Origin of the sequence: Cupriavidus pinatubonensis (assembly GCF_019602855.1) — a bacterium.
Lineage (GTDB): Bacteria > Pseudomonadota > Gammaproteobacteria > Burkholderiales > Burkholderiaceae > Cupriavidus > Cupriavidus pinatubonensis.
Window position 1 is genome coordinate 1,233,708 of record NZ_CP080767.1, and the last position, 455,358, is coordinate 1,689,065.

The 455,358-nt window shown below is 64.1% G+C and carries 411 protein-coding genes, 8 tRNA genes, 2 other RNA genes and 11 pseudogenes (2 of these 432 running past the window's edge); 251 read left to right on the plus strand and 181 right to left on the minus strand.

All coding sequences use genetic code 11. The features are described from left to right. Positions 1-13, plus strand: the 3' end of a protein-coding gene (locus tag K2O51_RS18230; protein ID WP_220631462.1) for a universal stress protein. 818 nt of this gene lie to the left of the window's left edge; only the last 13 of its 831 coding nucleotides appear in the window; its start codon lies off the left edge, out of view; the stop codon is at positions 11-13. Positions 14-26: 13 nt separating this feature from the next. After that, entirely contained in the window at positions 27-1,385 is a 1,359-nt protein-coding gene (locus tag K2O51_RS18235) for an MBL fold metallo-hydrolase RNA specificity domain-containing protein (protein WP_140951912.1), read from the plus strand. A gap of 39 nt (positions 1,386-1,424) precedes the next feature. Here K2O51_RS18235 and K2O51_RS18240 read toward each other — a convergent pair whose 3' ends face one another. From K2O51_RS18240 to K2O51_RS18250, 3 genes are read right to left on the minus strand one after another with little or no spacing between them, the layout of a single operon-like run. Then, complete coding sequence (locus tag K2O51_RS18240; RefSeq protein WP_140951914.1) at positions 1,425-3,200, minus strand: PHA/PHB synthase family protein; 1,776 nt, start codon at positions 3,198-3,200, stop codon at positions 1,425-1,427. Next, entirely contained in the window at positions 3,197-3,943 is a 747-nt protein-coding gene (gene phbB / locus K2O51_RS18245; protein ID WP_140951916.1) for an acetoacetyl-CoA reductase, read from the minus strand. Before phbB ends, K2O51_RS18240 begins: the two co-directional genes overlap by 4 nt. A gap of 4 nt (positions 3,944-3,947) precedes the next feature. Further along, positions 3,948-4,424: a hypothetical protein gene (locus tag K2O51_RS18250; RefSeq protein WP_220631463.1), complete on the minus strand. Its 477-nt coding sequence runs from the start codon at positions 4,422-4,424 to the stop codon at positions 3,948-3,950. A 364-nt stretch (positions 4,425-4,788) separates the two neighbouring features. Between K2O51_RS18250 and K2O51_RS18255 the strand changes: the two genes are divergently transcribed. Both K2O51_RS18255 and K2O51_RS35215 read left to right on the plus strand, forming a co-directional pair. Next, positions 4,789-5,166: a hypothetical protein gene (locus K2O51_RS18255; RefSeq protein WP_342394102.1), complete on the plus strand. Its 378-nt coding sequence runs from the start codon at positions 4,789-4,791 to the stop codon at positions 5,164-5,166. Between the two features lie 40 nt (positions 5,167-5,206). Further along, on the plus strand, positions 5,207-5,983 hold the full coding sequence (locus K2O51_RS35215; protein WP_245001927.1) for a response regulator: 777 nt from the start codon (positions 5,207-5,209) through the stop codon (positions 5,981-5,983). Here K2O51_RS35215 and K2O51_RS35220 read toward each other — a convergent pair. Together K2O51_RS35220 and K2O51_RS18275 are read right to left on the minus strand one after the other, a co-directional pair. Beyond that, a pseudogene (locus K2O51_RS35220) lies at positions 5,898-6,611 on the minus strand (cyclic nucleotide-binding domain-containing protein); the annotation flags it as partial. The gene K2O51_RS35215 and the pseudogene K2O51_RS35220 sit on opposite strands and share 86 nt — an antisense overlap. A gap of 62 nt (positions 6,612-6,673) precedes the next feature. Further along, positions 6,674-6,961 carry a response regulator gene (locus K2O51_RS18275; RefSeq protein ID WP_220631464.1) on the minus strand — a complete coding sequence of 96 codons (288 nt, stop codon included), beginning with the start codon at positions 6,959-6,961 and terminating at the stop codon, positions 6,674-6,676. Between the two features lie 282 nt (positions 6,962-7,243). On the opposite strand from K2O51_RS18275, the gene K2O51_RS18280 reads away from it, so the two are divergent. The 6 genes from K2O51_RS18280 (at position 7,244) to K2O51_RS18305 (ending at position 10,506) form a co-directional block, all read left to right on the plus strand. Further along, entirely contained in the window at positions 7,244-7,666 is a 423-nt protein-coding gene (locus tag K2O51_RS18280; RefSeq protein ID WP_220631653.1) for an Hsp20/alpha crystallin family protein, read from the plus strand. 26 nt (positions 7,667-7,692) lie between these two features. After that, a complete protein-coding gene (locus K2O51_RS18285) occupies positions 7,693-8,157 on the plus strand; it encodes a CBS domain-containing protein (RefSeq protein ID WP_220631465.1) in 465 nt (154 codons plus the stop codon). Between the two features lie 81 nt (positions 8,158-8,238). Next, positions 8,239-8,883 carry a BON domain-containing protein gene (locus tag K2O51_RS18290; protein WP_220631466.1) on the plus strand — a complete coding sequence of 215 codons (645 nt, stop codon included), beginning with the start codon at positions 8,239-8,241 and terminating at the stop codon, positions 8,881-8,883. Positions 8,884-8,943: 60 nt separating this feature from the next. Beyond that, a complete protein-coding gene (locus K2O51_RS18295) occupies positions 8,944-9,156 on the plus strand; it encodes a DUF2188 domain-containing protein (protein WP_011297331.1) in 213 nt (70 codons plus the stop codon). Positions 9,157-9,244: 88 nt separating this feature from the next. Beyond that, positions 9,245-9,850 (plus strand): nitroreductase family protein, encoded by a 606-nt coding sequence (locus K2O51_RS18300; protein WP_166486993.1) that lies wholly within the window; start codon positions 9,245-9,247, stop codon positions 9,848-9,850. Between the two features lie 29 nt (positions 9,851-9,879). Then, the gene (locus K2O51_RS18305) at positions 9,880-10,506 is read left to right on the plus strand and encodes a phosphoribosyltransferase (protein ID WP_011297333.1); all 627 of its coding nucleotides are present in this window, start codon (positions 9,880-9,882) and stop codon (positions 10,504-10,506) included. Here K2O51_RS18305 and K2O51_RS18310 read toward each other — a convergent pair. Then, entirely contained in the window at positions 10,481-10,948 is a 468-nt protein-coding gene (locus tag K2O51_RS18310) for a rhomboid family intramembrane serine protease (protein WP_011297334.1), read from the minus strand. The two genes, K2O51_RS18305 and K2O51_RS18310, sit on opposite strands and share 26 nt — an antisense overlap. A 290-nt stretch (positions 10,949-11,238) precedes the next feature. On the opposite strand from K2O51_RS18310, the gene K2O51_RS18315 reads away from it, so the two are divergent. The 3 genes from K2O51_RS18315 (at position 11,239) to K2O51_RS18325 (ending at position 12,957) form a co-directional block, all read left to right on the plus strand. Beyond that, positions 11,239-11,742 (plus strand): BCAM0308 family protein, encoded by a 504-nt coding sequence (locus K2O51_RS18315; RefSeq protein WP_011297335.1) that lies wholly within the window; start codon positions 11,239-11,241, stop codon positions 11,740-11,742. 30 nt (positions 11,743-11,772) lie between these two features. Then, positions 11,773-12,447 carry a dienelactone hydrolase family protein gene (locus K2O51_RS18320; protein WP_220631467.1) on the plus strand — a complete coding sequence of 225 codons (675 nt, stop codon included), beginning with the start codon at positions 11,773-11,775 and terminating at the stop codon, positions 12,445-12,447. Between the two features lie 135 nt (positions 12,448-12,582). Beyond that, the gene (locus K2O51_RS18325) at positions 12,583-12,957 is read left to right on the plus strand and encodes a TraR/DksA family transcriptional regulator (RefSeq protein WP_011297337.1); all 375 of its coding nucleotides are present in this window, start codon (positions 12,583-12,585) and stop codon (positions 12,955-12,957) included. A 22-nt stretch (positions 12,958-12,979) separates the two neighbouring features. Here the strand turns inward: K2O51_RS18325 and K2O51_RS18330 are convergent, their stop codons facing one another. Then, entirely contained in the window at positions 12,980-13,240 is a 261-nt protein-coding gene (locus K2O51_RS18330) for a hypothetical protein (protein WP_220631468.1), read from the minus strand. Between the two features lie 120 nt (positions 13,241-13,360). Next, positions 13,361-13,627 carry a hypothetical protein gene (locus K2O51_RS18335; protein ID WP_140952280.1) on the minus strand — a complete coding sequence of 89 codons (267 nt, stop codon included), beginning with the start codon at positions 13,625-13,627 and terminating at the stop codon, positions 13,361-13,363. Positions 13,628-14,319: 692 nt separating this feature from the next. Between K2O51_RS18335 and K2O51_RS18340 the strand changes: the two genes are divergently transcribed. The 3 genes from K2O51_RS18340 to K2O51_RS18350 all read left to right on the plus strand — a co-directional run bounded on the left by K2O51_RS18340 (position 14,320) and on the right by K2O51_RS18350 (position 18,620). Further along, positions 14,320-14,805 (plus strand): hypothetical protein, encoded by a 486-nt coding sequence (locus K2O51_RS18340; RefSeq protein ID WP_041679883.1) that lies wholly within the window; start codon positions 14,320-14,322, stop codon positions 14,803-14,805. Between the two features lie 161 nt (positions 14,806-14,966). Then, positions 14,967-17,366 carry a phosphoenolpyruvate synthase gene (gene ppsA, locus K2O51_RS18345; protein ID WP_220631469.1) on the plus strand — a complete coding sequence of 800 codons (2,400 nt, stop codon included), beginning with the start codon at positions 14,967-14,969 and terminating at the stop codon, positions 17,364-17,366. 390 nt (positions 17,367-17,756) lie between these two features. Further along, positions 17,757-18,620, plus strand: a complete 864-nt coding sequence (locus K2O51_RS18350; protein ID WP_220631470.1) for a purine-nucleoside phosphorylase — start codon at positions 17,757-17,759, stop codon at positions 18,618-18,620. Positions 18,621-18,702: 82 nt separating this feature from the next. Here K2O51_RS18350 and K2O51_RS18355 read toward each other — a convergent pair whose 3' ends face one another. Continuing rightward, positions 18,703-19,164 (minus strand): universal stress protein, encoded by a 462-nt coding sequence (locus tag K2O51_RS18355; protein WP_011297343.1) that lies wholly within the window; start codon positions 19,162-19,164, stop codon positions 18,703-18,705. A gap of 273 nt (positions 19,165-19,437) precedes the next feature. On the opposite strand from K2O51_RS18355, the gene K2O51_RS18360 reads away from it, so the two are divergent. From K2O51_RS18360 to ald, 4 genes are all read left to right on the plus strand, one after another. Beyond that, positions 19,438-19,878 carry a universal stress protein gene (locus tag K2O51_RS18360; RefSeq protein WP_140953604.1) on the plus strand — a complete coding sequence of 147 codons (441 nt, stop codon included), beginning with the start codon at positions 19,438-19,440 and terminating at the stop codon, positions 19,876-19,878. Positions 19,879-19,880: 2 nt separating this feature from the next. Beyond that, positions 19,881-20,459 (plus strand): carboxypeptidase-like regulatory domain-containing protein, encoded by a 579-nt coding sequence (locus K2O51_RS18365; protein WP_220631471.1) that lies wholly within the window; start codon positions 19,881-19,883, stop codon positions 20,457-20,459. A 414-nt stretch (positions 20,460-20,873) separates the two neighbouring features. After that, positions 20,874-21,188, plus strand: coding sequence for a GYD domain-containing protein (locus K2O51_RS18370; protein WP_011297346.1), 315 nt, complete (start codon positions 20,874-20,876; stop codon positions 21,186-21,188). A gap of 9 nt (positions 21,189-21,197) precedes the next feature. Beyond that, entirely contained in the window at positions 21,198-22,313 is a 1,116-nt protein-coding gene (ald, locus tag K2O51_RS18375; RefSeq protein WP_011297347.1) for an alanine dehydrogenase, read from the plus strand. A 107-nt stretch (positions 22,314-22,420) separates the two neighbouring features. On the opposite strand, the gene K2O51_RS18380 is transcribed toward ald, so the two are convergent. The 6 genes from K2O51_RS18380 to acsA are packed head-to-tail and all read right to left on the minus strand — an operon-like array spanning position 22,421 to position 30,613. Continuing rightward, positions 22,421-25,369, minus strand: a complete 2,949-nt coding sequence (locus K2O51_RS18380; RefSeq protein ID WP_245001928.1) for an AMP-binding protein — start codon at positions 25,367-25,369, stop codon at positions 22,421-22,423. Positions 25,370-25,414: 45 nt separating this feature from the next. Continuing rightward, positions 25,415-25,666 carry an acyl carrier protein gene (locus K2O51_RS18385; RefSeq protein ID WP_140953399.1) on the minus strand — a complete coding sequence of 84 codons (252 nt, stop codon included), beginning with the start codon at positions 25,664-25,666 and terminating at the stop codon, positions 25,415-25,417. After that, on the minus strand, positions 25,663-26,790 hold the full coding sequence (locus K2O51_RS18390; protein WP_140953400.1) for a dihydrolipoamide acetyltransferase family protein: 1,128 nt from the start codon (positions 26,788-26,790) through the stop codon (positions 25,663-25,665). The genes K2O51_RS18385 and K2O51_RS18390 overlap by 4 nt, the downstream gene beginning before the upstream one ends. A 57-nt stretch (positions 26,791-26,847) precedes the next feature. Continuing rightward, complete coding sequence (locus K2O51_RS18395; protein WP_140953401.1) at positions 26,848-27,822, minus strand: alpha-ketoacid dehydrogenase subunit beta; 975 nt, start codon at positions 27,820-27,822, stop codon at positions 26,848-26,850. Continuing rightward, positions 27,819-28,838, minus strand: coding sequence for a pyruvate dehydrogenase (acetyl-transferring) E1 component subunit alpha (pdhA, locus tag K2O51_RS18400; RefSeq protein WP_373460991.1), 1,020 nt, complete (start codon positions 28,836-28,838; stop codon positions 27,819-27,821). Before pdhA ends, K2O51_RS18395 begins: the two co-directional genes overlap by 4 nt. Beyond that, complete coding sequence (gene acsA / locus K2O51_RS18405; protein ID WP_140953403.1) at positions 28,838-30,613, minus strand: acetate--CoA ligase; 1,776 nt, start codon at positions 30,611-30,613, stop codon at positions 28,838-28,840. The genes pdhA and acsA overlap by 1 nt, the downstream gene beginning before the upstream one ends. A 289-nt stretch (positions 30,614-30,902) precedes the next feature. On the opposite strand from acsA, the gene K2O51_RS18410 reads away from it, so the two are divergent. After that, the gene (locus K2O51_RS18410; RefSeq protein ID WP_140949182.1) at positions 30,903-31,100 is read left to right on the plus strand and encodes a hypothetical protein; all 198 of its coding nucleotides are present in this window, start codon (positions 30,903-30,905) and stop codon (positions 31,098-31,100) included. Positions 31,101-31,110: 10 nt separating this feature from the next. Here the strand turns inward: K2O51_RS18410 and K2O51_RS18415 are convergent, their stop codons facing one another. After that, positions 31,111-32,640: a sigma-70 family RNA polymerase sigma factor gene (locus K2O51_RS18415; RefSeq protein WP_140949181.1), complete on the minus strand. Its 1,530-nt coding sequence runs from the start codon at positions 32,638-32,640 to the stop codon at positions 31,111-31,113. Positions 32,641-32,897: 257 nt separating this feature from the next. On the opposite strand from K2O51_RS18415, the gene K2O51_RS18420 reads away from it, so the two are divergent. From K2O51_RS18420 to K2O51_RS18430, 3 genes are all read left to right on the plus strand, one after another. After that, entirely contained in the window at positions 32,898-33,440 is a 543-nt protein-coding gene (locus K2O51_RS18420; protein WP_140949180.1) for an Hsp20/alpha crystallin family protein, read from the plus strand. 135 nt (positions 33,441-33,575) lie between these two features. Beyond that, on the plus strand, positions 33,576-33,824 hold the full coding sequence (locus tag K2O51_RS18425; RefSeq protein ID WP_140949179.1) for a hypothetical protein: 249 nt from the start codon (positions 33,576-33,578) through the stop codon (positions 33,822-33,824). Positions 33,825-33,911: 87 nt separating this feature from the next. After that, on the plus strand, positions 33,912-34,991 hold the full coding sequence (locus K2O51_RS18430) for a hypothetical protein (RefSeq protein ID WP_245001930.1): 1,080 nt from the start codon (positions 33,912-33,914) through the stop codon (positions 34,989-34,991). Here K2O51_RS18430 and K2O51_RS18435 read toward each other — a convergent pair. Continuing rightward, positions 34,969-35,955, minus strand: coding sequence for a ribose-phosphate diphosphokinase (locus K2O51_RS18435; RefSeq protein WP_220631472.1), 987 nt, complete (start codon positions 35,953-35,955; stop codon positions 34,969-34,971). The two genes, K2O51_RS18430 and K2O51_RS18435, sit on opposite strands and share 23 nt — an antisense overlap. Before the next feature lie 39 nt (positions 35,956-35,994). On the opposite strand from K2O51_RS18435, the gene K2O51_RS18440 reads away from it, so the two are divergent. Beyond that, positions 35,995-36,981: an acetyltransferase gene (locus K2O51_RS18440; RefSeq protein ID WP_220631473.1), complete on the plus strand. Its 987-nt coding sequence runs from the start codon at positions 35,995-35,997 to the stop codon at positions 36,979-36,981. Positions 36,982-37,017: 36 nt separating this feature from the next. On the opposite strand, the gene K2O51_RS18445 is transcribed toward K2O51_RS18440, so the two are convergent. Both K2O51_RS18445 and ssrA (K2O51_RS18450) read right to left on the minus strand, forming a co-directional pair. Next, positions 37,018-38,397, minus strand: a complete 1,380-nt coding sequence (locus K2O51_RS18445) for a nicotinate phosphoribosyltransferase (RefSeq protein WP_220631655.1) — start codon at positions 38,395-38,397, stop codon at positions 37,018-37,020. Between the two features lie 269 nt (positions 38,398-38,666). Then, positions 38,667-38,998: a transfer-messenger RNA gene (ssrA, locus tag K2O51_RS18450) on the minus strand. Between the two features lie 218 nt (positions 38,999-39,216). Here ssrA (K2O51_RS18450) and K2O51_RS18455 point away from each other — a divergent pair. From K2O51_RS18455 to K2O51_RS18515, 13 genes and pseudogenes are all read left to right on the plus strand, one after another. Further along, positions 39,217-39,549, plus strand: coding sequence for an ElaB/YgaM/YqjD family protein (locus K2O51_RS18455; protein ID WP_140949175.1), 333 nt, complete (start codon positions 39,217-39,219; stop codon positions 39,547-39,549). A gap of 48 nt (positions 39,550-39,597) precedes the next feature. Beyond that, on the plus strand, positions 39,598-40,557 hold the full coding sequence (locus K2O51_RS18460) for a ribose-phosphate pyrophosphokinase (protein ID WP_220631474.1): 960 nt from the start codon (positions 39,598-39,600) through the stop codon (positions 40,555-40,557). A 70-nt stretch (positions 40,558-40,627) separates the two neighbouring features. Next, positions 40,628-41,032, plus strand: coding sequence for an Hsp20/alpha crystallin family protein (locus K2O51_RS18465; RefSeq protein ID WP_245001931.1), 405 nt, complete (start codon positions 40,628-40,630; stop codon positions 41,030-41,032). A 34-nt stretch (positions 41,033-41,066) separates the two neighbouring features. Further along, positions 41,067-43,451: an endopeptidase La gene (gene lon, locus K2O51_RS18470; RefSeq protein ID WP_220631475.1), complete on the plus strand. Its 2,385-nt coding sequence runs from the start codon at positions 41,067-41,069 to the stop codon at positions 43,449-43,451. A 166-nt stretch (positions 43,452-43,617) separates the two neighbouring features. Then, positions 43,618-45,081: pseudogene (locus K2O51_RS35785) on the plus strand (AAA family ATPase); the annotation flags it as partial. A 1,036-nt stretch (positions 45,082-46,117) separates the two neighbouring features. After that, the gene (gene polX, locus K2O51_RS18480; protein ID WP_245001932.1) at positions 46,118-47,965 is read left to right on the plus strand and encodes a DNA polymerase/3'-5' exonuclease PolX; all 1,848 of its coding nucleotides are present in this window, start codon (positions 46,118-46,120) and stop codon (positions 47,963-47,965) included. A 96-nt stretch (positions 47,966-48,061) separates the two neighbouring features. Then, positions 48,062-48,844: a polysaccharide deacetylase family protein gene (locus K2O51_RS18485; protein ID WP_220631657.1), complete on the plus strand. Its 783-nt coding sequence runs from the start codon at positions 48,062-48,064 to the stop codon at positions 48,842-48,844. Between the two features lie 289 nt (positions 48,845-49,133). After that, positions 49,134-49,436: pseudogene (locus K2O51_RS35790) on the plus strand (putative glycoside hydrolase); the annotation flags it as partial. 240 nt (positions 49,437-49,676) lie between these two features. Then, positions 49,677-49,952, plus strand: coding sequence for an H-NS family nucleoid-associated regulatory protein (locus K2O51_RS18495; protein WP_220631477.1), 276 nt, complete (start codon positions 49,677-49,679; stop codon positions 49,950-49,952). 4 nt (positions 49,953-49,956) lie between these two features. Continuing rightward, positions 49,957-50,316, plus strand: a transfer-messenger RNA (tmRNA) gene (ssrA, locus tag K2O51_RS18500). A gap of 157 nt (positions 50,317-50,473) precedes the next feature. Continuing rightward, the gene (locus K2O51_RS18505) at positions 50,474-50,938 is read left to right on the plus strand and encodes a PliI family lysozyme inhibitor of I-type lysozyme (RefSeq protein WP_049796412.1); all 465 of its coding nucleotides are present in this window, start codon (positions 50,474-50,476) and stop codon (positions 50,936-50,938) included. Positions 50,939-51,768: 830 nt separating this feature from the next. Continuing rightward, positions 51,769-52,860: a porin gene (locus tag K2O51_RS18510; protein WP_011297351.1), complete on the plus strand. Its 1,092-nt coding sequence runs from the start codon at positions 51,769-51,771 to the stop codon at positions 52,858-52,860. A gap of 150 nt (positions 52,861-53,010) precedes the next feature. Next, positions 53,011-54,063, plus strand: coding sequence for a ribonuclease Z (locus tag K2O51_RS18515; protein WP_041679541.1), 1,053 nt, complete (start codon positions 53,011-53,013; stop codon positions 54,061-54,063). Positions 54,064-54,100: 37 nt separating this feature from the next. Here the strand turns inward: K2O51_RS18515 and K2O51_RS18520 are convergent, their stop codons facing one another. Both K2O51_RS18520 and K2O51_RS18525 read right to left on the minus strand, forming a co-directional pair. Continuing rightward, positions 54,101-54,301, minus strand: a complete 201-nt coding sequence (locus K2O51_RS18520; protein WP_041679542.1) for a DUF2905 domain-containing protein — start codon at positions 54,299-54,301, stop codon at positions 54,101-54,103. Positions 54,302-54,767: 466 nt separating this feature from the next. Beyond that, on the minus strand, positions 54,768-55,247 hold the full coding sequence (locus tag K2O51_RS18525; protein ID WP_041679543.1) for a YbhB/YbcL family Raf kinase inhibitor-like protein: 480 nt from the start codon (positions 55,245-55,247) through the stop codon (positions 54,768-54,770). A 324-nt stretch (positions 55,248-55,571) separates the two neighbouring features. Here K2O51_RS18525 and K2O51_RS35795 point away from each other — a divergent pair. The 4 genes and pseudogenes from K2O51_RS35795 to K2O51_RS18545 form a co-directional block, all read left to right on the plus strand. Next, positions 55,572-55,952: pseudogene (locus K2O51_RS35795) on the plus strand (DNA-binding protein); the annotation flags it as partial. Then, positions 55,940-56,401: pseudogene (gene ybgF, locus K2O51_RS35230) on the plus strand (tol-pal system protein YbgF); the annotation flags it as partial. The pseudogenes K2O51_RS35795 and ybgF, both read left to right, overlap by 13 nt. A 273-nt stretch (positions 56,402-56,674) precedes the next feature. Further along, positions 56,675-57,196: an FMN-binding protein gene (locus K2O51_RS18540; protein WP_011297355.1), complete on the plus strand. Its 522-nt coding sequence runs from the start codon at positions 56,675-56,677 to the stop codon at positions 57,194-57,196. 1 nt (position 57,197) lies between these two features. Then, a complete protein-coding gene (locus K2O51_RS18545) occupies positions 57,198-58,058 on the plus strand; it encodes an FAD:protein FMN transferase (protein ID WP_011297356.1) in 861 nt (286 codons plus the stop codon). A 59-nt stretch (positions 58,059-58,117) separates the two neighbouring features. Here K2O51_RS18545 and K2O51_RS18550 read toward each other — a convergent pair whose 3' ends face one another. Then, positions 58,118-58,330, minus strand: coding sequence for a hypothetical protein (locus tag K2O51_RS18550; protein ID WP_181184576.1), 213 nt, complete (start codon positions 58,328-58,330; stop codon positions 58,118-58,120). Positions 58,331-58,736: 406 nt separating this feature from the next. On the opposite strand from K2O51_RS18550, the gene K2O51_RS18555 reads away from it, so the two are divergent. Next, entirely contained in the window at positions 58,737-59,627 is an 891-nt protein-coding gene (locus K2O51_RS18555) for a DUF2242 domain-containing protein (RefSeq protein ID WP_041679546.1), read from the plus strand. Between the two features lie 157 nt (positions 59,628-59,784). On the opposite strand, the gene K2O51_RS18560 is transcribed toward K2O51_RS18555, so the two are convergent. Then, on the minus strand, positions 59,785-60,258 hold the full coding sequence (locus tag K2O51_RS18560) for a hypothetical protein (protein ID WP_235679971.1): 474 nt from the start codon (positions 60,256-60,258) through the stop codon (positions 59,785-59,787). A 386-nt stretch (positions 60,259-60,644) separates the two neighbouring features. On the opposite strand from K2O51_RS18560, the gene K2O51_RS18565 reads away from it, so the two are divergent. The 3 genes from K2O51_RS18565 (at position 60,645) to K2O51_RS18575 (ending at position 64,597) form a co-directional block, all read left to right on the plus strand. Beyond that, complete coding sequence (locus K2O51_RS18565; RefSeq protein WP_011297359.1) at positions 60,645-61,505, plus strand: sulfurtransferase; 861 nt, start codon at positions 60,645-60,647, stop codon at positions 61,503-61,505. A gap of 77 nt (positions 61,506-61,582) precedes the next feature. After that, entirely contained in the window at positions 61,583-62,059 is a 477-nt protein-coding gene (locus K2O51_RS18570; RefSeq protein WP_041679889.1) for a universal stress protein, read from the plus strand. Positions 62,060-62,161: 102 nt separating this feature from the next. Next, on the plus strand, positions 62,162-64,597 hold the full coding sequence (locus K2O51_RS18575; protein ID WP_220631479.1) for a plasma-membrane proton-efflux P-type ATPase: 2,436 nt from the start codon (positions 62,162-62,164) through the stop codon (positions 64,595-64,597). 3 nt (positions 64,598-64,600) lie between these two features. Here K2O51_RS18575 and K2O51_RS18580 read toward each other — a convergent pair whose 3' ends face one another. Continuing rightward, positions 64,601-64,810 carry a protein-tyrosine phosphatase family protein gene (locus K2O51_RS18580; RefSeq protein WP_140953288.1) on the minus strand — a complete coding sequence of 70 codons (210 nt, stop codon included), beginning with the start codon at positions 64,808-64,810 and terminating at the stop codon, positions 64,601-64,603. Positions 64,811-65,087: 277 nt separating this feature from the next. On the opposite strand from K2O51_RS18580, the gene K2O51_RS18585 reads away from it, so the two are divergent. The 4 genes from K2O51_RS18585 (at position 65,088) to K2O51_RS18600 (ending at position 66,540) form a co-directional block, all read left to right on the plus strand. Next, a complete protein-coding gene (locus K2O51_RS18585) occupies positions 65,088-65,327 on the plus strand; it encodes a c-type cytochrome (protein ID WP_011297362.1) in 240 nt (79 codons plus the stop codon). Continuing rightward, positions 65,324-65,737 (plus strand): c-type cytochrome, encoded by a 414-nt coding sequence (locus K2O51_RS18590; protein ID WP_220631480.1) that lies wholly within the window; start codon positions 65,324-65,326, stop codon positions 65,735-65,737. The genes K2O51_RS18585 and K2O51_RS18590 overlap by 4 nt, the downstream gene beginning before the upstream one ends. 157 nt (positions 65,738-65,894) lie before the next feature. Next, on the plus strand, positions 65,895-66,098 hold the full coding sequence (locus tag K2O51_RS18595) for a YgaP family membrane protein (RefSeq protein WP_220631481.1): 204 nt from the start codon (positions 65,895-65,897) through the stop codon (positions 66,096-66,098). A 94-nt stretch (positions 66,099-66,192) separates the two neighbouring features. Then, positions 66,193-66,540: a carboxymuconolactone decarboxylase family protein gene (locus K2O51_RS18600; RefSeq protein WP_011297365.1), complete on the plus strand. Its 348-nt coding sequence runs from the start codon at positions 66,193-66,195 to the stop codon at positions 66,538-66,540. 611 nt (positions 66,541-67,151) lie between these two features. On the opposite strand, the gene K2O51_RS18605 is transcribed toward K2O51_RS18600, so the two are convergent. The 7 genes from K2O51_RS18605 to K2O51_RS18635 form a co-directional block, all read right to left on the minus strand. Further along, on the minus strand, positions 67,152-68,159 hold the full coding sequence (locus tag K2O51_RS18605) for a Bug family tripartite tricarboxylate transporter substrate binding protein (RefSeq protein WP_220631482.1): 1,008 nt from the start codon (positions 68,157-68,159) through the stop codon (positions 67,152-67,154). Positions 68,160-68,200: 41 nt separating this feature from the next. Next, complete coding sequence (locus tag K2O51_RS18610) at positions 68,201-69,058, minus strand: SDR family NAD(P)-dependent oxidoreductase (RefSeq protein ID WP_011297367.1); 858 nt, start codon at positions 69,056-69,058, stop codon at positions 68,201-68,203. After that, entirely contained in the window at positions 69,051-69,584 is a 534-nt protein-coding gene (locus tag K2O51_RS18615) for a carboxymuconolactone decarboxylase family protein (RefSeq protein WP_235679973.1), read from the minus strand. Before K2O51_RS18615 ends, K2O51_RS18610 begins: the two co-directional genes overlap by 8 nt. An 82-nt stretch (positions 69,585-69,666) precedes the next feature. Then, the gene (locus K2O51_RS18620) at positions 69,667-70,470 is read right to left on the minus strand and encodes a citryl-CoA lyase (protein WP_011297369.1); all 804 of its coding nucleotides are present in this window, start codon (positions 70,468-70,470) and stop codon (positions 69,667-69,669) included. Then, the gene (locus tag K2O51_RS18625; protein ID WP_220631483.1) at positions 70,467-71,186 is read right to left on the minus strand and encodes an SDR family oxidoreductase; all 720 of its coding nucleotides are present in this window, start codon (positions 71,184-71,186) and stop codon (positions 70,467-70,469) included. Before K2O51_RS18625 ends, K2O51_RS18620 begins: the two co-directional genes overlap by 4 nt. Further along, positions 71,183-72,730: a class I adenylate-forming enzyme family protein gene (locus K2O51_RS18630; RefSeq protein ID WP_220631484.1), complete on the minus strand. Its 1,548-nt coding sequence runs from the start codon at positions 72,728-72,730 to the stop codon at positions 71,183-71,185. Before K2O51_RS18630 ends, K2O51_RS18625 begins: the two co-directional genes overlap by 4 nt. 60 nt (positions 72,731-72,790) lie before the next feature. Beyond that, on the minus strand, positions 72,791-73,708 hold the full coding sequence (locus K2O51_RS18635) for a Bug family tripartite tricarboxylate transporter substrate binding protein (RefSeq protein ID WP_245001934.1): 918 nt from the start codon (positions 73,706-73,708) through the stop codon (positions 72,791-72,793). A 211-nt stretch (positions 73,709-73,919) separates the two neighbouring features. Here K2O51_RS18635 and K2O51_RS18640 point away from each other — a divergent pair, with 211 nt between their 5' ends. Next, entirely contained in the window at positions 73,920-74,933 is a 1,014-nt protein-coding gene (locus tag K2O51_RS18640) for a substrate-binding domain-containing protein (protein WP_220631486.1), read from the plus strand. 128 nt (positions 74,934-75,061) lie between these two features. Here the strand turns inward: K2O51_RS18640 and K2O51_RS18645 are convergent, their stop codons facing one another. Both K2O51_RS18645 and K2O51_RS18650 read right to left on the minus strand, forming a co-directional pair. Continuing rightward, positions 75,062-76,303 (minus strand): hypothetical protein, encoded by a 1,242-nt coding sequence (locus K2O51_RS18645; protein ID WP_011297374.1) that lies wholly within the window; start codon positions 76,301-76,303, stop codon positions 75,062-75,064. 13 nt (positions 76,304-76,316) lie between these two features. Beyond that, the gene (locus K2O51_RS18650) at positions 76,317-76,736 is read right to left on the minus strand and encodes a DoxX family protein (protein WP_011297375.1); all 420 of its coding nucleotides are present in this window, start codon (positions 76,734-76,736) and stop codon (positions 76,317-76,319) included. Between the two features lie 291 nt (positions 76,737-77,027). On the opposite strand from K2O51_RS18650, the gene K2O51_RS18655 reads away from it, so the two are divergent. The 8 genes from K2O51_RS18655 (at position 77,028) to K2O51_RS18690 (ending at position 85,539) form a co-directional block, all read left to right on the plus strand. Then, entirely contained in the window at positions 77,028-79,343 is a 2,316-nt protein-coding gene (locus K2O51_RS18655) for a DUF3141 domain-containing protein (RefSeq protein ID WP_011297376.1), read from the plus strand. A gap of 61 nt (positions 79,344-79,404) precedes the next feature. Beyond that, positions 79,405-80,343, plus strand: a complete 939-nt coding sequence (locus K2O51_RS18660) for a phosphate acetyltransferase (protein WP_011297377.1) — start codon at positions 79,405-79,407, stop codon at positions 80,341-80,343. A 4-nt stretch (positions 80,344-80,347) separates the two neighbouring features. Further along, a complete protein-coding gene (locus K2O51_RS18665) occupies positions 80,348-81,538 on the plus strand; it encodes an acetate/propionate family kinase (RefSeq protein ID WP_011297378.1) in 1,191 nt (396 codons plus the stop codon). Between the two features lie 172 nt (positions 81,539-81,710). Then, positions 81,711-82,238 (plus strand): universal stress protein, encoded by a 528-nt coding sequence (locus K2O51_RS18670; protein WP_220631487.1) that lies wholly within the window; start codon positions 81,711-81,713, stop codon positions 82,236-82,238. A gap of 66 nt (positions 82,239-82,304) precedes the next feature. Further along, a complete protein-coding gene (locus K2O51_RS18675; RefSeq protein WP_220631488.1) occupies positions 82,305-82,457 on the plus strand; it encodes a hypothetical protein in 153 nt (50 codons plus the stop codon). A 177-nt stretch (positions 82,458-82,634) separates the two neighbouring features. After that, positions 82,635-83,858, plus strand: coding sequence for a hypothetical protein (locus tag K2O51_RS18680; protein WP_245001935.1), 1,224 nt, complete (start codon positions 82,635-82,637; stop codon positions 83,856-83,858). A gap of 209 nt (positions 83,859-84,067) precedes the next feature. Further along, positions 84,068-84,424: a hypothetical protein gene (locus K2O51_RS18685; protein WP_220631489.1), complete on the plus strand. Its 357-nt coding sequence runs from the start codon at positions 84,068-84,070 to the stop codon at positions 84,422-84,424. 623 nt (positions 84,425-85,047) lie between these two features. Next, complete coding sequence (locus tag K2O51_RS18690) at positions 85,048-85,539, plus strand: universal stress protein (protein WP_140953234.1); 492 nt, start codon at positions 85,048-85,050, stop codon at positions 85,537-85,539. Between the two features lie 68 nt (positions 85,540-85,607). On the opposite strand, the gene K2O51_RS18695 is transcribed toward K2O51_RS18690, so the two are convergent. From K2O51_RS18695 to K2O51_RS18715, 5 genes are all read right to left on the minus strand, one after another. Further along, a complete protein-coding gene (locus K2O51_RS18695) occupies positions 85,608-87,032 on the minus strand; it encodes a DUF2252 domain-containing protein (protein WP_220631490.1) in 1,425 nt (474 codons plus the stop codon). A gap of 87 nt (positions 87,033-87,119) precedes the next feature. Beyond that, a complete protein-coding gene (locus tag K2O51_RS18700) occupies positions 87,120-88,886 on the minus strand; it encodes a SulP family inorganic anion transporter (RefSeq protein ID WP_140953491.1) in 1,767 nt (588 codons plus the stop codon). Positions 88,887-88,933: 47 nt separating this feature from the next. After that, positions 88,934-89,344, minus strand: coding sequence for a hypothetical protein (locus K2O51_RS18705; RefSeq protein WP_011297384.1), 411 nt, complete (start codon positions 89,342-89,344; stop codon positions 88,934-88,936). A gap of 120 nt (positions 89,345-89,464) precedes the next feature. Next, a complete protein-coding gene (locus tag K2O51_RS35235; protein WP_245001936.1) occupies positions 89,465-90,265 on the minus strand; it encodes a hypothetical protein in 801 nt (266 codons plus the stop codon). A gap of 25 nt (positions 90,266-90,290) precedes the next feature. Further along, entirely contained in the window at positions 90,291-90,569 is a 279-nt protein-coding gene (locus K2O51_RS18715; RefSeq protein WP_011297321.1) for a DUF1488 family protein, read from the minus strand. Positions 90,570-91,018: 449 nt separating this feature from the next. Between K2O51_RS18715 and K2O51_RS18720 the strand changes: the two genes are divergently transcribed. The 5 genes from K2O51_RS18720 to K2O51_RS18740 are packed head-to-tail and all read left to right on the plus strand — an operon-like array spanning position 91,019 to position 97,087. Further along, complete coding sequence (locus K2O51_RS18720) at positions 91,019-91,558, plus strand: flavodoxin family protein (RefSeq protein WP_011297386.1); 540 nt, start codon at positions 91,019-91,021, stop codon at positions 91,556-91,558. Between the two features lie 40 nt (positions 91,559-91,598). Beyond that, positions 91,599-92,054, plus strand: coding sequence for a universal stress protein (locus K2O51_RS18725; protein WP_220631491.1), 456 nt, complete (start codon positions 91,599-91,601; stop codon positions 92,052-92,054). A gap of 54 nt (positions 92,055-92,108) precedes the next feature. Continuing rightward, positions 92,109-94,769, plus strand: a complete 2,661-nt coding sequence (mgtA, locus tag K2O51_RS18730) for a magnesium-translocating P-type ATPase (RefSeq protein ID WP_245001937.1) — start codon at positions 92,109-92,111, stop codon at positions 94,767-94,769. Between the two features lie 37 nt (positions 94,770-94,806). Then, positions 94,807-96,438 (plus strand): PAS domain-containing sensor histidine kinase, encoded by a 1,632-nt coding sequence (locus K2O51_RS18735; protein WP_425332996.1) that lies wholly within the window; start codon positions 94,807-94,809, stop codon positions 96,436-96,438. A 1-nt stretch (position 96,439) separates the two neighbouring features. Then, positions 96,440-97,087: a response regulator gene (locus K2O51_RS18740; protein WP_011297390.1), complete on the plus strand. Its 648-nt coding sequence runs from the start codon at positions 96,440-96,442 to the stop codon at positions 97,085-97,087. Positions 97,088-97,227: 140 nt separating this feature from the next. Here the strand turns inward: K2O51_RS18740 and K2O51_RS18745 are convergent, their stop codons facing one another. After that, on the minus strand, positions 97,228-98,013 hold the full coding sequence (locus tag K2O51_RS18745) for a helix-turn-helix domain-containing protein (RefSeq protein ID WP_220631493.1): 786 nt from the start codon (positions 98,011-98,013) through the stop codon (positions 97,228-97,230). A gap of 59 nt (positions 98,014-98,072) precedes the next feature. Beyond that, positions 98,073-98,477 carry a response regulator gene (locus K2O51_RS18750; protein ID WP_011297391.1) on the minus strand — a complete coding sequence of 135 codons (405 nt, stop codon included), beginning with the start codon at positions 98,475-98,477 and terminating at the stop codon, positions 98,073-98,075. A gap of 249 nt (positions 98,478-98,726) precedes the next feature. On the opposite strand from K2O51_RS18750, the gene K2O51_RS18755 reads away from it, so the two are divergent. The 8 genes from K2O51_RS18755 to K2O51_RS18790 all read left to right on the plus strand — a co-directional run bounded on the left by K2O51_RS18755 (position 98,727) and on the right by K2O51_RS18790 (position 105,534). Next, positions 98,727-99,149 (plus strand): Hsp20/alpha crystallin family protein, encoded by a 423-nt coding sequence (locus K2O51_RS18755; protein ID WP_011297328.1) that lies wholly within the window; start codon positions 98,727-98,729, stop codon positions 99,147-99,149. Between the two features lie 102 nt (positions 99,150-99,251). After that, positions 99,252-99,896 carry a BON domain-containing protein gene (locus tag K2O51_RS18760; protein WP_011297392.1) on the plus strand — a complete coding sequence of 215 codons (645 nt, stop codon included), beginning with the start codon at positions 99,252-99,254 and terminating at the stop codon, positions 99,894-99,896. 56 nt (positions 99,897-99,952) lie between these two features. Then, positions 99,953-100,165: a DUF2188 domain-containing protein gene (locus tag K2O51_RS18765; protein ID WP_140951908.1), complete on the plus strand. Its 213-nt coding sequence runs from the start codon at positions 99,953-99,955 to the stop codon at positions 100,163-100,165. A 212-nt stretch (positions 100,166-100,377) separates the two neighbouring features. Further along, entirely contained in the window at positions 100,378-101,514 is a 1,137-nt protein-coding gene (locus K2O51_RS18770) for an ABC transporter permease (protein WP_220631660.1), read from the plus strand. 2 nt (positions 101,515-101,516) lie between these two features. Beyond that, a complete protein-coding gene (locus K2O51_RS18775; RefSeq protein ID WP_011297395.1) occupies positions 101,517-102,215 on the plus strand; it encodes an ABC transporter ATP-binding protein in 699 nt (232 codons plus the stop codon). After that, a complete protein-coding gene (locus tag K2O51_RS18780) occupies positions 102,215-103,303 on the plus strand; it encodes an HlyD family secretion protein (RefSeq protein ID WP_011297396.1) in 1,089 nt (362 codons plus the stop codon). Before K2O51_RS18775 ends, K2O51_RS18780 begins: the two co-directional genes overlap by 1 nt. A gap of 29 nt (positions 103,304-103,332) precedes the next feature. Continuing rightward, positions 103,333-104,763, plus strand: a complete 1,431-nt coding sequence (locus tag K2O51_RS18785; protein WP_220631494.1) for an efflux transporter outer membrane subunit — start codon at positions 103,333-103,335, stop codon at positions 104,761-104,763. A 117-nt stretch (positions 104,764-104,880) separates the two neighbouring features. Then, positions 104,881-105,534 (plus strand): BON domain-containing protein, encoded by a 654-nt coding sequence (locus K2O51_RS18790; RefSeq protein WP_220631495.1) that lies wholly within the window; start codon positions 104,881-104,883, stop codon positions 105,532-105,534. Positions 105,535-105,807: 273 nt separating this feature from the next. Here the strand turns inward: K2O51_RS18790 and K2O51_RS18795 are convergent, their stop codons facing one another. Both K2O51_RS18795 and K2O51_RS18800 read right to left on the minus strand, forming a co-directional pair. Further along, positions 105,808-106,050, minus strand: a complete 243-nt coding sequence (locus K2O51_RS18795) for a hypothetical protein (RefSeq protein WP_041679550.1) — start codon at positions 106,048-106,050, stop codon at positions 105,808-105,810. Between the two features lie 41 nt (positions 106,051-106,091). Continuing rightward, the gene (locus tag K2O51_RS18800) at positions 106,092-106,760 is read right to left on the minus strand and encodes a SagB/ThcOx family dehydrogenase (protein WP_011297400.1); all 669 of its coding nucleotides are present in this window, start codon (positions 106,758-106,760) and stop codon (positions 106,092-106,094) included. A 331-nt stretch (positions 106,761-107,091) separates the two neighbouring features. On the opposite strand from K2O51_RS18800, the gene K2O51_RS18805 reads away from it, so the two are divergent. Next, positions 107,092-107,577: a hypothetical protein gene (locus K2O51_RS18805; RefSeq protein WP_011297401.1), complete on the plus strand. Its 486-nt coding sequence runs from the start codon at positions 107,092-107,094 to the stop codon at positions 107,575-107,577. Positions 107,578-107,631: 54 nt separating this feature from the next. On the opposite strand, the gene K2O51_RS18810 is transcribed toward K2O51_RS18805, so the two are convergent. Both K2O51_RS18810 and K2O51_RS18815 read right to left on the minus strand, forming a co-directional pair. Next, the gene (locus K2O51_RS18810; RefSeq protein ID WP_011297402.1) at positions 107,632-109,146 is read right to left on the minus strand and encodes a bifunctional aminoglycoside phosphotransferase/ATP-binding protein; all 1,515 of its coding nucleotides are present in this window, start codon (positions 109,144-109,146) and stop codon (positions 107,632-107,634) included. 57 nt (positions 109,147-109,203) lie between these two features. Next, positions 109,204-109,668: a lecithin retinol acyltransferase family protein gene (locus tag K2O51_RS18815; RefSeq protein ID WP_011297403.1), complete on the minus strand. Its 465-nt coding sequence runs from the start codon at positions 109,666-109,668 to the stop codon at positions 109,204-109,206. Positions 109,669-110,008: 340 nt separating this feature from the next. Here K2O51_RS18815 and K2O51_RS18820 point away from each other — a divergent pair, with 340 nt between their 5' ends. Beyond that, positions 110,009-110,572 (plus strand): hypothetical protein, encoded by a 564-nt coding sequence (locus tag K2O51_RS18820; protein ID WP_166486995.1) that lies wholly within the window; start codon positions 110,009-110,011, stop codon positions 110,570-110,572. Positions 110,573-110,778: 206 nt separating this feature from the next. Here the strand turns inward: K2O51_RS18820 and K2O51_RS18825 are convergent, their stop codons facing one another. Next, on the minus strand, positions 110,779-111,123 hold the full coding sequence (locus K2O51_RS18825) for a hypothetical protein (RefSeq protein WP_140951653.1): 345 nt from the start codon (positions 111,121-111,123) through the stop codon (positions 110,779-110,781). A 320-nt stretch (positions 111,124-111,443) separates the two neighbouring features. On the opposite strand from K2O51_RS18825, the gene K2O51_RS18830 reads away from it, so the two are divergent. From K2O51_RS18830 to K2O51_RS18845, 4 genes are all read left to right on the plus strand, one after another. Next, positions 111,444-113,735 carry a heavy metal translocating P-type ATPase gene (locus K2O51_RS18830; protein ID WP_011297406.1) on the plus strand — a complete coding sequence of 764 codons (2,292 nt, stop codon included), beginning with the start codon at positions 111,444-111,446 and terminating at the stop codon, positions 113,733-113,735. A 91-nt stretch (positions 113,736-113,826) separates the two neighbouring features. After that, positions 113,827-114,030 (plus strand): hypothetical protein, encoded by a 204-nt coding sequence (locus K2O51_RS18835; RefSeq protein WP_041679551.1) that lies wholly within the window; start codon positions 113,827-113,829, stop codon positions 114,028-114,030. A gap of 39 nt (positions 114,031-114,069) precedes the next feature. Further along, positions 114,070-114,582 (plus strand): BON domain-containing protein, encoded by a 513-nt coding sequence (locus K2O51_RS35660; protein ID WP_011297408.1) that lies wholly within the window; start codon positions 114,070-114,072, stop codon positions 114,580-114,582. Positions 114,583-114,779: 197 nt separating this feature from the next. Next, complete coding sequence (locus K2O51_RS18845; protein WP_011297409.1) at positions 114,780-115,334, plus strand: host attachment protein; 555 nt, start codon at positions 114,780-114,782, stop codon at positions 115,332-115,334. Positions 115,335-115,501: 167 nt separating this feature from the next. On the opposite strand, the gene K2O51_RS18850 is transcribed toward K2O51_RS18845, so the two are convergent. Beyond that, the gene (locus K2O51_RS18850; RefSeq protein WP_220631496.1) at positions 115,502-117,298 is read right to left on the minus strand and encodes a glycoside hydrolase family 15 protein; all 1,797 of its coding nucleotides are present in this window, start codon (positions 117,296-117,298) and stop codon (positions 115,502-115,504) included. Between the two features lie 252 nt (positions 117,299-117,550). On the opposite strand from K2O51_RS18850, the gene K2O51_RS18855 reads away from it, so the two are divergent. The 8 genes from K2O51_RS18855 (at position 117,551) to K2O51_RS18890 (ending at position 126,201) form a co-directional block, all read left to right on the plus strand. After that, entirely contained in the window at positions 117,551-118,309 is a 759-nt protein-coding gene (locus K2O51_RS18855; RefSeq protein WP_220631497.1) for an IclR family transcriptional regulator, read from the plus strand. 289 nt (positions 118,310-118,598) lie between these two features. Further along, positions 118,599-120,176 (plus strand): ABC transporter substrate-binding protein, encoded by a 1,578-nt coding sequence (locus tag K2O51_RS18860; protein ID WP_220631498.1) that lies wholly within the window; start codon positions 118,599-118,601, stop codon positions 120,174-120,176. 28 nt (positions 120,177-120,204) lie between these two features. Beyond that, the gene (locus K2O51_RS18865; protein WP_011297413.1) at positions 120,205-121,176 is read left to right on the plus strand and encodes an ABC transporter permease; all 972 of its coding nucleotides are present in this window, start codon (positions 120,205-120,207) and stop codon (positions 121,174-121,176) included. 37 nt (positions 121,177-121,213) lie between these two features. Further along, a complete protein-coding gene (locus K2O51_RS18870; RefSeq protein ID WP_011297414.1) occupies positions 121,214-122,164 on the plus strand; it encodes an ABC transporter permease in 951 nt (316 codons plus the stop codon). An 11-nt stretch (positions 122,165-122,175) separates the two neighbouring features. Then, a complete protein-coding gene (locus K2O51_RS18875) occupies positions 122,176-123,138 on the plus strand; it encodes an ABC transporter ATP-binding protein (RefSeq protein WP_011297415.1) in 963 nt (320 codons plus the stop codon). After that, positions 123,135-124,124, plus strand: coding sequence for an ABC transporter ATP-binding protein (locus tag K2O51_RS18880; RefSeq protein ID WP_011297416.1), 990 nt, complete (start codon positions 123,135-123,137; stop codon positions 124,122-124,124). Before K2O51_RS18875 ends, K2O51_RS18880 begins: the two co-directional genes overlap by 4 nt. Positions 124,125-124,266: 142 nt before the next feature. Continuing rightward, positions 124,267-125,295 (plus strand): porin, encoded by a 1,029-nt coding sequence (locus K2O51_RS18885; protein WP_011297417.1) that lies wholly within the window; start codon positions 124,267-124,269, stop codon positions 125,293-125,295. Between the two features lie 51 nt (positions 125,296-125,346). Further along, on the plus strand, positions 125,347-126,201 hold the full coding sequence (locus tag K2O51_RS18890) for an N-formylglutamate amidohydrolase (RefSeq protein WP_220631499.1): 855 nt from the start codon (positions 125,347-125,349) through the stop codon (positions 126,199-126,201). Here the strand turns inward: K2O51_RS18890 and K2O51_RS18895 are convergent. From K2O51_RS18895 to wrbA, 3 genes are read right to left on the minus strand one after another with little or no spacing between them, the layout of a single operon-like run. Then, the gene (locus K2O51_RS18895; protein ID WP_220631500.1) at positions 126,194-127,612 is read right to left on the minus strand and encodes an FAD-binding oxidoreductase; all 1,419 of its coding nucleotides are present in this window, start codon (positions 127,610-127,612) and stop codon (positions 126,194-126,196) included. The two genes, K2O51_RS18890 and K2O51_RS18895, sit on opposite strands and share 8 nt — an antisense overlap. 17 nt (positions 127,613-127,629) lie before the next feature. Beyond that, positions 127,630-128,043: a DUF2069 domain-containing protein gene (locus tag K2O51_RS18900; protein ID WP_011297420.1), complete on the minus strand. Its 414-nt coding sequence runs from the start codon at positions 128,041-128,043 to the stop codon at positions 127,630-127,632. Next, complete coding sequence (wrbA, locus tag K2O51_RS18905) at positions 128,040-128,642, minus strand: NAD(P)H:quinone oxidoreductase (protein ID WP_011297421.1); 603 nt, start codon at positions 128,640-128,642, stop codon at positions 128,040-128,042. The genes K2O51_RS18900 and wrbA overlap by 4 nt, the downstream gene beginning before the upstream one ends. A gap of 146 nt (positions 128,643-128,788) precedes the next feature. On the opposite strand from wrbA, the gene K2O51_RS18910 reads away from it, so the two are divergent. Beyond that, on the plus strand, positions 128,789-130,123 hold the full coding sequence (locus tag K2O51_RS18910; protein ID WP_011297422.1) for a YihY family inner membrane protein: 1,335 nt from the start codon (positions 128,789-128,791) through the stop codon (positions 130,121-130,123). 15 nt (positions 130,124-130,138) lie between these two features. On the opposite strand, the gene K2O51_RS18915 is transcribed toward K2O51_RS18910, so the two are convergent. From K2O51_RS18915 to K2O51_RS18925, 3 genes are all read right to left on the minus strand, one after another. Continuing rightward, positions 130,139-130,456 carry an Mpo1-like protein gene (locus tag K2O51_RS18915; RefSeq protein WP_011297423.1) on the minus strand — a complete coding sequence of 106 codons (318 nt, stop codon included), beginning with the start codon at positions 130,454-130,456 and terminating at the stop codon, positions 130,139-130,141. 98 nt (positions 130,457-130,554) lie between these two features. Further along, positions 130,555-131,379: an alpha/beta fold hydrolase gene (locus K2O51_RS18920; RefSeq protein WP_140950010.1), complete on the minus strand. Its 825-nt coding sequence runs from the start codon at positions 131,377-131,379 to the stop codon at positions 130,555-130,557. After that, positions 131,379-132,689: an O-acetylhomoserine aminocarboxypropyltransferase gene (locus K2O51_RS18925; protein ID WP_011297425.1), complete on the minus strand. Its 1,311-nt coding sequence runs from the start codon at positions 132,687-132,689 to the stop codon at positions 131,379-131,381. Before K2O51_RS18925 ends, K2O51_RS18920 begins: the two co-directional genes overlap by 1 nt. Positions 132,690-132,919: 230 nt before the next feature. On the opposite strand from K2O51_RS18925, the gene K2O51_RS18930 reads away from it, so the two are divergent. From K2O51_RS18930 to K2O51_RS18950, 5 genes are all read left to right on the plus strand, one after another. After that, complete coding sequence (locus tag K2O51_RS18930; protein ID WP_011297426.1) at positions 132,920-133,366, plus strand: CBS domain-containing protein; 447 nt, start codon at positions 132,920-132,922, stop codon at positions 133,364-133,366. Between the two features lie 127 nt (positions 133,367-133,493). Further along, positions 133,494-135,392, plus strand: a complete 1,899-nt coding sequence (locus tag K2O51_RS18935; RefSeq protein WP_011297427.1) for an MFS transporter — start codon at positions 133,494-133,496, stop codon at positions 135,390-135,392. A gap of 34 nt (positions 135,393-135,426) precedes the next feature. Continuing rightward, positions 135,427-136,167, plus strand: coding sequence for a glutathione S-transferase C-terminal domain-containing protein (locus tag K2O51_RS18940; protein ID WP_011297428.1), 741 nt, complete (start codon positions 135,427-135,429; stop codon positions 136,165-136,167). 75 nt (positions 136,168-136,242) lie between these two features. Then, positions 136,243-137,355, plus strand: a complete 1,113-nt coding sequence (gene aroC, locus K2O51_RS18945) for a chorismate synthase (RefSeq protein WP_140950008.1) — start codon at positions 136,243-136,245, stop codon at positions 137,353-137,355. Position 137,356: 1 nt separating this feature from the next. Further along, positions 137,357-138,625, plus strand: a complete 1,269-nt coding sequence (locus K2O51_RS18950) for an MFS transporter (RefSeq protein WP_011297430.1) — start codon at positions 137,357-137,359, stop codon at positions 138,623-138,625. Here K2O51_RS18950 and K2O51_RS18955 read toward each other — a convergent pair. Then, positions 138,547-139,653 carry an NAD(P)/FAD-dependent oxidoreductase gene (locus K2O51_RS18955; protein ID WP_140950007.1) on the minus strand — a complete coding sequence of 369 codons (1,107 nt, stop codon included), beginning with the start codon at positions 139,651-139,653 and terminating at the stop codon, positions 138,547-138,549. The genes K2O51_RS18950 and K2O51_RS18955 overlap by 79 nt on opposite strands. 51 nt (positions 139,654-139,704) lie before the next feature. Then, a complete protein-coding gene (locus K2O51_RS18960) occupies positions 139,705-140,412 on the minus strand; it encodes a FadR/GntR family transcriptional regulator (protein WP_140950006.1) in 708 nt (235 codons plus the stop codon). Between the two features lie 209 nt (positions 140,413-140,621). On the opposite strand from K2O51_RS18960, the gene K2O51_RS18965 reads away from it, so the two are divergent. Then, positions 140,622-141,518 (plus strand): flagellar brake protein, encoded by an 897-nt coding sequence (locus tag K2O51_RS18965; RefSeq protein ID WP_140950005.1) that lies wholly within the window; start codon positions 140,622-140,624, stop codon positions 141,516-141,518. A gap of 79 nt (positions 141,519-141,597) precedes the next feature. Here the strand turns inward: K2O51_RS18965 and K2O51_RS18970 are convergent, their stop codons facing one another. Next, complete coding sequence (locus K2O51_RS18970) at positions 141,598-143,286, minus strand: electron transfer flavoprotein-ubiquinone oxidoreductase (RefSeq protein WP_011297434.1); 1,689 nt, start codon at positions 143,284-143,286, stop codon at positions 141,598-141,600. Positions 143,287-143,571: 285 nt separating this feature from the next. Between K2O51_RS18970 and K2O51_RS18975 the strand changes: the two genes are divergently transcribed. The 5 genes from K2O51_RS18975 (at position 143,572) to K2O51_RS18995 (ending at position 148,075) form a co-directional block, all read left to right on the plus strand. Beyond that, positions 143,572-144,357, plus strand: a complete 786-nt coding sequence (locus tag K2O51_RS18975; protein ID WP_041679554.1) for an SDR family oxidoreductase — start codon at positions 143,572-143,574, stop codon at positions 144,355-144,357. Positions 144,358-144,635: 278 nt separating this feature from the next. Further along, positions 144,636-145,238: a TRAP transporter small permease gene (locus K2O51_RS18980; RefSeq protein ID WP_220631501.1), complete on the plus strand. Its 603-nt coding sequence runs from the start codon at positions 144,636-144,638 to the stop codon at positions 145,236-145,238. Further along, a complete protein-coding gene (locus tag K2O51_RS18985) occupies positions 145,235-146,539 on the plus strand; it encodes a TRAP transporter large permease (protein WP_011297437.1) in 1,305 nt (434 codons plus the stop codon). Before K2O51_RS18980 ends, K2O51_RS18985 begins: the two co-directional genes overlap by 4 nt. Before the next feature lie 53 nt (positions 146,540-146,592). Further along, on the plus strand, positions 146,593-147,621 hold the full coding sequence (locus K2O51_RS18990; protein WP_041679555.1) for a DctP family TRAP transporter solute-binding subunit: 1,029 nt from the start codon (positions 146,593-146,595) through the stop codon (positions 147,619-147,621). A 52-nt stretch (positions 147,622-147,673) separates the two neighbouring features. Then, positions 147,674-148,075 carry an acyl-CoA thioesterase gene (locus K2O51_RS18995; RefSeq protein ID WP_011297439.1) on the plus strand — a complete coding sequence of 134 codons (402 nt, stop codon included), beginning with the start codon at positions 147,674-147,676 and terminating at the stop codon, positions 148,073-148,075. A 28-nt stretch (positions 148,076-148,103) separates the two neighbouring features. Here the strand turns inward: K2O51_RS18995 and K2O51_RS19000 are convergent, their stop codons facing one another. After that, positions 148,104-148,649 carry a PAS and helix-turn-helix domain-containing protein gene (locus K2O51_RS19000; RefSeq protein ID WP_220631502.1) on the minus strand — a complete coding sequence of 182 codons (546 nt, stop codon included), beginning with the start codon at positions 148,647-148,649 and terminating at the stop codon, positions 148,104-148,106. Between the two features lie 171 nt (positions 148,650-148,820). On the opposite strand from K2O51_RS19000, the gene K2O51_RS19005 reads away from it, so the two are divergent. Together K2O51_RS19005 and K2O51_RS19010 are read left to right on the plus strand one after the other, a co-directional pair. Continuing rightward, positions 148,821-149,522 (plus strand): CoA transferase subunit A, encoded by a 702-nt coding sequence (locus K2O51_RS19005; protein ID WP_011297441.1) that lies wholly within the window; start codon positions 148,821-148,823, stop codon positions 149,520-149,522. A gap of 14 nt (positions 149,523-149,536) precedes the next feature. Beyond that, positions 149,537-150,175 carry a CoA transferase subunit B gene (locus K2O51_RS19010; RefSeq protein ID WP_011297442.1) on the plus strand — a complete coding sequence of 213 codons (639 nt, stop codon included), beginning with the start codon at positions 149,537-149,539 and terminating at the stop codon, positions 150,173-150,175. Positions 150,176-150,243: 68 nt separating this feature from the next. Here the strand turns inward: K2O51_RS19010 and K2O51_RS19015 are convergent, their stop codons facing one another. Next, positions 150,244-151,020 carry a 3-hydroxybutyrate dehydrogenase gene (locus K2O51_RS19015; RefSeq protein WP_220631503.1) on the minus strand — a complete coding sequence of 259 codons (777 nt, stop codon included), beginning with the start codon at positions 151,018-151,020 and terminating at the stop codon, positions 150,244-150,246. A 196-nt stretch (positions 151,021-151,216) separates the two neighbouring features. On the opposite strand from K2O51_RS19015, the gene K2O51_RS19020 reads away from it, so the two are divergent. From K2O51_RS19020 to K2O51_RS19080, 13 genes are all read left to right on the plus strand, one after another. Continuing rightward, complete coding sequence (locus K2O51_RS19020; protein WP_011297444.1) at positions 151,217-152,101, plus strand: alpha/beta fold hydrolase; 885 nt, start codon at positions 151,217-151,219, stop codon at positions 152,099-152,101. Between the two features lie 53 nt (positions 152,102-152,154). Next, positions 152,155-152,517 carry a RidA family protein gene (locus tag K2O51_RS19025; RefSeq protein ID WP_220631504.1) on the plus strand — a complete coding sequence of 121 codons (363 nt, stop codon included), beginning with the start codon at positions 152,155-152,157 and terminating at the stop codon, positions 152,515-152,517. Between the two features lie 26 nt (positions 152,518-152,543). Further along, the gene (locus K2O51_RS19030; RefSeq protein ID WP_011297446.1) at positions 152,544-154,769 is read left to right on the plus strand and encodes a RelA/SpoT family protein; all 2,226 of its coding nucleotides are present in this window, start codon (positions 152,544-152,546) and stop codon (positions 154,767-154,769) included. 21 nt (positions 154,770-154,790) lie between these two features. Beyond that, positions 154,791-154,867 (plus strand) — tRNA-Val (locus K2O51_RS19035). A gap of 368 nt (positions 154,868-155,235) precedes the next feature. Continuing rightward, entirely contained in the window at positions 155,236-157,143 is a 1,908-nt protein-coding gene (gene thrS / locus K2O51_RS19040; RefSeq protein WP_011297447.1) for a threonine--tRNA ligase, read from the plus strand. Between the two features lie 48 nt (positions 157,144-157,191). Then, positions 157,192-157,713 (plus strand): translation initiation factor IF-3, encoded by a 522-nt coding sequence (infC, locus tag K2O51_RS19045; protein ID WP_084791900.1) that lies wholly within the window; start codon positions 157,192-157,194, stop codon positions 157,711-157,713. A gap of 165 nt (positions 157,714-157,878) precedes the next feature. Beyond that, a complete protein-coding gene (gene rpmI / locus K2O51_RS19050) occupies positions 157,879-158,076 on the plus strand; it encodes a 50S ribosomal protein L35 (protein WP_011297448.1) in 198 nt (65 codons plus the stop codon). 27 nt (positions 158,077-158,103) lie between these two features. Continuing rightward, positions 158,104-158,460, plus strand: coding sequence for a 50S ribosomal protein L20 (rplT, locus tag K2O51_RS19055; RefSeq protein WP_008650487.1), 357 nt, complete (start codon positions 158,104-158,106; stop codon positions 158,458-158,460). A gap of 219 nt (positions 158,461-158,679) precedes the next feature. After that, entirely contained in the window at positions 158,680-159,711 is a 1,032-nt protein-coding gene (pheS, locus tag K2O51_RS19060) for a phenylalanine--tRNA ligase subunit alpha (RefSeq protein ID WP_011297449.1), read from the plus strand. A 59-nt stretch (positions 159,712-159,770) separates the two neighbouring features. Then, positions 159,771-162,218 (plus strand): phenylalanine--tRNA ligase subunit beta, encoded by a 2,448-nt coding sequence (gene pheT, locus K2O51_RS19065; protein WP_220631505.1) that lies wholly within the window; start codon positions 159,771-159,773, stop codon positions 162,216-162,218. 80 nt (positions 162,219-162,298) lie between these two features. Beyond that, a complete protein-coding gene (locus K2O51_RS19070; protein WP_011297451.1) occupies positions 162,299-162,715 on the plus strand; it encodes an integration host factor subunit alpha in 417 nt (138 codons plus the stop codon). A 124-nt stretch (positions 162,716-162,839) separates the two neighbouring features. Next, positions 162,840-163,271: a MerR family transcriptional regulator gene (locus K2O51_RS19075; protein ID WP_011297452.1), complete on the plus strand. Its 432-nt coding sequence runs from the start codon at positions 162,840-162,842 to the stop codon at positions 163,269-163,271. A gap of 55 nt (positions 163,272-163,326) precedes the next feature. Further along, positions 163,327-163,403, plus strand: a tRNA-Pro gene (locus K2O51_RS19080). Positions 163,404-163,587: 184 nt separating this feature from the next. Here the strand turns inward: K2O51_RS19080 and K2O51_RS19085 are convergent. The 3 genes from K2O51_RS19085 to K2O51_RS19095 are packed head-to-tail and all read right to left on the minus strand — an operon-like array spanning position 163,588 to position 164,789. After that, on the minus strand, positions 163,588-163,848 hold the full coding sequence (locus K2O51_RS19085; protein ID WP_041679557.1) for a hypothetical protein: 261 nt from the start codon (positions 163,846-163,848) through the stop codon (positions 163,588-163,590). Positions 163,849-163,895: 47 nt separating this feature from the next. Beyond that, positions 163,896-164,408 carry a cupin domain-containing protein gene (locus tag K2O51_RS19090; RefSeq protein ID WP_011297454.1) on the minus strand — a complete coding sequence of 171 codons (513 nt, stop codon included), beginning with the start codon at positions 164,406-164,408 and terminating at the stop codon, positions 163,896-163,898. A gap of 21 nt (positions 164,409-164,429) precedes the next feature. After that, positions 164,430-164,789 (minus strand): hypothetical protein, encoded by a 360-nt coding sequence (locus tag K2O51_RS19095; protein ID WP_235679917.1) that lies wholly within the window; start codon positions 164,787-164,789, stop codon positions 164,430-164,432. Positions 164,790-164,881: 92 nt separating this feature from the next. Between K2O51_RS19095 and K2O51_RS19100 the strand changes: the two genes are divergently transcribed. Then, positions 164,882-165,271, plus strand: a complete 390-nt coding sequence (locus K2O51_RS19100; RefSeq protein ID WP_011297456.1) for a hypothetical protein — start codon at positions 164,882-164,884, stop codon at positions 165,269-165,271. 101 nt (positions 165,272-165,372) lie between these two features. After that, complete coding sequence (locus K2O51_RS19105; protein ID WP_041679559.1) at positions 165,373-165,699, plus strand: hypothetical protein; 327 nt, start codon at positions 165,373-165,375, stop codon at positions 165,697-165,699. A 14-nt stretch (positions 165,700-165,713) separates the two neighbouring features. Here the strand turns inward: K2O51_RS19105 and K2O51_RS19110 are convergent, their stop codons facing one another. Both K2O51_RS19110 and K2O51_RS19115 read right to left on the minus strand, forming a co-directional pair. Continuing rightward, positions 165,714-170,555: an NAD-glutamate dehydrogenase gene (locus K2O51_RS19110; protein WP_220631506.1), complete on the minus strand. Its 4,842-nt coding sequence runs from the start codon at positions 170,553-170,555 to the stop codon at positions 165,714-165,716. Positions 170,556-170,757: 202 nt separating this feature from the next. Then, positions 170,758-171,282 carry a MarR family winged helix-turn-helix transcriptional regulator gene (locus K2O51_RS19115; protein WP_011297459.1) on the minus strand — a complete coding sequence of 175 codons (525 nt, stop codon included), beginning with the start codon at positions 171,280-171,282 and terminating at the stop codon, positions 170,758-170,760. Positions 171,283-171,675: 393 nt separating this feature from the next. Between K2O51_RS19115 and scpC the strand changes: the two genes are divergently transcribed. Then, positions 171,676-173,193 carry a succinyl-CoA:acetate CoA-transferase ScpC gene (scpC, locus tag K2O51_RS19120; protein ID WP_011297460.1) on the plus strand — a complete coding sequence of 506 codons (1,518 nt, stop codon included), beginning with the start codon at positions 171,676-171,678 and terminating at the stop codon, positions 173,191-173,193. 92 nt (positions 173,194-173,285) lie between these two features. Here scpC and K2O51_RS19125 read toward each other — a convergent pair whose 3' ends face one another. From K2O51_RS19125 to K2O51_RS19135, 3 genes are all read right to left on the minus strand, one after another. Next, positions 173,286-173,672 (minus strand): hypothetical protein, encoded by a 387-nt coding sequence (locus K2O51_RS19125; RefSeq protein WP_011297461.1) that lies wholly within the window; start codon positions 173,670-173,672, stop codon positions 173,286-173,288. Positions 173,673-173,939: 267 nt separating this feature from the next. After that, positions 173,940-174,917 carry a tripartite tricarboxylate transporter substrate binding protein BugE gene (locus tag K2O51_RS19130; RefSeq protein WP_011297462.1) on the minus strand — a complete coding sequence of 326 codons (978 nt, stop codon included), beginning with the start codon at positions 174,915-174,917 and terminating at the stop codon, positions 173,940-173,942. A gap of 362 nt (positions 174,918-175,279) precedes the next feature. Then, positions 175,280-175,355: transfer RNA gene (locus K2O51_RS19135), tRNA-Lys, on the minus strand. A 119-nt stretch (positions 175,356-175,474) separates the two neighbouring features. Here K2O51_RS19135 and K2O51_RS19140 point away from each other — a divergent pair. Both K2O51_RS19140 and K2O51_RS19145 read left to right on the plus strand, forming a co-directional pair. Continuing rightward, positions 175,475-176,383, plus strand: a complete 909-nt coding sequence (locus K2O51_RS19140; protein ID WP_041679560.1) for a LysR family transcriptional regulator — start codon at positions 175,475-175,477, stop codon at positions 176,381-176,383. Positions 176,384-176,492: 109 nt separating this feature from the next. Continuing rightward, positions 176,493-177,884 carry an 8-oxoguanine deaminase gene (locus tag K2O51_RS19145; RefSeq protein ID WP_041679561.1) on the plus strand — a complete coding sequence of 464 codons (1,392 nt, stop codon included), beginning with the start codon at positions 176,493-176,495 and terminating at the stop codon, positions 177,882-177,884. A gap of 102 nt (positions 177,885-177,986) precedes the next feature. Here K2O51_RS19145 and K2O51_RS19150 read toward each other — a convergent pair. Beyond that, positions 177,987-178,062, minus strand: a tRNA-Lys gene (locus K2O51_RS19150). A 236-nt stretch (positions 178,063-178,298) separates the two neighbouring features. On the opposite strand from K2O51_RS19150, the gene K2O51_RS19155 reads away from it, so the two are divergent. Continuing rightward, positions 178,299-178,562 (plus strand): DUF1488 family protein, encoded by a 264-nt coding sequence (locus K2O51_RS19155; protein WP_011297465.1) that lies wholly within the window; start codon positions 178,299-178,301, stop codon positions 178,560-178,562. Positions 178,563-178,747: 185 nt separating this feature from the next. Here the strand turns inward: K2O51_RS19155 and K2O51_RS19160 are convergent, their stop codons facing one another. The 4 genes from K2O51_RS19160 to folD form a co-directional block, all read right to left on the minus strand. Further along, complete coding sequence (locus K2O51_RS19160) at positions 178,748-180,547, minus strand: SulP family inorganic anion transporter (protein WP_140950182.1); 1,800 nt, start codon at positions 180,545-180,547, stop codon at positions 178,748-178,750. Positions 180,548-180,746: 199 nt separating this feature from the next. Next, positions 180,747-181,574, minus strand: coding sequence for an exodeoxyribonuclease III (xth, locus tag K2O51_RS19165; protein WP_011297467.1), 828 nt, complete (start codon positions 181,572-181,574; stop codon positions 180,747-180,749). Beyond that, entirely contained in the window at positions 181,571-183,649 is a 2,079-nt protein-coding gene (locus K2O51_RS19170; protein WP_140950181.1) for a M3 family metallopeptidase, read from the minus strand. The genes xth and K2O51_RS19170 overlap by 4 nt, the downstream gene beginning before the upstream one ends. Positions 183,650-183,754: 105 nt before the next feature. Next, positions 183,755-184,606, minus strand: a complete 852-nt coding sequence (gene folD / locus K2O51_RS19175) for a bifunctional methylenetetrahydrofolate dehydrogenase/methenyltetrahydrofolate cyclohydrolase FolD (RefSeq protein ID WP_011297469.1) — start codon at positions 184,604-184,606, stop codon at positions 183,755-183,757. Between the two features lie 177 nt (positions 184,607-184,783). On the opposite strand from folD, the gene K2O51_RS19180 reads away from it, so the two are divergent. Continuing rightward, positions 184,784-185,464, plus strand: coding sequence for a hypothetical protein (locus K2O51_RS19180; RefSeq protein WP_011297470.1), 681 nt, complete (start codon positions 184,784-184,786; stop codon positions 185,462-185,464). A gap of 66 nt (positions 185,465-185,530) precedes the next feature. Here K2O51_RS19180 and K2O51_RS19185 read toward each other — a convergent pair whose 3' ends face one another. Further along, positions 185,531-186,163: a response regulator transcription factor gene (locus K2O51_RS19185; RefSeq protein WP_011297471.1), complete on the minus strand. Its 633-nt coding sequence runs from the start codon at positions 186,161-186,163 to the stop codon at positions 185,531-185,533. A gap of 120 nt (positions 186,164-186,283) precedes the next feature. Then, positions 186,284-188,899, minus strand: coding sequence for a PAS domain S-box protein (locus K2O51_RS19190; protein ID WP_011297472.1), 2,616 nt, complete (start codon positions 188,897-188,899; stop codon positions 186,284-186,286). 415 nt (positions 188,900-189,314) lie between these two features. Between K2O51_RS19190 and aceE the strand changes: the two genes are divergently transcribed. The 4 genes from aceE to lpdA all read left to right on the plus strand — a co-directional run bounded on the left by aceE (position 189,315) and on the right by lpdA (position 196,325). Next, positions 189,315-192,002: a pyruvate dehydrogenase (acetyl-transferring), homodimeric type gene (aceE, locus tag K2O51_RS19195; protein WP_011297473.1), complete on the plus strand. Its 2,688-nt coding sequence runs from the start codon at positions 189,315-189,317 to the stop codon at positions 192,000-192,002. A gap of 162 nt (positions 192,003-192,164) precedes the next feature. Beyond that, positions 192,165-193,829 carry a dihydrolipoyllysine-residue acetyltransferase gene (gene aceF / locus K2O51_RS19200; RefSeq protein ID WP_220631507.1) on the plus strand — a complete coding sequence of 555 codons (1,665 nt, stop codon included), beginning with the start codon at positions 192,165-192,167 and terminating at the stop codon, positions 193,827-193,829. A gap of 62 nt (positions 193,830-193,891) precedes the next feature. After that, positions 193,892-194,509 carry an Ntn hydrolase family protein gene (locus K2O51_RS19205; protein ID WP_011297475.1) on the plus strand — a complete coding sequence of 206 codons (618 nt, stop codon included), beginning with the start codon at positions 193,892-193,894 and terminating at the stop codon, positions 194,507-194,509. Positions 194,510-194,543: 34 nt separating this feature from the next. After that, positions 194,544-196,325, plus strand: a complete 1,782-nt coding sequence (gene lpdA / locus K2O51_RS19210; RefSeq protein ID WP_011297476.1) for a dihydrolipoyl dehydrogenase — start codon at positions 194,544-194,546, stop codon at positions 196,323-196,325. A gap of 135 nt (positions 196,326-196,460) precedes the next feature. On the opposite strand, the gene K2O51_RS19215 is transcribed toward lpdA, so the two are convergent. The 3 genes from K2O51_RS19215 to phaP1 form a co-directional block, all read right to left on the minus strand. Further along, positions 196,461-197,381 carry an amino acid ABC transporter substrate-binding protein gene (locus tag K2O51_RS19215; RefSeq protein WP_140950179.1) on the minus strand — a complete coding sequence of 307 codons (921 nt, stop codon included), beginning with the start codon at positions 197,379-197,381 and terminating at the stop codon, positions 196,461-196,463. A gap of 32 nt (positions 197,382-197,413) precedes the next feature. After that, a complete protein-coding gene (locus K2O51_RS19220; RefSeq protein WP_140950178.1) occupies positions 197,414-198,727 on the minus strand; it encodes a dicarboxylate/amino acid:cation symporter in 1,314 nt (437 codons plus the stop codon). Positions 198,728-199,166: 439 nt separating this feature from the next. Next, a complete protein-coding gene (gene phaP1, locus K2O51_RS19225) occupies positions 199,167-199,745 on the minus strand; it encodes a TIGR01841 family phasin PhaP1 (protein WP_140950177.1) in 579 nt (192 codons plus the stop codon). Between the two features lie 357 nt (positions 199,746-200,102). Here phaP1 and K2O51_RS19230 point away from each other — a divergent pair, with 357 nt between their 5' ends. The 5 genes from K2O51_RS19230 to pbpG all read left to right on the plus strand — a co-directional run bounded on the left by K2O51_RS19230 (position 200,103) and on the right by pbpG (position 204,657). After that, positions 200,103-201,038, plus strand: coding sequence for a histone deacetylase family protein (locus K2O51_RS19230; RefSeq protein ID WP_140950175.1), 936 nt, complete (start codon positions 200,103-200,105; stop codon positions 201,036-201,038). Then, complete coding sequence (locus K2O51_RS19235) at positions 201,035-201,946, plus strand: DMT family transporter (protein WP_140950174.1); 912 nt, start codon at positions 201,035-201,037, stop codon at positions 201,944-201,946. The genes K2O51_RS19230 and K2O51_RS19235 overlap by 4 nt, the downstream gene beginning before the upstream one ends. Before the next feature lie 52 nt (positions 201,947-201,998). Next, positions 201,999-202,457: an acyl-CoA thioesterase gene (locus tag K2O51_RS19240; protein ID WP_140950173.1), complete on the plus strand. Its 459-nt coding sequence runs from the start codon at positions 201,999-202,001 to the stop codon at positions 202,455-202,457. A 14-nt stretch (positions 202,458-202,471) separates the two neighbouring features. Beyond that, a complete protein-coding gene (locus K2O51_RS19245; protein WP_140950172.1) occupies positions 202,472-203,209 on the plus strand; it encodes a nitroreductase in 738 nt (245 codons plus the stop codon). A 242-nt stretch (positions 203,210-203,451) separates the two neighbouring features. Beyond that, a complete protein-coding gene (gene pbpG / locus K2O51_RS19250) occupies positions 203,452-204,657 on the plus strand; it encodes a D-alanyl-D-alanine endopeptidase (protein ID WP_220631508.1) in 1,206 nt (401 codons plus the stop codon). 64 nt (positions 204,658-204,721) lie between these two features. On the opposite strand, the gene K2O51_RS19255 is transcribed toward pbpG, so the two are convergent. The 3 genes from K2O51_RS19255 to K2O51_RS19265 all read right to left on the minus strand — a co-directional run bounded on the left by K2O51_RS19255 (position 204,722) and on the right by K2O51_RS19265 (position 207,787). Continuing rightward, the gene (locus K2O51_RS19255; RefSeq protein WP_140950170.1) at positions 204,722-206,134 is read right to left on the minus strand and encodes an FAD-binding oxidoreductase; all 1,413 of its coding nucleotides are present in this window, start codon (positions 206,132-206,134) and stop codon (positions 204,722-204,724) included. A 14-nt stretch (positions 206,135-206,148) separates the two neighbouring features. Beyond that, a complete protein-coding gene (locus tag K2O51_RS19260) occupies positions 206,149-206,871 on the minus strand; it encodes a FadR/GntR family transcriptional regulator (RefSeq protein ID WP_011297478.1) in 723 nt (240 codons plus the stop codon). A 127-nt stretch (positions 206,872-206,998) separates the two neighbouring features. Further along, positions 206,999-207,787: an IclR family transcriptional regulator gene (locus tag K2O51_RS19265; RefSeq protein ID WP_011297479.1), complete on the minus strand. Its 789-nt coding sequence runs from the start codon at positions 207,785-207,787 to the stop codon at positions 206,999-207,001. A 226-nt stretch (positions 207,788-208,013) separates the two neighbouring features. Here K2O51_RS19265 and K2O51_RS19270 point away from each other — a divergent pair, with 226 nt between their 5' ends. The 3 genes from K2O51_RS19270 to K2O51_RS19280 are packed head-to-tail and all read left to right on the plus strand — an operon-like array spanning position 208,014 to position 210,435. After that, positions 208,014-208,739 (plus strand): (Fe-S)-binding protein, encoded by a 726-nt coding sequence (locus K2O51_RS19270; protein ID WP_011297480.1) that lies wholly within the window; start codon positions 208,014-208,016, stop codon positions 208,737-208,739. 17 nt (positions 208,740-208,756) lie between these two features. Next, positions 208,757-210,169 carry a LutB/LldF family L-lactate oxidation iron-sulfur protein gene (locus K2O51_RS19275; protein WP_011297481.1) on the plus strand — a complete coding sequence of 471 codons (1,413 nt, stop codon included), beginning with the start codon at positions 208,757-208,759 and terminating at the stop codon, positions 210,167-210,169. Continuing rightward, a complete protein-coding gene (locus K2O51_RS19280) occupies positions 210,166-210,435 on the plus strand; it encodes a hypothetical protein (RefSeq protein WP_011297482.1) in 270 nt (89 codons plus the stop codon). The genes K2O51_RS19275 and K2O51_RS19280 overlap by 4 nt, the downstream gene beginning before the upstream one ends. A gap of 54 nt (positions 210,436-210,489) precedes the next feature. On the opposite strand, the gene K2O51_RS19285 is transcribed toward K2O51_RS19280, so the two are convergent. The 15 genes from K2O51_RS19285 to K2O51_RS19355 form a co-directional block, all read right to left on the minus strand. Further along, the gene (locus K2O51_RS19285; RefSeq protein WP_011297483.1) at positions 210,490-211,284 is read right to left on the minus strand and encodes an ABC transporter ATP-binding protein; all 795 of its coding nucleotides are present in this window, start codon (positions 211,282-211,284) and stop codon (positions 210,490-210,492) included. Position 211,285: 1 nt separating this feature from the next. Next, on the minus strand, positions 211,286-212,182 hold the full coding sequence (locus K2O51_RS19290) for an ABC transporter permease (protein ID WP_011297484.1): 897 nt from the start codon (positions 212,180-212,182) through the stop codon (positions 211,286-211,288). 162 nt (positions 212,183-212,344) lie between these two features. Beyond that, positions 212,345-213,313 (minus strand): ABC transporter substrate-binding protein, encoded by a 969-nt coding sequence (locus tag K2O51_RS19295; protein WP_011297485.1) that lies wholly within the window; start codon positions 213,311-213,313, stop codon positions 212,345-212,347. Between the two features lie 277 nt (positions 213,314-213,590). Beyond that, the gene (locus K2O51_RS19300; protein ID WP_011297486.1) at positions 213,591-214,649 is read right to left on the minus strand and encodes an aldo/keto reductase; all 1,059 of its coding nucleotides are present in this window, start codon (positions 214,647-214,649) and stop codon (positions 213,591-213,593) included. Between the two features lie 31 nt (positions 214,650-214,680). Beyond that, the gene (locus K2O51_RS19305) at positions 214,681-215,715 is read right to left on the minus strand and encodes a quinone-dependent dihydroorotate dehydrogenase (protein WP_220631509.1); all 1,035 of its coding nucleotides are present in this window, start codon (positions 215,713-215,715) and stop codon (positions 214,681-214,683) included. A gap of 109 nt (positions 215,716-215,824) precedes the next feature. Then, positions 215,825-216,625 carry an arginyltransferase gene (locus K2O51_RS19310; protein ID WP_220631510.1) on the minus strand — a complete coding sequence of 267 codons (801 nt, stop codon included), beginning with the start codon at positions 216,623-216,625 and terminating at the stop codon, positions 215,825-215,827. Positions 216,626-216,658: 33 nt separating this feature from the next. Continuing rightward, positions 216,659-217,411: a leucyl/phenylalanyl-tRNA--protein transferase gene (aat, locus tag K2O51_RS19315; protein ID WP_140950168.1), complete on the minus strand. Its 753-nt coding sequence runs from the start codon at positions 217,409-217,411 to the stop codon at positions 216,659-216,661. Between the two features lie 25 nt (positions 217,412-217,436). Further along, positions 217,437-218,021 (minus strand): NUDIX hydrolase, encoded by a 585-nt coding sequence (locus K2O51_RS19320; RefSeq protein ID WP_011297490.1) that lies wholly within the window; start codon positions 218,019-218,021, stop codon positions 217,437-217,439. Between the two features lie 174 nt (positions 218,022-218,195). Next, positions 218,196-218,271, minus strand: a tRNA-Met gene (locus K2O51_RS19325). 121 nt (positions 218,272-218,392) lie between these two features. Further along, positions 218,393-219,145, minus strand: coding sequence for an RES family NAD+ phosphorylase (locus K2O51_RS19330; protein ID WP_011297491.1), 753 nt, complete (start codon positions 219,143-219,145; stop codon positions 218,393-218,395). Further along, positions 219,105-219,494: an MbcA/ParS/Xre antitoxin family protein gene (locus K2O51_RS19335; RefSeq protein ID WP_011297492.1), complete on the minus strand. Its 390-nt coding sequence runs from the start codon at positions 219,492-219,494 to the stop codon at positions 219,105-219,107. The genes K2O51_RS19330 and K2O51_RS19335 overlap by 41 nt, the downstream gene beginning before the upstream one ends. 123 nt (positions 219,495-219,617) lie before the next feature. Continuing rightward, positions 219,618-220,871: a benzoyl-CoA 2,3-epoxidase subunit BoxA gene (gene boxA / locus K2O51_RS19340; protein ID WP_011297493.1), complete on the minus strand. Its 1,254-nt coding sequence runs from the start codon at positions 220,869-220,871 to the stop codon at positions 219,618-219,620. Between the two features lie 75 nt (positions 220,872-220,946). Then, positions 220,947-222,371: a benzoyl-CoA 2,3-epoxidase subunit BoxB gene (gene boxB / locus K2O51_RS19345; protein WP_011297494.1), complete on the minus strand. Its 1,425-nt coding sequence runs from the start codon at positions 222,369-222,371 to the stop codon at positions 220,947-220,949. A gap of 29 nt (positions 222,372-222,400) precedes the next feature. After that, positions 222,401-224,083, minus strand: a complete 1,683-nt coding sequence (boxC, locus tag K2O51_RS19350) for a 2,3-epoxybenzoyl-CoA dihydrolase (RefSeq protein WP_011297495.1) — start codon at positions 224,081-224,083, stop codon at positions 222,401-222,403. Between the two features lie 108 nt (positions 224,084-224,191). Next, positions 224,192-225,121: a helix-turn-helix transcriptional regulator gene (locus tag K2O51_RS19355; RefSeq protein WP_220631511.1), complete on the minus strand. Its 930-nt coding sequence runs from the start codon at positions 225,119-225,121 to the stop codon at positions 224,192-224,194. 278 nt (positions 225,122-225,399) lie between these two features. Here K2O51_RS19355 and K2O51_RS19360 point away from each other — a divergent pair, with 278 nt between their 5' ends. From K2O51_RS19360 to K2O51_RS19395, 8 genes are all read left to right on the plus strand, one after another. After that, positions 225,400-227,061 (plus strand): benzoate-CoA ligase family protein, encoded by a 1,662-nt coding sequence (locus K2O51_RS19360; RefSeq protein WP_220631512.1) that lies wholly within the window; start codon positions 225,400-225,402, stop codon positions 227,059-227,061. A gap of 13 nt (positions 227,062-227,074) precedes the next feature. Continuing rightward, a complete protein-coding gene (locus tag K2O51_RS19365) occupies positions 227,075-227,890 on the plus strand; it encodes an alpha/beta fold hydrolase (protein ID WP_011297498.1) in 816 nt (271 codons plus the stop codon). Between the two features lie 110 nt (positions 227,891-228,000). Beyond that, positions 228,001-229,188: an ABC transporter substrate-binding protein gene (locus K2O51_RS19370; protein ID WP_011297499.1), complete on the plus strand. Its 1,188-nt coding sequence runs from the start codon at positions 228,001-228,003 to the stop codon at positions 229,186-229,188. A 72-nt stretch (positions 229,189-229,260) separates the two neighbouring features. Then, complete coding sequence (locus tag K2O51_RS19375; RefSeq protein ID WP_011297500.1) at positions 229,261-230,127, plus strand: branched-chain amino acid ABC transporter permease; 867 nt, start codon at positions 229,261-229,263, stop codon at positions 230,125-230,127. Between the two features lies 1 nt (position 230,128). Further along, positions 230,129-231,220, plus strand: a complete 1,092-nt coding sequence (locus K2O51_RS19380) for a branched-chain amino acid ABC transporter permease (RefSeq protein ID WP_011297501.1) — start codon at positions 230,129-230,131, stop codon at positions 231,218-231,220. Continuing rightward, positions 231,217-231,984, plus strand: a complete 768-nt coding sequence (locus K2O51_RS19385; RefSeq protein WP_011297502.1) for an ABC transporter ATP-binding protein — start codon at positions 231,217-231,219, stop codon at positions 231,982-231,984. Before K2O51_RS19380 ends, K2O51_RS19385 begins: the two co-directional genes overlap by 4 nt. Further along, positions 231,981-232,694, plus strand: coding sequence for an ABC transporter ATP-binding protein (locus K2O51_RS19390; protein WP_011297503.1), 714 nt, complete (start codon positions 231,981-231,983; stop codon positions 232,692-232,694). Before K2O51_RS19385 ends, K2O51_RS19390 begins: the two co-directional genes overlap by 4 nt. Positions 232,695-233,010: 316 nt before the next feature. After that, positions 233,011-234,921 carry a potassium transporter Kup gene (locus tag K2O51_RS19395; RefSeq protein WP_011297504.1) on the plus strand — a complete coding sequence of 637 codons (1,911 nt, stop codon included), beginning with the start codon at positions 233,011-233,013 and terminating at the stop codon, positions 234,919-234,921. Between the two features lie 207 nt (positions 234,922-235,128). Here K2O51_RS19395 and K2O51_RS19400 read toward each other — a convergent pair whose 3' ends face one another. Together K2O51_RS19400 and K2O51_RS19405 are read right to left on the minus strand one after the other, a co-directional pair. Continuing rightward, entirely contained in the window at positions 235,129-236,178 is a 1,050-nt protein-coding gene (locus K2O51_RS19400) for a bifunctional UDP-4-keto-pentose/UDP-xylose synthase (protein WP_049796413.1), read from the minus strand. 53 nt (positions 236,179-236,231) lie between these two features. After that, positions 236,232-237,992, minus strand: coding sequence for a glycosyltransferase family 39 protein (locus tag K2O51_RS19405; RefSeq protein ID WP_220631513.1), 1,761 nt, complete (start codon positions 237,990-237,992; stop codon positions 236,232-236,234). A 235-nt stretch (positions 237,993-238,227) separates the two neighbouring features. On the opposite strand from K2O51_RS19405, the gene K2O51_RS19410 reads away from it, so the two are divergent. Then, positions 238,228-238,899, plus strand: coding sequence for a response regulator (locus K2O51_RS19410; RefSeq protein ID WP_041679564.1), 672 nt, complete (start codon positions 238,228-238,230; stop codon positions 238,897-238,899). Then, entirely contained in the window at positions 238,896-240,254 is a 1,359-nt protein-coding gene (locus K2O51_RS19415; protein ID WP_011297508.1) for an ATP-binding protein, read from the plus strand. The genes K2O51_RS19410 and K2O51_RS19415 overlap by 4 nt, the downstream gene beginning before the upstream one ends. A gap of 63 nt (positions 240,255-240,317) precedes the next feature. Here the strand turns inward: K2O51_RS19415 and K2O51_RS19420 are convergent, their stop codons facing one another. Beyond that, entirely contained in the window at positions 240,318-242,672 is a 2,355-nt protein-coding gene (locus K2O51_RS19420) for a Tex family protein (RefSeq protein ID WP_140952175.1), read from the minus strand. Positions 242,673-242,836: 164 nt separating this feature from the next. Here K2O51_RS19420 and K2O51_RS19425 point away from each other — a divergent pair, with 164 nt between their 5' ends. The 3 genes from K2O51_RS19425 to yoaA are packed head-to-tail and all read left to right on the plus strand — an operon-like array spanning position 242,837 to position 246,234. After that, on the plus strand, positions 242,837-243,682 hold the full coding sequence (locus tag K2O51_RS19425; protein ID WP_140952178.1) for a hypothetical protein: 846 nt from the start codon (positions 242,837-242,839) through the stop codon (positions 243,680-243,682). Between the two features lie 53 nt (positions 243,683-243,735). After that, positions 243,736-243,939 (plus strand): YdcH family protein, encoded by a 204-nt coding sequence (locus tag K2O51_RS19430; protein ID WP_011297511.1) that lies wholly within the window; start codon positions 243,736-243,738, stop codon positions 243,937-243,939. A 30-nt stretch (positions 243,940-243,969) separates the two neighbouring features. Continuing rightward, positions 243,970-246,234, plus strand: a complete 2,265-nt coding sequence (gene yoaA / locus K2O51_RS19435; protein WP_220631514.1) for a DNA repair helicase YoaA — start codon at positions 243,970-243,972, stop codon at positions 246,232-246,234. Between the two features lie 116 nt (positions 246,235-246,350). Here yoaA and K2O51_RS19440 read toward each other — a convergent pair whose 3' ends face one another. Beyond that, positions 246,351-247,181, minus strand: a complete 831-nt coding sequence (locus K2O51_RS19440; RefSeq protein ID WP_041679567.1) for an outer membrane protein assembly factor BamD — start codon at positions 247,179-247,181, stop codon at positions 246,351-246,353. 16 nt (positions 247,182-247,197) lie between these two features. Here K2O51_RS19440 and K2O51_RS19445 point away from each other — a divergent pair, with 16 nt between their 5' ends. Next, a complete protein-coding gene (locus tag K2O51_RS19445; RefSeq protein WP_220631515.1) occupies positions 247,198-248,409 on the plus strand; it encodes an RluA family pseudouridine synthase in 1,212 nt (403 codons plus the stop codon). Further along, positions 248,399-249,196, plus strand: coding sequence for a peptidoglycan editing factor PgeF (gene pgeF / locus K2O51_RS19450; RefSeq protein WP_220631516.1), 798 nt, complete (start codon positions 248,399-248,401; stop codon positions 249,194-249,196). The genes K2O51_RS19445 and pgeF overlap by 11 nt, the downstream gene beginning before the upstream one ends. A gap of 14 nt (positions 249,197-249,210) precedes the next feature. On the opposite strand, the gene K2O51_RS19455 is transcribed toward pgeF, so the two are convergent. Then, entirely contained in the window at positions 249,211-249,429 is a 219-nt protein-coding gene (locus K2O51_RS19455) for a hypothetical protein (RefSeq protein WP_011297516.1), read from the minus strand. A gap of 400 nt (positions 249,430-249,829) precedes the next feature. Between K2O51_RS19455 and phaC the strand changes: the two genes are divergently transcribed. The 9 genes from phaC to K2O51_RS19500 all read left to right on the plus strand — a co-directional run bounded on the left by phaC (position 249,830) and on the right by K2O51_RS19500 (position 260,613). Next, positions 249,830-251,605 carry a class I poly(R)-hydroxyalkanoic acid synthase gene (gene phaC, locus K2O51_RS19460; RefSeq protein ID WP_011297517.1) on the plus strand — a complete coding sequence of 592 codons (1,776 nt, stop codon included), beginning with the start codon at positions 249,830-249,832 and terminating at the stop codon, positions 251,603-251,605. Positions 251,606-251,676: 71 nt separating this feature from the next. Further along, positions 251,677-252,858, plus strand: coding sequence for an acetyl-CoA C-acetyltransferase (locus tag K2O51_RS19465; protein WP_220631517.1), 1,182 nt, complete (start codon positions 251,677-251,679; stop codon positions 252,856-252,858). A gap of 72 nt (positions 252,859-252,930) precedes the next feature. Beyond that, a complete protein-coding gene (locus tag K2O51_RS19470; protein ID WP_011297519.1) occupies positions 252,931-253,671 on the plus strand; it encodes a 3-ketoacyl-ACP reductase in 741 nt (246 codons plus the stop codon). Between the two features lie 377 nt (positions 253,672-254,048). After that, positions 254,049-254,600, plus strand: a complete 552-nt coding sequence (gene phaR / locus K2O51_RS19475) for a polyhydroxyalkanoate synthesis repressor PhaR (RefSeq protein WP_011297520.1) — start codon at positions 254,049-254,051, stop codon at positions 254,598-254,600. Positions 254,601-254,831: 231 nt separating this feature from the next. Next, complete coding sequence (locus K2O51_RS19480) at positions 254,832-255,806, plus strand: tRNA dihydrouridine synthase (RefSeq protein ID WP_011297521.1); 975 nt, start codon at positions 254,832-254,834, stop codon at positions 255,804-255,806. 180 nt (positions 255,807-255,986) lie between these two features. After that, positions 255,987-257,345 (plus strand): 30S ribosomal protein S12 methylthiotransferase RimO, encoded by a 1,359-nt coding sequence (gene rimO / locus K2O51_RS19485; protein WP_011297522.1) that lies wholly within the window; start codon positions 255,987-255,989, stop codon positions 257,343-257,345. A 100-nt stretch (positions 257,346-257,445) separates the two neighbouring features. Then, positions 257,446-258,630, plus strand: a complete 1,185-nt coding sequence (gene bktB / locus K2O51_RS19490) for a beta-ketothiolase BktB (protein ID WP_140952189.1) — start codon at positions 257,446-257,448, stop codon at positions 258,628-258,630. Positions 258,631-258,639: 9 nt separating this feature from the next. Further along, positions 258,640-259,269, plus strand: a complete 630-nt coding sequence (locus K2O51_RS19495; RefSeq protein WP_140952193.1) for a hypothetical protein — start codon at positions 258,640-258,642, stop codon at positions 259,267-259,269. Positions 259,270-259,383: 114 nt separating this feature from the next. Beyond that, a complete protein-coding gene (locus tag K2O51_RS19500; RefSeq protein WP_140952196.1) occupies positions 259,384-260,613 on the plus strand; it encodes a cystathionine beta-lyase in 1,230 nt (409 codons plus the stop codon). A gap of 6 nt (positions 260,614-260,619) precedes the next feature. On the opposite strand, the gene K2O51_RS19505 is transcribed toward K2O51_RS19500, so the two are convergent. The 5 genes from K2O51_RS19505 to mfd form a co-directional block, all read right to left on the minus strand. Continuing rightward, on the minus strand, positions 260,620-260,856 hold the full coding sequence (locus K2O51_RS19505; protein WP_011297526.1) for a DUF2789 domain-containing protein: 237 nt from the start codon (positions 260,854-260,856) through the stop codon (positions 260,620-260,622). Positions 260,857-260,962: 106 nt separating this feature from the next. Beyond that, positions 260,963-261,817 (minus strand): phosphoserine phosphatase SerB, encoded by an 855-nt coding sequence (gene serB / locus K2O51_RS19510; RefSeq protein ID WP_041679904.1) that lies wholly within the window; start codon positions 261,815-261,817, stop codon positions 260,963-260,965. A gap of 99 nt (positions 261,818-261,916) precedes the next feature. Then, positions 261,917-263,296, minus strand: a complete 1,380-nt coding sequence (locus tag K2O51_RS19515) for an amidohydrolase (RefSeq protein ID WP_011297528.1) — start codon at positions 263,294-263,296, stop codon at positions 261,917-261,919. Positions 263,297-263,425: 129 nt separating this feature from the next. After that, positions 263,426-264,640 (minus strand): acetylornithine deacetylase, encoded by a 1,215-nt coding sequence (gene argE, locus K2O51_RS19520; protein ID WP_140952199.1) that lies wholly within the window; start codon positions 264,638-264,640, stop codon positions 263,426-263,428. A gap of 86 nt (positions 264,641-264,726) precedes the next feature. Next, positions 264,727-268,179 carry a transcription-repair coupling factor gene (gene mfd / locus K2O51_RS19525; RefSeq protein ID WP_220631518.1) on the minus strand — a complete coding sequence of 1,151 codons (3,453 nt, stop codon included), beginning with the start codon at positions 268,177-268,179 and terminating at the stop codon, positions 264,727-264,729. A gap of 95 nt (positions 268,180-268,274) precedes the next feature. Here mfd and ispD point away from each other — a divergent pair, with 95 nt between their 5' ends. Next, positions 268,275-269,129, plus strand: a complete 855-nt coding sequence (ispD, locus tag K2O51_RS19530; protein WP_245001938.1) for a 2-C-methyl-D-erythritol 4-phosphate cytidylyltransferase — start codon at positions 268,275-268,277, stop codon at positions 269,127-269,129. Between the two features lie 3 nt (positions 269,130-269,132). Next, entirely contained in the window at positions 269,133-269,642 is a 510-nt protein-coding gene (gene ispF / locus K2O51_RS19535) for a 2-C-methyl-D-erythritol 2,4-cyclodiphosphate synthase (RefSeq protein WP_011297532.1), read from the plus strand. Positions 269,643-269,682: 40 nt separating this feature from the next. On the opposite strand, the gene K2O51_RS19540 is transcribed toward ispF, so the two are convergent. The 6 genes from K2O51_RS19540 to ompR form a co-directional block, all read right to left on the minus strand. Further along, positions 269,683-270,255, minus strand: a complete 573-nt coding sequence (locus K2O51_RS19540; protein WP_041679570.1) for a GNAT family N-acetyltransferase — start codon at positions 270,253-270,255, stop codon at positions 269,683-269,685. 167 nt (positions 270,256-270,422) lie between these two features. Next, entirely contained in the window at positions 270,423-270,944 is a 522-nt protein-coding gene (locus K2O51_RS19545) for a carboxymuconolactone decarboxylase family protein (RefSeq protein ID WP_011297534.1), read from the minus strand. Between the two features lie 106 nt (positions 270,945-271,050). Further along, positions 271,051-271,599, minus strand: a complete 549-nt coding sequence (locus K2O51_RS19550; RefSeq protein WP_011297535.1) for a peroxiredoxin — start codon at positions 271,597-271,599, stop codon at positions 271,051-271,053. Between the two features lie 262 nt (positions 271,600-271,861). Beyond that, on the minus strand, positions 271,862-273,169 hold the full coding sequence (gene tcuC / locus K2O51_RS19555; protein WP_011297536.1) for an MFS transporter: 1,308 nt from the start codon (positions 273,167-273,169) through the stop codon (positions 271,862-271,864). A gap of 256 nt (positions 273,170-273,425) precedes the next feature. Next, positions 273,426-274,775, minus strand: a complete 1,350-nt coding sequence (locus K2O51_RS19560; RefSeq protein WP_011297537.1) for an ATP-binding protein — start codon at positions 274,773-274,775, stop codon at positions 273,426-273,428. Between the two features lie 21 nt (positions 274,776-274,796). Next, positions 274,797-275,519, minus strand: a complete 723-nt coding sequence (gene ompR / locus K2O51_RS19565) for an osmolarity response regulator transcription factor OmpR (protein WP_010810107.1) — start codon at positions 275,517-275,519, stop codon at positions 274,797-274,799. Positions 275,520-275,806: 287 nt separating this feature from the next. On the opposite strand from ompR, the gene K2O51_RS19570 reads away from it, so the two are divergent. After that, on the plus strand, positions 275,807-276,160 hold the full coding sequence (locus tag K2O51_RS19570) for a hypothetical protein (protein WP_011297538.1): 354 nt from the start codon (positions 275,807-275,809) through the stop codon (positions 276,158-276,160). Between the two features lie 19 nt (positions 276,161-276,179). Here K2O51_RS19570 and K2O51_RS19575 read toward each other — a convergent pair whose 3' ends face one another. Both K2O51_RS19575 and hpnD read right to left on the minus strand, forming a co-directional pair. After that, complete coding sequence (locus tag K2O51_RS19575; protein ID WP_220631519.1) at positions 276,180-277,445, minus strand: Zn-dependent hydrolase; 1,266 nt, start codon at positions 277,443-277,445, stop codon at positions 276,180-276,182. 44 nt (positions 277,446-277,489) lie between these two features. Further along, complete coding sequence (gene hpnD / locus K2O51_RS19580) at positions 277,490-278,326, minus strand: presqualene diphosphate synthase HpnD (protein WP_220631662.1); 837 nt, start codon at positions 278,324-278,326, stop codon at positions 277,490-277,492. A 340-nt stretch (positions 278,327-278,666) separates the two neighbouring features. Between hpnD and K2O51_RS19585 the strand changes: the two genes are divergently transcribed. Both K2O51_RS19585 and K2O51_RS19590 read left to right on the plus strand, forming a co-directional pair. After that, a complete protein-coding gene (locus K2O51_RS19585) occupies positions 278,667-279,884 on the plus strand; it encodes an efflux RND transporter periplasmic adaptor subunit (protein WP_011297541.1) in 1,218 nt (405 codons plus the stop codon). 9 nt (positions 279,885-279,893) lie between these two features. Further along, positions 279,894-283,004, plus strand: a complete 3,111-nt coding sequence (locus K2O51_RS19590; protein WP_220631520.1) for an efflux RND transporter permease subunit — start codon at positions 279,894-279,896, stop codon at positions 283,002-283,004. A gap of 80 nt (positions 283,005-283,084) precedes the next feature. Here K2O51_RS19590 and K2O51_RS35800 read toward each other — a convergent pair whose 3' ends face one another. Further along, the gene (locus K2O51_RS35800; RefSeq protein ID WP_084791902.1) at positions 283,085-283,513 is read right to left on the minus strand and encodes a hypothetical protein; all 429 of its coding nucleotides are present in this window, start codon (positions 283,511-283,513) and stop codon (positions 283,085-283,087) included. 325 nt (positions 283,514-283,838) lie between these two features. Between K2O51_RS35800 and K2O51_RS19595 the strand changes: the two genes are divergently transcribed. The 3 genes from K2O51_RS19595 to K2O51_RS19605 all read left to right on the plus strand — a co-directional run bounded on the left by K2O51_RS19595 (position 283,839) and on the right by K2O51_RS19605 (position 285,507). Further along, positions 283,839-283,925, plus strand: a tRNA-Leu gene (locus tag K2O51_RS19595). Positions 283,926-284,082: 157 nt separating this feature from the next. Beyond that, positions 284,083-285,036, plus strand: coding sequence for an SOS response-associated peptidase family protein (locus K2O51_RS19600; protein WP_220631521.1), 954 nt, complete (start codon positions 284,083-284,085; stop codon positions 285,034-285,036). A gap of 87 nt (positions 285,037-285,123) precedes the next feature. Further along, the gene (locus K2O51_RS19605; RefSeq protein WP_011297545.1) at positions 285,124-285,507 is read left to right on the plus strand and encodes a VanZ family protein; all 384 of its coding nucleotides are present in this window, start codon (positions 285,124-285,126) and stop codon (positions 285,505-285,507) included. On the opposite strand, the gene K2O51_RS19610 is transcribed toward K2O51_RS19605, so the two are convergent. Next, positions 285,504-286,361, minus strand: a complete 858-nt coding sequence (locus K2O51_RS19610) for a 23S rRNA (adenine(2030)-N(6))-methyltransferase RlmJ (RefSeq protein WP_011297546.1) — start codon at positions 286,359-286,361, stop codon at positions 285,504-285,506. The genes K2O51_RS19605 and K2O51_RS19610 overlap by 4 nt on opposite strands. A 116-nt stretch (positions 286,362-286,477) precedes the next feature. Between K2O51_RS19610 and mnmC the strand changes: the two genes are divergently transcribed. From mnmC to K2O51_RS19650, 8 genes are all read left to right on the plus strand, one after another. Then, positions 286,478-288,484 carry a bifunctional tRNA (5-methylaminomethyl-2-thiouridine)(34)-methyltransferase MnmC2/FAD-dependent 5-carboxymethylaminomethyl-2-thiouridine(34) oxidoreductase MnmC1 gene (gene mnmC, locus K2O51_RS19615; protein ID WP_140952215.1) on the plus strand — a complete coding sequence of 669 codons (2,007 nt, stop codon included), beginning with the start codon at positions 286,478-286,480 and terminating at the stop codon, positions 288,482-288,484. A gap of 152 nt (positions 288,485-288,636) precedes the next feature. After that, complete coding sequence (gene tig, locus K2O51_RS19620) at positions 288,637-289,992, plus strand: trigger factor (protein WP_011297548.1); 1,356 nt, start codon at positions 288,637-288,639, stop codon at positions 289,990-289,992. Positions 289,993-290,082: 90 nt separating this feature from the next. After that, the gene (gene clpP, locus K2O51_RS19625) at positions 290,083-290,733 is read left to right on the plus strand and encodes an ATP-dependent Clp endopeptidase proteolytic subunit ClpP (RefSeq protein ID WP_011297549.1); all 651 of its coding nucleotides are present in this window, start codon (positions 290,083-290,085) and stop codon (positions 290,731-290,733) included. Between the two features lie 225 nt (positions 290,734-290,958). Further along, complete coding sequence (gene clpX, locus K2O51_RS19630; RefSeq protein ID WP_140952219.1) at positions 290,959-292,236, plus strand: ATP-dependent Clp protease ATP-binding subunit ClpX; 1,278 nt, start codon at positions 290,959-290,961, stop codon at positions 292,234-292,236. Positions 292,237-292,490: 254 nt separating this feature from the next. Further along, positions 292,491-294,902 (plus strand): endopeptidase La, encoded by a 2,412-nt coding sequence (gene lon, locus K2O51_RS19635; protein WP_011297551.1) that lies wholly within the window; start codon positions 292,491-292,493, stop codon positions 294,900-294,902. 233 nt (positions 294,903-295,135) lie between these two features. Continuing rightward, positions 295,136-295,211, plus strand: a tRNA-Val gene (locus K2O51_RS19640). Between the two features lie 45 nt (positions 295,212-295,256). Then, positions 295,257-295,333, plus strand: a tRNA-Asp gene (locus tag K2O51_RS19645). A 195-nt stretch (positions 295,334-295,528) separates the two neighbouring features. Further along, a complete protein-coding gene (locus tag K2O51_RS19650) occupies positions 295,529-297,478 on the plus strand; it encodes a SurA N-terminal domain-containing protein (RefSeq protein WP_220631522.1) in 1,950 nt (649 codons plus the stop codon). 78 nt (positions 297,479-297,556) lie between these two features. Here the strand turns inward: K2O51_RS19650 and K2O51_RS19655 are convergent, their stop codons facing one another. After that, positions 297,557-298,213 carry an arylesterase gene (locus K2O51_RS19655; protein WP_041679572.1) on the minus strand — a complete coding sequence of 219 codons (657 nt, stop codon included), beginning with the start codon at positions 298,211-298,213 and terminating at the stop codon, positions 297,557-297,559. Between K2O51_RS19655 and K2O51_RS19660 the strand changes: the two genes are divergently transcribed. Then, positions 298,212-298,910 carry an ABC transporter ATP-binding protein gene (locus tag K2O51_RS19660; RefSeq protein WP_220631523.1) on the plus strand — a complete coding sequence of 233 codons (699 nt, stop codon included), beginning with the start codon at positions 298,212-298,214 and terminating at the stop codon, positions 298,908-298,910. The genes K2O51_RS19655 and K2O51_RS19660 overlap by 2 nt on opposite strands. On the opposite strand, the gene pgi is transcribed toward K2O51_RS19660, so the two are convergent. The 3 genes from pgi to K2O51_RS19675 all read right to left on the minus strand — a co-directional run bounded on the left by pgi (position 298,907) and on the right by K2O51_RS19675 (position 303,750). Further along, positions 298,907-300,544: a glucose-6-phosphate isomerase gene (gene pgi / locus K2O51_RS19665; protein WP_011297555.1), complete on the minus strand. Its 1,638-nt coding sequence runs from the start codon at positions 300,542-300,544 to the stop codon at positions 298,907-298,909. The two genes, K2O51_RS19660 and pgi, sit on opposite strands and share 4 nt — an antisense overlap. A 220-nt stretch (positions 300,545-300,764) precedes the next feature. After that, positions 300,765-302,345 (minus strand): NAD(P)H-hydrate dehydratase, encoded by a 1,581-nt coding sequence (locus K2O51_RS19670; RefSeq protein ID WP_220631524.1) that lies wholly within the window; start codon positions 302,343-302,345, stop codon positions 300,765-300,767. 49 nt (positions 302,346-302,394) lie between these two features. Next, positions 302,395-303,750, minus strand: coding sequence for an amidase (locus tag K2O51_RS19675; RefSeq protein ID WP_220631525.1), 1,356 nt, complete (start codon positions 303,748-303,750; stop codon positions 302,395-302,397). 182 nt (positions 303,751-303,932) lie between these two features. On the opposite strand from K2O51_RS19675, the gene K2O51_RS19680 reads away from it, so the two are divergent. Further along, positions 303,933-304,538: a winged helix DNA-binding protein gene (locus tag K2O51_RS19680; protein WP_220631526.1), complete on the plus strand. Its 606-nt coding sequence runs from the start codon at positions 303,933-303,935 to the stop codon at positions 304,536-304,538. Between the two features lie 201 nt (positions 304,539-304,739). After that, complete coding sequence (gene purL / locus K2O51_RS19685) at positions 304,740-308,786, plus strand: phosphoribosylformylglycinamidine synthase (protein ID WP_220631527.1); 4,047 nt, start codon at positions 304,740-304,742, stop codon at positions 308,784-308,786. 440 nt (positions 308,787-309,226) lie between these two features. On the opposite strand, the gene K2O51_RS19690 is transcribed toward purL, so the two are convergent. The 5 genes from K2O51_RS19690 to K2O51_RS19710 all read right to left on the minus strand — a co-directional run bounded on the left by K2O51_RS19690 (position 309,227) and on the right by K2O51_RS19710 (position 313,111). After that, a complete protein-coding gene (locus K2O51_RS19690) occupies positions 309,227-310,021 on the minus strand; it encodes a peptidylprolyl isomerase (protein WP_011297561.1) in 795 nt (264 codons plus the stop codon). 4 nt (positions 310,022-310,025) lie between these two features. Beyond that, positions 310,026-310,340, minus strand: coding sequence for a BolA family protein (locus tag K2O51_RS19695; protein WP_011297562.1), 315 nt, complete (start codon positions 310,338-310,340; stop codon positions 310,026-310,028). A gap of 65 nt (positions 310,341-310,405) precedes the next feature. Then, positions 310,406-310,945, minus strand: coding sequence for a septation protein A (locus K2O51_RS19700; RefSeq protein WP_011297563.1), 540 nt, complete (start codon positions 310,943-310,945; stop codon positions 310,406-310,408). 77 nt (positions 310,946-311,022) lie between these two features. Next, positions 311,023-311,433, minus strand: a complete 411-nt coding sequence (gene msrB, locus K2O51_RS19705; RefSeq protein WP_011297564.1) for a peptide-methionine (R)-S-oxide reductase MsrB — start codon at positions 311,431-311,433, stop codon at positions 311,023-311,025. Positions 311,434-311,548: 115 nt separating this feature from the next. Continuing rightward, positions 311,549-313,111 (minus strand): protein adenylyltransferase SelO, encoded by a 1,563-nt coding sequence (locus tag K2O51_RS19710; RefSeq protein ID WP_011297565.1) that lies wholly within the window; start codon positions 313,109-313,111, stop codon positions 311,549-311,551. A 74-nt stretch (positions 313,112-313,185) separates the two neighbouring features. On the opposite strand from K2O51_RS19710, the gene K2O51_RS19715 reads away from it, so the two are divergent. The 7 genes from K2O51_RS19715 to K2O51_RS19745 all read left to right on the plus strand — a co-directional run bounded on the left by K2O51_RS19715 (position 313,186) and on the right by K2O51_RS19745 (position 320,428). After that, positions 313,186-313,413 (plus strand): hypothetical protein, encoded by a 228-nt coding sequence (locus K2O51_RS19715; RefSeq protein WP_140949157.1) that lies wholly within the window; start codon positions 313,186-313,188, stop codon positions 313,411-313,413. A gap of 79 nt (positions 313,414-313,492) precedes the next feature. Then, positions 313,493-315,118: a 3-(methylthio)propionyl-CoA ligase gene (locus K2O51_RS19720; RefSeq protein ID WP_140949158.1), complete on the plus strand. Its 1,626-nt coding sequence runs from the start codon at positions 313,493-313,495 to the stop codon at positions 315,116-315,118. 134 nt (positions 315,119-315,252) lie between these two features. Then, on the plus strand, positions 315,253-316,503 hold the full coding sequence (locus K2O51_RS19725) for a branched-chain amino acid ABC transporter substrate-binding protein (protein ID WP_011297568.1): 1,251 nt from the start codon (positions 315,253-315,255) through the stop codon (positions 316,501-316,503). Between the two features lie 171 nt (positions 316,504-316,674). Continuing rightward, positions 316,675-317,622 carry a branched-chain amino acid ABC transporter permease gene (locus tag K2O51_RS19730; RefSeq protein ID WP_140949159.1) on the plus strand — a complete coding sequence of 316 codons (948 nt, stop codon included), beginning with the start codon at positions 316,675-316,677 and terminating at the stop codon, positions 317,620-317,622. Positions 317,623-317,625: 3 nt separating this feature from the next. After that, positions 317,626-318,945 carry a branched-chain amino acid ABC transporter permease gene (locus tag K2O51_RS19735; protein WP_011297570.1) on the plus strand — a complete coding sequence of 440 codons (1,320 nt, stop codon included), beginning with the start codon at positions 317,626-317,628 and terminating at the stop codon, positions 318,943-318,945. Further along, entirely contained in the window at positions 318,942-319,715 is a 774-nt protein-coding gene (locus K2O51_RS19740) for an ABC transporter ATP-binding protein (RefSeq protein WP_011297571.1), read from the plus strand. Before K2O51_RS19735 ends, K2O51_RS19740 begins: the two co-directional genes overlap by 4 nt. Beyond that, complete coding sequence (locus K2O51_RS19745; RefSeq protein ID WP_011297572.1) at positions 319,715-320,428, plus strand: ABC transporter ATP-binding protein; 714 nt, start codon at positions 319,715-319,717, stop codon at positions 320,426-320,428. Before K2O51_RS19740 ends, K2O51_RS19745 begins: the two co-directional genes overlap by 1 nt. 40 nt (positions 320,429-320,468) lie before the next feature. Here K2O51_RS19745 and K2O51_RS19750 read toward each other — a convergent pair whose 3' ends face one another. Next, positions 320,469-321,989, minus strand: coding sequence for an amino acid permease (locus tag K2O51_RS19750; protein WP_140949161.1), 1,521 nt, complete (start codon positions 321,987-321,989; stop codon positions 320,469-320,471). Between the two features lie 501 nt (positions 321,990-322,490). Here K2O51_RS19750 and K2O51_RS19755 point away from each other — a divergent pair. From K2O51_RS19755 to K2O51_RS19815, 13 genes and pseudogenes are all read left to right on the plus strand, one after another. After that, entirely contained in the window at positions 322,491-324,572 is a 2,082-nt protein-coding gene (locus K2O51_RS19755; protein WP_140949162.1) for a 3-hydroxyacyl-CoA dehydrogenase NAD-binding domain-containing protein, read from the plus strand. Between the two features lie 34 nt (positions 324,573-324,606). Continuing rightward, the gene (gene pncA / locus K2O51_RS19760) at positions 324,607-325,245 is read left to right on the plus strand and encodes a bifunctional nicotinamidase/pyrazinamidase (protein WP_011297575.1); all 639 of its coding nucleotides are present in this window, start codon (positions 324,607-324,609) and stop codon (positions 325,243-325,245) included. Between the two features lie 47 nt (positions 325,246-325,292). Continuing rightward, positions 325,293-326,471 (plus strand): acetyl-CoA C-acyltransferase, encoded by a 1,179-nt coding sequence (locus tag K2O51_RS19765; protein WP_011297576.1) that lies wholly within the window; start codon positions 325,293-325,295, stop codon positions 326,469-326,471. 191 nt (positions 326,472-326,662) lie between these two features. Further along, the gene (locus tag K2O51_RS19770; RefSeq protein WP_011297577.1) at positions 326,663-328,519 is read left to right on the plus strand and encodes an acyl-CoA dehydrogenase; all 1,857 of its coding nucleotides are present in this window, start codon (positions 326,663-326,665) and stop codon (positions 328,517-328,519) included. A 52-nt stretch (positions 328,520-328,571) separates the two neighbouring features. Then, positions 328,572-329,354 carry an SDR family oxidoreductase gene (locus K2O51_RS19775; protein ID WP_011297578.1) on the plus strand — a complete coding sequence of 261 codons (783 nt, stop codon included), beginning with the start codon at positions 328,572-328,574 and terminating at the stop codon, positions 329,352-329,354. 66 nt (positions 329,355-329,420) lie between these two features. Beyond that, positions 329,421-329,864: a PaaI family thioesterase gene (locus tag K2O51_RS19780; protein ID WP_041679907.1), complete on the plus strand. Its 444-nt coding sequence runs from the start codon at positions 329,421-329,423 to the stop codon at positions 329,862-329,864. A gap of 86 nt (positions 329,865-329,950) precedes the next feature. Further along, complete coding sequence (locus tag K2O51_RS19785) at positions 329,951-331,309, plus strand: serine hydrolase domain-containing protein (protein WP_220631528.1); 1,359 nt, start codon at positions 329,951-329,953, stop codon at positions 331,307-331,309. A 44-nt stretch (positions 331,310-331,353) separates the two neighbouring features. Then, complete coding sequence (locus K2O51_RS19790; protein ID WP_011297581.1) at positions 331,354-332,367, plus strand: NADP-dependent oxidoreductase; 1,014 nt, start codon at positions 331,354-331,356, stop codon at positions 332,365-332,367. 75 nt (positions 332,368-332,442) lie between these two features. Continuing rightward, the gene (locus tag K2O51_RS19795; RefSeq protein WP_011297582.1) at positions 332,443-333,288 is read left to right on the plus strand and encodes a class II aldolase/adducin family protein; all 846 of its coding nucleotides are present in this window, start codon (positions 332,443-332,445) and stop codon (positions 333,286-333,288) included. Positions 333,289-333,292: 4 nt separating this feature from the next. After that, a complete protein-coding gene (locus K2O51_RS19800) occupies positions 333,293-334,105 on the plus strand; it encodes an SDR family oxidoreductase (RefSeq protein ID WP_011297583.1) in 813 nt (270 codons plus the stop codon). A gap of 92 nt (positions 334,106-334,197) precedes the next feature. Continuing rightward, positions 334,198-335,641: pseudogene (locus tag K2O51_RS19805) on the plus strand (IS1182 family transposase). A 212-nt stretch (positions 335,642-335,853) separates the two neighbouring features. Next, entirely contained in the window at positions 335,854-336,756 is a 903-nt protein-coding gene (locus K2O51_RS19810; RefSeq protein WP_140949167.1) for an SDR family oxidoreductase, read from the plus strand. Between the two features lie 29 nt (positions 336,757-336,785). Then, a complete protein-coding gene (locus tag K2O51_RS19815; RefSeq protein WP_041679573.1) occupies positions 336,786-337,718 on the plus strand; it encodes an alpha/beta fold hydrolase in 933 nt (310 codons plus the stop codon). A gap of 132 nt (positions 337,719-337,850) precedes the next feature. Here the strand turns inward: K2O51_RS19815 and K2O51_RS19820 are convergent, their stop codons facing one another. Continuing rightward, entirely contained in the window at positions 337,851-338,372 is a 522-nt protein-coding gene (locus K2O51_RS19820; protein WP_140949168.1) for an O-acetyl-ADP-ribose deacetylase, read from the minus strand. Positions 338,373-338,425: 53 nt separating this feature from the next. Then, complete coding sequence (locus K2O51_RS19825) at positions 338,426-339,574, minus strand: iron-containing alcohol dehydrogenase (RefSeq protein WP_140949169.1); 1,149 nt, start codon at positions 339,572-339,574, stop codon at positions 338,426-338,428. Positions 339,575-339,849: 275 nt separating this feature from the next. Between K2O51_RS19825 and K2O51_RS19830 the strand changes: the two genes are divergently transcribed. The 3 genes from K2O51_RS19830 to K2O51_RS19840 all read left to right on the plus strand — a co-directional run bounded on the left by K2O51_RS19830 (position 339,850) and on the right by K2O51_RS19840 (position 342,495). Next, positions 339,850-340,878 carry an alpha/beta hydrolase gene (locus K2O51_RS19830; protein ID WP_140949170.1) on the plus strand — a complete coding sequence of 343 codons (1,029 nt, stop codon included), beginning with the start codon at positions 339,850-339,852 and terminating at the stop codon, positions 340,876-340,878. Positions 340,879-340,965: 87 nt separating this feature from the next. Beyond that, complete coding sequence (locus K2O51_RS19835; RefSeq protein WP_140949171.1) at positions 340,966-341,949, plus strand: tripartite tricarboxylate transporter substrate binding protein; 984 nt, start codon at positions 340,966-340,968, stop codon at positions 341,947-341,949. Between the two features lie 108 nt (positions 341,950-342,057). Continuing rightward, on the plus strand, positions 342,058-342,495 hold the full coding sequence (locus K2O51_RS19840; protein WP_011297590.1) for a YbgC/FadM family acyl-CoA thioesterase: 438 nt from the start codon (positions 342,058-342,060) through the stop codon (positions 342,493-342,495). Positions 342,496-342,607: 112 nt separating this feature from the next. On the opposite strand, the gene denD is transcribed toward K2O51_RS19840, so the two are convergent. From denD to K2O51_RS19875, 7 genes are all read right to left on the minus strand, one after another. Then, on the minus strand, positions 342,608-343,582 hold the full coding sequence (denD, locus tag K2O51_RS19845) for a D-erythronate dehydrogenase (protein WP_220631529.1): 975 nt from the start codon (positions 343,580-343,582) through the stop codon (positions 342,608-342,610). 20 nt (positions 343,583-343,602) lie between these two features. After that, a complete protein-coding gene (otnI, locus tag K2O51_RS19850; protein ID WP_220631530.1) occupies positions 343,603-344,385 on the minus strand; it encodes a 2-oxo-tetronate isomerase in 783 nt (260 codons plus the stop codon). A gap of 36 nt (positions 344,386-344,421) precedes the next feature. After that, positions 344,422-345,786, minus strand: a complete 1,365-nt coding sequence (locus tag K2O51_RS19855; RefSeq protein ID WP_011297593.1) for an MFS transporter — start codon at positions 345,784-345,786, stop codon at positions 344,422-344,424. A 108-nt stretch (positions 345,787-345,894) separates the two neighbouring features. Continuing rightward, entirely contained in the window at positions 345,895-346,548 is a 654-nt protein-coding gene (otnC, locus tag K2O51_RS19860) for a 3-oxo-tetronate 4-phosphate decarboxylase (RefSeq protein ID WP_011297594.1), read from the minus strand. After that, complete coding sequence (otnK, locus tag K2O51_RS19865) at positions 346,548-347,846, minus strand: 3-oxo-tetronate kinase (RefSeq protein ID WP_220631531.1); 1,299 nt, start codon at positions 347,844-347,846, stop codon at positions 346,548-346,550. The genes otnC and otnK overlap by 1 nt, the downstream gene beginning before the upstream one ends. Before the next feature lie 13 nt (positions 347,847-347,859). Beyond that, positions 347,860-348,753: an L-threonate dehydrogenase gene (gene ltnD / locus K2O51_RS19870; RefSeq protein ID WP_011297596.1), complete on the minus strand. Its 894-nt coding sequence runs from the start codon at positions 348,751-348,753 to the stop codon at positions 347,860-347,862. Positions 348,754-348,804: 51 nt separating this feature from the next. Next, positions 348,805-349,542 (minus strand): FadR/GntR family transcriptional regulator, encoded by a 738-nt coding sequence (locus tag K2O51_RS19875; protein ID WP_011297597.1) that lies wholly within the window; start codon positions 349,540-349,542, stop codon positions 348,805-348,807. A gap of 196 nt (positions 349,543-349,738) precedes the next feature. On the opposite strand from K2O51_RS19875, the gene K2O51_RS19880 reads away from it, so the two are divergent. After that, positions 349,739-350,167, plus strand: coding sequence for a GNAT family N-acetyltransferase (locus tag K2O51_RS19880; RefSeq protein ID WP_011297598.1), 429 nt, complete (start codon positions 349,739-349,741; stop codon positions 350,165-350,167). On the opposite strand, the gene K2O51_RS19885 is transcribed toward K2O51_RS19880, so the two are convergent. From K2O51_RS19885 to ygfZ, 3 genes are read right to left on the minus strand one after another with little or no spacing between them, the layout of a single operon-like run. Beyond that, entirely contained in the window at positions 350,168-350,995 is an 828-nt protein-coding gene (locus K2O51_RS19885; RefSeq protein WP_011297599.1) for an NRDE family protein, read from the minus strand. Positions 350,996-351,040: 45 nt separating this feature from the next. Then, positions 351,041-351,331 (minus strand): DUF4936 family protein, encoded by a 291-nt coding sequence (locus K2O51_RS19890; RefSeq protein ID WP_011297600.1) that lies wholly within the window; start codon positions 351,329-351,331, stop codon positions 351,041-351,043. A gap of 15 nt (positions 351,332-351,346) precedes the next feature. Beyond that, on the minus strand, positions 351,347-352,354 hold the full coding sequence (gene ygfZ / locus K2O51_RS19895) for a CAF17-like 4Fe-4S cluster assembly/insertion protein YgfZ (protein WP_235679912.1): 1,008 nt from the start codon (positions 352,352-352,354) through the stop codon (positions 351,347-351,349). Positions 352,355-352,541: 187 nt separating this feature from the next. Here ygfZ and mltG point away from each other — a divergent pair, with 187 nt between their 5' ends. The 7 genes from mltG to K2O51_RS19930 all read left to right on the plus strand — a co-directional run bounded on the left by mltG (position 352,542) and on the right by K2O51_RS19930 (position 357,782). Next, on the plus strand, positions 352,542-353,537 hold the full coding sequence (gene mltG / locus K2O51_RS19900; protein ID WP_011297602.1) for an endolytic transglycosylase MltG: 996 nt from the start codon (positions 352,542-352,544) through the stop codon (positions 353,535-353,537). Positions 353,538-353,543: 6 nt separating this feature from the next. Then, positions 353,544-354,155, plus strand: coding sequence for a dTMP kinase (gene tmk / locus K2O51_RS19905; RefSeq protein ID WP_011297603.1), 612 nt, complete (start codon positions 353,544-353,546; stop codon positions 354,153-354,155). A 116-nt stretch (positions 354,156-354,271) separates the two neighbouring features. Further along, on the plus strand, positions 354,272-355,285 hold the full coding sequence (locus K2O51_RS19910) for a DNA polymerase III subunit delta' (RefSeq protein WP_011297604.1): 1,014 nt from the start codon (positions 354,272-354,274) through the stop codon (positions 355,283-355,285). Positions 355,286-355,381: 96 nt separating this feature from the next. Further along, complete coding sequence (locus tag K2O51_RS19915; RefSeq protein ID WP_011297605.1) at positions 355,382-355,789, plus strand: PilZ domain-containing protein; 408 nt, start codon at positions 355,382-355,384, stop codon at positions 355,787-355,789. Positions 355,790-355,825: 36 nt separating this feature from the next. Next, the gene (locus tag K2O51_RS19920; RefSeq protein ID WP_011297606.1) at positions 355,826-356,623 is read left to right on the plus strand and encodes a TatD family hydrolase; all 798 of its coding nucleotides are present in this window, start codon (positions 355,826-355,828) and stop codon (positions 356,621-356,623) included. Next, positions 356,616-357,362: an ankyrin repeat domain-containing protein gene (locus tag K2O51_RS19925; protein ID WP_011297607.1), complete on the plus strand. Its 747-nt coding sequence runs from the start codon at positions 356,616-356,618 to the stop codon at positions 357,360-357,362. The genes K2O51_RS19920 and K2O51_RS19925 overlap by 8 nt, the downstream gene beginning before the upstream one ends. Before the next feature lie 24 nt (positions 357,363-357,386). Next, on the plus strand, positions 357,387-357,782 hold the full coding sequence (locus tag K2O51_RS19930; protein ID WP_011297608.1) for a YkvA family protein: 396 nt from the start codon (positions 357,387-357,389) through the stop codon (positions 357,780-357,782). 13 nt (positions 357,783-357,795) lie between these two features. Here the strand turns inward: K2O51_RS19930 and egtB are convergent, their stop codons facing one another. Together egtB and K2O51_RS19940 are read right to left on the minus strand one after the other, a co-directional pair. Continuing rightward, a complete protein-coding gene (gene egtB, locus K2O51_RS19935) occupies positions 357,796-359,085 on the minus strand; it encodes an ergothioneine biosynthesis protein EgtB (RefSeq protein WP_011297609.1) in 1,290 nt (429 codons plus the stop codon). 145 nt (positions 359,086-359,230) lie between these two features. Continuing rightward, positions 359,231-359,851 (minus strand): FMN-dependent NADH-azoreductase, encoded by a 621-nt coding sequence (locus tag K2O51_RS19940; protein WP_011297610.1) that lies wholly within the window; start codon positions 359,849-359,851, stop codon positions 359,231-359,233. Between the two features lie 150 nt (positions 359,852-360,001). On the opposite strand from K2O51_RS19940, the gene K2O51_RS19945 reads away from it, so the two are divergent. The 5 genes from K2O51_RS19945 (at position 360,002) to K2O51_RS19965 (ending at position 365,957) form a co-directional block, all read left to right on the plus strand. Further along, a complete protein-coding gene (locus K2O51_RS19945; RefSeq protein WP_011297611.1) occupies positions 360,002-360,949 on the plus strand; it encodes a LysR family transcriptional regulator in 948 nt (315 codons plus the stop codon). Between the two features lie 182 nt (positions 360,950-361,131). Further along, complete coding sequence (locus K2O51_RS19950) at positions 361,132-361,545, plus strand: DoxX family protein (RefSeq protein ID WP_011297612.1); 414 nt, start codon at positions 361,132-361,134, stop codon at positions 361,543-361,545. Between the two features lie 26 nt (positions 361,546-361,571). Next, on the plus strand, positions 361,572-362,150 hold the full coding sequence (locus tag K2O51_RS19955) for a DUF4136 domain-containing protein (RefSeq protein ID WP_041679910.1): 579 nt from the start codon (positions 361,572-361,574) through the stop codon (positions 362,148-362,150). 167 nt (positions 362,151-362,317) lie between these two features. Continuing rightward, complete coding sequence (locus K2O51_RS19960) at positions 362,318-365,605, plus strand: FtsK/SpoIIIE family DNA translocase (protein ID WP_220631532.1); 3,288 nt, start codon at positions 362,318-362,320, stop codon at positions 365,603-365,605. 16 nt (positions 365,606-365,621) lie between these two features. After that, on the plus strand, positions 365,622-365,957 hold the full coding sequence (locus K2O51_RS19965) for a cupin domain-containing protein (protein WP_011297615.1): 336 nt from the start codon (positions 365,622-365,624) through the stop codon (positions 365,955-365,957). An 80-nt stretch (positions 365,958-366,037) separates the two neighbouring features. On the opposite strand, the pseudogene K2O51_RS35805 reads toward K2O51_RS19965, so the two are convergent. From K2O51_RS35805 to K2O51_RS19985, 3 genes and pseudogenes are all read right to left on the minus strand, one after another. Further along, positions 366,038-367,164, minus strand: a pseudogene (locus K2O51_RS35805) (CMD domain protein). 31 nt (positions 367,165-367,195) lie between these two features. Next, on the minus strand, positions 367,196-368,656 hold the full coding sequence (locus tag K2O51_RS19980) for a SidA/IucD/PvdA family monooxygenase (protein ID WP_011297618.1): 1,461 nt from the start codon (positions 368,654-368,656) through the stop codon (positions 367,196-367,198). Next, positions 368,649-369,647 carry a LysR family transcriptional regulator gene (locus tag K2O51_RS19985; protein ID WP_041679575.1) on the minus strand — a complete coding sequence of 333 codons (999 nt, stop codon included), beginning with the start codon at positions 369,645-369,647 and terminating at the stop codon, positions 368,649-368,651. The genes K2O51_RS19980 and K2O51_RS19985 overlap by 8 nt, the downstream gene beginning before the upstream one ends. A gap of 194 nt (positions 369,648-369,841) precedes the next feature. On the opposite strand from K2O51_RS19985, the gene K2O51_RS19990 reads away from it, so the two are divergent. The 4 genes from K2O51_RS19990 to K2O51_RS20005 all read left to right on the plus strand — a co-directional run bounded on the left by K2O51_RS19990 (position 369,842) and on the right by K2O51_RS20005 (position 374,839). Beyond that, positions 369,842-371,323: a glycine betaine ABC transporter substrate-binding protein gene (locus K2O51_RS19990; protein ID WP_011297620.1), complete on the plus strand. Its 1,482-nt coding sequence runs from the start codon at positions 369,842-369,844 to the stop codon at positions 371,321-371,323. Between the two features lie 113 nt (positions 371,324-371,436). After that, positions 371,437-371,622 (plus strand): DUF2970 domain-containing protein, encoded by a 186-nt coding sequence (locus K2O51_RS19995; RefSeq protein WP_140953462.1) that lies wholly within the window; start codon positions 371,437-371,439, stop codon positions 371,620-371,622. 62 nt (positions 371,623-371,684) lie between these two features. After that, positions 371,685-372,983, plus strand: a complete 1,299-nt coding sequence (locus K2O51_RS20000) for a c-type cytochrome (protein ID WP_220631535.1) — start codon at positions 371,685-371,687, stop codon at positions 372,981-372,983. Between the two features lie 17 nt (positions 372,984-373,000). Further along, positions 373,001-374,839 carry a flavin monoamine oxidase family protein gene (locus K2O51_RS20005; RefSeq protein WP_220631536.1) on the plus strand — a complete coding sequence of 613 codons (1,839 nt, stop codon included), beginning with the start codon at positions 373,001-373,003 and terminating at the stop codon, positions 374,837-374,839. Positions 374,840-374,841: 2 nt separating this feature from the next. Here K2O51_RS20005 and K2O51_RS20010 read toward each other — a convergent pair whose 3' ends face one another. The 3 genes from K2O51_RS20010 to K2O51_RS20020 all read right to left on the minus strand — a co-directional run bounded on the left by K2O51_RS20010 (position 374,842) and on the right by K2O51_RS20020 (position 377,396). After that, the gene (locus K2O51_RS20010) at positions 374,842-375,822 is read right to left on the minus strand and encodes a glutathione S-transferase family protein (protein ID WP_220631537.1); all 981 of its coding nucleotides are present in this window, start codon (positions 375,820-375,822) and stop codon (positions 374,842-374,844) included. Between the two features lie 154 nt (positions 375,823-375,976). Then, entirely contained in the window at positions 375,977-376,978 is a 1,002-nt protein-coding gene (locus tag K2O51_RS20015) for an acyltransferase (RefSeq protein ID WP_220631538.1), read from the minus strand. 91 nt (positions 376,979-377,069) lie between these two features. Beyond that, positions 377,070-377,396 carry a hypothetical protein gene (locus K2O51_RS20020; RefSeq protein WP_011297626.1) on the minus strand — a complete coding sequence of 109 codons (327 nt, stop codon included), beginning with the start codon at positions 377,394-377,396 and terminating at the stop codon, positions 377,070-377,072. A 354-nt stretch (positions 377,397-377,750) separates the two neighbouring features. Here K2O51_RS20020 and K2O51_RS20025 point away from each other — a divergent pair, with 354 nt between their 5' ends. From K2O51_RS20025 to K2O51_RS20040, 4 genes are all read left to right on the plus strand, one after another. Next, entirely contained in the window at positions 377,751-379,658 is a 1,908-nt protein-coding gene (locus K2O51_RS20025; protein WP_220631539.1) for a sigma-54-dependent Fis family transcriptional regulator, read from the plus strand. A 273-nt stretch (positions 379,659-379,931) separates the two neighbouring features. Next, on the plus strand, positions 379,932-381,350 hold the full coding sequence (locus tag K2O51_RS20030; RefSeq protein ID WP_220631540.1) for an aldehyde dehydrogenase family protein: 1,419 nt from the start codon (positions 379,932-379,934) through the stop codon (positions 381,348-381,350). A gap of 122 nt (positions 381,351-381,472) precedes the next feature. After that, positions 381,473-382,393, plus strand: coding sequence for a transporter (locus K2O51_RS20035; RefSeq protein ID WP_220631541.1), 921 nt, complete (start codon positions 381,473-381,475; stop codon positions 382,391-382,393). A gap of 32 nt (positions 382,394-382,425) precedes the next feature. Next, positions 382,426-384,582 carry a PQQ-dependent dehydrogenase, methanol/ethanol family gene (locus K2O51_RS20040; protein ID WP_220631542.1) on the plus strand — a complete coding sequence of 719 codons (2,157 nt, stop codon included), beginning with the start codon at positions 382,426-382,428 and terminating at the stop codon, positions 384,580-384,582. Between the two features lie 63 nt (positions 384,583-384,645). On the opposite strand, the gene K2O51_RS20045 is transcribed toward K2O51_RS20040, so the two are convergent. From K2O51_RS20045 to K2O51_RS20070, 6 genes are all read right to left on the minus strand, one after another. Continuing rightward, positions 384,646-385,566, minus strand: a complete 921-nt coding sequence (locus tag K2O51_RS20045) for a hydroxymethylglutaryl-CoA lyase (protein WP_140953464.1) — start codon at positions 385,564-385,566, stop codon at positions 384,646-384,648. A 34-nt stretch (positions 385,567-385,600) separates the two neighbouring features. After that, positions 385,601-387,625 carry an acetyl/propionyl/methylcrotonyl-CoA carboxylase subunit alpha gene (locus K2O51_RS20050; RefSeq protein ID WP_220631543.1) on the minus strand — a complete coding sequence of 675 codons (2,025 nt, stop codon included), beginning with the start codon at positions 387,623-387,625 and terminating at the stop codon, positions 385,601-385,603. A gap of 126 nt (positions 387,626-387,751) precedes the next feature. Continuing rightward, on the minus strand, positions 387,752-388,540 hold the full coding sequence (locus K2O51_RS20055) for an enoyl-CoA hydratase/isomerase family protein (protein WP_220631544.1): 789 nt from the start codon (positions 388,538-388,540) through the stop codon (positions 387,752-387,754). A gap of 38 nt (positions 388,541-388,578) precedes the next feature. Then, a complete protein-coding gene (locus K2O51_RS20060; RefSeq protein ID WP_011297634.1) occupies positions 388,579-390,186 on the minus strand; it encodes a carboxyl transferase domain-containing protein in 1,608 nt (535 codons plus the stop codon). 68 nt (positions 390,187-390,254) lie between these two features. Continuing rightward, positions 390,255-391,436 (minus strand): isovaleryl-CoA dehydrogenase, encoded by a 1,182-nt coding sequence (locus K2O51_RS20065; protein ID WP_011297635.1) that lies wholly within the window; start codon positions 391,434-391,436, stop codon positions 390,255-390,257. A gap of 39 nt (positions 391,437-391,475) precedes the next feature. Then, positions 391,476-393,212, minus strand: coding sequence for an AMP-binding protein (locus tag K2O51_RS20070; protein WP_220631545.1), 1,737 nt, complete (start codon positions 393,210-393,212; stop codon positions 391,476-391,478). A gap of 270 nt (positions 393,213-393,482) precedes the next feature. On the opposite strand from K2O51_RS20070, the gene K2O51_RS20075 reads away from it, so the two are divergent. Then, positions 393,483-394,193 (plus strand): TetR/AcrR family transcriptional regulator, encoded by a 711-nt coding sequence (locus K2O51_RS20075; RefSeq protein ID WP_041679576.1) that lies wholly within the window; start codon positions 393,483-393,485, stop codon positions 394,191-394,193. A 9-nt stretch (positions 394,194-394,202) separates the two neighbouring features. On the opposite strand, the gene K2O51_RS35570 is transcribed toward K2O51_RS20075, so the two are convergent. The 4 genes from K2O51_RS35570 to tauA all read right to left on the minus strand — a co-directional run bounded on the left by K2O51_RS35570 (position 394,203) and on the right by tauA (position 397,512). Then, complete coding sequence (locus tag K2O51_RS35570; protein ID WP_280640420.1) at positions 394,203-394,337, minus strand: hypothetical protein; 135 nt, start codon at positions 394,335-394,337, stop codon at positions 394,203-394,205. 355 nt (positions 394,338-394,692) lie between these two features. After that, positions 394,693-395,598 carry an ABC transporter permease subunit gene (locus K2O51_RS20080; RefSeq protein ID WP_011297639.1) on the minus strand — a complete coding sequence of 302 codons (906 nt, stop codon included), beginning with the start codon at positions 395,596-395,598 and terminating at the stop codon, positions 394,693-394,695. 10 nt (positions 395,599-395,608) lie between these two features. Further along, complete coding sequence (locus K2O51_RS20085; protein ID WP_011297640.1) at positions 395,609-396,385, minus strand: taurine ABC transporter ATP-binding protein; 777 nt, start codon at positions 396,383-396,385, stop codon at positions 395,609-395,611. Positions 396,386-396,513: 128 nt separating this feature from the next. Then, positions 396,514-397,512 carry a taurine ABC transporter substrate-binding protein gene (gene tauA, locus K2O51_RS20090; protein WP_011297641.1) on the minus strand — a complete coding sequence of 333 codons (999 nt, stop codon included), beginning with the start codon at positions 397,510-397,512 and terminating at the stop codon, positions 396,514-396,516. A gap of 1,066 nt (positions 397,513-398,578) precedes the next feature. Here tauA and K2O51_RS20095 point away from each other — a divergent pair. From K2O51_RS20095 to K2O51_RS20170, 16 genes and pseudogenes are all read left to right on the plus strand, one after another. Next, the gene (locus K2O51_RS20095) at positions 398,579-399,775 is read left to right on the plus strand and encodes a Rieske 2Fe-2S domain-containing protein (protein ID WP_220631546.1); all 1,197 of its coding nucleotides are present in this window, start codon (positions 398,579-398,581) and stop codon (positions 399,773-399,775) included. Positions 399,776-400,056: 281 nt separating this feature from the next. After that, entirely contained in the window at positions 400,057-401,304 is a 1,248-nt protein-coding gene (locus tag K2O51_RS20100; RefSeq protein ID WP_220631547.1) for an NAD(P)/FAD-dependent oxidoreductase, read from the plus strand. An 88-nt stretch (positions 401,305-401,392) separates the two neighbouring features. After that, positions 401,393-402,619, plus strand: a complete 1,227-nt coding sequence (locus K2O51_RS20105; RefSeq protein WP_220631548.1) for a DUF3500 domain-containing protein — start codon at positions 401,393-401,395, stop codon at positions 402,617-402,619. An 85-nt stretch (positions 402,620-402,704) separates the two neighbouring features. After that, entirely contained in the window at positions 402,705-403,676 is a 972-nt protein-coding gene (locus K2O51_RS20110; RefSeq protein ID WP_220631549.1) for a quinone oxidoreductase family protein, read from the plus strand. A 44-nt stretch (positions 403,677-403,720) separates the two neighbouring features. Continuing rightward, entirely contained in the window at positions 403,721-404,302 is a 582-nt protein-coding gene (locus K2O51_RS20115) for a carboxymuconolactone decarboxylase family protein (RefSeq protein WP_011297646.1), read from the plus strand. A 250-nt stretch (positions 404,303-404,552) separates the two neighbouring features. Next, a complete protein-coding gene (locus K2O51_RS20120) occupies positions 404,553-405,998 on the plus strand; it encodes an aldehyde dehydrogenase family protein (protein WP_220631663.1) in 1,446 nt (481 codons plus the stop codon). A 19-nt stretch (positions 405,999-406,017) separates the two neighbouring features. Then, positions 406,018-406,532, plus strand: a pseudogene (locus K2O51_RS20125) (IS630 family transposase); the annotation flags it as partial. Between the two features lie 103 nt (positions 406,533-406,635). Then, positions 406,636-407,550, plus strand: a complete 915-nt coding sequence (locus tag K2O51_RS20130) for a LysR family transcriptional regulator (protein ID WP_011297648.1) — start codon at positions 406,636-406,638, stop codon at positions 407,548-407,550. Positions 407,551-408,297: 747 nt separating this feature from the next. After that, on the plus strand, positions 408,298-408,630 hold the full coding sequence (locus K2O51_RS20135) for a non-heme iron oxygenase ferredoxin subunit (protein WP_011297650.1): 333 nt from the start codon (positions 408,298-408,300) through the stop codon (positions 408,628-408,630). A gap of 53 nt (positions 408,631-408,683) precedes the next feature. Beyond that, the gene (locus K2O51_RS20140; RefSeq protein ID WP_011297651.1) at positions 408,684-409,691 is read left to right on the plus strand and encodes an NAD(P)H-dependent flavin oxidoreductase; all 1,008 of its coding nucleotides are present in this window, start codon (positions 408,684-408,686) and stop codon (positions 409,689-409,691) included. Positions 409,692-409,855: 164 nt separating this feature from the next. Further along, positions 409,856-410,155, plus strand: a complete 300-nt coding sequence (locus tag K2O51_RS20145) for a YciI family protein (protein ID WP_011297652.1) — start codon at positions 409,856-409,858, stop codon at positions 410,153-410,155. A 408-nt stretch (positions 410,156-410,563) separates the two neighbouring features. Further along, positions 410,564-411,913, plus strand: coding sequence for a glutathione-disulfide reductase (gene gor, locus K2O51_RS20150; RefSeq protein ID WP_220631550.1), 1,350 nt, complete (start codon positions 410,564-410,566; stop codon positions 411,911-411,913). Between the two features lie 103 nt (positions 411,914-412,016). Beyond that, entirely contained in the window at positions 412,017-412,631 is a 615-nt protein-coding gene (locus K2O51_RS20155) for a glutathione S-transferase family protein (protein ID WP_011297654.1), read from the plus strand. Further along, entirely contained in the window at positions 412,631-413,269 is a 639-nt protein-coding gene (locus tag K2O51_RS20160; protein WP_140950018.1) for a glutathione S-transferase family protein, read from the plus strand. The genes K2O51_RS20155 and K2O51_RS20160 overlap by 1 nt, the downstream gene beginning before the upstream one ends. Before the next feature lie 50 nt (positions 413,270-413,319). After that, positions 413,320-413,789 (plus strand): annotated as a pseudogene (locus tag K2O51_RS20165) (NAD(P)(+) transhydrogenase (Re/Si-specific) subunit beta); the annotation flags it as partial. Positions 413,790-413,840: 51 nt separating this feature from the next. Then, a complete protein-coding gene (locus K2O51_RS20170; protein ID WP_220631664.1) occupies positions 413,841-414,350 on the plus strand; it encodes a CBS domain-containing protein in 510 nt (169 codons plus the stop codon). A gap of 84 nt (positions 414,351-414,434) precedes the next feature. On the opposite strand, the pseudogene K2O51_RS35665 reads toward K2O51_RS20170, so the two are convergent. From K2O51_RS35665 to K2O51_RS20185, 3 genes and pseudogenes are all read right to left on the minus strand, one after another. Then, a pseudogene (locus K2O51_RS35665) lies at positions 414,435-414,791 on the minus strand (dioxygenase family protein); the annotation flags it as partial. 89 nt (positions 414,792-414,880) lie between these two features. Further along, on the minus strand, positions 414,881-415,282 hold the full coding sequence (locus K2O51_RS20180) for a cupin domain-containing protein (RefSeq protein ID WP_220631551.1): 402 nt from the start codon (positions 415,280-415,282) through the stop codon (positions 414,881-414,883). Between the two features lie 145 nt (positions 415,283-415,427). After that, entirely contained in the window at positions 415,428-416,078 is a 651-nt protein-coding gene (locus tag K2O51_RS20185; protein ID WP_220631552.1) for a ProQ/FinO family protein, read from the minus strand. 166 nt (positions 416,079-416,244) lie between these two features. Here K2O51_RS20185 and K2O51_RS20190 point away from each other — a divergent pair, with 166 nt between their 5' ends. Continuing rightward, positions 416,245-416,661 (plus strand): cupin domain-containing protein, encoded by a 417-nt coding sequence (locus tag K2O51_RS20190; RefSeq protein ID WP_041679917.1) that lies wholly within the window; start codon positions 416,245-416,247, stop codon positions 416,659-416,661. Between the two features lie 6 nt (positions 416,662-416,667). Here the strand turns inward: K2O51_RS20190 and K2O51_RS20195 are convergent, their stop codons facing one another. Beyond that, positions 416,668-418,677, minus strand: coding sequence for an acyl CoA:acetate/3-ketoacid CoA transferase (locus K2O51_RS20195; protein WP_220631553.1), 2,010 nt, complete (start codon positions 418,675-418,677; stop codon positions 416,668-416,670). Positions 418,678-418,789: 112 nt separating this feature from the next. Then, positions 418,790-419,851, minus strand: coding sequence for a patatin-like phospholipase family protein (locus K2O51_RS20200; protein WP_011297661.1), 1,062 nt, complete (start codon positions 419,849-419,851; stop codon positions 418,790-418,792). 208 nt (positions 419,852-420,059) lie between these two features. Here K2O51_RS20200 and K2O51_RS20205 point away from each other — a divergent pair, with 208 nt between their 5' ends. Continuing rightward, positions 420,060-420,425, plus strand: coding sequence for a hypothetical protein (locus K2O51_RS20205; RefSeq protein ID WP_011297662.1), 366 nt, complete (start codon positions 420,060-420,062; stop codon positions 420,423-420,425). A 56-nt stretch (positions 420,426-420,481) separates the two neighbouring features. Here K2O51_RS20205 and K2O51_RS20210 read toward each other — a convergent pair whose 3' ends face one another. Next, the gene (locus K2O51_RS20210; protein WP_220631554.1) at positions 420,482-422,158 is read right to left on the minus strand and encodes a thiamine pyrophosphate-binding protein; all 1,677 of its coding nucleotides are present in this window, start codon (positions 422,156-422,158) and stop codon (positions 420,482-420,484) included. 317 nt (positions 422,159-422,475) lie between these two features. Here K2O51_RS20210 and K2O51_RS20215 point away from each other — a divergent pair, with 317 nt between their 5' ends. From K2O51_RS20215 to K2O51_RS20230, 4 genes are read left to right on the plus strand one after another with little or no spacing between them, the layout of a single operon-like run. Continuing rightward, the gene (locus K2O51_RS20215) at positions 422,476-423,570 is read left to right on the plus strand and encodes a malate/lactate/ureidoglycolate dehydrogenase (RefSeq protein WP_220631555.1); all 1,095 of its coding nucleotides are present in this window, start codon (positions 422,476-422,478) and stop codon (positions 423,568-423,570) included. Between the two features lie 15 nt (positions 423,571-423,585). Continuing rightward, on the plus strand, positions 423,586-424,386 hold the full coding sequence (gene garL, locus K2O51_RS20220) for a 2-dehydro-3-deoxyglucarate aldolase (RefSeq protein ID WP_011297665.1): 801 nt from the start codon (positions 423,586-423,588) through the stop codon (positions 424,384-424,386). A gap of 23 nt (positions 424,387-424,409) precedes the next feature. Next, on the plus strand, positions 424,410-425,309 hold the full coding sequence (locus K2O51_RS20225; protein ID WP_011297666.1) for a 2-hydroxy-3-oxopropionate reductase: 900 nt from the start codon (positions 424,410-424,412) through the stop codon (positions 425,307-425,309). Positions 425,310-425,316: 7 nt separating this feature from the next. Next, the gene (locus K2O51_RS20230) at positions 425,317-426,255 is read left to right on the plus strand and encodes a LysR family transcriptional regulator (protein ID WP_140950023.1); all 939 of its coding nucleotides are present in this window, start codon (positions 425,317-425,319) and stop codon (positions 426,253-426,255) included. Positions 426,256-426,349: 94 nt separating this feature from the next. On the opposite strand, the gene catC is transcribed toward K2O51_RS20230, so the two are convergent. From catC to K2O51_RS20285, 11 genes are all read right to left on the minus strand, one after another. After that, positions 426,350-426,625, minus strand: coding sequence for a muconolactone Delta-isomerase (catC, locus tag K2O51_RS20235; protein ID WP_011297668.1), 276 nt, complete (start codon positions 426,623-426,625; stop codon positions 426,350-426,352). 39 nt (positions 426,626-426,664) lie between these two features. Then, positions 426,665-427,006, minus strand: a complete 342-nt coding sequence (gene mmlI / locus K2O51_RS20240) for a 4-carboxymethyl-4-methylbutenolide mutase MmlI (protein ID WP_011297669.1) — start codon at positions 427,004-427,006, stop codon at positions 426,665-426,667. A 65-nt stretch (positions 427,007-427,071) separates the two neighbouring features. Further along, positions 427,072-428,358 carry an MFS transporter gene (locus K2O51_RS20245; protein WP_011297670.1) on the minus strand — a complete coding sequence of 429 codons (1,287 nt, stop codon included), beginning with the start codon at positions 428,356-428,358 and terminating at the stop codon, positions 427,072-427,074. A gap of 86 nt (positions 428,359-428,444) precedes the next feature. After that, positions 428,445-429,107 (minus strand): 3-oxoacid CoA-transferase subunit B, encoded by a 663-nt coding sequence (locus tag K2O51_RS20250; protein WP_011297671.1) that lies wholly within the window; start codon positions 429,105-429,107, stop codon positions 428,445-428,447. A gap of 4 nt (positions 429,108-429,111) precedes the next feature. Beyond that, on the minus strand, positions 429,112-429,810 hold the full coding sequence (locus K2O51_RS20255; RefSeq protein WP_011297672.1) for a 3-oxoacid CoA-transferase subunit A: 699 nt from the start codon (positions 429,808-429,810) through the stop codon (positions 429,112-429,114). 123 nt (positions 429,811-429,933) lie between these two features. Then, positions 429,934-430,848 carry a LysR substrate-binding domain-containing protein gene (locus K2O51_RS20260; protein ID WP_011297673.1) on the minus strand — a complete coding sequence of 305 codons (915 nt, stop codon included), beginning with the start codon at positions 430,846-430,848 and terminating at the stop codon, positions 429,934-429,936. 118 nt (positions 430,849-430,966) lie between these two features. Then, complete coding sequence (locus tag K2O51_RS20265; RefSeq protein ID WP_011297674.1) at positions 430,967-431,857, minus strand: MBL fold metallo-hydrolase; 891 nt, start codon at positions 431,855-431,857, stop codon at positions 430,967-430,969. A 449-nt stretch (positions 431,858-432,306) separates the two neighbouring features. Then, on the minus strand, positions 432,307-434,052 hold the full coding sequence (locus tag K2O51_RS20270; protein WP_011297675.1) for a tannase/feruloyl esterase family alpha/beta hydrolase: 1,746 nt from the start codon (positions 434,050-434,052) through the stop codon (positions 432,307-432,309). Between the two features lie 389 nt (positions 434,053-434,441). Next, positions 434,442-435,224: a 2-oxopent-4-enoate hydratase gene (gene dmpE / locus K2O51_RS20275; RefSeq protein WP_011297676.1), complete on the minus strand. Its 783-nt coding sequence runs from the start codon at positions 435,222-435,224 to the stop codon at positions 434,442-434,444. 59 nt (positions 435,225-435,283) lie between these two features. Further along, positions 435,284-436,858, minus strand: a complete 1,575-nt coding sequence (locus tag K2O51_RS20280; RefSeq protein ID WP_011297677.1) for a DUF1302 domain-containing protein — start codon at positions 436,856-436,858, stop codon at positions 435,284-435,286. Positions 436,859-437,154: 296 nt separating this feature from the next. Beyond that, entirely contained in the window at positions 437,155-437,943 is a 789-nt protein-coding gene (locus K2O51_RS20285) for an SDR family oxidoreductase (protein ID WP_220631556.1), read from the minus strand. A gap of 128 nt (positions 437,944-438,071) precedes the next feature. Between K2O51_RS20285 and K2O51_RS20290 the strand changes: the two genes are divergently transcribed. The 5 genes from K2O51_RS20290 (at position 438,072) to K2O51_RS20310 (ending at position 441,142) form a co-directional block, all read left to right on the plus strand. Beyond that, positions 438,072-438,953: an alpha/beta fold hydrolase gene (locus tag K2O51_RS20290; RefSeq protein ID WP_011297679.1), complete on the plus strand. Its 882-nt coding sequence runs from the start codon at positions 438,072-438,074 to the stop codon at positions 438,951-438,953. A gap of 19 nt (positions 438,954-438,972) precedes the next feature. After that, positions 438,973-439,350 (plus strand): nuclear transport factor 2 family protein, encoded by a 378-nt coding sequence (locus K2O51_RS20295; protein ID WP_220631665.1) that lies wholly within the window; start codon positions 438,973-438,975, stop codon positions 439,348-439,350. Positions 439,351-439,363: 13 nt separating this feature from the next. Next, a complete protein-coding gene (locus K2O51_RS20300) occupies positions 439,364-439,990 on the plus strand; it encodes a TetR family transcriptional regulator (protein WP_220631557.1) in 627 nt (208 codons plus the stop codon). A gap of 81 nt (positions 439,991-440,071) precedes the next feature. Beyond that, positions 440,072-440,302, plus strand: coding sequence for a hypothetical protein (locus K2O51_RS20305; RefSeq protein WP_041679582.1), 231 nt, complete (start codon positions 440,072-440,074; stop codon positions 440,300-440,302). Positions 440,303-440,350: 48 nt separating this feature from the next. After that, positions 440,351-441,142, plus strand: a complete 792-nt coding sequence (locus K2O51_RS20310) for an SDR family oxidoreductase (RefSeq protein WP_140950028.1) — start codon at positions 440,351-440,353, stop codon at positions 441,140-441,142. Positions 441,143-441,202: 60 nt separating this feature from the next. Here the strand turns inward: K2O51_RS20310 and K2O51_RS20315 are convergent, their stop codons facing one another. Continuing rightward, entirely contained in the window at positions 441,203-441,670 is a 468-nt protein-coding gene (locus tag K2O51_RS20315; RefSeq protein ID WP_140950029.1) for an SRPBCC domain-containing protein, read from the minus strand. Between the two features lie 218 nt (positions 441,671-441,888). Here K2O51_RS20315 and K2O51_RS20320 point away from each other — a divergent pair, with 218 nt between their 5' ends. Then, a complete protein-coding gene (locus K2O51_RS20320) occupies positions 441,889-443,271 on the plus strand; it encodes a DUF1329 domain-containing protein (RefSeq protein ID WP_011297685.1) in 1,383 nt (460 codons plus the stop codon). A 393-nt stretch (positions 443,272-443,664) separates the two neighbouring features. Here the strand turns inward: K2O51_RS20320 and K2O51_RS20325 are convergent. The 3 genes and pseudogenes from K2O51_RS20325 to K2O51_RS20335 form a co-directional block, all read right to left on the minus strand. Beyond that, positions 443,665-443,917 (minus strand): annotated as a pseudogene (locus K2O51_RS20325) (superoxide dismutase); the annotation flags it as partial. 18 nt (positions 443,918-443,935) lie between these two features. After that, positions 443,936-445,141 (minus strand): chromate transporter, encoded by a 1,206-nt coding sequence (locus tag K2O51_RS20330; RefSeq protein WP_140950030.1) that lies wholly within the window; start codon positions 445,139-445,141, stop codon positions 443,936-443,938. 48 nt (positions 445,142-445,189) lie between these two features. Then, a complete protein-coding gene (locus K2O51_RS20335; protein ID WP_140950031.1) occupies positions 445,190-446,164 on the minus strand; it encodes a chromate resistance protein ChrB domain-containing protein in 975 nt (324 codons plus the stop codon). Between the two features lie 152 nt (positions 446,165-446,316). On the opposite strand from K2O51_RS20335, the gene K2O51_RS20340 reads away from it, so the two are divergent. Continuing rightward, the gene (locus tag K2O51_RS20340; RefSeq protein WP_220631558.1) at positions 446,317-447,372 is read left to right on the plus strand and encodes a DMT family transporter; all 1,056 of its coding nucleotides are present in this window, start codon (positions 446,317-446,319) and stop codon (positions 447,370-447,372) included. A gap of 74 nt (positions 447,373-447,446) precedes the next feature. Here the strand turns inward: K2O51_RS20340 and K2O51_RS20345 are convergent, their stop codons facing one another. From K2O51_RS20345 to K2O51_RS20360, 4 genes are all read right to left on the minus strand, one after another. Beyond that, a complete protein-coding gene (locus tag K2O51_RS20345; RefSeq protein ID WP_011297689.1) occupies positions 447,447-447,875 on the minus strand; it encodes a hypothetical protein in 429 nt (142 codons plus the stop codon). 292 nt (positions 447,876-448,167) lie between these two features. Continuing rightward, positions 448,168-448,590 carry an arsenate reductase (glutaredoxin) gene (gene arsC, locus K2O51_RS20350; protein WP_011297690.1) on the minus strand — a complete coding sequence of 141 codons (423 nt, stop codon included), beginning with the start codon at positions 448,588-448,590 and terminating at the stop codon, positions 448,168-448,170. Positions 448,591-448,599: 9 nt separating this feature from the next. Next, positions 448,600-449,664 (minus strand): ACR3 family arsenite efflux transporter, encoded by a 1,065-nt coding sequence (arsB, locus tag K2O51_RS20355; RefSeq protein ID WP_220631559.1) that lies wholly within the window; start codon positions 449,662-449,664, stop codon positions 448,600-448,602. 36 nt (positions 449,665-449,700) lie between these two features. After that, on the minus strand, positions 449,701-450,015 hold the full coding sequence (locus K2O51_RS20360) for an ArsR/SmtB family transcription factor (protein WP_220631560.1): 315 nt from the start codon (positions 450,013-450,015) through the stop codon (positions 449,701-449,703). A 133-nt stretch (positions 450,016-450,148) separates the two neighbouring features. Here K2O51_RS20360 and K2O51_RS20365 point away from each other — a divergent pair, with 133 nt between their 5' ends. Further along, a complete protein-coding gene (locus K2O51_RS20365; protein ID WP_220631561.1) occupies positions 450,149-450,445 on the plus strand; it encodes a hypothetical protein in 297 nt (98 codons plus the stop codon). 86 nt (positions 450,446-450,531) lie between these two features. Here K2O51_RS20365 and K2O51_RS20370 read toward each other — a convergent pair whose 3' ends face one another. The 3 genes from K2O51_RS20370 to cysD form a co-directional block, all read right to left on the minus strand. Beyond that, the gene (locus K2O51_RS20370; RefSeq protein WP_220631562.1) at positions 450,532-451,683 is read right to left on the minus strand and encodes a helix-turn-helix transcriptional regulator; all 1,152 of its coding nucleotides are present in this window, start codon (positions 451,681-451,683) and stop codon (positions 450,532-450,534) included. A gap of 83 nt (positions 451,684-451,766) precedes the next feature. Further along, positions 451,767-453,710: a sulfate adenylyltransferase subunit CysN gene (cysN, locus tag K2O51_RS20375; protein WP_245001940.1), complete on the minus strand. Its 1,944-nt coding sequence runs from the start codon at positions 453,708-453,710 to the stop codon at positions 451,767-451,769. An 11-nt stretch (positions 453,711-453,721) separates the two neighbouring features. Continuing rightward, positions 453,722-454,657, minus strand: a complete 936-nt coding sequence (gene cysD / locus K2O51_RS20380; protein ID WP_373460879.1) for a sulfate adenylyltransferase subunit CysD — start codon at positions 454,655-454,657, stop codon at positions 453,722-453,724. Positions 454,658-454,864: 207 nt separating this feature from the next. Between cysD and K2O51_RS20385 the strand changes: the two genes are divergently transcribed. Then, positions 454,865-455,358: the 5' portion of a hypothetical protein gene (locus K2O51_RS20385; RefSeq protein ID WP_220631564.1), read on the plus strand. Its footprint extends 619 nt past the window's final position; only the first 494 of its 1,113 coding nucleotides appear in the window; its start codon is at positions 454,865-454,867; its stop codon lies beyond the right edge, outside the window.

Genomic DNA, 455,358 nt, shown 5'->3' on the forward strand with positions numbered 1-455,358 from the left:
GCTGTCTCATTGATCAGGAGTCAAGCATGGAACTGCAATTCCTGGGGGCCACGGATTCCGTCACAGGCTCGAAATACATACTCGACACCGGCCACAGCCGCGTCATGGTTGACTGCGGTCTGTTCCAAGGCTTCAAGTCATTGCGATTGCGGAACTGGGATCCGTTGCCGGTTGACCCGGCCACCCTGGATGCCGTGATCCTGACCCATGCGCATATCGACCACAGCGGCTATCTGCCACTGCTGGTGCGCAACGGCTTCCGCGGGACCGTATTCTGCACCATGGGCACCGCGCAGCTTTGCGGCATCCTGTTGCCGGACAGCGCGGCACTGGCGGAGGAGGACGCCGAGTATGCGAATCGGAAAGGCTTCTCGCGCCACCGGCCCGCTTTGCCGCTCTATACCAGCGCAGACGCAGGGCGCGCGCTGCGCCGCCTGGAACCGAAGCCTTTCGGCACGCGATTCTCGCTGACGCCCGACATTGACGCCGAGTTTCACCATGCCGGGCACATCATCGGCGCCGCTGCGGTGACGCTGCATGCCGGAGGCCAGCGCATCGTGTTCTCGGGAGACCTCGGCCGGCAGAACGATATTGTCATGCGGCCGCCCGAGTTCATCCGCGAGGCCGATTGCCTGCTGGTCGAGTCCACCTATGGCAACCGCATTCACCCGGACGAAGATCCCCTCGATGCGATCGCCGGCGTTGTCGGCAACACGCTTGGCCGCGGTGGCACGCTGGTCATTCCGGCCTTTGCGGTCGGGCGCACACAGGCATTGCTGTATTGCCTGCATCGCTTGCTCGAAGAACGGCGCATGCCCGATATCCCGATCTACCTCAACAGTCCGATGGCCATCGACGCGACGCAGATCTTTGCCCTGCATCCCGATGAACTGCGCATCGACCGGGCCGCATGCGCGGCCGCGTGCGGACTGCCGATTCCGGTGCAGAGCATGGAGCAGTCGGTCTGGCTTAACCAGGATCGCGCGCCGAAAATCATCTTGGCGGGCAGTGGCATGGCGACGGGCGGACGTGTGGTGCACCACCTTGCCACCTTCGGCAGGGACCCGCGCTGCACCATTCTGCTATCCGGCTTCCAGGCACCGGGTACGCGGGGCGCGGCACTTGCGGGCGGGCAGCGCGAGTTGCGCATCCACGGGAAGGACGTCGCGATCCACGCGGCGGTCGAGCAGATCCATGGTATGTCGGCACATGCCGATGCCAACGAACTGATGACGTGGCTCAACGGGTTCCAGGCGCCGCCCCGGCGCGTATTCATCGTGCATGGGGAACCGGACGCCAGCGATGCCATGCGCCAGCGCGTGGAGCGCGGGCTGGGATGGCAGGTGACGATGCCGGAGTACAGAAAGACTTATCGTCTGGACTGAACCGAACGCTGCAGCCAGTTCAGCCGCTGGCACTGGCTGTCAGCGCTCGTGCACATACTCGCCCGGGGCATTGCACAGGGCATGCGGGGCCGGATCGCGGGCGCGGCACTGCTCGGACGACGCACGGGCAAGCCAGTTGCTCCATGCGGGCCACCACGAGCCAGCGTGGCGCTCTGCCTCGGCAAGGAACCGTTCCGGACTGCGGTACGGCTCGCCGGGCGCGCGCGTCGTGATCCGGAACCGCCGCCGCGGATGGTCGGGTTCGGAAACGATGCCCGCGTTGTGGCCCCCCGACGTGAGCACGAACGTCAGGTCCGTCCGTGCGAGCAGATGAAGCTTGTAGACCGAGCGCCACGGCGATACGTGGTCGTGCTCCGTGCCGACCATGAAGATCGGCCGGTTCAGGTCCGACAGCGCAACAGGGCCACCCCCGACACAGAGCTTTCCTTCGGCGAGTTCATTCGACAGGAACAGCTTGTGCAGGCATTCCGAATGCAGGCGGTAGGGCAGGCGGGTGGAATCCCGGTTCCACGAGATGAGGTCGTTGGCGCGCAGCCGCTGTCCCAGCAGGTACTCGCTCATCATGCGCGACCAGACCAGGTCGCGGGCGTTGAGCACCTGGAACGCCGAGGTCATCTGGGGCCCATCCAGATAGCCCTGGCTCCACATCAGGGCATCCAGCGTGTCTACGGCGCTCTTGTCGATGAACAGGCCGAGTTCGCCGGGCTCGGAGAAATCGGTCTCGGTGGCGAACAGCGTGATCGTCGCCAGCGGTTCACCGTCGGCATCGCGCGCGAGCTTCGCCGCGCACATCGCCAGCAGCGTGCCGCCCAGGCAGTATCCGGCCACGTGGATGTTCGCGCCGTCGCAATGTGCCTGCGCCGCGTAAACGGCGGCAAGGATGCCGTCATGCAGATAGTCGTGCAAGCCGCGGTCACGCGCCTCCGCGCCCGGGTTCTTCCATGAAATCATGAAGACCGTGTGGCCGCGGCTGACAAGGTAACGGACCAGCGAGTCGTGCGGCTGCAGATCGAGGATGTAGTACTTCATGATCCATGACGGCACGATCAGCACGGGTTCCCGCCACACCTGCGCGGTAGTGGGCGTGTACTGGATCAGTTCGAACAGCGGGTTCCGGAACACGATCTTGCCAGGCGTGACCGCGACATCCTTCCCCGGCAGGTAGGCCAGCGCCGGCGGCCGGGCGGCTGCACCTGGCAGGTTGCCGACCATGTCGGCGAAGTCTTCGGCCCAGTGCCGCATGCCCTCGATAAAATTCATGCCCGATGTGCGCTGCGCTTCGCGAATGACCGCGGGGTTCATCCACGGAATATTGCCCGGCGAGCACATGTCTATCCACTGGCGCACGCAGAATGCGGTCACACGTTCGTGGTGGCGCGACAAGCCGCTTACTCCGCTGGTCAACGACTGCCAGAGTGCCTCATTGCGAAGGAAGCTGTCGCGCCAGCAACGGAATGGCCAGGCCTCCCAGCCGTTGTCCGCGAAGCGCGAATCGGTCGTTGCAATGGCGGGTGGCGAATCGGCGAACGGCAGCCAGCGCACGGCATCCGCCAGGCACTGGCGTCCTGCCTCGGCCGCCGCGTTGGAGACCTTGCCCGGCGCAATTGCACACTGGATCAGCCAGTCCGCGGCCGCCAGGCCGAGCGAAATCAGCGATATACCGCCGGTGGCGCGTGCCAGTGCTGCGCGGACCTGCCGGTCGAAGTCCCGGTATGCCGGCTCATCCGAAACCGGCGGGCATTCTGCCACTGTTGCAGCGGCGATCGTCGCCAGGAACGCGTCCTTGGGTTTCATTGAAGGTGCTGTCCGCCATTGATCGGGAAGTTTGCACCAGTGACAAAGGCACTCTCCGTTGAGCTCAGGTAAGAAATCAGCGCTGCCACTTCTTCCGGTCTGCCGAGCCGGCCCATCGGAATCTGGGGAAGTACATGCTTATCGAGAATGTCGGCCGGCATGCTGGTCACCATGCGAGTCGCAAGGTAGCCCGGCGAGACGGTGTTCACCGTGACGCCCTTGCTGGCTAGTTCGAGCGCCAACGCCTTGGTAAAGCCATGCATGCCGGCTTTTGCCGCCGCATAGTTGGTCTGCCCAAAAGCGCCCTTGGATCCGTTCACCGACGAGATGTTGATGATCCGACCCCAACCGCGCGCAACCATGCCGTCGCATAGTGGCCGCGTCATGTTGAACACGGAATCGAGATCGGTGCGAAGCACCGCATCCCAGTCAGCCTTGTCCATATGCCGCAGGGTCTTGTCGCGCGTGATGCCCGCGTTGTTCACGAGCACGTCGACCTGGCCGGCTTCGGCCAGTGCCCGGGAGGCGCATCTCTGGCATGACTCGAAGTTCGCCACGTCCACCGGAAACGCCAGGAACTCGCGGCCCGCTTCCTGCTGTCGTTCGAGCCAACTGGCAACATGGTCATTGTGTTCGGAATGGGTAACGATCACCTGCATGCCATCGGCCAGCAAGCGGATGGCAATGGCTTCCCCGAGCCCGCCCATTCCCCCGGTTACCAGGGCCACCCTTTGTGCGGGCACCGCGTCAGCTCCCGGCTGCAGTTGTCGCCGGCTGGCGGCTTGCTTGCCCAAGGGGCCACGTCATGATCTGGCTGACGTTATCGAAGATGCCTCTGAACTCGGTCAGCGGCAGGATAAAGCCGCCACCTGCGCCAAGTGCATTGCGCTGGGACTCGGCCCAATGTTCCGTGCCGGCGCGAAGGTGTTCAAGAAAGCCAGATGCCGCTTCGACGGAAAGCTTTCCTGCCGCGCGCGAGAATTCCGCATTGCGTTCGATCTGCTCTGCGAGCATCTTGGTCGGTATGCCGTGAAACGCGTTCCAGTCGGGCGCAGCCGACATGGCCGCGAGCATGCGCTGGCCGCCCTTGATGTCGTCTTCCAGAGCCTTCACTTGCAGCTTCAGCATGGCCTGGCGGGCTTCCTCCATCAGGATCATTGCGCGCAGCGCCGCCTGGTGGCCGCTGCGGATCATTTCAAACGTCGGGTCGGTGGCCGCGGACATGGTTAACTCCCTTGAGTGACAGGAAAATGCCTGTTGAAAATACTAGAACAGGCGACCCAGTGTGGATTGATGCATGTCAAATTGAGGCGGCCGTCCGGTTGGGGAACAAGCCGGCCTTTTCCCAGGCTGGTCAGATTGACATGCATCAAGAGGGATTCGCCTCAGCTTCCTAGCATTCCATGCATGTCCCGGCGCGCCCGACGTCGGGTGAGGAGCCTCCCCCTGATCGTGTATTACTCACGGACCGGCACGGCCAGGCAAGTCGCGGAGACCTTGGCGGCGTACACCGGCTGGGGGGCAGGCAGAAGTTCGGGACGAGAATCCCAGGGCCGGCTTATACGGCGATTTGCGCTGCGTGCTCGACATGCTGCTGCATCGCACGCCGGCATGCCGCTACGAAGGGCCGCTACCCAGCGACTGCGTCCATGTGGTTGTCGTTGCACCGGTATGGCTCGGGCGTCTGGCGGCGCCCATGCGCAAGTTCTTGCTGGACCATGCGCCGTTCTCCGGTTCCGTGTCCGCAGTCTGCGTCATGGCTTCTCGTGGCGGTTTCCGCGCGGAGGACGACATTGCCTTCCTGACCGGCAAGACGCCGGCGCCCGCCCTCGTGCTCAAGCAGCGCGACGTGCAGAGCGGCGCGGCCGCTGAACCGCTGGCAGCGTTCGCCGCGGCACTGCGCAATCGTCAGACAAGGCCCGAAGCCATCGTAAGGCCAGCGTGGATATCGCCCAGAGAGGCCTAGCCTCCCGCCCGCCTTGCAGGCAACCTGACGGAGATATGGAATGTACAAGAAGATTCTCGTGGCAGTCGACGGCAGCCACTGCAGCGACCTGGCCCTGGACCATGCGATCGGACTGGCCGCCCTCTGCGACTCCGACCTGAAGGTCGTTCATGTGATCGGATTCCTCTGGAAAAAGGGATATGAAATGACGCGCGTGCTCATTGCCGATGACCATGCCGTCGTGCGCGACGGTCTCAAGCATATCCTGGAGCGCGCCGGCAAATTCGATGTGGTAGGCGAAGCCGCCGACGGCAGCCAGGTCCTGAAGCTCGTGCGCGACTGCGCGCCGCAGGTGCTGCTGCTCGACTTGTCGATGCCGGGCCGCAGCGGCCTGGAACTGATCCGCCTGTTGCGGGACGAGCAACCGGCGCTGCGCATCCTGGTACTGACCATGCATGCTGAGCAGCAATACATCGTGCGCGCGTTCCAGGCCGGTGCGGCGGGCTATCTGACCAAGGAAAGCGCTGCGACCGAGCTGGTTTCTGCGATCACCCAGGTGGCAAGCGGGGGCACGTATGTCAGCCAGGCGATTGCCGGCAAGCTGGCGACCAGCCTGCAGGAACATCAGGACGAAGCACCGCACTTGCGCCTGTCCGACCGGCATGAGCAACGTCATAGGTTTATCGCAGATCGAGTGCTTCAAGATCCAGCAGTTCGATCTGCTTGCCCTGTACCCGAATCAGTCCTTCCTGCTGGAAGCGCGACAGCGTGCGGCTCGCGGTCTCCAGGGTCATGCCCAGATAACTGCCGATGTCCTCGCGCGTCATGCGCAACGTGAAGCATGTCGGCGAATAGCCCCTGCGCTGCAGGCGACGCGAGATGTTGAGCAGGAAGGCCGCCACGCGCTGCTCCGCCGTGAGGTTGCCGAGCAGCATCATCTGGCCGGTCTCGCGCACGATTTCCGCGCTCATCATCTTGTGCACCTGTTGCTGCAGCGATTTGACTTCGCGGCAAAGGGCTTCCAGCAGGTGGAACGGGATCACGCAGACGGCGCTGTCTTCCAGGGCAATGGCGTCGCAGGTGTGGACCTCTGTCGAAATGCCGTCGAGGCCGAGCGTTTCGCCAGGAAGGAAAAAGCCGGACACGCATTCCCTGCCGCTAGGGTGAGAGAGCACGGTCTTGATCGAGCCCGAACGCAGCGCGTAGATACTCTGGAACGGATCTCCGGCGCGGTAGAGCGCTTGACCTTGCCTGACCATCTTCCAGTTCTTCACCACGCTGTTCAGGCGCACTATGTCCGTCTCGTCGAGGTTGGACGCCATGCAGATGTGCCGGAGCATGCAGGTGGAGCACTGGGCACCCGGCTTCGGTGCGTTTTCGGTGGACAGCCTTGCATGGCGGTCAAGGGGGGCGCTGATCGCGTGCTGCTCGAGGTCGGCCGACGGCGAATCACTGGTTCCGAACATCGTTGTCTCCAGATGGCGGTGCTATCAGGGGCGCGTCTGCTGGCCCCGAGAGCCCGGTACTCCTATGGTTCGCTGCTTCTTGGTGCTGTGCCGGAGATCTCCAGCAGAGCGGTGCGCAGTTTGTCGACTTCCAGCGTCTTGTCGAAGCAATAGCTTCCGCCGGCCCGCAGGCAGGCCTTGCGCATCAGCGCAGACCCGCTGTTGGACAGCACGATCAAGGTGCTTTCCGGCAGCTTTACTGTGAGCAACCGGACGTGCCGCAGGCTTTGTCCGGTGCGCAGTCCGACCAGCACGATATCGGGACGAAGCGCCTCGAGTACCGGCAAGTCGGCTTCGGCATCCGTACCCACTCCAAGTCGTGGAGTTGGGTGCGGTGGCTCATGTCCGCAGTATCGTCGCCGGCCGCCCCTTTCGAAATCAGGCGGGGCTGAGACTGGTGTCAGGCTTGAAGCATGCGCTGTCAGGTTTACCTGACAGCGTCGCGGCGGATTCCGACTTCGGCAATGTCGCTCCAGCGCCGCATGGAAGTCGATGCAGCGGCCTTGATGCAGAACAAACGCCCGCGGCGCTCAACTGCCAATCTGGAAGCAGCCGGCCTTTCCGGTTCTGTTCCAGTCTTCAAGGAGATCACCATGACCAACCTCAGGCACTTTGATCCGTTCTCTGTCGAACCCATCAGCGACATGCTGCAGGGCATGCTGCGCTCATTCCGCGGGACTGCGGACAACGGTCTGGCATTCAAGGTCGATGTGTCGGAATCGGAGAGCGCCTACACCCTCGCCGCGGAACTGCCTGGTGTGAAGAAGGAGGACATCGACGTATCCGTCGATCGCGGCACGGTGATGATCAGCGCAAAGGTGGAGAAGTCCTCCGAGCAAAAAGAGGGCGAGCGCGTGATCCGGCGCGAGCGCTACAGCGGCTCGATGCAGCGTGCCTTTACGCTGGACGCCAACATCGACGAGGGCAAGGTCGAGGCCAGCTACGACAATGGTGTGCTGCGCGTGGTCCTTCCCAAGAAGGAAACGTCGCCGCAACAGCGGATTACCGTGAAGTGAAACCCTCTCTGCAAAGGAGTGCGGCAATGAGAATTGACGAGCTTTGTACGCGTGAACCTGTCCATATTCCGCTTTCCTGCACATTGCAGGAAGCCGCAGTGCAAATGCGTGACCAGCATGTGGGCTCATTGATCGTCACGGAAGCAACGGCGTCAGGCACGCGGGTCGCTGGTGTGCTGACCGATCGCGATATCGTGCTTGGCAGCACGGCGGCCGGGACAGACCCTTGCACCAATCAGGTGGGGGACATCATGACGCGCGGGCTGGTCACAATCGGCCGCCACAACGGTGTTGCCGATGCGATGCAGTTGATGCTCTCGCATGGTGTGCGCCGGCTTGGCGTGCTCGATGGTGAAGCGCTCATCGGAGTGATTTCGATGGACGACATTGTCGGCGCCATGGCGGCGGAGTGGGGCATGCTATCCACGATCATCAGCAATGAGCAGGAGCGCGAGCGCACCGGCCATACCCAATCGGCGCTTCATGTCTGAACCATTGCAGGAATGGCGGACCTCGCCGCCGCACAGGCGCGTCGCATGCCGTTCCTCAAATCCATGTTGTGAGATGTCTCGATGAAAACCGATCTTCAACTCAAGAAGGACGTCACGGAAGAGCTGGACTGGGATCCCGCCATCGACGCGGCAGCCATTGGCGTGGAGGTACGCGAGGGCGTGGTAACGCTCAGCGGTCACCTGCCCAGCTATGCCGAGAAGCTTGCAGCCGAGCACGCTGCGGAAAAGGTCTCTGGCGTGCGCGCGGTGGTGGTGAACCTCGATGTCCGGCCCACGGGGGAATTCAGCGATGAGGCGATTGCCACCGCCGCACGGGATGCTCTGCAATGGCATGTGCACGTGCCTGCCGATGCGATCAAGCTGCGTGTCGAGAAGGGCCGCGTCACGCTGACGGGCGAGGTGGAGTGGGGGTACCAGAGCAAGCTTGCCGAGCGTGCCGTGTCGCAGTTGCGCGGTGTGACCGGTGTGACGAACCATATCAAGATGCGGATGCGCCCCGCGCCCGACGATGTGGTCGAACGCATTGAAGCTGCGTTGCGCCGGCATGCCGAGCGTGAAGCGAAGCACATCAATGTCTCGATGAAAGAGGGCACGGTGACGCTGAGCGGCCGGGTAGATTCACGCGCGCAACGACTGGCCGCAGTTGGTGCGGCCTGGTCCGCGCCCGGGGTTGGCGCCGTGGTGGACGATCTGGAATTGTCCTGAAGCGCGACGGGGAGGTGAGCGCGCAGGCGCCCACCTCCCCCGAATGAGCGTGGTGGCGCGATGCCTTGGAATTCCAGCTACTTTCCCATCTCGATGAAGAACCTTCAACCCGAAGTCAGGGCGAAAGCGATCGCGATCGCCAATGCGCTGCTGGAACAGGGTTACGGTGAAGGCATGGCGATTCGCATTGGCATCGCGCAGGCGCATCGCTGGGCCGAGCGCCATGCCGTTGAAAACGCCGCCATGCGTTCGCCGGCACACTACCGGCCATGAAACGTGCAGCGCGCAGCGCAGCGAACACGACGGCCGGCGCCACCTGTTTCCGCACGATGCCAGGGCCCTCGAAATTCAGGAGCGTGACGTGACCCATCCCATCGTTTCATCCGAAGTCCCCGTGGAATACATCAACCTGCCGGAGCCTCAGACCGAAGGCGGCATGCCGTTGATGACCGCGCTTCACAAGCGCCGGTCTGTCCGCAGCTTTGCACAGCGTCCGCTGGACGAGGCACTGCTGTCCACGCTCTTGTGGGCGGCATTTGGCATCAACCGGCCAGATACCGGCTTGCGCACTGCGCCATCCGCACGCAACTGGCAGGAGATCGACGTGTACGTTGCCATGCCGGACGGGCTCTATGCACTCGAACCGGCAGCGTGGCGACTCAGGCTGGTGACCGGCGAAGACCTCCGCGCGGCCACCGGCCTACAAGACTATGTATCCACTGCGCCGCTTGACCTCGTCTATGTCAGCAGGCTGTCGAAGCTCGACGAGACTGACAAGCCGATGCGTCAGTTCTATACCGCGCTGGATACCGGCTACATCAGCCAGAACGTTTACCTGTTCTGTGCCGCATCGGGCTTGGCCACGGTGGCGCGGGGGCTGCTGGATCGGCGCGCGCTCGCAAAGGCGATGCGGCTGGACCCCGACCAACGCGTTGTCCTGGCCCAAAGCGTTGGTTTTCCCGCATGACTCAGCGAGGGCCGCAGAAGGAGGACAACATGCCGTTCATCGACAGGGAGGACGCCGCCAGGCAACTGGCGAAGGCGCTGCGCCGATACGCTGGCAAGCATCCGCTTGTGCTGGCTGTTCCGCGTGGAGCCGTCCCCATGGGCGCGATCGTTGCCGAAGCGCTCGACGCGGAGTTCGACGTCGTGCTCGTACGCAAGCTTGGAGCACCAGGGAACCCTGAACTTGCTATCGGCGCTGTGGACGAGAGTGGCTGGACGTATCTGACTCCCCATGCCGCGATGTACGGTGCGGACAGCGTATACGTTGACCGCGAACGGGCCTGCCAGCTTGAAACGCTGCGCCGCCGCCGGGCCATGTACACGCCCGGGCGTGACGCCGCCAGCGTGGCGGGCCGTGTGGTGATCATCATTGACGATGGCCTGGCGACCGGCGCTTCGATGATCGCCGCACTGCACGCCGTCCGGGAGCAGCAGCCTTCACGCCTGGTATGCGCAGTGCCGGTAGCACCTCGGCAGACGCTGGAGCGCCTGCGTCCGTATGCGGATGAAGTGGTCTGCCTCGAATCGCCGCCAGCATTCCGCGCAGTCGGTGAGTGCTATGGCGAGTTTCCGCAGGTTGAAGACGAGCAGGTCATTGCCTGTCTGATCGCGCGCTGAGACGGGAGCATGCCAGCCGATGACGTCGATTCAATAGCCCGAACACGGCGCCGGAAGCACCGATGGTGGGCATGTGTGCCGGCGCAATATAGCCAAGCACCGCCAACTGGATCAAACCGGCGCTGACCAGGCTTGCCAAATAGACAGCGAGCATGCGGCCGGGCCCGAGACTTGCCTCGACGCTCCGGCCGAACATCCACAGGCCGAGCATGTTGAACGCCAGGTGTGCGAGGTTGGCATGCAGGAAGCCATAAGTCAGCAACTGCCACGGCGCGAACCCGACCTCACCGTCCGCCGGCATGCCAAGTATGGGTGGCCATAGTGCGAATTGCTGTGCCAGAGCACCGTCTGTCGCCACCTCGCCAGAGAACGCAACGATGTTCAGGAGAATCAAAAGCGTCGTCATGTCCGGTCTGGCCCCTGGCTCTGCTTCCTCAAACATAGGCAAGCCATGGCAACGGAAATTGCTCGGTATCAACGAATGTGGAAACGCTTGGCCGTGGTATTTGCCCGAAACTGGGTCAGTCCTTCCCTGTGTACGCCGAGCGCCGGTGCAATTTCTTTGATCCAGCTTAAGTCGTGGTCTGGCCGGGCGCATAGCTTATCCCTATGTGACCAGCGGTTGCCGCCACCCCGAAACCTGGCCGAAGTTGACGCCGCCAGGTGCACCATCTTCACCTGCACGCCTGGCGTTTAGGCGCGCTGAAGAATCCCATCAACGAGGAGCCCAACATGAAAGTCCGCGCACAGTTCGTGAAAGTCCGACCCGTTCGGTGGAGTCCGTTTCCGGTCGAGCACATTTCCGACCGCTACAAGCAGCCCGCCGCCGCGCCAACTGTGGCGACCTGTCCCGTCTGCCACGCTGTCTTCATGCGGGGCCACTGGCAATGGCGCCCGGCGCCCTCCGGCGCGGCACACCTGGTGTGTTCGGCATGCGCGCGCACCGCTGACGGCATTCCGGCGGCGCGGGTGGTGCTTGCAGGCGGCTTTGAGGGCACCCATCGCACGGAGATCCTCGCTCTTGTCCGCCATAGGGAAGCCGGGTTGCGCGCGCAGCATCCGATGGAACGGCTGATGTCCATCGATTCCGACGACCAGGGCACCGTCATCGCGACCACTGGCGTGCACCTTGCGCGCGATATCGGCAATGCCATCCATCACGCTTACCGCGGCAAGCTTGCGATCGACTACGACCATGCGGAAACCGAACTGCATGTGAACTGGCACCGGGATTGATCGGAGCACCCGAACAAGAAGGGGGCGCGAATGAAACTCGTCACTGCGCAGCAGGTAATGATCCACGCGGATGACGTGGTCCTTCCGGGGGAGTTGGCCATGCCTGACGCAGCCCGCGGGTTTGTACTGTTCGCCCACGGTAGCGGCAGTTCCCGCCATAGCCCGCGCAACCGTCTGGTCGCGTCGATGCTGCATGATGAGGACATCGGTACCTTGCTGTTCGACCTGTTGACCCCGGAAGAGGATATTGGCCTGAGGCGGCGTTTCGATATTGCGCTGCTGAGCGACAGGCTCAGCGCTGCGACGGAATCGATTGAACGCCTGGCAGGGCAGCGCGATCTTCGACTTGGCTACTTTGGTGCGAGCACCGGCGCGGCCGCCGCCGTGCGTGCCGCCGCGGCGGCGTCGGCGCATCTGCGCATCGATGCCGTGGTGTCCAGGGGCGGGCGTGTCGATCTGGCAGGTCATGACGCACTCTGCCGCCTCGCGTCTCCGCTGCTGATGATTGTCGGGGAAGCCGATCCGGTCGTCGTCAACCTCAATGCGCGCGCGGCGGCGTGGATATCCTGCGAGAAGCGGCTGGAAGTGGTTCCCGGGGCGACCCACCTGTTCGAAGAACCGGGTGCGCTCGAACAGGTAGGGCGGCTTGCGGCCGGATGGTTCGCGCGCCATTTCGCCGCAGCAGAAGCGGAAAGCGGCACATAGCGCCTTGCTGTCCTGGGCATTCCCGTTCCAGCATCTCTCCATATGGATGCCGAGTCATACATCTCGGCATCGCGCAAAGCACCAGAGTTCGACATACGAGCAGAAAGCGATGATGAAGGATCAAGGAGACCTGTCATGCCCGAGTTGACAACGCAGGAGTTGGCGGCCCTGGCCGTGCAACTGGACGCCAGCGAGGCCCGCATCCGGGATGCCGTCGGGACGGCAGCCTCGCCGCTTGCGGGCCCAATGCAGCGGGAGGCGCGAGACGATGCTGACCTGGCGGAAGAGGAAGTCGTACAGCGCCAGGCGGACGCGATGCTGGAACATTACCGCACGGAACTCGCCGACATACGGGCGGCCAGGGAACGCATGAAGGCGGGGCAATACGGCACGTGTACGGATTGCGGCGAGGCGATACCGTATTCGCGTCTGCAGGCTTACCCGACCGCCAGGCGATGTGCTGACTGCCAGCGCGGGCACGAACGTCTGTTCGCTCGTGATCGTCAGTAAGGCGTGGCGCCCCGCAGGTATGCTATTCGTGACTAAGATCCATGCCGAAGCCGCCAGCCAGTTCACAGTCGATGGCGCCGGCCGCATACGCGAACAGCCAGTTCTCTGCTTCCTGCGGCGTTGCGGGCGGATGAAGCCAGTCCGGCGTAAAGCGCACGCCCATATCGCGGTTCGGCCCGCTGATCTGGACGCGACCGACTGAACTCGACGCGCCCGGAGCCATGCTATCGGGCACGAAGATCACAATCCGGAATCCTTTGTACGACCGTTCTCGTTCTGCCATTTGATCCTCCACTGACGGATTGGAGCCGACGTGGCCTGGACTTCCGCATCGCAAAAAATAGAACGAGGGCGCGTACAGGCGTGCGCGCCCCCGGCCATGGGTTCAGGACGGCGAAGGCGTTTAGGGAAGATCGTACTCCCGCATCATCTCGGCGGTGATGGCTTTGACTGCGGCCTGGCATGCTGGCGTGACGCCGGGGAAGGCTTCAATGCGCCAGTTGCACCCGCTGTTTGTGCCGGGGTCGACGCGTAGCGGGAGCGGAATCTCCGAATCACGGCAAGCGTCGACAAGGTCGGCGTTTTCCTGCAGTCGACGCAGGATTTCATTGCGGATCTGCTCCGCGCTGCTCCACGCGAGCGACGGCCAAGCGGCACTGCGGATGGTCACGCTGTTCAATGCGGGACGCGAATGCGTGGACCTGCCAGTCCTTTCCAATTCGAGACCGGTTTAGTGTGCGGCGAAATCCACGGCTGCGCCCGCAGATTGGCACACCCTCTGCCCCCACAACTATCACGGACTTCAGTCGTCACTCCCCTAGGCCCGCATGACGTGAGGAAACTGGTTGGCGTCAGGCCAATGCGACTCAGGGTGCGACGCAGACGCGAGGCTTTGTTGACACGCATCAACCCAGCTCACCTGGCGCGCGCTACGTTTGAACAAACCGTGCCGAACCAAACTCGCCCCTGTATTGGGCTAGGTCTGTCGCGGACAACCGCGATTTCGTCTTTGAGCTTAACCACGGCAAAGATGGCCGATATCTTTACCCTCACGGGCAGACAATGGCCCACACGCCTAAGTGCAACTAGCGAGCGAACGAGCATGGGGGTTGGCGGAGGTTCAGGCAGCCTCACAGGACTGGGGAGGCGATCCGCGCATAGGCGATCAGTGGAGCGCGGACGTCATCGTAATGGGTACGGGGAGGCGCTAATTGGGCTCCGTCTCAGAGCCAGTCACTACAAGGTCGGTTCGCCCAGTGCTGCTGGCGAAGGATCGATCTAATGGCGACCCACCCTGTACAGTCGGCTCCCATGTTGACCGGAAATCGGGGCCGTTATCGAGATTCAGAGGAGGACAGGCATATGCGGATCTCGAAAGGAATTGGAATCGCGATATTGTCGCTGTTGGCCGTGCTGGTGGCAGCGGGTTGCGCGACGCGGACGGAACCTGCGGAAGACCGCGTGCAGATCATGGAGCAGCGGGGTATTCCCTACGCCTGTGCCAGAGACGATGAAGCCGGCAGGCGGGCCATGGAAGATGTCGCCCCGCGCTTTAATGTTCGACTCAGCATGATCGATGCGGGCAGCGCCAGGCCGCTAAGCGGGGCGACCGTGGTCGTGGCCAGCGCCGATGGCAAGCGGTTACTGCACATTGTCGCCGGTGGTTCACTGTTATACATGCGGCTCAAGCAAGGTGCGTACCGACTCACGGTCGGATACCAGGGTCGTGACCAGGTGCGAGACATCGTCGTGGCGGACCACCCACAGGACATGACGTTCCGATTCCAGGTGAATGCGCTAGAAGATGACTGGCTGCTTTGTACGAGCACGAGTTGCCCGTGCCGCTGAGATGAGCCGCCGCTTGGCGCGTTAACACCGCTTGCATTGCGCCACGAATGACGCCGCTGCCCCCGCGCCGACCTCACGGTCTGACGCTGATGACAGGTGCGGCGTGCAGCCTATGCCGATAAGGTCGTTGCGCGTCAGGTGGAAGACTAGAGGAGCAGTTGATGGCTATCAATACCACGCAGTTAGTCTGGTTTGAGGAACTTCGGCGTGCCGACATCTGGCGCGTGGGCGGCAAGAACGCCTCGCTGGGTGAACTGTTAGCCAGCCTGACAACTCACGGCATCCGTGTGCCCCCCGGGTTCGCCATTCCTGTCGACGCTTACTGGAATTTCCTTGAGGCAAACGGCTTGCGCGCAGTGCTGTCATCAACGCTTTCTGCCCTTGCCAGCGGAAAGCTCACTCTGTCTGACGCAGGGCAGAAGATGCGCCGCACAATCCTCACCGGCGAGTGGCCTAGAGAGACCGCTCAGGCGATTGGGCAGGCCTATGCCACCCTGAATAGGCGGACCGGCCAGTCCAACGTGGACGTCGCGGTACGTTCCAGTGCCACCGCCGAAGATCTTCCGGAGGCGAGCTTTGCAGGGCAGCTGGAGTCCTATCTCAACATCAGAGGCGAGCACGCTTTGCTCGACGCCTGCCGCCGTTGCTACGCGTCCCTTTTCACCGATCGGGCAATCAGCTACCGCCAAGCGAAGGGAATCAATCACCTGCAGATTGGGCTGTCCGTCGGTGTGCAGCGCATGGTGCGCTCTGACCTGAGTGGCGCTGGTGTGATGTTCTCCATCGATACCGAAACCGGCTTCGATAAAGTGGTTCTCATCAACGCGGCATGGGGGCTGGGTGAGAACGTCGTCCAGGGAGACGTCGATCCCGACGAGTACGAAGTGTTCAAGCCGTTGCTGTCAGATCTTTCCCTCACGCCTATCGTCGGGAAAAAGCTGGGCACCAAGGCCAGGAAGCTCATATACACAAGCGATTCTACCTGCCCGACAAGGAATGTATCCACGACCTCAGGAGAACGCGAAGCTTTCGTGCTGAGCGACGAGGAAATCCTCACGTTATCGCGTTGGGCCTGCGCGATCGCCGATCACTACCGCCAGCCCATGGACATTGAATGGGCGAAAGACGGCAAAACGGGAGAGCTATTCATTGTGCAGGCCCGCCCTGAAACCGTCCAGTCACGACGCGAATCAAGTGCGATCAAGACCTATCGTATCAAGAAAGCTGGCATGCCATTGGTTACCGGTGTAAGCATTGGTGATGCCATCGCGACCGGTCCTATTTGTGTCATCGAGAATTTGCGAGAGATGGGGCGCTTCGTCGATGGCGCTGTGCTCGTGACACGGACGACCGATCCCGACTGGGTACCTGTAATGCGGCGCGCGGCTGCAATTGTCACCGACCAGGGAGGGAGAACTTCCCATGCGGCGATAGTCAGCCGGGAGCTAGGGCTTCCCGCAATTGTCGGGACGGGCAATGCAACTGGCGTGCTGCATGAGAAACAGGATGTGACGGTGTCTTGTGCCGAAGGCCGGGAGGGCTTTGTTTACGAAGGTATCGCCGAGTACGAAGTCGAGGAGATCGATTTTGGCAGTATCCCGACGACCCGCACCAAAGTCATGCTGAATTTGGCAAATCCGGCGGCAGCATTTCGCTGGTGGCGAATGCCCGCCGACGGCGTCGGGTTGGCGCGGATGGAGTTTGTAGTGAGCAACCATATCAAGATCCATCCAATGGCGCTGGCGCGCTACGACACTCTCAAGGACGACACAGCAAAGCGAACCATCGCTGAGCTGACGGCTGCTTACGCCAGCAAGACAGAGTACTTTGTGAGCCGGCTCGCGCGTGGATTGGGAAGGATTGCCGCCGTGCAATATCCGCGACCTGTGCTCGTTCGCATGAGCGATTTCAAGACGAATGAATATGCGCGGCTGATTGGTGGAGCGCAGTTCGAACCTACGGAGGAGAACCCCATGCTTGGATTCCGTGGGGCTTCAAGATACTATTCACCCCTCTATCGGGATGGGTTTGCCTTGGAGTGCCAAGCGATCGTCCGCCTGCGCAAACAAATGGGCTTAAACAATGTCATTGTCATGATTCCCTTCTGCCGGTCCACCAAAGAAGCGGACCTGGTGCTCGAGGTAATGGCGGAGAATGGCATCGTGCGCCACAAGGATGGACTTGAGGTCTACGTGATGTGCGAAATTCCGTCCAATGTCATCCTGGCAAAGGCTTTCGCCCAACGCTTCGACGGCTTCTCGATTGGCAGCAATGACCTGACACAGTTGGTGCTCGGCGTGGATCGCGACTCGGCCAATCTTGCTGGCTTGTTCGACGAGGAAGACGACGCGGTCAAATGGATGATCCGGAACGTTATTACACAGGCGCATGAGGCCAACGCCCACGTGGGCTTGTGCGGCCAAGCGCCGAGTGATCACCCTGATTTCGCCGGATTCCTTGTCCAATGCGGAATCGACTCGATCTCCGTGACCCCCGACAGCTTCCTGGCAGTTAAGCGCGCCGTTGCTGCGGCTGAAGCAGCTATCGCGTCAGTACGCTGAGCAGCGCTGGACCGAGTGCGTGTCGCATCGCTGCTTTGATATTCGGCAACAACAGCCAAGGCCTATTGGTTCTACATGCGCCGCTCAGCAATTTTGAGCAGCGCCTGCATGGGCTTGCTGCCAGGCAGTTGGGAGGTCTTCGCCTCATCCCCAGCTTGGGGCCTCCCGGCGCGGACACGAAACAGGCTGCCAACACGCAGCCGGTGAGAGGCGGGTAGGGAGATGATCTTTGGACCTGGGCAGCAGTACCTGTGCGAGCGATCCGGCGGTGGGTTTTCCTTGTCGATCACCGCCTGTGCCAAGCATTGCTGCCTCGGCCGCTCTTGCTTCCACCGAAAAGCGAGCGATGCCATTTGATGATACCAACCTCGACATACGGGAGCAGGTGCCATGACTCTCACGCTGCCATCGTCGGCGGACGCGCCTGATCAGACCGAACAGGCAGTTCAACGAATTCGTCAACACGTCGGCGAATTCCGTCCCCAGATTGGCATGATTCTTGGCTCCGGGCTCGGTGGTTTGGCGCGAGCGATCGAAAATGCCATTGCCATTCCCTATGCGGCGCTGCCGGGATTCCCGCAATCCCTGGTTGAAGGCCACGCCGGTGAAGTCGTTCTGGGCCGGTTGGGTGGGGTGGAATTGATGTGCATGCGAGGGCGGCAGCATTTCTATGAAGGGCATGGCACGACGGGTATGACGCAGGCGGTCCGTACAATGAAACGGATGGGATGCGACCGGTTATTCGTGACCTGTGCAGCTGGCTCGCTCCGCCCCGAATTGGAACCTGGCCGGTTGGTAGCGATCAAGGACCATATTAATCTGCTCCCCGGCAATCCATTGATCGGCCCCAACGATGACCAAATCGGGCCCCGTTTCTGCTCTATGGCGAACGCGTACGACACGGTCTTACGGCAAGGGTTGCAAGATGTCGCGCAGGCGCTGGGACTGCCTTGGGCTGAAGGCGTCTACGTTGCGTTCAGCGGCCCGACATTCGAGACCGCTGCCGAGATCCGAATGATGCAAGTCATCGGTGGCGACGTCGTGGGCATGTCGACAGTTCCGGAGGTGATCAGCGCACGGCATTGTGGCCTGCGCGTGCTTGCCATTGCTTGCATTACCAACCTGGGCGAGGGGATCGGAAATGAAGTCCTGTCTCACGAGCTGACGTTGCAGTATGGATCCATGGCCTTGGTAGACCTGCAGCGCCTGATAGTGGGCTGGTTCGAACAACAGGCCGCCACAGCTAAGCGTTGAGAGCGGGACATATCTGGCGATTTCCTCTCGCCTCCATTGCGCCAACCAATCTGCCGAATAGAGCCACCACCAGAATCGCCGGTCATGTTTCGTCTTCCGGTTCGCTGCGGACAAGAAGCACGGGCTTGATGCTCTGGCTTACGACCCCCTGTGCAACGCTACCCATGACAACGCGTGCCACCCCGCGGCGCCCGTGTGTACCAAGGGCGATTAGGTCCGCGTTGCAGGTGGCCGCACGCGACAGTATCGTCTGGGCAATGCGCCCTTTTGCCACAGGTTTTTCAATCAGCTCCACCGAATGGCGCACGCCAGCAGCTTTCAGGAGAACTCCGCATCCGCTAAGGATGTCTTGTCCATAAGCCTTCATGTTCCGGAGCAGGTCCTCGCGGTTGATGAAGGCAACCTCTAGCAACGCTTCACTGTCGTCGACGACGTAGATTACCTTCACTTCGGCGTTGCTGCCCTTTGCAAGATCGATGACGGCCAAGAGCGCCAGGCGAGACGCATGACTGCCGTCGACCGCAACGAGAATCTTTTTGTACATACCACTTCCTCCAGGTTCATCAGCATCGATGGGGTGGCGCCGCACATGCTATGAAGGCTAGATGGCGCGTGGTCGACCGGGTTGACCCACCGCAAATCTCCCGGCGTGGACCGTTGTGGCCAGGGCCAAGCCAGTAAGCTGATATGCATCAAGGACTGTCGGCTCAGTGGATATAGCTTGAAACAGAGTGGACAGGCGGATGTGTCCTGCGACTTCGCGCCGGTCGATTCAATGCGGTGCATCAGGTTTGGCTGCTTTCGAATGGAGGATGCGATGCAAAATATTGTCCTGGCAACTGATGGGTCGGCCTACAGCGATGCTGCTGCTCGATGCATTGCGGAACGGAAGTTGTTCCGTGACGACATATGCGTGCATGTGGTGCATTGCCTGCCCGACGTGTCAGGCGAGGTGAAGGCCTATATCAACAGGCAGGACATCGAAGCCTGGCATACCGACGAAAGCAGCAAGGTCATGAAGTCCGCCATCGACATCCTGCAGGGGGCAAACGTGCAAACACTCTGGCACGCCCTTGTCGGCTTCGCGCCCGAGCGCATCGTCGCATACGCCACCGCGGTCAAGGCCGAGGCGATCGTCATGGGTACGCACGGACGCGGTGCATTCCTCGACGCCATCGTGGGGTCGGTAGCAAGCCGCGTGATAGCACATGCGGCATGCCCCGTGGTCCTCGTCAGGGCTCTGCGTAGGCAGGAGTAGCCATGGTTGAGACCACTATTTCGTTGAGAAGAGAGCAGTCCTCGCAGCGTATCGTGCGCGGTCTGGCTGTGCCTTTGTGTTCAGCTGCCGTGGCCGGCATGATGCTGCTTCAGGCGGCCGTTGCCATGACGCTGCCCACTAACGCTCCCCCGCTGAGGCAAGCGGACGGGATCGAATATCTCTCGGGCGGCATTGGAAGCGACGAGGCCAGCGTCATGCGCGGCCTTGCCCCACAGTTCAAGGTACGGTTGCGCTTCCTCGACAGCGCCGACGGCAGCGCATTGTCAGATGTATCCGTCACGCTGTTCAACGCTCAACGGGACATCGTTCTGCAGGTGGTCAGTGAAGGGCCATACCTCTACCTGAATCCACCTCCAGGTCCATATCGCGTGCTCGTCCGCTACGGCAAGGCGATTGCATGCCATCACTTCCACGTAGCTGCGCACGGGCATGCGACCGACCTTGTGCTGCGCCTGCCGGCACGTGCTCTCGCAGGGGACGCGCAGCTGGCGACACCCGGGCCCGACGGGCGCGCTGGGTGCCGTGGCACCACCCCATGCTGTGGGGCGGGTCGGTCTTGAAGGATCAGGTAGCGGCGCGCGGGTGGCCAAGTTGCTGTTCTGCGAAACACTGTGCCGCCAACAAACTCGAGCCCGCGCGGGAGGAAGTTGTGACGGCACATCATTCGGGCCTTTTTCGCTTATCCGCTGGTGCAGCAGGTCTTGTCGGCGGCGGAATCGCAAGGCCTGAAGATCAACGAGTACGAGTACGGCCTCCTTCGCGTGCTCTCTATGGAAAGTCCGGCGTCCATGGCACACGCAACCGTGAATTATCGTATCGGAAACGCGGGAATCCGAAGCTTGGCGGCGCACGCCTGAACGTGCGGTGGTTCGCTTGCTGGAGAAGTTGCGCTGAGACAAAGCCCGGCCCCCAGTGGGGGCTAGGTTGTAGCTATGCGGCAGCTATCCGGGGCCGCCAGTCAAAAGGAGTGGCAGATGCCGATCTTCATCATGGAAACTCGTGTATCGGTGGAATCGTTGCGGCAGCCCCGGTCGTTCGAGGCGCTCGAGCGCGGTGTCGCAGGTTATCTAGAGAAGGCTTGTCCTGACGTTAAATGGCTGGGCAGCTACGCCACCATCGGGCCCTATGACTATCTCGATATCTTCGAGGCCAACGATATCGAAGCGGCCATGCGTGTGTCGGTCCTGGTGCGTGCGTATGGACACGGCGAGGCCACGATCCATCCTGCCGTCGACTGGGGGCGATTTAAGCATCTGGTCCGGAATCTCCCGGAATTGCCACCCGTGTGAGCCACCCTTATGCGAATCGGCGTCCCCAGGGAAATCAAGGACCAGGAGTACCGCGTCGGACTCACCCCGGCCAGCGTACGCGAACTGGTCAGCCGCGGTCACCAAGTGGTGGTGCAGGCCGGTGCCGGCGCCGCAATTGGCCTCACCGACCATTCCTACAAGCTGGCCGGTGCCCAACTGGCCGGGGATGCCGAGGAGGTATTCGCCTCGGCCGAGATGATTGTGAAAGTCAAGGAACCGCAACCGTCGGAGCGGGCACTGCTCAAGCCCGGACAGATTCTGTATGCATATCTGCACCTGGCGGCGGACCGCGAGCAGACCTCGGAGCTGGTGAAATCCGGCGCGGTCTGCATTGCCTACGAGACCGTGACAGCCCCGGACGGCAGCCTTCCGTTGCTGGCGCCCATGAGCGAAGTGGCCGGCCGCATGTCCGTGCAGGTGGCCGCCGCCTACCTGGAGAAGCCGCGAGGTGGCATGGGCGTGCTGCTGGGCGGCGTGCCAGGGGTTGCCCCGGGCCATGTGGTGGTGATCGGGGCCGGCGTGGTGGGCGCCAACGCGATCCAGATGGCCGTCGGCATGGGGGCGCGTGTCACAGTGCTGGACCGCAACGTCGATCGGCTGCGGCATCTGGGGCTTGTCTATGGCAATCGGCTAGTCACGCTCTACTCCAGCGCAGACGCCATCGAGCGCGCGCTGCTCACGGCCGATGCGGTTATTGGCGCAGTCCTCGTGCCGGGCGCCGAGGCCCCCAGGTTAGTGACGCGCGCCATGGTCGCCCGCATGAAGGGCGGCTCGGTAGTGGTGGACGTGGCGATCGACCAGGGGGGCTGCTTCGAGACTTCGCGTCCCACCAGCCATTCGGATCCGACCTATGTCGTGGACGGGGTGCTGCACTACTGCGTGACCAACATGCCGGCGGCTGTTGCCAGAACATCCACGTTTGCCCTGAACAACGCCACCATCGGCTATGCAATGGCGCTTGCTGACAAGGGCTGGTCCCGTGCGCTCAAAGAAGATCCTTGCCTGCGCGCCGGGCTGAACATCTGTCAGGGCAACGTTACCTATGCCGCCGTCGCAAGCGCCCATGGTTGCACGTATGTGCCCACGGAACGGGTGCTCGGATGAGCCAGGCCGAAGGCCGCTCTTTCGCTCTTTGACAACGGCGGCATGGATAAGTTGGATGCACTGCCTCGGATAGGCAAGGGCATCACGAGGGCTGTAGGTTGAGGCAGTCAGGTCGTCGCGTCAGGCTCCTGCAGTCGCGCGCGGATATCCTGGCGGGCCGCATCGCGTAACTGCAGCAGGGCCTGCCAGTCATCACCTGAGGCAAGGCAGGGCTTGCCGACGACAACCGTCAGTGGCGCGTAGCTTGGCCACCAGCGTCCGTCGCGCAGTAGCGAGCGGGTACCAGTCAGTGTGACGGGAATTAGCGGCACGTGCGCCCGTGCGGCGCACACGAAGGCCCCCAGGCGGAACGCCATCAGCCCAGGCTCCCGCCGGAAAGTTCCTTCGGGGAAGAATACGAAGGAATCGCCCGCCAGCACGCGCCTTTCCACGGCGCTGGTATCTTCCACCCCCCGCGCGGCATCGAAGCGTTCGACGAAGGCGCAGCCAAGGCGGCGCAGCAGGATCGCCAGCACCGCACTTTGCAGCAGCTCTTGCTTCGCCACAAAGGTGAAGCGGGCAGGGAGCACCGCGGTGAGCAGAAACACGTCGGTATAGCTGGAGTGATTGGCTACGATGATCGCGGGCGCCGCCCGATCAAGGCCGGCCATTCCTTCGGTCGTTGGCGACAGGCCGGTCAGCGCCAGCGCAAGCCGCGCGCCGCCTCGCGCAACCTGGCGGCGCAGTCCGTGCCCCGGCAGGATTACCACCAAAAGGGCGGCCGGTACCGCGAACAAGGCGAAGACCGTCCATGCCCAAATACCCCAGAGCCAGCCCCCCGCCTGCTGCCAGAGACGAGTGAAGCGGATGCCCGCGCCCGAAACGGCCAGCCGCAGCAGTTGTCGCCATGGCGCTCGAGCGGTGCTGTGGATGTTGCCGCTCTCATAGAGAGCACGGCAGGCGGCGCGGCGCAGTTTGCCACTGGAAGTCTTGAGTATGGTACGGGGTGGCACCAGAATGATCTCGTCGACCGGCATGCCAATCAGGTCAACCGCCAGGTGGCCAATCTCGGCGCGTATGCCACGACGCGCACTTTCATTTTCCTCGCGCGTTTCGGCCAGCACGACCAGCCGCTCGGTGGCGGAGCGCGCGTCACTGGCGGGGAACACGGCGACCCCGCCTCTGCGCACGCCCGGGAGTTGGCTGATCGCTTCCTCCAGCTCCTGCGGGAACAGGTGCCGTCCGGCGCGGATGATGATGTCCTTGAGGCGCCCGGTCAGGTAAAGCTCGCCGGCCGCGATATAGCCCATATCGCCAGTCTTCAGCCAGGCGCTATCAAAAAGCCCTGCCGAGGCTTCGGGGTTGTGGAAATAGCCGGACGTCGCGGACGGGCCGCGGAACTCGATATGTCCCAGTGTGCGCTCGGGCAGTTCTCGCCCGGCAGGATCGGCAATGCGAATCTGGTGGCCGGGTAGCGGCAGGCCGCTGGAGACGAGCCTGAGCGAACCGCGTCCCGACTGGGCGGGCGAGCGCGCAATGCCACGGCGAGCGAGGGCTTCCCGATCGATCTGGTCGATGTGCGGGCCGCGCCCCGCAGGCGGAAATGCGAGCCCGACGGAGGATTCCGCCAGGCCGTAGACCGGGGCCATGGCGGACGGATCCAGGCCATATCTTGCGAATCGCGCGCTGAACTTCTCGATGGTGTCCGGGCTCACCGGCTCGGCGCCGTTGTAGGCTACGCGCCACGTGCTCAGGTCCAGGCCGGCCAGATCCTGTTCATGCAGCTTGCTCGCGCAAAGCTCGTAGGCAAAGTTAGGCGCTGCGGACAGCGTGCCACGATGCCGGTGGATGGTCCACAGCCATGAAGCAGGGCGCGCCAGAAAGTCCGTCGGAGACATCAGCGCCAGGCGAAAACCAACCAGCAGGCTGCCCATGCAGGCGCCGATCAATCCCATGTCATGGTAGAGCGGCAGCCATGACACGAACACATCTTCCGCCGTGACACGCGAGGCCCGCTCCATGGCACGCAGGTTGGCCAGCAGGTTCGCGTGCGTCAGCACGACGCCCTTGGGGTTCCCTGTGCTGCCGGAGGTGTACTGCAGAAAGGCAATGTCGTCGGACCGGCGAGCGATGGGCGGCACTGCGCCACCCGTCTCATTGATGTCGCCGGGCGTCAGGATCTGACGCAGCGACGCGCAATGGGCACGCAACAGGCGCAGCAAGGGCTTGGCAGCCGGCACCGTGATCAGGATGGCCGCCTCGGCATTGGCAAGGATGCCGGCGCTGCGCCGCATATGATCCTCGATTTGTGAAAGGCGCGCAGGCGGATAGAGAGGAACCGGGATGCAACCTGCGTACAGCGCGCCGAAGAACTCTCGGAAGAAGTCCGGCCCTGTCGGGAGCATCAGTGCAACCCGGTCGCCTGGTACCAGTCCGAGGCGCACCAGTCCGGCTGCAACCGCGAGCGCGCCAGTCCGCAACGCCTGATAGCTGAGGTCGCCGCTGCCCGCAATGGTCGCGTACGCAAGTTCCCCATGGGACGTTGCGTGCCAGTCAATCAGTTCCATCAAGGTCAGGGCGCTGTCCGGCGGCCGGTTGACGGCCGCCGACCTGGCCGCCCCCAGCGATCCGGCAGTGGTGAATTCCTGGGCCGCGTTCTCAACCGCGGGGCTGTGCGCATACCTTGTCAAGCGAAGCAGGTCGCGTGGCGTCTCGGCCGCCATCAGCGCCTTTTCGTCTACCCGGGTGCCATAGTCATGTTCGATGCGCGTCAGTAGTTCCGCCCGTGCCAGGCTGTCCAGGCCAAAATCGCGCTCCAGCGAATGATCGATACCCAACGTGCCCACCTCCTGCGCGTTGGGCCGCAATTCGCCCGCCAGTCTGCGTACGATGTCCAGAAGGCGCCGCGTATCGGCAGCCCCGGGCGAGGTCGTGGCAGGATCAGCGGAAGTCTGCAGGTCAGTCATTGACTTATGTACGCCGGCAGGGAGAACAGAAGAGAGAACACAAGGGCCGCAGAGCGGTGGACAACAATCAATGTTTGTCCATATAGCGTTGACCGGGTTGATACACGTCAACCGCTCTCGACTACCCGTGCAGCCCGGGGCGGACACAGCGGGTGTCTATTGCCGCTGGGCGGCCTCGTCGAGGTACGAGACGACATCATCCAGTGTCACCAGGCGGGTGTAGTCGGACTCCGGAATCTCCACCTTCAGCTTCGCATGCAGCGCAAGCAGGAAATTCAGCCAGTCCATGGAATCCAGGTCGACCTGCCTGCGCAGCGGCCGATCCGCGCGCAGGCTGCCGGGATCGACCTCAGGCGCGATCTCGCGCAGCGTCGACAGGACGACCGCCCGGGTAGCGGTGGTGTTCATGGCTCAATTTCCTCAGGATGCTGGAGGAGTTCCCGCACTTCGGCCAGGAAGCGTGCGCCGCAATGGCCGTCCGATACGCGATGGTCGGCGGACAGGCTGGCCGTCACGGCTGGCACAACCGTGAGCACTCCGTCGTCCACCCATGGCCGTTCATGGATGCGGCCAAAGCCTACCAATGCCACCTGGGGCGGATAGATGACACCGAACACTTGCTCCACGCCCTGGTCTCCGAGGTTGGTCACCGTCACGGTAGGCTCGGACAGTTCCGCGCGCCGCAGTGAGCCGGAGCGGCAGCGCCTGACCAGGTCCGCCAGTTCCTGCATTAGTTGCGCAAGCGGTTTGCCCGATGCATCGAGCAGGGCCGGTGCCGCCAGTCCGCCCTGGCGCAGCGAGATCGCGACGCCGATATTGATGGCGCTTGCTGCTTCAAACGCACCGTTGCGGTAGTAGCCGTTCAGTTCCGGGAAGCGTTTGAGAGCCACGGCGACCGCCTTGATCAGCAACGCCGCCGGCAGGACCCGTTCGGTGATGGGTCGGTCGGCGTTGGCTTTGACAAGCCAGTGCGTCGCCACCCGCAGGGGGATCGTCTCGCAGACGTAGTAGTGTGGAATCTCGCGCTTGGCGCGTGCCATCGCGGCGCCAATGGCCCTGCGGATGTCGGCCTGCCGCTCGCCTGCCGCGCCACCGGCTTTGCGCACAGCTTGCTCGACATCCGACAGGGTGACCGCGCCGCCAGGCCCGCTGCCGACAAGCTTGTCTGCGTCGATGCCTTGTTCCCGGGCGAACTTGCGTGCCGCGGGCGAGACCATTCGCCCTCTATGCCGGCCAGGCGCAGCAGCTGGCCTGGCCGGCTTGGAAGGCGCATAGCGGACAGTGCCAGGCGATTCGCCTGGTTCGAGCAGCGTTGCCATCAGGGTGCCGACCGGCATCTTGTCACCTGGCGAAGCGAGCAGTTCGCCGACGATTCCGTCGTGCCAGGTTTCCACCTCGATGGCGGCCTTGCTGGTATCGACGACGGCCATGATTTGCCCCTTCCTGACCACGTCACCGGGCTTCACGGCCCACTGGAGCAGCGTCCCTTCGTCCATGTCTGCGCCCAACGAGGGCAGGCGGAACTCAATCACGTTGTCCTCGCCGGAAACCTGAGAGCGCGGCCGCGTCGTGGTCGGCGGATGGGTTGCTCATGCGATCAGCTGGCTAGCAGCGGCCACGATGGCCTCGACCTGGGGCAGGGCGGCCTCTTCCATATGCCTGGCGTATGGAATCGGGACTTCTGCCGAACATACGCGTGCGATCGGGGCGTCCAGCTCATAGAAGATTTGTTCGACGATACGCGCCATGATTTCCGCGGCGAGGCTGACACTGCGCCAGCCTTCGTCAATGATGACGGCACGACGGCATTTCGCTACGGATGCCATGATGGTCGCGTCGTCCAACGGGCGCAGGACCCGCAAGTCGACCACTTCGGCGTCGATGCCGCGGGACGACAACACATCGGCGGCCTGCAGTGCCTTGGGCAGGCTGCCGCCATAGGTGATCAGTGCTACATCCTTGCCCGCGCGCCTGACCTGGGCCAAACGGATGTCCACCTGCGAATCCTCCGGAATCTCGCCTTCGAGGTTGTACAGGCCTGCGTGTTCGAAGATGAGCACGGGATCCGGATCGGACAAGGCCGGGGCCAGCATTCGTCTCCCGTCCTCAACTGTGGCGGGCGCCAGTACCTTGAGACCAGGTACGCCCGCATACCAGCCTTCGAAGCTGTGGGAGTGCTGGGCCGCAACCTGCCGGCCAGCCCCGCTGGCCATGCGAATCACCAACGGTACGGAGAATTGTCCGCCGGACATGTGACGGTACAGTGCAGCGGTATTAACGATCTGGTCGAGTGCGAGCAGGCTGAAATTGACTGTCATGACTTCCACGATGGGGCGCATGCCGCCCAGCGCGGCACCGATGCCGGCGCCAGTGAAACCGAGTTCCGACAGCGGGGTATCGCGAACGCGCTCGGGGCCGAATTCCGCCAGCAATCCCTTGGATACCGCGTAGCTGCCGCCATAGCGGCCTACATCCTCGCCCATCAGGAAGACGCGGGGATCCCCGGCCAGCGCCTCGCGTAACGCTTCGCGCACGGCCTCGCGATAGCTGAGGCGAATGCTCATGGCACATCTCCAGCGGGCGAGTAGACGTCCTTCAGCAGATCCTCGACGGGTTCCCAGATGCCCGCTTCGGCAAAGGCCTCCGCTTTCGCGACGTCGGCCTGCACTTCGGCATCCAGCGCCAGGAATTCGTCCTCGGTCAGCTTTCCTTCGGCCTTCAGCCGTGCGGTGAACGTATGGAGAGGGCCGCGCTGCTTCCATGCATCGACCTCGGCCGCCTCGCGATAGAGGTCGGGATCGTACATGGAGTGGGCCCGGAAGCGATAAGTGCGGAACTCCAGAAACACCGGCCCATTGCCACGCTTTACTTGAGCTACGGCATTCCTGGTGGCTTCGCATACGGCCACGACGTCCATGCCGTCCGCGGAGGCTGCCGGCATCTTGTAGGAGGCGGCCTTGGCGCAAAGATCCGTCTGCGATTCATGGCGTTCAAGCGCTGTCCCCATCGCATAGAGGTTGTTTTCACAGCAGAACAGCAACGGCAGCTTCCACAACGCTGCCAGGTTCATCGATTCATGGAAGGCGCCTTCGGCGATCGCCCCGTCGCCGAAAAAGCATGCGGTGACCCGCTGGCTACCCTGCATCTTCTCGGCAAGTGCCAGGCCAGCCGCCAGCGGCAGGCCGCCGCCCACAATGGCATTGCCGCCGAACAGTCTGGTGGCGCGATCGAACAGGTGCATGGAGCCACCCCGGCCGCGGGCACAGCCTTCCCGCTTGCCGTACATTTCGGCCATCAGCACACCCATGTCCATGCCGCGCACCAGCGCATGCCCGTGCTCGCGATAGGTAGCAACAACGTTATCGTCGGGCGCCAACGCATGCAGCGCGCCAACGCATACCGCCTCCTCGCCGATATAGAGATGAAGGAAGCCGCGAATCTTGCCAGCTCCATAAAGTTCCGCGCATTTTTCCTCGATTCGCCGGATGCGCAACATGTCGCGCAGCAGCACGAGCGAGAATGCCTTGTCATAGGGGACCGGGCCGGCCGGCGGCGGCGGGGCGGGGTGATCGATGTCCATTATGATCCGGAGCCTGTCTCGAGCGTGGACGTGTCGCCTTCGGGCAGGCCAAGCTCCCGGGCTTTGAGCAATCTGCGCATGATCTTGCCGCTACGCGTTCGTGGCAGTTCGGCCTGGAAGGCAATTTCTTTCGGGGCAACGGCAGCGCCGAGACGGCTCCTCGCGTGGCCGAGCAATTCCAGGCGCAGGGCCTCGCCTGGCTCGAAGCCCTTGTTGAGGGACACAAATGCCTTTACCACTTCGCCCGCTACCGGATCAGGCTTGCCAATGACGCCTGCTTCAGCGACGGCCGGGTGCTCCATCAGTGCGCTTTCGACTTCGAAGGGGCCGATCAGGTGTCCCGCCGACTTGATCACATCGTCAAGCCTGCCGATGAACCAGTAGTAACCGTCCGCGTCGCGGCGCGCGAGGTCGCCGGTCAGGTACCAGTCTCCAGCGAAGCACTTGCGATAGCGAGCCTCGTCGTTGAGGTAGGCGCGGAACATCGATGGCCAGCCGCGCCGCAGCGCCAGCTCGCCTTCGGCATCAGGCGTTTCCGCCAGTTCGAGCGTGCCATCCTCCTTGCGCTGGACGACAGACGCTTCCACCCCCGGCAGGGGACGGCCCATCGAGCCCGGCTTGATATCGAATGCGGGCGTATTGGCAATCATGATGCCGCCGGTTTCGGTCTGCCACCAATTGTCATGAATGGGAAGACCGAGGGTGTTCTTGCCCCACCAGACAGCCTCCGGGTTCAGCGGCTCGCCAACGCTGGCAATGAATCTCAGTTGTGGGTACGAGCGGGCCTTGGCTGCCTCCGCGCCCGCTTTCATCAGCATGCGGATGGCGGTGGGCGCCGTGTACCAGACGCTCACTCCCTGGCTGTGCAGGATCCCGTACCAGCGCTCGGCGTCAAACTCGCCGGGGTCGACGATTGATGTGATGCCGTGCAGCAGCGGGGCGACGGCGCCATAGGACGTGCCAGTCACCCAGCCTGGATCCGCCGTACACCAGTAGAGGTCGTCCGGATGCAGATCCAGCGCGTAGCGCCCGGTAGCCCAATGGGTGGATGCTGCGCCGTGTACGTGCACCGCGCCTTTAGGGGTACCGGTAGTGCCACTGGTGAAGTGCAGCAGCGCCATGTCTTCGCCAGTGGTGGGAGTGATCTCGCAGGCATCTGGCGCGCGTTGCATCATGGCGCCGAAGTCCAGGGTGTCCGGTATGCTGGTCGGGCCGCCGCCTTCGCCAACCAGAAGAACATGCTTGAGGTCCGGCATGCGATCCCGCCACGCGGCAACCTTGCGAGTGAAGAGCGTGTCGGTAGTCACCAGGACGGCTCCGGCGCCCAGATTGAGCCGCGTGGCGATAGGCTCGGGCCCGAATGCAGAGAACAATGGCGATACGACCGAGCCGTTCTTCAGACTGCCGAACAGGGTTGCATACAGCTCGGGAATGCGACCGGTCAGAATGAAGACCCTGTCGCCCCGGCCAACGCCAAGCTCACGCAGCACGTTGCAAAAGCGATTGGCGAGTCTGGTCAGTTCGGCGTAGGTCACGTCGCGCTGCGGCACTTCGTCCAGCGCCAGAAAGCGGAAGGCGACCTTGTCGCCCGCACCACTCGCCACGTGTCGATCCAGCGCCTGCCATGCGATGTTCAGGCCGCCGTCCGGCTGCGTGCCAAGAGCCCGGCTAACGGCGTCCCACGAAAACCGCCGGCGCTCCGCCTCATAGTCGCTGAAATTTGGTGCAACCCGTAGGTCGGCTGCCGTCTTGTGGATGACTGGTGACGGATCCATGCTCGCGCTTCTCCTCCATGGGCTCACCATGCGCTCACTATAGGAGTTCGGAGTCGGTGCAAGCAACGAAAAGCCGACTGTGACTTCGACTCGGCGCGTTCATGAGTTGCGGACGCGGCTCACGTCGGCAATCCAATTTGATCGAGCGCAAATAGGTCGGCATCTCACGACGGCCATGGGACGTCGACTTCTATAGTCTCAGACACATGCCGGCGACCGGATCCGGCGGCCAGGAGAGGCCGCTGCGGCGTACCAGGCATGCGCCGTCAAATACTGTCGGAGACAAGAGATGCTGAGTCCCCACGAGATCGCAGCCCTGATGGTTCTCAGTGATGCGAAGAGTCACCGTGAACTGGACCCCGCCGACATTGGCGCTCTTGTCGAGCGCCAGTTGGTCCGTCTTGGAGCCGCGACACCAGACCACAGGCAAATCCGTGTAACCGGGAAAGGACGGCAACTGCTGGAGGCGATCAGCAGCGGCCGCTGACGGAGCGGGCTCAGTGCGGCCGAGGGTGCGTGGCGCCTTTGTCCGCCGAGGTGTCCTCTGCCAGAAACGTCCTGGCAGCATTTGCCTGTCCCGACGAGCGCAGCGTTTCCATAGCCTGCCGTTCGGTGCGCCGGACCTTTTCCCGCGACATGCCGGTCCGCCTGGCGATTTCCTCGTAGCCCATCGGGGTAACGCCCCCAATGCCGAACCTGCATTGCAACACGGTGGCTTCATCCGGTGTCATGGCTGCAAGCATGGCGGCGACAAACTCGCGCATGCGCTTGTCGGCCACCGTCCTGTACGGGTCGGGCGCCGCCCGATCCTCGAGCATTTCCGCGAGCGCGGTATCGCCGGACGGTACCGGCGCATCGAGCGAGACTGGCTCGCCGGGCAGCGTGAGCAGATCGGATACTTTCTCCTGGCCCAATCCGCTCTCACCGGCGAGTTGCGCCAGGGCTGCCTTGCGTCCGGTGCGCTGGCGGATACGCTCGGCCGTCAGACGCACGCGGCGCAGGTTGTCGCCGACATTCACCGGGAGGCGGATCGTGCGTGCACGGTCAGCCACCGCGCGCGAAACGGCTTGACGGATCCACCACGTTGCATAGGTCGAGAACTTGAAGCCCTGGTGGTACTCGAATTTGTCGATGGCCCGCATCAGGCCGATGTTACCCTCCTGAACCAGGTCCGCCAGATCCAGCCCCCGGTGCTGGTACTTCCTGGCGATCGACACCACCAGCCGGAGGTTGGCCTCAACCATCTTGCGGGTAGCGCGAGCGATCCTGTCTTCGGCCGCCAATGCTTCATTCACCAGCGCACTTGTCGCGGCGCACCCCTCGCTGGCGGCACCGTCGCGTTCCGCTCCGTATGTCCTCAGGGTGCGCATGACATGCCACGCACCGTCGGCAGTGCGGGCTGGTTCACCAGTTGCAAGTAACTTCGCGAAGATGGCCTGCCGGGCGCGCTGGTAACCGGCCGATTCGGTGTCGCCTTGTCGCAGGGCGGCCTGCATGCGCCGCAGCGACTGGCGGATCTCGCCAATCCTTGCGAGGTCTCCGCCGGCGGCCCGGGACGGCGCGGCTAGCCAGATCTCAAGTGCACGAGGACAACCCGCGAGCGCCCACAGTACGCCGCGCCGCCCGGTCTCGATTTCCTTTGCGAGCATTACCTCCTCATCTCTAGTAAGCAGGCGCACGGCTTGCATGCGCCTCGCATAGATGGCGAGCGGGTCTATTGAAGCGCCTACCCCGGTGGCCGCGTCAGTCAGCAGATTGCACACCTCCTCGATAAGCCCGGGGTCGATGGGGTGCCCATCGGGGCCGCGCAACGCGTCGGTTTCGGGACGCTCGTCGAGCACGGCAATGCCCATCTGGGTCAGCGCCGATAGCAAGGGCTCGATGCTGTCCGGACAGCTGTCTTCCGCCGGCAAAGCGTCGACAACGTCAGAATGGATCAGGTACCCGCGCTCAGCTGCGAGCGTCAACAACTGGGTGATGGCCTGCGTATGGATGTCCGCGTCCGCTGCGCGGGTCTGGATGGTCATGTCGTGAGCGAATCTGGCCGCTTCTAAGGGGCGGTAAAGGCCGCCGAGACTCCGCGGACGCCCGTCCGCTTCGGCTTGCCTGACAGTTGTCGATGTGGGGGGCAATATGGAATTCACAAGCACTGGCATTTCGCGTCGCCTTCCATGCCGTGCCAAAGCCGCCCAATCACTGTCATGTAGCTTTGACAGGAGTCAAATTGCCCAATGCGAGAGCGCCTAGGATGATTTCTACATTGACCCCACAGGAGGATCCTGAAATGGCTGAATCTCAAACTACGGTGCCCGTGAAGAAAAGCGAAGACGTCGCCAAGCACCCCTGGTCCCCCCAGGCCTGGCACCCCATTGCGAGCCTGCGGCGTGAGATGGAACGCTTGTTTGACGATTTCGATCACGGCACGCGCTTCACGCCGGCACGCCTGCCGCGGTTCGGCCTCGAGCCATTCTGGCGGCATGACTGGAGCATGCCTTCCGCCCCGTCCGTGGACCTTTCCGAAACGGAGAAGACCTATGAGCTGACGGCCGAGCTACCGGGGATGGACGAGAAGGATATCGAAGTGAAGCTCGCCAATGGCGGCCTGACCATCAAAGGCGAAAAGCGCGAGGAGAAGGAGGAAAAGGAGAAGGACTATTACCTGCGCGAGCGCCGCTTTGGTTCCTTTGAGCGCTACTTCCAACTCCCCGACGGCGTTGATGCCGACAAAATTGAAGCCAGGTTCAACAAGGGTGTGCTGACGATCACGCTTCCCAAGACGGTCGAGGCGCAAAGTGCGGCAAAGAAGATTCCGGTGAAGGGTGCCTGACGACAGGCTGTGATCGCGGCGAGAGTTCGGCGACGATTGCATCGCCACTCTCGTCGATCCCGTCTTCGCGCACAAGCACGGCATCCACTTCGCTGCCCTCGGTCACGTGGGCGGTCCCTTTTGCGAGGAGTGGCAATGGATACGCACAACGCAGCACCGCAGGCCGCTACCGCCAGCGAGATCCGCGACATAGTCGGACCCGTGGAGGATCAGGTGGTCGAAATGATTCTCGACGAAGGGCCTACCCGTGCACAAGTCCTAGAAGCCTTCACATGGTTGCGTTCCGACCAGCGGTTACGGCATCGCCCCGGCTTCGAATTGGAGGGAAAGTCCGCACGCATTCTGGAAATTCTCGAAAGCGAAGAGCCGGATTCGGACGCCTGAGAAACCGTTGCCCCACACCACATGCCGATCTTGCTATAGGGCCCGACTCCTTATGAGGGGTCGCGACATGGATGGGAGATTCCCGAAATGGCATGGAACAGTGCGGCAGTGCCCAATGACTCGATGCCGGTTGCGGCCAAGGTGGCGCTGCTGCGTCAACCTGGGATCTACCCTGATCATCCGCGGGATGTGGAAGTGGTGGAGACCCACATGTCCTGGGTCTTCCTCACTCCCGACTATGCGTACAAGCTCAAGAAGCCGGTGCGCTATGACTATCTCGACTTTCGTACGCTTGCGGCAAGACAGTACTACTGCACGGAAGAAGTGCGCTTGAATCGGCGACTGGCCGGTTCCGTCTATCTTGATGTCGTGCCTATGGTCCTGGAACCGGGCGGCACCGCTCGATTAGGCGGCAAGGGTGCGGTGGTCGACTGGTTGGTCAAGATGCGCCGGCTGCCGGCCGATCGCATGCTGGACAAGGCACTATCCCAAGGCACCGCGACGCAGGAGGACGCGCGCGCAGTGGCAACCCGCCTGGGCGAGTTCTACATGACGCTGCCACCCGCGCCGGTCACGGTTGATGAATACCGGGGCCGCTTGCGCCGTGACATCGACGATTGCGAGCGCGAACTCAGTAACCCGGCGTTCGCGCAGCCTGTCGCACTGGTGAGAGAGGTCTGCCTCGCTCAGCGCCGCCTGCTGGCGCAGGATCCGTCGCGCTTCGATCAGCGTGTCAAAGAAGGCCGGATTGTGGAAGCACATGGCGATTTGCGGCCGGAACATATCTGCCTTGCCCCGCCGCTCGCCATCATCGATTGTCTGGAGTTTTCTCGCCAATTCAGGACCCTCGATACGGCCGACGAAATCGGCTTTCTCGCTCTCGAATGCGAGCGGCTGGGCGATCCTGACTTTGCCCGGGTACTGATTGGCACTTACCGAGACGTTACCGGCGACAGGCCCGATGCCGCGCTGTTGCACTTCTACCAGAGTTGCAGTGCCTGCTTGCGCGCGAAAATTACCGTCTGGCATTTGCGGGAGGCAATATATCGTGATTCGCCAAAGTGGCCCGAGAGAGCAAGATGCTACCTGCGACTGGCCGAGCAGCACATGCAAGCCTGTGCGCAGGCATATTCGCACGAAGGCGTTATCCGGCGAGCAGTTCGCTGATCGACTCGCCGCTGTGGCTGTGCGCGATCGCCTGCGCGAACAGGGCCGCACTGTCCAGGAGGATGAGTTTGTCCCTGACCTTGCCTTCGGGGAGGCGGAATGGCGGTACGGTATCCGTGACAACAACCTGTACCAACGCATCATCCGCAAGCACCTGCGCGGCGCTCCCCACGAACAGTCCGTGCGATGCGGCGGCGTAGATCCGGCGGGCGCCGAGGCCGCCGCACGCTTTCACGGTACGGGCTATGGTCGTCCCTGTGCCGATCAGGTCGTCGACAATGATGGCGCACTTGCCATGGACGTCGCCGACTATCAGTTCACCGCTCACGATTCCCTCGCTACGGTGCTTTTCGGCAAAAGCGCTGGCTACCGGGCGGGCCAGGGCACGGCTCAACCGTTGCCGAAAATCCTCGGCCCGCTTGATGCCGCCAGCATCCGGAGATACGACGGCGATCTCCTCATCGCGCAGAAGCGACGCGAAGTGGGAAACAAAGAGCTTGTTGGCCCCAAGGTGATCGGTGCGGCAGCGGAATGCATTCTGATAGGCAGCAATATTGTGGACATCCAGCGTGATGACATGATCGGTACCGACCGCCTCGAACAGGCCCGCCACGTAGCGCGTGGTGACCGGGTCGCGGGCCTTCGATTTCTGGTCCTTGCGCGCGTAGCCCAGATACGGAACGATGGCGGTCACGCAGGCTGCCGAGGCATCCTTGAGTGCGCCAATGAAGAAGAGCAGTCGGCATAGCTTGTCGTTGACGCTTTGGCGGGCATCGCTGTGCAAGGATTGGACGACGAAGACGTCTCTGCCGCGTACGTTCACCAGCGGGCGGCATTTGTGCTCGCCGTCCTCGAAAGCCCGCTCCTCATGCGGGCATAGCTCGACGCCCAGGTGGCGGCCGACTTTTTCGCCGAACTCGCGCGTGTCGTCGAGTGCGAACAACATCAAGTCAGGATGGATCATGGCTAGCCGGCTCCCCCTTTCTCCGTATGGTGCCCGAGCGTGACACACTTCGACGTCTTCAATGGTGACGCAGACGGCATCTGCGCGCTGCATCAACTACGATTGGCCAACCCGATTGCATCCTCATTGATTACGGGCGTCAAGCGTGACGTGACGCTGCTCGCGCGCGTTCCCGCCCGCCAAGGCGACGCCGTGACGGTGTTGGACATCTCTCTGGATACGAACCGGGAAGCATTGCTTGAACTCCTTGGACGCGGCGTCGCGGTGGAGTACTTCGATCATCACTTCTTTGGGTCCATTCCGCTGCACCCCGGATTGATGGCCTGCATTGAGACGGCACCCACTGTGTGCACCAGTTTGCTCGTGAATCGTCATCTCGGTGGCAAGCATGCGCTCTGGGCCATTGTCGGGGCATTTGGGGACAATCTGTCCGACGCCGCGCACCAGCTCGCGCGGGGACACTTCCTGCGAGCGGGGCAGACACATCAGTTGCGCGAGCTCGGCGAGTCCATCAACTACAACGCCTATGGCGATGCCGAAGCGGATCTTCGGATCCCGCCTGCCAGACTCTATGAGGCCTTGCTTCCCTATGCAGATCCGTTCCAGTTTATCGTTGCAGCCCCGATCACGCGGGCGCTACACGACGGACGGCGGCAGGACATGGAAATGGCAATGCAGCAGCGCGCCAGCATCGCGCTGCCGTGCGGCGCCATTTATGTGTTGCCAGACCTGGCTTGGGCGCGGCGTGTACGGGGCGTCTTTTCGAACCATCTGGCAAGTAGCCACCCAAGGCTGGCCCACGCGGTTCTGACGGTGAATGCGCATGGGGGCTACACGGCGAGCGTGCGCGCGCCGATGGCGTCGCCATATGGTGCCGACAAGCTGTGCCGGCAGTTTGAGAGTGGCGGAGGGCGGGAAGCTGCGGCAGGCATCAATTGCCTCGCGCGCGATCGTTTGCCGCATTTCATGCGCGCGTTCGAGGAAGTGTTCAGCGTTGGAGGCGCGGCGCAAAATGCATCTTCCTGATCACGGGGCTGCAGATGGGGAATCCCGATTCTTCCTTCAAGCCGATCCTGCCGCGGCCCCGGCCGATGCGCCGAGTGCGTCGGCGGTACGGGCCAGTTCGATAAGGGAAGGGCTGATCGTGACCGGAAATGTCGACCCTGGCTCCAGCTTTCGCAATGCTGGCGGGAGTGCCGCCAACTGGTGCGCGGCGTGCGCGCGGCTGGTGCTTAGTGCCACTGGCGCGGCCAGGCGTCTGCCTTGCACCATGCACAGCTGCATCAGCGGCGTGCCTTCGCAAGTCTCGCCATCGAGCGTCACGGTATCGCCACACATGTTGCCGTCGCTCGAATAGCGTCGCCATGATTGTTTTCTGCCCGGCCAGGTGGCCTTGCCTTCGGAGCGTTTGCGTCGCGGCAAGCCCGCGTATTCGGTGAGCTTGTAAGCGCAGTCAAGGTATGGCGAATCCGCCGACGTGTTCATTCGTGTGCCTACCCCGAAGCCATCGATCGGCGCATCTTGCGATATCAGGTCCCGTACGCGGTATTCATCGAGATTGCCGCTGGCGAAGATGCCGATGTCGCGTAGCCCGGCACCATCCAGAATGGCACGTACCTTGCGCGCGTGATCGCCCAAGTCACCGCTATCAAGACGAACGGCCTTGACGAAGATACCTTCCGCCCGTAGGCCAGCGGCCAGCGCAGCCACCTTCTGCGCAGCCGCCTCGGTATCATAGGTGTCAATCAGCAGGGTGGCGTTGTCAGGCTGCGAGCGGGCGAACGATTCGAAAGCCGATTGTTCGTCAGAATGAGCCTGCACGTAGGAGTGTGCCATCGTGCCAAAGGTAGGGATGCCGAAACGGGCGCCGGCCAGCAGGGTGGCCGTCCCCGTGAACCCGGCCAGATAGCTGGCGCGTGCCGAGAGCAGGCCGGCTTCGGCCCCATGGGCGCGGCGTAGGCCAAAGTCGACAAGGGTGGTACGTCCTTGTCCGGCCAGAACCACACGCGCGGCCTTGCTTGCAACGATGGTTTCATAGTGCAGCAGGTTCATGACACGGCTCTCAACGAGCTGGGCCTCGCGAATGGGGGCAGTAATGCGAAGGATCGGCTCGTCGGGGAAGAACACTGTGCCTTCTGGCATGGCGGCAACCTCGCCGCAAAACCGGAAGCCCTCCAGCGATCTCAGGAAGGCGCCGCTAAAGTGACCGCTCTGTTTAAGCAGGGAAAGGTCGGCCGCGCTGAAAGTCAGGTTCTCGAGATATACGAGCACCTGTTCAAGCCCTGCGGCCATCAGGAAATTGCGTCCCGGCGGCAGCTTTCGCACGAAGAACTCGAAGCTGGCGGTATCGTTCATGGCGCTATCGAAGTAGGCCTGCATCATCGTGAACTCGTACAGGTCCGTCAGCAGCGGACTTTCGCTTGTGGCTCCCTCGTTCTTCATGGGCTCTCCCTTGCGTCTGAGGCCCCCGGAGGCGCACCAAATTATCCCCCCAGCGACCATGGCCATGGCGTGCGTACTTTCGCCAAGGTGTTGCGCACCTGGAGGGTTATGCGAGCCATGCTGCGCGTCGCATTCGCTCCTGGGCTAGTCTGCCTTTGCTACGTTAGGCGCCCCGCCAGTGACAACGTTGATGCAGCGCAAGGCGGTGATTCTCGACCTCCATCGCATTCAGACGGAAGGCGACGACAGCAGCGAGGAACCAGCTGAAATGACAATGGGGACCGAAGTCCCCATCGGCTGTCTTGGTCTACAAGGCTTCAGCGGCCCCGGCATTGGCCTCAGGCGGCCAGTGCGAAACGCTCATCGTTGGCGTTTATGGAATTTGCTTCATTTACGTCGATCGCCTGACGGGTTGCCTGCGCCCCTTTGCACGCCCTGTCGAAACCGATACACCCCCACCTTAGCGCGCCGCATGTCACGGTGCGCTGAGGTGGAGGTGAGGGGATTCGAACCCCTGTCCAGAACGCCGCCAGATTGCCGGGATAACAACCATGTCTCCGATATGGAGCGTCAATGGCCGTTTTCAAGAGCGAGGGGAACGCCGAGGGTTGAGGCGAACTTCGCCATGGGGAAAGACCGCTCGCGGCGCATTGAGGCGTCAGGCGTGAACCACTGCGCACCAGGATAGGGTGAGGGCGGTCTGGTCCCTGGTCTTGTTCCTTATCAAACCGCGGTGCCAGGACGCCCCTATATTGACCTTGCGCCGGTACGCCATGGCTGCCGCCTCCGCGACGGCAATTTCAGAACAGGGAGTGAACGATGAACGATATCCGTGCAGATCTTGCGGTACACAGGGACGCGTTGATTCGCGACACCAATGTATTGCTCAGCGACGTACAGGCCTTGCTCAGGGATGTCGCGGACGAGGCTGGCACCGAAGCCAGCCAGGCGGGAACCGAACTCGGAGGCCGGCTGCGCGCGCTACAGGTGCGCCTCGATGCGCTGCGTGAGGTTGGCCGTGATCGTGTCGGGCAGCTCGCCGAGACGGCGGACTTATATGTCCGCGAACATCCGTGGCAATGCATCGGAACTGTCGCGGCGATCGGTGCGGCGACAGGCGCGATCGTGGCGCTGGCCGTCGGCCGCCGGTAGTGCCAGGCAACCGGCGTCTATGGCGGTCGGTGTGTCGATGGAGGCGCGATGAGTCCGAAGCCCAGTACACGGCAAGTGGTCTTTTCCATGCCAGGGAACGAGCGGCAGGCCGCGGCGCTTTGCCGTGCGCTGCATGCGACGGCTGGCAACGCCATCGTGCGGCACTTTGCTGACGGCGAATCCGCCGTCAGGCTGGAGGAGGACGTGGCGGGCCGGGATGTCATCCTCGTCTGCACGCTGGACCGCCCTGACGCCAAGGTATTGCCGTTGCTGTGGCTTGCAACGGCTGTGCGCGAGAATGGCGCGGCCCGGACGGGCCTGTTGGCGCCCTATCTGCCTTACATGCGGCAGGACAGGGTCTTTCACGCCGGAGAGATTGTCTCCGCGCGGCACTTCGCCGCATTGCTGTCCGGCCACTTCGATTGGCTGGCAACCGTCGATCCGCACCTGCACCGCATTCGCTGTCTGTCGGAGATCTTCTCCATCCCGACCGTCGCGATTCATGCTGCGCCGGCCATTGCAGAATGGATCCGCAATGAGATCACGGCGCCGCTGATCATCGGTCCGGACGAGGAGAGCCGTCAGTGGGTGGCGGACATAGCAGCCCGGTGCCAGGCCACAGCCGTTGTGCTGGAGAAGGACAGGTTGAGCGACATGGCCGTCCATATCGCGGCACGGAACCTGCCTGACGCGGGAGACTGCACGCCGGTGCTTGTCGACGACATCGTCTCCACGGGGCACACCATGCTGGAGGCCGCCAGGCGCCTGCAGGAGCACGGCTACCGGCCGCCAGTGTGCATAGGCGTCCATGCGCTGTTTGCCGGCACTGCCTACGCGGACCTTTGCGCCGTCGCTGCCGACGTTGTGAGTTGCGACACCGTCGAGCATCCGTCCAATCGTATCGTGCTTGCAAATTTGCTGGCGGCGGCCATTCAAGCTGAGGCGGACGACCGGGAGCGGGGCGATCCGGCGCGGGGTCAACCTGGGGCATCGGTCCGACCGGATTGAGCGGGGCCTGCGTTGCCGGTGCAGCGGAATGGGCCTGGTCCATGCGGGGCAAGAAAGGGGGGAATTCGCCATGCCTGACAAGAGATTCAACCCGATGTGGGAACCCGCGCTGGTAGCGCTTGAACGGGCGGGGCATTTGCACCTCCAGTTCTTCCGCCTTGCCGGCCAATCAAGGCAAGTGCCGGTATGGGAGCCCCCCGTGGAACTGGTCGAGCAGGGCGGCAGGCTCATAGTCATCGTGGCGCTTCCCGGAGTCAGCCCTGACGCCGTAGACCTGACGCTGGAGGGCGACGTCCTCTCAATTCGCGCCCAGCGCCACCTGCCCCGCGCGTTCAGTGGCGGCACGGTTCACTGCCTGGAAATTCCCTATGGCCGCTTCGAGAGACGTCTCGCGCTGCCACCGGGGCCCTACCAACTACGCCAGCGCAGCAGCGAGGATGGCTGTCTGTTGCTGGTACTCGAGCGGCTGGATTGAGTCGTTACGCAACACATCGCTTTGGACGGAAACCATGAACCAAGACACTGCAACCGGCCCGGACGCGCCACCGCCAGGCCAGGCAATCCAGCCCGGGTCAGGACTCCCTCCCGACTGCGTGATCGTGCTGCCGGTACGCAATACCGTGCTGTTCCCGGGCAATGTGGTGCCGCTATCCATAGGCCGCGAGCGTAGCAAGGCCGATGTGCAGGCCGCCGTCCTGGAACAATTGCCGCTCGGCATCGTGCTCCAGCGCGATCCCCAGAGAGCCGATCCGGCGTTCGAGGGACTCTACCCCATGGGAACCGTGGCCAATGTGCTGCGCTACGTGACCAACCCTGAGGATGGCTCGCATCACCTTGTGTGCCAGGGCACGCAGCGTTTCCGGCTGCGCGAACCATTGCCTGGCCACCCGCTGCGCGCCTGCCGGGTAGAGTTCCTTTCGGACCCGGAGCAGGCCGACGCGGCGACCGATGCTCGCGCGCTCGTTTTGAGGGAACGCGCCGCAGAGATGCTCGGATTGCTTCCGAATGTGCCCGCCGAGCTTGCGACTGGCTTGCAGGCGATCGATTCGCCCGGGCTGCTCGCCGACGCGGTGGCAGGCCTGGTCGACATCCCGCTTGAACGCAGGCAGGAGATCCTCGAGACCGTCGATGTCGGCAAGCGGCTGGACAAGGTTCTCGATGCTGTCGCCAGCCGCATCGAAGTGCTGCGCCTGTCGCGCGAGATTGGCGAACAGACCCGGGACCGCCTCGACCAGCGGCAGCGCGAAATGCTGCTGCGCGAGCAACTCCGGACTATCCGGCACGAACTCGGCGAAGGCGGCGAAAACCAGGAAGACATCCGCAGGCTGGCCGAGGCGATCGACGGCGCCCACATGCCGGCCTCCATCGAGACACAGGCTCGCAAGGAACTGGCGCGCCTGGAGCGGATGCCGGAGGCGTCTTCCGAGTACTCGATGTGCACGAGCTACCTCGAATGGCTGACCGAGCTGCCGTGGGGCCTGCCGCAGGAGAAATCCGTAGATATGGCAGAGGCGCGACGCATTCTGGACAACGAGCATTTCGGCCTGGAGAAGGTGAAGCGCCGCATCCTCGAATACCTTGCTGTGCGCAAGCTCAATCCGCAAGGGAAGGGACCGATCCTCTGCTTCCTCGGGCCGCCGGGCGTCGGCAAGACCTCCCTGGGTCAGAGCATCGCGCATGCGATGGGACGGCCATTCGTACGCGTAAGCCTTGGTGGTCTGCATGACGAGTCCGAGATTCGCGGCCACCGCCGCACTTATGTCGGCGCCATGCCGGGCAATATCATCCAGGCCATTCGCAAGGCGGGCACCCGTGATTGCGTGATGATGCTGGATGAACTCGACAAACTCGGCCGTGGTGTGCACGGCGACCCTGCCGCCGCCATGCTTGAGGTGCTCGATCCGGAGCAGAACGCTACCTTCCGCGACAACTACCTGGGCATGCCGTTCGACCTGTCGGCCGTCGTCTTCATCGGCACAGCCAACCAGGCCGAGAGCATTCCGGGCCCGCTGCGCGATCGCATGGAGGTGCTGGAGCTTCCGGGGTATACGGATGCCGAAAAGCTGCAGATTGCGACGCGCTTTCTCGTTCCCCGCCAGCTCGCAGCTTGTGGCCTGACGGTCGACCAGTGCGAACTGGATGCTGCGGGACTCTCAGCCATCATCCGCCAGTACACGCGCGAGGCAGGCGTGCGTGGTCTTGAGCGGCAAATCGGCGCCGTGCTCCGGTACGCGGCCATGCGCGTGGCCGAGGATCCCGGCGCGCGGTCTCGGATTGGACCTGACGACCTGCCGGCTATCCTGGGGCATCACAGGTTCGAGAGCGAAGCGGCGATGCGGGTCAGCCTGCCAGGCGTCGCGACGGGCATGGCATGGACGCCGGCCGGTGGCGACCTGCTGTTTATCGAGGCCAGCATCACGCCCGGCTCCGGAAGGCTGGTCCTGACCGGGCAGCTCGGTGACGTGATGAAGGAAAGTGCGCAGGCCGCACTGACGTTGGTCAAGTCGCGCTGCACGAGCCTGCGCATCGATAGCGCCGCGTTCGACAAGAGCGATGTCCACGTGCACGTGCCCGCCGGTGCGGTACCCAAGGACGGTCCGAGCGCCGGTGTCGCGATGTTCATCGCGATAGCTTCGCTGATGATGGGCCGCCCCGTGCGTCGGGATGTGGCCATGACCGGCGAGATCAGCTTGCGCGGCGTGGTATTGCCGGTCGGCGGCATCAAGGAGAAGGTGCTCGCTGCGCAGCGCGGCGGAATTGGGACCATCATGTTGCCCGTGCGCAATATGCCCGATATCGAAGACATTCCTGCGGACGCGCGCAGCTTGCTTCGCTTCGTGGCACTGGAAACGGTGGACGATGCGCTGGCCGGAGCCCTGGAAGCGCAGCAGTGACCAGTCCCGCCCGCACATGACGATGATCGCTGAGCTTCCGCCGGAAAGGCTGTACACGCCGTGTGAACCGAAAAGCCTTGGGTTCGACACCACCGAATCACTGGTTGATGTCGATCTTGCCCTGATACATCCGCGCGCCGTGGCCGCCATCCAGCTTGGGATCGGCATGCGTGTTCGCGGCTGCAATCTGTTCGTACTGGGCGAGCCGGGAAGCGGGCGCCGTGCACTGGTGCGTCACATCCTGGAAGCGGCGGCGCCCGAAGGGCCGCAGCCGGAGGACTGGTGCTATGTCTGCGATTTCGCAGCATCGGAAGGCGTGAAGCTGCTACGGCTGCCGGGCGGCCGGGGCAGGCAACTCTTTCAGGATATGCAGCGCTTCTCCGGCGAGGTAGGACTCGCTGTGGCAGCGGCGTTCGAAGATGTCCAATACCAGAGTCGTGTCGAATCGCTGGAAGATGAAGAGAAGGCGCGCGAAGAAGCCGCACTGCAGGCGCTGGGCGAGGACGCGCGCAAACATGGCATCGCGATGTTGCGCGAGCCGGACAGCCTGGTCTTTGCGCCGCTCAAGGACGACGCTGAGAAAACGATCTCCGAGGAGGAATTCGCCAGATTGCCGGAGGCGCAGCAACAGAAGCTGAGCCAAGGCGTCAATGCGCACTACGAGCAGTTGCAGCGCCTGATGAGCAAGCTTCCCCATTGGCGGCGGAACTTGCAGAAAGCGATCAGAGAGGTCGGCCATCGCGCCTTGCGGCTGGCCGTCGGGCACCTGATTGCGGAGATCAGGCCCGCGTACGCCGATTTGCCGGCTGTGGTCGCGTATCTCGATGCGGTCCTGCAAGACGCGGTCGAAACGGGCCAAGCCTCGTACGAGGCCCGCCGGGGCAGCGAAGCGGACACGTCGCCGGATGCCGGGATGACAGCCGGCCAGCGCTACGTCGTCAATTTGCTCGTGGAGAATCCGCCCGACGGCGGGCGGCCCGCGGTTTTCGAAGCCAATCCAACCCTGCAGAATCTTGTCGGACGTATCGACCACCGGGTCCACATGGGAACGATGGTCAGTCATTTCACCCTGATCAGGCCGGGTGCGCTGCATCGTGCGAACGGCGGGTTCCTGGTAATTGACGCCGCGCAGCTACTGAGCCAGCCGCATGCGTGGGCAGCACTCAAGCGCACGCAGCAGTCCGGCGAAATCCGTATCGAGTCGCTTGCCGACGTGGTGGGCCTCGGCGGCTCCGCGCAATTGCAGCCGGAACCCGTGCCGGTCGATGTCAAGGTCATCCTGATTGCCGAGCGTTCCACCTATGACGTAATCGCGGAACTCGATCCGGATGTCCTGTCCCTCTTCAAAATCAATGCCGAACTCGAAAGCGAGATCGACAGGACGCCGGAATCCTGTCTTCATTACGCCCGGCTGATCGCCACGCTTGCCAGGAACGATCGCCTGCGGCCATTGTCGGCGGGCGCGGTGGCGCGCGTCATCGAACATGCGGCCCGCCTGGCGGGGGACGCAGAGAAACTCAGCACGCAGACGCAACCGCTGTGCGATCTCCTGCAGGAAGCCGATCACCTGGCTGCCGTGGCCGATGCGCCGTTGATCGAGCGAGCGCAGATTGAAGCGGCGCTGGATGCACGCCGCGCACGTAACCGTCGCCTCGAGGAAGGCTACCGGGAAGACATCCTCCGCGGGCAACTGCTGATCGACTCCAGCGGCGAGCATGTCGGGCAGGTCAACGGGCTGGCCGTGATCGCGCTGGCCGACGCGACGTTCGCCCATCCGGTACGCATTACGGCCACGGTCGGCATGGGCGAGGGCGAGATCGTCGACATCGAGCGCGAGGTGGAGCTTGGCGGGCCGATTCACTCGAAAGGTGTGCTGATTCTCTCCTCGTTCCTGGCGGCGCGATTCGGGTGTGCGATGCCGCTCTCGCTGCGCGCCACCCTGGTTTTCGAGCAGTCATATTGCGGCGTCGAGGGAGATAGCGCTTCGCTGGCTGAACTCGCCAGCCTGCTGTCGGCGCTGTCGGGAATTCCCGTGCGGCAGTCGCTCGCGGTCAGTGGTTCCGTGAACCAGTTCGGCGTGGTTCAACCGGTCAGTGACATCAACGAAAAGATCGAGGGCTTCTTCGAGGTCTGTCGGGCGCGCGGCCTGTCAGGGCAGCAGGGCGTGCTGATCCCGGCCGCCAATGTCTGCCACTTGATGTTGCGTTCGGCGGTAGTCGAGGCCGTCCAGGAAGGGCGCTTTCACATCTGGGCAGTGCGCACGATCGAAGAGGCGATTGAACTGCTGACCGGTGTCGAAGCCGGTGAACCGGACGAAGAAGGGGAAATTCCACGAGGCTCGGTCAACTACCAGGTGGCGATCCAACTCGCCGAGCTGGCCCGGATTCGGCAAGTCGGACTGACGCCGCCTCCCCGTCCGCTGCACCGCAGGAAGCCCGGCACCAGGGTCACCCGGAAGAAGCGACAACCACGGTGAAACGCGCGAGCGTAGTCGGCGCGGCCCGTGATGTTGAAAGCGGGGCGCCGGCAGTGCGCATTGCCTTCGTGTGACGTCACCGGATTGCGCCTGGCCAGCCGCTGCACGCCCGTGCACTTTGACATTCCGCAAGCCGTTCGGCGACCTGTCGACCAGAATGTTTGGGAACGGATACGCGCGGGAGTTAGCTGTGACGGCCAGAGTACGAGATGCGATTGCCGCGAAGGGGAAAAGCGCGACGCCCCTACGCGCGCCGGCGCGGCTGCAAAAGCTGGCAAGGGTTCCGGACGTGGAAGGGCACCTTGGGTCACCGCAGGGCTTGCTCAATGAGGATGTCATTGCCATCTTCAATGAAATTGCAGACCTGCTTGATATTTCGGGTGCGAACCCATTCCGGATTCGTGCGTACCGCAATGCCGCGCGCACCATCAGCGCCATGACAGAGGACCTGCGGAGCTTTCTCACGCGCGGCTGCGATCCCGCCGACCTCCCGGGCATCGGGCGGGATCTGGCAGGCAAGATTCGCGAGATCGCCGATACCGGTACCTGTGCGCTGCTGCGCCAGGTGCGCGACGAGGTGCCCGGACAGGCGGGCGCATTGCTGAAATTGCCCGGCCTCGGGCCTCGGCGCGTTCAGGCGTTGCAGCGTGAACTCCATATCGCGTCGGTGGACGATCTGGGGCGCGCGGCGCGCGAGCACCGTGTCCGTTTGCTGAAGGGATTCGGGGCGCGTAGCGAACAGCGCCTGCTCGAGGCTGTCCAGAGCCAGATGGATCGCAACCGGCGTTTCAATGTAGACGTCGCCGCGCGTACTGCCGCACCGCTCATGCAGTACCTGCACGAGAACGCGAAGATGGCGGCGATCACGGTGGCGGGGAGTCTTCGACGGGGCAAGGACACGGTAGGGGACCTCGATATCGTGGCCACGTCCACCGTTCCCCGCACGGTCATTCGGGCCTTCACCGCCTACCCGATGACGCAGACGGTCTTGTCGGCGGGCACCACGCGGGCGAGCGCGATGCTGTCGAACGGGATGCAGGTGGACCTCAGGGTTGTGCCACCGGCGGACTATGGCGCGGCCATGGTTTACCTGACCGGCTCGAAGGCGCACAACTTGGCGTTGCGCCAACTTGCGCGGTCAATGGGGCTGAAGATCAACGAATACGGCGTTTTCCGCGGGCGCAGGAAGATCGCAGGTCGCGATGAAGCATCGGTCTACGCTGCGGTTGGCCTGCCGTGGATTCCGCCCGAACTGCGCGAGGACACCGGGGAAATACAGGCTGCTCGCGATGGCAGGCTGCCCCGGCTCGTTGGGAGGGAGGACATGAAGGGTGACCTGCACATCCACACCCGTGACAGCGACGGACTTGCCAGCCTCGAAGAAATGGTCGAGGCAGCAGGCAGGCTCGGCCTGCAATACCTGGCGATCACGGATCATTCGCCGCGCATGGGCATGACCCATGGGTTGGGGGCGCAGCGGTTGGCTGTCCAGGCCGAACGCATCGATGCGCTCAATGGCGTGGGTGGCATGCCATGGATACTGAAGGGCGTGGAAGTCGATATCCTGGAAGATGGCTCGCTGGATCTGCCGGACACGGTGCTGGGCCGGCTCGATCTGGTGGTAGGCGCCATCCATAGCCACTTCGATTTATCGCCAGGCAAACAGACAGCACGCATTCTCCGTGCCATCGACCATCCGCATTTCAGCATCCTTGCCCATCCTTCCGGCCGCCTGCTCGGTGAGCGGGACGGCTGCAGATTCGACGTTCCTTGCGTAATGAAGGCGCTGGCCGAGCGCGGCTGCTTTGTCGAAGCCAACAGTCAGCCGAGCCGGCTGGACCTGTGGGACAGCGCTTGCCGGATGGCCAGGGAGCATGGCGTACTGGTGAGCATCGCTTCGGATGCACACCGCATCGCCGACCTGGACAATCTGCCGCTTGGCCTGTCACAAGCCAGAAGGGGCTGGCTGGAAGCCGATGACGTTCTCAATGCCCGGCAGCTTCCGGAGTTGCGTCGCCTGCTCCGGCGAACCATGTAGCCAATGGACAAGACGCTCACGCCCGCATTTCGTGGCCTCTGGTGGGGAGCCTTTTGCATTGGCCGGGCCCTGAAGACCGGTCGCCTGGAAAAGAGAATGCGCTTTCTCGCATGGCTGGGTTGCTTGTTCCTTGTGCCGACCCTGGCGAACCCTGGGCGCACGCAACCTGTGCCGCGTGAAGTGCCTGTGCTCGTCTACCATCGCTTCGCCGAACACGCGGTCGATACGATGACGGTCCGCACGGAAAGGATGCGTGCACATCTGCGCTTTCTCGAAGACAACGGCTACAGGATCGTGCCACTGGCGGATGTGCTGGCGTGGCGAGCAGGGGGTCCCGACAATCTGCCGCCGCGTGCGGTTGTGCTGAGCGTTGATGACGGCCACCGCTCCGTCTACGAGGTGTTGTGGCCGATGCTCGCCAGCCGTCCGGTGCACGTGACGCTGTTTATCTATCCTTCGGCCATCTCGAACGCGCCCTATGCCATGACATGGGACCAGTTGCGCGCGCTGAAGCGCACGGGGTGGTTCGACATCGAATCGCATTCGTACTGGCACCCGAATTTCAGAACCGAGCGGGCGCGGCTGGCGCCCGATGCATTCCGGCATTTTGCGCATGACCAGTTGCGCCGGTCACGCGAGCGGATCGAGGCGGAAGTGGGCGCGTCGGTGACGCTGCTTGCCTGGCCGTTCGGCATTCATGACGCCGAGCTGGAAGCGATTGCCACGCAGGAGGGTTATGTCTCGGCATTCACGATCGAGGCGGGTGCGGTAACGCGGCGGCAGCCCGCGATGGCGCTGCCGCGTTACCTCATCACCGATCAGTGCGATGTGCATTGCCTGAGCCGCCTGTTAGTCGCCACCGAGAATCAGCATGACTAGACGGCTGGCGATCTGGCTCGCCTGGATAGGTTGCCTCATGGCATGGACGTCCGCGCAAGGGGCGACGGCTGCCATGACGGTTGTCGACGGTGTGACAGGGCTCCCCATTGCAGGCGCAACCGTCGTCAGTGCCGGGGCGGAGCGGGTGACGGCAAACGACGGGACGTTCATGATGCCGATGGACGGTCCGGATGGCGGCATTGCGATGACCGTACGCGCGCCGGGGTACGCGCGCCTGGAGACGGTCGCCAACGGAACCACGCCTCGCGCGATCGCGTTGGCGCCGCTGCTTGCCGAAGAAGCGGCACGCATGGGGTTCGACGAGGTGCAGTTCGACTATCTGCGGTTTCCCGATGCGCCAGGACTCCGCTTCAGCGAGACCAACACCAGCGCCAGACGCGTGGCCGCCATCACAGGATTTCTGTCCGCGGCGCGTGATCGCCTGCGGCACTACAACATCTACCTGTCCGCAGACATCTTCGGCTACGTCTGCTGGAATCTCGACGATACCGCCATCGGTCAGCAGCTTGAAACCCTGGTGGTCTTGTCGACTACATTTCACCGATGTTGTATCCGTCCGGTTTCACCGAGTGGATGGAGGCGATCAGGCGCAACAAGCCATCCCAGCCGTCGCGGATTGCCTTGAGCGAGACCTCGCGCGAGACGGCGGCCGACGCTTCCCATCGCTCAGGCGATGCGCGACGCGGATCCCGTCATGGGTGAAGCCAGTGATGCAGGCGTCGGTAGTGGCAGCGTTGACACTCAGACGAGCCGGGGGCGGCGGCGCTGCCTAACAACCAGGACGAAGGCAACGACAGCCGTGACGGCAGCGATGACAGCAAAAACTGAGCGGGCGGACGCGATCCGCTGGATCCAGGCGCACATGGACGACTACGGGCTCACCCTCGAAGAGCTCGACGCGGCCGGGTGCTTCGCGCCGCCGCCCTCGCCGGAGCCACCCCCACCGTCCGCACCACCGGCGCCGGTGGTCTGCTACCGCAACGCGGAAGGGCTCACCTGGGACGGGCAGGGCGAGATGCCGTCGTGGCTCAAGCGGGCGGTCAATGCGGGGCAGTCGTTGGAGTCTTACCGGGTCGGGTCCTTGTAGAGCCCCAGGCAAACTGCCTTGACGCTGCCGGGAGGACGCGTAGAATCTGGACTGTTGGGTGCTGCAAGGTTCCCGATAATGGTTGTGAACCTTCTTCTTGAAGGCCTTCTGGACGGCGGTTCGATTCCGCCCAGGTCCACCAGAAGCACATTGCACGGGCAGTGCGCTTCTGATGGGCCTGACCTGGTTTCGACAGGGGGAGATAGGGTCGTGAGGCAACTCGTCAGAGAAGACGTTAAAACTAAATCGAAGTAAATGCTAACGACGAAAAGTTTGCATTGGCCGCCTAACAGCCGCCTTGGGTTGTAACTGACCTCGAAACAGAAAAGTTACTGACAAGGGCTCCTTCGGGGGCCCTTGTTCATTTGAGGGCTTGGCATCGATGGCAGCATGCGAATGACCTTGCCCCGGAGTCCGCGCGCACGCACGGCGCGCCGGCCCGCCCGCGCGCCTCTTGATTCTTCGTTCGGCTGCGTGTGCAATGCCGAGCAGGGCCCTGAGCCATGCCGAAGGAGGATTCTGTGAAGAAAGGCGCTCTGATCTGTTGCGCTGCGGCCTCGATCGGGTTCGCGGGCCTGCGCGCGACGGCGAAAGACGGCGTCGCGATTGCGCTGCCGGACCAGCGGGTCGCTGTGCTGTCCGAGGGCGATCTGGAAGCTGCCTCGATGGGCAGCTACAGCGTCGCCGTGTTCAAGGATGCGCAGCTCCTGCATTTCGACGCCGGCGCGGTCTTCTCGCGCAACGGCACCATCTTTCGGGATGACGGCAAGCTGCGCGTGAAGTTCGCGGATATCACCGGAGACGGCACCCAGGCGCTGGTTATCTCCAAGCTCACCGCCGGCTCGGGAAAATACCTGGAAGTGGATGCGTTGCGGATCGACGCCGGCAGCGTGCGCCTGCTCACGCGCGTCCAGACCGATACCCACCATGATGAGATCGCCGAGCTTAAGGCGGCGTGCCGGCGGGATGCGTGCTCGCCCAAGTAGGGGTGATCGTGCTTTCGCTGCAAAATGATACGCCGGTCGGTGAAATCGTGTTTGAAATCAATGGTTTGCACACACCGGCTTATGCACGAAAGGCTCTTTGCGCAAATCATTGATACAGAGCGGTTTCCTTGCTGAAACCGTGTCAATCAGCACCGAAAGCACCATCACCCCGAATAACTCGACGCATTTCCGGCTCGTTCCTGCGTGGTGCTCGTCGGCCTGCCACGGGCGCAGCCCGAGCGTCTTATTCGCCGCACGGGTATTCCCTCGGTTGAGTTCTATGCCTCAGTATTATTTAATTCAACGTGAATTAAATAATACGACAAACTTCGGCGACGCCGGAGCCTGTCGCGGCGAATCTGAAGAGGTGATAGCGGTACTCAGTCCTCTTGGCTGCTTCCCGGGATGGTTTCCTGTCTCGCGCCAGCAGGGTCACTCTCACATCGCCTTGTAGCCAGGAAGAGCAACCGAAGGAGACAAGACATGGATGCCTCTGTTCAACGGAAGGGGCTGCCGAGACGGGCCAACGAGCACGCTATCGGCCGCTCCTCCCGGCACTCGCCTGCGTTCGACAACGGGGGAATTCCATCAGGCTGACGCCGAATGACGTGAGCGATTCCATCGCGAGGTCGCTTCGATAGATAGGTCGTCGAGGCGCTGTCGGAGCGGCCAGCCACAAAGTGCAAGTCAGGCTATGAGGTCTGTTCGAGTTTCACGAACGGGCGGGGATGCTATTGCCTCTTTTCTGCCATGACGAGATTCTGCGGCGCGCAGCATGGGACCATTTTCAAAGCTAATTCAGGAAATTGAAGCAGGTAGTGGAGGGACAGATGTTTCTGGGGTATCGCAATAAGTGGCTGTGTGCCAGGGCCGCGGCGGTGGCGATCATGTTGCTAGTGGCGGCGGTCGCGCATGCGCAGGGCAGTATCACCCTTTATGGGCGAGTTGCAGGCGGCGTCGACTATATGAACAAGATCGCCACCGGAAATGGGCAAACCGCCGATTTGCTGCGTTACGGCAGCAATCAATGGGGGGTAAGCCTGTGGGGGCTCCGGGCCAAGGAGGACCTGGGTGACGGTCTCAGTGCGGTGATGAACCTGGAGAGCGCATTCTCATCGGGTGACGGGCAGGGAGCGGGCGTGGGCCTCTTCAGTCGCTATGCTGTTGTCGGGCTTTCCAGCAGCACATACGGAACCCTGTGGCTTGGTCGCGCCATGGGCTTGCCTGACTCGGAGGGCTGGACCGTCGATCCGATGGGTATGCAGGCCATCAGCATTGGCACACTTCAAAATGGCAGAAGTTGGGGGTCCCGTGGTAATGCCATCACCTACGCTTCACCGGACTGGGGAGGACTCTCGTTCCGGGCGCAGGCCGGCCTCAATGGTGTCGCAGGAAATTTCAACGCCGGCAGGCAGTTGGCTGGTAGTTTGAGCTACGACAACGGCCCCATTTTGATCAAGGCGATTTATGAAGAAATTCGAGATGCCAAAGGGGAATTTACCAATCTATACACTGCCTCACGCCTTTATGAGGCCGGCGCCGCGTATGTGGTAGGCGGCTTGAAACTGTTCGGGGGCTATAGTCTTACTCGCTCCGGCGGCGCAACGGTGGCAGACGCTGACAATCCCATGGCCGCCAATAAGCAGCAACAGTTTTGGCTTGGCGCGAACTACCAGGTATCGCCAGCGCTGACGTTGATCGGTGGTGCATACAGGGCAATCCGGAACAACTCTGCCGGCAACGGAACCCTGCTTGCACTCGGCGCAAACTACTTCTTCTCAAAGCGCACCCTGTTGTACGGGACGGTCGGTACCGTCATGAACGGCGGAAATGCGGCGTTCTCCGTCGAGGCTGGCAGCAACCGGCCTCTGGCGGGTGCAAGTCAGCAGGGTGTCTATACGGGCATCGTGCACCGGTTCTGACTTGAAGGCGTGCGGCTCCCGCGGCGTCCCGTTCGTGCGCAGGACACGCGTCTTGGCGGGGCTGGAATTGGCGCATAGGATGTCGATGTCGAGTTCCCAGAAATGGCTGGGAACGGAGGAACTGACGGTGTTCATGGCACCGTGGCCATCATGCGTCACTTGCTGGAAGTCCGCCTCGTCAACGATGTCTTTGGCGATCCTGGACTCCTCGTCGACTTCCTGGACGAACGGCGTGCGTTGCTGTTCGATCTGGGCGACATCTCCGTACTGATGCCGCGCGAACTGATGCGGCTGTCACAGGTGTTCGTCACGCATGCACACATGGATCATTTCTCCGGCTTCGACCACCTGCTGCGCGTGTTGCTCGGACGCAAGGATCGAATCGTGCTGTACGGCGGACCAGGATTCCTGGCGCAGATTGAGCACAAGCTGCACAGCTACACGTGGAATGTGGTCCATCGCTATGCAATCGAGCTCAAGGTTGAAGCGGTCGAACTTGGCTTGGACTGGCAGCGGCGCAGAGCCTGCTTTTCCAGCCGGCACGGCTTCGCGAAGCAGGGTGAGGTGCCGATGGGGAGTACCGGCGACATCGTCCACGAGGAGACAACCTTCCGGGTGCGCGCGTGCTTCGTGGATCATGGAACGCCTTGCCTGGCTTATCTGTTGGAAGAAAAGGCTCGTCCCGGTATCAACAAGGAGCGGCTGGCCGCGTCAGGTCTGACGACAGGAGCCTGGCTGCGCGAGTTGAAGCACGCTGTCCTGACTGGCGCGCCCGATGATGCGCCGATTCTTGTGCAATGGAGCGATCGCGCGGGCGAGCATGCGACGACGCGGCAGGTAGGCGAGCTGAGCCGGTTGATCCTTGATGTCGGATCTGGCCGGCGTATCGGCTACGTCACCGACCTGCGCTACTCGGATGAGAATGTGAAAGCGTTGTCGCAATTTATGCAGGGCGTCGACGAGCTCTTCATCGAGAGCGTGTTTCTGGACCAGGACAGCGCTCACGGTTTGCGCAAGAACCATTTGACCGCAGCCCAGGCCGGCCGGATCGCCCGCTGCACGGGTGCTCGCGCGGTAACCCCCTTTCATTTCTCGCCACGCTATGAGGGCCGCGCCGCCGAGTTGGCCGCCGAAGTACGGATTGCGTGGGCCGGGGATACGCATAGCCAATTCGAGCCACGGCTGCCCGACCGGACGACGTAACGGCGGGGCGTCTCAAGGGCGCCACAAGGGATCGCCGTTAGCGGTGAAGCAACCAGAACAGGACCGACAGCAACAGCGAGATCACAATACAAGTAGTGATTGGGAAGTAGAACGTGAAGCCGTCGCGGAGGATATGGATATCTCCGGGAAGGCGCCCGAAAGGCAGCCTGGATAGCCATGGCCACGCGACTCCTGCGATCATCAGCAGGCCACCGAGAATGATCAGCGTGCGTTGCATGCTCAATAGGGAGAAGTGATATTTTCCTGAGTAGTGTTGCGCCCGTTTAGCGATTGGATCGGGACGAAGGCAAAAGATTCTCGTCGGAGGGTGAGGGCGGCCGTTCTGCCATCACTTCACAGCCGGGTTTGCTTGCGGACACGCCCGCCGCTCGCGCCACAAACTACTCGGGCCACACCCATCCAACTCATCGAGGAGGCAAAGATGAAATAGGTATCACCGACCATTCCTGTAATTGGATTGATTGCCGGGACACGGGCGGCGGGTGCGGCGCGCCTCGCACTGTTGCTAAGCAACCGAATTGATCCGAAACAACGCCGCGCCATCGGATGGACGCTGCTTGCCGTAGGAGTTATCACGACAGTGCCGTTAGTCGCGCAGGTGTTTGGAAAACTCCAGGAATGCAAGAGCCCCGACGGAGATGAGGTAAAGGTGAAAGATTGATGGTCCCGCCTGCACGACTACGTCAGCGCGCATGCTTCTGGTAGGTCCCAATGAGGTTGGCATGCGCCAGAATATGCCCCCGCATCGCCTGTTCCAGCGCCGCCTTGTCCGGCTTGCCGAGATCTGGCAGCACGACGTCCATGGCATATAGCTTGTGGAAATACCGGTGCCGGCCAATTGGAGGACACGGGCCGCCGTAATCGGCACGATGCCAGTCGTTGATTCCTTCGCGAGCGCCGGCCGGCAAGCTATGCCGGCTCATCCCTTGCGCAAGCGAGCCGGGGAGCGGAGGTAGGTTGTACACGAGCCAATGGACCCATGTCATTTGCGGTGACGCCGGGTCCGGCGCATCCGGATCATCGACAATCAAGACCAGGCTGGCAGTGGAGGGGGGCAACCCTGACCACGTCAGGGGCGGTGACACATCGGCGCCTTCGCACGTGTGCACAGTGGGAATCTCCCCGCCTTGGGCAAACGCGGAGGATGTCAGTATGAGCGGCATGGATGGCCTCTGCTGAGCAAGTAGCGCTGGTCCGGACAGCATGGCCGCAAAGGCCAGCAATCTCGGTAGATGTGCCAAACGCACCATATCTGCCCCCGCCGGCCCATGATGGCTGTTCCAACTTAGCCGGGATTCATCCCCTGTACAAGGGAACGTCCCCTTTCAAAACCCGACCCTGCACGGGTATCCCTTTGTTTTCGGTGCAATTTACCGGGGTAACTGACCCAAGCATTCATGCGGGTTTCCGGGTGGAGGGGTGGCCGGGATTCGCAATTATGCGCTGCAGAGCATAAGGGCGAATCCCGGCCGGCCCTCTGGCAGGAGCTGCGCGGGCGCACGCGCGTGACCATCAACCATCCGGACCTGCCGGATTCGCTCAAGCAGATCGCCGCCGAGGCGGTGCAGACCATCTGGCAGTCGGCCAACGAGGCCGCGATGGCGGAACTTGCCACGCTGCGCGCGGAAACCCGGCACGCCGCGAGCGAAGCGGAAGCCGAGCGCGATGCGGCGCGCGTGGAGACGGCCGCCGCGCGCGAGGACGCCGCGGCGATCGCCGCTCAGCTGGCGGAAGCGCGGCAGGCCCCCGAGACCGTGCAGGCGGACCTGGCCGCGGAGCGGCAGGCGCACGCCGCCACGCAGGCCCGGCTCGAGGCGGGGCGCACGAAACTGGAGACGGGCCGGCGCCAGTTGGTAAGGACTACTACGCCGACCTGGATGCACGCCTGAAGAAGTTCGAGCCGCAGCAGGCTTCAGTCGAAGACCGCCAAGGCACGTCGCAGCCGGGCGAGAAGCCCGACTACGACGCCGCGCTCAAGCACTTCCATGCGGGCGATTTCAAGAGCGCCGGGAATTCGTTCTCGTCGTTTATCAAGAAGTATCCGCAGAGCCCGTACCTGCCGCTGGCGCAGTACTGGCTCGGCAACTCGCTCTAAGCGCAGCGCGACTATAAGGGGTCCTCCTGGGTGCTGCACAAAATGATCGATGCCAATCCGACGCATCCCAAGGTGCCGGACGCCATGATCGCGTTGGCCAATAATCAGCTTGAGTCCGGCCAGAAGGCGGCCGCGCGCAAAACGCTGGAACAGGTGGTGGCCAAGTATCCCGGTACCGAAGGCGCGCATGTGGCGAACAACCGGTTGAAGATGCTGAAGTAAGTGCGGACGGCTTCCAGCCGGCCGCACCACGCGCCAAAGGCCTGCTTTAGGTAGGATCTTCAGATTCTGGCGAACCCTACATTTTCCGGCGTGTGGGGTCAACGATGATCTGGACATGGGACGGGCAGGGCGAGGCTTGCTCTTCAGCTGAAAAGGCGGAGAGCGACGCCAGCATCAGCAGTGCACTGCGCACCGCATCTTTGGCGATAAGCAAGCCCGCAACGGGCTTATCATCAAAGTCGCCATTCCGTTCTGAGCCGTCGGAGTCTTCCCATGAAATGGACCCCAGTTGCTGCAATACCGTTCGCCATGCTGGTTGCGCCGGCGTACGCCAGCGATTATCTGACCGTCGAGCAAGCGCAAGCGGGGATGTTCCAAGGTGCTACCTTCCAGCCAGTTCTGTTGAAATTGAGCAAAAGCGTACGTGATGCCATGTACGACCGCTCCGGTGTCCATGAGCCCTTCGACGAAAAGGGCGTCTGGAAGGCGTCCACTGGCGGCTGGTTCATCGTCGACCACGTTACCAGCAAGCACGGGAAAATTGGCTATGCCGTGGGATTGGATTCGAATGGTGCTGTCCGTGCTATTGAAATCCTGTCCTATCAGGAGAGCTACGGTCGTGAAGTCGGCAATGCCGAGTGGCGGGCTCAATTCGTAGGGAAAACATCTCGCGATGCACTCCGGCTCGGCAAGGACATCCGCAATATCAGTGGCGCAACTCTGTCGTGCAAGAATGTTACACAGGGCGTCAAACGCGTACTGGCACTGTACGAACTCGTGCTTGCGAAGGGGTGAGATGCTAAAGCGGGCGCGGCCACTGCTTGGCACTATCGTTGAAATACGTGTCGACGGCGCTCCGGAGGGGCCAATACCGGCGCGACTCGCCGAGCCAGCAGTAGCGTCTGCATTCGAGTCCATTGCGTACGTCGATAAGCTGATGAGCTTTCATCGCCACGACAGCGACCTTGGCCGCTTGCACGCCGCAGAGCCTGGCCAGCGAGTTAGCGTACATCCATGGACGATGCATGTTCTCCGTCAAGCGTTCCGAATGTTTGAGCTAACTTCTGGGACATTCGACCCGTCGGTTGCAGCAGCATTGGTTGCGGACGGCTTGCTGCCTGCCCCAGCTGGACCGAGACCAGCCACTAGCACCACTTTCGATAGCATAGTTCTTCATTCGGATTGCACCGTCGTTCGCAAAGAGGCTGTCTGGCTAGACCTTGGAGGTATCGCAAAGGGATTTGCAGTTGACGTAGCCGTCGGTGCCTTGCGAGATGCGGGGGTTCGCGCGGGTGCGGTTTCTGCCGGCGGCGACCTTAGAGTGTTTGGCGATACCGACCAGCCGATTTTTGTTCGGTCACCCCAGCGACCAGCAGAAACGCATTTACTCGGTGCATTGAATCGGGGCGCGGTTGCCACAAGCAGCGCCTACTTTCTGGATAGCTTTGGCCACAGTGCTGGCAAGTATGCGATTGTCAGCGGCGCTCGCTTGCGCGGGCAAGCTCCGAAAACGCCGCGATACCCCAGCGTCTCCGTTATCGCTCCACGCTGCATCTGGGCCGACGCCCTGACAAAAGTCGTGACCCTGGCCGGCATTGAGTCCCCAATCACCATCAAAGCCTTGTCGCTCTATCACGCGCAGGCAGTAGTTTCATGACCAAAGCTCCTCGTCCTCACCCCTGGACGGCACCCGAATTCGCCTGGTCCTACCGCTGGCTATACGGGCACAGATACCGTTGCTGGTGCAATGGCAGTCATCCCGCGAGCGGACCTGGTCCACTTCTTGTCGAGCACGGCGACGACCATCAGCCCAAGCGACGGGCTCAGGATCAACGAGAAGATGATCCATGTGGCGCCGGAGCGTCCCAGTGCGTTAGCAAAAAGGCCAACCGCGAAGGAACAGGTGATCCAGGCAGCAAGTGCAAACATGGCGGCAGATTCCACGAGTCAAAGTGATCGCCACGCGAAACGGCGAGCCACCAGTATGGGCACAACTGCAATCAGTAGCACCTGGGGAAAGGCATTAAGGGAAAGCGCTAAATGAAGACCGCGCCAAAGCGGGTGCAGACGACCGACCGCTACGGAGAGGCTAATGAGGCACCTGCAGTGCGCCCACCTGCCCGGCCGCTTAGAGTCGAACGGATCCGCTCTGCCAACTCGGTCAGACGACCGCCAGGCGGAAGCCCGCGCACGCGCTCGGAACCCCGGGGCAACTTACGAATCTACACTGACGCCTAGGCTATGCGAGATTGCGTCGCCACAAGCGACCGGTGCAAATGAAAATTACACCGCACCTTGCTACGCGTCGCACGGCCGGGCGATTTTAATTAACGCCATGTTCCACCGACTCAGCCAGTTGTTCGTTTTGTGCGCGATTGCCGCCGTCTTGTCGGCATGCAGTTTGAATTCGGCGCCGGCGCCGGCACCGACGCCGCTCTATCAGCAGGAGCAGTTTGACGCGGCGACGAGCCCATACGCACGCACGTTCCAGGCGAATTCCGACGCGACTTGTGAAGCCGCGCGCCGGGCGCTGCTGAGCCAAGGCTATGTGTCGAGTTCGGCACATCCCGATACGATCGATGGCAGCAAGAATTTCCAGCCGACCGACGACACGCATGTCGTGATCGCCTTTCACATCGTCTGCGCGGACGCGAACGCGGACGGTACGTCGAGCACCGCCTATGTGAACGCGGTACAGGACCGCTACGCGCTAAAGAAAACCAGTACCTCGGCCAGCGTCGGCTTGAGCGTGCTCGGCTCGCTGTCGTTGCCGATCGGCTCGGGCAGCGACGCGATGGTCAAGATCGCGAGCGAGACGATTCCCGCGGGCGTGTTCTACGAGCGCTTCTTCAATCTGGTTGCCCATTTTCTGAAGGTCGATCCGGTGGGGCGTGACCGCGCGACAGTGACGGGCGCGATGAAGGAGCACGTTGCGCCGCTGCCCGAGCCCGCGCCGACACATCCGGGCGAGCCGATGAAGATGACGACGCCCGCTGTGCCGACGCCGCGCGTCCCGTCCGTTCCTGCGCAGCCGCCCGCTGCTGCACCTGAACCAGCTCCAGCGACCCCGTCGCCTTCGCTGACGTCGCAGGCGCCTGATGGATCGACGGCCACGGTAGCCCCCGCCGCGAAGCCCGACGCCACGGCGCCGACGGCCGCGCCCGCACCAACCGCACCGTCTGCAACGTACGCTCCACCCGATACGGGCGCGAGCGGCACAAACTGAGCGCATTGCAGTTGGACCCATTGACGCGCGAAGACTGGCAATACGTGCACTGACACCGTTGCAGGTGCAATGGCAGTCACCAATCAATTGCTGACTGGCTCATGTGCCGGACCTTCAGCGGAATGGATGGCGATAGGGACGTGCTTGGAGAGATACGTCAGGTCTCGGCCTTCTCCGCGCATCTGTCAGGAAAAATGTGTAGCGCCACCAGAGGCTCCTGGCCCACCAGATAGCGGTAGTCCAGTGTCACGCCGAGCTTGCCCAGCAAGGGCACATCCGGGTTTCGGCAGATTCCGCGCTCGAGGATCGGCCTGACAAAAGCCATGAATTTCTTGGTGTCGTCGCGCCGCGGGTCCACGCCGCTTACCTTGAGTTGGAACTCCACAACCTTGCCGGGGCGGACGGCGCAGCCAGTGAGGCGTGTAGAGTTATCCAGCACGATCGGCGCCGACCGAGCCAGTTCCGAGCATGCCAGGCTCAGCTGGCGCTCGGCATCGCGGGCGGTCAGCCGCGTCACGCCCGACATGCCGCTTGGCTTGCCGCTTACGGTGCCAAGCAGCAGTCTGGCCAGATCGGAGAGAGGCTGGGCTGCGAAACCCGCAGGGGGGGCCACGATCAGCAGGCCTAGCACGCATGTTGCCGGCCATTTTTCGATGGAGCAGGAGACAGGCATGGAATGGCCGCAACGCAGAACAGGAGCACCCGCAAACAAGCAATTCACTGTAGCGCGTGGCGGGGCCGATCGTTGTCAGGCTTTGTCCTACTTCGCTACTCGGCTGGCGGCACCCGAGGCCGTAACGGGTGGCGGCCAGCCGGACAGGCCCTCCAGGTCTTGACGCAGGCGGGTGCCAAGCAGCCCCTGTAACTTGACTTGAGTTGACAGAAATCAACGACGGCGGCCCTTCCCATCCCAGAATTCAGAATGAACGGGACTATTCCAATCGTCCGAAAGCTTGCTGTGCTCCAGTGTCAATTGTCCCGTCAAAGCAAGCTTGGCGCGATCAGATGAGGGTCGTCATGAACGTAAGGGTTCTCATATCACCGGCCGATCTGGCGGAAATGATGCGGACTGAGTCCGTCGTGCTCATCGATACGAGAGACGCGGCGAGCTACGCCGAGGCTCACCTGCCAGGCGCGGTGAATATCCACGAGATATTTACCTACTTGGCAACAACGACACAAGAGGGCCTGGCCGCCCTGCGGGAAGCATTTGCCGAGGCGTTCGGCAAGGCCGGACTGTCGGGAAAGGAAGTGGCAGTCGTCTACGAGCAATCGATGACGACTGGATTCGGTCAATCCTGCCGAGGATACGTACTCCTCCGATACCTTGGATATCCACGGGACAAGATCAAGGTGCTCCACGGTGGCTACCGTGCATGGCACGCGGCGGGCTTTCCCAGCTCAACCGACACCCCGATGCCCGCGCCTGCCAGGTTTCCGCTTGCTAGCACGCAGGCCAGCATCCTCGTCGACCTGGAAGAAATGAAGAAGACGGTCGCGGACCCACACATTGTCAAACTCGACGTACGCGACGTCGACGAGTGGATAGCCGATAGCTCCTCGCCCTACGGCAAGGATTTTTGTCCTCGCAAAGGCCGAATTCCAAACTCTGTCTGGATCGAGTGGTACCGGATGATGAAGCCGACTCCGGCCGGCCAGATGTTCAAGTCACCTGCGGAAATTCTCGCCGAGTGTGCTACCGTCGGAATTCGTCGTGAAACGCCCGTCGTCGTCTTCTGCTTCAAAGGGGCGCGAGCTTCCAATAGCTTTGTCGCCCTGGAAGAAGCCGGGATAGCCGACGTCCGGCTCTATCTTGGTTCGTGGAATGAGTGGTCGAGGGACCTCTCTTTGCCTATCGAAGAGGGCGTGCCCTATTAGAAGCGCTCTGCGCGCCAATGGCCCGATGCCTGCAAGCTTCGACGTGCCACGGTGTCTCCCTGTCAGAGGAGGCGAAGTTGTTCCAAAGGATACTGGTCGCGTTTGATGGCAGTTCCGCCTCTGGCGCGGCACTCGCTACGGCTCTCGCGCTCGCGGACGAACTGCATGCGGTAGTTAGGGTAGTCGGCGTGGTTGAGCAACTGCCCAATATCATCGGATTAGGAGGCGGTCTCGAACACGCTTCGACGAAGCAGGCCGTGGTGCGTACCGAAACCGAAGGCGTTCTCGCCCGAGCAAGAGAGTTGCTGGACTTGTCCGGCGTCCAGGGCGACACCCTGGCGCTGGATGCTGGCGGGCGAGGCGTCGCTTCAGCAATTCAGTCGGTCGCGCTAGATTGGCATGCCGACGTCATCGTCATCGGAACGCATGGCCGGCGTGGCGCTCAGCGCCTTGTACTTGGCAGTGTTGCCGAGTCCGTCGCCCGGCTGAGCACCATCCCGGTCATCCTGGTGCCTCACCATGCCACCCCCACCGGAGCGTCCGCGCCCAGCTAGTTCACCAATCGCATCCTGCGCGAGCCGAACTCCAATCTTACTGGTGCGTTGAAGAGCACGCTGCCATCTGGCGTGCAACGCTCACTCCCACCCAGACATACGATGATGCAGCAAGAGAACGCGCAGCAAGCGCTACCGCGGGCGGTAGCAGAAACATTGCAAGTATCGGGCTCGAACTGCGAGACTGGCCTGTCGAGAGCGGAAGCGCAGATCCGGCTCAAGCGCGATGGACCGAATGAGGTGCCGGAAAGGAAACCGCACTACGTGCTCCGCTTCCTGGCCAAATTCTGGGGGCTGTCCGCCTGGATGGTCGAATTGATTGCCCTGCTGTCGTTGGTTCTTCACAAGACGACAGACCTTGTCGTCGCTTTGCTCCTCCTCGTCGTGAATGCCGTACTGAGTTTCCTCCAGGAGCAACGCGCGTCCGCTGCCGTCGCTGCACTGCGACAACAGTTGAATATAACAGTCCGGACGATGCGCGACGGAAGCTGGAAGACCATTTCCGCCAAGGCATTGGTGCGAGGTGACATTGTTCGGGTGCGAGCTGGCGACTTTGTTCCCGCGGACATGCTGCTCGTGCAAGGGAATCTGCGGCTCGATCAGGCAGCGCTCACGGGCGAGTCGCGAGAGGTGGAGCGGACCACCGGCGATACGCTGTACGGCGGCGCAACGGTCTGCTATGGCGAGGGAACCGGAATCGTCACGGCAACAGGTGTCAAGACCTACTTCGGTCGCACGACCGAGCTTGTCGCAAGCGCGCATCCGAAGTTGCATGTCGAGGAAGTTGTTTCCCGCGTGGTTCGCTGGCTGTTCCTGATCGTTGGCACCCTGGTGCTGGTGACCCTGGTGGTGTCGTACCTGAATGCGCTGCCACTGCTAGATACTTTGCCTATTGCACTTGTCCTCCTGATGAGCGCTGTTCCCGTCGCGCTACCAGTCATGTTCACCGTGAGCATGGCACTGGGCTCCATGGAGCTATCCCGACAGGGTGTGCTCATCACCCGCCTGAGCGGTATCGAGGACGCGGCTACGATGGACGTGCTTTGCACTGACAAGACAGGGACGCTCACCATGAACCAGCTCTCCCTCAAGCTCGTGCAACCTCGGCCCGGATTCAGCGATGACGACGTGGTCCGGTTCGCCGCGTTGGCATCGAATCTGGCAAACGCGGACCCTATCGACCTCGCATTCTTGCGCGCTGCGGGGACGTCGGGGCAAGAGGAGGGCCACAAGGCAACGATCCTGTCCTTCCAGCCGTTTTCCGCCGCGACGCGACGTACGGAAGCAATTGTGTCGGTGGACGGGGGCACGTTGCGATGCGTGAAGGGAGCCTTGCGAACCGTGGCAGAGGCGGCAGGCCTTTCGCAGGACGCGATCATGCAGCTAGAGGATCAGGCCAGCATCGAAGCGCGCAAGGGAGAGCGTGTTCTGGCAGTGGCGCGAGCCTTTGAAGCAGGTCCACTGGAGCTGATCGGCCTGGCTTACTTGTATGACGCTCCGCGTCCCGACTCGGCGCGTCTCATTGCCGAACTTCGCCGACTCGGCCTCGAGGTCAAGATGTTGACCGGTGATGCCTTGCCGGTGGCGCAAGCCATCGCGGCGGCCCTGGGACTCGGCACGATTGCGCGCGTTCCCGATTTGCATAGTGAGCAGTCAATGGCGAAGGGTGGGAGCCCGGTGCAAGGCGTTGACGGCTATGCGGAGGTATTCCCCGAGGACAAGTTCCTGGTCGTCAAGCGCCTTCAGGAAGCTGGCCATGTGGTTGGCATGACAGGCGATGGCGTGAACGATGCGCCAGCCCTGCGCCAGGCGGAGGTCGGCATTGCTGTAAGCGGGGCCTCCGACGTTGCCAAGGGCGCCGCAAGCGCGGTGCTAACCCATGAGGGCTTGGTTGACATCGTCGACATGGTGAAAAGCGGACGCGCCATCTATCAGCGCGTCCTGACATGGATCATCAACAAGGTAAGTCGCACCATACTGAAAGCCGGCTTCGTCGTTGTGGCATTCCTGGCCACGGGAAGATTCGCCATTTCCGCGCTTGGCATGGTCCTGCTCGTCTTCATGACGGATTTTGTCAAGATTGCCCTGGCGACTGACCGCGTGCATCCTTCGAAACGCCCGGAGACCTGGAATATTGGCCCGCTTGTGCGGGTGGCCATCGCTCTTGGCTTCTTGATGTTGGTCGAGTCGCTGGCACTCCTCGCATTCGGCTGGCATCGCTTTGGACTCGCGGATGCCGGCGGCAAGCTGCAGACTTTCACATTCCAGACCTTGCTCTTCTTCGCCCTCTTTTCCATCGTCTCGGTCCGTGAGCGCCGCGCGTTCTGGTCGTCACGGCCGAGCAGGACACTTGCCATTGCCATCGTCGCAGATGCCGCTCTTGGCCTGTTCATCGGCATTCATGGCTTGGCGGAACTGCGACCGCTGCCGCTTGCGATCAGTCTTGTGACATTCACCTATGCAGGACTTCTCGTCCTCGGCCCGAACGACCTGTTGAAGACACTCCTTACCCGGAAATGGGGTAGCGTTGGATCGTGATTCTTACGTGCGGCCGCCATTGGCGATGCGCCGGACTACACCCTTGAGGTCGTAACCGGCGGCCGCGGCCCGCTCGATAATGTCGGGCAACGGCCTGCGCGCGGACTGCGATAGAGCCCACAGCGTGGCCGAGCCCGTGCCGGTGCGGCAGCGCTGATTGCCATCGCGTTTCTGCTGTTCATACTCGGGGGAAAATTCGAACAACGCTTTCATGGGCCCATGACCGCTAAACAGGTAATGGGTGCAGATGAATCAGACAAAGTCGCTTCATCAACTGGGGTACATATATGAGATCAGCGAACATTCCCAGGCAAAGCTTGGCTCAAGCGGTTCAGGCGCTTGCTGTCGCAATGAGTTGTGCAGCTACGAGAGTTTGCTTGTTGTGCAGACTACCTATGCCGCGCACGGCGGAAATGTTGCACTTGCCGCCCTCGCTGGTAGCAGCACCTTCGTGGAATGGAATCACATATCATTACCGAGAAGCCCGTGAATGCAGCTACCCAAGAATGTCGGTAACGGCCTGAACTGCACGAGCTGCCACCTGAATGCCGGGACGACTGCCTATGCATCGCCGTGGATGGGGCTGGCCGGCGCCTTTCCGGAATACCGATCGCGCAGTGGAAAAGTCATCTCGCTGCAGGAACGCATCAACGACTGCTTCCAGCGCTCGATGAACGGCAAACCGCTGGCATTCGACTCGGCAGAAATGAATGCCATCATGCCTATATGAAGTGGCTGTCCACGGGGGTCCCGACCGGCACGAATGTGGCCGGCAGAGGCTTCGAGAAGATTGATACGTCACTGACGCCGGACCCGGTCCACGGCAAGACGATTTACGGCGCCCAATGCGCGTCCTGCCATGGTGCCGAAGGCCAGGGCACGAAGAACCCGCAAGGGGGTTATATCTTCCCGCCGGGCTGGGGCAAGGATTCCTTCAACGTGGGTGCGGGGATGGCGCGCATGTATACCGCTGCTGCGTTCGTGAAGCACAACATGCCACTGGGCCAGGGCGGAACGCTGTCAGCGCAGGACGCCGTCGATGTTGCCGCCTACTTTACACAACAGCGCAGGCCCGATTATGCAGCCAAGGTCAAGGCCAAGGACTGGCCAAAGGTCGACAGGCCGAAGGACGCACACTAGCCCGGCAAGCGCCCCGATCATTTTGCAGGGGGTTGCGCTGGATCATGACCGATCACCCAGATCGAAGCCAGAGTAAAAGCGTTCCTCAAGGGTAGTGTTGGATCCAACCCCGCCCGCGGTCCGTTCGCCCAGTTTCATTATTGCCAAGGAGGCAGCCATGCAAGCAAATGTTGGGACTGTTGACCGAGTCCTCCGAGTTGTAGTTGGACTGATCTTGATTGGCCTGGCCGCGACCGGCCGCGTGGGTGCCTGGGGCTGGATTGGCATTCTCCCACTGCTGACAGGTATCGTGCGCGTCTGTCCTGCCTACAGCATTTTCGGCGTGAAGACATGCGCGGCATCGAAGTCTGACGCGAAGTAACCTCAATTCAGCCGGCCTGACAGCCTCAGGGCTGCTCGGCCCCCTCGAACACTTGTCACGCGCCCTGCGCAATTGCCAGATGAAGGGGTTTTTTATGAGTGGTATGCCTGAATTCAAGACTGTGGTCAAAGATGTGTCGGCGCAAATGCGCCGCCTGCGCGAGACCCAACCCGACTTAATGGCAGCATTCAGCCAACTGGCAGCGGCTGGCACTAAAGAGGGGGCCTTGAGCAAGAAGACACGTGAGATGATTGCGCTGGGTATCGCGGTCGCAGGCCGCTGCGATGACTGCATCGGCTTTCATATCCAGGCGCTCATCAAGTTGGGCACCACTCGGACCGAATTGGAGGAGGTGTTGGGAACCGCCGTGTATATGGGTGGTGGGCCTTCGATGATGTATGCCACGCATGCGCTCGCGGCTTTTGACGAATTTTCGTCCTGATGCGGTTTGAGCGCTGTCCGAGTACCCGCTCAAGCGTGCAAGGTTGCTAGTGCGCATTAGCCAAATACCTGCTTCGAATTGAAGCGCCCTACAGTCCCGGTAGGCACAGGCGCCGAGAATAGGCTGCTGCCGCAGCGACTCCGAGCATGGCGTTTCTTGGTGGGTGCGGCACGGAGCGCGCATGTGACGTCAGGGGGGGAGCGCCCCTCCGCACCAAAGAACGTCCCGTAGCTGCCCGTCTCGTGCGTGCAGCCATGCAGCTTGACGATGAGTTCAGCCTGAAGCGGGGTGAATCTGTCCCTCCCGAGCAGGTAGCCGGCACGCCCGCCGCGCCGGAATCTGTGAGCACACCGGGAGGTGCCAAACGTCCCGCGCCAAAGGTGAGCAAGGTCACACTGGACTGTCTCAGGACTTCTGGCTGGAGCGGGGCAACACCGCAGCCACCGTCACGAAGAAGGTGGGCTTTATCCGACTGCTTCTGACAGTGGCCCGCAATCGCCGCCTCGTAGACAGCAACCCCGCTGAAGGAATGGCACAAGAAGCCCGGAGAGCCGTTCGGCTTTTCCGGGCGCTACCCCAATCGAATGGGGACGTGGACTTTGGAGTCGGGCTCAATCCAGATGGATCTGATTGGCTCTTGCGATGTCCTGCCAGACCCGCAGGTCGACTCGCACCGTCTGCGCGAATTGCTCTGGCGTCTTCAGCGGTGGATCGACAAGGTTGAGTTGCAGGAAGCGCTCACGCAGTTCGGGGGCTGACAGCGTACTCAGGATCTCGCGGTGAACCGCGGCCACAACGGACTGGGGGGTTCCTTTGGGAGCGAAGACGCCATACCAGGCATCTGTGTCGAAGGGGTAGCCTTGTTCCGTCATGGTTCGCAGCTCTGGCAGGGCTGGCCCCCGATGAGAGCCAGTGATGGCGATGCCGCGCAGCTTTCCGGCCTTGATAAGGGGCACAGAACTCGTGGCATCGACAAAGGCCACGTGGATCCGCCCGCCCTGTATGTCCTGATAGATCTGATTGATGGTTTTATAGGGAACGTGCCGGATATCGAGGCCGTTGCGGCGTTTCAAGGACTCCATGACCAGTTGTCCCGTCGATCCTGGCCCCCAGGTTGCATAGTCGTACTTGCCGGGGTTTGCCCTCACCAGGGCCACGAAGGTCTTGAGATCTTGCGCCGGAAAGTCGTTGGCAACCACCAGGTGAATGCCGCCGGAGAAAATCTGCGCCACTGGCACCAGATCACGTGTCACATCGAAGGGCAGTTTGCTCAGCAAGGCCTGGCTGATGACCGTGGATGACGAACTGGCAAACAGCAGTGTGTAGCCATCGGGAGCGGACTTTGCCACGGCGTCGACCCCGATGACGCCGTTGGCGCCGGGCCGGTTGTCCACGACCACAGGCTGCTTCAGCGACCGGCTCAGTCGCTCCGCAAAGATACGCGCTATCGTGTCAGGGCCGCTGCCACCGGCACTCGGCAGAATCAGCCGGACTGGCCGCGCGGGCCAGGTGTCCGCGAGCACCGGGCTGGTCATGCAGGCCATGGCCAGCCACGCACACCGCATCAGGTACCGTGCGGCCACGGCAGCGCGGTCAGCACATAAGGTCAACATTTTCATTGATGTCTCCTCCTTGGTATGCCCGATCGTCGCCGGGAAACTCAGGCGGTGGCGCGCACGGCGCCAATGGACAATCCGCCGTCCACGACCAGCATCTGCCCGTTGACATAGGAGGATTCGGCACTGATCAGGAAGAGCGCGGCGTTGGCGACTTCCCAGCCCGTTCCCTGCCGGCCAAAGGGCAGGGGGCGCGCCGCGCGCGACGGCCTGGCACGTGAGGCGTCGCGTCCCATTGGCGTGTCGATCAGGCCTGGCGCGAGCACGTTGGCGCGCAGTCCTGTGCCTTGCCCGGCAAAGGCGACGGCGCGACCGAGCGCCATCAGCCCGGCCTTGGACGATTCATAGGCCGGCAGGCCGCTCAGCGGTGAAATGGCAGCAGTCGAGGCGACGAAGACGACTGCGCTGCCCGGCGGCATGACCGCCGCCGCCTCCTGCGCGCAGAACATTGGCGCCCGCAGGTTCAGATCTTGGACACGATCCCAGTCGGCAGGGTTTTCGCTGCCGAACCGGTTCTGGTTTCCGATACCGACATTGACGACCAGCCCGTCCAGGCCATCCATGGCCGATGCGGCTTCGCGCACCATCCGGACAATCTGGGCAGGATCGGAAACGTCAGCTTGCACGACGAAGCCGCGTCCCCCTTCGCGAGCGATCCAGTCAACCGTCCCTTGGGCGGCACCGGGGTCGATGTCGGCGCAAGTCACTGCCGCGCCCTCGCGCGCAAACAGCACCGACATGGCGCGGCCGTTTCCGACGGAAGGGACCTGATCTACAGTCTGGCGCTGGCCCGCACCAACCACCAGGATTCGCCGGCCGGCGAGCCGACCCTCGCGCCGAACGGTGCCCAGGGCGGGCGCGAAGAGTTGTTGATCAGGGCGCAGTTGCAGGGAATCAGTCACGGTGCATCTCCAGATGTTCAATCGGCGGGTTCTCAATATCGACTTCCAGGTTTTCCAACAGGCGCGACACCAGCATGTAGTAGCCGATGGTCACCAGCAGCTCCATGGTCTGCTGATCTCCAAGTTCCTTCGCTATGCGCGCATAGAGTTCCTCAGGTGCCTTGACGTCCCGCACCACGGCATCGGTGAACGTCACCACCAGCGTCTCGCGCCAGTCGAGGCCTTCGGTGGAATCGGGGCTGAGGGCAGCTTCGATCTTTGCCTGGGTTAGGCCGGCAGCTCGCGCCACCCGGCGATGTTGATGGATCTCGTAGGTGGCTCGGCATAGCGCACCCACTCTGAGGATTGCCAGCTCGCGCAGGGTTGCGGGCAGCGCGGATTTCGTGAGGATGGCGCGCCCCAGCGACAGGAAGCCGATAGCGGTCTCGGGCGCGTTGGGGAGGATCCGGTACAGGTTGAGCGGCGGACGGCCGCGCACCAGCTCGCCGAGCGGGCCTGTGACTTCGTTGACATCGAAATATGGCATGCGAGCCATAAGGTCTCCTCTGGCCGCGTTGGCGCGGCGCATGGTTGGTGGATGGGGCGGTAAGGCTTTGGGTATTCGGGTCTTAGGGCAGCACGTTGCGCGTGTCTTGGCGCAGTACAAGCTCCCACATGCGCGCAGCGGTCGGATGCTCGCGTTCTTCCAGAACATGGGCGACCAGGCCTGCACATCGGCCAATCAGCGCAAGGCCGCGGCCAAACAGGGGATCCAGCCCCATGTCAGCCAGGATGGCGCCGAGGGCACCGGCTGCATTGAGCGGGAGCTTGCGCTTCTCGCTTCCACCAGCGCCTGGCTTGCCTGACGCCTCGGCGAGGGCGACAGCCAAACGGCAGTGCCGGCCGAAGAATCCGTTAGCCCTCGCTGTATCGAACAACGCCGGCACGCGTGGATCGCCATTTAAATGAATCGGATGGCCCAGGCCGGGCAGGGCGCGCCCGTCCTGTCGCGCAGTCGTCACGACCCGGCGTGCGATCTCTTGCAATATGGGCTCCTTTGCGTCCGGTGCCAGATCAGCAGCTTCTCGCAGGAGTAGTTCGGCAGTGTTTTGCACCGTGCCGAGAAAACGTTCACCTGCGCCAAGCAGGCCGGCTGCCACGGCGCCCTGCAGTGACTCGGGAGCGCCCAGCCAAGTCATGCGCGTGCTGATGGCACTGGGGGTCAGTCCATGGTCCACCGCTGTCACAAGTAACGTGTCGATCATGGATGCCTCAGCCTCGTCCGGCAGCCTGCCGAGCACCACCAGGCACAGCATCTGCACAAAATCGATCTTGCCAATCACGTCGCGCGCAAGATCGCGGCCACGCACCGAAATGCGGTCTGGCGTGGTGGTGCCAATGTCAGTGCGGATGCTCGTGTGAGTGCTGCTCATGCTGACAACCCCACGGTAATGCCGCCGCACACATGCAGGATCTGCCCTGTCACGAACGAAGCGCGCGTATCCAGGAAGAACTCCACGGCGTGGACGATGTCGTCGGCGTTTCCCAGCCGTTTCACGGGGACGCCGGCGACAATCCGTTGCGTCAGTGCCTGCTGTGCCGGATTGGCCGTTCCGAACGCCGCAGTGGCAATTGGCCCGGGCGCGACCGCATTCACGGTAATGCCATCCGCGCCTAATTCGAGCGCCCACGTCCGGGTCATTGCATTGAGCGCACCCTTGGTCGCGGCGTACGCCGTGCGCATTTCCTTGCCAAGCGCCGCGCGGCTGGAAATGTTGACAATGCGGCCCTGTCGTGCCGCGCGCATGGCGGGCAGAGCCGCCTGTGCGCATTGCAGGGCGGCGCGGGCGTTGACCAGCATCTGGCTGTCGAAGTCGTCCAGCGTCGTATCACCGATGCTGGCGGGGCGCAGCGTGGCGACATTGTTGACGAGCCCGCCGAATGCATGCTTGCCGCAGGCATCGCGCAGGACTGCAGCAAGTTCGGCTTCACTGGCCATGTCTGCTTCGTAGAATTCCACGATGCCTGGCTGCGGCGGCAGGGCGCGGTCGATGCTCACGACATGGCTGCCGCGTCTCGCCAGGGTCTGGCACAAGGCCCAGCCAATACCGCCGGAGCCTCCGGTGACAAGAACCGATTCTGGAATCATGATGCGAGCGTCTCCTTGGGGAAATGGGCCTTGCCGTCCGAGTTCGCCAGTTGATCCCGGAGGGCCTGCTTTGAAACCTTGCCGTTCGCGGTCAGGGGCAGGCTGTCGAGAAAGTGGATTTGCTTGGGCGTCTGGACGGGGCCAAGTCGTGCCCTGACAACACCCCTGAGCGTGTCGGCCGAGACCTCTGTGCCCGGTCTGAGTTGGACGGCCGCATGTACCGCCTCTCCCCAGCGCGGATCGGCGACGCCGAAGACCGCGCACCGGCAGACGGCGGGGTGCTTGCCCAAAGCATTCTCGACATCGGTCGGATAGACGTTAAAGCCGCCGCTGATGACAACGTCCCGCAGTCGGTCCTTCAGGTAGAGAAAGCCTTCCCGATCCAGGTACCCGCCATCGCCGGTATGCAGCCAGCCGTCGACGATGGTCTCGGCTGTCTTTTCTGGCTGCCGCCAGTAGCCGCTCATCAACAGGTCGCCGCGAACGACGATTTCGCCGGTCTCTCCCGGCGGTAGCAAGCGGCCGTCGGGCGCCATGATCCCAATCTCGGTCAGCGGGGTGGCGCGGCCGACCGATCCATGGCGTTCCGAATTGCGCAATTCGATCGAAGGCATGAATGCAATGACCGCAGGCGCTTCCGTCTGTCCGAATGATGTCTCGAGGGTGCCAAACACCTCGATGGCCTGGGCAATACGATCTGCCCGCATCGGCGCTGCGGCATAGACCATATGCCGCAGCTGCGACCAGTCTCGCGTCGCCACCCCGGGCTCATCGAGCAAGTCGTAGATCAGCGTGGGCGGCATGAAGGTCGCCGTGATCCGGCCGCTTTCCAGCTGGTCCAGCACTGACTTCGGCCTGGTCGAACTCGCCAGGACAATCGTGCCCCCGCAGGCAAATACGGGAAGAAGAAATGTCGACGTGCCGTGCGTGATAGACGCCACTGCGAGATAGCGCTCGTCGTCTTGCAACTGCATTGCTGTCAGGATCGATACGACCGTGGCATTCCAGGCGCGCAAGGATTGCATGACGCCTTTGGGGGCGCCGGTCGTACCACCAGTGAACTTGATCGCCTGGATGTCGGACAGGTCCCTTGACTGGCGGCGCGGGACACGCCCTTGCCATGCCACCAGCAGGCCCGCCACACTGTTCGGCTCAGCCGATGAGGTGCCGCAAACCAGGCGCCGCGCGCCGGCCGGGACCGCGTAACAGGCCTGTTCACGGTGAGCTTCGTCGAACACGAGAATCGATGGAGTCGTGAAGTCGATTATCCTGGCAAGCTCCGGGCCGGCGCTGCGCGGATTGAGCGGCACCCAGGTTTTTCCCGCCGCCAGGACCGCCATTAAGGCGACCACGTGCGGAACGCTGTTCCCGGCACAGATGGCTACCCGCGAACCTGGCACCGGATCGATGTCCTGGAAGGCGGCAGCCAGCGCGGACACCTGCCGGGCCAGTTCGCCGTAAGTCATTGAGACATCGTCTGCTTCGAGAGCAATACGGTGGGGGAACGCGCTTGCGGTTCTCAGAAGGAAGTCAATCGGCTGCATGAATACTCCGGCTTGAAGATTCGGCCAACACGGTTGCCGCACGATGTGGCGTGATGGATTTCAATCTGGTCGCGCCCCGGACAGTTTGACGATGCGGGCCCACCTGACCATCTCGTCGTCCACGAAGCGAGTGAACTCAGTGGTGCTCATGGCTTGTGTGTCAGCGCCCATTTCGACAAATCGCTTTCGCAGCGTGTTGCTGCTCACGGCTTTCCTCACTGCGTCATGCAGGCGATCCACGACTTCTGGCGGCGTGTTTGCCGGCACGAAAAGGCCGCTCCAGTTGGTGACGGTGTAGCCCGGGACACCGGCTTCGGCGACGGTAGGCACATCGGGCAATGCCGGTAAGCGACGCGCCGAGGTGACTGCAAGGGGCCGCACCAGTCCTTTGGCGATCAGAGGAAGTGAAGTCGGGACGTTATCGAACATCAGTTGGATGCGGCCGCCCATCAGATCCGTGAGCGCCGCTGACCCACCGCGGTAAGGCACGTGTGTAAAGCGAGTGCCGGTCATTGTCTGGAACAGTTCGCCGGACATATGAATGCTGCTGCCATTGCCCGACGAGCCCATCATCAATTGGCCGGGCCGCCTCTTTGCCAGTGCAACTAGCTCCGCTACCGTACGGGCGAGCACGTCGGGATGGACAACCAGCACATTTGCGCCCGATGACACCAATGCCACAGGCTGGAAGTCTTTGCGCGGCGAGTACGGCAGGTTGCCGTACAGGCTGGGATTGATGCCGTGAGTGCCGATCGTGCCGAGCAGCACGGTGTAGCCGTCGGCTGCCGCGTTGGCGACGGCTGCCGCCGCGATATTGCCGCCGGCTCCCGCACGGTTGTCCACCACAAATGGCTGGCCAAGCGTTTGCGTCATTTCCTGGGCCAGAAGGCGGCCAAACACGTCAGCCGTACCACCAGGCGGAAACGGGACGACAAGTCGAACCGGCCGGGACGGATAGCTCTGCGCCAGCGCCGGCATGGCATGCATCGTAATGGCTGCTGCAGCAAGCAAGCCGGACAGGAGTCGGTACAGCATGCGGGGTCTCCGTTACGGGCACTCTCGGCGATGCCTCTATGCAAGATTCGGAAAACGTTTTCAGATCGAAAATGCACTGAAAAACGGCTTGGTGGTAAATTAGCAGTCGGAAAAATTGGCGTCCAACTGTGGAACGTTTTCATTAGGGAAGACCATGACGCAACGCGTATCAGTGAGGGATGTGGCAGAGGCTGCAGGCGTTTCGATCGGCAGCGTGTCACGCGTGTTGAATGAAACGGGTTATGCCAGCGCTGCGCTGCGCGCACGGGTCCTGGCGGCTGTGGAAAAGCTGGGATATGCGCCGAGCTTTGCCGCGAAGCACCTGCGCACAGGACGCAGCCACACGGTGGGATACCTGGTCTCGAACATTCGCAATCCGCTGCTGGCTGCACATTTCAGCGAAGTGGAGCGTCACCTGCAGGCGGCAGGCTATTCGGTCATTGTGGGAAATACGCTTGACCAGCCTCACCGCGATCGAGAGCTAGTTTCACTCTTTGAGACACGGCGGTTGGAGGGCATCATTGCCGCGCCCAGCGTGGAAAGCGAGTCGCCGACGGACTTCTTGTTTGGTGCATGCGGCCTGCCCGTCGTCATTCTTGATCGGGAGACGCCAAAGCCAATGGATGCGGTCATGCTCGACCATCGGGCCGGCGTTCGGCAGTCCGTGGACTACCTGGTTTCCCTTGGCCATCGTCGCATTGCTTTGTTCGGCCCCGGCGAGCACATTCGGCCGGGGCGCGAGAAGTTGTTGGGCTACCAGGACGGTCTTCAGGCAGCGGGGATTCCCTTTGATCCGATGCTGGTATTCATGTCGCGGTCTGCTGTGGATTCATCGCGAACGCAGATGAGCGCGATGCTTGCCCTCGAAAAGCCACCCACTGCAATGATCGGGCTTGGGACCCGTTTGCTCTCAGGTGCCATCTATGCGGCAAGGAAAGCCGGCTTGGATATTCCGCGAGATCTTTCGGTGATAGGCATTGGTACCCCGGAAACCCTGGAACTGATGTACCCGCCGTTAACCACGCTGCGCTTCAATATCGAAGCCGCGGCGCAAGCTGCTGCACAGTTGATGCTGGATAGATTGGAAGGCGTAGTCGATGAGCCCGCACGCCAGGTAAATGTGCCGTTGGATCTCGTGCTGGGCGAGTCCTGCGCGATACGAATGTGACGGCTTTTGGCGGCAGCCAACAGAATGCGAGCATGTTGAGGGTCAGCCGGAATTCGTGAAATTTTCGCCGATAATTGATCTGGATGGGAGTCGCAATGAGCTGTCAACCGGACGGTCGTCTACGTTTTCTAGAACAAGAGCCCGAACAGATGCTTGAGCAGTTCTTCGAGAGGCATCATGGTGAGCGCCAGGGGCGCCATGGGAATCAGTACTGCCGCAGCAAGCTGCACGATGGCATCTCTGGTGACAGGCGCAATCCGCATGCCGCGCACCACCTCGAAACTGTTGCCGAGATCGGCGAGTGACTGGATATCGCCGCTGCCCACCAACGGTTCGTTGGCTGGTGCACATCCACGCAGCCATTTGTTATCGAACGCGCGCACGTAGCGTTCCGCCAGCGTGCCATACTCATTCAGTCCTGTTCGCTTCGCCTGGGCAAGCTGCGGCGAGAATACCAGCAGTGGGCCGACAACTATGGTCAGCAGAAAGACCATCATTACGCCGATCTCCATCTTGAATTCCGGTAGCGCAGCCTGAAGAAAGAAAATACGGTTACCGAGATTTGACGCAAGCATGACGCCATGCGCTGCGAGCAGCAGCGCGAAGGCGTAGACCGTATTGGCAAGAAAGCCGAGACCGCCAACGCGATCCGGATGCGTGGGAATCAGGCTCAGCTTGATGCGCGATACCTGCCAGAGAAAACGCATCCAGATGAATAATCGGAAATACCAGCGCACCAGCAGGAACTGGAACAGCGGCAGGCTGACATAGCCATACCAGATGCCCGCCAGTGAAAGCTTTGAACCGCCGTCGGTTGGCGTTGCGTACCACGTTGCCGTCTGGAGACCGGTGTAATGACGCCAGACGATCAGGATGCCGACTCCATAGACGACAGCGATCAACAGTAATTCGCCAAGCACAGAGTTGCGCAGCCGGAATGCGGCGCCGAGGGCCTCATCGAATTTGCTCATCGCGGCTTCGGGAATCAGATTCCGTTCGATGAATGCCTGGCCGATGCCATGCAAGCGCCGGTGCACGACAAGTTCTGCGGCAACCAGCAAGGGCACTGCCACGAGAAACCGGAGATGAACCTCCATATCCATCAGGAACGGTACCGTCGTAGCCTTGCTGAATAAGTTTCCCTCGAAGGCAGACAGCATCAGCAACGGCAGCCAAGCGAAGAGCGAGATGAAGAGAATGCGTTGCCGCACGAGAAGCAAAGCGTCATCGGACAAATTGGCCCGACGCAGCAATTGATAAAGTGGCCCACCGAGGACCAGTGAAAAGTTCTCCCGATTTCGCAGAACATCGTCACTGGAACCGGATGAGGCCTGCGTTCGCTTGGATCCAAGACTCCGGCTGATGCTCATCGCGCTTCTCCCGTTACTTCGGCTCATGCCCGCGTGATGATTCGATCGCGAAGACGACAAGCATCCCGCCCAGGATCGCGACATTCTTCAGAATGTGGTTGAACTGATTCCAGGAATCCGCAAGATCGGCGCGCCAGAAGCCGTGGAAGATCAGGGTGGTTGGCACCAGAAAAACCGCGAGAAGCAGCGCTCCCCATTTCGCATTCCAGCCAGAAATCAGCGTCAATCCGCCCGCGATCTCGATCGTCATGGCCAGCACCAGCAACAGACTGGGCATCGGCAGTTCAGCACTTGCAATCCATGCGGAATATCCGGCGAAGCTGCTCATCTTCATTAGCCCGGAAATCAGAAAGAGCGAGCCAATCAGCGCGCGGCCGACGGAATACAGGCGCGCAACGGTCGTGGGCGTAACAGAGATAGTGGCCGTGGTCATGGCAATGCTCCGGAATCGACAGGGAAAGAAGTGAGCGATGCCTCCGCGACGCTTTCCTTCTGCATTCAGCCTATGACTTCGGCTCGAGGTCCGGTTGTTATAGATCAAGGAGCCGTGGACGGATGGTGCGGCGTGGACTGCCCCATGGAGAGCAACCTCGCCCCGCATCGAAGTGACGGGATCGCATCGTATGTTTCCGCACGCTGGTGCCTTGCCCGCTTGCGCTATGTCAAGCCCCGCTCAGTGCTACCTCCTACGCTGGATGTTGGCAGAACGTCTGACGGAGGAAGCATGGACGCAGGAAAGCAACTGGCTCATGCGCGTGAGGTGGGCATCAAGACAAGCGTTGTGCTGCAAAAGCGCCTGAAGAATGCGCAAGAGGCATTCAGTCATCGCGTGCAGGAAGCCACGGGTGGCGAGGCGTCGACACCGGCAAGCTGGATGGCGGATATGAATCCGATGAACTGCTATGCCTACGCAATCGACAGCATGCAGCGCGCCATCCTGTTCTGGGACACGATCAGGCAACGCGGCAACAACTTCGTCGAGAATGCGGTGCAGGGTCTCAAGCCCGTGCTGCATTTCGACTATGAAACCGTGCTCGATGGCCGTAGTTTCGCACTGCCCGTGAACTATGCGCTGCTGAAGATCACGCCGCCGGCGAGCGTCACCGTCGACGATAACCGCCGCCCGTACGTCATCATCGATCCGCGTGCCGGCCATGGCCCGGGCATCGGCGGCTTCAAGGACGATTCCCAGGTCGGCGTTGCATTGCGTGCGGGCCATCCCGTCTACTTCGTCATGTTCTTCCGTGACCCGGAGCCCGGGCAAACGTTGCTCGACGTGTGCGAGGCCGAGCAGCAGTTCATCCGGAAAGTCCGCGCCTTGCATCCGGATAGTCCGAAGCCGGCCATCATCGGCAACTGCCAGGGAGGGTGGGCCGCCATGATGCTGGCCGCATCCGACCCGGACGACACCGGTCCCATTGTCATCAACGGCGCACCAATGTCGTACTGGAGCGGTGCCTGGAGCGAGGGCGAAGGCGATAACCCGATGCGCTACTCGGGCGGTCTGCTGGGCGGCACCTGGCTCGCATCGCTGACGGCAGACCTTGGGAACGGCAAGTTCGATGGTGCCTGGCTGGTTCAGAATTTCGAGAACCTGAATCCCGCCAACAGCCTGTGGGACAAGTATTACAACCTGTACCGCAAGGCCGATACCGAGCCACCGCGTTTCCTGGAATTCGAGCACTGGTGGGGCGGCTATTACCTGATGAATCGCGAAGAGATCGAATGGATCACGCGCAATCTGTTCGTCGGCAACAAGCTTTGGAGCGGAGATGTAAAAGATGCCGGCGGAAGGGCGTTCGACCTGCGGGACATCAAGGCCCCCATCGTGCTGTTCGCCTCGATGGGCGACAACATCACGCCGCCGCAACAAGCGTTCAACTGGGTGGTGGATGTCTATGGCAGCACCGAGGAGATCAAGGCCCGGGGCCAGGTCATTGTCGGCATGATGCACGAAAACATCGGTCACCTCGGCATCTTCGTCTCCGGCAAGGTTGCGCAGAAGGAGCATGCGCAGATTGTCTCCGTGCTCAAGAGCATCGAGTTGTTGCCGCCGGGACTCTACGGCATGGTGATCCACGAGCACAAGTCCGCTGCCGGGGTCGAGTACGAGGTCGAGTTCCACGAGCATTCGCTCGAAGAGATAGCACAAAGGCTCAACCGCTTCGAGCGCGCAGACGAGACGCCATTCGAGGCAGTGGCGGCAATGTCCGATTTCACTCAGCGCGCCTATGAGCTGTTCGCCCAACCGTTCGTGCAGGCCATGTCGAATGAGGCGTCGGCGCGCATGCTGCGCGAATTCCATCCGCTGCGGGTGCAGAACTGGATGTTCTGCGACCTGAATCCGTGGATGGCGTGGGTGAGCCCCGCTGCCAATGCGGTAAGGGCCAATCGGCAGGCGCTCGATGCGGACCATCCGCTGCGTCAGCGTGAGCAGGCCGGCGCGGAAGTCCTCAGCGCGGGCCTCGACGCCTGCCGTGCCGTGCGCGATGCCATGACAGAAGCCATCTTCTTCAATGTGTACGCGAACATGTGCGCGTTCCTGCCAGGGGACAAGACGTCGCGGGCCGCCCGGACAGTCACCCCGCCGCGCGAGCTGCCGGAGGTCAAGGCAGCACTGGCCGAGATCGAACAGGGCGGCTACGCGGAAGCCATCGCCCGCGTGGCTTGCCTGCTCAAGCGACAAGGCGAGCCTTTGCCGTTGTCGAGGCTTGAGTTGCGCAAAGAGCTGGTGACGGACTACGCGGAGCTGCTGCCCGAGCTGCCGCCGGAGACCTGGCGCCGGATTCGCGGGCAGCAGGAGCTCATCACGCTGTACGCGCCGGAGCAGGCGCTCGAGACGCTGCCGGTCCTGCTCAGGGACAAGTCCGATCGTGACCGGCTGCAATCCCTCGCCGACAAGCTGCGCGCTGACGAGCGGCTTCTTGGGACCACGCCGACGCCAGAGCAGGCCGCGATGCTGGCACGCATCCGCACGGTGCTGTCGGTCAAGACTGAGCGGCCGCGTCGTGCCGCAGTACCGCTGGCGCGCGCGTCCTAGCACCGCACGAGGCGCGGCCGCCGGAATCCGAACAGCAACCTGGTGATGCAGGAGAGAACCCGTGAACGCAAAACACGAGAAGTATCAGCGCCTGATCGACTACTGCAAGTCCATTCCTCCGACGCCCACGGCAGTCGTCCATCCGTGCGATCGAAGTTCGCTGGAGGGAGCGGTGGAAGCCGCACGGATGGGTCTGATCGCGCCCATCCTGGTCGGGCCTCGGGCTCGCATCGAGGAGGTCGCGCGTGCCAGCGCCATTGATATCAGCCAGTACCCGGTCGTCGATGCCCCGCACAGCCACGCCGCCGCGGCCGCTGCGGTGACGCTGGTACGTGAAGGCAAGGCCGAGGCCATCATGAAGGGCAGCCTGCATACCGATGAGCTCATGGGAGCAGTGGTCAAGGGCGATAGCGGCTTGCGCACCGCGAGGCGGATTAGCCACTGTTTCGTGATGGATGTGCCAGGCCACGAAGACGCGTTAATCATTACCGACGCCGCGGTCAATATCGCGCCGACTCTGGAGGAAAAGGCGGACATCCTCCAGAACGCCATTGACCTGGCGCACGCGCTCCAGGTCAGCGAAGTGCGGGTCGCCATCCTGTCGGCGATGGAAACCGTGAATCCCAAGGTGCCGTCCACCGTGGACGCGGCCGCGCTTTGCAAGATGGTCGACCGGCACCAGATCACCGGCGCGGTGGTCGATGGCCCGCTCGCGCTGGACAATGCCATCAATCTCGATGCCGCACGCATCAAGAAGATCGACTCGCCGGTGGCCGGTCGGGCCAACGTGCTGCTTGTCCCGGACCTTGATGCCGGCAATATGCTTGCAAAGAGCCTCACGTTCCTGGCAGGCGCCGACGCCGCAGGCATCGTTCTCGGCGCACGGGTCCCCATTATCCTCACGAGCCGTGCCGATGCCGTCATGACCCGACTGGCGTCCTGTGCGGTGGCGGCGCTGGTGGCCAAGGCGCGCCGGGAATCCGGCCAGATACAGAGGTGACGACATGGCCGATGTGATCCTTGTGCTAAACGCGGGCTCGTCGAGCCTGAAGTACTGCGCCTACGACGCTCAGGGCGACGCACTCAAGCTGGTCCTGCGTGGCAGCATCGAGGGGCTTTACACATCACCGAGCTTCCGCGCGACAGATGGCGGTGGCACGGAGGTCGAGGCCCGGCAGTGGGACGAAGGGACCGAACTCGGGCACGGTGGTGGCATTGCCTTCCTGGCGGATTTCCTGCGCGGTCATGGAGAAGGACATCACCTGGTTGGCGTGGGCCACCGCGTGGTGCATGGCGGTTTACGGTTCGCGCAGCCAGAAAGAGTCACTGAAGCGGTGCTTTCAGAACTCGATGCGCTGTGTCCGTTGGCACCGTTGCACCAGCCGCATAACCTCAAGCCAATCCGCGTTCTCGCAGAAAGGCGTCCGGAACTGCCGCAGGTGGCCTGCTTCGACACCGCGTTCCACCGGGCGCAGCCGGAAATCGCGCAGGCCTTTGCATTGCCGGCTTCGATGACCGGGCGCGGCATCCGGCGCTATGGCTTTCACGGGCTTTCGTATGAGTACATTGCCAGCGTCCTGCCCGGTGTCGACGCGAAGGCCGCGACTGGCCGCACTGTCGTGGCCCATCTTGGCAACGGTAGCAGCATGTGCGCGCTCGTGGCCGGACGCAGCGTGGCCAGCACCATGGGATTCACTGCGGTCGATGGCTTGCCCATGGGCACGCGTTGCGGCAGCCTCGATCCCGGCGTGATCCTGTACCTGATCAGCGAGCTGGGCATGGGCGCTCGCGAGATCGAGGACCTGATCTACCGCAAGTCCGGGCTGCTTGGCGTCTCCGGCATATCGAGCGATATGCGCGTGCTGCTCGCCAGCGACGATCCGCGCGCCCGCCTTGCCGTGGAGCTATACACCTACCGGATCGGCCGCGAACTCGGGTCGCTGGCCGCAGCGGCGCAAGGCATCGACGCGCTGGTCTTCACCGCCGGCATTGGCGAGCATGCCGCAGTGATCCGTGAACGCGTGTGCCGCCAGGCTGCCTGGCTGGGCGTAACGGTCGATGCCGCGGCGAACGCCAGCGGCGCGACGTGTATCAGCGAGCCATCCGCACGGGTTGCGGTATGGGTGATCCCGACGGACGAGGAACTGATGATCGCCAGGCATACCAAGGCATTGATCGGCGCGGGTGAGAGATGAAGAAGAGCGCCGGCGGGCACTATGTGGATGGTGGTGTGAATGTGATGGGATAGCTTCCGGCACTGTTTGCGCGATTTTTACACCGTGCCCCCGGTTCTTGATGCCGCTTGCATGCCGCCAGACATACGCTTGAGTTGTGAATCCCCGGGCCTGCTGCCCGCAAAGGCAAGCGATGATCAAGATACTTGTACCGGTAGACGGTTCTGAGTGCGCGCTGGCTGCCGTGCGCCACGCTGCGTTTCTCTACCGAGAGGGAAGCGTCGCGGAGATCGTGCTGGTCAACGTCCAGCCTCCGCTGGAGCGCAGTCGTGCCCGCGCGTTCCATTCGCTGCAACGCTTGCGGGACGTTGAGAGCCGCGGAGGTGAAGCGGCTCTGTGCGAGGCGCAAGAGATTCTTGAGGATTCCGGTGTTCCATATGTACCGATCATTGCACTTGGACCTCTCGCCGAGACCATTGCAAGGACGGCCGAAGAGAACAACTGCGACGGCATCTTGCTGGGGACAGGTCTCTGGTCGCGAATCAAGTCGTTTGTCGGCGGTGGATTGCCGGCGGGCGTCATGCGGCGGACGTCGGTTCCCTTGACGGTTATCAAGGCCCGCGGGTCGCGACAAGCCAAACTGGATGCCAGGATGCCTCTTCCGCAAGGGCAACATGCGCATCTCAAGCCACGTCTGGTCATCCTTCCGCCTGGCCGCTAGATGCCCTGGCGGCAGGCAGCCGCCCGGAAGGTTGGGGTGCATTCCAAGACCAAATGGAGTCCTGTCATGGGGTATCGGATTTTGATCGCCGTGCTGTCAGTGGCGGGTGTTGTCCTGCTGTTTGGCTTCCAGCTTCGCCGGACGAGCAAACTCGGGCGCAGGGAAGACGAAGCCATGCATCGAGACGCGGACGTCGAGAAGGGACGTGACGTGACTTGAACAAGCGATATCAGCCCGAGGAGAGGAGTCGGGTTGCAGCAGCATCGTCGTGTACGCAGAGAAGGATCCCGGCGTTCAGCGGCGATTCCAACGCATATGGTTCCATATTTGGCGCGCCTGCGTTAGCCGATCGTGATGCTCTCGCTCGGGTTCTGCTTCTAGCGCGCTTTGCCGTGCTTGCGCTGCGTCAACGGACGCCTTCTGCGTTCTCCTACGCTGTTTGAAGACCCATTTCATCTGGAGGGGGATGTCCCTCTTGCCATGCGCGCACCGGCGTTCCGCAATGCAAGCTGCATGAAACAGACAACCACCCGGGCGGCAATCCGCTTCGCGGCGATCTTGCATGCCGTGGCGATAGCAGCAGGCTGGTTGCTTTCGGCGTGTACATCGTTGGGACCCACCACCATCGTCGCCGATCGCTTTGACTACAGCGCGGCCATTGCCGATTCATGGAAGCAGCAGACGCTGCTCAACATCGTCAAGCTGCGATACATGGACCTCCCCGTGTTCGTGGATGTTGCCTCTGTAGTCAGTGGCTATTCGCTCCAGGCGGGGGTGTCGGTCAACGGTACGCTGTCATCCGCACGCGCGATCCAGGGGGATTTCATCGCGGCGGGCGTGCAGGGCGTCTATACGGATCGTCCGACGATCACCTACACGCCCGCGACAGGACAGCGCTTTGTGCGCGGATTGATGGAGCCGATTGATCCGCGCAACATCTTTTTCATGCTGCAAAGTGGTTACGCCGCGGATTTCCTGCTTGGCATGACCGTCGAGTCGCTCAATGGTGTGCGCAATCGTTCCACTGCGGCCGGCATGATACGGGAAGCCGATCCGGAGTTTCTGCGCGCCATCTCGCTGATGCGCGAGGTACAGGCTTCCGGCGCCTTCGCGATGCGTGTCGAAGAAGACAAGACTCGCGGATCCACGGCAGTCCTCTTCTTTCGCAGGGAAGACATGCCTGCTGGCGTGGTCGAGAAGGTTGACGAGATTCGCCGGCTTCTCAGGCTGCCCGTTGACCGTCAACGGTTCGTGCTGAAGTACTCTCCAGCCCGCGGCGCGGACGACGAGTTGTCGGTCAACAGCCGGTCCATGCTGCAGATCATGCTTGCGTTGTCCAGCTACATGGACGTCCCGGACGATCATCTGACCGAGCGAAGCGCGTTGCCAGGCGTTGTTCGGACGTCACCAGCGACCGAGGATGAGACCGTTCGGATTCGTTGTGGCAGGGCCAAGCCCGTGGATGCCTATGTGGCGGTGCGCTACCGCGACTACTGGTTCTGGATCGATCAAGGCGACCTGCGTACCAAGCGCGCGCTCAATGCAGTCATGCTGTTCTTCACGCTGGTGGATACGGGCAGCAAGGAAGCCATGCCGTTGATCACGATTCCCGCCCAGTAGTCTTTTTAGGGCGGGAGCCCTCCGGCTGAAGGACATGGCGATGAGCGTCGGAGCGGTTCATTGAAATAGCTGATTGGAGACTTGAATTCCGGAGAAGCAGTCTCACGTTATTAAAGGAAGCGCCAGCTCGGTCGATCAGCCAGAGTATTCCGTCCACCATTCGCAAGGGCGTGCGCAGGCGCCGCGCGACCTCGATTCGAGAGGCCATCATGCTTAACAAAACCATTCCGACCCTGATCATTGCCGGGCTGGCGGCATTCGGCGTGACGCAGGCAGCCAACGCGCAAAAGAACTACACGGACGGCGGCGATCTGTACGGAGGCAGCCACGCGGCGAAGAAGGTATCCCCCAACTCGGGCGCGGCGAAGTCCGGCAAGTTCGATCCCTACACCGATGGCGCAAAGCAGTCGACCCGCTCCAGTCTGAACGCTTCCGAGAAGCGTTTCGATCCGTATTCCGAAGGCGCCAAAGCCGGAAAGTATGATCCTTACACCGATGGGGCAAAGACGGGCAAATTCGACCCTTATACGGATGGCGCGAAGGCTTCTGGCGACAAGGCCCAGTAAGCCGGATCAGAAAGGGAATGCAGGTCGGCCGGCATGAGAGGAAGCTTGATCTCCCAGGCTCCAAGCAGGCTGTCAAAGTTCGCGTCCGCGGGGGCCTGCTGAGACAGTAGCCTGGATTCTCCGGATAGGTCGAGCGCTCTTGCTGTCAGCTCATAGCGAGTATCTCTCTTGCCGGCGTCCACCGTCCCAGGACTATGGCAGATCAGCCCCGACAATACCCACGATGCCGATGGGAGCGGCCCTTCAATCAACATGAATTGCGATCTAAACGCTTCCGGGAAGCGTTTGGATCCGCATTTCGAAGGAGCCAAAGCCGGCATGTAATCGCTTACCGAAGGCGGCGAAAGCTATTGAAAACCAGGCTCTTCAGGTGGAATGAGGCCAGTACAAAAAGGGGCCCGCTACTGCGGGCCGCTCGCTTTCTTGAAGACCGCGCACACGGGGTATCGCGCGTTGCCATAAATCAGCGCACGGCGCGACATGAGGCACCCTTGATCCAGCCCAACCTCGGAGCGTGTCAGGGGACTAACGTAGCAATACCGTGTAGCAGTTAACGGCGGCGCTGGGGATCCTGCTGCCGGCCGGCCCTCAATCGCAAATCTGACTATGTCGAGGACGATCACATGTACCGTCGTATTCTTGTAGCCCTCGATGGTGGCGCCGCAGCTGAGGCTTCGCTGGAGCAGGCAATCCTCATTGCGCAAGCCTCGGATGCCGAGGTGGAAGTCATTTTTGTGCTCGACATCAGCGCTCCGTTCCTGGATGTGGCGGGCGCGGATCCGGTGCGAATGGCGGAGAATCTGACCACAGCTGCGGAAGGCGTGCTCGCAGCGGCCGCCACCAAGCTGGACCGGGCCAGAGTCCGGTTCACGACGTGTCTGTCGGGCAGGTCCGGCATTCAGCAAGGCATTGCCGAAACGATCGCGGCAGAAGCTGATGCGTGGTCAGCGGACCTGATTGCGATGGGGAACAATGGAAACCACGGCCCTTCCGGGCCGCGCATGGGTGAGATAGTGCGCAAGGTCATGGCGCGGACCCGTCAGCCACTTCTGCTTGCACGGGCGCAGCTGGACAGAAACCACGCGCCAAGTGAGGTGCACCGCCGCGCCGGGTGACGGTGCGCCTTTGGTAGGGAGCCGGTAGGGAGCACTACGTCAGTACCTCGACCATACCGGCTTACTGCTCAGTTCGCCTCCAGCCTGGCCTCGATACGCCCTTCGCGAATCGCTGCGACAAACGTGCGGAAATCGCTGCGGTTTTGCGAACAGTATTCCGTGGCGAACTCGCAGATCGCATCATCGAAGGCCTGGCCGGAGCCCATGTAGCCAGCCATCATGGCGGCATCCCCGGAGCGCGCGTGGGCGCGCGCAAGCGCGTGCGCGCACATGCGGCCATATTGTCTGAGCATACCCGTATCCCAGTCCTCGATCACTGCGGAGAGCTTCATGTCGCGCAACTGGCGCAAATAGAAGTCGCGTCCGTTTTCGCCGCGCGTCCAGCCCAGGAATACGTCGCTCGCCGCCTGCATGAGACGCTGGCCGGCGATCACGCGCTCGCCATGGTTGGCATGCAGGCTCTTGCCCGCGTAGGGCTCCAGCACGGAAGCGCGCGCTTCCTTCACCTGCAGGAACAAGGGATCGTTGTCCGCAGCGAGAAACAATCCCACGCCACACATGGTCCCGACGCTGCCGACACCAACGACCTTGATGGCCATGTCGAAGAAGTGGAAACGGTCGAACAGCACACGGACATGCTCAGCGAGGCTGCTGCGATAGGAAGCAATGGCTTGCGCGTAATCCGAGCCCATGCCGGGCGCCAGTTCTTCGGTCGGATGAAAAATCAAGGGAGGCTCATCCTTGATCCTCGGCTTTGCTCCTTCTTCCGACACCAGTTTGGGATAAAGATAGTCGGGAACCGTCTTGCGTCGTTCCCCTTCGATTCGCTGCGCCAGGCGCTTGCGTGCCGCGGCAACGATCTCGGGATCGCCGCTACGGTCTTCATACTTCTGTAAATCAATTCGGTCGTACCATACGTCGAGAGCGCGCATCCACCCGTAGTTGAACATGCGTTCGCGGTACTCGCGCACGACATCGGTGACTACGCGTGCGGCATCGCTCTTGGGCAGCGCGAGATGCTCGGCCGCAATCGCCAGACTGGCCGCCAGTCGCTTGAGGTCCCATTCGAATGGGGCGGGCAAGGTTTCGTCGAGGTCGTTGATGTCGAAGATGATGTTTCGTTCGGGCGTGGCGAACCCGCCGAAGTTCATCAGGTGGGCGTCTCCGCATGCCTGCACGCGGATGCCGCTGGACGGCGTGGTGGCAAGATCGGCCGCCATGAGTGAAGCCGATCCGCGGTAGAACGCAAACGGGGATGCCGCCATCCGGCCGTATCGGATTGGAACCAGGTCGAGGATCCGCCCGGCGTTGGATTCATTCAGCAGTTCGATCGGATCGCGGCGATCTTCCGGTGCCTGCCAGCCGGATTGCGAGGCGCGAGGCACAGTATCGCGTAGCGCGCGTCCTTTTGCTGCGCGCTCGTCGGCGGTGAGGTAGTGCGTGGGTTCCCGACGCGCGGCTGCCAGGTGGCTGGGTCTTTCCGGTTTGTTCATGACGCTTTCCTTCTCAAAGGCCGGCACCCGCCATGCGGGACCAGCATACTCTGCCGCGCGCGGACGCCGGGGCGGCAACAATGCGCGCTACGTTGCTGCCAACGCTGTAATACTCGCGATGGGCGTCTCCTGCGCGGTGGATGTGCGGAACTCCTCGATCACATCCGCAACCGAGATACGACGTCCGAAATACCCCACACGCTCTTCCAGTCCCTCTGCGCGAAGCATGTCTCTCACGACCGCGTGCGCTGCAACCAGCCGCAATTCAATGCCGGCGGCTTGCAGTTCCTTGTGCAGCGTCGCCAGCATGCGGGCGCCTGCCAGGTCGACCACGGGACAAACCGAGAGGTCGCAGACCACCAGCCGCAGCGGCAGCGCGGAGCTGCGAATGGCACGCCACACCACCGAGCGCACATGCTCGACGTTGAAGTACAGCAGCGACGATTCCGCACGGAAAATCAGGATTTGCGGAACGGCTTCATTGTCCGGATTGCGATCCATGTCCGAGAAGCTGCGCGTTCCCGGAATTCGTCCAAGGAACGCGACATGCGGGTGAGCAGCACGCCGGATGATCATCAGCATCGATACGAGCACGGCGACGATGACACCTTTCAGGATGCCGAGCAGTAGCACGGCGCCGAACGCAACCATCGAGACGATGAACTCGAAGCGGCTCACACGCCATACGTGGCGCAGTTCGCGGATATCCACGAGGCCTTTGACAGCGACCAGCACGATGGCGGCCAGCACCACGTTGGGCAGATTGGCCAGCAGGCCGGTAAGGAACATCAGGCAAAGGGCGATGGTTGCCGACGCGAATACCAGCGCCAGCGGCGTTCTCGCTCCGGCCTTGTCGTTCACCGAAGACTGCGACAACCCGCCCGCAACCGGATAGCCCTGGCAGAGGCCGGTAGCCAGGTTCGCCGCGCCGAGTCCGAGCAGCTCCTGGCGCGCATCGATCTCGTCTCCATGGGCCTGCGCAAGGGCGCGCGCGGCCGAGACGCTTTCGACGTAGGACAGCAACAAGCAGGCAAAGGCAAGGGAAATGACCCCGTCGACATCGCTGGGCCGCAGGCCCGGCCAGTGCAGTTCAGGCAGGCCTTGTGGCAAGGCGCCTACAACCTTGAAGCCCAGCGCTCCCAGCGGCGTCAGCGACAGCAGCATGATCGACGCTACGACGACGAGCAGCGCGACCGGTCGTCCTGGCAGGAACTTTTCCCCAAGCAGCAGCACGGCAATCGCCACCGCGCCAAAGCCGAACACCGCGAGATTGGTCAGCGGCAATTGCTGCGCAAGGATGGCAATGCGCTCGAAAAAGAACTCGCCGCCGCCCTTGACGCCGAACAGCTTCGGCAACTGGGTCAGGGCGATCGTTAGTGCCGCGCCCGCCTTGAACCCCAGCAGGATCGTTTCACTGATGAAATTCACGAGCGAACTCAGTCGAAAGAGCCACGCGAGGATACACATGGCGGCAACCAGCAGCGCCGTCAGCGCCGCGATTGATGCCCAGCGGCTCGGGTCCCCCTGCGCCATTCCGGCGATGGTCACGCCAACCAGCATCGAGATGGCGGACGTGGGGCCGATTGCGAGCTGTCGCGACGAGCCGAACAACGCGTAGGCCAGCCCGCCGGCGAGATAGCAGTAGATCCCGTACTGCGGAGGTACGCCTGCCAGCGACGCATAGGCCAGCGAAACCGGAATGCCATATGCCGCCAGCGTGACCCCTGCGACGGCGTCATGTCGCAGCCATTCGCTCCGGTAATGAAGCAGCCACTGCGCAGGCGGGAACCAGGTCTGCCAACTGCCTGCGGCCGCGGCGCCGCGCTGTGTGTCGGGTGAGGACGAGTCTTCCATGGGGAACCTCCATCAGCGCCATTTGTTGTCATCGAAGTTTCGTGCTGTCACGAGTCATTCACAGCCGATGCTGCCTTTGCCTCGACGGATCCCTTTCCACTTGCGGCAAATCGAGGCGAGTCGTTGCGCATGGGTGGAAGCCGATCCGAATGGATCCCGGCAGGAATGAGATCGGGGATTCGGCTCTTCGCGTCGATCAACAACGAACTGCGCGCCTGCAACACGGTATCGTCGAATCGGGAAGCGGCTTCGCGGAGGAGGTCCATGTCGATCCGGCTGGGTGGGGACGCCGACTGAAGCGTTTCGATCTCGCTGTAGATGAGTCGTCCGAGATCTCGCGCCAGCTCGGGGTCCAGTAGCCCTTGCGACGTGGCATGGACAAGGTGGTACAACAGGCTGACAAGTCCTGGCGCCGTCGATACGGGTTTTGACCGTAGCGCCTTCTTCGTGCTGGGCATAGTGGTTTCCTCCGATCAGCGAAGCACAGGACCGTGATGTCCGGAACGGCCTTGCGATATCCATGATGACGAGTGGCATTCCGAGCCGGGACCTGGCTTCGCAATGAAGTCACGGGGCATTCAAACTACCAGGCTGGCCAGGTCGGGCCACCACAGCATGCGCGCAGCGGCGCCATGCCTCGGCACCCGGAGGACGGTGTCAACCACGCTGCCATCGTATTCGGCGACCAGGCGATAGCGACCGGGCGTTAGCCGGAGTAATAGAAACGGGCCGTCGGCATACGCCTGGAATACGAGCGTGCCATTGGCGCTGTAGATATTCGCTTTCACCCCGGCGATCCATGCCCGCTGCTTGCCGGCGAAAGCCAGGCACAGATTGTAGAGGCCGGCGATGTCTCGCATGTCGATGGCCTGCGCCGGATCCGCGCTGCCACTGAAGTAGGCGACGCCGTTGGCATTCGTCGCGGACGCATATGCATGGCGTTCTGCGGAATCGGAATGGGACTCGGCATCGGATTTGCCAGGTGCCGGCGCTGGGTGACGCGCCGCATGCTGGCGCTTGAGCGCGGCGCAGGCGCCGACGCCAACGGGCATCTGCGCTTCACTCGCGACGCGGCCTGCTCGATCCATGCTGCCCTCATGCCCGATCCGTGCCACCTGTTGCGCATATCTTGCCGGCAATGGGATCGAGGCCGCCGAAGGTCCTGCACCGTTAGCCGCACGGCAAGTTGCCAGACACAGCAGAATCAGTGCCGACCGGCGGGCCAGCACAGTGCACGCCCGTTTCAAGGCGCCTCGCCCGGGCACGGCCGGGGCAGCGGCATGCGCGAGATCCTGTTCGGCAGGAGTGCCGGGGACCGCCCGCGAATTGTCGGAGCTTCCCGCGTGCGCACGTGGTGACCGTTGCAGTTCGATAGGCATGGCGATCGGCGAGCCAGCACTCGCACTAGGCGGAAAACCGGAAATGGCCACTATGCAGGACGATGCTATGTGCGCCCGTCATCTCGAACATGCTACGGGCGACGTTCTCGATGGCCTTGCGATGAGACGAAAAGGCGGAAGCCAGATCTTCATAGAGATACGACCGTGCCCCGAAATGGTCTTCCAGCGCCTCCGCCGTGATCTCGAAGGTGGCGGCGGCGCCGTCGATCTGTGCCGGGCACTGCAAGCTGGGACCCGCCGCGCAATAAGCCGGTACGGAATCGGGAAAGAGAATCTGGCTCATGGCGGCAACCTGCTCAACTGCGATGGATCCGGGCCGCTCCGCGTGCGGCGGAGTCCGATACCTGAAGGCTAGATGCCACGACACAGCAGGACTTGATGCTTATCAAGCCGGACGCGGGCCGGGCATCCTTGGCGGCCACCATCGCGAGCCTTGACGTGCGACAACTGCGCGGATGCGCTGCGACCTACATTGCAGATGCTGATGTATCACACCGTGCAACGGATATCGGTTGGACTGACATGGTGCATCCGGCCGCTGGAAGGGCGGCTTCATCACGGCGTGCGGCGCCGGCGACAAGCCGTTCCGGGCGACCGACGGGGCCCGGCTGCGTCCGCCAAAGCTGTTGCCTTCCACAGCAGGGGGCTTGACATGCATCAAGGGGGCGTCCCGACAACTTCCTAGCATTCCATGCAGGGCCGGCACGACCGGCGTCGGGTGAGGAGTCTCCCATGTCGGAAAAATCGGAAAGCCTGATCGTGTATTACTCCCGTACCGGCACAGCCAGGCAAGCCGCCGAGACCCTGGCAGCCAGCACCGGTTGGGGGCTGGCAGAAATTCGGGACGAGAAGCCCCGGGCCGGGTTGTACGGCGATTTCCGATGCGTGCTCGATATGCTGCTGCATCGCACGCCGGCATACCGGTACGAAGGGCCGCTGCCCGGCGACTGCGGTCACGTGGTTGTCGTCGCGCCGGTCTGGCTCGGGAGGCTGGCGGCGCCCATGCGCAAGTTCCTGCTAGACCATGCGCCGTTCTCGGGCTGTGTGTCCGCCGTCTGCGTCATGGCCTCGCGCGGTGGCTTCCGGGCGGAGGATGACATTGCCTTTCTGACTGGCAAGACTCCGTCGCCCGCCCTGGTGCTGAAGCAGCGCGATGTGCAGAGTGGTGCAGCCGCTGAGCAACTGGCTGCATTCGCAGCGGCATTGCGCAGGGGGCAGACAACGCCCGAAGCCATCGTAAGGCCAGCATGGATATCGCCGAGAGAGGCCTAGCCTCCCGCCCGCCTTGCAGGCAACCTGACGGAGATATGGAATGTACAAGAAGATTCTCGTGGCAGTTGACGGCAGCCACTGTAGCGACCTGGCCCTGGACCATGCGATCGGACTGGCCGCCCTCTGCGACGCCGACCTGCAGGTCGTTCACGTGATCGACAACGGCTACCTGAAATATGACATGGGATACGTTGACCTGACGGATCTGCGTGCCGGCCTGATCAAGGGCGGGGAAGAGTTGCTGGCTCAGGCGCAGGAAAAGGCAAAGGCCAGGCATGTGCGCTGCCAGACCGTCATGATCGACGAGATTGTGGCGCTCGGCGATATCGCCCACCAGATCCGCCAGCTTGTCGAGAGCAGTGCTGCCGAACTCGTGGTGCTCGGCACGCATGGCCGCCACGGTGTGAGCCGGTTGCTGCTCGGGAGTGTGGCCGAAAGTCTTGCGCGCCAGTGTCCGGTGCCAGTATTGCTTGTCAGGGCGAAGGACCCGACCTGAATTTACGACTCGGCGATGCCAATGAAGGCCGCGGGGGCCACCTCTGGCGTAGCCTTGAGCGAATCGCCCGGCACGGCAACCGCTGCAGGCCGTCAGGCAATCCTCACGCGCGCCACTGATGTTCCGCCGTTGCTGGCTCAGGTCGCGGCAGGCAGTGGCGCACAGGCGCTCGCTGCGCTGTCCTCAGACGCGCAAGGGTTGATTGACGCGGAAGTGCCGCTGCGCAGGCGCGAGCATGGCGCCAACCAGATCGCCACGGAGCGACAGCATCGCTTCGTGCCCGACCTTCTCGGGCGGCTGCGCAATCCGTTGAACCTGATGCTGCTCAGCCTCGCTGCCTTGTCCGGTCTGATCCGCGACTGGCAGGCCGCATCGGTCATCACATGCATGGTGGCGTTGAGTGTAGGGCTGGCGACGTGGCAGGAGAGCCGCTCGGGCAAGGCGGCCGCCGCACTGCGGGCGATGGTGCATACCGTCATTGCCGTGCGGCGCCGGCCAGCGGCCGGGGCGCAAACACAAACCAGCGACATTCCTATCGCCGAACTGGTGCCCGGCGATGTCATCCACCTTGCTGCGGGAGACCTCGTCCCGGCCGATGTACGCCTGTTGGCCGCCAAGGATCTGTTTGTGAACCAGGCTGCGCTCACCGGTGAATCCATGCCGGTGGAGAAGTTTGCCGTCGATGGTGCTAGCGCCGAGACGGCCGGCGACATTGCCAACCTGGCACTGATGGGTACTGCGGTGGTGAGCGGGACGGCAACGGCACTGGTAGTGCTGACGGGCCGCTATGCTGTGTTCGGCCACATTGCCCGCTCGATCGCCGCGCGCGAGCCACCTACAGCGTTCGAGGAGGGCCTGGGGCAAATCAGCCGCCTGATGCTGGGCATCATCGTCGTGATGGCGCCGTTGGTATTCATCATCAACGGTCTGACAAAAGGGGACTGGTTCGAAGCGCTGCTCTTTGCCGTAGCCGTCGGCGTCGGACTGACGCCCGAGATGCTGCCCATGCTGGTCACTGTGAACCTGGCCAAGGGCGCACTGGTGATGTCTCGGCGCAAGGTCATCGTCAAGCGCCTTAACGCCATCCAGAATCTCGGCGCAATGGATGTGCTGTGCACCGACAAGACCGGAACGCTGACGCAGGACCGCGTCATCCTGAAGCATCATCTCGATTTGAGCGGAAGGGAAAGCGAACAGGTGCTGGAGTTTGCCTACCTCAACAGCTTCTTTCAGTCCGGCCTGCGTAATCTGCTCGATGTGGCGGTGCTCCAGCACGAGGATGTTGGCGAACGCATCGGCATCCATGAACAATGGCGCCTCGTTGACGAAATTCCGTTTGATTTCACCCGGCGGCGCATGTCGGTCGTGGTGGAGGGCAGCCAGCCTGGAGATGAAAGACGACTGCTGATCTGCAAGGGCGCAGTGGAGGAAGTGTTCGACGCCAGCGCCACGGCGCGGATCGGCGATACGGTGGTTGCGCTTGATGTCGTCCACCGGGCCGACCTGATGCGGCAGAGCGAGCTGCTGAACGAGGATGGTTACCGGGTCATAGCAATTGCCAGCAAACGCCTGCCGACGGCAGGTCCATCGCATGCCTACGGTGTTGCGGATGAAGCCGGCATGGAACTGGTCGGCTATATCGCATTCATCGATCCGCCCAAGGAGAGCGCTGCCGCTGCGTTGGCCTCCCTGCGCCAGTGCGGCATCGAGGTCAAGATACTGACCGGTGACAGCCCCACGATCACCAGCAAAGTCTGCCGCATGGTCGGCCTGCCTGCCGGCCGGGTTGTCCTGGGTAGCGATCTGGACCGGCTCACGCCGGGGGAACTGGCCGAGGTGGCAAGGGACAATACCCTGTTCGCCAGGCTCAACCCCGCACACAAGGAGACACTGGTTCGGGCGCTGCGTGCACAGGGCAGGGTGGTGGGCGTGCTAGGAGACGGAATCAATGACGGCCCGGCTCTCAAGACAGCCGATGTTGGCATCTCGGTGGATAACGCGGTCGACATCGCCAAGGAATCGGCCGGAGTCATCCTGCTGGAAAAGAGCCTCACGGTGCTGTACGACGGTGTCGTGGAAGGTCGGCGCGTGTTTGCCAACCTGCTCAAGTACCTCCGCATGGGGGCCAGTTCCAATTTCGGGAACATCTTCAGCGTCCTGGGCGCGAGCGCATGGCTGCCTTTCCTGCCCATGGCCCCCATTCAACTGCTGACCAACAATCTGCTTTATGACATCTCGCAAACCGCCTTGCCCACCGATAACGTGGATGACGGCGCACTTGCCAGGCCATGCCGCTGGGAGGTCGCCAGGGTTCGGCGCTATATCCTGTGCCTCGGACCCATCAGTTCGGTTTTCGACTATCTGACCTTTGCTGGGCTGTACTGGTGGATCGGCGCCAACAATCCGGCCACTGCGCCGGTGTTTCAGACCGGCTGGTTCCTGGAGTCGCTGCTTTCCCAGACGCTGGTGGTCCACATCATCCGCACCAGCAGGATCCCGTTCATCGAGAGCCGCGCCAGCCCGGCGTTGCTGGCGGCCACAGGCGCCATATGCGTGCTGGGCGTTTGGCTGCCGTATTCGCCGGTCGCGGCTGTACTCCATTTGCATGAGCCGCCCTCAACCCTCTGGACGATGCTCGTCCCCATCCTGGCCCTGTATCTCCTGATAACCTTCGTAGTGCGAAGAGTGCTTTCCAGGTATCTCGAACTGGACTAGTGGTTGCGCCTCTGTCAAGCGCATACTGTCGGCGGGATTGTCCGACGGCGGTTGTACATGGCGTCAGCACTCCTATAGTGTGTTCAGGATTGTTCAGCAATCTGCGGCCAGGGCGCCCGGTATGTCCAAAGGGATAAGTACGTATTCAATCCGGATGCGCGGGGCCCGACGTCGCGCAGGCCGCGCATTGCGCAGGCCGCAGAACACCCAGGCGCAACTTGCCGGGATCATTCGCTCGTCCATGGAGGCTATCATTTCCGTTGACGCCGACCAGCGCGTGGTGTTGTTCAATCCCATGGCGGAAACCTTGTTCGGCTGGCCGGCCGACCAGGCGATTGGCCAGCCGCTGACGCGCTTCATCCCGGAGCGCTTCCGGGCGGCGCATGAGGCGCATGTACGGCGGTTCGGCATCACCGGCGTATCGGATCGCCAGATGGGGCGCCAGCGCGCACTTTATGCCCTGCGCCGCGACGGCACCGAGTTTCCGATCGAAGCATCGATTTCACAAACGACGCACCGCGGTTCGAAGTTGTTCACCGTCATGCTGCGCGACATCACGGAAAGAACGCGTGCCGAGAAAGCCATGCATGCCAGCCTCCAACGTGTCAGGGAAAGCGAAGCGCGGCTGGCCGGCATCATCCGTTCCTCGATGGAGGCCATCATTACGGTGGACAGCACCCAGCACGTCATCCTGTTCAACCCCATGGCGGAAACCTTGTTCGGCTGGCCCGCCGACCAGGCCATTGGCCGGCCGCTTGGCGATTTCATTCCCGAGCGCTTTCGTGCTGCGCACGATGCGCATGTGCGCCGGTTCGGCGTGACGGGGGTATCCGACCGGCAGATGGGGCGCCAGCGCGCACTCTATGCGCTGCGCCGCGATGGCAGCGAGTTTCCCATCGAGGCATCGATTTCACAGATTGCGGACGGCGGCGTCAGTCTCTACACGGTGATGCTGCGCGATATCACGGAACGCGTACGCGCCGAGCAGGCGCTGCGCCGATCGCGAGAGGAACTGCAGCAGCTTTCGGACAGCATCCTGGCCACCCGCGAAGAAGAGAAGCGCCGCATCGCGCGCGAACTCCATGATGATCTGGGCCAGCGGCTGAGCGCGCTGAAGATGGACATGACGATGCTTGCCGCCGATGTCAGCGAGAGCAGGGACATCCGCGGAATCCTCGCGGACATCACCGACATGAACGGCGTCATTGACGACACGGTGGCGTCGGTTCGCCGCATTGCCAGCGATCTGCGGCCAGCCCTGCTTGACGAGCTCGGCATGCTGACCGCCATCGAGTGGCTGGCGGCTGATTTTTCCAGCCGGTATGGCCTGCCGGTGAGTGTGGATGGCGTGGATGCGGACGTGCCCGAGCAGACCGCCATCGCCATGTTTCGCATTGTGCAGGAGGCGCTCAGCAATGTCGTCCGGCACGCTGACGCAACGGTCGTGGGCGTTTCACTTGCCCAGGCGGACGGGCAGATCGAGTTGCGGGTTCAGGACAATGGCGGCGGATGGGTCAAGAAGCCCGCCGGGACGGAGCCACGCAAATCGCTGGGGCTGCTGGGAATCCGGGAGCGGGCGCGCTTGCTTGGCGGTGCCGTCGAAGTCGACAGCGAACCTGGCAAGGGATTCCGGCTAACCGTAAAGATTCCTCTGGAAAAAGGGATATGAAATGACGCGCGTGCTCATTGCCGATGACCATGCCGTCGTGCGCGACGGTCTCAAGCATATCCTGGAGCGCGCCGGCAAATTCGATGTGGTGGGCGAAGCCGCCGACGGCAGCCAGGTCCTGAAGCTCGTGCGCGACTGCGCGCCGCAGGTGCTGCTGCTCGACTTGTCGATGCCGGGCCGCAGCGGCCTGGAACTGATCCGCCTGTTGCGGGACGAGCAACCGGCGCTGCGCATCCTGGTACTGACCATGCATGCGGAGCAGCAATACATCGTGCGCGCGTTCCAGGCCGGTGCGGCGGGCTATCTGACCAAGGAAAGCGCTGCGACCGAGCTGGTTTCTGCGATCACCCAGGTGGCAAGCGGGGGCACGTATGTCAGCCAGGCGATTGCCGGCAAGCTGGCGACCAGCCTGCAGGAACATCAGGACGAAGCACCGCACTTGCGCCTGTCCGACCGCGAACTGGAAGTCTATCGGCGGCTGGTGCTGGGCGAGCCACTCACCGCGATTGCGACAGCGCTGTGCGTGAGTGTCAAGACGGTCAGTACATACAAGATGCGGCTGATGGAAAAGATGCACGTGCCCAGCGAAGCGGCGCTGCTGCGCTATGCCATGCGCCATCATCTGTTCGACGAGGAAGAGGACATCTGAGGCAGGCACGTGCCCCACGCAAGCGGCCGAGCCGCTTGAAGGTCAGGGGTTCGGATCCCTGGCCTTCCCCCGTAGCAAACTTCAGCTCGTTGACCAGCATCGCGCTTTCGCCGCCGACCGGCATGAGCAACGTCATAGGTTTATCGCAGATCGAGTGCTTCAAGATCCAGCAGTTCGATCTGCTTGCCCTGTACCCGAATCAGTCCTTCCTGCTGGAAGCGCGACAGCGTGCGGCTCGCGGTCTCCAGGGTCATGCCCAGATAACTGCCGATGTCCTCGCGCGTCATGCGCAACGTAAAGCATGTCGGCGAATAGCCCCTGCGCTGGAGCCGTTGCGAAATATTGAGCAGGAAGGCCGCCACGCGCTGCTCCGCCGTGAGGTTGCCGAGCAGCATCATCTGGCCGGTCTCGCGCACGATTTCCGCGCTCATCATCTTGTGCACCTGTTGCTGCAGCGATTTGACTTCGCGGCAAAGGGCTTCCAGCAGGTGGAACGGGATCACGCAGACGGCGCTGTCTTCCAGGGCAATGGCGTCGCAGGTGTGGACCTCTGTCGAAATGCCGTCGAGGCCGAGCGTTTCGCCAGGAAGGAAAAAGCCGGACACGCATTCCCTGCCGCTAGGGTGAGAGAGCACGGTCTTGATCGAGCCAGAACGCAGCGCGTAGATACTCTGGAACGGATCTCCGGCGCGGTAGAGCGCTTGACCTTGCCTGACCATCTTCCAGTTCTTCACCACGCTGTTCAGGCGCACTATGTCCGTCTCGTCGAGGTTGGACGCCATGCAGATGTGCCGGAGCATGCAGGTGGAGCACTGGGCACCCGGCTTCGGTGCGTTTTCGGTGGACAGCCTTGCATGGCGGTCAAGGGGGGCGCTGATCGCGTGCTGCTCGAGGTCGGCCGACGGCGAATCACTGGTTCCGAACATCGTTGTCTCCAGATGGCGGTGCTATCAGGGGCGCGTCTGGCCCCGAGAGCCCGGTACTCCTATGGTTCGCTGCTTCTTGGTGCTGTGCCGGAGATCTCCAGCAGAGCGGTGCGCAGTTTGTCGACTTCCAGCGTCTTGTCGAAGCAATAGCTTCCGCCGGCCCGCAGGCAGGCCTTGCGCATCAGCGCAGACCCGCTGTTGGACAGCACGATCAAGGTGCTTTCCGGCAGCTTTACTGTGAGCAACCGGACGTGCCGCAGGCTTTGTCCGGTGCGCAGTCCGACCAGCACGATATCGGGGCGAAGCGCCTCGAGTACCGGCAAGTCGGCTTCGGCATCCGTACCCGCGCCGACCACCTGCATGCCGGTGACAGCCTTGAGCAAACGCAGTTGCCGCGTCCTGATCGGACCCGCGTGCTCGAGGATGTAGACAGTCAGGTCGTGGAGTTGGGTGCGGTGGCTCATGTCCGCAGTATCGTCGCCGACCGCCCCTTTCGAAATCAGGCGGGGCTGAGACTGGTGTCAGGCTTGAAGCATGCGCTGTCAGGTTTACCTGACAGCGTCGCGGCGGATTCCGACTTCGGCAATGTCGCTCCAGCGCCGCATGGAAGTCGATGCACCGGCCTTGATGCAGAACAAACGCCCGCGGCGCTCAACTGCCAATCTGGAAGCAGCCGGCCTTTCGGTTCTGTTCCAGTTTCCAAGGAGATCACCATGACCAACCTCAGGCACTTTGATCCGTTCTCTGTCGAACCCATCAGCGACATGCTGCAGGGCATGCTGCGCTCATTCCGCGGGACTGCAGATAACGGTCTGGCATTCAAGGTCGATGTGTCGGAATCGGAGAGCGCCTACACCCTGGCTGCGGAACTGCCTGGTGTGAAGAAGGAGGACATCGACGTATCCGTTGACCGCGGCACGGTGATGATCAGCGCAAAGGTGGAGAAGTCCTCCGAACAAAAAGAGGGCGAACGCGTGATCCGGCGCGAGCGCTACAGCGGCTCGATGCAGCGAGCCTTTACGCTGGACGCCAGCATAGACGAGGGCAAGGTCGAGGCCAGCTACGACAACGGCGTGCTTCGCGTGGTCCTGCCCAAGAAGGAGACATCGCCGCAACAGCGGATTACCGTGAAGTGATGCCGTGGCTGGCAAAGGAACGAACTTTCAGGAACGGTATGAGCGGTTGCCGCGCAGGCGCGTCGCATGCCGTTCTGCAACGCCATGTTGTGAGATGTCTCGATGAAAACTGATCTACAACTCAAGAAAGACGTCACGGACGAGCTGGACTGGGATCCCGCCATCGATGCGGCAGCCATTGGCGTGGAGGTACGCGAGGGCGTGGTAACGCTCAGCGGTCACCTGCCCAGCTATGCCGAGAAGCTTGCAGCCGAGCGTGCTGCGGAAAAGGTCTCTGGCGTGCGCGCGGTGGTCGTGAACCTCGATGTCCGGCCCACGGGGGAATTCAGCGATGAGGCGATTGCCACCGCCGCAGGGGATGCTCTGCAATGGCATGTGCACGTGCCTGCCGATGCGGTCAAGCTGCGCGTGGAGAAGGGCCGCGTCACGCTGACGGGCGAGGTGGAGTGGGGTTACCAGCGCAAGCTCGCCGAGCGTACCGTGTCGCAGTTGCGCGGTGTGACCGGTGTGACGAACCATATCAAGATGAGGATGCGCCCCGCGCCCGACGATGTGGTCGAACGCATTGAAGCTGCGTTGCGCCGGCATGCCGAGCGTGAAGCGAAGCACATCAATGTCTCGATGAAAGAGGGCACGGTGACGCTGAGCGGCCGGGTAGATTCACGCGCGCAACGACTGGCCGCAGTTGGTGCGGCCTGGTCTGCGCCCGGAGTTGGCGCCGTGGTGGACGACCTGGAATTGTCCTGAGCGCACCGGGAAGGTGAGGCGCTGGCGCCCATCTTCCCGATCAGGTGAGTGGCGCGATGCCCCGGAATTCCGGTTACTTCCCGATCTCCATGAAGAACCTTCTACCGGAGGTCCGGGCGAAAGCGATCGAGATTGCCAATGCGCTGCTGGAACAGGGTTACGGTGAAGGCATGGCGATTCGCATTGCCATCGCGCAGGCGCATCGCTGGGCCGCGCGCCATGCCGTCGGAGACGCGCCAATGCATACGCCGGCGCAGCACCGGCCATGAAGCGGAAACAGCGCGAGCGCAGTGAGCACGGCGGACAGCGCCACGTGTTTCCGCACGATGCCAGGGCTAGCGATCGCCGCATAAGGAGAACAACATGCCATTCATCGAAAGAGGGCAGGTCACTGCCCATCTCACCGCGCTGAGACGGGAACATGCCGGCCGATGACGTCGATGGCTCTCGCCATTCCCCGGACCCGCCGCAACGCGCAGCGATTCCGGGCATCCTGCTGCTGGCTTACAAGCTGCTGGTCAACGATCGCGCCAAGTTCACCGGTCTGCTTGTTGGCATCACGTTCTCGGTGTTCCTGATGATCGAGATGACGTCGCTGTTTGCCGGGGTCCTGAACCGGTCATCATCGACCGTCTTCAACATCGGCGCCAGCATCTGGGTCATGGATCCGGCCGTCAACACCGTGGCGAACACCATCGGGATGCCGGACTATGTACTCGATGCCGTGCGCAGCATCGACGGCGTCCGCTTTGCGGTGCCGCTATATTCGGGCGGGGCGCTGGTCCGTCTTCAGAGCGGTGGCTATCAGCCCGTGACGGTGATCGGCATCGACGACACCAGCCTGTTCGGTCGTCCGCGCGTCGTGCGCGGCAGCATCGAAGACATCTTTGCCGAGAACGCCTTTCTTGTCGTGAAGGACGCCGAGTTTCGCAAGCTCGAAGATCCCGATGTCGGCACCACCTTCGAGATCAATGACCATCGCGGCGTGATTGTCGGACTGGCCGAGGTATCGACCAGCGGGCTGTTTGGCGTACCCACCCTCTACACCACGTACCGGCGCGCGATCCAGTACCTGCCAACGGCCCGCTACACCATCTCGTACATCCTGGTGGAGCCAAAGGCGCCGGAAGACACGTTGCGGATCCAGCAAGCCGTCAGCCGGCTGGGCTATATCGCGCTCACGAAGGCACAGTTCGTCGACCGCATCGCCGATTTCTACAAGTACCAGACCGGCCTGGGCACCAATATCCTGCTGATGACGGTCATCAGCTTTATCGTCGGGCTGTCGATTTCGGGACAGACCTTCTACACCTTCATCGTGGAGAACCTGGAGAAGTTCGGTGCCCTCAAGACCATCGGTGCCAAGGGGCACGAACTGGTGGCGATGATCCTGTTCCAGGCGACCTTCGTGTCGCTGACGGGCTATGGACTGGGCATCGGCCTGTGTGCGGTCCTGATAGCCCTGGTGCGGTTGCGCATCCCCAACTACGCGGCGGTGATCACCTTCTACAACCTCGGGCTCGCACTGGCCATGGTGATCGTGATCGCCGGCATCTCGGGCTATATCGGCGTACGCAAGGTGCTGCACATCGAGCCGTTCGATATTTTCCGGGCGTGATCATGGCACACGTCGCCATCTCGGCCCAGCGCGTCGAAAAATGGTTCGGCGAGGGAGAGGCCCGTACCCATGCGTTGCGCGACGTAAGCTTCGACGCCTACTTCGGCGAGATGCTGTTCATTGTGGGCCCCTCCGGCAGCGGCAAGACGACCCTGCTCAGCGTCATCTCCGGCATCCTGCGGCCCGATGGTGGCCGCGTGCTGATGGACGGCGTCGATGTGTGGAATCTGGACGATGACGAACTGGCCGCCTTCCGCCTCGCCAAGGTCGGGTTCGTGTTCCAGGACTACCACCTGTTCCCGCGCCTGACCACGCTGGAGAACGTCGCCATTCCGCTGGTCTTGCGCCGGTACCGCTGGGATGAGGCCCTGTCAGAAGCGCGCAAGTATCTGCGGATTGTCGGCCTGGAGAACCGGGCACAGTTGCACCCCGTCAAGCTCAGCGGCGGGGAACAGCAACGTGTCGCTATCGCGCGCGCCATCGTCAGCCAGCCCGATATCCTCATTCTCGACGAACCCACCGCGTCGCTGGATGGCGAGACCGGCCGCACGATCATGAGTTTCATCCGCAAGGAAATCCTCAGCGAGCGTCGCTGCATTGTCATCGTGACACACGATGCGCGCATTCTCGATATGGCCTCGCGCATCCTCGACATGGAGGATGGGCGGCTGAAGGCGATAGAAATAGGGGCCGCACAGTGATGAAGAACCGCTGGCTTTTTCTGATATCGGCGTTGGGCGCGCTGGTCGGCGTGGCCGCCGCGATCATTTTTGCCCAGCAGAAGCCGCCGCTTCCTCCGGTGTTCCAGCCGGCCGCCAATCCCTATCGCAGCGGCATTTATGCAAACGGTATCGTGGAAAGCGAGCAGGACAGCGGCGCCAACGTCAACGTCTACCCCGAGGTGGCTGGAACCGTACTGCGTATCGCCGTGCATGAAGGCCAGACCGTCAAACGCGGCGATGAATTGCTGGCCATTGACGACTCGGTACAGCGCGCGCTGGCAGCGCAACAGAGTGCGCAGGCAGACGCCGCAGAGGCACAGCTCGCGCAATTGCTCGCTCAGCCGCGAAAGGAGACGCTTGAGGTCGCCAAGGCGCAGGCTGACGCCGCAGCGGCAAGCCTCAAGACCGTGGAAGACCAGTATGACAAGCTGCGCAAGTCGCGGGAGTTCGACGCCAGGTCTGTCAGCCAGGATGCCATGGACAATGCCGCCAACGCCGTGCATGTCGCGCGCAGCGGCCTGGTGGTAGCCAGTCGGCAACTCGCGCTGACGCGCGCCGGTGCGTGGACGTTCGACATACGCAACCAGGAGAAGCAGCGCGATGCGCTGCGCAAGGCGGCCGACGCGGCGGACGCCTTGCTGCGCAAGTACGTCGTGCGCGCGCCGATGGACGGTGTGGTGCTTTCGGTCAATCCGGCGGTGGGTGCCTATGTATCGCCGCAAGGGACGTACAACACTTATACGCAGGGAAGCCAGCCGGTTGCCGTGCTGAGCAGCCAGCAGGACTGGCTCGGGGTCCGCGTCTATGTCGACGAGATTCTCGTTCACCGGCTGAAACCTGGCCGCGGCATGCAGGCCCGCATGTTCGTGCGCGGCACGGACACCAGCATCGTGCTGGAGTTCGTCCGGGTGCAGCCGTACCTGACGCCCAAGATCCAGCTCTCGGACCAGAGGGCGGAGCGGGTCGACGTACGCGTACTGCCGGTAATCTTCCGCTTCAGGCCGCCCGCCCAGCCACCGATCTACCCGGGGCAACTGGTCGATGTCTATCTGGGCGGGACACCGTGAGCTGGCATTGGCCCTTGCGGACGCTCCCGATGGCCGTATTTGCGGTGGTGGCGCTTTGCGGCTGCGCGGTGGGACCCGACTTTGTCCCGCCTGAGGAACCTGCCATTTCACAGTATGTTCGCGGCGGGGACGCCAGCAGCACGCCCGCCGGCGACGGACGGGCCCAGCACTTTGCTGCCGGCGCGATGGTGCCCGCCGACTGGTGGCGCATGTTTGGCAGTGCGGAACTGGACCAGGCCGTAGATGGAGCGTTGGCCGCGAATCCGAGTCTGCAGGTCGCTGAAGCGAACCTGCGGCAGGCTGATGCGGTAGCGCGTTCCGGCGCCGGCGTGTTCTATCCGCAGGTTGCGGCACAGGCGCAAGCGTCGCGACAGACGACGACGCCCGTCCGGTTGGGAAGCAGCGCCCCGCCCGGCATATTCAATGTCTTCACGCTGGGCGCCACGATCAGCTATGCGCTGGACCTGTTCGGCGGCAACCGCCGGGCGGTGGAAGCGCTGGCTGCGCAAGCAGAAGTGCAGCGCTACGCCGTTGGTGCGGCCTGGCTCACGCTGACCGGCACACTGGTCAATACCGCGATCGCGCGCGCCGGCTATGCCGCCCAGATCGCTGCCACGGATACGCTGGTGAAGATCGTGCGCGAGCAAGTCGACGTCACGCGCGCGCAGGTAAGCGCCGGCATGACGACCCACGCCAGCGAACTGAGCCTGCTGAGCCAGCTTGGGTCGCTGGAAGCGACACTTCCTCCGCTGGCGCAACGCATGGATCAGGCGGATCACCTTGGCGCGACGCTTGCCGGGCGCTTCCCTTCAGAGGCCGAGCCGCTGGTCCTTTCGCTCGATTCGCTGGTGTTGCCGTCCGACCTGCCGCGCATGCTGCCTTCCGAGCTGGTCCGGCACAGGCCAGACGTGCTGGCCGCGCAGGCAGAACTGCACGTGGCCGCGGCACAAGTCGGCGTGGCAACGGCTGCCATGCTCCCGAACATTGTGCTGAGTGCCAGCTATGGCCGCGAAGGCGTACAGCCTGGCAGCTTGCTGGGTGCGGGCGGAGGCGTCTGGGGCATCGCTGCGGCCGCCTTTGCGCCGGTGTTCCAGGGCGGCACGCTGTACTTCAGGCGCCGCGCGGCACAAGCGCAATTTGAAGCGGCACAGGCCAACTACCGGCAAGTCGTGCTGGCGGCCTTTGCCCAGGTGGCCGATGCACTGCGTGCGCTGGAACACGACGCACTCACGGTGGATGCGCAGGACCGCGCGCGGCAGGCCGCGGGGGAGCTGATGACCGAGGTGCAGGCCAACTACCGGGCCGGCGCGGCGGGATACCTGCAGCTTCTCGTCGCCAATGCGCAGTACCAGCAGGCGACGATCGGCTATATACAGGCTCACACCCAAAGGCTGCAGGACACCGCAGCATTGTTCCTTGCCTTGGGCGCCGGCTGGGAAGCCGCGTCGCCGGCTCGTTGACGCATATCAACGGATATCAGGCGCTACCGCATACGCTGAGTCAGGGGAAGGCCAAGGCGGGCAACGCTGGGTGAGATGCCGGGGCAGTCCGCTGATCATCGACGAGGCGAGGAACTCATGAAAGGCGATAACCAACTGAAGCAGGACGTGATCGAAGAGCTGAACTGGGACCCGGCGGTCAATGCAAGCGGGATCGGAGTAGAGGTGCAGGACAGCGTGGTGACGCTTACGGGCCATTTGCGCAGCTTCTCCGAAAAGTACGCTGCCGAAGCTGCAGTCAAGCGGATCCCGGGCGTCAAGGCGCTGGCCGTCGAACTGGACGTGCGCCTGCCCGACGAAGCCCTGCGCACCGACAGCGACATTGCACGCGCGGCCGCCAACGTCCTGGCCTGGCAAGCGATGGTGCCGAGTGACCGGATCCAGATCACGGTCGAACATGGCGTGATCACGCTGACCGGTGACGTCGACTGGAACTACCAGCGCGTCGTGGCCGAGCATGCCGTGGCAGGACTCTTCGGGGTGGCCGGGGTCAGTAACGCCATTGCGGTGCGGCCGTTGGTCAACCAGGCGGAACTGGGGCAGCGCATCAAGGATGCCATCCAGCGCCAGGCCGAACTCGACGCCAGCCACGTGACCGTGGCGGTTTCGCAAGGCGACGTCAAGCTGGGCGGAAGCCTGCGTACCTGGGCCGAGCGTGAAGCCGCGTACAACGCTGCGTGGTCCGCGCCTGGCGTCGTCTCCGTGGAGAACAATATCCAGGTCAACCTGTGAGGCGAGAACACCGGCACCGGGATTGAAAAAGTAGCTGGAAGTGGTTCCCGGGGCGACGCACCTGTTCGAAGAGCCAGGTGTGCTCGAAACAAGGCAGGGTGGCTTGCGGGCGGATGGCTCGTTCGTGATTTCGCCGCAGCAGAAAGGCGAAGGGGTACGGAGCGCCCTCGCGGAAGGCGGCGGCGGAAGTCGCCACCACGACGGTGTCAAGATGGAACAAGGGGCGCGCACCTCTGTGCGCGCCCCTCCCACGGTTCGGGACGTAGAAGGCGTTCAGGGAAGATCGTACTCCCGCATCATTTCCGCGGTAATGGCCCTGACCGCAGCCTGACAGGCTGGCCTGACGCCGGAGAAATCTTCGATGCGCCAGTTGCACCCGCCGTTTGTGCCGGGGTCGACGCGTAGCGGCAGCGGAATCTCCGAATTGCGGCAAGCGTCGCCAAGGTCGGCATTTTCCTGCAGTCGGCGCAGGACTTCATTGCGGATCTGCTCCGCGCTTCCCGTGTTCTTGATCATTTCAGTGTCTCCTGAAAACAGTCGTTGGCTATCCCGGGCCCTCATGCCTGGGTGGTGGTGACATGCGAGGCAGCCCGCCCGATGGTCTGCGACAGAATCGGCTCCTCGTCCTCGTTCAGCGACATATGCTCGGCGAGTTGCCGCCGGTTCAGCCAGCCACGTACGACAGCGCCAAGCCCTGCCGATGCGCAATACAAGTAGGCGTTCTCGGCCATGGCCCCCGCCGCCGCTGCGGAGAAGGTCTCGCGCAGTTTTGGCGGCATCTCCTGCATGCGGCCATGGTTGGCCACAAAGACCAGGTCCAGCGGCGCCATGCCGACAAAGTCCTGGTACCCCGTCATGCTGCGCAAGTCGGCAGCGCGCTTCAGTTCCAGGCAATGGTGCACCGGATCATAGCGATAGAGGCCTGCCGGCAATGCGACGTAGACATCGATCACGGTCTCGCCATATGGCGATGGCGCGGTACGGCCTCCACCGAGCGAGCGGTTGACGCCCGCGGCAGCCCACAGCAGTTCGCTGAGTTGCTTCAGCGGCAGAGGTTGCTGGTCGAATTCACGCGTGCTTTTGCGCAGCCAGAGGGTTCCCATCAAAGGCATGCCCGATGTCCGGTCGGGCTCGGGCAGCGTGATGACGCGCTCGCTGGTGCCCACGGCCGGACGTGGCAACAAGCCTTTGACGGGCTCGTACGGAAGTCGCTTCAGGTCGTTCATGGAAGACTCGCATTGGTGAGTGTGGAACGCGCCGTACGGATCCGGACGGCGCTGCCTGCCTCAAAATCTAGACTGCACGGGAGTCCGAGGCTTGCGCTCCGTCAAGACCGGGGCGAATGAGGCAGGGGTCGTGCTTGCGGGCACTTTGTGGCGAAGCCGCGTCTATCCCGCGTTACGGAGTTGTTCAACGCGCTGGCCTGGCGCCGTCGAACCCCGGCGCACCGGTACGCTCGTCGAGCCTTGCTTGAGGCAGGTCAAATTGCCGTGGACGCGGTGGCCTATGTTGATCAGAGGGCGACAAGCCCGTTTCGGGTCAGCAGGAGGAACCATCATGGCAAGCCGTCATTGCATTTCATTTTTCATCACGCTCGCCGTCGCCGCAGCCGGGACACCTGGCGTGTTCGCAGCGCCGCCAACCGATCGTGCCCCAGGCAAGCACGCGCCGGAGCGTCCGGACGAGCCGGCGGCCGCATCTCAGATGTCCGCGCAGCTCGATGCGCAGATTGCTCATCTGCGCGCGATCCGCGAACGGCTGTCACGCGCCAGTTCGGATGAGGAGCGGCGCATGCTGCTGGCCGAACGTGACACCGTGATGCGCGATGCCATGGCGACGATGCATGGGCCCGCCCGGGCGCGTACCGCCGGCCCGGCTGGGAAGCCCGGCGGCTACGGTGCAGGCATGTGCTATGACGCGACGCAGCAGCACGTTGCGCTCATGCAGGAAATGATGCTGGCGATCCCGGATGGCCGGGGCGCGGGCATGCCGAAGGGTGCCGGTCCGGGCCCGGGAATGCACCGCGGAATGATGGCACAGTAGATCGACCCCGCACGGCGCATGACGGCCGCAGGCAAGCCGGAAGCCTGTGGCACGTCAGGCCGGCAGGAAAGGCGGGGTGAACTGGCTTGCCGGAACGGCACAGGCACGCTGTGCCTCGGTCAAGGGCTCCTGTACGCGCAGTTGCCAGGCCAGCGTGGCGCAGTCGGCCTCGGATGCATCCTGGCCCGACTGCGCCCGTGCCAGGATACGCGTTCGCAGCGTATCGACGGGCGCTTCGCACTGGACAATGAAGAACGGCACGCCGAGACGGCGCGCCAGGGCCATGGCGCGGTCCCTCTGCCGGCAAGACAGGAACGTGGCGTCGGCAATCATCGCAAATCCCGCACTGCAGCCAATACGGCAAATGGCCCGCAGGCGTTCATAGGTGCGATCCGTCTCCCTTGTGTCATACCGGCTGTCTGTCGCCCGCGCGCCGTGGCGTAGTCGCCGGCGCTCGACGTCCGAGCGCACGCGCACCATTCCCACCGTTTCCGAGATTCCCGCAGCGACGGTCGACTTGCCGCTGCCAGACAAGCCATGCATCACCACTAGCGCGGCTGGGCGGCGGGCAAGGATGCGCCACGCCAGGGCCAGCAGATTGCGGCATTCCACATGGGCGGCCGACATCGGCGCGTCCAACGTGTTGCGCCGCTGGTGCGACCGTTCAAGCAGCACGCGCGCCCGGACCAGCGCGCGCATGGCGACATAGAGCGGCAATAGCTTCAGCCCCGCGTAGTCGCCGGAATGTTGCAGGTACGCGTTGAGCAGGCGATAGGCCAGGTCCTGCCGGCCATGATGGAGCAAGTCCATGAAAGGAAAGGCGATGTCGCTGATGGTGTCGATCCAGCGCAGGCCCGGATCGAACTCCAGGCAATCGAATGGCGTTGGCTCACCGTCCAGCCATACGATGTTGCCCAGGTGCAGGTCGCCATGGCATTCGCGCACATGACCGCTCTGTAGGCGCGCCCGTATCGCCTCGCCAAGGGCGGCTGCGCGGGCGCGAACCAGTCTGGAAACCTCGGTCGACAGCCCGGAGCGGTCGTCCAGCCGCTCGATACCGCCGAGGCATTCGTCGAGGGTCGCATGCACGCGGGCGGGCGTGCCATATCCCTCTTCCAGGCGCGCGCAAGGCTGATCATGATGGAACCGGGCCATCCGCTCGGCAAGGGCATCGATATGCGCGGCCCGCAATCGGTTCTCGGTCAGCATTTCGCTGAACAGGTCCTGCTGTGGGAAGCGCCGCATCTTGACGGCGTACTCGACGGGGGTGCCTGCGCCTTCGACCTTGACGGACCCGGCCGTGTCCCCGGCAACGATGGGGACCACATCGAGATAGAGTCCCGGGGCCAGGGGCCGGTTCAGCCTGAGCTCGGTCTGGCAGTCTTCACGGCGCGCTTGCGCCGTCGAGAAATCCAGGAAATCGAATCGCACCGGCTTGCGGACCTTGTAAGCGAAGTCACCGGCAAGAAACACGCGCGAAATGTGGGTCTCGATGACCTGCACGCGATCGACCGGATAAGGGTAGGCGTCCGGCATCGCCAATGCCGCCGTCAATACCACGTCGTCCAAGGGATGACCTCGCTGCCGTTGCCTGACGATCGTTTCAGTGTAGCGGCTGGCGGCGGGCTATGCCGCCGCGCGCGCCGGCGTTGCAAAAAGAATGCTGAGGATGGCTCGCACCGCACGCCATGGCCGGGTCATCAGTGTCTCCACTTGTTGGCTGCGGCCCTGACCAGACAGACACCACGTGCAGAAGTGTTCGCAGTTGTTGGTAAGGAGGTGGTAGTCATTTTCACCAAGCCGCGACGTCGCTCGCCGGACAATCTCCACGCCGATATATCGCGCCGCCGTGCTCGTTTCGACGCTGAGACCATATCCGTTGGAGAAGTCCGCCAGGGTAGTCTTTTCGACCGGGCCGCAGCGCAGGAGTCCCTTGAATCCGACATAGTGTATGACCTCGCCGTTGCCGGCATAGATGCCGTGATGAATGTAGCCTTGGCGACGCGTCACGAGATGCGCGCCAGGCGCAAGCGTTCCCACCAGTGCCGTCAGAACGGCTGCGGAGTCGAAGTATTGCGCGTCGTTGTTCATCGCACGCCCCTTTTTTGTGTTCCTGGTGCGCCCGGCAGGCCCCTGATGTGGGTATCACGGTGACCGGACATCCGAGACAGCGGCCTGCCTGCGTGGATGCCTCGAGTATGGTTGGCGCGGCGCTTACCCGATATCAGCCGCGGACGAGAGTGCTGTACGGCGGGAGCGGTTTTTCTTGTACGCCTCGGACAACGCCCGGTGTCGGACGATAGCGACCGTCTGTCAGTGAAATCTGACAGTGGTGCGCCGGAACTACGATATTGCGGATCCGGATGCCAGGACTCCTGTGGCGTTGACCCACGACAAGAGGCGAGAACCCGGGCGGACTAGGCTGCAATGCATGGCACAGGCCGCCGATCGATCAGCGTTCACTGCGCCGGCTTATTGGATGACGTCAAGCGAGGAGTGTCCGATGCGGGCTTTCATGGCAATTTGCTTCCTGATTCTGTCCACCGCAGCGATGGCCGCTGCCAATGATGCAGCGGTCCCTTCGGGCACGATGAAGCTCAGGCAACTGAACGGTATTTCCTACATCTCCGGTGGGGTCGGTATCGATGAAGCTGCCACCATCCGCGGCATGGCCCGGCAGTTCAATGTCCGCATGCACTTTGTTGACAGCAATGACAACAGCTCCTTGTCTGATGTCACGGTCACGTTGTTCAATGCGCGGCGCGAAATCGTGCTGCTCGTGCTGAGCGAGGGACCCTACTTGTATATGAACCTGCCGCGCGGCGCCTATCGGGCGGTGATCCGGTACGGCGGCTCCATTGTCAGCCGGAGCATTGCGGTGACAGGGGACAGCGCGCCCGTTGACCTTCTGTTGCGCTTCCCGGCAATGCCGCCTGGCAGCGATAGCCTGATTGCCCGGCCGGTCCAAGGGCAACCTCCTGCGAAGTCGCGGTGAGCGGACCTGCTGGCTCGACTTGAGCCAAGCCGCGCGGGGGGAGCGATTAGCGCTAAACGCCAGGGCGGAGCCTGGATGCCGTCATCATTCTCCGGTCAATTTCCGACCGTCGAAGATGGACGTCATGTGCGCACGATGTGTTGCTAAGGTATTGATCTTGTTCCAATGCTTGGTAGCCCGGACGTATCGCGCGGGTTTTGCTTGTTTCACAACCGCTGATGACTGGCTTGGCCTGACGACGAGACGCTTGCATTGACGCCACCGGTCTCCTTGTGCTCATCATTCAGGAGCGCATCGCAGCCACCTTCGTCCCGGTAACCTTCAATGAACGGCACCACCGTTGCGAAGTGCTCGTGCGGAATCCCGCCATGGGCGAAGCCCGTAGCAGCATCGGCGGGTTCCTGTTTCGGTTGGCACTTCTTCAAAACGGAATGGAGTTGCTTCTCGGTCGGGCCCGACGCATCGTTGCCACGCCTCTCATGCGAATCAAGCGAAATCGCGGTAGTCAGGACGGAAAGCACAAAAGCGAGTGAGAGTATAGTTGCCAACATCGGCCACCTCCTGTTCTCCTTTGCTGGGTCGAAGTACCATCAGTCATCGATCAGCAGATACGTTTGGGTGGCTAGCGCGTCGTCCAGAACGCTTTCCGGTCCCTCAGATCGCCCACCGACCTCGCTGAAGCAAGCTTGCGGTCTCGGGGCGTCGACATAAGGGCTTCCAGATGCCGCTGAATAATCTCAGACTTTCAACGATCCGATCCCTGTACGGACTCTAGGCTGCGGTCCAACCTTCGATTTGATCCAGCGCAGAGCCGGTAAACCATTTCGTCATGAAGGAGGCGCTCAGCGCCGCATGTTGCAGGGGGACTGGAATGCGCTTGCCCGCTGGCCGGCTCAACGGTGTGCTGCTTGCGGTTTCCGCCGTGACGCTGGCGGGAGGCCTTGTTGCGCGGCAGCTGCAAGGCGAGACGGCAGCCGAATGGATCTGGATCGCCGGGACATTGCCTAACGCGATGGCGCTGGCGATTTCCAGCGCGCGCGCCGCGATCCGACGGCAATCCGGCATCGACGCGCTGGCGTTGCTATCGATCGTGGTCGCGCTGATTTTCGGAGAGTTTCTCGTGGCGGCTGTCGTATCGCTGATGCTGGCGACCGGACGCGCGCTTGAGGACTACGCCCAATCGCGCGCCCGGCGGGAGATGACGGCTCTGCTGAGCCATGCTCCCAGGCGGGCCAACCGGCTGGAGGGCGGGCAATGGCAGCAGGTCGATGTCGCCGAAGTCCGTCCGGGGGACCGGTTAATGGTGCGGCACGCGGAGGTCGTGCCCGTCGACGGTGCGCTGACGATGCCCGCGGAACTGGACGAGTCGGCACTGACTGGCGAGTCTGCCATCCGGAAGTGCGTCGCGGGCGAGTCAGTCAAGAGCGGCGCGCTGAATGCCGGAGCCGCACTGGAGATGATGGCTGGCGCCACGGAGGCGGAAAGCACGTTTGCCAGCATCGTCCGCATGGTCGCGGCGGCGCAGGCAGAGCGCAGTCCTTCAGTGCGGCTTGCCGACAGGTATGCCGTGCAATTCACGGGACTGACCCTGCTGCTTGCAGGTGCCAGCTGGCTGTGGAGCGGCGAGCCGATGCGCATTCTTGCAATATTGGTAGTTGCCACGCCATGCCCGCTCATCCTGGCCGTGCCTGTGGCAATCGTTTCGGGGATGTCGCGCTGCGCAAAGCGCGGCGTGCTCGTCAAGGGCGGAGGTGCACTTGAAGGGCTCGCCAAAGCCGATACGTTGTTCTTTGACAAGACAGGCACGCTCACGGGTGGAGTCGCCAGGCTGGTTGGCATCGAGTGTACGCAAGGGTATTTGGCGGAGACAGTGCTATCACTCGCAGCCTCTCTTGCACAAGCGTCGAATCATGTCATCTCCGATGCCGTGGCAATGACTGCGCGCGAGCGAGGCCTGGAGTTGCTTACCCCGTCCGACGTCCGGGAAAGTCCCGGTGCGGGCGTGCAGGGGATCGTCGGAGGGCAACTCGTCAGGATCGGCTCGCTCACGTATGCCGTGGACAGCGGCGATGCGGCGGAGTGGGCGAAGGACGTCATCCGCCGCGTCCGGATCGGAGGGATATCGGCCGTGTTTGTGAGCCTCGACGGTCATCTGGCGGGCGTGATCCAGCTCGCCGACAGCATTCGCCTGGAAACTCCGCGCGCGCTTCGCCTGCTCCGCAAGGAGGGCGTCACGCGTCAGGCGATGCTTACGGGAGATCGCGTGGATATCGCGGAGGCGGTCGGCGCGATGCTCGGTGTGAGTGAAATCCATGCAGAGCAGTCTCCCGCCGACAAGCTGGCCACGATACACGCCGCACGCCGCAAGGGTACGGTGATCATGGTCGGGGATGGCGTCAATGACGCTCCCGCGCTGGCCGCGGCGGATATCGGCGTTGCGATGGGGGTACGCGGCGCCGCTGCCTCGTCGGAGGCGGCCGACGTGGTACTGCTTGTGGACCGGCTCGATCGCCTTGTCGATGCCGTGCAAATCGCACGCCGCACGCGCCGCATCGCGATGCTGAGCGTGGAGATGGGAATGATGCTTTCGTTCGCCGCCATGCTGGCGGCGGGATTGGGCTTCCTGCCTCCTCTGCCAGGCGCAATCCTGCAGGAAGGCATCGATGTCCTTGCCATCGTCAATGCGCTGCGCGCTTTGCGAGCGGACGCCCGGGAGCCAGGGGGCAGCCTTGGCGAGGCGGACGTGGCCCGCCTCAAGGCCGAGCATACGGCGCTGGAGCCGATCATGGACAGGATCCGCGCCGTGGCGGATATGCTGCCCCGGATGGATGGGCGCGCTGCACAGGCTGAGCTGAAGGCGTTGAACTGCTCCCTGACCGAGGTCCTGGTGCCGCATGAACGTAGCGACGACATAAGCCTGTATCCGGACGTGGCACGCATGCTTGGCGGCGAGGACCCCATGGCGGCCATGAGTGCGATGCATCGCGAGATTTTCAGGGTTGCGACCGTCCTCGGCAGGACAATCGCCCAGCTGCCTCCGGAGGGGCCGGATCCGCGTACTGTGCAGGATTTACAGCGTCTGCTCTACGGTCTGGACGCTATCCTGCGATTGCATTGTGCGCAGGAGGATGAGCTGTTTCATGTACTTGGGAAGGGCTGCTGATTTGTATTGGCGGCGAGCCGGAAAATCGTCCGCAGCACACCGGCACACTCCTTGCTGCCTTCGCTGTCAATGTCCACCAGCGGAGAATGCCATGACTTCCAGCAAGGACCAAAAGCCCCACGAACGCAGCACCGCCGCGCACACCAACCCGGGCGTCCGCAGCGACCGCAAGGCGAACGAAATCCGCAGCCGCAGCGAGGACCCAGGCCAAAGCAGCTATGGCGGCTTCAAGAACGAGAATCCCGGCAAGCAGCACCAGTCCACCACCGATACGCCGCACAAGCGCCAACGCTGAGCGCGGGTTTGATATCCCCGCAGACTGGAGAACGAACCCATGGAACACGAACAGCGCATCACAGGCCCGCGGGGCTATGTACGTTCGGATGAACGCATTCACGACGATCTCTGTAGCCGTCTGGCCTACTCGGACCGGCTGGATGTCCACGACGTCGAGGTCACGGTGTCCGGGGGCGTCGTGGCATTGAGCGGCACCGTCGAAGATCGCTGGCAGAAGTACTGCATCGAGGAGATTGCGGACCATGTCCTTGGCGTCAAGGACGTCGACAACCGCATCCGCGTAACGCGTACGGACGGCGCCGCAGCACAGGGCACGCAGCAAGGCTTGGCGGGGCAGTTGGGCAGGGCCGGACAGACGGCAAGCCAGAACGTCGCTGGCGCGGAGCACGTAAGCGGCATGAGCACCAGCGGCAGTTCGACGGGCGCGTCCGCCAGCAGCTATACGGGCGGACTAGAGGCCGGCAAGGGCAGCGCCGGGGGCGGTGCCGACTCTTATGGCGGCACTACATCGCCGGGTAGAGGTGCTCCGGACGCGACCACGCCGCGCTGATCCCCCGAGAGGAACGGCACGGAACACTGCCGGACCGTTTGCTTTGCAATACTTGCAGTCTTTCCGGTCAAAGCTGCAACGGCGCATGGCCGGCGCCACATCTGCCGGCCACCCGCCGCAACCCCCCGGGTGGCGTGCGGCTTGCAAGTCTTTACTCGGTCAGCCTGCTTGACGCGGGCTTTGAACGGAGACCCCTCATGAAGAGAACCTGGATCCTCGTCGCAGACGAGGGTATTGCGAGAGTGCTTGCCTCACGCGGCGACAGCGCGGCCCTGGAGGAGATCGAAAAATTCACGGATGCGGCCGCCCATGCCGATAACGCGGACCTGCGGCACGATGCCTATGGCCGCCGGGGGCAGGCCACGGTACAGGGCGATGCCGGCCATCCGGGCGCGCACATGGGCCGCACGTCGACCGTGACGTCGTCGGCCGGAGAGGATGAAATCCACCAGGAAGCCCACCTGTTCTCGCGTCGCGTCGCGAAGATGCTCGAGGAGGCGCGCATCAGGCAGCGCTTCGACGAACTGGTCGTCATTGCGCCGCCACGGTTTCTGGGCCTGTTGCGCAAGGCGTGGCCACAGTCCGTAGGCAGCGTGGTCACGCGCGAACTCGACAAGGATTATTGCCGGTTGGCGGACAACGATTTGCAGCAGCGGCTGGCTGCCGATGGCATCGTGCCGGCACGGCGCGATCCGCGTATCGAGATGGGCAAAGGGCCCGGCAATGAGATTGGCAACCTGCCGACGCGTTAGGCGCGTTAGGCAACTGACGGATCCTTGAGAGTTGATAGCCAGCTAGTGGCGAACCGCCCGGTGCTTGAATTCCTCAGCGCATTTGCGGCACCCGCACCACGGCCATGACTATGCGCAGCGTCTACAGTTCAGCGGGCAGGGCGCGAACGCGGATAGGGGCGTCGGCCTCATGCACGCTTGATGCCCTTCTCGAGCAGCAATGCGGTATTGACCAGCGCGATATGCGACAGCGCCTGCGGAAAGTTGCCAGCCATGCGGTGCCTGGCCGGGTCGTACTCCTCCGAGAGGAGACCGACGTCGTTGCGCAGCAGAAGGAGGCGCTCGAACAGCTCGCGCGCTTCCTGCCAGCGCCCGGCCATGGCATAGGCGTCCGCGAGCCAGAAGCTGCAGGCAAGGAAGGTTGGTTCGCTACCCGGCAGGCCGTCCTCGGTACGTGACGGCAAGTACCGGCGCACCAGCCCGTTCGCGAGAAGTTCCTGTTCGATGGCCTGGATCGTGCCGAGCATGCGCGGATCCTTGCCATCGATGAAGCCCACCATCGGCAGCAGGAGCAGGCTTGCGTCGGTGGTGTTGCCGCCATAGGTCTGCACGAAGCTGTTGCGCTTGGTGCTGAAGCCGTTCGCCAGCACGTCGGCGTGGATGGCGTCCCGCACCGTGCGCCAGCGCGATGCCGAACCTTCCCAGTCGTGCATCTCGACGGTCTTGATGGCACGGTCCAGTGCGACCCACGCCATGACTTTGGAAAAGGTGAACGGCTGCCGTCCGCCGCGAACTTCCCAGATACCCTCGTCCGGTTGCTGCCAGATGGCGGCGAGATGGTTGACCAGCGCGCGCTGCAGCGCCCACGAGTCGCGATCTCGGGGCAAGCCGCCGAGGCGCGCCTGGTACAGCGCGTCCATGAGTTCGCCGTAGACATCGAGCTGGAGCTGGGTCGCGGCCAGGTTGCCGACGCGGACTGGCCGGGCGCCCTTATATCCTGGCAGCCAGTCCAGTTCCCATTCCCACAGGTGGCGCTCTCCGCCGACGCCATACATGATCTGGGCCTGCTCGGGGCTGCCAGCGACCGCGCGAGTGAGCCAGCCCCGCCAGTCCTGGGCTTCGTCATAGTAGCCGGCAGCCATGAGGGCCAGCAGGGTTCGGGTTGCGTCGCGCAGCCAGCAGTAGCGGTAATCCCAGTTGCGCACGCCTCCGGGCGTTTCGGGCAGCGATGTGGTGGGCGCCGCGACGACGCCGCCGGTCGGCCAGTAGGTCAGTGCCTTGAGGGTCTGCAGCGAGCGCCGGACTGGTCCTCTCCAGTCGCCACCGACCTTGCACCGGCCAGACCAGTCCCGCCACCAACGCTCGGTTCGTTCCAGTTCCTGGTGTGCATCGAGCGGGGGCGGTTCGGCAAGGTGTGAAGGACAGTAGGTCAGCACGAACGGCTTCATCTCGCCGGCTTTGATCGTGAACTCGCAGGTCGTGGCCAGGCCCTTGCCGTGCAGCGGTTCGGGCGAGCGCAGGATGGTCATGGCCGGCCCCGCCACTGCACGAATGCCGTCGTTCTGTTCCAGGCGTGTCACCCAGGGCACCGTCGCGCCGTAGTCGAAGCGCAGCGTCAGGTCCATTTTCATGTCGACCGTGCCGCTGCGGCCGCATACGATGCGCACGAGGTCTGAACGTTCTCCAGAGTTGGTCATGCCATGGCGGATCGGCATGAAGTCGATGACCGACGCTACGCCCTGCGGATGGACGAAGACGGTTTCGAGGACAACGGTCCCGGGCAGATAGTGACGCCGGCTCCTGCCACCTCGGGCTGCCGGGGCGATCCGCCAGCGTCCGTGCTCGCGCGTGCCCAGCAGCGCCGCCAGGCAGGCTGCCGAATCGAAGCGGGGCAGGCACAGCCAGTCGATGCTGCCGTCGCGGGAGACGAGCGCCGCCGTCTCGCAATCACCGATCAGTGCGTAATCCTCGATGGAAGCAGGCACGGCAGTCCGGACTCTTGTTGTTGGGGTGGCAGAACAGGCGCAGGCGCCGGGCAAGCGTTGCCCGGAATGACGCCGTCCAATGTCCTGGCCGAGGTGGCCAGGTCACACGCGTGGCTGCCTGTATGGTTGGAGGCCTGCGCGAAGTCATGGTTCCGGTCTTGCCCTGGCAACTGCCTTCGCCGATGCGGCGCCACCTCTTCCTGCCCGCTACAATGCGCGCTGAACCCCGTTTCACCCATAACAAAGAACCCGATGACTTACATCGTTGACGCCGTCGACGAGGCGCTTGGCCTGCTGATGCTGGTGGCCGAGCATCCGTCCCTGGGCGTGACCGAGCTCGCGCGCCGGGCCGGGCTGACCAAGGCGCGCGCGTTCCGGCTGCTGAGCACGCTCGAGCATCGCGGCATGATCGCGCGCGAAGCGCCGGCCGCGGTTTACAAGCTCAGCTACAACGCCTTGCTGGTCGGCAATGCCGCGCGCGAGCAAGTCGACCTGATCAAGCTCGTCACGCCAAGCCTGGCCGCGCTGGGCGCCGCCTGCGGCGAGAACGTGATCGTGCGCGTGCGCGACGGGCTCGAATCGGTCTGCGTGGCGCGCCATGAGTCGTCGCAGTCGGTGCGCGTGCATACCGAGGTTGGCAACCGCCGTCCGCTGCATGTGGGAGCTTCCGGCAAGCTTCTGCTCGCCTATGGCGGGGACGTGCTGATCGATGCGGTGCTGGCGAACGCACTGCAGCGCTTCACCGACAAGACCATCGTCGATCCGCAGGCGCTGCGCGACGAACTCGCGGCCATCCGTGCGGCGGGCTATGCGGTGTCTCTGGGCGAGCGCGAGCCCGACGCCGTGTCCGCCGCGGCGCCGCTGCGTGACCACAGCGGCAGCACCGTCGCCTCGCTGAGCATTGCGAGCCCGGCCAGCCGCACGACGCAGGAAGTGCTGGACCGCCACGTGGCCATGGTCGTCGAACAGGCGGCTGTGTTGTCGCGCACGCTCGGCTACTCGGGCGCCTGATCCTACCGGCCGGCAGGCCAGCAGGTTACCGCAGCAGCGGCAACCAACTCCGGTTTTCCCTATCCCTTCACCCCGGCAATGACTGTTGCCGGGGCGTCTTCCTTTTTGCTCGCGCTGTCGCCGCACGGGCAGTCCAGTCTTTTCCCTGCACGTCCCCATAGCGGGTAAACCCTGCTTACTCGTGTCACTTCTTTGTCTTATTCTTCGATACACAGTATCACTGAATGAAACAATGTTTCAGCAAACGAAAACTACGACCCCTGCAGGAGGCTGCCGTCACTGGGCGGCCATGCTCGTTCTGGCGGGCATGCTCGTGTTGGCCGGCGCGAGTTCGGCGCGCGCGGCCGACTTGCGCATTGGCTACAAGGCGGAAATCAGCGCTGCGGATCCGCATGTGCTGGACGCGGCGGGACGGAATCTCTGGGGCCATGTCTACGAGACGCTGGTCGGCCTGGATAACGAACTGCACCCCGTGGCTCAACTCGCCACCGGCTGGCGACAAGTGGACGCACGCACATGGGAGTTCCAGCTTCGCCCGGGCGTGCGCTTCAGCAACGGCGAACCGTTTACCGCGGAAGATGCGCGCTATTCGATCGAGCGCGCACGGCATCTGGCTGGCGCGCGCACGTTCCGCACGTACCTGAAGTCGATTGCCGAAGTGCAGGTCACCGGGCCGCTGACGCTGCGTGTCGTGACGCGCACACCCAACCCGGTGCTGCCGCAGAACGTGGGGCTCGTGGCGATGCTGCCGCGCTCGCTTGGCGGCGCGGTGAAAGAAGCGGACTTCGCCACGGGCCGGGCGGCCATCGGCACGGGTCCATACCGTTTCGTCGCGTGGGAGCATGGCCAGCAGCTCACGTTTGCGCGCAACCCGACCTACTGGGGTGCGCTGGAGCCTTGGGGCCACGTGGTTTTCCAGTTCATGGCCAAGGAGCCGGCGCGTGCCTCGGCGCTGCTGTCGGGGCTGGTGGACATGATCGACGCGTCGTCGGCCAGCATTGCCGACGCCTTCACGCGTACCAACGGGCGCATCCGCACCGTATCGGCCACGTCGTACATGCTGAATTACCTGCAGCTCGACCAGGCGCGCAAGGTGTCGCCCTACGTGAGCGACAACCAAGGCAAGCCGCTGGGCGCCAACCCGCTGCGCGACGCAAAGGTGCGCCAGGCCATCAGCGTGGCGATCGACCGGGACCTGATCGCCGCGCGCGTGACCAAGGGCGATTCCGTGCCGGCTGGCCAACTCGTGCCACAGGGCTTCTTCGGCTTTGCACGCGCCGTGGCCGCGCCGCACGGCGACGCGGCGCTAGCCCGCCGGCTGCTCGCCGAAGCCGGCTATCCGGCGGGCTTCCGCCTGACGCTGCATTGCCCCAACGACCGCTACCTGAACGATGCCAAGACCTGCGAGGCGATCGGCCAGATGCTGACCCGCGCGGGCATCCGGACCGAGGTGCGCACGTTGCCCTATTCGGTGTACATCACGCGCGCCACGTCGGGCGGGGAGGGCGGCAAGCCAGAGTTCAGCGCCTTCATGCTTGGCATCGGGGCGGTCAGCGGCGATTCGCTGGAACCGCTGGTGGCCGCCGCTCACTCGCAGGACAAGAAGGCCGGCCTGGGTGCCAACAACCGCAGCGGCTATGCGAACGCCGCCGTCGACACGCTGGTCGACGAAGCGATGCGCACGATGGACCCGCCCGCGCGCGAGCAGGTGCAGCGCCAGGCGGCCGTGACGTTGGCCGAAGACGTTGGCGTGGTGCCGCTGCACCACCTGCGCGCGACGTGGGCCTACCGCAACGGCCTGGCCGTGAAGCCGCGCAGCGATGGCTTCACCTACGCCATGAACATTCGACCGGCCGCACGCCCCTGAGGCACCGCAGCCATCCCCGGAAGCAACCATGCTGGAAACCCTTCTCAAACGGCTGCTGCAGAGCATTGTGGTGCTCTGGATCATGTCCGTCCTGACCTTCTGCGCCGTGAATCTGATCGGCGATCCGGTGCACCTGCTGGTGAGCCCGACCGCGACCGAGCAGGAGATTGCCGAGGCGCGCCACTCGCTCGGGCTGGACTTGCCTGTGCAGCAGCAGTACCTGCATTTCGTGCAGGGCGCGCTGCACGGCGACCTCGGCGATTCGTTCATCTACAACCGGCCCGCGATCGAGCTGATCGTCAGCCGGATTCCGGCCACGCTGGAACTGGCAGTGACCGCGCTGCTGCTGTCGCTGGCCATTGGCATCCCGATGGGCATCTTCGCGGGCCTGAAGCCTGCGAGCCGCCTGTCGCGGCTGCTGATGGCGTGCTCGCTCGGCGGCGTGATCATGCCGACGTTCTGGATCGGCATGATCGGCATCCTCGTGTTCTCGGTGAACCTGGGCTGGCTACCGTCGGGCGGACGCGGGCCGATCAGCACGGTGCTCGGCATGCCGCTGTCCGTGACGAGCTGGGAGGGCATCCGTTTCCTGCTGCTGCCGGCGCTAACGCTGTCGCTGTTCAAGATTTCGCTGGTGGCGCGGCTGACGGAAGCCGGCACGCGAGAAGTAGCGGGGCAGGAGTACATCAAGTTCGCGCGAGCGAAGGGCGTGGGTGGCGCGCGGCTGGTGCTACGCCATGTGGTGCCCAATGTGCTGATCCCGATCGTGACCGTGGTCGGGCTCGAGTTCGGCCATCTGATCGCGTTCTCGGTCGTGACCGAATCGGTGTTCTCGTGGCCCGGCATGGGCAAGCTGATCATCGACTCGGTGTTGGCGCTGGACCGGCCGGTTGTCGTGGCTTACCTGCTCGTCACGCTGGTGTTGTTCGTGGTGCTCAACCTGATCGTCGACCTGCTTTACGTATTGCTCGATCCGCGCCTGCGCCACAAGGCAGCCTGAACCCCTTTTTTGAACCTGTCATTCGCCAAGTTTTACGATGTCCATCCCTGCAACTGAACCCGGTACGACGGGTGCGCCGCTGGCGTCTGCCAGCGCGCCGGGCACAGCGTCCGCGCGGCCGCATCGGCCGTCTTTTCTCTCACGCTTCCTGCGCAACCGCGTGGCGGCGGCAGCGCTGGCGCTCTTGCTCGCGTTGATGCTGGTCGCCGTGTTCGCCGGCGTGATCAGCCCGCAGAATCCATATGACCTGGCCACCGTGTCAGTCATCGATTCCGAACTGCCGCCCGGCGCGGTCGGCTATGACGGCCAGATGCGCTACTGGCTCGGCACCGACGGTGCTGGGCGCGACCTGGTCAGTGCCATCTTCTATGGCATCCGCATCAGTGTCGGTGTCGGCGTGATCAGCGCCGTGGTGGCGCTCGTGCTCGGTGCCGCGATTGGCCTGATCGCGGCCTACTGCGGCGGCGTGGTCGACGCCGTGATCATGCGCATCGTAGACCTCCAGCTGAGCTTGCCGGCGATTCTTGTCGCGCTGATTCTGCTCGCAGTGCTTGGGCAGGGCGTGGACAAGACGCTGATGGCGCTGGTGATCGTGCAATGGGCCTACTTCGCGCGGACCGTGCGCGCATCGGCACAGGTCGAACGGCGCAAGGACTACGTCGAAGCGGCGCTCGGACAGGGGCTGCCTGCCTGGCGCGTGATGTTCCGCCACATCCTGCCAAACTGCATGGCACCGCTGGTGGTGACCGCGACGCTGCAGATCGCGCATGCGATCACGCTGGAAGCGACCATGAGCTTCCTCGGCATCGGCCTGCCGCGCACGCAGCCGTCGCTGGGCATGCTGATCGCCAATGGCTTCGAATACATGCTGTCGAACAAGTACTGGATCAGCATTTTCCCGGGCGTGGCCCTGGTGCTGCTGATCGGCGCCATCAACCTGGTGGGCGACCGGCTGCGCCGCGTGCTCAATCCCCGCAACGAGGGCTGAGGAGAGAAATCATGGCACTGCTGGAAGTCAACGGTCTGACCACGCGCTTCGCCCTGGAGCACGGCGCGGTCACTGCGGTCGACAATGTTTCTTTCTCGCTGAATGCAGGAGAAATCCTCGGCATCGTCGGCGAGTCCGGATCTGGCAAGTCGGTCACAGCGTTCTCGCTGATGAACCTGCTCGACCCGCCTGGCCGCGTCACTGGCGGGACGGTCCGCTTCAAGGGACAGGATCTGCGTACGTGCACGCCGCGCCAGTGGCAGGCGCTGCGCGGAGACCGTATCGCGATGGTGTTCCAGGACCCGATGATGTCGCTCAACCCGGTCATGCGCATCGGCGCGCAGCTGATCGAGACGGTGCGCGTGCATCACCGCTGCTCGCACACGGAGGCCCATGACCGTGCCGTCGATGCGCTGAAGAAGGTTGGCATTCCCGCGCCGCAGGAACGCATGCAGGCGTATCCGCATGAGCTGTCGGGCGGCATGCGCCAGCGCGTGGCGATTGCCAATGCGCTGATCAACCAACCCGATCTGATCATTGCCGACGAGCCCACCACGGCACTCGACGTGACCATCCAGGCGCAGATCCTGTTCGAGATGAAGCAGCTCGTGCGCGAGACCGGCGCGGCCGTGATCTGGATCAGCCATGACCTGGCCGTGGTCAAGGATCTCGTCGACCGCGTGTGCGTGATGTACGCGGGGCGTGTGGTGGAGCAGGGGCCAGTGGCGGACGTGATCCGTCAGCCGATGCATCCCTATACGCGGGGCCTGCTCGATTCGCTGCCCGCGCACGAGACGCGCGGCCGCACCTTGCGTGCGATTCCCGGCGCCGCGCCGGCGCTGTATGGCTTGCCGCCAGGCTGTGCATTCGCACCGCGTTGCACCCGGGCCAGCGAAAGCTGCGCGCAGGCGCCTCTCGAAGTTTCCGTGCGCGGCCGGTCGCTGCGCTGCGTTCACCCCCTGGAGGCGGCATGACTGTCCTGCTCGAAGCGCGCCATCTGCAGAAGCAGTTTTCCCAAAAGCCAGGCCTGATCGGCCGCGTGACGGGGCGCCACAGTGCACAGCCGGTGGTGCATGCGGTCAACGATGTCTCGCTGCAGGTTCACAGGGGTGAAGTGCTGGGGGTCGTGGGCGAGTCCGGCTGCGGTAAATCGACGCTGGGCCGCATGCTTGCCGGCCTGCTCGCGCCCAGTGGCGGGGATGTGCTGTGGGAAGGCGCGCGTGCCGACACCGCCGCGGCTTCCTACCACCTCGCGGTGCAGATGGTGTTCCAGAACCCTTATGCATCGCTCAACCCGCGCCTGCGCATCGGCCAGGCCATCACGGAAGGTGCGTTGCATCACGGGCTGATCGGACGCGGGCAGGCAGCGTCTTTTGCACGGGAAATGCTTGCGATGGTGGGGCTCGATGCTTCGTATGCCGAGCGCTATCCACACGAATTCTCCGGCGGCCAGCGCCAGCGTGTCGCCATTGCGCGTGCGCTCGCCTTGCAGCCGCGCCTTGTGGTCTGCGACGAGGCCGTGTCGGCGCTGGACGTCTCGGTGCAGGCGCAGGTCATCAACCTGTTCATGGACCTGCGCCGGCAGCAGGAGCTGACCTACGTTTTCATCAGCCACAACCTTGCGGTGGTGGAGCACATGTCGGACCGCGTGGTGATCATGTACCTGGGCCGCATCGTCGAGATGGGTGATGCGCGCTCGGTATTTGCGCAGCCCGGCCATCCCTACACGCGCGCACTGCTGGCCGATGCGCCGAGGCTCGACGGCAGTTCAGCCAGTCACCAGCCAATCCAGGGCGAGTTGCCTAGCCCGCTCGCGCCGCCGTCCGGCTGCGCGTTCCATCCGCGCTGCCCGCATGCGAGCGCGCGGTGCGCGGCGGAGGTGCCGCTGTTGCGCGATATCGGTGGCGGCCGCATGTCGGCGTGCCATCTCAACGAAACAGGCCAGATGAAAGCGGCCTGATCGCGCGCCGCCACGGCGGCGCATTCCACGGGGTTTGCCGCATGGCATCCGTTCCGGTCAACGGCGCGGAGGGCGGCGCTCGCGCTCATGAAGCGTGGCGCATGGCGGCGGGGTTGTTTCGCAAAGGGAGAAGGAGAACAGCATGAAGTCATTCAGTTTTATCGGGCGAGCGTGCCTGGGCGGCGCGCTGCTGGCAGCGTCGGCCGGCGCGGACGCTGCCATGACGCTCTACGGCCGTATCGATACCGATATCGAATATCAGCGCGGTCCGCGCGGCAATGCGGCGCAAATGGTGGACAACGCATCGCGCTGGGGCATGCGCGGCAACGAAGACCTTGGCGGTTCGCTGCGTGCGGATTTCGGCCTGGAGCAGGGCTTCCAGGCTGACAATGGCACTGCCACCAATCCGCAGTTCCGCAATGCCTTTGTTGGCCTGAGCGGCGTGTTTGGCGCGTTTGCGCTGGGGCGGCTCGATTCCGCGACGTCGGTTGGTTCGCCCATTTATTCGCAGATTACGCAGAACGTCGATTTCGTGATCCACGATGCCGGCGCCACCGCCATCGGCACCAAGGTGCTTAATGCGCGCAACCGCGTATCGAACGCGCTCGGCTACGCGACGCCAGATTTCGGGGGGTTCTCGCTGCGTGCCCGTATCAACTTGGCCGGGCCGGATCCCGCTACGCCCAATGCCAGTTCCCCGGTGAAGGAAGAGGACGATTTTCGCCAGTACGACACCGGGCTGAACTATGCCTCGGGCAACTTCTCCGCGGGCCTCGGTTATTCGCGCGATGCCAAGACCGGCGGGCTCGTCGCCAATGATTTTCGCGACAAGATGCAGGCAACGGCCGCCTATGACTTCAAGTTCGTCAACGTGTACGGCGTGTACGGGCGCGACCGCTATGTCGGCACGGCCAGTTCGCGCACCGACGTGCGCTACTGGCTCGCCGGCTTCACGGTTCCCTACGGCGCGCACAGCCTGACCGTGAACTACATGGAGCGCGACGTGCAGAACAGCACGAGCGGCAGGCTGCGCAAGGCGCAGGCCGGCTATGGCTATCGCCTCAGCAAGCGCACCATGCCTTACGTCTTCTTCGACTACGAAGACGGCAACAGCCGCAAGCCCGGCGATACCGTAGTTACCTACGGCATCGGCATCCAGCACAAGTTCTGACCGGCGAAGCGCGTCGGCTGCACTGTCAATTCGTACCTGTCTGTCCGTTCCATGCCCCATCCCTACACCCTGATCGAACCTGTCGTCGCTGCCTTGCCCCTGGTGGTGGATTCTCCGCACAGCGGTCTCCATCACGACGAGATCCTGCCGATGTCGGCGACCCCGGACCAGTTGCTCACCGGCTGGGACGCCTATGTCGACGAACTGTTCGGCTACGCGCCGCAAGTGGGCGGCACGCTGCTGCACGCGGGCTTTCCGCGCTGGCTGGTGGATGCCAACCGCGCGCGCGACGACCTGGACCCCGATCTGCTGGAAGGACAGATGCCGTACCCGCTGCGACCCAGTGACAAGGCCCGGAGAGGCATGGGCGTACTGCGCCGGCAGGCACTGCCGGGCGTTCCGGTCTATGCGTCCAGGCTGCCGGCCGCATTCGCGGAGCAACTGCTAAAGCGGTATTACGATCCGTACCACGCCGCGATTGCAGGCTTGATCTGTACGCAGCACGCGCGATTCGGCGCGGTCTGGCATATCGACTGCCATTCGATGAAGTCGCGCGGCAATGCGATGAACATCGACAACGGCGCAGCACGGCCGGATTTCGTGGTGAGCAACCAGGACGGCAAGACCAGTTCGGCCGAGTTTATCGAGGTGGTGGCCGGACGTCTGCGCGGGTTTGGCTACAACGTGTCGGTCAACTGGCCCTACAAGGGCGCCGAGCTGATCGGCGCCTATTCGGACCCCGCGCGCGGACGGCACAGTTTGCAGATTGAAGTCAATCGCGCGCTGTATCTGGACGAGGCGCGCTTTGTCCGCAGCGAAGGGTTTGCGATGCTGCGCGCGCACCTCGATCTGCTGCTGGAGGCCGTGGCGGCCTATGTGCGCAGCGAGGTGCCGGCGTTCAGATGACCTTGCCGGGGTTCATCAGCCCCAGCGGGTCCAGTGCCTGCTTGATGGCACGCATCATCGCCAGCTCTACCTCGCTCTTGTAAAGGCGGTTCTCCTCGCGCTTGAGCTGGCCGAGGCCGTGCTCGGCGGAGATCGAGCCGCCGTGCGAATGCACGCTGTCATGCACGACGCGGTTGACGGCGTCCTGGTTGCGCAGGAAGTCGTCATGATCGACGCCAGCCGGCGGCGATACGTTGTAGTGCAGGTTGCCGTCGCCGAGGTGGCCGAAGGTCACCATGCGTGCACCGGGGAACGACACCTGCAATAGCGCGTCGGTCGTCTCGATGAAATCGGCCACGCGTGACACGGGCACGGCGATGTCGTGCTTGATGTTCTTGCCTTCCTCGACCTGCGCAAGCGGAATGTGTTCACGCAGGTTCCAGAAATCGCGCGACTGCTGCACGGATTCGGCCACCGCGGCGTCGATGACCACGCCGGTGTCGAAGGCAACCTGCATCAGCTTTTCGAAGATCGCGCGCGCGTGGTCTTCGCTTTCGCTATCGGACAGCTCCATCAGCACAAGTTGCGGATGCACCTCCGAAAACGGGTAGCGCAGCTGCGGGAAGTGCGTGGTGACGAGCCGCATGCTCAGCGCGGACATCAGCTCGAAGCCGGTCAGCATGGCACCGGCATGCGATTGCGCGATGGCCAGCAGCGCCAGCGCCGCACGCGGGCTCGCCACGGCGGCCAGCGCCGTAACGCTTGCCCGCGGCAGCGGGAACAGCTTCATGACCGCAGCGGTAATGATGCCGAGCGTGCCTTCGGCGCCGATGAACAAATCACGCAGGTCATAGCCCGTGTTGTCCTTGCGCAGGCCGCGCAGGCCGTGCCAGATCTCGCCCTTCGGCGTCACAACTTCCAGCCCCAGGCAGAGTTCGCGCGTATTGCCGTAGCGCAGCACCGCGGTGCCGCCAGCGTTCGTGGACAGGTTGCCGCCGATGGTGCAGCTACCTTCGGCCGCGAGACTCAGCGGAAACAGCCTGCCGTGTTCGTGCGCCACGTCCTGCAGATGCTGCAGCACGACGCCGGATTCGACCGTGATGGTGTTATTGAGCGGATCGACCTGCCGTACGCGGTTCAGCCGCTGCAGCGAAATCACCACGGAATCCGTCGTGGTCGGCGTAGCGCCACCGCACAGGCCGGTATTGCCGCCCTGTGGCACCACGGCGATCTTGTGGGCGTGGCATGCATGCACGGCGGCGGCGACTTCCTCGGCATTGGCCGGGCGCAGTATGGCAATGGCGTCGCCGGTGTAGCGCTTGCGCCAGTCGGTCAGGTAGGGCGCCTTGTCGGCGGCATCGGTCAACACGTGCTGGGGACCGAGTGCGGCGCGGCAGAGATCGAGGAAGGAGTCGTGGTGCGAGGCAGGCATGTCGTGTCCGGGTGCGTCTACTTGCCGGTGTCGGCCGAGGTGGTCTTCAACGCCTTGGCCCGGCGCTTGTACGGGCGCAGGTAAAAGATGGTGCTGAAGAAGAACAGCAGGGTGAGCGCCACTTCGATCCATGCCAGCGTGGAAGAGGGCCCGCGGTCGCTGGTGGCGCGCACGACGCCTTCGGTGAAGAACAACAGGATCAGCATCGACGACCACTGCATGGTGTAGCGGTCGCGCGTAAGCACGCCGCGCAACGGCAGCAGCAGCGGCAGAAACTTGAGGACCAGCCACGATCCGCCGGGCCGCAGCGGTGCCAGGAACCACTCCCACGCGATGCACAGCAACATCAGCGCGACGAGGCTGCCGACGCTCAGGCGATACAGCGCGGCGTTATGCAGGGCGCTGTCGCTGACCTCCGGCGCGGCGGTCATGCGCGGTCCCCTGCCAGTCGCAGGGCCGCTTCGGCCAGTCGTTTTCCCATGGCCATGGCCAATGCGGCCTCGTCGTCGGTGACCGGGCCGCGGTTGTCGCCATGCGCGTGGTGGCTCGGGCCGTAGGGCGTACCGCCGGCCGTGGTCGTCATCAGCGCCTTCTCGGAATAGGGCAGCCCCATGATCAGCATGCCGTGGTGAAGCAACGGCAGCATCATCGACAGCAAGGTGGTTTCCTGGCCGCCGTGCAGGCTTCCGGTCGCGGTGAACACGCAGGCCGGCTTGCCGGTGAGCGCGCCCGACAGCCACTGGGCGACGGTGCCGTCGAGAAAATACTTCATCGGCGCAGCCATATTGCCGAAGCGCGTCGGGCTGCCCAGCGCCAGGCCGGCGCATTCCTCGAGGTCGCGCAATTCGGCATAGGGCGGGCCGTCGGCAGGGATGTCGGAAGCGGTGGCTTCGCAGATGGTGGAGACAGGCGGCACTGTGCGCAGGCGCGCCTGGACGCCGGGGACGCTGTCGATGCCGGTGGCGATCAGTTCGGCCAGTTTGCGGGTACTGCCGTGGCGGCTGTAATAGAGGACGAGGATGTCGGTCATGGAACAGGTCGGCGGGCGCTGCCTGAGGCGTATGGCCCGGGGTGTACGGCGGAGGAGGCGGAACAATCCGCGTATTATAGTTGTGCCCCCGCCACGTCAGCGGGGTCGCCCCCTCTCCACATCAACACACAGGAGCCTGCTGCCGCATGTTAGGAACCCGCGTTGCCCGCCTGCGCAGGGAATGGAGTCTGCAGAAGCTGCGCGCGCTCTCGCGCTACGCGCTGCGCCGCGCGGGCGAAGGCCGCCTGCCCCAGGTTGCCGCCAGCCTCACCTTCACCACCTTCCTGTCGGTCGTGCCGGTGCTGACCGTGGCCTTCGCCTTGCTGGCCGCCTTCCCGGTGTTCCGCGAATTCCGCTCGGACATCGAGACCTTCCTGTTCCAGAACCTGATTCCCGGCAACGTCAGCGAATCGATCTCGCGCTATCTCGGCCAGTTTTCCAAGAGTGCGCGCGGCCTGACGGCCATGGGCCTTGGCGGCCTGATGCTGACATCGGTGCTGACTATGCTGACGGTCGAGGACGCGCTCAACGGGATCTGGCGTGTCAAGCAGCGCCGGCCATTTGCGCAGCGCGTGCTGATGTTCTGGGCTGTGCTGACATTCGGCCCGGTGCTGATCGGCGCAAGCCTGTCGGTCAGTTCGTACCTGATCTCGGTGTCTGCCGGCTATGTCGGCAATATGCCGATCGGATTGGGGCTGCTGGTCAGCGCGACGCCTATCGTGCTGTCGGCGCTTGCGTTTGCGTTCCTCTATACCGCGGTCCCCAACGCTTATGTCGAGTGGCGCGACGCCATCGCGGCCGGGCTTGTCGCAGCCATCGCATTCGAATTCGCCAAGCGTGGGTTTGGCTATTTCATCACGCATATCCCGACGTACACGGCGGTCTATGGCACGTTTGCGGCGCTGCCGATTTTCCTGTTGTGGATCTACCTGAGCTGGCTGGTGACGCTGCTCGGCGCCACCATCGCCGCCAATCTTCCGGTCGTGCGGCAAGGTCACTGGCGCCGGCGTACCTTCGCCGGCAGTGAGTTCTTCGATGCGCTCGGCGTGCTGCTGCTGCTATACAAGGCGCGCGACGAAGTACCGCGCAGCGTGGGGGAAATGGACCTGAGCCGCAAGCTGCGCGTGGAGGCCGATTACCTCGGCGTGCTGCTCGGCAAGCTCAAGGCCATGCATCTGATCGGCAAGCTGCAGCAGGAACGCGGGCAGGCGCACTGGGCGCTGCTGTGCGATCCGTCGCAGGTGCCGCTGCGGACCTTGTATGACCGGCTGGTGCTGAACTTGCCGCGCTTGCCGCGCACGGCGGTGGCGCAGCAGCTGCAGGGCGCCGAGGTGCTCAAGTCGATCCTGGTCAATCCGCAGCTGGATCAGCCGCTGGACGTGGTGTTCAGGCAGCAGGTTGCCACGGATCCACTGGCGTCCGGGGCAAACGAGACACTGCGACCAGCGCTGGAGATGGTCCCGCCGGGCAGGCGGGGATAAAAGGGCGGGGGGTGTTCAGAACGGAATCCGCCCGCGCAGGATATCCGCATACATTACCCAGTCCCCCATCAGGCTGTAGAGCGGGTGGCGGAACGTAGCGGGGCGATTTTTCTCGAACACGAAGTGCCCCACCCAGGCAAAGGCGTAACCGGACAGTACCGCGCCGAGCAGCCACCAGGCATTTCCGGTAACAACCAGCATCAGCAGGCAAAGCAAGGCCACGGTCGAGCCGGCGAAATGCAGGCGCCGGCAGGTGCGGTCCTGGTGTTCGCTCAGATAGTAGGGGTAGAACGCCGCAAAGCTTTCGAATTCGCGCGTGTGGGCGCCGGCCATGGCTGTCTCCGAATCCTTGTTCCGATAGGACCAAGTGTAGTCCGCCCGGCGCGGCAGGTGCGGACGGCGCCACGCGGCCCGTCCGCTGGTGGGGTCGCTCAGCGCGCCGCTACCACCTTGCGCGCGAAGGCGGCGAGGGCGTCGAGCACTTCGTCCGGCCGCTCCCCCATCATGGCGTGGCCGCAAGGCACCGACACCATGCTGGCATTGGCCATCTTCGCGGCGAGTGCCTGCGCGGCCTTGGGCGAGGTCATCATGTCCTTGCTGCCCGTGATGAACAGCGCCGGGCAGACCAGCGCCGCCGCGGCTTCTTCGCCATGCGCATAGCTGTTGCAGGCCTTGAAGTCGTTGTGGAACACGTGGATAGACGGATTGTTACGCGACACGCGCTCCATCAGTCGCTGGCTGCCGCCCTGCATCCATGCGCCGGGTCCCGGGAACGACGGCTTGTTGGCCAGGCTCGAGTGCGACCACGCATTGACCATGGCGATGGCCTGGTCTTCTCGGTTCAGCGCGGCGTCCAGCAGGGCATCGGATACCTTCATCGGATAAGCCGTTGCCAGCAGTCCAATACCCCGCACCGCCTGCGGATGGCGCGCCGCGCATTCGAGCGCGATCAGCGAGCCCATGCTGTGGCCGAACACCAGCGCGGGCGCGGTCACGCCAGCGGCAGCCACCAGCGACATGACCCAGTCGGCCATCTCTTCGACGGTGGCCAGCGGCGCGCCCTTGCTGCGGTTGTGGCCCGGCAGGTCCACTGCCAGCACGGAGAAGCCGTGGTTCGCGAACCAGCGGGTCTGCAGCGCCCAGACGCTGTGATCATTCTGCGCACCGTGCACGAACACGGCGCAGGGCAAGGTGGGGTCGAACGGCTTGCCACCGGTGTAGGCGTAGGCCGGCTGGCCTGCGATCTTCAGTTCCATCAGGCTTGCCCTCCCTTGCCGCTCATCGCCTTCTCCGCAGCCTTCAGGCCGCGCTTGAGGTCGTCGATCAGGTCGTCGGCGTCTTCGAGGCCAATCGACAGGCGGATGGTCCCCTCGGTGATACCGGCCGCCTGCAGCGCGGCGGCATCCATGCGGAAGTGCGTGGTCGAGGCCGGGTGGATCACCAGCGAGCGGGCGTCGCCGACATTGGCCAGGTGCGAGAACAGCGACAGGCTTTCGATGAAGCGCTTGCCGGCTTCGCGGTTGCCCTTGAGGTTGAAGCTGAACACCGCGCCGCAGCCGCGCGGCAGCAGGCGCTTGGCCAGTTCGTAGTCGGGGTGCGATTCCAGTTCGGGATACGCGACCGATTCGACCATCGGGTTCGACGCCAGGAACTGCACCACGCGCCGCGTGTTTTCGACATGGCGCGCCATGCGCAGCGGCAGCGTTTCCACGCCTTGCAGCAGTTGCCACGCGGCCATCGGGTTCATGCAGGCGCCAAAGTCGCGCAGGCCTTCGCGGCGCGCGCGCAGCAGGAACGGAGCGACCGTGCTTTCCTCGGTGAAGACCATGTTGTGGAAGCCTTCATACGGCTCCGACAGTTCCGGGAAGCGCCCGGAGGCCTCGAAATCGAACGTGCCGCCTTCCACTAGCACGCCGCCGATGGTGGTGCCGTGGCCGCCCAGGAACTTGGTGGCCGAATGGTAGAGCAGGCCCGCGCCGTGGTCGAACGGGCGCAGCAGGTAGGGCGTGGTGAACGTGGAATCGACCAGCAGCGGAATGCCGTTGTCCTGGCCGAGCTGCGCCAGCGTCGGGATGTCCAGCACATCGAGGCCCGGATTGCCGAGCGATTCGCCGAACAGCAGTCGCGTGTTCGGGCGGATGGCGGCGCGCCAGCCGTCGATGTCGCGCGGCTTGACGAAGGTGGTCTCGATGCCGAAGCGGCGCAGCGTGTAATGCAGAAGGTTCTGCGAGCCGCCATACAGCGCGGTGGACGCAACGATATGCGAGCCGGCGCCCATCAGCGTGGCCACGGCAAGGTGCAGCGCAGCCTGGCCCGAGGCAGTCGCGATCGCGCCCGCGCCGCCTTCCAGTGCGGCAATGCGTTCTTCCAGTACCGCCACGGTGGGGTTGGAAATGCGCGAGTAAACGTGGCCGGCGCGCTCCATGTTGAACAGCGAGGCGGCATGCTCGCTGTCCTTGAACACGAACGAGGTGCTCAGGTGGATGGGCGTGGCCCGGGCCCCCGTGGCGGGATCGGGCGCGGCGCCGGCGTGCAGCGCCAGCGTGTCGAAACGGGTACCAGACATGGCGATTCGGGCGAGAGTTGTCTCCGGGCTGCATCGTAGCACCGTGCGTGAGACGGTGGGGCCATCCCCCCGGAAACCGGCCTGTGCTTTACTTATGCGGCTGATTTCGGCTAGGATCGGCGCACGGGCACCCCCTTGTCCGCGCAAATCCCAATTTCCCAGCAACAGAAAAGATCAGGCATCAGGCCCCATCGGGCGCCATGCCGCAGGCACCGGTAGCGGAGACAAATATGAAAGTCAGCGACATCCTCCAGATCAAGGGCAATACGCTCTACACCGTGACGCCTGACACCGCATTGCTGGTTGCCGTCCACACCATGGCCGAGCACGACATCGGCTCGCTGGTGGTGATGGAGTACGGCGACCTGGTCGGCATGCTGACCTTCCGCGAGATCATCGAGACGCTGGCCAAGAACGGCGGCAGCGTCGGCACCACCAGCATCCGCAAGGTGATGGATGATGCGCCGCTCACCTGCACCATGGAGACCGACGTCAATGAGGTCCGCCGCATGATGCTGGAGCGTCACACCCGCTACCTGCCGATCCTCGACAACCGCACGCTGATGGGCGTGATCTCGTTCTACGACGTGGCCAAGGCCGTGGTGGAAGACCAGAGCTTCGAGAACAAGATGCTCAAGGCCTATATCCGCGACTGGCCCGAAGAGCGCGCAGACTGAGCAACGCCGGGCCTGGTCTGTCCCGGCCCGGTGCAGTCCGGCCATGCGCTGATGGCATGATGGCGGCCGGAAAGCCGCCCCGGCAGAATCCCGGGGCCAACCGATCCGGGCCCCCGGGCCTGCCAACATGAGCCAACACAGCCAGTTCCGACTGCTCGGCGCGCGCCGTTTCGCCCCATTTTTCTGGACCCAGTTCCTGGGGGCGATGAACGACAACGTCTTCAAGGTCGCCTTCACCTCGCTGGTGACCTACCACACGGCACTGTTCGAGGGCGTGGATGCCCGCAGCGCCGCATTCCTGATCTCTGCGATCTTCATCGCTCCGTTCGTGCTGTTTTCTGCGACCAGCGGGCAGATCGCCGACAAGATCGAAAAGTCGCGCCTGATCCGACTGGTGAAGTCGCTCGAGATCGCCATCATGGTGCTCGGGTGCGCCGGATTTGCCTGGCACAGCGCGACGCTGCTCTATACAGGCACGTTCCTGATGGGGCTGCATTCCACGCTGTTCGGCCCGGTGAAGTTCGCCTACCTGCCGCAGCACCTCGACGAAACCGAACTGGTTGGCGGCAACGGGCTGGTCGAGATGGGCACCTTTGTCGCGATCCTGATCGGCACGCTGATCGGCGGCGAAATGGCAGGCCTGGAGCAGGGTGGCAAGCTCATGGGTCCGCTGTACGTCGGCATCGCTTGCATCGCCATTGCCGTGGCGGGGCGCGTCGTGTCCGGCGGCGTGCCCGTGTCGCCCGCGCCACAGCCCGACCTGCGCATCAACTGGAACCCGTTCACGGAGACCTGGCGCAACCTGATGCTGGCGCGCGAGAACCGCACGGTCTTCCTGAGCCTGCTTGGCATTTCGTGGCTGTGGTTTCTCGGCGCGACGTTCCTGACGTCGTTCTTCAGCTTTGCCAAGGACGTGCTTGGTGGCGACCAGAACGTGGTGACGCTGCTGCTCGCGGTGTTCTCGATCGGCATCGGCATCGGCTCGCTGCTGTGCGAACGGCTGTCGGGCCGGCATGTCGAGATCGGCCTGGTGCCGTTCGGCTCGATCGGCATGACGCTGTTTGCCGTGGACCTGTACTTCGCCAGCCACGGGCAGGCGAGCGGCACGCTGACGGGTATCGGCGGCTTCCTTGCCGAGCCGCGCCACTGGCGCGTGCTGGCGGACCTGCTGCTGCTCGCGATGTTTGGCGGTTTCTACAGCGTGCCGCTGTATGCACTGATCCAGAGCCGCAGTGCGCCGACGCATCGTGCGCGGATCATCGCCGCGAACAACATCCTCAACAGCTTTTTCATGATCGGCGCTTCGCTGCTAGGCGTGGCGCTCACGCAGGCGGGCTTCAGCATTCCGGAGCTGTTCCTGGTGGTGGGGCTGCTCAATGCGCTGGTCGCGATCTACATCTACTCGCTGGTACCGGAATTCCTGCTGCGCTTCGTGGCCTGGATCCTGGTGCATACGGTGTACCGGCTGCGTCGGGTGAATGCCGAGCGTATCCCGGCAGACGGCCCGGCCGTGCTCGTCTGCAACCACGTGAGCTTCGCCGATGCGGTGGTGCTGATGGCTGCCAGCCCGCGCCCCGTGCGCTTCGTGATGGACCATCGCATCTTCAAGGTCCCGTTGATGTCGTCGTTCTTCCGGCATGCGCGTGCTATTCCGATCGCGCCCGCGCATGAAGATCCCGCGCTGCTGGCCAAGGCCTACGATGACGTGGCCGCTGCGTTGCAGGACGGGGACCTGGTCTGCATCTTCCCGGAAGGCAAGATCACCGCTAACGGAGAGATCAATCCGTTCAAGCAGGGCGTGCAGCAGATCATCCAGCGCACGCCGGTCACGGTGGTGCCCATGGCCTTGCGCGGCCTGTGGGGCAGCTTCTTCTCGCGCAAGGGCGGGGCGGCCATGACGCGGCCGTTCCGGCGCGGCATCCTGAGCCGGCTTGAGCTCGTCGTGGGCGAGCCGGTGCCGCCGGAAAGCGCTACGCCGGAAGGCCTGCAGCAGATGGTGACCTCGCTGCGCGGCGAATGGCGCTAGCCGGCGCTCTGACGCCATCCTTTCCGACCTCGCCATGCTGACGCTCTACACGTTCGGACCCGCTTTTGGCCTTCCCGACGCCAGCCCGTTCGTCACGAAGGCCGAAATGCTGCTCAAGCTCGCCGGCCTGCCATACGAGACCAGGCGCGGCAGCCTGCGGCGTGCGCCCAAGGGCAAGCTGCCCTATCTCGACGATATGGGGCGCATCGTGGCCGATTCCACGCTGATCCGCTGGCATATCGAGAAAACTTACCACATCGATTTCGATGGGGATCTGAGCCCGGAAGAGCGGGGCATCGCCTGGGCCGCCGAGAAGCTCATGGAAGACAACCTGTACTGGGCCGTGGCGCGCGTACGGTGGCTCGATGAGGCGAACTTCGAGCGCGGTCCAGCGCAGTTCTTCCGGGGCGTGCCCGCGCCGATGCGTGGGCTGGCCGAGCGGCTCGTACGGCACAAGGTGCGCCGCACATTGTGGAATCAGGGTTTGGGGCGGCATAGCGAAGAAGAGCTGGTAGCGCTGGCCAACAAGGGCGTGACATCGATCGCAGACATCCTTGGCGACCGCCAGTACCTGATGGGAGGCAAGCCATGCGGCGCCGATGCCACGCTGTTCGCGTTTGCCGGCAGCCTGCTGTGCCCGGTCTTTGACACCCCGATCCGCACGGCCGCGGAAGAACATTCCAACCTCGTCGCCTACGTCGAACGCATGCGCCAGGAGTTCTATCCCGATTTCGATCCCGCCACCGCGCTCAGCGGCGACCTGTCGCGCCGCTGAGCGGCAAGCGGGCGCAGAACCGGCGGCAATGGCCTTACAATGTAGGCCGTCCCCAATTTCTGTGCGGTTTCCATCATGTCCGGCAATACCCTTGGCCTGCTCTTCACTGTCACCACCTTCGGCGAATCGCACGGGCCCGCCATCGGCGCGGTGGTGGACGGTTGCCCGCCGGGCATGGATCTGACCGAAGCCGATATCCAGGGCGACCTGGACCGCCGCAAGCCGGGTACTTCGCGGCACGTCACGCAACGCAAGGAACCGGACCAGGTCGAGATCCTGTCGGGCGTGTTCGAAGGCAAGACCACGGGCACGCCGATCTGCCTGCTGATCCGCAACACCGACCAGCGCAGCAAGGACTACGGGAATATCGTCGAGACGTTCCGCCCCGGGCATGCCGACTACACCTACTGGCAGAAGTACGGCATCCGCGACTATCGCGGCGGCGGCCGCTCGTCGGCGCGCCTGACCGCACCGGTCGTGGCGGCGGGCGCCGTGGCCAAGAAGTGGCTGCGCGAGCAGTTCGGCACGGAAATCCGCGGCTATATGTCGAAGCTGGGCGAAATCGAGGTGCCGTTCAGCGACTGGTCGCATGTGCCCGAGAACCCGTTCTTCGCCGCCAATGCGGACATCGTTCCGGAACTCGAAACCTATATGGACGCGCTGCGCCGCGACGGCGATTCGGTCGGCGCTCGCATCGAAGTCGTTGCCAGCAATGTGCCAGTGGGCCTTGGTGAGCCGCTGTTCGATCGCCTCGATGCCGATATCGCGCATGCGATGATGGGCCTCAACGCGGTCAAGGGCGTGGAGATTGGCGCCGGCTTCAAGAGCGTGGAGCAGCGCGGCAGCGAGCACGGCGACGAGCTTACCGCGCAGGGCTTCCGCGGCAATAACGCGGGTGGCATCCTCGGCGGCATTTCCACGGGTCAGGACATCACCGTGTCGCTGGCGATCAAGCCGACCTCCAGCATCCGCACGCCGCGCGAGTCGATCGACAAGGCCGGCAATGCCGCGACGGTCGAGACCTTCGGCCGCCACGATCCGTGCGTGGGCATCCGCGCGACGCCGATCGCCGAGGCGCTGCTCGCGCTCGTGCTGGTCGACCACGCGCTGCGCCATCGCGCGCAGTGCGGCGACGTCAAGGTGGACACGCCGCGCATCCCCGCGCAGGCCCCTGGCCAGTCGGGCTGAGTTGGCCGCGGCGCCCGAGACCGTCAGCGCCGTTCCGGCGCGGCCCGAATATGGCCGCTTCGGTCTCTTCTACCTGGGGTACTACGGCTACGTCGGCGTGATTTCGCCGTTCGTCAGCCTGTTCTTCGCCGCGCGCGGCTTCAACGCCGTGCAGATCGGCGTGCTGATGGCCTCATTCCAGTTCAGCCGCATCCTCGGCCCGTACCTGTGGGGTTGGCTTTCGGACATGATGCACACGCGCGTGCGCATCCTGCGTTTCACGGCCGTGGGCGCACTCGCCGCGTTCCTTGCGCTGCCGGCCGTGCATAGCTACGGCGGCATGATGGCAATGATGGTGGCCATCAGCCTCATCACCAGCGCGATGTCGCCGCTCGGCGATGCCCTGACCATTTCCACGCTGCGCCGCTACGGCGCGTTTGACCACCGCTATGGCCGCATCCGCATGTTCGGCTCGGTCGGTTTCATCGCAGCCGTATTGGCGGGCGGCGCGCTGTTCCAGCAACTCGGCATGCAGACCTTTCCATGGGTCGCCAGCACGATGCTCGCGATCCTGATGGCGATGGTGTTCGGCATGCGCGACGCGCCCGACGAGGGTCCGCGCGTGCGACCGCCGCCCGCACTGCCGTTGCTGCGGCGGCCCGATGTGGCGTGGTTCTTCGCGTCGGCGTTCCTGATGATGTTCGCGCACGCGGCGCTGTACGTGTTCTATTCACTCTATCTGGAGCGGCTGGGGTACAGCAAGTTTGCGATCGGCGTGATGTGGACGATCGGCGTGGTTGCCGAGATCGTGTTCTTCTATTTCCAGGGCCGGTTGTTCGCGCGCGTGCCGCTCGGGACGATCCTGGCCGGGACCTTCGTGCTGGCCGCGGTGCGATTTGGGCTGACCGGCTACTTTCCGGAAGCGCTGTGGCTGATGGCCGCCGTGCAGGTGCTCCACGCCGCCACGTTTGCCGCGCACCACAGCGCCAGCCTCAAGCGCCTGCAGCACTGGTTCGCCGGGCCGCTGCAGGGCAGGGGACAGGCGCTGTACACGGGGATTTCCTACGGCGTTGGCGGCACACTGGGTGGGCTGGTGATGGGCTGGACCTGGAAGGCGCTCGCCCCCGCGCATACCTTCGGTCTTGCGGCGGCCGCTGCTGCCGCGGGTGCCATCTGTGCCGCGATGAGTTTCCGTAGCGGCTCGGGCGCGGCTCAGGACAATTCGGCGGCCACGCGTTCGGCGATGGCCAGCGACGAGGTCAGCCCCGGGGACTCGATGCCGAACAGGTGAACCAGTCCCGGCACGCCGTGCACCGCGGGGCCATCGATGCGGAAATCGGCGGCAACTTCATGCGGGCCACTGATCTTCGGACGGATGCCGGCATAGCCGGGCTGCAACGCCCCGTCGGCGAGCGCCGGCCAGTAGCGGCGCACCTCGTCATAGAAGCTGTCTGCATCAGCGGGGTCGACGCTGTATTCGATGTCGTCGATCCATCGCACATTCGGGCCGAAGCGGGCTTGCCCGCCCATGTCGATCGTCAGGTGCACGCCGAGGCCGGCGGCTTCGGGCACCGGATAGATCAGGCGCGAAAACGGCGCACGCCCGGCTAGCGTGAAATAGCAGCCCTTGGCGTAATACTGCGGCGGGATGTGGTCTTCCGGCATGCCGTCGATACGCCGAGCCAGTTCGGGCGCGGTCAGGCCGGCCGAGTTGACGACCGAGCGGGCCAGCAGCGTGGTGCTGCCGCCGTCCTCGCTGCCGACTTCAAGCTCGATGCCTGCAGGCGTGATCGCGCCGCGCAGCACCGGCGACTGTACGGCCAACATCGCGCCCGCGCTTTCGGCGTCGCCGAGCAGCGCTGTCATCAAGCCGTGGCTGTCCACGATGCCGGTCGATGGCGAGAGCAGGGCGGCGTGGCATTGCAGTTGCGGCTCCAGGGCCTGCGCTTCGGCTCGGGTCAGCAGCTGCATGTCATGCACGCCATTGGCCGCGGCCTTCGCTCGGATGCCTTCCAGCGTGGCGACCTGCGCCTCGCTCGTGGCGACGATCAGCTTGCCGCAACGCTGATGGGCAACGTGGTGCGAGGCGCAGTACTCGTACAGCATCTCCTTGCCGCGTACGCATAGTTCGGCCTTGAGCGAGCCGGCCGGATAGTAGATGCCGGCATGGATCACCTCGCTGTTGCGCGCGCTGGTAATGGTGCCGAACGCATTCTCGGCCTCCAGGATGATCACTTCGCGCCCGTTCTGCGCCAGCGCCCTGGCGACAGCCAGCCCGACGACGCCTGCACCGATCACCACGCAATCGACGTTCTCCATAGTCTTTCCCTTGTTCTGGTTGATGCTGTATTCGATATGCGCCTAACCGTCTCAGGCCAGGCGAAGGCCCAGCCGTCCGGCGGCGGCGTTCAGGTGGTCGAGTGCCGCCTGCCGCGCAGTGGCCGGGTTGCCGCCGGCAATCGCGTCCACCAGCGCCGCGTGTTCTGAATCCGCGGCCCGCGCGGCGCCGTCCCGAACCTGCAAGCGGGCGGTGTTTTCCCAGGCGCGCTGGCGCGCGGCCAGCATCTGCTGGCTGACGAAATCGGTCAGCCCGGTGAAGCACGGGTTGTGCGCGGCCTGGGCGATGGCGTGGTGAAACGCGATATCGGCAGCAGCCGCGGCCGCGAAATCGCCGGCCTGGTCCTGCATGCCAGCCAGTGCCTCGCGGATCTGCAGCAGGTCCGCCTCTGTCCTGCGTGCCGCGGCCATTTCGGCGCACGCGGTTTCCACGACCATGCGCAGCTCGAACAGCTGGGCCAGCGTCGGACCGCCGTCCGGTGCGCTGGCGACGCGCCACGCTTGTCCGCCTGGCGTATCAGAGACGTAGGCGCCAGCTCCCTTGCGCGTTACCAGGATGCCGTCCGCCTTAAGCAAAGCGATCGCCTCGCGCACGATCGGGCGGCTCACGCCAAACGTTTCGGCCAGTGCCGACTCGGCGGGCAAGCGCGCGCCGGTTGCGAACCGGCCCGCGGCAATGTCCTCGCGTAGCGATTGGGCGATGCGGTTGGCCAGCGAGGCCGGGCGGGGCAGGATATCCACGACGATTCTTAGATGTCAGGCTGTCAGACAGATTTGGATTGGATTCTGCCGATCGGAGTCCTGATCGTCAAGAGGCGGCCGCCCGCGCTTGAAAATGTCGCTCAATGTTTTCCGATACGCGTCGATATGAAACGGGTGGCGCATACTGCGCAGTCCGCAGTCGCCACACAATCTGTCAGGCCTTGGCCGCATCGCATGTCGGAGTAATCATGATCCATCTCTCGCCCAACGATCTTCCCGTGGGGGCACCCTTGCCCTGGTCGCTGCTAGACGGCGACGGCAATCTGGTGCTGGGCAGCGGCAACGTTATTCCCGATACGCGCGATGTGGCGCTGGTGTTCCGCCATGGCGAACTGTGCCGCCTGGAAGCGGATTCGGGCGGGGATTCCCAGGATGATCCGCTTCCGCGGGGCCCGCTGGGGTTGCAGGTCGGGACACTATTGCACGTCAAACAGCCGGGCGACAACAGCCGCGCCGCGGCCAGCCGCTTGATCGGCTTCGTGGAACAGGGTTTGTTCATGACCTGGCCGCAACTGGGCGGGCGGGATCTGCCTGTGCAAGCGGGCGATACGCTGCTGCTACGCGGATTCTCGGGCCGTGTCATCCACAGCTTTACCTCGACGATCACCGCGGTCTGCCGTAGCCCGTTTCGCTATCTGGTGTTGTCGGCGCCCTCGCAGCTTGACCAGATGCCGGTGCGCAAGGCGGCACGTGTGCCGACCCGGATGGCTGCCTACATGACCCAGTCGCAGGAAAGTTTTCAGGAGGCGGATCAAGACGCGTTTTCCGCCGAGATGGCAAACGGTGCCGCGCGCTTGGTCATGGTGTCGGACCTCAGCACCGGAGGAGCGCAGATACATGCTGCCGGGCCGGCGCCCGTCACGGGCAGCCGTGTGCAGCTACGCTTCCGCCTGCGCACCGCATCGCTCGATAGCGAGATCGTTGCCGATGCCTGGGTCCGCGCCGTTACCAGCGACACTGCGGACGCCGAATTCCCGTCCTTCGGCATTTCGTTCGACGTACTGGGTGAACGCGAGATGACCTTGCTTCAGTGCTTCATCTACGAGCAATTGCTGACCAGCAGCGGTCTGGGCGTCCACCGCTGATACACCGCATCAAACGAGAAGAGGCACCCGCGGGTGCCTCTTCTCGTTTGGAGGCCCGGCCAATGGCCGGGCACAGCCCTTACATGTTCACATAGTTCGGGCCGCCGCCGCCTTCCGGCGTGACCCACACGATGTTCTGCGTCGGGTCCTTGATGTCGCAGGTCTTGCAGTGCACGCAGTTCTGCGCGTTGATCTGCAGACGCTCCTTGCCGGAGGCCTCGTCCTGCACGAACTCGTACACGCCGGCCGGGCAGTAGCGGCTTTCGGGGCCGGCAAACTTTTCCCAGTTGACGTTGACCGGCACGCTGGCGTCCTTCAGCGTCAGGTGAGCCGGCTGGTTTTCTTCGTGGTTGGTGTTGCTGATGAACACCGAGCTCAGGCGGTCGAAGGTCAGCTTGCCGTCCGGCTTCGGGTAGACGATCTTCTCGCACTCGGCCGCCGGCTTCAGGTAGACGTGGTCCGGCTTGGTGCGGTGGATGGTCCAGGGCGGGTTGCGGATACCGAGCTTCGGCAGCAGCCATTGCTCGATGCCGGTCATCAGCGTGGCGGTGGTGCGGCCCTTCTTGAACCACTGCTTGAAGTTCTTGGCCTGCAGCAGTTCCTTGTGCAGCCAGCTCTGCTCGAACGCGGCCGGGTAGGCGGTCAGCTCGTCGCCCTGGCGGCCGGCTTGCAGCGCGTCATAGGCGGCTTCAGCGGCCATCATGCCGGTCTTGATCGCGGCGTGGCTGCCCTTGATGCGCGAGGCATTCAGGTAGCCAGCATCGCAGCCGACCAGCGCGCCGCCCGGGAACACGGTCTTCGGCAGCGACAGCAGGCCGCCTGCGGTGATTGCGCGCGCGCCGTAGGACAGGCGCTTGCCGCCTTCGAAGAACGTGCGGATCTCCGGGTGGGTCTTGAAGCGCTGGAATTCCTCGAACGGCGACAGCCACGGGTTGCTGTAGTCGAGGCCGACCACGAAACCGACCGCGACCTTGTTGTCTTCCATGTGGTACAGGAACGAGCCGCCGTAGGTGGCCGGATCCAGCGGCCAGCCGGCGGTATGAACCACCAGGCCAGGCTTGTGCTTGGCCGGGTCGATTTCCCACAATTCCTTGATGCCGATACCGTAGCTCTGCGGGTCCTTGCCGGCGTCGAGCTTGAACTTCGCGATCAGCTGCTTGCCCAGATGGCCGCGCGCGCCTTCGGCGAAAATCGTGTACTTGGCATGCAGCTCCATGCCGAGCTGGAAGTTGTCGGTGGGCTCGCCTTCCTTGCCGATGCCCATGTTGCCGGTGGCCACGCCCTTGACCGAGCCGTCTTCGTTGTAGAGCACCTCAGCGGCCGGGAAGCCGGGGAAGATTTCCACGCCCAGCGCTTCAGCCTGCTGGCCCAGCCAGCGCGTGACGTTGGACAGGCTGACGATGTAGTTGCCGTGGTTGTGGAAGCATTCCGGCAGCAGCGCGTTCGGGGTGCCCTTGGAGCCGGATTCGTTGAGGAACAGGAAGCGGTCCTCGGTGACGGGCTGGTTCAGCGGCGCGCCCAGTTCCTTCCAGTTCGGGAACAGTTCATTGAGTGCGCGGGGGTCCATGATGGCGCCAGACAGGATGTGCGCGCCGGGCTCCGAGCCCTTTTCGAGCACGCAGACGTTGACGTCGTTGCCCTTCTCCTGTGCCAGTTGCTTGAGGCGGATGGCCGTGGCCAGGCCGGCAGGACCGCCGCCGACGATGACCACATCGTATTCCATGGCCTCACGTGGCCCGAACTGCTCCAGGAGTTGCTGCTGATCCATTGTCTCTAACCCTCTGTTTCTTGGCGCCTTGCCTGCAATTGTGGGAAATGCTTGTTTGTTCGTAGCGAACCGGCCTGCGCGCAAAGGGCGCCAGGATGCGCGGTTCCGCGCGTTTTCCCTCTTTCCCTTTACTAGCCAAGTTCTTAGAATCTCCGGCATTGTCCGGGACTCGTCACCCTCAGGCAAGATTTTTTTTGGAACGGTCGTTCTTTTTTTTGGTATCCTGCCTTTCGAATCACGTTAGGCAGGGTACGCCACATGGTCAGCGGGCACACAGAGGCAGATATGGGTTTGTCGATCAATCTGGAGGGCAAGGTCGCGCTGGTGACCGGTGCCTCGAGCGGGCTGGGCTCGCGTTTTGCAACCGTTCTCGCCGCCGCCGGCGCCAAGGTGGTGCTGGCCTCGCGCCGCACCGAGCGCCTCAAGGACCTGCGCGCATCGATCGAGGCCGATGGCGGCAGCGCCCATGTGGTGCGCCTGGACGTGACCGACCAGGCCAGCATCCGTTCGGCTGTCGCGCACGCGGAAACCGAGGCGGGATCCATCGACATCCTCGTCAATAATTCGGGCGTCTCCACGACGCAACGGTTGACCGACGTCACCACGGAAGACTTCGATTTTGTCTTCGACACCAATACGCGCGGCGCCTTCTTCGTCGCGCAGGAAGTCGCCAAGCGCATGATTGCGCGTGCGAAGGGCGCCGAGAAGAATGGCAACCCGCTGCCGCAGGCGCGCATCATCAATGTCGCGTCGGTGGCTGGCCTGAAGGTGCTGTCGCAAATCGGCATCTACTGCATGAGCAAGGCCGCGGTGGTCCACATGACCAAAGCGATGTCGCTCGAGTGGGCGCGCCACGGCATCAACGTGAATGCGATCTGCCCCGGCTATATCGACACCGACATCAACCACCATCACTGGGATACCGATGCCGGCCAGAAGCTGATCCAGATGCTGCCCCGCAAGCGCCTGGGCAAGCCGGAAGACCTGGATGGCCTGCTGCTTCTGCTGTCTTCTGACCAGTCGCAATTCATTAACGGCGCTGTGATCACCGCCGACGACGGCATGGTCTGACCCCAAAGGGGGAAGGCAACAGGCGTCGAGACGCCGCTCCGCTGCCCGGGCCAAAAGCCGGCGGGCAGCGTTTTTCATGGGTCGTTCCAGGGCTTATCCGGTCCCCTTGGGCGATATTCGAGCGTGTCTTCCACTCGGGTAATCATAAAACCCGATACAGGGCGGCCCAGTCTTGGCATAATCCGCCATGTTTTCTGATTAAGTCTTTACATACAAAATAAGCTGCGGTGGCCGATCAGCCTGATTCGCCCGAGCAGCCCGGACCGGAGGCCGGGGAGATGGAGCAACAAGAGCAGGCACGGCGTGACGCCGTGCCGCAACACGTCGTCGATTCCGCGGTCATCCCGCAGGCGGCAGACGAGGCGCAAGACGCCGACTTCCGGGTGTCACCCCGCGTCGAGGACTGGATCGGCGTGATCGTGATGGTGCTGCTGGTCTGCATCACCTTCGCCAATGTGGTGGTCCGTTACTTCACCGACGAATCGTTCGCATGGACCGAGGAATTCTCGGTCTTTCTGATGATCGTGCTCGCGTTAGTGGCCGGCAGTGCGGCCGTGGCGCGCGATCGGAATATCCGTATCGAATTTTTTTTCGAGCGTGGCAGCGAGGCACGGCAGAAACGGCTGGCCATCCTGTCGGCGCTGGCGGTCGCCGTGATGTTTATCGCGTTGGCAGTATTGGGGGCGCGCATTACGTGGGATGAATACACCTTTGGCGAAACGTCCCCAGGCATCGGCGTACCGAGCTGGTGGTACTCGGTCTGGTTGCCCGTGCTGTCGGCCGCGATCGCGCTGCGCGCGTTCGGGCTGATGGCGCGCAACGTGCGCGCGCTCAAGGCGCTGCACGCCGCCCGCAACGAACAAGCGGGGCGCAAGCCATGACACTGGTCGCCATCATCCTGTTCGTGGTCTTTATCGGCCTGATGCTGCTGGGCGTGCCCATCGGCGTATCGCTGGGCCTTGGCGGGCTTGTCGCCATCGGCCTGTCGAACCTCGATACCCAGATGTTCGGCCTGCTGGCCGTGCCGCAGAACTTCTATGCCGGTCTGGCCAAGTATCCGCTGCTGGCCATTCCCATGTTCGTGCTGGTCGGATCGATCTTTGATCGCTCTGGCGTGGCGCAGCGCCTGGTGACGTTTGCCATCGCTATCGTCGGGCGTGGCCCCGGCATGCTGCCGCTGGTCGCCATTCTGGTGGCCATGTTTCTCGGCGGCATTTCGGGCTCTGGCCCCGCCAACGCGGCCGCCGTCGGCGGCGTGATGATCGCGGCGATGTCGCGGGCCGGCTATCCGGGTTCGTACAGCGCGGCAGTGGTCGGCGCCGCGGCGGCGACCGACATCCTGATTCCGCCTTCGGTGGCCTTCATCATCTACAGCGTGCTGGTGCCGGGTGCTTCGGTGCCTGCGCTGTTCGCGGCCGGCATGATCCCGGGCGTGCTGGCCGGCGTGGCGCTGATCGTGCCGGCGGTGTGGCTGGCCCGCAAGCACAACATGGGCGCCATCGAAGCCGCGCTGCCGCGCCCGCCGTTCTGGAAGAGCCTGCGCGAGGCAGCCTGGGGCCTGGTCGCGCCATTCCTGATTCTCGGTGGCATGCGCGCCGGCTGGTTCACGCCAACCGAAGCCGCGGTGGTTGCGGTGGTCTATGGCCTGTTCGTGGGCATGGTGATCTACCGCAGCATTGGCATGAAGGACCTGTTCGTGATCTTCCAGGAGGCGGCGGAGACCTCGGCCGTGATCCTGCTGGTGGTCGCGCTGGCTGGCATCTTCGCGTATGCGCTGTCGACGCTCGGCGTCATTGACCCGCTCGCAAACGCGATCGCCAACTCCGGTCTCGGCGAATACGGCGTGCTGGCGCTGATCGTGCTGCTGCTGATGACGGTTGGCATGTTCCTGGACGGCATTTCTATCTTCCTGATCTTCGTGCCGCTGCTGCTGCCGATCGCCACCGCGTTCCACTGGAACCCGGTGTGGTTCGGGGTGGTGCTCACGCTCAAGGTGGCGCTGGGGCAGTTCACGCCGCCGCTGGCCGTGAACCTGATGGTGTCGTGCCGGATTGCCCGCGTGCGCATGGAGGAGACCGTGCCCTGGGTGGTCTGGATGCTGCTGGCGATGTTCATCGCCATGCTGATGGTGCTGGCCTATCCGCCGCTGGCGACGTGGTTGCCGGACTATCTGGGCTATTGATGCCCGCTACATAAAACAAGCTGCAAGCAACGATTCCCAAGAGGAGAGACCTGATGAAACGCCGTGCCCTGATGCTGTCGATCGCTGCCACGATCGCCGCTGCCGCCTTTGCGCCCGCCGCCACCATGGCCCAGACCTACAAGCCCGAGTACAAGATGTCGCTGGTGCTCGGCCCGGCATTCCCGTGGGGCAAGGGCGGCGAGATCTGGGCCGACCTGGTCAAGCAGCGCACCAACGGCCGCATCAACATCAAGCTGTACCCGGGCACCTCGCTGGTCGCCGGCGACCAGACGCGCGAGTTCTCGGCGATCCGCCAGGGCGTGATCGACATGGCCGTGGGCTCGACCATCAACTGGTCGCCGCAGGTCAAGGAGCTGAACCTGTTCTCGCTGCCGTTCCTGATGCCCGACTACAAGGCGCTGGATTCGCTGACGCAGGGCGAAGTCGGCAAGCACATCTTCACGACGCTGGAAAAAGCGGGAGTGGTGCCGCTGGCATGGGGCGAAAACGGTTTTCGCGAAGTGTCCAACTCGAAGAGGGAAATCCACAAGCCTGAAGACCTCAAGGGCATGAAGCTGCGCGTGGTGGGCTCGCCGCTGTACATCGAGACCTTCAACGCGCTGGGCGCCAATCCGACGCAGATGAGCTGGGCCGATGCACAGCCGGCCATGGCATCGGGCGCCGTGGATGGCCAGGAGAACCCGCAATCGGTGTTCGCCGCGGCCAAGCTGTACACGGTGGGCCAGAAGTTCGTGACGACCTGGGGCTACGTGGCCGATCCGCTGATCTTCGTGGTCAACAAGCAGATCTGGGAAAGCTGGACGCCGGCTGACCGCGAGATCGTCAAGCAGGCCGCCATCGACGCCGGCAAGCAAGAAATCGCGCTGGCCCGCAAGGGCCTGGCCGAGCCGGGCGCGCCGGCGTGGAAGGACATGGAGACCCACGGCGTGAAGGTCACGCACCTGACGCCGGCCGAGCATGACGCCTTCCGCAAGGCCACCGCCAAGGTCTACGACAAGTGGAAGAAGCAGATTGGCGCCGATCTGGTGACCAAGGCGGAAGCCTCGATCGCCAAGCGCTAAATCATCGGGCAGGCCCGTCGGTATCGGCGGGCCTGTTGCATTGGAGATCGTGATGAAGCACGTCTTTACAGCGGTCCTGCCGATCCGCTGGGGCGACATGGACGCGATGGGCCATGTCAACAACACCGTCTATTTCCAGTACCTGGAACAGGCGCGCATCGAGTGGTTTGCGTCGCTCGGTCGCGGTGGCAAGGATCCGAACGGGCAGGGGCCGGTTATCATCAATGCCCATATGACGTTCCTGAAGCAGTTGCGCTATCCGGGCACGATCGAATGCCGGCTCTATGCCGGCCAGCTTGGCCGCACGAGCTTCGAGACGCGTATGGAAATCGTGCGTACCGACATGCCTGATGTGGTGTGGGCTGAGGGCGGCGCCAAGGTGGTGTGGTGCGATTACTCGATCGAAAAGTCGGTGCCGGTGCCGCCGGAGATCAGGGCAATCATCGAAGGGTGATACGACGGAACCAGCGCAAGGGAAGCGCTCAGTGGTTCACCAACCGCTGCACCAGATCCACCGACGTACTGGCCCCATATTTCTTCATCAGCCGCGCCCGATAGATATCGACGGTGCGCGGACTGATCGCCAGCAGCTTGCCGATCTGCTTGCTGGTCTTGCCTTCCACAAGCTGCGCGGCGATATCGCGCTCGCGTGCAGTGAGTTCCGCCGTGACCTGGCGCTTCTGGGAGAGGTCCTCGAACGTCCAGATGCCCGCACCCAGCGGCTGAGATCGGTCCAGCGAGCGACCGGTGACGTGGCACCAGAACAGTTCCCCGCTGGCCCGCTTCATGATCCGTTCGTCCGAGTACATACCGCGCTTGTTCATGATCGGTACGATGCGTGCGCCGGCCCTCTCGAATTCGTCTGCGGTGGGGTAGAGTACCTGGAACGATTCGCCGATCAGCGCCTGCCGCGTGGTGCCGAAGATGCGGCAGACCTCGTCGTTGCAGTCTTCGATCTTGCGCTCGCGGGACAGCACCAGCCCCACGGGGGCGAGCTGGAAAGCGGTCTGGTAATCGATGGCGGGCATCTACTTATGTATTTTTACGTAATGGCGTAGGCGGCGCGCCTTGCGTATCCTTTCGGTCGGACGAGAGCGCGGCAGCCGCCGCTGATTGTACCGTTACAATTTCCTTGCGTCGTGCGCCGCACACCCTTGCGGCGGGATCGGCGACGAGGGCTACCGAGGAAGGAGCGAACCATGAACAAGGTCTACGCCAGCGCCGCCGAGGCGCTTGCAGGCGTCGTCCGCGACGGCCAGACGATCGCCGTTGGCGGTTTCGGCCTGTGCGGCATTCCCGAGGCGCTGATTGCTGCGCTGCGCGACACCGGCGTCAAGCAGCTCACCTGCATCTCCAACAACGCCGGCGTGGATGGCTTTGGCCTGGGCCAGCTGCTGGAAACACGCCAGATCAAGAAGATGATTTCGTCCTACGTGGGCGAGAACAAGGAGTTCGAGCGCCAGTACCTGGCCGGCGAACTCGAGCTGGAATTCACGCCGCAGGGTACGCTGGCCGAGAAGCTTCGCGCCGGTGGTTCGGGCATCCCGGCCTTCTTCACCAAGACCGGCGTGGGCACCATCGTCGCCGACGGCAAGGAAATTCGCGAATTCGACGGCGAGAAGTACGTGATGGAGCGTTCGCTGACCGCCGACGTGGCGCTGGTCAAGGCCTGGAAGGCCGACAAGGCCGGCAACCTGGTGTTCCGCCGCACCGCGCGCAACTTCAATCCGATGTGCGCCATGGCAGGCAAGTTCACCGTGGCCGAGGTCGAGCATATCGTCGAAACTGGCGAGCTTGACCCCGATGAGATCCACCTGGCTGGCATCTTCGTCAAGCGCCTCGTGCTCAACACGACCCCCGAAAAACGCATCGAGCAGCGCACCGTGCGTGCCGCCAAGTAAGAGGGAGACACATCATGGCATGGACACGTGACGAAATGGCCGCGCGCGCCGCGGCGGAGCTGCAGGACGGCTTCTATGTGAACCTGGGTATCGGCCTGCCGACGCTGGTGGCCAACTGGGTGCCGGAAGGCATGGAAGTGTGGCTGCAGTCGGAAAACGGCCTGCTCGGCATCGGCCCGTTCCCGACCGAGGACGAAGTCGACGCCGACATGATCAACGCCGGCAAGCAGACCGTGACGACGCTGCCTGGCTCGTCGATCTTCTCGTCGGCCGATTCCTTCGCGATGATCCGCGGCGGCCACATCAACCTGGCCATCCTCGGCGCGATGCAGGTCAGCGAAAAGGGCGACCTCGCCAACTGGATGATCCCGGGCAAGATGGTCAAGGGCATGGGCGGCGCGATGGATCTGGTTGCCGGCGTGGGCCGCGTGGTGGTGCTGATGGAACACACCGCCAAGAAGAAGGACGGCACCGAGGACATCAAGATCCTGAAGGACTGCAACCTGCCGCTGACCGGCGTAGGCGTGGTCAACCGCATCATCACCGACCTCGGTGTGATCGACGTGACCTCGGACGGCCTGAAGCTCGTGGAAACCGCCCCGGGCGTGAGCCGCGAGGAAATCCAGAGCAAGACCGGCGCGACGCTGCTGTAAGCGCTGCAGGTCGGATGCAAAAAGCCCCGCTGTGAAGCGGGGCTTTTTCATTCCTGCATGGGTTGGCTTTACTGGGCGACCCAGCCGCCGTCCATGTTCCAGATCGCGCCGCGCACCTGGCGCGCCGCCTCGGACGACAGGAAGACCGCCAGCGCGCCAAGTTCCTCGGGCGTGACGAACTGGCCGGACGGCTGCTTCTCGATCACGAGTTCGCGCTTGGCCTGCTCGACCGGAATGCCTTCCTTCTGCGCGCGCGCATCGACTTGCTTCTGCACCAGCGGCGTCAGCACCCAGCCGGGGCAGATCGCGTTGGCGGTGACGCCGGTCTGCGCGGTCTCCAGCGCGGTGACCTTGGTCAGGCCGACGATGCCGTGCTTGGCCGCCACGTAGGCCGACTTCTGGGCCGACGCCACGAGTCCGTGGGTCGAAGCGACATTGATGATGCGTCCCCAGTTCTTCTGCTTCATGCCGGGCAGCGCCAGGCGCGTGGTGTGGAACGCCGAGGTCAGGTTGATGGCGATGATCGCGTCCCAGCGCTCAGGCGGGAAATCCTCGATATTGGCCACGAACTGGATGCCCGCGTTGTTGACAAGGATGTCTGCGCCGCCGAATTCCGAGTCGGCATAGCGCATCATGTCCTCGATCTCGGAAGACTTGCTCATGTCCGCGCCGTGGTAGCCCACCTTGATGCCCGCGCCGGCCTGCGCGATCTCTTGCTTTGCGGCCTCCACGTCACCAAAGCCATTGGCGATGATGTTGGCGCCCTGCGCGGCCAGTGCCTGCGCGATGCCGAGTCCGATACCGCTGGTCGAGCCAGTCACCAGTGCCGTCTTGCCTTTGAGCATGTAAGCCTCCGTCGAGATCGAAAGTCGAAAGAATACGTGGCCGGTCACGGCCGGCCGGACCGCGTCGCGATTGCCGCGGCGTAGCGGCTGACGCAGTGGACTAGTGCTGTGGCATTGTAACCGCTGCGGCGTACAATCCTGCTTTGCTCAACCTCCGGCAATGCTTGTGCGGCAGCCGGTTCGTCAGGGAGTTCAGATGTCTGCCAGTCCGCGCCTCGGCTTCGTTCAGTGCATCAGTCCGGCGGGCCTGCACCGCATGGCCTATCACGAATGGGGCGACCCGGCGAATCCGCGCGTGCTGATGTGCGTGCACGGCCTGACGCGCACCGGCCGCGATTTCGATGCGCTGGCCCAGTCGCTGTGCGGCGACTACCGCGTGGTGTGCCCCGACGTGGCTGGCCGCGGGCGCTCGGACTGGCTGCTTGATCCGTCCGGTTACGTGGTGCCCAAGTACGTGGCGGACATGGTTACGCTGATCGCCAGGCTCAACGTCGACAAGGTCGACTGGTTCGGCACGTCAATGGGCGGGCTGATCGGCATGGCGCTGGCGGGCCTGCCCAATTCGCCGGTGCGCAAGCTGCTGCTCAACGATGTGGGGCCGCGCATCACGGCTGCGGCCGTGGAGCGGATCGGCTCGTACGTTGGACTCCCGGTGCGGTTCAAGACCTTCGAAGAAGGGCTGGCCTACCTGCAGACCATCAGCGCATCGTTCGGACGCCATACGCCGGAGCAATGGCGCGAGCTCAACGCTGCGATCCTCAAGCCTGTACAGGGTGCGCAAGGCCTGGAATGGGGCTTGCATTACGATCCTGCGCTGGCCGTACCGTTCCGCGGCGCCACGCCGGAGCAACTCGCAGCCGGCGAAGCCACGATGTGGCAACTGTTCGAGGCCATTGAAGCGCCGGTGCTGGTCGTTCGCGGTGCGCAGTCGGACCTGCTGTTGCGCGATACCGTGGCCGACATGGTGTCCCGCGGCAAACATGTCAGTTCGGTGGAGATCCCCGATGTGGGGCATGCACCGACTTTTGTCAATCCGGCGCAGATTGCCGTGGCGCGCCAGTTCTTTCTCGGAAGCGCGTGAGGCGAGTGGCGCCTGAAATCGTTCGTATCAACCAGAAATCGTTTTAACTAGTCATGAGCAGCAATGAACTGAAGCGCGCCCACGTGGGTGCACGCCTGTCGGAATACGCGGTGTACAACGGTGTGGTCTACCTGGCTGGGCAAGTGCCGGAAGTGGAACCGAAGGCCGACATCAGCGGCCAGACCCGCGAGGTGCTGGGTCATATCGACCGGCTGCTCGCCGAAGCGGGCAGCGACAAGTCGCGCATCCTGTCATGCCAGATCTTCCTGACTGACATCGGGATGATCGGCAAGATGAACGAGGTGTGGGACGCGTGGGTGCCGCAGGGCAATACGCCGCCGCGCGCCACTGTCGAAGCCAGGCTGGCCAATCCCGACTACCTGATCGAAGTGGTGGTGACCGCTGCGCTCAACTGAAGATGGCGTTGTGACATGGTGACCCTATGGTGACGTCCACCGACCTGGCCGGCCAGGTGGCCGGCGTCCCGGACGCCGACATGGTCGAGCGCGCGCTCGCGTACGTACGCGAGCAGGCGGGCGACGCCGTGCTGCCGACTGGCGAGCCGGTGCTGTCGCATGCGGAAGGAATGCTGCGCATCCTCGACGGTCTGCGCGTGGATGATGCCGCGCGCGCCGCGTGCTGCCTGTTCCCGCTGGCCGAATTCGCGCCCGCCGTAGAGCCGGAAATCGAGGCGCGCTTTGGCGAAGATGTATGCCGGATGGTGAAGGGCGTACGGCAACTGCTGCGCATCGGCGCCATTGCCGGCGGGCACGACGCGCAGGAGGCATCGCGCAACGTGGCGCAGGCCCGGCACGAGCAGGTCGAAGCGCTGCGCAAGATGCTGCTGGCGTTCGCGCAAGATATCCGCGTGGTGCTGGTGCGCCTGGCTTCGCGGCTGCAGTCGCTGCGCTGGCTCGCGCAGAACAAGCGTGAACCGCTACCCGGCATCGCGCGCGAGACGCTCGACATCTATGCGCCGCTGGCTAACCGCCTCGGCATCTGGCAGATGAAGTGGGAACTCGAGGACCTGGCCTTCCGCTTCGAGCAGCCTGATACCTACAAGCGCATCGCAAAGTTGCTCGATGAAAAGCGCATCGAGCGCGAGGGCTACATCGCCAGCGCCATCGCGCGCCTGCAATCGGAGCTGGCCGACGCCGGCATCCGCGCCGAGGTAAGCGGGCGGCCCAAGCACATCTACAGCATCTGGAAGAAGATGCGCGGCAAGGAGCTGGATTTTGCCGACCTGTACGATGTGCGCGCGTTCCGCGTGATCGTCGACGACATCAAGGACTGCTATACGGTCCTCGGTATCGTCCACCATATCTGGCAGCCGATTCCGCGCGAGTTCGACGACTACATTTCGCGGCCCAAATCGAACGGCTACAAGTCGCTGCATACGGTGGTGATCGGGGACGACGGGCGTGCGTTCGAGGTACAGATCCGCACGCACGAAATGCACCATTTCGCCGAGTACGGCGTGGCGGCGCACTGGCGCTACAAAGAAGCGGGCAGCAAGGGCTACAGCGGACAGTTCGCGGCAAGCGACAGCTACGACGAGAAGATCGCGTGGCTGCGGCAACTGCTGGCTTGGAAGGATGATGCCGACCACAGCGTGGCGCATGACGAGTCGCCGTCGCCGTGGGAGCAGCTCAAGCACGCGGCGATCGACGACCACATCTACGTGCTGACGCCGCAGGCACGCGTGATCGCGCTGCCGCAAGGTGCCACGCCGCTCGACTTCGCGTATTACCTGCACAGTGATCTTGGCCACCGGTGCCGCGGCGCGCGTGTCGACGGCACGATGGTGCCACTGAATACGCCACTGAAGAACGGTCAGACCGTCGAGATCATCGCCGTGAAGCAGGGCGGGCCGTCGCGCGACTGGCTCAACATCGAACTCGGCTACCTGGCCAGCAGCCGCGCGCGGGCCAAGGTACGGGCGTGGTTCAATGCGCTGGATTCGCAGGAGACTATTGCGCAAGGCCGCGTGCTGATCGACAAGACGCTGCAGCGCGAAGGCAAGACCGCCGTCAAGCTCGAAGACCTCGCCACGCGGCTCGGCTTCAAGTCGCCGGACGACCTCTTCGCCGCAGTGGCGAAGGAGGAGTTCAGCCTGCGGCATGTCGAGCAAGCGCTGCGGCACCCCGAGGGCGAGGTGCAGGCGCCGTTCAACGAGGAAGACGCCGTCACCAAGAAGAGCCGCGCCACCAGCGTGGCGCGCGGCGCCAAATCCGGCGTGCTTGTGGTCGGCGTGGATTCGTTGATGACGCAGATGTCGCGCTGCTGCAAGCCGGCACCTCCGGACGAGATCGTCGGCTTCGTCACGCGCGGGCGCGGCGTGTCGATCCATCGGCGCAACTGCCACACGTTCCAGCAACTCTCGGCGCGCGCCCCCGAGCGCGTGATCCAGACCGAGTGGGGCAAGAAGAGCGATGCCGTGTATCCGGTCGACATCCACGTCGAGGCCATCGACCGCCAGGGGCTGCTGCGTGATATCTCCGAAGTGCTGTCGCGCGAGAAGATCAACGTGACCGGCGTGAAGACGCTGTCGAGCAAGGGCGTGGCGCGCATGCAGTTCACAGCCGAGGTGTCGGAGGCCACGCAACTGCAGCGCGCGCTGTCGATCATCGAAGATGTGCAGGGGGTATTGCAAGCACGAAGAAAGTGAGGCTATAATTGCTGCTTCGCTAGGCTCGTAGCTCAGCTGGTTAGAGCACCACCTTGACATGGTGGGGGTCGTTGGTTCGAGTCCAATCGAGCCTACCAACGAATTGCAGTAAAGCAGTAAAAGAAGCAGTACAACAATACAGTGCGGCAAGTCCGATTCAATCTCATAAGGAACGGAAGGGCATTATGTTCATGACACCGCGAACTACTACCGCTGGTATGCGACAGTAGTCGAGGTGCGCCTCCGTCCCGATTGAGTCGGGTTTGACAAAGAGAAACGCGGCCTTGGCCGCGTTTTTTTTCGTCTGTCGCCTGCCAGCTGCCTGATAAGCTTGCCGCCTGCCGTGCGCAAGCACCAAGAACGTTGTCGGTACGCCGCCTGTTTCGGGGTGGGCCGGTGCTACAAAAGATGCAGTTTGATCCGCCCGCCGAGCGCCAGCGCCGGGGTGGAATCCTGGAGAGTCGAAATGATCGCAATCACGCTGCCGGATGGGTCCCGTCGCGAGTTTCCCGGCCCGGTGACGGTCGCCGAAGTGGCGCAAAGCATCGGCACGGGTCTGGCCAAGGCCGCGCTGGCTGGCAAGGTGGACGGCAACCTGGTCGACACGAGCTACTCGATCGATCGCGATGTGGCGCTGGCCATCATCACGGATAAGGACGCTGACGGCGTCGATGTCATTCGTCACTCCACGGCCCACTTGCTCGCGTATGCGGTCAAGGAACTGTACCCGGATGCCCAGGTGACGATCGGCCCCGTGATCGAAAACGGCTTCTATTACGACTTCGCCTACAAGCGTCCCTTCACGCCGGAAGACCTGGCTGCCATCGAAAAGAAGATGACGGAGCTGTCCCGCAAGGACGAGAAGGTCACGCGCGAGGTCTGGAACCGCGACGAGGCGGTGGCGCTGTTCGAGTCGATGGGCGAGAAGTACAAGGCCGAGATCATCGCCTCGATTCCGGCGGACCAGGAAATCGGCCTGTATCGCGAAGGCAAGTTCGTCGACCTGTGCCGTGGCCCGCACGTGCCGTCCACGGGCAAGCTCAAGGTCTTCAAGCTCATGAAGGTGGCCGGCGCCTACTGGCGCGGCGATGCCAACAACGAGATGCTCCAGCGCATCTACGGTACGGCGTGGGCCAAGAAGGAAGACCAGGAAGCCTACCTGCACATGCTCGAAGAGGCCGAAAAGCGCGATCACCGCAAACTGGGCAAGTCGCTCGACCTGTTCCACCTGCAGGAAGAGGCGCCGGGCATGGTGTTCTGGCACCCGAAGGGCTGGCAGGTATGGCAGGCCGTCGAGCAGTACATGCGCGGCCGCCTGACGGCCGCCGGCTATGACGAAGTGCGCACGCCGCAGGTGATGGACCGTTCGCTGTGGGAGAAGTCCGGCCACTGGCAGAACTACAAGGAAAACATGTTCGTCACGGAGTCGGAGAAGCGCGACTACGCGATCAAGCCGATGAACTGCCCGGGACATGTGCAGATCTTCAACCATGGCCTGCGTTCCTACCGTGACCTGCCGCTGCGCCTGGCCGAGTTCGGCGCCTGCCATCGCAACGAGCCGTCGGGCGCGCTGCATGGGCTGATGCGCGTGCGCGGTTTTGTGCAGGATGATGCGCACATCTTCTGCACGGAAGAGCAGATCGTTGCCGAGGCGAAAGCCTTCAACGAACTCGCGTTCTCGGTCTATGACGACTTCGGCTTCAAGGATGTGGCGGTGAAGCTGTCGCTGCGTCCGGCACAGCGCGCTGGCTCGGACGAGGTCTGGGATCACGCCGAAGAAGGCCTGCGCCTGGCGCTGCGCGCCTGTGGCGTGGACTGGGAAGAACTGCCCGGCGAGGGCGCATTCTACGGTCCGAAGGTCGAGTACCACATCAAAGATGCCATCGGCCGTTCATGGCAGTGCGGCACGCTGCAGCTCGACCTGGTGCTGCCGGAGCGCCTCGGTGCCGAATACGTCGCCGAGGATAATTCGCGCAAGCGTCCGGTGATGCTGCACCGTGCGATCCTGGGTTCGTTCGAGCGTTTCCTTGGCATCCTGCTCGAAAACCACGCAGGTGCGCTGCCCGCCTGGCTGGCACCGGAGCAGGTGGTTGTCATGAATATCGCGGAATCGCAGGCTGAATATGCCGAAAATGTCGTGCAATCGCTGCTAAAACAAGGGTTTAGGGCGAAGGCCGATTTGCGTAACGAGAAAATTACGTATAAAATCCGCGAGCATTCGCTTCAGAAGATCCCCTACCTGCTGGTGGTGGGCGACAAGGAGCGGGATGCCAATCAAGTGGCCGTGCGTGCCCGTGGCAACGTGGATCTGGGTGTGATGCCCGTCTCCGCGTTTGTGGAGCGTCTGCAACAGGACGTCACCAACAAAGCCTGATGGGTCGGAAGCACGGCTTGTTTTTTTGTCTTCTTGAGGTAACGCAACATCGCTACAGACAAAGGTCATCGCATCAACCGGGAGATCAGTGCGCCTGAGCTGCGCCTGGTAGGGGTTGATAACGAGCAGCTCGGCATCGTCAAGTTCATGGACGCTCTGCGGCTGGCTGAGGACAAGGACTTGGACCTGGTGGAGATCGCCCCGAACGCGACTCCGCCCGTCGCCCGGATCATGGATTACGGGAAGTTCAAGTACGAGGAAGCCAAGCGCGCACACGAGGCGAAGCTGAAGCAGAAAATCATCCAGGTCAAGGAAGTGAAGTTCCGCCCTGGCACGGATGATGGCGACTACAACGTCAAGCTGCGCAACCTGAAGCGCTTCCTGGAAGATGGCGACAAAACCAAGATCACGCTGCGCTTCCGCGGCCGTGAGATGGCGCACCAGGAAATCGGCGTGCGTGTGCTCGAACGCCTGAAGGCGGACCTGGAAGAAATCGGCCAGGTCGAGCAGATGCCGAAGATGGAAGGGCGCCAGATGGTGATGGTGATCGCCCCCAAGAAGAAGAAGTAATTTTTGCGCGATGCGGCGGCCGGGATGCCGAGGCATTCCGGCGTTGTGTCGCGTGGAAGTAGCGCGGAGCCCTTGTGGCGCCGTGCAACAACAAGTGGATGCGGGTCTTGCAAGCGTCGGCGTGAGCCGTCCACCTGCATGCATGTCATAGAGCTGGAGTTTTTCATGCCGAAGATGAAGACGAAGAAAAGCGCCTCCAAGCGCTTTACTGCCCGTCCGAATGGCTCGTTCAAGCGTGGCCAGGCCTTCAAGCGTCACATCCTGACCAAGAAGACCACCAAGAACAAGCGTCACCTGCGCGGTACTCAGGACGTCCATGAGACGAACCTGAAGTCGGTGCGGGCGATGATGCCTTACGCATAACCCTTACGAAAACGAAAGGAGAATTACATGCCTCGAGTAAAGCGTGGGGTCACTGCACGGGCCCGTCACAAGAAAGTTATCGACGCTGCCAAGGGTTACCGCGGCCGTCGCAATAATGTCTACCGTATCGCCAAGCAGGCGGTCATGCGTGCTGGCCAGTACGCGTACCGCGATCGCCGCAACAAGAAGCGCGTGTTCCGCGCTCTCTGGATTGCGCGTATCAACGCCGCGACGCGTGAGCATGGCATGACCTACAGCGTGTTCATGAACGGTCTGAAGAAGGCCTCGATTGAACTGGACCGCAAGGTGCTGTCGGACATGGCTATTCACGACAAGCCTGCCTTTGCCGCCATCGTCAACCAGGTGAAAGCCACTGTTGCCTGATGCCGGCTGCGGCAACCCGTAGAGGTTGCCGGGCAAGCACCGACCGCAAGGTCTGCTGAAACGGGGCTCTCACGGGCCCCGTTTTCATTTTCGAATGCCGCTTCGGCGATTGCTGTGCAGTCCTTGCCGCAAGCAGTGCCGAAACGCCATTCGAAACGAACACCAACCCACGCCGCGACGGCAGCAATGTCACGGCGCCAAGCTATTTCCACGACCGCCATGTCCCAGGATCTGGATCAAATCGTCGCCGACGCCCAGGCCGCTTTCGCCGCCGCCAACGACAACGCCACGCTGGAAAACGAGAAGGCCAGGTTCCTCGGCAAGACCGGCGCGCTGACCGAACTGCTCAAGGGCCTCGGCAAGCTCGACCCGGAAACGCGCAAGACTGAAGGCGCGCGCATCAACCAGGTCAAGCAGCAGGTCGAAGCCGCGCTGACGGCGCGCCGCCAGGCACTGGCCGATGCGCTGATGAATGCGCGCCTGTCTGCCGAAGCCATCGACGTGACCCTGCCGGGCCGCGCGGTCAGCCGCGGCAGCCTGCACCCGGTCATGCGCACGTGGGAACGCGTGGAACAGATCTTCGGCTCGATCGGCTTCGACGTGGCCGATGGTCCCGAGATCGAAACCGACTGGATGAACTTCACCGCGCTCAACAACCCGGACAACCACCCGGCGCGTTCGATGCAGGACACGTTCTATATCGACGGCCGCGACAGCGACGACAAGCTCCTGCTGCTGCGCACGCACACCAGCCCCATGCAGGTGCGCTACGCGAAGATGCACGTCGAGAAGTACGCCGGCAAGGCCATGCCGCCGATCAAGGTGATCTGCCCGGGCCGCACGTACCGCGTCGACAGCGACGCCACGCACTCGCCGATGTTCAACCAGGTCGAAGGCCTGTGGATCGGCGAGGACGTGAGCTTTGCGGACCTGAAGGGTGTGTACACCGACTTCCTGCGCAAGTTCTTCGAGCGCGACGACATCCAGGTGCGTTTCCGCCCGTCGTACTTCCCGTTCACGGAACCGTCGGCCGAGATCGACATGGCGTTCGGCAACGGCAAGTGGCTGGAGATCTCCGGCTCCGGCCAGGTGCACCCGAACGTGCTGCGCAATATGGGCCTGGACCCGGAACGCTACATCGGCTTCGCGTTCGGCTCGGGCCTGGAGCGCCTGACGATGCTGCGCTATGGCATCAACGACCTGCGCCTGTTCTTCGAAGGCGACGTGCGCTTCCTGCGCCAGTTCGCCTGACGCGCGCGTCCAGCCCTTCGTCAAAGACATCACAGAATACTTACCGGATCAGAAGCGCCATGCAATTCTCGGAATCCTGGCTTCGCACCTTCGCCAACCCTGAAAAGATCTCCACCGACGCGCTGTCGCACAGCCTGACCATGGCCGGGCTCGAAGTGGAGGAGGTCGGCCCGGTCGCGCCGCCGTTCGACAAGATCGTGGTCGCGCACGTGCTGTCGACTGAGCGCCATCCCAATGCAGACCGGCTCAACGTGTGCCAGGTCGACGCCGGCACCGGCGAGACGCTGCAGATCGTCTGCGGTGCACCCAACGTCAAGCCCGGCATCAAGGTCCCGTGCGCGCTGGTGGGCGCCGTGCTGCCGCCTGCAGAGGCCGAAGGCAAGCCGTTCGAAATCAAGGTCGGCAAGCTGCGTGGCGTGGAGAGCTACGGCATGCTTTGCTCGGCGCGCGAGCTGAAGCTGTCGGAAGACCATGGCGGCCTGCTGGTGCTGCCGGAAGATGCGCCGGTCGGCCAGAACATCCGCGAATACCTGGACCTCGACGATCAGGTCTTCATCATCAAGCTGACGCCGAACAAGGCTGACTGCCTGTCGATCCACGGTGTGGCGCGTGAAGTGTCGGCCCTGACCGGCGCTACGCTGACGCTGCCGGACATGAAGCCCGTGGCGGTCACCATCGACGACAAGCTGCCGGTAAAGGTGTCGGCGCCCGACCTGTGCGGCCGCTTCTCGGGTCGCGTGATCCGCGGCGTGAACGCACGCGCGGCTACGCCGGCCTGGATGGTGCAGCGCCTGGAGCGCTCGGGCCAGCGCAGCATCTCGGCGATGGTGGATATCTCCAACTACGTGATGCTCGAGCTGGGCCGCCCGTCGCACGTGTTCGACCTGGACAAAATCCACGGCGGCCTCGATGTGCGTTGGGGCCGCAAGGGCGAACAGATCAAGCTGCTGAACGGCAATACCATCGAGGTGGACGAGCAAGTCGGCGTGATCGCTGACGACAAGGAAATCGAGAGCCTGGCCGGCATCATGGGTGGCGACAGCACTGCCGTGACGCTCGACACGACGAACATCTACCTGGAAGCCGCGTTCTGGTGGCCGTCGGCCATCCAGGGCCGCGCGCGCCGCTACAACTTCTCGACCGATGCGGCGCATCGCTTCGAGCGCGGCGTGGACTATGCGACGACGGTTGAGCATATCGAACGCATCACCGCGCTGATCCTCGAGATCTGCGGTGGCCAGGCCGGTCCGGTCGATGACCATATCGTCAATCTTCCGCAGCGTAGACCGGTCAGCCTGCGTCTGGCGCGTGCCGAGCGCGTGCTGGGCATCGAGCTGTCGTCGGCCGTCGTGGCTGATGTATTCCAGCGCTTGCAACTGCCGTTCACGCGCTCGCAGGGCGCCGACGGCGAAGTGTTCGAGGTGACCCCGCCGAGCTATCGCTTCGACATCGAGATCGAAGAGGACCTGATCGAAGAAGTCGCGCGCATCTACGGCTTCGAGCGCATTGCCGCGCGTCCGCCCGTGGCGGAGAGCGAAATGCGCCCGACCAACGAAGGCCGCCGCTCCACGCACGTAGTGCGACACGCGCTGGCCGCGCGCGACTACCAGGAAGTCATCAACTTTGCCTTCGTGGAAGAGAAGTGGGAGCGCGACTTCGCCGCCAATGACAACCCGATCCGCTTGCTGAATCCCATCGCCAGCCAGCTTGCGGTAATGCGTTCCTCGCTGATCGGTGGCCTGCTCGACAAGGTGCGCTACAACCTGAATCGCAAGGCCGCGCGCGTGCGCCTGTTCGAAGTCGGCCGCGTGTTCCATCGCGATGCCGATGTGAAGGACGGCGGCCTGACGGTGGCCGGCTACCATCAACCGATGATGGCTGCCGGTATCGCCTACGGTCCCGCATTCGAAGAGCAATGGGGCATCACCACGCGCAACGTCGATTTCTTCGACGTGAAGGGCGATGTGGAAACGCTGTTCCATCCGCGTGTTGCGCGCTTCGAACCGGTCGAACATCCGGCTTTGCACCCGGGCCGCGCGGCACGCATGCTGATCGACGGCAAGCCGGTCGGCGTCGTGGGCGAAATGCATCCGCGCTGGCTGCAGGAGTATGAACTGACGCAGGCGCCGGTACTGTTCGAACTCGAGCTTGACGCACTGCGCGAAGCAGGTCTGCCGACCTACGCCGAGATCTCGAAGTTCCCTGCCGCCGTGCGTGATCTGGCGGTAGTGGTGAAGCAATCGGTACGCGTGCAGGACATGCTTGACAGCATGCGCGCCGCGCTCGACAAGCAGGGCTGTGGCCGCTTCTGCCAGAGCCTCGTGCTGTTCGACGAGTTCCGTCCGAAGGCTGCTTCGGCCGCCATTGGGGCCGACGAGAAAAGCCTTGCGTTCCGGGTGACCTTGCAAGATACTGGGTCGACCCTGCAGGACGAGACCGTCGACAGCGCGGTGCGCTGCATGGTCGACGCATTGGGCGAAGCCTTCCAGGCTCGCTTGCGCGGCTGACCACCAGCACATACCACAGACAGGGCGCCCGGGCAGTGCACCCGGGCGGATCGCCAGACAGAATTCCTTGAGCGATCGACATGAAAGATCGAGACGCGAACTCCATGACCGCAGCAGCTTTGGGCGAGATGAGCGACCGGCAGGCTTCCTCCCGCGACGACTCCATGCCGGAAAACCGCGCCGCCGAGGTGCCGACGCTGACCAAGGCCGAACTCGCCGAAATGCTGTTCGACCAGGTCGGCCTGAACAAACGCGAATCGAAAGACATGGTCGAAGCCTTCTTCGACGTCATTCGGGAAGCGCTGGAGCAGGGCGACAGCGTCAAGCTCTCCGGCTTCGGCAACTTCCAGTTGCGCGACAAGCCGCAGCGCCCGGGCCGCAATCCGAAGACCGGTGAAGTCATTCCCATCACCGCGCGCCGCGTCGTGACATTCCACGCAAGCCAGAAGCTCAAGAGCCTGGTGGAAGAGCGTGCGGGCCTGGACGTGCCGGGCTGACCGAAGGGGCCTCACCCCAACGGCGGATTGCTTGGCGCAGCAGGCGTCTGTATGCTTCATGGCGCGCTGATCCACGCGCCAACTCGAACCGGCCGGCATGGCCTGACGCCTGTCTACACCACTCATGTCGGACAAATCCAGCGAGCGCATAGCGCTACCGCCCATCCCCGCCAAGCGTTACTTCACCATTGGTGAAGTCAGCGAACTGTGCGCAGTCAAGCCGCATGTACTGCGCTACTGGGAACAGGAATTCACGCAGCTCAAACCGGTCAAGCGCCGCGGCAACCGGCGCTACTACCAGCATCATGAAGTCCTGCTGATCCGACGCATCCGTGAACTGCTGTACGAGCAGGGCTTCACGATCAATGGTGCGCGCAATCGGCTGGATGAAGGGCGGCACGCGCATCATCATGCTGAGACCGAGACAGAAGAATTGGCTGTGGAGACTGCGGCGGAGACGTCGGTGCCGTCGGTGGATATCGCCAGTCTGCGAGGTGAACTCATCGAGGTGCAGCACCTGCTCGCGCAGCTTCAGCAGATCGCGCGGCGCACATAAATTTCACCAGCACCGCTGGTCAGCGGGGAAATGCGTCTGCTATAATCTTTTTCTTCGGGGCGTAGCGCAGCCTGGTAGCGTACCTGCATGGGGTGCAGGTGGTCGGAGGTTCAAATCCTCTCGCCCCGACCAGTAAATAAAAGGCCTGACAGGTTTTATCTGTCAGGCCTTTTGTCTAATTGGCCGACATCCTCAATCGCGCTACTGCCTTGTGATCGGCTTCTGGGCGTTGCTGTCATGTACAGGTTCATTTGCACGGGCTCGGGAGACGGTGCGATCGAACGTAATGGGGTCCAAAAAAAGCGCTGCGCGCCACTCAATCCGCCAACGGAAACCCAAACACATCGTCAGCCAGGTCGCGCTCGAAGCGTTCCACCCAGAGCACGCCATCCGCTGTCGTGTATCGTTCGAACTGACTTCCCACAACACGCCCAACGTTGATGGTCCGCTGCGCGGCGGGTCGGTTATCGTCTTCGGTCAGTTCAAAATCTTCGACAACAAAACCATGCCGCGCACAGGCAGTTTCAAAGGCGTCCCGTTCTTCCGCAGGGAATTCGTGATAACGCTTTAGGACCATGGGCGTCTCCCAGGCTCTTTGAGGTCATCGTAGCATCCCGATAACGCTTACGCATGCCGACGCGAGAGCCGGTGGATCAGGTCGGCTTGACGAGGAAAAATAGCCACAAGCTCCAATGCATCTGCCAGCTCGAATTCACTGAACTCGAACCCTGGTGCAACGGTGCAACCAAGCAGCGAAAAATCCTGCGAACCTGACGGCACGCGTTCGGCGGCAAACCAATGATTGGCAGGAACCATGGCCTGAAACACAGCCCCGTGGTGCTCCAGCGGATTGCCAAGCCGATGCGTGACAAGGTTGCCGTCGCTGGTCAGGACATGCACATCGAGCGGAGTGCCCGCGTGGAAGTGCCACAGTTCATCCGACCGGATGCGGTGCCATGCGGAGAAATCGCTGTCGCGCAGCATGTAGTAGATGGCCGTCGACGCGCTGCGCTGCCGGCCATCGCTGCATTGGATATTCTCCGCGCTTCGGTAGGTTTCACGGAAATACCCGCCTTCTGGATGGGGCAGCAGATCCAGAGCTTTGATCAGTCGATCAGCGGCGTAGTCAGCTAGCATGGTATCGGCGGGAGGTCTCTTTCAGAGCAGTGCAAATTGCGCGCGGTCGGGGCCGATGAAGGCCGGTCGGCCAACCGGGTAGCGGTGGTGGTTGCCGCTCACGTCGAATGACAGGAAATCGGGCGTCCAGCGCAAGCCTTGCAATTGCCTTGGCTCGATGCCCTGCACGACGATGGCGCCGTTGCCGACGCTGACGTGTGCGCAAGACAGGCGCATGTACTCCGCATCGTCCCCGAAATAGTGCGCCTCCAGCAAGATGGAATCGGATTGATAGAGCGGCATGGCAGTGCCTTTGTGAGTACTGTATGGATGTACAGTATAAATGCCGAGGACGCGTGCGTCATCTCCTTTGAGCGTGATATTGAGTGACGAATGCGGCATGCGCCGACTGCGTTTCAGGCTTTGGTATAACCTGAACCATATGGGGTACGAACGCCGCTCCACGTAGCTCCGTGAAATCTAAGGGGGCAGCCATGGCGCATTGTCATAACAGAGCCTGCTGGTTTGGGCTGGGTTTGCTCTCCGGCGCTGCTGCGGCGTGTCTGGGTGCGTGGCTGGCGAACGGCGCGCGTCGCGATGCCGGGGCGGACATGGCCGCTGCCATGCTCGCGGAGCAGGAGCAGGCGGTGGACCCTGAGCCGTTGCCGGAAGCGGCCACCGATATCATCGAATACCGCGGTTTTGTGGTCCATGTGTTCTGCCATGCGCTGGGGGGCGGCCGTTTTCGCGGCATCTGCGATATCTGGGATTCCGGCGCCGTCGCGCTGGAAGGCGGCTCGCCACCCACTACGTATCCGACACCGGAAGAAGCGCGCGTGGCAACCATCGCATGGGCACGCCAGTGGGTGCAGAACAATGGCTGAGATACTCGTCAACCGATGGATTGGCTGAACCCCTCGTATGTAGGGTAATTGCTGCGTCACTTTGCACTCAAGGAGCAGGTCCGCAGACCGTTAGACTGCCCATGGACATTTCCGACCGCCCTCACAAGTCAGCCTCCAATGCCGAACTCATCGGTTGGGCAGGCGCATCCCCCGAGGTGATCGCCAGGGTACTGAATTCCGCGCTGGCCGCTCAGGACCTGTCCGGCTTTGCTGCGCTGCTTTCGGACATTGCCCGAGACCGTGGCCTAAAGGGCCAGCGCGCCGCGCACCAGTCGATCTACGACATGCCCTACGCCAGCCTGCTGCCACGGCAGACACACCTGCTCGCGGACGCCTTCGAACTGGTGCTGTTGCTGGGGCTCGAATTCCGCCCGCACCAGCCCGACGAGGAACAGGAAGGGGAATAGGGCCGCGCGTCTCCTCAGCTTCGTTCCAGCATCCCGATCTCGCGGATAGCCACAGACAGCATCGACAGCCCCGTGGCGCCCGATGCGCGCTGGTCGGTCAGCATGCGGGTGAAGCGCTCGAGCGCGGTTTGCCGGCTGCCGCGCCAGCTGTCGATCAGCGGCTCGGCGGTGTTATAGGATCCAGCCTGCGCCAGCACGCTGGTCATCAGGGCGCGCTTGAGGCGTCCCAGATCATCCAGCGTGGTGGTGCGGGCCAGCAGGTCCCAGTGCGTATCCGCGGGCAGCGCCTGCGCGCGCTCGCGCAGCCAGCCGAAGCTGAGCTGGGTGTCGAGCGCGAAATAGACGCCAGCCACGAGTTCCAGCGGGCGATCACACGATGCTGCGACCTCTGCGATATCGAGCGCCGCAGCGGCGATATCGCTGCTGGCTACCTTCCGGGCCAGCGCCGGCTCGACGCCGGCTTCGGTCAGCGCACGCGTGCGATCGGCCAGTGCCGCGGCATCGGCCTGCGGTAGCAAGGCCGGCAATTGCGGGACCAGCCATTGGGCCGCCTGCGTGAAGCGAGTCATGTCCGCTGCAGTGCTGCCGCCAGTGCGCAGGTACCGGATGAACCAGAGGCAGGCCCTCTCAAGCAGCTGTCCGACCGCGCTGAACATCCGTGCCTGTTCGGCATCGGCTATGCGGTTGTCGAGGGCGTCGATGTCCTCCCACAGCGCAGTCAGCCCGAATACGTCGCGCGCGATCAGGCACGCGCGCACGATGTCCGCCGGACGCGCATCCGTCTCTTCCATGATGCGATGCACGAAGGTCGCGCCGATCCGGTTGACGAGCAGGTTGGTGAGGTGCGTGGCCAGGATTTCACGGCGCAGCGGGTGGCGCTGCATGGCGTCGCCGTAGCGCTGGCGCAGCGGGACCGGGAAATAGTCAACGAGCAGTCCTGCCACCAGCGCATCTTCAGGGACGTCAGAGACCAGCAGTTCGTCGTAGAGCCACATCTTGCTGTAGGCGAGCAGCACCGCACGCTCCGGGGAGGTCAGCCCTTCGCCTGCGGCCTTGCGTTCGGCAATCTCTTCGTCGCCGGGCAGGAATTCGAGCGCGCGGTTCAGGCGGCCGGCGCGCTCCAGCCAGCGGATCTGGCGTGCCTCGCCATCGAGCAGCGCAGTACTGCTGCGGCCCGCGACCGACAGGGCCTGTGTCTGGTAGTAGTTGTCCTGCAGCACCAGCAAGCCGACTTCATCCGTCATCTCGGCCAGCAGCTTGTTGCGCTGCTTTTCCGTCATCTCGCCTTCGGCGACGACCTGGCCCAGCAGGATCTTGATATTGACCTCGTGGTCCGAGCAATCCACGCCGGCCGAGTTGTCGATGGCATCGGTGTTGATGCGTCCGCCACGGCGCGCGAACTCGATGCGGCCGAGCTGCGTGAAGCCGAGATTTCCGCCTTCGCCGACAACCTTGCAGCGCAACTCCGCGCCGTTCACGCGCACGGCGTCGTTGGTGCGGTCGCCGGCCTGCAAATGCGTTTCCTGGCTCGATTTGACGTAGGTGCCGATGCCGCCGTTGTACAGCAGGTCCACAGGCGCCATCAGGATCGCGTGGATCAGCTCCGCCGGCGACAAGGTGCTTGCGGTAATACCCAGTACGGCCTGGACCTGCGGCGACAGCGCGATGGTCTTGGCCGTGCGCGGGAATATGCCGCCGCCGGTCGAAATCAGTTTGGTGTCATAGTCGGCCCAGCTGGATCGCGGCAGGGCAAACATGCGAGCGCGTTCCTGCAGGCTGGAAGCCGGGTCGGGATCAGGGTCCAGGAAGATATGCCGATGGTCGAACGCGGCCACGAGCCGGATATGCGGCGACAGCAGCATGCCATTGCCGAACACGTCGCCCGACATGTCACCGACACCAGCTACTGTGAAATCCGTGGTCTGCGTGTCGATGCCCATCTCGCGAAAATGCCGCTTGACTGATTCCCACGCGCCACGCGCGGTAATGCCCATCTTCTTGTGGTCATAGCCGACCGAGCCGCCCGATGCGAACGCATCGCCTAGCCAGAAGCCATATTCGGCGGAGATCGCGTTGGCGAAGTCGGAGAAGGTGGCCGTGCCCTTGTCGGCCGCGACGACGAGGTACGGGTCGTTGTCGTCATGACGGACGACGTCAGGCGGTGGCACGAGCCTGCCGGCCACAAGGTTGTCGGTCAGGTCGAGCAGGCCACGCAGGAATGTCTGGTAGCAAGCGATGCCTTCCTGCAGGAAGGCATCGCGGTCCGTCGGCGGCGGCGGGCGCTTGACGACGAAGCCGCCTTTGGAGCCAACCGGCACGATCACCGTGTTCTTCACCATCTGCGCCTTCATCAGGCCCAGCACTTCCGTGCGGAAATCTTCGCGCCGGTCCGACCAGCGCAGACCGCCGCGGGCAACGCGGCCGCCGCGCAGGTGAACGCCTTCCACGCGCGGTGAATAGACCCAGATCTCGAACATCGGGCGTGGTTCAGGCAGCCCGGGAACTTGCGATGGATTGAACTTGAACGAGACGAAAGGCCTCGGTTGTCCGTCGGTATCGCGGTGGAAATAGTTGGTGCGCACGGTCGCATTGACCACGCCGAGGAACAGGCGAAGGATGCGGTCCTCGTCGAGGTTCGGTACCTGGTCCAGTGCAGTCTCGATATCGGTAAGTAATTGCTGGCAACGCGTGTCGCGCGTAGCGGTCGTAGCGGGATCGAAGCGTGCGACAAACAGCGCCACCAGTTTCGCAGCAATGCCCGGATTGCCGGTCAGTGCGCGTTCGATGTACGCATCGCTGAAGGTCGAGCCGACCTGGCGCAGGTACTTTGCGTACGCGCGCAGGATGGTCACATCGCGCGCGGCAAGCTCGGCGCGCAGCACCAGCCGGTTGAGGTCGTCGTTCTCGATCTCGCCATTCCATGCACGTGCGAACGCGTCTTCGAATAGCGCCTTGATGCGCTCGATATCGAAGTCGGCACCGCTCGCGCTGTCTGCGATCTCGAGCCCGAAGTCATGAATCCAGACCGGCGCGCCGCCATCGGGCTCGATCAGGTAGGGCCGCTCCTCGTCCACGCGCACGCCAAGGTGTTCGAGCATCGGCAGGCTGTGCGAGAGCGCAATCGGTTCGCCGGCGCGGTACACCTTGAAGCGAAACGCGCCAGGGACTGCCTCGATTGGGCGGTACAGGTTCATGGCGATGCCGTTGCCGTGCAGCGCGTGCTCCATCAGCTCGATGTCGCGCACAGCGGTGCGGGCCGGATAGTCTTCGCGATAGCCTGCGGGGAAAGAGCTGCCGTACTGGCGCAGCAGGCGGTTGCCTTGCTCCTCGCCCCGGCTTTCATGCAGGGCAGCGGCCAGGTCGTCCTGCCAGCGGCGGCTCGCCTGGACGATGCGTGATTCCAGTTCCTGCGTATCGACCTGCGGCATGCTGCCGGGCTCGCTACGCACGATAAGCTGGATCCGCGCCAGCGGCGATTCCGACAGCAGCGGCGTGAACTCGCAGGCGCTGCCGTGGAATGCGCCCATCAGGATCTTCTGGATCTTCTGGCGCAGGTCGGTGTTGTACTTGTCGCGCGGGACGAACACCAGGCAAGACACGAAGCGGTCGAAGCGGTCGCGCCGCACGAACAGGCGCGTGCGCTGGTGTTCCTGCAGGCGCAGGATGCCGATCGCGATGTCGAACAGTTCGTCCTCGTCGATCTGGAACAGCTCATCGCGCGGATACTGTTCGAGGATGGTGACCAGCGACTTGTACAGGTGGCCCTTCGTCAGGAAGCCGGCACGCGCGAGGATATTCGCGCACTTGCGCCGCACCTGCGGAATCTCGGCAATCGGTGAGGTGTAGGCTGTGGACGTGTACAAGCCCACGAAGCGGCGCTCGCCGAACAGCTTGCCGTTGGCATCGAGCAGCTTTACGCCGATGTAGTCGAGGTAGCCAGGCCGGTGCACCGTGGCGCGCGAATTTGCCTTGGTCAGGAAGATCGGCGAACTCCCCTGGATGATGGAAGTGGCCGCGGCGGGCAGCGGGGTGAGGTCGTCGGCTTCTGGCGGGCGGAGGCTTTCGCGCAGGATGCCGCAGCCAGTGTCCGGCATGCCGCGCAGGAAATAGCGCTGGTCCTGCGAGACCAACTGATAATCGCGCTGCCCGAGGAAAGTGAAGTGGTTGTCGAGCATCCACTGCAGGAAGGCGCGGCCTTCGGTGCTGTCCGCAGTGGCGGCATCCGGGGCCTGCGCCATATTGCCGATCGTGGTCTCGGTGATATCGCGCATGCGCTGCCAGTCTTCGACCGCGGCACGTACGTCGCCGAGCACGCGCGCAATGCCGGTGCGCAATGCTTCCAGTCGCGCCGGCTCGCCGGTCCGGTCGACCTCGAAATGGATAAACGATTCCAGGCGCGATGATGCATCGCCGCCGGCGCCGCCCACCTCGATTTTTTCGATGCCGCCCTTGGCGGACCGCCACACACGGAACACAGGGTGGATCGCGGAGTGCAGGGCCAGGCCCAGCCGGTTGATCTCCATGGTCACGGAGTCGACCAGGAAGGGCATGTCGTCGTTGACGATCTCGACCACGGTGTGGTCCGAATGCCAGCCGTGCTCTTCCAGGTTGGGGTTGTACACGCGAATGCGCGCGGTACCCGGTACGAACTTCTGCGCGGTTTGCCAGTGCGCCATCACGGCGCCATACATATCGGCGACTTCGCGGTGGATCAGGTCATCGGAATCGGTCTGGTCGTAGTAATGGCGCAGAATCGGTTGGAGCAGCTCGAACCCTGCGGCGGGCAACCGCTCCCGCGCGAACGCCAGCATTTCTTCCTGCAGGTGTGCGACTTTTTCTTCGTTCTCCTGCGGCATGGTGCCTCCTTGCGGTATCGGGCGCGGGCCGGTGATGTCGCGCGCCTGTACGCAGGCGGGGCATGTGCCGGGGCATGCTCATACTTTAGGAAAAAACAGGACGATGCGAAGGGAAAGTCGTCACGGCGAGCGGCCGTGCGCCCGCGCCGCCAGTGCGGCGCGTGTTCAGTGCCATCAGGCGCTCGGGATCAGGCCCCCGGCGTCAGGCGCACGCAGGCCGCGAAGTGCCGGTACAGGAGGATCGGCTTGCGCAAACGAGTGCGGCGGCCGGCTCGTTCGTCGTGCTGCGGCTGCGGCGCTCGGAATGATCGCTCAGCGTCAGTTTCATGCGCTGCAACAGCGTGCCCAGCGCTACGCGTTCCTGGGAATTGAACGGCGATACCGATACCGAATGCAGCGCTTTTACGGCTTGCCATACGCGTTCCAGCCGGCCTTCTGCTGCAGCGCAGATGTGCGGAGCGGCGTTGGAGTCGGCGCATTCGATCCAGCCATCGCGCAGCAGATCGCTCAGCAAACGCTCCGAACAGGCGGCATCGATCAGCATGGCACCGGCAAGCGGCTCATGACGCACGAAGGTATTTTGTCGGATGGCTCGCAACAACAGCCACTTGGCGTAATTCAAACCGGAAGCAGCCAGCGTCTGCTCCAGCGCTCTTTGCCACGCGGTGACAGCGTCCACCAGGGCAAGAAGAACCGGCTCGTTGGGTTCGAGTGGTTTGGGGTTCATGATTGGCGTCTCCTCATGTCTGTCGCCGACATTACAACGCTCTTGGGCCGGAGCTTGGCCGGCCCGGGCGGCACAGGTGCCGCGCCTCGAAATCAGGGTCAAATCGGGGCGGTCTTTCCTGATAGCGGCAGACACTACCAGAAGCGAATGTTTTTTGTATGTTCCCTAGGGTTTGTCCTGTCGTGCGCCAAGCCACAGCGTCACATGGCGCCCAATGCAAGCGACATTGCCGGCACTTCACTTCGCGCACCAGCTATGAAGATTGCGACTTAAACGTATGAATTTATATCCCTGTGGGAATGTATGCGCGTGGCTACACTGCTTTTCCAACCCCGGCGCTAAAGCCAAGGGGCGCACGGGCGGACCGGAACCGCCCGGCAACCGGAGATGTTGATGTACAAGGAACGCATTCGCCTGCCGCGGCTGCTCGACAAGGTGGTCTCGGCCGACGTGGCCGCCGAGCTTATCCGCGATGGCATGACAGTGGGCATGAGCGGCTTCACCCGGGCAGGCGACTGCAAGGAAGTGCCATTTGCGCTGGCGCGCCGCGCCGCCACCGAGCCGCTGCGCATCACGCTGATGACCGGCGCATCGCTCGGCAACGACATCGACAAGGTGCTGGCGCAGGCCGATGTGATCGCGCGCCGGCTGCCGTTCCAGTCCGATGAGACGCTGCGCCGCAAGATCAACGCGGGCGAGGTCATGTTCATCGATCAGCATCTGTCTGAAACGGTCGAGCAATTGCGCTCCGGCCAGATTGCCCCGGTGGACGTAGCGGTGGTCGAAGCGGTGGCGATCACGGAGCAGGGCGGCATCGTGCCCAGCACGTCGGTCGGCAACTCGGCGAGCTTTGCCATGCTGGCACGCAAGGTGATCGTCGAGATCAACATGAACATGCCGCTCGCGCTCGAAGGTTTCCATGACATCTACTTCCCGGTGCAGCGCCCGTACCGGCAGCCCATTCCGCTGATCTCCGCCGAGCAGCGCATCGGCCTGCCGTATATCCCGATCGATCCCGAAAAGATTGCCGCCATCGTTATCACCGGCAAGGACGACAGCCCGTCCAACGCGCTGCCGCCCGACGAAGGCACGCGTGATATTGCGGGACATCTGAGTACATTCCTGGATCGCGAAGTGCGCGCCGGACGACTGACGCCGTCGCTGCAGCCGCTGCAGGCCGGCATTGGCACGATCTCGAACGCGGTGCTGCACGGCCTGATCGACTCGCCGTTCCACGACCTGAAGATGTACTCGGAGGTGCTGCAGGACAGCACGATCGAGTTGCTCGATTCGGGCCGGCTTGCGTTCGCATCGGCCTCGTCGGTGACACTGTCACGGTCGGTCTACCAGCATTTCCTGGCCAACCTGGAGCGGTACCGCTCGCGCCTGGTGCTGCGGCCGCAGGAGATCAGCAACCATCCGGAGATCTTGCGCCGGCTCGGGCTGATCACCATCAACACCGCGCTCGAGTGCGACATCTACGGCAACGTCAATTCGACGCATGTCGGCGGCACGCACATGATGAACGGCATCGGCGGCTCCGGCGACTTCGCTCGCAACGCGCATCTGTCGGTGTTCGTGACCAAGTCGGTGGCCAAGGGCGGGGATATCTCCAGCATCGTGCCGATGGTCTCGCATGTGGACCACACCGAGCATGATGTCGACATCATCGTGACCGAACACGGTCTGGCCGACTTGCGTGGCCTTGCACCGCGCGAGCGTGCCAGGCAGATCATCGACAACTGCGCTGACCCGGCCTACCGCGATGTGCTGGGTGACTACTTCCGCCGCGCCAGCCGCCTGGGCGGTCAGACGCCGCACTTGCTCGAAGAAGCGCTGTCCTGGCACGTGCGATATCGCGATCGCGGCACGATGCGCGAGTCCGTGCCCCAGCATGCCATGGCTGCCTGATAGCCGGCTTCCTTCAGCGCCATAAGCAAACAGCCCGCAAATGCGGGCTGTCTTGTTTCCGTGGCCTGCTCTGGAAAGCAGGCCTAAGGGGCTTACTGCGACTTGGCCGCAGGTGCCTTGGCACCGTCGGTGTACGGGTCGAACTTGCCGGCCTTTGCGCCGTCGGTGTACGGGTCAGGCTTGCCGGACTTGGCACCGTCGGTGTACGGATCGTACTTGCCCACCTTCGCACCATCGGTGTTCGGGTCGAGCTTCTTGCCAGCCAGGTCAGCCTTGGTCGACTGCTTCGCACCATCCGTGTATGGGTCGAACTTGCCAGATTTGGCGGCGCTCTGGTTCGGACTGGCCTTCTTCTTGGCGTGGCTGCCGCCGTACAAGTCGCCGCCCTCCGTGTAGTTCTTCTGCGCGTACGCAAGCTGGGTAGCACCGAAGGCAGCAAGCGCGGCAACGATCAGGGTGGGAACGGTTTTCTTGAGCATCTTCATCCTCGCGAGTAGCGGTCGCGCAGCGCCTGCGCGATCCGGTTGGGGCCGAGTTTGGCGGACTCCACGGCTAATTTACCGAGACGGCGCTGGTCCGCAAAGTGAAACTTTCTTCTGAATGTATTGAACGCCTTCTCGTCCTGAACGGTACTGTGCAAGATCAAGTTGACGCAAAATAAGTATCTGAGATCCCTGATAGTGCGGGCTTAAGCATAAAAAAAGCCGGCTGGATCGCAGCCGGCTTCTTGCTTGGCGAGAGACCGCTTATTCCAGCGTGATGTTCTGGTCATGCGCAATCTTCTTGCGCAGGTCCAGTTCACGTTTGATCTGGGCGGCATACTGCGCCGACGTGTTGCCGTCGGGATAGGCGCCGCTATCCGCCAGTCGACGCTTGACCGCCGGATCCTGCAGCGCCTTGACGGCGGCGTCATGCACGCGCGTGATAATGGCGGCAGGCGTGTTGGCTGGTGCGACCAGACCATACCATGCCATATTGTTCATGTCCTTCATGCCAGCTTCCGCAAAGGTCGGCACGTCAGGCAACCCTTCCACACGCTTGGGCGCGGCCACAGCCAGTGCGCGCAGCTTGCCGGCCTGGATGAACGGCATCGAGGACGGCAGGTTATCGAACTGCACGTTGACCTGGCCGGCCAGCGTGTCGTTCAGCGCCGGACCCGATCCGCGGTACGGAATATGGACCATGTCGGTCTTGGTGATGTCCTTGAACAGCTCGCCATCCAGGTGCGAAATGCTGCCCTTGCCAGCCGACGCGTAGCTGTACTTGCCCGGGCTGGCCTTCAGCAGTGCGACGAATTCCTTCAGCGTCTTGGCGGGAACCTTCGGGTTGACCGTCAGCACGTTCGGCACGTTTACCAGGTTGGTGATCGGCGCGAAGTCCTTGATCGGGTCATACGGGTTGCGGGCGTTGGTGGCCGGGTTGGTGGCCATCGTGCTCACTGTGGCGATGCCCAGCGTGTAGCCGTCCGGCGCGGACTTGGCCAGTGCATCGGCGCCGATCGCGCCGCCGCCACCGCCACGGTTTTCCACCACGACGGGCTGACCGAGTTCACGGCCGAGCGCGTCGGAAACGGCGCGCGCGACGATATCGGTAGTGCCGCCTGCCGCGAACGGCACGATTAGTCGGACCGGCTTGGTCGGGTAGCTCTGCGCCTGCGCGCTGACGTGGAACAGGCCAAGGGCCGCGATGCAGGCCGCAGCGCCTGCTTTGAGAACTGCTTTCAAGGAGTGCCTCCGTTCTTCATTCACTGATTGTCGGCCAGTCCGGATACTGGGGCGTTCTTCGGGACGATTATGGTTCGCCTGCGCTTGTCGGTGAATCGCGTCCGGTCCTGGCTCAGCGGACTGATTATCGTTATGCGATAGCCAGCCAACAGCATCGAAACGATTTGTTCCGCAATACGGAACTACGTTCCGCGTTGTGCGCCGACGGCCATTCAACAGGGAAAGGGCGGGAAACGGTATCGGTAAGAACCCGCGTATCAAGAAACGAGGCGTGCTGCCGTGGGAGGCAGCGGTCCGTGTGGACGAGGGAGGGCGAAAAGCAAAAAGGCCAACCTTGCGGTTGGCCCTTTTTTCGAATTCGCTGGTGGGGCGTGAGTGACTCGAACACTCGACCTACGGATTAAGAGTCCGCTGCTCTACCAACTGAGCTAACGCCCCAACGAAGAAAAAGATTTTAGCAAGGTATCTAGTAAGACGCAATAGGGAAGTGGAAATTTCTTTTGATGCACTCAAGGCTACAATGCCGACCGTTCCCAACGGCCGTTCCGACAACGTTCATGCATGCCCGGATCCTGCGCTATCTGGATGAGGTGGTACGCCGCGGCTCCATCCGCAAGGCCGCCGAGTCTCTGCATGTGGCGCCCACGGCGATCAACCGGCAGATCCTCGATCTGGAAGCCGAGCTTGGTGCGCCGGTCTTCGACCGCATCAACAAACGTCTGCGCCTGACACCGCTTGGTGAGATGGTGCTCGCGCACGTCCGGCAGACACTGCGTGAGCATGAGGCGCTGCGTGAGCGGATCGAAGAGTTCAAAGGTGCCCGGAGGGGCGAGGTGACGGTAGCGGTGACGGCCGGGCTGGCCGGATCGTTGATGCCGTCGCTGACCCACGAATTTCACCAGCGGTATCCGGGCATTGTTGTGCGGGTGGTCGACCTGCCGATTGCCGATATCGTCCTGGCTGTCGAGCAGGGCGACGCTGACCTCGGCCTCGGCTATGACCTGCCTGCCGCGCCGGCGCTGCGGATCCTGGGGACGAGCGACTGGCAGATCGGTGCTGTGGTACCTCCCGGTCATGAGTTGGCGGCACAACCGTCGGTCTTGCTAAGTGAATGCGTCGGCTATCCGCTCGTGCTGCCGGCGCCATCGCTATCCATCCGCGCGATTCTCGACGATGCCTTTGCGCGTCATGCAATTGACGTGACGCCTGCTGCCGAGTCGACCTCGATGGCGCTGATCCAGCGCCTGGTCATGCTGGGTAGCGGCATTGCGCTGCTCAATCCACTCGACATCATGGATGAGCGCGAGCGCGGTGCTCTCGTCCTGGTGCCGCTGCGCGACCGCTACCTGCGGCGCCAGACGCTGGCGCTCGTCGCACGCGCGCAGACCGTGCTGAGTCCGGCGGCCGAGTTGATGGCGGCAGATATCGGCGAGCGGTTGGCCGCGCTGTTCGCGCAAGGGCATTGATCGCGTAGGTGTCCACTTTTTGTGGACATCGTTGGCGAAATTCTGCGCTTTCGGATTGACGGCGCGAGTCATAGACTCGCCCCATGCCAATCCGCCGAGAGTTGCCGATATGACCCTGATCGCCCTGAATGCCGATGTGCTCGTCACCATGGACGCGCAACGGCGAGAAATTCCCGATGGCGCGCTGGTTGCCGAAGGTCCTGCGGTGCAATGGGTCGGGACTACGGCGGATCTGCCGCTCGAGTATCGCCGCAAGATCGACGACGGTACGGCACAGATCATCGACATGCGCGGCCACGTGGTGACGCCGGGCCTGGTCAATACGCACCATCACATGTACCAAAGTCTGACGCGCGCGGTGCCCGCCGCGCAGGATGCCGAGCTGTTTTCGTGGCTGACCAATCTCTACATGCTGTGGTCGCACCTGACGCCGGAGATGATCCGCATTTCGACCAAGACCGCGATGGCCGAACTGATGCTGTCGGGATGCACGACCACGAGCGATCATCTGTACCTCTATCCAAACGGCTCGCGCCTTGATGATTCGATCGCCGCGGCGCAGGAAATGGGCATGCGTTTCCACGCGGCACGCGGCTCGATGAGCGTCGGCCGCAGCAAGGGCGGTCTCCCGCCCGATGTGGTGGTGGAGGAGGAGGCCGCAATCCTGCGCGACAGCCAGCGACTCGTGGAGCAATACCACGACGGCTCGCGCCACGCGATGCTGCGCATGGTGCTTGCGCCGTGCTCGCCGTTCTCCGTGTCGCGCGACCTGATGCGCGAATCGGCGGTCATGGCCCGTCACTACGGCGTTTCGCTGCATACCCACCTGGCCGAGAACGATAACGACATCGCCTATTCGCGCGAGAAGTTCGGCCTCACGCCCGCGCAGTATGCCGAGGACCTCGGCTGGGTCGGACACGATGTCTGGCATGCCCACTGCGTGAAGCTGGATGACGAAGGGATTGCGCTGTTTGCGCGTACCGGCACGGGCGTAGCGCATTGCCCATGCTCGAACATGCGGCTGGCATCCGGTATCGCGCCGGTGCGCGCCATGCGCGATGCCGGCGTCAAGGTCGGGCTGGGTGTGGATGGCAGCGCCTCGAACGATGGCGCCCACATGCTTGGCGAAGCGCGCCAGGCACTGCTGTTGCAACGTGTCGGATTTGGCCCGGCCGCGATGAGTGCGCGTGAGGCGCTGGAGATTGCAACGCTCGGTGGTGCGCGAGTGCTGAACCGTGATGACATTGGCGCGCTGGCGCCGGGCATGGCGGCCGATTTCGTGGCGTTCGATATGTCGGCCGTGGGCTTTGCCGGCGGCGGACATGACCCCGTCGCGTCGCTGGTGTTTTGCACGCCCGCGAATGTGGCGACCAGCGTGATCAATGGCAGGGTCGTCGTTCGTGACGGCGAACTGCTGACGGCTGACCTGCCGGTCGTACTGTCGCAGCACCGACAGCTCGCGCGCACATTGTTCGAGCGCGCACGCGACGGCGGAGCCTGAGCGTGTCTTGGTGCCTGCTATCTGGCAGGCACTGAATAATCCAATCAGACGCCGGAAAACAAAAAGGGCCAACCTTGCGGTTGGCCCTTTTTTCGAATTCGCTGGTGGGGCGTGAGTGACTCGAACACTCGACCTACGGATTAAGAGTCCGCTGCTCTACCAACTGAGCTAACGCCCCAACGAAGAAAAAGATTTTAACATGATTTCGGAGTTTGTCAAACACCTGTGTGCATGAATCATGTTTGGCATGCGAGGCATTACGGCTTGCGGCGTCGGCATCGCTCGGCGCCGCAATGGAACCGGCGGCCCCATCCGGTTGTCATTCGATTGAGCGCATCAGCGAGGGTCGGCGCATACGATATCGCTCCGGCCATGTTAGGATGTTTCTCCACTTGCATATGGAGGGCTGCACCGATGGAAATCAAGTTCCAGGAGCAAGAGCGCTACGACATCAACAACGAAGGCCTGCTGTTCCACGCGATCGTCAATGGCGAGCAGGTAACGTGCGTGGTGACACGCGAAGCACTGTGGGAAGGATTCAGTGCCGATCAGGTTCTTTCGCTGGAAGAAGCCTTCCGCGCCGGCCGCGATACGATCGAACGTGCAGCGGTGGTGCTGATAGAACAGGGCGTCCCGCAGCCGGTCGTCGTCAAGCGCGCACACGTGGCGCCGGTCTGATTCGGATGGATGCCCCGGCCAGCCGCAGGCAAGCCGCGGGCGCCCATCTCACATCAGCCTCATCCCGGTAGCACTGCATTCCACGCAGCCGCTACGGCTAACTTGTCATACCCTCGCTGCACGGGCTCTCTCCGGTGTCAGCTTCCCGTCTCAATCCACTGGATTCTGTTTTTCCGACGCTGACGTCATAGCGTTTCTGCGTGCGTTTGCGCGCCGGGGCGTTGGGCGCACTCTTCGAAGATGCGCACCTTGCACTGCGCGCAGACATCGGGCGACAGCTGGCCGATGATGGTGTGCAGCGCCTGACGCTTCGTCGAGAAGACGTGGTCGGGACCGAGCTTGCCGGTGAACCCGGTCTGCTCCCACGTCTGCAGCACCTGCGTGCGCGGACGGTGGAAGTACAGGTCGCCGCCGGCGGCACGCCGCTCCGACAGTTCGGCTTCCCACATCTCCGCGCCGGCCAGGTCGATGAAGTTCATGCTCTTGGTCATCGCCAGCAAGTGCTTCTGGCTGGCATTGACCGTGCGCAGCCAGTGCAGCCGATCCGTCACGTATTGCACGGCGCCAAAGTAGATGGCGCCTTCCATGCGCAGCAGTTTGAGTTGCGGGCACTCCGGTTGAGGCCGATGCAGTTCGTCCAGTGGCGTGAAGCGGCGGCCCGGATCGTCGGCGTCGGGTACGAGGCTGCGCACCGCGGGTCGTGAAGTACGGTACAGGTAGGCAACCAGCGACAGGATCGTGCCAAGCAGCACCGCCATCTCCAGGCGGATCATCAGCGTGGCGGCAAATGTGCCGACCGCGATAGCGAACTCCGTACGACTCAGCGCCGCGATGCGCCGCAGGCGCGCGAAGTCGAAGAGTCCCCATGCGACAAGCAGCAGCATGGCCGCGATCGCGGCGAGCGGAATCTGCGCCAGAAGCGACGCGCTGACGGCGACCAGTGCCAAGAGCCAGAGTGCCGAGAACACGCTGGCCAGCGGCGTCTTCGCGCCGGCTTCGAAGTTCGGTACTGAACGATTAAGCGAACCGCACGAGATATAGCCGGAGAACAGGCCCCCGGCGATATTGGACAGCCCCTGGCCGATGAACTCGCGGTTGGCGTCAATATGCTGGCCTGACCGCAGCGCCACGGCCTTGGCAATCGAGATCGACTGGCCCAGCGCAACGATGGTAAGGGCCGAGGCAATGCCGAGCAGGTCCGGCACGCTGCGCCACGAGATATCGGGCACATGGAAGGCCGGGATGGCGGAGGGAATCGGCCCGACCACGTTGACATGGTGTCCGCCGCCCCAGCCGGTGCGGTTCAGCAGCAGGGCGACGCCGTAGCCGGCCATGAGTCCGAGCAGCATGAACGGCAGCCGCTTGCCAAGCCGCTTGAACAGCAGCGTTGCCCCGAGCGTGACCGCGCCCACGGTGGCAGCCCCCCAGTTGATCGCGTCAACGTTGTCGGACAGGAAACGCAGCACGCCGAACGCGCTTGTGCCGGTGGGCACCGCCAGGCCAAACAGGTCCTTGAGCGCGTACAGGCCGATCAGCGTGGCCGCGCCACACGTGAAGCCGAGCAAGACGGAGGGGGAAATGAAGTTGGCCAGTGTGCCAAGCCGCAGCGTGCCGACCGCCAGTTGCATGAGCCCGACCAGGATCGTGACCGACAGCGCCAGGCCGATATACGCCGGGCTCCCAGCGAATGCCACGGGGCTCAGCATCGCAAACAGCGCGAGCGAATTGGCGTTGGTCGGGCCCGACATCACGTGCCAGCTTGATCCAAACAGTGCGGCGACAATGCACGGCACCACAGCCGTGTAGATGCCGTACTCGGGCGGCAGGCCCGCGAGCGTGGCAAATGCCACGCCTTGCGGCAGCACGAGCACGGCGCCGAGCAAGCCCGCTATCCCGTCCGCGCGCAACGTGGCGCGGGATACGCGTTGCGTCCAGGGAAGCAGGCGCTGCAGCCGGGTGCCGGGGCTGGTTGCGGAGACAGTCATGGGCGGGGAAAAGGGAGGAGGGCAGGCATCGGCAGCACGCTGCGCGATGACGCGGCCGGCGCCGTATGGCGGGCCAGCCTTGGCAAACCAGTGCGTTGGCGACGGCGGGGTGATGCGGGGGTCATCGCCGCAGTGTAGCGGCGCACCCCGTTCGCCGCGAGCCGGGCTTGCCCGGACTTGCGTGAACGGAGCACGCGGTTCAGCCGCAGTTCAGCGTGGCGACCACCGGCGTGTGATCGGACGGCTGCTCCCAGGTGCGCGGCGCGCGGTCGATCACGCATGCCGAGCAGCTGCTGGCCAGTTCCGGCGACAGCAGGATGTGGTCGATGCGCAGGCCGGCATTGCGCCGGAAGGCGAACATGCGGTAGTCCCACCACGAGAACGCTTTTTCAGGCTGTTCGAACTTGCGGAACGCATCGGCCAGACCGAGTTCGACGAGCGCGGTGAACGCTGCGCGCTCCTGCGGCGAGACCAGATTCTGGCCTTCCCACTTGGCCGGATCGTGCACGTCGCGGTCTTCCGGGGCGATATTGAAATCGCCGAGCAGCGCGAGCCGCGGATACTTCGCGAGCTCTTCGCGCAGCCATGCCGTCATGGCGTCGAGCCACTTGAGCTTGTAGACGAACTTGTCGGAATCCGGCGCCTGCCCGTTCGGGAAATACGCGCAAACCAGGCGGATGTCGCCATACGTGGCTGCCACGACGCGCTGCTGCGCATCTTCGAAGCCCGGGATGTTGCGCACCACGTCGACCGGACCGGGCATGCTGGCATCGCGCGCAAGGATGGCGACGCCGTTGTACGTCTTCTGGCCCGTGTACACGCTGTGGAAGCCGGCGTTCTCAAGTTCCGCAAGCGGATACTTGTCGTCAGGCAGCTTCAGTTCCTGCAGGCACAGCGCGTCGATCGGCGCGCCGGCCTGTTCCTGTTCCGTCAGCCATTGCAGCACCTGCGGCAGGCGGACCTTGAGGGAGTTGACGTTCCAGCTCGCAATGCGAAGCGGCCCCGACGTAGGCAGCACCGCGCTCATGCTGCCATGCCTCCGTGGCGCAGCAGCGCGTCGATCTGCGGCGCGCGGCCGCGGAACGCGACGAACGAATCCATGGCCGGGCGGCTGCCGCCGACCGACAGGATCTCGCGCTGGTAGCGAGCGCCGGTTTCACTGTCGAGCACGGTGCCCGAAAGTTGCGCGGCTTCTTCGAACGCGGCATACACGTCGGCCGACAGCACTTCAGCCCACTTGTAGCTGTAGTAGCCCGCGGCATAGCCGCCAGCGAAGATGTGGCTGAAGGTATTGGGCCAGCGCGACAGCGGGTACTGTGGCACCACATGCACGCGGTCGTTGATCTCGCGCGACAGGTCGAGCACCGACTTGGCACCTTGCGGATCGAAGTCGGTGTGCAGGTGCATGTCGAAGGACGAGAACACGATCTGGCGAAGCGTCATCATGCCGTTCTGGAAATTCTTGGCGGCGAGCATGCGGTCAAACAGCGCGCGCGGCAGCGGCTCGCCGCTGTCGACATGCTGCGTCATGCCGCTGAGCACTTCGAATTCCCAGCAGAAGTTCTCCATGAACTGGGACGGCAGCTCGACTGCATCCCATTCCACGCCGTTGATGCCAGACACGCCCAACTCGCCAACCTGCGTCAGCATATGGTGCAGGCCATGGCCGAACTCATGGAACAGCGTGATGACTTCGTCGTGCGTGAACAGCGCGGGCTTGTCGCCGACCGGCGACGAGAAGTTGCAGGTCAGGTAGGCCACGGGTGTTTGCACCTCGCCGTCTGCGAGGATCTTGCGCCCACGCGCATCATCCATCCACGCACCGCCGCGCTTGCCCTCGCGCGCATAGAGGTCGATATAGAACTGGGCGAGCAGCGTGCCATCGGTCGCGCTCACGCGGAAGAAGCGCACATCCTTGTGCCAGGTCTGCGACTGGTCGGGCTGGATCTTGACCGAGAACAGCCGCTCCACAGCACCGAACAGGCCCTGCAGCACCTTGTGCTCGGGGAAGTACTGCTTCACCTCGTGTTCGGAGAACGCATAGCGCTGCTCGCGCAGCTTTTCGGAGGCGTAGGCGACGTCCCACGGTGCGAGTTCGGCCAGTCCCAGTTCCGCCGCAGCGAAGGCCTTGAGTTCGGCCCAGTCCTTCTCGGCATACGGACGCGCCTTGACGGCGAGTTCATCGAGGAACTTGAGCACCTCGGCCGGCGATTCGGCCATCTTCGGCACCAGCGAGACTTCGCCGTAGCACTGGTAGCCGAGCATCTGCGCTTCTTCGCGGCGCAGCGCGAGCTGCTCGCGCATATTGTCCGTGTTGTCCCAATCGGCCTGGCCGTTGCCGTACTGCGGGCCCTGCGCCGACGCACGTGTCACGTTGGCTTCGTACAGGGTCTGGCGCAGCGCGCGGTCGTCCGCGTATTGGAGCACGGGGAAATAGGACGGGAAGTGCAGTGTGAACTTCCAGCCGGCCTTGCCGTCCTTCTCGGCGGCGTGGCGCGCGGCTTCCTTCGCGTCTTCGGGCAAGCCGGACAGACGCGCGGGGTCTTCGATGATCAGCGCGTACGCATTGGTGGCATCGAGCACGTGGTCGGAAAACGCCTTGGACAGCTGCGCCTGGTGTTCCTGGATCTCGGCAAAGCGTGGCTTCTTGTCTTCGGGCAGTTCGGCGCCGCCCAGGCGGAAGCCGCGCAGCTCGTTCTCGATCAGCTGGTGGCGCGCGGCGTCCATGCCGGCGAACTCGGGGCTGGTTGCGAGCGCCTTGTACTTTTCATAGAGCGCCAGGCTCTGTCCGAGCGACGACCAGAACTCGGTCATGCGCGGCAAGTTTTCGGCGTGCGCCTTGCGCAGTTCCGGCGTGTCGGCGACCGCGCTCAGATGGCCGACCACGCCCCACGCGCGCCCCAGCGGCTCGGTGGCGGTTTCCAGTGCCTCGACGGCATTCCCCCAGTCGGCCGGCGTGGCGGGGTCTTCGGCGCGGGCCACGGCAGCCTGGGCACGCTCGAGCAGCACGTCGAGCGCCGGGCTGATGTGCTCGGGGCGGATCTCGGAGAAGCGCGGCAGGTCGGTGAAGTCCAGCAGTGGATTGTTGACGGCTTGGTCCATGGCGGTTCTCGGTTATCAGGCCTGAAGAGGCAATGGCTTGCAGATTGGGGCAGCCCCGGTGCTTTTCCAGTGCCGTTGCGGCACGTGCCGCAACGGCGCGCAGGCTTAGCCGGCGGCGCGCTCGGCGGCTTCCAGCGTGTTGATCAGCAGCATGGTGATGGTCATCGGGCCAACGCCGCCAGGCACCGGCGTGATGTAGCCAGCCACCTCGCGCACGCCGGCGAAGTCCACGTCGCCGCACAGCTTGCCGTTGTCGTCGCGGTTCATGCCCACGTCGATGACGACCGCGCCGGGCTTGACCATGTCGGCAGTGATCAGGTTGCGCTTGCCCACGGCGGCGACGATCACGTCGGCGTCACGCGTATGCGCGCCGATATCGCGCGTCTTGCTGTTGCAGATGGTCACGGTGGCGCCGGCCTGCAGCAGCAGCATGGCCATCGGCTTGCCGACGATGTTCGAGGCGCCGACCACCACCGCGCGCGCGCCGCGCAGCGGGTAACTGATCGATTCCAGCATCTTCATGCAGCCATACGGCGTGCACGGGCGGAACAGCGGGGCGCCGGTCATCAGCGCCCCGGCATTGGCCACATGGAAGCCATCCACGTCCTTTTCCGGGGCGATGGCTTCGAGCACCTTGTGGCTGTCGATGTGCTTGGGCAGCGGCAGCTGCACCAGGATGCCGTGGATCTTCGGATCGTTGTTCAGTGCATCGATGCGGGCCAGCAGTTCGGCCTCGGACAGGTCGGCCGGATAGCGGTCCAGCGACGAATGAAAGCCGTTGTCCTCGCAGGCCTTGACCTTGTTGCGCACATAGACCTGGCTGGCAGGGTCCTCGCCGACCAGGACCACGGCCAGTCCGGGCTGGTGGCCGCGTTCGGTCAGGCGGGCGGCGCGCACGGCGGCTTCGGAACGGATTTGTTTGGCAAGAGCGTTGCCGTCGATCAGTTGTGCAGACATGGGGAGAGGCGGGTTTGTGGCCGGAGTGAAGGCGCCGTCGCGGGGCGGCGCCCGGTCGGCAAAGCTTAAAGGCGAATTATACGGGGTCACGGGCGGGCATTCCGCCCCCCGGGTGGCCACACGGCCGTTTGACCGCTGGCAAGCCGGGATACCTGGCGGCACTGGTAGCATCGGTGCATGCATACCGCGCTCCCATCCCTGCTGTCCGACCCGCTGCTCATCGTGCTGACTGTCGTCGGGCTGGGCTGGGCCCTAAGCCGCCGTCCATGGCATCTGCTGCGGCGCGATTCCCTGCAGCATGCGTGGCTGGGCGGCATGATGTTCGTGGCGCTGCTGTGGACGGTCCGCGCCACGCTGGTGGGCGGTCTTGTGATCCAGCTTCTCGGCGCCACGCTGATGGTGACGCTGTTCGGCCTGCCGCTGGCGCTCGTCTCGTTGTTTGTGGTTGACCTGGTATCGCTGTTCGGTCTTGAGTACCTGGCCGGCCATGGATGGGCGCTGTTCGACTGGCCGTCGCTCTGGGTGCGCTACGTCTGGCTGGCGCTGCTGCCGGCGTTGATCTCGGCGGCCCTGCAGGGGCTCATGCGCCGCATGCTGCCGCACCACCCGTTCGTGTTCATCCTTGGCCACGGCTATTTCTGCGCGGGACTGGCCGCCATGGGCGCCGGCGCGGCGGAAGCGGCCTGGCGGCACTGGATGGCGCCAGGATTGCCCTTCAGCACGGCCGACACGCTCGCGGCCATTGTCATCCTTGCCTTTGGCGAGGCCTTCCTGACCGGCATGCTGGTCGCAGTCTTTGTGGTGTACCGGCCGCAATGGGTCGTGACGTTCCGTGACGAGGATTACCTGCGGAACTGAGGTGTGCGCCGAAGAGCGGCAGGGCAGGGATGCGTGCCCCGGCGAGCGCCGGGGCAGCTTGCGGCATCAGCTATTGCGCGACAGCGCGAGGCGCAGCAGGTCGGCCACGGTATTGACGTTGAGCTTTTCCATGATGTTGGCGCGGTGCGCCTCCACCGTCTTGATGGAAATGCCCAGGTCATCGGCGATCTGTTTGTTCAGGCGGCCGGCCACGATGCGCTCCAGCACCTGCTGCTCGCGCGTGGTCAGCTTGCCCAGCAGGTCCTTGGCGGCGCGTTGCTCGCGCGCGGCCGAGTGATCCGTGCGCGCCTTCTGCAGCATGCGTTCGACCAGCGAGCGCAGTTCCGACTCGTCGAACGGCTTTTCGATAAAGTCGATTGCGCCGCGCTTCATCGTAGACACCGCCATCGGCACATCGCCATGGCCGGTAATGAACACGATAGGAATGTCGATGTTCTCGGCGATCATGCGCTCCTGCAGTTCCGGGCCGCTCATGCCGGGCATGCGCACGTCGAGGATCACGCAGGAAACCTGGCCGGCGTCATAAGCCGCCAGGAACTGTTCGGCGCTGCTGAAAGCACGCACCTGGTAACCATTGCCCTCCAGCAGCCAGGTCAGCGAGTCGCGCATCGCTTCATCGTCGTCGACGATAAAGACGGTCTCGCCGCGGTGAGGGGCAGGGTTTGGCGTTGCGGTCATGAAGTCTCCTGGGACAACCATTCATTTGCGGCAGAAGTGTAACCGGCCGCGGCGCTATGTAACAGATCCGGCACCCCACCGGCGTGGGGTGCCGGCAGTTCCGTGATCGGGCGCGTGTCGTTACTGATCAGCCATTGTCGGCTGCAGAGGCAGCATGATTTTAAACGTACAGCCAATGCCGTCGACATTGTTCTCGACCCACAGCCTGCCCTGGTGGGATTCGATGATCGAGCGGCAGATATTCAGCCCCATGCCCATGCCGTCGGACTTGGTGCTGAAGAACGGCTCGAACAGCCGTTCCTTGGTGGCTTCGTCGACGCCGGGACCCTGGTCGATCACGTCGATATGCACGTTGTTGCCGAACTCGCCCGGCTCGATGCGCGCGTGCAGGCGCACCACGCCGCCCGCCCGCGGGGCGGGCATGCCGGACATCGCCTCGACGGCGTTCTTGAGCAGGTTCACCAATACCTGTTCGATCAGCACCGGGTCGACGTAGATCATCGTCGGCGGGGCAGGCAGGCGCGTCAGGATCGTGACGCGCCGGCGCGTGGCCTCGAGGTCGGCCAGGCCGACCGCGTCGGCCACGATATCGTGCAGCGAGGCCTCGCGCCGTTGCGGCTGGCTGCGCTTCACGAAGCCGCGGATACGGCTGATGATGGTGCCCGCGCGCACGGCCTGGGCCGACGTCTTTTCCAGTACCGGGATCAGGTCTTCCGGCGTGCTGCGGCCCGAATGCAGGCGCGCCACAGCGCCCATGCAGTAGTTGTTGATGGCGGCCAGTGGCTGGTTCAGCTCATGCGCGAGCGACGACGCCATCTCGCCCATGGTGGTCAGGCGGCTGGTGAACTGCAGGCGCTCCTCGTGCTGGCGCGTCATTTCCTCGGCGGCCTTGCGCATCGTGATGTCGGTGGCGATCTGCATCTGCGCGAGATGGCCGTCCACCCACTGGATGTAGCGGCGGCGCACTTCGAACCACTTCTGCATATCGGGTACGAACACTTCGCGCGCGTCCGACGTGTAAGGCATCAGTTCGGAGGCGGGCAGGCCGGCGTACGCATCGACATAGTCGGTGTTGTCGCTCGAGACCTGGTCCTTGTCGACTTCGTCTCCGGCCAGTTTCAGGTGGCCTTCGGCTTCCCAGCCGAACAGCTGGCGGTAGTAGCGGTTAGCAAACAGCAGCTCGGCCTTGTCGGTGGCCAGCACGGACACCGCGGCGTCCAGGCTTTCCAGCACGGTGGTGAAGCGGTCGTGCGCGGCGGCCAGTTCCTCGCGTGCGCGTTTGGGCTCGGTGATGTCCGTCATCGAACTCATCCAGCCCGTGTGGCGGCCGCGGCTGTCCACCAGCGGCGACACGTACATGCGCGAGAAGAAGCTGCTGCCGTCGCGGCGCATCACGCGCATTTCGTAGCCGCCGGACGGCGACTTGCCCTGCAGCGTGAGGTCGATCTGCCGCTGCATTTCCTGCTGGTCGTTCGGCGGCCAGTAGGGGAAGGGCGGCAGACGGCCAACCAGGTCGTTTTCCTGCCAGCCGGTCATGCGGCAGAACGCCGGATTCACGTAGGTGATGCGGCCATTCAGATCCAGCGCGCGCAGGCCGATCAGCATCGAGTTTTCCATCGCGCGCCGGAACGACGTTTCGGCCAGCAGCGCGCGCTGCGCCTCGGAGCGGCGGCTGGTGTGTCGCCACATGCTCCAAAGGCTCCATAGCAGAAAGCACGACAGCCCGACCACCAGCCACAGCAGCATGTTGTTGGGCAAGTTGGACGGCGGCGGATACGCGTCGGCGCGCAGCGACAGCGAATGGCCCGGCGGGTCGAGCAGCACCTCGTACGACAGCGCGTTGCCGGGCACGGGGCGCAGCGAGGTGCTGGCGCGGGTCTGGTTGTTCTTGTCGATCAGAGAGAACCGATAGCGCTCGGTCAGTTCCGGCGGCAGCAGATGCGTGAGGATGCCGTTGATCGAATAAAGCGCGCCGAGCGTGCCGAGGAACTCGTTGTCACGGACGATCGGCACTTCCATCAGCATGAAGCTGTCGCCGCGGTCATTGGTCAGCGGGCGCGAGTAGACCACGCGCTGGGTCTCGCGCGCGGCGTCGAAGGTGTCGAGTACCTCGGGTTCCAGCGGCTGGTCCTGGTTCTCGCGCAGGCGCGCCGCGAACTCCGACGTGGACGGCAGCGACCACCGCCCCCGGCGCGTAGCATCGAGCCAGTTGATGAAGACGATCTCGGGGTTCTCGCGCAGGATTTCCTGCGCCGCGGTCCGGTACGCGCCCTGTTCGAGCTGCGCGGCCGCAATGTCGCGAGCGAGCGAGGCAAGCTGGTCCTGATTGCTCAGCAGGGACAGCCGCACGCGTTGCTGCGCCCAGGCCGCGTCGCGGTACAGCGCGTCACGCTGCTGCTGGCGCTCGGTCTCGTGCAGGGACCAGAGGATGACGCCCATCGCCGCGCTGAACAGCACGATGGCCACCAGTGGGATGAACATGAACCAGCTCGTGGCGACGAGGTTGCGCCAGCGCAGCCACCACAGGCCGCGCGTGGGCGCGGCGACGGTGCCACCGTCATCGACCGGTGCCATGGTGTCGATCGTGCCAAGCGTGCCGGCCGGCGGCGCGGCGTGTGCGCCGTCGCCTCCGGTTGCCCTGGCCCTATCGGACGCGGTAGAGCTCGCGGTAGGGGAGGCGGTGGGCGGAACGACGGCTGCACGCAGGCTGGACAGGAAACGATCGAAAAACGACATGACAGGGATTGACGGCTGACCGAGCAGTGTAGCGGGATTATTGCGGTGCGTCGCTTGGGGAAAGCGCCAATGAAATCAAGCTAATGCCTGACGTCCCGGCCCCGCTTGACCCGTATGGGCTATGCAAGCGGGTGTGAAGTGTGGTGCGCCGCGCCAATATTTCACATTATAAAAAACGATATCGCAATTTGAAAATTTTGCTTGTGCTGCCCTTTCTGCTTCCATAGAATCCGATCGACCAAGAACGCGGGCGGCAACCATGCGCCTGCCGCGCGGAGTGTCCGGAACAGGGCGCCCGGCGGCAGCTCCGATGCAAGGCGCTGCGGCGACGCATCCGCAAGTCATACCCCGTCACCCCAGGGGCCCGAATGCCAAAAGCCAGGGTCCCGGAGCAGGAATTCACCAGGAGACAGTCATGTCCGCCGTACCCGAGCAGATTCTCGGCGCATCCAGCGCCAACGACGCCGATCCCCAGGAAACCCACGAATGGCTTGATGCTCTGCAAGGCGTCATCGCCGCAGAGGGCTCAGAACGCGCGGCCTTCCTGATCGACAAGCAAATCGAGTACGCACGCGTGAATGGCGTTACGCAGCCGTTCCACGCCGAAACGCAGTACATCAACACGATCCCCGTCGAGCAGCAGGCACGTATTCCCGGCGACCAGGATATCGAGCACCGCATCCGCTCGTACACGCGCTGGAACGCGATGGCGATGGTGCTGCGCGCCAACAAGCACACCAACGTCGGCGGCCACATCTCCTCGTTTGCCTCGGCGGCCACGCTGTATGACGTCGGCTACAACCACTTCTGGCGTGCTCCGTCGGAACAGAGTGGTGGCGACCTGGTATTCGTGCAGGGCCACTCGGCGCCGGGCGTGTACTCGCGCGCATTCCTGCTGGGCCGCCTGACCCCGGACCAGCTCGACAGCTTCCGCCAGGAAGTGGACGGCAAGGGCATTTCGTCGTACCCGCACCCGTGGCTGATGCCGGACTTCTGGCAGTTCCCGACCGTGTCGATGGGCCTGGGCCCGATCATGGCCATCTACCAGGCCCGCTTCATGAAGTACCTGGACAGCCGCGGCCTGGCCAAGGCCGGCGACCGCAAGGTCTGGGCCTTCCTCGGCGACGGCGAAACCGACGAGCCGGAATCGCTGGGCGCGATCGGCATGGCCGGCCGCGAGAAGCTGGACAACCTGGTCTTCGTCATCAACTGCAACCTGCAGCGCCTGGACGGTCCGGTGCGCGGCAACGGCAAGATCATCCAGGAACTGGAGTCCGAATTCCGCGGTGCCGGCTGGAACGTGATCAAGGTGGTGTGGGGCAGCAAGTGGGATTCGCTGCTGGCGCGCGACACCAAGGGCCTGCTGATGAAGCGCATGATGGATTGCGTGGACGGCGAGTACCAGACCATGAAGGCCAAGGACGGCGCTTACGTCCGCGAGCACTTCTTCAACTCGCCTGAACTGAAGGCGATGGTTGCCGACTGGTCCGACGACGACATCTGGCGCCTGAACCGTGGCGGCCACGACCCGCACAAGATCTACGCGGCCTACAAGGCTGCCAGCGAGCACAAGGGCCAGCCGACGCTGATCCTGGCCAAGACCATCAAGGGCTATGGCATGGGCGATGCCGGTCAGGCCATGAACGTGGCCCACCAGCAGAAGAAGATGCCGGTGGACGCGATCCGCAAGTTCCGCGACCAGTTCAACCTTCCGGTGCCCGACGACAAGCTCGACGAAGTGCCGTACATCACCTTCCCCGAAGGCTCGAAGGAACTGGAATACATGCGCCAGGCGCGCATGAACCTGGGCGGCTACCTGCCGGCGCGCCGCCAAAAGGCCGAAGCGCTGCAGATCCCGCAGCTGTCCGCGTTCGACGCGCTGCTGAAGGCCACCGGCGAAGGCCGCGAAGTGTCCACCACCATGGCCTTCGTGCGTATCCTCAACACGCTGCTGAAAGACAAGCAGATCGGCAAGCACGTGGTGCCCATCGTGCCGGACGAGTCGCGTACCTTCGGCATGGAAGGCCTGTTCCGTCAGGTCGGGATCTGGAACCAGGAAGGCCAGAAGTACGTCCCGGAAGACCATGACCAGCTCATGTTCTACAAGGAATCGCAGACTGGCCAGGTGCTGCAGGAAGGCATCAACGAAGCCGGCGCCATGTGCGACTGGATCGCCGCCGCTACGTCGTACTCGACGCACGGCGTGCAGATGATCCCGTTCTACATCTACTACTCGATGTTCGGCATCCAGCGTATCGGCGACCTGTGCTGGGCGGCGGCCGACATGCGTTCGCGCGGCTTCCTGCTGGGCGGCACCGCCGGCCGGACCACGCTGAACGGCGAAGGCCTGCAGCACGAAGACGGCCACTCGCACGTGTTCCACTCGGTGATCCCGAACTGCATCTCGTATGACCCGACCTTCCAGTACGAACTGGCGGTGATCATGCAGGACGGCCTGCGCCGCATGTACGCCGAGCAGGAAGACGTCTACTACTACCTGACGGTGATGAACGAGAACTACGAGCATCCGGAAATGCCGGCTGGCGTAGAGCAGGACATTGTCAAGGGCATGTACCAGTTCCGCAAGGGCGTCGAGAACAGCAACGCGCCGCGCGTGCAGTTGCTGGGCTCGGGCACGATCTTCCGCGAGGTGATCGCCGCCGCCGAACTGCTCAAGAAGGACTGGGGCGTGGAATCGGACCTGTGGGGCTGCCCGAGCTTCACCGAGCTGGCCCGCGAAGGCCAGGCCGCCGAGCGCTTCAACCTGCTGCACCCGGCCGAGCCCCAGCGCGAGTCGTTCGTCGCGCAGAAGCTCAAGTCGGCGCGCGGTCCGGTCATTGCCTCGACCGACTATGTGCGTGCGTTTGCCGAACAGATCCGTCCGTTCGTGCCGCGCCGCTATGTCGTGCTGGGCACCGACGGCTTCGGCCGCTCGGACACCCGCGAAAAGCTGCGTCACTTCTTCGAGGTGGATCGCCACTGGGTCACGCTGGCCGCGCTGAAGGCGCTGGCCGACGAAGGCGCCATCAGCCGCGACAAGGTGGCTGAAGCGATCAAGAAGTACAACCTCGATCCCAACAAGCCGAATCCGATGTCGGTCTGACCGGCTTCCTGCACCAACCCCCGCAGTACGGCGACGCCGTGCCGCGGGCGCCCCGGAAATCCGGTGGCGCCTTGCGGCACAGCGGCGTGACAGAAGCGGGCGGCGAGGGTAACCTCGCCGCTTGCGGATGTCGTGCGCGCCGGCCTGCCCAGGAGACACTGAATGAGTCAAGCGATTGAAATCAAGGTGCCGGACATCGGCGACTATGACGCCGTTCCCGTCATTGAAGTGCATGTGAAACCCGGCGACAGCATCCACGCGGAAGATGCGCTGGTCACGCTGGAATCGGACAAGGCCACCATGGACGTGCCCTCGCCGCAGGCCGGCGTGGTGAAGGAAGTCCGCATCAAGGTGGGCGACAACGTATCCGAAGGCTCCGTGCTGGTGATGCTGGAAGCCGCCGGCGCTGCAGCGCCTGCGCCAGCTCCCGCAGCTGCCGCACCGGCGCCTGCCCCCGCCCAGGCTGCGGCGCCCGCACCGGCTCCGGTCGCTGCCCCGGCGCCTGCCGCTGCTCCGGCAGCCGGCGGCACCATTGAAGTCAAGGTGCCGGATATCGGTGATTACGACGCTGTTCCCGTGATCGAAGTCCACGTGAAGCCGGGCGACACGATCAACCCCGAAGATGCCGTCGTCACGCTGGAATCGGACAAGGCCACCATGGACGTGCCGTCCCCGCAAGGCGGCGTGGTCAAGGAAGTCAAGGTCAAGGTCGGCGACAACGTGTCCGAGGGCACGCTGCTAATCCTGCTGGAAGGCGCCGCTGGCGCCGCCGCACCGGCTCCGGCCGCTGCAGCACCCGCTCCGGCTCCCGCGGCAGCACCTGCCCAGGCAGCGGCCCCGGCGCCCGTTGCCGCTGCGCCGGCTCCGGCAGCCGCCGCCTCAGCGCCTGTCGGCGTGACCGGCAAGGCCGCGCACGCATCGCCGTCGGTGCGCAAGTTCGCGCGCGAACTCGGTGTGGATGTTTCCCGCGTGCCGGGCACGGGACCGAAGAACCGCATCACCCAGGAAGACGTACAGCGCTACGTCAAGGGCGTGATGACCGGCCAGGCTGCCGCGCCGGCACAGGCTGCCGCGGCTGGTGGCGGTGGTGGCGAGCTTGGCCTGCTGCCGTGGCCGAAGGTCGATTTCACGCGCTTCGGCGAGGTGGAAAGCAAGGCCCTGTCGCGCATCAAGAAGATCTCGGGTGCAAACCTGCACCGCAACTGGGTCATGATTCCACACGTCACCAACCATGACGAAGCGGACATCACCGACCTGGAAGCCTTCCGCGTCCAACTCAACAAGGAAAACGAGAAGTCCGGCGTCAAGGTCACGATGCTGGCGTTCATGATCAAGGCCACTGTGGCGGCGCTGAAGAAGTTCCCGAACTTCAATGCCTCGCTCGACGGTGACAACCTGGTGCTGAAGAAATACTTCAACATCGGTTTCGCGGCCGATACGCCGAACGGCCTCGTCGTGCCGGTCATCAAGGACGCCGACAAGAAGGGCGTGCTCGAGATCAGCCAGGAAATGAGCGAGCTGGCCAAGCTCGCGCGCGACGGCAAGCTCAAGCCCGACCAGATGCAGGGCGGCTGCTTCTCGATCTCGTCGCTGGGCGGCATCGGCGGCACGTACTTCACGCCGATCATCAACGCGCCGGAAGTGGCCATCATGGGCGTGTGCAAGTCGTACATGAAGCCGGTCTGGGACGGCAAGCAGTTCGCGCCGCGCCTGACGCTGCCGCTGTCGCTGTCGTGGGACCACCGCGTCATCGACGGCGCCGAGGCGGCCCGCTTCAATACGTACTTCGGGCAACTGCTGGCGGACTTCCGTCGCATCCTTCTCTAAGGGGCCGCGGCCATGTCCGGAACGGGCATGGCCATGGTGCTTGCAGTCGAGCGAGGCAAGCCATGACTACTTGTGTCGTCGTCAGAAAGGGTGCAGAGGTCGCGATCGCGGCCGATGCACTGGTCACGTTCGGGGATACGCGCCTGTCGCGCGCCTACGAGCGCAACCAGAAGGTGTTTCCGATCGGCGACAGCTTTGTCGCGCTGGCCGGCACCACGGCGCACTTCCCGGTCATGCGCGCCTTGCTGGCGGGCATGGGAGAGGAATGCCGGCTCGGGTCGCGCGATGACGTGTTCCGGACCTTCCTGAAGGTGCATGAGAAGCTGAAGTCCGAGTACTTCATCAACACCAAGGAAGATGAGGACGATCCGTACGAGTCGTCGCAGATCGTCTGCCTGATCGCGAACCCGGCGGGGATCTTCGGCGTGTATTCGTACCGTGAGGTGTTCTCGTTCGACCGTTTCTGGGGCATCGGCTCGGGCCGCAACTATGCGCTGGGGGCCATGCACGCGGTCTACGACAAGCCCGACCTGGATGCCGCCGCTGTTGCGCGCATCGGTGTCGACGCCGGCATCGAGTTCGACAAGAGTTCCGCAGGCCCGATTGAAGTCCATACCGTAAGGCTGCACGAAGCCGGCGCCGCCGGCGCAGCGGCAACCAACAACGACGGCGCGCCCTGAAGCCACGCAGGCCGGCGCGCATTGAGGAGCAAATATGAGTGTGATCGAAGTCAAGGTGCCGGATATCGGCGATTTCGACGCGGTGGAACTGATCGAGGTCCTGATCAAGCCGGGCGATACGGTCGAGCAGGAACAGTCGCTGATCGTGCTGGAATCGGACAAGGCCAGCATGGAAGTGCCGTCGCCGGTGGCCGGCAAGGTGGTCGACGTGCGCGTGAACGTCGGTGACAAGGTCGGGCAGGGCACGGTGATCTGCACGGTGGAAGCGGAAGCCGCTGCGGCTGCGCCCGCACCGGCGCCGGCTCCTGCACCCGCCGCGGCACCGGCTCCGGCGGCCGCGCCTGCTCCTGCTCCGGCAGCAGCGAGCCATGCTGGTGGCGCTGATATCCAGTGCGAGATGCTCGTACTGGGCGCCGGCCCCGGTGGCTACTCGGCTGCCTTCCGTGCGGCTGACCTCGGCATGAACACTGTGCTGGTCGAACGCTACGCTACGCTCGGTGGCGTCTGCCTGAACGTCGGATGCATCCCGTCGAAGGCACTGCTGCACAACGCTGCGGTTATCGACGAAGCCAAGGCACTCGCTGCCCACGGCATCCTGTTCGGCGAAGCCAAGATCGATCTGGACGGCCTGCGCCACTACAAGAACCAGGTGGTCGGCAAGCTGACCGGCGGCCTGGCCGGCATGGCCAAGGCGCGCAAGGTGCAGGTCGTGCGCGGCATCGGCACTTTCCTCGATCCGCATCACCTTGAAGTGGATGCGACCGAAGGCGAGGGCAAGCAGACCACGGGCAAGAAGACGGTGATCCGCTTCGAGAAGGCCATCATCGCCGCTGGCAGCCAGGCGGTGAAGCTGCCGTTCATCCCTGAAGATCCGCGCATCGTCGATTCGACCGGCGCGCTGGAACTGCCGGAGGTGCCGAACAAGATGCTGGTCGTCGGTGGCGGCATCATTGGCCTGGAAATGGCGACGGTGTACAGCACGCTGGGCGCGGACATCGACGTCGTCGAAATGCTGCCGGGCCTGATGAGCGGCGCCGACCGTGATCTCGTCAAGGTCTGGGAGAAGAAGAACAAGGACCGTTTCGGCAAGGTAATGCTGAACACGAAGACCGTCGCGGTGGAAGCCAAGCCGGACGGCATCTACGTGAAGTTCGAAGGTGAGCAGGCACCGGCCGAGCCGCAGCGCTACGACCTGGTGCTGGTGTCGGTCGGCCGCTCGCCCAACGGCAAGCGCATCGGTGCGGAAAAGGCCGGCGTGGCCGTGACTGACCGTGGTTTCATCAACGTCGATTCGCAAATGCGCACGAACGTGCCGAATATCTTCGCGATCGGTGACGTGGTGGGCCAACCGATGCTGGCGCACAAGGCGGTGCACGAGGCCCACGTGGCCGCGGAAGCCGCCCATGGCGAGAAGGCTTACTTCGACGCCAAGCAGATCCCGTCGGTGGCCTTCACCGATCCAGAAGTGGCCTGGGCTGGTCTGACCGAGGACCAGTGCAAGGAGCAGGGCATCAAGTACAGCAAGGGCGTGTTCCCGTGGGCTGCCTCGGGCCGTGCGATTGCCAACGGCCGTGACGAAGGCTTCACCAAGCTGATCTTCGACGAGGAAACCCACCGCATCATCGGCGGCGGCATCGTCGGCACGCATGCCGGCGACCTGATCAGCGAAGTGTGCCTGGCCATCGAGATGGGCGCGGATGCCGTGGATATCGGCAAGACCATCCACCCGCACCCGACGCTGGGCGAGTCGATCGGCATGGCGGCCGAAATCTACGAGGGCACCTGCACCGACGTGCCGCCCCCGCGCAAGCGCTGATCGCAGCAAGGCACCAGAAACGAAACCCGCCCACGTGGCGGGTTTCGTTTTCGCAAATTGCGCAATTAACCGACAGGAATTTGAACCCTCAGCCTGTCTCGCCGGCAAGGGGGCAGCGGTGGTAATCAGACGGGTTCACTCCGGCTGCTGCGGCGTGGATTCGATGATGTCTTCGAGCTGCGAACTCATGGGGATGCCAAGTCGTTCCCCAGTAGGCAGGCGGTCGACGAACCACTGCTTGTACAGGCGTTCGAGTTCGCCGGTGGTAATCAGGTCACGGACCGCCTTGTCGACGACCGCGGCGAACTGAGGGTCATCCTTGCGCAGCATGATGCCGTAGGGGTCGTAGGACAGGAAATCGCGCGTGACGTCGTATTTCTTGCCGAGGCCATACTTGGCCAGGAAGCCGTACAGCAGGACATCGTCGCCTGCATAGGCGTCTGCGCCGCCGTGGCGCAGCACCTCGAAGGCATCGGCGTGGTCACGCGCGCGGATCAGGGTGATGCCAAGGTTGAAGCGTGTCGAGAGGCGTTCGATCGCATCGGCATTGGTGGTGCCGGCCGTCGCTACCACCGTCTTGCCTTTCAGATCGCGGAAGGTGCGGATCGGCGAGCCGTGGGGTACCAGCAGCTTGGTGCCCGCGACAAAGATCACGGGGGAGAACGACACGCGCTGCTGGCGCTCGGCATTGCGCGTGGTCGATCCGCATTCGAGGTCGATCTTGCCGGACGTCATCGCTTCCATACGGGTTTCAGATGTTACGGGCACCCAGTTGATGGCGAGATCACGGCCCACTTCGTTGCCGGCGGTCTGGACGATGGCCTTGCAGATTTCGATCGAATAGCCGATTGGCCGGCGGATCTGGTTCAGGTACGAGAAGGGCAGAGAGGATTCCCGGTAACCGATGGTCAGGGCGCCAGTCTCCTTCGCCTTCTTGAGCGTGCCGGAGAGGGCGATCGGTTCCTGGGCCAGCGCAAGTCCGGCAGACAGCGCCAGGCATACCGCCACGAACCGCCACCACAAGATGCGGCCGGGCCGGACTCCAGTACAGGACATGCGTCGCTCCTCTGCGGTCTGCGATCCACCGTTTATGCACCAGCCGTCTCGGGCTTGGCCACCGCTTCAGGCTCGCTGCCCATGCCACCCCGGTCATCGGTATCCAGCGTCGATTCGCTGGCGAGCTGGCCTTCCCACTTCGCGACCACGGCGGAGGCGATCGAGTTGCCCACGGCGTTGGTCGCGGACCGGCCCATGTCGAGGAACTGGTCCACGCCCATGATCAGCAGCAGGCCGGCTTCGGGAATATTGAACTGGTTCAGCGTGGCGGCAATTACAACGAGCGACGCGCGCGGTACACCGGCCATGCCCTTCGACGTGAGCATCAGCAGCAACAACATCGTGATCTGTGTGCCCATTGGCAGGTGGATGTCATACGCCTGGGCGATGAACAGCACGGCGAACGTGCAGTACATCATCGATCCGTCCAGGTTGAACGAGTAGCCCAGCGGCAATACGAAGCTAGAGATCTTCCGATTGACGCCGAACTTGTCGAGCGCATCGAGCATCTTCGGGTAGGCGGCTTCCGAGCTCGCTGTGGAGAACGACAGCAGGAACGGCTCGCGAATCAGCTTGATCAGGTTCACGATTCGCTTGCCCAAAAACACGAATCCAGCCAGTGCCAGCAGTCCCCACAGCACGAACAGGGCAAGGTAGAAGCTGCCCATGAACTTGGCAAAGGTCACCAGGATGCCAAGGCCCTGCGTGGTCACCGTCGACGCAATCGCGGCGAACACGGCAATCGGTGCCAGCCACATCACCGCGCCGGTGATCTTCAGCATGACCTGCGCGAGATCTTCGATCACACCTGCCATGCGCTTGCCATGCTCGCCCAGCGTGGCAAGCGCGGTGCCGAAGAAGATCGAGAAGACCACGATCTGCAGGATCTCGTTGTTGGCCATGGCTTCTGCTACGGATTTCGGAACTAGGTGAGCGACGAAGTCCTTCAGCGTGAACGCATTGGTCTTGAGATTGGTCGCGGAACCGACATCGGGCAGCGGCAGGCCGATATTGACGCCCGGCTGCAGCACCGTGGCCATCATCAGGCCCAGCGTCAGCGATACGAGCGAGGCCGTGATGAACCACGCCATCGCCTTGATGCCGACACGGCCGACGGTGCTGGCATCGCCCATATGTGCAATGCCCATGACCAGTGTCGAAAAGACCAGCGGCGCGATGATCATCTTGATCAACCGCAGGAAGACGTCGGTGATGATCGAGATGTAGCCGGCGATCTCCTTCGCCAGCTTTGGATCGGGAAACGCGACATGGCAGGCGTAGCCGACCACGCCGCCAAGGATCATCGCAATGACGATGTAGGTCGTGATATGGCTCTGCGTCTTCATGGCATCTCCTTGGACGCTGTTGCATTGCGCAACGCATGCCCGGCATGGCGCGATATTGCATCGCACCAAGTGAAATCCGGGTGAGGCCGCAGCAGGCCAGAATGCCGCGGGCTGCACCTTGCTAACGATAGTCGCCCGCTCGGGCATTGCGCAAGGAGAACGCTTGCGGGCGCCGGTTGCCTGACATCTGCGGGGGTGGAATCGCGGCGGAAAGCGGACGAAAAAAACCCGACCTCGAGGGTCGGGCTTAACGATACCTTTGGACAAGGAGACCGCGGTACCGAGGAGACACTGGTACGCGATGCGGCAGATTTGCGTTGTGCATTGCGGCTGCCGCCATCATCGTTGGCAAAACGCGCCGTGTGGTGGTGCGCTTTGCCAACGGACCGGCCGGGGCCGGTCGTTGGTACTACGTGCTACATCTCAGCCGAGTTGACGATCAGACAGCGGTCGTCTTCTTGGCGGCGGCCGTGCGAGCCGTGGCGCTGGCTTGCTGGGCAGCCTTGCTGGCAGCCGTAGCGGCAGCCTGGAAGTTGCTTTCGGCGATTTCAACAGCCTGCTTGGTGGCCTTCTGGACCGACTCGTAGGCGTTGTTGGCAGCCGAGATGGCCGACTTCACGATGGCCACGGTCGATTCCGAACCGGCCGGTGCGTTCTTGGCCAGGTTGTCGACCAGAGCTTGCACGTTCTTCGAACCTTCAGCCAGTTGGGCTTCAGCAACCTTGGTGAATTCGCTTTGGGTTTCCGAAGCGATTTCGTACAGGTGACGGGTGTAGGCCAGGGTCTTTTCAGCGACCGGCTGCACCAGCGAAGCCTGGATGGCCAGCAGTTCCTGGGCATCCTTGGCGGACAGCGCCTTCTTGGCGTTGTCGACGTTTTCGGCGAAGGTGGTCTTGACGACCTGCAGGTTCAGTTCGACAAGCTTCTCGACGCCTTCGAAAGCCTTGGTGGTCAGGCCAAACAGCGTTTCCAGGTTTGCCTTTTGCGCTGCTGCGACTTGTTCCGGGGTGAGGATCATTGCTGGTCTCCAGTGGTGAACTTCAAGGTCAAGCAAATTAAGCTGCCCAGATGTCAGGACCGTGACGGAAAACTTTTTTCCGCATCGGCCAGCCCGGGCGGGGGTGGTGGGTCAGGGCGCTTCCCTGATTGCTTTGGTGCGCCGCAACAATTGCAATTCTAGGGAATGCCAGATCAGTGTCAAGCGGTTTTTGTGCGTTGCACAAAAAGAATGTGGCGCTCACCACCAATTGTGCGGTGGGCGCCATGCAGAGCGGCGCGGTACGCGGGTTTTCCAGCAGTGCTACCATCGCAGGCTGCCAACGCTTGACCAAGCAAGCGTCGCTCCGACAACAAAAAATGACCGCTTTGCCAAGCCATGCTCGCCTACTACGCTGACCACTTCGTGCTGCCACTGCCGCCGGGCCACCGCTTCCCGATGCGCAAGTACAGCATGTTGCGGGAAGCCGTGGCCTGCATGCCAGGGGTGGAGCTCCGCGAGGCGCCGCGGGCCGGGGACGATGCGCTTCTGCTGGCTCATACACGCGCGTATGTGACGGAGGCATCGGCCGGCACACTGGACGCGGCACGCCAGCGCGAGATCGGATTCCCGTGGTCCGCGGCAATGGTCGAGCGCTCACGCCGCTCGGCCGGCGCTACGATCGAAGCCTGTCGCACGGCCTTGCGCGAGGGCATTGCCGTGAATCTGGCCGGCGGCACGCACCATGCGTACGCCGACAAGGGTGGCGGCTTCTGTGTCTTCAATGACGCCGCCATCGCGGCACGCGTGATGCAGCGCGACGGGCACGTGGCGCGGGTGGCGGTCGTGGATCTTGATGTCCACCAGGGCAACGGCACCGCGTCCATCCTGCACGCGGACCCGACCGTCTTCACGCTGTCGCTGCATGGTGAGAAGAACTATCCCTTTCGCAAGGAAGCGAGCGACCTCGACGTCGGACTGCCGGATGGCTGTGACGATGATGCCTATGCCGAAGCGCTGCAGTGCGCACTGGCTACGCTGTTCGAACGCTTCGCACCGGACTTGCTGATCTACCTTGCCGGCGCCGACCCCCACGAAGGCGATCGCCTTGGGCGGCTGAAGTTGTCCAAGGAGGGCCTGGCGCGCCGCGACACCATGGTGTTCGAAGCCGCCGTGTCGCGCCGGCTTCCGATTGCCGTGGCGATGGCTGGCGGTTATGGCAACCAGATCGAAGATACGGTCGCCGTGCATGCGCAGACCGTCGGCCTGGCAAATCGTTATCACGCGCGCTACGCGATGGAGCACGTCACGCCCGTTGCGGCGGTGGCGTCATGACCAGCGTGGTGCGCGATACCCAAGCGCGTTCCCGGCATGCGCTCTGGGCTGCCAGCATGCCGTGGCTCTTCGTACTGATCTGGAGTACCGGCTTTATCGTGGCCAGGTATGGCATGCCGCACGCCGAGCCGATGACGTTCCTGTTCCTGAGGTTCGTCGGTGTGCTGGTGCTGATGGTGCCGTTCGTGTGGCTGGCGCGCGTGCCGTTGCCGCAACGCGACGGCCGTTCCGACTGGCGCATGGTCGGCCATATCGCCGTGGCAGGTCTGTTCCTGCAGGCCGGCTATCTCGGTGGCGTTTGGGCAGCCGTCAAGCTTGGCATGCCGGCCGGCATGTCGGCGCTGATCGTCGGCATGCAGCCCATTCTCACGGCGCTGATTGCATCACGCATGGGTGAGCGCATCAGCGCGCGCCAGTGGCTCGGCCTGCTGCTCGGTATCGTAGGTGTGGGGCTGGTCGTGGCCAACAAGCTCGGCGGAAAGGGAATGTCCGAGACGAGCGTGCTGCTCGCAATTGGCGCATTGCTCAGCATCACCTTTGGTACGCTCTACCAGAAGCGATTCTGCGCGGTGTTCGATCTGCGCATGGGATCGGTGATCCAGTTCGCCGCATCGGCGCTCGCCTGCGTGCCGTTCATGTTCCTGTTCGAAACGCGCAACGTGGACTGGACCGCCGAGATGGTCGGGGCGCTGGTCTGGTCCGTCGTCGCCTTGTCAATCGGTGCGATATCGCTGCTGTTCCTGCTGATCCGTCAGGGCGCTGCGACGCGTGTCTCCAGCCTGATGTACCTCACGCCGCCCACCACTGCCGTCATGGCATGGCTGCTGTTCGGCGAGCATTTTCCGCCGCTGGCAGCGTTCGGCATGGCGCTTGCTGCTGCTGGCGTAGCGCTGGTCATTCGCCGATAGCCGCGGGTAGCGCCCGTCGCACATTTTCTTCATCCCTGTCCCGCCACGTCACATGAAACCGCAAGCTGAGCACCGCAGTGCCTATCCGCACTTCCAGGCCATCACCACGCGTTGGATGGATAACGATGTCTATGGCCACGTTAACAACGTTGTCTACTACAGTTATTTTGATACCGTCGTGAATACGTACCTGATCCGGCAAGGTGTGCTCGACTTCGAGGCGGGCAGCACGATCGGGCTGGTGATCGAGACGCAGTGCAACTACTTCTCGTCGCTCAGTTTTCCGGACACGGTCATGGCGGGATTGCGCGTGGCGCGGCTGGGCACATCCAGTGTGCGCTATGAGGTAGGGCTGTTCAGCGGCGATAGCGAGATTGCGGCGGCACAAGGGCACTTTGTCCATGTCTATGTCGACCGCGACACACGCCGACCGGTGCCCTTGCCCGAACCGCTACGCGGGGCATTGCTGCCGCTGACGGCCGCTCGTACGCAGGCGGGGGCTGAGGCGTGATGGAGGAGGGCAAGATGTCGCAGGACGTGAAAGCAGGCACGCCGGCCGTTGACAAAGCGGCTGCGCGGCAGGCGGTCGACTGCGTAGACAGTGCCATCCTCACGCGGCGCTCGGTGCGGGCATTCCTCGACACGTCGGTGCCGCGCGAAACGGTCGAAGAAATATTGGCCGTGGCCAGCCGTGCGCCTTCCGGCACCAACACGCAGCCGTGGCGCGCCTATGTACTCTCGGGCGATGCCAAGGCGAGGCTGTGCGCGGACCTGCTCGCCGCCTATGAAGATCCCGAGCGCGACAGCAAGTATCTGGAGGAGTATCCGTACTACCCGCGCTCCTGGGTTGCCCCTTATCTGGAGCGCCGCCGCAAGGTGGGCTGGGACCTGTATGGCCTGCTCGAGATCAGCCGAGAGGACAAGGCGCGCATGCACGAACAGCACGCGCGCAACTTTCGCTTTTTCGACGCGCCGGTCGGCCTGATTTTCACGATCGACCGGATCATGGAACTCGGCAGCTGGCTCGACTACGGCATGTTTCTGCAAAGCATCATGATCGCAGCCCGGGCGCGCGGTCTCGACACGTGCCCTCAGGCCGCGTTCACGCAGTTCCACAAGATCATTGGCGATCACCTGCGCCTGCCCGGTGAAGAAATGGTGGTGTGCGGGATGTCGCTCGGCTATGCGGACCCGGAGGCGCTGGAAAATAGATTGAGCACGGAACGTGAACCGGTAAGCGGGTTTGCGCGTTTCCTCTCATAGTGAGATGTGTATCAATGTGTAACGATAACTGCCGACATACAAAGGAAGACTGCTGCCGCGATGACGTTGCGGCGTTGTGGCTTACGGGATGCACACGATGATGCACGTGACGAATAGTCAACAATTCCCGTATTGTGGAAATGTATGCAAATCGAACTTTAACTTGTTTCCGTAAGTCTTTAATCTTGCTAACAATTTCTTAATTTCCTACACTAGCGCCATCTTGATGCGCTGAACGAATCATGTTTCGGTCTGATTCCATTATTTCCAGATTCTTCGGCTTTACGCCCCTGAGCGCTGCCGCAGTGGCCGTGCTGGCCTCTGCGTCCCTGCTCGCCGCCCCGATAGCTGAGGCGGCCACCAAGTCGACATCTACCCAGAAGTCTGCCAAAAAGCAGGCAAAATCCTCCAAAACTGAGAAAAAGGTGAGTGCCAGCAGTACGCGCACGGCGGCTAAGGCCGAAGCCTCGACGTCTCGCAAAGTGGTCATCGTGAAGAACGGCAAACGCCAGATCGTGGCGTCGCATCATGCCGCTCCGGTGCGTGCCGTGTTCACGCCGGCCAAGCCGTCGCTTGGCGAGGCTATGGGCCTGCGCGATACGGAAGACGCGCTGGCGCTGCGTTCCAGCGTTGCGCTCGTGATGGACCAGAACACCAACGAGGTGCTGTTCCAGAAGAACCCGAGCGCCGTGCTGCCGATCGCCTCGATCACGAAGCTGATGACGGCACTCGTGGTGACGGATGCGCGCCTGCCGATGGACGAGGTCCTGACCATTACGGAAGAGGACAAGGACACCGAGAAGCACAGCAGCTCGCGCCTGCGCTTCGGCACCCAACTGACGCGCCAGGAATTGCTGCTGCTGGCCCTGATGTCGTCCGAGAACCGTGCCGCGTCGGCACTGGGCCGCAACTACCCGGGCGGCCTGCCGGCATTTGTCCAGGCGATGAACCGCAAGGCCCGCGAACTGGGCATGAACGACAGCCACTTCGTGGATTCCAGCGGCCTTTCGAGCAGCAACGTGTCGAGCGCCATGGACCTGGTGCGCATGGTCAATGCCGCGTATCGCAACCCGACCATCCGCGAGTTCTCCACGCAGACCGAGCATGAAGTGAACGTGCTGGGCCGTACGCAGCACTATGTCAGCACCAATCGCCTGGTGCGCGGCGGCACTTGGGACATCGGCCTGCAGAAGACCGGCTTTATTTCGGAGGCGGGCCAGTGCCTGGTCATGCAGGCCAAGGTCAATGGCCGCAATGTGGTGATGGTGTTCCTGGACTCCGTGGGCAAGCTGTCGCGCTTTGCCGATGCCACGCGCGTCCGCGACTGGCTCGAGCATGCGCCGTCGACGACGCCGCAGCCGCATGCGTTCCCGTCTTCGCCGAACATGACCCAGACGCCCGTTGGCGCGCGCGCAATCCTCGCTTCGCAGCCATCGCGCGGAACCTGATCTGCGGTTCCTCTGACAAAAAACGCGCCGACTCAGGCGCGTTTTTTATTGGCGTCTCGCAGCGTCAGAGCAGCTTGCCAGGATTCATGATGCCGGCCGGATCGAATGCGTGCTTGATTTCGCGCATCAGCCGCAGCTCCAGCGGATCCTTGTACTGCAGGAATGCATGGCGCTTGAGCTGGCCGATTCCATGCTCGGCGCTGATGCTTCCGCCGTAGCGCATGACTTCATCGAGCACGGTGCCGGTCACGGCATCCTCATGCGTTGCCGCCCAGTCCTTCGGCGCACCTTGCGGACGTGACAGGTTGTAGTGCAGGTTGCCGTCGCCGAAGTGCCCGAAGATGAATGGCCGGATCGCCGGGTCAAGCCTATGCAGCCGTGCCTCCATCGACACCATGAACGTCGGGATCTGTTCGATCGGCAGCGACACATCGTGCTTCAGGTGCGGCCCGTCCGCGCGTTGCGCTTCCGAGATTTCCTCGCGCAACTTCCACAGCGCCTGCAGTTGTGCCAGCGAGGCCGATACGGCCGCGTCAAGGCACAACCCGCGCTCCAGCGCGTCGCCGATCACGCGCTCCAGCAGCGCATTGAGGGCTGCTTCTTCCGCGGTGTCGGCCAGTTCTACGAGTACGTAAGCGGGGTAGCGCTGCGCAAACGGCTCGTGCACGCCTTCGGCATGGGTAAGGACCAGGTCCAGGCAAGACCCGGTGAAGAACTCGAACGCCTGCAACCGCGCGCCGCATTGCTCGAACAGCAACGCATAGAGCTCCAGCGCCTGCTGCGGCGATTCGACGGCCGCCAATACGACGCTGCGTGTGTCCGTGCGCGGGAACAGGCGCAGCGCTGCGGCGGTGATCACGCCAAGCGTGCCTTCCGAACCAATCAGCAACTGCTTGAGGTCATAGCCGGTGTTGTCCTTGCGCAGTGCACGCAGGCCACGAAAGATTTCGCCATTCGGCAGTACGGCTTCGACACCGAGCACCAGTTCGCGCGTCATGCCGTAGCGCACGACATTGACGCCGCCTGCATTGGTGGCCAGGTTGCCGCCGATCTGGCAGGAATCCTCTGCGGCAAGACTCAGCGGCAGCAGGCGGTTGGCCTCGGCAGCGGCACGGCGCAGGTTGCCGAGAATGCAGCCGGCTTCGACGACCATGGTGTTGGCAATGGTGTCGAGCGAGCGGATCGCATGCATGCGGTCCAGGCTCAGCACCACGTTCTCCGGCTGGCTGTCTGGCGTAGCGGCACCGCACAGGCCCGTGTTGCCGCCGCGCGGCACGACCGGTACTGCGGCTTGCTGGCAGAGTGCCAGGCAGCGCGAGACTTCGTCGACCGTGCGTGGCCGCACCACTGCCTGTGCCTGGCCACGATAGATGCCGCGCCAGTCCGATAGCCACGGCGCAATGTCGTCGGGCTGCGTAAGTACGGTATCGGGGCCAAGGGCTTCGATGAGGCGCTGGGGCAGGGTGGTGGCTTGCATGGGATCGATGGCTTTCAGGGCAAGGAATCGGCAGCCGCGCGTGCGCGCAGGGTCAGGCCCAGGCGCTGCGCCGCGCATTGCAGGTGATGAGTGGTGGCCTCGCGCGCCGCGGCGGCGTTGCCGTCGCGGACCGCTTCGAAGATGGCTTCATGCTCCGAATGCACGGCTTCGGGCAGGCGTGCCTGCTGCAGCGTGTTCGCGCGCGCCGCGGCAACGGCCTGGTGCAACTGCAGGTTCATGTACTGCAGCAACTGCCGGTAGTACGGGTTATGCGTGGCCGTCGCGATGCCGATATGGAAAGCGGCATCGAGGTCGACCGCCTGCTGCGCATCATAGAGTTGGATCTTCAGCCGTTGCAGCAGCAGCGAAAGGCTGTCCAGGTCTTCTGCGGTGCGGCGCACCGCGGCCAGTGCGGCGGCCGCACTTTCCAGGTCGATGCGCAGGTCGTACAGATCGGCCAATTCGGTACGGCCAAGATCGGGCTCTCGCGGCAGCTGGAAGCCGGCGGAGCCGGTGCGCGAGCGCACGGTGCAGCCCACGCCCTGGCGGGTTTCCACCAGCCCTTGCGAGCGCAGGTGCTCCGTGACCTCGCGGATCACGGCGGCACTGACGCCGTATTGATCAGCCAGTTGCCTGCCTGTGGGCAAACGGCTTCCGATGGGATAGATCCCGTTCTCGATGTCGGTACGTAGCTGACGGGTGACCTGTTCGGTCAGGGTGACGGCGCGGGTTCGCATGGTCTGCCGATTATAGGGTTTGCAGGTTATCTGAAAACTACGAGTAAACCCTTAAATCCATCATCACTGCGTCAGGGTATCCGGCGGCAGCAAGTCTGTGTTCCCGCTGCCGCCGGAACGGCTCACGTCAGGCCGCTTCGGGCTCCGTCACGTATCCCATGCCGCGCGAAATCTGCAGCGCGGTGTCCTTCAGGTTCTGGAGCCAGCTGTCTTGCAGGCGGTCGGCCGGCGCCGAAAGCGACAGCCCGGCGACCAGGCGGCGCGAATCGTCGTAGATGCCGGCCGCGATGCAGCGCACGCCGAGTTCCAGCTCTTCGTTGTCACGCGCATAACCGTTGGTGCGGACCCAGTTCAGTTCGCGTTCGAGCTTGGTCAGCTCGGTGATCGAGGTGCGGGTATGACCGGCCAGGCCAGTGCGCGTGGCATAGCTGCGCACGCGCGTGGACTCGTCGGCGGCCAGGAACAGCTTGCCGACTGAGGTCAGGTGCAGCGGCGCACGGCCGCCGATGGCGCGCACCACCTGCATGCCGGAGCGCTCGCTGTAGGCGCGCTCGATGTACACGATCTCGTCGCCCTGGCGCACCGACAGGTTGACTGTCTGCCCGGTCACGCGGTGCAGCGCGCGCATCGGCGCCAGCGCCGCGTCGCGTACCGAAAGCCGTGCCTTGACCAGGTTGCCGAGTTCGAGCAGCCGCATGCCCAACCGATAGCTGCCCGGATCGGAGCGGTCGACGAAGCGGCACGCCACCATATCGTTGAGGATGCGGTGGGCCGTGGAGGGATGCAGTCCGGTAGCGATCGACAGCTCTTTGAGGCTGACCGGGTCGGCGTGCTGGGCCAGGGCGTCCAGCAGCGTCATCATGCGTTCAATAACCTGGATCGAGGTCTTTCCAGGCGACTTGTCTGCGTCTGACATAGAGAAATGTTGCCATGCGGCAAATTAAGCGTTTGCCTGATTCTATCTCACATCGTGAAAATTTCAATGGGTGAAATGACATTTCAGTAAGAATCCTCTAGTGGGGCAGGAACGAAGGGAAGGATGCGGCCTGAACCGCGTTCACCGCGCCTGAATGGTTTGTGCGCCACCTCGCGGCGCAAACGCGCATAATTGCCGGGTTTCGGGGTCTGGAGAAAGAAATCAAATGCGAGTTGGCCTGTTCGCCACCTGCCTGGTGGACCTCATGCGTCCGGAGATCGGTTTCTCCGTGCTGAAACTGCTCGAAGGCGCCGGCTACGAGGTCATGGTGCCGGAAGCCCAGACCTGCTGTGGCCAGCCGGCCTACAACTCGGGCGAGCGAGCGGTGTCGCGCGACCTGGCTGAAAAATTCCTGCGCGAGTTCGAGATGTTCGACTACGTGGTCGTGCCATCGGGCAGCTGCGGCGGCATGATCTGTCACCACTATGCCGACTTGCTGCGCGACGACCCTGAGCTGAACGGCCGCTACGAGCGCTTGCGCGCACGCGTATTCGAGTTGACGGACTTCCTCGTCAACGTCGCCAAAATCGAACAGGTCGATTCCGGCTTTGCCGGCCACATCACGTACCACGACTCGTGCTCCGGCCTGCGCGAACTGGGCGTCAAGACGCAGCCGCGCGAGCTGCTTGGCAAGCTGCCAGGCGTGCAACTCACCGAAATGAAGGACTGCGAGGCCTGCTGTGGCTTCGGCGGCACCTTCTCGGTCAAGTACGGCAATATCTCGACGGCAATCGTCGACGAGAAGTGCGCGAACATCAAGGCCAGCGGCGCCGATGCGGTGGTGCTTGGCGACCTCGGGTGCATGCTCAATATCGAAGGCCGCCTGCGCCGCAGCGGCGATACGCAGACACGCGTGCTGCATATTGCCCAGGTCCTGGCTGGCGACGCCTGAGACACGGAGACGCGACGATGCAAGTCCACAGCATGGAATTCAAGGCGCGCGCGGGCCAGAAGCTGGCCGACCAGCGGCTGCAGCAGAACCTCAAGAAGCTCTCCACCAAATTCGTGACCGCACGCGCGGATGCCATCCGCGACATCGATTTCGATGCCACGCGCGCCGCGCTCAAGGAACGGCGCAACCGAGCGCTGGAAAACCTGGACGTCTGGCTCGCCACGTTCGAGGAAAACGCCACGCGGCGCGGCGCCACCGTGCTGTTTGCCGAGACTACGGCTGACGCGGCGCGGCTGGTCGCGGAGATCGCCCAGAAGCACGGCGTGAAGAAGGTCATCAAGAGCAAGTCGATGGTGACCGAGGAGATGCAGCTCAACCGGGTGCTCGGCGAGATGGGTGTGCAGAGCATCGAAACCGATCTCGGCGAGTACATCCTGCAGATCAATGACTCGGAGCCGCCGTCGCACATCATTGCGCCGGTGGTGCACAAGGACAAGGACGAGATCGCCGACCTGTTCGCGAAAGTCCACAACAAGCCGCGTCTCACCGATATCCCGGAGATGACGCGCGAGGCGCGCGAGGTGCTTCGCCCCGAGTTCCTGTCGGCCGACATGGGTGTGACCGGCGGCAACTTCATCGTCGCCGAGACCGGCTCGGTGGCGGTCGTCACGAATGAAGGCAACGAAGGCATGTGCACCGTGATGCCGCGCGTGCATGTGGCCGTGACCGGCATCGAGAAGGTGCTGCCGACACTGGAAGACCTCGCGACCGTGATGCGGCTGCTGCCGCGTTCGGCGACAGGGCAGGCCATCTCCAATTATTTCTCGCTGCTGACCGGCCCGCGTGCGGAAGGCGAGCGCGATGGTCCTGAGCATATGTACTTCGTGCTCGTCGACGGCGGCCGCAGCGGCCTGATCGGCGGCGAGTTCCAGGAGATGCTGCGCTGTATCCGCTGCGGCGCGTGCATGAATCATTGCCCGGTCTACCAGAAGATCGGCGGCCATGCGTATGGCTGGGTCTATCCCGGGCCGATGGGCAGCGTGCTGACGCCGAGCTACGTGGGCCTGGCCAATGCCGTCGATCTGCCGCAGGCGGCCACGATGTGTGGCGAGTGCAACCGCGTGTGTCCGGCGTCGATTCCGTTGTCGGATCTGCTGCGTAAACTGCGCGAGAAACAGATGGAGCGTGGCCTGCGGCCCTGGCAGGAGCGGTTTGCGCTGCAGGCCTGGGGCTTCGTGGCGCGACGCCCAGAGCTTTATGCGCTGGCCACTCGTCTCGGCGCGCGCGTCCTTGCGCGCATGGGCGGCAGCAATCGGCTTATCGGCAGCCTGCCTATGGCGGGCAAGGGCTGGACCGAGACGCGGGACATGCCCGCACCATCGGGACGCACGTTCCGCGAGCTATACAAAGAAAGGAGGGCACGCACATGAGCGCGGCCAATACCGATACGCTGGCGCGCATGCGTTCAGCACTGGACCAGCACACCGGCGGATCACTGCCGGCGGCTGAACTTGTGAAGTCGTGGCGCGAAGCAGCATCCGCGCTGACGTTGCCGCCGGTCTTCGGCCAGGCGATGGAAGAGCTGCTGCGCCGGCTCGAGATGTCGGCGGTGTTCGCACAGGACAGTTGCTCGTTTTCGAGCACGGCGGTGACGGATCAGTTGAAGCGGTGGCTGGACAAGGCCGCTACGGTCTGACGGAAAGAAAAAAGGGAGCGACGAGCTCCCTTTCTTCATGGTGCTGCAGGCGGATCAACCGAGCAGCAACGCATCATCATCCAACTGCTCATGCCGCGTCTGCTCGAACATGCGCAGCAGATCGGGCACGTCGAGTCCCTTGCGCTTTTCGCCAGACACATCGAGCACGACCTGGCCCTGGTGCAGCATCACCGTACGCTGGCCGTAGTCCAGCGCCTGGCGCATGCTATGCGTCACCATCATCGTCGTCAGCTTGCTTTCCTCGACGATGCGCGCGGTCAGTTCCAGCACGAATGCGGCGGTCTTCGGGTCCAGCGCTGCGGTGTGCTCGTCGAGCAGCAGGATGCGCGACGGCTGCAGCGAGGCCATCAGCAGGCTCACGGCCTGGCGCTGGCCGCCGGACAGCAGGCCAATGCGGTCGGTCAGGCGGTTTTCCAGGCCCAGGTTCAGCAGGCGCAGCTTCTCGCGGAACAGTTCGCGCGAGCTGCGGTTCAGCGCCGGGCGGAAGCCGCGCTTGGCGCCGCGAGCCATGGCCAGTGCCATGTTTTCCTCGATCGTCAGCGCCTCGCAGGTGCCGGCCATCGGGTCCTGGAACACGCGCGCCACCAGGTGGGCGCGATCCCATGCCTGCTTGCGCGTCACGTCGGTGTCATCGATCGTGATGCGGCCGGAATCGACCATCTGGTCGCCGCTGATCGCATTCAGGAAGGTCGACTTGCCGGCGCCGTTGGAGCCGATCACGGCCACGAACTGGCCGCTCGGGATTTCCAGGCTCAGGCCGCGCAGCGCGCGGGTCTCGATCGGGGTGCCGGGGTTGAAGGTGAGCTTCAGGTCTTGTGCGCGCAGCATCTCAGGCACCTCCGTTCTTGCGTGCAAACAGCTTCTTGCGGGTGGCGGGCAGTACCAGGGCGATCGTCACCAGTGCGGCGGTGACCAGGTTCAAATCCTGCGCCTTCAGACCGATGAAGTCGCTGTTCAGTGCCAGCGCAATGAAGAAGCGGTACAGGATCGCGCCCAGCACCACGGCGAGCGTGGCCCATACGAGGCGACGTGCCGGCAGGATGCTTTCGCCGATGATCACTGCGGCCAGACCGATCACGATGGTGCCGATGCCCATCGAGATATCGGAGCCCCCTTGCGTCTGCGCGAACAGCGCACCAGCCAGTGCGACGAGACCATTCGACAGCGCCATGCCCGCCAGCGTGGCGCGGCCGGTGGCAATGCCCTGCGCACGCGCCATGCGCGGATTGGCGCCGGTCGCTCGCATGGCCAGGCCGAGCTGCGAGGAGAAGAACCAGTCCAGGCCTATCTTGGCAACCACCACCACGATGAACAGCACGAGCGGACGCAGCACGTAGTCCGGCATCCAGTCGGGCTGCAGGATGGTGAACATCGTCGGCTCGGTGATCAGCGGCACATTCGGGCGGCCCATGATGCGCAGGTTGACCGAGTACAGCGCGATCATCATCAGGATACTGGCGAGCAGGTCCATGATCTTGAGGCGCACATTTAGCCAGCCGGTGATGAAGCCGGCCAGGGCGCCAGCTACGATGGCAACGGCCGTGGCGACAAACGGGTCCTGCCCGGCGGCGATCAGCGTCGCGGCCACGGCGCCGCCGAGCGGGAAGCTGCCATCAACGGTCAGGTCGGGAAAATTGAGGATGCGGAAGGAAATCAGCACCCCGAGGGCGACCAGGCTGAAGATCAGGCCGATCTCCAGGGCACCCAGAAGGGAAAAGAGGGACATGGTGAATCCTGTTGACAGCTGCGCGGCCCGCCCGGGTAAGGCCGGTCGGCTCGCCGTCTCGTTCAGGGGCGGGCCCGGGTAGGGCGATCCGGATCTTGTACTGTAGAGGGAGGACACGCGGCCGTCCGCATCGAGCGGACGGCGCTGGTCAGACTTTTGTGCTTACTTGATGACGGTCTTGGCTTCCTTGACCAGGTCCGGCGACAGCGTCACGCCTTGCTTTTGCGCGGCGCCGGTGTTCACGAACAGTTCAAGGTTGCTGCTGGTTTCGGAGGCAATCGCGCCCGGCTTCTCACCCTTCAGGATGCGCACCACGACCTTGCCGGTCTGGTGGCCCAGGTCCAGGTAGTTGATACCCAGTGCGGCGATGGCGCCACGCTTGACGCTGTCGGTGTCGGCGGCAATCAGCGGGATCTTCGACTCATTGGCGACCTTCACCAGCGCTTCATAGGCCGACACCACGTTGTTGTCGGTGTTGGTGTAGATCACGTCGACCTTGCCAGCCAGGCTCTTGGCGGCGGCACCGATGTCAACCGTACGCGGCGCGGCGGCTTCCTTCAGGGTCATGCCCTGCTTGGCCAGCAGTTCCTTCAGTTCCTTGACCACCACGACCGAGTTGGCTTCACCCGGGTTGTAGACCATGCCGACGGTCTTCGCATTCGGCACGACACGCTTGATCAGCGCGACCTGCTTGTCCAGCGGCAGCTTGTCCGACACGCCGGTCACGTTGGTGCCCGACGGGGCCCAGCTCTTGACCAATTGCGCGGCGACCGGATCGGTCACGCCGGAATACACGACGGGCACGGTCTTGGTAGCGGCGACCACGGCCTGGGCCGACGGCGTGGCGATGGCGACGATCGCGTTCGGGTTGTCACCGACGAACTTGCGGGCGATCTGCGCGGCCGTGCCGGTGTTGCCCTGGGCGCTCTGGTATTCCCACTTCAGGTTCTTGTCGGCGTCATAGCCGGCGGCCTTCAACTCCTCGCGCACGCCGTCGCGGATGGCGTCCAGCGCGGGGTGGTCCACGATCGACAGGACCTTGACGGTCTGGGCGTGCACGGCGCCGCCGCACAGCAATGCCAGCGCGACTGCGCCGCCGAGGATGGACTTGGTTGCCTTGAGACCCTTCATATTGATCTGTTCTCCTCCGAGTGACTCGGTTCTGGATGGTGCGGCCGCGCACAAGCTTGGTCTCGCTGCCGGGCCGCCACGACGATAGTGTGGTGGACACCTGCTCATGGCGTTTGCGTCACTTCCGGCGGCTAGTGGAGGCGCGCGTCCGCGCAATGGGCCAGACAGCGATAAGCCTGCGAGGATACCACTTCTCGCGCACGAAATGGGAAGTCCCGGAGGGAATGCGGGGCATCCGATGCTGCCGGAGCCCCCTTATTTGCCATCGGGGCGCAGATTATTGCGCAGGATTGCAGATTTGCTTGTGGATTACCCCGATTGCGGCAATCACGTCTTCATGCAATTGCGTTTGCCACGCATCGATGTTTTCGCGTAGCTGGTCCAGCGACGTGGCGCCAATGATGGTGCTGGCGGCGAACCAGCGCGAATAGCACCAGGCCAGCGCGAGCGTCGCCGGCGACAATCCGGCCTTGCGTGCCAGTTCGACATAGCGCGCCGATGCGGCCATCGTTTCCTTGCGCATATAGCGCGGGCTCCAGTCGGCGCCGAAGCGGGTCAGGCGTCCGATTGCGGCATCGTTGAAGACCGGGTTTGCCGGGTCGCCGCTCAGGTATTTGCCCGTCAGCTGGCCGAAGGCGAGCGGGCTGTAGACCAGCAGGCTCACGTCGGTGCGATAGCAAGCCTCGTCCAGGCCCTGCTCAAAGCTGCGGTTGACGAGGTTGTAGGGGTTCTGGATGGTCGCAATGCGCGGCAACCCGTGCTGCTCGGCCAGGCGCACAAATTCGCTCACGCCCCATGGCGTTTCATTCGAAACGCCGACATAACGAACCTTGCCGGCCTGCACCAGCTCCGCCAGCGTTTCCAGTTGCGCCTGGATGGACGCGCAAGGACGTTCCAGGGCCGGATCGAAGCTGGTCTGGCCGAAGATCGGCGCGTTGCGGGCGGGCCAGTGGATCTGGTACAGGTCGATGTAGTCGGTCTGCAGCCGCTGCAGTGATGCGTCGACCGCCGCAAGGATGCCCGCGGGGGTGAAGTCGTCGCCATTGCGGATCCACGGCATCCGTCCCGGGCCGGCCACCTTGGTGGCCAGCACCACGCGGTCGCGCGGCTGGCGCTTGAGCCAACTGCCGATGATCTGCTCGGTCCGGCTGTAGGTTTCGGCACGCGGCCTGACCGGGTACATTTCGGCCGTATCGATGAAGTTGATCCCGCGCGAGAACGCGTAGTCGAGCTGGCTGTGGCCGTCGGCTTCAGTGTTCTGCTCGCCGAAGGTCATGGTGCCCAGGCAGATGCGGGAGACCTCCAGGTCGCTGCGGCCGAGGCGGACGGTTTCCATGTTGTTCTCCTTGCTGGCTAGCAGAACGGATTCAGGCACGCAGCGCGGCGGCGCAATCGCGTACGAGTGTCGGCCCTCGGTAGATCAGGCCGCTGTAGACCTGGACGAGCTTTGCCCCGGCATCGATTTTCGCGCGGGCGTCCGCGCCGCTGAAAATGCCGCCCACGCCAATGATGGGCACCGCATCGCCAACGACCTGGCGCAGCGCGCGCACCACGTGCGTCGACTGCTCGAACACCGGCCGGCCGGACAGTCCGCCGGCTTCTTCCGCGTGCGGCAGGCCCTTCACGGCATCGCGGGAGATCGTGGTGTTGGTCGCGATCACGCCGTCGATCTTGTGGCGTACCAGCGCGTCGCCGATATTGCCGATCTGGTCGGCATCGAGATCGGGCGCGATCTTCAGGGCCACCGGCACGTAACGCTTGTGCTGGTCGGCGAGGCGCTGCTGCGCGGCCTTGAGCGTCGACAGCAGGCTGTCGAGTTCGCTGGCGCCCTGGAGCTGGCGCAGGTTCTTGGTGTTCGGCGACGAGATGTTGACCGTCACGTAGCTCGCATGCGGATAGACGCGCTCGAGGCAATACAGGTAGTCGTCGGCCGCGCGTTCGATCGGCGTATCGGCGTTCTTGCCGATGTTCAGGCCCAGCACGCCGCCTTCCGCCTTCCAGCGAGATGCCTTGACGTTGGCGATGAACGCGTCGACGCCGCCGTTGTTGAAGCCCATGCGGTTGATCAGCGCGTCGGCCTGGGGCAGGCGGAACATGCGCGGGCGCGGGTTGCCGGGCTGTGCGCGCGGCGTGACGGTGCCCACCTCGATGAACCCGAAGCCGAACGACGCCAGTCCGTCGATATAGGCACCATCCTTGTCCAGCCCGGCGGCCAGGCCCACGGGGTTCGGAAAGCGCACGCCCATCACGGTGCGCGGATCGTCGGGAATGCGATTGCCGATGCAGCCGCCGAGGCCCAGGCGGTGCGCACGCAGCAGGTTGTTCAGGGTGAAGTGGTGGGCGTCCTCCGCGTCCATCGAGAACAGGGCGGGGCGGAACAGGGGATAGAGCGCGTTGAGCACGAGGAGGGGCGACCGGGAAGCCGGCGCAGAGTGAAAACCAAGCCGGCATTGTAGCGGCTGGGGCGCATGACCGCCCGCAGTGTGGTGTCGGGTCGGCCCCCGCCGACGCCTATTCCTGGGCCGGGTCGGTGCCGTCCAACTGCCCGGCGGCCGTGGCATCGGCCGCGTCGTCCTCGAACGCCTGCCACTGGTTGCCGGTCAGCACCTGCAGCGGGCGGAAACGTGCCTTGTAGGCCATCTTCCGACTTTCGGCGATCCAGTAGCCAAGGTACAGGTGCGGCAGGCCGAGTTCGCGTGTCTGGCGGATCTGCCAGAGGATGTTGTAGGTGCCGTAGCTCGCGTTGCGCTCGACCGGATCATAGAAGGTATAGACCGACGACAGCCCGTCATCGAGCACGTCGATCATGCTGACCATGCGCAGCTTGCCGGCCTCGGGCGAGCCGGGGGGCTCGCGGAACTCCACGAGCCGGGAGTTCACGCGGCTTTGCAGCAGGAACTGCTCGTACTGGTCGCGGCTGTCCTGATCCATGCCGCCGCCAGCGTGGCGCATCGACTGGTACAGCAAATACAGCGAGTAGTGCTCCTCGACATACGTGAGCGGCGCCACCAGCGCCTGCAGATGGCCGTGCCGGCGCCAGGCCCGGCGTTGCGAACGATCCGGCTCGAACTGTTCCACGAGCACGCGGCACGGCGTGCACGCGTGGCATTCATCGCAGTATGGGCGGTAGGTGAAGATGCCGCTGCGGCGGAATCCGGCGCGCACCAGGCGCGAGTAGACGTCCGCGTTGATCAGGTGGGCCGGTGTCGCCACTTGCGAGCGAGCCATGCGGCCATCGAGATAGCTGCAGGCGTAGGGCGCCGTGGCATAGAACTGCAGCGCGGAAAGCGGAAGCTCCTTCAGCTTGCTCATGGCGGACTTGGGGCGGGTGATGCAGCCAGCTTGTCAGACGGCCGGGGTGGCGGGCGTGGCGGTCCACCGCTCCAGCACCGATTTGTCGAACCACCAGGGCGTGATTGCCGGTTGTGCCGAGGCATTTCGTACATGGGCCAGGAATTCCGCACGCGCGATCGGGCGCGCGCCAAGCGAGGCCAGGTGATCGGTTTCCTGCTGGCAGTCTATCATCGGCACGCCGTGATTGCCGAGGAACGCGCACAGCGCCGCGAGCGCGATCTTGGAGGCGTCGGTGCGGTGCGCAAACATCGATTCGCCATAGAACATGCGGCCCAGCGCCACGCCATAGAGGCCGCCGACGCGCGTGCCGCGGTACCAGGTCTCCACGGAGTGAGCCATACCGTTGCTGTGCAGCGCACCATAGGCGGCGATGATCTCGCGCGTGATCCACGTGCCGTCCTGTCCCTCGCGCGGCGTCATCGCGCAGGCGCGCATCACGGCGAGGAAATCATCGTCGACACGGATCTCCCAGTCCGGGTCGCGCAGCACGCGGCGTAGTGTCTTGCGGAACGTGGCGGAGATCTTCAGCGCCTGGGGCGCGAGCACCATGCGTGGATCGGTGCTCCACCACAGCACCGGCTGGCCCACCGAATACCACGGGAAGATGCCCTGGCGGTACGCCAGCAGCAAGCGCTGGGGCGACAGGTCGCGGCTGGCGGCGAGCAGGCCCGGCGCTTCCGTGGCCGGCCCGAGCGCGCGCTCCACCGGCGGAAACGGATCGTGCGGGTCCAGCCAGGCGATCATGCTGGGGCTGCTGGCGCAGAAAGAATCAGGGCGTCACCGTCGCCCGGCTGGTCAGCGGGCGCATGGGCTTGTCGATATCCAGGCTGTGCAGCCGGAAACTGCCGTCTTGCAGGCGGCCTGCGGCACGGTCGGCAAAGAAGCAGCGCAGCGTGTGGATCACCGTGGGGAAGGCGAGTTCGTCCCACGGTACATCGGCTTCCTCCACGAGCTTCACTTCGAGGCTTTCCTCACCCGGGGCAATGTCGAGGTCGTCCAGCGTCGCCAGGTAAAAAAGATGCACCTGGTGCACGTGGGGCACGTTCAGCATCGAAAACAGTTCACCTACCTGCACGCGCGCGCCGGCTTCTTCCAGCGTCTCGCGCGAGGCGGCCTGGGCCGTGGTCTCGCCGATCTCCATGAAGCCAGCCGGCAGCGTCCAGAAGCCATAGCGCGGCTCGATTGCTCGCTTGCACAGCAGGATCTTGTCTTCCCAGACGGGGATCGTGCCGACCACGTTGCGGGGATTGATGTAGTGAATGGTGCCGCAGTTGTCACAAACACTGCGCGGGCGGTTGTCGCCGTCAGGTACGCGCAGCACGACCGCATGGCCACAGTTCGAGCAGAATTTCATGAGGGGCGTCCGGGAGGAATGGGGCAAAGTGTATCACCGCGCGGCCCGGCTGCCTGAGTGGCGGGCCCCACAGCGTGCGGCGAGACCCGGAAAGCAAAAAGCCCGCGATTGCGGGCTTTGCGATGAACTGCCAACGAAACGTTTGGCAGATCCGGTTCGACGTGTTGAGGCGTTTGGTTGCGGGGGCAGGACTTGAACCTGCGACCTTCGGGTTATGAGCCCGACGAGCTGCCAACTGCTCCACCCCGCGTCCGTCGAAGAAAAAATTATAGGGCAACGGCTACCGCGTTGCAACACTTATGTGAAAAAAACTGCATTTGCGCGCCGAGCTGCCTTCCGTAACGATTAGACGGCGATGGCGCTGCCGAGGTTCAGCCTTCTGGGGACCTTTCGCTTGTGCGCTGCCACAGCGATGCGGCGAACTCAAAGCTGTCGCGTTGCTGCAGGTCGTCGCGTTGCCAGATTACGCGGTCACGGCGCACCGTCAGCATCCATGTGGTTGTGGCCAGCGGCAGCGGATGGTCAAACGCACGCGGCGTCATTACGGCGCCGCATGGGCCGTGCCCGGGATCGCGGACCGACGTATAGCGGATCAGGCCGATGCCGGCTTCGCGTGCGATGCGGCCGAAGGCCTGGCAGGCCTCGTGGCTATCCGGATCGGTCCATTGCGCGCTGTCGCGGTCGAACGGCGGCGTATCCAGAGCCACGCCTTCGGTGCGCACGCTCACCTGGAACAGTGTCTGGGCGCGGGCGTCGATGCGGGGCAGGGCGGGGCTGTCGTTGAGGAAGCGCCAGCGCCAGTAGCCAAGCTCGGCACAGGCGGTGCGGATTTCCTCGGCGCCATAGAACACACCGGGATCTTGCCCGGCGCGAAAGCGCGAGCCCCACGGCGATGGCGGGTAACGGAACGGCGTGAACAGCAGATAGTGCAGATGCCGGGCCTCCGCGGGCACGGCGGGCTTGCCGGCGTCGAGCACGGCTTCCAGCACGGCCTGCTCGTCGAGGCTGTCGACCAGCGGCATGGTCGAGACCACATGCTGGGCCTCTACCGCACGCCAGAGGGTGAGCGCGAACGGCTGGCGCTCAGATGCGACCGCGGGTGGCGTCCAGGTAGTGAACGACACGAACGAGGCCTTCAGTAGTGCGGATCATTTCGAGAGGTTTGCCGCCAAGCGCGAGATTTTCGTTGGTCAGCCACAGCCGTGCCTGGTCGCCGTGCCCGAGGATGGCGTCAAGCGAGCGGAACAGCCGTACGAACAGCACGCCGAATTCCCACTCCTTGCGGTGCTTGTCGAGGATGTACAGGCCGGATGCCATGCGCGATACGGAGGCCGTGCTGATGCCCAGCACGCTGGCCACGATGGCCTGGCTGATGCCGAGGAAGCTGGCCGCGCGCATGACGGCCTTGGTCAGCGTGGTGCCAGGGTCCGGACCGCTGGCGGGTTCTGCCTCCGGAATTCGCCTCGATTGCATCGCCGTTGCTCCTGTTTCTTGAGAAACATTATAGGCGAGTCATTTCAGAAGGGAAGTGCGAGATGCAAGGAAACCGGCCCGCGAACCGCACGGGCCGGCGGGCATAGCCAGGCCAAAGAGGGGTCAGTAAGTCTCGATATGCAACCGGCCTTCGGCCTTCATGGTGGCCTCCAGTTCCGGCCACGACATGCCTGACGCGGCGCAGACATCGCCGAAGGCTGCCAGCACGCCTTCTTCCATCCCCTTCAGGCCGCAGATGTAGACATGGCCATGCGGATCGGACAGCAGGGCCGTCACGCCGGCCGACGCCTCGCGGATCGCGTCCTGCACATAGCGGCGTGGCACCTCGGCGTCGCGCGAGAACGCGAAATGGATGTCGAGGAAATCTTTCGGCAGCTTCAGCAGCGGGCCGAAGTACGGCAACTCCCGAGCATTGCGCGCACCGAAGAAAAGCATGCGACGCCCACCGAAGTGCTCCATGTTGCGCCGCATGCGCTCGGTCATCGCGCGCATGGGAGCCGAGCCCGTGCCGGTGCAGATCATCATGATGCTGGCTTCCCGGTGATTGGGCATTAGGAACGTAGTGCCGAACGGCCCGACCACCTGCACGGTATCGCCCTTGGCCAGGTCGCACAGGAAGTTCGACGCCACGCCGCGCACCGGATTGCCGTCGTGGTCTTCCTCGACGCGTTTCACGGTCAGCGCAAGATTGTTGTAGCCAGGCCGTTCGCCGTCGCGCGGGCTGGCAACGGAGTACATGCGGATGTAGTGCGGCTTGCCGGCTGCGTCTGTGCCGGGCGGCACGATGCCGATGGCCTGTCCTTCCAGCACCGGGAAGAAATGCGTGCCGAAGTCCAGCACGATGTGGTGGATGTCGCTTGATGCATCCTCGGCGGTCAGCCTGTAGTTGCCAGCCACGGTAGCCGCCATGGGCGCCCGGACGCCGTGCAGGTTGACATACGGATGGGCTGCCGACCATGGCGCGCGCGCCGACGTGTGTCGGCTCGTTTCCACGGCTTGTACCGTTACACCGCCTTCTGCGGCAGCTGTGGCGGTGTCTGCGCGTAGGGCTTCGTCCGTGCCGGCTGCATCGAGTTCCGCTGCAGGCAGCGGTATCTCGGCCGGCAGTTCATCCCACAGCAGTTGCTCTTCGATCGGATAGGCCTGGCCCTTGAGCATGGTGCGCCAGTTGTCGATGGCGCCGGTCGGGCATGGCGAGAGGCAGGCGTTGCACGCGTTACAGACGTCGGCCTTCACCACATAGTTGCGCTCGTCATGGGTGATCGCGTCGATCGGACACGTGTCTTCGCAGGTATTGCAGCGAATGCAGATTTCCGGATCGATCAGGTGCTGCTTGATCATTTCGGGGGCGCCCATGGTATGTCTCCATGTGGGGCGGGGCCGGCTTCGGCCCCGGGGCTACAGTCCTGTCTTTCTTGTGGTGGCGGTCATTCAGTTGAAGCGCACGTACTCGAAATCCATTGGCTGGCGGTTGACGCCGACAGCGGGCGGCGCGATCCAGTTGGCGTACTTGCCAGGCTCCGTCACACGGCCCATCAGCGACGCGACATAGGCGCGGTCTTCTTCCGTGGCGAGCCAGTTGCGCTCGTTGGCTTGCCACTGTGCTTCGGTCAGGAGCTCGCCGGTCGGCGACACGTGCACATTGGAAAGCGTGCCAATCTTGCGATTGAACGCCTTGTGCGGGACCGTCAGCTTGAACGGGATGCCGTGCTTCTCGATCACCTTGTTCCAGCGCGCCACGCCGCCGATCGAATCGCGGATGTAGTCGTCGCGCAGCACTTCATTGAGGGCATTGAGCATCGGCACTTCACGCTCGCCGAGCTGGCCGTCGCGCACTTCGAGCACGCGATAGACGTCGCTCTTGAGCACGTGGTCATCGGTACGCTTGCCTTCCTCGAAGCGGCCCTTGAGCCCGGCGCTGTAGAACGTGGCGGCGTTGGACGACTGGTCCGCGCCGAACAGGTCGATGGTGACGCTGTAGTGGAAGTTCAGGTAGCGCTGGATGGTCTCCAGGTCGATCACGCCGGCAGCGCGCACATCGGCCGGGTCACGGATGTCACGCTCGCGCATTACTTCACAAGTCCGCTGGATCACGCGCGACACGCCCGATTCGCCGACGAACATGTGGTGCGCTTCCTCGGTGAGCATGAAGCGCGTGGTGCGCGCGAGCGGATCGAAGCCTGATTCGGCCAGCGCGCAGAGTTGGAACTTGCCGTCGCGGTCGGTGAAGTACGTGAACATGAAGAACGACAGCCAGTCCGGCGTGCGTTCGTTGAATGCCCCCAGGATGCGCGGATTGTCCTGATCGCCGGAGCGGCGATCGAGCAGCGCCTCGGCTTCCTCACGCCCGTCGCGGCCGAAATAGCGGTGCAGCAGATACACCATGGCCCACAGATGGCGGCCTTCCTCCACGTTCACCTGGAACAGGTTGCGCAGGTCATACAGGCTCGGTGCAGTCAGGCCAAGGTGCCGCTGCTGTTCAACCGATGCCGGCTCTGTATCGCCCTGCGTGACGATGATGCGACGCAGGTTGGCGCGATGTTCCCCCGGCACGTCCTGCCACGCGGCTTCGCCCTTGTGCTCGCCGAAATGGATCTGGCGCGCCGGATCGGCGGGCTGCAGGAAGATGCCCCAGCGGTAATCCGGCATCTTTACGTGCTCGAAATGCGCCCAGCCCGACGGGTCGACCGACACAGCCGTGCGCAGGTACACGTCAAAGTTGTGCGAGCCCTCCGGCCCCATGTCGCGCCACCAGTCCAGGAACGCCGGCTGCCAGTGCTCCAGTGCGCGCTGCAGCGCGCGGTCGTCCGCCAGGTTGACGTTGTTCGGGATCTTCTGGCTGTAGTCGATGCTCACGGCGTGTCTCCTTGCAGGTCGTTATGGCGTCAGACGCGGTTCCAGTCGAAACGGGGCTTGTTCCCGCTCCCGAAAACCTTGAGCGCGCCATTCTCGCCCACCGCGTTGGGGCGGTTGAAGATCCAGTTCTGCCAGGCCGTCAGGCGTCCGAAGATCCGGGTTTCCATGGTTTCGCCCGGGCCGAAGCGCAGGTTCGCTTCCAGGCCGGTGAGTGCATCGGGGGACAGGCTGGCGCGCTCCTCCACAGCGATGCGGATCTCGTCTTCCCAGTCCATATCGTCGGGCGCGGCGGTAATCAGGCTCAGTGAATCGGCGCTCAGTGCATCGAGCGGCTGGCCGATGTGTTCACGTGCTGCGGTAATGGCGGCTTCGTCCCCATAGAAGCGCGCGGCCAGCCGTGACAGCCCATTGGGCATCGGGTAGCGGCCGAAGTTGGCTTCGCTGAGGAAGACGCGCGGCGCATCGTCAGGTGCGTCGGGCAGATGCAGCATGTAGCTGCGATCCGCCGCCAGTGCCAGTTCCAGCAGCGTGCCGGCGAAGCACGAGTCCTGCTCGATCAGCGCGAACAGGCTGCGCGACGACACATCGAGCCGCGCAAGCGTACGGCGCAGCATGCCGATCGTTTCGCGCACGAACCAATGGCTGGCGTGCGCTTCCATCAGCGCATCGGCGGCCAGGACGGCTGCCGCGTCACCGTCAGTCTTCATGATCCACATGCCGATATCGAGATGGTTCGTGCGCAGCGTCAGGATCGCGTCATCCAGTTCGCGCGCCATCTTGAGCGGCCACCATTGCGCGCCCGCCGAGACAACGCCCGCGAGGTCCGTGGGCTGGTGTCGGTCGGGGCCGAATACGGTGATCGTGGCCTTGCGCGCGGCGCGGTCGAAATGGACGCGCACCGTGTCATAGCGGTAGCCGTCTTCCTCGACGGTGCGCGACAGCGGGGTCAGTTCGATGCCGTGGTGGTTCTGCGGGCGATCGCTGGTGGCGGCCAGCGCGGCCGCGCGCTCGGCAATGTATTCGGTAAAGCGCGCGGGTTTGACCACGTCGTCGACGAGCTTCCAGTCCTTGGCGCGCTGTCCGCGCACGCCTTCGGTCGTGGTGCAGAAAATGTCGGCATGGTCGCGACGCACGCGTCGCTTGTCCGTCACGCGGGTCAGGCCGCCGGTGCCGGGAAGCACACCGAGCAGTGGCACTTCCGGCAGGCTCACGGCCGAAGAGCGATCGTCGACCAGCACGATTTCGTCGCAGGCCAGGGCGAGTTCATAGCCGCCGCCGGCTGTGGTGCCGTTGCACGCCGCGATGAACTTGAGGCCCGAATGGCGGCTGGCGTCTTCGATGCCGTTGCGCGTCTCGTTGGTGAACTTGCAGAAGTTCACCTTCCACGCGTGCGTCGACTGGCCGAGCATGAAGATATTGGCGCCCGAGCAGAAGATGCGGTCGCGTGCGCTGGTCATCACCACCGTGCGCACCTCCGGGTGCTCGAAACGGATGCGCTGCAGGGCGTCGTGCAGTTCGATGTCGACGCCGAGGTCATAGGAGTTCAGCTTCAGCGTGTAGCCCGGCCGCAGGCCGCCTTCTTCGTCGACATCCATCGCCAGCGTGGCGACCGGGCCGTCAAATGTGAGCTTCCAGTGGCGGTATTGCTCGGGGTGGCGTTCGAACGTGACGGGTTCAGCGGCTTGAGTGGGGGCGGTGGCCGGCGCGGACATGGCTGTCTCCTTAATGCACTATAGTGCCTTGCGGCTTTCGATGAAATATAGTGCATGGTGACGGAGGGTGCAATACCTTTCTGCACGCCGTGCCGAGGGCGCCCGAAGTCAGGCCGTGACGTGGGAAATCTGGGCGCGCAGGGCCTGCAGCGAAGTGTGGGCGTCCTGGCCGCTGGTATCGAGTGCGAGGTCGGCGCGGGCATACAGCGGCGTGCGCGCCTGCAGAATACGGCGCAGGTCCGTCATGGCTTCGCGATTGCCTTGCATGGGGCGCATGTCGCCCTGTGCGACCACCCGGGCCATGTGTTCCTCGGGCGATGTCTTGACCCACACCGTATAGCAGCGCGACAGCAGCAGGTTGAAGGTGCCCGGTTCGGAGACGAGGCTGCCGGGTGTAGCGAGGACCATGTTGTCGTGCTCGCGCAGTACGCGTTCGAGCGCGCGCATCTCGTAGCGTCGATAAGCAGCCTGGCCATAGAGCGAGTGAATCTCGGAAAGGCTTGCGCCCGCTTCTTGTTCGATCACATTGTTGAGTTCGACGAACGGCATGTCCTCAGCCGCCGCCAGGGCGCGGCCCAACGTCGATTTGCCCGCGCCGCGCAAGCCGATCAGCGCAATGCGGCGATGCCGCGCATCGCGCGATTCCGCGGGTGCCAGCGCATGGCGGCAGGCATCGCGCACGCGTGCAAGGTCGCCCGTTGGCAATTGCGCGAGCCACTGCACGAGCTGCGCGAACTCGGTTACCTGCTGGCCATTCAGGCCGTCCACTTCCGCCAGCACGACCGGCAACGGCACATCGAGCGCGCGCGCCACCTGGCGCAGCAGCAGCACCGAGGCATTACCCGTACCAGTCTCCAGGTTGGCCAGGTAGCGTTCCGAAACGTTGGCGCCGCGCGCCAGGTCCTTGCGCGACATGCCGCGTGCCGCGCGCAGCGAGCGGATACGTTCCCCCAACTGCGTGAGATAGGGGTCGCGTTCGCCGTTGGCGCCGCCGGCGGTGGCATCGGGCGGGGAGTGCGGTTCGGGGTCTCGGCGCATGGCGGACAGGTGTATCGGGCGATTCAGGCGGTTGGGCCGGCCTTTGTGCAGTATCCGGCGGAAAGGGAGGCGAATTATAAGGGAGCCCTGCGGGGCGATTGCCCGCACGGTGTCATATAGTGCATCTACTAACTTGCATGATAGGCGATATGAAATAAAATGCATCAACAAGCCGATGCGATCGCCTTTACGCACCGGCATCCAAGAGCGACCGGCCTGACGCCGCCGCGCTGCCGGTTTTTTCTGCCGGAGGCGCTGCGACCCCAAGGAGTGGAGACATGACGCCCCCCAATACCCCTGCCGGTTCGCCGGCGGGTGCTTCGCTTTCGTCCGGAACTGCCGAATCCGATATCACCGCGCTGCCCGCCCGGTACAACGCTGCCGCCGACTTGCTGGGGCGCAACCTCGCGGCGGGTCGCGGCGACAAAGTTGCCTATGTCGACGACAAGGTCTCGCTAACTTTCTCTGAACTCGATGCGCGCGCTCGCCGCTTTGCCGCGGCGCTGCATGACGCCGGTTTCCGGCGCGAGGAACGTCTGCTGCTGTGCGCGTTCGATACCGTCGACTTTCCAACCGTATTCCTCGGCTGCCTGCTTGCGGGCGTGGTGCCGGTCGCGGTGAATACGCTGCTCACGGCCGACGACTACGCGTACATGCTCCAGCACAGTGGTGCGCGTGCCGTGGTGGTGTCTGAGGCGCTGCTTCCCCTCATGAAGACCGCGGTCGCCAGCAGCGGCCTGTCGCCGGTGGTCATTCAGGCAGCCCCGTACAAGGATGCGGCGCCAAGCTGCAGTGTGGAGGCAGTGATCTCGCGCACGCGCTCGGCGGCGCCGGTGGTCGACACCGGGCCGGACGACATGGCGTTCTGGCTCTATTCGTCGGGCTCGACGGGCCGCCCCAAGGGCACTGTGCATACGCACGGCAACCTCTTCCATACCGCTGACCTGTACGCGCGGCGCGTGCTCGGCATGCGTGAAGACGATGTGGTGTTCTCGGCGGCGAAGCTGTTCTTTGCCTATGGACTCGGCAATGCGCTGACGTTTCCGCTGTTCGTGGGCGCCACCACAGTGCTGATGGCGGAACGGCCCACGCCGGCCGCGGTGTTCCGGCGGCTGTGCGAGCATCGTCCCACTGTGTTCTGCGGTGTGCCGACGCTGTTTGCAGGCATGCTCGCCTCGCCCGAACTGCCACCGCGCAGCGACGTGGCAATGCGCGTCTGCACCTCGGCTGGCGAGGCCTTGCCGAGGGATATCGGCGAACGGTTCTTCGCCCATTTCGGCTGCGACATTCTTGATGGCATCGGCTCTACCGAAATGCTGCACATCTTCCTGTCGAACCGGCCCGGCGACGTACGCTATGGCACGACGGGCAAGCCGGTGCCCGGCTATGAACTGAAGCTGCTCGACGAGCTTGGCGAACCCAGCAAGCCAGGCGAGATCGGAGACCTGTACATCAAAGGGCCATCGGCCGCGCTGATGTACTGGTGCAATCGCGACAAGACCCGCGACACCTTCGTCGGCGCATGGACGCGCAGTGGCGACAAGTACCTGCAGGATGCGGACGGGTACTACATCTACGCCGGGCGCAGCGATGACATGCTCAAAGTGGGCGGCATCTATGTCTCGCCGTTCGAGGTCGAGGCCGCGCTCGCACTGCACCCGTCCGTGCTTGAGGCTGCGGTGATCGGCGTGGTCGATGCCGACGAACTCGTCAAGCCGAAAGCCTTCGTCGTAATGCGTCCGGGACAGCAGTGGCACGCGGGCATGGCTGCCGAGTTGCAGGCCTTCGTCAAGTCACGACTTGCGCCGTACAAGTATCCACGGCAGATCGAGTGCGTGGAGGAATTGCCGAAGACCGCTACGGGCAAGATTCAGCGCTTCCGCCTGCGCCAGCGCGAGGAAGCAGCGCGTGCGGCCGCAACGGCCCACGCCGATGCCTGACCACAGGATCGGCATGCATAGCGATTGGGTAGACATTCCGTTCGACGGCCGGTGTATCCGGATCGAATACCAGTGGCTGCGCGCGGAGCGCGCGCAGCGTCCGCTGGTGGTGTTCCTGCATGAAGGGCTCGGCTCGGTCAGCATGTGGCGCGATTTTCCGCGCAGCTTCTGTGAGGCCGGTGACTTTCGCGGACTGGTGTTTTCGCGCTATGGCTACGGGCGTTCTACCCCGCGGCCGCACGATGAAAAGTGGGGCGTCGATTTCATGCACCGGCAGGCGCGCGAGGCATTGCCGGCATTGTTCGAAGCCCTGGAGATCGGCCCGGGGAGCAGTCACGGAAAGCCATGGCTGCTCGGCCATAGCGACGGGGGCTCCATTGCGCTGATCCACGCCGCGAGCTTTCCCGATTCCGTCGACGGCATCACCGTGCTCGCGCCCCATATCCTCGTCGAAGACGTGTCGGTTCGCAGCATCGCGGCCACGCGCCAGGCCTACCTGGAAACCGATTTGCGCAGCCGCCTGGCGCGCTACCACGACGACGTGGATTCGGCGTTCTGGGGTTGGAACGATATCTGGCTCGACCCCGCTTTCCGCCAGTGGGATCTGCACGATCTGCTACCGCAATTTCGCTGTCCGGTGCTGGCGGTGCAGGGCGAGGACGACGAGTACGGCACCATGGCGCAGATCGAGGGTATCCATCGATATGCCCCGCAAACCGCCTTGCTTAAACTCGCGCGGTGCGGTCATTCGCCACATCGCGACCAGCCGGAGCCGTTGACGCAGGCGGCGGTACGGTTTATAAACGCACATACTTCATACCTAAAATAATTCGTTGCCCGCCCCCTGTGTTGCATCCGGACACGCTCCGGACCCTGGGGGCAGGGACCGATCACGGTTTCGCAACAGGCAAACCGCCGGCTTGACCACCAGGAGACATCATGCACCGCTTCACATCGCGCAGGCTCGCGCCTGCCTGCCTTGCCGTTGCTGCAATGCTTGCCGCCACGGGAGCCGTCCAGGCGCAGAGTGCGCAGGGCGGGAAGATCAAGGTAGGGTTCATGCTGCCCTATACGGGCACGTATGCGGCACTGGGCACGGCGATCGAAAACGGTTTCCGCATGTATGTGCAGCAGCAGGGGGGCAAGCTCGGCGGGCGCGATATCGAGTACTTCAAGGTTGACGACGAATCCGATCCCGCCAAGGCACCCGAGAACGCAACCAAGCTGATCAAGCGCGACCAGGTCGATGTAGTGGTGGGCACCGTGCATTCAGGCGTGCAGATGGGCATCGTCAAGGTGGCCAAGGAAAACAACACGCTGCTGATCATCCCGAATGCCGGCGTCGATGAGGCCACCGGCCCGCTGTGCGGTCCGAACATCTTCCGCTCGTCGTTCTCGAACTGGCAGCCCGGCTACGCCATGGGCCACGTGCTGGCCGAGCGGGGCATGAAAAAGGTCGTCACGCTGACCTGGAAATATGCGGCGGGAGAGCAATCAGTAAAGGGCTTTAAGGAGGCCTTCGAGAGCAAGGGCGGCAAGGTGGTGAAGGAGCTGAGCCTGCCGTTCCCGAACGTGGAGTTCCAGGCGCTGATCACGGAAGTGGCCGCGCTCAAGCCGGACGCCGTGTTCGTGTTCTTCGCGGGCGGCGGTGCGGTCAAGTTCGTCAAGGATTGGGCCGGCGCGGGGCTCAAGGACAAGATCCCGCTCTATGGCTCGGGCTTCCTCACGGATGGCACGCTCGAGGCGCAGGGAAATGCCGCGCAGGGTCTGGAAACCACGCTGCACTATGCGGATGGCCTGAGCAACGCGCGCGACAAGACCTTCCGCCTTGATTACGCCAAGACCTACAAGCTGCAGCCGGATGTGTATGCGGTGCAGGGCTATGACGCCGCGCAGTTGCTTGCCGCCGGGGCGAATGCGGTCAAGGGCGATATGTCCCGCAAGGCCGACGTCTACAAGGCCATGGAGACCGCCAAGGTGGACAGCCCGCGCGGTGCTTTCACGCTGTCGAAGGCGCATAACCCGGTGCAGGATTTCTACCTGCGCAAGGTAGATGGCCGCGAGAACAAGGTGAGCACCGTGGCGGTGAAGGCGCTGGCCGATCCGGCACGCGGTTGCCGTCTTTGATTCCCACCATCCTACCGGAATGAGGCCCGGTGCAGCGGCTTGCCGCGCGCCGGGCGTCCTCCCCCACGCAGCATGGACATCGTCTCCTTCCTGATCCAGTGCCTGAACAGCGTGCAGTACGGGCTGTTGCTGTTCCTCGTGGCAAGCGGCCTGACGCTGATCTTCGGCATCATGGGCGTCATCAACCTGGCGCATGGCAGCTTCTACATGCTCGGGGCCTACCTGGCATTCACGCTGGCCAGCCTGACCGGCAACCTGCTGATTGCCGTGCCGCTCGGCATCGTCCTGGCCGTGGCGTTCGGCTATGTGCTTGAGTGGGCGTTCTTCAGCTTCCTTTATGAGCGCGACCACCTGCAGCAGGTGCTGATGACCTACGGCCTGATCCTGGTGTTCGAGGAACTGCGCAGCATCCTGGTCGGTGACGACGTGCACGGTGTGTCGATTCCCGCGTTTCTCGACGGCGCGCTGCCGATCGGCAACGACATGACCTATCCGGTCTATCGCCTGTGCATCTCGGCGGTGTGCCTGCTGGTAGCAGCGGGCATGTACTACGTGATCCGCCGCACGCGGCTCGGCATGATGATCCGTGCCGGCGCGACCAATCGCGAAATGGTGCAGTCGCTCGGCATCAACGTGACGGTGCTCTACCGGGTGGTGTTCGCCCTCGGCGTGGCGCTGGCCGTGCTGGCGGGCATGATTGCCGCGCCGGTGTCGTCGGTGTACCCGGGCATGGGCGCGCAGGTGCTGATCGTGTGCTTCGTGGTGGTGGTGATCGGCGGCATCGGTTCGGTGAAGGGCGCGCTGGTGGCGTCGCTGTTGCTCGGCTTTGTCGATACCTTCGGCAAGGTGTTCTGGCAGGAAGCGTCAGGTGTGCTGATTTACCTGTTGATGGCGCTGATCCTGTTGTGGAAGCCGCAAGGCCTGTTCAAGGCGGGTTGATATGGATACCAAGCATTCCCTCGCGCCTTCGCATGGCAATGCGCGCGTCGCTTTCGCGTGGCTCGTGGCATTCGCCTTGCTGGCCAGCCTGCCGTTGCTGCTGACCGCCGACAGCCACAAGTTCTATATCGAGCTGCTGAGCAAGGTCATGATCATGGCGATCTTCGCGCTCTCGCTGCAGTTGCTGATCGGCTATACCGGGCTGGTGAGCCTGGGCCACGCTGCTTATTTCGCGGCCGCAGCCTATGCCACGGCGATCCTGGCACCCGAAGCGGGGCCCGGCAATGGTTGGCTGCTGCTCGCCGGCGCGCTCGGCGCGGCAGCGGCACTCGCGGTGCTGGTCGGCATGCTGGTGCTGCGCACGCGCGGCGTGTACTTCATCATGGTGACGCTGGCGTTCGCGCAGATGGTGTACTTCGTGTTCCACGACACCAAGATCGCCGGCGGTAGCGACGGCACCTACATCTACTTCCGCCCTGAATTTCCCGTACCCGGCACGCAGCAACTCACGGTCAACGATCCGAGCCACTTTTACTGGATGGTCTGGGCCGCCATGGGCGTGACCGTGGTTGTGCTAACACTGCTGCTGCGTTCACGCTTCGGCCACGCGCTGGTGGGTATCCGCCACAACGAACAGCGCATGCGCGCGGCGGGCTACGCCACGTACCGCTACCAGCTCGGCGCCTTTGTTGCGGGCGGCATGCTGGCCGGCCTCGCAGGGTTCCTGTACGCGATCCAGTTCGGCTTCGTGAATCCGGAGATCGCGTCCTGGCACCAGTCTGGCAACGCCATGCTGATGGTCATCCTGGGCGGTGTGGGCAGTCTGGCGGGTGCGGTGCTCGGTGCGTTTTCCTTCGTGCTGCTGGCCGAATGGTTCAGCACCATGACCAGGCACTGGCAGTTGCTGATGGGCGGCTTCATCATCGTCGCGGTGGCGCTGCTACCGCGCGGGCTGGTGAGCCTGCCGGCCGTGCTGCGCCAGAAGCATGGCGCATCGGGCGCGCGCAATGGCGGGACGGCAGGCGATGACGATGACACGGCGCAGGGCGCGGGCAGCAAAGGCCGCAGCGCGCGCAGTACGGAGGCCGCATGAGTACACCGGTATTGCAAGCCACGGGCCTGACGCGGCGTTTCGGCGGCCTGACGGCCGTGGCGGGCGTAGACCTGTCGCTGGGATTGCATGAGATCCATGCGGTGATCGGCACGAACGGCGCAGGCAAATCCACGCTGATCAACATGCTGTCCGGCGAACTGCCGCCGTCGGAGGGACACCTTCACCTGCAAGGGCGCGACGTGACCGGTTGGTCCCAGCCGCGGCTGGCGCGGCATGGCATTGGCCGCAGCTACCAGCGCAACAACATCTTCCTGCCGCTGACGGTGCGCGAGAACTGCCGGCTCGCGGCGCAATCGCGTGCCCAGCGTGCGTGGCGCTTGTGGGAAGGCGCACGCAATTGCCGCATGAGCGGCGCGCTTGCCGATGAGGCGATGGAGCGTGCCGGTCTGGCAGCGCATGCAGGGCGGCTCGCCAGCGAACTTGCGCACGGCCAGAAGCGCCAGCTCGAAGTGGCCATGTGCCTGGCGACGCAGCCGGTTGCGCTGTTGCTCGACGAGCCGCTGGCCGGCATGGGCGCAGAGGAATCGTCGCGCATGCTGGGGCTGTTGCGAGGGCTGCGCGAGGGCCACGCGATCCTGCTGGTCGAGCACGATATGGATGCCGTGTTCTCGGTGGCCGATCGCATCACGGTGATGGTCAATGGCGCCGTGATCGCCAGCGGCACGCCTGATGAAATCCGCGCCAACCGCGAAGTGCAACTGGCCTACCTGGGCGAGGCAGAAGACAGTGGGGTGCCCGCATGACGACCACCATGATCGAAGCCAGCGGCATCAATGCGTGGTACGGCTCAAGCCATATCCTTCGCGACGTGGAGTTCCGCGTCGGCGCGGGCGAGACCGTCGGCCTGCTCGGGCGCAATGGCATGGGCAAGAGCACGCTGCTGAGAACGCTGCTCGGCCATGTGCGCCAGCGCAGCGGCAATATCCGCGTGGCGGGGCGCGACGTCTCGCGCGCGCAGCCTTTCGAACTGGCGCGCCTCGGAGTCGCTTATGTGCCCGAAGGACGCGGCGTTTTTCCGAACCTGTCGGTGCGCGAGAACCTGATCATGGCGGCACGCAAGGGCTGCAACGGCCGCCACGACTGGGACGAAGCGCGCGTGCTCGACCTGTTCCCGCGGCTCAAGGAGCGCCTGGGCCACGGCGGCCAGCAACTTTCCGGCGGCGAGCAGCAGATGCTGTCGATCGGCCGCGCGCTGATGACCAACCCGGACTGCCTGGTGCTCGATGAAGCGACAGAAGGCCTGGCGCCGCGCATCGTGCGCGAGATATGGGAGGTTATCGCCACGGTCCGCACGACCGGCATTGCCTCCGTGGTGGTGGACCGCAACTTCCGCTCGGTGCTCGCCCATGCCGATCGCGTGGTCGTGCTGGAAAAGGGCCGCGTTGTCCTGACCGGCCCCGCTGCGGACCTCGCCGCCAAGCCCGAAGCGCTGGACCGCTACCTGGGCGTGTAGGGCGCCTCCAAAAGCGCCTGAAGCGCATCTTTCTGTAGCGGCATCGCAACGTCGTGCCAATGCCGACGGCGTCCCCGAGATTTGCTGGCAGGACTTGACCATCCGCCACTTCCCTCCCATGCTTGATGCGTTCCACCTGCGGTATAGGTGGCATCGTCAGTGGCCGACGGGGCACAGTTCCTCTAGAATTGCGCCCAATTGTGCATTGCAATAGAACATCAGAAGAGGGAGGCGGCCAATCCGACGGCTGCTGTGTCTGGCCGGGTTTCGGGAGATCGATGTCTGCTCCGCGAACCGGTCCCAAAGACCAGAATTCATGACCACCCAATCCGCGACCACCGCCACTAGCCACTACTTTGTCGAAAATCCGAGCACGCGCGCGCTGGTGATCGGCGCCATCGGTGTCGTCTTCGGCGACATCGGCACCAGTCCGCTGTATTCGCTCAAGGAGTGCTTCAGCAAGGAGCACGGCATCCCGTTCAGTCCCGACGCCGTTCTGGGCATCATCTCGCTGCTGTTCTGGGCCATGACCATCGTGGTCTCGATCAAGTACGTGGTGTTTGTGATGCGCGCCGACAACAACGGCGAAGGCGGGGTGCTGGCGCTGATGGCGCTGGTACTGCGCACGGCGGCGCCACGCTCGCGCTGGGCCAAGGTTCTGATGATGCTGGGCATCTTCGGGGCATGCATGTTCTATGGCGATGCGGTGATCACACCGGCCATTTCGGTGTTGTCCGCCGTGGAGGGGCTGGAAATTGCCACACCACAGCTCTCGCGGTTCGTGATCCCGATCACGCTGGTCATTCTCGTGGCGCTATTCCTGATCCAGCGCAACGGCACATCGGTGGTGGGCAAGCTGTTCGGCCCGGTCATGGTGGTCTGGTTCGTGACGCTGGGGCTGCTCGGGCTATACAACCTGGTGCAGGCGCCGGAGATCCTCAAGGCCTTCAACCCGTACTACGGGATCTCGTTCCTGATCGCGCATTCGCTGCAGGCCTTTATCGTGCTGGGCTCGGTATTCCTGGTGCTGACCGGGGCGGAAGCCCTCTACGTCGACATGGGCCACTTCGGCGCGCGCCCGATCCGCTATGGCTGGTTCGTGCTGGTCATGCCGTGCCTGATCCTGAACTACTTCGGCCAGGGCGCCATGCTGCTGACGAACCCGGCTGGGGCCGAAAACCCGTTCTACCTGATGGTGCCGGAACCGCTGCTGATCCCGATGGTGGTGCTGGCGACCTGCGCCACGGTCATCGCCTCGCAGGCGGTGATCTCGGGCGCATTCTCGCTGACCAGCCAGGCCATCCAGCTCGGCTTCGTGCCGCGCATGCGCGTGCGCTACACCTCGGCGGCCGAGATCGGGCAGATCTACCTGCCGGTCATCAACTGGATCCTGCTGGTGCTGGTCGTGGCCGTGGTGATCTCGTTCAAGAAGTCGGAAAACCTGGCGGCGGCCTATGGCATTGCCGTGACCACGACCATGGTGATCACCACGTTCCTCGCGGCCGTGGTGATGCGCAACGTCTGGAAGTGGAACCCGGCGCTCGTGACGCTGCTCGGCTTGTCGTTCCTGCTCGTGGACCTGGCATTCTTCGCGGCGAACCTGCTGAAGGTTGCTGAAGGTGGCTGGTTCCCGCTGCTTCTCGGCAGCACAGCATTCTTCTTGCTGATGACGTGGTATAGCGGCCGCAAGCTGCTGCGTGCGCGCAGCCTCGAAGACGGCATTCCGCTGGAGCCGTTCATTGCCGGCCTGCTCGCACATCCGCCGCATCGCGTCGAGGGCACGGCGGTGTTCCTGACCGGCAATACCGAGTCGGTGCCGGTGTCGCTGTTGCACAACCTCAAGCACAACCGCGTGCTGCATGAGCGGGTGGTCTTCCTGAGCTTTGTCACGCGCGATATTCCGTATGTCGACGACGAGCAACGCCTGAGCTGCAAGGACCTTGGCGGCGGTGTGTTCATCCTGAAGTCGGATTACGGTTTCAAGGAGACTCCTGACGTGCACAAGGTGCTGGACCTCGCGCAGCGCAAGCTGGGCATGCATTTCGAGCTGATGGAGACCTCGTTCTTCATCGCGCGCGAATCGGTGATCCCGTCCAAGCTGCCGGGGATGTCGATGTGGCGCGAAAGCTTGTTCGCGTGGATGCATCAGAACGGCGCCAAGCCGTCGGACTTCTTCCAGATTCCGGCCAACCGCGTGGTCGAACTCGGCACGAAGGTCGAAATCTGACGAGCCCGTGCAGGCAGTACGAAGCCCCCGCCAGGTGCGAACCTGCGGGGGCTTTGTCTTTGAGGCCGTTCACGCGGCCATGGCGGGTGACGACTGGAGAGGGACAGGAAAACGTCCTTGTACAGCTCGGGACAGGTCCTGCGCCGTGCCGTTGATGGCGCGGGAGGGACAAGGCGGGAGTGTAAGTCCCGCGCTCGGCCTAGTCGCTTAGTTGACCAGCGTGCGGGCGTCGACGACGTGGTCGCGATACGCCTCGAAGATCCGGCGCAGCGCCTGTTCCATCGTCACCTCGGGCTTCCAGCCGAGTTCCTGCATGGTGTTGTCGATCTTCGGCACGCGGTGCTGCACGTCCTGGTAGCCCTTGCCGTAGAAGTCGCCCGACGAGGTCTCGACGATTTGCGTCTTGCGCGCTTCCTCGGCGTATTCGGGATAGTCGGCGGCCATCTTCAGCATCATCTCGGCGAGCTCGCGCACCGAGTGGATGTTGGACGGGTTGCCGATATTGAAGATCTTGCCCGTGGCGATGCCGTTCGGGTTCTCGATGATGCGCATCAGCGCCGAGATGCCGTCCGAGATATCGGCAAACGCACGCTTCTGCTCGCCGCCGTCGACGAGCTTGATCGGCTCGCCGCGCACGATGTGGCCGAGGAACTGCGTGACCACGCGCGACGAACCTTCCTTCGATTCGAAGATCGAGTCGAGTCCCGCACCGATCCAGTTGAACGGGCGGAAGAGCGTGTAGTTCAGGCCTTGCTCCATGCCATAGGCATGGATCACGCGATCCATGAGCTGCTTGGAGCAGGCGTAGATCCAGCGCGGCTTGTTGATCGGACCGTAGATCAGCGGCGACGACTCGGGATCGAATTCGTCGTCGGCGCACATGCCGTAGACCTCGGAGGTCGACGGGAACACCAGGTGCTTGCCGTACTTCACGGCGGCGCGCACGATCGGCAGGTTCGCTTCGAAGTCGAGCTCGAACACACGCAGCGGCTGACGCACGTACGTGGCCGGCGTGGCGATGGCGACCAGCGGCAGCACCACGTCGCACTTGCGGATGTTGTACTCGATCCACTCCTTGTTGATGGTGATGTCACCTTCAAAGAAGTGCATGCGCGGATGGTCGACGAGGTCACCGAGGCGGTCGGACGACATGTCCATGCCGTAGACCTCCCACGACGTCGTTTCCAGGATGCGGCGCGTCAAGTGGTGGCCGATGAAGCCGTTGACGCCGAGGATGAGGACTTTCTTGCCTTGCATGGAATTGGGTTGTTGCATGGGTTAAGCGTAAGGGGTGCCGGGCGCTTGGTGCTTCAGCGCTGCGGTGCCGGAGGATTCACGGCGAAGTTGGTAACGGCTACACGGCGCCAGTCCCGCGCCACCACGTACATGGGCGCGTGCTGGCTGAGCTCGTCGAACGTCTGCGGCGACATGATTGCCAGGGCGGGCTTGCCGTCCTGCCACTCTGACAGGAACGCCGCGGTGGTCGGCAGCCATTTCTGCGGCTCCTGGGTAACGCCGAACTCGAGTTCGTCGGGGCGTTCGACCATGACCAGCGGGTGGCGCAGATAGAACGGCAGCGTATGGTCTAGCACACGCACGCCATAGAACTTCATATCGGGGCGAAGTACGCGTGCAAGCGGCTGAATCATGTCGATGCCCGATGCGGAGCGGCCGATGACTTCATGGCCCAGCAGCGCGGCCGTGAACGCTGTGCACATGCCGAGTGCGTAGACCGTGATGCTTGCGAGCAAACCACGCCGCTCCAGCAGCCAGCGCGCAACCAGCGTGCTGGCGATGATCATCGCGAACGCCACGGCGGCCCAGATGGCGTAGGCCCGATACAGCGCATTTGGCGTGTTGTTGGAGTTGAGCGTCGCCACGATGGGGCTGGCCAGCAGGCCGATGGCGCCAATGGCCAGTCCAGCCAGCAACTGCCTGCGCCAGGAGCGCTCGGAGATGGTATCCAGGGCTGCGCCGGCAATGATGCCCAGTGCCGGGAAGATTGGCAGGATATAGCCGGGCAGCTTCGAGCGCGACAGGCTGAAGAACACGAAGATGACAATCGCCCAGACCGCAGCGAGCAGTGCAGGCTGGAAGGGCCGCGCCGCGGTGCCGCGTTCCACGCCAGCGCGCTCGCGCACCGCCTGCCACATGCGCGGAAACAGGCCCAGCCAGGGCAGGAAGCCGGCGATCACAAGCGGTACGAAATAGAGCAGGGGCCCCTTGCGTGAATGTACGGTCGACGTGTAGCGCTCCCAGTGCTCATGAATGAAGAAGAAGCGCAGGAATTCCGGATTGCGTTCGGACACGAGCCAGAACCACGGTACGGCAACCAGTAGCATCAGCGCGATGCCGCTCACGAGATGCAGGCGGCGCCACAGGGCAAAGTCACGGCTGACGAGCGTGTAGATCACCAGCACCAGGCCGGGCAGGGCGATGCCTACGAGTCCCTTGGTCAGGATCGCCACGCCCATCGCGACCCAGCACGCCAGCATCCAGTTGCGGCGTGCGGCCGGGCTGGCCTGCGGGTGCTGGGCCAGCAGCATGAATGCGAGCACGCAGGCCATGGCGCCGGAAAGTGTCATGTCCAGCGTGTTGAAGTGCGCCGCCACGCTCCACATCGGCGCAGCGACGAGCACCAGGCCCGTGAGCAGGGCTGCACGGGCGCCAAACCAGCGATTTGCAGCCAGCATCGAAGCCAGCAAGCCGATGGCGCCGGCCAGGGCGACACACAAGCGCGCCTGCCACTCACCGATGCCGAACAGCGAATACGACAGCGCCGTCACCCACATGTGAAACGGCGGCTTTTCGAAGTATTTCAGGTCGTTGTAGCGAATGGTCACCCAGTCGCCACTCACAAACATCTCGCGCGCGATTTCGGCGTACCGTCCTTCGTCCGGGCCGATCAGGTGGCGCATACCGAGCGTGCCGAACCACAGTAGCGCGATCAGCACGCAGACGCCGGCGAGCACGATCAGCGGAACGCCGCCGAAGCGGCGCTTGTGCCAGGGTTGTGCGGCTTGTGCGGCAAGCACTTCCTGCTTCGTCAGGCGATCGGAACCTTGAAACATCAAAAAAAGGGGGCTGGCGTGGCGGATCGGGGGCCGGAAACCGGGCGGTGCCGTGCGGCAAACAGTATCGCGTGAACGGCGGGACAGCGGCTCGTTCAGGGCAACAGCGAAGGATAAGTGACGAACCTTAATGGCAGATTAAGGAATACTATGCAAAATGTCGACTGCTCGACTTGCCAGGCTTCATTGCCGCGGATTGGCCTATATCTTTAAAAGCATAAAAGCAGGCCTGGAAATGAGAATACTTATTGTTGAAGACGACCCCATGCTGGGTGATGGCCTGTTGCATGGCCTGCAGCTCGTGGGATACGTCGTCGACTGGTTCACCACGGGTGCAGAGGGCGATCATGCACTTGGCATGGTGCACTACGATGCTGCCGTGCTCGACCTTGGACTGCCGGGCGACGACGGCATGACGTGGCTGCGGCGCTGGCGCGAGCGCGGCTGCCAGATCCCGGTGCTGGTACTCACGGCGCGTGACGCCATCGAGAGCCGCATCAGCGGCCTGGATTCGGGGGCCGACGATTATCTGGTCAAGCCGATTTCGCTGGATGAACTTGCCGCCCGGCTGCGCGCCATGACGCGCCGCGCCGCCGGAAACTCCGCGCCTGTCTGGCGGCACGGCGCACTTGAATTCCACCCGGCCGCCAAGCAGGCCCTCTGGCACGGCAAGCCCGTGGACCTGACCAGCCGCGAGGCGATGCTGCTCGAACTGCTGCTGGCCCACCCGAACCGCCTGCTGACGCGCGATTTTCTGCGCGACAAGCTCTATGACTGGCAGGGCGGCCTCGAAAGCAACACGCTGGAGGTGCATATCCACCACCTGCGCCGCAAGATCCATCCGAAGATCGTCCGCACATTCCGTGGCGCGGGCTACACGCTCGGTGCTGCCGAGGACTGCGCATGACGCTGCAGCGGCGCCTGATCCTGGCCGTGCTGATCGCGGCCCCGGTGGTGTGGCTGCTGACCATCGGCATGACCTACGTGCGTGCGCGCCACGAAATCAACGAGTTGTACGACACTGACATGGTGCGCATGGCGATGCAGATGCATTCGCTGGTGCCGCTGGTCGACATCACCGCCGCGCCGTCGCGGGCACGGCTGCCGGCTGCGGCGGAAGGCGATCAGGGCGATGCAGGCCTCGGCGACATGGCTATTGCTGCCTGGCTGCCCGATGGCACGCCCATGCACATCGATCCGGACGGGGATCGCCTGCCGCCCGCGCAAGGCGTGAAGGGCTTTACCGACCGGCGCATCGACGGCCATCGCTGGCGCTTGTATTACCTGGATGACGACGTCAGCGGCTGGCGTGTTTGCATCGGCCAGAAGCTGGGCGAGCGCAACGAGCTGATCCTGTCCTATATCGCGGCTCAGGTGCTGCCGTGGGCGGTGGGCCTGCCCGTGCTCATCGGTGTACTGATTCTGTTCATGCGGCGCGCGATGGCGCCCGTGCGGGAGCTTTCCGCAGAAATCGAGAGCCGTTCTCCGCACGACCCGCGGCCATTGGGTCTGGCGGGCGTGCCCGGCGAACTGGTGCCGCTGGTCAACGCCATGAACCGGCTGCTGGTGCGCGTCTCCGATTCGCTCGAGCACGAGCGGCGCCTTACGGCCGATGCCGCACACGAGATGCGCACGCCGCTGGCCGCGCTCAAGGCCCAGTGGGAAATCGCACGGCGCTCGCCGGACGAGAGCGAACGCGCCCGCGCGCGTGCCAATGTGGAGTCCGGCATCGATCGCATGAGCCGGCTGGTGTCGCAGTTGCTGACCATGAGCCGGCTCGAAGATGCGTCGGAGCTGGCCTTGCTGGAAGACGTGAACTGGCAATCGATTGCGCAGCAGGCGCTGTCGGATTGCCTCGCTTTGGCGCAGCGCAGGAAGATCGATGTGGAATTGATCTGGCCATCAGCGCACATAGCGCCGCTTCCGTTGGCGGGCGACCCGAATCTGCTTGGGCTGATGCTGCGGAATCTGCTGGACAATGCGATTCGCTACAGCCCGGCGGGGGCGATGGTCACCATGGATTTTCGGGCTGACGGCATTGTGGTGTGTGATGAGGGGCCTGGTGTGGCCCCTGAGGTGCTGGCACGGCTGGGCGATCGCTTTTTTCGCGGAAGCGGCCAGCGCGAGCAGGGGCATGGGTTGGGGATTTCCATTGCGCAGCGCGTTGCGCGGTTGCATGGACTGGCAATTACATTTGCGAATCGCGGCGATGGCCGCAACGGCCTGATGGTTCGCATCTTCCGTTGTGCCGGGCAGTCATAAAAAACGCCCCGGGCGGCAGCAGCCGCGCGGGGCGTCCTTCAACAACAGTATTGGCCAGGCAGCTTAGCGCTTGAGCTTGGCGAATGCCGCCGCCATGGCGCCGGCTGGTTCTGCTTCGCGGCGGTTGCCGCCATTGCCGAAGCTCTTGCCACCGCCGGGCCGCTGGCCACCACGGTCACCCGACGACGGTCGCGACGAGGTCTGTCCGGGCTCGTCATCCAGCCGCATGCTCAGCCCGATGCGATTGCGCTTGACGTCCACCTCCATCACCTTGACCTTGACGATCTGGCCAGCCTTGACCACCTCGTGCGCATCCTTGACGAACTTGTTCGACAACGCCGAGATATGCACGAGACCGTCCTGGTGCACGCCGATGTCCACGAATGCGCCAAAGGCCGCCACGTTGGTGACCACGCCTTCCAGGATCATGCCCGGTTGCAAATCCTTCACGTCTTCGACGCCTTCCTGGAAGGTCGCGGTCTTGAACTCGGGGCGCGGGTCACGGCCCGGTTTTTCGAGTTCGGTGAGGATGTCGCGCACGGTCGGCAGGCCGAACGATTCGTCGGTGAACTGCGCCGGCGACACGCCGCGCAGGGCCTCGCGGTTGCCCATGACGTCCGACAGGCCCTTCTTGATATGGTCCAGGATGCGCTTGACCACCGGATAGGCCTCCGGGTGCACCGACGAGCGATCCAGCGGGTTGTCGCCGTTGTTGACGCGCAGGAAGCCGGCGGCCTGCTCGAAGGTCTTGTCGCCGAGGCGCGGCACCTTCTTCAGCGCTTCGCGATTGGTGAAGGCACCGTTGGCGTCGCGGTACTCGACGATATTGCGCGCCAGCACGGTGTTCAGGCCTGACACACGCGCCAGCAGCGGGGCCGAGGCGGTGTTCACATCGACGCCCACGGCGTTCACGCAGTCCTCGACCACGGCATCGAGCGTGCGGGCCAGCTCGCGTTGGTTCACGTCATGCTGGTACTGGCCGACGCCGATTGATTTCGGATCGATCTTCACGAGTTCGGCCAGCGGATCCTGCAGGCGGCGCGCAATCGATACGGCGCCGCGCAGCGACACGTCGAGATCCGGGAATTCCTTCGCGGCCAGTTCCGATGCGGAGTACACCGATGCGCCGGCCTCGCTGACGACGATCTTGGTCAGCTTGAGGTCGGGCGCCTGGCGCATCAGGTCCTGCACCAGCTTGTCGGTTTCGCGGCTGGCCGTGCCGTTGCCGATCGAGACCAGCGCCACGCCATGCTGCTTGGCCATGCGCGCGAGCGTGGCCAGCGAGCCGTTCCAGTCGCGGCGCGGCTCATGCGGGTAGATGGTCGCGGTTTCGAGCAGCTTGCCGGTGGTGTCCACCACAGCGATCTTGCAGCCGGTGCGGATGCCGGGGTCGACGCCCATCACCGCCTTGGGACCGGCCGGCGCGGCGAGCAGCAGTTCGTGCAGGTTGCGGCCGAACACCTTGATGGCTTCGCCTTCGGCGGTTTCGCGCAACTGGGTCAGCAGTTCGGTTTCCAGATGCGGCTGCACCTTGACGCGCCAGCACCAGCGGCACACGTCGCCGAGCCACTTGTCGGCGGGGCGGCCCTGATTCTGGATGCCCACGTGGCGCGCAATCATGCCTTCGCACGGGTGCGGCACCAGCGCATCCTGTTCTTCGCCCAGGCCCAGCTTGACCATCAGCACGCCCGCATTGCGGCCACGGAACAGCGCCAGTGCGCGGTGCGACGGCACGGTGCGGATGGTTTCGCTGTACTGGTAGTAGTCGCGGAACTTCTCTTCCTCGGCGGTTTCCTTGCCCTCCATCACCGTGGAGCTGACGACGCCGTTGCTCCACAAGTGTTCGCGCAGCTTGCCCAGCAGTTCCGCGGTTTCGCCGAACTGCTCGGAAAGGATGTCGCGCGCGCCATCCAGCGCAGCCTTGACGTCGGGCACGCCGCCGTCGGCGGTCGGATTTCCGTTGACGTACTTGGCAGCTTCGGCCTGCGGGTCTAGCGTGGGGTCGGCCAGCAGTGCCTGGGCCAGCGGCTCCAGCCCGCATTCGCGTGCGATCTGCGCGCGCGTGCGGCGCTTGGGCTTGTAGGGCAGGTACAGGTCTTCCAGCGTCTGCTTGGTCTGGGCGCCTTCAATGGCCGTGCGCAGTTCCGGCGTCAGCTTGCCTTGCTCTTCGATCGAGGCAAGGATCGCCAGGCGCCGGTCTTCCATGTCGCGCAGGTACAGCAGGCGCTCTTCCAGCGTACGGAGCTGGGTGTCGTCCAGGTTGCCCGTGACTTCCTTGCGGTAACGGGCGATGAAGGGCACGGTCGAGCCTTCGTCGAGCAGTTCCACGGCCGCCGCTACCTGGCGGGGTTGAACGGTGAGTTCAGCCGCGATGAGCGACACAATCTTTTGCGAAACGGATGCGGGCAGATTGGACATCGGGAAATCGGTCTGTCGAAAGCGGTCAGTCGAAAGCGGGGCATTTTGCCACAAGCTGGCGGATATCCCCCACGGAAGTAGGCCTGATTCAGTCTGTGTATCCCGCGAGACGCCGCCGCACTGGCCGCCAAGGCGCGTGGCAGGCCGGATGCTAGAATCCGGGCATGACCTTCAAGCCCCATCCGGCCGTCGCGCCCGCCATGCCGATGGCCGTCCGCGACACGGCACTCCTGGCCATGTTTCCTGCCGCACGCCTGTTCCGCTCCGCCCCGCGCCATGCCGGGCGAATGACCCTGCCTGCACGCCTGTTCGCCGCCGCCGCGCTGTGGCTGACCCTGGTCGGCGCAGGTACGCTGGCGCCGCTTTCTGATAGCGCTGCGCAAGCTTCCGCGCCGGTAGCGGCGGGCGCCGGTGCACCGCGTGATTTTGCCGCCGAACGCAAGGCCATCGGCGATTCGCGCGCGTGGACGAACTACCGCTTTGCCACGGCCGAACGTGCCTGCTACGACAAATTCTTCGTCACTAGCTGCATCGACAAGGCGAAGGAAGTCCAGCGGCAGGAACTGCAGGTGCTGCGCCAGCGCGAACTGGAAGTGGGGGATGCCGAACGTGCCCAACGCGCGGCCGACCGTGACCGCGAACAGGCCTTGCGCCGGGCTGAATACGAAGCAGGTCAGCCGCAGCGCAGCGCGAATGAGAAAGCCAGCCGCGAGTCCTTCGATAAGAAACAGCAGGATCAGCAACTGCGCGACGCGCAGCGGCAGGCCGATGCGCCGAAGCGTTCGGCCAACGCGCAGGCCTACCAGCAGAAGCAGGCAGACTTCGACGCCCGCATGCGCGAGGCCCAGCAGAAGGGTGCCGAGCAGGCGCGCCAGCGCGAAGAAAACGTGAAGGCCTACGACGCCAAGCAGCGCGAAGCCGAACAGCGCCAGAAAGACCTGGACGAGCGGCGCGCCAAGGCGAAGGAACAGCAGGGCCAGGCGTCGGCGCCGCGTCCCTTCGGCTTCTGAGCCGGAGCGGGCCGCGCCAGCCTGTCCCGGCAGAGGCGGTGGGGGAAATACATATGGACACTAACCTGAACACCCTCGAGCGGCAGATCATTGAACTGCAAATCGAGCACCGCGACCTGGATTCGCTGATCGACCGGCTCGCCGAGGATCCCGCCCATGACGAACTGCAGCTCAGGCGGCTGAAGAAACGCCGCCTCAAGCTGAAGGACGCCATCACCCTGCTGCAACTGCAGCTCGAACCCGACGTGCCGGCCTGAGCGCCGCTGCGCCGACGTAGTCTGCGCCGCATGGCGCGCTATCCCGCTATCCCGCCATCCCGAGCCTTACCAGCCTTGACCACCGTTACCGAGCCGACCGACCTGCCAGAGCCGAACGCAGATACCGACATCGACGCCGCCGTCTCTGCCGTCGCCGCCGATAACCCGGTCCCGGCGCAGACTGAACTGGTTCCCGCGTCCGCGGTGCCTGCCGACCACGCCAGCGAACTGGCAAGGATTTTTGCCGACACCGGCACCCTGGCGCAGGGCATCCCGGGCTATCGTCCGCGCGCCTCGCAGCAGAAGATGGCCGAAGCCGTTGCAGGAGCGATCGAAGCGAGCGACACGGTGATCGTCGAAGCCGGGACGGGCACGGGCAAGACCTTTGCCTACCTTGTGCCTGCCATGCTGTGGGGCGGCAAGGTCATCCTGTCCACTGGAACGAAGAACCTTCAGGACCAGCTCTTCCTGCGCGACATTCCGACCGTGCGGCGCGCGCTGAATGTGCCGATCTCGGTATCGCTGCTCAAGGGGCGCGCCAACTACCTGTGCCACTATCACCTCGAGCGCGCGGAGGCCAATGGCCGGCTCGCGTCCAAGCAGGATGCCGCGTGGCTGCGGGAAATCGCACGCTTTGCCAAGGTCACGTCGTCTGGCGACAAGGCCGAACTGGCCGCGGTGCCCGAGAACGCGCCCGTGTGGCAGATGGTGACTTCCACGCGTGACAACTGCCTCGGATCGGAGTGCCCGAACTACAAGGACTGCTTCGTCATGCGGGCGCGCAAGGAAGCCCAGCAGGCGGACGTGGTCGTGGTGAACCACCACCTGTTCTTTGCCGATGTCGTGCTGCGCGACACCGGCATGGCCGAACTGCTGCCCGCGGCGAACACGATCATCTTCGACGAAGCGCACCAGTTGCCCGATACGGCGACGCTGTTCTTCGGCGAAACGCTGTCGACGAGCCAGTTGCTCGAAATCTGCCGCGATACCGTGGCCGAAGGGCTTTCGCACGCGCGCGACGCAGTGGATTGGGTCGGTATCGCGGCGCCGCTAGAGCGTGCCACGCGCGATCTGCGCCTGGCCTTTGGCAAGGAGAACGCGCGGCTGGCACTGGGACAGATCGAGGCGGACCGGCGCATCGGCGAACCGTTCTTCGACACGCTCGACGCGCTCGAAGAGGCGCTGTCGACTTTCGTCGAGCATCTCGAAAGCCAGGCCGAACGTGCCGAGACGCTGCAGCAATGCCACCGTCGCGCGGTAGAGTTGCAACAGCGCCTCGAAGCATGGCGGGACGAAGGCAAGGCCTTTGAGACACCCGCGCCGCAAACGCCGGATAGCGGCGGAGACGCCGCGCCGGAAGCCGATGCGCCGCTGCCTCCTGCCGCGCCCGCGCAGTTCGGGCCGGACACGGTGCGCTGGGTGGAGGTCTTTTCGCATACGGTGCAATTGCATCGCACGCCGCTGTCGATCGCGCCGATCTTCACGCGCCAGCGCGAAGGCCACCCGCGCGCCTGGGTGTTCACGTCGGCCACGCTGTCGGTAAAGGGCAACTTCACGCACTACGCCGCGCAACTCGGGCTCAACAAGGACAACTCGCTGACGCTGCCGAGCCCGTTCGACTACGGCAAGCAGGGGCTGCTCTACGTGCCGCGCGACATGCCGCCGCCGAACTCACCCCAGTTCACGGACGCCGTGGTGCAGGCGGCGCTGCCGCTGATCGAGGCTGCCGGCGGCCGCACGTTCCTGCTGTGCACGACCTTGCGGGCCGTACAGCGCGCGTCTGACCTGCTTTACGACGCCTTTGCCGAGCGTGGCCTGGAATTGCCGCTGCTCGTGCAGGGCCAGGCCAGCCGCACGGAATTGCTCGACCGCTTCCGCGAACTTGGCAATGCTGTGCTGGTGGGCAGCCAGAGTTTCTGGGAAGGCGTGGATGTGCGCGGCGAGGCGCTGTCGCTCGTGATCATCGACAAGCTGCCGTTCGCGCCGCCCGATGATCCGGTACTGGCCGCGCGCATGGAGGTGCTGCAGAAGAAGGGACTCAGCCCGTTCGCGGTCCACCAGTTGCCGCATGCCGTCATCACGCTGAAGCAGGGCGCGGGGCGGCTGATCCGCTCGGAATCTGATCGTGGCGTGCTGGCCATCTGTGACACACGGCTGGTCGAAAAGCCCTATGGCCGCCAGATCTGGCAAAGCCTGCCGCCGTTCACGCGCACGCGTGAGGCGCCGACCGTCGTACGCTTCCTGGAGTCCTTGAGGGAAGGGAACAAAGGCGAGGCACAGGCGCAGCCGGACTGAGCGGCTTCGCCGATCCGGTCCGCGATCCGGGCCGGACAACGAGAAACGGGGCAGATCCTTGCGGATCTGCCCCGTTTTGTATGAGCCGCGGAATCAGTGCCCCGCGTCCTTACCGATCAGAACACTTCCCACCAGGACTTGTCCTTGCGGCGCTCGCCGTACTTGATGTAGTCGCTGTTCGGGAAGTTGCGCTCCATCACGCGGGCGGTATCGTCACGCAGATCCTTCATGCCGAGCGAGTCGTACGAGCGGATCATGATGTACAGCGCTTCCTCGTTGGCGGGCGCGCCGTCATAGTCCTTGAGTGCCTGCTGCGCGCGGTTGACCGCCGCCAGGTAGGCGCCGCGCTTGTAGTAGTAGCGCGCCGCATGGACTTCGTGCTGGGCCAGCGAGTTGACGATGTACTGCATGCGCGCAGCGGCGTCAGGCGTGTACTTGCTGTCGGGGAAGCGCGTGACCAGCGTGTTGAAGGCGTCGTACGCCGCGCGGGCCGCCTTCGGGTCGCGCTCGCTGAGATCCTGGCCGGAGAAGCGGCCCAGCCAGCCCAGGTTGTCGTTGAAGTTGATCAGGCCCTTGAGGTAGTAGGCGTAATCGATATTGGGATGGCTCGGGTGCAGCTGGATGAAGCGGTCCACCGCGGCCAGTGCCGCTGCGGTCTCGCCGTCCTTGTAGCTGGCGTAGGCGGTGTCGATCTGGGCTTGCTGCGCGTAGCGGCCGAACGGATAGCGGCCTTCGAGCTTTTCATACAGCTTCACGGCACGGGAATAGTCGCCGCCATCGAGGGCGTCCTTGGCTTCCGAATATAATTTGTTGGCCGACCAGCCAGCGGTCTCGTCGGGCTGGTCAGCAAGCAGGCCGCATGCCGACAGCATGACGCAGCCGCCTGCGAGCAGAATCGCTCCAAATCGCGCGCGCCAATTGGCGCGCTTCATGCTCAGCAATTGCATGGGCAACGTATCCCGGATGAAGAAAAATAGCGTCAAGCATTATAGCCCAAGCCCTCAGCCAGAATCCGGCGTGGGGGGAGTGCCGCCTGAACAGGTGCGCGTCCAGGCATCCCAGACCGATAACGATGACACCGACGACTTCGCTGACGAGGTGCCCGCAGCACCCGTAAACGACCTGTCGGTGCCGCTGACATTGGAAGTTGACAGCGCGGCACATGGCGAGCGGCTGGACAAGCTGCTTGCGCGGCACTTCAGCGAGTTTTCACGCAGCCGGCTGCAGCAGTGGATCGAAAGCGGGGCGGTACGCGTCGACGGTGAAGTACGCCGGCCGCGCGACGCAGTGCAGATGGGCAATCGCATCGAGGTCCAGCCGCAGGCTGCGCCGGAATCGCAGGCCTTCGCCCCCGAAGATGTCGCGCTGGACGTCGTGTACGAAGACGACGCACTTCTGGTCATCGACAAGCCCGCCGGGCTGGTCGTGCATCCGGCCGCGGGCAACTGGAGCGGTACGGTCCTCAACGGACTGCTGCATCGCGACCCAACGGCAGCGGCGTTGCCGCGCGCAGGTATCGTGCACCGGCTGGACAAGGAGACTTCGGGCCTGATGGTGGTTGCGCGCACGCTGACGGCGCAGACCGACCTCGTGCGCCAGCTCCAGGCCCGCACCGTCAAGCGCACGTATCTCGCGCTGGTATGGGGACGTATATACGAGGAGGGCACCATCGACGCCCCGATCGGCCGTGATCCGCGTGAGCGCACGCGCATGGCCATCGTCCACACCAACAGCGGCAAGCCCTCGCGCACGCACTTCCGCACGCTGGCCACGGTGCCTCTCGGGCGCAGTTTCGTGTCGATGGTGCGCTGCCAGCTCGAAACCGGGCGCACGCACCAGATCCGCGTGCACTTCGAATCGATCGGCCATCCGCTGGTGGGGGATCCGGTCTATTACCGCGCGACGCAACGCGGGCAGCGGCCAGCCATTCGCGTACCGCTGCCAGTGCCATTCGAACGGCAGGCGCTGCATGCGTTCAAGCTCGGGCTGGTGCACCCGGTCACTGGCAAGACCGTGTCGTGGACCGCGCCGCCGCCGGAAGACCTCCAGGCGCTGATCGATGCGCTCGATTTCTCTGGCGGTGAAACCGAAGCCGATGAGGACGACTGGGACGAAGAGTGGGAAGATGGCCCCGAAGTCATCTGGGCCGACGGGGAGGGTGACGATGACGACTGACACCGCGTGGCTGCGACCCGACTGGCCGGCTCCTGCGTCGGTGCGCGCGTTGTCCACGACGCGTGCGGGTGGCGTGAGCCGTGGTCCGTACGGGCTTGACGGCGGCGCACCAGGCGGCCTCAATCTCGGCACGCATGTCGGGGATGATGCGTCGCACGTCGCGGAGAACCGCACGCGGCTTGCCGCGCATCTGCCTGCCATGCCGCTATGGCTAGAGCAAGTGCATGGCTGCGCCGTGGCAACGGTGGACCACCTTGCGGAACCGGACGCGATGCCGCCGCGGGCCGATGCCAGTGTGGCCGCCGTGCTCGGACAGGTCTGCGCGGTCATGACGGCGGACTGTCTGCCCGTACTGCTATGCGATGCGGAGGGGACCGTTGTCGGCGCCGCGCATGCGGGATGGCGCGGCCTGTGCAACGGTGTCATCGAAGCCGCACTGGCACGCATGCAGGCGGCACGCGGCATGCCGTCGACACGCTGGCTCGCATGGCTTGGCCCTGCTATCGGGCCCGGTGCCTTCGAAGTCGGTGCCGAAGTCCGCGAGGCCTTCCTCGAGCAGGCGCGTGCCGGCGAGCATCCGGCTGTCGAGGCAGCTTTTCGGCCTGGCGCTGAGGGCAAGTACATGGCCGACATCTATGCGCTGGCCCGCACGCGCCTCGCCCGCGCTGGCTGCACCGATATCTACGGCGGCGATGCGTGCACCGTATCCGATCCGCAGCGGTTCTACTCATATCGGCGCGACGGTGTCACAGGCCGCATGGCCAGCCTGGTCTGGCTCGAACGCTGAGAGTTGCGGGCCCGTCACTGCGGTCCCCTTTCGCCAGCTTTGGCGTTTTCCTCCGCGCGCGCTTCCTCTGCCTTGCGTCGCCGTCGCCTGCCGGGCGTTCCCATGATGTACAGCACCAGCGCGACCGGCGCAGCGCCATAAAGCAGAAACGTGGCGACACCGGCAACGATGTTGTGCTCAGTGATTGCCATCATCAGTGCCACGTAGAGCCATCCAATGGCCACGATGTACATGAAACTTTCATCCTTCGCAGGTAGGCTTGCGCGCTGGTCTTGGGCCCCGCGGATCCCTACCCGGGGGTAGGTTTTCACGGCGTATACGCCGACGCGGTTTTCTGCATTGACAGCGCGTACATTGCAAGGCAACAATGACCTCGAATGTTGCGGAATCCCAGTAGATTCCTTTGTTTTGCCGGCAAGCATACCGCATGGCGCTGCCAGCCAGATTGCGGTGTGAACCGGGCAGGGGACGTTATCCAGATGGAAGGGAAAGCTGCAAGCGGCAGTCCTGGACGCCCTGGTCGGGGGCGTCGTGTCAGGTCCATCCGGATTGCGTCTCCAGATGCATAAGTGCCGGCCAGGGCAATGTCCCGGAGCCGGTCTGACATAGTGACGGCAGAGAGACAATTACATCATGGCGACCGGCAAAGGTGCGGCAGCTTCCTCAACGGAAGGCAAGTCCCAACCGTTCAAGTTCCCGCCGGGGCCATTGGATCCAGCAACCTGGCTGGAGTGGTCCCGTCAGTGGCAAGGCCCTGAGGGCAACGGCGGCACGGTTCCCGGTGGTTTTCCGGGTTTCGAGGCCTTCGCGGCGAGCCCGCTTGCGGGTGTCAAGATCGACCCGGCCCAGCTCGCGGAAATCCAGCAGCGCTACATGCGCGATTTCACCGAACTGTGGCGCGGCCTGGCGGGAGGCGATACCGAATCCGCGGGCAAGCTCCACGATCGTCGCTTTGCCAGCGAGGCCTGGCACAAGAACGCTCCGTACCGCTACACCGCGGCGTTCTACCTGCTCAATGCGCGCGCCCTGACGGAACTGGCCGATGCAGTCGAGGCGGATCCCAAGACACGCCAGCGTATCCGCTTCGCCGTGTCGCAATGGGTCGATGCGATGTCGCCGGCCAATTTCCTGGCGACGAATCCCGATGCGCAGAACCGGCTGATCGAGTCGCGCGGTGAATCGCTGCGCGCCGGCATGCGGAACATGCTCGAGGATCTGACGCGCGGCAAGATTTCGCAGACCGACGAGACCGCGTTCGAAGTCGGCCGCAACATGGCCGTCACCGAAGGCGCGGTGGTCTTCGAAAACGAATTCTTCCAGCTGCTGCAATACAAGCCGCTGACGGACAAGGTCTATACGCGTCCGCTGCTGCTGGTGCCGCCTTGCATCAACAAGTTCTACATTCTCGACCTGCAGCCGGAAGGCTCGCTGGTGCGGTACGCTGTCGAGCAGGGCCATACCGTGTTCCTGGTGTCGTGGCGCAACCCGGATGCCAGCATGGCGGGATGCACGTGGGACGACTACATCGAGAACGCGGCCATCCGCGCCATCGAAGTGGTGCGCGATATCAGCGGCCAGGACAAGATCAACACGCTTGGCTTCTGCGTGGGCGGGACCATCATTTCGACCGCGCTGGCCGTGCTGGCCGCGCGTGGCGAACACCCGGTGGCCAGCCTGACGCTGCTGACCACGCTGCTGGACTTCACCGATACCGGCATCCTTGACGTATTCGTCGACGAACCTCACGTGCAGTTGCGCGAAGCCACGCTCGGCGGCGCGTCCGGTGGCCTGCTGCGCGGCGTGGAACTGGCCAATACGTTCTCGTTCCTGCGCCCGAACGACCTGGTCTGGAACTACGTGGTCGACAACTACCTGAAGGGCAACACGCCGGTGCCGTTCGACCTGCTGTTCTGGAACGGCGACGCCACCAACCTGCCGGGGCCGTGGTATTGCTGGTACCTGCGCCACACCTATCTGCAGAACGAACTGAAGGAGCCGGGCAAGCTGACCGTGTGCAACGAGCCGGTGGACCTCGGCGCCATCAACGTGCCGACCTATATCTACGGCTCGCGCGAGGACCACATCGTGCCGTGGACGGCGGCGTATGCGTCGACCGCATTGCTCAAGAATGACCTGCGCTTCGTGCTCGGGGCGTCGGGGCACATTGCCGGCGTCATCAACCCGCCCGCCAAGAAAAAGCGCAGCCACTGGACCAACGATGCGTTGCCGGAATCGGCGCAAGACTGGCTGGCCGGTGCCGAGGAGCACCATGGCAGCTGGTGGCCGGACTGGATGACGTGGCTGGGCAAGCAGGCCGGCGCCAAGCGCGCCGCACCGACCGAATACGGCAGCAAGCGTTACGCTGCCATCGAACCCGCGCCGGGCCGTTACGTCAAGGCCAAGGCATGACTCTTGCGAGCGGTCCCGCTATTCCGGGACCTGCGCGCTGACCCCTAAGCTATTCATTGAGAGGACTCCAAATGACCGATATCGTCATCGTTTCCGCCGCCCGTACCGCCGTTGGCAAGTTTGGCGGTTCGCTCGCGAAGATTCCCGCCCAGGAACTGGGCGCGATCGCCATCAAGGCTGCCCTGGAACGTGCAGGCGTGAAGCCGGAACAGGTCAGCGAAGTGATCATGGGCCAGGTACTCACGGCCGGTTCGGGCCAGAACCCGGCGCGCCAGGCATCCATCAAGGCGGGCCTGCCCTCGTCGGTGCCGGCCATGACCATCAACAAGGTGTGCGGCTCGGGCCTGAAGGCCGTGATGCTGGCCGCCAACGCTATCCTCGCCGGTGAAGCCGAGATCGTCGTGGCCGGCGGCCAGGAGAACATGAGCGCAGCACCGCACGTGCTGCCGGGCTCGCGCGATGGCTTCCGCATGGGCGACGCCAAGCTGGTCGACACGATGATCGTCGATGGCCTGTGGGACGTGTACAACCAGTACCACATGGGCATTACGGCGGAGAACGTCGCCAAGGAATACGGCATTACCCGCGAAGCGCAGGACGAGTTCGCCGTGGCCTCGCAAAACAAGGCCGAGGCTGCGCAGAAGGCCGGCAAGTTCGATGATGAAATCGTCCCGGTGATGATTCCGCAGCGCAAAGGCGACCCGGTGGCATTCAAGACGGACGAGTTCGTCCGCCAGGGTGCCACGCTGGACAACATGTCAGGCCTGAAGCCCGCCTTTGACAAGGCCGGCACGGTGACCGCCGCCAATGCCTCGGGCATCAACGACGGCGCTGCCGCCGTGGTGGTGATGTCGGCCGCCAAGGCCAAGGAACTGGGCCTGACCCCGCTGGCCACGATCAAGGCCTACGCCAATGCCGGCGTGGACCCGAAGGTCATGGGCATGGGCCCGGTGCCGGCATCCAAGCGCTGCCTGTCGCGTGCAGGCTGGGGCGTGGGCGACCTGGACCTGATGGAAATCAACGAGGCCTTCGCCGCGCAGGCGCTGGCCGTGCACCAGCAGATGGGCTGGGACACCTCCAAGGTCAACGTGAACGGCGGCGCCATTGCCATCGGTCACCCGATCGGTGCGTCGGGCTGCCGTATCCTGGTGACGCTGCTGCATGAGATGAAGCGCCGCGATGCGAAGAAGGGGCTCGCCTCGCTGTGCATCGGCGGCGGCATGGGTGTGGCGCTGGCGGTCGAGCGCAATTAAAGGGATGTGCCTTGCCGCGCGACCGTTCGCGTGGCCGGGCGAAGACAACGAAGAGCCAATCAAGGAGCAGACATGACTCAGCGCATTGCATATGTGACCGGCGGTATGGGCGGCATCGGAACCGCGATCTGCCAACGTCTCGCCAAGGATGGCTTTCGCGTGGTAGCGGGCTGCGGCCCGAACTCGCCGCGCCGCGAGCGGTGGATCGAGCAGCAGAAGGCGCTCGGCTTCGACTTCGTTGCCTCCGAAGGCAACGTGGCCGACTGGGACTCGACCAAGACTGCGTTCGACAAGGTCAAGGCCGAAGTCGGCGAGGTTGATGTGCTGATCAACAATGCAGGCATCACGCGCGACGTGGTGTTCCGCAAGATGACGCGCGCCGACTGGGACGCGGTGATCGACACCAACCTGACCTCGCTGTTCAACGTGACCAAGCAGGTCATCGACGGCATGGTCGATCGTGGCTGGGGTCGCATCGTCAATATCTCGTCGGTGAACGGGCAGAAGGGCCAGTTCGGCCAGACCAACTACTCCACCGCCAAGGCCGGCCTGCACGGCTTTACCATGGCTCTGGCACAGGAAGTGGCGACGAAGGGTGTGACGGTGAACACGGTTTCGCCGGGCTACATCGCCACCGACATGGTCAAGGCTATCCGTCAGGACGTGCTGGACAAGATCGTGGGCACCATCCCGGTCAAGCGCCTGGGTGAGCCGTCGGAAATCGCGTCCATTTGCGCGTGGCTGTCGTCCGATGAATCGGGCTTCTCCACTGGTGCGGACTTCTCGCTGAACGGCGGCCTGCACATGGGCTGATCGACAATGCGTGCCGCGCGGGCGCGCCGTTTTTGCGGTGCAGCCAGCGCGGTGCACAACCGGTTTGCGCGGACGCTTTGCGGGCTCTTCAGGGCCCGCAATCCATTTGTGCGTGCGGGTTTTCCTTAAGCCGCCTGTCTTTCCTTAGTGCTTTGTTGGGCATAGAATCAGGGCAGCGGCACGGCCGGCACTATTGTCGTGCAACGTGCGGGCCTTCGCGGGGGCGAGGGCTACAAGGCACTTGGCGAGATCGCCGGCGAGTGCGCACATAGTAACTTTTCACGACCTTTCAGGATGGCCCGGGACTACCGGTTTGCGCACTGCACCGCATGCGGTGCAGCAGCGCCCATCAGCGACGACAAGAGGACAGAGCACCGATGGCCACGAGCAAAAAAGGCGCAGAGCGACTGATCAAGAAATATCCCAATCGCAGGCTCTACGACACCCAGACCAGCACCTACATCACGCTGGCCGACGTGAAGCAGCTGGTCATGGATTCGGAGGACTTCAAGGTCGTCGATGCCAAGTCCGGTGATGAACTGACGCGCAGCATCCTGCTGCAGATCATTCTGGAAGAAGAAACTGGCGGCGTGCCGATGTTCTCGAGCGCAATGCTGTCGCAGATCATCCGCTTCTACGGCCATGCCATGCAGGGCATGATGGGCACTTACCTGGAAAAGAACATCCAGGCCTTCATCGACATCCAGAACAAGCTGGCCGAAAATTCCAAGGGCCTGTATTCCGGCGAAGCCTTCAGCCCCGACATGTGGTCCCAGTTCATGAACATGCAGGGGCCGATGATGCAGGGGATGATGAGCAACTACATCGAACAGAGCAAAAACCTGTTCGTGCAGATGCAGGAGCAGATGCAGAACCAGGCCAAGAATATGTTCGGGACGTTCCCGTTCAACCAGCCCGAGAAGAAGTAAGTCATACCGATGGCGGACCGCCCGGTCCGCCATCGCGCCGCCACCGACCATCGTCGCTCGGTTCCGGTGCTCTGCGGGGCGGCGCCCAAGCAGGTAAAATGCGCCCCTTCTGAACTGGCGGCTCATCTTGCGGACTCGCCTGCAGCGCGATATCCCGATGATTCCAAGCCTTCCCCGTTCCACTTTGTCTGCCCCGGGTTCCGGCGTGACCGCGCTGGCTCGAGCCTGACCATGAGCCGGCTATTCCTCGCCCCGATGGAGGGGCTCGCTGACTATGTGCTGCGCGACGTGCTGACAGGCCTCGGCGGCTACGACGGCTGCGTGTCCGAGTTCGTGCGGGTGACGGGCTCGCTGCTTCCTCCGCGCGTCTACGAGCGCGATACTCCCGAGATCCTGCAGGGCGGCCATACCCCGAGCGGCACCCCGATGGTGATCCAGCTGCTCGGCAGCGATCCCGAGTGGCTGGCACGCAATGCGACTTATGCCGCGACCTTGTCGCCGCACGGCATCGACCTGAACTTCGGTTGCCCGGCCAAGGTCGTCAACCGGCACGGGGGCGGCGCGATGCTGCTGGCGCATCCCGAGCAACTGCATAGCATCGTTTCCGCGGTACGCGCAGCGGTCCCGCCGCATATCGCGGTCACGGCCAAAATGCGGCTCGGCGTTTCCGATACCGCGCTGGCGCTCGATTGCGCCACGGCGCTGGCGGAGGGTGGGGCGGCGTCGCTGGTGGTGCACGCCCGCACGCGTGACCACGGCTACCGGCCACCGGCGCACTGGGAATGGATCGCCCGCATCGCCGACACCGTCGATATCCCCGTCATTGCCAACGGTGACGTCTGGTCGGTTGCCGACTGGGAGCGTTGCCGCGCGGTCAGTGGCTGCGCCGATGTGATGATCGGCCGCGGCGCGGTATCGGATCCGTTCCTGGCCCTGCGTATCCGAGGCCTCATGGACAGCACGCCATCCGATGCTGATTGGCCGCTCGTGCTGCAGCAGATTGCGGCTTACCTGAGGAAGCTGCATGACCGGATCTCATCCTGCCATGAGCACGGACGGGTGAAGTTGTGGCTCAGCTATCTCAAGCGGACCTGGCCGCAAGCCACGGCGCTGCACGATGCGATCCGCAGGATCCACGATTCGGCCCAAATCGAGCAGGTACTGCAGAGTGCCTCTGATGCCACGCAGGGGATCGCCCCGGCATAGGGCCAGAGCCGCCTGTCTTGCCGTGTGCCGCGTCAGGCGCCGTTTGACTGCGGCAAACGGTTAAAATCCGGGTTGCTTGCAGCGCCGGGCGGACTTGCCCGACATCCATCGGGATTACCCGATATACTCCGCCCCGCTTGCCCCACATTCGCATTCCCCGTGAAAAATCCTTCAGAATCAATGACCCAGAAAGACCAGAGCCCGCGCGTCGGCTTCGTTTCGCTTGGCTGCCCGAAGGCGTTGGTCGACTCGGAACAGATCATCACCCAGCTGCGCGCCGAGGGTTACGCAATCAGCGGCACCTATGACGGTGCCGACCTGGTTGTGGTCAACACCTGCGGCTTCATCGACGAAGCCGTGCAGGAGAGCCTCGACGCGATCGGCGAGGCGCTGACCGAGAATGGCAAGGTCATCGTGACCGGCTGTCTCGGGGCGAAGAAGGATGCGGCGGGGCACGACATCGTGTCGTCGGTGCACCCGAAAGTGCTGGCCGTGACCGGCCCGCACGCCCTTGGCGAAGTCATGCAGGCGGTGCACACGCACCTGCCCAAGCCGCATGACCCCTTTACCGACCTGGTGCCGGCGGCCGGCATCAAGCTGACGCCCAAGCACTACGCCTACCTGAAGATTTCCGAAGGCTGCAACCATCGCTGCTCGTTCTGCATCATCCCGTCGATGCGCGGCGACCTGGTGTCGCGTCCCGTCGCCGAAGTCATGCTGGAAGCCGAGAACCTGTTCAAGGCCGGCGTGAAGGAATTGCTGGTGATCTCGCAGGACACCAGCGCTTACGGCGTGGACGTGAAGTACCGCACCGGCTTCTGGAACGGACGTCCGCTCAAGACCCGCATGACCGAACTGGTCGCGGCGCTGGGTGAACTGGCGGCCCAGTACGGTGCGTGGGTGCGCCTGCACTACGTGTACCCGTACCCGCACGTCGACGAGATCATTCCGTTGATGAACGGCGGTCACGTGCTGCCGTACCTGGACGTGCCGCTGCAACACGCGCACCCCGACGTGCTCAAGCGCATGAAGCGTCCGGCCAATGCCGAGAAGACGCTGGACCGCATCCGCGCCTGGCGCGAGGTGTGCCCGGACCTGACGATCCGCAGCACTTTTATCGCCGGCTTCCCGGGCGAAACTGAAGCGGAATTCGAGACCCTGCTCGATTTCATCGCCGAAGCCGAGCTGGACCGCGTGGGCTGCTTTGCGTACTCCCCGGTGGAAGGCGCGACGGCCAACGACCTGCCGGGCGCCTTGCCCGACGAAGTCCGCGAGGAACGCCGCGCGCGCTTCATGGAGGTGGCCGAGGAAGTCTCCGCACGCCGCCTGCAGCGCAAGGTTGGCCAGACGCTGCGCGTGCTGATCGACGAGGTGAACCAGGACGGCGGCATCGGCCGGTCTTCGGCGGATGCGCCGGAAATCGACGGCCTGGTCTATATCGCGCCGCCGGCCAAGCCGTCGCAGCGCTATCGCGCCGGGGACTTCGTTCAGGTGAAGATCACTGGCGCTGATGGTCACGACTTGTGGGGCGAGATTTGATGCAACGGGCTTCTGCTGCCCTTAAGTAAAAGTACGATCGTTCGATTCCGTCGCGATGCCGCTATACTGTGCACCGCAACATAACCTCATGGAGAGAGACATGACGCGTGAAGTCGTGGTAGTGAGTGGCGTACGTACGGCAATCGGCACTTTCGGCGGCAGCCTGAAGGACATGGCACCGACCCAACTGGGTGCACTCGTGGTGCGCGAGGCGCTGGCCCGTGCTCAGGTGTCGGGCGACGATGTTGGTCACGTGGTGTTCGGTAACGTGATTCAGACCGAGCCGCGCGACATGTATCTGGGCCGCGTGGCGGCCGTCGATGGCGGTGTGACGATCAATGCGCCTGCGCTGACCGTGAACCGCCTGTGCGGCTCGGGCCTGCAAGCCATCGTCAGCGCCGCGCAGACCATTCTGCTCGGCGACGCCGACGTGGCCATCGGCGGCGGTGCGGAAAGCATGAGCCGCGCGCCGTACCTGGCGCCCGCAGTTCGCTGGGGCGCGCGCATGGGCGATGCCAGCATGGTCGACATGATGCTGGGCGCGCTGCATGACCCGTTCCACCGCATTCACATGGGTGTCACGGCCGAGAACGTGGCCAAGGAATACGACATCACGCGCAGCCAGCAGGACGAAGCCGCGCTGGAATCGCACCGTCGCGCTTCGGCCGCGATCAAGGCTGGTTACTTCAAGGACCAGATCGTTCCGGTGACGCTCAAGACCCGCAAGGGCGAGGTGAGCTTTGACACCGACGAGCACGTGCGTCACGACGCCACGATCGACGACATGACCAAGCTCAAGCCGGTCTTCGTCAAGGAAAACGGCACCGTGACGGCGGGCAATGCCTCCGGCCTGAACGACGCCGCTGCGGCTGTCGTGCTGATGGAGCGCGCCGAAGCCGAGCGCCGTGGCCTGAAGCCGCTGGCTCGCCTGGTGTCGTATGGCCACGCTGGCGTGGATCCGAAGACCATGGGTATCGGCCCGGTGCCGGCTACCAAGAAGGCGCTGGAGCGCGCTGGCCTGTCGGTGTCCGACCTGGACGTGATCGAAGCCAACGAAGCGTTTGCCGCGCAGGCTTGCGCGGTGACCAAGGCGCTGGGCCTGGACCCGGCCAAGGTCAATCCCAACGGTTCCGGCATTTCGCTTGGCCACCCGATCGGCGCCACCGGCGCGCTGATCACGGTCAAGGCGTTGCATGAGCTGCAACGCGTGCAGGGCCGCTATGCGCTGGTGACGATGTGCATCGGCGGCGGCCAGGGCATTGCCGCCATCTTCGAGCGCATCTGAGTCTTGTTGATGTGTCGTCGCCCCCCGTTGCAGCGCCGTTCGCTCGTCAGCCTGGCTGCCGCGCTGGCGCTTGCGGGGGCGATGCCGGTGCGGGCCGCCGATGACAACGTGTTGTCGACCGGCCCGGCTGCTGCTACTGCTGGCGGCCTCGGCCTGAACGAGGCGATCCGCGAAGGCGAGGCGCGCCGCAACGCGGCGCCGTCCGCCGGCGCGACTGCCGGGGCGCTGTCGCCCCGGCCAGAATTCGCGAAGCTTCCCGTTTACGTCGGCAAGGTCGGTGACAAGCCGGTGCGGCTGCGTATTGGCCCGAAGCCCGATGAGCGCGACAGCCTGCGCGGCGAGTACACGGCCAACGGCGTGCCTGGCGTGCGGCTGCTGGCGGGTGAGTGGGAGGACGGCAGCTTCCTGATGGAAGAGTCCGACGACGGCACCCGTGTTTCCGGCAACTGGGAAGGCACCATCGACGCCAGCGGCGCCGTGCGCGGCACCTGGACCGATGCGTTCAATCCGGCCAACGTGCTGCCATTCATTATCCGCCCGCTCGGCAGCGTGCGGGTCATTCCTCCCTTCGACACGGCACCGGGCAGCGGCGCCACTTACGCGCCTGCACCACCGCGGGCATCGATCCAGGGCTGGTAAGCACGCCCGCCGGTGGCGCGGCCGCCATTTGCTGGTAAGCTCGGACGTATATCGCGTCTCTTTTATGCCTGCCGCGCAACGCGGCGGGGCATGCCAGCCATCAAGGAATCCGCCGTGTCCGATCCCACTTCCGGCAAGCCCGCGTCGGGCTCCGCCAGCCATTACATCCAGACGGTTGCCGTCCAGCCCGAGTTGGACATCGCGCCAGGCTTTGACTCGTTTTCGCCCGCCACCCATCGCGGCTCCACGGTTGTCTTCCGCAATCTGGCGGAACTGCGCGCCTATGGGGATCGGGGCACCACATACTGGCGCTATGGCCTGCATGCCACGCCCACCAGCGAAGCGCTGTGCCAGCACCTGGCGCTGCTCGAAGGCGCGCGGCACACGCTGCTGCTGCCATCCGGGCTGGCCGCGATCTCGCTGGTCTACTTCGCGCTGCTCAAAAGCGGCGACGATGTGCTGGTGCCGGACAACGTGTACGGCCCGAACCGCGACCACGGCGAATGGCTCGCGCGCGATTTCGGGGTGACGGTGCGCTATTACGATCCGATGATCGGCGGCGGCATTGCCGGCATGATTCGCGCCAATACCCGCCTGATCTGGATGGAATCGCCCGGCTCGGTGACGATGGAAGTGCCGGACAGCGAAGCGATCGTCGCCGCGGCAAAGGCGCGCGGCGTGCTGACCGCCATCGACAATACCTGGTCAGCCGGTCTCTATTTCCGGCCGTTCGACATGGGCATCGATATCTCGGTGCAAGCGCTGACCAAGTACCAGTCGGGCGGCAGCGATGTCCTGATGGGCGCCGTGCTGACGCGCGATGACGCCGTGCAGGCTCGCCTGAAGCGCGCGCGCATGCTGATGGGGTGGGGCGTGTCGGCCGACGACTGCCATCTCGTGCTGCGGTCGTTGCCGAGCCTGCCGGTGCGTTTGGCCGCGCACGACCGCGCCGCGCGCGAGGTCGCGGAGTGGCTGCACCAGCGCCCGGAAGTCGTGCGGGTACTGCATCCCGCGTTGCCGGACTGCCCGGGCCACGCCAACTGGCGCCGGGACTTCACCGGCGCAAGCGGCCTGTTCGCGATCATCATGCACGAAAGGTATTCGCAGGAGCAGGTGGACGCGTTCGTCGAAGCGCTGCGCCTGTTCGCGATCGGCTGGTCCTGGGGAGGCGCGCACAGTCTTGCCGTGCCCTACCACGTGCCGACGATGCGACCGGCAGGCAGCTGGCCGCCTGCTGGCTGGCAGCACGCTGGCGAACTGGTGCGCCTCTACATTGGCCTGGAGGACACGCGCGACCTTATCGCCGATCTGCGCCAGGCGATGGAGCAGGTGCTGAAGGGCTGAAGCGCGCTAACTGGCCCGCAATGCGACGTTGAGCTGATCGACCACCTCGGCCCAATCGGCGTCGTCTGCAATCTCGTCTCGAAGCATGGTTGCCTGTGCAGGCGTCCAGAACGACGCATCGGCGAGTTCGATGTCGCCAGGCAGCGGCGCGTGCGTCGCGATGAACTGGCGGATGCCCGATTCATCGCTGGGCAGCCCCAATTGGGCAAACAGTTCGGAAAAGCGGTGGAAGGCCTGTTCCATGGTGAGGTGCTCCGCTTCTGGGGTGGTCACTGCAGCTAGTGTAGGGCACCGGAGCGCGTGAGGCGCACAAGAAAGAGCGGACGCCCAAGCGTCCGTCTTGCGGAAATCAGTGGGGGAACAGCGCCAGCAGGCCGTCCAGCCCGACGTGGTTGAAGGCAACGCTGGCCTGTGCGCGCACGACAGGCTTGGCGCGGAAGGCCACCGAAAGGCCGGAGACTGCCATCATCTTGAGGTCGTTCGAGCCGTCACCCATCACGATGGCCTGGTCCGGCGTTGCGCCGATCTGCGCGCAGACTTCCTGTACGGTACGGGCCTTCACATCGGCATTGACGATTTCGCCGACCACGTTGCCGGTCAGCTTGCCGTCGACGATTTCCAGCGTGTTGGCGCGCGTGACATCCAGCTTCAGGCGTGGCTTGAGCTTATCGGTGAAATGCACAAAGCCGCCCGACACCAGCAGCGTGCGCAGGCCCAGCGCCTGCACGGTCTGCAGCATGCGCTCGGCACCCGGCGACAGACGCAGGCGCTCTTCATAGACGCGATCCAGCACGCTGGCATCCAGGCCCTTCAGCAAGGCCACGCGGCGGCGCAGGCTTTCGTTGAAGTCGGTGATCTCGCCGCGCATGGCGGCTTCGGTAATGGCGGAAACCTCGGCCTTCAGCCCGCAGAAATCGGCGATCTCGTCGATGCATTCGATCGTGATCAGCGTGGAATCCATGTCCATGGCCACCAGACGGAAGTCCGACAGGCGCCGGCCGGCAGGCACGACGGCCCAGTCGATCGCGCGCGGCCCGCAGTAGTCGTCCAGCGTGTCGCGCAACGCCGGCGTAAGCGGGGCGCAGTCTTCGGCGGCTGCGACAGTTTCGCTGCGCAGCTCCGGCTCGGAAGTGCGGGCGAGCGTGCGGATGGCGGAAAGGTCGTCGGAAGCGAGCGGGCGGGTACTCTGGAGGATCAGGGGCATGACAGCAGCAGGCGGATCGGGCGGCGCGCCGAGGGGCGGGACGGCAAAGGCGACATTGTAATCGCTCACGGCCCGCGTGCCCCCGGCGCGTGACGCACGTCAGCGCTGGGCCATGGTCATGTAGTCCACCGTCAGGTTCGACAGCGCACGCACGCCGTTGACAAGCGCCGGCTCATCCACATAGAACTCCGGCGAGTGGTTCGAGGCCGCCTTGGCCAGGTCCGTACCCTTGGGTGTGACGCCCAGATTGAAGAACAGTCCCGGCACCTTTTCCTGGTAGAACGAGAAGTCTTCGGACGCCGTTGCCTTCGGCATGGTCAGCCAGTTGCCTTCGCCGGCCACGCGCCGCAGTGTGGGCGCCATCTTTTCGGTCAGCACCGGCTGGTTGACGGTGGCGTTGTAGAGCTCCACCACGCGGAACGTGGCCTCCGCGCCGGCGCTCGCGGCAATGGTCTCGGTCGTGCGCTTCATGCGGGCGTGAATGTCCTTCTTCATGCCCTCGTCATAGGTGCGCACCGTACCCATCATCTCGACCTGCTCCGGCACGATATTCATGCGGTTGCCGCCGTGGATGGTGCCTACCGTGATGACCGACGGCTCCAACATCGCATTGACCTGGCGGCTCTGGATGGTCTGCAGGCCCATGACGATCTGCGACGCGACCACGATCGGATCGACCCCAGCCCACGGGCGCGCGCCATGGGTCTGGCGGCCCTTCACGTCGATCCAGAACTGGTCCGCGGCTGCCATGGACGCGCCGCTGCGCCAGCCAAGCTTGCCCGATTCCATGCCCGCGGCCACGTGCAGGCCGAAGATCGCATCGACCTTCGGGTTGTCGAGCACGCCTTCGGCCACCATCTGCTTGGCGCCCCACATATTCTTGCCATTCGGTTCGATGTCCGCGGGGCTTTCCTCGGCCGGCTGGAAGATGAACTTGACCGTGCCGGGAAGCTGGTCCTTCATGCCGGCAAGTACTTCCGCCGTGGCCATCAGAATGGCTACGTGCGTGTCGTGGCCACACGCATGCATCACGTCGACCTCCTTGCCGAGGTACTGGCCCTTGGCCTTGGAGGCAAACGGCACATCCACGCGCTCCTTCACCGGCAGCGCATCCATATCGGCGCGCAGCGCCACCACCGGGCCTGGCTTGCCGCCCTTGAGCACGCCGACTACGCCGGTCTTGGCCACACCCGTCTTCACATCCATGCCGAGCTTGCGAAGGTGATCGGCGACCAGCTTTGCGGTGCGCGTCTCGTAGTTGCCGAGTTCGGGATGCTGGTGGATGTCGCGGCGCCACGCGATCAGCTGTGCTTCTACCGCTTTCGCACGCGTTTCGATCTGCGCGTGCAGGTCGTCGGCGCTGGTAGCAGGTGCCGCGGACTGTGCGTTCGCGGCGTTGCAAAGCACGGCGGCGGCGAGTGCCAGGCCTGCCAGCACGAGGCTCTGGGTGGAACGGGATGCAGTGCGACGAACAGCCATGCAGGATCTCCTTCGTTGTTGTTGGTTTGAGGCTGGTGGTGTCTTGGCGCTGCAATGCGCCAGGAAAGCCGAGTGGCTGCTTCCCTCTCGCAATTGGAGAGGGAAGCAGCGCACGGCGAAAAGGGTGGGTCAGGCCACGCGCAGGCTGTCGACGACCTTGCGCAGGAACGCCTCGCAAGCGGCAAGCTGATCGAGCGCGACAAACTCATCCGGCTTGTGCGCCTGCTCGATATCGCCGGGGCCGCATACCACCGCGGGAATCCCCGCGCGCTGGAACAGCCCGGCCTCGGTGCCGTAGGCAACCTTGCTGGTCTCGCGGTCGCCCGTCAGCGCCCGCACCAGTTGCGTGATGGCTTCCTGCTCGGCAGCGTCTAGCGACGGTGCCGCCGCGATTTTGCTGATCACAAGGCCGGCATCGGCGTGTTCGGCGCGCATCTTCGGCAGCAGTACGTCATTGGCATACGACTGGATCCGCGCGAACAGCGCTTCGGGATCCACGCCGGGCAGGTTGCGGAACTCGAATACGAATTCGCACAGCGCCGGAATGGTATTCAGCGCGATGCCGCCCTGGATCGTGCCGGTCTGCGCGGTGGTGTAAGGCACGTCGAAGGCCTTGTCGTACGGGCCGTTGGCCTTGAACTCGTCGGCAATGTCGCGGATGAAGCAAATCAGCCGCGCCGCGTACTCGATCGCGTTGACACCGCGGGGCGTCAGCGACGAATGTGCGGCATGACCCTTGACGCAGCACCGGTACGCGTTGATGCCCTTGTGTGCGACGATCACGCGCATGCTGGTGGGCTCGCCCACGATGCAGCCGGCCGGGCGCACGCCGCGCTCACGGAGTTCGGCAAGCAGGTAGGGCGCGCCCATGCAGCCGATCTCCTCGTCGAACGACAGCGCATAGTGCACGGGCTCGCGCAGCTTCGCGTCGAGCAGCGTCGGCAGCAGCGCCAGGCTGGTGCCGATAAAGCCCTTCATGTCACACGTACCGCGGCCATAGAGCTTGCCGTCGCGCACCACCGGCTTGAACGGGTCCGTGGTCCAGTTCTGGCCGTCCACGGGCACCACGTCGGTGTGGCCCGACAGCACGATGCCGCCATTGGTGTCGCCGCTGGCGGCCGGCACCGTGACGAACAGGTTGGCCTTGTCTTGCTGGGGGTTGTAGCTCAGATGGGGTCGCAAGCCCTTCGCGAGGAAGTGGTCGCGTACGGACTCGATCAGCCCCAGGTTGGAATGGCGGCTCGTGGTGTCGTACGCCACCAGGCGCTGCGTCCATTCGATCGCGCTGCCGCGCGGCGCATTGGCTTCAGTGGCTGAAGACTGGCGTTGAGTATCGGCTTGCATGGGGCAGGGGGCTCTGAACGACGGGTGAAGTAGCTGATGCTACACCCGTCCCGGCCCCTCGGGTAAGACGCCCTGCAGCAAATTCCCTATGCCAGCTGGCGCAGCGTCTGCTTGATGGTCTGCGCACGCACGGCCACGTCGGGCATCTTGGCTTCAATACGCAGCTTGTCCTGCCCCGCGAGCTTGATATGCCGGTTCTTCTGCACGAGCTCGATGATCCGCAGCGCATCGATCGGCGGATTCGGCACGAACTGCACGCTGATCGACGCCTCGCCCGCATCGATCTTGCGCACGCCGAGCGGTGCCGCGGCGATGCGCAGCCGATGGGTTTCCACCAGCGCCTGCGCCTGGTCCGGCATGCGGCCGAAGCGGTCGATCAGCTCTTCCTGGATGTCGTCGACGCGCTCCGGGGTTTCACAGTTCGCGAGCCGCTTGTACAGCGACAGGCGTTCGTGCACGTCGGCGCAATAGTCGTTGGGCAGCAGCGCGGGCGTGCCGAGATTGATCTCGGTGGTCGCCGCGAGCGGCGCCATCAGGTCCGGCTCCTTGCCGGCCTTGAGCGCCTTGACCGCTGCGTTCAGCATGTCGGTGTAGAGCTGGAAGCCGATCTCGTGGATTTCGCCGGACTGCTTGTCGCCAAGCACCTCGCCGGCGCCGCGGATTTCCAGGTCGTGCATCGCCAGGTAGAAGCCCGAACCCAGTTCTTCCATCTGCTGGATGGCCTCGAGCCGGCGCCCCGCCTGCTTGGTAAGGCCATCCACATCATGCACGAGCAAGTACGCATAGGCCTGATGGTGCGAGCGGCCGACGCGGCCACGCAACTGGTGAAGCTGCGCGAGACCGAATTTGTCGGCGCGATGGATCAGGATGGTGTTGGCGGTTGGCACGTCGATGCCGGTCTCGATGATCGTCGTGCACAGCAGGATGTTGTCGCGCCGCGAGACGAAGTCGCGCATCACGCGTTCCAGCTCGCGTTCGTGCATCTGGCCGTGGGCCACGGCAATGCGCGCTTCAGGCACCAGTTCGGCCAGCTTCGCGCGCTTGTTCTCGATGGTCTCGACTTCGTTGTGCAGGAAATACACCTGTCCGCCGCGCTTGAGCTCGCGCAGGATGGCTTCGCGGATCACGCCGTCTTCCTCGCGCCGCACGAAGGTCTTGATGGCCAGGCGTTTTTGCGGCGCTGTGGCAATCACGGAAAAATCGCGCAGGCCTTCGAGCGCCATGCCAAGTGTTCGCGGAATCGGCGTGGCCGTGAGCGTCAGCATGTCGACCTCGGCGCGCAGCGTTTTCAGCGCTTCCTTCTGGCGTACGCCAAAGCGGTGCTCCTCGTCGATGATGACGAGGCCGAGGCGCTGGAACTTCACTTCATCCGAGAGCAGCTTGTGCGTGCCGATCACGATATCGACCGTGCCCTCGTTGATCTGCTTCACCGCCGCGTCGATTTCCTTCTTCGTCTTGAAGCGCGACAGCTCGACGATGCGCACCGGCCATTCGGCGAAGCGGTCCGACAGCGTCTGGAAATGCTGCTCGGCGAGTAGCGTGGTCGGCGCCAGCATGGCAACCTGCTTGCCGCCGAGCACGGCGACGAACGCCGCGCGCAAGGCGACTTCGGTCTTGCCGAAGCCGACGTCGCCGCACACCAGCCGGTCCATGGGCTTGCCCGAGGTCATGTCGGCGATGACGGCAGCGATCGCCGCGGCCTGATCGGGCGTTTCCTCGAAGCCGAAGCTTTCGGCGAAGGTCTCGTAGTCCTTGGGGGAGAGTGGGAACGCAAAGCCTTCGCGCGCGGCGCGCCGTGCGTACAGGTTCAGCAGTTCGGCCGCCGTATCGCGGATCTGCTGCGCAGCCCTGCGCTTGGCTTTGTCCCACTGGCCCGAGCCGAGGTGATGCAGCGGTGCGGTGTCCGGATCAGCGCCCGAATAGCGCGAGATCACGTGGAGCTGATGCACCGGCACGTACAGCTTGCTGCCCTTGTCGTATTCGAGATGCAGGAATTCCTCGTCCCCCTGGCCCATGTCGAGCGACACCAGGCCGTGGTAGCGGCCAATGCCGTGGTCGCTGTGCACGACCGGGTCGCCGATCTTCAGCTCGGCCAGGTCGCGCACCATCGAATCGACGGCGGTGGCCTGTTCCTGTTTGCGGCGGCCCGCGCGGCGCGCGGTGCCGGCGTAGAGTTCGGCTTCCGTGACGAAGGCGAATTTCGCGGACGGCAGCATGAAGCCGCTGTGCAGGGGCGCCACGGCGATGCTGAAGTGCGACTCGCCAGCCAGGAACGCGGCAAAGTCGTCCACGGGTTGCGGGCGCAGGCCGCTTTCGGCGAACAGCTGCAGCAGGGTCTCGCGGCGGCCGGCGGTATCGGCGCACATCAGTACGCGCGTGGCCTTGTCCAGCAGCAGGGATTCCAGGTTCACGAGCGGATCTTCGGCGCGACGGTTCACCGAGACATCGGGAACGCTCGCCGCAAACGCGGGTTGGCCGTCCGCCGCCGGTTCGCTTTGCAGTACCAGCCGCGCGAGCGGCTTGGCCGCAATGAAGAACTGCTCCTCGGACAGGAACAGTTGCGGCGGCGGCAGCAGCGGGCGCTCGCGGTCATGCCGCATGAAGTCGTAGCGCTGCGTGGTATCCGTCCAGAAGCGGCGGATGGCTTCGTCCACCTTGCCGACGAAGGCAAGCTGGGTATCGGCCGGCAGAAAGTCGAACAGCGTCGCGCTGGACTCGAAGAACAACGGCAGGTAGTACTCGATCCCGGCCGAAGGAACACCGTTGCCGATGTCCTTGTAGATGGGCGACTTGCTAGGGTCGCCTTCGAAGACTTCGCGCCAGCGGCCGCGGAATGCCGTGCGGGCGGCTTCATCAAGCGGAAACTCGCGGCCCGGCAGCAGCCGGACTTCCTTGACCGGGTACAGGCTGCGTTGCGTGTCGGGATCAAAGGCGCGGATGGTTTCGATCTCGTCGCCGAAGAGATCGATGCGGTACGGCAGCGCCGAACCCATTGGGTACAGGTCGATCAGGCCGCCGCGCACGCTGTATTCGCCCGGACGCATCACGGCGCTGACGTGCTCGTAGCCTGCCAGCGTGAACTGCGCCTTGAGCGCGGCTTCGTCCAGCCGTTCCCCCTGCTTGAAGAAGAACGTATAGGCGGCCAGGAATGACGGCGGCGCTAGCCGGTAGAGCGCTGTAGAGGCCGGCACGAGCATCACGTCGCACTGGCCGGTCTGGATGTCGTGCAGCGTCGCGAGACGTTCCGACACCAGGTCCTGGTGGGGAGAAAAGCTATCGTAGGGCAGCGTTTCCCAGTCCGGCAGCAGGCGCACGCGCGTTTCGGGCGCGAACCACGGGATTTCATCGGCGAGCCGCTGGGCGTCGACGGCGTTGGCGCAGACCACGGCCAGCATCGGCACGCGCTCCCTGTGCTGGCGCGCGTAGGCGGCAATGGCGAGTGCGTCGGCGGAGCCGGGTAGGCCCGCCATGCTATGGCGCAGCCCGGGCTTGACCAGGGGCAGGTTGGCGAACGGGAAGGCGGGTGCGGCGTCAGGCATCGGGCAGCGGTCGGAATCAACGACAACGAACGACAACGCCCCGCCGGCAGCGCGGGCGGGGGTGCGTGCGCCGCTTGCCGGATTGGCAAGGCGGCATGGCGGCAAACAAGGGCCGTATTATAGAATGCGCTCCGGCCACGGCGCAGGCCATCGCCGTGACGTTTTCAACGCATTTTCCATTTCATCCCGACCCTGTGTCCGACCGCCGCTTCGCCTTGATTCCCTGTGCCGGTACCGGCAGCCGCGCGGGTGGCTCCGTGCCCAAGCAATACCAGCCCGTCGCGGGCCGGCCCATGATCTGGTACGCGCTGGCAGCATTTTCGGCCTGTGACGCGATCAGTGCCACCGCGCTGGTGCTGGCGCCCGACGACATGCCGCTGGAGTCGCGCTTCGGCGCCGATATCTTTGCCGGCTTGCGCTTCGATACCGCTTTTGTCGGCGGCGACACGCGCCACGCGTCGGTGCTCGCCGGCCTACATCACCTGGCGCAGCTCGGCGCTATCGACACTGACTGGGTGCTGGTGCACGATGCGGCACGACCGGGCCTGACGCCCGCGATGATCCATAACCTGGTGCGCGCCGTCGAAAGCGATAACGACGATGATCCCGATGCGGCAATCGGCGGCATCCTGGCCGTGCCCGTCCCCGATACGCTGAAGCGTGCCGATGCCGGCGAGCGCATCGGCACCACAGTGCCGCGCGACGGACTGTGGCAGGCCCAGACCCCGCAGATGTTTCGCGTCGGCGTATTGCGCCAGGCCTTGCAGGACGCCCTGGCCGCGGGCGCGGTGGTGACCGACGAAGCCAGCGCGATCGAACGGCTGGGCCTGCATCCGCGGCTCGTCAACGGTTCGCTGCGCAATTTCAAAGTGACATATCCGGAAGACTTCGCGCTGGCCGAAGTGCTGCTCGGCACCGGGCCGGCCAGGTCTGCCGATTCAGGAGCCTGATCAATGATGCCTTTTGATATCCGCGTGGGGCAGGGCTATGACGTCCACGCACTTGTGCCCGGCCGCAAGCTGATCCTCGGCGGCGTGCATATTCCACACGACCGCGGCCTGCTCGGGCATTCCGATGCCGATGCGCTGCTCCATGCCATTACGGACGCGCTGTTCGGCGCGGCAGGGCTTGGCGACATCGGGCGCCATTTCCCGGACACGGATGCACAGTTTGCCGGTGCCGACAGCCGCGTGCTGCTGCGTGAGGCCGCGCGCCGCGTGCGCGAGGCCGGCTACGAAATCGGCAATGTCGATGCGTCGGTGATCGCGCAGCAGCCCAAGCTGGCACCGCATATTCCGGGCATGGTTGCGAATATTGCCGATGACCTGGGCCTGCCCGCCACGCGTTGCAACGTCAAGGCCAAGACCAACGAAAAGCTTGGCTTCGAAGGACGGCAGGAAGGTATCGTGGCGCAGGCCGCGGTCCTGATCTGGCGCGGCGCAATCGCGGACGCGCAGGACTGAGCGCGGCCCGGATCCCTGGCCGAAGCGGAAGCGAAAGCGCTTACGCCTTGGCCGGTGCAGGCGCGCTCTCTGGCGTGATGGCGTAGCTGTAGTCGATCAGCCTTGCCATGGCGCCCGTTCGGGCGCCAGCCTCCGTGCGCTTGGCAAAGCCCATCTGCTGGCACAGGCGATTGGCGGACGCCATTTCAGGCATGGTCCGCACCAGCAGCGTCGGCGAGCCGATATCGCGCGCACGCTGGATGCAGATCTGCATCAGCGTATGGCCAAGCCCCAGGCCGCGTGCTTGCGGGCTGACGGAAAGCAGCCGGGCTTCCGGCTGGGTCAGCGTAATCGTGCTGCCATCCAGCGCCGGCAGTGTCGCGCCGGGGTGGCAGAACAGAACGGCGCCGGCAATGCCATGTTCGGTCTCGGCCACCCACCATTCCATATCAGGATGGCTGGTAGCCAGCACCGCCTGCATGCCGCGCTGGAAGGACGCCCGGCAATCCTCCATGATTTCCAGTTCGTACTGCGAATACGCCTGCTGTGTGACAGCGGCGATGTCGCCCCAATCCTGGACAGTGGCGAGGCGGTAGTGGAAGCGCGGCGACGTTGGCGAAGGCAGGATGCTCATGGTGCAGGGGACGGGTAACTGAAGTGCGTGTCTTGTCTGGATTGTAGGCCGTTCACTGCACGAGTGGTGCCTTCGGCCGTTGTCGGGGCCGCACATGCAAACAGCCGGCACTTCCCGCTGGGAAGCTGCCGGCTGTTGTTGAGCCGCGCTGGCACCGAAAGAGCGCTTTACTGGGCGGCAATCACGTTGGCGGCCGCGGCGATGACGGCGGCAATGCGGCCGACGTCACGCAGTTGCTGCGACGTCATGCCCTGCTCGTTCTTGAGCAGCTGGTAGTGCGATTTCACGCAGAAATGGCACTTGCCGACAATGGAAGCGGCCAGCGCGTACATTTCGAAGCGGCGCTTGTCCACGCCGCCATGGGTGGCGTAGGCGTTCATGCGCAGGCCGGCTGGCTGGTTGGCCAGGTCCGGATCGTCCGCCATCTCGATATACGGATACCACACATTGTTCATGCCCATCAGCGCGGCGGCGGTCAGCGCGCCATTGACTTCCTCGGCCGACAGCACATTGGCGTTGCGGATCGCATCCACGAGCACCTTGGACTGCGCTGCGAAGGCGGCCGCCAGGGCCACGCCGACGGCGTCATTGCCTTCCAGCGAGGAGCGCGCAATGGTGCCGTCTACGTTCAGGCGGATGTCCTTGGCGTAGTCCGGGATGAGATTCTTAATCGTGCTGAGGAATTCCATTTAATTCTCCTATCGATCAGGGCTCAAAAAACCCGCTTCTGCGGGTTTGGGGCGGAGGGGCAGGGCCCTCCGCGAGTCGCCGTAGTTACCGGCAACCTTGCAGCAATTACAGCGTTGCGCCGCCAACGGCACGGTTGCACGGGCACAGTTCGTCCGTTTGCAGACCGTCCAGAATACGCAGCACTTCGTCCGGGTTGCGGCCGACGTTCAGGTTGTTCACCGAAACGTGCTGGATCACATTGTGCGGGTCGACGACGAAGGTCGCGCGCAGAGCCACGCCAGCGGCCTGGTCACGCACGCCCAACTGGTCGATCAGCGAACCGGTCACGTCGGCAAATTGCCACTGGTTCAGCTTGTTCAGATCCTTGTGCTCGCGGCGCCATGCCAGCTTCACGAATTCGTTGTCGGTCGAGCCGCCCAGAACGATGGCGTCACGGTCAGCGAAATCGCCGTTCAGCTTGGCGAATGCCACGATTTCGGTCGGGCATACGAACGTGAAGTCCTTCGGGTAGAAGTAGATGATCTTCCACTTGCCTTCGAACGACTTTTCGGTGATGTCTTCGAAAGCCGACTGGCCGTTTTCCTCATGGTTGTTGAAACCCGGCTTGACACCAACGACGTGGAAGGCTTCGAGCTTGTCACCAACGGTCTTCATAGACTTCTCCTGATACGGTTGAAGAGAGAGTTTGTGCAAATGCGGGCAATGTCGGCACTGACTGGAGCCAGCGCTTTGGTGCGCCGCGACAAGGGGAGATTATGCGTCAGGACGCACTGCAGGGCTAATTGAAATTCTCAAACAGCCCGATAGGCGGCGCGGCATGGCGCTCTGGATCGTCGCGCATGGGAGTTTGCGCAAGCGGGAAGTATGCCACGACCGGCCGCACAAGGCCGGTGTGGCAGGGACGGCAGGTGGCCGCTCAGGCAGGACGCAGCGCGGGCTGGCCGCGACGTGCGCGGAAAATGATCAGGGTGGCGATCAGGCCGCAGGCGGCGGCGAACATCAGCCACAGGCCAGGGGCCGCCTTGTTACCGGTGGTGTGGATCAGGTAGGTCGCGATTGCCGGCGTGAATCCGCCGAACAGCGCCGTAGCCAGGCTATAGGCCAGCGAGAAACCCGCGGTACGCACCGCCGGCGGCATGACTTCGGTTAGCGTGACTACCATCGCGCCGTTATAGCTGCCGTACAGGAACGACAGCCAGAGTTCGACCATCAGCAGGCGCGAGAACGACGGCTCGGCCACCAGCCACGAGACGGCGGGATAGGCGGTCAGCAGCGTGGCCAGCGTGAAGAACACCAGCAGCGGCTTGCGACCGATGCGGTCGGACACCGCGCCCATCAGCGGCAGCCAGATGAAGTTCGACAGGCCCACACACATGGTGACGATCAGGTTGTCCACGTCATCGAGCTTGAGCACCGTTTTGCCGAAGGTCGGGGTGTATGCGGTGATCATGTAGAACGATACCGTTGTCATCACGACCATCATGCAGCCCGCAATGATGATGCGCCAGTTCTCGGCCATCGAGCGGTAGATCTCGCGCATGGTCGGGCGATGCTTGCGGGTCTTGAATTCCTCGGTTTCTTCGAGCGAGCGGCGGATCAGGAACAGGAACGGCACGATCAGGCACCCGATCAGGAACGGCACGCGCCAGCCCCAGTCATCCATTTGCTGCGGTGCAAGCGTCGCATGCAGGATCACGCCAAGCAGGCCGGCGAAGATCACCGCGACTTGCTGGCTGGCAGACTGCCAGGCTACGTAAAAGCCTTTCTTGCCAGGTTTGGCGATCTCCGACAGGTAGACCGAGACGCCGCCCAGTTCCACGCCCGCAGAGAAGCCCTGCAACAGGCGGCCGGCCAGCACGAGCAGCGGTGCCGCCACGCCGATCGAGGCATAGCCGGGCACGCATGCGATCAGCAGCGTGCCGGCGGCCATCAGCGCGAGCGTGACGATCAGCCCCTTGCGACGGCCGTGATGGTCGATGTACGCGCCCAGCACGATGGCGCCCAGCGGACGCATCAGGAAGCCGGCGCCAAACGTCGCCAGCGACAGCATCAGCGACGCAAATTCGTCGCCGCTCGGGAAGAAAGTCCTGGCAATGGCGGCGGCGTAGAAGCCGTACACCATGAAGTCGTACATTTCCAGGAAATTGCCACTGACGACGCGGAAGACGGTCTTGAATCCGTGCTGCGCTTGCGGTTGGCCGGCGGTTTGGGAGGTGTCTGACATGGCTGTCTCTCTCGGACGTCGCCGGTGGGTCCCGGCGAATGATTGTTCGGTGAGCCAGCCAGGCGTTGGGGAGGAGACAGCAGGCGTCGCCGTGGCTGGGAGGATGCATATGCATCGGCCCTGCTGACCGGCGCCAGTGTGCGCCGCGACGCTGTCATTGCCCTGTCAAAGACCTTACAGATCCCTATCAGTAGCTGTCGAAAACCTGTCAGTCGCCGGGATGTGCGCCGGCAATGTGCGGCGGGCGCCGTTTTCGTCAGGCGCGGCGGAAACAGGCGCTGACGACAAGGCCGGAGTGGGGCGCCGAGCGGTTCGACAGCACCAGCCGGCCGCCGTTGCGCTGCAGGATGCGGTTGACGATCGACATGCCCAGCCCCGCGCCCTTGGCTTCGCTGCGCGCGCTGTCGAGCCGATAGAACGGCCGGGTCAGCAACGAAAGCTGGGCGTCCGGCACGCCCTTGCCGTTGTCGGCCACGGTGAGCACGGCGTCCTTGTCGTCGAGCTTCGTGGTGATCTCGACCTCGGCAATGCCGGTGTCGTCGTTCTTGGCATAGCGGCGCGCGTTTTCGACCAGGTTGTCGAGAATGCGTTGGACTTCCATGCGGTTGGCCACGGCCATGACCGGCTCGTTGGCGCGGACCTGCACGCGCACGTCGTCATGTGCGGCATAGACTCCCACGGCATCCTGGACGAGCGCCGACAGGTCCACCGGCTCGACCATTTCGAGCGGCGGCCGCGCGTAGTTCAGGAACTGGCCGATGATGGCATCCATCTGCTCGATGTCGGTGATCATCGCTTCACGCGTGGCATTGTCGGCCGGCGACATCTCGGTTTCCAGCCGCAGGCGCGTAAGCGGCGTGCGCAGGTCATGCGAGATGCCGGCCAGCATCACCGCCCGGTCGTCATCGAGCTGGCGCAGGTCACGCACCATCTGGTTGAAGCTGTGGTTGGCCAGCGCGACTTCGCTGGCGCCATGCTCGGGCAGTGGCGGCGGATCGCCGCCCGCGCCAATCTCGCGCGCCGCAGTGGCCAGCCGCTTGAGCGGGTAGTTGACGCGTGCGGTAATGAACGCGGCGCCGATGATTGACAGCAGCAACGCCGCGATACTCCACCACAGCCACTGGATGCCTGACACGCGCTCGAAACGCTCCGGGCTGATCGCGACCCAGTAATCGTCACCCTCGATCTCGAAGCTGACCCATACGCCGGGAATATCGTTGACGGTGGTGGCCAGCACCGTGTCCTCGCCAAGCCGGCTGCGGATTTCCTGCTGCACAAGCTGGGTCAGGAACGGGTTGGCGGTCGGCGCGGCAAAATCGTCGTCCTTCTCGCGCGGATAAACCTTGATGCCTTCGTTCTGGACCAGGTCGAGCAGCAGGAACCGGCGCCGTGCCGGGTCCGAATAGAGCAGGGCCGCGCGCGTCAGCTTGACCACGCTGACCACCTGCATGGCGATCTGCTGCGCCCGCGGGGCGCGTTCGAACAGCCGGTAGCTCTGAAACCAGATGCCCAGAGAAATAGCCAGCAGAAGCGCGATCAGCATGAAGGTTCGCCAGAACAGCGAACCAAAGAAACGCGTGGCCGTACGGCCGAGGGCGGTCGCCACGATGTTGAGCGGCCGACCGGGTTACTTCACGCCATCGGGAATGAACACGTAGCCCAGACCCCAGACTGTCTGGATAAAGCGCGGGTTGCTCGGATCGGGCTCGATCAGCTTGCGCAGGCGGGAAATCTGCACGTCCAGGCTGCGGTCGAATACTTCGTATTCGCGGCCGCGCGCCATCTCCATGAGCTTTTCGCGCGACAGCGGCTGGCGCGGGTGGCGGGCAAAAACCTTGAGTACGGAGAATTCGCCCGTGGTCAGGGTGATTTCCTCGTCGTTCTTGGTCAGTGTACGCGTGGCCAGGTTGAGCACGAAATCGCCAAATGCGAACGTTTCCGGCGTTTCCGACGGTGCGCCGGGCACCTCGGCCGGCCCCTTGCGGCGCAGCACGGCGTGGATGCGGGCAATCAGCTCACGCGGGTTGAACGGCTTGGGCAGGTAGTCATCGGCACCCATTTCGAGGCCTACGATACGGTCGACGTCCTCGCCCTTGGCGGTCAGCATGATGATGGGTGTCTGGTCGTTGGCGCCGCGCAGGCGCCGGCAGATGGACAGGCCATCCTCGCCGGGCATCATCAGGTCAAGCACGAGCAGGTCGAAGCGCTCGCGCAGCCAGAGCTTGTTCATGGCAGTGGCATTTTCGGCCACCAGTACCGTAAAACCCTGTTCGCCCAGATAGCGGCGCAGCAGATCGCGCAGGCGCGGGTCGTCGTCCACGACGAGAATCTTGTGGCTGGTATTTTCCATGGCGGTATCTTAGCGACTATCGCTTTCGCTCAAAATGGCTTAACAAAACGTTACATACTTTACCCTGTGGCATTGCGGCATGCACGAACCCTGCCATTACACTGCCGCATACCGTCTTTCGCGCACTATGTCGCACTACTCCATTATCCGGTTGGCCTGGATATTGCCACCGGATTATCTGCGGTCCGCCGCATATTGCATTGCGGCGATCGCGCGGACGGGTACCGATTTTCCGGCTTCATGCAGTCCAGGCGGCTGCAAGTTCGAGGCCAACAACGCCATTATCAATGAAAGTGAACCGTAACCGGCATGGGCAGACCTTGCACGGCGCCTTTGGCGTCTGTGTGGCGCTCGCCGGTGCGGCGCTGTGGCTGTGCGCGGCGCCACGGCCGGCCGTGGCCCAGTCGGCCGGCATGGCCAACCTGCTGCACGGGCACGAGCGTCCCTCCACCCACGCCAGCGAAGCTGCCTCCAGCCAGCGGGAGGCACGCGCTCGGGCCGAACGGCACCGCGCCGAACAGCGCGAGGCCGAGCGCGCCGGCCATCAGGGGCGATCAGGCTCCAGCTTGTCGCCCGACGAGCGCCGCAAGCTGCGGCAGAACCTTTACGACCTCGGACGCGAGATGTACCGGGGCGGCTGAGGCTGCCGGCTGCCTGCCATCAGCCTTGCGCCTGGAAGTGCCGCAGGAAATCCACGAACACTTCGGCCGCCAGCTGCGCGTCTTCTGCGGTAATGCTTTCCAACGGGTTGTGGCTGATACCGCCATTTCCACAACGTACGAACAGCATGGCCACGTCGGTGATGCGCTGCATCATCATCGCGTCGTGCCCCGCGCCCGACGGCAGTTCGAATGCGGCCAGGCCGCGCTTGCGCAGAACGGCACTGAACTGGTCCATCAGCCAGCGCGCGCAAGGCGCGTTGAAGACCGGCTTGACCCGGTCGACCTGGGCCGACAAGCCGCGGCGCGCCGCGATCTGCTGGATGCCGGCAACGATGTCGGCGATCGCGGCTTCGCGGATATCGTCCTCGCCGGCGCGGATGTCCATCGAAAAGGTGCACGCGGCGGGAATGACGTTGCTCGACCCGTCGGGTACCTGCAGCTGGCCCGCGGTACCCACGAGGGCTGGCACCGCGCTGCATCGCGATTCCACCAGCAGGATCATCTCCGCGGCGCCGGCGGCGGCATCCCGGCGCATGCCCATTGGCGTAGTGCCGGCATGGCTGGCCTGTCCCTCGATACGCACCTGGAAGCGGCTACTGCCGGCGATCTGCGTGACCACGCCGAGCGGCAGATCCTTGTTCAGCAGCACTGGTCCCTGCTCGATATGGACTTCGACGAAGCCAAGCAGCGTGGCGGGATCCACAGCGGCGGCCTGCAGTGCCGCAAGCTCGCCATTGCCCGGCAGGCTGGACGCCGCGAGCGCTTCGGCCAGCGTCACGCCATCGGCATCGGTGCGCGTCAGCAAAGCCGCGTCGAAACGGCCCGCGAGCACGCTGCTGGCCAGGAAGCTGGTCTTGAAGCGCAGGCCTTCCTCTTCGGCGAAGCCGACGATATCGAGGTGATAGGGCAGGCGGATGCCTGCGGTATGGAGCGCGCCGACCACGGCGATCGGGAGCAGGATGCCGAGACGGCCGTCATAACGCCCGCCATTGCGCACGGTGTCGAAGTGGGAACCGGTCATCAGCACTCGCGCATCGGGGCCGGCGGCGGCATCCGCCTCATACCTTCCGATCACGTTGCCGATGGCGTCGATGCGCACCTGCATGCCCGCTTGCTCCATCCATTGCGCCAGCAGGGCTTGCGCGGAGCGGTGCGCGGGCGTGAGGAACGCACAGGTCAGGCCGCCTTCCATGTCGGAGAACCGGGCAAGCGCTTCGGCGCGGTCAATGATGCTCTGTCCGAGCGGATGGGGATTCTGGGTCATGGCTTGGCGAACGGCGTGGTGCAGGGCGGGAATGACTTTGGGGGCTAGCTGTTGCGCACCCAGGTCTTCCAGGCGATCCAGAGCTTGCGCAGCGGCGTGAGCGCAATGCGCTGGTTCAGCACCTGGAAGTCGCTGCGCTCGATCTCGTCGAGCAGCGCGTGGTAGATGGCGCCCATCAGCAGGCCTGCGCGCTGGGCGCGGCGATCTTGGCGCGGCAGCAGGTCCAGCGCCTCGCGGTACAGCGCGCGGGCGCGCCCAGCGTGGTACTGCATCAGCGCGACAAAGCGCTCGGAATGCTTGCCCTGGAGGATTTCCGACGCGGGCATCTGGAAGCGCTGCAATGTGTCGACAGGCAGATATATACGGCCGCGGCGCGCGTCCTCGCCGACATCGCGCAGGATATTGACGAGTTGCAGCGACAGCCCGAGCTTCTCGGCGAATACCAGCGTGTGGGGATCCGAATAGCCGAACAGCCGCGCGCTCAGTGTGCCGACCACGCCGGCCACGCAGTGGCAATAGCGGTTCAGGCCGATCTCGTCGAGATACCGGCTCTGGGTCAGGTCCATCTCCATGCCGTCGAGTACTTCCGACATTTCGGCATGCGGCAGTCCGGCGGCCTTCACGTGCGGGCGCAGCGCCTGCGTGACGGGGTGGGTCGGCTCACCTTCAAACAGGTGACGCAGCTCACCGCGCCACCAGTCCAGTTGCTGGTGGGCCAGGGCGGGGTCGTGGGCGTCGTCGACCACATCGTCGACTTCGCGGCACCAGGCATAAAGCGCCGTGATCGCGCGGCGGCGTTCGGCGGGCAGGAACAGGAAGCTGTAGTAGAAACTGGAGCCGCTCTGGGCGACTTTCTCTTGGCAATACTGATCGGGCGTCACGCCGGTCTCGGTCTGGTGAGGTAGGGTGGGTGCGGGCGGCGTCAGAGCCTGGCGGCGGCGGGATTGTAGCATTGAGCCATAGCAGTTTCCGGTGCTGCTTGAGCTCACACCCAGACAGCGCCGGCCGCCATTTCGTGCCGTTCCGCGGTCTAGAAGGAAGCTTCGGTCTTCATTCTGGCAGTTTCGTTACCCGCCGTTTGACGCACCTGAAGGGCGTCGCTATATTGCTGACCGGCCAGTTATTAATTCCGGTGCGCACGAATGCTGTTCTGATTGTGCGTAGTAAGCCTCTGAACGGGCCGCATCAGCTTTCCCACGTTGTTCGATTCGCTGCTTATCCATGCCAGTGCATTGCCAAGTGCCGGAAGTTGCGGCCGTTCGTCCCGAGATATCCTCCGATTCCCTGTCGCGTCGGCGGCTTGTCCGTGTTGGCGCCGCCGTGCTCGCGGCAGCGGTCGTGGCGCTGGCGGGGTGTAGCAAGACTAGTGAGCCCGCGCCTGAAGTGCGGCCCGTCCGCTTGCTGCAGCTGAGCCAGCACACTGGCAAGACGACGTTCGAGTTTTCTGGCGACGTGCGGCCACGCGTGGAGTCGCGGCTGGGCTTCCGTGTGGGCGGCAAGATTGCAGCGCGCCTGGTTGACGTGGGTGCGGTCGTACGCAAGGGCCAGCCGCTGGCGCGCCTCGATCCGACTGACCTGTCGCTGGCCGAGGCGAGCTCGCGCGCCCAGTTCGATGCGGCACGCACGGACCGCGATCTGGCGGCCTCCGATCTCAAGCGCTACAACGACCTGTTCGCGAAGGGCTTCATCAGCGCTGCCGAGCAGCATCGGCGGCAGGCCACGTTCGATGCCGCCGCATCGCGCCTCAAGCAGGCCGAGGCAGGCCTGCGCAGCCAGGCCAACCAGACTGCCTATGCCGTGTTGCTGGCTGATGCCGATGGCGTGGTCACGGCGGTGGATGCGGAGGTCGGACAAGTCGTTACCCCCGGGCAGGCGGTGATACGCGTGGCGCAGTCGGCGGAGAAGGAAGTCGCCATCGGGCTGCCCGAAGACCAGGTCGACCAGTTGCGCGGTATTACCGATGTGACGGTGCGCACCTGGGCAGATCCGGGCCGCGCGTTGCCCGCGCGCGTACGCGAGATTGCCGCCGCAGCCGATCCCGTGACGCGTACCTATGCCACACGTGTGTCGGTGCCGAATCCGCCGGCAGATATCAAGCTCGGCATGACTGCCGTCGTGACCTTCGTGCGCACGGGCGCCGTGCCGGCGGTACGCGTGCCGCTGACCGCGCTGCTGCAGGAGCAGGGCCGCAACCAGGTCTGGGTCTATGACGCGGCGGCCGGCACGGTGAAGCCGGTCCAGGTGACGCTGGGTGATCCGGTCGGCAACGAGATCGAAATACGCCAGGGCCTGGCGCCCGGCCAGACCATTGTCACGGCCGGCGTGCATCTGCTCAAGCCGGGGCAGAGGGTCAGGCCGATGCAAGCGGTCGTGCCGGCATCGGCGCCGTCCGCCCCATCCCCGGCGCCGACGGCCGCCTCCGTCCCGCAGCAGGGCTGAGGGCGAGGCATGGATCATTCTCGTTTCAACCTGTCGCGCTGGGCGCTGGAGCACCAGCCGCTGACGCGCTACCTGCTGGTGGTGTTGCTGCTGGCGGGCCTGATGGCGTTCTTCCGGCTCGGGCAGGACGAGGACCCGCCGTTTACTTTCCGCGTGATGGTGGTGCAGGCGTTCTGGCCCGGCGCCACCGCCGAGCAGATCGCGGTACAGGTGACGGACAAGATCGAGCGGCAATTGCAGGAAGTGCCGTATGCCGACAAGATCCGCAGCTTTTCCAAGCCGGGCGAAACCACGGTCATCTTCCAGCTCAAGGACACGTCGCCGGCGAAGGACACTGCGCAGATCTGGTACACGGTGCGCAAGAAGATCGGCGATATCGCGCAGACGCTGCCGGCCGGTGTGCGCGGCCCGTACTTCAATGACGAGTTCGGCGACGTGTACGGCACCATCTATGCGCTGTCGGCCGACGGCTTCAACTACAAGGAACTGCGCGAGTATGCCGACCTGGTACGCCAGGAACTGCTGCGTGTGCCGGCCGTGGCCAAGGTGTCGCTGCTGGGCCTGCAGGACGAGAAGATCTACATCGAGTTCAACCAGACGCGCTTCGCGCAGCTAGGGCTCGACATCAACGCCATTGCCGACCAGATCACGCAGCAGAACAACCTGAATGGCAGCGGCGTGCTGGTCACGCCGACCGATAACCTGCAAGTGCGTGTGACGGGGCAATTCGCCAGCGTTTCAGACCTTGAGAACCTGGTGCTGCGCGGTCCAAACGGCATTGCGAATATCCGTCTGGGCGACATTGCGCACGTGTATCGCGGCTACGTCGATCCGCCGCAGAGCACCATGCGGTACAACGGCAAGAACGTGGTCGGGCTCGGCATTTCGATGGCCAAGGGCGGTGACATCATCGAGCTCGGCAAGAACCTGCGGGGCGCATTCGACCGCCTGCGCAGGCAGTTGCCGGTCGGCATCGAGCTGGAGCAGGTGCAGGACCAACCGCAAGCGGTCAAGCGCTCGGTCGGCGAATTCGTGCATGTGCTGATCGAAGCCGTGGTGATCGTGTTGGGCGTCAGCTTCGTCTCGCTGGGCCTGCACACGCGGCCGCTGCGCCTCGATGTGCGCCCGGGACTCGTGGTGGCGCTGACGATTCCGCTGGTGCTCGCGGTGACGTTCCTGTTCATGAACATCTTCGGCATCGGCCTGCACAAGATATCGCTCGGCGCGCTGATCGTGGCGCTGGGGCTGCTCGTCGACGACGCCATCATTGCCGTGGAGATGATGGTGCGCAAGCTGGAGGAGGGGCTTTCGAAGATGGAGGCCGCCACCTACGCGTATACCTCCACGGCCATGCCGATGCTGACCGGCACGCTGATCACGGCCGCGGGCTTCCTGCCGGTGGGCCTCGCGAAATCCACGGTCGGCGAGTACACCTTCGCCATCTTCGCCGTGACCGCGCTGGCGCTGGTGCTGTCGTGGTTGGCTGCGGTCTACTTCACGCCATACCTGGGCTACCTGCTGCTGAAATCGCGCGCGGGGGGCGGCGAGCACCATGAGGTGTTCGTTACGCCGTTCTATGCCAGCTTCCGACGTCTGGTCGACTGGTGCGTGACCTGGCGCAAGACGGTTATCGTCATCACATTGGTGACGTTTGCACTGGGCATCTATGCGTTCAAGTTCGTCGAGAAGCAGTTCTTCCCGGACTCGAGCCGGCCCGAACTGATGGTCGAGTTGTGGATGCCGGAAGGCACCAGCTTTGCGCAGATGGAGGGCGAAGCCAGGCGCTTCGAGGCCGCCATGCGGCAGGATCGCGACGTGCAGAGCCTGACCACGTTCGTCGGCACCGGCGCGCCACGCTTCTACCTGCCGCTGGACCAGATCTTTCCGCAGAGCAACGTGGCGCAGGTGATCGTGCTACCGGTCAGCACCGAGGCGCGCGATGCATTGCGCCAGCGCGTGATCGCGGTGCTCAATACGCAGTTCCCGCAGTTGCGCGGGCGCGTCAAGTTGTTGCCCAACGGGCCTCCCGTGGCCTATCCCGTACAGTTCCGCGTGATCGGCCCAGATGCTGCTGGCGTGCGCCAGCTCGCGGATCAGGTCAAGGGCCTGATGCGCGCAAATCCGAACACGGTTGGCGTCAACGACAACTGGAACGAGAGCGTCAAGGTGCTGCGCCTGGAGATCGACCAGGACAAGGCGCGCGCGCTCGGCGTCACCACAAGTTCCATCGCGCGTGTCACGCAGACCGTGCTGACCGGCATTCCCGTGGGCCAATACCGCGATGGCGACAAGCTGATCGACATCATGATGCGCACGCCGCGCAACGAACGCGACACCATGTCGGATCTGGGCAATATCCAGGTGCCCAACAACACTGGCCGCGTGGTGCCCCTGACGCAGGTGGCGCGGCTGTCGCTGCGCTCCGAGCCGGGCGTGATCTGGCGCGAGAACCGCGACTTCGGCGTGACCGTACAGGCTGATGTGGTGGATGGCATCCAGGGGCCGACCGTCACCGCGCAGATCGACCCGCTGCTTAACAGGCTGCGCCAGCAATTGCCGCCGGGCTATCGCATTACCGTGGCAGGGGCAGAGGAAGAAAGCGGCAAGGCGGGGGCGTCTATCGCAGCGCAGTTGCCGCTGTGCATCTTCCTGATCTTCACGCTGCTCATGCTCCAGCTGCACAGCTTCTCGCGCGCGCTGATGGTGTTCTTGACCGGGCCGCTGGGCCTGATTGGCGCGGCCGCCACGCTGCTGTTGCTGCGCGCGCCGATGGGCTTCGTCGCGCAGCTTGGCATCACGGCGCTGCTCGGCATGATCATCCGTAACTCGGTGATCCTGGTGGACCAGATCGAACAGGACATCAAGGCCGGCGTGCCGGCGTGGAATGCCATCGTCGAGGCAGCGGTGCGCCGCTGCCGCCCGATCATCCTGACCGCAGCGGCGGCGGTGCTGGCCATGATTCCGCTGTCACGCTCGCTGTTCTGGGGCCCGATGGCCGTGGCCATTATGGGCGGGCTGATCATCGCCACCGTGCTGACGCTGCTGTTCCTGCCGGCACTGTATGCGGCATGGTTCCGCGTGCGTAAGCCTGGAATGGGGGCAGGGCCGGTGACTTCCTGACTGCGACAGGCAAACCGACCCATCCACGCCCATCCGCATGGCGATGGGCGCATGTGCGGCGACGACCGCCGTAAGGCCAGCTAGTAGCAGAGCGTCCCCGGGACGGGCTTGCCGGAATTCGTCATCCCCTGGCAAGCATCGCCAATTACCAGCGACGTGTCGCTGGCCATGGCAGGGCTCAGCCTCAGTTTGCCCGCTACCGTGCAGCAACCTCGAGGTGCTGGCGGTGGTGGTGGAGGCGGTACTGCTGCGGTGGCTGTTGCTGCCGCTGCCGGGGCAACAGCCGCAGGCGCAGCAGCGGGCGTGGCAGCAGGCGATGCCCTGGTGGCTTGCGCAGGCTTGGGCGCGGGCGAGTCCGCCTGCTCATCCCCATCAGGCGAAACGCATTGCCCCTGCTGGCAAATCCGTTCCCCTTTGCATTGCATGTCGTACTGGCAACCAGCAGCCTTGACCGTCGATGACCATGCAAGCGCCATCGAAGCTGCCAACAGCAGGACAGGTAATTTCATATCCCCTCCGTTCGGGGGCTGAGGCACCGCAGAAAGCTCCCCCGCATTGCGACGTTGATGCGCGCATGCCGGAGGCGTCCCACAACTTCAGCATAGATCGCGGACTCCCATCGCGAAAGGCAAGTCACATGAGGGCTTGCACTATGTCGCCAGCGCGGGGCTGGATTCCCCCCGAGGCTTGCGCTACAATCCGCTGCTTCGTTGCAGAGCGCGCACAAGCGCGGCGGCAGCCGTTACAGGAAGGCGGGCAGTTCCAGCCGCCTTTTTTGCTTTCGCGCCATCGCTGCAACGAGCATCGCGGCCCCGTCCGGGGCTCGCAAGGACCGCGAGGGTGGCGAAATTGGTAGACGCACCAGGTTTAGGTCCTGACGCCAGCAATGGTGTAGGGGTTCGAGTCCCCTCCCTCGCACCAATCTCCTATACATTCCCTAATCGATCCCTCACTCATGTGGCGAAAGGTTGACTTTTAAGTCGGCCGTCCACAACGCCGCCTTTCCCGACGCCTCCGCTTGCCGGCTTAGAATGGTCCTGAGCGAGCGCCACCGGCGCCAGGCAAAAGGACATTGCCCATGTGCTATTCCTCCCAGATCCAGGCAGAGTTCCGCAGGTTCGAGCGCGAATACGGGGCGTCGATCAGCATCGAACGTTTCGTGGAATTGTTCTGGCACCAGCGACGGACTGGCGGCTGGCAAAGAATTCCCAGGGCGCTGCGCAAGGCGTTTGCCGAATCGGCAGATTCGAACGCTGCGATCGTGCGTGATGGCGACAGGGAGCAGGCGAACCGTTTCGAGGCCGAAATCTTCCAGCAACGCAGCCGGCTTGCCGAGGCTGAGCGGACACTGGCCACCCGGCCGACCAAGAAGGCCGAGGCCGACCGTCGCATCGCGACCGACAAGATTGCCAGGGCTCAGCAGAACCTGGGCGACCTGCAGCATTCCGGGCTGGGTGACCAGGACTGTCGTGTCTTTCCCGGCTACTACGCGCCGGTGATCATCTCGCAGGGCGGGCGCAGGGTGGTGGTCCCGATGCGCTACCAGTGCCGCCTGCCCGGCTGGACCGAGGTGGACGAGCGCAAGCGGCCCGGGACTTACAATGCGCGGCGCGACAACCTGGAGCGCGCGTGGCGCGCGCTGTTCGGGCATCGCCACGGGGTGATGGTGATCACCGCCTTCTATGAGCATGTGCCACGCCATAAGGCCGAGCGCCGCGCTCTGCTGCCTGGCGAGGCCGAGGAAAGCTTGATCCTGGCCTTTCAGCCGCGCCCGCCACAGGACATGCTGGTGGCGTGCCTGTGGTCGGTAAGCCCGGGCGGGGAAGGGGAGCAAGACCTGTACTCGTTCGCCGCCATTACCGACGAACCGCCGCCCGAAGTGGCGGCTGCCGGCCACGACCGCTGCATCATTCCGATTCGTCCCGAGCATCTGGATGCCTGGCTCAACCCCGAAGCCACCGACCTGGCCGCCATGCAAGCCATCCTGGACGATCGCGAGCCACTGTATTTCGACTGCAAGCTGGCCGCCTGAGCGTGTCCGTGGCCGCGTAGCGCAGGCGCAATAGCGCGGCCGAACCGTTAGTATGGGGGGATTGTTCCAGACACGTACGCCAATCCCATGATTTCCCACGCAGCGTTCCTGCAAGCGCCACGGCGCTGGCGCTTGCTATTCTGGCCTTGCCTGATCGCGGTGCTGGTGCTGGCGCTGTTGCCGCCCACTCAGCCACTCCCGACCACCGGGTGGGACAAGGCCAACCACGTGCTCGCTTTCCTGGTTCTGGGCTGGCTCGGCAGGCGGGCTTATGCGCGCCAGCGTACGTGGGTGGTGCTGGCTCTGGTCGGATATGGCGTCCTGATCGAACTGCTACAGGGAATGACGTCGTATCGCGACGCGGATCCGATGGATGTGCTGGCCGATTCCATCGGATTGCTGGCTGCCATGGCGCTGGACTGGCTGTTTTCCCGAGCCGGCGGGCAGCGTGCCCGGGCTTCGCGCAGTTAGTCTTCCTGGGCTTCGAGCACGAAGTGGGCGCCGTTGTCCTGCGCCAGCAGTTCCTTGAGCACCGGCATGGCTTGCTGCAGCGATTCCTTGAGGCGCCACGGCGGGTTGACGATGAACATTCCGCTACCGTGCAGCCCAAGCCCGCCGGCAACGGGGTGCTTGACCGTCAGGCTGACATGCAGCCAGCTCTTGAGCGGCAGGTTCTTGAGTTGCACCGGCAACTGCACGGATTCCCGACGCTGCACTTGCGGGTACCAGATGGCATAGACGCCAGTGGCAAAGCGCTGCAACCCATCCTGAAGCGTCTGCAGTGTGCGCGCGTAGTCCTGCTTGTCTTCATAGGACGGGTCGATCAGCACCAGCGCGCGGCGCGGCGCGGGCGGCAGGATGGCCTTGATGCCGCCGAAGCCGTCGCCGTCATAGAGCATGACTTTTCGGCCGGCTCCGCGGAAGTTGTCGCGTAGCACCTGGATTTCGGTGCTGTGCAGTTCGAACAGGCGCAGGCGATCCTGGTCGCGGAGCATCTGCCAGGCCAGCCACGGCGAGCCCGGGTAGTGGCGCAGCTGCCCGTCCGTATTCAGTGCGCGCACCTGGTCCAGGTACTCGTCGAGCATCGGTCCGAGCGCGGTGCCGCTGGCAGCGGCACGCCAGAGCGGACCGATGCCGGTCTCGAACTCCGACTTCTTCTGCGCGTAGGCGTGATCCAGCGCGTAGAGGCCGGCGCCCGCGTGCGTGTCGATGTACCAGAACGGCTTGTCCTTTTGGGTCAGGTGCTCGAGCAGCTGCACGACGACGGCGTGCTTGAGGACATCGGCATGGTTGCCGGCATGGAAGGCGTGGCGATAGGACAGCATGGCGGATCAGCGCGGGGCGGCGGCCGGTGCGGCCGGGCCGGATTGCAGGACGGGGCGCTATGCTACCATCCGCCGCCAGTCGCCCCCTGACTCGCGTTCCCGTTTCCTGCCCATCCATGTCGCGCGCACTCGAGCCCGCCGAGCCTATTCTGTCTGCCGAAGGCACTCCTTATTCTCCACGCTACGACGACGTCTACCACAGCACGGAAGGCGGCCTGGCGCAGGCGCATTACGTATTCCTGGGTGGCAATGGATTGCCGCAAGCCTGGGCGGGGCGCGATCAGTTCGTGATCGTCGAGACCGGATTCGGGCAAGGGCTGAACTTCCTGGCGACGTGGCAGGCGTGGCGTAACGATCCGCAGCGCTGTCGCCGCCTGCACTTCGTCTCGATCGAAAAACATCCGTTCACGCGCGAGGGACTAGCGCAACTGCATGCCGGGCTTGCGGATATGTTGCCGCTCGCGCAGCAACTGCAAGCGGCCTGGCCGGATGCGCTGCCCGGCCTGCATCGGCTCGCGTTCGAGGATGGCGGAGTGACGCTGACACTGGCCCTCGGAGATATCGAGGCAGTGCTGCCCAAGCTGGTGGCCGGCGCGGATGCGTTCTACCTCGATGGCTTTTCTCCGTCGCGCAATGCGGACATGTGGTCGCCGTTGGTGTTTCGCGGCCTTGCGCGGCTCGCACGGCCGGGAGCCACGCTGGCGACCTATACGGCGGCGGGCTTCGTGCGCCGGGGTCTGCGGGAGGCGGGTTTCGACGCGCGCAAGGCGCCGGGCTTCGGTGGCAAGCGGGACATGACGGTTGCGACGTTTTGCCCGGTATGGAAGTCGCGGCGGCATGCGCCGACTCCTGCGCCGGAATGGAAGGTGCGACACGCTATCGTGATTGGAGCTGGGCTTGCGGGCTGTGCCGTGACGGAACGCCTGGCCTCGCGTGGCTGGCAGGTGACGTTGTTCGACGTACATGACGGCCCGGCGCGGCAAACGTCGTCCCATCGTGCGGCTGCGATGCATGCGCATATCTCGTCCGACGACAGCCTGCTGTCCCGGCTGTCGCGCGCTGGCAACCAATACGCGCTGCGTGCCTGGGCCGCGCTTGCTGGTGCGGGTCAACCGGTGGGGTGGCATGGCTGCGGCGTGCTGCAGATCGGCGAGAACGAAGCAGAAGCCGAGGCGCAGCGCGCTGCGCTCGAAGCACTCGGTCTGCCGGAGTCCTTCGTGCGCTGGATGTCGCCGGGGGAGGCGGCATCGCAACACGGCGCCGGCGTGCCGCGCGGAGGGCTGTGGTTTCCGCAGGGCGGCTGGGTTGCGCCGCCCGATATCTGCAGTGCTCAGTTGCGCCGCGCGGGCGATGCCGTGCAGTCGAGGTTTGGTACGCGAGTGGAGCGCATTCGCCGCCGCGACGACGAATGGGAAGCCATCGACGAAGATGGTGCCGTCCTGGCTTCGGCGCCCATTCTTGTGCTGGCCAACGCTCACGAAGCGCCGCGGCTCGCGCCGATGCGGCACCAGGTGATGCGACGCGTGCGCGGCCAGCTCACCACGCTCGCGCCTGGGCAAGTGACAGCGCTCGGATCGTGGCCGGATTGCGTGGTGACCGGTGCGGGATACCTGCTGCCGGTGTCGGAAGATGGCAGCGCGCGGGTGGGTTCGAGCTATGAAGCCGACGATGGACCGCTGGTCGCGCGAACCGAAGTCCATGCGGCAAACCTTGATCGCCTGGCGGGGCTGTTGCCGCAGGCTGCTGCAGCTGCCGGCAATCTCGATGCCGCGGCGATGAACGGATATGTCGGCGTGCGCACAGTGTCACACAACCGCTTGCCGCTGATTGGCCAGATGCCGGACGAGGCAGCGGCGATAGCGGCGGCTCCGTCACTGCGCGGAGCGCACTTGCGCGACATTCCGAGGGTGCCAGGGCTTTACGCAGCGCTTGCCTACGCGTCACGCGGCCTCACATGGGCCGCATTGGGCGCGGAGTTGCTGGCAAGCCAGATCGAAGGCGACCCACTGCCGCTCGAAGCCGATCTGGTAGACGCCATCGACCCGGCGCGTCTGCTGCTGCGTGCACTGCGTCATGGGCAGGTTGGCCGCGAAGAAGGGCATTCCAGCGGACTATCAGGGTAAAAACTGCCGGAACCGGACGCAAACCGTGCGATAATGCTCGTTTTCCGTTTGCGCGGAGCTTGCAATTCGCGGGCACGCGTCAGTGCCGGACTGGCCGGCGCACAAGCGATTGCGCTACGAACACAACTACATTTCTGGATTGGATCACGACCATGTCGAACGTCATTGAAAACCTCGGCAAACTGGACCGCAAGGTGACCCTGGCCATTCCCAAGGCCGAAGTCGAAAAGGAAAAGCAGGACCGCCTGGTTCGCCTGTCGAAGACGGTGAAGATGTCGGGCTTCCGTCCGGGCAAGGTGCCGATGAAGATGGTCGAGAAGCAATACGGCCAGCAAGTCGAATTCGAAGTGCGCTTCGACAAAGCTGCCCGCAAGTTCTTCGACATCACCAAGGAACAGGACGTCAAGGTTGCTGGCCAGCCGAAGTTCGAGATCAAGACCGAAGGCGTGGGCGAGGACGAAGTCGCGTTCGACGCCACCTTCGAGGTGTACCCGGAAGTCAAGCTGGGCGACCTGACTGGCGCGGAAGTGACCCGCACCAAGACCGAGATCACCGATGCCGAGATCGACAAGACCATCGACATCCTGCGCAAACAGCGCGTGCACTACCACGTGCGCGGCGAAGCCGGCGAGCACGGTGACGGCGGCGGCGATGTGACCGCCCAGAACGGCGACCGCGTGACGCTGGACTTCGTCGGCAAGATCGAAGGCGTGGAATTCGCTGGCGGCAAGGCTGAGGACTTCCCGTTCGTGCTCGGCGAAGGCCGCATGCTGCCCGAGTTCGAAGCTGCCACGCTGGGCCTGAAGGTCGGTGAGAGCAAGAGCTTCCCGCTGTCGTTCCCGGCCGACTATCACGGCAAGGACGTGGCCGGCAAGACCGCCGAGTTCACCGTCACGCTGAAGAAGATCGAGTGGGCGCACCTGCCGGAAGTGAACGACGCGTTCGCGAAGTCGCTGGGCATCGCCGACGGCAACGTCGACAAGATGCGTGCTGATATCCGCGAAAACCTCGAGCGCGAAGTGAAGCGCCGCACGCACGCCATGCTGAAGGATCAGGTCATGGAAGCGCTGCTGAAGGTGAGTGAGCTGGATGTGCCGAAGGCCCTGATCGAACAGGACCAGGAGCGCCTGGTGGAAATGGCCCGCCGCGACCTCGAGCAGCGTGGCATGCCGAACGCCAAAGACATGCCGATTCCGGCCGAGATGTTCGCACAGCAGGCCGAGCGCCGCGTCAAGCTGGGCCTGATCCTGGCCGAGATCGTCAAGGCCCACGGCCTGGAAGCCAAGGCTGACCAGATCAAGGCCGAGATCGAGGACTTCGCCAAGAGCTACGAAGATCCGAAGGAAGTCATGCGCTGGTACTACGGCGACCAGCAGCGCCTGGCCGAGATGGAAGCCTACGTGCTCGAAAACAACGTGGTAAATTTCGTGTGCGACAAGGCCAAGGTCACCGACAAGTCGGTGTCCTTCGAGGAACTGACCGCCGAAGGCAACGCACAGCAAGCCTGAGGTCCGGCATGATCCGCAGTCCCCGCGCCGTAGTGCGGGGGTGTGAAGCCCGGCGTTCCTTGCCATCCAACGATACCCTGGAGAACTTGCATGACCCGCAATGATTTGCTTGACCGTCTCGCCACCACGCAGGCTTCGGCGCTGGAAACCCAGGGTCTGGGGCTGGTGCCGATGGTCGTCGAGCAGTCCGGCCGGGGCGAGCGTGCCTACGACATCTATTCGCGCCTGCTGAAGGAGCGTGTGGTGTTCCTGGTTGGCGAGGTCAATGACCAGACCGCCAACCTGGTGGTGGCGCAATTGCTGTTCCTGGAAAGCGAGAACCCGGACAAGGATATTTCGCTGTACATCAACTCGCCGGGCGGTTCGGTCTCGGCAGGCCTGGCGATCTACGACACGATGCAGTTCGTCAAGCCCGATGTGCAGACGCTGTGCATGGGCATGGCAGCAAGCATGGGCGCGTTCCTGCTCGCGGCCGGTGCCAAGGGCAAGCGCTCGGCGCTGCCTAACTCGCGCATCATGATCCACCAGCCGCTTGGCGGCGCGCGTGGCCAGGCTTCCGATATCGAGATCCAGGCCCGGGAGATCCTGTACCTGCGCGAGCGCCTGAACAGCATCCTGTCCGAAGTGACCGGCCAACCGGTCGAGAAGATTGCGCGCGATACCGATCGCGACAACTTCATGAGCGGCGACCAGGCAGTGGACTACGGCCTGATCGACAAGGTTATTGCCCGCCGCAGCTGATGCTGCGGGCCGCTGCGGCAAGGTTGTGCGCGGCGGCACGTCGGCTGGCCAAACGGCACAGGCTACACCCGAACGAGGCCTTGTGCCTCGTTTTTTGCATTTGACCCACAGGCCGGGATAACCCCCGCCGGTTGGGCAAATTGTTTTGGCGTATGATGCGTTAGAAGCGTACTCCTGCGGCGCTCCCTGTACCGCAATGCGCACACTGCTAAGTGACTGATTCCTATGGCGGAAAAAAAAGGTTCATCCAGCGAAAAGCTTCTCTACTGCTCCTTCTGCGGCAAGAGCCAGCATGAAGTGAAGAAGCTGATTGCCGGCCCGTCGGTGTTCATCTGCGACGAATGCATCGACCTGTGCAACGAAATCATCCGCGACGAAGCCACTGCGTCCGAGAAGGATGCGGCTGCGGCCACCCGTTCCGACCTGCCTACACCGCATGAGATCCGCGAAAGCCTGGACCAGTATGTGATCGGGCAGGAGCAGGCCAAGAAGATTCTGGCCGTGGCGGTGTACAACCATTACAAGCGCCTCAAGCACCTCGGCAAGAAGGACGACGTCGAGCTCTCGAAGAGCAATATCCTGCTGATCGGCCCCACCGGTTCGGGAAAAACGCTGCTGGCCCAGACGCTGGCGCGCCTGCTCAACGTGCCGTTCGTGATCGCGGACGCGACCACGCTGACCGAAGCAGGCTATGTCGGCGAGGATGTCGAGAACATCATCCAGAAGCTGCTGCAGAACTGCAATTACGAGGTCGAGAAGGCGCAGCGCGGTATTGTCTACATCGACGAAATCGACAAGATCTCGCGCAAGTCGGACAACCCGTCGATCACGCGCGATGTCTCGGGCGAGGGCGTCCAGCAGGCACTGCTCAAGCTGATCGAAGGCACCATGGCATCGGTGCCGCCGCAAGGTGGCCGCAAGCATCCAAACCAGGACTTCCTGCAGGTCGACACCACGAACATCCTGTTCATTTGCGGTGGCGCGTTCGATGGCCTCGAGAAGGTCATCATGCAGCGCTCGGACAAGACTGGCATCGGTTTTGCTGCGCAGGTGCAAAGCAAGGAAGAACGCGAAGTCAGCGAAGTGCTGCCGCAGACCGAACCGGAAGACCTGATCAAGTTCGGCCTGATTCCCGAACTGATCGGCCGCCTGCCGGTCGTGGCTACGCTGGCCAAGCTCGACGAAACCGCGCTGGTGCAGATCCTGATCGAGCCGAAGAACGCGCTGGTCAAGCAGTACCAGAAGCTGCTGGCGATGGAAGGCGTGGAACTGGAAATCCGCCCTGCGGCACTGTCGGCGATCGCGCGCAAGGCGATCCGTCGCAAGACGGGTGCGCGTGGATTGCGTTCCATCCTGGAGCAATCGCTGATGGACGTTATGTACGACCTGCCGAACTACAAGGGCGTGCAAAAAGTGATCATCGACGAGAGCACCATCAACGGAGACGCACCGCCGCTGCTGATGTACGAGGAACAGCAGCCGAAGGTGTCAGGCTCCAACTGACGCGAGCGCTGTCCGGGTGAAGAGGTCAAAATCCCATGGCAGCCAGCCAGAAAGGCCGTTCGCGTAGAAGCGAGCGGCTTTTTTTGTTTATTTCAACCGACGAAGAGGAGGAAACGCGGGTATGCTGTTCCAGATGGGCCTGCAAGTGCAGGATGCGGCATCAGCCTGTCAATCCAAATCGGTTTCGTCTCGGTATCTTGTAATCGATTTGGGCGGCCCAATTTACGCCTTAAATGACTGACTTGGGGAAAATGATGTCCGGAACACAACTCCTCCCGGCCGAGCCGATTCGCCTCCCACTGTTGCCCTTGCGCGACGTGGTGGTGTTTCCGCACATGGTGATCCCGTTGTTCGTGGGACGCCCGAAGTCCATCAAGGCGCTTGAGACTGCGATGGAGTCGGGCAAGAGCATTATGCTCGTGGCGCAGAAGACTGCCGCCAAAGACGAACCGACCGCCGACGACCTGTATGAGGTCGGCTGCATCGCCAACATTCTGCAGATGCTGAAGCTGCCCGACGGTACCGTGAAGGTGCTGGTGGAAGGCACGCAGCGTGCAAACATCCGCGAGGTCAGCGAAGACGAGTCGCACTTCATGTGCGAAGCCGTTCCCGTGCCACCCGCAGCGGTTGAAAGCGCCGAGACCGAGGCCCTGCGCCGCGCGATCGTGTCGCAGTTCGACCAGTACGTGAAGCTCAACAAGAAGATCCCGCCGGAGATCCTGACCTCGCTGTCGGGCATCGATGAGGCAGGCCGCCTGGCCGACACGATCGCCGCGCACCTGCCGATCAAGCTCGAGCAGAAGCAGAAGATCCTGGAAATGGTCAATGTGACCGAGCGCCTGGAAAGCCTGCTGTCGCAGCTCGAGGGCGAGATCGACATCCTGCAGGTCGAAAAGCGCATCCGTGGCCGCGTCAAGCGCCAGATGGAAAAGAGCCAGCGCGAGTACTACCTGAACGAGCAGGTCAAGGCGATCCAGAAGGAACTCGGCGAAGGCGAAGAGGGCGCCGACCTGGAAGAACTCGACAAGCGCATCAAGGCTGCGCGCATGCCGAAGGAAGCCAAGAAGAAGGCCGACGCTGAATTCAAGAAGCTCAAGCTGATGTCGCCGATGTCGGCGGAAGCCACCGTCGTGCGCAACTACATCGACACGCTGGTGAACCTGCCGTGGCGCAAGAAGAGCAAGGTCAACAACGACCTGGCCAACGCCGAGCGCGTGCTTGATGAAGACCACTACGGTCTCGAGAAGGTCAAGGAACGTATCCTTGAATATCTTGCCGTGCAACAGCGCGTGGACAAGGTCAAGGCTCCGATCCTGTGCCTGGTCGGGCCTCCCGGCGTGGGTAAGACCTCGCTCGGCCAATCGGTGGCGCGCGCGACGAACCGCAAGTTCGTGCGCATGGCACTCGGTGGCGTGCGTGACGAAGCCGAGATCCGCGGTCACCGCCGTACCTACATTGGTTCGATGCCGGGCAAGATCCTGCAGAGCCTGTCGAAGGTCGGCGTGCGCAATCCGCTCTTCCTGCTCGACGAAATCGACAAGATGGGCATGGATTTCCGTGGCGACCCGTCTTCGGCGCTGCTTGAAGTGCTGGACCCGGAACAGAACCACACGTTCCAGGACCACTACATCGAAGTGGACTTCGACCTGTCCGACGTAATGTTCGTGGCGACGTCGAACTCGCTGAACATTCCGCCGCCGCTGCTCGACCGTATGGAAGTGATCCGCCTGTCGGGTTACACCGAGGACGAGAAGCTCAACATCGCGACGCGATACCTGCTGCCCAAGCAGATCAAGAACAACGGTCTGAAGGCTGGCGAGATCGAGGTCACCGATGCGGCGATCCGCGACATCATTCGCTATTACACACGCGAAGCCGGTGTGCGTTCGCTTGAGCGCGAGGTGTCCAAGATTGCTCGCAAGGCGGTCAAGCTCCTGCTGCTGAAGAAGGAGTCGGGCACGATCAAGGTCGATTCGGAGAACCTCGACAAGTTCCTCGGCGTGCGCAAGTACGACTTCGGCCTGGCCGGCAAGGAAAACCAGGTCGGTCAGGTGACCGGTCTGGCGTGGACGGAAGTGGGCGGCGATCTGCTGACCATCGAAGCCGCGATCATGCCGGGCAAGGGCAACATCACGCGTACTGGTTCGCTGGGCGACGTGATGAAGGAGTCGGTCGAGGCGGCACGTTCGGTGGTGCGTTCGCGGGCGCGTCGGCTGGGCATCACGGATGAGATGTTCGAGAAGCGTGACATCCATATCCACGTGCCTGAAGGCGCAACGCCCAAGGACGGTCCGTCGGCTGGCGGTGCCATGACCACGGCGCTGGTGTCGGTGCTGACCGGTATCCCGGTGCGGGCGGATGTCGCCATGACCGGAGAGATCACACTGCGCGGTGAAGTGCTGCCGATCGGTGGCCTCAAGGAAAAGCTGCTGGCTGCCCACCGTGGCGGTATCAAGCTGGTGCTGATCCCTGAGGAAAATGTGAAGGATCTCGCCGAGATTCCCGACAACGTGAAAAACGCCATCGAGATCGTGCCGGTCCGCTGGATCGACAAGGTGCTGGAGCTGGCACTCGAGCGCAAGCCCGAGCCGCTGCCCGAGGAAGACGCCAAGCCTGCCGAAGTGGCGGACAAGGCGGCGTCCAAGGTCGAGATGATCCACCACTGATCCGTCTGCTTCACAGCAGGTGAGAACGCCGCGGAGTGAAACCCGCGGCGTTTTACTTTCCGGAGGTGGCTTCTGCGAGATTGTTGAGATTATTGCGTTCGGTACTTGGCAAATCGAAAACTCTCGTATTACAATCGCGGCCTCGCAACGCAAACTGCGGCAATCAAGCAGCAACCGCCGGGTCGTGCGAAGCGAGATTGCCCTGCAGGCTGCCATGCCTGCGATGGTCTAGTGGGTGCTTAGCTCAGTTGGTAGAGCGGCGCCCTTACAAGGCGTAGGTCGGGGGTTCGAACCCCTCAGCACCCACCACTAAGCCACCGCGCATGGACTCAAGTCTCTCAGGGAGCCGACAAAGGAGTGGTAGTTCAGTCGGTTAGAATACCGGCCTGTCACGCCGGGGGTCGCGGGTTCGAGTCCCGTCCACTCCGCCAGATCATGTAGTGCCAAAATGCCCGCTGATGCGGGCATTTTTGTTTGGGGCGCAAGCGGTGTCTGCGAGGCCACGAACCGGATTTGGCCTCTGGCTTCTCCGGCGCGGCCCTTGGCCGCCAAATGGCTGTGCAGCGCCCGGCTCCTGCTAGAATCGCGGAGTTTGACTTCGTGCCAACCCTCTTACCCGAGTCCGCATGCTTGATTTCGTACGCAATAACCGGCGCTTGATGCTTTTGCTGCTGCTGGTGCTTGTCTTTCCGTCGTTCGTGTTCTTCGGCGTGGAGAGCTACTCGCGCTTCATGGACAGCTCGCACGATGTCGCGAAGGTCGACGGCCGCGCGATCACGGTGCAGGAAGTGGACAACGTGGTGCGTGAACAAAGCGAGCGCATGCGCCAGATGCTTGGCGCCAGCTACGATCCGCGCCAGTTCGAGGGCCCGATGCTGCGCAAAAACGTGACGGATCAGCTGATCCTGCAACGCGTGGTGGCCAATGAGGTGGCGCGCGAACACCTGACGGTGTCGAACGCACGCCTGTACGAGGCAATCAATAGCATTCCGGCGATTGCGCAACTGCCGCGCAAGCAGGACGGTTCGGTCGACGACAAGGCCTATGTGCAACTGCTGGCGGCGCAAGGCATGACGCCGGAGCAGTTCGATGCGCGCATGCGCTTTGACCTCGCCACGCAGCAACTGGGCACTTCGATCGCCGGCACGGCCTTCGTGCCCAAGTCTCTGCTGGACCGCCTGATTGCCGTGCGCGACCAGCAGCGCGACGTTCAGGCCCTGTTGTTCAAGCCGGCCGACTACGCATCCAAGGTGCAGCCTGATGCCGCCGCGCTCAAGGCGTACTACGAGAGCCACCAGTCCGCGTTCTCCGTGCCCGAGCAGGCCAAGGTGGAATACGTCGTGCTGTCCGGCGATGCACTGGCAGCAAGCCAGGCCGTCAGTCCCGACGAACTGAAGTCCTACTACGACAGCAATATCGCGCGCTTCCGCACGGAAGAGCAGCGCCGCGCGAGCCATATCCTGATCGCGGCACCCAAGGATGGCCCGGCGGCGGCGCGTCAGGCGGCCAAGGACAAGGCCGGCAAGCTGCTGGAAGAGCTGCGCAAGCACCCCGATACATTTGCCGACGTGGCGCGCAAGCAGTCGCAGGATCCGGGTTCGGCGGAGAAGGGCGGTGATCTCGGCTTCATGGGCCATGGCGCACTGGTCAAGCCGTTCGAAGATGCGATGTACGCGCTCAAGGACGGCCAGATCAGCGACGTGGTCGAGACCGACTACGGCTACCACATCATCAAGCTGACGGGCATCAAGCCGTCCGAAACCAAACCGCTGGACGCCGTGCGGCCCGAGCTTGAAGCCGAGCTGCGCAAGCAGTTCGCCGCCAAGAAGTACGCCGAAGATGCCGATGCCTTCGGCAACATGGTGTACGAGCAAGCAGATAGCCTGAAGCCTGCTGCCGACAAGTTCAAGCTGACGATCCAGACCGCGGACAACGTGACGCGCCAGCCGAATCCGGCGCTGGGCCAAAACAATCCGCTCAACAATGAGAAGGTCCTCAAGGCGCTATTCAGCGATGACGCCATCAAGAACAAGCGCAACACGGAGGCTGTTCAGGTCGGTCCGACCACGCTGGTTGCGGCGCGCATCGTGGACTACCGCCCGGCGACCGTGCGCAAGTTCGAGGAAGTCGAGGCCAAGGTCCGCGAAGGCTATATCGCCCAGCAGGCCGCGGAGCTCGCTCGCAAGGATGGCGAGGCACGCGTGGAAGCCCTGAAGAAGAGCGACAGCGCGCAAGGCTTCGGCGCCGTCACGATGGTGTCGCGTGCCAAGGCTGAAGGCATGGAACCCAAGGCCGTGGAAGCCATCATGCGGGCCGATGCCTCGAAGCTGCCCGCGGTGGTGGGTGTGGATCTGCGTGCGAACGGCTATGCGGTCTATCGCATCACCAAGATTTCGCAGCCGCAGCAGGCCAATGAGGGCCAGCGCCAGGCAGAGGCGCAACAGCTCTCGCAACTGGCCGGCCAGACCGAGCTTGGTGCGTACTACGAGAGCCTGAAGGCGCGGTCGAAGGTCAAGATCCTGAAGCCGGTTGCCACGGCGGACACCGGGGCCGGCAGCGAAGCGGCTGCGCAATAGCGCTTAGTGCAATGACAAAGCCCCCTGCGAATTCCGCAGGGGGCTTTTTCTTTGTGTTGTTGGTGGCCAGAGGTGCCGTCAGCCTTTGCCGCCGGCCCTGAGCAAGGGCTTGAGGTGAGGCCACACAGTGTCCAGCAGGGCTGGCTGTGCGTCGGCCGTTGGATGGATTCGATCGGGCTGGAACCAGTCCTGGCGTGTGATGACCTTGTCGAGGAAGAACGGTACCAGCGGCGCCTTGAATTCCTGTGCCAGTCGCGGATAGAGCGCGAAGAACTTTTCGGTGTAGTCCTGGCCATAGTTAGGCGGGATACGCATGCCAATCAGCAGCACGCGCGCGCCGGCTTTCTGGGCACCGCCAACGATGGTACGCAAATTCGATTCGGTCACCTGGAGCGAGAGGCCGCGCAAGGCGTCATTGGCTCCCAGTTCCACGATCACCACGGCCGGCCGATGCCGAGCCAGCAAGTCAGGCAATCGCGTCTTGCCGCCGATCGTGGTCTCTCCGCTGATGCTCGCGTTGACGACGCTATAATCGAGACGCTCTTTCTGCAAGCGCTGCTGCAGCAGGCTGACCCAGCCAGAGCCGCGTGCAATGCCGTACTCGGCCGACAGGCTGTCGCCAAGTACCAGTACGGCAGGTGCCGCCTGCGCGGTGGCCCCTGCCGCCGTCACCATGAAGGCCATGCATGCGGCCAGTGCCGCCTTGTGCCAACTGCTTCGGATCCAACTGTTCATGTCCTCTTCCATCCTCGACGTCGAGTCATTGGGAAAGACCGTTGCCGATACGACCGGTTCGCTGACGATTCTGCACGACGTCACGTTTTCCGTCACGGCCGGCGAAACGCTCGCGATCGTGGGCGCATCGGGTTCGGGGAAATCCACGTTGCTCGGCTTGCTGGCAGGGTTAGACTTGCCGACGAACGGCGCGGTGCGCCTCATGGGTCAGGACCTTTTCGCGCTTGACGAGGATCAGCGTGCGGCGCTGCGGGGCAGGCACGTTGGTTTCGTGTTCCAGTCGTTCCAGCTCGTGGGGCACCTGACGGCGCTGGAGAATGTCATGCTGCCGCTCGAACTGCGCGGCGAAACCGAACGGGTCAGGGAGCGCGCAGTCGATATGCTGGAGCGCGTTGGCCTGGGCGCCCGGCTCAACCACTATCCGCGTACGCTTTCGGGCGGTGAACAGCAGCGTGTGGCGCTTGCCCGCGCCTTCGTTACGCGTCCGGATATCTTGTTTGCCGATGAGCCCACGGGCAGCCTCGATACTTCGACTGGCGAGGCCGTGATCGCCTTGATGTTCGAGCTTAACCGCGACGCCGGCTCGACGCTGGTACTGGTCACGCACGACCGCTCAGTGGCGGCGCGTTGCAGCCGCATCCTGACCATCGAAGCCGGCCGCGTGGCCAGCGACGAGTGGATGGCCACCGAGGTCTAGCCGTTCCTTGCCAGCACGCCGCGTGCGCGTGCGATCAGGGCCGCCGTAGAGGCGTCGTGCGAGCCCGCCTGGGCACCGTTCAGCTCCGACTCGATCGGACGTGCGAGGATCTTGCCCAGTTCCACGCCCCATTGGTCGAATGAGTTGATGTTCCAGACCACGCCCTGCACGAACGTCCTGTGCTCGTAGAGCGCGATCAGCGCGCCCAGCACGTGCGGGGTCAGGTCTTCCATCAGTAGCGTATTGCTGGGGCGGTTGCCCTCGAAGACCATATGCGCAATGCGCAGCTCGTCGGTCATGCCGGCGGCGCGCAATTCCTCCGCGGATCGGCCGCGCATCAGCGCTTCGGCCTGTGCAAAGCAATTGGCGAGCAGCTTGGCATGATGGCCCGGCAACTCGCGCGGCGGCACCAGCGGGGCCACGAAATCGACCGGTACGATCTGCGATCCCTGGTGGATCATCTGGAAGTACGCATGCTGACCGTTGGTGCCCGCGGTACCCCACACGACCGGCGAAGTATGCGTGCGCACGCGGCGTCCGTTGAGCTGCACCGTCTTGCCGTTGCTCTCCATTTCCAGTTGCTGCAGGAACGCGGGGAACAGCTCCAGCGACGTGGAGTAGGGCGCCATGCAACTGGTGGGCAGGTTGAAGAAGTTGCGGTACCAAATGCCGAGCATGCCAAGCACCACCGGCATGTTGCGTTCGAGCGGGGCTGTACGGAAGTGCTCGTCCATGGCGCGCCCGCCCGCAAGCAGGTCCGCGAAGGCATTGAAGCCGACCGCCAGCGCGGTCGACAGGCCGACCGAGGACCACAGCGAAAAGCGGCCGCCGATCCAGTCCCAGAACTCGAACATATTGGCCGGGTCGATGCCGAACGCACGCACGGCGTCCACATTGGTCGACACCGCGACGAAATGCCGGGCGAGCTGATCCTCGGCAACGCCGTTGTCCAGATACCATTGCCGCGCGCTGTGCGCGTTGGCCATGGTCTCCAGCGTCGTGAAGGTCTTCGAGCAGACGATCATCAGGGTGCGTCGCGGATCCAGCCGTTCAAGCGCTTCGGCGAGTTCCGTGCCGTCGACGTTCGACACAAAGTGCATGCGCGGGCCCGAGTGGCCGTCGTCGTGCGCAAGGTGCGACAGGGCGCGGCATACCATCTTCGGACCGAGGTCGGAGCCACCAATGCCGATGTTTACGACATCGGTGATGCGCTCGCCGGTCGTGCCGGTCCACGCGCCACTGCGGACGGCTTCGGAAAAGGCACGCATGCGTACCAGCACATTCTGGATAGCCGGTACGACAGGGACACCGTCAACCTTGAAACCGGCACCGGCTGTGGCACGCAATGCGACGTGTAGCGCCGCCCGGTCTTCCGTTGCGTTGATATGCTCGCCGGCAAACATCGCATCGCGACGTGCCGGTACGCCGGCCTCATCGGCAAGTTGCAGCAACAGCTGCATGGTCTGCGGCGTGATTCGGTTCTTGGAGTAGTCCAGGTACAGGCCAGCGGCTTCCAGCGAAAACTGCCTGACACGATCCGCGCCGTTCTCGGCAAACCAATCCGCCATCTGGTGATCGCGAATGGCGTCGTGATGCTGCTGAAGGGCGTTCCAGGCGTGAAGATTCGTGGGCATGCGGGGCACTGATTCGTTTCAGGAGCTCGAGGCCCGGATATTTCCCGGGCTTTGCAAGTATAAGGCGTGTATGGTGTCGATCACGGCTTCTCGGGTGCCGTTATCGTTACGAGATGAAACGGTAGCGTACCCGTTGGCCGCGGGCCTGTCGGCTTTTGTCCGATTGTGTCGATAGTACGGCGGGATTGCGACCGTTGCTGCACCGGGACAGCCGCGTGCACTATCCCGCCTTGCCAGCGAGCAAGGCGTTGAAGACGTTACGCGCGGGGATGGCAAGTTCACTCGCGGTCAGCCCTGCCGGGCCCATACCCTGCGCGACGAGCACGTCGGCGGCCCGTCCATGAATCCACACGGCTGCTTGCGCGGCCTCCGCAGGCGGCATTCCCTGCGCCAGCAGCGCGCCGGCCATGCCGGCGAGCACATCACCGGTCCCGGCACTCGCAAGCGCCGCATTGCCAGTCGGGTTGATCGTGCTCGCGGCGATGCCGGGGGAGGCAATCACGGAACCAGAACCCTTGAGCACGACGATCGCCTGCCATCGCGCCGCCAATGCTTCGGCCGCTGCCAGCCGGTCGCACTGTACGGCCGCGACGGTGCTGCCCAGCAGGCGTGCTGCTTCGAGCGGGTGCGGCGTCATGATGCGCGGTAGCACTGAAGCGGTCAGCGTGCCGGCCAGCCCGGCCTCGGCCGCGAGCAGGTTGAGCGCATCGGCATCCAGCACCAGCGATGGCGGCGAGGGTGCACGGGCGGCGTCTTGGAGGATCTGTGCGAGCGCCTTGCATGCGGCGGGGTCCGTCCCCATGCCGGGACCGATCACCAATGCGGACATGGCGTCGAGCGCCAGTCCGGCAAGCGGATGGAGCATCAGTTCCGGATGGATAGGGTCGACCGCGGGCGTAGACGGCGCAAGAAAGCCGATATGGACCTTACCGGCGCCAAGGAATTGCGCCGCGCGCGCGCCCAACAGCGGGGCGCCGGTCATGCCTGAACTGCCGCCGATGATGGCGAGCGATCCGAATGTGCCCTTGTTGGTGGCGTGCCTGCGCGCGGGCAATGCGTGCCGGAACAAGGCTGGCCCATTCACCAGGGCTCGCGGCCCTTGCGCCGGCGGATAGTCCAGCCCAAGCGGCGCGATGTCGACGACACCGGCGCAATCGCGCCCATCTAGCGTGAGCAGGCCGGGCTTGGCGCCGAGGAACGTGAGCGTGCGGCACGCCCGCACTGCCGGTTCGCCGGCCCCTGTATCGGCGAACAGGCCGCTCGGGATATCGAGTGCAAACACCGCGGCCGGCGCCTGCGCGAGGCGCTCGATCCATGTCGCCATGCTGCCGCTCGCAGCGCGGTTCAGGCCGATGCCTAGCAGGCCGTCGACGATCGCCGCCATCCCTTCGGGCCATGCCGCAGTTGCGGGCATGGCCTGCATGGGCACGCCGGCGGCCGTGGCTTCCTGCCACGCTCGCGTGGCGTCGCCTGGCATGCGCGCAGGATCGCCTGCGAGCCAGACCTCGACCTTGCGCCCGGCCTGGTGCAGGCGCGTTGCCGCAACCATAGCGTCGCCGCCATTGTTGCCCGGCCCTGCGAGAAACAGCAGCATCCCTTCAGGCGCGTGCCCGGCCAGCCATTCGGCCGCGGCGCTACCCGCGCGCGACATCAGTTCGAACGATGGCAGCCGTGCAAAGGCTTCGTTCTCGATGCGGCGGATCGTATCGACGTCATAAAGCGGGATGGCCTCGGCCGAGTCGGCGGTCAGTGCAGTCCAGTCATCGGCCGCAAGGGAAGGGTGGGGGCGGGTCGTATTCATGCGGTTTCGGATCGCGCCGGCGCCCGCGGCGATCGGGCGCCGGGCTGGCTTATTCGTCGCGCAGGGAAGGCTGCACGATGCTTTCCAATGCAAGGGCGGTGCCGATCAATTGCGCATCGCGCATGGGGCCATGGGACAGCATCAACCCCACGGGCAGTTCGTCGGGCGCATGGCAGGGCAGCGAGATCGAGCCGCCGTCGAGGAAGTTGAAGGCCGAGGTATTGCGAAGCAGCAGCGCGTTGGTGCGGAGGAACAAATCGTCGTCTGCGCGCAGCGGTTCAATGGCGGGAGCGACCATCGGCACGGTCGGGCAGATGACCGCATCAAAGCGCGCGAGGCGGGCTTCCACGCGTGAAATCCAGTCGATGCGCGCGCGGGCCAGATCGACGTAGTCCGCTGCACCCATGGCTGCTCCGCGGTCAATGCGCATGGCAACGCGCGGGTCGTACATGTTGCGCCGCGAGGCGAGTGTGTGGCGATGGATGGAAAAGGCCTCGGCCGCGCTGAAGCCGCCTGCGGCGTTCAGGCCCGGGAGTTCGGCGAGTTCAGGCAGGTCGGTGTGCTCCAGTTGCACGCCGGCGGCCGACAATCGGCCCAGCGCGCGGTCGAACGCGCGCGCGACCACGGGGTCGAGGTCGTCCAGCAGTACCTGGCGCGGGATGGCCAGGCGAAGCGCCGCGGCGGCGGGAGCGCTTGGCACCAGCGCGTTGTCGGCAATTACACTGTCCACCAGCAGGCAGTCATTGACCGTGCGAGCCATCGCACAGGCGGTGTCCAGCGTGTAGGACAATGGAAAGGCGCCGGTCAGCGGCACGCGGCGCGTGGTCGGTTTGAACCCGGTCAGGCCGCACAGCGCTGCGGGAATTCGGATCGATCCGCCTGTGTCGCTGCCGAGCGCCGCGACCGCCAGCCCGAGTGCCACCGAAACGGCCGCGCCCGACGACGATCCTCCGGGGATGCGGGCGATACCATCGGCGCTTGCCGGGTTCACCGGCGTGCCGAAATGGGGATTGATGCCCACGCCCGAGAAGGCGAACTCGGTCATGTTGGTGCGCCCGACCAGGGCCGCACCGGCGTGGCGCAGGCGTGCGACCACGGTGGCGTCGGCCGTCGCCGGGGGAGCGTCGTGCCGTACCGCCGAGGCTGCGCGCGTGACCTCGCCGGCCACATCGAAGAGATCCTTGACCGAAACCGGCAAGCCGGCCAGAGGGTGCAGCGCTTTGCCGGCACGGCCCGCCGCATCGGCGGCGCGGGCGGTCTGGAGGGCGGTATCGAACGTGCTATGCAGGAAGACTGCCTGGGCGCGGGGCTGGGAGGCTGCATCGGCAGCGGCTTCGATCAGTTCGACGCGGCTTATGGCGCCTTCGCGCAGACGGGCATGCAGTGTGTTGAGGTCAGGAAGCATCGGTGGCGTGGAGGCGGGCAGGGTGCGCGCTGGCTCCAGGCGTGCCGCCGTCCGAGCCCTGCCTGTTCTTGTCAGTCACTCATGCTCATAATTTGCCGATAAACTGTCAAGCCAAAATTAGCGGGAGCCGCACATGGGCAAGGCCCGGCGGCCCCCGAGCAAGGTAGCAAGGAGTATTTCCCATGGCACGCAAGCCCGCCGCGCCCGGTCCGGTCCCCGAGTCGGATCTTGCCTCCGCGCCGGACACCGCCCCCCTCAGTCCCGTCACGTCGCTGTCGCGCGCCCGGGGCACCAACATTGTGTCGTCGTCGCACCTGGTGTCGGCGCGCAGCCCCGAGTTGTCCGAGTTCGAGTTCGGCCTGAACACCGCTTACAACGCCTACAGCCGCTGGGTGGTGCGCTGTATGGGCGCGGCCGGCGTGCGCGACCTCACGTTCCTCGATGTACTGGTGGTGCACCATGTCAACCATCGCGGCCGCGCCAAACGACTGGCCGATATCTGCTTCGTGCTGAACGTCGAAGACACCCACCTCGTCACGTATTCGCTCAAGAAGCTGCAGGGCCTCGGACTGGTGACTGGCGAGCGGATCGGCAAGGAGGCCACGTATTCGACCACGCCGGCCGGCGCCGAAGCCTGCGCGCGCTACCGTGAAATCCGCGAACAATGCCTGACCAGCAACTTCACCGAAGGCAGCCAGGAAAATGCCGAGATCGGCGAACTGGCTCGCCTGCTGCGCGTACTGACGGGACTTTACGAACAGGCCGCGCGCTCGGCTACGTCACTCTGACCGCCCGGAAGCGGGGTACAAACGCAAAAAGAGACGCATAAGCATTATCACAGCAAGCCGTAACACGGGATTGCCCGGATGGCGCAGTGCAAAATCCGGGTTCCGGCAAGGTACAATAGCGGTTTCCCGCCGGCCGGCCCCCATGCAGCGGTGCCGGCAAGCAGCAGCCCCTACCTCCTACGCCTCCCGACCGCTACGATCATGGCGCATTTTTCGTGCTTCCCCGGCGCTTTGGCGCTTTCCGCCTTCCGCCAGCAACGCCTGCTCACCGCCCTGCGGCAGATCGACACCGATATCGAATCGGTGCACGGCCAGTTCCTCCATTTCGTGGATTCGGACACCGCGCTGTCCACTGAAGACCAGAGCCGCATTGCCGCGCTGCTGACCTACGGCGCCCCGTTCGCCGAGCAGGCCGAGGGCGACCGCTTCGTCGTGATTCCCCGTTTCGGCACGATCTCGCCGTGGGCCAGCAAGGCGACGGATATCGCGCACAACTGCGGTCTCACGCATGTGCACCGCATCGAGCGCGGCATCGAGATCACCGTGATCTGCAAGAAGGGCCTGCTGCGCGGGCGCAAGTCGCTGGACGCCGGCACGCGCGCCGCCGTCGCCGCGCACCTGTTCGACCGCATGACCGAAGCCGTGGTCGCCACGCGCGAGGATGCCGCCGGCCTGTTCGAGGAACTGCCGGCCAAGCCGCTGCGCTTCATCGACATCTCAGCCGGCCGCGAAGCGCTGGCCGCTGCGAACGTCGAGATGGGCCTGGCATTGTCCGATGACGAAATCGACTACCTGGTCGACGCCTACGCGAAGCTTGAGCGCAATCCGACCGATGTCGAACTGATGATGTTCGCGCAGGCCAACAGTGAGCACTGCCGCCACAAGATCTTTAACGCCACGTGGACCATCGACGGCGTGCAGCAGGACAAGTCGCTGTTCGCGATGATCCGCAACACGCACCAGCTCAATCCGCAGGGCTCGATCGTGGCCTACTCGGACAATTCCGCCGTGATGGAAGGTGGTGTGGCCGAGCGCTGGTTCCCGCGCGGCGATGCGCACAAGTACGACCGCCACGAAGCGCTGACGCACACGCTGATGAAGGTGGAGACGCACAACCACCCGACCGCGATCTCGCCGTTTCCGGGCGCCTCCACCGGCGCTGGCGGTGAAATCCGCGACGAAGGCGCGACGGGCCGCGGCGCCAAGCCGAAGGCTGGCCTGACCGGTTTCACGGTGTCCAACCTGATGCTGCCCGAGGCCGTCGAGTCGTGGGAAAACGACCGCGACGCCGCGCAGCCAGTGGCGCACCGCAACCCCGACGACAAGCCCGGCGTGACCGGCAAGCCGGACCGCATCGCCTCGCCGCTGCAGATCATGATCGACGGCCCGCTCGGCGGCGCCGCGTTCAACAACGAATTCGGCCGTGCCAACCTGGGCGGCTACTTCCGTGTCTACGAGCAGAACGTCGGCGGCACCGTGCGCGGCTACCACAAGCCGATCATGATCGCGGGCGGCATTGGCAACATCGATGCCAGCCACACTCACAAGAATGACCTGCCGCCCGGCACGCTGCTGATCCAGCTGGGCGGCCCGGGCATGCGCATTGGCATGGGTGGCGGCGCCGCCAGTTCGATGGCAACCGGCACGAACACCGCTGATCTGGACTTTGACTCGGTCCAGCGCGGCAACCCGGAAATGGAGCGCCGCGCCCAGGAAGTCATCAACGCCTGCTGGCAGCTCGGCGACGAGAACCCGATCCTGTCGATTCACGATGTCGGCGCGGGTGGCATTTCCAATGCATTCCCTGAAGTGGTCGATGGCGCGGGCCGCGGCGCGTGCTTCGATCTGCGCAAGGTGCACCTCGAGGAATCCGGCCTGTCGCCGGCTGAAATCTGGTGCAACGAATCGCAGGAGCGTTACGTGCTGGCCATCGCGCCAGACAGCTTCGCGAAGTTCCAGGCCATGTGCGAGCGCGAGCGTTCGCCGTTCGCCGTGGTCGGCATCGCCACCGAAGAGAAGCAGCTGCAACTGGTCGATTCGCACGTCGACGCCGCGCTCAAGGAGCACTATGCGGTCGACATGCCGATGGAAGTGCTGCTGGGCAAGCCGCCGCGCATGCATCGCGACGTGACACGCGTCGAGCAGTCGCTGCCTGCCGTGGATGTCACTGGCATCGCACTGGAACAGGCCGTGCGCGACGTGCTGCGCCACCCGACCGTGGCCAACAAGTCGTTCCTGATCAGCATCGGCGACCGTACCGTCGGCGGCATGAACGCGCGCGACCAGATGGTCGGCCCGTGGCAGGTCCCGGTGGCCGACGTGGCCGTGACCACGCTCGACTACAAGGGCAACGCCGGCGAGGCGATGACCATGGGCGAGCGCACGCCGCTGGCCGTGATCAACGCGCCGGCCTCCGGCCGCATGGCGATTGGCGAAGCGCTGACCAACCTGGCTGCAGCGCCGGTCACGGACCTCGGCAAGGTCAAGCTGTCCGCCAACTGGATGGCTGCTTGCGGCGTGGAAGGCGAGGACGCCAAGCTGTACGACACCGTCCATGCCGTCGGCATGGAGCTGTGCCCGGCACTCGGCATCAGCATCCCGGTCGGCAAGGATTCGCTGTCGATGCGCACCAAATGGCAGGACGAAGGCGTGGCCAAGGAAGTCGTCGCGCCGGTGTCGCTGATCATCTCGGCATTCGCTGCAGTCGATGACGTGAATCGCACGCTGACGCCGCAACTGCGTACCGACGCGGGCGACACGGTGCTGATCAGCATCGACCTGAGCCGCGGCAAGAACCGCATGGGCGGAAGCATCCTGGCCCAGGTCACGCAGCAGGTTGGCGACAGCGCGCCGGATGTGGACAGTGCCGAGGACCTGAAGAACTTCTTCAACGTGATCCAGCGCCTGAACCGCGAGGGCAAGCTGCTGGCTTACCACGACCGTTCCGACGGCGGCTTCATGGCCACGCTCGCGGAAATGGCGTTTGCCGGCCACTGCGGCATCTCGCTGAACGTCGACATGCTGGCGCTGGATCCGCAGCAGGAACAGGACTTCGGCGACGCCAAGAACTGGGCCCAGCAGATTGCCGAGCGCCGCAACGACCAGACGCTGCGCGCGCTGTTCTCGGAAGAGCTTGGTGCTGTGGTGCAGGTGCGCCTGCAGGACCGCGACACGGTGTTCGCCGTGCTGCGTGAAGCCGGCCTGTCGGCCTGCAGCCACGTGGTGGGCAAGCCCAACACGACCGACCAGATCGAGATTTATCGCGATGCCAAGAAGGTGTTTGGCGCGTCGCGCACCGACCTGCAGCGCAACTGGAGCGAGGTGAGCTGGCGTATCGCGCGCCTGCGCGACAACCCGGCCTGCGCGGACAGTGAATACGATCGTCTGCTCGATGCTGCGGACCCTGGCATCAGCCCTGTGCTGACGTTCGACGTGGCCGAGGACATCGCCGCTCCGTTCATCGCGACCGGCGCGCGTCCGCGCGTAGCGATCCTGCGCGAGCAGGGCGTCAACTCGCAGATCGAGATGGCGTACAGCATGGATCGCGCGGGCTTTGACACGCACGATGTCCATATGAGCGACCTGATTGCCGGCCGTGCAAATCTCGCCGACTTCAAGGGCTTTGTCGCATGCGGGGGCTTCAGCTACGGCGACGTGCTGGGTGCGGGTGAAGGCTGGGCCAAGACCATCCTGTTCAACGCGCAGATGGCCGAGCAGTTCGCGGCGTTCTTCAATCGCCAGGACACCTTCGCTCTAGGCGTGTGCAATGGTTGCCAGATGATGAGCAACCTGGCCCCGATCATCCCGGGTGCCGGTGCATGGCCGAAGTTCACGCGCAACCAGTCGGAGCAGTACGAGGCACGCTACGTCACGGTAGAAGTGCAGCAGTCGCCGTCGATCTTCTTCGCCGGCATGGAAGGCAGCCGTATTCCTATCGTCGTGGCACACGGCGAAGGGTTTGCTGATTTCTCGCAGCAGGGGGATATCGGGCAGGCGAATGTGGCGCTGCGATTCGTGGATAACCACGGCGCGGTCACGCAGACCTATCCGATGAACCCGAACGGTTCGCCGGACGGCATCACCTCGGTGACGACGACCGATGGCCGCTTTACCGTGCTGATGCCGCACCCTGAACGCGTGTTCCGCACCGCCACCATGAGCTGGGCGCCGGATGCCTGGAAGCAGGTCGCCGACGGCGCGAGCCCGTGGATGCGCATGTTCCGCAATGCGCGGAAGTGGGTGGGGTAAGGCCGGGAGGCCATGCCGGGCAGCATCAGTTGCCCGGCGCATGATCGCCGCAAGCGGCGTGGCGTAGCCCGGATCCGGGGTGCGCCACGCCGTTTTTCTTATTCGGGCAACGGCGCCATCAAGCGCGAACTCCACGACGCATAGGCGAAGTGCAGCAGCCTGTGCCGATCACAATCCTGAAGGGGAACAATCTCGCCGCGAGATTCCTTGTAAGCCACCACCGCCCGAAGAATCTTCTCAGGCGCATAGCGGTCACGCAGGGGCAAGTATTGATGGAGCGCGCGCCACCCGGGGGCGGCGCCGTCAAGCGATGCCGAGGCTAGCGCGCAATAGCACATGCCCCGGGAAGAGAGGTGCCAGAGTTGCCAGTAGCCGGTCTGTGGCTCCACGCTGCTGCTTCCTTCTAGTCTGCAGCCCGGCGGGGGTACCGGCCTGCAACGTTACTGGATCTTGGCCTTGTCCTTGAGGGACTTCATCATGGCCTGGAACTGTTCGCGCTGCCAGTTCTGGTCGCCCATCATCATCTGCATGAGCTGCGGTTTGACCTCTTCGAAGCTCGGGATCTTCGCGTCGCGGGTGTCGACGAGCTCGATGATGTGCCAGCCGAATTGAGTCTTGACCGGCGTATCGGTCATCTGACCCTTCTTCAGGGTAGTCATAGCCGCAGAAAATTCCGGCACGTAGCTACCGCTGTTGGCCCAGTCGAGGTCACCGCCATTGGCAGCCGAACCCGGGTCCTTGGACGAGGCCTTGGCCATGTCCTCGAACTTCGCGCCGCCCTTGATCTTGGCGATGATGGCCTTGGCGTCGGCTTCCTTTTCCACCAGGATGTGGCGGACGTGGTATTCCTTTCCGTTGCCGAACTGCGACTTGATCTTGTCGTACTGCTTGCGCAGTTCGTCGTCGCTGGCGCCGTGGGTTTTGACGTAGTCTTCGAACACCGCGCCGGCGAGCACGTTCAGGCGGGCCTGTTCCAGTTGCTCCTGAATGTCGTCGCGCTGGGTCAGGCCGCGCTTGTTGGCTTCCTGCACCAGCAGTTCGCGGTCGATCAGCATGCTGCGCGCACGGTCCCGCAGTTCCGGGTTGGCGGGCTGGCCGGTGCCGGCGATCAGCTTGTCCAGCTTGGCCGAGGGAATGGCCTTGCCATTCACGACAGCGGCATTCTGGGCGGCTGCGGGCAGGCTGCCGGCAGCGAGCACAGCCGCCAGGCTGAACGAGAGGACGGTGGTCTTCATGGAATCAGGTCTGAGAGTTGCTGGAAGAACCGCGTGAAGTTTCGCGGGATTGAAATTCTTGATCGGTGAACGCGGTCACGGCCAAAGCGTGGATCTGCGTGGGGAACAGACCGCGCAGCGCATCATACACCATACGGTGCCGCGCAACGCGGGTGTGACCCGTAAAGCGCTCGCTGACGATGGTCACATCATAGTGGCCGCCGCCGGATGCCGCGCCGGCGTGGCCCGCGTGCAACGCGCTGTCGTCGCGCACGATGAGATGGCTGGGGGCGAGCGCTTCGCGCAGCATCGCCTCGATAGTGGCGGGATCAGCTGCCATTTGTATTCCTCAGGGATTCTTGGGGCGCGGCCGGAGTGCCGGCCACGTCAACGTAACGCAGGCAATCAATCCTGCGCGTTTTCCTGCATGTGGCGCGACAGCCAGACGCTTTGCACGATGATGAAGACGAGCATGAGCCCCATGCTGCCGAACAGCTTAAAGTTCACCCAGGCGTCGGTGGAGAACTGGTACGCCACATAGAGGTTCAGCAGCCCCATGACGGCGAAGAAGCTGGCCCAGGCGAGATTGAGGCGCGCCCAGACGGCGTCCGGCAGCGTGACCTGCTTTTCCATCATGGCGCGGATCAGGTTCTTGCGCCAGCCGAGCACCGAGCCCATCAGCGCTGCCGTGAACATCCAGTAGAGGACGGTCGGCTTCCACTTGATGAAGGTCTCGTTGTGCAGCACCAGCGTGGCGCCGCCGAACACGCCGATGATCAGCAGGCTGACCCACTGCATCGGTTCGACCTTGCGGTGGCGCAGCCACACCCAGCCGATCTGGACCAGCGTGGCGCCGATGGCCACGGCGGTGGCGGTATAGATGCCGGCCAGCTTGAAGGCGGCAAAGAAAAGGATGACCGGAAACAGGTCGAACAGGAATTTCATGCAGGAATGATTCTGGTTGGCGGGCCTGGCAGCGTGCCTGGCCCGCGGGCCGGCTGCACGGGCCAGGCGCATGTGCGTCAGCCGTCGCGCTCAGCCGGGTCGCGATCGTCGAATTTTAGCGCAGCCGAGTTGATGCAATAGCGCAGCCCGGTCGGCGCGGGGCCATCTTCGAATACATGGCCCAGATGGCTGCCGCATTCCTTGCAACGGACCTCGACGCGCACCATGCCGTGCGTGTGGTCGGCGTGCTCGGCAATCACTTCGCCGTTGATGGGCCGGAAGTAGCTGGGCCAGCCGCAGCCGGCGTCAAACTTGGTGGCCGATTCGAACAGCGGCGTCCCACAGCCAACGCATTTGTAGATGCCGTTGTCCCAGTGATCCCAGTAGCGGCCCGTGAACGGGCGCTCGGTCGCGGCCTCGCGTGTGACGCGGTATTCGATGTCGGAGAGTTGCTCGCGCCACTCGGCTTCGGTCTTGCTTGTGGTCATGCTCAATCCTTTCGGTAGGGGGCTGGCGTTCCTGCCGGCCTCACGCATTGGTCGCGGCCGTGGCCCGAACCTTACACCAGCGCCGGCAAGTGTGCCGGCGCGTGCAAGGCGATGATCAGGACGAACAGCTCACTTCCAGGCCGCCCGCCCAGTCAGGCGGCAGCGCGGCGTAGGCTTCGGCCTCCGGCTGTTCGTCGAACGGGCGCGACAGCACGGCCAGCAGGCGGTCCACTTCGCTGAAGTCCTTTTCGCGCGCGCGCCGGATGGCGATCTCCGCAAGGTGGTTGCGCAGCACATACTTGGGATTCACCGCCAGCATGGCGACGCGCCGAGCTGCATCATCGGACTGCTCCGCGCGCAGGCGGTTCCGGTAGCTTTCCGCCCAGGTGTCCCACGCGGCACGGTCCAGGAACAGATCGCGCACCGGCGCATCGCCCGAGCCATCTGCGGACGAGATGCGGGCGAGGTTGCGCCAAAACAAGGTGTAGTCGACGTGCTGCTCGTGCAAGAGCTGGAACAGGCTCGTCAGCAGCGGCTCGTCTTCCTTGTCGCCGCCCGCGGGCATGTGAATGCCCAGTTTTGCGCGGTAGTGGCGGAAAAACTCGCTCGCGTAGCGATCGCGGAACGGGTCCAGCGCTTCGCGCGCCTGCGCCACGGCGCCGTCACGCGCGGCCTCGTCGGCACCGGGCTCCAGCCATAGCGGCAGCAGCGCCTGGGCCAGGCAATGCAGATTCCAGAACGCGACCTGCGGCTGCTGGCTGTAGGCGTAGCGGCCCTGCGTGTCCGAGTGGTTGCAGATGTGGTTGGCGTCGAACGCGTCAAGGAAGCCGAACGGACCATAGTCGATGGTCAGCCCGAGGATCGACATATTGTCGGTATTCATCACGCCGTGGCAGAAGCCGATCGCCTGCCAGTGCGCGACCATGTCGGCGGTACGCAGCGACACCTCGCGCAGAAGCGCCTGGTACGGCTGGGCCGCTTCGCGGCAGGCCGGCATGAAATTGTTGATGACGAAGTCGGCAAGCTGGCGCAGAGCCGCCACGTCTTCATGTGCGGCGAAGTGTTCGAAGTGCCCGAAGCGGATAAAGGTGGGCGCCAGCCGTGTGACCACGGCGGCAGTCTCGATGGTCTCGCGCCGCACAGGCGCATCCGAGCCGATGATGCTCAGCGCGCGCGTGGTCGGTACGCCGAGCGCTGCCATGGCTTCCGAGCACAGGTATTCGCGGATCGACGAGCGCAGCACCGCGCGGCCGTCCGCCATGCGCGAATAGGGCGTCAGCCCGGCGCCCTTGAGCTGGATTTCCCACGGGCCGGTATCGGTCTGCGCCTGCGCCAGCCGGATCGCGCGCCCGTCGCCGAGCTGACCGGCCCAGACGCCGAACTGGTGCCCCGAATACACGGTGGCCAGCGGGTCGGCCCAGTCAGGGACGCTGTTGCCCACAAAGGCCTCAATGAAGTCCGGCTCTGACGCTGCCTCTACCGGCATGCCAAGCAGCGCCGCAGCGTTCGGTGCCACGCTGACCAGATAGGCCGATGGCAATGGCGTGGGACGCAGCCGCGTGAAGAAGCGCTCGCCCAGTTCGGCGAAGCCGGGCATGGTCGGGAAGGGCGCGCTCAGCGTTGCAACGCTATCGGCGGCGTCGCGCGGGGTGGTCTGAGAAGGATGGGTATCGGACATTGTCTGGGGGCGAGCCGCGTGGCGATGGATTCAGGGCTGGCAAGCGATGGCGCGCGTGGCAGTGCAGCGCCGGCATGCCGCAGCGCCCCGAAGTGCGCTTGCGTGCTAGGGAAAACGACATGTTGAGACGCAACATGGCACGCAGTATTGTACTTCCACATCCGGATCTGGCCCGCCAGGCTGCCTTGCCACACGCAATGTTCTTCCCATTGATTGCGTCGATGAATCCGGTGCATGAACTCTCGCAGAATTGCGGCCCCGAATACGGCAGTGCACAACGAAATCCCGTTGACGTTGTTTGAGTGCGTGGGAACAATCGCCAAAAAATAGAACGGTTGTTCGTTTTCAGACGATAAATACTAAAATTCAGGAGACTGTTTCATGGCATTGATGGGTCAAATGATGAGCGCGCCGCTGCTCATTTCCTCCATCATCCGGCACGCTGCCCGCTATTACGGCAGCACCGAAATCGTCTCGCGACGTACCGAAGGCGACCTTCACCGCTATACCTATCGCGATTGCGAGCTGCGTGCCCGCAAGATGGCCCAGGCATTAGCTGCGCTTGGCGTGCAGCAGGGCGATCGTGTTGGTACCTTGGCCTGGAATGGTTACCGGCACCTCGAAATCTACTATGGCGTGTCGGGCATGGGCGCCGTCTGCCATACGATCAACCCGCGCCTGTTCCCCGAGCAAATTGCCTATATCGTCAATCACGCCGACGATGGTTATGTGTTCTTCGACCTGACTTTCCTGCCGCTTGTGGAAGGCGTGGCGCCGCATTGCCCGAATGTGAAGGGCTGGGTGCTGATGAGCGACCGTGCCCATATGCCGGCGGAGTCCAAGGTGAAGCTGCTGTGCTATGAAGAATTGATCGACGCGCAGGACGGCAACTATGATTGGCCGGACCTCGACGAAAACCAGGCGTCGAGCCTGTGCTACACCTCCGGTACGACCGGCAATCCGAAGGGCGCGCTGTATTCGCACCGCTCGACGGTGCTGCATTCCTACGCGTCCGCGCTGCCCGATGCACTGGGCTGCTCGGCGCGCGACGTGATCCTGCCGGTGGTCCCGATGTTCCATGTCAACGCCTGGGGCCTGCCATATTCGGTGCCGCTCGTCGGTGCGAAGCTCGTGTTGCCTGGCCCCAAGCTGGACGGGGCTTCCGTGTATGAGTTGTTCGAGCAAGAAAAGGTGACCTTCTCCGCCGGCGTGCCGACGGTATGGCTGGGCCTGCTGCAGCATGTGCAGGCCAACAACCTGAAGTTCTCCACCTTCCGCCGCACCGTGATCGGCGGGTCGGCGGTGCCACCGGCAATGATCCGCGCGCTGCGGGCGCTGGATGTCGAAGTCATCCACGGCTGGGGAATGACCGAGATGTCACCACTGGGCACCACCTGCAAGCTGTTGGCCAAGCACGAGGAGTTGTCCGAGGAGGCGTCCCAGAAGGTCCTTGAGAAGCAGGGCCGCGTGCTGTTCGGGGTGGATATGAAGATTGTCGATGGCGACGGCAAGGAGTTGCCCTGGGACGGCAAGGCCTTCGGCGACCTGCTGGTGCGCGGTCCCTGGATCATCGAGCGCTACTTCCGCAATGACACCAATCCGCTCGTCGACGGCTGGTTTCCGACCGGCGACGTGGCCACCATCGATCCCGACGGCTACATGCAGATCACCGACCGCAGCAAGGACGTGATCAAGTCCGGCGGCGAATGGATCTCGTCGATCGATATCGAGAACGTGGCCGCGGCCCACCCGGCCGTGCATATGGCCGCCTGCATTTCCGTGCATCACCCGAAGTGGGACGAGCGCCCGCTGCTGGTCGTGGTGAAGAAGCCGAGCGCCGAAGTCACCAGGGAAGAATTGCTGAAATTCTTTGAGGGCAAGGTCGCCAAATGGTGGATTCCTGACGACGTGGCCTTCGTCAGCGAAATCCCGCTGACCGCTACCGGCAAGATGCAGAAGCTCAAGCTGCGCGACCAGTTCAAGGACTACCGCCTGCCGACAGCCTGAGGCGGAACGGGCATTCGCCACGCCGTGCCTGCTTGCGGCACGGTGTTGGCGAGGCAGCCGGGCGAGCAACAACAGGGTCCGCCCGGCGAGCCGCAATCGACGACAAGCCAACGACAAGAGTGAAGGAGACAGGTATGACCAAAATGCGTCCGCTGGTGGCTGGCGTGGCCGTGTTCGCGGCACTGGGTTCTGCGCTGGTTTCAGGCACGGCACTCGCAGATACGGTGAAGATTGCCTTCATCGATCCGCTTTCGGGGCTGATGGCCCCCGTTGGACAGAACCAACTCAAGAGCTGGCAGTACGTGGCCGAGGTAGCCAACCAGAAGGGTTGGGGTGGCCCGCACAAGTTCGAGGTAGTGGGCTTCGACAACAAGCTGTCGCCGCAGGAGAGCCTGACCATCCTCAAGCAGGTGGCCGACCAGGGCATCCGCTACATCGTCCAGGGCAACGGCTCGTCGGTGGGCCTGGCGTTGGAAGACGCCGTTGCCAAGCACAACGAGCGCAATCCGGGCAAGGAAATCGTCTACCTGAACTACGCAGCGGTAGACCCGGACATGACCAACAGCAAGTGCAACTACTGGCATTTCCGGCTCGACGCGAACTCGGACATGAAGATGGAGGCCCTGACCACGTACCTGGCCAAGGACCCCAACGTCAAGAAGGTCTACCTGATCAACCAGAACTACTCGTTCGGCCACCAGGTCGCGCGCGCGGCCAAGGACTACCTGAAGCGCAAGCGTCCGGATATCCAGATCGTCGGAGAAGACCTGCATCCGCTCGCGCAGGTGAAGGACTTCGCGCCGTACGCGTCCAAGATCAAGGCGTCGGGCGCCGATACGGTGATTACGGGCAACTGGGGCAGCGACCTCGCGCTGCTGATCAAGGCGGGCAAGGACGCCGGCCTGACCACCAACTACTACACGTACTACGCCGGCACCACCGGCGTGCCGACCGCCATGGGCGCCGCCGGTGCCGATCACGTCAAGTACGTGGGCTACTACAACCCGAACAACGAGGGCTTCAAGGGCGCCGACATCATCGAGGGCTACAAGAAGAAGTACAACGACGACTTCTACGTGATGGCCGCCTACACCGGCGTGGCCATGCTGGCCAAGGCGGTGAAGGAATCCGGTTCCACGGATCCGGTCAAGGTCGCCAAGGCCATGGAAGGCATCAAGGTCGACAGCATGAATGGCCCGGTCGAGATGCGAAAGACCGACCACCAGGCCCAGCAGTCGCTCGTGGTGGCCACCTGGACCAAGGTCAACGGCAAGGACATCAAGTTCGACCAGGAAAACACCGGCTACGGCTGGAAGACCAATGCGCTGATGGACCAGTACGTTGCCGCGCAGCCGACTTCCTGCCAGATGAAGCGGCCGGGCTGATCCTGCCCACGGCGGGCCGGCCGGCAGCATAAAGCCGGCCGCCCGATCCTGCATACTTTCGGTAGAAGACCGGGGAGCGTCCGGGCATGCATGCCATGCCCGGCAGGATGCGCTCACCCTTGTTCAAACCGGATGGCCGCGCTGTGGCGCAGCCAGATTGAAGGATACGTTGTGGAATTCTTCGTCATTTCTTTGCTGAACGGCATCAGCTACGGGCTGCTGCTGTTCATGCTCTCGTCTGGCCTCACGCTGATCTTCAGCATGATGGGTGTGCTCAACTTCGCGCACGCGAGCTTCTACATGCTCGGGGCCTACTTTGCCTACACCGTTGCCAGCAAGATAGGATTCTGGCCGGCGCTGATCCTGGCGCCGCTGCTGGTGGCATTTGCCGGCGCGCTCGTGGAACGCTTCGGCCTGCGCGCCGTGCACAAGTACGGGCATGTGGCCGAGCTGCTGTTCACGTTCGGCCTGGCCTACCTGATCGAAGAAGGGGTCAAGCTCGTCTGGGGCCTGGCTGCCGTGCCATACCGTATTCCGGCCGAACTCGACGGGCCGCTGTTCACGGTATTCACGTCGTCGTTCCCGAAATACCGAGCATTCATGATGCTGGTCTCGCTGGGCATGCTCGTGGCGATCTATCTCGTGCTCACGCGCACGCGCATCGGCCTCGTGATCCAGGCGGCGCTGACGCATCCGGAGATGGTGGAAGCGCTTGGCCACAATGTGCCGCGCGTGTTCATGATGGTGTTCGGCGGGGGCGCGGCGCTGGCCGGACTTGCCGGCGTGATCGGTGGCAATGCCTTTGTCACCGAGCCATCGATGGCGGCGGCAGTCGGGTCGATCGTATTCGTGGTCGCGGTGGTGGGCGGCATGGGTTCACTGGTGGGGGCGTTTATCGCTTCTATCCTGATCGGCGTGCTGCAGACGTTCGCCGTGACCATCGATGCGTCGCTGGCCGGCCTCTTCCACAGCATTGGCCTGGCCGTCAGCGACGCCACGCCGTTCTACTCGCTGTGGAAGCTGACCGTGGCCCAGGTGGCGCCGGTGCTGCCTTATCTGCTGCTGGTGCTGATGCTGATCTTCCGGCCGCGAGGTCTGATGGGAACCCGGGAGAGCTGAGCCATGAGAATCGAATCGACAATGGAACAACGCCGCGGGCCGGTCGTGACCGGCCGTACCATGCGCTACAAGCCGCTCAACCTTGCGCGCTGGGTGATCTGGAGCCTGACCATACTGGTCATGCTGGTGCTGCCGCTGATCTTTACCGGCGGGTTTGCGATCACGCTGATGTCCCAGATGGGCATCATGATCATCTTTGCGCTGTCGTACAACATGCTGCTCGGCCAGACCGGCATGCTGTCGTTCGGGCACGCCGTGTATTCGGGCCTCGGCGCCTTCATTGCCGTGCACGTGCTCAATATGCTGGGCGCGGGCAAGGTGTGGCTGCCCGTGTCGATGCTGCCGCTTGTGGGCGGCCTGGCCGGCGCATTCTTCGGCGTGCTGTTCGGCTACGTGACCACCAAGAAGTCGGGCACGACGTTCGCCATGATCACCATGGGCATCGGCGAGATGGTGTTTGCCAGTTCGCTGATGTTCCCCGAGTTCTTCGGCGGCGAAGGCGGCATCTCTACCAACCGCGTGGTGGGTGACCCATTCCTTGGCATCACGTTCGGTCCCGGCCGTCAGGTCTACTACCTGATCGCCGCGTGGTGCCTGGTGTCGATGGTGGCGATGTATGCGTGGACGCAGACGCCGCTTGGCCGCATTGCCAACGCGGTACGCGATAACCCTGAACGTGTCGAGTTCATCGGGTACAACACGCAGCGTGTGCGCTACCTCGTGCTGATCCTGTCGGCGTTCTTCGCCGGCATCTCGGGCGCGCTGTCGGCGATCAACTTCGAGATCGTATCGGCCGAAAATGTGAGCGCCGTACGCTCGGGCGGCGTGCTGCTCGCGGCGTTCATCGGTGGCGCCGGCGTGTTCTTCGGGCCGATCATCGGCGCGGTGGTATTCATGCTGTTCGCGGTTGCACTGTCGGACCTGACCAAGGCGTGGCTGCTGTACCTGGGCCTGTTCTTCGTGCTGATGGTGATGTTCGTACCGGGCGGCATCGCGAGCCTGCTGCTGATGCAGATGCCGCTGGTGGCCAAAGGCAAGTTCAAACAGATGCTGCCGTCCTACGGGCGTGCCGCAGCGGCAGGCGTGGTGCTGCTCGCAGCCATGATCCTGACCGTGGAACTGGTCTACAAGGTTCAGGTCGACAGCGCCAACGGCACCGACATGTCGCTGTTCGGCATCGCTTTCGATGCCGGCAAGCCTATGGCCTGGGCGGTCGCGGCCGCCCTGTGGGTGGCGGGGTTGTTGGCGTGGCGCATGGCGGCGGCGCGCGTGCGCACGGCATGGGACAAGGTGCACGGTGAAATCGCGGGAGGCAGGGCATGACAGCGGCACTGGAACTGACCGATGTACGCAAGAAGTTCGGCCAGACGGAAATCATCCGTGGCGTGAACCTGTCGATTGGCAAGGGCGAGCGCCACGCGCTGATCGGCCCGAACGGCGCCGGCAAGTCGACCACGTTCAACCTGATCTCGGGACGCTTTGCGCCGACCAGCGGTTCGGTGCGCCTGAACGGGCAGGAGATCGGGGGCCTGCAGCCATTCGCGATCAACCGCATGGGGCTGTCGCGGAGCTTCCAGATCACCAATATCTTCCACCGGCTGTCGGTGTTCGAGAACCTGCGCTGCGCGGTGCTCTGGTCGCTCGGCTACAAGTACTCGTTCTGGCACCGGCTGTCAGCGCTGCGCGATGCGCGCGAGCGTGCCGAGGAAGTGCTCGAACTGATCGGCATGCAGCATCGCCGCGACTCGCAGGCCGGCTTGCTGACCTACGCGGAGCAGCGCGCGCTGGAAATCGGCATCACGATCGCGGGCGGCGCCGATGTGATCCTGCTCGACGAGCCCACGGCGGGCATGAGCCGCTCGGAATCGGACCACGCGGTCGAACTGATCCGCAAGGTTACGTCAGGCAAGACACTCGTGATGGTGGAGCATGACATGAGCGTAGTGTTCGGGCTGGCCGACCGCATCTCGGTGCTGGTCTACGGCGAGGTGATCGCCACCGACACCCCGCAGGCCATCCGCAACAATCGCAAGGTCAAGGAGGCATATCTGGGTACCACGCTCGACGAAGCCGCGACTGAAGGAGCGCACTGATGGCAAAACGCATGCTCGAAGTCCAGGGGCTGCATGCCTATTACGGCAAGAGCCATATCCTGCATGGCGTCGATGCGCATATCGATGAGGGCGAGATCGTTGCGCTGCTCGGGCGCAATGGCGTGGGTCGGTCGACCATGGCCAAGGCGATCCTCGGCATGGTCAAAGCGGAGGGGTCGGTGCGCTTGCGCGATGAAGAGATCCTCGGACGCCGTACCTTCGAGATCGCGCATCTCGGCATTGGCTATGTCCCCGAGAATCGCGATATCTTCCCGACGCTGACCGTGCGCCAGAACCTGCTGCTCGGTGAAAAGCGCAACCCGCGCCAGTCGAAGCCGCGCTGGTCGATCAACGACATGTTCCAGATGTTCCCGCGCCTGAAGGAACGCGAGAACACTGCCGCAGGTGTGCTGTCAGGCGGCGAGCAGCAGATGCTGACGCTGTGCCGCACGCTGATGGGCGATCCCGACCTGATCCTGATCGATGAGCCTACCGAAGGCCTGGCGCCGATGATCGTGACACTGGTCGGCGATTACCTCAAGACGCTGAAGGAGCGCGGCGTGTCGGTGCTGCTGATCGAGCAGAAGCTGGCCATTGCGCTCGATATTTCGCAGCGTGTGTATGTGATGGGCCATGGCCACATCGTGTTCGAGGGAACGCCGACCGAACTGAAGGCCAATGCGCAGGTGCGCAAGGAGTGGCTGGAGGTGTAATGCCGCAGGTTGCGTCCGTGCCGGGCGGACGCGCCTGACATCACACTTGTGCCGCTTGCCCGGCAATGACTTTTGCCGTCTTCGGCAACTCGAACGGCATATCCTCATAGTCGATCAGCCGCGTCTTCCTGACGATGCGGTACCCCAGCCACAGCGCCAGGAACACCGGCACCCCGATGTACGTCGCAATGATTTCCGGCCAGCGGTTCGGAATGTCCGCGAATGCCTGGTAGTTCTGTCCCGCCACGATCACCAGGCACAGCACGCCCGCAAAGATTGGGCCGAACGGATAGAGCGGCGAGCGGTACGCCAGCGCGTTGATGTCATAGCCTTGATAGACCAGTCCGCGCCGGAAGCGGTAGTGGCTCAGGGCGATACCGAACCATGCGAAGAAGCCCGTCATGGCCGATGTGTTCAGCAGCCACAGGTACACGGCCTTGTCGCCGAACAGCGAACTGAAGAAGCACAGCGCGCCGACGGCGGTGGTGACCAGCAGCGCATTGAACGGTACGCCGTTCACGGTCAGCTTGCCCAGCCAGCGCGGGGCGCGTCCGCTCACAGCCAGGCCGTAGAGAATACGCGTGGAGACGTACATGCTCGACGTGCCCGCCGACAGCAGCGCGGTCAGCACTACGGCGTTCATCAGGCCGGCGGCAAAGGCCAGCCCGGCCTGGCGGAACACCAGGGCGAACGGGCTCACGCCGACGTCGGTCACATCATTGCGCAGCAGGTTCGGATCGGTATAGGGAATCAGCACGCCGATGACCAGGATCGCGATCACGTAGAACAGCAGGATGCGCCAGAAGGTCTGGCGGATCGCGCGCGGGATCGTTCTGGCCGGATCCTGCGCTTCGCCGGCAGCTACGCCCACGGTCTCGGTGCCCTGGAACGAAAACCCGGCGATCATCGCCACGCCGATCATGGCAGGGATGCCGCCGACGAACGGCGCGTCGCCGGTCGTGAAGTTGTGCCAGCCGGATTGCGGGCCGCCCTTCATGATGCCGAAGATCATCAGCAGCCCCACGCCCAGGAACACGATCACCGTGATCACCTTGATCAGCGCGAACCAGTACTCGGCTTCGCCGAAGCCGCGCACCGAGAACGCGTTGAGCGCGAACATCAGCAGCAGGAAGCCCGCGCTCCAGACCATGCCGGGCATGCCGGGGAACCAGAACTGCATCACCAGTTGCGCGGCGGTGAGTTCCACCGCGATGGTCACGGCCAGGCTGAACCAGTAATTCCAGCCGAGCGCAAAGCCGAAACCTTCCTCGACATAGAGCGCGCTGTAGGTGACGAACGAGCCAGCCACGGGCATGTGGACGGCCAGTTCGCCAAGGCTGGTCATCAGGCAATACACCATGAAGCCAAGCAGGGCGTACATCAGAAGCGCGCCGCCGGGACCAGCCTGTGCGATGGAGGCGCCGGATGCGACGAACAACCCGGTGCCAACCGCGCCGCCGATTGCGATCATGGTGAGATGGCGCGCCTTGAGCTTGCGCTGAAGGTCGTCGTGCTCGACGACCGGATGCTGGTGAGGATGAGGATGGGAGTGGGAAGACATCAGGGTCGCTGGAACTTCGCCTGCCCGGACAACTTATGGATGTCCGGGGTCGAAAAATGAAAAGCCGCGAGTCTAACGTGTCTTTTTTAGCGGATCGCTCGTCCGCATCAAATAAAGTCGCATACTGACCCCGATGCCCTGCGTGGATGTTGTGAAAGTGCTGTAACCGACGTGCGACGTTTCGGCGATTACTTGACTTGCCAACGTTTCCCCAACGCCCGTACTGCTGCTCTCATGCACGCCGCGAAGGAGCGAAATAAAGCGCGCGCATGGTGGTCAAATTGCGCAAAAATTAAAATTGAACGACCGTGCTATTTTGTGTATGCTGTGTTTCGCCCGTCGGCTGAAACGCTTGTCGGGCGTGGGAATGCGGAGGGTTTACCCTTCCATCGCGGCTTCGGCCGCTAGTGGTGAAGCGGCCGAGACAGGCCGGCAATGCAGCAAACAACCATATTCGAGAATTCGAATCCCGAGACAACCCAAGACACCAAAGGAACCAGCATGACAGCGCAGTATCAGGTTCAGGACGGCGTAGCCGTCATCACGCTCGACAATCCTCCTGTCAACGGCCTGGGTCACAGCACCCGGCTTGGCATCGTCGATGGCATGACCCGTGCGCTGGACGATGCGGCCGTCAAGGCCATCGTCATCACCGGCGCCGGCAAGGCATTCTCGGGCGGCGCCGATATCCGCGAATTCAATACGCCCAAGGCCACGCAGGAACCGACGCTGCATTCGGTGATCCGCGTGATCGAGGGTTCCTCCAAGCCGGTGGTGGCTGCAGTCCACTCGGTGGCAATGGGCGGTGGCCTGGAACTGGCCCTGGGCTGTAACTACCGCGTGGCTTCGAAGGGTGCGCAGATCGCGCTGCCGGAAGTCAAGCTGGGCCTGCTGCCCGGCGCCGGCGGCACGCAGCGCCTGCCGCGCGTGATCGGCCTGGAAGCGGCTGCCAACATGATCGTGTCGGGCACCGCCGTGCCGTCCGAGAAGTTCGCCGGCACCAAACTGTTCGATGAAATCGTCGATGGCGATGTCCTGCCCGCCGCGGTCAAGTTCGCGCAAAACGTCGCGGCTGCGCCCGGCCCGTACCCGAAGGTGCGCGACCTGAAGGTCCGTCACGAGAACCCGGAAGGCTTCCTCGGCTTTGCCAAGACCACCGTTGGCGCCATGGCCAAAAACTTCCCGGCGCCGCTGAAGTGCCTGGAAGCCGTGGCTGGCTCGCTCAAGCCGTTCGAGCAAGGCCTGAAGGAAGAGCGCGATGGCTTCCTGTACCTGGTGACCACGCCGGAATCGCGCGCGCTGCGCCATGCGTTCTTCGGTGAGCGCGCCGCCAGCAAGATCCCGGACGTGCCGTCGGACACGCCAGTCCGCAAGATCGAAAAGATCGCCGTGATCGGCGCCGGCACCATGGGTGGCGGCATCAGCATGAACTTCCTGAACGCCGGCATCCCGGTCACGATCCTGGAAACCAAGCAGGAAGCGCTGGATCGCGGCATTGGCATCATCCGCAAGAACTACGAGAACAGCGCCAAGAAGGGCAAGCTCACGCAGGAGAAGGTCGAGCAGCGCATGGGCCTGCTGTCGACCACGCTCTCCTATGACGACATCAAGGACGCGGACATGGTCATCGAGGCCGTGTTCGAAGAAATGGGCGTCAAGGAAATTGTGTTCAAGAAGCTGGACGAAGTGATGAAGCAAGGGGCGATCCTGGCTTCGAACACCTCGACGCTCGACGTGGACAAGATCGCCTCGTTCACCAAGCGTCCGCAGGACGTGGTCGGCATGCACTTCTTCAGCCCGGCCAACGTGATGAAGCTGCTGGAAGTCGTGCGCGGCGCGAAGACCGGCAAGGACGTGCTGGCCACCGTGATGGCGATCGGCAAGAAGATCAAGAAGACCGCTGTGGTGTCGGGCGTGTGCGACGGCTTTATCGGCAACCGCATGATCGAGCAGTACAGCCGCCAGGCCGGCTACCTGCTGGACGAAGGCGCGCTGCCCGAGCAGGTCGACCGTGCTATCGAAAAGTTCGGTTTCGCCATGGGCCCGTTCCGCATGGGCGACCTGGCCGGCAACGACATCGGCTGGGCGATCCGCAAGCGCCGCGCGGTGGACAAGCCTGACATCCAGTACAGCAAGACCGCTGACCTGCTGTGCGAAATGGGCCGCTATGGCCAGAAGACCGGCGCGGGCTGGTACGACTACAAGGCGGGCGACCGCAAGCCGTACCCGAACCAGCAGGTCAACGACATGATCGTGCAGCACTCCAAGGACCTTGGCATTACGCGCCGCAAGATTTCCGACGAGGAGATCGTCGAGCGCCTGGTGTTCGCGCTGGTCAACGAAGGCGCGAAGATCCTGGAAGAAGGCATTGCTTCGAAGGCCTCGGATATCGATATGGTGTACCTGACCGGCTACGGCTTCCCGCTGTTCCGCGGCGGCCCGATGCTGTATGCAGACCAGGTCGGCCTGTACAACGTCGCGCTGTCGATGAAGAAGTACGCCAAGGGCTACCACGGCGAAGCCTGGCAAGTCGCGCCGCTGCTGCAGAAGCTGGCGGACGAGGGCAAGGGCTTCAACGACTGAAGCCAAGGCAGCAGCAAGGCTGACGGAGGCGAACATGAGACCCGGTCCGGATGACTGCCTGCTGGTAGTCGACGTGCAGAACGACTTCATGCCAGGCGGCGCGCTTGCCGTGCCGCGTGGCGATGAGATCGTGCCTGTCGTCAACCGGCTCGCGCATGCATTCCCGCACGTGGTGCTGACGCAGGACTGGCACCCGGCGGACCATGTCTCGTTTGCCGCCAACCATGCCGGTACCGAGCCGTTCCAGATGCTCGCGTTGCCGTATGGCCAGCAGGTGCTGTGGCCGGTCCATTGCGTGCAGGGCACAACGGGTGCGGCGTTCCACGCCGGGCTCGACGTGCCCCACGCCCGGCTGGTGATCCGAAAGGGCCATCACACGGGCGTGGACAGCTACTCCGCCTTCATGGAGGCGGACCGCAGCACGCGCACCGGACTGGCCGGCTACCTGCGAGAGCACGGCGTGAAGCGCGTGTTCCTGGCCGGACTGGCGACGGACTACTGCGTGGCGTGGAGCGCGCTCGATGCGCGCGCTGCAGGCTTCGACGCCGTGTTGATCGAGGATGCGTGCCGTGCCATCGACCTTAACGGGTCGCTGGCGCAGGCGTGGCAGGACCTCGCAGCCGCTGGTGTCAAGCGCATCCACGCGGCCGAACTGCTGCAAGCCCCGGGCTGAACCGAACTAACCGAACTGAAAGACACCAAGATTCCGAGGAGCAAGACATGAACGAGGCAGTCATCGTATCCACCGCCCGCACCGGGCTGGCCAAGAGCTGGAAGGGCGCGTTCAACATGACCCATGGCGCGACGCTCGGCGGCCACGCCGTGGAGCACGCCATTGCGCGCGCAAAGATCGAAGCCGGCGAAGTGGAAGACGTGCTGATGGGCTGTGCCAACCCCGAAGGCGCCACCGGCTCCAACATCGCCCGCCAGATCGCCTTGCGTGCGGGTTGCCCGGTCACCGTGCCGGGTGCGACCGTGAACCGCTTCTGCTCGTCCGGCCTGCAGACCATTGCTATGGCGGCGCAGCGCGTGATCGCCGATGAAGGCGATATCTTCGTGGCCGGCGGCGTGGAAAGCATCTCCTGCGTCCAGGCGGAAATGAACCGCCACATGCTCGCCGATCCGTGGCTGGTCAAGAACAAGCCGGAAATCTACTGGAACATGCTCCAGACCGCCGAGAACGTGGCCAAGCGCTACAACATCTCGAAGGATCGCCAGGACGAGTACGGCGTGCGCAGCCAGCAGCGCGCCGCCGCCGCCCAGGAAGCCGGCAAGTTCAAGGACGAGATCGTGCCGATCACGGTGCTCGCAGGCGTGGCCGACAAGTCCACGGGCCAGTTGGTCACGAAGGAAGTGACGCTGGACCGCGACGAAGGCATCCGTGGCGACACCACGCTGGAAGCCGTGTCGAAAATCCGTACTGCCGTGCCGGGTGGCGTGGTCACCGCCGGCAATGCGTCGCAGTTCTCGGACGGTGCTTCGGCTGCCGTGGTGATGAACGCGCGCGTCGCCGCCGCCAAGGGCCTGCAGCCGCTGGGCGTGTTCCGCGGCTTTGCCGTGGCGGGTTGCGAGCCCGATGAAATGGGCATCGGCCCGGTGTTCGCGGTGCCCAAGCTGCTGAAGAAGGCGGGCCTGAAGGTCGACGACATTGGCCTGTGGGAGCTGAACGAAGCCTTCGCCGTGCAGGTGCTGTACTGCGCTGACAAGCTGGGCATCCCGATGGATCGCCTGAACGTCAACGGTGGCGCTATCGCGGTGGGCCACCCGTATGGCGTGTCGGGTGCTCGCCTGGTCGGCCATGCGCTGATTGAAGGCAAGCGCCGTGGCGTGAAGTACGTCGTCGTGACGATGTGCATCGGCGGCGGGCAGGGCGCGGCCGGGTTGTTCGAAGTGCTGTAAGTCTGGTTTGCTTCCCTCTCCCGTGCGCGGGAGAGGGAGCACCCATGTAGTCACTGAAAGGCAGGCGTTCCTGCAAATTCAATACCGCTCCAGGGTCATTCCCATTCGATAGGGATTTCTCGCACCCTCGGGCGCGCCAGCAAGACAAGAAGAACCGCGGTGCGCCACGCAGCGCCCCGCATGGAGACACCATGTCGCTGATCCTTTCCCGCCGTGACCTGAATTTCGTCCTGTACGAATGGCTCAAGGCGGACGAATTGACCCGCATTCCCCGCTACGCCGACCACTCGCGCGAGACTTTCGACGCGGCGCTGGATACGTGCGAGAAAATCGCCACCGACCTGTTTGCGCCCCACAACAAGAAGAACGACCAGCACGAACCCGAATTCGACGGCGAGACCGTCACCATCATTCCCGAAGTCGGCACGGCGCTGAAGGCGTTCTGCGAGGCTGGGCTGATGGCCGCCGGACAGGACTACGAAATCGGCGGCATGCAGCTGCCGGTGCTGGTCGAGAAAGCAGGCTTTGCGTACTTCAAGGGCGCCAACGTCGGCACGAGTTCCTACCCGTTCCTGACCATCGGCAACGCCAACCTGCTGCTTACGCACGGCACGCCCGCGCAGATCGATACCTTCGTCAAGCCCGAAATGGAAGGCCGCTTCTTCGGCACCATGTGCCTGTCGGAGCCGCAGGCCGGTTCGTCGCTGTCGGACGTCACCACGCGTGCCGAGTACGAAGGCGAATCGCCGCTCGGCGCGCAATACCGTCTGCGCGGCAACAAGATGTGGATCTCGGCCGGCGAGCACGAACTGTCGGACAACATCGTGCATCTGGTGCTGGCCAAGATTCCGGGGCCGGACGGAAAGCTGGTGCCGGGCGTGAAGGGCATCTCGCTGTTCATCGTGCCAAAGTACCTCGTCAACGCGGACGGCTCGCTCGGCGAGCACAACGACGTGGTGCTGGCCGGCCTGAACCACAAGATGGGTTACCGTGGCACCACGAACTGCCTGCTGAATTTCGGCGAGGGCATGAAGTACAAGCCGGCCGGCAAGGCTGGCGCCATCGGCTATCTGGTCGGCGAGCCCGGCAAGGGCCTTGCCTGCATGTTCCACATGATGAACGAGGCCCGCATCGGCGTGGGCCTCGGCGCGGTCATGCTCGGCTATACCGGCTATCTGCATGCAGTCGACTATGCGCGCAATCGTCCGCAAGGCCGCCCGGTCGGCCCCGGCGGCAAGGACCCGGCAAGCCCGCAGGTGAAGCTCGTCGAGCATGCCGATATCCGCCGCATGCTGCTCGCACAGAAGAGCTATGTGGAAGGCGGCCTCGCGCTGAACCTGTATTGCGCGAAGCTGGTCGACGAAGAGCGCGCCGCGTCCGCCGATGCGGTCAAGCATGAACAGCTTTCGCTGCTGCTCGATATCCTGACCCCGATCGCCAAGAGCTGGCCGTCGCAGTGGTGCCTCGAAGCGAACAACCTGGCTATCCAGGTCCATGGTGGCTATGGCTATACCCGCGAGTACAACGTCGAGCAGTTCTACCGCGACAACCGCCTGAACCCGATCCATGAAGGCACGCACGGCATCCAGGGCCTGGACCTGCTGGGCCGCAAGGTCGTGATGAAGGACGGCGCCGCATTCCGCCTGCTGGGCGAGCGTGTGCGCGAGACCTGCGAATGCGCACTGTCGAGCGGCGACAAGGAGCTGGGCAGCCAGGCGCGCGCGCTTGGTGCTGCGGCGACACGTCTTGCCGAGGTCACGAAGGTGCTGTGGAGCGCCGGCGATGCCAACGTGACGCTGGCCAATGCGAGCATCTACCTGGAAGCGTTCGGCCACGTGGTGGTCGCATGGATCTGGCTGGAGCAGGCACTGGTCGCGCAAGCTGCGCTGGCAGGTGGCGCCAGCGGCGAGGACGAAACCTTCTATCGCGGCAAGCTTGCCGCGGCCACGTACTTCTCCCGCTGGGAACTGCCCAAGGTCGGCCCGCAGCTCGAACTGCTGGCTACGCTGGACCGTACCACGCTGGATATGCAGGACGCCTGGTTCTGACCCGCGCCGCTATCCGTGTCCACGACATCGAGGAACATCAGGGAACCCAATCATGCGTACCATCCAGCAACTATTTGACCTGAAGGGCCGTACCGCGCTCGTGACCGGCGGTTCGCGCGGGCTTGGCCTGCAGATTGCCGAAGCACTGGGCGAGCAAGGTGCGCGCGTGGTGCTTTCCGCGCGCAAGGCCGACGAACTGCAGGCCGCGCAGGCACACCTGAAAGCGCGCGGCATCGAGGCCGACTGGATCGCCGCCGACGGCGCACAGGAAGCCGATATCGCGCGCCTTGCCGACGAAGCACTGGCGAAGCTCGGCCACATCGACATCCTCGTCAACAATGCCGGCGCTACCTGGGGCGCTCCCGCCGAAGACCACCCGGTCGAAGCCTGGGACAAGGTCATGAACCTGAACATCCGCGGCCTGTTCCTGTTGACGCAGCGCATCGGCAAGCTGTCGATGATTCCGCGCCGCTACGGCCGCATCATCAACGTGGCATCGATTGCCGGTCTCGCCGGCAACCCGCCGGGGTCGATGGAAACCATTGCCTACAACACCTCCAAGGGTGCCGTGGTCAACTTCACGCGCACGCTGGCGGGCGAGTGGGGCGAGCACAACATCACCGTCAATGCGCTGGCGCCGGGCTTCTTCCCGTCGAAGATGACCAAGGGCTCGCTCGATCGCCTGGGCGTGGATGCCATGTGCGAAGGCGTGCCGCTGCACCGCCTTGGCGACGACGAAGACCTGAAGGGCGCCGCGCTGCTGTTCGCGAGCGACGCGGGCAAGCACATTACCGGCCAGATCCTGGCCGTGGACGGTGGCGTCAGCGCAGTCTGATCGCATGGTCTAATGGCGGGTGGCTGCGCCTGGCGTGGCGCCCGTCTCATTGAACCTGACAAGACCATGACGCAACACAACGGATTCCCGAACCGTATTCCCTTCCTGTCCGAACTTGGCGTGACCTGCAACCGCAGCGAAGGGGGGCGAAGCGAACTTGAACTCGCGCTGGAAGAGCGCCACCAGAACAGCTGGGACATGGCCCACGGCGGCGTGCTCATGACACTGCTCGACGTGGCCATGGCGGTGGCCGGCCGCTCGGCCGACACGCTCGGGCGCGGCCTGGTCACCATCGAAATGAAGACCAGTTTCATGGCGCCCGGACGCGGTACGCTCAGTGCACGCGGCGAATGCGTGCACCGGACCACGACCATGGCGTTCTGCGAGGCCGAGATCGTCGATGCCGACGGCAAGACCGTGGCGCGCGCGTCCGGCACGTTCAAGTACGTGAAGCGGATTCCGCCGCAGCGCACGGCCGACGATGGCGCGGACACCGGCGCCGACGGCTGATCGAAACTAACGGGGCAGGAGCCGGCGCAGACCGGCAGGCAATGCAGCAGTCGAAGTCAACACAACAAGATTGATCGGGAGACACGATGCAGAAGACAGCTGGCGCCGCGCGGCGCCTGATTGCCACCCTGAGACTTCGCGCCCTTGGCGCGCTCGGAGCGGGCGTACTGGCGGCGAACTCGCCGGTGCACGCCCAGGCCACCCCGGCCGCACCGCCTTCTTTCCCGGACGCCGCCGCCACCGACCCCATCACGCTCGGGTGGATGCAGGGTTTCCCGCCGCCGGCCGACAAGCAGATCGGCTTCAATATCGCGAGCAGCCGCTTTCCGCGCCAGCGCTGGAGCTTTTCGCATATGCGCGAGCTGGTGCCGACTGCGGCCGTCTGGCATGGCCGCGCCGGTGTGAGCGCGTTGCCACGCGCGGAGCGCGATATCAGCGCTGTGCCGTTCACGGACGCCGACGGCAGCCGCCGCATGTTCTCCGACATGCTGGCACTGACCTACACCGACGGCATCCTCGTGATGCACAAGGGCAAGGTGGTCTACGAACGCTATTTCGGCGCGCTGGACGACCACACGCCGCACCTTGCCATGTCGGTGACCAAGTCCTTCGTGGGCACGCTGGCGGCCGTGCTCGCTGCGGACGGCAAGCTCGACCCGGCCGCGCCGGTCACGCGCTATGTGCCCGAGATGGCTGGCACTGCCTACGGCGATGCTACGGTCCGCCAGGTCATGGACATGACCGTGGGCGTCAGGTATTCGGAAAACTATGCCGACCCGAAGGCGGAAGTCTTCGACTACGCGCGTGCCGGCGGCATGCTGCCGCGCGATGCCGCTTACACAGGGCCACAGAATTTCTATGACTTCCTGAAGACGCTGCAAAAGGAAGGCGAACACGATCAGGCCTTCGCCTACAAGACCGTGAATGCCGAGGTGCTCGCGTGGATCGTCAAGCGCGCGTCGGGTCAGTCGCTGGCGAAGCTGCTGTCCGATCGCGTCTGGCAAAAGATGGGCGCCGAGAGCGATGCCTACTTCACCGTCGACAGCATCGGCACCGAATCGGGCGGCGGGGGCCTCAACACCACCCTGCGCGACCTCGCTCGCTTCGGTGAAACCATGCGCAACCAGGGCCGCTTCAATGGCCAGCAGGTGATTCCCGCATCGGTCGTCCAGGAAATCAGTGGTGGCGGCGACCGTGCCAAGTTCGCCAAGGCCGGCTACGCCACGCTGCCGGGCTGGAGCTACCGCGACATGTGGTGGGTATCCCACGACGACCACGGCGTCTATGAAGCGCGCGGCATCCATGGTCAGCGCATCTATATCGATCCCAAGGCGCAGATGACCATTGTGCGCTACGCCTCGCACCCGATTGCGGCCAACGCCGCCAATGACCCCGTGACCCATCGCGCTTACCGCGCGCTGGCGATGGAGCTGATGAAGCAATAACCGCGGCACAACCCCCGCCGCGTTTCCCTTTACAAGGATCTGACATGTCCACCAATACGTTCAAGCGCATCGTCCTGGCATCGCGCCCCGAAGGCGCCGTGACGCCGGCCAACTTCCGCCTCGAGGAAGTACCCGTGCCGGAGCTTGCCGACGGCCAGGTGCTGGTGCGCAACCATTACCTGTCGCTGGACCCGTATATGCGCGGTCGCATGAACGACAGCAAGTCGTACGCCACGCCGCAGCCGCTGAACGAGGTGATGATCGGCGGCACGGTGGGCGAAGTCGTCGCGAGCAAGAACAGCAAGTACAAGGCCGGCGACAAGGTGGTCGGCATGTTCGGCTGGCAGGAAATGGGCGTGAGCGACGGCACCGGCATGCAACCGGTCGATACCACGCATATCCCGCTGTCGGCGTATCTCGGTTCAGTCGGTATGCCGGGCGTGACGGCATGGTACGGCCTGAACAAGATCATTCAGCCGAAGGCGGGCCAGACGGTGGTCGTCAGCGCTGCGTCGGGCGCTGTGGGCAGCGTCGTCGGGCAACTGGCCAAGCTGGCCGGCTGCCGCGCCGTGGGGTTTGCCGGCGGCAAGGACAAGTGCGACTACGTGGTCAATGAGCTGGGCTTCGACGCGTGTATCGACTACAAGGCCGCCAAGGATTCCAAGGAGCTCTACACGATGCTCAAGGAAGCCACGCCCAATGGCATCGACGGCTACTTCGAGAACGTGGGCGGTGACATCCTTGATGCCGTACTGACGCGCATGAATGCGTTCGGCCGCATTGCCATGTGCGGCATGATCGCGGGCTATGACGGCCAGCCGCTGCCGCTGAAGAATCCGCAGCTGATCCTGGTCTCGCGCCTGACCGTCGAAGGCTTCATCGTTTCCGAACACATGGAGGTGTGGCCGCAGGCGCTGAAGGAGCTGGGCACGGCCGTCGCGCAGGGCAAGCTCAAGTTCCGCGAATCGGTCGCGCAGGGCCTGGAAAGCGCGCCGGAAGCATTCATGGGCCTGCTCAAGGGCAAGAACTTCGGCAAGCAGCTGGTGAAACTGGTGTAAGCGCCAGGGCGTCGCCGGCCGGGCCTGGCGCCCGGTCGGCGGACCTGCGCACAACGACTACCACAGGAGACACGCATGAACGCCCCGCAAGCCCATCCCGCAGCCGCCGACGAAATCGGCGCCGGCCTGTCCGAAGAGGTCAAGGCCCGCTACCGCAACCTGCCGCGGCCGCCGGAGTTCGACACGCCCGCGCAGGAACGCCTCCATCGCAAGCAACGCCTTGCCGCGGCGTTCCGGCTGTTTTCGAAGTTCGGCTTCGACGAAGGCGTCGCCGGCCACATCACGGCGCGCGATCCCGAGCATACCGACACGTTTTGGGTCAACCCGTTCGGCGTGCATTTCAGCCAGGTGAACGTGTCGAACCTGATCCGCTGCGACCATCACGGCAACGTGGTGGAAGGCGACTATCCGGTCAACGCAGCAGCCTTTGCAATCCATTCACGCGTGCACCAGACGCGTCCGGACGCGGTCGCCGCCGCGCACTCGCACAGCACGTATGGCCGCGCATGGTCCACGCTGGGCCGCCCGCTCGACCCGCTCACGCAGGACGTCTGCGCGTTCTATAACGACCATGCCGTCTATGACGATTTCGGCGGCGTGGTGGTGGAGCTGGACGAGGGCCAGCGCATTGCCAATGCGCTGGGATCGAACAAGGCCGCCATCCTGCAGAACCACGGGCTGCTGACGGTCGGTAAGACCGTCGACGAGGCCGCGTGGTGGTTCATCACGATGGAGCGCTCGTGCCAGGTGCAATTGCTGGCGGAAGCCGCTGCCGCGCGCACCAATGCGCCGCTCAAGTTCATCTCCGAGGCCGCAGCGAGCCAGGCCTATTCGATCGTCGGTACCGCGCAGGCGGGCTGGTTCCAATTCCAGCCGTTGTACGCCCGCATCGTCAAAGAACAGCCCGACCTGCTGGACTGAAGCCATGGCCCCGTTCACCGGCAGGGTGGTACTGATCACGGGTGCGTCGGACGGCATTGGCGCGGAACTCGCGATGCTGCTGGCACAGCAGGGCGCCCGGCTCGCACTGGCCGCGCGCCGCCTGGACATGCTGCATGCGCTGGCCAGCCGCATCCAGGCCATGCACCCGCATGCCGAGGTCGCCGTATGGCGCACCGATGTGTCCGATGAGTCCGCCTGCACGCGCCTCGTTGCGGACGTCGTTGCGTATTACGGCGGCCTTGACGTGCTGGTCAACAACGCCGGCGTATCCGCGCACGGCTACTTCGAGCAGGTGTCCGACTACGGCTATTACGAGACCGTCATGCGCGTGAACTACTTCGGCGCGATGTGGTGCACGCGCGCTGCCTTGCCTCACTTGCGCGCGCGCCGTGGCCTGATGGTGGCCGTATCGAGCCTGGCCGGCAAGGTCGGCGTGCCTGGGCGTACCGCGTATTCGGCCAGCAAGTTTGCACTGGCCGGCTTCTGCGAAGCGCTGCGCTGCGAACTGCACGGCAGCGGCGTCGATATCTGCGTGGTGTTTCCTGGCGTGGTCGCGACGGATACGCGGGTCAACGGCTTCGGCCCCGATGGCCGCGCGCTTGGCGAAAGCCGGCTGCGTGAGGACGATGCCATGACCGCGCAGGAATGCGCGCGCCAGATGCTGGCCGCGATGACCGCGCGCAAGCGCGAACTGGTGATGACGGCTAAAGGTCGGCTGGGGCAGTGGCTTAAGTTGCTGGCTCCGGCGATGGTGGATCGCATGGCGCTGAAGGCGCTGAAACAGGCAGGCCGCTGAGCCGGGCCAAAGAAGGTCCGATAAGGACCGAGGGTGTGTGAAAACGTCTCGATCACCTAGACTGGATCAACGCATTCAGATTGGGGGACCGGATGAAGCGATTCATAGAAGGGGAAGATCGCAAGCAAGCTACGCTGCTTCCTGAATGCCTCGATGATTTCATTGCCGAGGAGAACCCCGCCAGGATCATCGACGCGTTCGTTGAAGAGTTGGATCTCGAGTCGCTCGGGTTCGAAGGTGCCAATCCTTCAACAACGGGTCGCCCCTCTTATCATCCTGCCGTCCTGTTGAAGATCTACATCTATGGCTACCTCAACCGGATCCAGTCCAGCCGCCGCCTGGAGCGCGAATGCCAACGCAATATAGAGCTGATGTGGCTTACCGGTCGACTGGCGCCGGACTTCAAGACGATTGCAGACTTCCGCAGGGATAACGGCGCGGGCATTCGCAATGTCTGCCGTCGTTTCATAGTTCTGTGCCACGATCTAAAGTTGTTCTCGCAGGCCCTGGTCGCCATCGACGGTAGCAAGTTCAAGGCAGTCAATACTCGGGACCGCAATTTCACTGCGGGCAAGGTTGATAAGCGCCAGCAGCAAATCGAGGAAAGCATCCAGCGATATCTGAGCGCGCTGGAGACTGCGGATCGCACACAGCCGGCGGAGATAGAACTCAAAACATCTCGACTGCGCGAGAAGATTGCGCACCTCCGTCAGCAGATGCATCGCCTTGACCAGATAAAGGAAGAGCTCAAGACTCTGCCAGATGGTCAGATCTCGATGACTGATCCTGATGCGCGTTCGATGGCAACAAGTGGAAAGGGCTCTGGAATAGTCGGCTACAACGTACAGATGGCCGTTGATGCCAAGCACCATCTGATCGTCGCTCACGAGGTCACAAATGCCGGCAGCGACCGGGCGCAGCTTAGCTCCATGGCTCAAGCAGCTCGCGATGCGATGGGTAAGACCAAGCTTAAAGCCATAGCTGATCGTGGCTACTTCAGTGGGCTGGAGATCAAGGAATGCGAGGATACGGGCATTGCTGCCATCTTGCCCAAACCAGCAAGGTCTAGCGCGAAGGTGGGCGGTCGATTCGTTCGGGCGGACTTCATCTACATTGCCAGGGACGATGAATATCAATGTCCCGCCGGTGAACGTGCGATATACCGCTTCACCAGAGAAGAACATGGACTGCAGATACGCCGCTACTGGAGTAGTGCTTGTCCTCAGTGCACCATGCGGTCTCAATGCACGCCGAGTCCGTACCGGCGCATCTCCAGATGGGAGCATGAGGAAGTTCTGGAGGCCGTCCAGCGCCGGCTCGACAAGACGCCGGATGCAATGACGGTTCGCAGGCGAACCGTCGAGCATGTCTTCGGGACCTTCAAACATTGGATGGGCTACACGCACTTTCTGACGCGCACGCTACCGAATGTAGGTACTGAAAAGCCTGCATGTTCTGGCGTACAACCTGAAGCGCGTCCTTCGAATTCTCGGATTCTCGAAAACAATGAAGGCCATGCGCCTGGTGGGTGCGTAAGCACTCATTTGCGCCCAAAAAATGGGCTGAAGATCGCCCTCAGGGGAGCTATTAGGGCTGTTCGCACGCGTTTCGACGTCGTCCCACGACCGGAATGACCGAGAATTCGATAAGACAGGCTACGCCCCGGAGGGGACACACATTGGTGCGATTCGAGAGACGTTTCCACACGGCCTCGACCTGTACACGACATAGCGAGAGGGGACAAACACATGAATCAATTCGAAGGCCGAGTGGCCGTCATCACGGGCGGCGCGTCCGGTTTCGGCAAGGAGTTCGCACGCATCGGCGCCGGGCTGGGCATGAAGCTGGTGCTGGCCGATGTCCAGCAGGATGCGCTGGATGCAACCGTGGCCGAACTGAGGGCACAAGGCGCGGATGTAATCGGCTTGCGCACTGATGTTTCGCGCGGCGAGCAGGTGCAGGCGCTGGCCGATGCGGCCATGGAGCGCTTCGGGCAGGTCAACCTGCTGTTCAACAACGCGGGCGTTGGCGCGGGCGGCCTGTTGTGGGAGAACTCGCTGAAGGACTGGGAGTGGGTCCTGGGCGTGAACCTGTATGGCGTGGTCCACGGCGTGCGCATCTTCACGCCGCTGATGCTGGCCGCCGCCGCCAAGGATCCGACCTATCAGGCCCACATCGTCAACACGGCCTCGATGGCCGGCATGCTGAGCCCGCCGGCCATGGGCGTGTACAACGTATCGAAGCATGCCGTGGTGACGCTGACCGAAACGCTCTACCAGGACCTGGGCCTCGTCACGGAGCAGGTGCGTTGCTCGGTGCTGTGCCCGTACTTCGTGCCGACCGGCATCAACCAGTCGCAGCGCAACCGTCCCGCGGACCTGACCAACGATGCGCCGCCCACGCGTTCGCAGATGGTGTCGCAGGCGCTGACGGACAAGGCGGTCACGTCGGGCAAGGTCACGGCCGAGGACGTGGCACAGAAGACCTTCGATGCGATTCGTGCGGAAAGCTTCTATATTTATTCGCACCCGCAGGCCCTCGCGCCCGTGCAGCAACGTTTCGAGGACATCATCGGCCAGCGCAATCCCGGCGATCCGTTCGCGGACAAGCCCGAGGTACGCGCAGGACTGGTTGCCGCGTTGCGCGGCTGATCGACGAACCAACCACACGAGGCCCGCGCATGGAGACCCCCATGACCGCTCCCGCCGTCATCCGTCATCTGCAGTTCGCCAACCTGCCAAATGGCACGCGCCTGCACTACGCCAGCGCCGGAGAGCGCGGCAAGCCGCTGATGCTGTTCGTGCATGGATTCCCGGAATTCTGGTTCGAATGGGAAGCGCAGCTTGCCGAATTCGGTCGCACCCATTTCGCGGTCGCACCGGACCTGCGCGGCTTCAACCTGTCGAGCAAGCCCGAAGCGGTAGAGGCCTACCGCCCGCGCCATATCGTCGAGGACCTGGTGCAGTTCGTCGGCGCCCTCGGCTATGAGCGTTGCATCGTGGTTGCGCATGACTGGGGTGGGGCTGTCTGCTGGAACCTTGCCATTCAGTTTCCGCAACTGGTCGAGCAACTGGTCATCATCAATTCACCGCATCCGTATCTGTTCGCGAAGGCGCTGGCCAACGATCCGCAGCAGCAGGCAGCGTCGGCCTATATGAACTGGCTGCGCCGGCCAGGTTCTGAAGCGGTGCTTGCCGCAAACAACTTCGCCATGCTGGAAAGCATGCTGACGGCCGGCGGCGAGCAGCCCGCACCGTGGTTCAGCGGCGAGACGCGCGAGAAGTATCTGGCGGCCTGGGCGCAGCCTGGCGAAGGCAGCGCGCATTCGTTGTCGGGCGGGGTCAACTATTACCGTGCGTCGCCGATGCATCCGCCCGGGCCGGGAGAGGCGCCACCGGACATCTCGCGGCTCGATCCGGCGGCGTTCGTAGTTCGCGTGCCTACGTTCGTGATCTGGGGAGAGAGGGACCGGGCGCTGCCCAAGTCATTGCTGGACGGGTTGGATCAGTTCGTGCCGGATATGCGGCTAGAGCGCATTCCGGATGGCACGCATTGGGTAGTGCATGAGGAGCCGGAACTGGTGAGCCGGTTGATTCGTAGTGCTTTGAAGTAGGTTGGTGGGTTCTGGTCGGACTGGGGCGCCGCCGACTTCTGTCGCTCGGACAAGAAGTAAGTCGCCGGCTACGCCGGCGAAACAGCGGCGCCGGTCAAGGGCGATAACCCAGACTCGACCAGAAGCCCCCACTCACGCTAACCTTTCGCGATAGAGCCGATAATTCTCTTCATCAAAACAAACAAACGTCACCTGCTCAATCCCAGGCGCCGCCGCCAGCGCATCACGCACGGCCCGAATGGCAATATCCGCCGCGCGCTCGCGTGGAAAGCCATAGATGCCTGTGCTGATATTCGGAAACGCCACCGTACGCAGATGATGCTCGGCTGCAAGCCGAATACTGTTTCGATACGCGCTTGCCAGTTGCTTATCTTCATCCCGCGAACCGCCATGCCATACCGGCCCGACCGCATGAATCACGTAAGGCGCCGGCAGCAGCCCGCCGGTGGTGATCACCGCTTCGCCGGTCGGGCAGCCGCCCTGTGCGTCGCGGATGGCCTTGCAGGCCGCCATGATCGCGGGGCCGCCGGCCCCGTGGATCGCGCCATCCACGCCGCCCCCGCCTAGCAGCCCGCTATTCGCCGCATTGACGACGGCATCAACTTCCATCCGGGTGATGTCTCCATGCACAACCTGCAAGTGTTCACCTGTCATTCGCTGTCTCCCGCAGTGGATGAATGTCCCGGGCCGGCCAGGGCCAGGCAGGCCTACATGGACGCTCCAAGCATACGCCGATAATCCGCCGCGCTGGCCTCTTTTGGATTGGTCTTGTGGCAGTGGTCGAGCAGGGCGCCCGCAATCACCTTGTCGAACATGTCTTCGGTGACGCCCATCTGGCGCAGCCCGGTCGGCAGCCCCAGCCGGGCCGTCATGTCGTGCACGGCCTGGGCGACGTCGGCGCCTTCGGGCAGGTGCATGGCGCGGCGCAGGCGCGCGTAGCGGTCATCGCGCACCACGGTGGGCGCGTCGGCGTTGAAGCGCAGCACCGCGGGCATGACCACCGCGTTGAGGGTGCCGTGGTGCAGGCCGGTCTTGCCGTCGATCTTCAGGCCGCCGAGCGGGTGCGACAGCGAATGCACGCAGCCAAGGCCCTTCTGGAACGCCATGGCGCCCTGCATGGATGCGCTCATCATGTTGAGCCGCGCGTCGCGGTCCTTGCCGTCGCGCGTGGCGCGTTCGATGTGGGCCCAGCCTCGCTCCAGGCCATCCAGCGCAATGCCGTCGGCGGGCGGGTTGAAGGCCGGTGCCAGGAAGGTCTCGACGCAATGGGCAATGGCGTCCATGCCGGTCGCGGCGGTCAGGCCCGCAGGCAGCCCCAGCGTGAGTTCCGGGTCGCAGATGGCCGATTTCGGCAGCAGGTGCCACGAATGGAAGCCGAGCTTGCGCCCGTCTTCGAGGATGATGATCGCGCCGCGCGCCACTTCGCTGCCCGTGCCCGATGTGGTCGGCACGGCGATCAGCGGCGCGGCGCGCTCGGTGATCTTCGTGCTGCCGCCTTCGATGGTGGCGTAGGTAGTCAGTTCGCCCGGGTGCGTGGCGAGGATCGCGATGCCCTTGGCGAGATCGATCGACGAACCGCCGCCGACCGCCACCAGCCCGTCGCAGCCTGCGTCACGGTACTGCTCGGCGGCCTTGCGCACCATGGCTTCCGTCGGATTCGACGGCGTCTCGTCAAACACCGCCACCGGCAGGCCCTGCATCGCGTCGATCGCTCGCTGTGCCACGCCGGCTGCGACCACGCCCTTGTCCGTCACTAGCAGCGGGCGGCGGATGCCGATGCGTTCACATTCGGCCTTCAGCAGGCTCACGGCGCCGAAGTCGAGATGAATGTGCGTCAGATAGTAGATAAAGGCCATGGTTCGCTATCTCCTGCGGCGATCTGCCGCGAATTTTGCATTCTGAGAAAAACTGGCCAAGCGGATGAACTAGGGCGATCATCGCCCAGAAACACCCGCTCGCGTGCACGCATCGGGGTTATTTCGTAATGTCTGCTTCTTGAAACACTGGCATGATACTGAAATCGAACGACCGTTCACAATTCGAACTTCCCCCGACTTCGGGGGAAGCCCCGAGTCATAGTGCGGATGCCCAACAGGCCGCCGCCCATGCTGTATCGACGCCAGTATCTGCCATGTCTGCCGTAACCTCCGCCTCGTCCGCTGTGCCGGCCAGCCAGTCTGTCGCTGGCATGCCTGCCGTGCCGCTCGACCCGCAGGTAGCGGCGCTGCTCGACCTGATTGCACGCGCCAAGCGGCCACCCATTCATGTGATGGACGTGGAAGACGCCAAGATCGCCTACGAGAAGAGTGCGCCCATCCTTGATATCTCGCCGCTGCCCATGCATGCGGTCGACGATCTCCACGTCTGCGCGCGCGACGGCCATGGGATTCCGGTGCGCCTGTACGCGCCGCGCGAGGCCAGTTGGGCCGATCCGCTGCCGATGCTCGTGTACTTTCACGGCGGCGGATTCACGGTCGGAAGCGTCAATTCCCACGACGCGCTGTGCCGCATGCAGGCTGCGCATGCCGACTGTATGGTGCTGTCGGTCGACTACCGCCTCGGACCGCAATGGCGCTTCCCCACCGCGGCCAACGACGCCTTCGACGTGCTGCACTGGGTCTTCGAAGAGGCCGCCCGGCTCGGCGCCGACCCCGCGCGTATTGCGCTGGGCGGTGACAGTGCCGGCGGCACGCTTGCCACGGCATGCGCCGTGCATGCGCGCGACAGCGGGCTGGCGCCCGTGCTGCAGTTGCTGATCTATCCCGGCACCTGCGCGCGGCAGGACACGCCGTCGCACGGGGCATTGGCGGAGGGCTATCTGCTCACGGCGGACATGATCCAGTGGTTCTTCTCGCATTACCTCGATCAGGAATCGAGCCGCGACGACTGGCGCTTTGCTCCGCTCGATGGCGGCGGCAGTGGTGCCGATGTGCGCGGCTGCTGTCCGGCGTGGATTGCCGTGGCCGGCTATGACCCGCTGCATGACGAAGGTGTGGCCTACGCCGATAAATTGCGCGCGGCGGGCGTGACGGTCACGCTGGCCGACTATGCTGGCATGATCCACGACTTTTTCAAGATGGGCCGCTTCGTGCCCGCCGTGGCGCAGGCGCATGCCGACGCCGTGGCGGCGCTCCGGGCCGCTTTCGGCACCGGGCAGTAACGCCGGGCCGCGGCACGAATCACACGAATTGCGGTCCGAACTCAAAAACTTTCAGCAGTGACTTGCAGCACAAGGAGACATCGTCAAATGCAACGCCGCCAATTCATCGCCCGTGCGGGCCTCGCCGCAGCCACCGCCGCACTGGGTTTTGCCGCCGTGCCCGCGTATGCGCAGGCAGAGAAATTCCCGCAACGTCCGATCCGCCTGGTCATCGGCTATACGGCAGGCGGTTCCACGGATATCCCGTTCCGCGTGCTGGCCGATAACGCATCGAAAATCCTCGGCCAGCCCGTCATCGTGGAGAACAAGCCCGGAGCCGGCGGCGTGCTGCCGGCCCAGATGATGCAATCGACCGCGCCTGACGGCTACACGCTGGCGCAAGTCGCGATGCCGGTCTACCGCCTGCCGTACACCACCAAGATCAACTGGGATCCGGTCAAGGACCTGAGCTACATCATCAACCTGGCGGGTTACTCGTTCGGCCTCGTGGTGCCGGCGGATTCGCCGATCAAGACCATGCAGGAGTACATCGCCTACGCCAAGGCCAACCCGGGCAAGCTGACCTACGGCTCGCCGGGCAGCATGACCACGCTCCACCTGACCATGGAAGAGCTGGCGCTGAAGCAGGGCGTGCAGTTCTCGCACATTCCGTACAAGGGCAATTCGGAATCGATGCAGGCGCTGCTCGGCGGCCATGTGATGTCCGTGGCCGACACGCCGGCGTGGGCGCCATACGTGGAGCAGGGCAAGCTGCGCCTGCTGTCCACCTGGGGCGAGAAGCGTTCGGCGCGCTTCCCCAACGTGCCGACGCTGAAGGAACTGGGCATGGGCATCGTGCAGACCTCGCCGTTTGGTCTGGTGGCGCCGAAGGGCACTGATCCGAAGATCGTGCAGAAACTGCATGATGCGTTCAAGAAGGCCATGGAAATGCCGAACTACCGCGAATCGCTGGCCAAGTTCGACATGGAGCCGTACTACATGAACAGCGCGCAGTACGCGCAGTTTGCCGCGGATACGGTGAAGAAGGAAAAGGCCATCATCGAAAAGCTGGGCCTGGCCAAGCCGCAATAAATCCGCAGGCATTTTTCTGCACCACGGCTCAGGCCGCCACGCTGCCTGCAACAGGCGGGGTGGCGGCCTGATTGCCATGTACAAGCCAGATCAGAGGAGACCAGCCAGATGGCCAAAGAAGATTTCCGCCACAGCATGCCGTTGCGCGTGCGGTGGGCCGAAGTCGATCCGCAGTCGATCGTTTTCAACGCGCATTACCTCACATACTGCGATATCTGCGTCACCGAATACTGGCGCGATGCCGGCATCCGGTATCCGGAGGACGTGCTGCACGCGCATGGCGTCGATATCTTCGTGGTCAAGTCGACGCTCGAATACCATGCGTCGGCGCGTTTTGACGATGTGCTCGACATCCGTGGCCGCATGGCGCGCATGGGGCGTTCGAGCATGCTGTTCCGCGTGGAGATGTACCGTGGCGACGAACACCTGATCACCGGCGAGATCGTCTATGTGTGCGCGGATCCGGAGTCGAAGACGTCGGCGCCGATTCCGGGGCCGGTGCGGGAGACGATCGCGGCGTATGAGGTGGTGAAGCCGGCCGGGTGACACCGACCGCCAGCAGAACTATCCCGCTGGTTTGCTCCCCTCTCCCGTTCGCGGAAGAGGGGACTGGTCGTCGGTAGATGCGAAGGCGTTGGCAGTAGCAAAGCCTTGTGGCTTACTTCGCCAACCCCGCATCCTCCCTATACGCCCGAATCACTTCATCAAAGCTCGCATCGCTCTGGAACCCGAGCGACACCGCACGCTCTGCATTCCACGCCGCCGGCCACGTGCCGACGATCTTCTCGATGCGTTCCTCGCGTTGCCACGTGACACGGTCAGCCACGGCATCGCCCGCGACGCGGCGCAGCGCTTCGACCATGCCTGCCGCCGTGACGGACAGCCCCGGAAGATTCACCACGCGGCGATTGCCGAGCCGCTCCCCGTCCAGCTCGATGCCGTTGACCAGCGCCGCCACGGCCGCGCGCGGCGACAGCAGCCACAACGGCGTGTCCGCCGCCACCGGGCAATTGGCTTCTACCCCCGACAGCGGCTCACGAATGATGCCGCTCGCAAACGACGAGGCTGCCGCATTGGGCTTGCCGGGCCGCACGCTGATGGTCGGCAGGCGCAGTACGCGCCCGTCGACAAAACCGCGACGGCTGTAGTCGGACAGCAGCAATTCGCCGATGGCCTTCTGCACGCCGTACGACGATTGCGGGTTCAGCGCGGTATCGTCCTGCACCACGGGCGGCAGCTCGCCGCCATAGACTGCGACCGAGCTGGTGAACAACACACGCGGCTTGTGGCCGAGCTCGCGGCACGTTTCGAGCAGCGCGCGCGAAGCGTCGAGGTTCACGCGCATGCCGAGCTCAAAGTCGGCTTCGGCCTGGCCCGACACCACGGCGGCAAGATGGAAGATGGCGCCTGTATCGGCGTCAATGGCCTGCGCGAGCACGGCAGGGTCCGACAGGTCGCCGGTCACCACGCGAACACGCGCGTCATCGAGGCCTTGCGGCGCAACGACGTCGAGCAGCGTCAGGCGGTCGAAGGCGACCGCCTTGCCACCCAGGTTCAGGGAGCCGCGCTGCAACAGCAGGCGCGCCAGTTGCAGGCCGAGGAAGCCGGCGCCGCCGGTAATCAGTACGTTCATGGCAATGCTTCTCAGAGGGTTCAGCGCTTCAGGTACGGCTTGATCCAGCCCAGGCCGGCCGAGGTGCCGGCGCGCGGCCGGTATTCGCAGCCGATCCAGCCCTGGTAGCCGAGGCTGTCGATCGCATCGAACAGGTAGGGGTAGTTCAGTTCGCCGATGTCCGGCTCGTGGCGCTCCGGCACGCCGGCGATCTGGATATGGCCGATGCCGGCGAAGTCGCGCTGCAGTTTCTTCGTGACATCGCCTTCGACGATCTGGCAGTGGTAGCAGTCGAACTGCACCTTCAGGTTCGCGGCGCCGACTTCCTTGCAGATGGCCTGGCCGTCGTCCTGGCGGTTCAGGAAATAGCCGGGCATGTCGCGTGTGTTGATCGGCTCGATCAGCACGGTGATGCCTTGGGCGGCAGCGGCCTTCGCGGCGTAGGCCAGGTTTTCCAGATAGGTGGCACGACAGCGCGCGAGGTCGGTATCGGCGGGAATCAGGCCGGCCATCACGTGGACACGGTCATTGCCGATCACGCCGGCGTATTCGAGCGCGCGGCCGAAGGCATCGCGGAACTCGGCTTCGCGGCCGGGCAGGGCGGCAATGCCGCGCTCGCCTGCGGCCCAGTCGCCCGGCGGCGCATTGAACAGCGCCTGCACGAGGCCGCTGGCGTCGAGTCGCGCACGCAGTTCGGCGGCCGGGTACTCGTACGGGAACAGGTACTCGACGGCCTGGAAGCCGTCCGCCGCGGCAGCGGCGAAGCGGTCCAGGAAGTCGTGCTCCGTGTACATCATCGAAAGGTTGGCGGCGAAACGCGGCATGGTTGGATTCCAGTTGTGAGTCTTTAAAGCGGCGGATCAGCGGTTGACCAGCTTGGCCGGCGTCAGCCACACGAGCACCGCGCCAATGACCAGGATCGCGGAAAGCACATACATGGGCAGCTGCGTGCTGTGGGTCATGTCTTTCAGCGCACCGATCATGTACGGCGACACGAAACCGGCCAGGTTGCCCACCGAGTTGACCACCGCGATGCCCGAGGCCGCGGCGATGCCCGACAGAAACGCGGTCGGCAGCGACCAGAACAGCGGCGCGCAGGTCAGTACGCCAGCGGCAGCCACGGACAGCGCGGCGATGGCCACGGTCGTATTGTCGGTAAACGAAGCCGCAACCGCAAAGCCCGCGGCACCCATCAGCGCAGGCACGATCAGGTGCCAGCGGCGCTCGCGGCGCGCGTCGGCGCTGTGGCCGAGGATATTCATCACGACGACCGCACACAGAAACGGAATCGCCGACAGCAGGCCGATATTGAAGTTGCCGGTCACGCCGCTCGCCTTGACCAGCGTGGGCATCCAGAACGTCAGCGCGTACTGGCCGGTGACGAAGCAGAAGTAGATCAGGCACATCCACCAGACGCGGCTGTCGCTGAAGACGGCGCCGAGCGAATGGCCATGCGCCTTGCCGGAGGCCGCGCCCGCGTTCTGCTGGTCTTCCTCGATATTGCGCTTGAGCACGCGCTTCTCGTCGGCGTCGAGCCACGGCGCCTTGTCGATGCCGTCGCGCAGCACGAAGACGGTTACCACGCCGATCACGAATGCGGGCAGGGCTTCGATCACGAACATCCATTGCCAGCCGCGCAGGCCGTGGGTATCGTTGAACGCGTCCATGATCCATCCCGACAGCGGGTTGCCGAACATGCCGGCCACTGGAATGCCCGACATGAAAAGGGCGATCATCTTCGCGCGACGGTTGGCCGGGTACCAGTAGGTCAGGTACAGGATCACACCCGGGTAGAAGCCTGCTTCGGCCAGGCCGAGCAGGAAGCGCATCACGTAGAACTGTGTCGGCGTCTGCACGAACATGAACAGTGACGAGATGATGCCCCACGTGATCATGATGCGCGCTATCCATATGCGCGCGCCGAGCTTGTGCATCAGCAGGTTGCTAGGCAACTCGAACAGGAAGTAGCCGATGAAGAAAAGACCGGCGCCAAGGCCGAACACGGTCTCGGAAAAGGCCAGGTCCTGGCCCATCTGCAGCTTGGCGAAGCCGACATTGACGCGATCGAGGTACGCGATCACGTAGCACAGCATCAGGAAAGGCATGATGCGCCAGAACACCTTGTTATAGGCGCGTTTTTCGACCTGGGCGTCGGCATCGAGCCGGGCATTGGCGCCCAGGCTGTCGTAGGCGGGCACGCTGGCCGCGGGTTGGTTGGGATTCACGGTGGTCTCCGGTTCGGGTTTCGAGGGCGCGCGTGTTCTCCGCGCGGCAGCCTTGTGGCTGCTGCGCACGGGATCGCGTCTGTATTAGTGGGGTACTGCTGCGATGGTCTACCAGCGGGCCTGGAAGGTCTCCCGTAGTTCAGCCAGAGCGCTCTCGCCGAGCGCGGCGCGGGCCGCGAAGCCCGGCATGTCTTTCATCATCATCCAGAGCTTCGCGGTCTCTTCCAGCTCTTCGAGCGCGAACGCTGCGCGCGAGACGCTGGATTCCCACACCACGGGACCGAGTCGCTCGAGCATCACGCCGCGCACCTTGTTGGCAAGCGAGGCGACACGCGCCGCCACGGCCGGATCGCCCGGCCGGTGGTACGGGATCATCGGGATATGACCGACCTTCATCACGTAGTAAGGCGTGAGCGGCGGCACGATATCGTCGGGCTGCCACACGCCGGCCAGCGTCAATGCGACAAGATGCGTCGAGTGCGTGTGCACGACTGCCTTCGCCTCGGCATTGTGGTCGTAGATGGCACGGTGCAGCGTCAGCGTCTTCGACGGCTTGTCGCCGGACACCCAGTTGCCATCTGCGGATACCTTCGCCACGGCAGCCGGATCCATCATGCCGAGGCACGCGTCGGTCGGCGTGATCAGCCAGCCGTCATCAAGCCGCGCGCTGATATTGCCGGCCGAGCCAACGGTATAGCCGCGCTGGTACAGGCTAGCGCCGATGCGGCAGATCTCTTCGCGCAGCTTGCTTTCCTGGCTCATCACTGGCCTCCGAGTTGCGCGAGCGCTTCGGCGAAGAAGTCCTCGCCGCCGAAGTTGCCCGATTTCAACGCTAGCGCGAGGGGCTGCGCATCGAGCGTGACGGTCGCGGGCACGCCCGGCGCGATCTGTGCGCCGATACGCAATGCGCGGACGCCAAGCGCCTGCACGACGGCGCCGGAAGTCTCGCCACCCGCGACGACAAAGCGGCGCGTGCCACGTGCGAGCAGGCCTGCGGCGATGCCGGCCAGCGCTTGTTCGACCAGATGACCGGCACGTTCCACGCCGAGTTCGGCCTGCACGGCTTTGACTTCATCGGGACTGGAGGTCGCGTAGATCAGCACTGGCTCGTCATGGTTCGCGGCGAAGGCAAGCGCTGTATCCACAATGGCTTCGCCGCGTGCGAGCGCGAGCGGATCGATGCGCAGCGCGGGACGGCCCTGTTCGAGCCAGCGTGCCACCTGTCCGTTCGTCGCACGAGAGGCGCTGCCGGCCAGCACTACGCCATGGCCGTCGACACGCGGGACGGACGCGGCATCGCCGCGCTGCGGCAGCAGGCCTGCGCGGCGGAAGTTCTCGGGCAGGCCGAGCGCGATGCCCGACCCGCCAGTGATCAGCGGCAGGTTCGCGCATGCTTCGCCAAGGGTGAACAAGTCGGCGTCGGACACGGCGTCGGCAATCGCAAGGTGATTGCCATCGGCGCGCAGCGCTTCGATGCGCGCTGTCGTGGCAGCGGGACCCCGTGCAACAGCGTCATAGCGCAGCAGACCGACCTTCGCTTTGCTCTGCCGCTGCAGCACGCGCACAAGGTTTGCGTCGCGCATCGGCGTGAGCGGATGGTTCTCCATGCCCGATTCGTTCAGCAGTCCATCGCCGACAAACAGGTGGCCGCGGAAAATGGTGCGTCCATTCTCGGGGAAGGCCGGGCAGGCGATCGTGAAATCGCTGTCCAGTGCCGCGAGCAGGGCTTCGGCGACCGGGCCGATATTGCCGACGTCGGTCGAATCGAACGTCGAGCAGTACTTGAAAACGAACTGCCGGCAGCCCTGCGCGCGCAGCCATTCGAGTGCGGCCAACGATTGCGACACGGCGTCGGCGGCGGGAATGGTGCGCGACTTCAGTGCGACCACGATTGCATCGGCCTGGCCGACGTCCCGCACGGCGTGCGCGTCGGGCACGCCGATCGTCTGCACAGTGCGCATGCCGTTGCGCACGAGCGTATTGGCGAGGTCGGTGGCGCCGGTGAAGTCGTCGGCGATGCAGCCGAGCAGCGGGCGATCTTGTTGCTGGATGGCGGTCATGACGTGCTTCGCCTCACTCTGCCTTGGCCGGCAGTTCGATGCCGGGGAAGATCTTGATCACGGCGGAATCGTCTTCGCCGCCGTGGCCGGCGGTGGAGGCCATCATGAACATCTGGTGCGCGGCGGCGGACAGCGGCAGCGGGAATTTGCTGGTGCGCGCGGTATCGAGCACCATGCCGAGGTCCTTGACGAAGATATCGACTGCGGACAGCGGCGTGTAGTCGCCCGACAGGATATGCGGCACGCGGTTCTCGAACATCCACGAATTGCCGGCGCTATGGGTGATGACGTCGTACAGCGCATCCGGGTCCACACCTTCGCGCAGGCCCAGTGCCATGGCCTCCGCCGCGGCGGCGATATGCACGCCCGCCAGAAGCTGGTTGATGATTTTGACCTTGGAGCCGGCACCATGCGCGTTGCCCAGGCGGTAGACCTTGCCGGAGATCGCGGCCAGCACGTCCTCGGCCAGCGAATACGCTTCGGCGGGGCCGGACGTCATCATGGTCATCTCGCCGCTGGCCGCCCGCGCCGCGCCCCCGGACACCGGGGCATCGAGCAGAAGGATGCCTTGCTCGCCCAGGCGACGGCCCAGCGCTTCGGCAAACGAGGGCGGCACGGTCGCGCTCGCGATCACCAGCGTGCCGGAGTGCATCGTCGTGGCGGCACCGTCGGCACCGAACAGAACGGCCTCTGTCTGCTGGGCGTTGACTACCAGCGTGATCACGACATCGCAGCGGCTGCCCAGTTCGGCGGGGCTTGCGCACGGCACGCCGCCGGCGTCGGCAAAACGCTGCAGCACGTCGGGCCGAAGGTCGCAGGCGTGCACGGTAAATCCGGCTCGCAGCAGCGACTGCGCGACACCGTTGCCCATGGCGCCAAGGCCGATTACGCCGATATTCCGGGACATAGAAAACTCCTGATGCAGGTAAGGCAGGTCAATCGATAGGGCGGCGCCGGCTTAGCTGGCGGTGCCGGGACGCTCGTCGTCCGCTTCGTCCTGGCCGAGCTGGGACAGGCGGCGGGCGGCGTTGTACATGTGGTTCTGCGCGGCATTGCGCGCGGCCAGCGCGTCGCCGGCGCGAATCGCGGCGACGATAGCCTGGTGTTCCTCGCGCACCTGGCGCGTGAAGTCGGCGCGGCGCGCTTCGTTGGTCCGCGTCACGCGCGTGGCGGCTTCCAGGTACTGGCTCAGGAACTCCAGCGTTTTCAGGAAATAGGGATTGCCCGTGGCCGTGGCAATCGCGCGGTGGAAGGCCACGTCGGCCGCGACGCCGTCGCCCCCCTCGGCCACTTCCGCGTCAAGGCGGGCCAGCGCGGTGTCGATCGCCGTCATGGTGGCATCGGTGCGGCGGCGTGCCGCCTGCGCGGCCACCTCGGCCTCGATGGCACGGCGCAGTTCGACGATCTGCAGCACCGAGTCGAGCGTACCGGTGTCGGTGTAGTCGATCCGCAGCGGGCGGATACCGGCCTGTTCGGTCACGAACACGCCGCTGCCCTGGCGCGACTCGACTACGCCTTCGTACTTGAGCCGCGAGATCGCTTCGCGGATAACGGTGCGGCTGACGCCGAATTCTTCGGACAGTACGGCTTCGGTCGGCAGCTTGTCGCCCCGTGCGAAAGCGCCGCTCTGGATCTTGTCGAGCAGTTGCTCGGCGACGTTGTCGGTCAGGGCGCGGGCAGGTACTTTCTGGAACACGGCATCATCGGGTTATACGGTAGTCAGGTCATCATACAAATTTAATGGTGATATGGTACTGAGCGTAAACCCTGATTTGGTGCTTGCCGCACTAGACCGGTGCGGCCAACGGGGGCCGGATTGTGGGTATCATGTCGGCCGCTGGCTGCCATACCCGTAGTCCGGCTCGCCTTTACGTCATCTTCCCCGCATCGCCATGCCTGTCTCCGTCCTGATCTGCCCTTGGTCCGAAGCCCGTGAACGCGCGCGCGCCATCCGTTACACCGTGTTTGTCGAAGAGCAGGGCGTGCCGGTTGAGCTCGAGTGGGACGAATGGGATGAGCCGAGCTGGCACGCGCTGGCGCTGGCCGACGATGGCACGCCGGTCGCCACCGGCCGCCTGTTGCCGGATGGTCATATCGGCCGCATGGCGGTGCTCGCCTCGGTGCGCGGCACCGGGGTTGGCGCGCTGGTGCTGGGAGCGCTGATGCAGAAGGCCGTTGAACTGGGCTACCCCGAGCTCGTGCTCAATGCACAGACGCATGCCGCGCCGTTCTATGCGCGCGTCGGCTTTGCGCAGGTCGGGGATGAGTTCGAGGAAGCCGGCATCCCCCACGTGGAGATGCGCAAGCGGCTGGGCGCCTGATCAGCGCGGCGCCGGTACCGTGCCCGTGTCGCGCGCCAGGTTTAGCTTGCCGCGGTACGAAACCTCGCCGGTCTGACCGCTCGCATCAAAGCTGCGCTCGCTGAGGTCGAAGCGGCCGTCATGGCGCACGCGCAGCACGGTACTCGCGCGCGTGCCGTAGTTGCCCGAGCGGATAAACGCCGACGACAGCAGTTTCTCCCACTCGGGAGCGACGCCGGTCGACGGTAGCTCGAAGTCGGCAGCCTGCCGGTTATCGGCGAGCAGTTTTAGATAGGGTTCCGCGCTGGCATTGGCATGGCCGGTATCGGCCGCAAGCGCTTCCGCAAGCGCGCCCACGCGGCTGCGTACCTTTGGCCACGGTGTATCGAGTAGCGCATTGGACAGCCCGTACAGCCCCGGGCGCAGCCGCTGCGGCTGGCGCGAGGCAGAGCGGTTGCTGTACCACCAGAGTTCGTTAAGGTCGCTGGCCAGCAAGTTGAAGCCGTTGTAGCAGCCATCGGCGCCTGCCAGCGTGCCGAGGTAGTCCGCAGGCGCGTCATGCCCGCGCAGGAAGCCGGACACCAGTTCGCCGCGCGAACGCGCATCGGTGCGTTTTTCCGATGGGGCGCGATAGTTCGTCAGTGCAGCAAAGCGGCCATCTCCGCCCACACCCATCCAGGTGCCGGGCTCGCCGATCACGTCGGCCAGGTCGCGGCCGGCCAGCACGTGGGAGGCATCCTGCCACCAGTGCGCCGGCGCGGCGGGGCGCGCATAGAATTCGTCGCGATTGCCGGCCACCACCAGGGCATAGTCCGGGTGTGATTGCCAGGCAACCAGGATCAGGCACATTGCTTTGCTTCCTTCCGTTACGGCGCAGAACCAACTGCGACGACCCTAGAGCATGTCCAGGTCGATGAAGTGCTCGACCTGGCGCTCGCCATCGACCCATTGATCGAGTCCGCTCTGGCGCCACAATCCGGCAAGCGTGGCGTCGAAGGCGGGCGGGACATCGGCATAGCATTCCATCCAGGTCTGCACGCCGGCGCGGGTTTCCGGCCTGCGCATCAGCGTACCACCAATTCCGGTCGCTTCGGCAACCGTCTCCATCCAGCGATGCCAGTGCGGTAGCGCTTCGGTTGCCAGCGCTTCGGGGACGCGGAAATAGACGAAGACGTGATCGCTCATGGCAGCGTCCTGGGGTCAGCCGGCGGCCTGCGTGGCTTCCGGCAGCGGTACTTCGTAGGGGAGTTCGCCCACCGTCAGCGCAGCGCCTTCGGCGCTGCCCAGATGCAGGGCCGACGCGGCCGCATCGATCTTCAGTTCGGCCAAGCCCGCCCAGCCGCCTTGCGGGGCGGGGGCGGCGTTCACGACCATGCCGCACGGCTGCTGCGGATCTTCCGGGCGGAAGATCTCCGTAGCGGGCGCCGGCACGGCACCGTCGCCCTGCACCAGCCACATGCGGCGCTTGAGCGTGCCGCGGTACTGGCTGCGCGCCACGATTTCCTGGCCCGGGTAGCAGCCCTTGCGGAAATTGACGCCGCCGACCAGTTCGAAGTTGATCATCTGCGGCACGAACTGTTCCTGCGTCGCGGTGACGATGCGCGGGATGCCGGACTGGACATCGAGCCAGTCCCAGAACGCGGAGTCGGCGTCCGCCAATTCCCCGCTCAGCGCGGCACGGAATTCTCCGGCGCGTTCGGCCGGCAACACGGCTTGCCAGCGAGGCTGGCCAGCAGCGTCCGGCAGGCGGATAACGGTTGCGCTTTCAACACTGGCCGTGCCGAACACTGCGTCGGGCGCGGGCAGTCCGGCCTTGGCCAGTGCTTGGGCGGCTTGCGGACCCGCCGCGCCCACCACGGCCACGACAGGAGACATGTCGCTGAGCTTGGCCTTGGCGCGCAGGACGAACATGCTCAGGCGCTTCTGCAGCGCTGGCTGGATGTCGTCTGACAGTTGCAGCACGATGCCGTCCGCATCGCGCCACATCAGGAAGCTGGCCTGCAGGCGGCCCTTGGGCGAGCAATAGCCGGCCAGGCGGGCAGCGCCGGGGCCGAGGTCTTCGACCGCGTTGGTCAGCTGCGTGTGCAGGAAGGCAGCGGCATCATCGCCCGCCACGCGGATCCATCCGAGCCCGGCCGGTGCGCAGACAACGCCACGATTCTGCAAGGCGTCAAAGCTGGCGGAGAGGTTGTTGGCTGGGGCATTCATTTCAGGCATTCCGATCAGGCAATTGGGTGCATTGGACTGGTGCGCGCCGCGGTTCACCGACCGGCAAAGTCGTGGCCGCGCAAGGCTCCCGGTATTATATGAGGCTGCCGGCATTTCAGCCGGCGCCGGCAGCGCGCGGCTGGGACATCACCCGCAGTCCGGACGCTGCCGCGACCGAACGGATTTCATGACACGTCTTTTTCTACGCCTGGGACTGCTCGTCCTCGTTCTTGCCCTGGCTGCCGCCGGCGCTTTCGCGTGGTGGGCCAACCAGCCGCTGGGCCTGTCCGCCTCGCCTGTCGAAGTCGTCATCAAGCCGAATTCCGGTGTCGCCAGCGTCGGCCGCCAGCTCCAGCGCGGCGGCGTGAGCATGGACCCGCGCCTGTTCCAGTTGCTGGCGCGGCTGACCGGCCATGGTCCGGACCTGAAGGCAGGCGGCTATACATTCGAAACGGGCATTACGCCGATGGGTGTGGTCGGCAAGCTCGCACGCGGCGAAGTCACGCACTATGTCGTCACCGTGATCGAGGGCTGGGAATTCCGCAAGATGCGCGCCGCGGTGGATGCCAGCCCGGCTCTGCGCCATGACACGAAGGACATGTCGGACGCCGATCTGATGAAGGCGATTGGCGCCACGGAAGATGCCCCGGAAGGGCTCTTCTTCCCCGACACCTACCTGTTCGCGCGCGGCAGCAGCGATATCGAGCTGTACCGCCATGCCTACAAGGCCATGCAGCGGCGGCTGAACGAGGCCTGGAACGCGCGCTCCGCGGACCTGCCGTACAAGACCCCGTACGAGGCGCTGGTGATGGCGTCGATCGTCGAGAAGGAAACCGGCCAGGCCACCGAGCGCCCGATGATCGCCGCGGTGTTTGTCAACCGCCTGCGCAAGAACATGATGCTCCAGACCGACCCGACCGTGATCTACGGCATTGGCGAGCGCTTCGACGGCAACCTGCGCAAGCGCGACCTGCAGACCGACACGCCGTACAATACCTACACCCGTACCGGCCTGCCGCCCACGCCGATCGCGCTGCCGGGCCTGGCTTCGCTGGCCGCGGCTACCGCGCCGGCCCCGTCCGATGCGCTGTATTTCGTGGCGCGCGGCGACGGTACCAGCCATTTCTCCAATACGCTTCCCGAACACAACCGCGCGGTAGATCAGTACCAGCGCGGCAAATAAGCATCCATGCGCGGAAAATTCATTACCTTCGAAGGCATCGACGGCGCCGGCAAGAGCACCCATATCGGCGCGGTGGCGGCGCGGCTGCGCGAGCGCAAGGACATCCCGGCCGTTGTCACCACGCGCGAGCCGGGCGGTACGCCGCTGGGAGAGGACCTGCGACAGATCCTGCTGCACCGCAAGATGCACCTGGAAACCGAAGCGCTGCTGATGTTCGCGGCGCGCCGCGAACACATCGCGGAGGTCATCGAACCGGCGCTGGCACGTGGCGACTGGGTGATCTCGGACCGATTCACCGATGCCACGTTTGCTTACCAGGGCGGCGGAAGAGGGCTGGCCACGTCCCGGCTCGAAACGCTGGAAACGTGGGTACAGGACGGCCTGCAGCCGGACCTGACGCTGCTGTTCGATGTGCCGCTGGAAACCGCGAGCGAGCGCCTGGCCGGCGCGCGCGAGCCCGACAAGTTCGAGGCGGAATCGCGCGCGTTCTTCGAGCGTACGCGGGCCGAGTACCTGCGCCGCGCCGCGCAGGCGCCCGAACGCTTCCGCGTGATCGACGCCACGCAGAGCATTGAAGCCATTCGCGTCGAACTTGAAAAGATCATCTCAACGCTTTGATTTTCCAGCTTTATATTGATCGATAATAATGGACCGACGCTGTGCCGTTACGTCATCGGCAGCGGCACGGTTGTAAAGGTGACCCCTCGGCTTTCGCGGCTAACTGACTGATTCGCATGCTCTATCCCTGGCAAACGGAAGACTGGCAACGGCTTGGCGCGCTGCGCGAGCGGCTCCCCCATGCATTGCTGATCCATGGCCAGCAGGGCACCGGCAAGCGTGACCTGGCGCTGCACTTTGCGCAGGGTCTGCTGTGCGAATCGCCGCGGCCAGACGGCCAGCCCTGTGGCCAGTGCGCTGCCTGTCACTGGTTCAGCCAGGGCAACCATCCTGATTTCACGGTGGTACGACCTGAAGCGCTGGAGTCCGGCGGTGAAGGCGAGGCCGATGACAGCGGCAAGAAGAAGGCGCCCAGCAAGATCATTCGCATGGAGCAGGTGCGCGCGCTGATTGACGCGGTGGGGGTGGGCACGCACCGGGCGGGCCTGCGCGTTGTGGTGGTCTATCCGCTGGACGCGCTGCAGGTTGAAGGGGCCAACGCGTTGCTGAAGACGCTCGAGGAGCCCCCGTCGTCGACGGTCTTCCTGCTCGTTACGGACCGGCTCGATCGCATCCTGCCGACCATCCTGTCGCGCTGCCGCCAGTTTTCCACTCAGCGGCCAACGCCAGAAGCGGCGCTGGCCTGGCTCAAGAGCCAGGGCGTTGCCGACGCCGAGGCGCAGCTTGCGCTGGCTGGCGGCTCGCCGCTGACCGCTCTGCATGCCGCGGAGGCCGAGGAGCAGCCGCTGCAGCGCTGGCTGGTCGGCCAACTGGGTGCTGGCGCCGAATTTGACGCGACTGGTGCGGCGGAACAACTACAAAAGCTGCCGGTGCCCGCCGTGCTTGGCATCCTCCAGCGCTGGACGTACGATCTGCTGAAGTGCCGGCTCGACGCCTCGGGCAACGCGGTGCCGCGCTACTTCCCGAAGGAGCGCACCGTGCTGGCGCGTTGCGCGGGTGCCTCCAATGCCCATCGGCTGCAGGCATTTGCCACGCGCCTCAGCGCGCACCGGCGCAGCGAGAACCATCCGCTCGCGCCGAGGCTGGTGATGGAATCCGTGTTTCTTGAATACCGGCAGCTGTTCCACTGACGCCTCCGGCGCAGTACGCGGGGCCCGGCTACAGCCGGGGTGCAGGACCAAAACATCTATAACACAAAGCTGTAGCAGGTCAGAAAGGGGTCAGTCATGAGTACAGATGTCGCAACCTTGCCGCCTCGCGCGGCCGGCGCTTCGGCCGGAACTACGGGCGGAACGCCATCGCGGCCGAACGTGTTGTCCTTGTCGATCAAGGATCAGGCCGGGCTTTACGCCGCATACATGCCGTTCCTGACGCGTGGCGGGATTTTCGTGCCGTCGAACCGGCCGTTCCGGCTTGGCGAGCAAGTGTTCCTGGTTCTGTCGCTGCTGGATCGGCCGCAGAAGTACCAAGTGGCTGGGCACGTGGCCTGGATCACGCCGCCGGGCACACCGATGAAGACGCCGGGTGTTGGGGTGCATTTCCCCGATGACGACAATGGCCGCAACCTCCGCCGTGCCGTCGAGGAGATCCTGGGCAAGCAACTGGAATCCGGCCGGCCCACGCAAACCTTGTGAAATACAAGAGGTTTGCATCGTAACTCATTGTTTATAATGAATTTTGTAGATTCGCATTGCCATATCGATTTCCCCGACCTGGCCGCCCGGCTACCTGAACTGCTGGAGAATATGCGCGCCAACCAGGTGTCGCATGCGCTCTGCATCTCGGTGACGCTCGAAGACTTTCCACGCGTGCTCGCGCTGGCCGAGCAGCATCCGAACCTGTACGCGTCGGTTGGTGTCCACCCGGACTACGAGGAGGGCGAAGAGCCCACGCTGGAACGCCTGCTGGAGCTCTCCGCTCACCCGCGCGTGGTTGGCACTGGCGAAACCGGCCTGGACTACTACCGGCTGAATGGACGCAGCATCGCCGACATGGAGTGGCAACGCGAGCGTTTCCGCACCCATATCCGCGCCGCGCGCCAGACCGGCAAACCGCTGATCATCCATACCCGCTCATCGGCCGACGACACGCTGCGCGTGATGCGCGAGGAAAACGCGGGCGAGGCCGGCGGCGTGATGCATTGCTTCACGGAGACCTGGGACGTCGCGAAACAGGCGCTGGACGAGGGATTCCACATCTCGTTCTCGGGCATCGTCACCTTCAAGAGCGCGGCGGACCTGCAGGAAACCGCGCGCAAGGTGCCGCTGGACCGCATGCTGATCGAGACCGATTCGCCGTACCTGGCGCCCGTGCCGTACCGCGGCAAGACCAACGAACCAGCCTGGGTGCGCCACGTGGGCGAGTTCATCGCCAAGCTGCGCGGTCTGCCGGTGGAGCAGATTGCCGAACAGACGACTGACAATTTCTTCAAGCTTTTCAAGCACATCGACAGGGAAGCCCATGTTTGACCTGAAATCCATCCGCAGCCTGACGGGCGCTGTACTGCTCGGCTGCGCGGCGCTGGTCTGGGCCGCGCCGGTCGACGATATGCGCAAGGCCGTGGAATTCGACGACGCGCGCACCGTGCAGAAGCTGCTGGGCCGCGGCGTGAATCCGAATCTCGCGGATAGCCGTGGCGATCCGATGCTGGTCATCGCGCTGCGTGAGAAATCGCTGAAAGCAGCGGCGGCACTGATCAAGGCCAAGGACATCGACTTCGACAAAGCCAACCCGGCGGGCGAGACGCCGCTGATGATGGCTTCGCTTCAGGGCGAGCTTGATATGGTCAAGCTGATGGTCGACGACATGGAGGCCGAGGTGAACAAGACCGGCTGGACGCCGCTGCATTACGCATGCACGACCGGCCACAACGACGTCGTCAAATACCTGATCGACCACGCCGCCTATATCGACGCCGAAAGCCCGAACGGCACCACGCCGCTGATGATGGCCGCGCGTAGTGGCCATATCGAGACCGTGAAGCTGCTGCTCGACGAAGGCGCCGACATGCGCCTGAAGAACCAGCAGGGCATGACGGTGATCGACTTTGCCGAGCGCTATAACCAGGCGGAAATTGCCACTGGACTGAAATCGCGCTGGCAGAAGCTCTACCCGCAGGTGCCCATCGTCGCCGCGCCGCCGCTGAAGGCTCCAGTCGCGCAGCCCGGCGGGCAGCCGATCAAGGCCGTGCCGGCCAGCGGCAAGTAAATTCCGCCCAACGGCACGCCGGCAATGGGCGTGAACTTGAACCAGCGCCTGCGGCAATGGGCGCGCCGGCTGAAGTCGAGCCTGGTAATGCTGTGGTTCTGCAGCCGCCATCCGGACACGCCGCTGGCGGCGCGGATGCTGGCGGTGCTGGTGGTGGCCTACGCGTTCAGCCCCATCGACCTGGTGCCGGATTTCATTCCGGTGCTCGGCTATGTCGATGACGTCCTGCTGGTGCCGTTGGGTATCTGGCTCGCGTTGCGGCTTGTGCCGGCGGCCGTGAAAGCCGACTGCCGCGTACGCGCGGAAGCCTGGCAGGCGGCGCAAGGCGAGCGCCCGCGCAACCTGTGGGCGGGCGCGATCATCGTGCTGACCTGGGCGCTGCTGGCATGGCTGGGCTGGCGCTGGTGGTCAGCCCGCTGACGCCGTTGCGCACTCAGGCATCGTCCGCGAGCCGTACGCCGGTGAACTGCCAGCGCTGGTGCGGATAGAAGAAATTGCGGTAGCTGGCCCGGATGTGCGATTCCGGCGTGACGCAGGACCCGCCACGCAGCACCATCTGGCTGCTCATGAACTTGCCGTTGTATTCGCCGACCGCGCCGGCACTCGGTCGGAAGCCCGGATAGGGCTGGAATGCGCTGCCGGTCCATTCCCACACATCGCCGAACATCTGGCGCAGCACACCGGAGGTGTTCTGGCGATCGGGCAAGGGCCGCAGCGCGCGGCCTTCGACGAAATTCCCGGTGGCCGGGAGATGGCGTGCGGCGTATTCCCACTCTGCCTCGGTCGGCAGCCGGCGCTCGGCCCAGCGCGCGAAGGCGTCGGCCTCATAGAAGCTGATATGGGTGACGGGACTTTCCGGGTCGACGGGGAGCATGCCGCGCAGCGTCATCTGCCACCACGTGCCTTCGCGTTCTTCCCAGTACAGCGGCGCCTGAATGCCTTGCTCGCACACCCAGCGCCAGCCATCCGAGAGCCACAAGCCGGCGGTCTGGTACCCGCCATCGTCGATGAATTCGAACCACTGGCGGTTGCTGACCGGGTGCGAGCTCAGCGTATAGGGCTGCAGGTACACCCTGTGGCGCGGACCCTCGCAGTCAAAGGCGAAGTCATCGCCGCTATGGCCGATCTCGACCACGCCGCCGTCAAAGCCGACCCAGTCCGGCGCCGCGCGCGGGTCGGCGATCACCGGCTCCAGCAGTTCGGGCGCGAACGCGGGCCGCAGCGGATTCTGTGCGAACAGGTGCAGGATGTCGGTCAGCAGCAGTTCCTGGTGCTGTTGCTCATGGTGCAGGCCGAGCGTGATCAGTGCCGCTTCGGCGTCGGTTTGGGCGGTGCCCAGCAATGTCAGCATCGACTCGTCGACGGCCTCGCGGTAGGCCAGGATCTCGTCCAGCGACGGGCGGCTCAGTAGCCCGCGGCGCGGGCGCGGATGGCGTGGGCCAACCGACTCGTAATACGAATTGAACAGGAAACGGTAGGCCGGATCGACCGGCTCGTAGCCGGGCACGCGCGCGGCCAGCACGAATTCCTCGAAGAACCATGTGGTGTGGGCGAGGTGCCATTTCGCCGGGCTCGCGTCCTCCATCGACTGCACTGTCGCGTCGGCGTCCGACAGGTCGGCGACCATGGCCTCGGTGGCGGACCGGATGTGCCGGTACTGCGACAGCAAGGCGGGTTCGTGCGGCGGGTGGATGGCGGCGGCTGGCAGCAGGGCTGAAGTCATGCGGGCTCCCGGGATCGGTCGATGACTGGGCGAAGGACGCAACCAGCCAGCGCAGCAGGCTGGCCAGTGACGTCGCCAATGGCACGCGGGGCGCCGTAGCGCCCCGCATTCATCATAGACCCGTTCCGCCCGAGGGGCGAGCCGGTCAGGCGGCCAGGCGGCCGCCGTCGTTCAGTGCCGCGATTTCCGTGCGGGCGCTGCTCAGGCCGGCTTCGCGAGCGTCCGGTCCCATGGCGAGGCCGTGGGCACGCACGTAGGTGATGTCGGTAATGCCCAGGAAACGGAACACGACGTCCACAGTCTTTTCGTGCAGATCCAGTTCATTGGCATCCTGGCGCACGCCGCCGCGCGACGACACCACGATCACGCGCTTGCCGCCGGCCAGGCCGACCGGGCCGTTCTCGGTGTACTTGAAAGTGCGGCCAGCCTGGGCGATGCGGTCGATCCAGGACTTGAGCTGGCTCGGGATGCTGAAGTTGTATTGCGGCACGCCCACCACCAGCACGTCGGCAGCCAGGAACTCGGCCAGCCACGTTTCGGTACGCTGCAGTTCGGCTTCCTGCGCGGCGTTCAGGCCGTCCTTCGGGCCGCCCAGCACGGGCAGCAGATGGCCGGACAGGTGGGCCGGGGCATCCTGGTCCAGATCGCGCACGGTCACCTTGGCGCCAGGGTTGGCGGCGACCAGGTCAGCCACCACGCTGGCGGTCAGGTTACGCGAAACGGAATGGCCACCAAGAACGCTCGAATCGATCTGCAGGATGTTCATGTCTTTCTCCACAAGGTGCGGTTGCGATGAACACAGATTAGCGGCTGGCCATTGGTGTCGGTAGTGAGGCAAAATGCAAATAATTGTTCTATTCATGCAACGAGCGTCGGGATCCCTGTCCATGGTTTCGTTGCACAGGCGGAGGCCGATATGCAGGACCTTAACGATCTGTCGCTGTTTGCCCAGGTGGTAGAGCACGGCAGCTTTTCCGCAGCCAGCCGCGCCACGGGGATTCCCAAGTCGCGCCTGAGCCGGCGTATTGCCCAGCTCGAACGCGACCTCGGCGTGCAGCTGTTGCGCCGTACGACCCGCCAGGTGCGTGTCACTCCGCTTGGAGAGTCTTACTACGAGCGTTGCCGGGCCATGCTGAAGGAGGCAGAGGCCGCGCACGAAGTGATCGAGCAGGCGCGCGACCAGCCTGGCGGTACACTGCGCGTGAGCTGCCCGGTGGCCATCGCGCAGATCCTGCTGGCGCCGGCGATCGGCCATTTCATGCGCGCGAATCCGGCCGTACGCATCGAGCTGGAGGCCACGAATCGACGCGTCGACGTGATCGGCGAGGGCTATGACCTGTCCTTGCGCGTACGCGATGTCCTGGAGGACTCGAGTCTTGCCGTGCGTACCTTCGGTGAAAGCCAGCTCATGCTCGTGGCCAGCCCCGGCCTGCTCGACAGTATCGGCCGCCCGCGTACGCCGCAGGCGCTCGACGGCATGCCAGGCGTCGGGCAAAAGCCGCACGACGGCAAGCATGTCTGGGTCCTCGGCTGCAAGAGCGGCGAGACAATCCAGATCGCCTACGACCCACGCCTGGTCACGGACGAGTTCTCGCTGCTGCGCGAGGCAGCGATTGCAGGCATCGGCGTTGCCATGCTGCCGCGCATGTACTGCCGCGATGCGATCGATGCCGGCGAGCTGGAACTGCTCCTGCCCCAGTGGGAAATGCCCGTGGGCACGCTGCACGCGGTATTTCCGTCGCGCAAGGGCGTGACGCCTGCCGTCCGGCGCTTTCTCGATTTCCTCAGCGAGATCCTGCCCGAAAATGCGCGCAAGGTCGGCATGCACGAGCCACGCCAGCCGGCCATGCACCGCGCCGTCTGACGGCGGTGCCATGGAGCGCATTCGCCACGCTTGCGCCTTTACCTTCACGCCACGGGGCACTAAGGTACAGGGGCGAGCCCCGTTGCGTGCGGGCGAAGTCGCTTGGCCGGATTGATGTCCACAGCGGATGGCAAGCGTTTCCCGGGTGCTCCTACTGTTCTCAACCGACAAGGAGGATGGCCATGAGCGGCTCTCAGGGTTCGCAGGATCTGGGCAAGGCACTGTTGCGCATCGTGCTTGGGGTATTGATCCTGCTGCATGGCATTGCCAAGCTGAAGGGCGGGGTGGGCTTCGTCGAGCAGACCGCGACGCAGGCAGGCTTGCCCGCGTGGGTGGCTTACGGCGCGTATATCGGCGAGGTCGTTGCCCCCGTGCTGCTGATCCTCGGCCTGTGGACGCGTCTGGCGGCGCTGATCGTGGTGGTCAACATGCTGTTTGCGGTTGCCCTTGTGCATACGAAGCAGATCGCCATGCTCAACGATACCGGCGGCTGGCAGCTCGAGCTGCAAGGCATGTACCTGGCAGCGGCGCTGACGCTGGTGCTTATCGGTGGCGGGCGTCTGGGCCTCGGTGGTGCCGGCGGCAAGTGGAACTAGCCACTGCCGCGAGTTCCTGGAGACGTATCGTGGAACTTCCGAGAAGCAGGACGGCAACGGCTGTTGTCGTGGCATCGGCGTTGCTGGCCGCGTGCGCGAGCGCACCGGATATCAAGACCGATTACAACCACAACACGGATTTCAGCGTGTACCGCAGCTTCGGCTTCGTGCAGAACCCGGGCACGGACCGGCAGGGTTACGAAAGCCTGACCACGCAGTACCTGAAAAGCGCGGTGCAGCGCGAGATGACATCGCGCGGGTATCAGTACAACGCCCAGGCGCCCGACCTGCTGGTCAATTTCAACGCGCGCACGCAGGAGAAGGTGCAGGTCACGCCGGCGCCGCCGCCGATGATGGGCTACTACGGCTATCGCGGCGGGCTCTACGCGCCGTGGCCGGGCTACGGCTTCTATAACGACGTGTACACGTACACCGAAGGCACGCTGAACATCGACGTCGTCGACCGCAAGGCGATGAAGCTGGTCTGGGAAGGCGTTGCCGTGGGCAGCGTGGATACGCACGACCAGTCCAATATCCAGCAGCGCATCGACAAGGTCGTCGGACAGATCTTCGCCAAGTACCCGTTCCGCGCTGGCAGCCAGTAGCGATCGGTAGCGACCCGTAGCGCCCGGTAGCGAGCGGCAGGGCAGGGGAGTGTTGCCGGCACGCCGCGCTTACGAATACTTGCGCTTTATTGCGCTGCCCGGGGCGATGGCCGGCCGCCTTAACCGCTACAATCGCTGCCCGTAGTTTTGAACGTGGCGTGGCGATCATGGGTTTTGGCTGGTTCGGATTTTCGACTCTGTGGCTGGTGCCGCTCGTGTGGCGGTTCTTCGGCGGCCTGCTGGCGCGCGAACGGCGCCTTTCCGGCCCGGGCTCGTTGCGCATCTGGCTCGGCACGGTGATCGTGCTCTGTGCAAGCGCATCGCTGGAGGCGCTGACCGGCGGCGAAGGCGGGACGGCGGGCGGTTCGGCCGGCCGCGCGCTCGGCGGCATGGTCGGTAACCTGTTCGGCTGGACCGGCGCTTTGTTCGTGATGCTGGGCGTGCTCGCGCTGGCCGCACCGATGGTGTTCGGAGAGACATGGCGCAGCCTGTTCCTGCTGCGCAAGCCGCTCAGCGCCCCGCGCGCCGAAGACGAGCCCGCCGAATTCGTGCCGACCCAGCCGATGCGCGAACCCGAACGCTGGGAATCGACCGCGGCCAACGGTGCCGCATCCGGCGGCTGGAACGCGCCATCGCCGCGCCACCGCAGTTTCGACGCCGTTTCCGCGCGCCGCCAGCCGGCCTGGCAGCCGCCGCCCCGCACGCGCGAGTCGCCGCCCCAGCCCGGCGAGATCTGGCTGCATCATGCCGAATCGCCCGGCGCGGTGAAGCCGCCCGTGCGGCCTGCCGCGCAGTCCGTGCCAGAAGCCACGGCACCACGCGCCCAGCAGAATCCGCCGCCGCGCCGTCCGGTGAGCTTGCAGGCTGCCGCCGCGGCCGCTGCAACGCCGACGCCGGCCCCGGCTGCTGCATCCCGTCCGGCCGCGCCCGCACCCGCTCGCGCCACGGTGGTCAGCACGCCGTTCCGCCAGCCGCAACCGATCGTTCGCTCTGCCATCACGACCTTGCCGGAAGCAGCGGTGGCCGCCGCGCCTGCGAAGGCAGCGGCAACGGTCGCGGCTGCCTCTGCGGCGGTTGCCCCCGCTGTCGAAGCGGCAGTGGCCAATGCGCCCGCCACGGCGACAACTGAGGTTCTCGCCGAAACGACGACTGATGACGCAGTCGCCGTGCTTGATCCCATCGTTGTCGAGGCGGTTCCATCCATCGAGATGACCGACAGCCACGCCACCGAAGTGGCTGCGCAGACCGCTGAAGTGGAGGGATCCGAGGCGGACGAAGCTACGGTCGAAGCTATCCGCCAGGAAGCGCTGCAACTGCTGGCCGAGCTGCAGATGCTGTCGCGCAAGGCAGTGCCTGTTCAGCCGGCCGTCGAAGCGCAGGCTCCGGCCGCTCCTGCGGTAGAGGAAGCCGCGCCGGAGTCGACGGAATTCGGGGAACCTTCGTCCATCACCGAACTCGCCGTTGAAGCCGAAGCCGAAGCCGAAGCCGAAGCCGAAGCCGAAGCCGAAGCCGAAGCCGAAGCCGAAGCCGAAGCCGAAGCCGAAGCCGAAGCCGAAGCCGAAGCCGAAGCCGAAGCCGAAGCCGAAGCCGAAGCCGAAGCCGAAGCCGAAGCCGAAGCCGAAGCCGAAGCCGAAGCCGAAGCCGAAGCCGAAGCTGACGCCCCAGTCGACGCTGCGTCCGCATCGGAAGCTGCACCGGCGTTCGTCATGGAGGACGGTCCGCTCCCTGAAGCGGAACCTGAGGATGCTTTCGAGGCGGAAACGCTCGTCGATGCCAATGCCTTGCTGGGTGCGTCGGTACCTGAATCCGAGCCGTTGCCCGAACCCGAGCCGGCACCGGCACCGGTTGCCCCGGCGGCCAAGCCGCGTATCGTGCTGCCCGCAGTGGTCGGCAAGACGGTTCCGCTCAACGCGCAGCCCGTCCAGCCCGCGCCGGTAGCTCCGGCACCCGCGCCTGCACCGCGCGTCATCGTCGATTACCGCCTGCCCCCGACAGAACTGCTGGAAGCTGCGGTTGACCATACGGAGCAGGTTTCCGAAGAGCGCCTGCGCGAGACCGGTGAGCTGATCGAACAGCGGCTGTCGGAATTCAAGGTACCGGTCGCCGTGGTAGGCGCCAGCGCCGGCCCGGTGATCACGCGGTTCGAAGTCGAGCCCGCGATGGGCGTGCGTGGCGCGCAGGTGGTCGGCCTGATGAAGGATCTGGCGCGCGCGCTTGGCGTGACGTCGATCCGCGTGGTCGAGACCATCCCCGGCAAGACCTGCATGGGCCTGGAGTTGCCCAATGCGCGCCGGCAGATGATCCGGCTGTCCGAGATTGTCCGGGCGTCGTCGTTCCAGTCGCACAATTCGCGGCTGGTGCTGGCCATGGGCAAGGACATCACGGGCCACCCGGTCGTGACCGACCTGGCCCGCGCGCCGCACCTGCTGGTGGCGGGCACCACGGGCTCGGGCAAGTCCGTGGCGGTCAATGCGATGATCCTGTCGATGCTATACAAGGCCACGCCCGAGGACGTGCGCCTGATCATGATCGACCCGAAGATGCTCGAGCTGTCGGTCTACGAAGGCATTCCGCACCTGCTCGCACCGGTGGTCACCGACATGAAGCAGGCCGCGCATGCGCTGAACTGGTGCGTCGGCGAGATGGAAAAGCGCTACCGGCTGATGTCGGCGCTCGGCGTGCGCAACCTGGCCGGCTACAACCAGAAGATCCGCGCGGCCGAGGCCGCGGAGCAGAAGGTGCCGAACCCGTTCTCGCTGACGCCGGACGCGCCGGAGCCGCTATCCACGCTGCCGCTGATCGTGGTCGTGATCGACGAACTGGCCGACTTGATGATGGTGGCCGGCAAGAAGATCGAGGAGCTGATCGCACGGCTCGCGCAGAAGGCGCGTGCGGCTGGCATCCACCTGATCCTGGCCACGCAGCGTCCGTCGGTGGACGTCATCACGGGCCTGATCAAGGCCAATATCCCGACACGCGTAGCGTTCCAGGTGTCGTCGAAGATCGATTCGCGCACCATCCTCGACCAGATGGGCGCGGAAAGCCTGCTGGGGCAGGGCGACATGCTGTTCCTGCCGCCGGGTACCGGCTATCCGCAGCGCGTGCATGGCGCGTTTGTCGCGGATGATGAGGTGCACCGCGTGGTCGAGCACTGGAAGCAGTTCGGCGAACCCGACTACGATGAAGCCATCCTCGCCGGCGATGCCGCCGAGGTGGGTGCCAGCGATCTGTTCGGCGATAGCAACGGCGACGGCGAAGCCGATCCGCTGTATGACGAGGCCGCATCCTTTGTGCTCAATTCACGCCGCGCATCGATCTCTGCAGTCCAGCGCCAGCTTCGCATCGGCTACAACCGCGCCGCGCGGCTGATCGAGCAGATGGAAGCCGCGGGCCTGGTCTCGCCGATGGGTCGCAACGGCGCACGCGACGTGCTGGCGCCCGGGCCGGGCGACTGAATCTCCGGAGGCCGACATGGACCCGAAGCACGGCAATCTCTTCGCCGACGTCCCTGTCGGCGCGCCCGACGAGATCTTTCAGCCTTTGCTGGAACGGAAGGGCCTGAAGATCGAACGGATCATCTCCAATGGCCAGGCCAGCCCGCCGGGCTTCTGGTACGACAGCCCGCAGGACGAATGGGTGATGGTCGTCAGTGGCAGCGCGGGAATCGAGTGCGAGGGCGATACGGCCCCGCGCGTCATGCGGCCCGGCGACTGGCTGCACGTGCCAGCGCACTGCCGTCATCGCGTCGCATGGACTGATGGCGGCGAGCCGACGGTCTGGCTGGCGGTGCATTGCGACGCTGCGTAGCGTCCCGCTGTGCGATCGGCTGATTGCATTGGATGAATCGTTCGAAATCCCGCCGCCGCAGGAATGACGGAGCGGGAGTGCTACGCGGCAGTGGCGTCGGCCGGAAACACCGGCTCCCCCAAATTCAACATCAACCGGTTCGCCCACGCAAAGATCGCGACCGAGTGAATCAAGTCCAGAATCTCCGCTTCGCTGACTCCCACCTCGCGCAGCGCAGCCAGACTCTCCGCTGACACACCCGCCGGATTTTCCGTCAACTCGACCGAAAACTTAGCAATTGCCTTCTCCCGCTCCGTCGTGCCAGCCGTACGCGGATCCTCGAATACCTGCTTGATCACGTCATTCCGCTTGGCAAGCTGCTCGAAGCGCTGCGCATGTACGGAAGCGCAATAAACACAGCCATTGAGCCGCGACACCACCGTGGTAGCCAGTTCACGCTCGGCGCGCGGCATGCCGCCGGGCGCGTACATGATCGCGTTGAACGCGGTGGAGCGCTGGCGCAGGATCTCGGGCTGGTGCACGAGAAAACGGTAGTAGTCCTGCACCCGGGCTTTGGGGTGGCTTTCGTCGAGCACGGCGACCTGCTCGGGCGTGGCCTGGTCCAGTTCGACGATGTCGAGCCAGGCCTTCCAGTCCAGCACTTCGTTGGTAAAGCCGTGGGATTGGATGATCTCGCTCATGCCTGTGCTCCTGCGTTGTCGTTCAGTGCCGTCAGGGCATCGAGGCCGGCGACGAGCCGTACCTGATATGACAAGAAGGCGATCAATTGCGCCAGCGTGACCACGGCAGGCGTGGTCAGGCCTGCAGCGGGCAGCGCTTCGAGCGCGGCCTTGTCGCCTTCGATCGGTTTTTCGATCAGCGTGCGCGTGAACGTCAGCATGGCGCGCAGGCGCGGATCGGCGGCATCGGCGGGCGTGCCTTGTTCGGCGATGGCGATCGCTGCGGCATCGGCGCCGGCCACGGCCAGGCGTGCGCGGTAGTGGTTGGCCAGCTTCGGCGACGGCGTGAGGCGCGCGGCGTAGAGCGCGACCAGCAGGCGTTCCACCAGCGTCAGGCCGGGCAGGGCCGGGTCGAACAGCGCGTCGTAGCTGCCTTGCGTGGCTGCCACGACCTTCTCGCGCTGGTGGCGCAGCGCGTGCGTCGCGCTGCCGGGTTGCAGGCCGGAGATCGCGTCGATCAGGTCCGGCGGCGTGGGGGCTTGGCTCATGGTGCTTGTGAGGTTCCGGTCGGGTTCAGAATCAGGATTTCAGTGCGGGCGGCGGTGCCGGCACCCATTCGTCGCCAAACACTTCAGGCTCGGCATAGGCCTGCAGCGCGGCGTAGTGCAGTTCAACGTCTTCCTGGTAGAGCAGGCCGGCAATGCCCTGGCCCAGGCGCTTCGCGCCGTCGCTAATGGCGGGGATATCGCCCGACACCGTGCCGTGCGACAGCGCGGACGGGTAGCAGAATGCGTGGATGCGCGACAGCCCCGGACAAGCGCCCGGCGTCTTCTCCTGGAATTCGAAGACCGGGCCGAGATCGGGGGAATCGGACAATTCGCCGTCTTCCTGTCCGGGCCGAGGATCGAAACGGTCGCGCCAGAAACGGATATGCGGCGCGAACGCGGTGAACTCGGGGCGGGTCTCCAGCGCGATGCGGAAGCCGGTCGAGAAGATCAGGAAGTCCAGCTCGAATATGCCCTTGGGCGTGCGCACGCGCAGCACATCGCCGTCTACGTCCACCGCGTCGAGCGCACAACCGAGGTTGAAGCGCGCATTGGCATGGCGCGAGACGCGCAGCGTGCTGCCGCGCGGCGGCGGTACCTGCTGGCTGTTGATGTAATGGCGCAGGCGCCATTTCCATTCGTCGGACAGGCCATTGTGCCCAAAGGTCAGGCCGGGATTTCCCGCGCCCTTGCTCTTGTTGACGCGGGGGATATCCGCGCGGCGGATCAGCATGTCGACGCTCGCGGCGCCTGCCTCCAGCGCGGTGGCGGCACTGTCCATGGCCGAGGCGCCCGCGCCGACCACGCCCACGCGCTTGCCGCGCAGGCTGGTGTAGTCCATGTCGTCGGACGAATGCGCCCACAGCTTGCGCGGCAGGTTTTCGGCGAGCGGCGGCACGTAAGCGCCGCCGAGGCCGTCACGGCCGGTGGCAAGTACCACGCGGCGCGCCAGCACCGTGCGCGGACCCTCCGGCGCCACCATCGAGAGTGCGACAAGGCCGTCGGCACGCGGCAGTACCTGCTCGACGCGGTGCGCGTTGCGGATATCGAGGTCGAGCACCTGCCGGTACCAGCGCAGGTAGTCCATCCACTGCAGGCGCGGGATCTTGTCGAGCGCTTCCCATGCCTCGCCACCAAACTGCGCCTCGAACCACGCGCGGAAGGTCAGAGCGGGCAGGCCGAGTGCGGGCCCAGTGAGCTGCTTGGGCGAGCGCAGGGTTTCCATGCGTGCCGTGGTGGCCCACGGGCCCTCGAAGCCTGCCGGCGACTGGTCGAACGCGCAGGCCTGGATGCCAAGGTGCTTGAGCGTGGCGCTGACCGCCAGCCCCGCCATGCCGCCGCCGATCACCGCGACGTCGAGCACGGCTTGTCCTTCGTGGGTGCGCGGCATGGTCCAGGCCTTGGCCGGCAGTTCCAGCCAGGCAAGATCCTGGCGCAAACGCGCTTCGAGCGCGGCCAGGCCAGCCGCGCCGCATGGGGTGTTGGTGTCAGTCATGACTCAGGGATTCGATATCTTCAGTCGGGGCTGCGCCGTCGCCATACAGCGACTGCAGTAGCGCGCCATGTTCGGCGGGACCGCGGCGCACGAAATCAGGCAGCAGCGCGGCAGAGGCCTCGGCCAGCAGGTCGACCAGTCCGAGTACGACGGCACTGGCCGGGCGCGCTTGCGGCGTGATCACGCCGAAATAGAACGGGATGTCCGCGTCGACGGGGCGCACGGCGATGTCGGCGAGCGGCAGGCCGCGCGCGGTTATGGGTTCCAGTACGGCGATGCCGAGCCCGGCGCGCACCAGTGTCAGCGCATTGATCGACGTATTGGTGTCGATCACGCCGGCCGGGCCGATGCCAGCGCGCTTGAAGGCGGCATCCGTTCGGCGCCGCAGGCGGTACGGGTTCTGCATCGTGACGATGCGGCGGTCGCGGCAGTCCGCCAGGCGCACAGTCTCGCAGGCCGCGAGTGGATCGTCGACGCGCATCGCCGCCACGCAGCCGGCCTGTCCGATCCAATGGACGTTCACGCCGCGGTGTTCGAGCGGCAGGCTGTTCACGCCGATTTCGGCCGCGCCGGTCAGCACCGCATGCACGACCTGCTCGGGCGACACACTCTGCACTTCCACGCGCTCCGGCGCGCACAGCCCGCGCCCGAACGCCAGCGCGAGCGCGGCGGGCAGCAAGCCGGCCGACAGTGCCGGCGTGGCGGCGATGCGCAGCGGCCGGCCATCGCCACGTGCAAGCGCTGCAGCACGCATGCGGATCTGCTGCAGCCCCGCCAGCGTCTGTTCCACCTCGTCATAGAGCAGGAAGCCTTGCTCCGTAGGGCTCACGCGCGGACCGCTGCGCGTGAACAGCGCGAAGCCCAGTTCGCCTTCCAGCTCCTGGATCAGCCGAGTGATAGCGGGCTGCGAGCGGCCGAGCAGGCGGCCGGCGGCGGTGACGCTGCCGGTCGTGACGACCGCTGCAAAGGCTTCGAGTTGCCGGATTTCCATCAAAGGCGAACGTGTTTGTATGCGAATTATGGATTCTGCATGGTCAATCATGCGAATTGCAAATACTATTTCGCTATGACGTCATGCGCACGCGCCCGCCTATGATGTAGAGATGCCGGATGCACATCGGCCAACCACGCCCCGCCGGAGCCGACGCTTTGTCCTTATTCAGCCGCAGAGGTGTGTTTCCCGGCATGGCCGCGTGTTTCGCCGGCATGCTGATTGCGCTTGCGTCTGCATGCCAGGCTCAGGGCGGCGACAGCCTCCGCGTCGGTTCCAAGCGCTTTACCGAGTCCTACATCCTTGGGGAATTGCTGACGCAAGCTGCCGGCAATGCGCGTCATCACGCGGGGCTGGGCAATTCCGCGATCGTGTTCGAAGCGTTAAGGTCGGGCAGCATTGACCTCTATCCCGACTACACCGGCACGCTCGCGAGCGAGATCCTGAAGCTGCCGCCGGGCGCGACGCTGGCACAGATCAACGATGCGCTGCGGCCGATGGGGCTCGGCGCGGGCATCGCGCTGGGATTCGAGAACACCTATGCGCTGGCTGTGCAGGAAACGCGTGCCCCTGGCTTGCGCCGGCTGAGCGATCTGGCGCGGCAGTCGCAGTTGCGCATGGGCCTGTCGCATGAGTTCCTGGGGCGTGCCGATGGATGGCCGGGACTGGCCAGGCGTTATGGGCTCCCGCAGAAGCCGGTCGGACTCGACCACGGTGTAGCCTACGAAGCGTTGGCAGCCGGGCAGGTCGATGTGATCGACATCTATTCGACGGACGCCAAGATCCGCAAATACCAGTTGCGCGTGCTAGAGGATGATTTGCACTTCTTTCCGCGCTATGACGCCGTGGTCGTTTACCGGCTGGACGTGCCGCGCCGGTTTCCGGCGGCTTGGCAGGCGCTGCAGGCGCTGGCCGGACGCATCAGCGCGGCGGACATGGTGGCGATGAACGCGGCGGCCGAAATCGACGGCCAGTCGTTCGCGGCGATCGCGCGAGACTTCCTGTCCGGCCATGCGGCGAAGGCGCCAGCACGCGCCGGCCTGATGCAGGCGCTGCTTGATACCGACACGCTGCGCCTGACACGCCGCCACGTTGCGCTGGTGGTTGGCGCCGTGGGCGCGGCCACTCTCGCGGGCGTGCCGCTCGGCATCGTGTCGGCGCGGCGTCGGCGGCTGGGGCAGGGTGTGCTCGGCGTGGTCAGCATGCTGCAGACGGTGCCGTCGCTGGCGCTGCTGGCCATGCTGATTCCGTTGCTCGGCCGCATCGGCGTCTGGCCGGCGATGGTGGCACTGTTCCTCTACGCATTGCTGCCGATCGTGCGCAATACCTGCACGGGGCTGCAGCAGGTTTCCGTCAGCATGCGGGACGCGGCGCGTGCGCTGGGCCTGCGCGATCTGCAGGTGCTGCGTTACGTCGAACTGCCGCTGGCGCTGCCGGTGGTACTGGCCGGCGTGAAGACCGCGGCGATCATCAGCGTGGGGACCGCGACCATCGCGGCGTTCGTCGGCGCCGGGGGCTACGGCGAGCGCATTGCCACCGGGCTAGCGCTCAACGACACGGTGATGCTGCTGGCCGGCGCCATACCCGCCGCCGTGCTGGCCCTGGCGGTCCAGGCCGGATTCGAGTTGCTGGAATGGGCGCTGCGCCGGAAGCGGCACGCCGGGCCCCCCATCTGATATGCAAGAATTCACGATATCTGCTGCTGTCATGTCCGCAGGCTGGCGCCGATAATCGGCGCCAGGGACTGGCAGCGCAAGGGCGGCTGCCTCCCCGAGACAAAGGAGTCGCCATGAACCCGTTGAGGCTTGTCCGCACTGTGCTGTGGGGCTTTCTCGGCCTGCGCAAGGGCCAGGAGCACCAGCGCGATCTCGAGAACATGCGGCCGGTGCCGCTGATCCTGACCGGCGTGTCGCTGGCGGCCGGGCTGGTGTTTTGCCTGCTGATGGTGGCAAAGTTCGCGGTAGCCGGCGCCTGAGACTGGACGCCCCGACGGCACGCTGCCGTGCAACCCCAGAACAATAAGACCTGGACGGATCCATGTTTTTCCCTGCAAGGCGGCTGCTGAGCGCCGCCACGCTGCTCGCTGGCCTGTTCGCCGGCTTGCCGGGCAGCATCGCCCCCGCTGCCGCAGCGGATGCCGCCTCCGCCGAGGTGGAACGCGGCCGCTATCTTGCGCGCGTCGCGAACTGCGTGGCCTGCCATACGCGCGAAGGCGGCAAGCCTTTCGCCGGCGGTCTGCCAATCCGCACCGAAGCCGGCACGCTTTACTCGACCAACATCACGCCGGATGTCACGACCGGTATCGGCGGCTACACGCTCGCCGAATTCGACCGTGCGGTGCGCCAGGGCGTCGCGCGCGACGGCAGGCGGCTGTATCCGGCCATGCCTTACCCGTCGTACGCGCGCATGCGGGCCGAAGACATTGCCGCGCTCTATGCCTACATGCGCGCCAGCGTGGTCCCCGTCACCCAGCGCAACACGGACGCCCAGATGCACTGGCCGTACAGCATGCGCTCGCTGCTGATCGTGTGGAACGCGCTGTATGTGAGTGGGGCACCGGTGCGCACCGATGCCGCAAAGGACGCGGCGTGGAACCGCGGCGCATACGTCGTGCAAGCTGTCGCGCATTGCGGGGCGTGCCACACGCCGCGCGGCTGGCTGTATGGCGAGAAAGGCCTCGACGAGCGCAGCAAGCGTTTCCTGTCGGGCGCCAGCGTGGAAGGGTGGTCGGCCACCAATCTGACCGGCGATCAGATCACGGGCCTGGGCGCCTGGTCGCGCGCGGAAATCGCCGAGTTCCTGCGCACCGGACGCAATGCGCACGCGACGTCGTTCGGGCCGATGTCCACGGTCATCTCCACGGCAACGCAATACATGACGCCAGCCGATCTCGATGCCGTGGCCGCCTACCTGAAGTCGCTGCCCGGCGCTCGCGGCGAAACCCGGCCGTTCCAGCATGACACATCGACTGCGCCAAGCCTGCTGGAGGGCCGCTACGACAGCCCTGGCGCGCGCCAGTATTCGCAGTTCTGCATGCCTTGCCATGGCGCCGACGGCAAAGGCTTTGCGCGCGTGTTTCCGCCGCTGGCCGGCAACCCGACGGTGGCGGACCCGAACCCGGCCTCGCTCGTGAATTTGTTGCTGAATGGCGCAGTGACTGCCCGCATCAATACGGCGCCGACCGACTATCACATGCCCGGCTATGGCTGGACGCTGGACAACCAGGAGCTTGCCAACGTGCTCACCTTCATCCGCGGCAGTTGGGGCAACCGCGCCGCGCCTGTCAGCGAAGCTGACGTAGCGGCACGCCGGCGCCAGCTCGAAGCCACCCGCTGATCCCGCCACGACGACCCATGACGATTTCGCGCAGAGATTTCCTCAACGGCACCGCGCTCGCCATCGCCGCCGGCATGGCGCCCGCGCAACTGCTGGCCGCCGCGCAGGGGCAGCCGGGCGCAGCTTATCCGCCCGCGCTGACCGGCTTGCGCGGCAACCATGCCGGCACATTCACGCTTGCGCACAGCCTCGCGCGCGAAGGCGCCAAGTATCCGACGGTGATGGCCCGCGAGTCCTTCGATCTCGTGGTGGTGGGCGGCGGGCTGAGCGGGCTGGCGGCTGCGTGGTTCTACCAGCGTCGTTTCGGGACCGGGAAGCGCATCCTGGTCCTGGATAACCACGACGATTTCGGCGGTCACGCCAAGCGCAACGAATTCACGGTGCGCGGCAAGCGGTTGGTGACCTATGGCGGCAGCGCCGAGGTGCCGCCCTCGGCCGCCACCGACGCTGCCGTGCGCGAACTGTTCACCGGCCTGGGCGTCGATGCCGCACGCACACCGCCGGCCGAACAGGCGGACCCTTACGCCGCGCTCGGCATGGGCCGTGCGGTGTTCTTCGATGCCGACCACTTCGGCCGCGACCAGTGGCTGGCCGGCGACCCGTTTGGCGAATACGTCGATGCACGGGCCGGGCGGCAGGGCTCCGCGGCGCCGGACGCAGCAGCCTTGTCGCGCTTCCTCGATGCTGCGCCGTTGCCGCTGCAGGATCGCGCGGCACTGGCCCGGCTTGTCGACGGCACCACCGATTATCTGACGGGCATGCCGGCCGGCGAACGTGCGGCGTACCTCCGCAGCACGCGCTACGCGGCATTCCTGCGCGACAAGGCCGGCATCGGCCTGGCCGGACAACGCTTCCTGCGCAGCCGCAGCAACGATACCTATGCGCTCGATGCCGACGGCATCAGCGTGGCGGATGCCATCGGCATCGGTCTGCCGGCGGGCGCGGGCATGCCGGCGCCTTCGCCCGATCCTCGCCTTGGAAAATCGCCGGCTTCGCGGCTGTGGTTCCCGGACGGCAATGCCTCGCTCGCGCGACTGCTCGTGCAGCGCATGATTCCAGGCGTGGCGAAGTTAACGCGTCCGTCGGACATCATGAATGCGGCCTTCGATTACGGGCGGCTCGACCAGGAAGGTGCGCCGGTGCGGCTGCGCCTGGAAGCCACGGCCATCGCCGTCGATCCGGACGGACCGATCACGCGTGTCACATATGGCTGGCGCGGCAACCTGCATCGCATCGAAGCGCGCCACGTGGTGCTCGCGGGCTGGAACATGATGGTGCCGTACCTGATGCCATCGCTGCCGGCTACGCAGCGCGACACCATGCGTGCCGAAGTGAAAGCGCCGTTGGTCTATACGAAGGTCGCGCTCGACCACTGGCGCGCATTTGCCGCGCTCCAGACGCGGCGCATTCACGCGCCGGCCATGGCCTACACCGATCTCTGGCTGGAGCCGCCTGCCGGCACAAGTCCGGCTGATCCGGCGGTGCTGCACATGCTCTACGTGCCGACGGTGCCCGACAGCGGCATGAGCGCACGCGAGCGCTTCCGCGCAGGGCGTGCGTTCCTGCTCGGCACGCCGTTCAGCGAACTGGAGCGTGGCATCCGTACACAGCTTGACCGCATGCTCGGGACTGCCGGGTTTGCGTCAAAGGATGTCATTCGCGCGATCACCGTCAACCGATGGGCGCACGGCTACAGCTATCGGCCTGACAGCCTTGCCGGAGAAGATGCGGCCACGTGGGCGTCGCCCGCGGGGGTAGGTAATGTGAGTTTTGCGGGTAGCGACAGCGCAGGGAGTCCGTCACTGACGGGGGCGATTGCGCGGGGGCGGAGTGCCGTGGACAGGCTGCCGGTCTGAAGTCAGGCAAGCGTCTCCCGCCCATGCGGCGCATCGAGATCCAGCACCGGCCCCGCAGGCACGATACCTGCCGGATTCAGCGTACGGTGGCTTTCATAGTAATGGCGCTTGATGTGCTCAACATTCACAGTCTCCGCAATACCCGAATGCTGGTAGATATCTCGCACAAACGCTGACAGGGCAGGGTAATCGGCAATCCGCCGCAGATTGCACTTGAAGTGCCCCACATACACGGGGTCGAAGCGAACCAGCGTGGTGAACAGCCGGATGTCAGCCTCCGTCAGGCGATTGCCCACGAGATAGCGCTGCATCGACAGCCGGTTGTCGAGCCAGTCGAGCGTCTCGAACAGCGGCCACACGGCTTCTTCATACGCTTGCTGCATCGTGGCGAAGCCGGCCTTGTACACGCCGTTGTTGACGGTGTCATAGACACGCGCGTTGACCGCGTCGATTTCCTCGCGCAATTCCGCCGGGTAGTAATCGCCCGGCCTGGCGCCGACCGCGTCGAACGCACTGTTCATCATGCGCAGGATTTCCGACGACTCGTTGTTCACGATGGTGGCCCGCTGCCGGTCCCACAGAACGGGCACCGTGACCCGGCCCGTGTATTGCGGATCTGCCGCCGTATAGACCTGGTGCAGTACGCGCGCGTGATTGACAGTGTCTGGCACCACGCCGGGACCTTCGGAAAAGGTCCAGCCTTCTTCACGCATGAGCCAGTGCACGACCGAGACGCCGATCATGTCATCCAGCCCCTTGAGGCGCCGCATGATCAGCGTGCGATGCGCCCACGGACACGCAAGGCTGACGTACAGATGGTAGCGCCCGGCCTGCGCCGCGAAGCCGCCGTTGCCCGACGGGCCCGGTGCGCCATCGGCCGTGATCCAGTTTCGGAATGCTGCGTCCTTGCGCACGAAGCGCCCGCCGGTGGAGGCGGTGTCATACCACTTGTCCTGCCACTGGCCATTTACCAGAAGTCCCATTTGCTGCTCCTTGACGGTGGCGCGCGGTGTGCGTGTTGCGCGGGCCGATGCCGCCATGGTGAGCGCTTTCGGACGGCTTTCCCTACGATTTTCCAGAGCAACTCGTTCGACTGCGTTGAACAAGTTGCCGCCTGATCCACTTTCGAAAGCGGCTTCAGCGGTCCGTCGACTGCGCCAGCAGGTCATCGATCTCCGCGTCCTTTTCCTGCCAGCGTGCGTCGAGCCAGCGATGGAAATCGCCACGGAATCTGGAATCGGTGCCGTAGTCTGCGTTGCAGAATGCAGTCGGGATGGGCAGTTGCCGCATGCGCACGATTACCGGGCCCGTACGTCCGCACGCAAACTGCCAGAAGCTCGGTGAACCGTGCGGATAAACGATGGTGGCGTCGAGCAGCGCACGAAAGCGACTTCCCATGCAGTTGATTGTCACTGCAAGCCCGCCTGCGCGCGGCTTGAGCAGGTGTCGGTACGGCGACGCCTGCGCCGCGCGCTTGGCTTCGCTGAAGCGCGTGCCTTCGGCGAACACCATCACGCTGGTGGGAGACAAAGAAAATTTCTCGCAGGCGCGCCGCGCGGTTTCCTGGTCCTCGCGCCGCAGTTCGGGCCTGCGGCGCAACTGCGCCCGCGTGTGGCGCTTCATGAACGGAAAGTCCAGCGCCCACCACGCCAGGCCGATGAACGGCACATAGAGCAACTGCTGCTTGAGGAAGAACTTCAGCAGCGGCACGCGCCCGTTGAGCACACGCTGCAGCACGAAGATGTCCACCCACGACTGGTGGTTGCAGTTGACCAGGTACCAGTCGGAACGTGCCAGGCCGGTCACGCCGTCAACGTCCCACGCGTGCCGCTGGATCGCGCCGAACCACGCGCCGTTGCAACGGATCCATGCACGCGCGACGGCATTGAGTATGGGGTCGAGGCGCCGCCTGGCACCGGGCATCGGCAAGGCCAGCTTCAGCAGTGCCAGCGGGAACAGCAGCAGGCACCAGAACACGGTGTTGAGCCCCAGCACGAGCAGGCTGGCGGCACCCAGCGGCCAGCTATGCGGCGGAGGGCGCGATGTGCGCTGGTGGGCGGGGCGGACGTTGGTTTCGTGGTGACCGGGCTGGCCGGCAGCGATGGCGCTGCCGGCGTCGGGGGAGGGAGGCGATGTCATGCGCGCAAGTTTGGCGGCGCAAAGCGCACGAGGACTTGCGCGGGATCAAGTCCTGTCCGATGCGATCCGGAAATCAACGATTGTCGCCGGATCACTCGGCGTCCTTCTTGGCAGGCGCCTTCTTATGGCTGTTGTGTGACTTGCCAGACGATTTCGGCTGCGTGGATTTGTCATCCGCGAGCGAAGAGGCCGTGCCTTGCTTTGCGCCTTGCGTGTACGGATCGAACTTGTCCCCGGCGCGCTGCGAGTCTGGGACGTAGCCGTCCTTGTTGGTGGCACGCTGCGCATCGGGAACGTAGCCGTCCTTGTTGGTGCTGCGCATGTTGTAGTCGTAGCGGTCCGCCGGATTGGCGGGCCCCGCGGCGTAGGCGGCCATTGGGGCAAGAGCGGCGATGGCCAGTGCGGCAACGGCTTTCATGAGTGCTCCTTGCGAATCGGGATCACGCAGATCCCATCTGGGGACGTGCCAGACCCTAGCCTAGGCGCATCGGCCACAAAGTTCCAGTGCCGGGTAAGGCGGCATGTGTCGTGAACGTTGCCCGACTGTCTCAATCTGAGACACCGTGATCGTCGACGGAAATCGAGTACCGCGTCGGCAGTGAAATTGCGCTGCCAGCCGTCTTGTATTCGCGGGAATGCTCCAATAAAGTACCGTCCAGCTTACGCGCGGGTCGCCAGTGGCGGCGCGGCGCGAAGACCGACCGGTCTCACGCGAAGGCCGGCATCCCGCTGTCGTGCCCGCTGCGCACGCTGGCCAACGGAGACAAACGCAATGCCACTTGCACCCGCTGCCCTTGCACGCGACGCCTCGGCGGCGCGGCAGAATTTCCTCGAAGGAAAGGATTTGCCCGCCGGCATGGTGCCCGACCCGATCGTGCGTTCGTGGCAGCGCGCTGTGCAGGCCGGCGTGCGGCCCGAGCAGCGCCTGCTGTTCTCGGATGTCGTCACACGCAGCCAGTGGCGGCGTGCCGAAGAAGAGAACCAGGCGCTCATCACGATGGCCGCTACCGATATGGATATCCTTGCCGGCGCATTTCCGTCGCAGCATTGGATCGTGCTGTGCACGAATGCGCAAGGCACGATCGTGGCGTCGCACGGTCGGCTCGGCGCGGGCCCTACGGAGCCGTCGCCATTGCAGCATGGACGGATGCTGTCGGAGGAAGGCATTGGCACCAATGCGCCCGGTTGCGTGCTGGAAGAGCGCGGCGGCCCTGGTATCGAGATTCGCCGGGGCGAGCACTATCTGCATGAACTCGTCGACGTGGTCTGCGCGGCAGCGCCTATCTTCGATTGCCATGAGCAGCTGATTGGCGTGCTCGATGTGACTGGCTTCGGCGTGGACCTGCCGCGCTACACGCTGTCGCGAGTACAGGCGGCTGCCATGTCGATCGGCAACCGAACGTTCGAACGGCTGCCCGGCTGCCGCGTGGTGCGCCTGCATCATGACTACCGCATGTTGCAGACGCCGGTAGAGGGCGTGATCGCCGTATCGGAGGACGGCGTGGTGGTCGCAGCGAACCGCGCGGCGCGGCAGATGCTGCATCTGTCCGATGCGGCTCTTGGGGTCACCGAAATCGGCAGCCTGCTGGTTGGCGGCCTGCGTGGCCTTGGCGGTTCCGCGCCTGCGATGGTCCATACCCACGGAGGCGAGCGTCTGCACGTCGTGGCGGCGCATCCGGCGGGCACGCGGACGGTGTCCTACCCAGGCAGTACGCCACAAGCTGCTGGCGCGCCGCAGGTCATCGCGGATGGGGCGCTCGGCCGCGTCTTTGGCAAGGCCATCATGGCGGTGCGCGAACAGGTGCCGCTGATCCTGCTCGGCGAGACCGGCACGGGCAAGAGCATGCTGGCGCGCATGCTGCACGAGGCGAGCCGGCCCGATGGCAAATTCATTTCGCTGAACTGTTCGGCAATTCCGGAAGGCCTGGTGGAGGCAGAGCTGTTCGGCTATGCCGATGGCGCCTTCACCGGCAGCCGCCGGGGCGGCTGCGCGGGCAAGATCGAGCAGGCCAACCACGGCACGCTGTTTCTGGACGAGATCGGCGACATGCCGCTCGCGTTGCAGACGCGCCTGCTCAGCGTGCTGCAGGAGCGCAGCGTCACGCGCGTGGGCGGCGCTGCGTCCATTGCGGTCGATATCTCCGTGGTCTGCGCCACGCACCGCAATCTGCAGGAACTCGTGCGCGAGGGCGTATTTCGCGAGGACCTGTTCTTCCGCCTCAACGGCATGTCGGTACGCCTTCCCGCGCTGCGCGAACGTACCGACCTGCCGGAACTGATCGACAGCACGCTGTCAGCATTATCGCGCGGCCGCCGCAAGGTGCTCGACGCCGACGTGGTGGCGTTGCTGATGTGCCATGCATGGCCGGGCAACGTGCGCGAACTCCATCAGGTGTTGCGCGCGGCGGTCGCGCTGTCCGGTGAAGCGGTGCAGATCCGCCGTGAGCATCTCGATGAAAGCTGGCTTGAGTCCGTCATCGATACAGCTGTCACCACGGCACCGACGACAATCATGCCGCCGCAACGTATGCCGACACGGCTGGCCGACGTTGAGAGCCGCATGATCGAGCGCACGCTCGCCGAACTGGGCGGCAACCGCTCGCAGGCGGCCAAGGCGCTGGGTATCTCGCGCGCGACCTTGTACCGGAAGCTGGCCCAGGACAGGGACAAGGGCCGCTAGTTTTCCGCTGCCTCAATCTGCGCCGACTGTCTCGGGCGGACTGACTCAAGCTGAGACAGTCCGCCGCGCACTCCCGCATATCCCCCTCGAAAAGGGCCTGTTTCCGGCCGGAAATCCTCTCCACGCCGTCGTCGGCCGTGCAGGCACGCCCATTGCATTGTGATGCGTGAGCGCCGCTTCACGCTTGATGCAATGCCGGTTTCCTCCAGTGACGGCATCGAAGCGGTCGCTTCCCCGACGCACACTGACAATGCAAAAGAGGAGACACACACCATGCAGACCCATGCAGGACTGCTGATCGACGGAAAACTGGTGCAGGGCAATGCCACGCTGGACGTGGTCAACCCGGCCACGGGCGAGGTATTCACCACCGTTGCCCGCGCCACGGAGCGCGAGGCCGCTGCCGCCATTGCCGCGGCCAAGGCCGCGCAGCCAGCGTGGGGATCATTGGCACTGGAACAGCGGCGCGCGTTGCTGCTGCGCTTTGCCGACGAACTCGAAGCCAACGCGGAAGACCTGGCCGCGTCGTTGGTGCTGGAACAGGGCAAGCCGCTGGCCGAGGCGCGGCAGGAGTTGCAGTTCGCGCAAGCGTTCGTGCGCCACATCGCCGGGCTCAGCCTGCCGGTATCGGTCGTGCAGGACGATGCTACGCACCGCATCGAACTGCATCACAAGCCGCTGGGCGTCGTGGCTGCCATCGCCGCGTGGAATTTCCCGGTGCTGATCGCAGCCTACAAGCTGGCCCCGGCGCTCTTGATGGGCAACACGGTGGTGCTGAAGCCTGCGCCGACCACGCCGCTTGCGACGCTGCAGATGGGCGCCATCCTGAAAGACATCTTTCCGGCGGGCGTGGTCAATGTCATCACCGATGCCAATGACCTCGGCAGCTTCCTGACCTCCCATCCGGACATTGCCAAGGTCTCGTTCACGGGATCGACCGCGACGGGCAAGAAGGTGATGGCGAGCGCCGGCCCGGGGCTCAAGCGCATTACGCTGGAACTCGGCGGCAATGACGCGGCCATCGTGCTGGACGATGCCAATGTCGACGACATCGCCCCAAAGATCTTCGGCAGTGCCTTCTACAACTGCGGGCAGGTGTGCCTGGCGCTGAAGCGGCTCTACGTGCATGCGTCGATCCACAACCAGCTTTGCGAGGCGCTGGCGGAGCTGGCCCGCCAGGCTGTCGTGGGAAATGGTGCCGACGAAGGCGTGACGATTGGTCCGCTGCAGAACGCCATGCAGTACGACAAGGCGGGGCGTTTTCTCGCGGCGGCGCGGCACGACGGCAAGATCCTGGCCGGTGGCGCCTTGCTCAACGGCGATGGCTACTTCGTCGCGCCCACCATCGTGCGCGACCTTCATGACCAGAGCGAGCTGGTGGCGCAGGAACAGTTCGCGCCGATCCTGCCGGTGCTCCGGTACGACGCCATCGACGAGGCCGTGGTGCGCGCCAACGCTTCGCCCTATGGCCTGGGCGGCTCCGTGTGGTCGGCCGACGAAGACCGCGCCCGCGCAGTGGCACAGCGGCTGCAGGTCGGCACGGCATGGGTGAACCATCACCTGCACTTCGGCCCGCACATTCCGCTGGTGGGCGCCAAGGAGTCGGGCGTCGGCGTGGAGTTCGGCACCGAAGGCCTGGCCGAGTACGCGCAGCTCAGCGTGATCAACATCGCTCGGCAACAGGCGGCCTGAACACCTGCCAGCCAGCAACGCCGGGCGCCCATGCCCGGCGCACGGCCACGGCCACGGCCACGGCCTGTCCGCGTGCTGCACGCGGGCGGCCGGCCGTGCAACAAGAACAATTCGGAGGAGACATGCATCAGACACTGACGGCGCGCGGCCGGGGACGGCGCACGCCAGGCAGGATCCGGAGGGCATTGCAACAGGCCGGCGCGGCCATGCTGCTGGCCCTGGCCGCGCCAGCACACGCCATCGACGTGGACGCCGGCGACTACACCGCCTTGCCGGCCGGTACCAACCTTGGCCTGCTCTACTACCAGCACGTGGCGCGCGACCGCATCTATGCCGGGGGCAACCAGGTCGCGGGCGGCAGCCTTGACTCGGACGTCGGCATTCTGCGTTATGTGCATTTCATGGACATCGGCGGCTTTACCGTCGATCCGCAGTTCCTGCTGCCGTTCGGCAAGTTGCGCGGCTCAGACAACCTGTCCGCGCTTGGCAGCGCGAGCGGCGTGGGCGACCTGATCCTCGCGGCAACGGTCTGGCTGGTCAACCAGCCGGAGAAGAAACAGTACTTCGGCATCACGCCGTTCCTGTACGTGCCGGTGGGCAGCTACGACAAGGACAAGCCGCTCAACCTCGGCGAGAACCGCTGGAAGTTTGCGCTGCAGGCGGGCTATATTGCACCGCTGGCACGGAAGGTGACGCTGGACCTGGTTGCCGACGTGACGGTGTTCGGCAACAACACGAAGTTCGGCCCGGCATCGGCCACGTTGCGGCAGGATGCACTGGCGCAGGGGCAGGCGTGGCTGCGCTACCACTTCACGGATGCCTTCGATATTCGCGGTGGCCTGTCCTATGCATTTGGCGGCGAGACTTCGGTCAACGGCGTATCGCGCAACGATCGCACCAATACCTCGAAATTCTCGATCGGCTTCGCGTGGTTCCCGGCGCCGACCGTGCAAGTGCTGGGCACGTACGGCCAGGACATCTCCGTACGCAACGGCCCCATGGAGAATAATCGCTTCAATGTGCGCTTGCTCAAAGTGTTCTGACCCCACATTCCAACGACAAAGAGGAGATTTCGATGAACACCTCACAGATGCGTTCCCGTAACCGCTCACGCCGGCCGCACGGCCTGGTGCTGGCCGGCATTGCCGCCGCCATGGCCATGGCTGGCGTGACCGCGCAAGGCGCAGACGGCCGGCCCGTGACCGCGCAGAAGATACGCGCGAGCACCGCCCGCGTGGACGGTGCGGCCATCCGCGCCAACGAGACTGCCACGCCGAACTGGCCGACCTATGGCCTGGACTATGCCGAGACGCGCTTCAGCAAGCTTGACCAGATCCACGCCGGCAACGTGAAGGACCTCGGCCTGGTCTGGTCCTACAACCTTGAATCGACGCGCGGCGTGGAGGCCACGCCGCTGGTCGTCGATGGCGTGATGTACGTGTCCGCGCCGTGGAGCGTCGTGCATGCCATCGACGTGCGCACCGGCAAGACGCTGTGGACCTACGACCCCAAGGTCCCACGCGACCAGGCCTACAAGGGCTGCTGTGACGTCGTGAACCGTGGCGTGGCGCTCTACAAGGGCAAGGTGTTCGTGGGTTCGTTCGACGGCCGCCTAGTGGCCATCGACGCGGCCACCGGCAAGAAGGTCTGGGAGCAGGACACCATCGCCGACCGCAGCCATTCCTACACCATCACGGGCGCGCCGCGCGTGTACAAGGGCAAGGTCATCATCGGCAACGGCGGCGCCGAATATGGCGTGCGCGGGTACATCACCGCCTATGACGCCGAAACCGGCAAGCAGCAGTGGCGCTGGTTCACGGTGCCGGGCGATCCGTCTAAGCCGTTCGAGAATGACGCCATGGCAAAGGCCGCGGCTACGTGGGACCCGGCCGGGAAATACTGGGTCAACGGCGGGGGTGGCACGGTGTGGAACACGATGGCGTTCGATCCCGACCTGAACCTGATGTACATCGGCACGGGCAATGCCGGCCCGTGGAGCCGCAAGGCACGCAGCCCCGGCGGTGGCGACAACCTGTACGCGGCTTCGGTGGTTGCGCTCAACCCGGACACGGGCGAATACGTCTGGCACTACCAGGAAACGCCCGGCGACAACTGGGACTACACCTCGACCCAGGACATCATCCTGGCGGACCTGCCGATCGACGGCCAGCCGCGCAAGGTGATCCTGCACGCGCCGAAGAACGGCTTCTTCTTCGTGATCGACCGGACCAACGGCAAGTTCATCTCCGCGAAGAACTTTGTCGACGTGAACTGGGCATCGGGCTATGACAAGAACGGACGCCCGATCGAAACGCCGCAGGCGGATACCTCTGGCAAGCCCGTTGATGTCGTGCCGGGTCCGTTCGGCGCCCACAACTGGCATGCGATGTCGTTCAACCCGCGTCTCGGGCTGGCCTTCATCCCGGCGCAGCATGTGCCGCTGACGCTGGCCGACAACAAGGGATGGGAGCACAACCAGAAGGATTCCCCCGAAGCTCACCGCGGCGTGGGCTGGAACCTCGGCATGCTGGTCAACGCCGAGCCGCCGAAGAGCAAGCCGATGGGCCGCCTGATCGCGTGGGACCCGATTCGGCAGAAGGCGGTCTGGCACCAGGACTACACCGGCCCATGGAATGGCGGCACGCTGACCACCGCGGGGAACCTCGTGTTCCAGGGCACTGCGGACGGACGCTTTATCGCCTATCACGCCCAGACCGGCGAAAAGCTGTGGGAAACACCGACCGGCACCGGCGTGGTGGCGCCGCCTGTGACCTACCTGGTCGATGGCAAGCAGTACGTGTCGGTTGCCGTGGGCTGGGGCGGCGTGTTTGGCCTGAGCGCGCGTGGCACTGACCGGCAGTCGCCGGGCACGGTGTACACCTTTGCTGTCGGGGGCAAGGCCAAGGCGCCGGCATTCGCGCCGTATCCGATGGCCGAGCTGGTATCAGGCGTCAAGTACGACGCGGGCAAGGTGCAGGAAGGGCAGAAGCTCTACGTCAACAACTGCGTGTTCTGCCATGGCGTGCCGGGCGTGGACAAGGGCGGCAACATTCCCAACCTCGCTTACGTCGGTGCCCCGGTCATCGAGCATCTGGACAAGTTCGTGTTCAACGGGCCGTTCGTGCAAAAGGGCATGCCCGACTTCACGGGCAAGCTGACAGCCGAGGATGTGACCAAGATCCAGGCCTTCATCCTTGGCACCGCGGATGCCGTGCGGCCGAAGAAGCCGTAACCATGTAAAACGCCCGGGACGCTGCGGCGACCCGGGCGATGTGGGCAGGCGCAAGAGTCAGGCTCAGGCGCTTTGCTGCTGGCAACTGCATTTGAGCAATGCCTTGCCAACACGCGACCCATACGGCCGCCCGATTGCCTCGGAGATGAAGGCACCTGCCTGGATCACCTGGCCAAGATCGATGCCAGTATGGATGCCCATGCCATGCAGCATGTAAAGCAGGTCTTCCGTCGCCACATTGCCCGAGGCGCCCTTGGCGTATGGGCAGCCGCCAAGGCCTGCGACCGACGCATGGAAGATGCGGATACCGACCTGCAGGCTGGCCAGGATATTGGGCAGTGCCTGGCCATACGTGTCGTGGAAATGTCCCGCCACCCGCTCGCGCGGAAAGACTTGCGCCGCGGCGTTCATGACGGCCTGCGTGCGCAGCGGCGTGCCGACGCCGATGGTATCGGCGATGTCGATCTCGTCGCAGCCGAGATCGCGCATGCGCGATACCACCTCGGCGACCTTTTCGATCGCGATCTCGCCCTCGTACGGGCAGCCGAGTGCGCACGAGATGCTGGCGCGCAGGCGCAGGCCGGCCGCCTTGGCCGCAGCCGCCACGGGCTCGAAACGCGCGATCGATTCGGCCACCGAACAGTTGATATTGCGTTGGGAGAACGCTTCGCTCGCCGCACCGAAGATGACCGCCTCGTCGGCCCCTGCTGCCAGCGCGGCTTCGAAGCCCTTCATATTGGGCGTCAGCGCCGAATAGACGGTGCCGGCCCGCCGCGCGATGGCGCCCATGACTTCAGCGCCGTCGGCCATCTGCGGTACCCACTTGGGCGAGACAAACGATGCGGCCTCGATATTGGCGAAGCCGGCCTCGCTCAGGCGATTGACGAGTTCGACCTTGACCGCGGCCGGTACATGGTGCGTTTCATTCTGCAGGCCGTCGCGCGGCCCGACCTCGACGATCTTGACGGCGTCAGGCAACGGCAGCGCCTGGAGCAGGGAAGGGGCGTTGCGTTCCATGTCAGGCGGCCTCCTGTTCCAGCGTCACGAGCTGCGCGCCTTCCTGGACCTGGTCCCCCACGGCGTACAGCACTTCCTGCACCTTGCCGCCTGCGGGGGCAGTCAGCGTGTGTTCCATCTTCATCGCTTCCATGACGATCAGTGCATCGCCCTTGTTGATGGTGGTGCCGGCTTCGACCATGACGGCGATGATGCGTCCCGGCATCGGCGCGGCCAGCTTGCCGCCTTCGCCTTCAGACTCGCCTGCATGCATCAGTGGGTCCACCAGCACCAGCGAGCACTGGCCTTCGCCGCTGAAGACGTGCAGGGTGTCGCCTTCCAGATGGCAACGTCCCTTGACGGTGCGCTCGCCGAGATCGACGGTATGGACTTCGTCGCGCAGCGATGTGCGGAACGGCAAGGTCTTGTCGCGCACGGTCAGCGACTGGCGGCGGGCGTCGCTTTGCACGGCGACATCGATGTCACCGTCGGGCGTTTGCAGGCGATACGTGGTGCGGCCTGCACCGTTCAGTCGCCATGCGCCGGCGTGAGTCCACGGGGAATACTGGTCGGCGGTGTCGATATGTCGCTCGCGCGTTTCACGATCCAGCAGCGCGGCGGCGGCCAGCGCGATGGTTTCCATGCCGACCGGAGCGGGCGGCGGGAACAGCGTCGCTTCATTGCGCTCGATCAGGCCCGTGTCGAGATCGGCGGTGCGGAAGGCTTCGGACTTCACCAGCCGCTGCAGGAATGCCACGTTGGTCGACAACCCCACCACGTGATACGCCGCCAGTGCCTGCTGCATGCGCGCAAGCGCTTCGTCGCGGTCTTTGCCCCACACGATCAGCTTGGCGATCATCGGGTCGTAGTAGGGGCTGATCGTGTCGCCCTCGCGCACGCCCGAATCAATGCGGACACCGGCCGGGCCGTGCGCATCGCCGCCGCGCATGAACTGCACCGCAGGCGGCGTGCGCAGAAAGCGCAGCGTGCCCGTCGATGGCAGGAACTGCTTGTCAGGGTTTTCGGCGTAGATGCGCGCTTCGAGCGCGTGGCCGTGGATGTGGAGTTGTTCCTGCTTCAGCGGCAGCGGTTCACCAGCCGCCACGCGCAGTTGCCATTCGACCAGGTCCTGTCCGGTGATCATTTCGGTAACCGGATGCTCGACCTGCAGGCGCGTGTTCATCTCCATGAAGTAGAACGAACCGTCCTGGTTGGCGATGAACTCGACCGTGCCGGCGCCGACATAGCCGACTGCTTTCGCGGCGGCGACGGCCGCTTCGCCCATCGCGCGGCGACGTTCCTCCGTCATGCCCGGCGCGGGCGCTTCTTCGAGCACCTTCTGGTGACGGCGCTGCACGGAGCAATCACGCTCGAACAGGTAGACGCAGTTGCCGTGCGTGTCGGCGAACACCTGGATTTCAATGTGGCGCGGACGGGTCAGGTACTTTTCGACGAGCACCTTGTCGTCGCCGAAGCTCGCCGACGCTTCGCGCTTGACCGAAGCGAGCGCGGCTTCAAACGCATCGCCCGATTCGACCACGCGCATACCCTTGCCGCCGCCACCGGCGCTGGCCTTGAGCAGCACCGGGTAGCCGATGCGGTCGGACTCGCGGCGCAGCAGCGCCGGGTCCTGATCTTCACCGTGATAGCCCGGCACCAGCGGCACCGAGGCCTTTTCCATCAGTTGCTTGGCCGCGCTCTTGCTGCCCATCGCGTGGATGGCTGAAGCCGGCGGCCCAATGAAGACGAGGCCCGCGGCGGCGCAGGCTTCTGCAAACGCCTCATTCTCGGAGAGAAAGCCGTAACCGGGGTGGATCGCCTGCGCCCCGGTCTCCTTCGCCATCTCGATGATATGGTCGGAACGCAGGTAGCTGTCGCGCGCCGCAGCGCCGCCGATATGCACGGCCTCGTCGCAGAAGGCGACGTGGCGCGCATCGGCATCGGCGTCCGAGTACACCGCGACGGTGCGGATGCCCAGCCGGCGGCAGGTGGCGGCAACGCGGCAGGCGATCTCGCCGCGGTTGGCGATCAGGATCTTGTTGAACATGGTTTCTCCTGGAATGGGGGCGGGCGAGGGCAGCGGTATCACGCCGGCCGCTGCCGCATGCGGGCAGCAGGCGGACGCCGCCTCGGCATGCTGCCGGGGTTCGTTTTGTCGGGGTGTCGGAAGCGCTTACGCGGGCTTCCAGGCAGGCGAGCGCTTTTCCAGGAACGCGCGCACGCCTTCGCGGCCTTCGTCCGAGGCGCGGATCGCGGCGATGCGGTCCGCCGTATCGGCCAGCAGGTCGTTGTCGACCGGTCTGCCCGCCACTTCCTGCACAAGTCGTTTGCTCTCGCGCACGGCGTTGGGACTGTTGCCGACCAGTGCCGAAGCGATTTCCGTCACCTTGGCGTCGAGCGCATCGGCCGGTACTACGGCGTGGACGAAGCCGAGGCGCAACGCTTCCGCGGCATCGAAACGCTCGGCCGTAATGAAGTAGCGGCGCGATGCCTGCTCACCCATGGCGCGGATCACGTACGGGCTGATGGTCGCGGGCAGCAGGCCCAGGCGCGCTTCGGACAGGCAGAAGTGGGCGTGGTCGGCGGCCACCGCGATGTCGCACGCCGCGGCAAGGCCGACGCCGCCGGCATAGGTGTCGCCCTGGATGCGGGCAATGATCGGGCGCGGGCAGGACCAGATGGTGTGCAGCATCTGCGCGAGCGCCAGAGCATCGGCACGGTTCTCGTCGTTCGAGTAACCGGCCATCTTCTTCATCCAGTTCAGGTCGGCGCCTGCGCAGAACGCGGGGCCGTTGCCGGCGAGCACGATCGCGCGCACTTCGTCCATGTCACCGAGCGCGCGGAAGGCGCCGGTCAGTTCGGCGATGACGGTTTCGTTGAACGCATTGCGCACGTCGGGGCGGTTCAGCGTCACGGTCGCGACATGCCGGGCGATGGTGACGGTAAGCGTGGTGAATTCCATGGCGGTATGGCTTGAATGTGCGTTGGTCGGGGGCCGGCTTACATGCGGAACACGCCGAACTTCATGTCGTCGATCGGCGCGTTGAGGCTGGCCGACAGGCCCAGCCCGAGCACCGTGCGCGTCTGCGCGGGATCGATGACCCCGTCGTCCCACAGCCGCGCGCTCGCGTAGTACGGATGACCCTGATGCTCGTACTGGTCGCGGATCGGCTGCTTGAATGCCTCTTCTTCCTCCGCGCTCCAATTACCGCCCTTGGCCTCGATGCCGTCGCGGCGCACCGTCGCCAGCACGCTTGCGGCCTGCTCGCCGCCCATCACGGAGATACGCGCGTTCGGCCACATCCACAGGAAGCGCGGCGAATACGCACGGCCGCACATGCCGTAGTTGCCCGCACCGAACGAGCCGCCAATGATCACCGTGAACTTCGGCACCTGTGCCGTGGCGACCGCCGTGACCATCTTGGCGCCATTGCGTGCGATGCCTTCGTTCTCGTACTTGCGGCCTACCATGAAGCCCGTGATGTTCTGCAGGAACACCAGCGGAATCTTGCGCTGACAGCACAGTTCGATGAAGTGCGCGCCCTTGAGCGCCGATTCGGAAAACAGGATGCCGTTGTTGGCGATGATGCCGACCGGGTAGCCCCAGATGCGTGCGAAGCCGCAGACGAGCGTCGTGCCATAGCGCGCCTTGAATTCGTCGAACTCGGAGCCATCGACAATGCGCGAAATGACCTCGCGTACATCGAACGGCTTGCGCGTATCGGTCGGGATCACCCCGTACAGTTCTTCTACCGGATACAGCGGATCGGCCGGCGCATGCAGGCGGATCTGGTCGGGCTTGCGCCGGTTCAGGTGCTGCACGATGTTCCGGGCCAGCGACAGCGCGTGATGATCGTTCTGCGCGAAGTAATCCGCCACGCCTGACAGGCGCGTATGCACATCGGCGCCGCCGAGATCTTCGGCCGTGACTTCTTCGCCCGTAGCGGCCTTCACCAGCGGTGGGCCGCCTAGGAAAATCGTGCCCTGGTTCTTGACGATGATCGACTCATCGCTCATTGCCGGCACATAGGCGCCGCCGGCCGTGCAAGAGCCCATCACCACGGCGATCTGCGGGATGCCCTGCTTGGACAGGTTGGCCTGGTTGTAGAAGATGCGCCCGAAGTGATCGCGGTCGGGGAATACATCGTCCTGGTTCGGCAGGTTCGCACCGCCCGAGTCCACCAGATAGATGCACGGCAGGTTGTTCTGCTCGGCGATCTCCTGTGCTCGCACGTGCTTCTTGACCGTCATCGGGTAATACGTGCCGCCCTTGACGGTCGCGTCGTTGCAGACGATCACGCATTCCTGCCCGGCCACGCGCCCGATGCCGGTGATGATGCCCGCGCCCGGCGCGGCGTTGTCGTACATGTCGTACGCGGCGAGCTGCGACAGTTCCAGGAACGGCGTGCCCGGATCCAGCAGTTGCTGCACGCGATCGCGCGGCAGCAGCTTGCCGCGCGACAGGTGCTTGTCACGCGCGGCATCGCCGCCGCCTTCGGCGAGCTTGGCGACCTTGGCCTTGAGGTCGGCGACCAGCGCCTGCATGGCTTCGGCATTCGACTTGAACGATTCGGAGCGCGCGTTGAGTTTGGTTTCTAAGGTCGGCATACGATCTTGGGCAGTCTTGTTCTGGTCGGGCCGCCGGCAGGGCGGGCAGTGGGGGCGTCGGTTGCGGATCAGGCCGTTTCGGCAAACAGCTCGCGGCCGATCAGCATGCGGCGGATTTCCGAGGTGCCGGCACCGATCTCATACAGCTTGGCATCGCGCCACAGGCGGCCGGCCGGGTACTCGTTGATATAGCCGTTGCCGCCGAGGATCTGCACCGTTTCGCCGGCCATCCACGTGGCCTTCTCGGCCGTGTACAGGATCACTGCTGCGCAGTCCTTGCGCACCTGGCGCACGTGGTCGCTGCCCAGCGAATCCAGGTTCTTGCCGACCGTGTACAGGTAGCTGCGTGCCGCCTGCAGCGTGGTGTACATGTCGGCGACCTTGCCCTGGATCAGCTGGAACTCGCCGATGCTCTGGCCAAACTGCTTGCGATCGTGGATGTACGGGGTGACCACATCCATGCAAGCCTGCATGATGCCGATCGGGCCACCCGACAGCACGGCGCGCTCGTAGTCGAGACCGCTCATCAGCACCTTGGCGCCGCCGTTCTCCGCGCCGAGGATGTTCTCGGCGGGAACTTCCACGTCCTCGAACACCAGTTCGCCGGTGTGCGAGCCGCGCATGCCGAGCTTGTCGAGCTTCTGCGCAACCGAGAAGCCCTTCATGCCTTTCTCGACAATGAACGCGGTCATGCCGCGCGCGCCGAGTTCCGGTTCGGTCTTGGCGTAGACCACGAGCACGTCGCAGTCGGGGCCGTTGGTGATCCACATCTTGGTGCCGTTGAGCACGTAGCGGTCGCCCTTGCGTTCGGCGCGCAGCTTCATGCTGACCACGTCGGAGCCTGCATTGGGCTCGCTCATCGCCAGTGCGCCGATCCAATCACCGGAGACCAGCTTGGGCAGGTACTTCGCCTTCTGCGCGGCCGTACCGTTGCGGTGGATCTGGTTCACGCAGAGGTTCGAATGCGCGCCGTAGGACAAGCCGACCGACGCCGAAGCGCGGCTGATTTCCTCCATCGCGACCATGTGGGCGAGGTAGCCCATGTTGGCGCCGCCGTATTCTTCGGCCACGGTGATGCCAAGCACGCCGAGGTCGCCCATCTTCTTCCAGGCGTCCATCGGGAACTGGTCGGTGCGGTCGATCTCGCCCGCACGCGGCGCCAGTTCGGCCTGGGCCCAGTCGCGCACGGCGCTGCGCAGCATCTCGATATCTTCGCCCAGGTCGAATCTCAGGCCAGGGAGTTGGGTCATGATCGTGTTCTTCCGTAGATGTGTGTGGGGCGCCGTGGGTCAGGCGGTCTTGCTTTCGGTGAGGTTCAGTTCCTTCGTCATGCGTTCGCGCATGACGAACTTCTGCACCTTGCCCGTGATGGTCATCGGCATTTCGTCGACGAAACGGATATAGCGCGGGATCTTGTAGTGGGCGATCTGGTCGCGGCAAAACGCACGGATCTCGTCTTCCGTCGCGGTCTGGCCAGGCTTGAGCACGACCCATGCACAGATTTCCTCACCGTACTTCTGGTCCGGCACGCCGAACACCTGCACGGCCTGGACTTTGGGGTGGCGGAACAGAAATTCCTCGATCTCGCGCGGGTAGACGTTCTCGCCGCCGCGGATCAGCATGTCCTTGACGCGGCCGACGATATTGCAATAGCCCTCGGCGTCGATCGTGGCCAGGTCGCCGGTGTGCATCCAGCCGTCGCGGATCGCTTCGCTGGTGCGTGCTTCGTCGTCCCAGTAGCCGAGCATGACGGAGTAACCGCGTGTGCACAGTTCGCCGGTTTCGCCGACTGGCACGATCTGGCCCGTGGCATCGACCACCTTGCATTCCAGGTGCGGCTGCACACGGCCGACCGTGGAGACGCGCTTGTCGAGCGGATCATTGGTGGAACTCTGGAACGACACAGGGCTCGTCTCGGTCATGCCGTAGGCAATGGTGACCTCGGCCATGTGCATGTCGGCGACGACGCGTTTCATGACCTCGATCGGGCAGGGCGAACCGGCCATGATGCCGGTGCGCAGCGTCGAGAAATCGAAGCGGCTGAATTCCGGATGGTCGAGCTGCGCGATGAACATGGTCGGCACGCCGTGCAGGGCGGTGCAGCGTTCCTCGCTGACGGCCGACATGGTCGCGACGGGTTCAAACGCCTCGCCCGGGAAGACCATGCATGCGCCGGTGGACACGCACGCCAGCACGGCCAGCACCATGCCGAAGCAGTGGTACAGCGGCACCGGAATGCAGAGCTTGTCCTGCTCGGTGAAGCGCATCGCGGCGGCGATGTAGCGCGCATTGTTGAGGATGTTCCGGTGCGTCAGCGTGGCACCCTTGGGCGCGCCCGTGGTGCCGCTGGTGAACTGGACGTTGATCGGGTCATGGCGGTCGAGTTGCGCCGTAATTGCGTCGAGCTCGGATACGGGGAGGCCGGCGCCGCGCGCGTGCAGTTCCTGCCAGGTCAGCATGCCGGGTGTCGGCTTGTTCTCCATGCGGATGACCCAGCGTAGTTCCGGCAGGCGCGCCGCCTGCAGCGCGCCCGGTTCGCTCTGCTGCAGCTCCGGGGCCAGCGTCTGGAGCATCTCCAGATAACGCGACGTCTTGAACGACTCCGGCGCGATGACCGCCTTGCAGCCAACCTTGTTCAGCGCATATTCAAGCTCCGACAGGCGGTAGGCCGGGTTGATATTGACCATGACGAGGCCGACGCGCGCGGTGGCGAACTGGGTCAGCAGCCATTCCACGCGGTTCGGCGACCAGATGCCGACGCGATCGCCACGGCGCAGGCCCAGCGCGTGGAAGCTGGCTGCCAGTGCATCGACGGCCGCCGCGAATTCCTGCCAGGTCCAGCGGATGCCCTGCTCGCGGAACACGACCGCCGGGCGCTGGCCGAAGCGGGCGACCGTGTCGGCCAGCATGGCCGGGATCGTCTGTTCGCTGAGCGGGGAGGTGGTGTCGCCTTTTACATAGGACAACCCGTTGGTGGGCAGGGTTGTATCGGGCACGGTCCGGGAAGTCCCAGGCTGCATCGTCATGCTCGTCTCCAGAGTGCGGCGTTCGGTGTCGTTCTTCCCGTATTTTGAGCGTAGCTCAAGTTTATGGCGGGAAGCCTTTCATTCGGTTTGGCGCTGCTTTTTTCTTTCTGTCCGGTAAAGTTATACCTGCGCTCAGAAAAAATCAACAAAAATTGAGTGTTGGTCAACTATCGTATAAAGTGGATCGACAGGCCTGCAATGGCGGCGCCTGAGCGGGAAGCCGCACTTATAATGCGGCCGTCGTCACTATCACCACGCAAGGACACGTCGATGCAGCAGATTGCGGGACAACGCCGGGTGCCGGCACGGGCCAAGGCCGAGCAGCGCATGCGCGACATCCTGCGGGTCGGCCGCGAGGTGTTTTCCGAGCTTGGCTACGAACGCGCGACCACGACCGAGATCGCGCAGCGGCTCGGCATCTCCGAAGGCACCGTCTTTACGTACTTCCACAGTAAGCGCGACCTGTGTGTCCGGGTGATCCAGGACTGGTATGACGAGATCATTGCCGCGATCGAGAATGGCCTGCCGCGCGAGCAGAGCACCAAGGTGCAGCTCGAGTTCTTCGTGCGCACGCATTTGCGGCTGTTCCTGATACAGGGCACGGGACTGTGCGCACTGGTGCTGTCGGAGGGGCGGGCCAAAGGCCAGGGCCTGGATGAAGTGTTCGTGCCGCTGCAACGGCGCTACACGGCGCCGTTGATGGACCTGCTGGCGCGGGCCCAGGCACGTAAGGAAATCCGGACGGACCTGTCGCTGCGGCTACTGCGTTCGGCCATCCTCGGGCCGATGGAGCACGTCCTGTGGGATGCGGTGGTGAGCGGGCGTCCAGTGGACATCGACCGGACGGCGAGCGACCTGATCGCGCTGCTCTGGCCAGCGCTGCAACCGCCCGATCTGGATGCCGTCGCGCTCAAGCAGTTCTACGGCGAGGTGGGCGCAGCGCTGGCGCGGGTCAAGCAGGCGGAACCGCCGGCGGAGTAACGCTGCGCCTTACCACACGGTCTGGATCATGCCTGGCAGTCGTGCTCCGAAATCTTCCTTGATGGTGTCGGTCTCACCGGCGAGGAAGAGGGTTGCCAGCGCTGCGGTGACTACGGCAATCAGGTAGACAAGTCTGGCATTCATGGCTGACTCCTTTGGGATCCGGGCTGGCGCGCGTGGCTCGCGGTTGCCTTTACCCATGCACATGGCATGCCATGTCGGGAAATGGCCTTCAGACGGCCGGTGACCTGCGGTAAATCGCCGAAACTGCCGGATTTGCACCGACATCTGCGTCCAATATGTTGGCTCGGCACCGACCTTCGCGTCGTCGCGTTGTAGCGCCGAAAATGTCGGATATCCCAAAAATGCTCAAGGCGATCACGTGTGTCACCGCGCTCGTCTGCCATCGTCCGCTGCACCAATGCAAAGCGCCCGCCCGGGCCGCGGCTGCGGCACAGGCGGGCGCTTCGTGCTCCTGCCGACGGAGCCGGGTGTCGTCTTACATACGGCCCTTCCAGGGCACCAGCCACGTTTCGGACTTGCGCATCAGCAGGTCGAACAGGAAGGCGATCAGCCCGATCAGCAGGATGCCCATGATCACCACGTCGGTGCGCAGGAAGTTGGACGCATTGAGCACCATCTGGCCGAGTCCGGCGGTCGCTGCGACCATCTCGGCGGCGACCAGCGTGGTCCAGCCGAAGCCGATGGCGATGCGCATGCCGGTCAGGATGTCGGGCAGCGCAGCGGGCAGCACCACATGGCGGATCACCTGCCACGGCGTGGCACCCATCGAGTAGGCCGCATTGATCTGCTCGATCGTGACCGAACGCACGCCGGCGCGCGCTGACATGGCCAGCGGCGCGAAGCAGGCCAGGTAGATCAGCAGGATCTTGGAGGTCTCGTCGATGCCGAACCAGATCACGATCAGCGGCAGGTAGGCCAGCGGCGGCAGCGGACGGTAGAACTCGATTGGCGGATCGAAGACGCCGCGCGCGACGCGCGACACGCCCATCAGCACGCCGATCGGCACCGCGGTGAGCACGGCCAGCGCGAAGGCGCCGAACACGCGCACCAGGCTGGCGTGGAAGTGGTCCAGCAACGGCAGGCCGCCTTGCACATTGCCGTTCCAGGCATCGATAAAGGCCCGGATGATGGCCTCCGGCGTGGGCAGGAACAGCGGCGGCAGCCACTGCAGGTGGCTGGCGATCCACCACAGCGCCAGCAGCGTCATTACCGTGACGGTGGCGATGCGCGAGCTGGAGCCTTCGCCCGGCATGCGGTAACCGGAGACGGTGCGCATGGCGCGGCGCGGTGCGGCGGGCTGGCCGGCCGGAGCCGTGCTCCGGGTCGGGACGGCGGGGGCTGCCACGGCGGCGGCGTCGACCTGTTGGGCGGGTACGGTCATGGCTTTGTCCTCAGGGCGTGGCATGGATCAGGTCGACGATTTCTTCGCGATAGCGGATAAATTCCGGATCGGACTTGACGGCGCGCGCGTCGCCGCATTCGATGTAGCGGCGCGCGAACGGCAGGTCGTAGCTGTGCGCGATGCGGCCCGGCGACGGCGTCATCACGATCAGCCGCGTGGCGAGGAACAACGCCTCTTCCACGCTGTGCGTGATGAAGAAAACGATCTTCTGTTCGCGCGCCCACAGCCGCAGGATCAGCGCCTGGATCGATTCGCGCGTGAGTGCGTCGAGCGCGCCCAGCGGCTCGTCCATCAGCATCACCTCGGGGTCATTGGCCAGCGCGCGTGCAATGCCCACGCGCTGCTGCATGCCGCCCGACAGCTGGTAGACGGGCTTGCTGGCGACTTTCTCGAGACCTACCTGGGCCAGCTTTTCATGCGCGATGCGCAGGCGCTCGGCACGGTTTACGCCGCGCAGCCGAAGGCCCAGGGCGACGTTGTCGGCCACGTTGAGCCACGGCATCAGCGCGTGCTTCTGGAACACCACGCCGCGTTCCGCGCCAGGGCCGAGCACAGGCTTGCCGTCGAGGCGGATCTCGCCCTCCGACGGTTGCATGAAGCCCGCAATGCAGGACAGCAGCGTGGTCTTGCCGCAGCCCGAGGCGCCGAGGGCGACCACGAAGTCGCCGCGTTCCATGGTCAGGTTCACTTGGGACAGGGCCAGCGTCTGCGCGCCTCCGCGGCCGCCGTAGTTGACGCTGACCTTGTCGATTTCCAGCCGGGACATGACAGTCCTCCTGAAGATTTGGGGTGTGGCTTGCCGCATCGCCGGCCGTATGAAGCCATGGGCGGGCGAGGGCAGGTACGTCGGTGGGCCGTGGCCGGCACCGACGCGTGCACTGCAAGGGGCCGCGGCTACTGCGCGGCGCGCCGGACCCATTCGGCGTTGACACCGCCGCTGTAGTCGGGCAGCACGGTCTGGATCGTGCCCTGTTCCTTCAGGAAGACTGCCGCCGAGCGCAGGGCGCTGGCCGCGCCGCCGCCGAGCCAACGCGACGATGCCTGCTCCTGCAGCGTGGGGAAGCTGTAGAGCGCCATGCTGGCCGGGACTTCCTCGGCCTTGGCACCGGTGAGCCGGGCCACGGACTTGACAGGCGGGGAATCAGGCGTCCATGCCGCCTTGTTGTTGCGGTAGTTGTCGTCGGCGGCGGCCAGCACGCGCACGAACTTGACCATGAAGTCCGGGTTTTCACGCGCGAACTTCTTGTTGGCGATCATGCCGTCGAAGGTCGCCTTGCCGGTCTGCGCGGCGATCTGGCCCGACGTGGTCAGCACCTTGCCGGAGCGCTTGACCTTGGCCAGCACCGGGTCCCAGATAAAGGTCGCGTCGATGTCGCCGCGTTCCCACGCCGCGGCCACTTCCGGCGGCCGCATGTTCATGATCTTGACGTCTTTCGGATTGACCTTGGCCTGCTCCAGCGCCACCAGCGTGTGGTAGTGCGTGGTCGAGACGAACGGCACGCCGACGCGCTTGCCTTTCAGGTCGGCGATATTGGACACTTGCGCACCATTGCGGGCCACGAAGGCCTCGGCCGCGTTGATGTCGTCAAGGATCCAGAACAGCTCCACATCGAGCCCCTGCGACAACGCCGAGGCGATGGGCGAGGAACCGGCCTCGCCGATGGCGATCTGGCCCGACGCCATCGCGCGGATCACGTCGCCGCCGCCGGTGAACTGGCGGAACGAGACCTTGTAGCCGGTCTGCTTCTCGACCTCCTTCATATCCTGCGCGTAGCGCCACGGCACCACCATGTCCTGATAGGCGATGATGACTTCCTTGGCCTGTGCGTGGGCGGCCGGGGCCAGTACGGCCGCGAGCGCGATGCCTGCTGCCAGTTGCTTGATCCAATGCATGATCGGACTCCTCGATTGTTGAAACTGCCTGGATGCCGTCCGTTGGACGGCACGGTGGGTCGGCACCGTCGCAGTGCCTGCGTGTGGTGCCTAAACGAGGAGGAAGGAAGGTTGAGCAAGAGGCATGCCAGTCTCCTTGGCTGGGGTGTCGTTGCACCCTCTGTTGGATGGGGCTCCCCGCTACTGCGCAGAGCGCCGGCACATGACGCATGGCGCGGCATGTGAGCGCCATGGTAGGGAAGGCCGTTTTGCGGGGTTAGTGCCAGTGGGGGGCTTTCGTTGGGTCCAGCGGGGTGGCTGTCGCGGGGGGGGGGATGGCTTTTCGCAGGCGCAGCTGTTTCCAGGTTCGCCGAACAGCGCCCTTCTGGTTGACGCCAAGCCATCGATCTTGCTCCATCGACTCCGCGAGAAGGATTTCCACCTCACGATCGAGAAGGGCAATTGCATGAGTCGCTTGGCGCCGGAATGGCATCCAGAGCGGCAGCGACCTAGCGGGCAGCCTCGTGCGCGATGGCCAACGGATTATCCGCAACGCTCGTTGCAGCCCGAGTTCGCCAGGCCTGCCTGCCGTCGACGAAATCGGCATTAGTGTCGAGTCGGCCGTCAACAAATGGCCAGCGCTTACATGCGGGACGGTAGCAACCGACCCAGCCGGTCGGAAATGTGACGACATTGGGCGGAGCCGCCGGCCAATGTCGGAAGTGACCAGTTCGAGTTCCCCGACGTCGATCACTACCAACGGCACCGGCACGATGTATGTCGCCGACCCCTGCGGCAACATCCGGGGGAGACTAGCTAACGCCTAGATTCCTACATTGCCCGGAAATAGCGACCGGCAACGTGACTTAAGCCACTCAAGGAAGTGCTTGAAGCAGGTGCGATTATCCGGCTGCGCCTGAGAGTTCTTCCAGCCGAGACATGTTTATTCCAGGGCCCGTCGAGGGTACCTTCACCCCTAGTTTGATAACACTACAACGAGACTAGGAGCAACGCGATGCAGTCTGCCTATGGACACCAGACACCGCCAGTCACTTCCGAACTAACCTGCGTTGAGCCGGGCAGCCCAATGGGTGAGTTGCTGCGGCGCTACTGGCAACCTGTCTGCACCTCCGATGAATTGACGGACCGGCCGCGCAAGGAAAAGCTCCTCTGCGAGGAGATCGTACTGTTCCGCGATGGGACAGGGAAAGTCGGCGCCTTGCAGCCGCATTGCTCGCATCGCGGCACCTCGCTCGAATGGGGGCGGATCGAGGACAGGGGCTTGCGTTGCTGTTTCCACGGCTGGCTCTACGGCACCGATGGCCGCTGCCTTGAAATGCCGTGCGAGACCGAGGAGTTTCGCGAGCGGATGAATGTCTGGCAGCCGGCCTATCCGACGCTCGAATTCGGCGGAATCGTCTTCGTCTATATGGGCCCGGCCGGCACCGAGCCGATATTCCCTGTCTACGACATTATCGACCCGAACGTGGTGGGCGAGGTCGAACTGCGCGGCATGCGACTCTGGGGCGATCACGGGATCGGCTACGTCAAAGACTGCAATTGGCTCCAGCATTACGAGAACGTCGTCGATCCCTGGCACCTCATCATGTTGCACCAGGTGATCAGCGGCAACCAGGGGCACAACATGCTCGAGGGCCTGGCAGGCGACACGTTGGCGCGGGACATGGCGAAGATCGACTTTGAGAAAACGCCATTGGGTGTGCGCTTCAACATGGTGCGCGAGTTGCCGAACGGCAACCACTTCATTCGGCATGCGGAATGCATCGTGCCGAACGCGTTCCTGGTCCCCGCCGTCTACGACAGCGGCGCGCGCAAGACACGCGCCACCGAGCTGTCCTGGGTGGTGCCGGTGGACAACGAGCATGTTCGCGGCATCAGCATCGTCGCGTGGCCCTTGCAGGACGGCAAGCCGAAGCCCGGCTGGCGCCCCGGGACCGACATCAGCGACGCAGTCCGGCCGGGCGCGGCGTTGGAGCGGAGCTACGAGGAACGCCAGCGCAAGCCTGATGACCGCGAAGCGCAGGAGGGCCAGCGCACGACTGCCGTGCATGCGCTCGAAAACCTTGGCACCTCCGACGGCGGCGTCGTGATGTTGCGACGTATCTTGCGCGAACAGTTGAAGCGGCTCGAACAAGGACTCGACCCGCTGAACGTCGTGCGCGACAAGGACGCCGCGCGCGGCATTCCGACCGGAACCTGGAACGCGGTCCTCACCTCCGCCGAAGCCGCGGCTCTCGGCGCGAATGTGGGGCGCCTCGCCTGACTCGCCGGAGTCACGTCCCTGGCGCTCGACGTCCGGGACGTGCGGGCCGCGGCTCACAACTGCATCGTCCGTACCTTTGCCGAGGGTGGCGGATCGGGGATATGCGCCACCCGCCGCGGCTATGTCGTGGCTGATGATCCCGGCTAGATCCCAACATGGAGCGAAAACAAGATGCTCGAATTTACCGCCTGCGAGCGCTGTCCGACGGAGCGCCTCTCCAGCCGATTGGTGGCGTCGCCGGGGACGGGCGGCGTCGTCGGGCCCCTGATGGAGACGTGGATATGATGCCGAGCTCGACGGTCGTCATCGTCGGCGCCGGCCAGGCTGGCTTGCAGGCAGCCACCTCGCTGCGCCAAGCGGGGTTCGACGGCAGGATTCGGCTGGTCGGCGATGAGCCCTGCATCCCCTACGAGCGCCCACCCCTGTCGAAATCCTACCTTGCAGGCGAGACCGGGCTCGACGGCCTTTGGTTGCGGCCGGAGATGTTCTACGGAAAGGAGCGAATCGAGCTGGAACTGGGCCAAACCGCGACCGCGATTGACCGGCAGACGCGGCAAGTCGAACTCGCCTCTGGCCGCAAGGTTGCCTACGACCGATTGGTGTTAGCGACCGGTGCTCGCTTCCGCCCCTTGTCGGTCCCGGGCGCCGAGCTTGACGGCGTTTTGCCACTGCGCACTCTCGCCGACGCAGACGCTTTGCGGCCGCGGCTCGCAGAGGCGCGCGAGGTTGTTGTCATCGGCGCCGGCTTCATTGGCCTTGAATTTGCCGCCGTCGCTCGCAAGGCAGGGGTTGCCGTACACATCATCGAAATGACGCAGCGGCTGATGGGGCGGGTCGTCTCCGAGCAGACATCCCGCTTCTACACCAGGGCGCACCGCGACTGGGGCTCAGAGTTTCTGTTCGGCACCGGTGTTGCCCGTATTCTCGGCAACAGGCGGGTCAGCGGGGTTGAGACTAGCGATGGCCGCACACTGCCGGCCGACCTCGTATTGATCGGCATCGGCGTCGTGCCAAATACCGAGATCGCTGCGGCAGCGGGGCTGGCGATCGACAACGGCATCATTGTCGACCAGAACCTGGCGAGCACCGACCCAACGATCTTCGCGATCGGCGATTGCGCCAACTACCCCAGCCGCTTCGGCCGCTGCCGTCTCGAATCGGTACAGAACGCCGTCGATCAGGGCCAAGCCGTCGCTGCCGCGATTGTCGGCGAGTCGATACCCTACGACAAGGTGCCATGGTTCTGGACCGACCAGGCCGATTTGAAACTGCAGATCGCCGGCATCACGGCTGGCCACGACCGTTCGGTATTGCGCGGCGATCCTGAGAGCCGCAGCTTCTCGGTGTTCTTCTTCCGCGACGGCACCCTGATCGGCGTCGAGTCGATCAACCGGCCGGCTGACCACGTGGTCGCGCGTCGGTTGCTGCTCGCCGACCCGCGTCTGTCCCCGGAACAGGCCGTCGATCCCGACTTCGATCTGCGGGCGCACGCGATCCGCTTTTCGCGACGTGAGAGGGCGCAAACATGACGGTCAAAACGACGTTGCGGGCGAAACGGGTATTTCCGATCTCGGCTTGCCATCGGGTGGCAGCCAAACAAGCGCGGGGGCGATGAATATGGCAGGAGAAACGGCACATTTCGGATTGCGCAACTGGCCGCCGGCGCCGGCGATCCGACCATTCGAATTGACGCTGCGCCAGCAGAAGCTGGTCGATATGGCGCGGGCTGGCCTGGCCGAGCCGTTCCGCGGGATCAGTTGCATCGGCTCGGTAGCCGAGGGGCAATTTCCGCCCGCTGCAACCGGCGTCTCGCTCGCCCCGCTGCTGGAGGCGGCGCGCGCCTTTCTCGCGAGTCTCGACGCCAGGCAGCGGCGCGCCGCCTGCCTGGCAATCGACGACACGGCGTGGCGCCAGTGGTCCAACTTTCATCCCTGGCTGATGCCACGCAATGGGATCTGCCTCGCCGATCTCAGCCACGGCCAGCGCAAGGCAGCGCTGGCACTGATGCGTGAGACGATGAGCGGGGCGGGCTATCAGACCGCGCGCGATGTCATGCGACTCAACGAGCACGCCCTCGAAATAACGGGTAAGCCCGAGGAGTACAGCGAGTGGTACTACTGGATCAGCATCTTCGGGACGCCATCGCCGAACGCCCCTTGGGGCTGGCAGATCGATGGGCACCACCTCAACGTCAATTGCTTCGTGCTCGGCGACCAGTTCGTCATGACACCGACCCTTATGGGTTCGGAGCCGGTCTTGGCGCGGTTCGGTAAGTACAGCGGTCTGCGGGTGTTTGCTGCCGAGGAGGAACAAGGCCATGCGCTGATGAGCGCGCTGTCGGCCGAGGCGCGGCAACAGGCGACGCTCGGCACTGACTTGCCGTGGGAAGTGTTCGCCGGTGCTTACAACGACAACCGGCATATTGAGCCGGGCGGCATCCGTTACGCGGACCTGCCGCAGGAAGGCCGCGAGCGTCTCGAGGCGCTGCTGGCAACCTATATCGGGTACATCCGCCCCGGTCATTCCGATCTGCGCTGGGCCGTGGCCAAACGCCACCTCGGCGATACGCAATTCGCCTGGATCGGGCCGTTCGACGATACCAGCCCGTTCTATTACCGCATCTTGAGCCCGGCGATCCTGGTCGAGTTCGACCACCAACCGGGCATCGTGTTCGACAACGATAAGCCGTCCCGTGATCACATCCACACGCTCGTTCGCACGCCGAATGGCAAGGACTATGGAAAGGATCTGCTGCGCCAACATTACCTCCGGTGGCACACAGGTGACCACGGAGCCTATACGCACTCGCACGAAGACGGGGCCGCCCGCGCCCAGGACAGATGAGCCCGCCGGCCGGAGTACAGCCATACCGCCGACGTACCTGCACTAACCCAATCTGCAAAATTTAGTCAACAGAAGGAGACGACTGATGCACCATGCCATCCGCATTCACGAGACCGGTGGACCCGAAAAGCTTGTCTGGGATCAGATTTCCGTCGACGATCCCGGCCCAGGGCAAGCGCGCCTTCGCCAGACGGCCGTCGGCGTGAACTTCATCGACATCTACTTCCGCACCGGCCTCTACCCGTTGCCGCTGCCGTTTATCCCGGGGCGCGAAGCGGTCGGCGTAGTCGAGGCAGTCGGGCCTGACGTCACTTCGCTGAAGCCGGGCGACCGTGTCGTATATAGCGGCGTGCAGGGCGCCTACGCCCAGGTCCGGCTGGTGCCGGCCGATCGCATGGTCAAACTTCCCGACGGCATCAGCGACGAGATCGGTGCGGCGGTGATGCAGAAGGGCATGACCGCGCAGTTCTTGTGCCGTCAGACCTACCAAGTCGGCAAGGACGACACGATCCTCGTGCACGCGGCCGCAGGCGGCGTCGGCCTCGTGCTGTGCCAGTGGGCCAAGCATCTGGGTGCGACCGTCATCGGCACCGTGTCGACTGAGGAAAAGGCGAAGCTTGTGGAGGCCCACGGCTGCGACCATGCGCTGATCCACGGCAGGGACGACTTCGTCGAGGTAGTGAAGGAGATCACAGGCGGCGTCGGTGTCCCAGTCGTCTATGACTCGATCGGTAAGGATACCTTCATGGGCTCGCTCGACTGCCTCAGGCCGCGCGGCCTGATGGTGCTCTACGGCCAGTCCTCCGGCCCGGTGCCGCCGTTCGACATCAGCATCCTCGACAAGAAGGGCTCGCTGTTCCTGACCCGCCCGACCCAGAATGCGTACCTGCCCACCCGCGCCAAGGTCGAGGAGGGTGCGCAGGAGGTGTTCGACGTCGTGCAGTCAGGGGCGGTGAAGGTTCACATCAACCAGCGCTTCGCGCTCAAGGACGCGGCTGAAGCGCATCTTGCGATGGAGTCGCGCAAGACGACCGGTTCTCTGGTGCTGCTGCCCTGAAGCGAAGCGCCGTCGGCGTCTCGAAGCCGGCATTGCTTTTCAGAATGATCTTTACCCTGCCCGGGGCGGACAGTCCCGGGCAACGTTTTGCTTCACGATGTGACGAAGTGCGCGGCCTCGATCATCGGCAAGCTCAAGACAACAAATTTCGAAATGGACGGACTCTATCGATGGCACATGTCAACCTGGATATGGATGCGGTTAGGAGCGAAATCGGTCCCTACGCAGATACACAAACTCCTCTCGCTGAACGCGAGCAAGCCTACAAGGACCTCGTTGGCTTCCTGCCGCCACGCATAGCCGCCCGACTGGCCGTGACGGGAGCGCTCGATCCTGAACTGCTTGGTCTCCAAGAGGAGGTGCGCCTTCGCACGTTGTATCCGGCGTGTTTCGACACGAAAACTTCCCAGCTAATGGTGTTTGGCATTCTGCTCGCCAAGCTGCTCGACGCGGCCATGTTGCATGCGCGCGCGGCACGCCGGGCTGGCGCTAGCTGGGAAGAAATGCAGGCCGTTGTTAGTCTCGCTTACCTCTATGGCGGGATACCGTGCGCAAACCGCGGCGCGGAGATCATTGCTCAGCTTGCCGAGTTTGAGAGCGCGGACCGGACCGGCACCATAGTTTGACAATTGAGGCCGTTTGAGAAGTACTGCAGAAGAACGATAGATCTTGGGGCGACCGCAAAGCGAGCCCTATCTATCGTTCCGCCGGGGCTTACGGCGTGGCTTGGCTGAAGAGCCTTGCAAGGCGCGGATGTCGCTATGTCGGCGTGCATCCAGACTCCCAAGAGAAGGCAGGCAGATCAAGGATCGAGCGTGATCGTACCATGTCATGCTTATCAACCCTTTGCCTCAACAGAAGAAGGATCGAGGAAAAATGTCGCGACTTTATTCCAATCTTATCGCCGGAGAATTCGTTGAAGGGGCGAATATCTCTCGCAATATCAACCCATCCAATACGAACGACGTTGTCGGCGAGTACGCGCAGGGTTCCGTGGCGGACGTTAATAAAGCAGTGGACGCAGCTAAGGCTGCTTTCCCGGCCTGGAGCCGTGCGACGTCACAGGAGCGCTTCGACATCTTGAGGAAGGCTTCCGATGAGATCATCGCCCGCAAGGAGGAGCTTGGCCGGCTTCTCTCGCGCGAGGAAGGCAAGACGCTCGCCGAGGGCATCGGCGAGGTGGCCCGTGCAGGGCAGATCTTCGCGTTCGCCGCAGGCGAATGCTTGCGTGCCGGTGGTGAGGCAATTCCTTCAGTACGCGCTGGTGTCGGTGTCGAGATCACCCGCGAGCCGGTGGGGATTGTCGGGATGATCACGCCCTGGAACTTTCCGATTGCAATCCCGGCGTGGAAGATCGCGCCGGCTCTCGCCTGGGGCAACTGCGTCGTCATCAAGCCGGCCGACCTTGTGCCGGGCTCCGCCTGGGCGCTCGTCGACATCATCCAGCGCGCCGGCCTGCCTAAGGGCGTGCTCAATCTTGTCATGGGTCGCGGTTCGGTAGTTGGTCAGGCGCTGCTCGAGCACAAGGACGTGCACGCGATCTCTTTCACCGGCTCGGTCGCGACTGGTCGCAAGGTTGCGGCCACCTGTATCGCCTCGAACCCGATGAAAAAGGTCCAGATCGAGATGGGTGGCAAGAACCCGCTTGTCGTGCTTGACGACGCGGATCTCAACACGGCGGTCGAAGTGGCAGTCAACGGCGCCTTCTTTTCCACCGGTCAGCGCTGCACGGCGTCTTCGCGCCTGATCGTCCAAGCGGGCATCCATGACCGCTTCGTCGAGGCCTGCATCGAGCGGCTGAAGAGCATCGTCGTCGACGACGCGCTGAAGCAAGGCACGCAGATAGGCCCGGTGGTCGACCAGAGCCAGATCGACCAGGACCTTAGGTACATCCAGATCGCTAAGGATGAGGGCGGCAAGCTGGTCTTCGGTGGCGAACTCCTGAAGCGTGCGACGCCCGGCTTCTATCTCCAGCCGGCGCTCTTCACCGAAACGACCAATGCGATGCGGATCTCGCGCGAGGAGGTCTTCGGCCCGGTCGCCAACATTGTGCGAGTCAGGGACTACGACGAAGCACTAGCGTTGGCCAACGACACCGAGTTCGGCCTCTCCGCTGGTATCTGCACGACCTCTCTGAAGTATGCGACGCACTTCAAACGCAGTAGCGAGGCTGGCATGGTGATGGTCAACCTGCCGACAGCGGGTGTCGACTATCACGTTCCGTTCGGTGGTCGGAAGGGCTCGAGCTATGGCTCTCGTGAGCAAGGGACGTACGCCAAGGAGCATTACACTACGATCAAGACCGCCTACACGATGGCTTGATAGCGCGTGTAGAAATTTCTTCTGGGACGAATCTGGCTTCCGATCTGACGGGTGCATGCCAGGACCCGTGCGCCGCGCGGCGAAACGCCAGTTTTCGTTCGGCCTAGCCAGCGGCAAAGCGTGAGCGCGGCGTCCGCCGTCAATTAGAAGGGTGCCTTCTGGTTTGCAACGTACGAAGGCGGGCTCAGAGGGAATTGTTTGTCACGCTGCTCAGGAAGCTGATGTTCAATTGAAAGAAGGCGGTGCATCTGACCGTGGATGGATTGCCAGCGCATAAGAAGGCCATCATCAAGGACTACGTCGCCAGTACGCAGGGAAAACTGACCTTGCATTTCCTTCCCGGCTACGCACCGGACCCTCAATCCAGACGAGTTGGTGTGGAGTCACGTCAAGCGCCGCGCCGCCGCGCGGTCCCCTTTGCAAGAAAGGCGAAAGGTTGGGGCCACAAATTCACGAGCAGCTCGCAAGTTGGACGCAACCCGAAGCTCGTGCGCTCGGTTCTTCAGGCACCCATCTGTCCGCAACATTTCCTAGCAAAGCAATTCGCTTAACGTGACGCGTCAATTACGTTGACAAACGCCGGTTTGGCGCTCCAGTATTGACGTGACTCTCAACTGTGACTTAATTGGTGGAACGCATGGATCGGATGGCCAGTCTTACCGCCTTTGTCCGCGTCGTCGAGAGCGGGGGCTTTACCGCGGCGGCGCGTCGCCTGGACCTGTCGACAACGACGGTCAGCAACCACGTCCAGGCGCTCGAAGACAGCCTTGGTGTGCGCCTGTTGAACCGCACCACACGCCATGTGAGTCTAACCGAGATCGGCCGCGAGTATTACGAGCGCTGCTCACATATCTTGCAGGAGTTGGCGGAAGCCGACGAGATTACCAGCGCGTTGCAGGTGACTCCGCGCGGCCGGCTTCGCCTCCGTTGCCATCAATCACTGGACCGGTTCATCGCGCCGGTCGTCACCCGCTTCTTGGGCAATTACCCGGAAGTCTCGCTAGATTTCGAGACCGACGTCATGATCGACCCCGTGCGGGAGGGCTTCGACCTATCGATCATGCCGGCATCACCTCCTGACTCGACCCTGATCAGACGGACCCTGGCGAAATGGCACTACCTATTGTGCTGTGCGCCGGCTTACCTCGAGACGCATTCCGTGCCCCACAGCCCAGCCGACCTGGTCGACCATAACTGCCTGCTTTACGCCTATTCGATCTTCCGCAACGAGTTTCATTTCGTCGATCCTGCCGGCAATCCGATGAGCACTCGCGTTTCGGGCAACATGGTCACCGCCAGCATTACCGTAATGCGCGCAGCTGCCGCAGCCGGACTCGGATTGTGGCTGTGCCCCCCGTTTCTCGTATCAGACCTTCTCGCCTCCGGTGCGCTGGTGCCGCTGCTGCCCGATTACCGAACACAGGAGTTGGAGATCGTCGCGCTCTACCCCCATCGGCGTCAGGTAAGCACCAAGGTCCGGTTGCTCCTCGATATGCTGGTCGACCGGTTCGCCGAAGAGCAGCGCTGGCTTGATGCCATGCCTGATCGGTAAGACCGGAGTAGCTGCTTTCCGGCAGCGCCACGATTCGGTGAACGCAGCCCAGCCAGAGATCGGCGTATCGAGGCTTTCCATTACGTTCATCAGGTTCATGCAGTAGTTGCCCGACAATTGCTTTGCAAGTCTCCCAGCAAAGCATCGATACATCTGAACTACGCGGTAAGAGCTCGATTCCGACTCGAAGTACACGCCGCGGTCCGCCATGCTGGGCTGCGGTCTGGAAAATTCCTCGTTATTAGCCACCTCCCGAATCTGTTGCTGTTCGGCCTCAGCCAGCCGCTCGGTCGTGGTGCGGCCATCGGCGCGCACCGGGTCCTCACCGCGTGCCACCCAGCGCTGAAACGTGCGCGCGTTTACGCCCATTTCCTCGCAAGTCCCTCTCCAGCCGGCAGCCACACTGCGCCGCCTCACGCGTCAAATCCCAACGAGTAAGTCTTCATTCATTCTGATATTACCGCCCCCGAACCCAAAGTGAGTCAGATGTCGTCACAACGAGTTTGGGACCGGGGCGCACGTTCCAAGCAAGTACGTGATCTTTTCGAATCGCCTAAATGTCTATCAAGATTGAGGGGAGTTATCCCGTCAGGAAAGAGGTCTATATTGCAGTCAATGCAGACGCGGTTCCACGTTGATCTAACCCCGTCGCGCAATGTAAATCGGCAGATCGGCTGTCAGATTTGTCGATTGAATCTGCATATGTGAAATAGTGTCAGGCGAAATTCGGTGGAAGAGAGGTGAAGCATGCACAAAGGTGATGATGTTTGTAGCGTCGCGGAATTAAAGCCAGGCGAAATGAAATGTGTCTTCGTAGAAGGCACGCGGATTCTGCTCTCTAACGTGGACGGCAAGGTGTACGCGACCAGTGATGTCTGTTCGCACGCTTTGGCCTATCTGTCGGACGGCTGGCTCGAGGGATCAGTGGTCGAATGTCCGCTCCATGGTGCGCAATTCGATGTCGTCACAGGAAAGGCGTTGTCGGCGCCGGCAAACGGAGACATTGAAACCTACGGGGTCACGGTGGCCGATGGCAGGATCTTTGTAGCCTCTGCCCAGTTGACGTCCGCGAAAGGCTGAGGCGGGCCCATGGATTCGACAATCGCTCGATCTGAGCGTGGAGGAAAACTGATATGTCTTTCGAAACAGCATTGACCAAAGCACTTAATTTGCGCGTTCCGGTGTTGGCGGGTCCTCTCGGGCGAGGCTCGAGCGCGGAATTTCTCGGAGCAATGGCCGATAGCGGCAGCTTCGGCTTTACTGCACTGATGCATATGCCGGAAGAGACTGTAAGCGACGAGCTTGCAAAGATCAGTCGAGCGACGAACGGTCGGTTTGGTGCAAATCTGACGTTGATTGTTGACCAACGGAAGAGGCTGGCGACTGCGTTGGATGCGGGAGTGCGCGTATTCTCGATGTGGCAGGGAGATATCGAGCCTTATGTTCGTATCATCAAGGATGCAGGCGGGCTGGTGTTCTGGACCGTGGGTACTCCCGAAGATGCGGCGCGGGCAAGGGATATTGGCGTCGACTTTATCGTTTCCCAGGGGCGGGAGTCGGGGGGGCACCTGGTAGGCAGCGCGCCTACGATGTCACTGCTGCCTGCTATCGTGGACGCCGCCAGGGGAGTGCCTGTGGTAGCCGCAGGCGGAGTTGCGGATGGGCGGGGCCTGGTCGCTGCGATGGCGCTTGGTGCTTGTGGGGTCTGGATGGGAACGCGTTTTGTGGCAAGCAGCGAATCGGCCAACCATCGCGGTTACAAGGAGCGGGTTGTTGCAGCGCGCGCGACGGACCTTGTCGAGACAAGGCTCTTCGACGCGGGCTGGCAGGAGTCTCCGCATCAGGTGATTCGCAATTCCACGTTTTCCAAATGGGAGGCCGCCGGTTGTCCACCTACCGGTCAACGACCTGGGGAAGGCGAGCCTATATCGCGTTTTCCGAATGGAAAGCCACTCTGTCGCTATGACGTCGCGGCTGCGTGGGACGCCATGGAGGGAGATTGGGAGGCAAGTCCGCTGTATGCCGGTGCAACGGTTGAACTTATCCACGATGTCAAGCCTGTAGCAGAAATCGTGGGCGAAATCAGGGCAACGGCCGAGGCGGCGTTCAATAAGGTCGCGGGTCTGCGGACCGGTCGCTAAATAGGTCGACGCTGCCAAGGCGCAATCGGACCGGTCCTCCCAATGCCGCTGATGGACGGTCCCGGCAGCCAGGCCGGCATGCCGACACGCGGTCGACGAGATTGGAAGCCACTGTCGGAAAAAAAACTAGCGCTATTTAGTATCCGGAACACTAAGGAGCTTCAATGTATTTCGCTATTGTAGCCATCGACCGCCCCGGGGCCACCGATGTCAGAACCAGCACTCGCCCCGCTCACCGCGAATACTTGGGTACCCCTCATCCTGGAGTGACTTACAGGCTGGGCGGACCACTTCTAGCGCCTGACGGCGCGACGATGATCGGTTCGTTGATTGTGATCGAGGCGCCAGATCTGGTCACCGCTGAACGATTTTCGGCCGGCGATCCCTACAGAAAGGCGGATCTATTCGCGGAGGTCTCGGTCAGGCCTTGGGATTGGGGGTCAGGCAATCCGGACAAAGGATGAGGTGGAGAATTGCTGAAGCTTTATACCCTGGACCACGCCAAATGGCCGCAAGGTTTTCCGTCCTGCTCGAGGAACTCGAGCCTCTCTTATGCGGTGCATTCCGTGAACATCACGAAGGATGAGCAGCTTCGTCCCGAGTTCCTTGCTTGGAATGCGAACAACTAGATCCCCGTACCGGTCGACCCCGAGAGGGAGCGGGGCGATCGCTTGGTGCTGGCCGAGTCGGGCGCAATCCTCATCTACCTTGCAAAGGAACGGCAGCACGCCGCTCCCGGCGAACGCCTCACGTGGGCATCGATGCTGCAGGGGTTTATGTTTCAAATGGGTGGTGTCGGACCGATGTTGTCGCGTACGACGGCCTGCGTCCCGATTAACCATTGCCGATTGCGCGGTCAGTAGCGAACTGCCATGCAGACTTACGATTACGATCTCTTTGTCATTGGAGCAGGCTCCGGTGGCGTTCGGGCAAGCCGCATCGCCGCAGGCTACGGTGCGAGAGTTGCTGTCGCCGAGGAGTATCGGACCGGCGGCACCTGCGTCATCCGCGGCTGTGTGCCCAAGAAGCTTCTGATGTATGCATCCCATTTCGCGCAGGCAGTTGACGACGCAGCGGGGTTCGGGTGGAGGGCCCCAACGCCGGTTCATGACTGGGCTTCGCTGATTGCTGCGAAGAACGCGGAGATCGCGCGCCTGGAAGCGATCTACGTGCGCATGCTGCAGAGCGCCGGCGTTGATGCAATTACGGGACGGGCGCAGATTGTGGGCCCACACCGCGTCGAGGTCAACGGCGTCATTTTCACCGCGAAGGTCATACTCGTTGCCAGCGGGTCGGTTCCCGTGGAGCCTGCTATCCAGGGTGCGGAACTGATGATCACGTCGAATGAGGCGTTCTATCTGGATACGTTGCCGAAGCGTATCGCGATAATCGGCGGCGGTTATATAGCGTGCGAGTTCGCAGGCATCTTTAACGGGCTCGGCAGCGATGTCACGCAGCTATACCGGGGCCAGCAGATCTTGCGCGGCTTCGACGACGAGTTGCGCAATCACCTCGGCGCCGAAGTGTCGAAGAGCGGGGTGGATTTGCGCGTCGCGGTGGACGTCGCAGCGGTGGGAAAACGGGGCGATGGCCTGGTTGTCCATCTGACGACGGGCCAAGCCATCGAAGTCGATGCCGTGATGGCTGCAACCGGAAGACGCAGCAACACGTCGGGAATGGGGCTGGAGTCCGCGGAGGTCCTACTGGACGAGAGCGGGGCGATCAAGGTCGATGAATACTCGGCAACGTCCAATCCGGACATCTATGCGGTCGGTGACGTAACCAACCGGCTGAACCTGACACCGGTTGCGATCCACGAAGGGCATGCGTTCGCCGACACCGTGTTCGGCGGCAGGAAGCGGGCGAGTGCGCACGACAACGTGCCCTTTGCAGTGTTCAGCCAGCCCCAGGCGGCATCGGTAGGCCTGACGGAAGCGCAGGCTCGCAGACGGCATGCGAAGGTCGACGTCTATAGCAGCGCGTTTCGGCCGATGCGTACCGCGCTGTCGGGTCGCGATGAACGGGCCCTGGTCAAACTTGTCGTGGATGCGTCGACGGATCGGGTGCTAGGCGCGCATATCGTCGCTGCCGACGCGGCAGAAATCATTCTGGGCATTGCGGTTGCGATCAAGGCGAAGGCGACGAAAGCTGATTTCGACGCAACGCTAGGCGTTCATCCCACACTTGCCGAAGAGTTCGTCACGCTGCGCAATCGGCGATGACGTATGTGCCGGCCAGCGCCGGCAATCCGGCGGCACGCTAACGTCGTAGCCGTATTCAAGATATCGCGCTCCTCGAGCGCCTAGTCATTCTGGAGAACGAAACATGATTGATCTCTATTCGTGGAGTACGCCGAACGGTCGAAAAATATCGATCGCGCTTGAGGAGCTCAACCTGGGTTACACATTGCATCCGGTCGACATCTCGAAGGGCGAGCAGTTCAGCGCGGAGTTTCTGGCGATGAATCCGAACAATAAGATTCCTGTCATCCGCGACAGCGATGGGGTGGACGGGCATCCGGTCACGCTGTTCGAGTCGGGTGCGATTCTCGTTTATCTCGCTGACAAGGCCCGGCGCCTGCTGCCGGTAGCGGGGCGCGCACGGTATGAAACAATCCAGTGGCTGATGTTCCAGATGGGCGGCGTGGGTCCGATGTTCGGACAAACGCATCACTTCCAGCGTTACGCCGCGCACGAGAAGTACAGCCTTGAGCGCTACACCACCGAGACCCATCGGCTATACAAGGTGCTCGACGGCCAGCTCGCGAAAAGCGAGTTCGTGGGTGGCGACGCGTACAGCATTGCCGATATCGCGATCTATCCGTGGGTTGCGCGCTTCGGTCTGCATCAGATCGACCTGGCTTCTGTGCCGCACGTCAAACGCTGGTATGACACCTTGGGTGAACGGCCGGCGGTGCAGCGTGGCATGGAGGTGCTGTGATGACCAGCCCTTCGACCCTGACTGTGCTTGGACGTGCGAACTCTTCTAACGTACAAAAAGTGATGTGGCTGCTGGCCGAAATCGGCCAGTCGTGCCATCGCGTGGACATGGGGGGGGCGTTTGGCGGTAACCGGGAGCCTGAATATCTAAAGAAAAACCCCCATGGGGTGGTGCCCACTTTGATCGATTTGGAGACCGTAGTTTGGGAGTCCAACACCATCGTTCGATATCTGTGCAACCGGTTCAATGCGCGCGCGCTGTATCCGGACGACGTCGCGCGCCGGGCTATGGTGGAGCGCTGGATGGACTGGCAGTTGTCGACGCTGGGGCCGGCGAATGCACAGCTGTTTCAGAGCATCGTGCGTACCCCCGCTGGGAAGCGCGTGCAAGAACTGATAGACGGGTACAGGGACCGCAACGCGACGCTGTTTGCCGTCCTCGATCAGGCGCTCGATGGGCACGACTACGTCGAAGGCAACAGCTTGACGCTTGCCGACATCGTCCTTGCTCCATTGACCTACCGCTGGTTCGAACTGCCGATCGAACGTCCGCAATACACCCATCTGCGGCGCTGGTACGACCTGATCTGTCAGCGGCCCGCGTTTCAGGAGCACGTTGTGGGGGTAGGTCTGAGCTAACGGTGCTTAAAGATCGCCAGAATTGACGTGGACAGAGATGAGAATGGAGCAGTAACACTAGCCCGATGTTGATCATCGCCGGCTCGCTGGTGCGTTCCTCCGGTGCCATCCGGTCGTACATCAGGTGCGGGCCATGAACCGCTCGTTCTTCAACGCGCTGCTGGGCGGCTTCGGCGGCGCCACCGGTGCGGCGGCGGACGAGGGCCAGTTCAACGTGAAGTCAGGCCCAGCGGACGACGCCGCATTCCGGATTGGCAATGCGGAGACCGTGATCACTGTGCCCGGCTACGGGATCGCCGTGGCGCGTGCCTAGCACGCCTTAGAGGAACTGAACGGCCTGCTCATCGAGGAAGGCGTCACCGTGAAGTACGCGATCCACCCGGTGGCGGGCCGCATGCCGGGCCATGTAAACGTGCTGCTGGCCGAGGCCGAAGTGCCATACGGCCAAGTCTTTGAGATGGAAGACATCAATGGCGAATTTGGCCGGGCCGGCGTGGTGCTGGGCGCCGACTACGTGGTCGGGTGCAGGCGAGCCGGGATCCGTTCACCTATCAATGACATCGAGGCAATCATGCGCGTGTGCGATATTTTGCAAATCAAGGCGGGTCCGATCCCTTTCGTCTCGCCAAACACGCTCCTTTCAGAATGTCTCTTCGTGATGGCGGACAATGATCTCGGATCGTTGGCCGTAGTCGAGCGAGGGACGCTGGTGGGACTGGTGACTTTCCGCGAGATTTTTTCGGCAATGGCGCAACACCATCGAGGCCGCAATATGGAGCATGGACCACAGGTGCTGGGTATCCGAGCCCGCCACATCATGAACCCAACTCCCATTGTCGTCGACCCGGAAATGGGCATCGCGGAACTGCGAGGACTGATGGTCCAGCACTCCCTGCGATACGTACCGATGGTAAGCAAAGGCGACTTCCTCGGAATCATCTCGTTCCATGATGTCGCTAAAGCCGTGCACGAGGAGCAGGCGTTCGAGAATCGGATGCTGAAGTCCTATATCGGCGATTGGCCCGCTGAGGCTATCGCGGTCAGTTTGGCAGCGGAATCCTCTCTTGGCGCCTCGTGTTGACGAGTTCGGATTCTGGTGCAAAGGGAGACGGAAATCGAATTGCACCCTGGCAAAAGGCGCGCCAATGCCGAGCGATTCATAGCTCGTCGGGTCTTGTACCTGCTTCAGATCCACCACGCGGCCATCGCGGGCGGCAAAGGCAAAGTCGTCGTCCAGATAGGTGTCGCAGGGCAGATTGATCTGGATCTGGGTAGTCAGAGTCCGCTTGCTTTGGCCCGAGATCAGGTAGTGAATCTGAGCCGGCCGGTTGCCTGAGCGGGGCGTGCTACCGGGCCGGGAGCCGAGAGCCTGCTCAGCTTGCTCGACAGCCAGCGCACCTGCTATGCAGCGCAGGACCTGTCGGTACAACTGCGGCTGGCTAGGCTTCGGGCGCGAGTGGCGATGTACCGGGCGTTCGGAGGCGGGTGGGGCGGCTGAAGCGGCGGGGCCTGGCAACTGCACAGCTTCGCGACGCGAGGTGCGGCGCCACGGCGTCGATGCCTTCGCGGCTCGAAGGGTCGTTTGCAGCCCCCCGGAACGAGGTGAAGATTTCAGGGCTTGGCGGGCGCCACCAGCGGGGCGCCCTTCCTGACGACATAAGTCGCCAGTTCGGATGCCTGCCCGCTACCCACATTGCGCGCGGAATGCGCCGTCCCCGCCGGGATGAACAGCGATTCGCCGGCCTTCAGCGTGACAGGCGGCTGATCGCCAAGCTGGTATTCCAGCGATCCCTGCAGGACATGGGCGATCTCCTCGCCAGGGTGCGTGTGCTTTGGCGCAAAGGCGCCCGGATCAAAGTCCACCCGGACCTGGATGCCTTCGATGCCCGGCGCGCTGAGTGCGTGCTGGACGAGATCGGTGCGGTGGACATCGGCTGCTTGCGCCGGCACGGCCTGCATGATCGCGCCCATGCCGGCGACCAGCACGGCAGCCATGATTCGAATCGACTTCATGTAGAGACTCCTTCGTTACGGTTAGCCAGAGGAGTCTCCATTTCAGCAGGTCGTCGTATCGGTGATGTATCGGCGGGAAGGGGAAGTGTTTCGCCATGTATTCCCCTGGTGTGGTAATACATGCCGATACAAAGACCTTTCCGCGTTATTCCGGCTTGGCGGCTTCGTCCACGGCCGGTTGCGCGTTCGCGGATTCACCGTTGGCCACTTCGGCCACCTTTGCCGCTTCTGCCGAAGCTTCTACCGCAGGTTCCCCCGCAGCCTGCTGCTTCCCCTTCTGCGCACGGCTAGCGCGATGTTGCTGGCCACGCTGCTGCTGCGCGCGTTTGGCATCGGCCAGCGTTACCTGCCCGGCCGGCTGGCCCGCCAGGTCGACGCGCTCGACGCCTTCGACCATGCAGGTCCAGTAGCGGGTACCGCGGCACCAGGTCCGCACGGCTTCGCGCAGCATGGCTTCGTCCAGCCCCAGCGTCGACGCATGCTGTAGCAGGTCCTCGAAAATGCCCACCTTGAGCGGCAGCTTCGGCGCGGGGTTCTTCGGGAAGGCCAGCGGGAAGCGCTTCTGCAGCTTGCCGATCGCCTGGATCACCGGATCCACGGGCTTGGCCGGGGCCGCCGGGGCTGCCGAGCCGGCAGGACGCGCGCGCTGGGGCTTGGCCGGTCGTGCGTCCTTGGCCGGCCGTGCGTCCTTGGACTGCTTTGCCGGGCGGGCTTCCTTTGCGGGGCGCGCTTCCTTTGCTTCCTTGGCCTGCTTGGCCAGTTGTGCCTTCAGTGCTGCGAGTTGTTCGAAACCCATCTTGTCCTGCCAATTGTGAAATTTGGGGTGATTTTAGCAGTCCCGGCGTCGCCCCCGCCCAAGGGGCATTCGCCATCGCCAGCAACGTGCCCTATGCTGCAGTGGCAGCAGGGCGATGCCGCCCGCGCCGCACATGACGCCATCGAACGGTATCGAAGGAGGGCCTGTGTCGGACGATTCCCATGACGCGCCGCAAACCGTGGTCGCAGTGCATCCCGACCGGGAGATTTCCACGATGCAGAAGCTGCCGTACTTCGTGGGCATTTCCCGGCAAACGGCGGGTGCCAGGGGCCTGTCGATGTCCGTCGTGGTCGTGCCGCCCGGCGGCCACGCTGAGCCGCATATCCACCGCGGCTATGAAACCGGCATCTACGTGCTCGAAGGGCGGGTGGAAACCCGCTATGGGCCGGGCCTGCGCCAGTCGGTCGTGACGGAAGCCGGCGACTTCCTGTTCATTCCGCCGGGCGTGCCGCACCAGCCGTTCAACCTGAGCAAGACGGCCCCGGCCCGCGCGATCGTCGCGCGGGATAGCGCGGACGAGCGCGAGGAGGTTGAGCCTTATGAACCGGAAACGGGTGTGTAGGGCCCGTCAGCCGCCCTCCGGCTGATCCCGCAACGATGCCTTCGCCTCGGCCTCGGTCTCATACACATAGGGTGCGAGCCCGCGACGGGCGAGGGTGTCGCCGAGCTTGGCGCGCATGAAACCGCTGGTGGTGAAGCGCGTCACGCCGATATAGAAGCGATGCACCATTTCCGCGATCATTTCGACATAGGCGTCCTCCACGCTGCGATCCAGCACGAAGCCTTCGTAGTTGACCACGGCATAGACCTTGTGGCCCAGTGGCTCGCAGACGCGGCATACCTGTTCGCGGATCGCTGCGATGTCCTCCGCGCGCTTCACTTCGAGCTGCTCGAAGTTCAGGAACAGGATGTTCTTGTCATCGTCGTAGTTGACGCGCGCTTCCAGCGGCAGGCGCAGCACGTCCGCGCGCAGTCCCATCGGCTCGGGGCTGAAGATCCGGGGGTCCATCAGTGCCGGCGAGCGCACGATCGGCGTGAAGTCCATCCTCGCGAGAATGTCGCGCTCCAGGTCGACGCCGGGCGCAATCTCGATGAGTTCCAGTCCTTGAGCAGTCAGTTCGAATACGCACCGCTCGGTGATGTATAGGACCGGCTTGTTGGCCGCAGCCGCGTGCGGCCCCGAAAACGTGCGGTGCTCCACTTCCTGGACGAACTTCCTGGCGCTGCCATCGCGGTGGATCTGGAGCTTGCCATCGGCAATCGCGATCTCGCTGCCGCCGGCCATGAAAGTGCCGACGAACACGACCTTCTTGGCGTTCTGGCTGATGTTGATAAAGCCCCCTGCGCCGGCCAGGCGCGGCCCGAACCGGGATACGTTCAGGTTGCCCATGGCATCGGCCTGCGCCAGCCCCAGGAAGGCGAGATCGAGCCCGCCGCCGTCGTAGAAATCGAACTGATAGGGCTGGTCGATGATCGCATCCGGATTGGTCGCCGCGCCGAAGTTCAGCCCGCCGGCCGGGATGCCGCCGATCACGCCAGGCTCGGCGGTGAGCGTCAGGAGGTCGAGGATCCGTTCCTCGTTGGCGATGCTGGCGACACCTTCCGGCATGCCGATGCCGAGATTCACCACGCTGTTCGGCTTGAGTTCCATGGCCGCGCGCCGCGCGATGATCTTGCGCTCGCTCATCGGCATCGGCGCCACGCTGCTCACCGGCACGCGGACTTCGCCCGAGAATGCCGGGTTGTAGGGCGTGGAAAAGGTCTGCTGGTGGTTTTCCGGTCGCGCGAGCACCACGCAGTCCACCAGCACGCCTGGAATCTTCACCTGGCGCGGATTGAGCGAGCCGCGTTCGGCAATGCGCTCCACCTGTACGATCACCAGGCCGCCGCAGTTATGCGCGGCCATGGCGATCGCCAGCGCTTCCAGCGTCAGCGCTTCGCGCTCCATGGTGATATTGCCGTCCGGATCGGCGGTAGTGCCGCGCACGATGGCGACGTTGATCGGGAAGGCCTTGTAGAACAGATACTCCGCGTCCCCGATGCGCATCAGTTCGACCAGGTCCTGGGTGGTGCGCTCGTTGAGCTTGCCGCCGCCAAAGCGTGGATCGACGAAGGTGCCCAGCCCGACGCGCGACAGGTGGCCCGGCTTGCCGGCCGCAATATCGCGAAAAAGATGCGTGATCACGCCCTGCGGCAGGTTGTAGGCTTCGATCTGGTTACCGACCGCGAGCTGCTGGAGCTTCGGCACCAGGCCCCAGTGTCCGCCAATGACCCGCTTCACCAGGCCCGGCAGCGCGAGATGGTTCAGGCCCCGTTCCTTGCCGTCGCCTTGCCCGGCGGCGTAGACCAGGGTCAGGTTGCGGGGCTTTGTGAGGCCGACTGGCGACTCGTCTTCCTGCGCCAGGCAGAGTTCCTCGATCGCGATGGCGATTTCCTCCGCGAAGCCGATGCCGACGAAGCCCCCGGTCGCCACGGTATCGCCGTCGCGGATCAGGCGCACCGCTTCGCGTGCCGAGACCAGTTTGCCGTTCTCGCGCGAGTGGACGGCCAGTCTAACCGTGCTTGCTTGCGTGCTCATGATGGTTACCTTGGCAGTATTGGATATCGAGCGGGGTTGCCTGCCCTTGCCATGATCCGCGATTCCGTGGTTTCACGGAAGTGCACCGCCGGCTTGGACGAACTGAGCGCTCTCAAAGGAACTCTTCGCGCAGATCGACGCTGCAGCGTTCCCCAATGGCGCTGTAGTTCTGCGCCAACCAATGCTCCGCTTCATTGCGCCCCTGGTCGCGCAGGTGGCAGAGAAAGTCCCAGTCCGCATTGAGTTTGCTGGACACGCCCAGCCCGGCCATGATCTTGTCCGAGCGGATCGCGTGGATCAGCATCTCCTTCATGTCGGCCCGGTCCACCTTGCCTTCCTGGATCAGGGTGGTGACGAAGCTGATCGCACGGAGCTCTCGGATCAATGAAGAATTGAAGCTGACTTCATTGATGCGGTTGAGAATCTCCGCCGTGGTTTTCGGTACGCCCTTGCGCACGATCGGATTGATATGGACGATCACCACATCGCGCGTGGTGCAGTGGTAGATCAGCGGAAAGATCGCTGGGTTGCCGACATAGCCGCCGTCCCAATAGTGCTGGCCGTCGATTTCCACGGCCTGGAACAGCGACGGCAGGCAGGCCGAGGCCAATACGGCTTTCAGGCTGATTTCCTCGCGCGAAAACAGGCGCACTTTGCCGGTCTCGACATTGGTCGCGCACAAGAAGAGCTGGATCGGGCAATCGTGGCGCAGGGCGTCAAAATCCACATGGCGGGCCAGGACGTCGCTCAGCGGGTTGAGGTTGAGCGGATTGAACTGGTAGGGGGAGAGTACGCGCAGCAGCAGGTCCGTCATCACGTACATCGGTGAGTTGTCGAGCCCGTAGCCGCCACGCATCCAGATCTCCCATGGCAGCTTGCGGAACGGGCTGTAAAGCCGTGCGGTGCTGGAAACGTCTTGCCAGAACCGGTGCAGCGCCGTGCGCGCGCCGGGCGGCCCGCCCTGGAGCAAGCCGTATGCGAGAACTGCGGCATTCATTGCGCCGGCACTGGTGGCGCTCACGCCTTCGATGGCGAGCCGTTCATCTTCGAGCAGGCGGTCCAGCACGCCCCAGGCAAAAGCGCCATGGGAACCCCCGCCTTGCAAGGCAAGCGTGATGCGCTTCACGGAGCCCTTGGCATCGCCTGCATCGCGCGTTCCCGGGGTGGCAGACATGTCGCGTCCCTCCAGTGCTGGATCCAGCCGCCGTCCCTCTCGGTCTCAAGCGTCGGGCTCTTGACGAGAATAGACTCTGCCGTCGCTTGCGAATGGTGCGATGTATGGGGGAGCGTGCCAATCGCCGTGCGTTGTGTGGAACGCTGCACTTTTTTCGGTCCGTCGTGCGGTATATTCCGGGCTTCCACAACACGCTCAAGCAGAAGGCATGGCCAAGAAATCGATTCGGCTCTCGCATGTGGGGGTACCCGGTGACCTGAGTGTCCTGAAACTGAAGGGCTATCTGAAGTCCGCGCTGGCTGAGGTGGCGGAAGGTGCCGGCGAGGACGAAATCCTCCTGGTCAAGGTACTCGTGCCACGGCCACTGGGCCTGCGGGCCGGCGAAAAGCTGTTCGACAAGGTCCTGCAAGGGATCGTCGACAAGGATCCGCGCGTGGCGCGGGTATCGGTCGAGTTTGTCGAGGGCGAGGTGACGCCCGAGAAGATCGCGGAAAGCGAGGCACGCACGCAGAAGGAAATCGATGCGTACGGGCATTTGCTCCAGGAGTCGACCGACGACGAACAGCCTGGCTGACCGCGCTGCGGCCGGGACCGTGACCCGCGGGGTCAGGTTGCCCGGCCCGATATGCCTTATTGCGGCAGATCGCTGACCCGCATCGCAGGCGTAATCTGCAGTGGGTCGGTCACCAGTTCCAGCACGGCTGGCTTGCCCGCCTGACGGGCACGCTCGAATGCCGCCGCAAAGTCTTCCGTCCGTTCCACGCGCTCGGCCCAGGCACCGCATGACCTGGCCATGGCCACAAAATCCGGGTTGACGATGGTCGTGCCGCTCTGGCGGCCCGGGTAGCGGCGTTCCTGGTGCATCCGGATCGTGCCGTACATGCCGTTGTTCACCACGATCACGACCAGGTTCACGCCATGCGCGGCGGCCGTGGCGATTTCCTGCGGATACATCAGGAAGCAGCCGTCGCCGGCCAGGCAGAGCACCGTTTTTTCCGGATGGCGCAGCTTGGCCGCGATGGCTGCCGGCAAGCCATAGCCCATGGCGCCGCAGGTCGGCGCCAGTTGCGTGCGTGACTGCTTGTAGGTGTAGAAGCGGTGCAGCCAGACCGCGTAGTTGCCGGCGCCGTTGGTCACGACGGCATCCTCGGGCAAGACCTGGCTCAGGTGCGACATTGCCGCGATCATATCGACGCCGGTCAGTTCGGCATGGGGCGTCGGTGGCGCGACGAACCCCTCGTGGTCGGCACGCGCGCCGGCGGTCCAGTCCTTCCACGGCGCGGTAGCCGGCGCGGGCAGGGCGGCCAGCATTGCGGCGGCGGGCGCCACGCCCGCGTGGATCGGCAGCGCGGCCTGGTACACGCGCCCCAGTTCCGCGCTGTCCGCATGGATATGCACAAGTTTCTGCGTCGGCACCGGTACCTGCAGCATCGTGTAGCCGTCTGTCGCGATATCGCCGAGCCGCGTGCCGACGGCCACGATCAGGTCGGCCGTCTTCACGCGTTCGGCCAGCTTCGGGTTGACGCCCAGGCTCAGGTGGCCGACGTAGTGCCGATCGCGGTTGTCGATCACGTCCTGGCGGCGGAAGGCACAGGCGACCGGCAAATCCCACGCCCTGACGAAAGCGGCGAAATCGCTGGTCGCTTGCTCGGTCCAGTTCGCGCCACCGGCAATGACCAGCGGACGCTGCGCGGCGCGCAGGGCAGTGGCCAGCGCGTTGGCATCCTCGGCACGCGGTGCGGCGGCAACCGGCCGGTACGGCGCGGCATCGGCGCAATTCACGAGGCCGTCGAGCACGTCTTCCGGCAGCGCCAGCACCACGGGGCCGGGCCGGCCCGATGTGGCGACCTGGAACGCACGTGCCACCATCTCCGGAATCCGGGCCGGATCGTCGATCTCGGCCGCCCACTTGGCCATCGAGCCAAACACTGCGGCGTAGTCCACTTCCTGGAACGCCTCCCGGCCCTTGTGCTCCCGCGCGATCTGGCCCACGAACAGGATCATCGGCGTCGAGTCCTGCCGGGCGATATGCACGCCGATGCTGCCATGCGTGGCGCCCGGTCCGCGCGTCACGAAGCAGATGCCGGGGCGGCCAGTCAGCTTGCCGTCGGCCTCGGCCATGTTTGCGGCTGCGCCCTCGTGCTTGCAGACGACGAGATCGATGGCTGGCTGGTCGTGCAGCGCGTCGAGCACGTCGAGAAAGCTCTCGCCCGGCACACAGAAGATGCGTTCGGTGCCATGGATGCGCAGTTGGTCGACAAGAACGCGGCCGCCGGTGCGGGCGGCCTGGGCAGGAGTGGAGGTCATGGCGAGGTCTGGTCGGATGAATGTCTGCAATTGTTCCGTTTGACGCGCGGGGTTGTGCGGCCTATCGTGCATTTCTGTTATGCGATTTCTGCAAGTCGGCGAGGTGCTGTCCGTGTAGATTTGCTGCTGGGTCTTGCATGGAAACGACACGGAAACGCGCGGTCTGCCTTGGGTTTGTAGCCGGAGGCCGTCACTCGAAGCCATAACGATACCGCACCGGCGCACCCGAATATTCGCGCGAACAGGAGACACAGGATGCATTTTTCACATCTCGGGATGCGGCCGGTACTGGCCGCGCCTTGTCACGCGGAGCCAGCATGAGTAATCACCGAATTCCGACCGCCGGACTGCATCAGTGGGTGGTCGACCTCTGGCTGGCCGCCGGGTCCGATGAACGCGAAGCTGCGCTGACCGCTGATCACCTGGTCGGCGCCAACCTGTCAGGCCACGATTCGCACGGTGTGGGGATGATCCCCAAGTACGTGATGTCGTGGCAGGCCGACCAGCTGCAGCTGAACCAGCAGGTCAGCGTGGTGCACGAGTCGGGCGGCATCCTGAGCCTCGACGGCAACCGCGGCATGGGCCAGGCCGTGACCGAACAGGCCATGCGGCTGGGCATCGAACGGGCGCAGGATCATGGCGTATGCGTGCTGGGGCTGCGCCGTTCGCACCATCTGGGCCGCGTGGGACACTGGGCGGAGCAGGCCACTGCGGCCGGCATGATCTCGATCCACTTCGTGAACGTGCTGTCCAAGCCGATCGTCGCGCCGCATGGCGGCTACGATCCGCGCTTCGGCACCAATCCGTTCACGATCGGCGTGCCGGTGCCCGGCCAGCCGCCGCTGGTGCTGGACTTTGCCACCAGCGCCATTGCGCTGGGCAAGGTGCGCGTGGCCAACAACAAGGGCGTGCCTGTGCCGCCGGGCTGCCTGATGGACGCGAACGGCTATCCCACCGCCGATCCCGGCGTCATGTTCCCGCCCCCGGGCACGCCGCAAGGCGCGCTGCGCACGTTCGGCGAGCACAAGGGCTATGTGCTCGCCGTGATGTGCGAACTGCTGGGCGCGGCCGTGACTGGCGGCCACACGATCCGGCCGGAAACGCTCACGCATGAGCACGCGGTCTGGAACAACATGCTGGCGATCATTTTCGATCCGGCGCGGCTTGGCAGCAGCACCACGTTCGGCCATGAAGTGGAAGCGTTCGTCGAGTGGATGAAGGCATCGCGGCAGCAGCCAGGCAACGACGCCATCCGGCTGCCTGGCGACCCCGAGCGCGCATGGCGCCAGGCCCGTGCCGAATTCATCCCCGTGGACAGCGGCACGCTTTCCCAGCTCGACGATGCCGCCGCGCGCGTGTTGCAGGCACGCGGCAAGTCGCCCGGTCCACTTTCCGCGCTCGCGGCCGAATGAACAGGAATCCCGACGATGACCACTCCCTCCGTTATCCCGCATCTGCCCCAGATCCATCCGCTGCCCAACCGGTTTCGCGCCGACATCCTGGCGCGCAAGCGCCTGATCGGCTTGTGGAGTTCGCTGGGCCAGCCCGTGACCAGCGAGATCATTGGCCTGGCCGGCTTCGACTGGCTGCTGCTCGACGGCGAGCATTCGCCCAACGACGTGCTGACACTCGCGCCGCAGCTCATGGCGCTCAAGGACAGCGTCAGCGCGCCCGTGGTGCGGCCGCCGTGGAACGACCCCGTCATGATCAAGCGCCTGCTCGATATCGGCTTCTATAACTTCCTGATCCCGTTCGTGGAATCGGCCGAGGAAGCGCGCCGCGCGGTGCGGGCCACGCGCTATCCGCCTGACGGCATTCGCGGCGTGTCGGGCGTGCAGCGGCAGAACCGCTTCGGCACGCTGCCGGACTTCTTCAAGACCATCAACGACAATATCTGCGTGCTGGTGCAGATCGAAAGCCGCAAGGGTGTGGAAGCGGTTGCGGAGATCTGCGCGGAGCCTGGCGTCGATGGCATCTTCATTGGCCCGAATGACCTGGCTGCAGCCTATGGCCACCTTGGCAACCCGAACCATCCCGATGTGCAGGCGGCCGTGCGGCAGATCTGCGATGCGGCCAACCACGCTGGGAAGGCCATCGGCACCCTGACACCCGTGGAGGCCGACGCGCGCCGCTACCTTGACATGGGTGCGCATTTCGTCGCCGTCGGACTGGATCACGTACTGTTGCGCGATGCGGCGCGCGCGCTGCGCGAGCGTTTCGCGTCCTGACACGACTTCAACCGGACACAGACATGAGCAAGATCGGATTCATCGGACTCGGTGTCATGGGCAAGCCCATGGCGGAACACCTGCAGGCGGGCGGCCATATCGTCTATGCGCACACGCGCAGCGGCGTGCCGCAGGAACTGCTCGACAAGGGCATGCAATCCTGCTCCAGTGCCGCGGATGTGGCCCGGCAGGCCGAAGTCATTTTCCTGATGCTGCCGGACACGCCCGATGTGGCCCGCGTGCTGTTCGACAAGAATGGCGTGGCCGAGGGCCTGAGCGCGGGCAAGATCGTCGTGGACATGAGTTCGATCTCGCCGATCGAGACCCGCGAATTCGCGGCGAAGATCGAGAAGCTCGGCTGCAACTATGTGGACGCACCGGTGTCCGGCGGCGAGGTGGGCGCGAAGGCCGCCACGCTGTCGATCATGGCCGGCGGCAAGCAGGATGTGTTCGACAAGGTGCTGCCTTTGCTGCAGCTGATGGGCAAGAACATCACGCTGGTGGGCAATGCCGGTGACGGGCAGGTGGCCAAGGTGGCCAACCAGGTGATCGTGGCGCTAACGATCGAGGCTGTCAGCGAGGCACTGGTGCTGGCCGCCAAGGCCGGCGCCGACCCGGCACGCGTGCGCCAGGCCTTGATGGGCGGTTTTGCCAGTTCGAAGATCCTGGAAGTCCACGGTGAACGGATGATCCAGCGCACGTTCAATCCGGGCTTCCGCATCGAGCTGCACCAGAAGGACCTGAACCTGGCGCTGTCGACGGCAAAGCAGCTTGGGCTGGGCTTGCCGAATACGGCATCGACCCAGCAACTGTTCAACGTCTGCGTGGCGCAGGGCGGGGCTGGCTGGGATCATTCAGGGCTGGTCAAGGCCATCGAGCATCTGTCGAGTTTTGCCATTGGCGATACGCCGAAAAAGGCCTGATGCCGCGATGACGTCCGCGCTGAATTCCGACGACCTGGCGAGCTTTGTCTGCGTGGCCAACGCGCAAAGCATCTCGCGCGCCGCGCTGGAACTTGGTGCGGACCAGTCGACGGTAAGCCGCCAGATCGCACGGCTTGAAGCCGCACTCGATACGCGGCTGTTTCATCGCAGCGGACGCGGCGTGGTGCTGACCGAAGCGGGCGGCACGCTGCTCGGCTACGCGCGGCAAGTGGCGGCCACGCTAACCGAGGCGCGCGACGCCGTGCGCGCTTCGGCCGCGCAAGGGCCGGCGCAACTGGTCATCGCCGCGCAGCCCACCATTGCCAATACCGCTTTTGCGGCCATCGGCACCGCGCTCAAGGCACGTTTCCCGGCGACGAAACTTCGCTTTGTCGAAGGGCTGGCCAGTCCGGTACTAGCCTGGCTGGCCGCCGGAGAGATCGACGTGGCCTTGCTCTACCTGCCGGAACAACAGGGCGCACTGAAGGTGGATGTGCTGCTGGAAGAAGATCTGACGCTGGTCACGCCGACATCGTGGAGCCATCTGGGCCCGACGTTCCCGGCGCGGCGCCTCGGCGAGATTCCGCTGATCCTGCCGAGCACTGCCAACGGCCTGCGCGTGCTGGCCGAATCGCTCGCCACGCGCGTCGGCACCACGCTGAACATGGCAATGGAATGCGATGCTTCGAATACGGTGTCGATGCGGCTCGTGGAAGACGGATGCGGCGCAACGTTGCTGCCGTTCGCCGCGGTGGCCGATCGCGTTGCGCAGGGCCGGCTGCATTCGGCGCGCGTGGTGGATCCTGTCGTCACGCGGCAGGTGGCCCTGACAACGGCGCGCAATCGTGCAGTCGTGCCGGAGTTGTGGGACATCATGCAGACGGTTCGGCAGTCGGTGCGCAGTATCGTGATGTCGGGGGCGTGGCCGGGGGCGCGGTTGGTTTAGGCAGGAAGTTCACCGCTTCGAGATGCCGGGGTCCAGCCAGGGCGATGCCACGCAAGCGTGGCATCGTGCCCCTTATGGCGTTCGTTCCGCGCGATCAAACAGCCGAAGGATGGCGAGCCAACGGTGTGACCTGAATGTTCATGTACGGGAACAGCGGCAACGACGACAGCAGTTCGTGAAGCTCGTCGTGGCTGTCCACGTCGAATACGCTGATATTCGCGTAGCGCCCGGCCACGCGCCACAGGTGCGGCCACTTTCCGGCTTTCTGGATCTCGATGGCACGCGCCCTTTCGGCGGTCTTGATGGCTTCGGCGCGATCTGCCGGCAGGGAATCGGGGATATTCACTTCCATCTGTACGCAGTAAAGCATGGGGTCTCCTTGTGTGGAATGTCCTGGACGCCGAAGCGCTCAGCTTGCCGGTTCATCGCCGGCGACTGGCGCGGTACGGAAGGGCTTGAGTTGGCCGATGAAGGTCTTGCCGTGCTCGAACCAGGCCTTGCGGATGTCCGAGGCCATGTACGTCGCATAGGCGGCGTCATCCTTGAACCAGCATTCGCCGATCGCATCGACATGGCCGATATCAAAGAAGGGCACGTGAGTGTCAGTGGGCTGCTCGGCGACGAGTCGGACTTCATACTTGTGCAGGCCCGGCACATCGTGCGACATCTCGTAATGGCGCAGGCACTCCGCGCGGAACGTCTCGTCGGACATGCCGGCTGGTTTGACCAGCAGGTACAGCAAGCGAATCATGTTGGCTCCTCTGTCGATGTGTTGGTGTTCGTTTGTATCAGCCGCCGGTGCTGGCGCGGCGCCATTCAGGATCGAGCGCTTGCCGGCTGGGCCAGCGGTGCGGCGGGAGAGTGCGCATCGGCTTCGCCGATGTTCTCGATCGCGATGCCGCGCGTCTCGGGCAGCAGCATGATGCCGAATACCGCAAAGGCGTAAGCGACCAGGCAGAACGTGCCCATGGCGTTGGCCAGGCCGATATGCGTGGACAGCACGCCGACGCCGACGACGGACCCCGCTCCAATCGACTTGCCCACGTTGTACGCGAATCCCATGCAAGTGGTGCGCACATTGGTAGGAAACAGTTCGCTCAGGAACGGGCCAAGCGCGGCGAACATGCCGATGGCGGAGAAACCCACCAGGAAGCCGAGAATCGCTGTCAGCGTGGTGTTCAGCGGCAAAAGCATATAGCTGACCGTCACGATCCATGCGCAGACAGACAGCAGGATCAGCGTAGGGCGCCTTCCGATGCGATCCGAGAGGTCAGCCGTCACCGCGAAGCCGCAGAAGGAGCCGAAGGCCATGATGAATACGGTGACGATCATCGAACCGGCCGCGACCTGCCGCTGGTTCAGCAGGGAAGGCAGCCAGACCAGGATGGCGTAGCAGCCGGCCTGCAGGCCGATGACCAGCACGCTGGACAGCGCTAGCGTACGGGCGTACTTGCGATTGAACACCGAGGACAGCGAGGCGCGCGGGGCGCGGCTCTGGCGTGCCCGTTCGAACATCGAAGAGTCCTTGACATGGCGCCGGATGAACAACACGATGAGGGCGGGGATGATACCGCTCCAGAACGCCACCCTCCACGCCATTTCCTTGGGCAGCCAGGCCAGCAGCAATGTGGCGACGACGACCGCTAGTGCCCACCCCAGCGCGAAACCGGACTGCACGAAGCCGATGGCCTTGCCGCGATGCCTGGAGTCGATGACTTCTGCCATCAATGCCGCCCCGACCGCCCATTCGCCGCCGAAGCCGAGGCCCTGCAGCGTACGGGCAATCAATAGCTGTTGGTAAGACTGGGCGAAGCCGGCGAGCACGCCGAACAAGGTAAACCAGATGATTGCCAGCACCAGGATGCGTGCGCGGCCGTAACGGTCGCTCAGGATCCCGGCGCCCCAGCCGCCAATCGCGGTAACGACCAGCGCAACGGTCCCGAGGACGCCAACCTCGGCCTTGGTAAGGCCCCATGTAAGTGTGAGGGCCGGCAACAGGAAGCTGAACATCTGCATGTCGAAGGAATCCAGCGCCCAGCCGGAGTAGCAGGCCCAGAATGTCTTTTTCTGCTGGGGCGATCCAGCCTTGTACCAAGCAAACATGGTTGTCTCCTGAGGTGAGTCTTTTTTCGTTGTAGGTGCGGTACCGGGCATTGGATGGAACGATCCGCCGGCCCCTGCAGAGAAGGCTAGGCAAGCTCGGCCGTCGCCAGGGTGGTGAAATCAAGCTCCACGTCCGTGACCGACTGCAGTGCCTGTGGCGACATGTCGCCGATGATCTCGATGACGGCCACGCCCTGCGGGCCGATGGCGAAGGTGCCGAGTTCCGTGTACACCCGGCTGACGCAGGCCAGCCCGGTCAGCGGATAACTGCACTGGCGGCGCAGCTTGCTCGCGCCATCGCGGGTCATGTGGTCCATCATGACGAACACGCGCCTGGCGCCGATCGCGAGGTCCATAGCGCCGCCTACCGCCGGAATGGCATCGGGGTCTCCGGTGTGCCAGTTGGCCAGATCACCGTGCCCGGACACCTGGAATGCGCCAAGCACGCAGATATCAAGATGGCCGCCGCGCATCATGCCGAAGGCGTCCGCATGGTGGAAGAACGCCGCGCCTTTTTCCAGCCGGACCGGTTCCTTGCCCGCGTTGATCAAATCAGGATCTTCTTGCCCCGGCTCGGCGGCCGACCATTGGCCCAGCACGCCGTTTTCGCTATGCAGGATGATTTCGCGATGCCGGGGCAGATGATTGGCGACCAGCGTCGGCAGGCCGATGCCGAGGTTCACGTACGATCCGTTCGGGATATCGCGCGCCACGCGCGCTGCCAGCAGGTTCTTTGCGACTTGGTCCATGATTTCAGCTCGCGTGCATGAGGTTGGCCTGCATGGCAGCGCTGTCGCGCAGCACCACGCGGCTGACGAAGATACCGGGCGTGACGACGGCTTCCGGGTCCAGTTCACCTAGTTCGCAGATGCGTGCCACCGCGGCAATGGTCTGGCTGGCGGCCATGGCCATCACGGGGGCGAAGTTGCGTGCGGTCTTGTTGTAGACGAGATTGCCCCAGCGGTCGGCAGCGGCAGCGTTGATCAGTGCGACGTCGACATGGATCGGGTACTCAAGCACGTAGCCGCGTTCGTTGATCACGCGCGTCTCCTTGCCCTTCGCGAGCAACGTGCCATAGCCAGTGGGGGTGTAGAAGGCGCCGATGCCGCTGCCCGCGGCGCGCAGGCGTTCGGCGAGCGTGCCTTGCGGAACGACTTCCAGTTCGATCTCCCCGGCGCGGTACAGGGCTTCAAATACGTGGGCGTCGCGCTGGCGCGGAAAGGAGCACACCAGCCTGCGAACGCGGCGCGCCTTCAGCAACGCGGCCAGTCCGGTTTCACCATTGCCGGCGTTGTTGCTGACGACGGTAAGGTTAGTGGCGCCGTGTTCGATCAGCGCATCGATCAGTTCGTCGGGCATGCCCGCGCCACCGAATCCGCCGATCGCGATGGTGGCACCGTCCGGCACATCGTTCACGGCGTCGCGCGCTGTCCCATAGAGCTTGTCAATCATGTCTCGCCTTCGTTGTTGTCTGGCGAAACAAGGTTGCCACGCTGCCCGGCGGTTCACAATTTCGACTTCTGCAAGCGCCCTTAGCGATGGCTTAAGTCCACCGGCGCGAGGCCGGCGCATGGGCTAGCTTCCTTCCGCGCCGGGCGCGTAGTGGCCGATCAGCAGATTGGCGAATTCACGTGCAAAGCTGGACAGGCCGTCCAGATCGCGCGCGCAAACCTGGAACGTGCGCACGGCCCAGTCATCGCGCAGGTTGCAAGCGCCAATCTGCTGCTGGCCCTTCAGGCGCACGAATGCTGCCTTTGGCATGATGGCAATCCCGGCGCCCGCGGCCACCATGCGGCAGATGGCGTCGTAGCTTGCGACATGCACGCGGATGGTCATGGGCTTGTGCAGAGAGCCGGCCGCGCGCGTCATGAACATCTGGAACGCGCTGCCTTCGAGCAGCGCGACAAAGGCGTGGTCCAGGACTTGCCCGAACCACACGTCCCGCTCGGCCAGGAGCGGGTGGCCCAGCGGAGCGACCACGATCAGCGAACTCTTGACGAACGGTACCGATTGCAGGCCCTGGGTCGGGATGTTGCCCGAGATGATGCCGAGATCCGTACCGCCTTCGCGTACCAGGCGCACGATATCGTCGCTCAGGCGCTCGCGCACTTCAATGCGCACATCGGGGTGGGTGGCCAGGTAGTCGCCGATGACCGGCGGCAGGTATTCCGTAATGGCCGTGGTGTTGGCCACCAGCTTGAGCTGCCCGCTCAGGCCCGTGGTGAACGGTTGCAGGTTTCCGGTCAGGCGTTCCAGTTCCGTCAGCACCACGCGCGCGTGCTGCAGATAGACCTCGCCGGCGGCGGTCAGCGTCACCCCCTGCGGCGAGCGTTCCAGCAAGCGCAAGCCCAGCGTATCTTCGAGGTTCTTGATCCGGTTGCTGACGGCCGGCACGGACAGGAACGATCGCTCGGCACCGCGGGTCAGGCTGCGCGTTTCCGCAACGTTGACGAACAGGCGGAAATCGGTAATGTCAAAGGGAACCGGCATTCTTCGAATCTCGCGGCGAACATTCACTGACCCGCGATGATAGCCGCGTCACCGCGGAATCGCCGCCAACTGCCTGTACCGCGCTGCCGCATGGCGCGGGGCGGCAGGCACGTCGTGCTTACCACGTGGCCGGCTCGAAGCGGAAGCCGGTCCCCTCGCGTCTGACATAGCCGCAATAGGGCTCGCCAAAGTGCACCGGCAGGATCAGTGCCTCACTGTCGGCGGCCTGGTTGAGGAGGGCGAGTCGCGTGCTGCGTGCCAGGTCAGGGCGTATGCAGTAGCCGGAGTTCACGTCGGGGCGCACGATCTGCAGCGGGCTGTGCAGGATATCGCCGCAGAATATTGCTTCCTCGCCCCGGGAGCGCACACGGAACGCGACCTGGCCAGGGCTATGGCCTGCCGCGGACTCGACCTGCAGGCAACCGGCAATTTCCTGCCCGGGCATCATCATCTGCGCCAGGCCTTCGCTGACGACCGGCATCACGCTGTCGAAGAAAGACTCGCCGAATACGTCGACCACACCCGGCTCCTTGTTGCGTCCTTCCTCGCAGAAGACGAAGTCGTCCCTGGGAATGTAGTAGCGCGCGTTTGGAAAGGTCGGGACCCAGCGGTCGTCCTGCCAGGTAGTGTTCCAGCCGACGTGATCGGCATGCAGGTGTGTCATGACGACATGCGTGACTTTCTCCGGCGGGGCGCCGGCCGCAATCATCCACTCGCGCACCAGCGTGTTGAGCATGTTCATGCGCGCGATGCCGGCCCGTGGCTTGAAGTTGCCCACGCCGGTATCAACCACGATGATGTTGCCGCCGGCATGCACCACCCAGAACTGGATCGTCACGATCAGCTTGTTCATATGGGGCATCCAGTGATGCGGCGCCATCCAGTCCGCGTTCGCGTCCAGCACGCCGCGGTCGATGTCGGGAAAGAGGAAGGCGGGATCGTGCGTCGGACCCGCGTACTCGAGAATGCGGGTGATCTTGAGGTCGCCGACTTTGCGCGTTTGCATCATGTGCCTTGTCTCCATTGTCCGATGGTGCTGCTGCCAGCGCCCGCAGCACTCGCGGGTCGTGGTAGCGGTTGTCGGCGTAAAGGATCGGTGAATTTTCGAGCCCCGCAAATTTTCCAATCCGAAAGGGGGCTTTCACGAGGCCTTATGCGCCGGCCAGACAGGGAGAAAAGTATGGACCCCGGCGGCTCGAACGTCCAAGACCAATGATGTCTCAACCCATACCTGTCAGGTATGGGTTGGTGGAGTCGAGCATAGATTCGCGTCGGATGTCTTCGTACGCCGGCCAGCGTCGCGCCAGCCGCGGAGGGCTGGCGTGTCGACGATGCGCTTGGCGTTCAGGACGATTGTCAATGGATGCGCTTCTCGGTTGCGCCGATGGCCCACCCTTGTCCTGTGGTGCTGGCGGTCAAAGGGCAGAGCCGGCCTGGATGGCCGGCCCTGCCTGAAGGTCACTGCGTGGCGCAGGTAAAGCTCGCCGCCGCGTTGACGTCGCCCGAGCCGTTGTACTTAGGCCAGCTCGGATAGTCGCAAAGCGGTCGCGTCCGGCCCGGTACACCAACGGTGTCCTTCACCGTCAGCGAGGCCGGTGCCGTGTTCTTTTCGACCCAGTTCTCCAGCGCTGTCAGCGAGTCCCACGAAGCGTTGAAGACCGAGCTCGCGGCATGACCATAGCCTGGGATCTCGTAGTAACGCATGAACGTGCTGACATTGCCTGCGCCCATCGTGCTCTGCACGCGCGTGAAATACTCTTCTGTCGACCGCGTGCTGACCAGCACGTCAGACATGCCGTGCGCCATCAGGATCTTGCCGCCCTTGGTCCTGAACGCGGAGAGGTCGGTCTTGTTGACGTCCTGGATGCCGGCGAGCTGGCTGATGCGGTCCTGCCACGAGCCCGGGTTCTGCGGGTCGAGCGTGAGCGAGTTGAAGGTCGGGTCGCGCGTCACGAAGTAGCGCGCCCACTGGTCCCAGAACACGCTTCCGTACGGGGCAGTCGTCGGCATCGGGTTTGCCGGGGCATCAAGGTTGAGTGCCAGTGCGATCACCGTGGCCTGAACGGAGGCATTTCCGGCGATGCCAAGATCCGCGCCCCAGACGTTGAAGCCCGGATAATGCTTTTCTCCGCTGCCCAGCGCATAGCCGAAGACAATTTCGGAGTTATAGACCTTCAGTGCACTGATCTGAGCGTCCGACAGGCAAGTGTCGCCGGTATCGCCGCCGTTGGCGCAGCGTACCGGTTGGCCGTTCAGCATCGCCGTCGATGGGTCGAAGTTGGCGTTGCAAGCGGAAATATTGCTGATCAGACCGTCCTTCACGCCGTCGAGGTTGTCGCAGGCGGCAATCGCAGCGTCGTAGAGCACTTTGCGCTTAGCCTGGTTCGGATAGGCGCCCGGCGCGGCCAGCGCGCGGGTGATACGGCCGAACTGCAGGTCCAGGCTCGCGGCATTCCAGGCAGGATAGAGCACGATGGCGCCATCCCAGTCCTGAGGCCAGCGCTGCACCACCGCCAGCGCTTCGCGGCCGCCGCTCGAGCCGCCCGCGAAGTAGGCCTTCTTCGGGCCATCGGCGGCGTAGTGCATCTGGATCAGCGCCACCGCAACGTCGCGGGTCTTCTTCAGCGCGTCGCCGGCGAAATTGCGCAGGGCTTCGTCATTGGTGCCGAACGAGCCGTCGCGGCTGCCTAGCGCACCGGCCTGGTGGCCCGAATCGCTGGCGAAGGTGGCATAGCCGCGCGCAAGCGGCGTGGGCTGGTCAGTCGGGCCGGCGGGCACATTGCCTGCCGTGTTGGGGATGGTGCCGTCGTAGCCGCCGCCGCCAAACATGACCACTTTCTGGTTCCAGCTCGCAGGCATGTCGACCTCGAACTTGATCGCCGGCGCAGTCGGGTCAACGGAGGTAATCGTGCCGGTCACCTTGCAATACTCGCCAGTGCCAAGCTGGCCGCCACCTGACGCAGGCACCTTGACCGCATCGTTGACGGTCGCTCCTTTGGTCGGCAAGCCGATGTTGCTGGCCGAAACGGTCCTGCCGGGCATGTTTTCGCACGACACCGGAGTCGCCGGGTGGTTACCGGCGTTGTTGTCGTCACCGCCTCCTCCGCCGCAGGCAGAAAGCATCAGCAACGCTGCCGTTGCAACGACGTGGGGCGCCAGTCTGATTGTTGCTGGCAAAGGTCTGCATCCAATGTCTTTTGACATTTGTGTTCTCCAGGTGTCTCCAGAAATGGGATAGCGCGGTATAACCCGACGAGATATCCCGCGTGTACGTCTGCATTTGGCGTGCCTGACATAGTGCGGGGCCTGGAAGTGGAGCAGGAAATATGCAGCAGATTTCCTATGTGGTGCACGAGTACCGACGCAGGGGGCGACTCATTTGTTCCTGCGCGTGTTGGAGTGGAGCTTTTTCAAAGGCCTGAAGAATTGGCTGGTTGCCCTTGCAGCCCAATCAACCCGAATCAGAGGCGCGACGCGGTGCAGGATTTACAAAGTTTGGATCGCGCGGGGTAATGGACCAACGTCGAGTTGGAGGAATCCTCGCGGTGCAGCAACGCCGCGTCGAGCGTTGCCGCGTCCTCGTTGTGAGCGCTTCAGATGAATTGTGCGGTGCAGCTACCGATGCCACTGATCTGCATGGACAACCGGTCCCCCGCTTGCACGGGAATCAGTGCCGCCAGCGAGCCCGATAGAATGGTTTCGCCTGCCAGTAGTGGAATGCCGAAGCTGCCAAGCGTGTTGGCCAGCCACGCCACCGCATCGGCGGGGTGGCCCAGCGCGGCGCTGCCTGATCCCGTGGCCACGCATTCGCCGTTCTTTTCGAGCGTCATGGCGCAAGCAGCCAGGTTCAGCGCGTGCGGACTGATACGCTCGTCGCCGAGCACGTAGACGCCGCACGAGGCGTTGTCGGCAACGGTGTCCTCGATGCGGATGCGCCAGTCCCGGATGCGCGAATCGACGATCTCGAAGCAAGCCGCGACGGCCTCAGTGGCATCGAGCACATCGTCGCGCGTGACGCCGGGACCGCGCAAGTCGCGCCGCAGGAAGAACGCGATCTCGCCTTCGGCGCGAGGCTGGATCAGCGTGTCGGTGGGAATCGGCAGGCCTTCGGCATAGTGCATGCTCTGCAGCAGGATGCCGAAATCCGGCTGGTGGACATCGAGCATTTGCTGCACGGCCTGGCTGGTCACGCCGATCTTCTTGCCCGTGATGCGGTCGCCGGCCGCGAGCCGGTGCGCAATGAATCCTTGCTGGATGCGGTAGGCGTCGTTGATGCCCAGGCTCAGTCCACGGCCGCTCAGGGGCGGCACGGGCAAGCGCGTGACGAGCGCATGGTGAAGTTCGTTGCTGAGCGAGGTGATCAGATCGGCTGTCATGGGGGAAGGGGAATTCGGTCGATGCAGCCGCGGCGTGAAGCCGCCGCGGCGCACGCGGGTCAGAAGGAATACTTGGCGTTGAAGGCCACGTAGTCGCGGTCAGCCAGCGGACGGTTGGCGATGCTTGCGCCACCGATGAACGCGGCATAGGTCAGGTTGAGCTCCAGGTTGTTCAGGTACTTGAACGTGAGGCCAACGCTGGCACGCTTGTCGCCGTATCCCATCAGCGTGCCGAACGCACCGGCAACGGCGGCGTTGCCGCTGAACTGCTGCGCATACGTGAGCGGCACCGTCAGGTCCCAGCCATCGAACACGTTGTTGTAGGTGAGCGACCAACCGACCTGGAACGCTGCGGAATTGCGCGTGTTCGACAGCTTGTCAAAGCCCATCACCGAATCCACGCCTATCACGTGCAAGTAGGCAATTTCACCGAGCAGCGTCTGCGAGTTGGCCAGGAAGGTCGGCCCGATCGCGTAGATCGCGGACAGCTGTGCCTGCAGCGCCTTGCCACGAGATGCGGTGGGCGAGCCGGCCACGTCGACCAGCATCGGTACGCCGTCCTTGTAGCTCACTTCACCCGCGACGTTAGCGCCGGCCAGCTGCGTCGAGAAACTCGCACCGGTGAGGTTGATGCCGCCGAAGTACTTCTGCTGGTACTGCAGCGTCGGGAACAGCGAGGTCACGACGCTCGGGTTCTTGTCGTGGTAGCGCAGCTGGTAGAGGCCGATTTCGGTGTCTTCGAACACCCGGAAGCGACCGCCGATACCCCACTGGCCCCAGTCGGACGGCGAGATGTCGGGGCCGCGCGGAATGCGGAAGCCCGGCCCGATGATGAACTCCGCGCCCGGACCGACGATGTCCGACGTGCTGAAGTAGCTGCCCGGCGCGAAGAGCTGGTTGGGCTTGAACGTGAACTGGTAATAGCCCATCAGGCTGAACGCCGGCGTGACCTGCCACTGCACCGATGCCTGCGGCACGGGCAGCAGGATGTCCTTCACTTCCGCGCCCGGCACGAACGCCTTGGTCGCATCCGCAGGCCCTTGCGCGCCGGCGATGTTGGCGAAGAACAGGCTCTCCCCCCAGGCCACTACCTGGTTGCCGAGCTTGAAGCTGAGTTGCGTGCTTTCGATCGGCACTGCACCGTAGACATAGGCGTCAAGCAACTGCGCTCGGGACTCGTGGTAGTCACGCGCGGAACCCGTGAACTCGTTGAACGGGCCGCTGTGGTTGACCGTGCCTGGCGCGTTGTTCGAGTTGGTGCCGCTGTAGGCCCAGTCGTAGAACACGCTGCCGCGCACCAGCGCGCCGAATGCGTCGTGCTTGACGTGGGCTTCGCCCAGCAGCGAGACGCGATTGGCGGTCATGTCGCCGCGCTTGAAGTTGCGGTTGCCGTCGTCGCCGTTGATGTTGGCGGGGCTCAGCAGCGTGTTGCTCTGCGTACCGGTGCGCACGGCAGCGCCGTAGCTGGCCGTGACGCTGTAGTCAAGCGTGGTGTCGTGGCCGAGATCGATGGTTTCGCCTGCCTGGGCGCCTGAGGCCAGCAAGGTGGTCAGCGCCGCGGCAGCGGCGATCGGCCGCAGTTTGCGCAAGCGCGCTGGTTTCGCCGGCAGTGGGCAGGATCGTGGAATGTGCATGGTTGTCTCCCCTTGGTATCGGTGATGGTTCATTGCCTGACACTTCGATTAGCGCTCGCTAGTCCACTGCGTCAGTCGAAGAGCACCCCCGTTCTACTGCGCCTCGAGGCCGCATGCGTCGTTGCAAATGCTCGCAATAGCCCGCTATTGCTGCGGTTTGCGCCTAGCCTGCGGCCTCGATGCACAGCCGCCCGGGTGCGCTTTCTCGGACGAAGTGGACTAGGCGCAAGCGTAGTGAGAGGAGGCAGTGCACAAATCGGCAGAACGGACTAGGCGGATTCCCCAAGCCGCAGCGCTCACGAATGGTTCACCGATGCCGCGCCCAGGAACGCCGGCCGCTCGCCGCCACCGTCGATAACGAGGTTCGCGCCCGACACATAGGAGGCGTGCGGCGAGGCGAAGAACAGGCACGCACTGGCAATGTCCTGAGGGTTCGCGAGCCGGCCCAGTGGTACGGTTTCAGCCACTTCACGCAGCGCTTCCGGGTCACCGTAATGCTGCTGCTGCGATGTCTCGGTCAGCGTCAGCCCCGGGCTCACTGCGACCACGCGCACCTTGGGCGCCCATTCCACCGCGAGAGTGCGCACCGCGTTGAGAATGCCGGCTTTGGCGGCGCCATAGGCCGCGGTGCCCGGCGATGGCCGCAGCGCGCTGATGCTGCCGATGAAAAGCTGCGTGCCGCCCGTTGCCTGCTGCTGCATGCGCGCGTTGGTACGCTGCGCCAGTTGCAGAGGTGCCACCAGGTTCAGCCGGATCACCGATTCAAGTAGCCGCGGCGAGGCGTCGGCGGCCATCGCGAACGGCGAACCGCCAGCGTTGTGGACCACCACGTCGAGCGTCGGGCTGTCCTGCGCAATCTGCGCGAGCATGGCCTCGACCTGCTCCATATCGCGAATGTCGGCCGCGATGAAATGCGCTGCGCGGCCATCGGCACGCGGCAACTCGTCGCGGCTCGCAGGCGCGGTGCGCCCGCATACCCAGACCTGCGCCCCGGCGCGCAGGAAGGCTTCACTGATCGCGCGGCCGATGCCGCGCATGCCGCCCGTTACCAGAACGCTCTGGCCGGTGTAGTCGAATTCCGTCATGGGTGCTCTCCCTCTCATTGGAGCGCCCATCGTAGGAGAAGCGGCCATGCCGATCGTAGTCCGAATGAACGATGCCCGGCGCGCGCCCGCCCAGCACTATCGTCGCCACTACAACGGGAGACGCCATCATGTCCGCTACGTCACAGCCGGCCACGCCAGCCGCCACGCCTTCGTCGCTGCACCCATCGCTGCCGATGGGACGCTTCATCACCACGGCCGCGGGCCTGCGGCTGCACTGCCTGGATACGGGCAGTGGCGAGCCCGTGGTATTCATCCATGGCAGCGGCCCGGGCGCGAGCGGCCACAGCAACTTCCGCCACAACGTGCCGTCGTTTGGCGCGGCGGGTTTCCGCACCGTGGTGGTGGACCTGCCGGGCTACGGGCTGTCGTCCAAGCCGGATGACGTCGAATACACGCTGGACTTCTTCGTCGCCGCACTGCGCGAACAACTGCTGGCGCTGGAACTGCCGCGCTGCGTGCTGGTCGGCAATTCGCTCGGCGGCGCGATTGCGCTGCAGTACGCGCTCGATTATCCGGAGCATGTCAGCCGGCTCGTGATGATGGCGCCGGGCGGTGTCGAAGAGCGCGAGACCTATTTCCAGATGGCCGGCATCCAGCGCATGGTGTCGCTGTTCACCGGCGGGCACATGAACCCGGACACCATGCGGCAACTGCTGCAGCTGCTGGTCCACGACGCCAGCCTTGTGACCGACGCGCTGGTCGACGAACGCATGGCCGTGTGCCGCGAACAGCCGCGCGAGGTCTTGTCGACCATGCGTGTGCCGAACCTGACCGAGCGGCTTGGCGAGATCCAGTGCCCGGTGCTGGGCTTCTGGGGCACCGAAGACCAGTTCAATCCCGCGGGCGGCGCCATGAAGTTCCTCGCCGGCTGCGCCGATGCGCGCTTCGTGATGATCAACCGCTGCGGCCATTGGGTAATGGTCGAGCACGCGGACTACTTCAACCGCGAGTGCCTCGGCTTCCTGGCCGATACGGCAACGGCCCGCTGAACCGCTCAGGAGAACCATGATGGTTGACAACGCCACCAGGAAAGCCACGCTGCTGCAATACGTGGAACGTTTCAACGCCGCAGACGCGCAAGGCGTTGCCGCGCTGTATGCCGACGATGCGACCGTTGAGGACCCGGTCGGCGGGGAGGTGATTGCCGGACGCGACGCGATCCGCGCGTTCTACCGGCACACCACCTCGCTGGGCGCACGGCTGGAAGTGATGGCGCCACCGCGCGGTTCGCATGGCGATGCCGCCGCGCTCACGTTCTCGGTTCATGTGCGCATGGAAGGGCGCCCGGCCCGCATCGACGTGACGGACGTCATGACCTTCGGCGCCGATGGTCGCATCCGCAGCATGCGGGCCTACTGGGGGCCCGACGATCTTCACTTCGTATAAGGCGCGCGCAGCCATGGGCCGCCGCCGCCGCGAGGATGCGGCCATGACGCGCGAACGGGTCCTTGCCAGCGCCTGGCAGGTAATCCGGGAGCGCGGCGCGCACTGCGTCACGCTGGAAGAGGTCGCACGCACCATTGGCATGACGCGCGGCGCCATCTACGGGCATTTCCGGTCCCGGGCCGAACTGTTTCGCGCCTTGCTGACCGATGCCGAGGTCGAGATCTCGCTGCGGCTCGCGCGTTGTGATGCGGACGCGCCGGGGCAGCTCGAGCGCTTGCTTGCAGCGCTGCTCGATGGCGATGCGCTGGCGCCGCATGCGAACTTGCTGTCTGCGGTGGTACAGCACCGCTGCACGGAAGACTGTGAGCTCTGCCCGCTGCGTGCGCACGTGCTGCAGCGCGCTGAATATGCATGCGAGCGGCTGCGGTCATGGCTGCCCGATCCGCAGCGCGCAAACCTGCTGCTGGCCCACCTGTGGGGCTTGCTGAGCGCGCAGTCGCTATGGCTGGTGCCATCGAGCCTGGCGCATTGCGTCGCACCGTTGGCGCGGCTGTACGCAGGCGCCGATCTTCGGCTGGCATCTCTGCCATGTGCATCCGTCGCCACTGCCGGGAGGGCGGCGGTGCGGGATACCCCCTAGTCTGCTTGGACGAATCGGACACCCACGCCACTGACTACGATCGACTCACAAGCCATGCAAAAAGGCGGACGGGAGACAGCGATGAAGCGGACTCGGTGGTTGGCGGCGCTGGGCGCCGGCATGGCGGCCGGTATGGCGCTGGGCCTGACAACGGGCGGATCGGGCATGTTTTCCGACCGCGACGAGGCGGACGAACACCGTGCCGGCATCTTCAGGTCGGCCGACGCCGGCCGTGAGGCCTGCGACGACGCCTGCGTGCGCAGCCGCGGCGTCGCAGCGCTGACGGTGCTGGGCCAGCGGCCGGCACCGTGATGCCGTCCTGCCGGCTCCTTTCATTTCTTCATCCACGGAAACCAACACATGACAACTGCGGTCATCACCGGTGCCGCGTCCGGCATGGGCGCGGCCATTCGCCAGCGCCTGCTTGACACCGGCTGCCGGGTCATCGGCATCGACCTGCGCGATGCGCAGATCCACGCCGACCTTTCCACGCCGGAGGGCCGCGCAGCGGCGATCGACGGCGCATTGTCGCAGTCCGGCGGCAAGATCGACAGGCTGATCTGCTGCGCCGGGGTTGGCCCGCACGTCGATCCCGCCACCCTGGTGGCGTCGGTCAACTACTTTGGCGTGGTGGCGCTGCTTGACGGGCTGTTCGATGCCTTGCAGCAGGGCACCGATCCGTGCGCCGTGGTGGTGTCATCGAACTCGGCCACGCTGCAATCGTGGGCAGGCAGCCCGTTGCGCGACGCCTATCTGCGTGGCGACGAGGCCGGCGTGCATGCGCTGGTGCGTGCCGCGATGGCGGCCGACGCGACGCGGGACCAGTCAGGTTACGTGGCCTATGCCAGCGCCAAGAACGCCGTGGCGGCGGCCGCGCGGCAACGCGCTGCGGCATGGGGCAGGGCAGGCGTGCGCCTCAACGTGGTGGCACCGGGTGCCGTGCAGACGCCGCTGCTCCAGGCGGGCCTGGACGATCCGCGTTATGGCGATGCCATCCGCGATTTCCTGCCGCCGATGGGCCGGCGCGCGGAACCGAAAGAGGTGGCCTCGCTGATCGAATTCCTGTGCAGCCCGCAGGCTTCCTACATACACGGCAACGTCGTCTTCATCGATGGCGGCGTGGACGCGGTGCAGCGGCCACTCGATTTCTGATTTGCGTGACGCTCCGGGTAGGAGCGTCCGCATGCCTTTGGTGAGCGCTTCGCGCTTGCCCTATTGCCGTTGTGCGTGAAGCGCCTCGGCCCGCGCCTTGACATCGCGCGCCACCTGGTCGAAGCCTTGCTTCACCCAGGCACCGTGCTCGCGCATGATGGTGTCGGCGTTCAGCCCCAGGAACAGGTCCGTGGTGAAGTAGCGGGTGCGTGCGGGGCCGATGGCCTGCACGTACTGGTCGCGCCGCGCGGCATCCTTGTTCTCGTCGGTGGGGCGCTGCTCCCATGACAGCAACCGTTCCGGCTCCCATGCCACCAGGTACTCGTTGACGGGAATCGTCTGGTCGGTGCCAGGGATGCGCACCTGCATATGCACCATGTCGCCCAACTGGCCGGTGGTCTCCAGGCCCGGGCAGAAGCTGTTCCATTCCGCATAGCGCCTGAAGTCGGTCAGTACTTCCCACACCAGCGATGCGGGGGCGTCGATGTCGACGTGGATCGACGTGACGAGATTCTCTGCCTTGGCCATCTGCTCCTCCGTAGGCGCCGGCCCGTTTACCGCACCGGCGCGGGTTGACTCGTACCGGCACGTGCCGGCCGCCCGATGCTAGGGCAGCGCCCCGTGCGTTCGCATACTCCGAACGGACGAGTCCGAGCGGACGAAGCCGCTACGCCAGCGGCAGGGCAAATTGATGCCACGCTGCGCGCGATGGCAGCGGGCACGACAAAACTTTCCAGGAGACAGACGTGAAAGCCCGACCACTGAAGATTCTGTTGCACGCCGGCGTGCTGGCGGCCGGCGCCCTGGCCGTCACGATGGCCACGGCGAAGATTACCCAGGACGACCTCAAGCAACTGGATGGCAACCTCACGCCGCTGGGCGCGGAGCGCGCCGCCAACAAGGATGGCACCATTCCCGCATGGACGGGCAAGTGGCTGGGTGCCCCCACGGGCGTCGCCTATAAGGCCGGGGAGCGCTACCAGGACCCGTATGCCGACGAGAAGCCGCTGTACGTCATCACCGCGCAGAACATGGCGCAATACGACAAGCAGCTGACCGATGGCCTGAAGGCCCTGTTCAAGAAGTATCCGGAAACCTTCAAGATGCCGATCTACGCCACGCATCGCGATTTCCGCTATGACGACGGCACGTACAAGGCGATCCGCACCTATGCGCCCCAGATCGAGATGCTGGGCGAAGGCAATGGCGTGAAGAACAGCCCGCCCACGTTGCCGTACCCCATTCCGAAGACCGGGCTGGAGCTGCTGTGGAACCTGCGCTTTGCGTCGGCAATCGAGAGCGAGCGTGCAGTCTACGACCAGGCGGTCGTTTATGCTGACGGCAAGGTCGCCTGGGGCAAGGTCAAGTATGAAATCTGGTCGCCCAAGGACGGCCAGCATTTCGATGCCAAGGCGCCGATGAACGCGCGTGCGTTCTACCGGATGTACACCGAGTTGCCGCTACGCGATCGCGGTTCGATTATTACTGGCTATACCGTTTATGACAGCCCGGAGCCGGACAGCAACCGCGCCTGGTCCTACAACCCCGGCACGCGCCGCGTGCGCCAGGCACCGGAGTATGGCTATGACCAGCCGTTCGGCCCCGGCGGCTTCCGTACCGTGGATGACGACCACTTCTTCAACGGCTCGCCGGAGCGCTACGACTGGAAGATCGTCGGCAAGCGCGAACTCTACGTGCCGTACAACAACTACCGCATGAGCTCGCCGTCGATCAAGTACCAGGACCTGTTGACGAAGGGCCATGCCGACCCGTCCAACATGCGCTACGAACTGCACCGCGTATGGGTGCTGGAGGCCACCCTCAAGCAAGGTTTCCGTCACCAGTACGCCAAGCGCATCATCTATATCGACGAGGATTCGTGGTACGGCGTGCTGGCCGACAACTACGACAGCCGTGGGCAGCTGTGGCGCACCAACATCCAGGCCAACGTCTATGCCTACGATGCAAAGCGCTTCTACCCGACCGCGGTGTTCTTCCACGACCTGATCTCGGGCGCTTACCTGGCGGACCGGTTGACCAACGAAGGGCAACCGCCGCGGCTGAACAGCGAGCCGAAATACGTGGAAGCCTATTTTTCGCCGGATGCCGCGCGAGGGGCGGGGAACTGAGTCTCCATGAGCTGTGAGCTTGGGGCCGATCATCTCCGATGGTCGGTCTTTTTTTTATTTATTGTTGATTTGTGGGGAGGCGGCGTGTTTTAGAACGACTCGTCTCTGCGATTCGAGTTCAGGAATGCAGACGACTGAGGTGAGTGAAGTCGCTGCCCACGACGGGCGCACCCCCAGGCGACAACTCGGCGGTGCCTTTAACTTCTGCAGTCGACTAGGTTGCACTGCTCACGGCTACTCGCCCGCGCAGCTTTGGCCAATGGCATCAAGGTGTCATGACCCATATCACAAAGCGATGATCTACATTCTTCAACGGCAGGTAGATTTCATGCGAAGCAGGATCGACCGCCAGAGTGTGCGCGTTCGCTCCGACCACACCTTCGCTGCCAGCCGGCCACCGCCACCAAGGCTGTGGAAATACACCCCATGCAGAATCATGGAGTTCGAAGCGATCAGTTCTTCGCGTTTGAGCCCGTTGAGCACAAACACTGGGGCTGTCGCCACATCCATCCATTGCCGCAAGGTCCGTCGTGATGGCGTTCAGGCGCTTTACGGCGCCACCGTAGTTGTTCTCGTAGTGGCTGGCGATCAGGTTTTCCGACAGGCCCGTCGGCTCGCACAGGAGCGGTTTCATCTGGTAGGTCATGGAGTCTCCTTTTGCATCTTAGTGATGCAGCAGCGGATAGGCCACCAGGCCGATCAGGGCCGCTCCCGCAACGATCACAGGCTCGGGCAATTTCTTGAACTTCAGCAGCAGCGCCACGGTGACGAGCGCCAGCAACGCAGTCGGGATATCCACAATTGAGCGCTTGGCCAGTACGATCACCGCTCCGGTAATGGCGCCGATGGCGGCTGCGGTGACGCCGTCCACGAATGCCAGGATGGCGGGCAGCTTCCCGTACTTCTTGAAGTACGGCGCCGGCAGGATCGTGAAGAGGTAACAGGGCAGGAATGTCGCGGCCGCCGCCACGCAAGCCCCGGGCAGGCCGGCCACCAGATAGCCGATGAAGCCGACCGTGATGACGACCGGGCCGGGGGTGATCATGGCCACAGCCACGGCGTCAACAAACTGCTTGTCGTTCAGCCAGTGATGTTCGGTGACGACGCCGCCGTACAGGAACGGCACAATCGCAAGACCGGAGCCGAAGACAAACGCACCGGCCTTGGCAAAGAACACGCCGATCTGCGACAGGAGCGGCCAGTCCAACGTACTGACCATGCCGCTGGCTGCCGGCAGCGGTGTTGCCGCCAGCGCATTGAGCTTGCCTTGACGCAGCCACTTGGGCGGAGCACGCCAGAACCAGGCCAAAACGCCGGCCGCGAGGAACAGCCAGGCCACCTCCGATTCGGTAATGACTGTGACTGCGACGAGAACCAGATAGATGAACCACAGCAGCTTGTCCTTGCCCACGCTCTTCTTGGTCAGCTTGTGAGCGCTGATCGCGATGATGCCGATCACTGCCGCGCCCACCCCGTAGAACACCGACTGCATCCAGGTCAGGCCGCCGAAGCGCACGTAGGCCCAACCAAGCGCCAACACCATCAGGAATGAGGGCAGCACGAAAGCGATTCCAACGAGCGTGGCGCCCAAAATCCGGTAGTGGACATAGCCAAGGTAGATCGCCAACTGGGCGGCCAGCGGGCCCGGTGCCAATTGCGCCAGCGCGAGGCCTTCCTTGTAATCTGCATCGGTGATCCACTGCCGCGAGTCCACCAGGTCTCGGTGCATATAGGCCGCGAGCGCTACCGGACCGCCAAAGCCAAAGGTGCCAAGCCGCAGGAAGTACATCACCAGTTGGCGCAATGTGTAGCTGGGGCGTTCGTGCGGGGATTGGGCTAGAGAGGTCTCCGTTGGTTGGGGCGAGTTCATCTTGTGTCGTATGGAGTGGAAACTAGACTTTGCTGGTTTGGCAACGAGCTAGCGCTTGCGCGGGCTCGAGTAATGCGTATGGAGGGAGTCGAGGACATGGCCGACTTCGTCGAGCAATGCATCGTCATCGGGAAAGCGCTCACGCGCGCCAGCCAGTACGGCTTCGAAGCCGCTGGCTTCCGCAACCGGCGTGCCGCCAATGTCCAGCACATGAATCATCTGACCAAGACGCGCCAGCCCCTTGTCCTCATCGAGTCCGAAGCTGGCGAGCAGTACCTCAAAGGAAACGCGATCGCCGATATGCGTGAACGTGGCGCCATCAAAGTCGAACCCCAGCACGTCGTCAGGACATTGGCGAACGTCGTCGAGCCAGAGGAAAGTGGCATGGGGATCGATGAAGCGTCGGATCAGCCAGGCACAGGCGACCCGGTCGACCCAGAGGTGCCGCCGGGTGGCCCAGCGTCGTCCCTGATACTGGGAAGGGTCCCGTCGCGGAATGTTGCCCGCCACGCCGTGCGGTTCACCCGGTGACAGCATGATGTCGATGGCCGCATTGAAATCTCGCCAATGCGCCTCCGCACGGGCGGACGCCTCGTTGGGGAAGAAGTCGATTTTGCGGATCGCGTCGAATCCCCGGCCCTGGCGGCGAGCGATGCGCAGTAGCTCCGCTTCGCCCGCGGTACCCAACGTTGCACGGGCGCCCGAGAGTTCCGCCATCCAGGCCGTGTATTCGGAGCTTCGGTCGAACAGCGCGCGATACTCGGCATCTTCCTGTGCATCCGCGGCCTGCACCGACAGAATCCACACTTTGCCGTCCCCGCTGGCCGCGTCGTCGGCCAGCGCCTGAAGCTGGGCTCGCAATCCCGCCTCGTTTGGCAGAAGATAGGCGCCATCGCGCAATGCCGCGCCGCCCAATGCCTTGACGCCTCGCCACAGCCGCATACGCGGCGTGGCGGCCGACGTTGGCAGACTCACGACAAGCAGTAGCCAGGCGGGTTGAGAGATGGATTGAAGAGTAGTCATGCGCCCAGCTTAGCCGGCCGTAGTCGCTGCTTCAACGTTGTAGAGACCTCTACAACCCCCGTTTTCGCACGTCCGATTGGGAAGAGCGCGTGGTCACGTGCTTTATGATCAAATCGCCCCCTTGACCTGCATCCCCCTCCGCTTCGCTCACCATGTCTATTCGTACCGCGTCCCCGGCACTGTTTGCTGCCTTGCTATTTGGCGCGAGCACTCCGCTGGCTAAGGCGCTTACAGGTTCTGTGACACCGCTCCTGCTAGCGGGCCTGCTTTATCTGGGCAGTGGCGTAGGGCTGACATTGGTGCTGGCGATTCGCAGAATCTGGACGCCGCCGGGACCGGAAAGCGACCGGAGCGGTATCCCCGGAGCGGAGGTGCCGTGGCTGATCGGCGCCATCCTTGCGGGTGGCGTGGCAGGACCAGCCTTGCTGATGACAGGGCTTGTTTCCACCAATGCCGCGTCGGCTTCGCTGCTCCTGAACGTTGAGGGCGTACTGACGGCAGTCATCGCCTGGCTGGTTTTCAAGGAGAACGCCGATCGCCAGATCGTGCTGGGAATGCTCGCCATCGTGGCCGGGGGCTTGCTGCTGTCCTGGCAGCCGGGAAGCCTGCAAACGTCATCTGGCGCACTGTTTATCGTAGGTGCTTGCCTGTGCTGGGCCATTGACAATAACCTGACCCGAAAAGTGTCCAGCAACGATGCGCTCCTTATCGCTTGCCTGAAGGGGCTGGTTGCCGGGCTCTGCAACACGGGGCTCGCTCTGATGCAGGGGGCCGTGCTTCCTTCAATGGGCACCACGGCTGAGGCTCTGCTTGTCGGCTTCGCTGGATACGGCGTGAGTCTCGCCCTGTTCGTTGTGGGATTGCGGGTGCTGGGCACTGCGAGAACCGGCGCGTATTTTTCCATTGCCCCGTTGTTTGGGGTGCTGATCTCGTTCGTGATCTGGCCCGAAGTGCCCAGCCTGGCGTTCTGGTTTGCGGCGGCTCTCATGGCCCTGGGAGTGTGGTTGCATCTTCGCGAACGTCACGAGCACGAGCATACCCATGAGCCGCTGGCGCACAGCCACTCACATCGGCACGACGAGCACCATCAGCATGAGCACGACTTCCCGTGGGATGGGAAGGAACCGCATAGGCATTGGCATAAGCATGAGGTGATGGTCCACAAGCACCCCCACTATCCGGACGTGCATCATCGCCATACGCATTAGCGCGCGCCGTGATCCTCCCAGCGAGATCCGCCGTGCGCGGTTGCCGGTCCTTATCTCGGATTGCCCGCGTGATGTCAGGCCATTTCACTGGCCGTTTCGCCAGTCAGCGCGACTTCCGTCTCGTCGGCCACCGTGCTTTCCGCAATCGCGTTGTGGTGTTCGGAAACCATGTCGCCCAGACCGATGACGACCGTGATATTCGGCGTCCAGTTCTTGCGGTCGGTGCTGACCTCGGCAAACGTGGTCACCGTTGCGGTGTAGCCCTGCGCTCTGAGATCGTCGGCTAGCCGTTGCGCGCGCGGTTCAAGCGCGGCTTGCGGATTGTCTTCGTTGATGTCGAGTACCAGGCTGGTCTCGAATTCTTCCTTGCCCCTCTGGATTGCCGTTTGCATTGCCTTCAGTTGCTTGTTCGCGAGCGCGACGAGCTTGCCGTACCTGGATTCTTCCTGGCTGGCGCGCAATGCCTTGGCGGCGTTGATGATTTCAGTGCGGTCCACGAACATGATTGCCTTTCGAAGTGGGGGAGGGGAAAGGGTCGCCGCCGCACGGGCTTGACTTCAGGAGCCAGCATTTCCGGATGCGACGACAACTGTATAAATATACAACTGTATAAATATACAGTCATCACCACCTGGCCGGCAAGACTTGGTCACTGGAGATCGGGATTCATCAACGACTCCGTATCGATCGCGGCGGACTGCGACCGTCAGCTTCGGATTGGCCGCAAGGAAGCTGGTAATGCCGGGACGATCTGGTCGATGCCGAATGCCTGCGGGACGCTGACCCGCAGATCGCTCACCGGATCCTCCGGCCCTGCGCGTCAATCACGGCCTCGCCGTCCTCTTTGGAGAAGGCACCTTGCTGCGGCGCGGGCAGGATATCCAGCACGACTTCCGACGGCCTGCACAGCCGTACGCCGAGCTCCGTGACGACAAAGGGTCGGTTGATCAGGACCGGGCGGGCCAGCATGGCATCGAGCAACTGGTTATCGGTCAGTGCGGGATCGGCGAGGCCAAGCTCTGCATAGGGCGTCCCCTTTTCGCGAATGGCTTCGCGCACGGAAAGTCCGGCATCGCGGATCAGCGCCAGCAGCGTCTGCCTGTCGGGAGGCGTGTCCAGGTATTCGATGACGGTCGGCTCGATGCCCGCATTGCGGATCATGGCCAGCGTATTGCGCGACGTTCCGCACGCAGGGTTGTGATAGATGGTGACGGACATGGTGATTCCTCAGGGCGATTCGTACCAGCGCTGCGAGCGGTTGACCACGCCCACCACGAACAGCATCACGGGCACCTCGATCAGCACGCCGACGACGGTGGCGAGCGCCGCGCCGGACTGGAAGCCGAACAGGCTGATGGCGGTGGCCACGGCCAGTTCGAAGAAGTTGCTCGCTCCGATGAGCGCGGACGGGCCGGCCACGCAGTGGGCCACACCGAGCTTGCGATTGAGCAGGTAGGCGAGGCCCGAATTCAGCAGTACCTGGATCAGGATGGGCACGGCCAGCAACAGGATGACGAGGGGCTGCTCCACGATGGCACTCCCTTGAAAGCCGAACAGCAGCACAAGTGTTGCGAGCAGTGCGGTGATCGAGTAGGGCGCGAGCGCACCGACTACGCGCTGGTATGTCGCCGCGCCGCGCGCCAGCAGCACCTTGCGGATAACCTGTGCGATCAGCACGGGCACGACAATGTAGAGCGCTACCGAAGTGATGAGCGTGTCCCACGGCACGGTAATCGACGACAAGCCGAGCAGCAGGGCGACTACGGGCGCAAAGGCCACCACCATGATCGCATCGTTGAGTGCCACCTGCGACAGCGTGAAGTACGGATCGCCCTTGCAGAGCTGGGACCAGACGAACACCATTGCCGTGCAGGGCGCCGCGGCCAGCAGGATCAGGCCCGCGATATAGCTGTCGAGATGGTCTGCCGGCAGCCAGCCAGCAAACAAATGCCGAATGAAGATCCAGCCCAGCAACGCCATCGAGAACGGCTTGACGAGCCAGTTCACGAAAAGCGTCACGCCGATGCCGCGCCAGTGTCCCGCTACCTGGCCCATCGCGCCGAAATCGATCTTGATCAGCATCGGAATGATCATGATCCAGATCAGTACGCCGACCGGCAGGTTCACGCGAGCCACTTCCATGGCACCAATGGCGTGAAAGACCGCCGGCAGCCATTGGCCGAACAGGATGCCGGCGACGATGCACAGCGCCACCCAGATGGTCAGATAGCGTTCAAAAAAGCCAATGGCGCCAGGTTGCGCTGCCAAGGCGGTACTTTGCACGGTGCTCATTGCCCCGACTCCACAAGTTGCTATGTACGTAAAAGTTCAGCAGTAGCCAGACACCGGCGAACAAGGCGTGCCACCGCAGCAGTTCTCGGTGAGGTAGCCCAGCAGGGCGTTCATGGTCTCGAACCTTGCCATGTAGATGATCGACCGGCCCTCCTGGCGGCTTACCAGCAGCCTGGCCCGGTGCAGTTCCTTGAGGTGGAATGACAGCGACGACGCTGGCATTTCCATCAGTTCAGCGATGCGCCCTGCAGGCAAGCCTTCAGGGCCGGCTTGCACGAGCAGGCGGAAAACAGCCAGGCGAATAGCGTGGGCAAGCGCCGCAAGTGCTTCAAGCGCATTATCAGTTTCCATGTTTCGACTATATTCGAAATATAGAAACTAAGCAAGCCGGAGGGATTGCCGGAAATTCTCGCTAAGCCGCTCACGGCGGATGTTGGCACGATGGTTGCGCGTCTCCGCCTGCGTATCAGCGGGGAGAACGAGAATGGCAACGCTCATTGCATCTTTCACCGAACGGACGGACGCCGCGCGCGCATGCGAGGAACTCGTTGCGGAGTTCCCGGGCGTCCGCTTTGCATTGCACCAGTCGCCAACCGGGGAAAAGAAGAGGGCCAGCGACAATCTGCGAAGCCTGATCGTCGAGATTGTCGGTGTTGGCGAGCATCCCGGCGAAACGTTCCCGCTGGAAGTCGTCATTTCGGATGTCAGCGAGTCCGAGGTGCCAGCGGTGAATGCGTTGCTCTTGCAACACCATGCTTCTGTCCGTACCGAAACGATGTAGATCCGCGCGGCGCTGGCGTTTCGACTTTCTTCCATGCAGAAGAAAGAATTACTTATCGGCGCTATGCCGTGGCATAGACGTTCGTCTCACCCCATCGCCACCACACTCGACAGCAACGTCTTCACCAGGACCGCCTGCCTCGTCGCCCCCGTCTTGGCAAAAATTCCGCGCAGATGCGCCCGGGCCGTATTCTTCTTGATCCCCAGCCGGCCGGCGGCTTCGTCTAGCGTCAGCCCGTCCATCATCAGCAGCGCGAGTTCGATCTCCGTAGGCGTCAGCCGGAACAGCTTGCGCAAGCTTGCATGCGCATTACGCGGGGATCCCGCCGGATCGCGGATGAAGACCGCCACGGCAGGCCGCCGCGCCTTGTCTTCGGCACGGTAGCTGAGCGGAATGGGCCGCACCAGCACGCTCAGCGGCGTCGCCACCGCGGGTCGCGTCAGCGTAGTGACTTCACTGCGCGATGCCGCCAGTCCATGGGCTTCGATCGCCGCGTCCACGATTTTGCGGAACGTGCGGTTCTCCACCGGATTGTTTGCCTGTAGCGCACCGTTGCAAAGACAAAGGCCGTCGCGTGCCTGCAGCAACCGCCCCGCAAAGTCATTGGCCTTCATGACCTTGCCGTCTTCGTCCAGGATCACGGTGCCGACCAGCAGGCGGTCGACCGCATCGGCGTACAGCGCGCGTTCGGATTCGAGTACGTCCAGCGCCGCGTGCAGGTCCACGGCGCGTTTCAGGTGGGGCAGCAACTGCGCCAGCAGCGTCTTGCCGGCAGGGCCGAAGTCTTCCCCATGATGGCCGCGGCTAATGAACAGCGCACATTCGACGCCGTCCGGTGTACGCAGGTTGGCCGCCAGGATGTAGCGCAGGTCCAGCGGCTGCAGATATTGCAGATAGAAGGGATGCGCGATCCATCCCGCTTCGCCGAACAGCTCATCGGCGCTGAAGATCTGGTCGGGGTGCAGGTTCAGGAATGGACATAGCGCGTAATACTGTTCGCTGTAGGAAGGCTCGCCCGGCAGGTGCGGTCCGAATGGCGATGCGTTGACGATCAGCCCGGGCCGGTCGGTGGCGGGATGGCGCAGCACCAGCGTGACGAAGGACGCGTCGAGCCGCTCGCGCACGCTTTCCAGAAAGCCGGCCCACGGTACCGTTTCGGTGGGGCCCTGGTAGAGCTGGCCGAGCAGGGCGCTCAGCTCGCTGGCCGGCAGGGCGGCGGCGTCGGGGGCAGGCAGCATGGTCGCGGATCCTCGGAGCGCTGGAGCGAAAGAAGGCGGGTCAGGGCCCGCCTTCTTTCATCCTACGGATCGGCGCTAACCGCTCATCGTCCGTTTGTACTAGACGCGCCGGATTCCTGCAGACCCGTTTCCTGCAACCAGGCGACGATGCGCTCCGCCGCCTGTTCGGCCGTATCGGCCGTGGTGTCGATACGGATTTCGGGGCGCTCGGGCGGCTCGTAAGGCGAGTCGATGCCGGTGAAGTTCTTCAGCTCGCCACGCCGCGCCTTGCGGTAGAGGCCCTTGGGGTCGCGCAGCTCGGCCACGTCGAGCGGCGTGTCGATGAAGACCTCTGCAAACTCGCCGTCGCCAGCAAGCGCGCGCGCCATCTCGCGCTCCGAGCGGAACGGCGAGATGAAAGAAACCAGCACCACCAGACCCGCATCGAGCATCAGCCGCGCCACCTCGGCCACGCGCCGGATGTTCTCCACGCGGTCGGCTTCAGAGAAGCCCAGGTCCTTGTTCAGGCCGTGGCGCACATTGTCGCCGTCGAGCAGGTAGGTGTGATGGCCCAGCGCGTGCAGGCGCTTTTCCACGAGGTTGGCAATGGTCGATTTTCCCGCGCCGGAGAGCCCGGTGAACCAGACAATGCGCGGCGCCTGGTGCTTGAGCGCGGCATGCGCGCGGCGGTCGACGTCGATGGCCTGCCAGTGCACGTTCTGCGCCCGCCGCAGTGCAAAGTGCAGCATGCCCGCGCCGACGGTGTTGTTGGTAAGGCGGTCGATCATGATAAAGCCGCCCAGGTCGCGGTTGCGCGTGTAAGGGGCGAACGCGACCGGCTGGTCCAGGTGCAGGTTGCACACGCCGATTTCGTTCAGCTCCAGCGTGCGCGCGGCCAGGTGCTCGAGCGTGTTGACGTTGACCTTGTACTTGGGCTGGGCCACGGTAACGCCGACGGTACGCGTGCCCAGCTTGAGCAGGTAGGGGCGGCCGGGCAGCATGGCATCCTCGTTCATCCACACCAGTGTGGCTTCGAACTGGTCTGCCACCTCGGCCGGGTCTTCCGCGCATGCCAGCACATCCCCGCGGCTCACGTCGATCTCGTCGGCCAGCGTCAGCGTCACCGCCTGGCCGCGCATGGCTTGCCCGCACTCGCCATCGGCGCCGACGATGCTGGCCACGCGGCTTTCCCGGCCGGACGGCAGCGCACGTACGCGATCGCCGCAGCGGATCTCGCCCGCACTGACGGTGCCGGCGAAGCCGCGGAAGTCGAGGTTGGGGCGGTTGACCCACTGCACCGGCAGGCGGAACGATTCGTCCTGCGCCGGCGCGCGGTCGACCGGCACGCTTTCGAGGTGCGCCATCAGCGTGGGCCCGTGGTACCACGGTGTATTGGCACTTGGTTGCGTGATGTTGTCTCCATGCAGCGCGGACATCGGGATGCAGACGATGTCATTGAGTCCGATCTGCCGCGCAAAGTCACGGTACTCGGCTTCGATGCGGTCGTAGACCTCGCGCGAGTAGTCGACCATGTCGAGCTTGTTGATGGCCACCACCACGCGGCGGATGCCGAGTGTCGACACCAGGTAGCTGTGGCGGCGCGTCTGCGTCTGCACGCCGCGGCGCGCGTCGACCAGCAGGATCGCGAGATCGGCGGTGGATGCGCCCGTCACCATGTTGCGCGTGTACTGCTCGTGCCCGGGTGTGTCGGCGACGATGAACTTGCGCTTGTCCGTGGCGAAGAAGCGGTACGCCACGTCGATGGTGATGCCCTGTTCGCGCTCCGCGGCGAGGCCGTCGACCAGCAGCGCGAAGTCGAGATTCTCGCCCTGCGTGCCCATCTTCTTCGAATCGGCTTCGAGTTGGGCGAGCTGGTCTTCGAACAGCATCTTCGATTCATACAGCAGCCGGCCGATCAGCGTGCTCTTGCCGTCGTCGACGCTGCCGCACGTGATAAAGCGCAGCAGGCCCTTGTGTTGCTGCGCACGCAGGTATTGCCCGATGTCGTCATTGGCCGTGACCGGCACGGTTTCCGTCTGCATTGCCATCAGCGCTTCCATCAGAAGTACCCCTCTTGCTTTTTCTTCTCCATCGACCCGGCCGAATCGCTGTCGATCAGCCGCCCCTGGCGCTCCGACGTGGTGGCCAGCAGCATTTCCTGGATGATCCCGCCGAGCGTGTCGGCTTCGCTGTCGATCGCGCCGGTGAGCGGATAGCAGCCCAGCGTGCGGAAACGCACTTTGCGCAGGGCCGGCGTCTCGCCCGGGCGCAGCGGCAGGCGTTCGTCATCGACCATGATCATCGTGCCGTCGCGCTCGACCACGGGACGCTCCTTGGCGTAGTACAGGGGCACGATCGGTATCTTGTTCAGGTAGATGTATTGCCAGATGTCGAGCTCGGTCCAGTTCGACAGCGGGAACACGCGCAGGCTTTCGCCCTTGCGCTTGCGGGCGTTGTACTGGCGCCAGAGTTCGGGGCGTTGCATCTTCGGGTCCCAGCGGTGCTGCGCAGTGCGCACCGAGAACACACGCTCCTTGGCGCGCGATTTCTCTTCGTCGCGACGCGCACCGCCGAACGCGGCATCAAAGCCATAGTGGTCGAGCGCCTGCTTGAGCCCCTGCGTCTTCCAGGTGTCGGTGTGCACGGCCGAGCCGTGTTCGTGCGGGCTGATGTTCCGCGCGATGCCTTCCGGATTGATATGCACGCGCAGGTCGAGCCCGAGCCGTTCGACAGTCTGGTCGCGGAACTCGATCATTTCGCGGAACTTCCACGTCGTGTCGACGTGCAGTAGCGGAAAGGGCGGCCGGGCCGGGTGGAAGGCCTTCATCGCCAGGTGCAGCATGACGGAGCTGTCCTTGCCGATGGAATAGAGCATGACGGGGTTTTCGCATTCCGCCACCACTTCCCGCATGATGTGGATGCTCTCCGCCTCCAGTTGCTCCAGGTGGGTCAACATCGAGATCTCCTCTTCGTGTTGCCGGCGCCGTCCACGGATTTCGCGGTGCCTGGCATGGGGAAAAGGTAACGAGCCGAGGCCTTGCGCAACTTCGTCCGGGCGGACTAAGAAATGCGAGGACCCATCGCGCATTTTCTAGTCCGCCCGGACGAGGATCGGGCCACCCGCGGCTAGGTATCGTTGCTTCGGTGCGGGACAGCGGCATTGCCGTCCCGTGTGCACTGACGAACCACGGGGAGCAGGCAGATGGCGACTTCCGCCGAAGAACAATTGCTGAGCGGCCAGACCTGGGCCGAGTTTTGCGAGGTGCTAAAGCGCAGCGGGCAGCAGATCCTGCGCCCAGAGGCACCATCGGACGCCCTCACGCGTGCCGAGGGCTTCCGTTACCTGAGCCGCTTGCTGCGCATCGCGCTCGAAATGCACGTGGAATTCGCCGATCCGGCGTTTCCCGGCTTCTTCTCGCCGTCGCACGAAACCGCCAAGATCGGCGCCGACAATCCGGACAACCTCTATCGCTATGCGCGCCTGGACGGTAACGCCGAATACCGGATCCGGGGCCGGCGCGGCACTGTGGCCTACCTGAGCTTCGGTACGCAGAAGGGCGGCTACGAGACCAATGGCCGCATGATCCAGACCGGCTTCATCGACAGTAGCCAGCTCGCCGTGGCGCCGGATGGCAGCTTCGAGCTCATCCTCAGCGCGCGGCCGCATGACGGCAACTGGGTGCGGATGGAGCCCGC

Bases quoted from the DNA above. Each gene is read 5' to 3' on its own strand.
- K2O51_RS18235 (WP_140951912.1), top strand. From the start codon at position 27: ATGGAACTGCAATTCCTGGGGGCCACGGATTCCGTCACAGGCTCGAAA.
- K2O51_RS18240 (WP_140951914.1), bottom strand. From the start codon at position 3,200: ATGAAACCCAAGGACGCGTTCCTGGCGACGATCGCCGCTGCAACAGTG.
- K2O51_RS18250 (WP_220631463.1), bottom strand. From the start codon at position 4,424: ATGTCCGCGGCCACCGACCCGACGTTTGAAATGATCCGCAGCGGCCAC.
- K2O51_RS18255 (WP_342394102.1), top strand. From the start codon at position 4,789: ATGCTGCTGCATCGCACGCCGGCATGCCGCTACGAAGGGCCGCTACCC.
- K2O51_RS35215 (WP_245001927.1), top strand. From the start codon at position 5,207: ATGTACAAGAAGATTCTCGTGGCAGTCGACGGCAGCCACTGCAGCGAC.
- K2O51_RS18280 (WP_220631653.1), top strand. From the start codon at position 7,244: ATGACCAACCTCAGGCACTTTGATCCGTTCTCTGTCGAACCCATCAGC.
- K2O51_RS18285 (WP_220631465.1), top strand. From the start codon at position 7,693: ATGAGAATTGACGAGCTTTGTACGCGTGAACCTGTCCATATTCCGCTT.
- K2O51_RS18290 (WP_220631466.1), top strand. From the start codon at position 8,239: ATGAAAACCGATCTTCAACTCAAGAAGGACGTCACGGAAGAGCTGGAC.
- K2O51_RS18295 (WP_011297331.1), top strand. From the start codon at position 8,944: ATGCCTTGGAATTCCAGCTACTTTCCCATCTCGATGAAGAACCTTCAA.
- K2O51_RS18305 (WP_011297333.1), top strand. From the start codon at position 9,880: ATGCCGTTCATCGACAGGGAGGACGCCGCCAGGCAACTGGCGAAGGCG.
- K2O51_RS18310 (WP_011297334.1), bottom strand. From the start codon at position 10,948: ATGTTTGAGGAAGCAGAGCCAGGGGCCAGACCGGACATGACGACGCTT.
- K2O51_RS18315 (WP_011297335.1), top strand. From the start codon at position 11,239: ATGAAAGTCCGCGCACAGTTCGTGAAAGTCCGACCCGTTCGGTGGAGT.
- K2O51_RS18320 (WP_220631467.1), top strand. From the start codon at position 11,773: ATGAAACTCGTCACTGCGCAGCAGGTAATGATCCACGCGGATGACGTG.
- K2O51_RS18325 (WP_011297337.1), top strand. From the start codon at position 12,583: ATGCCCGAGTTGACAACGCAGGAGTTGGCGGCCCTGGCCGTGCAACTG.
- K2O51_RS18330 (WP_220631468.1), bottom strand. From the start codon at position 13,240: ATGGCAGAACGAGAACGGTCGTACAAAGGATTCCGGATTGTGATCTTC.
- K2O51_RS18340 (WP_041679883.1), top strand. From the start codon at position 14,320: ATGCGGATCTCGAAAGGAATTGGAATCGCGATATTGTCGCTGTTGGCC.
- ppsA (WP_220631469.1), top strand. From the start codon at position 14,967: ATGGCTATCAATACCACGCAGTTAGTCTGGTTTGAGGAACTTCGGCGT.
- K2O51_RS18350 (WP_220631470.1), top strand. From the start codon at position 17,757: ATGACTCTCACGCTGCCATCGTCGGCGGACGCGCCTGATCAGACCGAA.
- K2O51_RS18355 (WP_011297343.1), bottom strand. From the start codon at position 19,164: ATGTACAAAAAGATTCTCGTTGCGGTCGACGGCAGTCATGCGTCTCGC.
- K2O51_RS18360 (WP_140953604.1), top strand. From the start codon at position 19,438: ATGCAAAATATTGTCCTGGCAACTGATGGGTCGGCCTACAGCGATGCT.
- K2O51_RS18365 (WP_220631471.1), top strand. From the start codon at position 19,881: ATGGTTGAGACCACTATTTCGTTGAGAAGAGAGCAGTCCTCGCAGCGT.
- K2O51_RS18370 (WP_011297346.1), top strand. From the start codon at position 20,874: ATGCCGATCTTCATCATGGAAACTCGTGTATCGGTGGAATCGTTGCGG.
- ald (WP_011297347.1), top strand. From the start codon at position 21,198: ATGCGAATCGGCGTCCCCAGGGAAATCAAGGACCAGGAGTACCGCGTC.
- K2O51_RS18385 (WP_140953399.1), bottom strand. From the start codon at position 25,666: ATGAACACCACCGCTACCCGGGCGGTCGTCCTGTCGACGCTGCGCGAG.
- K2O51_RS18395 (WP_140953401.1), bottom strand. From the start codon at position 27,822: ATGAGCATTCGCCTCAGCTATCGCGAGGCCGTGCGCGAAGCGTTACGC.
- pdhA (WP_373460991.1), bottom strand. From the start codon at position 28,838: ATGGACATCGATCACCCCGCCCCGCCGCCGCCGGCCGGCCCGGTCCCC.
- acsA (WP_140953403.1), bottom strand. From the start codon at position 30,613: ATGGATCCGTCACCAGTCATCCACAAGACGGCAGCCGACCTACGGGTT.
- K2O51_RS18410 (WP_140949182.1), top strand. From the start codon at position 30,903: ATGCTGAGTCCCCACGAGATCGCAGCCCTGATGGTTCTCAGTGATGCG.
- K2O51_RS18415 (WP_140949181.1), bottom strand. From the start codon at position 32,640: ATGACCATCCAGACCCGCGCAGCGGACGCGGACATCCATACGCAGGCC.
- K2O51_RS18420 (WP_140949180.1), top strand. From the start codon at position 32,898: ATGGCTGAATCTCAAACTACGGTGCCCGTGAAGAAAAGCGAAGACGTC.
- K2O51_RS18425 (WP_140949179.1), top strand. From the start codon at position 33,576: ATGGATACGCACAACGCAGCACCGCAGGCCGCTACCGCCAGCGAGATC.
- K2O51_RS18430 (WP_245001930.1), top strand. From the start codon at position 33,912: ATGGCATGGAACAGTGCGGCAGTGCCCAATGACTCGATGCCGGTTGCG.
- K2O51_RS18435 (WP_220631472.1), bottom strand. From the start codon at position 35,955: ATGATCCATCCTGACTTGATGTTGTTCGCACTCGACGACACGCGCGAG.
- K2O51_RS18445 (WP_220631655.1), bottom strand. From the start codon at position 38,397: ATGAAGAACGAGGGAGCCACAAGCGAAAGTCCGCTGCTGACGGACCTG.
- K2O51_RS18455 (WP_140949175.1), top strand. From the start codon at position 39,217: ATGAACGATATCCGTGCAGATCTTGCGGTACACAGGGACGCGTTGATT.
- K2O51_RS18460 (WP_220631474.1), top strand. From the start codon at position 39,598: ATGAGTCCGAAGCCCAGTACACGGCAAGTGGTCTTTTCCATGCCAGGG.
- K2O51_RS18465 (WP_245001931.1), top strand. From the start codon at position 40,628: ATGCCTGACAAGAGATTCAACCCGATGTGGGAACCCGCGCTGGTAGCG.
- lon (WP_220631475.1), top strand. From the start codon at position 41,067: ATGAACCAAGACACTGCAACCGGCCCGGACGCGCCACCGCCAGGCCAG.
- K2O51_RS18485 (WP_220631657.1), top strand. From the start codon at position 48,062: ATGCGCTTTCTCGCATGGCTGGGTTGCTTGTTCCTTGTGCCGACCCTG.
- K2O51_RS18495 (WP_220631477.1), top strand. From the start codon at position 49,677: ATGACAGCAAAAACTGAGCGGGCGGACGCGATCCGCTGGATCCAGGCG.
- K2O51_RS18510 (WP_011297351.1), top strand. From the start codon at position 51,769: ATGTTTCTGGGGTATCGCAATAAGTGGCTGTGTGCCAGGGCCGCGGCG.
- K2O51_RS18515 (WP_041679541.1), top strand. From the start codon at position 53,011: ATGCGTCACTTGCTGGAAGTCCGCCTCGTCAACGATGTCTTTGGCGAT.
- K2O51_RS18520 (WP_041679542.1), bottom strand. From the start codon at position 54,301: ATGCAACGCACGCTGATCATTCTCGGTGGCCTGCTGATGATCGCAGGA.
- K2O51_RS18525 (WP_041679543.1), bottom strand. From the start codon at position 55,247: ATGCCGCTCATACTGACATCCTCCGCGTTTGCCCAAGGCGGGGAGATT.
- K2O51_RS18540 (WP_011297355.1), top strand. From the start codon at position 56,675: ATGAAATGGACCCCAGTTGCTGCAATACCGTTCGCCATGCTGGTTGCG.
- K2O51_RS18545 (WP_011297356.1), top strand. From the start codon at position 57,198: ATGCTAAAGCGGGCGCGGCCACTGCTTGGCACTATCGTTGAAATACGT.
- K2O51_RS18550 (WP_181184576.1), bottom strand. From the start codon at position 58,330: ATGTTTGCACTTGCTGCCTGGATCACCTGTTCCTTCGCGGTTGGCCTT.
- K2O51_RS18555 (WP_041679546.1), top strand. From the start codon at position 58,737: ATGTTCCACCGACTCAGCCAGTTGTTCGTTTTGTGCGCGATTGCCGCC.
- K2O51_RS18565 (WP_011297359.1), top strand. From the start codon at position 60,645: ATGAACGTAAGGGTTCTCATATCACCGGCCGATCTGGCGGAAATGATG.
- K2O51_RS18575 (WP_220631479.1), top strand. From the start codon at position 62,162: ATGATGCAGCAAGAGAACGCGCAGCAAGCGCTACCGCGGGCGGTAGCA.
- K2O51_RS18580 (WP_140953288.1), bottom strand. From the start codon at position 64,810: ATGAAAGCGTTGTTCGAATTTTCCCCCGAGTATGAACAGCAGAAACGC.
- K2O51_RS18585 (WP_011297362.1), top strand. From the start codon at position 65,088: ATGCAGCTACCCAAGAATGTCGGTAACGGCCTGAACTGCACGAGCTGC.
- K2O51_RS18590 (WP_220631480.1), top strand. From the start codon at position 65,324: ATGAAGTGGCTGTCCACGGGGGTCCCGACCGGCACGAATGTGGCCGGC.
- K2O51_RS18595 (WP_220631481.1), top strand. From the start codon at position 65,895: ATGCAAGCAAATGTTGGGACTGTTGACCGAGTCCTCCGAGTTGTAGTT.
- K2O51_RS18600 (WP_011297365.1), top strand. From the start codon at position 66,193: ATGAGTGGTATGCCTGAATTCAAGACTGTGGTCAAAGATGTGTCGGCG.
- K2O51_RS18605 (WP_220631482.1), bottom strand. From the start codon at position 68,159: ATGAAAATGTTGACCTTATGTGCTGACCGCGCTGCCGTGGCCGCACGG.
- K2O51_RS18615 (WP_235679973.1), bottom strand. From the start codon at position 69,584: ATGCCATATTTCGATGTCAACGAAGTCACAGGCCCGCTCGGCGAGCTG.
- K2O51_RS18620 (WP_011297369.1), bottom strand. From the start codon at position 70,470: ATGAGCAGCACTCACACGAGCATCCGCACTGACATTGGCACCACCACG.
- K2O51_RS18625 (WP_220631483.1), bottom strand. From the start codon at position 71,186: ATGATTCCAGAATCGGTTCTTGTCACCGGAGGCTCCGGCGGTATTGGC.
- K2O51_RS18630 (WP_220631484.1), bottom strand. From the start codon at position 72,730: ATGCAGCCGATTGACTTCCTTCTGAGAACCGCAAGCGCGTTCCCCCAC.
- K2O51_RS18635 (WP_245001934.1), bottom strand. From the start codon at position 73,708: ATGCCGGCGCTGGCGCAGAGCTATCCGTCCCGGCCGGTTCGACTTGTC.
- K2O51_RS18640 (WP_220631486.1), top strand. From the start codon at position 73,920: ATGACGCAACGCGTATCAGTGAGGGATGTGGCAGAGGCTGCAGGCGTT.
- K2O51_RS18645 (WP_011297374.1), bottom strand. From the start codon at position 76,303: ATGAGCATCAGCCGGAGTCTTGGATCCAAGCGAACGCAGGCCTCATCC.
- K2O51_RS18650 (WP_011297375.1), bottom strand. From the start codon at position 76,736: ATGACCACGGCCACTATCTCTGTTACGCCCACGACCGTTGCGCGCCTG.
- K2O51_RS18655 (WP_011297376.1), top strand. From the start codon at position 77,028: ATGGACGCAGGAAAGCAACTGGCTCATGCGCGTGAGGTGGGCATCAAG.
- K2O51_RS18665 (WP_011297378.1), top strand. From the start codon at position 80,348: ATGGCCGATGTGATCCTTGTGCTAAACGCGGGCTCGTCGAGCCTGAAG.
- K2O51_RS18670 (WP_220631487.1), top strand. From the start codon at position 81,711: ATGATCAAGATACTTGTACCGGTAGACGGTTCTGAGTGCGCGCTGGCT.
- K2O51_RS18675 (WP_220631488.1), top strand. From the start codon at position 82,305: ATGGGGTATCGGATTTTGATCGCCGTGCTGTCAGTGGCGGGTGTTGTC.
- K2O51_RS18685 (WP_220631489.1), top strand. From the start codon at position 84,068: ATGCTTAACAAAACCATTCCGACCCTGATCATTGCCGGGCTGGCGGCA.
- K2O51_RS18690 (WP_140953234.1), top strand. From the start codon at position 85,048: ATGTACCGTCGTATTCTTGTAGCCCTCGATGGTGGCGCCGCAGCTGAG.
- K2O51_RS18695 (WP_220631490.1), bottom strand. From the start codon at position 87,032: ATGAACAAACCGGAAAGACCCAGCCACCTGGCAGCCGCGCGTCGGGAA.
- K2O51_RS18700 (WP_140953491.1), bottom strand. From the start codon at position 88,886: ATGGAAGACTCGTCCTCACCCGACACACAGCGCGGCGCCGCGGCCGCA.
- K2O51_RS18705 (WP_011297384.1), bottom strand. From the start codon at position 89,344: ATGCCCAGCACGAAGAAGGCGCTACGGTCAAAACCCGTATCGACGGCG.
- K2O51_RS35235 (WP_245001936.1), bottom strand. From the start codon at position 90,265: ATGCCTATCGAACTGCAACGGTCACCACGTGCGCACGCGGGAAGCTCC.
- K2O51_RS18715 (WP_011297321.1), bottom strand. From the start codon at position 90,569: ATGAGCCAGATTCTCTTTCCCGATTCCGTACCGGCTTATTGCGCGGCG.
- K2O51_RS18720 (WP_011297386.1), top strand. From the start codon at position 91,019: ATGTCGGAAAAATCGGAAAGCCTGATCGTGTATTACTCCCGTACCGGC.
- K2O51_RS18725 (WP_220631491.1), top strand. From the start codon at position 91,599: ATGTACAAGAAGATTCTCGTGGCAGTTGACGGCAGCCACTGTAGCGAC.
- K2O51_RS18740 (WP_011297390.1), top strand. From the start codon at position 96,440: ATGACGCGCGTGCTCATTGCCGATGACCATGCCGTCGTGCGCGACGGT.
- K2O51_RS18745 (WP_220631493.1), bottom strand. From the start codon at position 98,013: ATGTTCGGAACCAGTGATTCGCCGTCGGCCGACCTCGAGCAGCACGCG.
- K2O51_RS18750 (WP_011297391.1), bottom strand. From the start codon at position 98,477: ATGAGCCACCGCACCCAACTCCACGACCTGACTGTCTACATCCTCGAG.
- K2O51_RS18755 (WP_011297328.1), top strand. From the start codon at position 98,727: ATGACCAACCTCAGGCACTTTGATCCGTTCTCTGTCGAACCCATCAGC.
- K2O51_RS18760 (WP_011297392.1), top strand. From the start codon at position 99,252: ATGAAAACTGATCTACAACTCAAGAAAGACGTCACGGACGAGCTGGAC.
- K2O51_RS18765 (WP_140951908.1), top strand. From the start codon at position 99,953: ATGCCCCGGAATTCCGGTTACTTCCCGATCTCCATGAAGAACCTTCTA.
- K2O51_RS18775 (WP_011297395.1), top strand. From the start codon at position 101,517: ATGGCACACGTCGCCATCTCGGCCCAGCGCGTCGAAAAATGGTTCGGC.
- K2O51_RS18780 (WP_011297396.1), top strand. From the start codon at position 102,215: ATGAAGAACCGCTGGCTTTTTCTGATATCGGCGTTGGGCGCGCTGGTC.
- K2O51_RS18785 (WP_220631494.1), top strand. From the start codon at position 103,333: ATGGCCGTATTTGCGGTGGTGGCGCTTTGCGGCTGCGCGGTGGGACCC.
- K2O51_RS18790 (WP_220631495.1), top strand. From the start codon at position 104,881: ATGAAAGGCGATAACCAACTGAAGCAGGACGTGATCGAAGAGCTGAAC.
- K2O51_RS18795 (WP_041679550.1), bottom strand. From the start codon at position 106,050: ATGATCAAGAACACGGGAAGCGCGGAGCAGATCCGCAATGAAGTCCTG.
- K2O51_RS18800 (WP_011297400.1), bottom strand. From the start codon at position 106,760: ATGAACGACCTGAAGCGACTTCCGTACGAGCCCGTCAAAGGCTTGTTG.
- K2O51_RS18805 (WP_011297401.1), top strand. From the start codon at position 107,092: ATGGCAAGCCGTCATTGCATTTCATTTTTCATCACGCTCGCCGTCGCC.
- K2O51_RS18815 (WP_011297403.1), bottom strand. From the start codon at position 109,668: ATGAACAACGACGCGCAATACTTCGACTCCGCAGCCGTTCTGACGGCA.
- K2O51_RS18820 (WP_166486995.1), top strand. From the start codon at position 110,009: ATGGCACAGGCCGCCGATCGATCAGCGTTCACTGCGCCGGCTTATTGG.
- K2O51_RS18825 (WP_140951653.1), bottom strand. From the start codon at position 111,123: ATGTTGGCAACTATACTCTCACTCGCTTTTGTGCTTTCCGTCCTGACT.
- K2O51_RS18830 (WP_011297406.1), top strand. From the start codon at position 111,444: ATGCGCTTGCCCGCTGGCCGGCTCAACGGTGTGCTGCTTGCGGTTTCC.
- K2O51_RS18835 (WP_041679551.1), top strand. From the start codon at position 113,827: ATGACTTCCAGCAAGGACCAAAAGCCCCACGAACGCAGCACCGCCGCG.
- K2O51_RS35660 (WP_011297408.1), top strand. From the start codon at position 114,070: ATGGAACACGAACAGCGCATCACAGGCCCGCGGGGCTATGTACGTTCG.
- K2O51_RS18845 (WP_011297409.1), top strand. From the start codon at position 114,780: ATGAAGAGAACCTGGATCCTCGTCGCAGACGAGGGTATTGCGAGAGTG.
- K2O51_RS18855 (WP_220631497.1), top strand. From the start codon at position 117,551: ATGACTTACATCGTTGACGCCGTCGACGAGGCGCTTGGCCTGCTGATG.
- K2O51_RS18860 (WP_220631498.1), top strand. From the start codon at position 118,599: ATGCTCGTTCTGGCGGGCATGCTCGTGTTGGCCGGCGCGAGTTCGGCG.
- K2O51_RS18865 (WP_011297413.1), top strand. From the start codon at position 120,205: ATGCTGGAAACCCTTCTCAAACGGCTGCTGCAGAGCATTGTGGTGCTC.
- K2O51_RS18870 (WP_011297414.1), top strand. From the start codon at position 121,214: ATGTCCATCCCTGCAACTGAACCCGGTACGACGGGTGCGCCGCTGGCG.
- K2O51_RS18875 (WP_011297415.1), top strand. From the start codon at position 122,176: ATGGCACTGCTGGAAGTCAACGGTCTGACCACGCGCTTCGCCCTGGAG.
- K2O51_RS18880 (WP_011297416.1), top strand. From the start codon at position 123,135: ATGACTGTCCTGCTCGAAGCGCGCCATCTGCAGAAGCAGTTTTCCCAA.
- K2O51_RS18885 (WP_011297417.1), top strand. From the start codon at position 124,267: ATGAAGTCATTCAGTTTTATCGGGCGAGCGTGCCTGGGCGGCGCGCTG.
- K2O51_RS18890 (WP_220631499.1), top strand. From the start codon at position 125,347: ATGCCCCATCCCTACACCCTGATCGAACCTGTCGTCGCTGCCTTGCCC.
- K2O51_RS18895 (WP_220631500.1), bottom strand. From the start codon at position 127,612: ATGCCTGCCTCGCACCACGACTCCTTCCTCGATCTCTGCCGCGCCGCA.
- K2O51_RS18900 (WP_011297420.1), bottom strand. From the start codon at position 128,043: ATGACCGCCGCGCCGGAGGTCAGCGACAGCGCCCTGCATAACGCCGCG.
- wrbA (WP_011297421.1), bottom strand. From the start codon at position 128,642: ATGACCGACATCCTCGTCCTCTATTACAGCCGCCACGGCAGTACCCGC.
- K2O51_RS18910 (WP_011297422.1), top strand. From the start codon at position 128,789: ATGTTAGGAACCCGCGTTGCCCGCCTGCGCAGGGAATGGAGTCTGCAG.
- K2O51_RS18915 (WP_011297423.1), bottom strand. From the start codon at position 130,456: ATGGCCGGCGCCCACACGCGCGAATTCGAAAGCTTTGCGGCGTTCTAC.
- K2O51_RS18920 (WP_140950010.1), bottom strand. From the start codon at position 131,379: ATGGAACTGAAGATCGCAGGCCAGCCGGCCTACGCCTACACCGGTGGC.
- K2O51_RS18925 (WP_011297425.1), bottom strand. From the start codon at position 132,689: ATGTCTGGTACCCGTTTCGACACGCTGGCGCTGCACGCCGGCGCCGCG.
- K2O51_RS18930 (WP_011297426.1), top strand. From the start codon at position 132,920: ATGAAAGTCAGCGACATCCTCCAGATCAAGGGCAATACGCTCTACACC.
- K2O51_RS18935 (WP_011297427.1), top strand. From the start codon at position 133,494: ATGAGCCAACACAGCCAGTTCCGACTGCTCGGCGCGCGCCGTTTCGCC.
- K2O51_RS18940 (WP_011297428.1), top strand. From the start codon at position 135,427: ATGCTGACGCTCTACACGTTCGGACCCGCTTTTGGCCTTCCCGACGCC.
- aroC (WP_140950008.1), top strand. From the start codon at position 136,243: ATGTCCGGCAATACCCTTGGCCTGCTCTTCACTGTCACCACCTTCGGC.
- K2O51_RS18955 (WP_140950007.1), bottom strand. From the start codon at position 139,653: ATGGAGAACGTCGATTGCGTGGTGATCGGTGCAGGCGTCGTCGGGCTG.
- K2O51_RS18965 (WP_140950005.1), top strand. From the start codon at position 140,622: ATGATCCATCTCTCGCCCAACGATCTTCCCGTGGGGGCACCCTTGCCC.
- K2O51_RS18970 (WP_011297434.1), bottom strand. From the start codon at position 143,286: ATGGATCAGCAGCAACTCCTGGAGCAGTTCGGGCCACGTGAGGCCATG.
- K2O51_RS18975 (WP_041679554.1), top strand. From the start codon at position 143,572: ATGGGTTTGTCGATCAATCTGGAGGGCAAGGTCGCGCTGGTGACCGGT.
- K2O51_RS18980 (WP_220631501.1), top strand. From the start codon at position 144,636: ATGGAGCAACAAGAGCAGGCACGGCGTGACGCCGTGCCGCAACACGTC.
- K2O51_RS18985 (WP_011297437.1), top strand. From the start codon at position 145,235: ATGACACTGGTCGCCATCATCCTGTTCGTGGTCTTTATCGGCCTGATG.
- K2O51_RS18990 (WP_041679555.1), top strand. From the start codon at position 146,593: ATGAAACGCCGTGCCCTGATGCTGTCGATCGCTGCCACGATCGCCGCT.
- K2O51_RS18995 (WP_011297439.1), top strand. From the start codon at position 147,674: ATGAAGCACGTCTTTACAGCGGTCCTGCCGATCCGCTGGGGCGACATG.
- K2O51_RS19000 (WP_220631502.1), bottom strand. From the start codon at position 148,649: ATGCCCGCCATCGATTACCAGACCGCTTTCCAGCTCGCCCCCGTGGGG.
- K2O51_RS19005 (WP_011297441.1), top strand. From the start codon at position 148,821: ATGAACAAGGTCTACGCCAGCGCCGCCGAGGCGCTTGCAGGCGTCGTC.
- K2O51_RS19010 (WP_011297442.1), top strand. From the start codon at position 149,537: ATGGCATGGACACGTGACGAAATGGCCGCGCGCGCCGCGGCGGAGCTG.
- K2O51_RS19015 (WP_220631503.1), bottom strand. From the start codon at position 151,020: ATGCTCAAAGGCAAGACGGCACTGGTGACTGGCTCGACCAGCGGTATC.
- K2O51_RS19020 (WP_011297444.1), top strand. From the start codon at position 151,217: ATGTCTGCCAGTCCGCGCCTCGGCTTCGTTCAGTGCATCAGTCCGGCG.
- K2O51_RS19025 (WP_220631504.1), top strand. From the start codon at position 152,155: ATGAGCAGCAATGAACTGAAGCGCGCCCACGTGGGTGCACGCCTGTCG.
- K2O51_RS19030 (WP_011297446.1), top strand. From the start codon at position 152,544: ATGGTGACGTCCACCGACCTGGCCGGCCAGGTGGCCGGCGTCCCGGAC.
- thrS (WP_011297447.1), top strand. From the start codon at position 155,236: ATGATCGCAATCACGCTGCCGGATGGGTCCCGTCGCGAGTTTCCCGGC.
- rpmI (WP_011297448.1), top strand. From the start codon at position 157,879: ATGCCGAAGATGAAGACGAAGAAAAGCGCCTCCAAGCGCTTTACTGCC.
- rplT (WP_008650487.1), top strand. From the start codon at position 158,104: ATGCCTCGAGTAAAGCGTGGGGTCACTGCACGGGCCCGTCACAAGAAA.
- pheS (WP_011297449.1), top strand. From the start codon at position 158,680: ATGTCCCAGGATCTGGATCAAATCGTCGCCGACGCCCAGGCCGCTTTC.
- pheT (WP_220631505.1), top strand. From the start codon at position 159,771: ATGCAATTCTCGGAATCCTGGCTTCGCACCTTCGCCAACCCTGAAAAG.
- K2O51_RS19070 (WP_011297451.1), top strand. From the start codon at position 162,299: ATGAAAGATCGAGACGCGAACTCCATGACCGCAGCAGCTTTGGGCGAG.
- K2O51_RS19075 (WP_011297452.1), top strand. From the start codon at position 162,840: ATGTCGGACAAATCCAGCGAGCGCATAGCGCTACCGCCCATCCCCGCC.
- K2O51_RS19085 (WP_041679557.1), bottom strand. From the start codon at position 163,848: ATGGTCCTAAAGCGTTATCACGAATTCCCTGCGGAAGAACGGGACGCC.
- K2O51_RS19090 (WP_011297454.1), bottom strand. From the start codon at position 164,408: ATGCTAGCTGACTACGCCGCTGATCGACTGATCAAAGCTCTGGATCTG.
- K2O51_RS19095 (WP_235679917.1), bottom strand. From the start codon at position 164,789: ATGCCGCATTCGTCACTCAATATCACGCTCAAAGGAGATGACGCACGC.
- K2O51_RS19100 (WP_011297456.1), top strand. From the start codon at position 164,882: ATGGCGCATTGTCATAACAGAGCCTGCTGGTTTGGGCTGGGTTTGCTC.
- K2O51_RS19105 (WP_041679559.1), top strand. From the start codon at position 165,373: ATGGACATTTCCGACCGCCCTCACAAGTCAGCCTCCAATGCCGAACTC.
- K2O51_RS19110 (WP_220631506.1), bottom strand. From the start codon at position 170,555: ATGCCGCAGGAGAACGAAGAAAAAGTCGCACACCTGCAGGAAGAAATG.
- K2O51_RS19115 (WP_011297459.1), bottom strand. From the start codon at position 171,282: ATGAACCCCAAACCACTCGAACCCAACGAGCCGGTTCTTCTTGCCCTG.
- scpC (WP_011297460.1), top strand. From the start codon at position 171,676: ATGTACAAGGAACGCATTCGCCTGCCGCGGCTGCTCGACAAGGTGGTC.
- K2O51_RS19125 (WP_011297461.1), bottom strand. From the start codon at position 173,672: ATGCTCAAGAAAACCGTTCCCACCCTGATCGTTGCCGCGCTTGCTGCC.
- K2O51_RS19140 (WP_041679560.1), top strand. From the start codon at position 175,475: ATGCATGCCCGGATCCTGCGCTATCTGGATGAGGTGGTACGCCGCGGC.
- K2O51_RS19145 (WP_041679561.1), top strand. From the start codon at position 176,493: ATGACCCTGATCGCCCTGAATGCCGATGTGCTCGTCACCATGGACGCG.
- K2O51_RS19155 (WP_011297465.1), top strand. From the start codon at position 178,299: ATGGAAATCAAGTTCCAGGAGCAAGAGCGCTACGACATCAACAACGAA.
- K2O51_RS19160 (WP_140950182.1), bottom strand. From the start codon at position 180,547: ATGACTGTCTCCGCAACCAGCCCCGGCACCCGGCTGCAGCGCCTGCTT.
- xth (WP_011297467.1), bottom strand. From the start codon at position 181,574: ATGAGCGCGGTGCTGCCTACGTCGGGGCCGCTTCGCATTGCGAGCTGG.
- K2O51_RS19170 (WP_140950181.1), bottom strand. From the start codon at position 183,649: ATGGACCAAGCCGTCAACAATCCACTGCTGGACTTCACCGACCTGCCG.
- folD (WP_011297469.1), bottom strand. From the start codon at position 184,606: ATGTCTGCACAACTGATCGACGGCAACGCTCTTGCCAAACAAATCCGT.
- K2O51_RS19180 (WP_011297470.1), top strand. From the start codon at position 184,784: ATGCATACCGCGCTCCCATCCCTGCTGTCCGACCCGCTGCTCATCGTG.
- K2O51_RS19185 (WP_011297471.1), bottom strand. From the start codon at position 186,163: ATGACCGCAACGCCAAACCCTGCCCCTCACCGCGGCGAGACCGTCTTT.
- K2O51_RS19190 (WP_011297472.1), bottom strand. From the start codon at position 188,899: ATGTCGTTTTTCGATCGTTTCCTGTCCAGCCTGCGTGCAGCCGTCGTT.
- aceE (WP_011297473.1), top strand. From the start codon at position 189,315: ATGTCCGCCGTACCCGAGCAGATTCTCGGCGCATCCAGCGCCAACGAC.
- aceF (WP_220631507.1), top strand. From the start codon at position 192,165: ATGAGTCAAGCGATTGAAATCAAGGTGCCGGACATCGGCGACTATGAC.
- K2O51_RS19205 (WP_011297475.1), top strand. From the start codon at position 193,892: ATGACTACTTGTGTCGTCGTCAGAAAGGGTGCAGAGGTCGCGATCGCG.
- lpdA (WP_011297476.1), top strand. From the start codon at position 194,544: ATGAGTGTGATCGAAGTCAAGGTGCCGGATATCGGCGATTTCGACGCG.
- K2O51_RS19215 (WP_140950179.1), bottom strand. From the start codon at position 197,381: ATGTCCTGTACTGGAGTCCGGCCCGGCCGCATCTTGTGGTGGCGGTTC.
- K2O51_RS19220 (WP_140950178.1), bottom strand. From the start codon at position 198,727: ATGAAGACGCAGAGCCATATCACGACCTACATCGTCATTGCGATGATC.
- phaP1 (WP_140950177.1), bottom strand. From the start codon at position 199,745: ATGATCCTCACCCCGGAACAAGTCGCAGCAGCGCAAAAGGCAAACCTG.
- K2O51_RS19230 (WP_140950175.1), top strand. From the start codon at position 200,103: ATGCTCGCCTACTACGCTGACCACTTCGTGCTGCCACTGCCGCCGGGC.
- K2O51_RS19235 (WP_140950174.1), top strand. From the start codon at position 201,035: ATGACCAGCGTGGTGCGCGATACCCAAGCGCGTTCCCGGCATGCGCTC.
- K2O51_RS19240 (WP_140950173.1), top strand. From the start codon at position 201,999: ATGAAACCGCAAGCTGAGCACCGCAGTGCCTATCCGCACTTCCAGGCC.
- K2O51_RS19245 (WP_140950172.1), top strand. From the start codon at position 202,472: ATGTCGCAGGACGTGAAAGCAGGCACGCCGGCCGTTGACAAAGCGGCT.
- pbpG (WP_220631508.1), top strand. From the start codon at position 203,452: ATGTTTCGGTCTGATTCCATTATTTCCAGATTCTTCGGCTTTACGCCC.
- K2O51_RS19255 (WP_140950170.1), bottom strand. From the start codon at position 206,134: ATGCAAGCCACCACCCTGCCCCAGCGCCTCATCGAAGCCCTTGGCCCC.
- K2O51_RS19260 (WP_011297478.1), bottom strand. From the start codon at position 206,871: ATGCGAACCCGCGCCGTCACCCTGACCGAACAGGTCACCCGTCAGCTA.
- K2O51_RS19265 (WP_011297479.1), bottom strand. From the start codon at position 207,787: ATGTCAGACGCAGACAAGTCGCCTGGAAAGACCTCGATCCAGGTTATT.
- K2O51_RS19270 (WP_011297480.1), top strand. From the start codon at position 208,014: ATGCGAGTTGGCCTGTTCGCCACCTGCCTGGTGGACCTCATGCGTCCG.
- K2O51_RS19275 (WP_011297481.1), top strand. From the start codon at position 208,757: ATGCAAGTCCACAGCATGGAATTCAAGGCGCGCGCGGGCCAGAAGCTG.
- K2O51_RS19280 (WP_011297482.1), top strand. From the start codon at position 210,166: ATGAGCGCGGCCAATACCGATACGCTGGCGCGCATGCGTTCAGCACTG.
- K2O51_RS19285 (WP_011297483.1), bottom strand. From the start codon at position 211,284: ATGCTGCGCGCACAAGACCTGAAGCTCACCTTCAACCCCGGCACCCCG.
- K2O51_RS19290 (WP_011297484.1), bottom strand. From the start codon at position 212,182: ATGTCCCTCTTTTCCCTTCTGGGTGCCCTGGAGATCGGCCTGATCTTC.
- K2O51_RS19295 (WP_011297485.1), bottom strand. From the start codon at position 213,313: ATGAAGGGTCTCAAGGCAACCAAGTCCATCCTCGGCGGCGCAGTCGCG.
- K2O51_RS19300 (WP_011297486.1), bottom strand. From the start codon at position 214,649: ATGGAAACCGTCCGCCTCGGCCGCAGCGACCTGGAGGTCTCCCGCATC.
- K2O51_RS19310 (WP_220631510.1), bottom strand. From the start codon at position 216,625: ATGAGCAAGCTGAAGGAGCTTCCGCTTTCCGCGCTGCAGTTCTATGCC.
- aat (WP_140950168.1), bottom strand. From the start codon at position 217,411: ATGATCGCCTGGCTGGACCCGCACGATCCGTTTCCGCCGGTGGAGCGC.
- K2O51_RS19320 (WP_011297490.1), bottom strand. From the start codon at position 218,021: ATGAAATTCTGCTCGAACTGTGGCCATGCGGTCGTGCTGCGCGTACCT.
- K2O51_RS19335 (WP_011297492.1), bottom strand. From the start codon at position 219,494: ATGCAATCGAGGCGAATTCCGGAGGCAGAACCCGCCAGCGGTCCGGAC.
- boxA (WP_011297493.1), bottom strand. From the start codon at position 220,871: ATGGGCGCCCCCGAAATGATCAAGCAGCACCTGATCGATCCGGAAATC.
- boxC (WP_011297495.1), bottom strand. From the start codon at position 224,083: ATGTCCGCGCCGGCCACCGCCCCCACTCAAGCCGCTGAACCCGTCACG.
- K2O51_RS19355 (WP_220631511.1), bottom strand. From the start codon at position 225,121: ATGCGCCGAGACCCCGAACCGCACTCCCCGCCCGATGCCACCGCCGGC.
- K2O51_RS19360 (WP_220631512.1), top strand. From the start codon at position 225,400: ATGACGCCCCCCAATACCCCTGCCGGTTCGCCGGCGGGTGCTTCGCTT.
- K2O51_RS19365 (WP_011297498.1), top strand. From the start codon at position 227,075: ATGCATAGCGATTGGGTAGACATTCCGTTCGACGGCCGGTGTATCCGG.
- K2O51_RS19370 (WP_011297499.1), top strand. From the start codon at position 228,001: ATGCACCGCTTCACATCGCGCAGGCTCGCGCCTGCCTGCCTTGCCGTT.
- K2O51_RS19375 (WP_011297500.1), top strand. From the start codon at position 229,261: ATGGACATCGTCTCCTTCCTGATCCAGTGCCTGAACAGCGTGCAGTAC.
- K2O51_RS19380 (WP_011297501.1), top strand. From the start codon at position 230,129: ATGGATACCAAGCATTCCCTCGCGCCTTCGCATGGCAATGCGCGCGTC.
- K2O51_RS19385 (WP_011297502.1), top strand. From the start codon at position 231,217: ATGAGTACACCGGTATTGCAAGCCACGGGCCTGACGCGGCGTTTCGGC.
- K2O51_RS19390 (WP_011297503.1), top strand. From the start codon at position 231,981: ATGACGACCACCATGATCGAAGCCAGCGGCATCAATGCGTGGTACGGC.
- K2O51_RS19395 (WP_011297504.1), top strand. From the start codon at position 233,011: ATGACCACCCAATCCGCGACCACCGCCACTAGCCACTACTTTGTCGAA.
- K2O51_RS19400 (WP_049796413.1), bottom strand. From the start codon at position 236,178: ATGCAAGGCAAGAAAGTCCTCATCCTCGGCGTCAACGGCTTCATCGGC.
- K2O51_RS19405 (WP_220631513.1), bottom strand. From the start codon at position 237,992: ATGTTTCAAGGTTCCGATCGCCTGACGAAGCAGGAAGTGCTTGCCGCA.
- K2O51_RS19410 (WP_041679564.1), top strand. From the start codon at position 238,228: ATGAGAATACTTATTGTTGAAGACGACCCCATGCTGGGTGATGGCCTG.
- K2O51_RS19415 (WP_011297508.1), top strand. From the start codon at position 238,896: ATGACGCTGCAGCGGCGCCTGATCCTGGCCGTGCTGATCGCGGCCCCG.
- K2O51_RS19420 (WP_140952175.1), bottom strand. From the start codon at position 242,672: ATGTCCAATCTGCCCGCATCCGTTTCGCAAAAGATTGTGTCGCTCATC.
- K2O51_RS19425 (WP_140952178.1), top strand. From the start codon at position 242,837: ATGACCTTCAAGCCCCATCCGGCCGTCGCGCCCGCCATGCCGATGGCC.
- K2O51_RS19430 (WP_011297511.1), top strand. From the start codon at position 243,736: ATGGACACTAACCTGAACACCCTCGAGCGGCAGATCATTGAACTGCAA.
- yoaA (WP_220631514.1), top strand. From the start codon at position 243,970: ATGGCGCGCTATCCCGCTATCCCGCCATCCCGAGCCTTACCAGCCTTG.
- K2O51_RS19440 (WP_041679567.1), bottom strand. From the start codon at position 247,181: ATGCAATTGCTGAGCATGAAGCGCGCCAATTGGCGCGCGCGATTTGGA.
- K2O51_RS19445 (WP_220631515.1), top strand. From the start codon at position 247,198: ATGAAGAAAAATAGCGTCAAGCATTATAGCCCAAGCCCTCAGCCAGAA.
- pgeF (WP_220631516.1), top strand. From the start codon at position 248,399: ATGACGACTGACACCGCGTGGCTGCGACCCGACTGGCCGGCTCCTGCG.
- K2O51_RS19455 (WP_011297516.1), bottom strand. From the start codon at position 249,429: ATGTACATCGTGGCCATTGGATGGCTCTACGTGGCACTGATGATGGCA.
- phaC (WP_011297517.1), top strand. From the start codon at position 249,830: ATGGCGACCGGCAAAGGTGCGGCAGCTTCCTCAACGGAAGGCAAGTCC.
- K2O51_RS19465 (WP_220631517.1), top strand. From the start codon at position 251,677: ATGACCGATATCGTCATCGTTTCCGCCGCCCGTACCGCCGTTGGCAAG.
- K2O51_RS19470 (WP_011297519.1), top strand. From the start codon at position 252,931: ATGACTCAGCGCATTGCATATGTGACCGGCGGTATGGGCGGCATCGGA.
- phaR (WP_011297520.1), top strand. From the start codon at position 254,049: ATGGCCACGAGCAAAAAAGGCGCAGAGCGACTGATCAAGAAATATCCC.
- K2O51_RS19480 (WP_011297521.1), top strand. From the start codon at position 254,832: ATGAGCCGGCTATTCCTCGCCCCGATGGAGGGGCTCGCTGACTATGTG.
- rimO (WP_011297522.1), top strand. From the start codon at position 255,987: ATGACCCAGAAAGACCAGAGCCCGCGCGTCGGCTTCGTTTCGCTTGGC.
- bktB (WP_140952189.1), top strand. From the start codon at position 257,446: ATGACGCGTGAAGTCGTGGTAGTGAGTGGCGTACGTACGGCAATCGGC.
- K2O51_RS19495 (WP_140952193.1), top strand. From the start codon at position 258,640: ATGTGTCGTCGCCCCCCGTTGCAGCGCCGTTCGCTCGTCAGCCTGGCT.
- K2O51_RS19505 (WP_011297526.1), bottom strand. From the start codon at position 260,856: ATGGAACAGGCCTTCCACCGCTTTTCCGAACTGTTTGCCCAATTGGGG.
- serB (WP_041679904.1), bottom strand. From the start codon at position 261,817: ATGCCCCTGATCCTCCAGAGTACCCGCCCGCTCGCTTCCGACGACCTT.
- K2O51_RS19515 (WP_011297528.1), bottom strand. From the start codon at position 263,296: ATGGCTGTTCGTCGCACTGCATCCCGTTCCACCCAGAGCCTCGTGCTG.
- argE (WP_140952199.1), bottom strand. From the start codon at position 264,640: ATGCAAGCCGATACTCAACGCCAGTCTTCAGCCACTGAAGCCAATGCG.
- mfd (WP_220631518.1), bottom strand. From the start codon at position 268,179: ATGCCTGACGCCGCACCCGCCTTCCCGTTCGCCAACCTGCCCCTGGTC.
- ispD (WP_245001938.1), top strand. From the start codon at position 268,275: ATGGCGGCAAACAAGGGCCGTATTATAGAATGCGCTCCGGCCACGGCG.
- ispF (WP_011297532.1), top strand. From the start codon at position 269,133: ATGATGCCTTTTGATATCCGCGTGGGGCAGGGCTATGACGTCCACGCA.
- K2O51_RS19540 (WP_041679570.1), bottom strand. From the start codon at position 270,255: ATGAGCATCCTGCCTTCGCCAACGTCGCCGCGCTTCCACTACCGCCTC.
- K2O51_RS19545 (WP_011297534.1), bottom strand. From the start codon at position 270,944: ATGGAATTCCTCAGCACGATTAAGAATCTCATCCCGGACTACGCCAAG.
- K2O51_RS19550 (WP_011297535.1), bottom strand. From the start codon at position 271,599: ATGAAGACCGTTGGTGACAAGCTCGAAGCCTTCCACGTCGTTGGTGTC.
- tcuC (WP_011297536.1), bottom strand. From the start codon at position 273,169: ATGTCAGACACCTCCCAAACCGCCGGCCAACCGCAAGCGCAGCACGGA.
- ompR (WP_010810107.1), bottom strand. From the start codon at position 275,519: ATGGAAAATACCAGCCACAAGATTCTCGTCGTGGACGACGACCCGCGC.
- K2O51_RS19570 (WP_011297538.1), top strand. From the start codon at position 275,807: ATGAAAGTGAACCGTAACCGGCATGGGCAGACCTTGCACGGCGCCTTT.
- K2O51_RS19575 (WP_220631519.1), bottom strand. From the start codon at position 277,445: ATGACCCAGAATCCCCATCCGCTCGGACAGAGCATCATTGACCGCGCC.
- K2O51_RS19585 (WP_011297541.1), top strand. From the start codon at position 278,667: ATGCCAGTGCATTGCCAAGTGCCGGAAGTTGCGGCCGTTCGTCCCGAG.
- K2O51_RS19590 (WP_220631520.1), top strand. From the start codon at position 279,894: ATGGATCATTCTCGTTTCAACCTGTCGCGCTGGGCGCTGGAGCACCAG.
- K2O51_RS35800 (WP_084791902.1), bottom strand. From the start codon at position 283,513: ATGAAATTACCTGTCCTGCTGTTGGCAGCTTCGATGGCGCTTGCATGG.
- K2O51_RS19600 (WP_220631521.1), top strand. From the start codon at position 284,083: ATGTGCTATTCCTCCCAGATCCAGGCAGAGTTCCGCAGGTTCGAGCGC.
- K2O51_RS19605 (WP_011297545.1), top strand. From the start codon at position 285,124: ATGATTTCCCACGCAGCGTTCCTGCAAGCGCCACGGCGCTGGCGCTTG.
- K2O51_RS19610 (WP_011297546.1), bottom strand. From the start codon at position 286,361: ATGCTGTCCTATCGCCACGCCTTCCATGCCGGCAACCATGCCGATGTC.
- mnmC (WP_140952215.1), top strand. From the start codon at position 286,478: ATGTCGCGCGCACTCGAGCCCGCCGAGCCTATTCTGTCTGCCGAAGGC.
- tig (WP_011297548.1), top strand. From the start codon at position 288,637: ATGTCGAACGTCATTGAAAACCTCGGCAAACTGGACCGCAAGGTGACC.
- clpP (WP_011297549.1), top strand. From the start codon at position 290,083: ATGACCCGCAATGATTTGCTTGACCGTCTCGCCACCACGCAGGCTTCG.
- clpX (WP_140952219.1), top strand. From the start codon at position 290,959: ATGGCGGAAAAAAAAGGTTCATCCAGCGAAAAGCTTCTCTACTGCTCC.
- lon (WP_011297551.1), top strand. From the start codon at position 292,491: ATGTCCGGAACACAACTCCTCCCGGCCGAGCCGATTCGCCTCCCACTG.
- K2O51_RS19650 (WP_220631522.1), top strand. From the start codon at position 295,529: ATGCTTGATTTCGTACGCAATAACCGGCGCTTGATGCTTTTGCTGCTG.
- K2O51_RS19660 (WP_220631523.1), top strand. From the start codon at position 298,212: ATGTCCTCTTCCATCCTCGACGTCGAGTCATTGGGAAAGACCGTTGCC.
- K2O51_RS19655 (WP_041679572.1), bottom strand. From the start codon at position 298,213: ATGAACAGTTGGATCCGAAGCAGTTGGCACAAGGCGGCACTGGCCGCA.
- pgi (WP_011297555.1), bottom strand. From the start codon at position 300,544: ATGCCCACGAATCTTCACGCCTGGAACGCCCTTCAGCAGCATCACGAC.
- K2O51_RS19670 (WP_220631524.1), bottom strand. From the start codon at position 302,345: ATGAATACGACCCGCCCCCACCCTTCCCTTGCGGCCGATGACTGGACT.
- K2O51_RS19675 (WP_220631525.1), bottom strand. From the start codon at position 303,750: ATGCTTCCTGACCTCAACACACTGCATGCCCGTCTGCGCGAAGGCGCC.
- K2O51_RS19680 (WP_220631526.1), top strand. From the start codon at position 303,933: ATGGCACGCAAGCCCGCCGCGCCCGGTCCGGTCCCCGAGTCGGATCTT.
- purL (WP_220631527.1), top strand. From the start codon at position 304,740: ATGGCGCATTTTTCGTGCTTCCCCGGCGCTTTGGCGCTTTCCGCCTTC.
- K2O51_RS19690 (WP_011297561.1), bottom strand. From the start codon at position 310,021: ATGAAGACCACCGTCCTCTCGTTCAGCCTGGCGGCTGTGCTCGCTGCC.
- K2O51_RS19695 (WP_011297562.1), bottom strand. From the start codon at position 310,340: ATGGCAGCTGATCCCGCCACTATCGAGGCGATGCTGCGCGAAGCGCTC.
- K2O51_RS19700 (WP_011297563.1), bottom strand. From the start codon at position 310,945: ATGAAATTCCTGTTCGACCTGTTTCCGGTCATCCTTTTCTTTGCCGCC.
- msrB (WP_011297564.1), bottom strand. From the start codon at position 311,433: ATGACCACAAGCAAGACCGAAGCCGAGTGGCGCGAGCAACTCTCCGAC.
- K2O51_RS19710 (WP_011297565.1), bottom strand. From the start codon at position 313,111: ATGTCCGATACCCATCCTTCTCAGACCACCCCGCGCGACGCCGCCGAT.
- K2O51_RS19715 (WP_140949157.1), top strand. From the start codon at position 313,186: ATGCCGCAGCGCCCCGAAGTGCGCTTGCGTGCTAGGGAAAACGACATG.
- K2O51_RS19720 (WP_140949158.1), top strand. From the start codon at position 313,493: ATGGCATTGATGGGTCAAATGATGAGCGCGCCGCTGCTCATTTCCTCC.
- K2O51_RS19725 (WP_011297568.1), top strand. From the start codon at position 315,253: ATGACCAAAATGCGTCCGCTGGTGGCTGGCGTGGCCGTGTTCGCGGCA.
- K2O51_RS19735 (WP_011297570.1), top strand. From the start codon at position 317,626: ATGAGAATCGAATCGACAATGGAACAACGCCGCGGGCCGGTCGTGACC.
- K2O51_RS19740 (WP_011297571.1), top strand. From the start codon at position 318,942: ATGACAGCGGCACTGGAACTGACCGATGTACGCAAGAAGTTCGGCCAG.
- K2O51_RS19745 (WP_011297572.1), top strand. From the start codon at position 319,715: ATGGCAAAACGCATGCTCGAAGTCCAGGGGCTGCATGCCTATTACGGC.
- K2O51_RS19750 (WP_140949161.1), bottom strand. From the start codon at position 321,989: ATGTCTTCCCACTCCCATCCTCATCCTCACCAGCATCCGGTCGTCGAG.
- K2O51_RS19755 (WP_140949162.1), top strand. From the start codon at position 322,491: ATGACAGCGCAGTATCAGGTTCAGGACGGCGTAGCCGTCATCACGCTC.
- pncA (WP_011297575.1), top strand. From the start codon at position 324,607: ATGAGACCCGGTCCGGATGACTGCCTGCTGGTAGTCGACGTGCAGAAC.
- K2O51_RS19765 (WP_011297576.1), top strand. From the start codon at position 325,293: ATGAACGAGGCAGTCATCGTATCCACCGCCCGCACCGGGCTGGCCAAG.
- K2O51_RS19770 (WP_011297577.1), top strand. From the start codon at position 326,663: ATGTCGCTGATCCTTTCCCGCCGTGACCTGAATTTCGTCCTGTACGAA.
- K2O51_RS19775 (WP_011297578.1), top strand. From the start codon at position 328,572: ATGCGTACCATCCAGCAACTATTTGACCTGAAGGGCCGTACCGCGCTC.
- K2O51_RS19780 (WP_041679907.1), top strand. From the start codon at position 329,421: ATGACGCAACACAACGGATTCCCGAACCGTATTCCCTTCCTGTCCGAA.
- K2O51_RS19785 (WP_220631528.1), top strand. From the start codon at position 329,951: ATGCAGAAGACAGCTGGCGCCGCGCGGCGCCTGATTGCCACCCTGAGA.
- K2O51_RS19790 (WP_011297581.1), top strand. From the start codon at position 331,354: ATGTCCACCAATACGTTCAAGCGCATCGTCCTGGCATCGCGCCCCGAA.
- K2O51_RS19795 (WP_011297582.1), top strand. From the start codon at position 332,443: ATGAACGCCCCGCAAGCCCATCCCGCAGCCGCCGACGAAATCGGCGCC.
- K2O51_RS19800 (WP_011297583.1), top strand. From the start codon at position 333,293: ATGGCCCCGTTCACCGGCAGGGTGGTACTGATCACGGGTGCGTCGGAC.
- K2O51_RS19810 (WP_140949167.1), top strand. From the start codon at position 335,854: ATGAATCAATTCGAAGGCCGAGTGGCCGTCATCACGGGCGGCGCGTCC.
- K2O51_RS19815 (WP_041679573.1), top strand. From the start codon at position 336,786: ATGGAGACCCCCATGACCGCTCCCGCCGTCATCCGTCATCTGCAGTTC.
- K2O51_RS19820 (WP_140949168.1), bottom strand. From the start codon at position 338,372: ATGACAGGTGAACACTTGCAGGTTGTGCATGGAGACATCACCCGGATG.
- K2O51_RS19825 (WP_140949169.1), bottom strand. From the start codon at position 339,574: ATGGCCTTTATCTACTATCTGACGCACATTCATCTCGACTTCGGCGCC.
- K2O51_RS19830 (WP_140949170.1), top strand. From the start codon at position 339,850: ATGTCTGCCGTAACCTCCGCCTCGTCCGCTGTGCCGGCCAGCCAGTCT.
- K2O51_RS19835 (WP_140949171.1), top strand. From the start codon at position 340,966: ATGCAACGCCGCCAATTCATCGCCCGTGCGGGCCTCGCCGCAGCCACC.
- K2O51_RS19840 (WP_011297590.1), top strand. From the start codon at position 342,058: ATGGCCAAAGAAGATTTCCGCCACAGCATGCCGTTGCGCGTGCGGTGG.
- denD (WP_220631529.1), bottom strand. From the start codon at position 343,582: ATGAACGTACTGATTACCGGCGGCGCCGGCTTCCTCGGCCTGCAACTG.
- otnI (WP_220631530.1), bottom strand. From the start codon at position 344,385: ATGCCGCGTTTCGCCGCCAACCTTTCGATGATGTACACGGAGCACGAC.
- otnC (WP_011297594.1), bottom strand. From the start codon at position 346,548: ATGAGCCAGGAAAGCAAGCTGCGCGAAGAGATCTGCCGCATCGGCGCT.
- otnK (WP_220631531.1), bottom strand. From the start codon at position 347,846: ATGACCGCCATCCAGCAACAAGATCGCCCGCTGCTCGGCTGCATCGCC.
- ltnD (WP_011297596.1), bottom strand. From the start codon at position 348,753: ATGTCCCGGAATATCGGCGTAATCGGCCTTGGCGCCATGGGCAACGGT.
- K2O51_RS19880 (WP_011297598.1), top strand. From the start codon at position 349,739: ATGCCTGTCTCCGTCCTGATCTGCCCTTGGTCCGAAGCCCGTGAACGC.
- K2O51_RS19885 (WP_011297599.1), bottom strand. From the start codon at position 350,995: ATGTGCCTGATCCTGGTTGCCTGGCAATCACACCCGGACTATGCCCTG.
- K2O51_RS19890 (WP_011297600.1), bottom strand. From the start codon at position 351,331: ATGAGCGATCACGTCTTCGTCTATTTCCGCGTCCCCGAAGCGCTGGCA.
- ygfZ (WP_235679912.1), bottom strand. From the start codon at position 352,354: ATGAATGCCCCAGCCAACAACCTCTCCGCCAGCTTTGACGCCTTGCAG.
- mltG (WP_011297602.1), top strand. From the start codon at position 352,542: ATGACACGTCTTTTTCTACGCCTGGGACTGCTCGTCCTCGTTCTTGCC.
- tmk (WP_011297603.1), top strand. From the start codon at position 353,544: ATGCGCGGAAAATTCATTACCTTCGAAGGCATCGACGGCGCCGGCAAG.
- K2O51_RS19910 (WP_011297604.1), top strand. From the start codon at position 354,272: ATGCTCTATCCCTGGCAAACGGAAGACTGGCAACGGCTTGGCGCGCTG.
- K2O51_RS19915 (WP_011297605.1), top strand. From the start codon at position 355,382: ATGAGTACAGATGTCGCAACCTTGCCGCCTCGCGCGGCCGGCGCTTCG.
- K2O51_RS19920 (WP_011297606.1), top strand. From the start codon at position 355,826: ATGAATTTTGTAGATTCGCATTGCCATATCGATTTCCCCGACCTGGCC.
- K2O51_RS19925 (WP_011297607.1), top strand. From the start codon at position 356,616: ATGTTTGACCTGAAATCCATCCGCAGCCTGACGGGCGCTGTACTGCTC.
- K2O51_RS19930 (WP_011297608.1), top strand. From the start codon at position 357,387: ATGGGCGTGAACTTGAACCAGCGCCTGCGGCAATGGGCGCGCCGGCTG.
- egtB (WP_011297609.1), bottom strand. From the start codon at position 359,085: ATGACTTCAGCCCTGCTGCCAGCCGCCGCCATCCACCCGCCGCACGAA.
- K2O51_RS19940 (WP_011297610.1), bottom strand. From the start codon at position 359,851: ATGAACATCCTGCAGATCGATTCGAGCGTTCTTGGTGGCCATTCCGTT.
- K2O51_RS19945 (WP_011297611.1), top strand. From the start codon at position 360,002: ATGCAGGACCTTAACGATCTGTCGCTGTTTGCCCAGGTGGTAGAGCAC.
- K2O51_RS19950 (WP_011297612.1), top strand. From the start codon at position 361,132: ATGAGCGGCTCTCAGGGTTCGCAGGATCTGGGCAAGGCACTGTTGCGC.
- K2O51_RS19960 (WP_220631532.1), top strand. From the start codon at position 362,318: ATGGGTTTTGGCTGGTTCGGATTTTCGACTCTGTGGCTGGTGCCGCTC.
- K2O51_RS19965 (WP_011297615.1), top strand. From the start codon at position 365,622: ATGGACCCGAAGCACGGCAATCTCTTCGCCGACGTCCCTGTCGGCGCG.
- K2O51_RS19980 (WP_011297618.1), bottom strand. From the start codon at position 368,656: ATGACTGACACCAACACCCCATGCGGCGCGGCTGGCCTGGCCGCGCTC.
- K2O51_RS19985 (WP_041679575.1), bottom strand. From the start codon at position 369,647: ATGGAAATCCGGCAACTCGAAGCCTTTGCAGCGGTCGTCACGACCGGC.
- K2O51_RS19990 (WP_011297620.1), top strand. From the start codon at position 369,842: ATGGCCGCGTGTTTCGCCGGCATGCTGATTGCGCTTGCGTCTGCATGC.
- K2O51_RS19995 (WP_140953462.1), top strand. From the start codon at position 371,437: ATGAACCCGTTGAGGCTTGTCCGCACTGTGCTGTGGGGCTTTCTCGGC.
- K2O51_RS20000 (WP_220631535.1), top strand. From the start codon at position 371,685: ATGTTTTTCCCTGCAAGGCGGCTGCTGAGCGCCGCCACGCTGCTCGCT.
- K2O51_RS20005 (WP_220631536.1), top strand. From the start codon at position 373,001: ATGACGATTTCGCGCAGAGATTTCCTCAACGGCACCGCGCTCGCCATC.
- K2O51_RS20010 (WP_220631537.1), bottom strand. From the start codon at position 375,822: ATGGGACTTCTGGTAAATGGCCAGTGGCAGGACAAGTGGTATGACACC.
- K2O51_RS20015 (WP_220631538.1), bottom strand. From the start codon at position 376,978: ATGACATCGCCTCCCTCCCCCGACGCCGGCAGCGCCATCGCTGCCGGC.
- K2O51_RS20020 (WP_011297626.1), bottom strand. From the start codon at position 377,396: ATGAAAGCCGTTGCCGCACTGGCCATCGCCGCTCTTGCCCCAATGGCC.
- K2O51_RS20025 (WP_220631539.1), top strand. From the start codon at position 377,751: ATGCCACTTGCACCCGCTGCCCTTGCACGCGACGCCTCGGCGGCGCGG.
- K2O51_RS20030 (WP_220631540.1), top strand. From the start codon at position 379,932: ATGCAGACCCATGCAGGACTGCTGATCGACGGAAAACTGGTGCAGGGC.
- K2O51_RS20035 (WP_220631541.1), top strand. From the start codon at position 381,473: ATGCATCAGACACTGACGGCGCGCGGCCGGGGACGGCGCACGCCAGGC.
- K2O51_RS20040 (WP_220631542.1), top strand. From the start codon at position 382,426: ATGAACACCTCACAGATGCGTTCCCGTAACCGCTCACGCCGGCCGCAC.
- K2O51_RS20050 (WP_220631543.1), bottom strand. From the start codon at position 387,625: ATGTTCAACAAGATCCTGATCGCCAACCGCGGCGAGATCGCCTGCCGC.
- K2O51_RS20055 (WP_220631544.1), bottom strand. From the start codon at position 388,540: ATGGAATTCACCACGCTTACCGTCACCATCGCCCGGCATGTCGCGACC.
- K2O51_RS20060 (WP_011297634.1), bottom strand. From the start codon at position 390,186: ATGCCGACCTTAGAAACCAAACTCAACGCGCGCTCCGAATCGTTCAAG.
- K2O51_RS20065 (WP_011297635.1), bottom strand. From the start codon at position 391,436: ATGACCCAACTCCCTGGCCTGAGATTCGACCTGGGCGAAGATATCGAG.
- K2O51_RS20070 (WP_220631545.1), bottom strand. From the start codon at position 393,212: ATGACGATGCAGCCTGGGACTTCCCGGACCGTGCCCGATACAACCCTG.
- K2O51_RS20075 (WP_041679576.1), top strand. From the start codon at position 393,483: ATGCAGCAGATTGCGGGACAACGCCGGGTGCCGGCACGGGCCAAGGCC.
- K2O51_RS35570 (WP_280640420.1), bottom strand. From the start codon at position 394,337: ATGAATGCCAGACTTGTCTACCTGATTGCCGTAGTCACCGCAGCGCTG.
- K2O51_RS20080 (WP_011297639.1), bottom strand. From the start codon at position 395,598: ATGACCGTACCCGCCCAACAGGTCGACGCCGCCGCCGTGGCAGCCCCC.
- K2O51_RS20085 (WP_011297640.1), bottom strand. From the start codon at position 396,385: ATGTCCCGGCTGGAAATCGACAAGGTCAGCGTCAACTACGGCGGCCGC.
- tauA (WP_011297641.1), bottom strand. From the start codon at position 397,512: ATGCATTGGATCAAGCAACTGGCAGCAGGCATCGCGCTCGCGGCCGTA.
- K2O51_RS20095 (WP_220631546.1), top strand. From the start codon at position 398,579: ATGGGTGAGTTGCTGCGGCGCTACTGGCAACCTGTCTGCACCTCCGAT.
- K2O51_RS20100 (WP_220631547.1), top strand. From the start codon at position 400,057: ATGATGCCGAGCTCGACGGTCGTCATCGTCGGCGCCGGCCAGGCTGGC.
- K2O51_RS20105 (WP_220631548.1), top strand. From the start codon at position 401,393: ATGGCAGGAGAAACGGCACATTTCGGATTGCGCAACTGGCCGCCGGCG.
- K2O51_RS20110 (WP_220631549.1), top strand. From the start codon at position 402,705: ATGCACCATGCCATCCGCATTCACGAGACCGGTGGACCCGAAAAGCTT.
- K2O51_RS20115 (WP_011297646.1), top strand. From the start codon at position 403,721: ATGATCTTTACCCTGCCCGGGGCGGACAGTCCCGGGCAACGTTTTGCT.
- K2O51_RS20120 (WP_220631663.1), top strand. From the start codon at position 404,553: ATGTCGCGACTTTATTCCAATCTTATCGCCGGAGAATTCGTTGAAGGG.
- K2O51_RS20130 (WP_011297648.1), top strand. From the start codon at position 406,636: ATGGATCGGATGGCCAGTCTTACCGCCTTTGTCCGCGTCGTCGAGAGC.
- K2O51_RS20135 (WP_011297650.1), top strand. From the start codon at position 408,298: ATGCACAAAGGTGATGATGTTTGTAGCGTCGCGGAATTAAAGCCAGGC.
- K2O51_RS20140 (WP_011297651.1), top strand. From the start codon at position 408,684: ATGTCTTTCGAAACAGCATTGACCAAAGCACTTAATTTGCGCGTTCCG.
- K2O51_RS20145 (WP_011297652.1), top strand. From the start codon at position 409,856: ATGTATTTCGCTATTGTAGCCATCGACCGCCCCGGGGCCACCGATGTC.
- gor (WP_220631550.1), top strand. From the start codon at position 410,564: ATGCAGACTTACGATTACGATCTCTTTGTCATTGGAGCAGGCTCCGGT.
- K2O51_RS20155 (WP_011297654.1), top strand. From the start codon at position 412,017: ATGATTGATCTCTATTCGTGGAGTACGCCGAACGGTCGAAAAATATCG.
- K2O51_RS20160 (WP_140950018.1), top strand. From the start codon at position 412,631: ATGACCAGCCCTTCGACCCTGACTGTGCTTGGACGTGCGAACTCTTCT.
- K2O51_RS20170 (WP_220631664.1), top strand. From the start codon at position 413,841: ATGCGCGTGTGCGATATTTTGCAAATCAAGGCGGGTCCGATCCCTTTC.
- K2O51_RS20180 (WP_220631551.1), bottom strand. From the start codon at position 415,282: ATGAAGTCGATTCGAATCATGGCTGCCGTGCTGGTCGCCGGCATGGGC.
- K2O51_RS20185 (WP_220631552.1), bottom strand. From the start codon at position 416,078: ATGGGTTTCGAACAACTCGCAGCACTGAAGGCACAACTGGCCAAGCAG.
- K2O51_RS20195 (WP_220631553.1), bottom strand. From the start codon at position 418,677: ATGAGCACGCAAGCAAGCACGGTTAGACTGGCCGTCCACTCGCGCGAG.
- K2O51_RS20200 (WP_011297661.1), bottom strand. From the start codon at position 419,851: ATGTCTGCCACCCCGGGAACGCGCGATGCAGGCGATGCCAAGGGCTCC.
- K2O51_RS20205 (WP_011297662.1), top strand. From the start codon at position 420,060: ATGGCCAAGAAATCGATTCGGCTCTCGCATGTGGGGGTACCCGGTGAC.
- K2O51_RS20210 (WP_220631554.1), bottom strand. From the start codon at position 422,158: ATGACCTCCACTCCTGCCCAGGCCGCCCGCACCGGCGGCCGCGTTCTT.
- K2O51_RS20215 (WP_220631555.1), top strand. From the start codon at position 422,476: ATGAGTAATCACCGAATTCCGACCGCCGGACTGCATCAGTGGGTGGTC.
- garL (WP_011297665.1), top strand. From the start codon at position 423,586: ATGACCACTCCCTCCGTTATCCCGCATCTGCCCCAGATCCATCCGCTG.
- K2O51_RS20225 (WP_011297666.1), top strand. From the start codon at position 424,410: ATGAGCAAGATCGGATTCATCGGACTCGGTGTCATGGGCAAGCCCATG.
- K2O51_RS20230 (WP_140950023.1), top strand. From the start codon at position 425,317: ATGACGTCCGCGCTGAATTCCGACGACCTGGCGAGCTTTGTCTGCGTG.
- catC (WP_011297668.1), bottom strand. From the start codon at position 426,625: ATGCTTTACTGCGTACAGATGGAAGTGAATATCCCCGATTCCCTGCCG.
- mmlI (WP_011297669.1), bottom strand. From the start codon at position 427,006: ATGATTCGCTTGCTGTACCTGCTGGTCAAACCAGCCGGCATGTCCGAC.
- K2O51_RS20245 (WP_011297670.1), bottom strand. From the start codon at position 428,358: ATGTTTGCTTGGTACAAGGCTGGATCGCCCCAGCAGAAAAAGACATTC.
- K2O51_RS20250 (WP_011297671.1), bottom strand. From the start codon at position 429,107: ATGGACCAAGTCGCAAAGAACCTGCTGGCAGCGCGCGTGGCGCGCGAT.
- K2O51_RS20255 (WP_011297672.1), bottom strand. From the start codon at position 429,810: ATGATTGACAAGCTCTATGGGACAGCGCGCGACGCCGTGAACGATGTG.
- K2O51_RS20260 (WP_011297673.1), bottom strand. From the start codon at position 430,848: ATGCCGGTTCCCTTTGACATTACCGATTTCCGCCTGTTCGTCAACGTT.
- K2O51_RS20265 (WP_011297674.1), bottom strand. From the start codon at position 431,857: ATGATGCAAACGCGCAAAGTCGGCGACCTCAAGATCACCCGCATTCTC.
- K2O51_RS20270 (WP_011297675.1), bottom strand. From the start codon at position 434,052: ATGTCAAAAGACATTGGATGCAGACCTTTGCCAGCAACAATCAGACTG.
- dmpE (WP_011297676.1), bottom strand. From the start codon at position 435,224: ATGACAGCCGATCTGATCACCTCGCTCAGCAACGAACTTCACCATGCG.
- K2O51_RS20280 (WP_011297677.1), bottom strand. From the start codon at position 436,858: ATGCACATTCCACGATCCTGCCCACTGCCGGCGAAACCAGCGCGCTTG.
- K2O51_RS20285 (WP_220631556.1), bottom strand. From the start codon at position 437,943: ATGACGGAATTCGACTACACCGGCCAGAGCGTTCTGGTAACGGGCGGC.
- K2O51_RS20290 (WP_011297679.1), top strand. From the start codon at position 438,072: ATGTCCGCTACGTCACAGCCGGCCACGCCAGCCGCCACGCCTTCGTCG.
- K2O51_RS20295 (WP_220631665.1), top strand. From the start codon at position 438,973: ATGGTTGACAACGCCACCAGGAAAGCCACGCTGCTGCAATACGTGGAA.
- K2O51_RS20300 (WP_220631557.1), top strand. From the start codon at position 439,364: ATGGGCCGCCGCCGCCGCGAGGATGCGGCCATGACGCGCGAACGGGTC.
- K2O51_RS20305 (WP_041679582.1), top strand. From the start codon at position 440,072: ATGAAGCGGACTCGGTGGTTGGCGGCGCTGGGCGCCGGCATGGCGGCC.
- K2O51_RS20310 (WP_140950028.1), top strand. From the start codon at position 440,351: ATGACAACTGCGGTCATCACCGGTGCCGCGTCCGGCATGGGCGCGGCC.
- K2O51_RS20315 (WP_140950029.1), bottom strand. From the start codon at position 441,670: ATGGCCAAGGCAGAGAATCTCGTCACGTCGATCCACGTCGACATCGAC.
- K2O51_RS20330 (WP_140950030.1), bottom strand. From the start codon at position 445,141: ATGAACTCGCCCCAACCAACGGAGACCTCTCTAGCCCAATCCCCGCAC.
- K2O51_RS20335 (WP_140950031.1), bottom strand. From the start codon at position 446,164: ATGACTACTCTTCAATCCATCTCTCAACCCGCCTGGCTACTGCTTGTC.
- K2O51_RS20340 (WP_220631558.1), top strand. From the start codon at position 446,317: ATGTCTATTCGTACCGCGTCCCCGGCACTGTTTGCTGCCTTGCTATTT.
- K2O51_RS20345 (WP_011297689.1), bottom strand. From the start codon at position 447,875: ATGTTCGTGGACCGCACTGAAATCATCAACGCCGCCAAGGCATTGCGC.
- arsC (WP_011297690.1), bottom strand. From the start codon at position 448,590: ATGTCCGTCACCATCTATCACAACCCTGCGTGCGGAACGTCGCGCAAT.
- arsB (WP_220631559.1), bottom strand. From the start codon at position 449,664: ATGAGCACCGTGCAAAGTACCGCCTTGGCAGCGCAACCTGGCGCCATT.
- K2O51_RS20360 (WP_220631560.1), bottom strand. From the start codon at position 450,015: ATGGAAACTGATAATGCGCTTGAAGCACTTGCGGCGCTTGCCCACGCT.
- K2O51_RS20365 (WP_220631561.1), top strand. From the start codon at position 450,149: ATGGCAACGCTCATTGCATCTTTCACCGAACGGACGGACGCCGCGCGC.
- K2O51_RS20370 (WP_220631562.1), bottom strand. From the start codon at position 451,683: ATGCTGCCTGCCCCCGACGCCGCCGCCCTGCCGGCCAGCGAGCTGAGC.
- cysN (WP_245001940.1), bottom strand. From the start codon at position 453,710: ATGGCAATGCAGACGGAAACCGTGCCGGTCACGGCCAATGACGACATC.